This is a genomic window from Phaeobacter sp. G2, from assembly GCA_025163595.1.
Classification (GTDB): Bacteria; Pseudomonadota; Alphaproteobacteria; order Rhodobacterales; family Rhodobacteraceae; genus Pseudophaeobacter.
The window spans coordinates 2,002,669-2,464,041 of the sequence record CP104100.1 but is presented as its reverse complement, the minus strand read 5'-3'; the positions used below and the strand labels follow the sequence as shown (position 1 = coordinate 2,464,041).

422 protein-coding genes, 4 tRNA genes and 12 pseudogenes (2 of these 438 cut by a window edge) are annotated in these 461,373 nt (G+C 58.6%); 223 read left to right on the top strand and 215 right to left on the bottom strand.

From position 1 onward, the window contains the following. From N1037_11725 to N1037_11675, 11 genes are all read right to left on the bottom strand, one after another. Positions 1-782, bottom strand: partial view of a cysteine desulfurase gene (locus tag N1037_11725; GenBank protein ID UWS77959.1) — the 5' portion only. Its footprint begins 439 nt before the window's first position; 782 of the gene's 1,221 nt are visible here — the first part of the coding sequence; its start codon is at positions 780-782; the stop codon falls past the left edge of the window. After that, positions 775-1,368: a YIP1 family protein gene (locus N1037_11720; protein ID UWS77958.1), complete on the bottom strand. Its 594-nt coding sequence runs from the start codon at positions 1,366-1,368 to the stop codon at positions 775-777. The genes N1037_11725 and N1037_11720 overlap by 8 nt, the downstream gene beginning before the upstream one ends. Continuing rightward, on the bottom strand, positions 1,365-1,874 hold the full coding sequence (locus N1037_11715) for a YIP1 family protein (protein ID UWS77957.1): 510 nt from the start codon (positions 1,872-1,874) through the stop codon (positions 1,365-1,367). The genes N1037_11720 and N1037_11715 overlap by 4 nt, the downstream gene beginning before the upstream one ends. After that, complete coding sequence (locus N1037_11710) at positions 1,875-3,155, bottom strand: SufD family Fe-S cluster assembly protein (protein UWS77956.1); 1,281 nt, start codon at positions 3,153-3,155, stop codon at positions 1,875-1,877. Position 3,156: 1 nt separating this feature from the next. Beyond that, positions 3,157-3,912 carry a Fe-S cluster assembly ATPase SufC gene (sufC, locus tag N1037_11705; protein UWS77955.1) on the bottom strand — a complete coding sequence of 252 codons (756 nt, stop codon included), beginning with the start codon at positions 3,910-3,912 and terminating at the stop codon, positions 3,157-3,159. Between the two features lie 33 nt (positions 3,913-3,945). After that, entirely contained in the window at positions 3,946-4,773 is an 828-nt protein-coding gene (locus N1037_11700) for a polysaccharide pyruvyl transferase family protein (GenBank protein UWS77954.1), read from the bottom strand. Between the two features lie 2 nt (positions 4,774-4,775). Further along, positions 4,776-5,090, bottom strand: coding sequence for a heavy metal-binding domain-containing protein (locus N1037_11695; GenBank protein UWS77953.1), 315 nt, complete (start codon positions 5,088-5,090; stop codon positions 4,776-4,778). Then, on the bottom strand, positions 5,087-5,401 hold the full coding sequence (locus N1037_11690) for a hypothetical protein (protein ID UWS77952.1): 315 nt from the start codon (positions 5,399-5,401) through the stop codon (positions 5,087-5,089). The genes N1037_11695 and N1037_11690 overlap by 4 nt, the downstream gene beginning before the upstream one ends. Positions 5,402-5,404: 3 nt before the next feature. After that, positions 5,405-6,925, bottom strand: a complete 1,521-nt coding sequence (gene sufB, locus N1037_11685) for a Fe-S cluster assembly protein SufB (GenBank protein UWS77951.1) — start codon at positions 6,923-6,925, stop codon at positions 5,405-5,407. A gap of 15 nt (positions 6,926-6,940) precedes the next feature. After that, positions 6,941-7,984: an aminotransferase class V-fold PLP-dependent enzyme gene (locus tag N1037_11680; protein ID UWS77950.1), complete on the bottom strand. Its 1,044-nt coding sequence runs from the start codon at positions 7,982-7,984 to the stop codon at positions 6,941-6,943. Positions 7,985-8,046: 62 nt separating this feature from the next. After that, a complete protein-coding gene (locus N1037_11675) occupies positions 8,047-8,508 on the bottom strand; it encodes an Rrf2 family transcriptional regulator (protein ID UWS77949.1) in 462 nt (153 codons plus the stop codon). Between the two features lie 191 nt (positions 8,509-8,699). On the opposite strand from N1037_11675, the gene N1037_11670 reads away from it, so the two are divergent. The 5 genes from N1037_11670 (at position 8,700) to typA (ending at position 13,469) form a co-directional block, all read left to right on the top strand. Next, positions 8,700-9,353: an alpha/beta hydrolase gene (locus N1037_11670; GenBank protein ID UWS77948.1), complete on the top strand. Its 654-nt coding sequence runs from the start codon at positions 8,700-8,702 to the stop codon at positions 9,351-9,353. Further along, on the top strand, positions 9,353-9,595 hold the full coding sequence (locus tag N1037_11665) for a hypothetical protein (GenBank protein UWS77947.1): 243 nt from the start codon (positions 9,353-9,355) through the stop codon (positions 9,593-9,595). Before N1037_11670 ends, N1037_11665 begins: the two co-directional genes overlap by 1 nt. After that, positions 9,592-10,761, top strand: coding sequence for an HD domain-containing protein (locus N1037_11660; protein UWS77946.1), 1,170 nt, complete (start codon positions 9,592-9,594; stop codon positions 10,759-10,761). The genes N1037_11665 and N1037_11660 overlap by 4 nt, the downstream gene beginning before the upstream one ends. A gap of 353 nt (positions 10,762-11,114) precedes the next feature. Next, entirely contained in the window at positions 11,115-11,450 is a 336-nt protein-coding gene (locus N1037_11655) for an SMR family transporter (protein ID UWS77945.1), read from the top strand. Positions 11,451-11,651: 201 nt separating this feature from the next. Beyond that, positions 11,652-13,469 carry a translational GTPase TypA gene (typA, locus tag N1037_11650; GenBank protein UWS81356.1) on the top strand — a complete coding sequence of 606 codons (1,818 nt, stop codon included), beginning with the start codon at positions 11,652-11,654 and terminating at the stop codon, positions 13,467-13,469. 146 nt (positions 13,470-13,615) lie between these two features. Here typA and N1037_11645 read toward each other — a convergent pair whose 3' ends face one another. From N1037_11645 to recA, 3 genes are all read right to left on the bottom strand, one after another. Then, positions 13,616-13,903 carry a DUF1330 domain-containing protein gene (locus N1037_11645; GenBank protein UWS77944.1) on the bottom strand — a complete coding sequence of 96 codons (288 nt, stop codon included), beginning with the start codon at positions 13,901-13,903 and terminating at the stop codon, positions 13,616-13,618. A 169-nt stretch (positions 13,904-14,072) separates the two neighbouring features. Then, positions 14,073-16,724 (bottom strand): alanine--tRNA ligase, encoded by a 2,652-nt coding sequence (gene alaS, locus N1037_11640; GenBank protein ID UWS77943.1) that lies wholly within the window; start codon positions 16,722-16,724, stop codon positions 14,073-14,075. A 160-nt stretch (positions 16,725-16,884) separates the two neighbouring features. Next, positions 16,885-17,949: a recombinase RecA gene (recA, locus tag N1037_11635; protein UWS77942.1), complete on the bottom strand. Its 1,065-nt coding sequence runs from the start codon at positions 17,947-17,949 to the stop codon at positions 16,885-16,887. 192 nt (positions 17,950-18,141) lie between these two features. Between recA and N1037_11630 the strand changes: the two genes are divergently transcribed. Beyond that, entirely contained in the window at positions 18,142-18,735 is a 594-nt protein-coding gene (locus tag N1037_11630; protein ID UWS77941.1) for a gamma-glutamyl kinase, read from the top strand. Between the two features lie 37 nt (positions 18,736-18,772). Here N1037_11630 and N1037_11625 read toward each other — a convergent pair whose 3' ends face one another. From N1037_11625 to guaB, 3 genes are all read right to left on the bottom strand, one after another. Beyond that, entirely contained in the window at positions 18,773-21,085 is a 2,313-nt protein-coding gene (locus N1037_11625; GenBank protein ID UWS77940.1) for an ATP-binding protein, read from the bottom strand. 100 nt (positions 21,086-21,185) lie between these two features. Continuing rightward, a complete protein-coding gene (locus tag N1037_11620) occupies positions 21,186-22,355 on the bottom strand; it encodes an RsmB/NOP family class I SAM-dependent RNA methyltransferase (protein UWS77939.1) in 1,170 nt (389 codons plus the stop codon). A gap of 50 nt (positions 22,356-22,405) precedes the next feature. After that, positions 22,406-23,854 carry an IMP dehydrogenase gene (gene guaB, locus N1037_11615; protein UWS77938.1) on the bottom strand — a complete coding sequence of 483 codons (1,449 nt, stop codon included), beginning with the start codon at positions 23,852-23,854 and terminating at the stop codon, positions 22,406-22,408. 210 nt (positions 23,855-24,064) lie between these two features. On the opposite strand from guaB, the gene N1037_11610 reads away from it, so the two are divergent. From N1037_11610 to N1037_11590, 5 genes are all read left to right on the top strand, one after another. Then, a complete protein-coding gene (locus N1037_11610; GenBank protein ID UWS77937.1) occupies positions 24,065-25,267 on the top strand; it encodes a CoA transferase in 1,203 nt (400 codons plus the stop codon). 184 nt (positions 25,268-25,451) lie between these two features. After that, on the top strand, positions 25,452-27,494 hold the full coding sequence (locus N1037_11605; GenBank protein UWS77936.1) for an ASKHA domain-containing protein: 2,043 nt from the start codon (positions 25,452-25,454) through the stop codon (positions 27,492-27,494). Positions 27,495-27,562: 68 nt separating this feature from the next. Next, entirely contained in the window at positions 27,563-28,777 is a 1,215-nt protein-coding gene (locus N1037_11600; protein UWS77935.1) for a DUF2235 domain-containing protein, read from the top strand. A gap of 44 nt (positions 28,778-28,821) precedes the next feature. After that, a tRNA-Gly gene (locus N1037_11595) sits at positions 28,822-28,895 on the top strand. Positions 28,896-29,082: 187 nt separating this feature from the next. Further along, positions 29,083-29,562: an acyl-CoA thioesterase gene (locus N1037_11590; GenBank protein ID UWS77934.1), complete on the top strand. Its 480-nt coding sequence runs from the start codon at positions 29,083-29,085 to the stop codon at positions 29,560-29,562. Positions 29,563-29,597: 35 nt separating this feature from the next. Here N1037_11590 and pgl read toward each other — a convergent pair whose 3' ends face one another. Together pgl and zwf are read right to left on the bottom strand one after the other, a co-directional pair. Beyond that, positions 29,598-30,269 carry a 6-phosphogluconolactonase gene (gene pgl / locus N1037_11585; GenBank protein ID UWS77933.1) on the bottom strand — a complete coding sequence of 224 codons (672 nt, stop codon included), beginning with the start codon at positions 30,267-30,269 and terminating at the stop codon, positions 29,598-29,600. Beyond that, entirely contained in the window at positions 30,266-31,744 is a 1,479-nt protein-coding gene (gene zwf / locus N1037_11580; GenBank protein ID UWS77932.1) for a glucose-6-phosphate dehydrogenase, read from the bottom strand. Before zwf ends, pgl begins: the two co-directional genes overlap by 4 nt. Positions 31,745-31,890: 146 nt before the next feature. Here zwf and N1037_11575 point away from each other — a divergent pair, with 146 nt between their 5' ends. Further along, on the top strand, positions 31,891-32,844 hold the full coding sequence (locus N1037_11575) for a radical SAM protein (protein UWS77931.1): 954 nt from the start codon (positions 31,891-31,893) through the stop codon (positions 32,842-32,844). Positions 32,845-32,909: 65 nt separating this feature from the next. Here N1037_11575 and N1037_11570 read toward each other — a convergent pair whose 3' ends face one another. Further along, positions 32,910-33,179: an usg protein gene (locus N1037_11570; GenBank protein UWS77930.1), complete on the bottom strand. Its 270-nt coding sequence runs from the start codon at positions 33,177-33,179 to the stop codon at positions 32,910-32,912. Between the two features lie 228 nt (positions 33,180-33,407). Between N1037_11570 and gyrA the strand changes: the two genes are divergently transcribed. Beyond that, the gene (gyrA, locus tag N1037_11565; protein ID UWS77929.1) at positions 33,408-36,155 is read left to right on the top strand and encodes a DNA gyrase subunit A; all 2,748 of its coding nucleotides are present in this window, start codon (positions 33,408-33,410) and stop codon (positions 36,153-36,155) included. A gap of 28 nt (positions 36,156-36,183) precedes the next feature. Here gyrA and N1037_11560 read toward each other — a convergent pair whose 3' ends face one another. Then, positions 36,184-37,026, bottom strand: coding sequence for a hypothetical protein (locus tag N1037_11560; protein ID UWS77928.1), 843 nt, complete (start codon positions 37,024-37,026; stop codon positions 36,184-36,186). Positions 37,027-37,160: 134 nt separating this feature from the next. Here N1037_11560 and N1037_11555 point away from each other — a divergent pair, with 134 nt between their 5' ends. Beyond that, positions 37,161-37,511: a hypothetical protein gene (locus tag N1037_11555; protein UWS77927.1), complete on the top strand. Its 351-nt coding sequence runs from the start codon at positions 37,161-37,163 to the stop codon at positions 37,509-37,511. Positions 37,512-37,584: 73 nt separating this feature from the next. Here N1037_11555 and N1037_11550 read toward each other — a convergent pair whose 3' ends face one another. From N1037_11550 to N1037_11540, 3 genes are all read right to left on the bottom strand, one after another. Next, entirely contained in the window at positions 37,585-39,054 is a 1,470-nt protein-coding gene (locus N1037_11550; protein ID UWS77926.1) for a carboxypeptidase M32, read from the bottom strand. Between the two features lie 3 nt (positions 39,055-39,057). Then, the gene (locus tag N1037_11545; GenBank protein UWS77925.1) at positions 39,058-40,206 is read right to left on the bottom strand and encodes a COX15/CtaA family protein; all 1,149 of its coding nucleotides are present in this window, start codon (positions 40,204-40,206) and stop codon (positions 39,058-39,060) included. Between the two features lie 85 nt (positions 40,207-40,291). Then, positions 40,292-41,086 (bottom strand): RNA methyltransferase, encoded by a 795-nt coding sequence (locus N1037_11540; GenBank protein ID UWS77924.1) that lies wholly within the window; start codon positions 41,084-41,086, stop codon positions 40,292-40,294. Positions 41,087-41,292: 206 nt separating this feature from the next. Here N1037_11540 and N1037_11535 point away from each other — a divergent pair, with 206 nt between their 5' ends. Continuing rightward, positions 41,293-41,925 (top strand): thiamine phosphate synthase, encoded by a 633-nt coding sequence (locus tag N1037_11535; protein UWS77923.1) that lies wholly within the window; start codon positions 41,293-41,295, stop codon positions 41,923-41,925. Between the two features lie 140 nt (positions 41,926-42,065). On the opposite strand, the gene N1037_11530 is transcribed toward N1037_11535, so the two are convergent. Then, on the bottom strand, positions 42,066-43,130 hold the full coding sequence (locus tag N1037_11530) for a HupE/UreJ family protein (protein UWS77922.1): 1,065 nt from the start codon (positions 43,128-43,130) through the stop codon (positions 42,066-42,068). An 88-nt stretch (positions 43,131-43,218) separates the two neighbouring features. Between N1037_11530 and N1037_11525 the strand changes: the two genes are divergently transcribed. The 4 genes from N1037_11525 (at position 43,219) to N1037_11510 (ending at position 46,791) form a co-directional block, all read left to right on the top strand. Next, positions 43,219-44,064, top strand: coding sequence for a DUF4198 domain-containing protein (locus N1037_11525; protein UWS77921.1), 846 nt, complete (start codon positions 43,219-43,221; stop codon positions 44,062-44,064). A 72-nt stretch (positions 44,065-44,136) separates the two neighbouring features. Next, positions 44,137-45,084, top strand: a complete 948-nt coding sequence (locus tag N1037_11520; GenBank protein ID UWS77920.1) for a PfkB family carbohydrate kinase — start codon at positions 44,137-44,139, stop codon at positions 45,082-45,084. After that, positions 45,081-45,995: a pseudouridine-5'-phosphate glycosidase gene (locus N1037_11515; GenBank protein ID UWS77919.1), complete on the top strand. Its 915-nt coding sequence runs from the start codon at positions 45,081-45,083 to the stop codon at positions 45,993-45,995. Before N1037_11520 ends, N1037_11515 begins: the two co-directional genes overlap by 4 nt. A gap of 100 nt (positions 45,996-46,095) precedes the next feature. Further along, entirely contained in the window at positions 46,096-46,791 is a 696-nt protein-coding gene (locus N1037_11510) for a DUF502 domain-containing protein (protein UWS77918.1), read from the top strand. Between the two features lie 113 nt (positions 46,792-46,904). Here N1037_11510 and N1037_11505 read toward each other — a convergent pair whose 3' ends face one another. Next, complete coding sequence (locus N1037_11505; GenBank protein UWS77917.1) at positions 46,905-47,678, bottom strand: 3-hydroxybutyrate dehydrogenase; 774 nt, start codon at positions 47,676-47,678, stop codon at positions 46,905-46,907. Positions 47,679-48,160: 482 nt separating this feature from the next. Here N1037_11505 and N1037_11500 point away from each other — a divergent pair, with 482 nt between their 5' ends. Continuing rightward, positions 48,161-49,876, top strand: coding sequence for an extracellular solute-binding protein (locus N1037_11500; protein ID UWS77916.1), 1,716 nt, complete (start codon positions 48,161-48,163; stop codon positions 49,874-49,876). Positions 49,877-50,095: 219 nt separating this feature from the next. Then, positions 50,096-50,326, top strand: a complete 231-nt coding sequence (locus N1037_11495) for a hypothetical protein (GenBank protein UWS77915.1) — start codon at positions 50,096-50,098, stop codon at positions 50,324-50,326. A 142-nt stretch (positions 50,327-50,468) separates the two neighbouring features. Here the strand turns inward: N1037_11495 and N1037_11490 are convergent, their stop codons facing one another. Beyond that, positions 50,469-51,092 (bottom strand): XRE family transcriptional regulator, encoded by a 624-nt coding sequence (locus tag N1037_11490; protein UWS77914.1) that lies wholly within the window; start codon positions 51,090-51,092, stop codon positions 50,469-50,471. A 64-nt stretch (positions 51,093-51,156) separates the two neighbouring features. Here N1037_11490 and N1037_11485 point away from each other — a divergent pair, with 64 nt between their 5' ends. From N1037_11485 to N1037_11465, 5 genes are all read left to right on the top strand, one after another. Further along, a complete protein-coding gene (locus N1037_11485) occupies positions 51,157-52,665 on the top strand; it encodes an acyl--CoA ligase (protein UWS81355.1) in 1,509 nt (502 codons plus the stop codon). A gap of 3 nt (positions 52,666-52,668) precedes the next feature. After that, the gene (locus N1037_11480) at positions 52,669-53,352 is read left to right on the top strand and encodes a DsbA family oxidoreductase (protein ID UWS77913.1); all 684 of its coding nucleotides are present in this window, start codon (positions 52,669-52,671) and stop codon (positions 53,350-53,352) included. After that, positions 53,349-53,774, top strand: coding sequence for a potassium channel family protein (locus tag N1037_11475; GenBank protein UWS77912.1), 426 nt, complete (start codon positions 53,349-53,351; stop codon positions 53,772-53,774). The genes N1037_11480 and N1037_11475 overlap by 4 nt, the downstream gene beginning before the upstream one ends. Before the next feature lie 238 nt (positions 53,775-54,012). After that, positions 54,013-55,233 (top strand): multidrug effflux MFS transporter, encoded by a 1,221-nt coding sequence (locus tag N1037_11470; protein ID UWS77911.1) that lies wholly within the window; start codon positions 54,013-54,015, stop codon positions 55,231-55,233. A 137-nt stretch (positions 55,234-55,370) separates the two neighbouring features. After that, positions 55,371-57,044, top strand: coding sequence for a hypothetical protein (locus N1037_11465; protein ID UWS77910.1), 1,674 nt, complete (start codon positions 55,371-55,373; stop codon positions 57,042-57,044). A 36-nt stretch (positions 57,045-57,080) separates the two neighbouring features. Here N1037_11465 and mfd read toward each other — a convergent pair whose 3' ends face one another. Together mfd and N1037_11455 are read right to left on the bottom strand one after the other, a co-directional pair. Continuing rightward, entirely contained in the window at positions 57,081-60,536 is a 3,456-nt protein-coding gene (mfd, locus tag N1037_11460; protein UWS77909.1) for a transcription-repair coupling factor, read from the bottom strand. 138 nt (positions 60,537-60,674) lie between these two features. Continuing rightward, on the bottom strand, positions 60,675-61,202 hold the full coding sequence (locus N1037_11455; protein UWS77908.1) for a component of SufBCD complex: 528 nt from the start codon (positions 61,200-61,202) through the stop codon (positions 60,675-60,677). 240 nt (positions 61,203-61,442) lie between these two features. Here N1037_11455 and hemB point away from each other — a divergent pair, with 240 nt between their 5' ends. Continuing rightward, complete coding sequence (hemB, locus tag N1037_11450; protein ID UWS77907.1) at positions 61,443-62,441, top strand: porphobilinogen synthase; 999 nt, start codon at positions 61,443-61,445, stop codon at positions 62,439-62,441. A 284-nt stretch (positions 62,442-62,725) separates the two neighbouring features. Further along, positions 62,726-63,301 (top strand): YSC84-related protein, encoded by a 576-nt coding sequence (locus N1037_11445; GenBank protein UWS77906.1) that lies wholly within the window; start codon positions 62,726-62,728, stop codon positions 63,299-63,301. A 159-nt stretch (positions 63,302-63,460) separates the two neighbouring features. Here the strand turns inward: N1037_11445 and N1037_11440 are convergent, their stop codons facing one another. After that, a complete protein-coding gene (locus N1037_11440) occupies positions 63,461-64,333 on the bottom strand; it encodes an NAD(P)-dependent oxidoreductase (protein ID UWS77905.1) in 873 nt (290 codons plus the stop codon). A 114-nt stretch (positions 64,334-64,447) separates the two neighbouring features. Here N1037_11440 and N1037_11435 point away from each other — a divergent pair, with 114 nt between their 5' ends. After that, positions 64,448-66,925 (top strand): penicillin acylase family protein, encoded by a 2,478-nt coding sequence (locus N1037_11435; protein ID UWS77904.1) that lies wholly within the window; start codon positions 64,448-64,450, stop codon positions 66,923-66,925. 6 nt (positions 66,926-66,931) lie between these two features. Then, positions 66,932-68,116 carry a cation:proton antiporter gene (locus N1037_11430; GenBank protein ID UWS77903.1) on the top strand — a complete coding sequence of 395 codons (1,185 nt, stop codon included), beginning with the start codon at positions 66,932-66,934 and terminating at the stop codon, positions 68,114-68,116. A 69-nt stretch (positions 68,117-68,185) separates the two neighbouring features. Here N1037_11430 and hflX read toward each other — a convergent pair whose 3' ends face one another. From hflX to trkA, 4 genes are all read right to left on the bottom strand, one after another. After that, a complete protein-coding gene (gene hflX / locus N1037_11425; protein ID UWS77902.1) occupies positions 68,186-69,457 on the bottom strand; it encodes a GTPase HflX in 1,272 nt (423 codons plus the stop codon). Then, positions 69,457-69,696 (bottom strand): RNA chaperone Hfq, encoded by a 240-nt coding sequence (gene hfq, locus N1037_11420; GenBank protein ID UWS77901.1) that lies wholly within the window; start codon positions 69,694-69,696, stop codon positions 69,457-69,459. Before hfq ends, hflX begins: the two co-directional genes overlap by 1 nt. Positions 69,697-69,829: 133 nt before the next feature. After that, positions 69,830-71,365: a TrkH family potassium uptake protein gene (locus N1037_11415; protein ID UWS77900.1), complete on the bottom strand. Its 1,536-nt coding sequence runs from the start codon at positions 71,363-71,365 to the stop codon at positions 69,830-69,832. A 1-nt stretch (position 71,366) separates the two neighbouring features. Then, the gene (gene trkA, locus N1037_11410) at positions 71,367-72,743 is read right to left on the bottom strand and encodes a Trk system potassium transporter TrkA (GenBank protein UWS77899.1); all 1,377 of its coding nucleotides are present in this window, start codon (positions 72,741-72,743) and stop codon (positions 71,367-71,369) included. Between the two features lie 102 nt (positions 72,744-72,845). Between trkA and N1037_11405 the strand changes: the two genes are divergently transcribed. Continuing rightward, positions 72,846-73,328 (top strand): hypothetical protein, encoded by a 483-nt coding sequence (locus tag N1037_11405; GenBank protein ID UWS77898.1) that lies wholly within the window; start codon positions 72,846-72,848, stop codon positions 73,326-73,328. A 235-nt stretch (positions 73,329-73,563) separates the two neighbouring features. Here N1037_11405 and N1037_11400 read toward each other — a convergent pair whose 3' ends face one another. The 5 genes from N1037_11400 to dusB all read right to left on the bottom strand — a co-directional run bounded on the left by N1037_11400 (position 73,564) and on the right by dusB (position 80,785). Continuing rightward, entirely contained in the window at positions 73,564-74,973 is a 1,410-nt protein-coding gene (locus N1037_11400) for a sigma-54 dependent transcriptional regulator (protein ID UWS77897.1), read from the bottom strand. Next, positions 74,970-77,210, bottom strand: coding sequence for a PAS domain-containing sensor histidine kinase (locus N1037_11395; GenBank protein UWS77896.1), 2,241 nt, complete (start codon positions 77,208-77,210; stop codon positions 74,970-74,972). The genes N1037_11400 and N1037_11395 overlap by 4 nt, the downstream gene beginning before the upstream one ends. Positions 77,211-77,351: 141 nt before the next feature. Then, complete coding sequence (locus N1037_11390) at positions 77,352-78,719, bottom strand: sigma-54 dependent transcriptional regulator (GenBank protein ID UWS77895.1); 1,368 nt, start codon at positions 78,717-78,719, stop codon at positions 77,352-77,354. A 3-nt stretch (positions 78,720-78,722) separates the two neighbouring features. Further along, positions 78,723-79,802, bottom strand: coding sequence for an ATP-binding protein (locus tag N1037_11385; GenBank protein UWS77894.1), 1,080 nt, complete (start codon positions 79,800-79,802; stop codon positions 78,723-78,725). Further along, on the bottom strand, positions 79,799-80,785 hold the full coding sequence (gene dusB, locus N1037_11380) for a tRNA dihydrouridine synthase DusB (protein UWS77893.1): 987 nt from the start codon (positions 80,783-80,785) through the stop codon (positions 79,799-79,801). Before dusB ends, N1037_11385 begins: the two co-directional genes overlap by 4 nt. 235 nt (positions 80,786-81,020) lie before the next feature. On the opposite strand from dusB, the gene ispF reads away from it, so the two are divergent. The 4 genes from ispF to N1037_11360 all read left to right on the top strand — a co-directional run bounded on the left by ispF (position 81,021) and on the right by N1037_11360 (position 84,575). Beyond that, positions 81,021-82,220: a 2-C-methyl-D-erythritol 2,4-cyclodiphosphate synthase gene (ispF, locus tag N1037_11375; GenBank protein ID UWS77892.1), complete on the top strand. Its 1,200-nt coding sequence runs from the start codon at positions 81,021-81,023 to the stop codon at positions 82,218-82,220. Further along, complete coding sequence (locus tag N1037_11370) at positions 82,217-82,714, top strand: phosphatidylglycerophosphatase A (GenBank protein UWS77891.1); 498 nt, start codon at positions 82,217-82,219, stop codon at positions 82,712-82,714. The genes ispF and N1037_11370 overlap by 4 nt, the downstream gene beginning before the upstream one ends. Before the next feature lie 125 nt (positions 82,715-82,839). Next, positions 82,840-83,259 carry a CinA family protein gene (locus N1037_11365; GenBank protein UWS81354.1) on the top strand — a complete coding sequence of 140 codons (420 nt, stop codon included), beginning with the start codon at positions 82,840-82,842 and terminating at the stop codon, positions 83,257-83,259. 134 nt (positions 83,260-83,393) lie between these two features. Beyond that, positions 83,394-84,575, top strand: coding sequence for an ammonium transporter (locus tag N1037_11360; protein UWS77890.1), 1,182 nt, complete (start codon positions 83,394-83,396; stop codon positions 84,573-84,575). A 127-nt stretch (positions 84,576-84,702) separates the two neighbouring features. On the opposite strand, the gene N1037_11355 is transcribed toward N1037_11360, so the two are convergent. Together N1037_11355 and N1037_11350 are read right to left on the bottom strand one after the other, a co-directional pair. Further along, entirely contained in the window at positions 84,703-85,995 is a 1,293-nt protein-coding gene (locus N1037_11355; protein ID UWS77889.1) for an MmgE/PrpD family protein, read from the bottom strand. Between the two features lie 28 nt (positions 85,996-86,023). Then, positions 86,024-86,470 (bottom strand): type II toxin-antitoxin system RatA family toxin, encoded by a 447-nt coding sequence (locus N1037_11350; GenBank protein UWS77888.1) that lies wholly within the window; start codon positions 86,468-86,470, stop codon positions 86,024-86,026. A gap of 76 nt (positions 86,471-86,546) precedes the next feature. On the opposite strand from N1037_11350, the gene hpt reads away from it, so the two are divergent. Together hpt and N1037_11340 are read left to right on the top strand one after the other, a co-directional pair. Continuing rightward, positions 86,547-87,092: a hypoxanthine phosphoribosyltransferase gene (gene hpt / locus N1037_11345; GenBank protein ID UWS77887.1), complete on the top strand. Its 546-nt coding sequence runs from the start codon at positions 86,547-86,549 to the stop codon at positions 87,090-87,092. Positions 87,093-87,128: 36 nt separating this feature from the next. Next, positions 87,129-87,539: a GFA family protein gene (locus N1037_11340; protein UWS77886.1), complete on the top strand. Its 411-nt coding sequence runs from the start codon at positions 87,129-87,131 to the stop codon at positions 87,537-87,539. Positions 87,540-87,600: 61 nt separating this feature from the next. Here N1037_11340 and lipA read toward each other — a convergent pair whose 3' ends face one another. After that, positions 87,601-88,554, bottom strand: a complete 954-nt coding sequence (gene lipA, locus N1037_11335; GenBank protein ID UWS77885.1) for a lipoyl synthase — start codon at positions 88,552-88,554, stop codon at positions 87,601-87,603. A gap of 329 nt (positions 88,555-88,883) precedes the next feature. On the opposite strand from lipA, the gene N1037_11330 reads away from it, so the two are divergent. Beyond that, positions 88,884-89,432, top strand: coding sequence for a peroxiredoxin (locus N1037_11330; GenBank protein UWS77884.1), 549 nt, complete (start codon positions 88,884-88,886; stop codon positions 89,430-89,432). Between the two features lie 24 nt (positions 89,433-89,456). Here the strand turns inward: N1037_11330 and N1037_11325 are convergent, their stop codons facing one another. Beyond that, positions 89,457-90,413: a LysR substrate-binding domain-containing protein gene (locus tag N1037_11325; GenBank protein UWS77883.1), complete on the bottom strand. Its 957-nt coding sequence runs from the start codon at positions 90,411-90,413 to the stop codon at positions 89,457-89,459. Between the two features lie 139 nt (positions 90,414-90,552). Beyond that, positions 90,553-91,623, bottom strand: a complete 1,071-nt coding sequence (locus N1037_11320; protein ID UWS77882.1) for a helix-turn-helix domain-containing protein — start codon at positions 91,621-91,623, stop codon at positions 90,553-90,555. A gap of 238 nt (positions 91,624-91,861) precedes the next feature. On the opposite strand from N1037_11320, the gene N1037_11315 reads away from it, so the two are divergent. Continuing rightward, positions 91,862-92,221, top strand: a complete 360-nt coding sequence (locus tag N1037_11315; protein ID UWS77881.1) for a DUF6477 family protein — start codon at positions 91,862-91,864, stop codon at positions 92,219-92,221. 63 nt (positions 92,222-92,284) lie between these two features. Here the strand turns inward: N1037_11315 and N1037_11310 are convergent, their stop codons facing one another. Next, positions 92,285-93,829, bottom strand: a complete 1,545-nt coding sequence (locus N1037_11310) for a trimethylamine methyltransferase family protein (GenBank protein ID UWS77880.1) — start codon at positions 93,827-93,829, stop codon at positions 92,285-92,287. Between the two features lie 258 nt (positions 93,830-94,087). On the opposite strand from N1037_11310, the gene guaA reads away from it, so the two are divergent. The 6 genes from guaA (at position 94,088) to N1037_11280 (ending at position 100,278) form a co-directional block, all read left to right on the top strand. After that, a complete protein-coding gene (guaA, locus tag N1037_11305; GenBank protein UWS77879.1) occupies positions 94,088-95,656 on the top strand; it encodes a glutamine-hydrolyzing GMP synthase in 1,569 nt (522 codons plus the stop codon). 142 nt (positions 95,657-95,798) lie between these two features. Then, the gene (locus N1037_11300; protein ID UWS77878.1) at positions 95,799-96,692 is read left to right on the top strand and encodes a DMT family transporter; all 894 of its coding nucleotides are present in this window, start codon (positions 95,799-95,801) and stop codon (positions 96,690-96,692) included. 80 nt (positions 96,693-96,772) lie between these two features. Continuing rightward, the gene (locus N1037_11295; GenBank protein UWS77877.1) at positions 96,773-97,630 is read left to right on the top strand and encodes an ATPase; all 858 of its coding nucleotides are present in this window, start codon (positions 96,773-96,775) and stop codon (positions 97,628-97,630) included. Between the two features lie 59 nt (positions 97,631-97,689). Then, entirely contained in the window at positions 97,690-98,607 is a 918-nt protein-coding gene (gene metA, locus N1037_11290) for a homoserine O-succinyltransferase (GenBank protein UWS77876.1), read from the top strand. Between the two features lie 191 nt (positions 98,608-98,798). Beyond that, complete coding sequence (ppk2, locus tag N1037_11285) at positions 98,799-99,668, top strand: polyphosphate kinase 2 (GenBank protein UWS77875.1); 870 nt, start codon at positions 98,799-98,801, stop codon at positions 99,666-99,668. Continuing rightward, the gene (locus N1037_11280; GenBank protein ID UWS77874.1) at positions 99,661-100,278 is read left to right on the top strand and encodes a TetR/AcrR family transcriptional regulator; all 618 of its coding nucleotides are present in this window, start codon (positions 99,661-99,663) and stop codon (positions 100,276-100,278) included. Before ppk2 ends, N1037_11280 begins: the two co-directional genes overlap by 8 nt. 82 nt (positions 100,279-100,360) lie before the next feature. Here the strand turns inward: N1037_11280 and N1037_11275 are convergent, their stop codons facing one another. From N1037_11275 to rplM, 3 genes are all read right to left on the bottom strand, one after another. Further along, positions 100,361-100,948, bottom strand: coding sequence for a CatB-related O-acetyltransferase (locus N1037_11275; GenBank protein ID UWS77873.1), 588 nt, complete (start codon positions 100,946-100,948; stop codon positions 100,361-100,363). Positions 100,949-101,228: 280 nt separating this feature from the next. Continuing rightward, the gene (gene rpsI, locus N1037_11270) at positions 101,229-101,714 is read right to left on the bottom strand and encodes a 30S ribosomal protein S9 (GenBank protein UWS77872.1); all 486 of its coding nucleotides are present in this window, start codon (positions 101,712-101,714) and stop codon (positions 101,229-101,231) included. Between the two features lie 5 nt (positions 101,715-101,719). Continuing rightward, on the bottom strand, positions 101,720-102,178 hold the full coding sequence (gene rplM, locus N1037_11265) for a 50S ribosomal protein L13 (GenBank protein ID UWS77871.1): 459 nt from the start codon (positions 102,176-102,178) through the stop codon (positions 101,720-101,722). 297 nt (positions 102,179-102,475) lie between these two features. Here rplM and N1037_11260 point away from each other — a divergent pair, with 297 nt between their 5' ends. Next, a complete protein-coding gene (locus N1037_11260) occupies positions 102,476-103,018 on the top strand; it encodes a hypothetical protein (GenBank protein UWS77870.1) in 543 nt (180 codons plus the stop codon). A 24-nt stretch (positions 103,019-103,042) separates the two neighbouring features. Here N1037_11260 and N1037_11255 read toward each other — a convergent pair whose 3' ends face one another. Continuing rightward, positions 103,043-104,446: a PLP-dependent aminotransferase family protein gene (locus N1037_11255; GenBank protein ID UWS77869.1), complete on the bottom strand. Its 1,404-nt coding sequence runs from the start codon at positions 104,444-104,446 to the stop codon at positions 103,043-103,045. A 93-nt stretch (positions 104,447-104,539) separates the two neighbouring features. Here N1037_11255 and N1037_11250 point away from each other — a divergent pair, with 93 nt between their 5' ends. Together N1037_11250 and speD are read left to right on the top strand one after the other, a co-directional pair. Next, the gene (locus N1037_11250; GenBank protein UWS77868.1) at positions 104,540-104,773 is read left to right on the top strand and encodes a DUF1127 domain-containing protein; all 234 of its coding nucleotides are present in this window, start codon (positions 104,540-104,542) and stop codon (positions 104,771-104,773) included. Positions 104,774-105,241: 468 nt separating this feature from the next. Next, positions 105,242-105,631, top strand: a pseudogene (gene speD, locus N1037_11245) (adenosylmethionine decarboxylase). A gap of 51 nt (positions 105,632-105,682) precedes the next feature. Here speD and alr (N1037_11240) read toward each other — a convergent pair. Genes alr (N1037_11240) through N1037_11220 form a run of 5 tightly spaced genes read right to left on the bottom strand, consistent with a single transcriptional unit; the run spans position 105,683 to position 111,445 of the window. Then, positions 105,683-106,837 carry an alanine racemase gene (gene alr, locus N1037_11240; protein UWS77867.1) on the bottom strand — a complete coding sequence of 385 codons (1,155 nt, stop codon included), beginning with the start codon at positions 106,835-106,837 and terminating at the stop codon, positions 105,683-105,685. 5 nt (positions 106,838-106,842) lie between these two features. After that, the gene (locus tag N1037_11235) at positions 106,843-108,078 is read right to left on the bottom strand and encodes an amidohydrolase (protein UWS77866.1); all 1,236 of its coding nucleotides are present in this window, start codon (positions 108,076-108,078) and stop codon (positions 106,843-106,845) included. 46 nt (positions 108,079-108,124) lie between these two features. Further along, a complete protein-coding gene (locus N1037_11230; GenBank protein UWS77865.1) occupies positions 108,125-109,150 on the bottom strand; it encodes a histone deacetylase family protein in 1,026 nt (341 codons plus the stop codon). Positions 109,151-109,177: 27 nt separating this feature from the next. Next, positions 109,178-110,104 carry a 3-keto-5-aminohexanoate cleavage protein gene (locus N1037_11225; GenBank protein ID UWS77864.1) on the bottom strand — a complete coding sequence of 309 codons (927 nt, stop codon included), beginning with the start codon at positions 110,102-110,104 and terminating at the stop codon, positions 109,178-109,180. Between the two features lie 3 nt (positions 110,105-110,107). Next, positions 110,108-111,445 carry an aspartate aminotransferase family protein gene (locus tag N1037_11220; protein ID UWS77863.1) on the bottom strand — a complete coding sequence of 446 codons (1,338 nt, stop codon included), beginning with the start codon at positions 111,443-111,445 and terminating at the stop codon, positions 110,108-110,110. Positions 111,446-111,612: 167 nt separating this feature from the next. Here N1037_11220 and N1037_11215 point away from each other — a divergent pair, with 167 nt between their 5' ends. Further along, on the top strand, positions 111,613-112,581 hold the full coding sequence (locus N1037_11215) for a LysR family transcriptional regulator (GenBank protein UWS77862.1): 969 nt from the start codon (positions 111,613-111,615) through the stop codon (positions 112,579-112,581). On the opposite strand, the gene N1037_11210 is transcribed toward N1037_11215, so the two are convergent. The 4 genes from N1037_11210 to N1037_11195 form a co-directional block, all read right to left on the bottom strand. Continuing rightward, positions 112,578-113,351 carry an amino acid ABC transporter ATP-binding protein gene (locus tag N1037_11210; GenBank protein UWS77861.1) on the bottom strand — a complete coding sequence of 258 codons (774 nt, stop codon included), beginning with the start codon at positions 113,349-113,351 and terminating at the stop codon, positions 112,578-112,580. The genes N1037_11215 and N1037_11210 overlap by 4 nt on opposite strands. Positions 113,352-113,368: 17 nt before the next feature. Then, on the bottom strand, positions 113,369-114,025 hold the full coding sequence (locus N1037_11205) for an amino acid ABC transporter permease (protein ID UWS77860.1): 657 nt from the start codon (positions 114,023-114,025) through the stop codon (positions 113,369-113,371). An 18-nt stretch (positions 114,026-114,043) separates the two neighbouring features. Beyond that, positions 114,044-114,691 carry an amino acid ABC transporter permease gene (locus N1037_11200; protein UWS77859.1) on the bottom strand — a complete coding sequence of 216 codons (648 nt, stop codon included), beginning with the start codon at positions 114,689-114,691 and terminating at the stop codon, positions 114,044-114,046. A gap of 123 nt (positions 114,692-114,814) precedes the next feature. Then, entirely contained in the window at positions 114,815-115,597 is a 783-nt protein-coding gene (locus tag N1037_11195; GenBank protein UWS77858.1) for a transporter substrate-binding domain-containing protein, read from the bottom strand. A gap of 251 nt (positions 115,598-115,848) precedes the next feature. On the opposite strand from N1037_11195, the gene asd reads away from it, so the two are divergent. After that, positions 115,849-116,742: an archaetidylserine decarboxylase gene (gene asd, locus N1037_11190; protein UWS77857.1), complete on the top strand. Its 894-nt coding sequence runs from the start codon at positions 115,849-115,851 to the stop codon at positions 116,740-116,742. A gap of 38 nt (positions 116,743-116,780) precedes the next feature. On the opposite strand, the gene N1037_11185 is transcribed toward asd, so the two are convergent. Continuing rightward, complete coding sequence (locus tag N1037_11185; GenBank protein ID UWS77856.1) at positions 116,781-117,203, bottom strand: PaaI family thioesterase; 423 nt, start codon at positions 117,201-117,203, stop codon at positions 116,781-116,783. A gap of 58 nt (positions 117,204-117,261) precedes the next feature. On the opposite strand from N1037_11185, the gene N1037_11180 reads away from it, so the two are divergent. The 3 genes from N1037_11180 (at position 117,262) to gluQRS (ending at position 120,803) form a co-directional block, all read left to right on the top strand. Beyond that, positions 117,262-118,044, top strand: a complete 783-nt coding sequence (locus tag N1037_11180) for an enoyl-CoA hydratase (protein UWS77855.1) — start codon at positions 117,262-117,264, stop codon at positions 118,042-118,044. Between the two features lie 465 nt (positions 118,045-118,509). After that, on the top strand, positions 118,510-119,853 hold the full coding sequence (trmFO, locus tag N1037_11175; protein UWS77854.1) for a methylenetetrahydrofolate--tRNA-(uracil(54)-C(5))-methyltransferase (FADH(2)-oxidizing) TrmFO: 1,344 nt from the start codon (positions 118,510-118,512) through the stop codon (positions 119,851-119,853). A 29-nt stretch (positions 119,854-119,882) separates the two neighbouring features. Further along, on the top strand, positions 119,883-120,803 hold the full coding sequence (gene gluQRS, locus N1037_11170; protein UWS77853.1) for a tRNA glutamyl-Q(34) synthetase GluQRS: 921 nt from the start codon (positions 119,883-119,885) through the stop codon (positions 120,801-120,803). 94 nt (positions 120,804-120,897) lie between these two features. Here gluQRS and hisI read toward each other — a convergent pair whose 3' ends face one another. After that, positions 120,898-121,275, bottom strand: a complete 378-nt coding sequence (hisI, locus tag N1037_11165; GenBank protein UWS77852.1) for a phosphoribosyl-AMP cyclohydrolase — start codon at positions 121,273-121,275, stop codon at positions 120,898-120,900. A 59-nt stretch (positions 121,276-121,334) separates the two neighbouring features. On the opposite strand from hisI, the gene N1037_11160 reads away from it, so the two are divergent. Beyond that, complete coding sequence (locus tag N1037_11160; protein ID UWS77851.1) at positions 121,335-121,787, top strand: iron-sulfur cluster assembly scaffold protein; 453 nt, start codon at positions 121,335-121,337, stop codon at positions 121,785-121,787. Positions 121,788-122,291: 504 nt separating this feature from the next. Here N1037_11160 and N1037_11155 read toward each other — a convergent pair. The 5 genes from N1037_11155 to N1037_11135 form a co-directional block, all read right to left on the bottom strand. After that, positions 122,292-122,414 carry a hypothetical protein gene (locus tag N1037_11155; protein ID UWS77850.1) on the bottom strand — a complete coding sequence of 41 codons (123 nt, stop codon included), beginning with the start codon at positions 122,412-122,414 and terminating at the stop codon, positions 122,292-122,294. 168 nt (positions 122,415-122,582) lie between these two features. After that, complete coding sequence (gene recG, locus N1037_11150) at positions 122,583-124,673, bottom strand: ATP-dependent DNA helicase RecG (GenBank protein ID UWS77849.1); 2,091 nt, start codon at positions 124,671-124,673, stop codon at positions 122,583-122,585. Further along, positions 124,670-126,928 (bottom strand): NAD-dependent DNA ligase LigA, encoded by a 2,259-nt coding sequence (gene ligA, locus N1037_11145; GenBank protein UWS77848.1) that lies wholly within the window; start codon positions 126,926-126,928, stop codon positions 124,670-124,672. The genes recG and ligA overlap by 4 nt, the downstream gene beginning before the upstream one ends. 286 nt (positions 126,929-127,214) lie before the next feature. Beyond that, on the bottom strand, positions 127,215-127,934 hold the full coding sequence (locus tag N1037_11140) for a response regulator transcription factor (protein UWS77847.1): 720 nt from the start codon (positions 127,932-127,934) through the stop codon (positions 127,215-127,217). 125 nt (positions 127,935-128,059) lie between these two features. Continuing rightward, positions 128,060-128,338, bottom strand: a complete 279-nt coding sequence (locus tag N1037_11135; GenBank protein ID UWS77846.1) for a DUF1153 domain-containing protein — start codon at positions 128,336-128,338, stop codon at positions 128,060-128,062. Positions 128,339-128,487: 149 nt separating this feature from the next. Here N1037_11135 and mnmA point away from each other — a divergent pair, with 149 nt between their 5' ends. Then, entirely contained in the window at positions 128,488-129,633 is a 1,146-nt protein-coding gene (gene mnmA, locus N1037_11130) for a tRNA 2-thiouridine(34) synthase MnmA (protein ID UWS77845.1), read from the top strand. 92 nt (positions 129,634-129,725) lie between these two features. On the opposite strand, the gene lpxB is transcribed toward mnmA, so the two are convergent. The 13 genes from lpxB to pyrH all read right to left on the bottom strand — a co-directional run bounded on the left by lpxB (position 129,726) and on the right by pyrH (position 142,378). After that, the gene (lpxB, locus tag N1037_11125; protein UWS77844.1) at positions 129,726-130,886 is read right to left on the bottom strand and encodes a lipid-A-disaccharide synthase; all 1,161 of its coding nucleotides are present in this window, start codon (positions 130,884-130,886) and stop codon (positions 129,726-129,728) included. Then, a complete protein-coding gene (gene lpxI / locus N1037_11120) occupies positions 130,883-131,671 on the bottom strand; it encodes a UDP-2,3-diacylglucosamine diphosphatase LpxI (protein ID UWS77843.1) in 789 nt (262 codons plus the stop codon). The genes lpxB and lpxI overlap by 4 nt, the downstream gene beginning before the upstream one ends. Before the next feature lie 4 nt (positions 131,672-131,675). Beyond that, positions 131,676-132,461, bottom strand: coding sequence for an acyl-ACP--UDP-N-acetylglucosamine O-acyltransferase (gene lpxA / locus N1037_11115; GenBank protein ID UWS77842.1), 786 nt, complete (start codon positions 132,459-132,461; stop codon positions 131,676-131,678). A gap of 5 nt (positions 132,462-132,466) precedes the next feature. After that, complete coding sequence (fabZ, locus tag N1037_11110) at positions 132,467-132,931, bottom strand: 3-hydroxyacyl-ACP dehydratase FabZ (protein UWS77841.1); 465 nt, start codon at positions 132,929-132,931, stop codon at positions 132,467-132,469. A 72-nt stretch (positions 132,932-133,003) separates the two neighbouring features. Next, positions 133,004-133,573 carry an OmpH family outer membrane protein gene (locus N1037_11105; GenBank protein UWS81353.1) on the bottom strand — a complete coding sequence of 190 codons (570 nt, stop codon included), beginning with the start codon at positions 133,571-133,573 and terminating at the stop codon, positions 133,004-133,006. Positions 133,574-133,651: 78 nt separating this feature from the next. Next, the gene (bamA, locus tag N1037_11100; GenBank protein UWS77840.1) at positions 133,652-136,054 is read right to left on the bottom strand and encodes an outer membrane protein assembly factor BamA; all 2,403 of its coding nucleotides are present in this window, start codon (positions 136,052-136,054) and stop codon (positions 133,652-133,654) included. Between the two features lie 136 nt (positions 136,055-136,190). Continuing rightward, positions 136,191-136,328 carry a hypothetical protein gene (locus N1037_11095; GenBank protein UWS77839.1) on the bottom strand — a complete coding sequence of 46 codons (138 nt, stop codon included), beginning with the start codon at positions 136,326-136,328 and terminating at the stop codon, positions 136,191-136,193. A 243-nt stretch (positions 136,329-136,571) separates the two neighbouring features. Continuing rightward, the gene (gene rseP, locus N1037_11090; GenBank protein ID UWS77838.1) at positions 136,572-137,921 is read right to left on the bottom strand and encodes an RIP metalloprotease RseP; all 1,350 of its coding nucleotides are present in this window, start codon (positions 137,919-137,921) and stop codon (positions 136,572-136,574) included. A gap of 4 nt (positions 137,922-137,925) precedes the next feature. Then, positions 137,926-139,098 carry a 1-deoxy-D-xylulose-5-phosphate reductoisomerase gene (gene dxr, locus N1037_11085; GenBank protein ID UWS77837.1) on the bottom strand — a complete coding sequence of 391 codons (1,173 nt, stop codon included), beginning with the start codon at positions 139,096-139,098 and terminating at the stop codon, positions 137,926-137,928. A 16-nt stretch (positions 139,099-139,114) separates the two neighbouring features. After that, complete coding sequence (locus N1037_11080; GenBank protein ID UWS77836.1) at positions 139,115-139,915, bottom strand: phosphatidate cytidylyltransferase; 801 nt, start codon at positions 139,913-139,915, stop codon at positions 139,115-139,117. Then, positions 139,912-140,670: an isoprenyl transferase gene (locus N1037_11075; protein ID UWS77835.1), complete on the bottom strand. Its 759-nt coding sequence runs from the start codon at positions 140,668-140,670 to the stop codon at positions 139,912-139,914. Before N1037_11075 ends, N1037_11080 begins: the two co-directional genes overlap by 4 nt. Positions 140,671-140,678: 8 nt before the next feature. Continuing rightward, positions 140,679-141,242 (bottom strand): ribosome recycling factor, encoded by a 564-nt coding sequence (gene frr, locus N1037_11070; GenBank protein ID UWS77834.1) that lies wholly within the window; start codon positions 141,240-141,242, stop codon positions 140,679-140,681. A gap of 389 nt (positions 141,243-141,631) precedes the next feature. Continuing rightward, positions 141,632-142,378 carry a UMP kinase gene (gene pyrH, locus N1037_11065; GenBank protein UWS77833.1) on the bottom strand — a complete coding sequence of 249 codons (747 nt, stop codon included), beginning with the start codon at positions 142,376-142,378 and terminating at the stop codon, positions 141,632-141,634. Positions 142,379-142,531: 153 nt separating this feature from the next. Here pyrH and miaA point away from each other — a divergent pair, with 153 nt between their 5' ends. The 6 genes from miaA (at position 142,532) to N1037_11035 (ending at position 151,501) form a co-directional block, all read left to right on the top strand. Next, entirely contained in the window at positions 142,532-143,398 is an 867-nt protein-coding gene (gene miaA, locus N1037_11060) for a tRNA (adenosine(37)-N6)-dimethylallyltransferase MiaA (GenBank protein ID UWS77832.1), read from the top strand. Positions 143,399-143,713: 315 nt separating this feature from the next. Continuing rightward, on the top strand, positions 143,714-144,526 hold the full coding sequence (locus tag N1037_11055; GenBank protein UWS77831.1) for a helix-turn-helix transcriptional regulator: 813 nt from the start codon (positions 143,714-143,716) through the stop codon (positions 144,524-144,526). Between the two features lie 484 nt (positions 144,527-145,010). Then, positions 145,011-146,678: an ABC transporter substrate-binding protein gene (locus N1037_11050; protein UWS77830.1), complete on the top strand. Its 1,668-nt coding sequence runs from the start codon at positions 145,011-145,013 to the stop codon at positions 146,676-146,678. 129 nt (positions 146,679-146,807) lie between these two features. Beyond that, on the top strand, positions 146,808-147,860 hold the full coding sequence (locus N1037_11045) for an ABC transporter permease (GenBank protein ID UWS77829.1): 1,053 nt from the start codon (positions 146,808-146,810) through the stop codon (positions 147,858-147,860). A 15-nt stretch (positions 147,861-147,875) separates the two neighbouring features. Beyond that, positions 147,876-149,318 carry an ABC transporter permease gene (locus N1037_11040; protein UWS77828.1) on the top strand — a complete coding sequence of 481 codons (1,443 nt, stop codon included), beginning with the start codon at positions 147,876-147,878 and terminating at the stop codon, positions 149,316-149,318. 95 nt (positions 149,319-149,413) lie between these two features. After that, entirely contained in the window at positions 149,414-151,501 is a 2,088-nt protein-coding gene (locus N1037_11035) for an ABC transporter ATP-binding protein (protein UWS77827.1), read from the top strand. A gap of 52 nt (positions 151,502-151,553) precedes the next feature. Here the strand turns inward: N1037_11035 and N1037_11030 are convergent, their stop codons facing one another. From N1037_11030 to N1037_11020, 3 genes are all read right to left on the bottom strand, one after another. Next, positions 151,554-152,747, bottom strand: a complete 1,194-nt coding sequence (locus N1037_11030; protein ID UWS77826.1) for a methylamine utilization protein MauG — start codon at positions 152,745-152,747, stop codon at positions 151,554-151,556. Between the two features lie 153 nt (positions 152,748-152,900). Next, positions 152,901-153,278 carry a hypothetical protein gene (locus N1037_11025; protein ID UWS77825.1) on the bottom strand — a complete coding sequence of 126 codons (378 nt, stop codon included), beginning with the start codon at positions 153,276-153,278 and terminating at the stop codon, positions 152,901-152,903. A 259-nt stretch (positions 153,279-153,537) separates the two neighbouring features. Further along, positions 153,538-154,131 (bottom strand): lytic transglycosylase domain-containing protein, encoded by a 594-nt coding sequence (locus tag N1037_11020; protein UWS77824.1) that lies wholly within the window; start codon positions 154,129-154,131, stop codon positions 153,538-153,540. A 292-nt stretch (positions 154,132-154,423) separates the two neighbouring features. Between N1037_11020 and N1037_11015 the strand changes: the two genes are divergently transcribed. Both N1037_11015 and N1037_11010 read left to right on the top strand, forming a co-directional pair. Continuing rightward, positions 154,424-154,945 (top strand): single-stranded DNA-binding protein, encoded by a 522-nt coding sequence (locus N1037_11015; GenBank protein UWS77823.1) that lies wholly within the window; start codon positions 154,424-154,426, stop codon positions 154,943-154,945. A gap of 416 nt (positions 154,946-155,361) precedes the next feature. Continuing rightward, positions 155,362-155,529: pseudogene (locus N1037_11010) on the top strand (IS5/IS1182 family transposase). Here the strand turns inward: N1037_11010 and N1037_11005 are convergent. The 5 genes and pseudogenes from N1037_11005 to N1037_10985 all read right to left on the bottom strand — a co-directional run bounded on the left by N1037_11005 (position 155,528) and on the right by N1037_10985 (position 157,889). Beyond that, a pseudogene (locus tag N1037_11005) lies at positions 155,528-155,824 on the bottom strand (DNA adenine methylase). The pseudogenes N1037_11010 and N1037_11005 sit on opposite strands and share 2 nt — an antisense overlap. Further along, a complete protein-coding gene (locus tag N1037_11000) occupies positions 155,791-156,015 on the bottom strand; it encodes a hypothetical protein (protein UWS77822.1) in 225 nt (74 codons plus the stop codon). Before N1037_11000 ends, N1037_11005 begins: the two are co-directional and overlap by 34 nt. Continuing rightward, a pseudogene (locus tag N1037_10995) lies at positions 156,008-156,193 on the bottom strand (terminase large subunit). The gene N1037_11000 and the pseudogene N1037_10995 overlap by 8 nt, the downstream one beginning before the upstream one ends. Beyond that, positions 156,190-156,915, bottom strand: a complete 726-nt coding sequence (locus N1037_10990; protein ID UWS77821.1) for a hypothetical protein — start codon at positions 156,913-156,915, stop codon at positions 156,190-156,192. The pseudogene N1037_10995 and the gene N1037_10990 overlap by 4 nt, the downstream one beginning before the upstream one ends. Before the next feature lie 41 nt (positions 156,916-156,956). Then, positions 156,957-157,889: an IS5 family transposase gene (locus N1037_10985; protein ID UWS77820.1), complete on the bottom strand. Its 933-nt coding sequence runs from the start codon at positions 157,887-157,889 to the stop codon at positions 156,957-156,959. Between the two features lie 66 nt (positions 157,890-157,955). Between N1037_10985 and N1037_10980 the strand changes: the two genes are divergently transcribed. Together N1037_10980 and N1037_10975 are read left to right on the top strand one after the other, a co-directional pair. Beyond that, on the top strand, positions 157,956-158,288 hold the full coding sequence (locus N1037_10980; protein UWS77819.1) for a hypothetical protein: 333 nt from the start codon (positions 157,956-157,958) through the stop codon (positions 158,286-158,288). A gap of 17 nt (positions 158,289-158,305) precedes the next feature. Continuing rightward, complete coding sequence (locus tag N1037_10975; protein ID UWS77818.1) at positions 158,306-158,530, top strand: hypothetical protein; 225 nt, start codon at positions 158,306-158,308, stop codon at positions 158,528-158,530. A gap of 107 nt (positions 158,531-158,637) precedes the next feature. Here the strand turns inward: N1037_10975 and N1037_10970 are convergent, their stop codons facing one another. The 4 genes and pseudogenes from N1037_10970 to N1037_10955 form a co-directional block, all read right to left on the bottom strand. After that, on the bottom strand, positions 158,638-159,711 hold the full coding sequence (locus tag N1037_10970) for a hypothetical protein (GenBank protein UWS77817.1): 1,074 nt from the start codon (positions 159,709-159,711) through the stop codon (positions 158,638-158,640). Between the two features lie 100 nt (positions 159,712-159,811). After that, positions 159,812-160,228 (bottom strand): annotated as a pseudogene (locus tag N1037_10965) (IS5 family transposase). Between the two features lie 307 nt (positions 160,229-160,535). After that, positions 160,536-161,111, bottom strand: a complete 576-nt coding sequence (locus N1037_10960; protein UWS77816.1) for a hypothetical protein — start codon at positions 161,109-161,111, stop codon at positions 160,536-160,538. Between the two features lie 271 nt (positions 161,112-161,382). After that, a pseudogene (locus N1037_10955) lies at positions 161,383-162,034 on the bottom strand (hypothetical protein). A gap of 450 nt (positions 162,035-162,484) precedes the next feature. Between N1037_10955 and N1037_10950 the strand changes: the two are divergent. Continuing rightward, positions 162,485-162,883: a tyrosine-type recombinase/integrase gene (locus N1037_10950; GenBank protein UWS77815.1), complete on the top strand. Its 399-nt coding sequence runs from the start codon at positions 162,485-162,487 to the stop codon at positions 162,881-162,883. Positions 162,884-162,978: 95 nt separating this feature from the next. On the opposite strand, the gene N1037_10945 is transcribed toward N1037_10950, so the two are convergent. Then, a tRNA-Leu gene (locus tag N1037_10945) sits at positions 162,979-163,063 on the bottom strand. A gap of 216 nt (positions 163,064-163,279) precedes the next feature. Here N1037_10945 and N1037_10940 point away from each other — a divergent pair. Continuing rightward, positions 163,280-163,819 carry a Hint domain-containing protein gene (locus N1037_10940; protein UWS77814.1) on the top strand — a complete coding sequence of 180 codons (540 nt, stop codon included), beginning with the start codon at positions 163,280-163,282 and terminating at the stop codon, positions 163,817-163,819. Here the strand turns inward: N1037_10940 and N1037_10935 are convergent. Next, on the bottom strand, positions 163,816-165,471 hold the full coding sequence (locus N1037_10935) for an NAD(P)H-hydrate dehydratase (GenBank protein UWS77813.1): 1,656 nt from the start codon (positions 165,469-165,471) through the stop codon (positions 163,816-163,818). The genes N1037_10940 and N1037_10935 overlap by 4 nt on opposite strands. A 185-nt stretch (positions 165,472-165,656) precedes the next feature. On the opposite strand from N1037_10935, the gene N1037_10930 reads away from it, so the two are divergent. The 5 genes from N1037_10930 to N1037_10910 all read left to right on the top strand — a co-directional run bounded on the left by N1037_10930 (position 165,657) and on the right by N1037_10910 (position 171,820). Further along, the gene (locus tag N1037_10930; GenBank protein UWS77812.1) at positions 165,657-165,995 is read left to right on the top strand and encodes a P-II family nitrogen regulator; all 339 of its coding nucleotides are present in this window, start codon (positions 165,657-165,659) and stop codon (positions 165,993-165,995) included. 39 nt (positions 165,996-166,034) lie between these two features. Beyond that, positions 166,035-167,441, top strand: a complete 1,407-nt coding sequence (gene glnA, locus N1037_10925) for a type I glutamate--ammonia ligase (GenBank protein ID UWS77811.1) — start codon at positions 166,035-166,037, stop codon at positions 167,439-167,441. Positions 167,442-168,151: 710 nt separating this feature from the next. Then, positions 168,152-169,429, top strand: a complete 1,278-nt coding sequence (locus tag N1037_10920; protein ID UWS77810.1) for an Hsp70 family protein — start codon at positions 168,152-168,154, stop codon at positions 169,427-169,429. A gap of 145 nt (positions 169,430-169,574) precedes the next feature. Beyond that, positions 169,575-170,381, top strand: a complete 807-nt coding sequence (locus tag N1037_10915) for a lytic transglycosylase domain-containing protein (GenBank protein ID UWS77809.1) — start codon at positions 169,575-169,577, stop codon at positions 170,379-170,381. A 395-nt stretch (positions 170,382-170,776) separates the two neighbouring features. Then, positions 170,777-171,820: a hypothetical protein gene (locus tag N1037_10910; GenBank protein ID UWS77808.1), complete on the top strand. Its 1,044-nt coding sequence runs from the start codon at positions 170,777-170,779 to the stop codon at positions 171,818-171,820. Positions 171,821-171,964: 144 nt separating this feature from the next. Here the strand turns inward: N1037_10910 and N1037_10905 are convergent, their stop codons facing one another. The 3 genes from N1037_10905 to N1037_10895 all read right to left on the bottom strand — a co-directional run bounded on the left by N1037_10905 (position 171,965) and on the right by N1037_10895 (position 174,503). Further along, positions 171,965-172,720, bottom strand: a complete 756-nt coding sequence (locus N1037_10905; GenBank protein ID UWS77807.1) for a DUF3445 domain-containing protein — start codon at positions 172,718-172,720, stop codon at positions 171,965-171,967. A gap of 95 nt (positions 172,721-172,815) precedes the next feature. Continuing rightward, positions 172,816-173,850 carry a hypothetical protein gene (locus tag N1037_10900; protein UWS77806.1) on the bottom strand — a complete coding sequence of 345 codons (1,035 nt, stop codon included), beginning with the start codon at positions 173,848-173,850 and terminating at the stop codon, positions 172,816-172,818. Next, positions 173,835-174,503 carry a DUF1007 family protein gene (locus tag N1037_10895; GenBank protein ID UWS77805.1) on the bottom strand — a complete coding sequence of 223 codons (669 nt, stop codon included), beginning with the start codon at positions 174,501-174,503 and terminating at the stop codon, positions 173,835-173,837. Before N1037_10895 ends, N1037_10900 begins: the two co-directional genes overlap by 16 nt. 247 nt (positions 174,504-174,750) lie before the next feature. Between N1037_10895 and N1037_10890 the strand changes: the two genes are divergently transcribed. The 6 genes from N1037_10890 (at position 174,751) to N1037_10865 (ending at position 180,921) form a co-directional block, all read left to right on the top strand. Next, the gene (locus tag N1037_10890; protein ID UWS77804.1) at positions 174,751-175,980 is read left to right on the top strand and encodes a bifunctional alpha/beta hydrolase/OsmC family protein; all 1,230 of its coding nucleotides are present in this window, start codon (positions 174,751-174,753) and stop codon (positions 175,978-175,980) included. A gap of 168 nt (positions 175,981-176,148) precedes the next feature. Then, positions 176,149-176,406 carry a DUF6455 family protein gene (locus tag N1037_10885; GenBank protein UWS77803.1) on the top strand — a complete coding sequence of 86 codons (258 nt, stop codon included), beginning with the start codon at positions 176,149-176,151 and terminating at the stop codon, positions 176,404-176,406. Positions 176,407-176,615: 209 nt separating this feature from the next. Then, positions 176,616-177,920: an adenylosuccinate lyase gene (gene purB, locus N1037_10880; protein UWS77802.1), complete on the top strand. Its 1,305-nt coding sequence runs from the start codon at positions 176,616-176,618 to the stop codon at positions 177,918-177,920. 180 nt (positions 177,921-178,100) lie between these two features. Continuing rightward, positions 178,101-178,634, top strand: coding sequence for a hypothetical protein (locus tag N1037_10875; protein UWS77801.1), 534 nt, complete (start codon positions 178,101-178,103; stop codon positions 178,632-178,634). 76 nt (positions 178,635-178,710) lie between these two features. Then, the gene (locus N1037_10870) at positions 178,711-179,829 is read left to right on the top strand and encodes a flagellar motor switch protein FliG (protein UWS77800.1); all 1,119 of its coding nucleotides are present in this window, start codon (positions 178,711-178,713) and stop codon (positions 179,827-179,829) included. A 150-nt stretch (positions 179,830-179,979) separates the two neighbouring features. After that, the gene (locus N1037_10865; GenBank protein UWS77799.1) at positions 179,980-180,921 is read left to right on the top strand and encodes a lysophospholipid acyltransferase family protein; all 942 of its coding nucleotides are present in this window, start codon (positions 179,980-179,982) and stop codon (positions 180,919-180,921) included. 75 nt (positions 180,922-180,996) lie between these two features. On the opposite strand, the gene N1037_10860 is transcribed toward N1037_10865, so the two are convergent. Further along, on the bottom strand, positions 180,997-181,740 hold the full coding sequence (locus tag N1037_10860) for a DUF1223 domain-containing protein (protein UWS77798.1): 744 nt from the start codon (positions 181,738-181,740) through the stop codon (positions 180,997-180,999). Positions 181,741-181,970: 230 nt separating this feature from the next. On the opposite strand from N1037_10860, the gene acnA reads away from it, so the two are divergent. The 3 genes from acnA (at position 181,971) to N1037_10845 (ending at position 185,858) form a co-directional block, all read left to right on the top strand. After that, complete coding sequence (acnA, locus tag N1037_10855) at positions 181,971-184,673, top strand: aconitate hydratase AcnA (GenBank protein UWS77797.1); 2,703 nt, start codon at positions 181,971-181,973, stop codon at positions 184,671-184,673. 79 nt (positions 184,674-184,752) lie between these two features. Further along, a complete protein-coding gene (locus tag N1037_10850) occupies positions 184,753-185,451 on the top strand; it encodes an SDR family oxidoreductase (GenBank protein ID UWS77796.1) in 699 nt (232 codons plus the stop codon). A gap of 68 nt (positions 185,452-185,519) precedes the next feature. Beyond that, complete coding sequence (locus N1037_10845) at positions 185,520-185,858, top strand: DOPA 4,5-dioxygenase family protein (protein UWS77795.1); 339 nt, start codon at positions 185,520-185,522, stop codon at positions 185,856-185,858. A gap of 66 nt (positions 185,859-185,924) precedes the next feature. Here the strand turns inward: N1037_10845 and N1037_10840 are convergent, their stop codons facing one another. The 9 genes from N1037_10840 to yajC form a co-directional block, all read right to left on the bottom strand. Further along, positions 185,925-186,464 (bottom strand): DsbE family thiol:disulfide interchange protein, encoded by a 540-nt coding sequence (locus tag N1037_10840; protein ID UWS77794.1) that lies wholly within the window; start codon positions 186,462-186,464, stop codon positions 185,925-185,927. After that, positions 186,457-186,615: a heme exporter protein CcmD gene (ccmD, locus tag N1037_10835; GenBank protein ID UWS77793.1), complete on the bottom strand. Its 159-nt coding sequence runs from the start codon at positions 186,613-186,615 to the stop codon at positions 186,457-186,459. Before ccmD ends, N1037_10840 begins: the two co-directional genes overlap by 8 nt. A gap of 2 nt (positions 186,616-186,617) precedes the next feature. Next, the gene (locus N1037_10830; GenBank protein UWS77792.1) at positions 186,618-187,349 is read right to left on the bottom strand and encodes a heme ABC transporter permease; all 732 of its coding nucleotides are present in this window, start codon (positions 187,347-187,349) and stop codon (positions 186,618-186,620) included. 39 nt (positions 187,350-187,388) lie between these two features. Then, entirely contained in the window at positions 187,389-188,045 is a 657-nt protein-coding gene (gene ccmB, locus N1037_10825) for a heme exporter protein CcmB (GenBank protein UWS77791.1), read from the bottom strand. Further along, the gene (gene ccmA, locus N1037_10820) at positions 188,042-188,656 is read right to left on the bottom strand and encodes a heme ABC exporter ATP-binding protein CcmA (protein ID UWS77790.1); all 615 of its coding nucleotides are present in this window, start codon (positions 188,654-188,656) and stop codon (positions 188,042-188,044) included. Before ccmA ends, ccmB begins: the two co-directional genes overlap by 4 nt. 131 nt (positions 188,657-188,787) lie before the next feature. Continuing rightward, a complete protein-coding gene (locus N1037_10815) occupies positions 188,788-189,141 on the bottom strand; it encodes an Mth938-like domain-containing protein (GenBank protein ID UWS77789.1) in 354 nt (117 codons plus the stop codon). A gap of 151 nt (positions 189,142-189,292) precedes the next feature. Beyond that, positions 189,293-190,261: a protein translocase subunit SecF gene (gene secF / locus N1037_10810; protein ID UWS77788.1), complete on the bottom strand. Its 969-nt coding sequence runs from the start codon at positions 190,259-190,261 to the stop codon at positions 189,293-189,295. A gap of 2 nt (positions 190,262-190,263) precedes the next feature. Further along, on the bottom strand, positions 190,264-191,925 hold the full coding sequence (gene secD / locus N1037_10805) for a protein translocase subunit SecD (GenBank protein ID UWS77787.1): 1,662 nt from the start codon (positions 191,923-191,925) through the stop codon (positions 190,264-190,266). Positions 191,926-191,958: 33 nt separating this feature from the next. Continuing rightward, positions 191,959-192,237, bottom strand: a complete 279-nt coding sequence (yajC, locus tag N1037_10800) for a preprotein translocase subunit YajC (protein UWS81352.1) — start codon at positions 192,235-192,237, stop codon at positions 191,959-191,961. 352 nt (positions 192,238-192,589) lie between these two features. Between yajC and serS the strand changes: the two genes are divergently transcribed. Next, entirely contained in the window at positions 192,590-193,882 is a 1,293-nt protein-coding gene (gene serS / locus N1037_10795) for a serine--tRNA ligase (GenBank protein ID UWS77786.1), read from the top strand. A 111-nt stretch (positions 193,883-193,993) separates the two neighbouring features. Here serS and N1037_10790 read toward each other — a convergent pair whose 3' ends face one another. From N1037_10790 to N1037_10770, 5 genes are all read right to left on the bottom strand, one after another. Beyond that, positions 193,994-194,689 carry a helix-hairpin-helix domain-containing protein gene (locus tag N1037_10790; GenBank protein UWS77785.1) on the bottom strand — a complete coding sequence of 232 codons (696 nt, stop codon included), beginning with the start codon at positions 194,687-194,689 and terminating at the stop codon, positions 193,994-193,996. A 69-nt stretch (positions 194,690-194,758) separates the two neighbouring features. Beyond that, complete coding sequence (locus tag N1037_10785; protein UWS77784.1) at positions 194,759-195,712, bottom strand: fatty acid desaturase; 954 nt, start codon at positions 195,710-195,712, stop codon at positions 194,759-194,761. Positions 195,713-195,952: 240 nt separating this feature from the next. Beyond that, the gene (der, locus tag N1037_10780) at positions 195,953-197,422 is read right to left on the bottom strand and encodes a ribosome biogenesis GTPase Der (GenBank protein ID UWS77783.1); all 1,470 of its coding nucleotides are present in this window, start codon (positions 197,420-197,422) and stop codon (positions 195,953-195,955) included. Between the two features lie 73 nt (positions 197,423-197,495). Next, a complete protein-coding gene (locus N1037_10775) occupies positions 197,496-198,818 on the bottom strand; it encodes a PQQ-like beta-propeller repeat protein (GenBank protein ID UWS77782.1) in 1,323 nt (440 codons plus the stop codon). A gap of 52 nt (positions 198,819-198,870) precedes the next feature. Next, positions 198,871-199,542 carry a hypothetical protein gene (locus N1037_10770; protein UWS77781.1) on the bottom strand — a complete coding sequence of 224 codons (672 nt, stop codon included), beginning with the start codon at positions 199,540-199,542 and terminating at the stop codon, positions 198,871-198,873. A 310-nt stretch (positions 199,543-199,852) separates the two neighbouring features. Between N1037_10770 and N1037_10765 the strand changes: the two genes are divergently transcribed. Both N1037_10765 and N1037_10760 read left to right on the top strand, forming a co-directional pair. Next, positions 199,853-201,118 (top strand): efflux RND transporter periplasmic adaptor subunit, encoded by a 1,266-nt coding sequence (locus tag N1037_10765; GenBank protein UWS77780.1) that lies wholly within the window; start codon positions 199,853-199,855, stop codon positions 201,116-201,118. Further along, positions 201,115-204,933, top strand: a complete 3,819-nt coding sequence (locus tag N1037_10760) for an efflux RND transporter permease subunit (protein ID UWS77779.1) — start codon at positions 201,115-201,117, stop codon at positions 204,931-204,933. Before N1037_10765 ends, N1037_10760 begins: the two co-directional genes overlap by 4 nt. Positions 204,934-205,012: 79 nt before the next feature. Here N1037_10760 and N1037_10755 read toward each other — a convergent pair whose 3' ends face one another. The 3 genes from N1037_10755 to N1037_10745 all read right to left on the bottom strand — a co-directional run bounded on the left by N1037_10755 (position 205,013) and on the right by N1037_10745 (position 209,895). After that, on the bottom strand, positions 205,013-206,089 hold the full coding sequence (locus tag N1037_10755) for an endonuclease/exonuclease/phosphatase family protein (protein ID UWS77778.1): 1,077 nt from the start codon (positions 206,087-206,089) through the stop codon (positions 205,013-205,015). Between the two features lie 37 nt (positions 206,090-206,126). Continuing rightward, on the bottom strand, positions 206,127-207,935 hold the full coding sequence (locus N1037_10750) for an ABC transporter ATP-binding protein/permease (protein UWS77777.1): 1,809 nt from the start codon (positions 207,933-207,935) through the stop codon (positions 206,127-206,129). Positions 207,936-208,053: 118 nt separating this feature from the next. Beyond that, positions 208,054-209,895 carry a LysM peptidoglycan-binding domain-containing protein gene (locus N1037_10745; GenBank protein ID UWS77776.1) on the bottom strand — a complete coding sequence of 614 codons (1,842 nt, stop codon included), beginning with the start codon at positions 209,893-209,895 and terminating at the stop codon, positions 208,054-208,056. Between the two features lie 140 nt (positions 209,896-210,035). Here N1037_10745 and N1037_10740 point away from each other — a divergent pair, with 140 nt between their 5' ends. Continuing rightward, positions 210,036-210,578 carry a TIGR00730 family Rossman fold protein gene (locus tag N1037_10740; GenBank protein UWS77775.1) on the top strand — a complete coding sequence of 181 codons (543 nt, stop codon included), beginning with the start codon at positions 210,036-210,038 and terminating at the stop codon, positions 210,576-210,578. On the opposite strand, the gene rarD is transcribed toward N1037_10740, so the two are convergent. Continuing rightward, on the bottom strand, positions 210,575-211,468 hold the full coding sequence (gene rarD / locus N1037_10735) for an EamA family transporter RarD (GenBank protein ID UWS77774.1): 894 nt from the start codon (positions 211,466-211,468) through the stop codon (positions 210,575-210,577). The two genes, N1037_10740 and rarD, sit on opposite strands and share 4 nt — an antisense overlap. 106 nt (positions 211,469-211,574) lie before the next feature. Continuing rightward, a complete protein-coding gene (locus N1037_10730; GenBank protein UWS77773.1) occupies positions 211,575-212,177 on the bottom strand; it encodes a superoxide dismutase in 603 nt (200 codons plus the stop codon). Positions 212,178-212,300: 123 nt separating this feature from the next. Between N1037_10730 and N1037_10725 the strand changes: the two genes are divergently transcribed. After that, entirely contained in the window at positions 212,301-213,086 is a 786-nt protein-coding gene (locus N1037_10725) for an FkbM family methyltransferase (GenBank protein ID UWS77772.1), read from the top strand. A gap of 175 nt (positions 213,087-213,261) precedes the next feature. On the opposite strand, the gene N1037_10720 is transcribed toward N1037_10725, so the two are convergent. The 6 genes from N1037_10720 to N1037_10695 form a co-directional block, all read right to left on the bottom strand. Then, positions 213,262-213,669, bottom strand: coding sequence for a hypothetical protein (locus N1037_10720; GenBank protein ID UWS77771.1), 408 nt, complete (start codon positions 213,667-213,669; stop codon positions 213,262-213,264). A 205-nt stretch (positions 213,670-213,874) separates the two neighbouring features. After that, positions 213,875-214,288: a hypothetical protein gene (locus tag N1037_10715; GenBank protein ID UWS77770.1), complete on the bottom strand. Its 414-nt coding sequence runs from the start codon at positions 214,286-214,288 to the stop codon at positions 213,875-213,877. Between the two features lie 622 nt (positions 214,289-214,910). After that, complete coding sequence (locus N1037_10710) at positions 214,911-215,477, bottom strand: sarcosine oxidase subunit gamma (protein ID UWS77769.1); 567 nt, start codon at positions 215,475-215,477, stop codon at positions 214,911-214,913. Then, complete coding sequence (locus N1037_10705; protein ID UWS77768.1) at positions 215,470-218,502, bottom strand: sarcosine oxidase subunit alpha family protein; 3,033 nt, start codon at positions 218,500-218,502, stop codon at positions 215,470-215,472. Before N1037_10705 ends, N1037_10710 begins: the two co-directional genes overlap by 8 nt. 46 nt (positions 218,503-218,548) lie before the next feature. Next, the gene (locus N1037_10700; protein UWS77767.1) at positions 218,549-218,890 is read right to left on the bottom strand and encodes a sarcosine oxidase subunit delta; all 342 of its coding nucleotides are present in this window, start codon (positions 218,888-218,890) and stop codon (positions 218,549-218,551) included. Positions 218,891-218,923: 33 nt separating this feature from the next. Further along, positions 218,924-220,168 (bottom strand): sarcosine oxidase subunit beta family protein, encoded by a 1,245-nt coding sequence (locus N1037_10695; protein UWS77766.1) that lies wholly within the window; start codon positions 220,166-220,168, stop codon positions 218,924-218,926. A gap of 229 nt (positions 220,169-220,397) precedes the next feature. Here N1037_10695 and ccmI point away from each other — a divergent pair, with 229 nt between their 5' ends. From ccmI to N1037_10680, 3 genes are read left to right on the top strand one after another with little or no spacing between them, the layout of a single operon-like run. Then, entirely contained in the window at positions 220,398-221,645 is a 1,248-nt protein-coding gene (gene ccmI, locus N1037_10690; protein UWS77765.1) for a c-type cytochrome biogenesis protein CcmI, read from the top strand. After that, complete coding sequence (gene ruvX, locus N1037_10685; GenBank protein ID UWS77764.1) at positions 221,642-222,115, top strand: Holliday junction resolvase RuvX; 474 nt, start codon at positions 221,642-221,644, stop codon at positions 222,113-222,115. The genes ccmI and ruvX overlap by 4 nt, the downstream gene beginning before the upstream one ends. Beyond that, positions 222,108-222,350: a DUF1289 domain-containing protein gene (locus N1037_10680; protein UWS77763.1), complete on the top strand. Its 243-nt coding sequence runs from the start codon at positions 222,108-222,110 to the stop codon at positions 222,348-222,350. Before ruvX ends, N1037_10680 begins: the two co-directional genes overlap by 8 nt. Before the next feature lie 77 nt (positions 222,351-222,427). On the opposite strand, the gene dusA is transcribed toward N1037_10680, so the two are convergent. Then, on the bottom strand, positions 222,428-223,381 hold the full coding sequence (gene dusA, locus N1037_10675; protein UWS81351.1) for a tRNA dihydrouridine(20/20a) synthase DusA: 954 nt from the start codon (positions 223,379-223,381) through the stop codon (positions 222,428-222,430). 612 nt (positions 223,382-223,993) lie between these two features. Here dusA and N1037_10670 point away from each other — a divergent pair. The 5 genes from N1037_10670 to N1037_10650 all read left to right on the top strand — a co-directional run bounded on the left by N1037_10670 (position 223,994) and on the right by N1037_10650 (position 227,567). After that, a complete protein-coding gene (locus tag N1037_10670; GenBank protein ID UWS77762.1) occupies positions 223,994-224,260 on the top strand; it encodes a hypothetical protein in 267 nt (88 codons plus the stop codon). A gap of 82 nt (positions 224,261-224,342) precedes the next feature. Further along, a complete protein-coding gene (locus N1037_10665; protein ID UWS77761.1) occupies positions 224,343-225,461 on the top strand; it encodes an ABC transporter substrate-binding protein in 1,119 nt (372 codons plus the stop codon). Further along, on the top strand, positions 225,458-226,546 hold the full coding sequence (locus tag N1037_10660; GenBank protein ID UWS77760.1) for an iron ABC transporter permease: 1,089 nt from the start codon (positions 225,458-225,460) through the stop codon (positions 226,544-226,546). The genes N1037_10665 and N1037_10660 overlap by 4 nt, the downstream gene beginning before the upstream one ends. Continuing rightward, positions 226,543-227,304 carry an ABC transporter ATP-binding protein gene (locus N1037_10655; protein ID UWS77759.1) on the top strand — a complete coding sequence of 254 codons (762 nt, stop codon included), beginning with the start codon at positions 226,543-226,545 and terminating at the stop codon, positions 227,302-227,304. Before N1037_10660 ends, N1037_10655 begins: the two co-directional genes overlap by 4 nt. Before the next feature lie 188 nt (positions 227,305-227,492). Beyond that, positions 227,493-227,567: transfer RNA gene (locus N1037_10650), tRNA-Asn, on the top strand. 306 nt (positions 227,568-227,873) lie between these two features. Here N1037_10650 and N1037_10645 read toward each other — a convergent pair. The 3 genes from N1037_10645 to N1037_10635 all read right to left on the bottom strand — a co-directional run bounded on the left by N1037_10645 (position 227,874) and on the right by N1037_10635 (position 231,039). Then, a complete protein-coding gene (locus N1037_10645) occupies positions 227,874-229,277 on the bottom strand; it encodes a TRAP transporter large permease (GenBank protein ID UWS77758.1) in 1,404 nt (467 codons plus the stop codon). A 5-nt stretch (positions 229,278-229,282) separates the two neighbouring features. Next, positions 229,283-229,936, bottom strand: a complete 654-nt coding sequence (locus tag N1037_10640; GenBank protein UWS77757.1) for a TRAP transporter small permease — start codon at positions 229,934-229,936, stop codon at positions 229,283-229,285. An 86-nt stretch (positions 229,937-230,022) separates the two neighbouring features. Beyond that, entirely contained in the window at positions 230,023-231,039 is a 1,017-nt protein-coding gene (locus N1037_10635; GenBank protein ID UWS77756.1) for a C4-dicarboxylate TRAP transporter substrate-binding protein, read from the bottom strand. A gap of 596 nt (positions 231,040-231,635) precedes the next feature. Here N1037_10635 and acs point away from each other — a divergent pair. The 8 genes from acs (at position 231,636) to N1037_10595 (ending at position 241,121) form a co-directional block, all read left to right on the top strand. Next, positions 231,636-233,597: an acetate--CoA ligase gene (gene acs, locus N1037_10630; protein ID UWS77755.1), complete on the top strand. Its 1,962-nt coding sequence runs from the start codon at positions 231,636-231,638 to the stop codon at positions 233,595-233,597. A 6-nt stretch (positions 233,598-233,603) separates the two neighbouring features. Further along, complete coding sequence (locus tag N1037_10625) at positions 233,604-234,287, top strand: adenylate kinase (protein UWS77754.1); 684 nt, start codon at positions 233,604-233,606, stop codon at positions 234,285-234,287. A gap of 208 nt (positions 234,288-234,495) precedes the next feature. Continuing rightward, a complete protein-coding gene (locus tag N1037_10620) occupies positions 234,496-234,780 on the top strand; it encodes a DUF4212 domain-containing protein (protein UWS77753.1) in 285 nt (94 codons plus the stop codon). A gap of 2 nt (positions 234,781-234,782) precedes the next feature. Further along, positions 234,783-236,567, top strand: a complete 1,785-nt coding sequence (locus N1037_10615) for a cation acetate symporter (protein ID UWS77752.1) — start codon at positions 234,783-234,785, stop codon at positions 236,565-236,567. 139 nt (positions 236,568-236,706) lie between these two features. After that, entirely contained in the window at positions 236,707-238,530 is a 1,824-nt protein-coding gene (locus N1037_10610) for a DUF294 nucleotidyltransferase-like domain-containing protein (GenBank protein ID UWS77751.1), read from the top strand. Between the two features lie 100 nt (positions 238,531-238,630). Then, positions 238,631-239,149 (top strand): hypothetical protein, encoded by a 519-nt coding sequence (locus tag N1037_10605; protein UWS77750.1) that lies wholly within the window; start codon positions 238,631-238,633, stop codon positions 239,147-239,149. A gap of 3 nt (positions 239,150-239,152) precedes the next feature. Then, complete coding sequence (locus N1037_10600; GenBank protein UWS77749.1) at positions 239,153-240,607, top strand: 3'-5' exonuclease; 1,455 nt, start codon at positions 239,153-239,155, stop codon at positions 240,605-240,607. A 13-nt stretch (positions 240,608-240,620) separates the two neighbouring features. Then, positions 240,621-241,121 (top strand): flavin reductase family protein, encoded by a 501-nt coding sequence (locus N1037_10595; protein ID UWS77748.1) that lies wholly within the window; start codon positions 240,621-240,623, stop codon positions 241,119-241,121. A gap of 135 nt (positions 241,122-241,256) precedes the next feature. Here N1037_10595 and N1037_10590 read toward each other — a convergent pair whose 3' ends face one another. The 6 genes from N1037_10590 to N1037_10565 form a co-directional block, all read right to left on the bottom strand. Beyond that, positions 241,257-242,243: an ABC transporter substrate-binding protein gene (locus tag N1037_10590; GenBank protein UWS77747.1), complete on the bottom strand. Its 987-nt coding sequence runs from the start codon at positions 242,241-242,243 to the stop codon at positions 241,257-241,259. 220 nt (positions 242,244-242,463) lie between these two features. Next, positions 242,464-243,309 (bottom strand): ABC transporter permease, encoded by an 846-nt coding sequence (locus tag N1037_10585; protein ID UWS77746.1) that lies wholly within the window; start codon positions 243,307-243,309, stop codon positions 242,464-242,466. A 154-nt stretch (positions 243,310-243,463) separates the two neighbouring features. Continuing rightward, positions 243,464-244,381: an ABC transporter permease gene (locus tag N1037_10580; GenBank protein ID UWS77745.1), complete on the bottom strand. Its 918-nt coding sequence runs from the start codon at positions 244,379-244,381 to the stop codon at positions 243,464-243,466. A gap of 36 nt (positions 244,382-244,417) precedes the next feature. Then, positions 244,418-245,254, bottom strand: a complete 837-nt coding sequence (locus N1037_10575; protein UWS77744.1) for an ABC transporter ATP-binding protein — start codon at positions 245,252-245,254, stop codon at positions 244,418-244,420. 70 nt (positions 245,255-245,324) lie between these two features. Then, positions 245,325-246,779, bottom strand: coding sequence for a dihydropyrimidinase (gene hydA / locus N1037_10570; GenBank protein ID UWS77743.1), 1,455 nt, complete (start codon positions 246,777-246,779; stop codon positions 245,325-245,327). A gap of 151 nt (positions 246,780-246,930) precedes the next feature. Beyond that, the gene (locus tag N1037_10565; protein UWS77742.1) at positions 246,931-248,181 is read right to left on the bottom strand and encodes a Zn-dependent hydrolase; all 1,251 of its coding nucleotides are present in this window, start codon (positions 248,179-248,181) and stop codon (positions 246,931-246,933) included. Between the two features lie 254 nt (positions 248,182-248,435). On the opposite strand from N1037_10565, the gene N1037_10560 reads away from it, so the two are divergent. Continuing rightward, positions 248,436-249,050, top strand: a complete 615-nt coding sequence (locus tag N1037_10560) for a TetR family transcriptional regulator C-terminal domain-containing protein (protein ID UWS77741.1) — start codon at positions 248,436-248,438, stop codon at positions 249,048-249,050. A 121-nt stretch (positions 249,051-249,171) separates the two neighbouring features. Here the strand turns inward: N1037_10560 and preA are convergent, their stop codons facing one another. The 3 genes from preA to N1037_10545 form a co-directional block, all read right to left on the bottom strand. Further along, complete coding sequence (gene preA / locus N1037_10555) at positions 249,172-250,476, bottom strand: NAD-dependent dihydropyrimidine dehydrogenase subunit PreA (protein ID UWS77740.1); 1,305 nt, start codon at positions 250,474-250,476, stop codon at positions 249,172-249,174. Between the two features lie 58 nt (positions 250,477-250,534). Then, positions 250,535-251,869 (bottom strand): NAD(P)-dependent oxidoreductase, encoded by a 1,335-nt coding sequence (locus N1037_10550; GenBank protein UWS77739.1) that lies wholly within the window; start codon positions 251,867-251,869, stop codon positions 250,535-250,537. Between the two features lie 353 nt (positions 251,870-252,222). After that, positions 252,223-252,621, bottom strand: a complete 399-nt coding sequence (locus N1037_10545) for a RidA family protein (GenBank protein ID UWS77738.1) — start codon at positions 252,619-252,621, stop codon at positions 252,223-252,225. 850 nt (positions 252,622-253,471) lie between these two features. Here N1037_10545 and N1037_10540 point away from each other — a divergent pair. Next, positions 253,472-253,678: pseudogene (locus tag N1037_10540) on the top strand (integrase core domain-containing protein). A gap of 256 nt (positions 253,679-253,934) precedes the next feature. On the opposite strand, the gene N1037_10535 reads toward N1037_10540, so the two are convergent. The 4 genes and pseudogenes from N1037_10535 to N1037_10520 all read right to left on the bottom strand — a co-directional run bounded on the left by N1037_10535 (position 253,935) and on the right by N1037_10520 (position 256,176). Further along, on the bottom strand, positions 253,935-254,978 hold the full coding sequence (locus tag N1037_10535) for a Hint domain-containing protein (protein ID UWS77737.1): 1,044 nt from the start codon (positions 254,976-254,978) through the stop codon (positions 253,935-253,937). Between the two features lie 273 nt (positions 254,979-255,251). After that, a pseudogene (locus N1037_10530) lies at positions 255,252-255,472 on the bottom strand (IS3 family transposase). Between the two features lie 2 nt (positions 255,473-255,474). Beyond that, positions 255,475-255,624 (bottom strand): annotated as a pseudogene (locus N1037_10525) (transposase). Positions 255,625-255,912: 288 nt separating this feature from the next. Continuing rightward, on the bottom strand, positions 255,913-256,176 hold the full coding sequence (locus N1037_10520; protein UWS77736.1) for a DUF2312 domain-containing protein: 264 nt from the start codon (positions 256,174-256,176) through the stop codon (positions 255,913-255,915). Between the two features lie 257 nt (positions 256,177-256,433). Here N1037_10520 and N1037_10515 point away from each other — a divergent pair, with 257 nt between their 5' ends. Next, positions 256,434-256,652, top strand: a complete 219-nt coding sequence (locus N1037_10515; GenBank protein ID UWS77735.1) for a hypothetical protein — start codon at positions 256,434-256,436, stop codon at positions 256,650-256,652. Between the two features lie 230 nt (positions 256,653-256,882). Here N1037_10515 and N1037_10510 read toward each other — a convergent pair whose 3' ends face one another. Then, positions 256,883-257,095: a hypothetical protein gene (locus N1037_10510; protein ID UWS77734.1), complete on the bottom strand. Its 213-nt coding sequence runs from the start codon at positions 257,093-257,095 to the stop codon at positions 256,883-256,885. A gap of 406 nt (positions 257,096-257,501) precedes the next feature. On the opposite strand from N1037_10510, the gene N1037_10505 reads away from it, so the two are divergent. The 4 genes from N1037_10505 (at position 257,502) to N1037_10490 (ending at position 259,835) form a co-directional block, all read left to right on the top strand. Further along, positions 257,502-258,365: an MBL fold metallo-hydrolase gene (locus N1037_10505; protein UWS77733.1), complete on the top strand. Its 864-nt coding sequence runs from the start codon at positions 257,502-257,504 to the stop codon at positions 258,363-258,365. Positions 258,366-258,536: 171 nt separating this feature from the next. Beyond that, positions 258,537-258,965 (top strand): YeeE/YedE thiosulfate transporter family protein, encoded by a 429-nt coding sequence (locus N1037_10500; GenBank protein ID UWS77732.1) that lies wholly within the window; start codon positions 258,537-258,539, stop codon positions 258,963-258,965. Next, complete coding sequence (locus tag N1037_10495) at positions 258,965-259,399, top strand: hypothetical protein (GenBank protein UWS77731.1); 435 nt, start codon at positions 258,965-258,967, stop codon at positions 259,397-259,399. The genes N1037_10500 and N1037_10495 overlap by 1 nt, the downstream gene beginning before the upstream one ends. 10 nt (positions 259,400-259,409) lie before the next feature. Next, positions 259,410-259,835, top strand: a complete 426-nt coding sequence (locus tag N1037_10490; protein UWS77730.1) for a TIGR01244 family sulfur transferase — start codon at positions 259,410-259,412, stop codon at positions 259,833-259,835. 195 nt (positions 259,836-260,030) lie between these two features. Here the strand turns inward: N1037_10490 and N1037_10485 are convergent, their stop codons facing one another. The 5 genes from N1037_10485 to N1037_10465 form a co-directional block, all read right to left on the bottom strand. After that, on the bottom strand, positions 260,031-261,380 hold the full coding sequence (locus N1037_10485) for a FliM/FliN family flagellar motor switch protein (GenBank protein ID UWS77729.1): 1,350 nt from the start codon (positions 261,378-261,380) through the stop codon (positions 260,031-260,033). Between the two features lie 68 nt (positions 261,381-261,448). Further along, positions 261,449-264,142: a sensor histidine kinase gene (locus tag N1037_10480; protein ID UWS77728.1), complete on the bottom strand. Its 2,694-nt coding sequence runs from the start codon at positions 264,140-264,142 to the stop codon at positions 261,449-261,451. Then, on the bottom strand, positions 264,142-264,465 hold the full coding sequence (locus N1037_10475; GenBank protein ID UWS77727.1) for a hypothetical protein: 324 nt from the start codon (positions 264,463-264,465) through the stop codon (positions 264,142-264,144). The genes N1037_10480 and N1037_10475 overlap by 1 nt, the downstream gene beginning before the upstream one ends. Before the next feature lie 94 nt (positions 264,466-264,559). Then, positions 264,560-264,958 carry a response regulator gene (locus N1037_10470; GenBank protein ID UWS77726.1) on the bottom strand — a complete coding sequence of 133 codons (399 nt, stop codon included), beginning with the start codon at positions 264,956-264,958 and terminating at the stop codon, positions 264,560-264,562. Positions 264,959-265,053: 95 nt separating this feature from the next. Continuing rightward, complete coding sequence (locus N1037_10465; protein UWS77725.1) at positions 265,054-266,352, bottom strand: short-chain fatty acyl-CoA regulator family protein; 1,299 nt, start codon at positions 266,350-266,352, stop codon at positions 265,054-265,056. A 233-nt stretch (positions 266,353-266,585) separates the two neighbouring features. On the opposite strand from N1037_10465, the gene N1037_10460 reads away from it, so the two are divergent. The 5 genes from N1037_10460 (at position 266,586) to N1037_10440 (ending at position 271,938) form a co-directional block, all read left to right on the top strand. After that, complete coding sequence (locus tag N1037_10460) at positions 266,586-267,932, top strand: substrate-binding protein (GenBank protein UWS77724.1); 1,347 nt, start codon at positions 266,586-266,588, stop codon at positions 267,930-267,932. Between the two features lie 176 nt (positions 267,933-268,108). Beyond that, positions 268,109-269,131, top strand: coding sequence for a branched-chain amino acid ABC transporter permease (locus N1037_10455; GenBank protein UWS77723.1), 1,023 nt, complete (start codon positions 268,109-268,111; stop codon positions 269,129-269,131). 3 nt (positions 269,132-269,134) lie between these two features. Next, positions 269,135-270,337, top strand: coding sequence for a branched-chain amino acid ABC transporter permease (locus N1037_10450; GenBank protein UWS77722.1), 1,203 nt, complete (start codon positions 269,135-269,137; stop codon positions 270,335-270,337). A 12-nt stretch (positions 270,338-270,349) separates the two neighbouring features. Then, entirely contained in the window at positions 270,350-271,105 is a 756-nt protein-coding gene (locus N1037_10445; protein UWS77721.1) for an ABC transporter ATP-binding protein, read from the top strand. 77 nt (positions 271,106-271,182) lie between these two features. Continuing rightward, positions 271,183-271,938 carry an ABC transporter ATP-binding protein gene (locus N1037_10440; GenBank protein ID UWS77720.1) on the top strand — a complete coding sequence of 252 codons (756 nt, stop codon included), beginning with the start codon at positions 271,183-271,185 and terminating at the stop codon, positions 271,936-271,938. A 175-nt stretch (positions 271,939-272,113) separates the two neighbouring features. Here the strand turns inward: N1037_10440 and N1037_10435 are convergent, their stop codons facing one another. Further along, entirely contained in the window at positions 272,114-272,497 is a 384-nt protein-coding gene (locus N1037_10435; GenBank protein ID UWS77719.1) for a CVNH domain-containing protein, read from the bottom strand. Positions 272,498-272,624: 127 nt separating this feature from the next. Further along, positions 272,625-274,124 (bottom strand): AMP-binding protein, encoded by a 1,500-nt coding sequence (locus N1037_10430; GenBank protein UWS77718.1) that lies wholly within the window; start codon positions 274,122-274,124, stop codon positions 272,625-272,627. 134 nt (positions 274,125-274,258) lie between these two features. Here N1037_10430 and N1037_10425 point away from each other — a divergent pair, with 134 nt between their 5' ends. The 4 genes from N1037_10425 (at position 274,259) to aat (ending at position 277,603) form a co-directional block, all read left to right on the top strand. Then, positions 274,259-274,798: a PAS and helix-turn-helix domain-containing protein gene (locus N1037_10425; protein UWS77717.1), complete on the top strand. Its 540-nt coding sequence runs from the start codon at positions 274,259-274,261 to the stop codon at positions 274,796-274,798. Positions 274,799-274,979: 181 nt separating this feature from the next. Next, positions 274,980-275,471, top strand: coding sequence for an acetyl-CoA carboxylase biotin carboxyl carrier protein (accB, locus tag N1037_10420; GenBank protein UWS77716.1), 492 nt, complete (start codon positions 274,980-274,982; stop codon positions 275,469-275,471). A gap of 9 nt (positions 275,472-275,480) precedes the next feature. After that, on the top strand, positions 275,481-276,833 hold the full coding sequence (gene accC, locus N1037_10415; protein ID UWS77715.1) for an acetyl-CoA carboxylase biotin carboxylase subunit: 1,353 nt from the start codon (positions 275,481-275,483) through the stop codon (positions 276,831-276,833). Between the two features lie 134 nt (positions 276,834-276,967). Then, entirely contained in the window at positions 276,968-277,603 is a 636-nt protein-coding gene (gene aat, locus N1037_10410) for a leucyl/phenylalanyl-tRNA--protein transferase (GenBank protein UWS77714.1), read from the top strand. Here the strand turns inward: aat and N1037_10405 are convergent. The 3 genes from N1037_10405 to N1037_10395 all read right to left on the bottom strand — a co-directional run bounded on the left by N1037_10405 (position 277,552) and on the right by N1037_10395 (position 278,928). Then, positions 277,552-277,941 carry a DUF2155 domain-containing protein gene (locus N1037_10405; protein ID UWS81350.1) on the bottom strand — a complete coding sequence of 130 codons (390 nt, stop codon included), beginning with the start codon at positions 277,939-277,941 and terminating at the stop codon, positions 277,552-277,554. The genes aat and N1037_10405 overlap by 52 nt on opposite strands. A gap of 44 nt (positions 277,942-277,985) precedes the next feature. Then, a complete protein-coding gene (gene mlaD, locus N1037_10400) occupies positions 277,986-278,438 on the bottom strand; it encodes an outer membrane lipid asymmetry maintenance protein MlaD (protein ID UWS77713.1) in 453 nt (150 codons plus the stop codon). Positions 278,439-278,541: 103 nt separating this feature from the next. Further along, positions 278,542-278,928, bottom strand: coding sequence for an NADH:ubiquinone oxidoreductase subunit NDUFA12 (locus N1037_10395; GenBank protein ID UWS77712.1), 387 nt, complete (start codon positions 278,926-278,928; stop codon positions 278,542-278,544). Positions 278,929-279,361: 433 nt separating this feature from the next. On the opposite strand from N1037_10395, the gene N1037_10390 reads away from it, so the two are divergent. Next, positions 279,362-280,069: a DUF4760 domain-containing protein gene (locus tag N1037_10390; GenBank protein ID UWS77711.1), complete on the top strand. Its 708-nt coding sequence runs from the start codon at positions 279,362-279,364 to the stop codon at positions 280,067-280,069. Here N1037_10390 and N1037_10385 read toward each other — a convergent pair. The 3 genes from N1037_10385 to N1037_10375 form a co-directional block, all read right to left on the bottom strand. Beyond that, positions 280,066-280,437 (bottom strand): RidA family protein, encoded by a 372-nt coding sequence (locus tag N1037_10385; GenBank protein UWS77710.1) that lies wholly within the window; start codon positions 280,435-280,437, stop codon positions 280,066-280,068. The genes N1037_10390 and N1037_10385 overlap by 4 nt on opposite strands. A 165-nt stretch (positions 280,438-280,602) precedes the next feature. Beyond that, a complete protein-coding gene (clpX, locus tag N1037_10380) occupies positions 280,603-281,877 on the bottom strand; it encodes an ATP-dependent Clp protease ATP-binding subunit ClpX (protein UWS77709.1) in 1,275 nt (424 codons plus the stop codon). A 144-nt stretch (positions 281,878-282,021) separates the two neighbouring features. Next, a complete protein-coding gene (locus tag N1037_10375; GenBank protein UWS77708.1) occupies positions 282,022-282,654 on the bottom strand; it encodes an ATP-dependent Clp protease proteolytic subunit in 633 nt (210 codons plus the stop codon). A 345-nt stretch (positions 282,655-282,999) separates the two neighbouring features. On the opposite strand from N1037_10375, the gene N1037_10370 reads away from it, so the two are divergent. Further along, positions 283,000-284,007, top strand: a complete 1,008-nt coding sequence (locus tag N1037_10370; GenBank protein ID UWS77707.1) for a GlxA family transcriptional regulator — start codon at positions 283,000-283,002, stop codon at positions 284,005-284,007. Between the two features lie 119 nt (positions 284,008-284,126). On the opposite strand, the gene N1037_10365 is transcribed toward N1037_10370, so the two are convergent. The 10 genes from N1037_10365 to N1037_10320 all read right to left on the bottom strand — a co-directional run bounded on the left by N1037_10365 (position 284,127) and on the right by N1037_10320 (position 294,114). Beyond that, positions 284,127-285,731 (bottom strand): class I SAM-dependent methyltransferase, encoded by a 1,605-nt coding sequence (locus tag N1037_10365; protein ID UWS77706.1) that lies wholly within the window; start codon positions 285,729-285,731, stop codon positions 284,127-284,129. A gap of 363 nt (positions 285,732-286,094) precedes the next feature. After that, positions 286,095-287,150: a c-type cytochrome gene (locus N1037_10360; GenBank protein UWS77705.1), complete on the bottom strand. Its 1,056-nt coding sequence runs from the start codon at positions 287,148-287,150 to the stop codon at positions 286,095-286,097. Then, positions 287,134-288,426, bottom strand: a complete 1,293-nt coding sequence (soxC, locus tag N1037_10355; GenBank protein ID UWS77704.1) for a sulfite dehydrogenase — start codon at positions 288,424-288,426, stop codon at positions 287,134-287,136. The genes N1037_10360 and soxC overlap by 17 nt, the downstream gene beginning before the upstream one ends. Positions 288,427-288,541: 115 nt before the next feature. Beyond that, entirely contained in the window at positions 288,542-290,239 is a 1,698-nt protein-coding gene (gene soxB, locus N1037_10350) for a thiosulfohydrolase SoxB (protein UWS77703.1), read from the bottom strand. A 115-nt stretch (positions 290,240-290,354) separates the two neighbouring features. Next, positions 290,355-291,206 (bottom strand): sulfur oxidation c-type cytochrome SoxA, encoded by an 852-nt coding sequence (gene soxA / locus N1037_10345; GenBank protein UWS77702.1) that lies wholly within the window; start codon positions 291,204-291,206, stop codon positions 290,355-290,357. A 75-nt stretch (positions 291,207-291,281) separates the two neighbouring features. Continuing rightward, positions 291,282-291,611 carry a thiosulfate oxidation carrier complex protein SoxZ gene (gene soxZ, locus N1037_10340; GenBank protein UWS77701.1) on the bottom strand — a complete coding sequence of 110 codons (330 nt, stop codon included), beginning with the start codon at positions 291,609-291,611 and terminating at the stop codon, positions 291,282-291,284. Positions 291,612-291,677: 66 nt separating this feature from the next. Next, the gene (soxY, locus tag N1037_10335) at positions 291,678-292,094 is read right to left on the bottom strand and encodes a thiosulfate oxidation carrier protein SoxY (protein UWS77700.1); all 417 of its coding nucleotides are present in this window, start codon (positions 292,092-292,094) and stop codon (positions 291,678-291,680) included. Positions 292,095-292,144: 50 nt separating this feature from the next. Next, positions 292,145-292,621: a sulfur oxidation c-type cytochrome SoxX gene (gene soxX, locus N1037_10330; GenBank protein ID UWS77699.1), complete on the bottom strand. Its 477-nt coding sequence runs from the start codon at positions 292,619-292,621 to the stop codon at positions 292,145-292,147. A 125-nt stretch (positions 292,622-292,746) separates the two neighbouring features. Continuing rightward, positions 292,747-293,340 carry a thioredoxin family protein gene (locus N1037_10325; GenBank protein UWS77698.1) on the bottom strand — a complete coding sequence of 198 codons (594 nt, stop codon included), beginning with the start codon at positions 293,338-293,340 and terminating at the stop codon, positions 292,747-292,749. A 36-nt stretch (positions 293,341-293,376) separates the two neighbouring features. Continuing rightward, positions 293,377-294,114 carry a cytochrome c biogenesis protein CcdA gene (locus N1037_10320; protein ID UWS77697.1) on the bottom strand — a complete coding sequence of 246 codons (738 nt, stop codon included), beginning with the start codon at positions 294,112-294,114 and terminating at the stop codon, positions 293,377-293,379. Between the two features lie 117 nt (positions 294,115-294,231). Here N1037_10320 and N1037_10315 point away from each other — a divergent pair, with 117 nt between their 5' ends. The 11 genes from N1037_10315 to mdoH all read left to right on the top strand — a co-directional run bounded on the left by N1037_10315 (position 294,232) and on the right by mdoH (position 308,879). Then, positions 294,232-294,684 (top strand): hypothetical protein, encoded by a 453-nt coding sequence (locus N1037_10315; GenBank protein ID UWS77696.1) that lies wholly within the window; start codon positions 294,232-294,234, stop codon positions 294,682-294,684. A 62-nt stretch (positions 294,685-294,746) separates the two neighbouring features. After that, a complete protein-coding gene (locus tag N1037_10310; protein UWS77695.1) occupies positions 294,747-295,085 on the top strand; it encodes a metalloregulator ArsR/SmtB family transcription factor in 339 nt (112 codons plus the stop codon). A 209-nt stretch (positions 295,086-295,294) separates the two neighbouring features. Then, the gene (locus tag N1037_10305; protein ID UWS77694.1) at positions 295,295-296,353 is read left to right on the top strand and encodes a YeeE/YedE family protein; all 1,059 of its coding nucleotides are present in this window, start codon (positions 295,295-295,297) and stop codon (positions 296,351-296,353) included. 234 nt (positions 296,354-296,587) lie between these two features. Then, a complete protein-coding gene (locus N1037_10300; GenBank protein ID UWS77693.1) occupies positions 296,588-298,618 on the top strand; it encodes a PhoX family phosphatase in 2,031 nt (676 codons plus the stop codon). A 270-nt stretch (positions 298,619-298,888) separates the two neighbouring features. Further along, positions 298,889-299,392 (top strand): DUF302 domain-containing protein, encoded by a 504-nt coding sequence (locus tag N1037_10295; GenBank protein ID UWS77692.1) that lies wholly within the window; start codon positions 298,889-298,891, stop codon positions 299,390-299,392. 195 nt (positions 299,393-299,587) lie between these two features. Continuing rightward, positions 299,588-301,207, top strand: a complete 1,620-nt coding sequence (locus tag N1037_10290) for a thiamine pyrophosphate-binding protein (GenBank protein ID UWS77691.1) — start codon at positions 299,588-299,590, stop codon at positions 301,205-301,207. Next, a complete protein-coding gene (locus N1037_10285) occupies positions 301,194-302,417 on the top strand; it encodes a CoA transferase (GenBank protein ID UWS77690.1) in 1,224 nt (407 codons plus the stop codon). The genes N1037_10290 and N1037_10285 overlap by 14 nt, the downstream gene beginning before the upstream one ends. Before the next feature lie 270 nt (positions 302,418-302,687). Beyond that, positions 302,688-304,052, top strand: coding sequence for a tetratricopeptide repeat protein (locus N1037_10280; GenBank protein UWS77689.1), 1,365 nt, complete (start codon positions 302,688-302,690; stop codon positions 304,050-304,052). Positions 304,053-304,186: 134 nt separating this feature from the next. Then, positions 304,187-305,467: an OpgC domain-containing protein gene (locus N1037_10275; protein ID UWS77688.1), complete on the top strand. Its 1,281-nt coding sequence runs from the start codon at positions 304,187-304,189 to the stop codon at positions 305,465-305,467. Beyond that, positions 305,464-306,981 carry a glucan biosynthesis protein G gene (locus tag N1037_10270; GenBank protein UWS77687.1) on the top strand — a complete coding sequence of 506 codons (1,518 nt, stop codon included), beginning with the start codon at positions 305,464-305,466 and terminating at the stop codon, positions 306,979-306,981. The genes N1037_10275 and N1037_10270 overlap by 4 nt, the downstream gene beginning before the upstream one ends. Positions 306,982-307,049: 68 nt before the next feature. Beyond that, a complete protein-coding gene (gene mdoH / locus N1037_10265) occupies positions 307,050-308,879 on the top strand; it encodes a glucans biosynthesis glucosyltransferase MdoH (GenBank protein UWS81349.1) in 1,830 nt (609 codons plus the stop codon). A 195-nt stretch (positions 308,880-309,074) separates the two neighbouring features. Here the strand turns inward: mdoH and N1037_10260 are convergent, their stop codons facing one another. Both N1037_10260 and N1037_10255 read right to left on the bottom strand, forming a co-directional pair. Continuing rightward, a complete protein-coding gene (locus N1037_10260; protein UWS77686.1) occupies positions 309,075-309,980 on the bottom strand; it encodes a prolyl oligopeptidase family serine peptidase in 906 nt (301 codons plus the stop codon). A 20-nt stretch (positions 309,981-310,000) separates the two neighbouring features. Further along, positions 310,001-310,507, bottom strand: coding sequence for a rhodanese-like domain-containing protein (locus N1037_10255; protein UWS77685.1), 507 nt, complete (start codon positions 310,505-310,507; stop codon positions 310,001-310,003). Positions 310,508-310,911: 404 nt separating this feature from the next. Here N1037_10255 and N1037_10250 point away from each other — a divergent pair, with 404 nt between their 5' ends. From N1037_10250 to selD, 7 genes are all read left to right on the top strand, one after another. Next, on the top strand, positions 310,912-313,803 hold the full coding sequence (locus tag N1037_10250; protein UWS77684.1) for a monovalent cation/H+ antiporter subunit A: 2,892 nt from the start codon (positions 310,912-310,914) through the stop codon (positions 313,801-313,803). Between the two features lie 17 nt (positions 313,804-313,820). Beyond that, positions 313,821-314,174: a Na+/H+ antiporter subunit C gene (locus tag N1037_10245; GenBank protein UWS81348.1), complete on the top strand. Its 354-nt coding sequence runs from the start codon at positions 313,821-313,823 to the stop codon at positions 314,172-314,174. Beyond that, positions 314,171-315,733, top strand: a complete 1,563-nt coding sequence (locus N1037_10240; GenBank protein ID UWS77683.1) for a monovalent cation/H+ antiporter subunit D — start codon at positions 314,171-314,173, stop codon at positions 315,731-315,733. Before N1037_10245 ends, N1037_10240 begins: the two co-directional genes overlap by 4 nt. After that, positions 315,730-316,227 (top strand): Na+/H+ antiporter subunit E, encoded by a 498-nt coding sequence (locus N1037_10235; protein ID UWS77682.1) that lies wholly within the window; start codon positions 315,730-315,732, stop codon positions 316,225-316,227. The genes N1037_10240 and N1037_10235 overlap by 4 nt, the downstream gene beginning before the upstream one ends. Beyond that, positions 316,224-316,496 carry a K+/H+ antiporter subunit F gene (locus N1037_10230; GenBank protein ID UWS77681.1) on the top strand — a complete coding sequence of 91 codons (273 nt, stop codon included), beginning with the start codon at positions 316,224-316,226 and terminating at the stop codon, positions 316,494-316,496. Before N1037_10235 ends, N1037_10230 begins: the two co-directional genes overlap by 4 nt. A 14-nt stretch (positions 316,497-316,510) precedes the next feature. Then, positions 316,511-316,897: a Na+/H+ antiporter subunit G gene (locus N1037_10225; protein ID UWS77680.1), complete on the top strand. Its 387-nt coding sequence runs from the start codon at positions 316,511-316,513 to the stop codon at positions 316,895-316,897. 217 nt (positions 316,898-317,114) lie between these two features. Next, the gene (gene selD, locus N1037_10220) at positions 317,115-319,283 is read left to right on the top strand and encodes a selenide, water dikinase SelD (protein UWS77679.1); all 2,169 of its coding nucleotides are present in this window, start codon (positions 317,115-317,117) and stop codon (positions 319,281-319,283) included. On the opposite strand, the gene mnmH is transcribed toward selD, so the two are convergent. The 3 genes from mnmH to N1037_10205 all read right to left on the bottom strand — a co-directional run bounded on the left by mnmH (position 319,280) and on the right by N1037_10205 (position 322,935). Beyond that, entirely contained in the window at positions 319,280-320,347 is a 1,068-nt protein-coding gene (gene mnmH / locus N1037_10215) for a tRNA 2-selenouridine(34) synthase MnmH (protein UWS77678.1), read from the bottom strand. The two genes, selD and mnmH, sit on opposite strands and share 4 nt — an antisense overlap. Before the next feature lie 109 nt (positions 320,348-320,456). Beyond that, positions 320,457-321,200, bottom strand: coding sequence for an SOS response-associated peptidase (locus N1037_10210; GenBank protein ID UWS77677.1), 744 nt, complete (start codon positions 321,198-321,200; stop codon positions 320,457-320,459). Positions 321,201-321,357: 157 nt separating this feature from the next. Continuing rightward, positions 321,358-322,935 carry a 5'-nucleotidase/apyrase family protein gene (locus tag N1037_10205; GenBank protein ID UWS81347.1) on the bottom strand — a complete coding sequence of 526 codons (1,578 nt, stop codon included), beginning with the start codon at positions 322,933-322,935 and terminating at the stop codon, positions 321,358-321,360. A gap of 228 nt (positions 322,936-323,163) precedes the next feature. Here N1037_10205 and N1037_10200 point away from each other — a divergent pair. The 4 genes and pseudogenes from N1037_10200 (at position 323,164) to arsC (ending at position 325,336) form a co-directional block, all read left to right on the top strand. Further along, positions 323,164-323,496: pseudogene (locus N1037_10200) on the top strand (DUF952 domain-containing protein). Positions 323,497-323,511: 15 nt separating this feature from the next. Next, positions 323,512-323,943, top strand: coding sequence for a DUF1330 domain-containing protein (locus N1037_10195; GenBank protein UWS81346.1), 432 nt, complete (start codon positions 323,512-323,514; stop codon positions 323,941-323,943). Beyond that, on the top strand, positions 323,940-324,998 hold the full coding sequence (locus N1037_10190) for a quinone-dependent dihydroorotate dehydrogenase (protein UWS77676.1): 1,059 nt from the start codon (positions 323,940-323,942) through the stop codon (positions 324,996-324,998). The genes N1037_10195 and N1037_10190 overlap by 4 nt, the downstream gene beginning before the upstream one ends. Continuing rightward, positions 324,995-325,336, top strand: coding sequence for an arsenate reductase (glutaredoxin) (gene arsC, locus N1037_10185; GenBank protein ID UWS77675.1), 342 nt, complete (start codon positions 324,995-324,997; stop codon positions 325,334-325,336). The genes N1037_10190 and arsC overlap by 4 nt, the downstream gene beginning before the upstream one ends. 1 nt (position 325,337) lies before the next feature. Here arsC and N1037_10180 read toward each other — a convergent pair whose 3' ends face one another. The 3 genes from N1037_10180 to N1037_10170 form a co-directional block, all read right to left on the bottom strand. Further along, the gene (locus tag N1037_10180) at positions 325,338-326,657 is read right to left on the bottom strand and encodes an MATE family efflux transporter (GenBank protein ID UWS77674.1); all 1,320 of its coding nucleotides are present in this window, start codon (positions 326,655-326,657) and stop codon (positions 325,338-325,340) included. Between the two features lie 68 nt (positions 326,658-326,725). Continuing rightward, entirely contained in the window at positions 326,726-327,241 is a 516-nt protein-coding gene (locus tag N1037_10175; protein ID UWS77673.1) for a PaaI family thioesterase, read from the bottom strand. After that, on the bottom strand, positions 327,238-327,660 hold the full coding sequence (locus N1037_10170) for a PaaI family thioesterase (protein UWS77672.1): 423 nt from the start codon (positions 327,658-327,660) through the stop codon (positions 327,238-327,240). The genes N1037_10175 and N1037_10170 overlap by 4 nt, the downstream gene beginning before the upstream one ends. A 128-nt stretch (positions 327,661-327,788) precedes the next feature. Here N1037_10170 and N1037_10165 point away from each other — a divergent pair, with 128 nt between their 5' ends. From N1037_10165 to N1037_10125, 9 genes are all read left to right on the top strand, one after another. Beyond that, on the top strand, positions 327,789-328,157 hold the full coding sequence (locus tag N1037_10165) for a MerR family DNA-binding transcriptional regulator (protein ID UWS77671.1): 369 nt from the start codon (positions 327,789-327,791) through the stop codon (positions 328,155-328,157). Between the two features lie 430 nt (positions 328,158-328,587). After that, positions 328,588-328,992, top strand: coding sequence for a MerR family DNA-binding transcriptional regulator (locus N1037_10160; GenBank protein UWS77670.1), 405 nt, complete (start codon positions 328,588-328,590; stop codon positions 328,990-328,992). Positions 328,993-329,071: 79 nt separating this feature from the next. Continuing rightward, complete coding sequence (locus N1037_10155; protein UWS77669.1) at positions 329,072-330,853, top strand: acyl-CoA dehydrogenase C-terminal domain-containing protein; 1,782 nt, start codon at positions 329,072-329,074, stop codon at positions 330,851-330,853. Positions 330,854-330,944: 91 nt separating this feature from the next. After that, on the top strand, positions 330,945-331,157 hold the full coding sequence (locus N1037_10150) for a hypothetical protein (GenBank protein UWS77668.1): 213 nt from the start codon (positions 330,945-330,947) through the stop codon (positions 331,155-331,157). Positions 331,158-331,200: 43 nt separating this feature from the next. Next, the gene (locus N1037_10145) at positions 331,201-332,352 is read left to right on the top strand and encodes an acyl-CoA dehydrogenase family protein (protein UWS77667.1); all 1,152 of its coding nucleotides are present in this window, start codon (positions 331,201-331,203) and stop codon (positions 332,350-332,352) included. A 280-nt stretch (positions 332,353-332,632) separates the two neighbouring features. Continuing rightward, complete coding sequence (locus N1037_10140; protein UWS77666.1) at positions 332,633-333,265, top strand: glutathione binding-like protein; 633 nt, start codon at positions 332,633-332,635, stop codon at positions 333,263-333,265. 10 nt (positions 333,266-333,275) lie between these two features. Further along, positions 333,276-334,487, top strand: a complete 1,212-nt coding sequence (locus tag N1037_10135; protein ID UWS77665.1) for an acetyl-CoA C-acetyltransferase — start codon at positions 333,276-333,278, stop codon at positions 334,485-334,487. Next, on the top strand, positions 334,487-334,972 hold the full coding sequence (locus N1037_10130; protein ID UWS77664.1) for a cupin domain-containing protein: 486 nt from the start codon (positions 334,487-334,489) through the stop codon (positions 334,970-334,972). Before N1037_10135 ends, N1037_10130 begins: the two co-directional genes overlap by 1 nt. Further along, on the top strand, positions 334,969-337,173 hold the full coding sequence (locus tag N1037_10125) for a 3-hydroxyacyl-CoA dehydrogenase NAD-binding domain-containing protein (GenBank protein UWS77663.1): 2,205 nt from the start codon (positions 334,969-334,971) through the stop codon (positions 337,171-337,173). The genes N1037_10130 and N1037_10125 overlap by 4 nt, the downstream gene beginning before the upstream one ends. A gap of 690 nt (positions 337,174-337,863) precedes the next feature. Here the strand turns inward: N1037_10125 and N1037_10120 are convergent. From N1037_10120 to N1037_10095, 6 genes and pseudogenes are all read right to left on the bottom strand, one after another. Then, a pseudogene (locus N1037_10120) lies at positions 337,864-338,994 on the bottom strand (calcium-binding protein). A 34-nt stretch (positions 338,995-339,028) separates the two neighbouring features. Then, positions 339,029-339,270, bottom strand: a pseudogene (locus tag N1037_10115) (calcium-binding protein). Between the two features lie 1,033 nt (positions 339,271-340,303). Then, positions 340,304-340,966 (bottom strand): Hint domain-containing protein, encoded by a 663-nt coding sequence (locus N1037_10110; protein UWS77662.1) that lies wholly within the window; start codon positions 340,964-340,966, stop codon positions 340,304-340,306. Between the two features lie 97 nt (positions 340,967-341,063). After that, complete coding sequence (locus tag N1037_10105; protein ID UWS77661.1) at positions 341,064-341,753, bottom strand: sulfotransferase family protein; 690 nt, start codon at positions 341,751-341,753, stop codon at positions 341,064-341,066. Positions 341,754-342,105: 352 nt separating this feature from the next. After that, a complete protein-coding gene (locus N1037_10100) occupies positions 342,106-342,699 on the bottom strand; it encodes an HD domain-containing protein (GenBank protein UWS77660.1) in 594 nt (197 codons plus the stop codon). Then, positions 342,696-343,844 carry a TauD/TfdA family dioxygenase gene (locus tag N1037_10095; protein ID UWS77659.1) on the bottom strand — a complete coding sequence of 383 codons (1,149 nt, stop codon included), beginning with the start codon at positions 343,842-343,844 and terminating at the stop codon, positions 342,696-342,698. Before N1037_10095 ends, N1037_10100 begins: the two co-directional genes overlap by 4 nt. Positions 343,845-343,930: 86 nt before the next feature. Between N1037_10095 and N1037_10090 the strand changes: the two genes are divergently transcribed. Continuing rightward, the gene (locus N1037_10090; GenBank protein ID UWS77658.1) at positions 343,931-344,788 is read left to right on the top strand and encodes a LysR family transcriptional regulator; all 858 of its coding nucleotides are present in this window, start codon (positions 343,931-343,933) and stop codon (positions 344,786-344,788) included. 161 nt (positions 344,789-344,949) lie between these two features. On the opposite strand, the gene N1037_10085 is transcribed toward N1037_10090, so the two are convergent. The 4 genes from N1037_10085 to N1037_10070 form a co-directional block, all read right to left on the bottom strand. Then, complete coding sequence (locus N1037_10085) at positions 344,950-346,443, bottom strand: cryptochrome/photolyase family protein (protein UWS77657.1); 1,494 nt, start codon at positions 346,441-346,443, stop codon at positions 344,950-344,952. Next, the gene (locus N1037_10080) at positions 346,440-346,577 is read right to left on the bottom strand and encodes a DUF2256 domain-containing protein (GenBank protein ID UWS77656.1); all 138 of its coding nucleotides are present in this window, start codon (positions 346,575-346,577) and stop codon (positions 346,440-346,442) included. Before N1037_10080 ends, N1037_10085 begins: the two co-directional genes overlap by 4 nt. Continuing rightward, positions 346,574-348,082 carry a DNA photolyase family protein gene (locus tag N1037_10075; GenBank protein ID UWS77655.1) on the bottom strand — a complete coding sequence of 503 codons (1,509 nt, stop codon included), beginning with the start codon at positions 348,080-348,082 and terminating at the stop codon, positions 346,574-346,576. The genes N1037_10080 and N1037_10075 overlap by 4 nt, the downstream gene beginning before the upstream one ends. 245 nt (positions 348,083-348,327) lie before the next feature. Beyond that, a complete protein-coding gene (locus N1037_10070) occupies positions 348,328-348,759 on the bottom strand; it encodes a helix-turn-helix domain-containing protein (GenBank protein ID UWS77654.1) in 432 nt (143 codons plus the stop codon). Positions 348,760-348,829: 70 nt separating this feature from the next. Here N1037_10070 and N1037_10065 point away from each other — a divergent pair, with 70 nt between their 5' ends. The 7 genes from N1037_10065 to N1037_10035 all read left to right on the top strand — a co-directional run bounded on the left by N1037_10065 (position 348,830) and on the right by N1037_10035 (position 354,135). Further along, positions 348,830-350,059, top strand: a complete 1,230-nt coding sequence (locus tag N1037_10065) for an MFS transporter (protein UWS77653.1) — start codon at positions 348,830-348,832, stop codon at positions 350,057-350,059. A 153-nt stretch (positions 350,060-350,212) separates the two neighbouring features. After that, positions 350,213-351,229: a DUF4394 domain-containing protein gene (locus tag N1037_10060; GenBank protein UWS77652.1), complete on the top strand. Its 1,017-nt coding sequence runs from the start codon at positions 350,213-350,215 to the stop codon at positions 351,227-351,229. 127 nt (positions 351,230-351,356) lie between these two features. Further along, positions 351,357-351,899 carry a sigma-70 family RNA polymerase sigma factor gene (locus tag N1037_10055; protein UWS77651.1) on the top strand — a complete coding sequence of 181 codons (543 nt, stop codon included), beginning with the start codon at positions 351,357-351,359 and terminating at the stop codon, positions 351,897-351,899. After that, entirely contained in the window at positions 351,896-352,618 is a 723-nt protein-coding gene (locus N1037_10050) for an anti-sigma factor (protein ID UWS77650.1), read from the top strand. Before N1037_10055 ends, N1037_10050 begins: the two co-directional genes overlap by 4 nt. Before the next feature lie 74 nt (positions 352,619-352,692). After that, a complete protein-coding gene (locus tag N1037_10045) occupies positions 352,693-353,244 on the top strand; it encodes a fasciclin domain-containing protein (protein ID UWS77649.1) in 552 nt (183 codons plus the stop codon). 73 nt (positions 353,245-353,317) lie between these two features. Then, positions 353,318-353,785: a peptide-methionine (R)-S-oxide reductase MsrB gene (gene msrB / locus N1037_10040; protein ID UWS77648.1), complete on the top strand. Its 468-nt coding sequence runs from the start codon at positions 353,318-353,320 to the stop codon at positions 353,783-353,785. After that, positions 353,782-354,135, top strand: coding sequence for a DoxX protein (locus tag N1037_10035; protein ID UWS77647.1), 354 nt, complete (start codon positions 353,782-353,784; stop codon positions 354,133-354,135). The genes msrB and N1037_10035 overlap by 4 nt, the downstream gene beginning before the upstream one ends. A gap of 129 nt (positions 354,136-354,264) precedes the next feature. On the opposite strand, the gene N1037_10030 is transcribed toward N1037_10035, so the two are convergent. Continuing rightward, complete coding sequence (locus tag N1037_10030; protein UWS77646.1) at positions 354,265-355,197, bottom strand: DMT family transporter; 933 nt, start codon at positions 355,195-355,197, stop codon at positions 354,265-354,267. 78 nt (positions 355,198-355,275) lie between these two features. Between N1037_10030 and N1037_10025 the strand changes: the two genes are divergently transcribed. Then, a complete protein-coding gene (locus N1037_10025; GenBank protein UWS77645.1) occupies positions 355,276-356,904 on the top strand; it encodes an AMP-binding protein in 1,629 nt (542 codons plus the stop codon). A 50-nt stretch (positions 356,905-356,954) separates the two neighbouring features. Here N1037_10025 and N1037_10020 read toward each other — a convergent pair whose 3' ends face one another. Continuing rightward, complete coding sequence (locus tag N1037_10020) at positions 356,955-357,410, bottom strand: GNAT family N-acetyltransferase (protein ID UWS77644.1); 456 nt, start codon at positions 357,408-357,410, stop codon at positions 356,955-356,957. A 224-nt stretch (positions 357,411-357,634) separates the two neighbouring features. On the opposite strand from N1037_10020, the gene N1037_10015 reads away from it, so the two are divergent. Beyond that, positions 357,635-358,645, top strand: coding sequence for a hypothetical protein (locus tag N1037_10015; protein ID UWS77643.1), 1,011 nt, complete (start codon positions 357,635-357,637; stop codon positions 358,643-358,645). A 145-nt stretch (positions 358,646-358,790) separates the two neighbouring features. Here N1037_10015 and N1037_10010 read toward each other — a convergent pair whose 3' ends face one another. The 6 genes from N1037_10010 to N1037_09985 all read right to left on the bottom strand — a co-directional run bounded on the left by N1037_10010 (position 358,791) and on the right by N1037_09985 (position 365,210). Further along, the gene (locus tag N1037_10010) at positions 358,791-360,194 is read right to left on the bottom strand and encodes an SPOR domain-containing protein (GenBank protein ID UWS77642.1); all 1,404 of its coding nucleotides are present in this window, start codon (positions 360,192-360,194) and stop codon (positions 358,791-358,793) included. Positions 360,195-360,332: 138 nt separating this feature from the next. Next, positions 360,333-360,965: a uracil phosphoribosyltransferase gene (upp, locus tag N1037_10005; GenBank protein UWS77641.1), complete on the bottom strand. Its 633-nt coding sequence runs from the start codon at positions 360,963-360,965 to the stop codon at positions 360,333-360,335. 91 nt (positions 360,966-361,056) lie between these two features. Then, a complete protein-coding gene (locus N1037_10000) occupies positions 361,057-362,268 on the bottom strand; it encodes a phosphopentomutase (GenBank protein ID UWS77640.1) in 1,212 nt (403 codons plus the stop codon). Next, positions 362,268-363,572, bottom strand: coding sequence for a thymidine phosphorylase (locus tag N1037_09995; GenBank protein ID UWS77639.1), 1,305 nt, complete (start codon positions 363,570-363,572; stop codon positions 362,268-362,270). The genes N1037_10000 and N1037_09995 overlap by 1 nt, the downstream gene beginning before the upstream one ends. 4 nt (positions 363,573-363,576) lie before the next feature. Continuing rightward, positions 363,577-363,969, bottom strand: a complete 393-nt coding sequence (locus N1037_09990; GenBank protein UWS77638.1) for a cytidine deaminase — start codon at positions 363,967-363,969, stop codon at positions 363,577-363,579. 140 nt (positions 363,970-364,109) lie between these two features. Further along, positions 364,110-365,210, bottom strand: coding sequence for a cupin domain-containing protein (locus N1037_09985; protein ID UWS77637.1), 1,101 nt, complete (start codon positions 365,208-365,210; stop codon positions 364,110-364,112). Between the two features lie 183 nt (positions 365,211-365,393). Here N1037_09985 and N1037_09980 point away from each other — a divergent pair, with 183 nt between their 5' ends. From N1037_09980 to N1037_09960, 5 genes are all read left to right on the top strand, one after another. Beyond that, positions 365,394-367,667, top strand: a complete 2,274-nt coding sequence (locus N1037_09980) for an NADP-dependent malic enzyme (GenBank protein UWS77636.1) — start codon at positions 365,394-365,396, stop codon at positions 367,665-367,667. Positions 367,668-367,950: 283 nt separating this feature from the next. Beyond that, positions 367,951-368,736, top strand: a complete 786-nt coding sequence (locus N1037_09975; protein ID UWS77635.1) for a cobalamin biosynthesis protein CbiX — start codon at positions 367,951-367,953, stop codon at positions 368,734-368,736. Between the two features lie 160 nt (positions 368,737-368,896). Further along, positions 368,897-369,742: a fumarylacetoacetate hydrolase family protein gene (locus N1037_09970; GenBank protein UWS77634.1), complete on the top strand. Its 846-nt coding sequence runs from the start codon at positions 368,897-368,899 to the stop codon at positions 369,740-369,742. A 393-nt stretch (positions 369,743-370,135) separates the two neighbouring features. Beyond that, positions 370,136-372,925 carry a bifunctional aconitate hydratase 2/2-methylisocitrate dehydratase gene (locus tag N1037_09965; GenBank protein ID UWS77633.1) on the top strand — a complete coding sequence of 930 codons (2,790 nt, stop codon included), beginning with the start codon at positions 370,136-370,138 and terminating at the stop codon, positions 372,923-372,925. 420 nt (positions 372,926-373,345) lie between these two features. After that, positions 373,346-374,041, top strand: a complete 696-nt coding sequence (locus N1037_09960) for a DUF1275 domain-containing protein (protein UWS77632.1) — start codon at positions 373,346-373,348, stop codon at positions 374,039-374,041. A gap of 151 nt (positions 374,042-374,192) precedes the next feature. On the opposite strand, the gene N1037_09955 is transcribed toward N1037_09960, so the two are convergent. The 3 genes from N1037_09955 to N1037_09945 form a co-directional block, all read right to left on the bottom strand. Next, positions 374,193-374,267: transfer RNA gene (locus N1037_09955), tRNA-Val, on the bottom strand. 46 nt (positions 374,268-374,313) lie between these two features. Further along, a complete protein-coding gene (locus N1037_09950) occupies positions 374,314-374,823 on the bottom strand; it encodes an HU family DNA-binding protein (protein ID UWS77631.1) in 510 nt (169 codons plus the stop codon). Between the two features lie 192 nt (positions 374,824-375,015). Next, positions 375,016-375,471 carry an Lrp/AsnC family transcriptional regulator gene (locus N1037_09945; protein UWS77630.1) on the bottom strand — a complete coding sequence of 152 codons (456 nt, stop codon included), beginning with the start codon at positions 375,469-375,471 and terminating at the stop codon, positions 375,016-375,018. A gap of 132 nt (positions 375,472-375,603) precedes the next feature. Here N1037_09945 and N1037_09940 point away from each other — a divergent pair, with 132 nt between their 5' ends. After that, positions 375,604-376,656 (top strand): amino acid dehydrogenase, encoded by a 1,053-nt coding sequence (locus N1037_09940; protein UWS77629.1) that lies wholly within the window; start codon positions 375,604-375,606, stop codon positions 376,654-376,656. 158 nt (positions 376,657-376,814) lie between these two features. On the opposite strand, the gene lon is transcribed toward N1037_09940, so the two are convergent. The 3 genes from lon to tgt form a co-directional block, all read right to left on the bottom strand. Then, positions 376,815-379,229, bottom strand: coding sequence for an endopeptidase La (lon, locus tag N1037_09935; GenBank protein UWS77628.1), 2,415 nt, complete (start codon positions 379,227-379,229; stop codon positions 376,815-376,817). Positions 379,230-379,532: 303 nt separating this feature from the next. Continuing rightward, positions 379,533-379,685 (bottom strand): hypothetical protein, encoded by a 153-nt coding sequence (locus N1037_09930; protein UWS77627.1) that lies wholly within the window; start codon positions 379,683-379,685, stop codon positions 379,533-379,535. Between the two features lie 163 nt (positions 379,686-379,848). Further along, the gene (gene tgt, locus N1037_09925; GenBank protein UWS77626.1) at positions 379,849-380,979 is read right to left on the bottom strand and encodes a tRNA guanosine(34) transglycosylase Tgt; all 1,131 of its coding nucleotides are present in this window, start codon (positions 380,977-380,979) and stop codon (positions 379,849-379,851) included. A gap of 183 nt (positions 380,980-381,162) precedes the next feature. Here tgt and N1037_09920 point away from each other — a divergent pair, with 183 nt between their 5' ends. The 10 genes from N1037_09920 to N1037_09875 all read left to right on the top strand — a co-directional run bounded on the left by N1037_09920 (position 381,163) and on the right by N1037_09875 (position 389,524). After that, positions 381,163-382,053 carry an SPFH/Band 7/PHB domain protein gene (locus N1037_09920; protein ID UWS77625.1) on the top strand — a complete coding sequence of 297 codons (891 nt, stop codon included), beginning with the start codon at positions 381,163-381,165 and terminating at the stop codon, positions 382,051-382,053. Next, positions 382,053-382,343 (top strand): hypothetical protein, encoded by a 291-nt coding sequence (locus tag N1037_09915; protein ID UWS77624.1) that lies wholly within the window; start codon positions 382,053-382,055, stop codon positions 382,341-382,343. The genes N1037_09920 and N1037_09915 overlap by 1 nt, the downstream gene beginning before the upstream one ends. Before the next feature lie 444 nt (positions 382,344-382,787). Beyond that, positions 382,788-383,510: a TetR/AcrR family transcriptional regulator gene (locus tag N1037_09910; GenBank protein UWS77623.1), complete on the top strand. Its 723-nt coding sequence runs from the start codon at positions 382,788-382,790 to the stop codon at positions 383,508-383,510. After that, a complete protein-coding gene (locus tag N1037_09905; GenBank protein UWS77622.1) occupies positions 383,507-384,640 on the top strand; it encodes a hypothetical protein in 1,134 nt (377 codons plus the stop codon). Before N1037_09910 ends, N1037_09905 begins: the two co-directional genes overlap by 4 nt. A gap of 145 nt (positions 384,641-384,785) precedes the next feature. Next, positions 384,786-385,256: a TRAP transporter small permease gene (locus tag N1037_09900; protein UWS77621.1), complete on the top strand. Its 471-nt coding sequence runs from the start codon at positions 384,786-384,788 to the stop codon at positions 385,254-385,256. A gap of 1 nt (position 385,257) precedes the next feature. Further along, on the top strand, positions 385,258-386,577 hold the full coding sequence (locus tag N1037_09895) for a TRAP transporter large permease (protein UWS77620.1): 1,320 nt from the start codon (positions 385,258-385,260) through the stop codon (positions 386,575-386,577). Then, a complete protein-coding gene (locus N1037_09890) occupies positions 386,570-387,022 on the top strand; it encodes a GAF domain-containing protein (GenBank protein ID UWS77619.1) in 453 nt (150 codons plus the stop codon). Before N1037_09895 ends, N1037_09890 begins: the two co-directional genes overlap by 8 nt. 46 nt (positions 387,023-387,068) lie before the next feature. Beyond that, the gene (locus N1037_09885; GenBank protein ID UWS77618.1) at positions 387,069-388,304 is read left to right on the top strand and encodes an amidohydrolase family protein; all 1,236 of its coding nucleotides are present in this window, start codon (positions 387,069-387,071) and stop codon (positions 388,302-388,304) included. After that, a complete protein-coding gene (locus tag N1037_09880) occupies positions 388,301-389,014 on the top strand; it encodes an SDR family NAD(P)-dependent oxidoreductase (GenBank protein UWS77617.1) in 714 nt (237 codons plus the stop codon). The genes N1037_09885 and N1037_09880 overlap by 4 nt, the downstream gene beginning before the upstream one ends. Before the next feature lie 279 nt (positions 389,015-389,293). After that, positions 389,294-389,524 carry a hypothetical protein gene (locus N1037_09875; GenBank protein ID UWS77616.1) on the top strand — a complete coding sequence of 77 codons (231 nt, stop codon included), beginning with the start codon at positions 389,294-389,296 and terminating at the stop codon, positions 389,522-389,524. An 834-nt stretch (positions 389,525-390,358) separates the two neighbouring features. Here the strand turns inward: N1037_09875 and N1037_09870 are convergent. Further along, positions 390,359-390,586: a hypothetical protein gene (locus N1037_09870; GenBank protein UWS77615.1), complete on the bottom strand. Its 228-nt coding sequence runs from the start codon at positions 390,584-390,586 to the stop codon at positions 390,359-390,361. A gap of 225 nt (positions 390,587-390,811) precedes the next feature. Here N1037_09870 and N1037_09865 point away from each other — a divergent pair, with 225 nt between their 5' ends. From N1037_09865 to xylB, 9 genes are all read left to right on the top strand, one after another. Then, positions 390,812-391,102 carry a hypothetical protein gene (locus N1037_09865; protein ID UWS77614.1) on the top strand — a complete coding sequence of 97 codons (291 nt, stop codon included), beginning with the start codon at positions 390,812-390,814 and terminating at the stop codon, positions 391,100-391,102. 1,078 nt (positions 391,103-392,180) lie between these two features. Then, the gene (locus tag N1037_09860) at positions 392,181-393,242 is read left to right on the top strand and encodes a LacI family DNA-binding transcriptional regulator (protein ID UWS81287.1); all 1,062 of its coding nucleotides are present in this window, start codon (positions 392,181-392,183) and stop codon (positions 393,240-393,242) included. After that, positions 393,239-394,534, top strand: coding sequence for a xylose isomerase (gene xylA / locus N1037_09855; protein ID UWS81286.1), 1,296 nt, complete (start codon positions 393,239-393,241; stop codon positions 394,532-394,534). The genes N1037_09860 and xylA overlap by 4 nt, the downstream gene beginning before the upstream one ends. Before the next feature lie 19 nt (positions 394,535-394,553). Next, positions 394,554-395,609 carry a sugar phosphate isomerase/epimerase gene (locus N1037_09850; protein UWS81285.1) on the top strand — a complete coding sequence of 352 codons (1,056 nt, stop codon included), beginning with the start codon at positions 394,554-394,556 and terminating at the stop codon, positions 395,607-395,609. After that, positions 395,609-396,745, top strand: coding sequence for a Gfo/Idh/MocA family oxidoreductase (locus N1037_09845; GenBank protein UWS81284.1), 1,137 nt, complete (start codon positions 395,609-395,611; stop codon positions 396,743-396,745). Before N1037_09850 ends, N1037_09845 begins: the two co-directional genes overlap by 1 nt. Beyond that, on the top strand, positions 396,742-398,259 hold the full coding sequence (locus tag N1037_09840; protein ID UWS81283.1) for a sugar ABC transporter ATP-binding protein: 1,518 nt from the start codon (positions 396,742-396,744) through the stop codon (positions 398,257-398,259). The genes N1037_09845 and N1037_09840 overlap by 4 nt, the downstream gene beginning before the upstream one ends. Positions 398,260-398,268: 9 nt before the next feature. After that, positions 398,269-399,267 carry an ABC transporter permease gene (locus tag N1037_09835; GenBank protein UWS81282.1) on the top strand — a complete coding sequence of 333 codons (999 nt, stop codon included), beginning with the start codon at positions 398,269-398,271 and terminating at the stop codon, positions 399,265-399,267. A gap of 33 nt (positions 399,268-399,300) precedes the next feature. Continuing rightward, positions 399,301-400,251 (top strand): ABC transporter substrate-binding protein, encoded by a 951-nt coding sequence (locus N1037_09830; protein UWS81281.1) that lies wholly within the window; start codon positions 399,301-399,303, stop codon positions 400,249-400,251. Positions 400,252-400,317: 66 nt separating this feature from the next. Next, positions 400,318-401,745: a xylulokinase gene (xylB, locus tag N1037_09825; GenBank protein ID UWS81280.1), complete on the top strand. Its 1,428-nt coding sequence runs from the start codon at positions 400,318-400,320 to the stop codon at positions 401,743-401,745. 286 nt (positions 401,746-402,031) lie between these two features. Here xylB and N1037_09820 read toward each other — a convergent pair whose 3' ends face one another. Next, positions 402,032-404,209 (bottom strand): ATP-binding protein, encoded by a 2,178-nt coding sequence (locus N1037_09820; protein UWS81279.1) that lies wholly within the window; start codon positions 404,207-404,209, stop codon positions 402,032-402,034. A 501-nt stretch (positions 404,210-404,710) separates the two neighbouring features. Here N1037_09820 and N1037_09815 point away from each other — a divergent pair. The 4 genes from N1037_09815 (at position 404,711) to tpiA (ending at position 407,814) form a co-directional block, all read left to right on the top strand. Beyond that, positions 404,711-405,073 carry an SUF system Fe-S cluster assembly protein gene (locus N1037_09815; GenBank protein ID UWS81278.1) on the top strand — a complete coding sequence of 121 codons (363 nt, stop codon included), beginning with the start codon at positions 404,711-404,713 and terminating at the stop codon, positions 405,071-405,073. A 114-nt stretch (positions 405,074-405,187) separates the two neighbouring features. Then, positions 405,188-406,414, top strand: coding sequence for a glycerophosphodiester phosphodiesterase family protein (locus N1037_09810; GenBank protein UWS81277.1), 1,227 nt, complete (start codon positions 405,188-405,190; stop codon positions 406,412-406,414). 134 nt (positions 406,415-406,548) lie between these two features. Then, positions 406,549-406,908, top strand: coding sequence for an iron-sulfur cluster assembly accessory protein (locus tag N1037_09805; protein ID UWS81276.1), 360 nt, complete (start codon positions 406,549-406,551; stop codon positions 406,906-406,908). A gap of 156 nt (positions 406,909-407,064) precedes the next feature. Next, complete coding sequence (gene tpiA, locus N1037_09800; GenBank protein ID UWS81275.1) at positions 407,065-407,814, top strand: triose-phosphate isomerase; 750 nt, start codon at positions 407,065-407,067, stop codon at positions 407,812-407,814. Positions 407,815-408,036: 222 nt separating this feature from the next. Here tpiA and N1037_09795 read toward each other — a convergent pair whose 3' ends face one another. The 5 genes from N1037_09795 to N1037_09775 all read right to left on the bottom strand — a co-directional run bounded on the left by N1037_09795 (position 408,037) and on the right by N1037_09775 (position 414,601). Then, positions 408,037-409,455 (bottom strand): TRAP transporter large permease, encoded by a 1,419-nt coding sequence (locus N1037_09795; GenBank protein ID UWS81274.1) that lies wholly within the window; start codon positions 409,453-409,455, stop codon positions 408,037-408,039. Next, a complete protein-coding gene (locus N1037_09790; protein ID UWS81345.1) occupies positions 409,455-410,135 on the bottom strand; it encodes a TRAP transporter small permease in 681 nt (226 codons plus the stop codon). Before N1037_09790 ends, N1037_09795 begins: the two co-directional genes overlap by 1 nt. Positions 410,136-410,282: 147 nt before the next feature. Further along, positions 410,283-411,284 carry a DctP family TRAP transporter solute-binding subunit gene (locus N1037_09785; GenBank protein UWS81273.1) on the bottom strand — a complete coding sequence of 334 codons (1,002 nt, stop codon included), beginning with the start codon at positions 411,282-411,284 and terminating at the stop codon, positions 410,283-410,285. Positions 411,285-411,632: 348 nt separating this feature from the next. Beyond that, the gene (locus N1037_09780) at positions 411,633-412,865 is read right to left on the bottom strand and encodes a sigma-54 dependent transcriptional regulator (protein ID UWS81272.1); all 1,233 of its coding nucleotides are present in this window, start codon (positions 412,863-412,865) and stop codon (positions 411,633-411,635) included. Further along, positions 412,862-414,601 carry an ATP-binding protein gene (locus N1037_09775; GenBank protein UWS81271.1) on the bottom strand — a complete coding sequence of 580 codons (1,740 nt, stop codon included), beginning with the start codon at positions 414,599-414,601 and terminating at the stop codon, positions 412,862-412,864. Before N1037_09775 ends, N1037_09780 begins: the two co-directional genes overlap by 4 nt. A gap of 88 nt (positions 414,602-414,689) precedes the next feature. Here N1037_09775 and N1037_09770 point away from each other — a divergent pair, with 88 nt between their 5' ends. Further along, on the top strand, positions 414,690-415,871 hold the full coding sequence (locus N1037_09770) for a cytochrome P450 (protein ID UWS81270.1): 1,182 nt from the start codon (positions 414,690-414,692) through the stop codon (positions 415,869-415,871). 131 nt (positions 415,872-416,002) lie between these two features. On the opposite strand, the gene N1037_09765 is transcribed toward N1037_09770, so the two are convergent. Further along, positions 416,003-416,470 (bottom strand): Lrp/AsnC family transcriptional regulator, encoded by a 468-nt coding sequence (locus tag N1037_09765; protein UWS81269.1) that lies wholly within the window; start codon positions 416,468-416,470, stop codon positions 416,003-416,005. Between the two features lie 157 nt (positions 416,471-416,627). Here N1037_09765 and cobA point away from each other — a divergent pair, with 157 nt between their 5' ends. From cobA to N1037_09735, 6 genes are all read left to right on the top strand, one after another. Next, positions 416,628-417,446: a uroporphyrinogen-III C-methyltransferase gene (gene cobA, locus N1037_09760; protein ID UWS81268.1), complete on the top strand. Its 819-nt coding sequence runs from the start codon at positions 416,628-416,630 to the stop codon at positions 417,444-417,446. Further along, complete coding sequence (locus tag N1037_09755; GenBank protein UWS81267.1) at positions 417,446-417,754, top strand: DUF2849 domain-containing protein; 309 nt, start codon at positions 417,446-417,448, stop codon at positions 417,752-417,754. Before cobA ends, N1037_09755 begins: the two co-directional genes overlap by 1 nt. Continuing rightward, positions 417,747-419,411, top strand: a complete 1,665-nt coding sequence (locus N1037_09750) for a nitrite/sulfite reductase (protein ID UWS81266.1) — start codon at positions 417,747-417,749, stop codon at positions 419,409-419,411. Before N1037_09755 ends, N1037_09750 begins: the two co-directional genes overlap by 8 nt. A gap of 4 nt (positions 419,412-419,415) precedes the next feature. Further along, positions 419,416-420,189 carry a phosphoadenylyl-sulfate reductase gene (locus tag N1037_09745; GenBank protein UWS81265.1) on the top strand — a complete coding sequence of 258 codons (774 nt, stop codon included), beginning with the start codon at positions 419,416-419,418 and terminating at the stop codon, positions 420,187-420,189. Positions 420,190-420,194: 5 nt separating this feature from the next. Continuing rightward, positions 420,195-420,596: a DUF934 domain-containing protein gene (locus N1037_09740; protein UWS81264.1), complete on the top strand. Its 402-nt coding sequence runs from the start codon at positions 420,195-420,197 to the stop codon at positions 420,594-420,596. A 146-nt stretch (positions 420,597-420,742) separates the two neighbouring features. Next, positions 420,743-421,603, top strand: coding sequence for a ferredoxin--NADP reductase (locus tag N1037_09735; protein ID UWS81263.1), 861 nt, complete (start codon positions 420,743-420,745; stop codon positions 421,601-421,603). 160 nt (positions 421,604-421,763) lie between these two features. Here the strand turns inward: N1037_09735 and N1037_09730 are convergent, their stop codons facing one another. After that, entirely contained in the window at positions 421,764-422,537 is a 774-nt protein-coding gene (locus tag N1037_09730) for a mitofilin family membrane protein (protein ID UWS81262.1), read from the bottom strand. A gap of 369 nt (positions 422,538-422,906) precedes the next feature. Between N1037_09730 and infC the strand changes: the two genes are divergently transcribed. Together infC and N1037_09720 are read left to right on the top strand one after the other, a co-directional pair. Beyond that, complete coding sequence (gene infC, locus N1037_09725; GenBank protein UWS81344.1) at positions 422,907-423,455, top strand: translation initiation factor IF-3; 549 nt, start codon at positions 422,907-422,909, stop codon at positions 423,453-423,455. 151 nt (positions 423,456-423,606) lie between these two features. Next, positions 423,607-424,041 carry a hypothetical protein gene (locus N1037_09720; GenBank protein UWS81261.1) on the top strand — a complete coding sequence of 145 codons (435 nt, stop codon included), beginning with the start codon at positions 423,607-423,609 and terminating at the stop codon, positions 424,039-424,041. Positions 424,042-424,147: 106 nt separating this feature from the next. Here the strand turns inward: N1037_09720 and N1037_09715 are convergent, their stop codons facing one another. The 7 genes from N1037_09715 to N1037_09685 all read right to left on the bottom strand — a co-directional run bounded on the left by N1037_09715 (position 424,148) and on the right by N1037_09685 (position 431,592). Further along, entirely contained in the window at positions 424,148-424,939 is a 792-nt protein-coding gene (locus N1037_09715) for an FAD binding domain-containing protein (GenBank protein ID UWS81260.1), read from the bottom strand. Between the two features lie 111 nt (positions 424,940-425,050). Then, on the bottom strand, positions 425,051-427,429 hold the full coding sequence (locus N1037_09710; GenBank protein UWS81259.1) for a xanthine dehydrogenase family protein molybdopterin-binding subunit: 2,379 nt from the start codon (positions 427,427-427,429) through the stop codon (positions 425,051-425,053). 119 nt (positions 427,430-427,548) lie between these two features. Beyond that, positions 427,549-428,034: a (2Fe-2S)-binding protein gene (locus N1037_09705; GenBank protein UWS81258.1), complete on the bottom strand. Its 486-nt coding sequence runs from the start codon at positions 428,032-428,034 to the stop codon at positions 427,549-427,551. Between the two features lie 210 nt (positions 428,035-428,244). Then, positions 428,245-429,264, bottom strand: a complete 1,020-nt coding sequence (locus N1037_09700) for a molybdopterin-binding protein (protein ID UWS81257.1) — start codon at positions 429,262-429,264, stop codon at positions 428,245-428,247. Beyond that, positions 429,261-430,244: an XdhC family protein gene (locus tag N1037_09695; GenBank protein ID UWS81256.1), complete on the bottom strand. Its 984-nt coding sequence runs from the start codon at positions 430,242-430,244 to the stop codon at positions 429,261-429,263. The genes N1037_09700 and N1037_09695 overlap by 4 nt, the downstream gene beginning before the upstream one ends. Before the next feature lie 202 nt (positions 430,245-430,446). Beyond that, positions 430,447-431,037 carry a YeeE/YedE family protein gene (locus N1037_09690; protein UWS81255.1) on the bottom strand — a complete coding sequence of 197 codons (591 nt, stop codon included), beginning with the start codon at positions 431,035-431,037 and terminating at the stop codon, positions 430,447-430,449. A 3-nt stretch (positions 431,038-431,040) separates the two neighbouring features. After that, positions 431,041-431,592, bottom strand: coding sequence for a YeeE/YedE family protein (locus tag N1037_09685; protein UWS81254.1), 552 nt, complete (start codon positions 431,590-431,592; stop codon positions 431,041-431,043). A gap of 161 nt (positions 431,593-431,753) precedes the next feature. On the opposite strand from N1037_09685, the gene N1037_09680 reads away from it, so the two are divergent. Beyond that, entirely contained in the window at positions 431,754-432,239 is a 486-nt protein-coding gene (locus N1037_09680; protein ID UWS81253.1) for a hypothetical protein, read from the top strand. Here the strand turns inward: N1037_09680 and N1037_09675 are convergent. Together N1037_09675 and N1037_09670 are read right to left on the bottom strand one after the other, a co-directional pair. Then, entirely contained in the window at positions 432,236-433,501 is a 1,266-nt protein-coding gene (locus tag N1037_09675; protein UWS81252.1) for a VWA domain-containing protein, read from the bottom strand. The genes N1037_09680 and N1037_09675 overlap by 4 nt on opposite strands. Continuing rightward, complete coding sequence (locus N1037_09670; GenBank protein UWS81343.1) at positions 433,502-434,410, bottom strand: MoxR family ATPase; 909 nt, start codon at positions 434,408-434,410, stop codon at positions 433,502-433,504. It lies immediately after the preceding gene. 316 nt (positions 434,411-434,726) lie between these two features. Here N1037_09670 and N1037_09665 point away from each other — a divergent pair, with 316 nt between their 5' ends. The 9 genes from N1037_09665 to N1037_09625 all read left to right on the top strand — a co-directional run bounded on the left by N1037_09665 (position 434,727) and on the right by N1037_09625 (position 445,539). Next, entirely contained in the window at positions 434,727-435,785 is a 1,059-nt protein-coding gene (locus tag N1037_09665; protein ID UWS81251.1) for a glycosyltransferase family 2 protein, read from the top strand. A 10-nt stretch (positions 435,786-435,795) separates the two neighbouring features. Continuing rightward, a complete protein-coding gene (locus N1037_09660; protein UWS81342.1) occupies positions 435,796-436,422 on the top strand; it encodes a sulfotransferase family protein in 627 nt (208 codons plus the stop codon). Beyond that, a complete protein-coding gene (locus tag N1037_09655) occupies positions 436,422-438,785 on the top strand; it encodes a glycosyltransferase family 2 protein (protein UWS81250.1) in 2,364 nt (787 codons plus the stop codon). Before N1037_09660 ends, N1037_09655 begins: the two co-directional genes overlap by 1 nt. A gap of 3 nt (positions 438,786-438,788) precedes the next feature. Further along, positions 438,789-439,478: an FkbM family methyltransferase gene (locus N1037_09650; protein ID UWS81249.1), complete on the top strand. Its 690-nt coding sequence runs from the start codon at positions 438,789-438,791 to the stop codon at positions 439,476-439,478. Positions 439,479-439,481: 3 nt separating this feature from the next. Then, positions 439,482-440,570, top strand: a complete 1,089-nt coding sequence (locus N1037_09645) for a glycosyltransferase family 2 protein (GenBank protein ID UWS81248.1) — start codon at positions 439,482-439,484, stop codon at positions 440,568-440,570. A 195-nt stretch (positions 440,571-440,765) separates the two neighbouring features. Further along, positions 440,766-441,722 (top strand): phosphoadenosine phosphosulfate reductase, encoded by a 957-nt coding sequence (locus tag N1037_09640; protein ID UWS81247.1) that lies wholly within the window; start codon positions 440,766-440,768, stop codon positions 441,720-441,722. A gap of 138 nt (positions 441,723-441,860) precedes the next feature. Beyond that, positions 441,861-442,901: a dihydroorotase gene (pyrC, locus tag N1037_09635; protein ID UWS81246.1), complete on the top strand. Its 1,041-nt coding sequence runs from the start codon at positions 441,861-441,863 to the stop codon at positions 442,899-442,901. Between the two features lie 119 nt (positions 442,902-443,020). Beyond that, complete coding sequence (locus N1037_09630) at positions 443,021-443,701, top strand: orotate phosphoribosyltransferase (GenBank protein ID UWS81245.1); 681 nt, start codon at positions 443,021-443,023, stop codon at positions 443,699-443,701. 365 nt (positions 443,702-444,066) lie between these two features. Further along, entirely contained in the window at positions 444,067-445,539 is a 1,473-nt protein-coding gene (locus tag N1037_09625) for a replicative DNA helicase (protein UWS81341.1), read from the top strand. 108 nt (positions 445,540-445,647) lie between these two features. Here N1037_09625 and N1037_09620 read toward each other — a convergent pair whose 3' ends face one another. Next, the gene (locus N1037_09620) at positions 445,648-446,142 is read right to left on the bottom strand and encodes a hypothetical protein (protein ID UWS81244.1); all 495 of its coding nucleotides are present in this window, start codon (positions 446,140-446,142) and stop codon (positions 445,648-445,650) included. Positions 446,143-446,496: 354 nt separating this feature from the next. Here N1037_09620 and alr (N1037_09615) point away from each other — a divergent pair, with 354 nt between their 5' ends. From alr (N1037_09615) to N1037_09550, 14 genes are all read left to right on the top strand, one after another. Beyond that, entirely contained in the window at positions 446,497-447,534 is a 1,038-nt protein-coding gene (gene alr, locus N1037_09615; GenBank protein ID UWS81243.1) for an alanine racemase, read from the top strand. A 5-nt stretch (positions 447,535-447,539) separates the two neighbouring features. Then, the gene (locus tag N1037_09610; protein UWS81340.1) at positions 447,540-448,325 is read left to right on the top strand and encodes an ABC transporter permease; all 786 of its coding nucleotides are present in this window, start codon (positions 447,540-447,542) and stop codon (positions 448,323-448,325) included. Between the two features lie 23 nt (positions 448,326-448,348). Further along, a complete protein-coding gene (locus N1037_09605; protein UWS81339.1) occupies positions 448,349-449,095 on the top strand; it encodes an ATP-binding cassette domain-containing protein in 747 nt (248 codons plus the stop codon). A gap of 383 nt (positions 449,096-449,478) precedes the next feature. Then, positions 449,479-449,922, top strand: a complete 444-nt coding sequence (locus N1037_09600; protein ID UWS81242.1) for a paraquat-inducible protein A — start codon at positions 449,479-449,481, stop codon at positions 449,920-449,922. Positions 449,923-449,993: 71 nt separating this feature from the next. Beyond that, positions 449,994-451,361 (top strand): DNA repair protein RadA, encoded by a 1,368-nt coding sequence (radA, locus tag N1037_09595; protein UWS81241.1) that lies wholly within the window; start codon positions 449,994-449,996, stop codon positions 451,359-451,361. Between the two features lie 39 nt (positions 451,362-451,400). Then, positions 451,401-451,955 (top strand): CvpA family protein, encoded by a 555-nt coding sequence (locus tag N1037_09590; GenBank protein ID UWS81240.1) that lies wholly within the window; start codon positions 451,401-451,403, stop codon positions 451,953-451,955. A gap of 392 nt (positions 451,956-452,347) precedes the next feature. Next, a complete protein-coding gene (locus tag N1037_09585; protein ID UWS81239.1) occupies positions 452,348-453,046 on the top strand; it encodes a Hint domain-containing protein in 699 nt (232 codons plus the stop codon). A gap of 338 nt (positions 453,047-453,384) precedes the next feature. Beyond that, entirely contained in the window at positions 453,385-454,905 is a 1,521-nt protein-coding gene (gene purF / locus N1037_09580; protein UWS81238.1) for an amidophosphoribosyltransferase, read from the top strand. A 224-nt stretch (positions 454,906-455,129) separates the two neighbouring features. Beyond that, complete coding sequence (locus N1037_09575) at positions 455,130-455,672, top strand: DUF2199 domain-containing protein (protein UWS81237.1); 543 nt, start codon at positions 455,130-455,132, stop codon at positions 455,670-455,672. Between the two features lie 331 nt (positions 455,673-456,003). Continuing rightward, a complete protein-coding gene (locus N1037_09570) occupies positions 456,004-456,270 on the top strand; it encodes a hypothetical protein (GenBank protein ID UWS81236.1) in 267 nt (88 codons plus the stop codon). A gap of 112 nt (positions 456,271-456,382) precedes the next feature. After that, positions 456,383-457,027: an SDR family oxidoreductase gene (locus tag N1037_09565; protein UWS81235.1), complete on the top strand. Its 645-nt coding sequence runs from the start codon at positions 456,383-456,385 to the stop codon at positions 457,025-457,027. A gap of 336 nt (positions 457,028-457,363) precedes the next feature. Next, complete coding sequence (gene surE, locus N1037_09560) at positions 457,364-458,146, top strand: 5'/3'-nucleotidase SurE (GenBank protein ID UWS81234.1); 783 nt, start codon at positions 457,364-457,366, stop codon at positions 458,144-458,146. Continuing rightward, positions 458,143-458,790, top strand: a complete 648-nt coding sequence (locus N1037_09555) for a protein-L-isoaspartate(D-aspartate) O-methyltransferase (GenBank protein ID UWS81233.1) — start codon at positions 458,143-458,145, stop codon at positions 458,788-458,790. The genes surE and N1037_09555 overlap by 4 nt, the downstream gene beginning before the upstream one ends. Positions 458,791-458,927: 137 nt before the next feature. After that, positions 458,928-460,151 (top strand): peptidoglycan DD-metalloendopeptidase family protein, encoded by a 1,224-nt coding sequence (locus tag N1037_09550; GenBank protein ID UWS81232.1) that lies wholly within the window; start codon positions 458,928-458,930, stop codon positions 460,149-460,151. Positions 460,152-460,275: 124 nt separating this feature from the next. Here the strand turns inward: N1037_09550 and N1037_09545 are convergent, their stop codons facing one another. Together N1037_09545 and N1037_09540 are read right to left on the bottom strand one after the other, a co-directional pair. Beyond that, a complete protein-coding gene (locus N1037_09545; GenBank protein ID UWS81231.1) occupies positions 460,276-461,121 on the bottom strand; it encodes an ATP-binding protein in 846 nt (281 codons plus the stop codon). Positions 461,122-461,326: 205 nt separating this feature from the next. Beyond that, positions 461,327-461,373 carry the 3' end of a twin-arginine translocase subunit TatC gene (locus N1037_09540; protein ID UWS81230.1) on the bottom strand. The gene runs 898 nt beyond the window's last position, so only the last 47 of its 945 coding nucleotides appear in the window; its start codon lies beyond the right edge, outside the window; its stop codon occupies positions 461,327-461,329.

The window sequence follows — 461,373 nt, the reverse complement described above, 5'->3', positions numbered from 1 at the left end:
TCCTTGGAGACCTCGCGGATCATATCGCCACCGCCCAGGAAAGGCCGCATCTCTGCCATGCGGTCAGGATGCACATAAATCGCCCCGGACCCGGAAGGCCCGTATAGTTTATGCCCGGTAATGGCAAAGAAATCGCAGCCAAGATCCTGCACATCCACCGGCATATGCACCGCGCTTTGCGAGCCGTCGACCAGTACCGGAATGCCCTGTGCATGGGCGCCTGCAGTGATGGCTTTGACGTCAACAACGGTGCCCAACACATTGGAACAGTGTGTAATTGCAATCAGTTTGGTTTTTGGCGAGATGGCGTCCAGCACCGCCTGTGGATCCAGGCTGCCGTCGGCGGCGGTATCCACCCATTTGATCACCACCCCCTGACGTTCGCGCAGGAAATGCCAGGGCACAATATTGGCGTGATGTTCCATCACCGACAACAGGATCTCATCCCCTGCCTGAAGCCGCGGCATAGCCCAGCTATAGGCCACCATATTGATGCCCTCGGTGGTGCCCGAATTCAGAATGATACTGTCTTCGCTTGCCGCATTCAGGAACTTGGCAATGACGCCACGCACGCCTTCATATTTTTCGGTGGAGAGATTGGAAAGATAGTGCAACCCCCTGTGAACATTTGAATATTCTTGCGAGTAGGCTTGCGTAATTGCATCAATCACCACCTGCGGCTTTTGCGCCGAGGCCCCATTATCCAGATAGGTCAGCGGCTTTCCGTTCACCTGCCGGGACAGAATTGGGAAATCGCTGCGGATTTTTTCGACATCATACATTTTCGAGCAGTCCAAGGTTTGCAGGCCCAAGCAGCCCGACGATAAAGATCATGGCAAAGAACATCACGATCGAGGCCATCAGAACAACCGCAAAGGATCGCCAAAGAGAGGCAAACCCATGCGCTTCATTGACAAAATTCAACAGCACAAAGAGCAACACAAGGCCAATCAGCAAAAACGTCATGCTGCCCAGCGGGGGCAACACCAGCAAGACCACTATCCCCAGGCCCATGAGGGCGAGCTGAAGCAGCTGATCCCAGACCAGAAGCGCGAGAATAGGCATAAACTGTCCGGTGCCACCAAGCCAGCGGCCACCGAATGTGAGCATGGTGGCAAAGACAACGCTTCTGATGGCGGACACCATCATCGACAACCCCGGCGAGTCCGGCGACATGTCAAAAATGGGCAATTCACTGCTACTGGGAGCGATTAGGCCCAAGACCCCAAAAAACAAGGCATTCAGAACAACCGCCAAGAACAGGCCGGTCCAAATGGCTTCATTCGGCCATTGCCGCAACAGGATACTTCGGGCGGCCACACCAGGCTGGCGCAGGGTCAGGATCATAAATGACCACAGAAACCTCATGCTTTCACCTGGGCTTTCACCTGGGGTTTGGCCCAATAGCCCTGATACATGCCAGAGATCCAGAACCACAAAAAGACAGTGAACCAGAGCCCACCAACCAGGGTCAACTCACGTCCCGGGCCAATCATGCCCGCGACTAGCCCATTCAGCAGCATCAGCGGGCTGGCAGCAAGAAAGCTCCAGAACAGCGCCAGACGCGCCGCATGGCTTTCGCCAGTGCCGCGCAGAACACGGGCGATGACATGGGCAATCAACGCCAGGGTATATAGCGCCAGCGGAGCAACAAAAATGATGCCAAACAAGGCGTTGCTAAGCAACATTGTCTGTTCCTGCCCGGTCAAATGCGCCTCGCGCGCCAGGCTGGGCATGCGTGAGATGAACATCAAAGCACAGCCAGCCATCAGGATCGCCAAAAACCGATCTTCACGAGGGCCCATGGTCAAGAGCCGCGCAAAAACCCTGCGCGGCCCCCGATAAGTTGCAAGGATATCTCCGGTGATCGCCATTTAGCGACGCCGCGACAGCCAGCCTTCCAGGCGGGCAACAATGGCAGCAGAGATGTCACCGTCTTCGATCTCTTCCACCGCTTCCGCAAGGAACGCCAGGGTCAAAAGATCCGTCGCCTCCGAAACCGGGACCCCACGCGAGCGCAGGTAGAACAGGGCCTCGTCGTCAATGGCGCCGGTGGTGGAACCATGGGAACAAATCACATCGTCGGCATAGATTTCCAGCTCTGGCTTGGCCAGGAACTGGCTGTCATCATCCAAAAGCAGCGATTGGCTGATCTGGTAGCCATCGGTTTTCTGAGCCCCCTCTTTGACGAGGATCTTGCCCTGAAACACACCGGTGGCCCCATTGCGCAGCACCTTTTTGAACACCTGACGGCTTTCGCAGTTTACCGCATCATGGGTGATGAACACCGTGTCATCATGGTGGAATTCCCCGTCACCCACACAGGCACCGGCGATATGAGCAATAGCGTCATCGCCCAACAGCTCAACCACAGCCTCATTGCGGGTCAGAATGCCATTCACCGTGAGGGTGAAGCTTTTGAATACCGATTCAGTGCCCAGGCGGGCAAACAGATGGGTCGCAGCCCGACGTTCATGATCCCGCCCCTGGGCGCGCACCAGATGCAGCTTGCCCGTGTCGGCAATGTCGATCTCCATACATTTGTTGAACCGCGCAGCGGCCGGACCGTTTTCCAGGATCGTGGCCTCGGCGCCGGATTCAACCCGGATCACGTGATGCAGGATAGCGTCTGACCCCTCATCCGAATGCACATAGATGAGGTTGATTGGCTTGCTGGGTTTGCCGGTCACGTGGATGGCAACACCGTCCTGGGCAAAGGCGGTGTTCAACGCCGCCAGTGGGCGCTGCACCGGAGCTTGACCGCGCGCTTCCAGAACCCCGTACAGATCTTTGGCCCAGTGGATGTCTTGACCGCAGATATCAGAAATTCGGTCGATCTGGACCCCTTCCAGGCTCAGATCATCCGAGGCCTCGGCATTATAGACGCCATCCACAAAAACGACCTTCAAGCGGTCGAATTCATTGAACATTGGCGCTTCATCCATGGTAAATACCGCCGCCTTTGTGACCTCGGGTGAGGTCAGCGTATCCGGGCGGGTGTATTTCCAGTATTCATCGCGTCGGCTTGGCAACCCCATGGTCTGCACCCGGGACAGCGCCGCCTGACGTGCCGCCGCAAGGCAGCCGCCCTGCGGCAGGCTCAGCGCCGCCAGCCGTGCCTCGGTGGCACTTTGTTTCACATCAGCCAATGCCATCTCAGGAAACCTCCGCCAGGATACCAGCATAGCCGTTGTTTTCGACTTCCATTGCCAGCTCTGGTCCACCGGTTTTTACGATTTTGCCGTCAGCCAGAATATGCACAACATCGGGTTTGATATGGTCCAGCAAGCGCTGGTAGTGGGTGATCACCAGAAAGCCACGGCCCTCATCGCGCAGGGCATTGACGCCTTCGGCAACCAGCTTCATCGCGTCGACATCCAGGCCCGAGTCGGTTTCATCCAGGATGCACATCTTGGGCTCAAGCATGGCCATCTGCAGGATTTCATTGCGCTTTTTCTCACCACCGGAGAAGCCCACATTGACCGGACGCTTCAGCATATCAGCGTCGATCTTCAGCTCCTTGGCCTTGGCGCGGATGGATTTGAGGAAATCTGCCGCTGACAGCTCTTCTTCACCGCGCGCTTTGCGCTGGGAATTCACCGCGGTGCGCAGGAAGGTCATGTTGCCAACGCCGGGGATTTCAACCGGGTATTGGAAGGCCAGGAACACACCCAATGCGGCGCGCTCTTCCGGGTCCAGCTCCAGCAGGTCCTCACCCGCCAGGGTGGCACTGCCTTCGGTGACTTCATAGCCATCGCGCCCCGACAAAACATAAGACAGTGTCGACTTGCCAGAGCCATTAGGCCCCATGATCGCATGCACCTTGCCGGCCTCAACAGTCAGGTCCAGACCTTTCAGGATCTGTTTGTCCTCGTCTTCAAGTTTGACGTGCAGGTTTTTGATTTCGAGCATTTTTTCCTCGTCTCTTTTCTCTTGGTCGCGCCCTCAGGCGGTCCCTGTGTTCTGCTCAGCGCGCAGGCGCGCAGGAAAGCTGTTACGCAGATCGGCCTGGGCGCGCGCAATGCCCGCGCCATAAGCCAGCTCTGCCGGTTGATTGTTGTTTCGCAAATGATCCGGGATCTGATCCCAGGCCAGCGGAGAAATAAGCACCCGCCCGATCGAGGCGGCATAGTCGTAGTATTTCAGATGCCCCTGATCCCCAGGCGAAACCCAGGTCGAGGCCACGCCATAGGCATCCGCCGTGATCAACCCATGCAATGAGGCCGCATAGATGTGATTGCAGGCGCTGATCTGGCCACAGACCGTGGCTGGGTCCTGACGCGGATCAATCAGCAAGATCTCCTCACTGCTGTTCGCCAGGGTCTGAATCTCCGGATCTTCAAACTGGCTGTGATGGGGAACCAGGCCGATCCGGTGGGTTTTTGATGGCGTCGGCGCAAGGACATCTGCCACCAACAGTCCAGGGTCGCCAAAGCGTTGCGTTTTCACCCCCAACAGAGAAGCCGTGATAGGACCGCGCAGCAAGGCAATGTTTACATTTGATAAAAACTCTGTCGACGCAACCGCGTGCAGCAGGCCAGAGCCCCAGATCACCGGTTTCTGCGCATAGGTCTTTACCTCGGAATATTTGCGCCGGGCAATTTGCAGGATCGAGCCAATGGCATAAAGATCTGCCTGACCGGGGCCAGCATGTCGCACCTCATGGCCACTCAGATGCGCCACCACAAGGCGAGAAAGCGCGTCGCCAAAATTTGGCACCGCTTTCCACCAGAACAGGCGCAAAGACGTGATATGTGAGGGCGTTGCCAGCATCGTCAGCCGATCACCACTGCGGTGCCGCTGGCCGAAACCATCAGCATCGAATTGCCAACGACCTCGTAGTCGAGATCAACGCCAACAACCGCATTGGCGCCTTTATCGCGGGCGCGGTCTTCCAGCTCTGCCAGCGCGGTTTCACGCGCGTCCTGCAGCTTGCTTTCATAGGCGCCAGAGCGCCCGCCGACGATATCGGTGATCGAAGCAAAGACATCGCGCACCACATTGGCGCCCATGATGGCCTCGCCCACGACGATGCCCTTGTATTCAGCGATCTGGTAGCCCTCGACAGAGGGAGTGGTGGTGACGATCATTCTTCAATCCTCTCTTTGAGCACATTGGCTATTTCAGACTGAGCCATACGATTTTCTTTCTTGGTTCTTTCAATTGGCCTGACCCCAAACCACCAGCCGAAGAGTAGGGCCGGAAATAGGCTCAGAAACCAGTACCAAGGATCAATGATCTCGACACCAGCCAACGCAAATATGGCAGAAGCCATTAGAATTAGGAACGGTGCCGTGAACAGCAGCCCACGGTATGCTTTGGAAAGTATCTCACGTTGGCCACTTCTATGAAGCTGCCAATACGTATCGACAAGTTCGTCAGTACTCCGTTCCTTCTTCACCTGTTAGCCCACCGAACCTTCCAAGGAGATCGCCACCAGTTGCTGGGCTTCCATGGCAAATTCCATCGGCAGCGCCTGCAGCACATCCTTGCAGAAGCCGTTGACCACCAGGGCCACCGCGTCTTCTTCGCCAATGCCGCGTTGGCGGCAGTAGAACAGCTGATCATCGTCCACTTTCGATGTGGTCGCCTCGTGCTCAACCCGGGATGAGTTATTCTTTACCTCAATGTAAGGCACCGTGTGGGCACCACATTTGTCGCCAATGAGCAGGCTGTCACACTGGGTGAAATTACGGCCGTTCTTGGCCTTGGGGTGCATCGAGACCAGACCACGATAGGTGTTCTGCGCCTTGCCGGCGGAAATCCCTTTGGAGACGATCCGCGATTTGGTGTCGCGCCCCAGATGCACCATCTTGGTGCCGGTGTCGGCCTGCTGCATGTTGTTGGCGATGGCAATGGAGTAGAACTCGCCCTGGCTCTCGTTGCCGCGCAGGATGCAAGAGGGGTATTTCCAGGTCACAGCCGATCCGGTTTCCACCTGGGTCCACATGACCTTGGCGCGATCACCGCGGCAATCGGCGCGTTTGGTGACAAAGTTATAGATGCCGCCCTTGCCGTTTTCATCACCGGGATACCAGTTCTGCACGGTGGAGTATTTCACCTCAGCGTCTTCCTCAATGATGATCTCAACCACAGCGGCGTGCAGCTGGGCGATATCACGGGCCGGCGCGGTACAGCCTTCCAGGTAGCTCACGTAGGAGCCTTTGTCGGCGATGATCAGGGTGCGTTCAAACTGGCCGGTGTTTTCCGCGTTGATGCGGAAATAGGTGCTCAGCTCCATCGGGCAGCGCACGCCCGGCGGGATATACACAAAGGAGCCATCCGAGAACACGGCGGAGTTCAGCGTCGCATAGAAGTTATCTGAGACCGGAACAACCGAGCCGAGGTATTTCTTCACCAGTTCGGGGTGTTCGCGGATCGCTTCAGAGATCGAACAGAAGATAACGCCGGCCTTTTTCAGCTCCGCCTGGAAGGTGGTGCCAACAGAAACGGAGTCAAACACCGCGTCGACAGCGACCTTACGGCCCTCGGCGGGGGCATCTTCAGCGCCTTCAACACCGGCCAGGATCATCTGCTCTTTCAGCGGGATACCAAGCTTTTTGTAGGTTTCCAGAAGCTTGGGGTCGACCTCATCCAGGGATTTTGGCTTCACTTCCATAGATTTCGGACGGGCATAATAATACTGGTCCTGAAAATCGATCTCAGGGTAGTCGACCATGGCCCAGCTTGGCTCTTCTTTCTGCAACCAGCGGTCATAGGCTTCCAGGCGCCAGTTCAGCATCCACTCGGGCTCTTCGTTCTTTTCCGAGATCAGGCGAACAATGTCGGTGGTCAGACCCTTGGGGGCATATTCCATCTCGATATCGGTTTCCCAGCCGTATTTATACGTGCTGACCTCGGCCACCGCATCCACGGTTTCCTGATCAACACCTTCCTTGACTTGGGTCTGGTCCAAAGCGGCCATGTTATTCTCCTGCATTCACGCCACCCGGGCGCAATGTTTCTTGTGTTTCTGAAGCCAGGCCTGCGCAAAACGCAGCACCTCGTCTTCTGTTGTTGTCGGCCCAAGTGAGACGCGCACGGCGCCTTGGGCGGTATTTTCGTCAAATCCCATCGCGGTCAGCACCGCACTGGCCCGCACCTTGCCACTGGAACAGGCAGATCCGGCGCTGATGGCAAAACCCGACAGGTCCATCTGCATCACCTGGGTTTCGCCCTTCCAGCCCGGCACCGCAAAGCAGGAAGTGTTCGGCAAACGTGCCACATCTTTGCCGATACAGATAAGCCCTGGAGCGCCAGCCACAAGGGCTTCTTCCATCAGATCGCGCAGCTGTTGCACCCGTTCCCAGGTGCCATCGGCAAGCTGCGCAGCCGCGGCCTCGGCTGCTGCGCCAAAGCCGGCAATGCCAATCACGTTTTCGGTGCCGGAGCGACGGCCCATCTCCTGACCGCCACCGCGAATTTGCGCCGCCAGATCAGTGCCACGGGGCATCACCAAAGCGCCAATACCTTTGGGGCCGCCCAGCTTATGGGCCGAAATCAGCGCCATGCCGACGCCCATCCAGTTAAAGGCGATCGGCAGTTTGCCAAAGCCCTGGGTCACATCGCTGACCGCCAGCCCCTGCGGCAGAGCCTGCACCACTCCGGTTTCGGAATTGGCCAGCTGCAGGGTTGTCTCTGCGGGGTTGTCAACAGCGACCAAACCGGCGGAAGAAACCAAAAGATCCTCGCAGGTCCAGGCCCTTACCGCATCATGTTCAATCGCCGCCCCATGCAGATCCCGCCCTGCCAAAGCCAGCGAAGCGCCCTCAGTAGAGCCCGAGGTAAAGACAATATCCGCACCATCCGCACCAAAGGCAGCCGCAATCTGGGCACGGGCGCGTTCAATCACAGCCTTGGCGGCGCGACCCTCGGCATGTACCGACGAGGGATTGCCACATTGATCCATGGCCGCAACCATCGCAGCCCGGGCCGCAGGGGCCAAGGGCGTGGTGGCGTTATGATCGAGATAAACCCGTGTCATGGAATCATCTTTTCTCGTTCAAGTGGGACAGGATTGGTGCATTCACGCTCTTCATGTCCGGATTATTCTGCGTCAACAACCGAAAACAAGCCCGGAACCGCAGGGCATGGGGCCAGATCATTTTGAATGATGTCCGACAATCTGGTCTGGTGCAAAAACACATAGACATGGGCGCTGAGGCTTTCCCATAAACGGTTGGTCAGCGATTGCGCCCGACTGCCACTTGTCGCCCCCGACGCGCCGGCACCTTTGTGCATGGCATCAACGGTTTCATCCACTGCGCTCAGGATATCGACCACCCGAATTTCGGACGCCGACCGGGCCAGACGATAGCCGCCACCAGGACCACGCACCGAAGAGACCAGCTCGGCCCGGCGCAGTTTCACAAAGAGCTGCTCCAGATAGGGTAGTGAGATGTTTTGCCGTTTGGAGATATCGCCAAGTACAACCAGCGCGCCCTGCGGCTGCAGGGCAATATCAGCAAGCGCGACCATGGCATAGCGCCCTTTGGTAGAAAGCTTCATCTTTCCATCTCTCCAAACATCCAGTTTAGACGCGAAAACATTGACCTTAACCGCGCGAGTGCGTATCTCAGCGTGACGGTGCAATGCAATGGCCTGCGCCAGCAATTAGAATTGTTCTAAGATGACTGATGGAATTCGTCAAGTATTCCTGAACAGCATCTGCAGAAATTAAGAGTAGGATCCACCCACCCATGCCTGAGGTCATTTTCCCCGGACCCGAAGGCCGCCTGGAAGGCCGCTATCACCCGCAAAAAGAAAAAGACGCCCCCATTGCAATTGTTCTGCACCCGCACCCCCAGTTTGGCGGTACGATGAACAACAAGGTCGTCTACAATCTGCACTATGCATTCTACAACATGGGTTTTACCGTTTTGCGGTTTAATTTCCGTGGTGTGGGCCGCTCGCAGGGCGAATATGATCAGGGTATTGGTGAGCTGTCGGATGCGGCATCGGCGCTGGATTACCTGCAGTCGATGAACAACAACTCCAAGCATTGCTGGGTTGCTGGGTTCTCGTTTGGTGCCTGGATCGGCATGCAGCTGTTGATGCGCCGCCCGGAAATCACCGGTTTTATCTCGGTCGCTCCGCCCGCCAATATGTATGATTTCTCCTTCCTGGCGCCCTGCCCCTCCTCTGGGTTGATCATCAACGGCACCTCTGATCGGGTGGCACCCCCTGCGGATACCGTCAATCTGGTGAACAAACTGCACGAGCAAAAAGGCATCACTGTCACCCATACCGAAGTTGAGGGCGCTGACCACTTCTTCCAGGGGGAGCACATGGACACCCTGATGGGACACACCACGGATTATGTGAAGCGTCGCCTGACGGAGAACACCCGCTAATGAGCACCATCGAAAAGCTGGCTGAAAAACTGGCAATCGATACGCTCAAAGTTCAGGAAGCCATCGACGAGGATCGGTTTTATATGGAGGTTGCCCAAGTGCTTGGGGCAGCCTCTCAATCCCTGGAAGAAGCCTTTTTGACTGAAATTCGAGTGCGTCTTGCCGAACGCAAAGCGCGTGATTTCATCTCTGGCAAACTGGCCCAGGTGCAACGGGATCTGGAAGCGAAAGTCCAACAATGAAACAACGCATTCAGGCACAATTTGCCTTTTTGCTGGAAGCAGACAGACTGCGCGGGATTGAGCGCCAAAACCTGATCCTGGACTGCTCGCGGCGTGAAAACTCTGCCGAACACAGCTGGCATTTGGCGCTTTATGCCTTGGTGCTGGCGCCCTTTGCCGCGCCGGAGGTCTCGATCACCCGCGTCATTCAAATGCTTTTGCTGCATGATCTGGTGGAAATCGACGCCGGAGATCACCCCATTAGCGACGATGTGAATTGGCAGGCCGTGGCACAAGCAGAACAGGCTGCTGCAACCCGGCTGTTTGGGCTGCTGCCCCGCGATCAAGGCACCACGCTGCACCACCTTTGGCAGGAATTCGAGCAGGCCGAATCGCCAGACGCGCGCTTTGCCAAACATCTGGACCACTGCCAGCCGATTTTTCAGACCCTTTACGGTGCTGCACCTCTGCCGGATCATATTGATGTGGTCCGGGGCAATCTACATGGTGGTCGCGCTGCCGCCCTGGAACAGAGTTTCCCGCAGGCCTATCATCATGCCCTCTCCCTGCTTGGCGAGCCCACCAGCCAAGATGTCAGCGCTCTGACCCAGCGGCTTCCCTTCCTCAACGAGGCCGACGCGCTGAAATCCATCTTGCGCGCCACCTGGATTGGCGATGGGTCACGGCCGGAAAACTCAGCTGAACACAGCTGGCATATCATGCTCTATGGTTGGATTTTGGGGGAACACGCCGCCACCGACATAGATATATCCCGTGTTATCAAAATGTTGCTGCTGCATGATATTGTTGAAGTAGACGCTGGCGACACCCCTATTCACGGCGCGATATCGGCCCAGGCACAGGCCGCACAGGAAGCTGAAGAACAGCAGGCTGCCGATCGTCTGTTTGGCCTGCTGCCCGCGCCGCAGGCTACCGAGTTCCGGGCGCTCTGGGATGAATTTGAAGCCGCCACAAGCGCCGATGCTGTCTATGCCAAGGCCATCGACCGGGTGCAGCCGGTTTTGCTGAACCTTCTCAACGGTGGTGGCAGCTGGCTGGAGTACGATGTCAGCCTGCAACAGGTCGAATCCCGCGTTGGGGTCAAAGTCACCCGTGGCGCGCCACAGGTGTGGACCTATGTGCGTGACCGTATCTCCCCCTGGTTTGAGGAAAACCAGCGGATATAGACACTTACCCTGGGCGGCTGAGGTTAACATCATGCCTGCCTGCGGCGAAACCCGTGACCTCGCCACGAGACCCGCACATGGGACAGGAACAGCCCGGACTGCCCCTGATGGGCCAGTGCGGGCTGTTTGCAACCAGACCTGACCGGAAAACACTGTACTGGGACTTGGTCAACGGTGTGTTTCGTCTGACGTCAGTGTCTGCTGGCGCAACGGCGCCCCCTTGCCTTGTGATCCGACCTTCTGGCCCCCCGACAAAAATGTCGCGCGCTGCCGTTTCCAGACTGTCACAGGTCCAAGCCTTGGGATATGGCCGAGGAAGCGCCCCAAAGTCCAAAGCGAATGAGGATCCGGACATGCCCATACATTACCTCTATCTTGTCCTGGCCATCTTGGCTGAAACCATTGGCACCTCCGCACTGCAGGCAAGCCAGCAATTCAGTCGCCTTGGACCATCCCTACTGGTGATTGTTGCCTATGGGTTTTCCTTCTTCATGTTGGGGCTGACGTTGAAATACATGCCCGTGGGCCTGGTCTATGCCATCTGGGCTGGGCTTGGCATCGTGCTGATTGCCTTTATCGGATTGATCATGTTTGGGCAGCGCCTGGATTTACCTGCCATCATTGGCATTGGCCTGATCCTCGCCGGAGTGCTGGTCATTCATCTCTTTTCCGCCTCTTCCGGCCACTAAGCAAAGCGGTTGAGCAGGGCCCGCGCCCAGCCCCACATACCAACGGCTGAGCCTTTGCCCTGAAGAACTGGAATAATTGGCAATCAAATACGCAGTATTGTTGCAGGTTTCGCCTCACAGGCCGGATTGGACGTATTTTTGCTGGCCTTTGGCGTGGGATCGGGCTATGGGCGGCGCAACTTCCTTACAAAGGCTGACGTCATGGACATGCGCAACATTGCGATCATTGCTCACGTGGACCACGGTAAAACGACCCTGGTTGATGAGCTTCTGAAACAATCCGGCGCCTTCCGCGAAAACCAGGCTGTGGCAGAACGTGCCATGGACAGTAACGACCTGGAACGCGAGCGGGGCATTACCATTTTTGCAAAACCCACTTCGGTGGAGTGGAATGGCACCCGTATCAACATCGTTGATACCCCCGGTCACGCCGATTTTGGCGGTGAAGTTGAGCGGATCCTGTCCATGGTGGACGGTGTTGTGCTGCTGGTGGATGCCGCCGAAGGCCCCATGCCGCAGACCAAGTTTGTGACCTCCAAGGCCCTGGCTCTGGGCCTGCGCCCCATCGTGGTGCTGAACAAAGTCGACAAACCCGACGCCGAGCCCGATCGCGCGCTGGACGAATGCTTCGATCTCTTTGCCTCCCTGGATGCAACCGAAGATCAGCTGGACTTTCCCCATATGTATGCCTCTGGCCGCAATGGCTGGGCCGATGCAGAGCTCGACGGTCCCCGCAAGGATCTGCACGCGCTGTACAACCTGATCGTCAACCACGTGCCCGAGCCCAAGCAGATCAAACGCCAAGGCGAAGATTTCCGCATGCTGGCCACCACCCTGGGCTCTGACCCCTTTGTTGGCCGCCTGCTGACAGGTCGCGTCGAAAGCGGCACCCTGAAGGTTGGCGCCACCGTGCAGGCCCTGTCCCGTATTGGCCAAAAGATCGAACAGTTCCGCGTCACCAAAATTCAGGCCTTCCGTGGTCTGGCGCAGCAGGACATCGAAGAAGCCCAAGCCGGCGATATCGTCTCGCTTGCAGGTATGACCAAGGCCACCGTGGCCGATACCATCTGCGCCCTTGCCGTGGATGAGGCGCTGGATGCCCAGCCTATCGATCCTCCAACCATCACCGTGACCTTTGGCATCAACGACAGCCCGCTGGCCGGTCGTGACGGCAAAAAGGTGCAGTCGCGGGTTATCCGTGACCGCCTGATGAAAGAAGCCGAAGGCAATGTCGCGATCAAGATCACCGACACCCCTGGTGGTGATGCCTTTGAAGTTGCCGGCCGTGGCGAACTTCAAATGGGCGTTCTGATCGAAAACATGCGCCGTGAAGGCTTTGAACTGTCGATCTCGCGTCCTCAGGTTCTGATGAAAGAAGTCGACGGCGTCCGCATGGAGCCAATCGAAGAAGCCACCATCGACGTTGATGACGAATACTCTGGTGCGGTGATTGAAAAAATCACTGGCGCACGCAAAGGTGAGCTGGTCGAGATGAAGCCAGCCGGTGCCGGCAAGACCCGCATCATCGCCCATGTGCCGTCGCGGGGCCTGATCGGCTATCACGGCGAATTCCTGACCGATACCCGTGGCACGGGCGTGTTGAACCGCGTGTTCCACGGCTGGGCTCCGCACAAGGGCTCTATCCCTGGCCGTCGTGCCGGTGTGCTGCTGTCAATGGAAAGCGGCCAATCCGTGGCCTATGCGCTGTGGAACCTGGAAGATCGTGGCAAAATGTTCATCGGCTCGCAGGTGGACATCTATCAGGGCATGATCATCGGTGAGCATTCCCGTGAAAACGATCTGGAAGTGAACCCGCTGAAAGGCAAAAAGCTGACCAACGTGCGGGCCTCGGGTACCGACGAAGCCGTCCGCCTGACCACGCCGATCACGCTGTCGCTGGAAGAGGCCATTGCCTATATCAACGATGACGAACTGGTAGAGGTCACGCCTAACTCGATCCGTCTGCGCAAGCGCTATCTTGACCCGCATGAGCGTAAACGGATGGCCCGTAACGGCTAAAGCCTTACAGACCTACAGAGCAAAAACAGGGGCGCCTTTGGGCGCCTCTTTCTGTTTTAAACGATGCCTTCGCAGCAAAGAGTATCGCCAAAAAAAAGGGCACCCAAAATGGATGCCCCTGTGCTCTGCTTGACATTTATTCGCCTTCAGGCGCTGGTTTCCACCACCATCAGCTCGCGCTCAGAGGCGTCACGGGCATGGCTCAGCGCCTCTTGGTACTCGGGGCTGTGATAGCACTCCACCGCCGCCTCTACGCTGGGGAATGTCGCAACCACATTGCGGGGGCGCTCCTTGCCTTCGAGCTGCACAAAGCGACCGCCGCGGGCGATGAATTCCCCGCCGGCCTTGGCGATGGCTGGGCCTGCCAATTTGGCATATTTGCCATAGGCCTCTTCGTCGGTGACGGTGACATGAGCAATCCAAAGTGCGGGCATGGGGAACCTCCGGTAATCTGCCTGGCTTTGGCCCAGCATAGGCAATTGCTTCGCCGCGTCGATCAGTTTTTTGACCACATGGTCCAATTTAACAAAAACGCCCGCCAGTCAGATGACTGCGGGCGTTTCTTGCTGTGTGGTGTGCAGGCGCCTTGCCCGCAATGACGGATCAGCTTGCCAAAAAGGCCTCGGCTGCGGCAATTGCCTCATCTGCCCCGGCAAAATCCTTGCCACCGCCCTGGGCCATGTCCGCACGGCCACCGCCGCCTTTGCCGCCAACAGCTGGAACTGCAGCGCGCAAGACATCCACGGCCGAAACATCGCCGGTCAGATCGTCCGTAACCCCCGCAGCAACTGCTACCTTGCCGCCCTCTTCGGCGATCAGCAAGATCACACCCGAGCCAATGCTTTGCTTATGGGCGTCGATCAAGCCGCGCAGATCCTTGCCAGAGACCCCTTGCAGAGCCTGGGCCAGGAAAGTCTTGCCGCCAATATCTTTGGTTTCGGCACCGCCACCAGCACCACCGCCCATGGCGATTTGCTGTTTCAGATTAGAGATCTCATTTTGCAGCGATTTGCGTTCATCCATCATGGATTTCAAACGATCCATCACCTCAGCCGGTTGTGCCTTCAGCGTGCCGGCGATCTCAGCCATCTGGCCCGCCGTGCGCTGCAGATGGTCAAAAGCCGCAGCCCCGGTCAAGGCCTCGATACGGCGCACCCCAGCGGATGAGGCACTATCACCAAGGATAACAAAGGTGCCAATGTCGCCAGTCTGGCGCACATGGGTGCCGCCACAGAGCTCGATCGAATAGGTCTCACCGTCGTTGCCCTTGCCGGTATCCGCGCGCCCCATGGAAACAACCCGGACTTCATCGCCGTATTTTTCGCCAAACAAGGCCTGCGCCCCCAGGGCACGCGCGTCATCTGGTGTCATGATGCGGGTTTCAACAGGGGTGTTCTGACGAATATAGCTATTCACATCCGCTGCAACCTTGCTCAGCTCGGCCTCGCTCAGCGCCTTGCTGTGGCTAAAGTCAAACCGCAACCGATCATCCGCATTCAACGAGCCACGCTGCGCCACGTGATCGCCAAGCGCTTCGCGCAGGGCCTCGTGTAGCAGGTGGGTGGCCGAATGGTTGGCACGAATGGCAGCGCGCCGTGTGGGATCAACCCGCAACTGCGCCGGGGCGCCGACCGTGACCAGCCCCTCAACCACTTCGCCCATATGAATAAAGACACCGGCAGATTTCTTGGTATCCGAAACACGGATAACCCCGCCGTCGACGCGGATGTCACCGCTATCGCCAACCTGACCACCAGATTCAGCATAGAACGGCGTCTGGTTCAGAACCAACTGCACGCTGTCGCCCTGCCCGGCCTCGCTGACCTCGCTGCCATCCTTGACCAAGGCAACAACCTGTCCCTCGGCCTCCTCGGTGTCATAGCCAAGGAAATCCGTGTCGCCGTGTTTGTCGGCGATATCAAACCAGATGGTGCTGTCGGCACTGTCGCCGGAGCCAGACCAGGCCGCACGTGCCTTGGCTTTTTGCTCCGCCATGGCGCTGTCAAAGCCGTCGGTGTCGACCTCGCGGCCCTTTTCACGCAGGGCATCCTGGGTCAGATCCAGCGGGAAGCCATAGGTATCATAAAGTTTGAAGGCGGTGGCACCCGGCAGCGGCGCTTCGTCTTCCAGTTCGGCAACCTCATCATCCAGCAGCTTAAGGCCACGCTCCAGCGTTTGCTTAAAGCGGGTTTCTTCCTGCTGCAGCGTTTCTTCGATCATCGACTGAGCCTGGCCCAGTTCTGGGTAGGCGGCGCCCATCTGCTGCACCAGCGCTGGCACCAGCCGGTGCATTACCGGATCCTTGGCGCCCAGAAGATGCGCGTGACGCATGGCGCGGCGCATAATGCGGCGCAGCACAAAGCCACGGCCAACATTGGAGGGCATCACCCCATCGGCCATCAGGAAAGAGGTCGAGCGCAGGTGGTCGGCAATCACCCGGTGATGCACGTTCTGATCGCCGTAAGGGTCGGAATTGGTGACATCCGCCGAGGCCTCGATCAGGGATTTGAACAGGTCGGTATCGTAGTTGTCGTGACTGCCCTGCAGCAGCGCACCAATACGTTCCAGCCCCATGCCGGTGTCAATCGACTGCATGTCCAGCGGTGTCATCGAACCGTCTTCGAACTTTTCGTTCTGCATGAAAACCACGTTCCAGATCTCGATGAACCGGTCGCCATCTTCATCGGCGGAACCGGGAGGGCCACCCCAAATATGGTCGCCATGGTCATAAAAGATCTCGGTGCAGGGGCCGCAGGGACCGGTGGGCCCCATCTGCCAAAAGTTATCCGCAGTATCGATGCGGATAATGCGATCCTCTGGCACCCCCAGCTTTTTCCAGATCGCAAAGGCTTCGTCATCAGTGTGATAAACAGTCGTCAACAGACGGTTCTTGTCGATGCCAAATTCCTTGGTGATTAGCTCCCAGGCAAAGGGGATCGCCTCTTCCTTGAAATAGTCGCCAAAGGAGAAGTTCCCCAGCATTTCAAAAAAGGTGTGGTGACGCGCAGTGTATCCGACATTGTCGAGATCATTGTGCTTACCGCCGGCACGGACGCATTTCTGCGAGGTCGTTGCGCGTTGGTAATCGCGGGTCTCAACCCCGGTAAACAGGTTCTTGAACTGCACCATGCCTGAGTTCACAAACATCAGGGTTGGATCATTGCGCGGCACCAGTGGGCTGGAGGCGACGATCTCATGCCCCTGTTTGGCAAAGTAGTTCAGAAAGGTGGAGCGGATGTCGTTCAGCGTCGCCATGGATAGGGATCCCTTTGCGGGCAATGTTCAAGGTTGGAGAGAGGTTTATCCCCCCAAACTGTCCCTGTCCACAGCCCGCACCCCACCAAAGAACGTAAAAAAGGACGCAGCCGTAGCCACGTCCTTTTGAAAGATCATTTTGATCAAATTCTCAGGGGCCTTACCCTTCGAGAATATCATCCTCATCACCGCCATCGGGGCGGTCAAACTCCAACCCATGGGCGGCGCGGATCTTGTCCTCAATGTCATAGGCAATGGCCTGATGATCGCGCAGGAACTGTTTGGCGTTTTCGCGCCCCTGCCCGATCCGTTCATCCCCGTAGGAGAACCAGGACCCGGATTTGTTCACCACGCCTGCAGCGACCCCCAGATCCAGCAGCTCGCCCATTTTGGAGATGCCTTCGCCATACATGATGTCGAATTCAACCTGTTTGAAGGGCGGTGCCACCTTGTTCTTCACCACTTTGACGCGGGTGGCATTGCCGACAATTTCGTCCCGGTCCTTGACCGCGCCGATACGGCGGATGTCCAGACGCACAGAGGAATAGAATTTCAGGGCGTTGCCGCCAGTTGTTGTCTCGGGCGAGCCAAACATAACGCCGATTTTCATCCGGATCTGGTTGATGAAGATAACCATACATTTGGAGCGGCTGATCGAGCCGGTGAGCTTGCGCATGGCCTGACTCATCAGCCGAGCCTGAACACCCACACTGGAATCGCCCATATCGCCTTCGAGTTCTGATTTTGGCGTCAGCGCCGCCACCGAGTCGACAATGACCATATTGACCGCGCCAGAACGCACCAGGGTATCGGTGATTTCCAGGGCCTGTTCGCCGGTGTCCGGCTGCGAGATCAGCAGCTCATCAAGATCAACACCAAGCTTGGCCGCATATTGCGGATCCAGCGCATGTTCCGCATCAACAAAAGCGACAACGCCGCCTTTTCTCTGCTGCTCTGCCGCACAATGCAGGGTCAGCGTGGTCTTACCCGAACTTTCCGGCCCGTAGATTTCGATAATCCGCCCCATCGGCAGGCCACCTATGCCCAGAGCAATATCCAAGCCAAGAGAGCCGGTAGAGCTCGCCTCGATTTCCTGAATGGCACCGTCGCTCATCTTCATGATGGAGCCCTTGCCGAACTGCCGTTCGATCTGCGCAAGCGCGCTATCGAGCGCCTTTTGCTTGTCACCGCTTACTTTGTTTTTCATGGTCAACAGATCCGCCATAGTCCCTTGTTCCCTTCTATGTGTCATAGAGCTGCGCTTGCGGCAATCCCTGCTGTGTTCGCCTCTTGTTCCTTATGGGACCAAAAAGAGAACAAAGCAAATACAAACTTCACCTATTCAGGCCACGCGCCAGGTGTTAGACATATGGGAACGACCACTTTCCATCTTGTTTCGAAGGGTTTGACGCGGTTTATGTTGGTATTTTATGACGAAAAACTGGTACTCCTCTCGGTTCCAAAAACGGGAACATCGGCCTATCAAGAGGCGCTGCAGACGCGCGCAGACCTGGCAATTACCAACCCGCCTGAACTAAAACATGCGCCGCTGTATCGCTACAACCGCTGGATTCGCCCCATGTTTGAACGGGTTTGCGATGTGGAGCTGGAGGTGGCAGCCGTCATGCGCGAGCCAGTGAGCTGGCTTGGGAGCTGGTATCGGTTTCGCCAACGCCCCTTTATGGAGGGCAAGCCCAATGCAACCCATGGCATTAGTTTTGATCAATTTGTGCGCGGCTATTGCAAGGGCCAGCAACCGGGCTATGCCAATGTTGGCAGTCAGGCAAAGTTCCTGGAAACGCAAAAAAACGGCTGTCACGTCACCCATCTGTTTCGCTATGAGGACCAGTCAGCCATTCAATCCTTCCTGGAACAGCGGCTGGATGTGAAGATCACTTTGCAAAAACGCAATGTCAGCCCCGTCATGGATCTGACACTCAGCCCCGAGATCGAGGCGCTATACCGGCGCAAAAAGCCCGAGGAATTCGAGCTGTACGACAGTATTCAGTGAGAGGCGCAGCACCCGTGGGAAACCGCAGACTTAGAGCTTAATGAAGCTGAGCGTGCACGGTTTCCGTCAACTGATTGAGCGAGAAGGGTTTGGGCAGGAATACAGAATTCGGCACATCCGGTTCAGATTCGCCAAAGGCCCCTTCGGCATAACCAGACACAAAGACAACGCGGGTGTCGGGGCGCGTTTTCAGGGCCTCGCGCACCCAGGTGGGGCCATCCATGCCTGGCATAACCACATCGGTCACAAACACATCCACCGTCAGACCGGGGTCCTCCAGTGTGCGCAGCGCATCCTCTGCGGACTCCGCCTCAAGAACTGTGTACCCGCGCATGCGCAGCGCGCGCGAGGCAAAGGCCCGCACTGGCGCCTCATCCTCGACCAATAGCACCACGCCCTCGCCGTGTTGCGGCGCAGGGGCGTCCTTGGGCGCGGGGACTTCGGCAACCTCGACCTGATCGTCCTGGCCCTCTTGGTAGACTGGGAAGAAAAGGGTGAATTGTGTGCCTTTGTCGGGCACCGAGTCGACGAAGATAAAGCCGCCTGTCTGCTTGACGATCCCATAGGCCGTGGACAGGCCCAGGCCAGTGCCTTCGCCGGTGCGTTTGGTGGTATAAAAAGGCTCAAAAACCTTTTGCAATTGGTCTGGCGAAATCCCCACACCTTCGTCACTGACCTTTACCGTGATCCAGTTGCCCTCGGGCACCGCGGCGCGGTCTCGTTTCAGCGGGGTGTCCAAGGTAACGGCTTCGGTCCGCACCCGGATCTCACCGCCGTTGGGCATCGCGTCGCGGGCATTCACCACCAGGTTCATCAAAACCTGCTCCAACTGGCGTTTGTCAGCCCGGATCGGGCGCATGACCGGATCGTGGCTCAGGGTCAGGGTAACTTTCTCCCCCACCAGACGGTTGAGCAGATGGGTCAGATCGGACAGAGTATCGCGGACATCCAACACCTCGGGCAACAGGGTCTGCTTGCGCGAAAAGGCCAGAAGCTGGCTCACCAGCGAGGCGGCGCGATTGGCATTTTCATGGATCTGAATCAGATCGCCAAAGTCCTGATCACCCTGATCATGACGCAACAACAGCAGATCACAATGGCCTGAAATCGCTGTCAAAAGATTGTTGAAATCATGGGCCACGCCCCCGGCCAGCTGACCAATGGCCTGCATCTTCTGGCTCTGAACAAACTGCGCCTCCAGCGTCTTCAGCTCGGTCGCATCGTTCAACACTGCGATAATGATCGTGTTGCCCTCTTCCACCGAACGGGTCAGAGTAACCTGGACAAAGACCTCCTTGTCGGGCCGGGACAACCGCAGAAATTCGGATTTGTTGGAGGCCAGCCCATCCGCCGTGTCCCGCAGCCAATCCGACATCGGCCGCCCCAGGCCCTCCATCAGCTGCGCCAGTTTTAGGTTTTCCCGGCCTTTCACCCCCAGCATTCCCATCGCCATCTTGTTGAGCGACAGAATATCCCCCGAGGGCGCCAGTTTGATGATGGGAACAGGCATATGTTCAAAACTGGTTTTCGGACCCTGCAGTTCCGCTGTGTTGACCTCCATCAGGAACAGCTCACTGCGGCCCTGGGTTCGGTTCAATTCGGTCACCAACACGTCAAGCGGGCCGTTTTTGGTGGTGATGGTGTTCACCTCACCGCTGCTCACCGGCAGCGTCACAAACAAACGATCGGTGGATTTCACCCGCTCGCCGACCAATTTGCGCGCCGCCTCGTTCATGAACAAGACCGCACCAGTGCGCCCAACGGTAATCATCGGGATGGGCACGGATTCAGAGCCACGCCCGGACTGGCGCTCTGCGATATCTTCAACACGCCACAGGAAGCTACCGCCATGCATCTGGTGTACCGCCAAGCGCACATGCCCCCTGCGGGTCACGATATCTTCGCGTGCGGATCCTTCGAACCTGGCGCGGCTCTGCAACCGGAACAACACTGCCGAAGGGTTGGCCAATACCGAACGCAGAGCCCCGGCCAGGGTCTCGCGGTCATTGTCTTCAAACCGATTCTGTGCCGCCTGGTTACAAGCGTGAATGGTGCCGTCATCATCGGTCACAAAGCTGGGCGTGGCATCTTTCTCGATAAACCCGGTAAGCAGTTCAACCGCCATAGCCCGCGCATTGATCCGCAGCCGCGACTGAAACAGCAACAATAACGCAACCGCCAGCAGTGTCAGGCCAACCGTTAACAGCCCGCGCAAGACCCAATCTGGCAATGCAAAAAAGCTGGGCACCACCATCAGACCAATCGACAAAAGCAACGTCGCCCCAAGGCGAAGGTGTTCGGGATGATAGATCCGTAGCGCAGGCACGGAAGAATTTTGGCGACCGGACATTGCGGCTCCATCTTCGGGATTGGTAGCCGATATAACGCGGCTAAAGTCTTAAAGCCACGTTAAGGTAGATGTAGCTTTTCTGACGAATTACCTAACAACCCTAGCCGATAAGCGTCAACACAGTGACAAAAAACCCATCGGTTCCGGCCTGAACCTGCCAGTTACCCTGGTCACCGCGGGACCAGCCCTCATGTTTATCGAGAAAGCTTTGAATTTGTACGCTGTTTTCCTCGTCCAGCATGGAGCAGGTCGCATAGGCGAGATGGCCACCGGGGCGCACCAGCTTGCTGGCATCTTCCAGGATCTGCCGCTGAGACAGGCGGATCTCGTCGAGCATCTCCCGGGTAAGGCGCCATTTACCCTCTGGCGCCCGTCGCCAGGATCCAGACCCGGAACAGGGCACATCACACAGCACCAGATCAAAAAGCTCAGCCTTCTCCAGCTCGTCCTCGGACAGGCAGGTGATATCAGCGCCCGCTCGCTGCGCCCGCAGCGGCAGGTCGTTCATCCGGCTGGGATTGGCATCATGGGCAAACAGATCAATTTTTGCGCGCCCCGCCATGGCCAGGCTTTTGCCACCGCCCCCGGCACAGAAATCCAGCACCCGCATGCCGTCTTGCAGCGGTAGCGTGTCAACAACCGCCTGACTGGCGGCATCCTGCAACTCGACCAACCCGTCCGCAAAACAATCGCTGTTGCGGATCTTGCGGCCCCCCTGGGTGACCTCCAACGCCGTTTCGCTGGCGGCATGTGGCACACAGATAATGCCCTCTTCTGCCAGGGCCTCAATTGCGTCAGCGCGGTTGCTGCGCAGCAGGTTGACCCGCAAATGCACCGGCGCTCGCGATTGCAGCGCCTGGGCTGCGGCCTCTGCGGCATCGCCCAGACTGTCGCTGAACGATGGCCAGATCCAGTCAGGAATATCCAGTCGCTCGGCATCAGAGGCAAAGGCGGCAGGCGCGGTGCTCTCGGCCTCGGTCAGGGGCGCAGGCCCGTAGCCCTGGCCGCTGAACACGGTTGCGGGATCAATATCTGCGGCACGCAGGGAGCCCAGAACCAAACCGCGTCCGGTCTGCGCCCCGCCCTGCACCGCAAAAGACCGGCGACAGCGCAGGGCGGTAAACACGTGATCACGCACTGCAGCGCGATCCTTGGAGCCGGCATAGCGATTGCGCCGCCCCCAAGAGGTCAGCGCCTTTTCAGCCGCTTCCCCATCCAGGATCAGGTCAAGAATGTCGATGGCCGCCTGCTGGCGGGCAGCCGGGGTCACGCCCAGGCTCCAAGGCTACAAAGGGTCATCGTCATCTTTCCAATCTCTAATTAGCCGATACGGTAGTTCGGGCTTTCACGTGTGATTTGAACGTCGTGCACGTGGCTTTCTTTCAGGCCGGCACCGGTGATACGCACAAAGGAGCAGTCCTTGCGCATCGCTGCAACCGTGGCACTTCCGGTATAGCCCATGGCGGCACGCAAGCCCCCCACCAGCTGGTGGATCACTGCGTTGGCGCTGCCTTTATAGGGCACCTGCCCTTCGATGCCTTCGGGCACCAGTTTGTCGCTGGCGGCGTCTTTCTGGAAATAGCGATCGGCAGAGCCGCGCGCCATAGCGCCAAGCGAGCCCATACCCCGGTAGGATTTGAAGGAGCGGCCCTGATAGAGGATCACTTCTCCGGGGCTTTCATCGGTGCCGGCAATCATCGACCCCACCATGGCGCAGGAGGCGCCGGCGGCAATTGCTTTGGCAAAATCACCGGAGAATTTGATACCACCATCGGCAATGACGGGCGTGTCGCCCGCCGCGGCGGCGCAGTCCATGATGGCGGTCAGCTGTGGAACCCCCACCCCGGCAACCATCCGCGTGGTACAGATGGAGCCCGGCCCAATCCCCACTTTGATCGCGTCCGCGCCGGCATCAATCAACGCTGAGGTCGCGGCCCCAGTGGCCACATTGCCCGCGATAACCTGTACATTGGGGTATTGCGCCTTGATACGTTTGACGGCCTCAAGCACGCCAGCAGAGTGACCGTGAGCCGTGTCAACAACCACGATATCAACACCGGCATCAATCAGCAGCTCGGAGCGGGCAAAACCGCTATCGCCAACCGAGCTGGCAGCAGCCACCCGCAGGCGGCCCAGCTCATCCTTGCAGGCGGTTGGGTTCAACACGGCCTGTTCGGTATCTTTCAGGGTCAAAAGACCGGTCAGCTTCCCACTGCCATCGGTGACCAAAAGCTTTTCAATGCGACGGGCACGCATCATTGACTTGGCCTCGTCCAGATCGGCGGGCTCTTGCAGCATCGCCAGATTATCGGAGGTCATCATCACCGACACAGGTGTGTCGTCATCATTGGCAAAGCGCATATCGCGGTTGGTGACGATGCCCACCACCCGGCCTGCCTCATCCACCACCGGGAAACCGGTGACGCGATAGCGTTCCTGCAGCGCCTTGGCATCGGCCAGGGTCTGGCTGGCCAGCAACGTGATCGGGTTATAGACAATGCCGCTTTCAAAGCGCTTGACCCGCCGCACCTGACGCGACTGCTCTTCGGCATCCAGGTTTTTGTGAATGACACCCATACCGCCGGCCTGCGCCATGGCAATGGCCATGCGCGCCTCGGTCACCGTATCCATGGCCGAGCTCATCAGCGGAATATTGAGATCAATTTTCTGCGTCACGCGTGTGCGCGTATCAGCAGTGCTGGGCAGGACGTCAGACGCGCCTGGAACCAGTAGAACATCATCAAAGGTGAGTGCCTCACGAATCTGCATTTGCTACCCCTATGCAAAACCCCGTTTGACGGTGACCCTATTGCACAGATGTTGGGGATAGAAAAGAGCCCGTGCGAAGAAATCCTGCAGCGCAGCATTTCTTGCCCTAACCTACGGACTTCAACCAGGCCGACCTGATCTACGTCAAAGTTGTTTTACACAAAGCCTTTATGCCCTGTACTTAAGCGAACAGACCAAAAGGACCCTTCAATGACAACGCCAGATTTCCCAGTGTCCGGAGTAGCCCCCTCGCCAGAGACCGGGCCATTGACTGGAATTCTTATCGTCGATCTCACCCATGTGCTTGCCGGCCCCTATGCCTCGATGACCCTGGCGGATCTGGGCGCTCGGGTGATCAAGGTGGAACGCCCCGGCAGCGGCGATGACACCCGCTCGTTCCCGCCGTTCAAGGGCCAGGACAGCGCCTATTTTGCCACCATCAACCACGGCAAAGAAAGCATCGCACTGGACCTTAAGTCCCCTGAAGACTGCGTTGTTTTTAATAGACTTCTGGCACAAGCGGATGTGGTGCTGGAAAACTACCGCCCTGGCGTGATGGAGCGCCTTGGCTTTGGCTGGGAGGAACTTCACAAACGCTTTCCCAAGCTGATCTACGGAGCGGTTTCCGGCTTTGGCCATAGCGGCCCGGATTCGCAACGCCCCGCCTATGACATGGTGGTTCAGGCCCGCGGTGGGGTGATGTCGATCACCGGAGAACGCAACCGCGACCCCGTCCGGGTTGGCGCCTCCATTGGCGATATTGCTGCGGGCATGTTTCTGGCGCAGGGCGTTCTTGCCGCCCTGTTGGAGGTGCAAAAAACCGGGCTGGGGCAGAAGGTCGATATTGCCATGCTCGACAGTCAGCTGGCGCTGCTGGAACATGCCATTGCCATTACCTCGGTCACCGGCGAGGCACCGCGCCCCTCTGGCGCACGGCATCCGTCGATTACCCCGTTTGAGACCTTCCACGCCGAAGATGGGCTGTTTGTCATCGCGGCTGGCAATGACGCACTTTTTGCCACGCTTTGCACCGCGCTGGAGTTGCCATTGGCACAGGATCCGCGCTTTGCGACAAATCCAGCCAGATGCGAAAATGCCCGCCTTTTGAAACGCTTGATCGAAGCCGTTACCATTGATCGCCCTGCCGATTACTGGATTTCGCGCCTCACCGATGCTGGCATTCCAACCGGGCCAATCCAGGATGTTGCGCAGGTGCTGAAGGATCCGCAAATCCTGGCGCGCAATATGGTGGTTGACGTCCTGGACGAAGACGGCGCCCCGGCCTATGTGGCTGCGGGTAACCCTATCAAGATGTCAGGCTTGCAGGACCCCAAGACCCGCGCCCCGGCGCCGCGCCTGGATGGCAACCGCCAGGCTATTCTGGACTGGCTGGAGCAGGTTTCCGGGAGCTAAAGCGCAGCCAAGCCGCCAGGTTGCCAGCGCTGGAGGGCACTTTCGCTGGTCTGCAGGTTCCACACGGACGGCGCAGCGGCAGAAAATGACGCCACTGGACCAGATTGTGGCGGTCTGAGACTTTTGATTACCCCGCCAAGTCCCTATGGTCCGGTGGAAATACATGAATCCATGGGGTGCCTTTATGAGCAGCGATCCTCTCGTCATCTTTACGCCATCGGGCAAGCGCGGTCATTTCCCGGTTGGGACGCCCGTTTTGACGGCCGCACGGCAATTGGGCGTAGATCTCGATTCTGTCTGCGGCGGGCGTGGCATCTGCTCGAAATGCCAGATCACCCCTTCCTATGGCGAGTTCTCCAAACACGGGGTGACGGTGGCCGATGATGCCCTGACCGAGTGGAACAAGGTTGAACAGCGCTACAAGGATAAGCGCGGCTTGATTGATGGCCGCCGATTGGGCTGTCAGGCTCAGGTTCAGGGGGATGTGGTGATTGACGTCCCGCCCGAAAGCCAGGTGCACCGGCAGGTGGTGCGCAAACGCGCCGAAGCCCGCGATATCACCATGAACCCCTCGACCCGGCTGTTTTATGTCGAGGTGGAAGAACCCGACATGCACAAGCCTTCGGGCGATATGGAGCGGCTGATCGAAGCGCTCGACAGCCAATGGCAGCTCAAGAATGTCAAAACCGACCTGCACATCCTGCAAAGCCTGCAGCCTGCCCTGCGCAAAGGCAAATGGAAGGTGACCGTGGCGGTGCATCTGGGCGACGAGAGCAACCCACCCAAGATCATGCATATCTGGCCAGGCTATTACGAAGGCTCCCTCTACGGGCTGGCGGTTGATCTGGGCTCCACCACCATTGCTGCGCATCTGTGCGATCTGATCAGCGGCGAAGTCATCGCCTCTTCCGGTATTATGAACCCACAGATCCGCTTTGGTGAGGATCTGATGAGCCGGGTTTCCTATTCGATGATGAACGAGGGCGGCGATCAGGAGATGACCCGCGCAGTGCGTGAGGGCATGAATGCGCTGTTCACCCAGATCGCTGCCGAGGCCGAGATTGACAAGAATCTGATCGTGGATGCGGTTTTTGTCTGTAATCCGGTGATGCACCACCTGTTCCTGGGCATTGATCCCTTTGAACTGGGACAGGCGCCTTTTGCCCTGGCCACCTCGGATTCGCTCGCCCTGCGCGCCACTGAACTGGATCTCAACATCCACCCCGCGGCCCGTGTCTACCTGCTGCCCTGCATCGCCGGCCACGTGGGTGCAGATGCAGCCGCCGTTGCCCTGTCTGAAGCGCCGGACAAGTCCGAAGATCTGGTGCTGGTGGTTGATGTGGGCACCAATGCCGAAATCCTGCTGGGCGACAAGACTAAGGTCCTCGCTTGTTCCTCCCCCACCGGCCCCGCCTTTGAAGGCGCGCAGATCTCCAGCGGCCAGCGGGCCGCCCCTGGGGCCATTGAACGGCTGGAAATCAACCCAGAAACCAAAGAGCCACGCTTTCGCGTCATCGGGTCTGAGATCTGGTCCGATGAAGAGGGCTTTGATGCTGCCATTGCCACCACTGGCATCACCGGCATCTGTGGCTCTGGCATCATCGAGGCCATTGCTGAAATGCGCATGGCCGGTGTGCTCGACGCCTCCGGCCTGATCGGCTCGGCAGAACAGACCGGCACGCCCCGCTGTGTCCAGGATGGCCGCACCAATGCCTATCTGGTTTGGGATGGCAGCGCCGAAGGCGGACCCAAGATCACCATCACCAACCCCGACATTCGCGCCATTCAGATGGCCAAGGCGGCGCTCTACTCTGGGGCGCGTCTGTTGATGGACAAATTTGGCGTCGACACTGTTGACCGGGTGGTACTGGCTGGCGCCTTTGGGGCGCATATTTCCGCCAAACACGCCATGGTTCTGGGCATGATCCCCGATTGCCCCATCGACAAGGTCACCAGCGCCGGAAATGCCGCGGGCACCGGCGCCCGCATTGCCCTGCTCAACACCAAGGCCCGCAGCGAAATCGAACAAACCGTCCGCCGGATCGAAAAAATCGAAACCGCTGTCGAGCCGCGGTTCCAGGAACATTTTGTCAATGCCTCGGCAATCCCCAACTCCAAAGAGCCTTTCCCAATTCTGGAGTCGATTTTGACCCTGCCCGATGTCAACTTCAACACTGGCGGCGGCGACGGCCCCGCAGGCGGGCGGCGGCGGCGGCGGCGCGGCTAACACGTCAAGGTTGTTCAAAAGCCTGAAAGATGATAGCTTTCCGGGGATTTTTCTCGGAAAGTTTTTTCATGTCACGCAAATTGATTATCTGCCTGGATGGTACCGGAAACGAGGTCGAACAGAACGAAAGCAATATTCTGCGGCTCTACAAGTGCCTGAAACACAACGAAAATCAACTTGTCTATTATGAACCGGGCGTTGGCACGCTTTCGACCCGCCCCTTTGCCGAAAGCCTGTTTGCCAAAACCAAACTGGTGGCAGGCCTGGCCTTTGGCTGGGGGCTGCATGCCAATGTGCTGCATGCCTATTCCTTCCTGTGCGAAAACTACCGCGAAGGCGACAGGCTCTACTTTTTTGGCTATTCACGCGGGGCCTATACCGCGCGCGTTCTTGCTGGTTTTATCAACGATTTCGGCCTCGTCGCCCCGCATGAGCTGCACCTGATCGGTCCGGTATTCAAAGCCTGGCGAAAACTGCGCCAGGATGGGCCCAATGAACAGTTCGCTCCGTTGCGGATATCTGAGCAGTTTTTCCACCTGCGCCGGGTTCCCATCCGGTTTCTGGGGCTTTGGGATACGGTCAGTTCAATGATCCGCATTCGGCTGCAAAAAGACACGTTTATCGAATTCGGCACCCACTCCAGCGTCGACGAAAACCCATCAGTCAAAGCCGTGCGCCATGTGCTTTCAATTGATGAGACCCGCTGCTTTTTCCGCCAACAGATGTGGCAAGAAGGGCAAGAGTATCACGGCACCCGGTTTCTCAGCAAAAAGAACCCGGACCCTCAGGATGTAAAACAGGTCTGGTTTCCCGGCACCCATACCGATGTCGCAGGCAGTGTGCCAGAAGCAGAGGCCGGGCTGGCCAAACAAACCATGCAATGGATGCGACAGGAGCTTGACGCGCTCAGCGTCGACAGTCTCGAGTTTCGTGAGCAGTACTATGACCGCTATGTGCTTGGCAAAAAGGACAAAGTGACTGAGCGCATGAACCTAAAAGTCTCACACCCCAGCGCCAACGCCCCATTGCACAGTCAGATGAAACTACGCAAACTCTGGCCAATTCTGGAACTTTTCCCCCGCCTGGTGCGCCGCAGCAATTGGCCCGCTCAAAAGGGTCTTCTTGGCTATTACCTGCCACTGGCCCAGTATCGCCATATCCCCGACGACGCCCATATTCACCCCTCCGCCTTCATGCGCCGCGCCGATCCTGCTTTGCGCTACAACCCAAAAAACCTCCGCAGCTTCACCCCACCAAAAGAGGACCCCGAAAACCCGGTTTGAGCATATTGACCTCACCCTTGGCATTGGGTAGCAAGGCCCCAAGGGCGGGTATGGTGAAAAGGTATCACGGCAGCTTCCCAAGCTTTAGTTACGAGTTCGATTCTCGTTACCCGCTCCATAAATTATCCAATGCTTGGCTTTCACCTGACCGCCGCACCTTTACGCGCCGGTGTTGCTGGCTCCCCGTTAGCTGTTCTGCCCCTCCTCCGACACCGCTGAAAACGGGCCATTTCAAGACGCCGGCGACGCGGCGGCACGAAACAGGTCTCTTGCCTTTTGTGCCTTGGGCGGTTTAGCGCAGGGGTATGGATTTACGATTTCTCACACCGCTCAGCGCGGATGAACAACGCGCGCAGGGGCTGGACCAGCCTAAGCCAATGGCCCTGGCCGATCGGGTTCGATTTTCCGAGCTCGATATACTGCGTCACGTCAACAACAAGGCCTACTTGGGCTGGTTTGAAACCGCCCGTGTCACCTACTTCGACAAGTTCTGCGCCAAGCATTTTGAAGGCGGGCCAGCGCCGCGCACCGTCTTGCGCAATGCCAATGTGCACTACATGCGGGAAATGGTGCTGGATGAGCCCTATATTACCACCGCACGCTGCGTCTCGTTTCGCAACAGCTCATATGTCATGGAACAACAGATCTGGTCCGATGGGCTGCGGGCAAGCCTTGAGGCGGTCATGGTGCTGCGCAGCCCCGATGGCAGCGCCGGGTACCCGCTCCCCGACAGCTTGAAGCAGCAGTTTGTCAGCCTGGATGGAGCAGCCCCTGCAGGGAGATAGTCTGCAGAGGCATGGTCTAGAAGGGGCGGCTATTTCTACGGCGCCCAGTGCACCCTCATTTCGGTCAAGACCGCTTGAATTGGGGCCTGTTCAGGCGGCAGCGAAAGCGCCTTCTCCAGCGCCCGTCTCTTGGCCTCCCCGTAGATTACCAGATGTTTGGACAGCGCTCCGTTCAACACTGGGGCTGACAGGCTGACGCGGGGTTCTGGCTGGCTGTCAGGGCGCAGCACGCACAGGATTGGCGCATCAGCGGCCAAGGCCTGTTCCAACCCTTCTACGCCGGGAAACAGCGAGGCGGAATGCATGTCCTCTCCCATCCCCAGCAACACAACCGAAAGCGGCAGGTTGGGGGCAATCTGGGCTTCAACCTCCGCCAGAACCTCTTCGGGCTCTCTGGCGGGGACATGAAAGGGCAGGAAATGCGCCGCCGAAGCCCGGTCCGTCAGCAAACGTTCGCGGATCAGACGGGCATTGGAGCGGTCACTTTCCAGTGCCACCCAGCGTTCATCCGTGGCCATGACATTGACCCGCTTCCAGTCCAGATCGGCGGCGCAAAGATCGTCAAAAATCGGCGCCGGTGAGGTTCCGCCCGCCACAGCAAGCGCAGCGATATCGTGATGCAGAAGATGCATTTTCAGATCTCCGGCGATCGCGTTGGCCACATCAATTGCCAACATGTCACGGTCTGGATATTCGCTAATATTCATGGGTTTATCCCTCTCCACTCACGTTGATCGCGACGCAATAACAGATCCGCATCTCCAGGTCCTGCACTGCCACTTTCATAAGGTTTGGGAACATCCCCCCGCGCCTGCCAACCGGCAATAATCGGATCAGTCCAGCCCCAGGCAGCTTCGACCTCATCGCCGCGCATAAACAGCGTCTGGTTGCCGCGCACCACATCCATAATCAGCCGCTCATAGGCATCCGCAGGCTCGCTCCCCTCCGGCCCCAAGGCCTCAGCAAAGCTCATATCCAGCGGTACATCCATCAGGCGCATCCCCCCCGGTCCCGGCTCTTTGATGGTGACGCTCAGGGTGATGCCCTCATTGGGTTGCAGGCGGATTTTCAGATGGTTGGCATGGCGCCCGGCCTCTTCGCCAAAAATGGAATGCGGCGCATCCTTGAACATCACATTGATCACCGAGGAACGCGCCTTGAGCCGCTTTCCCGTGCGCAGGTAGAACGGCGTCCCGGCCCAACGCCAATTGCTGATATGGGTCTTGAGCGCGATATAGCTTTCGGTGCTACTGCGTTGATTGCCAACGGTTTCACGGTAATTCAAATCGCGCCCAACCGCCCCCGGAGCGGGCGCATATTGTCCACGCACGATGTGATAGGGCTCCACCGGATCCAGGGCACGGATCACTTTGAGCTTTTCGTCGCGGACGGCGTCGGGATCAAACTTTGCCGGCGGCTCCATGGCGATCAGGCACAGAAGCTGCATCAGATGATTCTGCGTCATGTCCCGCATCGCGCCGGCACGTTCATAGTAATCTTCGCGCCCCAACACCCCGACGGTTTCCGCCACGGTGATCTGAATGTGATCAACATACTGGCTGTTCCAAAGCGGCTCGAACAACATATTGCCAAACCGCACCGCCATCAGGTTTTGCACCGTTTCCTTGCCCAGATAGTGATCGATCCGGTAAATCTGCCCCTCGTCAAAATGGCTGGCCAGGGTCCGGTTCAGATCCCGCGCCGAGGCCAGATCGTGGCCAAAGGGCTTTTCCACCACAATACGGGTCGCGGCACTGGTCAAACCATAGCTGTGCAGACGCTCTGCCAGGGGTTCAAACAGCGCCGGGCCAACCGAGAAATAGAACACCTGCACCCGCTCGTCCCCGCCGCGCCCAGACAGGCGCTCACAGAGCGCAGGCCAGCCGGTCTCTGCGCTCCCATCCAGCGGCACATAGGTCACCAGCTGTAAAAACGCTGCAAGAACATTGGCGTCACAGAGCGCATCATTGGTGTTCTTCTTCAGGTCCGCCGCCAGCTTGTCGCGATACTCGGCAATCGAATACTCTGATCGTGCGGCGCCAATAATCCGGGTACCATCAGGGATTTGCCCGGCGCAGAACCTGCGAAACAGGGCCGGCAAAATCTTGCGTCGGGCCAAATCGCCTGTTGCTCCAAACACCACCAGGTCAAAAGGGTCGACCGGAATGACACGAGATACCATCTTGTTTTCCAACTTCCTGCAGCGACACTGTGCCGGTTCCGGGGGCGCACCATCACTTCCCTGTCATAAAGACCTGTGGCGGCTTTTCATTTTCCACCATTATAAGCTAGCTTCCAGCGAAAGAAACTGTCCGAGGGTGCTTAAGTGTGAAAGATCTAACCAGCCCAACCGCCAATATCGGGAAATTCAAAGACAGTCAGGTGACAGCGGATGGGTCCGAACGCGCCTCCGTCGCGCTGAGCAATCCTGAAACCCTGTGGTTCAACACCGGTACCCTGTGCAATATCGAGTGTGAGAACTGCTATATCCTCAGCTCACCCACCAATGATGCCCTGGTCTATCTCAGCGAAGCCGAGGTGGGGCAGTATCTCGATCAAATAGCTGAGCGCGCCTGGCCGATCCGCGAGATCGGGTTTACCGGCGGTGAGCCATTTATGAACCCGCAGATGATCGCCATGACCAAAACCGCCCTGGCGCGGGGGTTTGAGGTTTTGATCCTGACCAATGCTATGCTGCCGATGATGCGCAAATCGATGCGTGCCGGGCTGCAGGAGCTGGAAGCCGCCTACCCCGGCAAGATGACACTGCGGGTGTCGCTGGATCATTTCTCTGCCCAGCATCACGATGAAGAGCGCGGGTCCGGCAGTTTTGCCAAGACCATCAAAGGCATGTGCTGGTTGCGGGATATGGGCATCAAAATGGCCGTGGCAGGTCGCAGCCTGTGGGGCGAAAGCGAGGCGGATAGCCGTGCCGGTTTTGCAGCGCTCTATCAGACACACGGATTTGACATTGACGCTCAGAACCCGGGCGCCACGGTGCTGTTTCCCGAAATGGACGAAAACGTCGAGGTGCCGGAAATCACCACAGCCTGCTGGGGCATTCTGGATAAATCCCCCAATGACGTGATGTGTGCTTCCTCCCGCATGGTGGTCAAACGCAAAGGCGCCGAGACCCCAGTGGTGCTCGCCTGTACCCTGCTGCCCTATGCGCCAGAGTTCGAACTGGGCGCGACGCTGGCCGAAGCCGAGGCGCCGGTACGGTTGAACCACGCCCATTGCGCCAAGTTTTGCGTACTGGGCGGCGCCAGCTGTTCCGCCTGACAGGTGCCTGAGCAACGACAGGCCAGTGGCCCGCCTAGGTAGCAGCACCAGCGGACCGCCCTCTGCTAGTGCAGGTTCAAGATACCTTTGACATTGCGCCACTCACCCGGGCTGATCATCTTGCGATGACTGAACCGCACCGAATGCAACGGCCCGTCCAGCTCGCGCTGCCAAAATTCGATAAATTTGAACAGGCGCTCATGGTCCGGCGCTAAGTCGTAGTCCTGCCAGACATAGGTGTTCAGAACATGGGCGTGATCGGGCATGTGGTAGGTGAACTCGGCAGTGGTCAACCCATAGCCCTTGAGCATCATTTCGGTACTGTTCATCTCCATCTGCGGCCTCCTTTTGAAAGCCCCCCAAGATATAGACTAGCCCGAAACAGGTTAACCACGTGCAAATCCTGATTTCATCCGCACAAACTCCCTCAAAAACCCCGCAAAACCAGTACAAAGCCAGTACAATGCCAGTGCAGAACCGGCAGTTAGCTTGCGCCCTATGTGCGCTCTCTGATAGGGTGCACCAACAAGATATAGACCCATAGAAAAGAACGGGCAGCAAACGTGACAGATACGCCGGAAACTCCTGAAAACGCAGAAGAAAACCTTCCTCAGCGCGCCACTTATGATGGTCCCTCGGTCTCCATCGAAGCGGAGATGAAGACCTCCTATCTCGACTACGCCATGTCCGTCATCGTCAGCCGGGCCATTCCCGACCTGCGCGATGGGTTGAAACCGGTGCATCGCCGTATTCTTTATGCCATGCATGAGACCGGCAATACCCATGACAAGAGCTATCGCAAATCTGCCCGTCCTGTGGGCGATGTCATGGGTAAATACCACCCGCACGGTGACAGCGCGATCTATGATGCCTTGGTTCGGATGGCGCAGGATTTCTCCATGTCGCTGCCGCTTTTGGATGGTCAGGGCAACTTTGGCTCGATGGATGGCGATAACGCGGCGGCTATGCGCTATACCGAAGTGCGTATGGATAAGCCTGCGGCCTTTATGCTGTCGGATATCGAAAAAGAGACGGTCGATTTCCAGGATAACTACGACGGCAAAGACAAAGAACCCACCGTTCTGCCTGCACGTTTTCCAAACATGCTGGTCAATGGGGCCGGCGGTATTGCCGTGGGTATGGCCACCAATATCCCGCCCCATAACCTGGGCGAAGTGATTGATGCCACCCTGGCGTTGATCGACAATCCGGATCTCACCAGCGAACAGCTGATTGACTATGTCCCCGGCCCCGATTTCCCCACGGGTGCGATCATGCTGGGGCGGTCAGGCGCGCGCAAAGCCTACCTGGAGGGGCGCGGCAGCGTTATCATCCGCTCCAAAACCCGCGTCGAAGAGATCCGCAAGGACCGCTACGCCATCGTGATTGATGAGGTGCCATACCAGGTCAACAAGGCGGCGATGATTGAAAAAATTGCCGAACAGGTGCGCGACAAGAAAATCGAAGGCGTCGCCCACGTACAGGATGAATCCGACCGTAACGGCGTGCGCGTGGTGGTCGAGCTGAAACGCGATGCGACGCCCGAGGTGGTGCTGAACCAGCTGTTCCGTTTCACCCCGATGCAGACCTATTTTGGCTGCAACATGCTGGCTCTGAATGGTGGTCGCCCCGAACAGCTGACTCTGCGCCGGTTCCTCACCTCTTTCATTGATTTCCGCGAAGATGTGGTGGCGCGCCGCACCGCCTACCTGCTGCGCAAGGCCCGCGAGCGCAGCCATGTGCTGTGTGGTCTGGCCGTGGCCGTCACCAATATCGACGAGATCGTCGCCACCATCCGCCAATCCGCTGATGCTGCCGAAGCCCGTCTAAAGCTGATGACACGGCGCTGGCCCGCCCAGCCAATCCTGCAATATATCGCGCTAATTGATGATCCGACCCATACCGCCAACGAAGATGGTACTTACAACCTGTCAGAAACCCAGGCCCGCGCCATTTTGGAACTGCGCCTGCAACGTCTGACCCAGATCGGCGTCAAAGAAGTCACCGATGAGCTGGAAGACCTGGCAAGCAAGATCAAGGAATACCTTGAAATTCTGTCCTCGCGGGAACGGATCATGGGGATCATCTGCGATGAGCTGCATGAAGTACGCGAACAGTTTGCCGTGCCACGTCGCACCGAGATCGTCGATTGGTCCGGTGATATGGACGACGAAGACCTGATCGAGCGCGAAGACATGGTGGTCACCATCACCTCTGGCGGCTACATCAAGCGTACGCCATTGGGGGATTTCCGCGCCCAAAAGCGTGGCGGCAAGGGCATTTCGGGGATGCAGACCAAAGAAGAGGATGTTGTTACCAACCTCTTTGTCGCCAATACCCATACCCAGCTGTTGTTCTTCACCACCGATGGCATGGTTTACAAGCTCAAAACCTGGCGCTTGCCACAGGGCGGACGCACCTCCAAAGGCAAGGCCATCGTCAATATCCTGCCGATCCCGGTTGGGGTGTCGATTGCAGCAATCATGCCGGTAGATCGCCCCGATGAGGAATGGGCAGATCTGCAGATCATCTTTGCCACCTCAGCCGGAACTGTGCGCCGCAACCGGCTGTCGGACTTCACAAATGTGAAAGCCAACGGCAAGATTGCGATGAAGTTCGAGGATGAGCATGCCGACACCAAGCTGATCAACGCCCGCATCTGCTCAGAAGAGGACGATGTGATGCTGGTCACCAGCACTGGGCGGGCGATCCGTTTCCCCACCACAGACGTGCGGGTCTTTAACAGCCGTAATTCTGTAGGGGTGCGTGGTATCAAACTCGGCGATGGGGCTGAAGTTGTATCTATGTCGGTGATCCGCCACTTTGACGCCGAACCCTGGGAACGCAGCGCCTTTATCAAGCGCTTCCGGTCTGAGCTTGGCGCGGATATTTCCGAGGACGACGTCACACCTGAGGTCGCGGAAGAGGTCGAGGACGGCGTTCTGTCTGAGGAGCGCTATCAGCAAATGCTGGCGACCAATGATCTGCTTGTCACCATCAACAAACCCGGGGCAGGCAATCTGACCTCGGCCCATGACTACCGGGTGAGCGGCCGTGGCGGCCAGGGCGTTGGCGCCATGAAGGGCGGCGAGATTGTCGCCACCTTCCCGGTTGAGCTGGGCGACCAGATCATGCTGGCCACCTCCAAGGGCCAGTCGATTCGGGTGCCGGTTGATGGCATCTCTTTCCGCTCCCGGTCTGCTGGCGGCGTGCGGGTCTTTAACACCGGCAAAGGCGAAGAGGTGGTTTCGGTCGCCTGGATCGCCGAAAATGGCGAAGACGACGAAGCAGCCGTGGCGACCGAAGAATAATCGTCAATTAACAAACCATTGGCCGGTGTTATTCAACCGCCGGCCAATGCGCCTGAGGATCATAAGACAGATCCACCTCAACCGGCTGAAAGGCCAGCTCTTCCGGGCTTAACCCGTTGATATAATCACAATTTTGATCCGCCTGCGCCACTTTCAACTGTGGCGCAAAGGATGCAAGATCCTCCTCTGCGCAATATCCCCGGCCACTGTTTGCCGCACAGAACTGCTCCAACAAAAGATAGGCGCGCAGGAATGGGCAGTTCACCAAGCCACTGCGGTCAAATGAGCGAGCGTAGTCTTTCCACGGTAGGATATCGGGATGGTCCTCCTGGGTCAGCACGTCTTCCAGCATCCGCAACTGATGAGCCTTTTTGCCAAGGTAGCCATAGAGTGCCCTACCCCTTAAACCGGAATAGACAACAGCATTTTGGTAGTACGGATCGCTCGCAAACAGGCTTTCTGGCTGGAAAAAGTCAAACTGAAATCGGCCCAAGGTATTCCAATTATCTTCCGAGAAAGGGGCCGCGATAACCTGGCGCAGCGCAAAGTCCTTTTCGATTCGCTTTCTGAATTCAGACATTTCGGCCTCCGTCATCTCAGAAGACCCATTTTGTCCTTGCAGGCGGATCCAGTCTTGTATCACTCCCATCAAATCGAAGTTGAACGGATCATGCCGCAATCCCTCCTTCACTTCATCAATCTTCAATACCGTGATTTCTTCCTCTAGAGACCGCCCTCCCAACCGGGTTCTAAAGGCCATGTCAAAGTTCTGAACAACCCGAGGTCTCCACCAGGCCTGCTCCAGAATGGTTTTGCGCGCAAACGAGATTTCCTCTTCTGTGCGGTTATCTCTCTCAAAATGAGTGTACATCCTGCGGGAAAATTCCCCCTAAAGGAGAGCAAAATTGTGGCCTCTGGAGGTGAAAACCCGGGTTTTAACGAAAGCGAAGGCTTTTTCGGCTAGCAAGGAGATCAAAAGCCCACAAAACTCGCCAGGATCTGCTTATGAACCTCTATCACTGCGCCATCGACATCCATAACGAAGCCAAAGCCCTGGCCTTTGCCGGAGCGGTTGATCAATGGATGGATTATCTGAAACAGCGTGGCGTTGTGCGGGGGCACCGGTTGCTGCGGCGTAAGCTGAACCTGGCCAGCGACAGTTGCAAAGACTTTCTGCTGGAGATCGAGTTCGAGAATATGACCCAGCTGGATCAGGCTTTTCGCGTCCTGGGCGAGGATGACGAGGAAGTGGCGCGGCTCTATCGCAATGTGAACACGCTGATTGCCCATGCAGAATTTGGTCTGTTCCGCCCCTTCCCGGACCCGGAGCGCGCCGAACGTATGGCCCTGATCTAACCGAAACCAAAGCGAGCACAAGAAAAAGGCCAGGCAATTGCCCGGCCTTTCGTTGTTTCAAAGGTTGGATGTTTTACAGATCATAGAGGCCGGTAAATTTCTCTTCCAGATAGTGCATCAGCGGCGCCGGGCTGGGGTCGGCGCCAGCGGCCAGGGCAATCGTCTCTTGTGGGCTGCGCAAACCACCGTGCTGTTGTAGGTTCTGGCGCAGCCAGTTGGTTGCAGAACTGGTATTGCCACTTTCCAGTTCAGCGTCCAGCCCCGGCAGTTCCGCCCGCATCTTTTCGTTCAGGCAGCCCGCATAGACATTGCCCAAGGAATAGGTGGGGAAGTACCCAAACAGACCAACGGACCAGTGCACATCCTGCAAGCAGCCGTTTGACGGTTTGTCGACACGATAGCCAAAGTCCGCTTCAAAACGATCGTTCCAGGCGGCTTCCAGATCGCCAACTTCCAGATCACCCGCCATCAGGGCACGCTCCAGATCAAAGCGCAGCATAATATGCAGATTGTATTGCAGCTCATCCGCTTCGGTGCGGATATAGCCTTTGTGCACGGTGTTCACCGCCTTGTAGAACGCATCTGCATCCGAAATGCCAAACTCGCCAAATGTGTCGCGCATTTCACCATAGAGCCAGCTGGTAAAGGCGGCACTGCGGCCGATCTGGTTTTCATAAATTCGGCTTTGGCTTTCATGCACCCCCATCGACACACCCCGCCCCAGGGGCGTCAGCAGGTAGTCACGGCTGATCCCTTGTTCATAGGCCCCGTGGCCAACCTCGTGAATGGTGGAGTAGAAGCAATTAAAGGGGTCCTCTTCGCTGGTGCGGGTGGTGATGCGCACATCCAGCCCACTGCCCGAACTAAAGGGATGCACGGCTTTGTCTACCCGGCCGTGGCTCATGTCATAGCCAAAGGTTTTAGCCAGTTTGCGGGTCAGTTTCATCTGAGCGCCTTCGGGGAAGCGGCCCTGCAGCGCCTCTGGCGCAGGCTTGTCTAGTACCCGCGCCCGCAGGTCCACCAGACCGGGGCGCATGGCGTCAAAGATCGCCGCAATTTCGCCAGCGCTGGTCCCTTGCTCATAGTCCTCGACCATGGCGTCATAGACATCGCCCCCCGCCGCCAGGGCCTGGCCCTCTTCGCGCTTCAGGGCCACTACCTCTTGCAGCACCGGCAGGAAGGCGGCGACGTCTTCATCGGCGCGCGCGGCGGCCCATTTGCCCTGCGCCTCAGAGGTGACACGAGCCAGACGGCGCGCCAAATCGGCGGGAACCTTGACGCTACGCTCATAGCTGCGCTTGATCTCGCGCAGCTGCGCCTCCCCCACCACATCCGGTGCTTCCGCTGTGGCCAGCCACTCGGCCACCTGCGGCGAGGAACGGCGCGCGTGCAAAACCGCCTCGATGGCGGCCATTTCTTCGCCCCGCTGTGCGCCTGCGCCGCGCGGCATCATGGTTTCCTGATCCCAGCCCAGACGCCCGGCGATCTGCCCCAGCGCCTGCGTGTCGCGCTCATAGGCCATCAAAGTGTCAAAAATGCTCATGGGTCAATGGTCCTTGATCGAAGTTGAAATGGGATAGCCCGCCAGAAAACGCGCCCGCAAGATTGCAACCCAAAGGGCGACCGCCACCAGTTGGTGCAGGATCGCGGCCTGCCAGGGGGCACCGTAGATCACGGTGACCACACCCAAAAGGATTTGCAGGCACAAAATTGCAAAACTTAAGGAAAAGGCGCTGCGGGTAAGCGGATGCGCCGATCCACGTCCTTTCAGCCAGACCACCACGCCAAAGGCAAACAAGAGATAGCCGCTGACCCGGTGAATGAACTGAACTAGCCCCGGATTTTCAAAGAAATTCCTCCAGATCGGCTCAAACATCAGCGGATTTGGTGGGATCACCTGCCCGCCCATCAATGGCCAATCGGTATAGGACCGCCCGGCGTCAATCCCCGCCACCAGGGCGCCCAGTAGGATTTGCAGAAAGGCAAAATGCAGCAAGCCGGTAGAGAGGCCAAAGATCTTTGCCTCTTTGGCGCGGCGCGCCTGCATCAGATCTCGCTCACTGCGTCCCAGTTGCAGGATAAACCAGGCGATAACGCCCAAAATCACAAAGGCCAGCCCAAGGTGCGTCGCCAGGCGATAGGAGGCCACAGCGGTCATGCCTTCGCCCTGGGTCACGCCAGAGGACACCATCCACCAGCCAATAGCGCCCTGAACGCCGCCCAACAGTCCCGGCAGGGCAAGCCGACCCGCCCATCCGGTGGGTATTTTCTTGGTGATGAGAAAGCCTAAATATCCGACAGCCCAAATCAGCCCCATGACGCGGCCAAGCTGGCGATGGCCCCATTCCCACCAATAGATCTCTTTGAAATCAGCCAGTTCCATCCATTGGTTTTCAATACGCCACTGGTCAATCTGCTTGTATTTATCGAACTCGGCCTGCCAGTCCACCTCTGTTAGCGGCGGCATGGCCCCGGTCACCGGCCGCCATTCGGTGATGGACAGCCCCGAATCCGTGAGCCGGGTCAGCCCGCCCACCACAATCATGGCGACCACCAGGGCAAAGAGCACCGTCAACCACGCCCGAATGGCGCCACGCGCGCCGCGACGGCCGCGATCAATCATGCCCGGAGTGACGGCTGGGGCGGTCTCGGGTTTGTCGCCCGCGACCTCTTCAAAAATGCTGCGCTTGCTCATGCTTGCCTCTTTTAGAACTGAGGCCAAGCTAGGCAGGCTTGCGACGAACGTCCAGAGCATGCGCCGCCTTTGCAGGCCTGAGATGTCACTTTTCTGGCGCGTTTCCTGAACCATTTTCCGGCCCGTCCCCGCCAGGGTCGTCTTTGTGCCGCCAGCGCACCATCTGCCGCATGATGCCATGCAGCATCTGCACATCGGCACGGGTCAAAGGCATGCGGCTGAACATATTGCGAAACACCACCTTCATGCCCGCCGCCTTTGTTAGTGGAAAGAAAAAGCCAGCCTCGTCCAGGCGGCTCTCATAGTGGCTGACCAGGGCCTCCACATCGTGCCCCGTTGCCCAATCGGTTTTGCCCAGCTCAATGACCTCATCTGCGATCTCTTGGGTTTGGCGTTGCCATTCATAGGCCGTCAACAACACACATTGGCCCAGGTTCAGCGAGGCGAATTCCGGGTTCACCGGCACCGAGATAATGGCATTGGCGCGGGAAATATCATCGTTTTCCAGCCCGGCGCGTTCCGGACCAAACAGCACCGCAACCTTTTCTCCGGCTTTGATCTTTTGCGCCGCCAGCTTCATCGCCGCTTCTGGGCTATAGACCGGTTTGACCAGCTCCCGCGGGCGCGCGGTGGTGGCAAAAACAAAGGAGCAGTCTTCCAGGGCGGCGGGCAGATCGTCCGCCAGGATCGCCTCATCCAGCAACCGCCCAGCGCCTGATGCCATGGCAACGGCCTTGGGGTTGGGCCAGCCATCACGCGGCGCAACGATACGCATACGGTCAAGGCCAAAGTTCCACATGGCACGGGCCGCAGCACCAATGTTTTCCCCCATCTGCGGACGGACTAGGACAAAGGCAGGTTGTGGCAGGTGGCTGGACATTCTTTTCTCCGCTAAAGACCGCTTTGCTGTAGTCGTCACATCGCCAATGAGCAACCCATATGCCCCTTATCTCACCGCTAACTGCTGGGCAGCTGTGTCCCATCGAACCTACAGGCGGTGAATTCCGGCTGTAGGCGTGCCCAAACCTTGCACTCGGCCACAAAACCGCTAAAACCCGTGCTTCAAGATCAACAGGAGTGACCTGCATGGATAACGCCTCAGAAGCCCCCGAAGCCCCGCAGATCTACCTGATCTCTCCCCCGAGCTTTGAGCTGGGTCGCTACCCTGACATGCTGGCCCGTGTCTTGGACAGCACCGAGATTTCCTGCCTGCGGCTGAATTTGGCCAGCCGGGATGAGGACACGCTCAGCCGTGCCGGCGATGCCCTGCGCGAGGTCTGCCATGCCCGCGACGTCGCCATTGTGATCAGTGACCACCAAATCCTGGCCGAGCGTCTGGGGCTGGATGGCGTGCACCTGAACGATGCCTCCAAATCTGTCCGCACCGCCCGCAAGGCGCTGGGACCGGATGCCATTGTGGGCAGCTTCTGCGGCGCCTCGCGCCATGACGGGATCAGCGCCGGGGAAGCGGGTGCCGACTACGTGAGCTTTGGGCCTGTTGGCACCTCCGGGCTGGGCGATGGTGCCGTGGCCGAAACAGAGCTGTTTCATTGGTGGTCGCAGATGATCGAAGTGCCCGTGGTGGCCGAGGGAGGCCTGACCGAGGATCTGATCCGCACGGTGTCGCCCTTTACCGATTTCTTTGGTCTGGGCGAAGAGATCTGGAACAGCGAAGATCCCGTTGCCACCCTCAGCCGTTTTATGGCGGCTATGCGCTAACCCCACCCGGCCACCGGAGCACCGGGCCACATCAGTTTTGACAAAAGAACAGGCGCAGGAGGAAACTCCCGCGCCTGTTCTTTTGCCAGTCTTTTGCCAGTGTGGCTTCTCGGTGCGGCTTCTCTATCTGGCTCCGTGCCTTACAGGAACACACGTTCATAAAACCAATAGCTGCCAATCAGCGCGATGGTCACCGATGCTGGGATAGCCACCCGCCCACGGTATTTGGGATGTTTGCCAAACCAATAGCCCAGGGCGCCATAGGCCAGGGCGATCACTGTCAGTTGTCCCAGCTCGACCCCGACATTAAAGCCGAGCAAGGCCGGAATGACTTGATTTTGCGGCAGGCCAAACTCCCCCAGCACCGAGGCAAAGCCAAGCCCATGCAACAGCCCAAAGGCAAACACCACCACAGGGCGCCAGAGATGCAGGCGACGGGAGAAGATATTCTCCACCGCGACAAAGACAATCGAAGCCGCAATCAAGGGTTCCACAAGGGCCGCGTTGACGCTCACCAGGCCCAAGGCGCCCAGCGCCAGGGTAATGCTATGAGCCAGGGTAAAGGTGGTCACCTGCCACAACAGGGGTCGTAATCTCGTACTGAGGAAAAACAGCCCCAGCACAAACAGAATATGATCCAATCCCTTGGGCAGGATGTGATCAAACCCTACGGGCAGGTAGCTTTGAAACACCTCCCAACCACTTTGCACCGCGCCCCCCGTCAGGCCAATATCAGGAGAGCGCACCCCGCCCAGAAGATAGCCAGTATAGGGTTCCGGCACAGCGTTCTGCCGCAAGACCACCGCCCCGGACCGCTCTGGCCAGGTGAGGGTCAGATAGCGCGCAGATCCGGGCACACTCCCGGTGAGCTCCAGTACAGAGCTGCGCGGCAGGCTGGCATCCCCCACCTGCGGGATGGTGAGCTTCTCCAGCTGCAAATGCACCGGCCCTGCGGCCTGTACCTGTATGGTGGGCAGCCAGTCTTCGACAAACAGCCGCACCATGGGGTCCAGCTCGTCCTGAGCCATGTTGCGCAGCAAATCGTAATCGGCCGACTGGTCGCTGCTATTGGTGTCTGTGCGGTCATCCAGATCAATACCCGCAACAAAGGCCTCGATGTTCAGCCGCAGCTGCAGCCTGAGCTGGCCGTCAGAGACTTCAAAGTCTGCGATTGTCGGCGTGATCTCATGCGCGCGCGCGGCCATCGACAGGCAGAGCATAAGGCTTGACAGAAGCGAGAGGATGCCCACCCTGACGCCACACAAGTGAAAAGTTCTGAAAATGCTCAACCCCATGATCCGCTCTGTTTTTCTACCAGGTCTCAGCCTTGCCGCCCTTCTGGCGTCGACGCTCCCGGCGCTTGCCCATGAGTTTTGGATTGAGCCAGAGAAATATCAAGTAGATTCCGACGAATCCCTCACGGCCGGGCTCAGAAACGGGCAAATGTTCAAAGGCGCCCGCCTGCCCTATTTTGACAGGCGCATTGACCGGTTCGACATCGTGCAAGGGGGCGAGGTCACGCCCTACAGGGGCCGGATGGGGGATATGCCCGCCCTGGTCTTGGACAGCCTCACCCCCGGCCTGCTGATCGCCCTGCATGAAACCACGCCGGAACTGGTAACCTACAAGAGTTGGGAGAAATTTGCCGCTTTTGCCGAAGCCCAAGGGTTTGAGGACATCCAAGCCCGCCATCAGGCCCGAGGCCTGCCAGATGCCAATTTTGGCGAAGACTATACCCGCCATGCAAAACTACTGGTGGCTGTTGATCAGGGTGCGGGCGATGATCGGGCCTTTGGCCTGCAAACTGAGTTTGTGGCTTTGCAAAACCCCTATACCCTCCCCCTGCCAGGGGATGGCAGCGCGGCAGAAATACCGGTGCAACTGCTGTATCAGGGCGCTCCCAGAGCCAATGCCCAGGTCGAGTTGTTTGAGCGCGCGCCAGATGACAGTGTTCAGCGCCAGCTGTTCCAGACCAATGACAGCGGCATTGTTCAGCTTCCGGTGCGAGCCAAGCGGCGATACCTGCTGAACGCCGTGGTGCTGCGCCCGGTGCGGGCAGCAGACTCAGGCTCGGCGCAGGCAGAGATAAAAGCAGTCTGGGAAACACTCTGGGCCTCTTTGGTTTTTGCCACGCCCTAGCGCCTGCGTGATCCCCCCAGCTTTTTCCGCTTGTCGCTTGCGGGGCGCGACAAAAGGCGCAATAGAGTTGCCATGACACAGGATATTATCACGCCCGCCGCCTCTTCTGCTGACGCCTTACAGGTGCTTTGCATCGGCTCTGTTCTATGGGACATCATTGGCCGCTGCCCAACGGATATGCGCCGTGGCTCTGATATGCCGGGGCGCATTACCCGCCTGCCCGGCGGTGTTGCTATGAATATTGCCATGACACTGGCGCGCTTTGGGCTGAAACCCGACCTGCTGAGCGCGGTTGGTACAGACCCCGAAGGCGAAGAGCTGATTGCCGCCTGCGCCGATCTGGGCTGCGGCACCCAGCATCTGTACCGCTCAGCGGAGTTGCCGACAGATCGCTATATGGCGGTCGAGGGCGGCAATGGTTTGATTGCTGCCATCGCAGATGCCCATTCCCTAGAGGCCGCTGGCGACAAGATCCTGCGCCCGTTGCGAGATGGCACCCTGGGCGCGCCCACGGCTCCCTATCAGGGCGCAATAGCGCTGGATGGCAACCTCACCCAGGCGCTGCTGGCCGAAATCGCCACCGACCCGGCTTTTGCCCAGGCTAAACTGCATGTGGCCCCCGCCTCTCCGGGCAAGGCGCTGCGGTTGCACCCGTTTTTGGCGGCCACGCGCGGCACGCTTTATGTGAACCTCGAAGAGGCCGGGCTGCTGTGTCAGGCCACTTTCACCAATAGCGCCGAGGCCGCGCAGGCGTTGATCGCCAATGGCGCAGCACGGGTTCTGGTCACCGATGGCGACAACTCTGCCAGTGATGCAACAGCCAGTGATGCCAATGCTGGTGCAGATACCGTGATAACCAAACGCCCACCCCAGGTGACCGTGGCCCGCGTCACCGGCGCCGGCGACACCTTCATGGCCGCCCATATCGCCGCCGAGGCGCGTGGCGAAGACCGACACACGGCGCTGGACACTGCTCTGCAGGCCGCCGCCACCTATGTTTCAGGAGATACCCCACTGTGATCGACATCCAGTATTCCGCCGAAGTTCAGGCTGCCAAAGCCGCAGGCAGCGCCATTGTGGCGTTGGAAAGCACCATCATCACCCATGGCATGCCCTTTCCACAAAATGTTGAAGTGGCCGCCCAGGTCGAACAAGACATCCGCGACGCAGGCGCAACTCCGGCCACTATTGCGGTGATGCAAGGGGTCTTGCATGTGGGGCTGGAGCCCGATCAGCTGCAATCACTGGGCCAGGCCAAAGATGTGGCCAAGGTGTCACGCGCCGATATGCCTGCCTGCATGGCCACAGGCAAAACAGGCGCCACCACAGTGGCGGCCACCATGATCGCCGCCCGGCTAGCAGGGATTTCCGTCTTTGCCACCGGCGGCATTGGCGGTGTCCACAAGGGCGCCGAGACCAGTTTTGACATTTCGGCAGATCTGATGGAGCTGGCGCAAACCCCGGTGACGGTTGTCGCCGCCGGAGCCAAGGCTATTCTTGATATCCCCAAAACTCTAGAGATCCTTGAAACTCAAGGGGTTCCGGTCATATCCTACGGCCAGGACAGCTTTCCTGCCTTCTGGTCATCCCAGTCAGATCTGACTGCACCCCTGCGTATGAACAGCGCCAGTGACATCGCCCGCGCCCAGATCATGCGCAGCGCCATGGGCCTGCCAGGTGGTCAGCTGATTGCCAACCCAATCCCGCACGAGGCAGAAATTGCCGCCGAGGTGCTGGCTCCGGTGATCGCCCAGGCCCAAGGTGAGGCCGATGCGCAGGGCGTGACCGGCAAAGCCGTGACGCCCTTCCTGTTGCAGCGGATTTTCGAGCTCACCGAAGGGCGCTCGCTCACCGCCAATATTGCATTGGTGCGCAATAATGCCCGGCTTGCCGCAGAAATTGCCAAAGAAATGGTCGCACTTAACTGTTGAGTGACTTTCCTTTGACTCTGGCATTGCCCACGGCGTGATCAGTACCTAGGTTCTGATTAACGTAACGGACGTGACTGTTCCTCATACCTGATTGTTTCCAATGACCACACCCTTTGACGAAGACCCCATTCGCCACCGCCCCGGCGTTTTTGCGCGGCTCCGCTCCTCGTTTTTTACCGGGATTGTGGTCATTGCTCCGGTCAGCTTGACCATCTGGTTGCTGTGGACCGTCGTTGGCTGGGTCGATTCCGTGGTACTGCCTCTGGTGCCGCACACGATCTCACCAGAGCAATATATCGGCATCAACCTGCGTGGTATCGGGCTGATCTTCTTTTTGCTCTTCACCATTGTCATTGGCTGGATTGCCAAGGGGATCATTGGCCGCTCGCTGATTGGCTTTGCCGAAAACCTGGTCAATCGCATGCCCGTGGTGCGCACCATCTATTCCGGTATCAAGCAGATCTCGGAAACTGTTTTTGCCCAATCGGAACGCAGTTTTGAAAAAGCCTGCCTGATCCAGTACCCCCGCCGTGGGATCTGGGCCATCGGATTTATCTCGACCACGGCCAAAGGCGAAGTCTCGGCTCATGCCAATACCGGCGGCGCTTTGATGAGTGTGTTCCTGCCCACAACGCCCAACCCCACCTCGGGCTTTTTGCTCTTTGTGCCGCAGGATGATGTGATCGAGCTGGAGATGAGCGTCGAGGATGCTGCAAAGCTGGTGATCTCAGCTGGGCTGGTCTATCCCAACCCCAAGGATCCCAGCTCGCCAGAACAGCCAGAAGACGCCACCTGAACGTCAGCTGTAGCCCAGCTCGGTGGCCGTGGATGTGCCGCAACAAAAAAGGGAAGGCGCTGTGCCTTCCCTTTGCATTTTATGCAGCGCTTCAATCGCGTTAAAAGGCCGTCCTAAAGTGCAGTCCAGCCCCCATCAACGCTCAGTGTGGTGCCGGTGATCTGCGCTGCGGCATCGGAACAGAAAAAGACAGTGGATCCCCCCAACTGTTCCACAGTGGCAAACTCCCGCGACGGCTGACGCTCCAGCATCACCTGTTTGATCACCTCTTCGCGCGACATGTTGTATTTTTCCATGGTATCCGGAATCTGCGCCTCGACCAGCGGGGTCAAAACATATCCGGGGCAGATCGCATTGCAGGTTATTGGCTCTTCTGCGGTTTCCAGCGCCACGGTTTTGGTCAGGCCAACAACCCCATGTTTCGCGGCCACATAGGCCGATTTGAACGGCGAGGCGGTAAGCCCGTGCGCCGAAGCGATGTTGACCACACGGCCCCAGCCAGCCGCCCGCATCATCGGCAGCGCCACCGCAGTGGTGTGAAAGGCCGAGCTGAGGTTGATGGCCAGAATGGCGTCCCAGGTCTCTGCCGGGAACTCATCCACCGGCGCCACATGCTGAATGCCGGCGTTATTGACCAGAATATCGCAGCGGCCCGCCTCTTTGATCAATCCACGGCAGGCCTCACCCTTGGACATATCGGCCTGGATGTAGCGGGCTTCTACGCCAAACTCTGCCGCAATCTGCGCCGCCAGTGCGTGATCTTCCTCGCGGTCGGTAAAAGAGTTCAACACCACATCCGCCCCAGCCCGCGCCAATTCGCGCGCAATGCCCAGACCAATGCCCGAGTTTGATCCGGTGATCACAGCGGTTTTCCCCTGGAGCGTCATCTGTTGTTCCTTTCGTGAATCCTGACAAGACGTGTTGACCTTCTTGCCATGCCGCCCGGGTAAAAGAAACGCGTAGGATTACGTAGCCTTTTCCACTGACGCATCCCCCAATGGCCAAATTCAAGGACGCAAACCAGCTTCAGCATCCCCTTGCAGAGCCGTTTAATTAAAAGGAAAACCCGAAAACCAAAAAAAAACGCCCGCGCGAAGCGGGCGTGAAGTTATTGAGGCAGGTTTCATACAGGCAAGAAACCTATCGAGCAGTGACCCCTTTATAGGCAATTTCGCCTGTTCATCCAAGCTAAAAGTTTTAAATGACGATGCGCGGCCTCTGAGGTATAGAGCCAAGAAAATAAGGGCCGTAGGGGATTGTTGCCAAAGTGATGCCAGATTTTTTCCAAAAACTCAAAGCTACAACCTGTGGAATCTTGCTGTTTTGCGCTGCCGATTTTGCATCCGCAGAATCATCACATGGCATAGCTATGTATGGCAGCCCCGCCCTACCACAGGATTTTGTGTCTCTCCCCTATGTAAACCCCAATGCGCCAAAGGGTGGCAAAGTGGTGGTTGGGAACACTGGCGGATTTGATACGCTTAATCCGTTCGCCCCCAAAGGCACGCCTCCCTGGCAGCTCAGGTTCTGGGGATACGAGAGTTTGATGGGACGATCCTGGGACGAAGCTTTCTCTCTTTACGGGCTGTTGGCCGAATCAGTTGAAGTACCCGAGGACCGATCCTGGGTCGAATTCAGCCTCCGACCCGAGGCGCGTTTCTCCGATGGCAGCCCGGTTACAGTCGAAGATGTGATCTGGTCCTACGAAACCCTGGGCATCAAGGGACATCTGCGCTACCGGGGGTTTTGGAACAAGATTGCCGAAATCCGCCAGACCGGTCCCATGAGCCTTCGGATCACCTTTAACACTGCCGACAGAGAACTCGCTCTGATTGCAGGTATGCGTCCGATTTTGCAAAAATCCCAATGGGAGGGCAAAGACTTTGCCGCCTCCGGCCTGACAGAGGCGCCGATTGGAACCGGGGCCTATGTGGTGGCGGATTTTGAAGCCGGGCGCCACATCATCCTGAAACGCAACCCCGACTACTGGGGCAAAGATTTGCCATTCCGGGTGGGCACGCAAAACTTTGATGAGCTTCGGATTGATTTCTTTGGCGACCAAACCGTGTTGTTTGAAGCATTTAAAGCCGGAGAGCTGAGCAGTTACCGAGAGTTCAATGCCGATAAATGGGCCAGCGCCTATGGGTTTTCTGCCGTGACCGATGGCCGGATCGTCAAAAGTGAGATACCCCATAAACGCCCCACTGGCATGACCGGACTTGCCATCAATACCCGCCGCGCCCCGCTGGATGATTGGCGTGTACGCGAAGCGCTGCTGTTGGCGTTCAACTTTGAATACATCAACGAGACAATCACCGGCAGCGCCCAACCGAGGATCACCTCGTATTTCTCCAACTCGCACCTTGGGTTGCGTCCCGGACCCGCCCGCGGCCGGGTCGCCGACTACCTGATGCCCTTTGCCGGGGCCATGCTGCCCGGCACAGTCGACAGCTACACTCTGCCGCAAAGCGACGGCACCAAACGCAATCGCAAGAACCTGCGTAAGGCGATGGCCCTGCTGGAGGAGGCTGGGCTAACGGTGCAAGACGGCGCCCTGCGCGATCCAGATGGAACCCCGATCACCTTTAATGTCTTGCTGCGCCAGGGGGACAGCGAAATGAAAACCGTGGTTGAAATCTATGCCCGTGCGCTGGAACGCCTGGGGATCACCCTGATGCCAGAACCCGTTGACAACGCACAGTATGTTGGCCGCCAAAGCAGTTTTGATTTTGACCTCACCAAGGTGCGGCGCGAACTGTCGCTCAGCCCTGGAAACGAACAAAAACTCTACTGGGGTTCTGCCGGTGCAGACCAACCCGGCAGCCGCAACCTGATGGGCATCGCCTCTCCTGCGGTGGATGCGATGATTGACACCATGCTCAGCGTGACCGACCCAGAGGATTTTGTCGCCGCCACCCGCGCGCTTGACCGGCTTCTGATGGCGGGGCGCTATGTGATTCCGATATGGTCATTTGATAAGGGGAGAATTGCCCATAAACGTGCGCTGAAATTCCCGCAAACCCTGCCAATCTACGGAGACCGCACCGGGTTTATGCCGGATGTTTGGTGGTATCAGGAAGACTAGCCCAATCCCCCCGTCGCAGGTTGCTGTGCGCCCAGCCTTGTTTCCAGCTTGATCCCAGAGCCAAAGCCCGGGCTTGGCTCTGGGCTTTGGCATCGGCTTGTTTTGGCACATTCAAAGCCAGAGCGAACTGCTGCATTCCTTTTTTGCCTATTTTTTGATATGCTGCTCAAACAAACTGTTCAAAGTAAGTGGTAACTGTTTTCGAGAGGGGCACCAATCATGACACTTCATCCTGCCCCGCTGTGCTGGGAGACAATGTACCCCCGGGCCAAACAGCGGTTTCCACATTTGCAGTTTGAAACGGTCGCCAGTTTGAAAGGGGATCATGATGGCTTTGTAAACCACTTGGCAGCCTCCCACCAACTGACGCTGCGCGAAGCCCGTGAAGAGGTTGAGGATTTTCTCTTTACCGAAAGCCTGCATGCCGAGCTGGCGTCTAACCCGACCTAGGTTACTGCCAGTCCAGATCAAAGCCAGTCGGCCACACACCGTAAGGCAAAGCCCCTGCCGCACTCCGCAACTGGCCAGGCACACGTCTGGAATGGGGCACGCCGAAAATGGGCGGCGCCTGAAACACTTTCTTATCAGGGCTTTAGCTTAGCGATGTCACCCAAAGGATGGTGGCGTCTTCCTGACTTTTGGACACCACATTGTGCCCCATAGCAGCGTCATAATAGGCGCTGTCGCCCCGCCGCATCTCAACCGGTTCGTAAAACTCAGTAAACAGCGTCACCACGCCGGTCAGCACATACATGAATTCTTCGCCGTCGTGGCGCACCCAGCCATCAAACTCTTCCATCGACCGCGCCCGCACCCGGGCCCGGTAAGGCAACATCTGTTTGCGGCGCAGACCTTCGGCCAGCAGCTCATGTTCATAGGTGGCAGTGGCCTGGGCTGAACCTTCGTTCAGCTTGGTCACCGTCATCCGGCCATTGACCTGATCCCGTTGCGGCGGCGTGAACAGCTGCGGCACCGAGATCTGCAATCCAACCGCCAGCTTTTTCAGGGCTTCATAGGTCGGCGACATCTGGCCGTTTTCGATTTTAGACAGGGTCGAGCGCGCCAGACCGGCCTGATTGGCCGCATGTTCCAATGTCCAGTCGCGCGCTTTGCGCAACTCACGCACACGGGCGCCCAGGTCCAGGGGCTCCGCTTCGCGTTCATCTCCATTGGCACGGGCAATGGTAATCAAAGATTTTGGGTCGTTTCCTGTCATAGAGCTTCTATATGCCGCCCGGTGGGTGCTTGCAACGCAGCACTTGTCACGCTAGCCAATGGAAATGTTGTCCCTGTTTGATCAAGGCGCCTTTGCGCCCTGCCCCGCACCCTTCAATCTGGCAGCCTTTGTGCTGCGCCATGCTGTTGATCTGGCCGACAAACCAGGTCTGGAAGTTGTCGGCCCCAGCGGCCTGCAAACCTGGAGCTTTGCCCAGCTGGAAGCCGCAGTGCGCGGCACCGGCACCGGCCTGCTGCAGGCAGGGCTGACGCCCGGCCAGATCGTGCTGATGCGCCTGGGCAATACGGTTGATTTTCCCATTGCCTATCTGGGGGCTATTGCCGCCGGTCTGGTGCCGGTACCGACATCTTCGCAGCTCACCGAGGACGAAACGGCAAAGATGATTGCCGATCTGCAGCCCGCAGCGGTTCTGCGGGACCCACAGGTCGCCTGCGCGCCCCATGACACGCAGATCCTGCTGGCGGAGTTACAGGCCATGCATGCGCTTCCCCCCTGCGCCTATGACATGGGAGATCCAAACCGGATGGCCTATGCGGTCTACACCTCGGGGACCAGCGGCAAGGCCCGCGCCGTGGCCCATGCCCATCGCGCCATCTGGGCCCGCCAGATGATGGTGACGGGCTGGTATGATCTAAAAGACTCTGACCGGTTGCTGCATGCCGGTGCCTTCAACTGGACCTTTACCCTGGGCACAGGCCTGATGGACCCCTGGGCCATGGGGGCCACCGCCCTGATCCCGGAACCCGGCACGGACCCAGCCGCTTTGCCAGACCTGTTGCGCCAGCATGACGCAACAATATTTGCAGCTGCCCCGGGTGTTTACCGCAAGATCCTAAAAAGCGAAACCGCTATGGAGCTTCCCAAGCTGCGCCATGGATTGTGTGCCGGAGAAAAGCTCTCGTCGCATCTGCACGGCGCCTGGAACAGCACGACGGGCACCGAACTGTATGAGGCCTATGGCATGTCCGAATGCTCCACCTTCATTTCCTCCAGCCCGGCCCATCCGGCACGCGGCGATGCGCTGGGGCAGCCGCAGCGGGGGCGCAAAGTCGCCATTCTGGGGCCTGAGGGTCCGGTGCCCCAGGGCCAGGAGGGCACGATCGCCATAGCCGCCAGCGACCCCGGATTGATGCTGGGATACCTGAACGCCCCGGAAGAGACCGCAGCACGCATGCAGGACGGCTGGTTCCTGACCGGTGATCAAGGCGCCATGGCGGTCGACGGGCAGGTGAGCTATCTTGGCCGGGCAGACGATATGATGAATGCCGGCGGCTTTCGCGTCTCTCCGATTGAGGTGGAAACCCAGCTTTCAGCCCATCCCGGCATTACCCAAGTGGGGGTTGCCACGGTTGAGGTCAAAACCGACAGCCATATCATTGTGGCCTTCTATACTGGACCAACCAAACTGGATGAGCCCGATCTGGAGGCTTTTGCCGCCGCCCACCTGGCCCGCTATAAACAGCCGCGCGCCTATGTGTATCTCGATATGCTACCCAGTGGCGCCAACGGTAAGTTGTTGCGCCGCGCCCTGCCCGCCTATTTCAAAGGATAGCCCATGACCGCTGATCTGACTGCCTCGTTGCCTACCGTCAAGCTCGACATCATTTCCGACCCGATCTGCCCCTGGTGCTATATCGGCAAGACGCATCTGGACAAAGCCCTGGCCGAAATCCCCGATCACCCCTTTGTGATTGAATGGCACCCCTTTCAGCTGAACCCAGACATGCCCTCCGAGGGCATGGGACGCCGGGCCTATCTGGAAGGCAAGTTTGGTGGTAAAGAGGCCGCAGTCCGGGCCTATGCTCCGGTGGTCGAACACGCCGAAAAGGCAGGCCTAAACATTGATTTTGAAGGCATGCAGCGCACCCCGAACACGATTGATGCCCACCGTCTGATCCACTGGGCCGGGATCGAGGGCAAACAGGGTGCCATGGTCGATGCGCTGTTTGATGCCTATTTTGCTCAGGCCCGCGATATTGGCGATCACGAAGTACTGGTTGAGATCGCAGAAAAAGTCGGCATGGAAGCCGATGTCGTGCGTCAGCTTTTGTCTGGAGCCAATGACGCCGACGACATCCGCAACCGTGACGCCCATTCACGCAAGATGGGCGTATCTTCGGTTCCCACCTTTATCATTGCCAATCAGCATGCGGTTCCAGGTGCCCAGCAGCCTGAAATGTGGAAACAGATCATCGCAGATATCATGCAGCAAATTCAATCGCCTGAGGAGGATGCATGAGCCAACTCAGGCGCATGACAATCTTTGTTTCGCTGCTGGTTATCATCTCTGGCAGCACGGTGTTTTTTCGCATTGTCGAAGGTTGGAGCTGGCTGGATTCCTATTTTTTTACCATCGTGACCATCTCTACCGTTGGCTATGGAAATCTGGTGCCGATCACCGCGGCGGGCAAGCTGGCCACGACCTTTTTGATTTTTGGCGGTTTGGGCGTTTTTGCCCTCGCCATCCATGAATTTGCCAAGATCCAGCTGCTCAAACGGCAAGAGCACAACGAATGGCTTTTTGCCCGCCTTGGTCGCCATAAGGAGGGCGAAGAAGATGTGGTTGCCAATAAAGACGACCAACCCCATCGCCCGAGTCAGAGTGCACCCCATCAGGGTGGGCTGCCCTCTAGCCCGCAAGATCCATCCGGGCAAAAATAGCTATTGGATTTAAGGACCTCGCCGCGCCCGATGAGGGATTGAAGCCTTGACCTCCCGTTTCATCTCGTCGCCTCTGCCTAGGTCTGCGCCCTGGCCAAAGTAATTCACAAGACAACAATGCACATACCCTTGTGCATTTTGAGCCTTGGCCTCTGGCTGGCTCGCGTGATACCCGCCCTTATCGAGGCCCGGTCCGGATTCAATTTCAGGATCCCCGAAGTCTCTTATGAGGATCCCAATGACGACGAAACCCGCCCAAGCCATGTCCAAGGCCGAGTTCATTTCTCTGGTTGCGATGATGATGGCCACGATTGCTTTTTCTATTGACGCCATGCTGCCGGCTCTGCCGGAAATTGGCGCACAACTGAGCCCCGATGACATCAATCAGGCCCAGTTGATCCTGACCTCATTTGTCCTAGGCATGGGCATTGGTACCTTTTTTACCGGCCCGCTTTCGGATGCCTTTGGACGTAAGCCCGTGATCGTGGTCGGCGCGCTGGTCTATATCGTCTCGGCCGGGGTGGCCTGGGCTTCTTCCTCACTGGAACTTGTCCTTTTTGCCCGGCTGACCATGGGATTGGGCGCTGCCGGCCCACGGGTTGTTGCCCTGGCCATTGTGCGTGATTTGTATTCCGGGCGTGAGATGGCGCGGATGATGTCCATTGCCATGATGATCTTTACCCTGGTGCCCGCAATTGCACCGATGCTGGGGCAGTTTGTCATTCTCATCGCCGGCTGGCGGGGCATTTTTGCCGCGTTTGCTCTGTTTGCGATCATCATTTCCCTGTGGACCATGCTGCGCCTGCCCGAGCCACTGGCGATAGAAAACCGGCGCCCCTTTCGTGTTCCGCTGATGATTGCTGCGGTCAAGGAGATGGTGCAGCACCCAACCGTGCGCCTGTCGATTCTGGTGCAGACCCTCTGCCTGGCCATCCTGTTCACCATGATCACCATGGTTCAGCCGATCTATGACATCATTTTTGATCGCGCTGACAGTTTTCCCTTTTGGTTCAGCCTAGTGGCCCTGATGTCGGGCAGCGCCAGCGTGTTGAATGCCTCTGTTGTGGTGCGTATCGGCATGCGCCGCATTGTGACCTGGTCTCTGGCCGGGCAGATCGTCCTCTCGGCTGTCATGTTGACCCTCGAAAGCCTGCCACTCCCCGGCGCTGTGGCCTTTGGGCTGTTCGTCGCCTGGCAAACCAGCGTGTTCTTTATGGCAGGCACCACTCTGGGCAATCTCAATGCAATGGCGATGGAACCCATGGGCCATATCGCCGGCATGGCCGCTTCGGTCATTGGTGCGATTTCTACGGTCTGTGGTGCCATCATTGCAGCGCCTATCGGGCTGTTGTTTGATGGCACGCTGTTGCCAGTCACCCTGGGAATTCTGGTTATGTCCGGCCTTGGCTACCTGATCATGCTACACATCGCCCGGGTCGAGGCACGGCTTGTGCCCTAGCCACGGATCTTTTGGATCGGGGCGCATCACTGGTGCGCCCTACAAACTGAAACCTGACACGGCGCACTGTCTTGCCGCAGCGCCGCAAAACTCCTAACCTCTTTGAATATTTCAGCCAGATATTTGGAGAGGTTTTTATGGAATATCCGTATGATCTGGGCAGCTATTCAAGCCCAATCACCACCACATCCCCAGAGGCGCAGCTGTGGTTTGATCGCGGATTGATCTGGACCTATGGCTACAACCACCAAGAGGCCGTCGCTTGTTTCAAACAGGCGCTGTCCCATGATCCTGCCTGCGCCATGGCCCATTGGGGGCTGTCCTACGCCTCTGGCCCCAATTACAACATGCCCTGGGCGCTACACGATCAGCCCAGTCGCGCCGAAGCCCTCGCCATCGCCTATGATGCCAGCCAGGCGGCGCTGGAGCATTCAGCAGGCTGCACCACAGCCGAAACCCTGCTGATCAAGGCCCTTCGGGCGCGCTATCCACAGCGCGCGCTGGCCGATGACATGCATGCCTGGGATTATGACTTTGCCGATGCCATGCGCGCGGCCTTTGCCAGCTGTGACGACCATCTCGACCTGCGCACGGTTTATGCCGAAAGCCTGCTCAACCTCACCCCCTGGAAGATGTGGGATCTGAAATCCGGCGCCCCGGCCAAGGGGGCTGCGACGCTGGAGGCGCAGCAGGTACTCGAAGCCGCCATGGCCACCGCCCCAGGCGCCATGCAGCACCCCGGCCTGTTACATCTCTATGTGCATCTGATGGAGATGTCGCCCACACCGGAAAAGGCGCTCAAGGCTGCGGATGTATTGCGCCGCCTGGTGCCGGATGCCGGGCATCTGGTGCATATGCCCACTCATATTGATGTGCTGTGCGGCAACTATCATGACGTGGTGCTTTGGAACGAAGAAGCGATCAAGGCAGATCTGAAATACTACGCCCGCGAAGGCGCCTATAACATCTACACGGGCTACCGCCAGCACGACTATCACTTCGTCATCTATGGCGCTCTTTTCCTTGGACAAATGGAACCCGCCCTGCAGGCCAACGCCGGGTTATGGCAGACCACCCCCGAAGAGATGCTACGCATTGAGAGCCCACCGATGGCGGACTATTTTGAATCCTATATGGCGATGCACCCCCATATCCTGATCCGATTTGGCCGCTGGGAGGACTGCATCGCTCTGGAATTGCCGCAAGATCCAAAGCTTTACTGCACTCTCACGGCAACCACCCATTACGCCCGCGCCATCGGCTATGCAGCCACTGGCCGCGTGGCAGAGGCCGAAGCGGAAGAGCAGCACTTTCTCGCAGCCAAGGCCCGGGTGCCGGAAAGCCGCCTGATGCACAACAACCGGGTGGTGGATCTGTTAGAGATCGCCCGCGAAATGCTGCGCGGTGAGATTGAATATCGCAAGGAAAACTACGCCACGGCCTACGACCACCTGCGCCGCTCGGTCGCCTTGGACGACACTCTGCCCTATGATGAACCCTGGGGTTGGATGCAGCCCACCCGTCACGCGCTAGGGGCACTGCTATTGGAGCAGGGCCACGTGGCGGAGGCCGAAGCGGTTTACCGTGCCGATCTCGGGCTTGACGACACCCTGTCGCGCGCCTCTGTTCATCCGGATAATGTGTGGAGTCTCAAAGGCCTACACGACTGTCTGCAAGCGCGCGGCGAGACGATTGAGATCCATCACATCAAACAAAAGCTCGACCTTGCCCAGGCGCGCTCGGATGGGGTCTTTGCCTCCTGCGGCTGCGCCCAGGAGGCTATGCGCCCCTCAAACTGCTGCAGCGCGTAACGCCGCAGATTTCAGGGACGATGAGTAGCCAAGGCCCTATTTGGCCTTGGCTTTTTTCCGTTCGGCAATCAAACGCTCTGCCAGATCGCGAGCGATGGCAAAGGCACCTTTGATTTTGTCGCTGTCCTTCTTCCAGTCGCGGCGCACCACGATTTTGTTGTCCTTGACCTTGGCCAGACCATTTTGCCCCTGAATGAAGTCAACCAGCCCCTGCGGCGAGGCAAATTTGTCATTGTGGAACTGTAGTGTCGCGCCCTTGGGGCCTGCGTCCAGTTTGGAAATGCCTGCGCGTTTGCACATGGCCTTGATGCGAACAACCAGCATCAAGGTATTGACTTCTTTTGGCAATTTTCCAAATCGGTCAATCAGCTCAGCGGCAAAACCTTCCAGCTCCACCTTGGTGGTTAGGGAGGAAAGACGGCGATACAGCCCCAGGCGCACATCAAGGTCCGGCACATAGGCCTCTGGGATCAACACCGGCACGCCCAGGTTAATCTGCGGCGCCCATTGCTCATCCCCGTCGCTCAAGCCTTCCAGCTCACCGGAACGGATCTTGGCAATCGCCTCTTCCAGCATCGACTGGTACAGCTCATATCCGACGTCGCGCATCTGGCCGGATTGTTCTTCACCCAGCAGGTTGCCTGCGCCCCGAATATCAAGGTCTTGGCTGGCAAGGGTAAAGCCGGCGCCCAGAGTATCAAGCGAGCCCAGCACCCGCAGGCGCTTTTCTGCGGCCGGTGTCAGGCGTTGGCGTGGCTTGGTGGTGAGATAGGCATAGGCGCGGGTCTTGGAGCGGCCCACACGGCCCCGGATCTGATAGAGCTGCGACAGGCCAAACATATCGGCACGATGCACCACCATGGTATTGGCGGTTGGAATATCTAGACCGCTTTCAACAATCGTGGTCGCCAACAGTACGTCGTATTTGCCGTCGTAAAAGGCGTTCATCCGGTCATCCAGCTCACCCGGGGCCATCTGACCATGGGCCACCATATAGCTGAGTTCGGGCAATTGCTCTTTCAGGAAGGCCTCGATTTCGGGCAGATCCGAGATGCGGGGCACCACGTAAAAGCTTTGCCCACCGCGATAATGTTCGCGCAACAGCGCCTCGCGCAATGTAACCGCGTCAAATTCGCTGACATAGGTGCGGATCGCCAGACGGTCCACTGGTGGCGTACCGATGATCGACAAATCACGCACCCCGGTGAGGCTCAACTGTAGGGTGCGCGGGATTGGCGTCGCGGTCAGGGTCAGCACATGGATATCCGAGCGCAGCTGTTTCAGCCGTTCTTTGTGGCCAACACCAAAGTGCTGTTCCTCGTCGATGATCAACAGGCCGAGGTTGTTGAACCGGATGTTTTTGGCCAGCAAGGCATGGGTGCCGATGACGATATCAACCGTGCCCTTGGCCATGCCTTCGCGGGTTTTGGCCGCCTCTTTTGCCGTAACAAAGCGCGACAACTGTCTGACCTCCAATGGAAACCCCCGAAACCGTTCGGCAAAGGACGCAGCGTGCTGCCGCGCCAAAAGGGTGGTTGGCGCAATCACCGCCACCTGCACGCCCGACATGGCCGCCACAAAGGCTGCCCGCATGGCGACTTCGGTTTTGCCAAAGCCCACATCGCCACAGATCAACCGGTCCATCGGCTGGCCCGAGGTCAGGTCCGCCATTACATCCTCAATCGCACGCAGCTGATCGTCGGTTTCCTGATAGGGGAAGCGAGCCGAGAATTCCTCCCAGGCATGGGGTGGCGGATCCATTGCCGGGGCACGGCGCAGGGCCCGTTCGGCGGCAATGCGGATAAGCTTATCCGCCATCTCGCGGATGCGTTCCTTGAGCTTGGCCTTTTTCGCCTGCCAGGCGCCGCCGCCAAGACGATCCAGAAAGGCCTCGTCGTGGCCGTATTTGGACAGCAGTTCGATATTCTCTACCGGCAGGTAAAGCTTGGACTCCTCGGCATATTCCAGCAGCAGGCATTCATGGGCGGCCCCGGCGGCGCGCACCACCTCCATCCCCATGTAACGGCCAATGCCATGGTCCACATGCACCACCAGATCACCCGGGCTGAGCGACTGTGTTTCGGTTAGGAAATTCTCTGCCTTGCGGCGTTTCTTGGGCGCCCGGATCAACCGGTCCCCCAGCACATCCTGCTCTGAGATTACCGTCAAATCGTCGGTCTGAAACCCATGCTCCAGCGCCCAAACCGCCAGATGCAGCCCGGATTTTCCGATCCTTGTGCCATCCATCACCGGGATGACTTCTGCCAGACCTTCGTCCTCGATCAGCCCGGTCAGCCGTTCGCGCGCGCCCTCGGAATAGGAGGCAACAACAACCGGCCCCTCCTGCAGACGCGCCTTAATGTGGTCGGCCAATGCCCCAAAAAGGCTGACATTTTCCTGCTGCCGCTCGGGCGAGAAGTTGCGACCAATACGGCCACCAGCATCCACCACACCTGGCCCCGAGGCCTGCGCCAGAGGATGCAGCTGAATGCGCCGCAGGGGCGCCACGGCTTCCTCCCAGGCGGCATCATCCAGATAGAGCAGCCCCGGCGGAGTGGGTTTGTAAACCGTATCCATTCGCCCCTTCTGGCTCATGGCGATCTTGCGGGTCTCGTACTGGTCTTCGATGCTGTCCCAGCGCGCCAGACGCGCCGGGGTGACCTGATCGTCGATCGTGACCGTGGCCTTTGGCAGGTAGTCAAACAGCGTTTCCAGTTTATCGTGGAAGAATGGCAACCAATGCTCAATACCCTGATGTTTGCGCCCGGCGCTCACCGCTTCATACAGCGGATCATCGGTGCCGGCGGCGCCAAACTCGATCCGGTAATTCTGTCGGAACCGGGTGATGGCGGCCTCATCCAGGATCACTTCGGAAACCGGAGCCAGTTCGATCAGATCCAGGGTTTGGGTGGTGCGCTGACTGGCGGGATCAAACCGGCGGATACCGTCCAGAACATCGCCAAAGAAATCCAGCCGCACCGGGCCGCTGTCGCCCGGGGGGAAGATATCAATAATGCCGCCGCGAATGGCATAGTCCCCCGGTTCCATCACCGTGGGGCTTTGCACAAAACCCATACGCACCAGGAATTCACGCAGGGATTTTTCATCAACCCGCTGATCCACCCGCGCCGAAAAGGCCGCCTGGCGCAACACATCGCGCGTCGGCACCCGCTGGCTGGCGGCATTCAGCGTGGTCAACAGGATGAACTGTTTAGGCATCTGGTGCACCAGTGCCGCCAGGCAGGCCATCCGCGCCGCCGCCACATCCGCATTGGGTGAGACCCGATCATAGGGCAGACAGTCCCAACCGGGGAAGATCAGCACCGGCATTTCTGGCGCAAAAAACGCAAGCGCGGCCCGCATGGCCTCCATCCGTTTGTCATCGCGGGCGATATGCAAGACGGGTTGGCTGGATTTGGCCAGCTCATCCAGGATCAGCCGGGCGTCAAACCCTTCGGGGGCGCCGCCCATGGTAATCGCTCTTTGCGCCATATCGCGCCTCTCCTCTCAAACATCTGCTCTTGGACCTCATCCGAGGCAGGCTCGTTTCTTGGACTGCTGGGAGTGGACCACCTGCCCCATGTTATACGGCGTTATACGGCGCGCAGAAATGCCCACATCGCCGCGCAGTTAGCCACCTAGTGGACCGATATTCAGGTTTTGATACATGCCCCAAAGCGCGGTCACAAAGATAAAAATCATACCCAGAAGCTGTATCAAAAACCGGCAAGTTGTCATGGCTTTATAAAGGTCTTCGCCCTGTGCCTCATTTTGAAGAACTTTCTGTGCTGTCATCAGATTAATCAGAACGACCAGCGACAGCGGAAACACCAGCAAAAACACCGCCTGGGCGATCTCCATCCCCAGCACGAAGCCAAGGGTCGCCAAGGCAGACAGGAAAAAACAGGCAAGCCCGAGCAGCCAGACCCCGGCGGATCGCACCACGAACATCATACGGTTCACGTTGATACGCACCAGATCGTCCAGGTCCTGCACCGCTTGCCCACCGTATTTGCGGGCCCGATGCACCATGTCAAACGGTGCGCCCAGAATGCGATGGCTAAGGGTAGACCACATAACCGCTAAGGCAATCCAATACCACAGATTGGAAAAAGACCGCAGATCAATCATCTCGGACAGGGTTTCAAACAAGCTCAAAACGTCAATGCCTCTTATCACGCAGGATCACGCTGCCGCCCGAACTGACTCTTTTGCAGACAGAAGGCAATATCCCGCGGCTGCGAACCGGCTCTATATCCTCTGTCACATTGGGTTAAACAAGCCCCCGAGCACAGCCAGGCCGGCAGAGTGAGAAAAGCGCGGCGATTGTGCCACTTGCCTTGGGCCGGGCTTCCATGCGACCCAAAGGCAACCTGCAATAAAACAGATGAGTTCCAGATGAAGCCGACCGTCGCTCCCTTTCCCGCCGCCCGATTGCGCCGTACCCGGGTTACCCCTGCAATCAGAGGCTTGGTTCGACAGAACACCCTGACCACGGATGATCTGATCTGGCCGGTGTTTGTGCGCGATGGCGAAGGTATTGAGGAACCCGTGAGCTCGATGCCTGGCGTGCTGCGCCGCTCGGTCGACAAGATTGCCGAGGCCGCAGTGGAGGCACAGGCGCTGGGCATTCCGGCGATCTGTCTGTTTCCCTACACCGATGCCGCACTCAAGACAGAGGATTGCGCTGAGGCCTGGAGCCCGGACAATCTGTGCAATCGCGCTATCCGCGCCATCAAAGGGGTGGCGCCCGATATTGCGGTAATGACCGATGTGGCGCTCGACCCCTATAATATCAACGGCCATGATGGCTATGTGGTTGACGGTGAGATCCTCAATGATGAAACCGTTGAGGCCCTGGTCAAGATGAGCCTGGCCCAGGCAGAGGCCGGCGCGGATATCATCGGCCCCTCTGATATGATGGATGGCCGTATTGGCGCCATGCGCAGCGCCTTGGAAGCAGCCGGTCATCGCAATGTCTCGATCCTGTCCTATGCGGCAAAATACGCCTCGGGCTATTATGGCCCCTTCCGGGATGCGGTTGGCGCCTCAGGAGCGCTGCAGGGCGACAAAAAGACCTATCAGATGGATCCCGGCAACTCGGATGAGGCCCTGCGCCTGATCGAGCGCGACCTGCAGGAAGGCGCGGATATGGTGATGGTGAAGCCGGGAATTGCCTATCTGGACATCTGCTACCGGGTGAAATCCACCTTTGGCACACCAACCTTTGCCTATCAGGTCTCGGGTGAATACGCGATGATCCAGGCTGCGGCGCAAAATGGCTGGATCGACGGGGAAAAGGTCATGCTGGAAAGCCTGATGGCCTTTAAACGCGCCGGCTGTGATGGGATCCTCAGCTACTTTGCACCACAAACGGCCCGAATTCTTAACGGTTAGGAGCAGCAGGCCTCTGCCACCCCGCCAGTATGATCAACGGCATGATCAATGGCCTGCACATTGGCCTGCTCACCAGAAGGTGACTGCCATAGAGCGATATGCCGCCCATTTGCGGCTATGACCCTTGCGCAAGTGGTGACAGTTGGCGACAATGCACCTATACCTTATGGCAGAGCCGGAAAACCGGCCTATTGCAACGACACCCGCTCGGGCAGATTTGACCGGGGTGAGGATCTCTCACCCAGGATTGGCCGTTTCGAGCAGCAGGACAGGCAACTGGATATATGAGCAGCAAATCTTTTGACCGCATGTCACGTCGCGGATTCACCCTAAGCCTTTTGGCCGGAGCGGGCGTTACCGCCGCCTGCGGCAATGGCGTTGGCAGCAACAATGGGGCGACCATCGATGCCCGCGTCGATTCAACTCTGAATCAGATGTATAATCGCTACCCCAACACCCAGACCCTGGCGGCAAAATCCACCGGTATGCTGGTCATGCCGCTGGTGACAGAGGCAGGGTTTATTTTTGGCGGAGCCTATGGCCGCGGCGCCCTTCTGATCAATGGCGCCACCGTGGATTATTATTCGACCGTAAAAGGCAACGCGGGGCTGCAAATCGGCGCCCAGCAATATGCCCATGTTCTGTTCTTTATGACCCAGGATGCGCTGAGCGGGTTCCGTCGCTCGTCAGGCTGGGCCGCAGGCGCGGATCTTGAGTATGTTGTGCGCGATGACGGGAACTCCATCTCTGCCGATACAAACACGCTGACCTCGCCGGTTCTTGCGGCTGTCTTTGGTCAGGCCGGGCTGCGCATTGGCGCAACGCTGGAAGGCACAAAATACACCCGCATCATTCCCTAGGCGCCAATCCCGCCCTTTTCGGGCCGCCGATACGCCTAGACAGAAATACAAAAGGCCGTGCAAATCATTTTGCACGGCCTTTTTTTGGTAGTTAGCTCTTCGCCACCTGCCTGGCTGTCTGGCTGTGGCACCCTGCGAGCAGTTTTGCCCGAAAATGGATCAATCCAAGGCCCGCAGACGTTTAACCAAAGAAGATGTATCCCAACGGCCACCGCCGAGTTTTTGCACCTCTTTGTAGAATTGATCCACCAGGGCCGTGACCGGCAGGCTGGCTCCGGTTTCATTGGCCGCATCGAGACAGATCCCCAGATCCTTGCGCATCCAATCCACCGCAAAGCCATGTTCGAACTGGTCATCCAACATGGTTTCATAGCGGTTTGCCATCTGCCAGCTGCCAGCGGCACCCTGGCTGATCACCTCGACCACGGATCGGCCATCCAGACCGGCCTTTTCGGCAAAATGCAACGCTTCGCTCAGCCCCTGGACCAGGCCTGCAATGGCAATCTGGTTGCACATCTTGGTCATTTGGCCCGCGCCGCTGTCGCCAATGCGGCGGCAAATGCGGGCGTAGGCCCCGATCACCGGTTCTGCCCGTTCAAAGGCCGCAACATCGCCGCCGCACATCACCGACAAAACGCCATTTTCCGCGCCGGCCTGCCCGCCGGAAATCGGCGCATCCACAAACGAAATACCGCTCTCGCCTGCCGCTGCGTATAGCTCACGCGTGACCTTGGCCGAGACCGTCGTGTGATCAACAAACACGCTGCCTGCCGTCATCCCGGCAAAGGCGCCATCCGCCCCCAGACAGACCGCCCGCAGATCGTCATCATTGCCAACGCAGGACATGACAAATTCTGCCCCCTCTACGGCTTCACGGGGCGTGGCCGCAAAGCTGGCGTCATGGGCCTGCGCCCAGGCTTCGGCCTTTGCGGTTGTGCGGTTGTAAACGCTGACGTCATGGCCTGCGGATTTCAGATGACCCGCCATCGGGTAGCCCATAACCCCCAACCCCAAAAATGCGATTTTTGCCATTTGCTTTTCCCCTGTTCTGAACTGGCTTATGTTGGCGACACCCTAACACCGGCCCGGCTAGGTGCAATCGCAGGCACACCGCCAAAGCCATAAAAAATAGGAAACAGGCCCTTGATGGCACGTCTTTTTCGCTGGCTTTTGCGGCTGGCAGCAGCACTGATTCTGCTGATCCTGATCGCCAGCGGTCTGGCCTATTACCTCGCGGCCCAGTCTTTGCCCGAATACGACAAGCAGATCTCTCTGCCCGGTCTGTCTGCACCGGTGGAGATTATCCGCGACAACGCCAATGTTCCGCATATTTTTGGCAGCTTTGGCGCCAGTGACGAAGACGTTTATTTTGGCCTCGGATATGCCCATGCGCAGGACCGTTTATGGCAAATGGCGGTGCTGCGGCGCACCGCCCAGGGGCGGCTGTCCGAGATTTTTGGACGCCGCACCCTCGAGAGCGATTTGTTTGTGCGCCGCCTCGATATTTACGGGCTGTCCCAGCAGTCGGTCTCGGCCCAGTCAGCGGAGGCGCTGCAATCACTCAAAGCCTATTCTGCTGGGGTGAATGCGCGCATCCTGGAAATCAACGAAAACGCCCTGGGACGGGGGGCGCCCGAGATGTTCCTGTTCAACATGCCGATGGCCCCCTGGCAGCCAGCCGATAGCATCGCCGTGATGAAACTCATGGCGCTGCGCTCATCGCACCACCTGCAGGATGAGGTTTTGCGGGCGCGAACCTCCCTGGCGCTCGCCGATCCCGAACGCCTGCAGGACATTCTGCCCGACGCCCCCGGTAAGGGCATCACCACTCTGCCCGAATACGCCAGTCTTTTCCCGGGTCTGCCCCGCTATGCCAGCGCTGCCCCACTGCCCCCCAAGAGCAGCCTGTTTCCAGTCTCCCCGCGTGGCTTTGGCGGTGCCTCCAACGCCTGGGCCGCTGCCCCCAATCGCTCTGCCGCGGGGGGCAGCCTTTTGGCCAATGATCCACATCTGACGCTTTCGGCGCCTGGCAGCTGGTATTTGGCCCGCATGGAACTGGCAACTGGCGGTATAATCGGCGGCACCATTCCTGGCATTCCCGCCATCCTGACCGGGCGTTCAGAACAGCTCGGCTGGGGCATTACCGCATCTTTTCTGGATGATCAGGATCTGTTCATCGAAAAACTAAACCCGGACACCCCCGAGGAATACCTCACCCCGCAGGGTTATCAGACCTTTACCAAACGCCCCTCGATCATCAAAATCAAGGATGAACCACCAGTGACACTGACCCTGCGCTGGAGTGAAAACGGCCCCATTTTGCCGGGGTCGCTGTTTGGACTGTCGGCGATTACCCCGCCAGGGCATGTTGTCAGCCTGGGCTGGACCGCGCTGGATCCACACGACACATCCCTGACGGCAGCCATTGACCTGATGCGCAGCTCGAACGTCAGCCAAGCCATTGCTGCAGGCGAAGGCTTCATTGCCCCCTCACAGAACCTGGTATTGGCGGACAGAGCCACAATTGCCCAGAAAACCATCGGCGCCTTTCCGGCGCGCGATGCCCGCCATCATAGCAAGGGACGCCTGCCCAGCCAGGGTTGGCAGCGGGTGAACCGTTGGCTGGGGCGCGCGCCCTATGCCGCCAATCCTGAATTCACCAGCCCGCGCGGCGGCATACTGGGTAACACAAACAACAAAATTCTGCAGCGCCCCTTCCCCAGCCATGTCTCCTATAGCTGGGGCGATACCCAGCGGGTCAACCGCTGGCGCCGCTTGATGCAAAGCCGCGAAGTACACACCCGCGACAGCTTCATGGAGGCCCAGCTTGACACCGTGTCCTACACCGCGCGTTCCCTGCTGCCTTTGATCGGAGCAGACCTGTGGTTCACCGGCGGCGCCGCAGAGGATGGCAGCCGCGAAAAGCAGCGCCAGACCGCCCTGACGCTGTTGTCAGAATGGAACGGTGAGATGAATGAACATCTGCCCGAACCGCTGCTCTATGCCGCCTGGCTCCGCGCACTTCAGTCCCGCCTGATCGCCGATGATCTGGGACCGCTGGCGAGTGAGTTCAGCCAGGTGGATCCATTGTTCATCGAACGGGTCTACCGCAATGTAGAGGGGGCGGGCAGCTGGTGTGACGTACGCCAAAGCGCGCCGCAGGAAACCTGCACCGATATGGCCCGCTTGGCGCTGGATGACGCCCTGATCTGGATCGAGGAGCGCTATGGCCCTGCCCTTGAGTCCCTGCGCTGGGGGGATGCCCATCAGGCCACCCAGGATCACGAAACCCTGGGGGACGTTCCTGTCTTGCGGTTCTTTGTGAATATCCGTCAGTCAACCAGCGGCGGTGATAACACCCTGCAACGGGGGCTCACCTCTGGAAAAGGTCCCAACCCGTTCCAGAATATTCATGCTGCGGGCTACCGTGGGGTCTATGATTTTGCCGACCCGGACAGCTCTTTGTTCATTCTGGCCACGGGGCAGTCCGGGCATTTCCTATCCCGCAACTACGATGACATGGCCCAGCTGTGGCGACGCGGTGAATATGTGCCCATGTCGCTGGACGAAGATCTTGCCCGCGCTGCTGCGGTTGGTGTCACCAAAATCAACCCCAGGAACTGACCTGCCATGCAAAACCTCGCAACCCCTCTTATTGTGATGGGCATATTGTTCTTTGTCGGTTTGGCTGCCGACCGCATCGGGCGGAAACTGCGGCTGCCACGGGTGACGCTGTTGCTGGGCTTTGGCTTGGTGGTGGGTCAGGCCGGGTTTGACCTGTTGCCGGACGCGATTACTGATCTGTACCAGGTGGTGGCGATTGTCGCCCTCAGCGCTGTCGCCGTTCTGTTGGGCAGCTCGCTCTCGATCAATAACCTGCGGGGGCATGGGCGTATCGTGATCATCGTCTCGCTCTGCGTCGTGTTGGTGACCCAGGCGGTGGTGACCATTGGGCTCTGGGGCTTTGGTCTGCCGCTGGCCCTGGCTATGGTGCTGGGCGCCCTGGCCACCGCCACCGATCCTGCAGCCACCTATGATGTCATTGACCAGTCCGGCCAGGACAACTCCTTCACCAAAAGACTAAAGGGCATTGTCGCCATTGACGATGCCTGGGGGCTTTTGGCCTTTAGCCTGACAATGCTCGCACTGCGCCTGTTTGGCGACATCGCCGGAGCCGGAGAGGAATCGCCCCTGACCGCTGCCGCCTATGAGCTTGGCGGATCTATTGCTTTGGGGGTTGCCATCGGCTGGCCGGGTGCCTTTCTGATTGGTCGGTTTTCCGACGGCGAACCGCTCAGGATCGAAGCGCTGGGCCTGATTTTTCTCACCGCAGGTCTGTCGCTGTTACTGGGGCTGTCCTATCTTATTGCGGGCATGACCGTCGGCGCCGTGATCGTCAATCACGCCCGCCACCACAGCCGCGCCTTTGACGAAGTGCGCAGCTTTGAATGGCCTTTCTTGATTGTCTTCTTTGTGCTTGCTGGCGCGTCTTTGGATGCACGCGCCCTGATTTTGGCAGGGGGCGCTGGTTTTGGCTATGCGCTGTTTCGCATTTTGGGGCGTCTTCTTGGAGGCTGGGTCGGTGGCCTGGCAGCACAGGCCCCGGCACAAGAAAGCCGCCACTACGGCGCTGCCATGCTGCCGCAAGCGGGGGTAGCCATCGGGATGGCACTGGCGGCCTCGGAACAACTGCCCGCCTATGGCGATCTGATCACCGCACTGGCCATCGGCACAACTGCGGGGTTCGAGCTGATTGGCCCTGTGGTCACGGCCTATGTTTTGTCCCGGCAAGGCAATGCAAACAAATCTAACTGAGGCTGCAAAATGCAGACGAGCGCGGGAAGTCCCCCGCGCTCGGCCTGTCTCTGCCATTTCGCGCAGCTTTTACAGCGCGTTGAACTGGGCTTTTTGCTTATCCGTCCAGCGCACAGTCAGGGCAAAGCCCTCCTCGCTCTGTTCTTCGCTGATCACCACATCCTGCTGAAACAGCCAAGCCCGCTGTTTGCCCTGCGCAAAGGAGAGCGTGAACTCTTCAAGGTGGCGCACGCCTTCCAGCTTGAGAGCGACATCCTCCAGCAGGGCTTCGATGCCTTCGCCTGTGAGAGCGGAAATCGCATGGATACCCTCTTCGCGGGCAGCGCGCTGGCGGCGCGCTTCGGCGACGTCATCGGGCAATTGGTCCAGCTTGTTCCAGACTTCGATCTGGGCGCGGTTTTCATCAACCCCAAGCGTCGCCAGGATGGCGGCAACATCATTGGCTTGGTTTTGGCTGTCTTCATGGCTGATATCGCGCACATGCAGGATCACATCCGCCGCCAGCACTTCCTCCAGCGTCGCCCTGAATGCCGCCACCAATTCGGTGGGCAGGTCGGAGATAAAGCCAACGGTATCCGAAAGAATGATCTCGGGGCCATCCGGCATCTCAACCCGGCGCATGGTGGGGTCAAGGGTGGCAAAGAGCATGTCCTTGGCCATGACCTCGGCCCCGGTCAATCGGTTGAACAAAGTGGATTTGCCAGCATTGGTATAGCCCACCAGGGCCACGATCGGGAACGGGATCTTGGCCCTGGCTGCGCGATGCAGACTGCGGGTTTTTACCACCTTGGCCAATTGACGGCGCAGGTTGACCAGCTGGTCATCAATAGCACGCCTATCCGCCTCGATCTGGGTTTCGCCGGGTCCGCCGACAAATCCCAAACCACCACGCTGACGTTCCAGGTGGGTCCAGGCCCGCACCAGACGGGTCCGCTGATAGCTCAGCGCCGCCATTTCCACCTGCAACACGCCTTCACGGGTCCGCGCACGATCCGAGAAGATTTCGAGAATCAGACCGGTGCGATCAAGGATTTTGACCTTCCAGGCCTTTTCCAGATTGCGTTGCTGCACTGGCGACACCGGCCCATCAATCAGGACCAGATCAACCTCGTTGCTGTGCAACAGAGCTTGTAGCTCTTCGATTTTTCCTGAGCCAAACAACATCCCCGCGTGGGCCTTTGGCAGGCGCACGACGGTGGCGCCAACCACGTCAAGATCAGGCAGCGCCTCGGCCAAGGCAACACCTTCCGCCAAAGCGGGTTCAGCAGGGCGACGCCCCTGATCAGATTTAATATCCGGATGTAACACCCAGGCGCGGGTGCGGATCCTATCGTGCTCCATCAAGAGGCGTCTTCACCCTCGTACAGGCTGATCGGCTGTGCCGGCATGATGGTAGAAATCGCATGTTTATAGACCAGTTGGGACTGGCCATCGCGACGCAGCAGCACACAGAAATTGTCAAACCAGGTAATTACCCCCTGCAGTTTGACCCCGTTAATCAGGAAAATCGTCACTGGAACCTTGGTTTTGCGAACGTGATTGAGGAATGCGTCCTGCAAATTCTGTCTGTCCGAAGCCATAATAATATCTCTCGCCTTTGTTCTTGCGGCACGCTGCGGACCAGCGCCCCATATTATGTACGACTATGGACGCAGATTTTAACAGTTTCCAGCCGAAAAACACTCAATATACCGAGAGCCGGGTCCTGATTGCCTAGCTGCGCCAGAAATTTGGAGACAAAAGCGCGATAATCGCCAAGGTCTCCAGCCGCCCCAGCACCATGGCAAAGCACAGGATAAACTTGGCTGCGGGGGCCAGGCTGGTCAGCACAATTGGCTCATTGCCAGCAATTTCGGTCAGCGGCCCAGTTGTTGACAGAGTTGCGATGGCCAGGATCAGGGAGTGTTCAAAATCGCTGCCGACGGCCGACAGCGCAATCGAGACCAGCGCCAAAGACAGGGCAAAAAGCATGAAAAATATCCATGCCACAAAGGCCCCATTTCTTTGGATCCGCTTGTTGCCACTGCCCTCGCCGCTGACCGAGGAGGGATGAACCAGGCGCTCCATCTCGCGCATGCCATTGAGGTAAAGCGCATAGACCCGCAGCAGTTTCACCCCGCCGGCCGTGGTCGCCACGCCGCCGCCAATCACCGACAGCCCCAGCAGGATCATGCCCGGCGTTTGCAGCCCGGACCATTCCCGCGAGGTTTGCCAATCGGCACTTTCAAAGCCCGTGGTCGACAAAAAGGACATCACGGTAAAAAGCCCGCCCCAGAAAGATCTGAGCGCCTGAACCGGTTCCCCATGGGCACCCACCTCAAAGGTATTGAACCAATGCCACAGGATCAGCAAAAGCGGCATGCCGACGACAATCAACAGCCCGGTTCTGAATTCGGGGTCCTTGTCCAACCGTCCAGACCCAACCGTGACAGTGTCATCAGAAAAGGTCAGGCGGGAGAGGGCAAAGAACATAAACAGGAACATAACCATTTCGCCGCCAATGCCACTGGCGCCATTTTCGACGCCGCCAACAGCAGAAATACCGGAAGTGGCCAGCACAGACATCGCATGGCTCAACCCAACCAGCGGGGTCTCGCCGGTAACCATCAACAAGATCCACAACACGATCGTAAGTCCGGCATAGACCGGGCCCAGCGTACGGGCAATTTCGATCAGGCGTCTTTTGGGATCTGCGTCCTGGATCTGCGAGGGCGTCGCGCTGCCGCCGCCAGGCTCGCCGCGGGCTGTGACCTCAAAACCGCCCAGCGACAGGGGCGCCAGAACGGCGGAGGCCGAGATCCACATCAACAAGCCCCCCAGCCAGGCCACAATGGCCCGCCACAGGTGCACGCTTGCGGGCAGCCTGCCCGGATCTGCATAGATATCAGCCCCAGTGGTGGTCACCGCGCTAACCATGTCAAAATAAGCGTTCAGAAAACTGGTGTTGCGCAGGGATTCCTGAACAGGAATCGCAAGAAACAGAGGCAGGATGACAAAGGTCGCCAGCAGCGACAGCAACTGTCCCGGCATCCCGTAGCGCGGCACCCGATTGCCCAAAGACAGTCCCGCCAAGGCGACAAAGAACAGCCCCAGGATGCCTGTGTAGAAAAAAGCACGAGAGGTCTCATGATCATTAAGCGCCAGCGCATGGGCTGCGGGGATCCACATGGCGGCAGAGGCGATGCTCCAGATCAACAGAAACAGCGGCAATCGCAAAAACCGGTTGGGTGTCTTGTTGCGGCGCCCCATCCTAGAAGTAGTCGATGGAGACCTGCATCAGACGCTCCACTTCGGGCACATCATCCGCCATGGCAAAGAGAGCGATCACATCGCCGGTTTCGATCTTCAGCCCGCCAGTCGGGCGCAGCACCTCGCCGCCTTTGCGCACGGCGCCCACCAAAACACCCTCGGGAAAATCAATTTCGCGAATGGCCTTGCCGGCCATGGGCGAGGTGCCCATCACCTCTGCCTCGATGACTTCGGCCTCCGCATCCCCAATGCTATAGACCTGACGCACCCGGCCGTAGCGAATATGGCGCAGGATCGAGCTCACCGTGGTGGCGCGCGGATTGATGAAAGCATCAATGCCCAGTGGTGTGAGCAGCGGTAACAGCGTGGGGTCGTTGATCAGCGCAATCACAAAAGGACAGCCCTCGGCCTTGGCCCGCACTGCGGCCAGCATATTGGTCTTGTCATCGTCGGTGACGGCCAGCATGGCATCCGCACGGTCAATGCCCGCCTCGATCATCAATGAGCGGTCCAAACCATCGCCGTTCAGCACGATCGTCCGCTCCAGTGCCTCGGCGGCATGTTCGGCACATTTGCGGCTTTTCTCGATCATTTTGGCGCGAATGCGGCTGGTGCCACTTTCCAGTGCCTTGGCCACCTCAAGGCCCACATTGCCGCCGCCAACAATCACCACCCGATCCTGGCGTTTCTCAACCTTGCCAAAGACTTCGATGGTACGGTCAACATCTTCTGCATGGGAAAACACATAGCAGCTATCGCCAACAAACAGCTGATCCCCCGGCTCCGGCGCAAACAGCGTGCCGTCGCGGCGCACACCAACAACGATGGCCCGCAGGGTCGAGAACAGATCGGAGAGCTGGCGCAGCGGCGTATTCACCACCGGGCAGTCTTCGTCGATCTGAATGCCAAGCAGCTGCGCGCCGCCCTCCATAAAAATCTCGGTATCAAAGGCCGCCGGAGCCTGAAGCCGCTGCATCGCCGCAGCGGCCACTTCCCGTTCCGGGCTGATCACCACATCAATCGGCAGATGTTCGCGGCGATACAGATCCGAATAGATCGCGGTCAGATAGCTGCGCGCCCGCAGCCGCGCTATTTTGCGCTGGATAGAAAACACCGAATGGGCCACCTGGCAGGTGACCATATTGACCTCATCGGAATGGGTGGCCGCGATAATCATGTCAGCGTCCCGGGCCCCTGCCCGGTCCAACACATCCGGGTAAGAGGCAAAGCCAGCCACACCCTGCACATCCAGCGTATCAGTGGCCCGGCGCACCAGCTCCGGGTTATTGTCGACAACGGTGACATCGTTTTGTTCCGCAGAGAGGTGGCGGGCAATCTGCCAACCAACCTGACCTGCGCCACAGATAATAACTTTCATGCCACTGTCCCTTGGGCGCCATTTCGCCAGTTTTGAATGCCAGAAGCCATCGGGGGGGTCAAATCAATTGTAACTTCTGCTCAGATACGGCAGTTTTACTCCATGTCCAATATTCGTCTAGCCAGTGCATTTTCTGTTGTCTTGCTTGGAGTTGCCGCCTGCGGCCCGCTGCCGGTGTATTATAACGCAGGCAGCGATCAGACCCGAACCAACAGCGATACGCTGACTTGCAACGTCACGGCCCTGAAAGATGCACCTGTGGCCAATCAGATCCGCCAACGCCCACCAGTCTATTATCCGGGGCGGCAGTATTGCAACGCAAACGGCTGTTGGACTGGCCCCGGCTACTGGGTCGATGGCGGCACCTATACTGTGGATGTGAACCAAGGCCTGCGCAGCCAGCTCGTACAACGCTGCATGGCTCAAAAAGGCTATCAGCGCCTGGAATTGCCACGCTGCACAAAAGAACAAATCACCCAGCTGCAATCCGTGCCAAGCGGCAGTCATCCCACCGAAGGCCTGTCGACAGAGGCCTGCGCGGTACAGCAAAGCACCGGCATCACCGTTATTTTGCCGCCACTTTAAGCCCCAGCGCCGGATCGCAAGGCACATTTAACATAAGAACGGCGCGTCCGCCCGGTGGGACTAGGGCGCTTTTCGGGGGGCAAAGGGCAGAACCGTTGCCCAGTTTGTTTCGGCCTCACCCGTCTTGACCTGACCCTTTTCGATCAGGCCAGTCCAGGTCAAGGCAGTCCAGGTCAAGGCAGGCCGGCACAGCAGCATCCGGGCACCAGCCGCCAACGGCAAGGGGGCTGAGGCCTTAGACCATGTCCTCTTCTTTTTCGACATGGGCGATGCGCGCGCCGGTCTTGTTGGAGGTGACAACCCCCAGGGATTTCAGCTTGCGGTGCAAAGCAGACCGTTCCATCCCAACAAAGGAGGCGGTGCGGCTGATATTACCGCCAAAGCGGTTGATCTGGGTCAGCAGGTATTCCCGCTCAAAGGCCTCGCGGGCTTCGCGCAGTGGCAGGGTTGCCAGGGCGCCGGACAAAACCACCCGCCCCTCTTCCACCACTTTTTCCTCTTCGCGCGGCAGATCCTTTGCCTCAATTGGTCCGGTGCCGTCGCCAAGGATCAGCACCCGCTCCACCATGTTTTTCAACTGGCGCACGTTGCCGGGCCAGGTCATGGTCTGCATCAGCGCCACCGCTTCATCCGCCAGGGCGCGCAGCGGCAACCCCTGGCTTTCATTGAATTGAGCGATAAAATACTCCGCCAGCTGCGGGATATCCTCGCGCCGATCCGCCAGGGACGGCACATTGATCGGCACCACGTTCAAGCGGTGATACAGCTCCTGGCGAAACCGGTCCGCATTGATTTCCGCCTCGAGGTCCTTGTTGGTGGAGGAGATGACGCGCAGATCAACCCGCACCTTGTCATTGCCTCCAACCCGTTGGAATTGTTGATCCACCAAAACGCGCAGGATCTTTGACTGCGTGCCCAGCGGCATATCCGCCACCTCATCAAAGAAGATCACGCCGCCATGGGCCTGCTCCAGCAGCCCGGGCTCAACCCCCCGTTCCGAGGTTTCGCGGCCAAACAGCACTTCTTCCATCCGGTCAGGCTCAATCCCCGCACAGCTCACCGTGACAAAGGGCGCAGAGGCGCGCGCTGAATTCATGTGAATATAGCGCGCGGCGATCTCTTTGCCGCTGCCTGCCGGCCCGCTGAGCATGACCCGGCCATTGGATTTGGTGACCTTGTCCAGCTGGCCAACCAGCGCACGGAAAGACGCCGAGGAACCGACCATTTCAGACCCGCCGGTTTCCTTGCGCCGCAGATCGGTGTTTTCCCGGCGCAGCTGCGAAGCCTCCATCGCACGGCGGATGACCACCATCAGCTGATCAATATTGAAGGGCTTTTCAATAAAGTCATAGGCGCCCTGTTTGATCGCCGCCACGGCGATTTCGATATTGCCATGGCCTGAAATAATCACCACCGGGACTTCGGGATTGTCGCGTTTCACCGTTTTGAGAATGTCGATGCCATCCATCTGACTGTCCTTGAGCCAGATATCAAGGATCAACAACGCGGGCAGCTCTTGGTTGAGCTCCACCATACAGTCCTCGGAGTTGCCAGCCTTGCGGGTTGCATATCCTTCATCCTCCAGGATGTCGGAAATCAACTCGCGAATGTCACGTTCATCATCAACAATCAAAATGTCACTCATGTCAGACCTGCTTTCACTGTATTCCGGTTCACCTGCTCCGCGCTGGCAGCTGCGGGCAGACGTATCACTGCCATGGCACCAGCATGCTGGTGCCCTTCAAAAATCGGCGCATCCTCTAGCGAGAGCGCACCGCCATGTTCCTCGATAATCTTTTTCACAATCGGAAGCCCCAGCCCGGTGCCCTCGTTGCGGGTGGTCACATAGGGTTCAAACAACCGTGCACGATCCTCAGGCAGACCAATGCCATTGTCGGCAATGGTGAGTTCATAGCCCCCGATTGGCGCCACATGAAGCGCGATGTGGATCTGTGGCTTCACCTGGGTATCGGGTTTCTTTTTGCGAAGCGTCTCAATCGCCTCACCAGCGTTCTTGATCAGATTGGTCAGGGCCTGGCCAATCATGGTGGAATCCAGATCCGCCCAAAGCGGCTGATCTGGAAGCTGCGCCGAGATGGAGACATCCGGCTGACCGGTCTGTTGCAGGGTCACGGCATCGCGGACCAGGCTCACCAGATCTTCTTCGCGGCGTTCTGGTTCCGGCATCCGGGCAAATTTGGAAAACTCATTAACGATGCGACGCAAATCATTGGTTTGGCGCACAATCACATCGGTCATGGACTGCAACTTGTCACTGTTCTCCTCGCCCAGCATCGGGGCAAACTTCCGCTTGATCCGCTCAGCGCTGAGCTGAATCGGCGTCAGCGGGTTCTTGATCTCATGGGCGATCCGTCGGGCCACATCGCCCCAGGCCGCCATCCGTTGCGCACTGACCAGATCGGTCACGTCATCAAATGCCAACACATAGCCTTCGAGCTTGCCATCATCGCCGCGCCGCCGTGACATCCGCACCAGCAGGTTTTCCAACTGCCCCTGACGGGTCACTTTGATTTCGCCTTGCTCTGCCTCTCCGCCGCTGGCGACCAAGGTTTGAAAGAGCGGGCCAAATTCCGGAATCGCCACTGACAGCGCCAGGGATTGCTGATCCTCGTGCCAATCCAGCAGCCGCTCAGCAGAGCGGTTCACAAAGGTGATCTTGCCCTCATGGTCCAGGCCAACAACCCCAGAGGTAACCGAAGACAGCACCGAGTCAAACAACCGTCGCCGCCGCTCGATCTGATTGGTGTTTTCCAACAGGGTCGCGCGCTGCGCCCGCAGCTCGTGGGTCATTTGGTTGAAATAATGCCCCAGCTGAGAAATCTCGTCGCCACCATCTTCTTCGGGAACCCGCACATTCAAGTCGCCACCGCCAACCCGCTGGGCCGCAACCGTCAACCGCCCAACAGGGCGTGACAGCCGTTCAGCAAACCAAATTCCCAGCCACATGGCCGCCAGGATCAGGATCAGCGCAAAGCCGATATACATAAGGCCAAATTCAAACAGAACCCGACCACGTTCTTTCTCAAGCTGCTGATACAGCAACGCGGTTTCTTTGGTTTCGTCCAGCAGGTTCAACAGCGCACCGTCAACGTCGCGGCTAATGTACAAAAACCGGTCAACAAAGGCATTGAGCCGCACCAGGGCGCGAAACTCATTGTTGTCCCAATCCTGGATAATACTCAGCCCCTCAGAGCTGGCCCTGGCAATATCCTCGCTGCTGGGGCGCTCAAAATCAAACTCATAGGAGCGCTCGCCCCGCGCACGAATACGCCCAGTGCCATCAATGACATAGGCCTCGCGGAGCCCGCGCTGGATCTGCAATTGTCCCTGGGTCAGAACCTGGCGTAGCTCCGCATCATTGATATAGTAGCTGCGGCTGCGGCTTTGATCGAGAAACCGCGCCAGAGCCTCGCCATCGGCGGTGATATCGCGCCGCTGTTCTTCCTGGTAGGCCTCTGCGGCGGAGAGTGAGCTGCCAATCACCTGGCGCACCCGTTGCGAAAACCACCCCTCCAGCCCGACATTCACCGTCAGCACTGCAAACACCGCAACGATCACGGTCGGCCCTAGCGCCAGGAAGCCAAAGGCGCCAATCAGACGCAAATGCAGGCGGGATCCCGCCGACTTGGAGCGCCGCGCCGCAAACAACCGCGCAATCTGGGTCAGAACCAGGACGGCGATCGCCATGACATAGACCATATCCGCCAGCAGAATCAGACGCAGCGGCTTGGACGAGGCACCATGACCCAGTGGGCCAAAAATCAGAAAGGTCAGCAGCGCCAGAAGCGGGCCAAGCACCACCAATCCGAGGGTACCGATATTGCGGGCCTGACGCGTTTTGCGCCAATGGTCCATGGCCATAAATGGGCCTTGCCCAATCCGGAATTGTGACTTTTGAGCCACGCGATACCCTCATTCTGATGTATGACCACACCGGCCAACCGCCATATATCGCGGTAGCTACCAGTATAAAGCAGCAGCTACCACAGCTATGTGGCGATATTACATCAGTTTGCGCCGACGTGTCACCTCAATATCCAAATCAGTGATTTTCTTTCGCAACGTATTGCGGTTGATGCCCAAAAGCTCAGCGCATTTTGCCTGATTTCCCCCAGTGGCGGTGAGCGCAATTTCGATCAACGGCGCCTCTACCTCCCGCAGGATTCGTGCATAGAGCCCGGGAGGCGGCAAGATATCCCCATGCAGATCAAAATAGCGCTGCAGATGGCGGGCAACCGAATCTGCAAGCTTTTCGTTGACGGTTCCACCGATGATCGGCCCTGCCTCAGTTTGCGGACCCAAAGCCGCCGCAACCTCTGACCGAGAGATCTCCTCGCTGCGCGCCGTCAAAGCCAGCCGCCGCACCAGGTTTTCCAGCTGGCGGACGTTGCCGGGCCAGGCGCAATGGCGCATCATCTCGCTGGCTTCCTCGCTGAACCGCCGGTGCTGCGCCCCGTCATTTTCCGCCTTGATCAAGAAATGCGCTGACAACAACGCGATGTCCTCGACCCTTTCGCGCAGACTGGGCACCCGCAACTCGGTCCCCGAAATCCGATAATACAAATCCTGGCGCAGCTCACCGGATTCCATCGCAGCGGCCGGATCTTTTTGGCTGGTCGCCATGATGCGCGGCGCATGACTGCCCGGAGAATCCATCATCCGCACCAGCCGCGCCTGTGCCTCATCCGGCAGGTCAACCAGCTCATCAATCAACAGGGTGCCGCCCTTGACCTCGGCCAACAGCCGGGCTGGCCCCTCCAGCGCCATCAGATCGCTTTCAGAAGCGGTAACAAATGGCAAGGTTCTGCGATCTGAAAAATCATGCACAGCGCGGGCAATCAACGATTTTCCGGTGCCGCTTTCGCCTGTGATCATCAGCGGCATATCCGTGTTCATCACCCGCGCGATCAGCCGGTACAGGGCCTGCATGACCTCGGTACGCCCCACCAAGGGCAGATCTTCGGGGCGATCCTGTTCAACAGCGACGCTGCTGCTGGGAGATTTTTGCGTTTCCGCCAGCGCTTTGGCGGTGCGTTTCATCAGTTCCGGCAGATCAAAGGGCTTGGGCAGGTAGTCATAGGCCTCTGCCTCGGCAGCCTTGATTGCGGTCATGATGGTATTTTGCGCCGAGATCACAATGACCGGCAGACCCGGGCGGTCCTGCGCGATCTTTGGCAGCATTTCCAAACCGTTGCCATCGGGCATGACCACGTCTGAAATCACCACATCGCCTTTCCCTTCGGCGACCCAGCGCATCAGGGTGGTCAGCGAAGAGGTGGCATGCACCCGGCAGCCAGCCCGGGTCAGCGCCTGCGTCAGCACGGTACGAATAGTGCGGTCGTCATCTGCAACAAGAACGGTGCCGTCCATGGGTTAAATCTCCTGCGGTTCTGCGTCTTTTGGTATACGGGACAAGGAAAGCCGGAACACGGTGCGTCCCGGCACCGAGTCAACTGAGATCCAGCCATTGTGTTCAGCGATGATCTTGCTCACCAAGGCGAGCCCCAGTCCGGTGCCGTTCTCACGTCCCGACACAAAGGGATCAAAGACATCCTCGCGGATGGCTTCTGGCAGGCCGGGGCCGTCATCTATCACTTCGATCTGCAAAGGCAGCAGCTTGCCGGTGCCATCGCTGCGGCGCATTCTGAAGGAATGCTCATAATAGCTGCGAATGCGAATGGTGCCGCCGCTGGGGCCTGCCGCCTCTGAAGCGTTTTTCAGCAGGTTCAGCACCACCTGCAGCAACTGATCCGCGTCGCCCCAGGCCAGGGGCAGCGATGGATCATAGTCTTCGGTAATCGTCATATTGGCGCCAAACCCCAGCAGGGCCGACCGCCGCGCCCGGTCAAGAACATCATGGAGATTGACCGGCTTGAACTGTGGCTCGCTTAGATTTCCAAACTGTTCCACCTGGTCCAAAAGTTTAACGATACGGCGACTCTCGCTGACAATTAGATCTGTAAGTTCAACATCTTCCCCGGTGAGGTTCATGCTCAGCAACTGCGCTGCACCGGTGATGCCCGCAAGGGGGTTTTTAATTTCATGGGCCAGCATTTCCGCCATGCCGATGGCAGATTGGGCCGCTGATTTTGCAGAATGGTTCTGCGTCATTCGTGCCGCCAGCTCCCGCGGGGAGAGCAGCAACAGCATCTCTCCCGGCCGTCCCTGCACCGGGGCAATCTGCACCCCGCATTGCAACGGTGCCCGGCTGCGTGATCCCACATCGATGTCATTGACGAACAACGGCGTTCCCTGGGTCCGGGCACGTTCAAACGAGGCTTCAATGGGGGCATCTATGGCGATCTGATCCCAGACAGGCTGGTTCAGCAACCCCCGGCGTGAGGTGTTCAAAAACCCCTCAGCGGCAGAGTTTGCATCCAGAATGCAGTTATTCCCCCCGATCAAAAAAGCGGGAACTGGTAGTGAGGCCCAAAGTGCGGTGTCCGAAATCATGCTGCTCCCTCTCGTTGAGGCTGGGACAAGGCATCCGGCAACAGGCGCAGGACCTCTGCCGGATCTTTTTCAATCAAGACCGCGCGCCGCAGGGGCGCCGGTGTCTGGGCCAGATCCATGTACCAGCCCAAGTGTTTGCGCGCGACGCGTAGCCCCAGGTCACGGCCATAGAAAGACAACATCGACTCGTAATGCGCTGAAACCATTTGAATAAATTCATATCCTTCAGGAACCTGCGGCGCCGCGCTGCCCCACAGATCACTGGCAACCTGGGCCAAAAGCCAGGGCTTGCCCTGGATACCGCGCCCGATCATCACCCCATCAGCACCGGACCGTTGCAAGGCTTCGGTCGCGGTCTGACTATCGACAATATCGCCATTGGCCAGCACAGGCAGGGTCACCGCATCCTTAACCGCGCGAATGGCGGCCCAGTCGGCGCGACCTTTGTAAAACTGGCAGCGGGTGCGCCCATGGATGGTGACCATCTGAATCCCGGCCTGTTCGGCGCGGGCAGCAACGGAGGCCGCATTCAGGCAATTGTCATCCCATCCCAGGCGCGTCTTCAGGGTGACGGGAATATCCACCGCCTCTACCACCGCCTCAATCAGAGACAGCGCGTGATCCGGCGTTTTCAGCAAGGCAGAGCCCGAATAGCCGCTGGTCACCTTTTTGGCCGGACAGCCCATGTTGATATCAATCATCCGCGCGCCGCGATCTGCCACCTGGCGGGCAGCTTCTGCCATCCAGCTGGCTTCACGCCCCGCCAGTTGCACCGAGGTATTCTCCACATCGGCGCTCAGTTCAGCGCGCTCGCGCACACCGGGCTTGGACTGTACCATTTCCTGGCTGGCAACCATCTCGCTGACCATCAACCCGACACCAAAAGAACGCACCAGATCGCGGAACGGGCGATCGGTGATTCCAGCCATAGGGGCCAGCGCAATAGGGGGAGTCAAAGAGGTGGTTCCGAGGGTGAAGGACAATTGCCTAATCCTTGTGCGAGTGAGTGTTTTGTAGCCGAAGCCCTCGGTATTGGACAATGAATCCGCCCCCTGCAAGGGCACAACTCCTACCGCATGCCTAAATTTTAAGCAGTTCACCACAGGTGATTGCCTCTGGAACTGGCAGAACCTAAACATCCAACAGCACAGATCGCGGGCCGACCAACGTCCAAAGGCACCGGATTTGGCTAAAGCGGAGCAGAAGAAAGAGGGTTTGATGACCACTGCAGCCTTGATCGTCGCAGCAGGACGCGGCACCCGGGCCGGTGGCGGCCTGCCTAAACAATGGCGCCCCCTCAAAGGCAAACGGGTCATCGACTGGACCCTGCAAGCCTTTCGCGACTCCGGGATCACCCCCATCGTCCTGGTGCTCTCTCCCGAGGACCGCGGCGCCTGGGACAGCTTTGCCGCTGACAGCGACGTTGTTTTGACAGCAGGTGGCGCCGAGCGGTCCATCTCGGTGCAAAACGGGCTGATTGCGCTGCGCGATCTCAATCGCTCGCAGGCAGGATCGGCGCATAATCTGCCAATCTCCAAAGTCTTGATCCATGATGCTGCCCGCCCCTGCATCAGCCAGGCGCTGATCGCCTCAATCATCGAAGCCCTGGACCACGGTGCCGCCGCTGCCCCCGCTGTTGCGGTTACAGATGCGCTGTGGACTGGCGCCGGGGGGCAGGTTACCGGAACACAGGACCGCAGCGGGCTGTTTGCGGCGCAGACCCCGCAGGGGTTCCAGCTGGACGCGATCCTTGCAGCCCATGCCAGCCATCCCGGCGGTGCCGCCGACGATGTCGAGGTGGCCCGCGCCGCCGGACTGGAGGTTGCAATCATCGCCGGGGAGCCGGACAATATAAAAATCACCCGGCCCGAGGATTTTGCCCGCGCCGCCATAATACTAGAAACGGAAGACAAAATGGATATCAGACCCGATATCAGCCTCGATGTCAGACTGGGAAATGGCTACGATGTACATCGCTTTGGCCCCGGTGACAGCGTCATCCTCTGCGGTGTTGAAATTCCCCACGACCGCCGCCTGCAGGGCCATTCTGATGCGGATGTGGGCATGCATGCGGTGACGGATGCGATCTATGGTGCTTTGGCACAGGGCGACATCGGCCAGCATTTCCCGCCCTCGGATCCCCAATGGAAAGGCGCCGCAAGCGAGATCTTTCTACGCCATGCCGCCGATCTGGCGCGCGACATGGGGTTTCAGATCTCCAATGTGGATTGCACCCTGGTCTGTGAATACCCAAAGATCGGCCCCCATGCGCCCCAGATGCGCAGTGTAATGGCCGAAATCCTGGGGATTGATCCAACCCGCGTGTCGATCAAGGCCACCACCTCCGAGCGCCTGGGCTTTACCGGACGTAGCGAAGGCATTGCCTCTCTTGCCACTGCCGCACTGGTGAAACCATGACACTGGCCTCTATAATCGCAACCGTTGGCGGCATTGGCTACCTGCGCCCCGCCCCCGGCACCTGGGGGTCACTGACAGCCCTGCCCCTGGCCTATGGCCTGCACCAGTTGGGCGGCTTTCCTCTGCTGGCTGCTGCCACCCTCATTTGTACCGTGATTGGCATCTGGGCCACGGCTGAGATGACAAAGGGGCAAAGCAACCACGACCCCTCTGAAATTGTGATTGACGAGGTTGCCGGGCAATGGCTGGCGATCTGGGCGATTTCCTACCCAGCCTGGGCCCATGATATCTCGATCACCGCACTTTGGCCCGGTTGGGTCACTGCCTTTGTTCTGTTCCGCCTGTTCGACATTTGGAAACCCGGCCCCGTGGGCTGGGCAGATCGCAAAGAAGGCCCTGTTGGGGTGATGATGGATGACATCATTGCCGGGTTCCTCGCCGCCCTTGGGGTGATCGCCCTTGCCGGGTTCAGCCACGGGGTGTTGGGATTATGAGCCAATCCCCTGCCGCAGTTCCAGATCCGGCAGCCGCAAGCGCCCATCCCGATGTTGCCGGGCTGATCGGTCTGGCCGCACGACTGGGCCTCACCGTGGCAACCGCCGAAAGCTGCACCGGCGGCATGGTGGCGGCGGCGCTAACGGATGTCCCGGGCTCCTCTGCCGTGTTGGATCGCGGCTTTGTCACCTATTCCAACCGCGCCAAGCAAGAGATGCTGGGGGTGAGTGAGGCAACTCTGGCGGCTTTTGGCGCCGTCAGTGAAGACGTGGCGCAGGAGATGTGCGAGGGCGCGCTGCGCCGTGCTGGCGTGGATCTGGCGGTCTCGATCACCGGCATTGCCGGTCCCGGCGGCTCCGAACACAAGCCCGAGGGGCGTGTTTGCTTTGGCCTCGCCAGAACCGGCCAGCCCGCCATGGTGGAGACCATCGATTTTGGCGCCTTGGGGCGCGAAACTGTGCGGGCAAAAAGCTGCGCCCATGCGCTGTTGCTGCTTGAGAAGGCAGCTTTGCAAGTTGAGCGCGATTTAAGCAAGACCCCTTAAGTTTCGCACTTTTTTTAGTCACTTTCAAAAAAGCCCATGATTTTGGCGCTTTTGACCTAGGTGATGCTTTTTTCCCCACTCCAGATCGGGTCTGTGAGCCACCAACCACGCAAGCGGGATGGAAGGACGACCCCATGAATGGAGCTGATACAGCTTGGATCATTGTAGCAACGGCCCTGGTGCTGTTTATGACGTTGCCGGGGCTTGCCCTGTTTTATGGCGGTTTGGTGCGTGCACGAAATGTGCTCAGCGTCTTTATGCAATGCTACGCCATTGCCTGTTTGATGAGCATTCTCTGGCTCGCCTTTGGCTACACAATTGCCTTTGGCCCCGGAGAAAGCGGCTACTGGGGCGGCTTGGACAAAATGTTCCTCAATGGCGTCACCGCAGAGAGCCTCAGCGGCACCCTGCCCGAGGTTCTGTTCTTTGCCTTCCAGATGACCTTTGCCATCATCACCCCGGCCCTGATTGTGGGCGCCTATGTGGAACGGGTTGGCTTTGCCTTTGTGCTGAGCTTTTCGGGGCTGTGGATGCTCCTGTGCTACGCGCCGGTGGTGCATTGGATCTGGGGCGGCGGCATCATGGCGGATGGCGGCATCTTTGGTGAGGTCGGCGTCAAGGATTTTGCCGGCGGTATCGTGGTGCACGAAACCGCCGGTCTGGCGGCCCTGATCATCGCGATCTTCCTCGGGCCACGGAAAAACCGCACCACCCCGCCCCATAACCCCGGCTATGTGGTCATTGGCGCCGCGATGCTCTGGGTTGGCTGGTTTGGCTTTAATGGTGGCTCGCAGCTGGCCGCGGATGGCGGTGCTGCCATGGCCATCACCGTCACCCATATTTCTGCGGCTGCAGCCTCGCTGACCTGGGCGCTGTGGGAAAAGATCAAATACGGCAAGGCCTCGGTTGTGGGTCTGGTGACAGGCACCATTGCAGGCCTCGCCTCGATCACCCCCGCCAGCGGCTTTGTTGGCCCGATTGAAGCGCTGATTATTGGCGGTATCGCAGGTATTCTCTGTCAAGAGCTGGTGAACCTGGTGCGCAACAAGCTGCAGATTGACGACACGCTGGATGTCTTTGCGGTTCACGGCGTTGGCGGCATCTTTGGCACTATCATGATCGCGGCCTTTGGCCATGGGGCCTGGATCGCGCAGCTTGGCGCGCTGGCCGTGGTGGGTGTCTTTACCACCGTTGTCACCATTGCCCTGATCAAGATCGTCGGCGCCTTCACATCTTTGCGCGTTGACGTTGAAACCGAAACAAACGGGCTAGATATTACAGTACACGGTGAACGCGCCTACGACATGACCAGCTAACGCCTGTGTCGCCCCGCTCGGGGCGTGCGCGCCAAAATGCCACCACTCATACGGCATGGATGCAACACCGTGCATCATACGGGCTTCCCACATTTTGGGAGGCCCGTTTTTGATTGCCCAGGCGGCCTTAGAAAAACCGGCTGAGATCCGCTGCAGATCCTGCCCCCTGAAGCACAGACCACAGCTCGGCGCTGCGCTGCGCCCCCAACAAGGCCGAAGCCTTGGCCAGCAGCCGGGCTTCGCGCATCTCATAGGCGACTGGCGCCTGCAGGTCGTGGCTGGCCTGAAGACGTTTGCCATCGCGCCGCACCAGCGTCACATGCGCCGCTGTCTCGGCGAGGCTGTCATCCGCCTGCACATGGATCTGATCGCGCAGGGCAACCAGCCGTGGATCCCGGCACAGCTCCGCGCTGTAACTGTCCAGCCGTGCGGTGTCTTTGCCAAGCGCCTGCAAGGCCAGCACCGTCCGGTAAGAAAACTTTGCCCCCAGGCCTGTGTCCGGCGCAGGCTGGTTGCACACGGTCATCCAGCGCGGATGGGTGTGCACCGTCAGGCTGGCGATCTCAGGCGCCGCCAGATCCAGGCTGCGGGCGGCCTCCAGCGCCGCATGAAGCCCGTGACAACAGGCGTGGAATTTATGGCTGATCTCTTCAAACAGCCAGTTCTGCCCCAGATCCTGCAGCGCCGCATCCAGGTTGCCCTCACCGTGATGGGTTGCCCCAAACCCCAAGGCCCCCTCCAAGGCGCCCGGGTTTGCCTCAAACCCTGCGTCGATCAACTGGGCGACTTCGACCCCGGCGGTGGCGGCCAACCCGGCATTATAGGGTTTCCCCATGGTGCCAAACTGTGCCTTCAGCCCCGCCGCGCGGGTGGCGCAAAGCCCCAGCGCCATTTCCATCTGGTCGGCGCGCAGCCCCAATAGCCGCCCTGCGGCCGCCGTAGCGCCAAATGCACCAGCCGTGGCCGTCTGATGGTAGCCATTTTGGTAATGCGCACGTCCCAACCACAGCCCCACCCGGATAGACAGCTCCATGCCAAACAGCGCTGCTTCAATCACCTGTTCTAGGGGTTTGTCCTGACCTTCACCCACCGCAAAGGCTGCGGAAAACACCGCCACTGAGGGGTGGCCGATATGGGCAAAATGGGTGTCGTCATAGTCCAGCGCGTGGGAGATGGTGCCATTGGCCAGCGCTGCCATCCGCGCGGGCACCTGGGAGCTGCCAAACAGGGTGGCCTGCGGCGCGCCTGCTTCGGACAGGGCCTGATCGCGCAGCAGCCGCGACACTGGTTCCTCGGTTCCGGCAATGCCACAGGCCAGCCAGTCCAGCGCCGAGAGCCGCGCCATCTGGCGGGCCAACCCGGTGGGCTGTAGGTCTGAAGTGGCAAACTCAGCCAGCTGGCCAGTCAAGGTCGTATTCATCGCTTAGGCTTCCTGTGTTCAGGGCAGCCTAGCCATATAGCTCAGCCGCGCGGCGCTCAAATGCCTTCACAATACGCTGCATCGCTTCGTTGAAGACAACCCCGATGATGCCCTGCAACACCGCATTTTTGAACTCAAAATCAACAAAGAAGGTCACATCACAGGTGCCATCCTCGCGCGCAGCAAAGCTCCAGTTTGATTTCATGTAGCGAAAGGGGCCGTCCAGATACTCGGTATCGATCTTCATATCATCGGCAAACAGCGTCACCCGGCTGCCAAAACGTTCGCGGAACACCTTGAAAGAGATCACCAGATCCGCCTCCATCACCTCAGCCGGGCCCTGTTGCTTGCGGCTGCGAATGCGCGCGGCGGCGCACCAGGGCAGGAACTTTGGATATTGTGCCACATCCGCCACAAGCCCGTACATCTGCTGTGCGGTATAGGGCATCTGGCGGTTTTCTGAGTGAACTGGCATGGGCGACATCAATTTTCTTGCTATGATCGTGTCGCGTCATGTCCTATGAACGCGCGGAAATTTCAAGGGGTCAGCCATGCCACAGCGTCCATATGTCATCGATGTGATGATTTCAGCCAAAACTATCGCAGCCCGCATCGAGGAGCTGTGTGACGAAATCACCCAGGAATTTGGCGACACGGACAAGCTGGTTGTTGTTGGCCTGCTGCGCGGCAGCTTTGTGTTTATTGCCGATCTGGTGCGCGAGTTGGACCTGCCGATAGAGGTCGATTTCCTCGAGGCGTCTTCCTATGGGGACGGCATGGAGAGCAGTCGGGAAGTACGCATTCTCAAAGACTTGCGCGGCGCTATTGAAGGGCGCGACGTGCTGGTGGTGGAAGATATCGTTGATACCGGCCACACCCTGAACCATGTCACGCACCTGCTGGCGAGCCGCAAACCGGCACGGCTGAAATCCATTGCCCTGCTGGACAAGCCGTCGCGCCGCGAGGTGGATTTCCGCTCGGATTGGATTGGCTTTGAAATTCCCGATGAATTTGTTGTGGGCTATGGCATCGACTTTGCACAGCGCAATCGAAACCTGCCCTATATCGGCAAGGTGCGTTTCACCGACGAGAGCTGACTTTCACAGGCGCCACACTGAAAAAGGGACAGAGCCATGACAGAATTCTGTGGAGGCTGCTTGTGTGGCGAGGTCCGGATTACCGCCACAGGCCAGCCTTACCGGGTGGGGCTTTGTCACTGTATGGACTGCCGCAAACACCACGGGGCGCTGTTTCACGCCTCCGCCATCTTCCCACAAGATGCAGTGACCATCACCGGCACACCCCACAGCTATGCGGGGCGTTTCTTTTGCCCAAAATGTGGCTCTTCGGTATTTTCCCGCAGCGAGGATGAGATCGAAGTTCACCTCGGGATTCTGGACCAGCCAAACCAGCTTTCCCCGACATATGAGCTGTGGTGCATCCGCCGCGAATCCTGGCTGCCTGATTTTTCAAACAGCAAGCAATACCCGCAAGACAGGGAAAGTGACCACCGGAGCGAAAACAGCTGCGAGGGGGAGAAGTGACAGGCATCACATCTTTGCAGCGCTCCGCCAGATGTGATGCCTGTCGCCTGGAAAGTCGTGACTAGGCCAAGCCGAGCTTGGCATTACGCGCGGCGCGCAGGCGGGCAAAATCATCGCCCGCGTGATAAGAAGACCGCGTCAGCGGCGTCGCCGATACCATATGGAACCCCTTGCCATAGGCGGCTTTCTCGTAGGATTTGAACTCATCAGGCGTTACAAAACGATCCACTGCGTGGTGTTTTGGTGTTGGCTGCAGGTACTGGCCAATAGTGAGAAAATCAATATCGGCGGCCCGCATGTCGTCCATCACCTGACGCACAGCTTGTTCATCCTCGCCCAGTCCAACCATGATGCCCGATTTGGTGAACATCGACGGATCCAGCTCTTTCACCCGCTGCAACAGGCGCAGAGAGTGGAAATAGCGCGCGCCGGGGCGCACCTCGGGGTAGAGGCCAGGCACCGTTTCCAGGTTGTGGTTGAACACATCGGGACGCGCCTCGATGATCTGCTCAATCACCGCCATGTCACATTTGATGAAATCCGGCGTCAGGATCTCGATGGTGGTTGAGGGGCTGCGGTGGCGTACAGCGCGGATGGTCTGGGCAAAATGCTCTGCCCCGCCATCCGTGATATCGTCGCGATCCACCGAGGTGATGACCACGTGGTTCAAACCCAGTTTCTGCACCGCATGGGCCACGCGGCCCGGCTCAAACGCGTCCAGATCTTCGGGGGGTTTGCCGGTGGCAATATTGCAGAAGGTACAGGCACGGGTGCAAACCTCGCCCATGATCATCATGGTGGCGTGACCCTGGCTCCAGCATTCGCCGACATTTGGGCAGCCGGCCTCTTCGCAGACCGTAACCAGCCCGTTTTCGCGCATGATCTTATGGGTTTCCGCATAGCCCTTGCCGCCGGGGGCTTTGACCCGGATCCAGCTGGGTTTCTTTGGCTGGGCATTATCCGGGCGATTTGCCTTTTCGGGATGCCGTTGCTCGGGAATTTTGAGATCACGCATGGTGGGTCCGCTTCTGGCCTGTGTTCCTAGGTGACTTAGCACGTTCATTCCTTGGCGTCACCGCGACAATGAAATATCGGCAATGCAAGTGATGCATAGCACCACCGTCTAGCGATATTTTGCTAACATTATTTGGTTCAAAAACCCTTTCACAATTTTGCGACCCTGGCGCTGCAAAAGCGGCAAAAATTTAGACATTTGCGCTTATTTTCAACGCAGTCGGTCTCCTTTGCATGACTGTTTTACGACAGCGGCCAGAGATGGTTGCACTGAATTTAGAACTATTATAAACGCCTGCCAAACTGGTTCATCATCAACGGAGTTGTAATATGAAATCTGGCGTAAAACTGCCCGACGTGACCTTCAAAACCCGCGTACGCGACGAAGCTGTAGGCGGTCCCAACCCGTTCCGCTGGGAAGACAAAACCACCGCGGATTACTTTGCAGGCAAGCGGGTTGTGCTGTTCTCCCTGCCCGGCGCCTTTACGCCCACATGCTCCACCTACCAGCTGCCCGGCTTTGAAAAAGGTTTTGCCGATTTTCAGGCCGAAGGCATCGATGCCATCTACTGCATGTCGGTCAACGACAGCTTTGTGATGAACAAATGGGCCGAATCGCAAAACCTGGAAAACGTAAATGTCATCCCTGATGGCTCTGGTGAGTTCACCCGCAAAATGGGCATGCTCGTCGCCAAGGACAACCTGGGCTTTGGCGCCCGCTCCTGGCGTTATGCGGCCATCGTCAACGATGGCGTTGTCGAGGCCTGGTTCGAAGAGCCTGGCCTGTGCGACAACCACGGCGAAGACCCCTATGGCGTCTCCTCCCCAGAAAACCTGATGAAGCACCTGCAGGCGGCAAAAGAAACTGCGGCGGCCTAAGCCACCCGGTTCTGCAATACCTGTTTAAGGCTCGGGCTCGCCAGTGGCGGGTCCGTAGTCTTTTTGCGCTTGCTGCAAAATGGCCTGACCCGTCTGCCGCGCCACTTGGGCCAGATCCTGAAACCATACTGATTCTGCGGTACTGGCGCGGCGGATCAAGCCAATCCTGCGCTTTGGTTGCGGCGCGCCAAAGCGTTGAACACACAGCCCCTGTGCCGCGTTACATTCTGCAGCCAATGCAAGCTCGGGCATCAAGGTCAGGCCAAAACCAGCGGCAACCAGGCGGGACAGAGTCGCCAGCGACCCTGCCCCCATGTTGATCCCCGAGGCAGAGCGGGCAACGCCACAGACCTCCAGCGCCTGATCCGTCAGGCAATGGCCATCCTCAAGCAGCATCAACTGGTTGGCCTTCAGATCCGAGGGTTCAACCCTTGGGTGCCCGGCATTGACCTGCGCCAGACGATTGGCCGAGCCTGCCAGCAAAAAGTGATCTTCGAACAGCTCTTCCTCTACCAGTCCCGCGCCACCACTGGGCAAGGCCATAATGGCCACATCCAATGCGCCATTATGCAAGGCCTCCAACAGGCGCTCAGTTCTGGCCTCACGCACCTGAATATTTAGGTGCAGATCATGGGCCCGCAGATCAGCCAGAAACCCGGGAAGCAAATAGGGCGCTATGGTAGGAATCACCCCCAAGGACAGGCTGCGACGCCCGCTGCTTTGATCCTGTGCCAGACGTTCAAGCCGACCAGCAGACAGCAGGATTTCGTCACTTTGCGCCAGCACCTCGCGCCCCAAAGGCGTCAGCACCACATCCCGCGCTCGACGTTCGACCAGAATCCCCCCCATCAAGTCTTCCAAGGCTTTGATCTGTACAGACAAAGCAGGCTGAGACACATGGCAGGCCTGGGCGGCGCGGCCAAAATTGCGATGCTCACACAGCGCCTTGAAATAACCAAGTTGTCGAAGGGTAAATCTCATAGGAGCACCCTATCAAATACGCCACTCGCGACAATAACTGATTATCGCAGAAGGTAGCAAATACCTGCCAAATTTGCACCTTCCGCATTGCCGCGCCCGGTTCGTCCAGCTGCGCCGTAACGGCCCAAGCCCCGCCCGATCAGCCAATCAGCTGATTACCATGGGAGTCACCGAGGCGCTCGTCCGTTTCATCGTAGAAGGCTTTTAACTGCGCCAGGGCAATCCGCAGGACGATTTTTCCAGACCGTGCCGACCATCCCAGATGGCGCTCAGCCGCTTCCAGCCCCTCCAGGTGACAACAGCACCGCAGCGCAATATCATTCAGACCGGACCCCATGGCCGCCATGGCTGCTGCGGCCCGCTTTTTGGCAGCCTTAGAGGCAGCGCTCCGCTTTGGCGGCTTGGATCTCCCACATCCCTCTGACGCGGCAAAATAGGCCCTGCTCTGCGCCAGATGATCGCCGACCTGGGCCAATTCAAAATCCTCCCGCAGGCGTTTTCCCGCATCGACCAGCTCACGCGGCAAAAACGGTTCGCCGCTTTTGTCCTGCAAGCGCGCCAGCATATCCAGCGGCGTTTCCCCCAGCCCATAGCGCGTGCGACGTTCTTTGGGTCTGTCGCCCCGCCCCGGCAGAAACCTGTGCTGGGTTTCGCTGAACCCCTGCTCAAGATTGGCCCGCGCCCGGTTCTCGCGGTCTGCCATTAAGCGACTGTACACCGTGCGCCCCATTGGGGTGATATGATAGCGGCGCAGGCGGCCAGGCCGGGTGCAACTGATCCACCCTAAAAGCGCCATGTTCCCCGCCAGCCCCTGTTCCACCGCAAGCTTGCTCATGGCACTGTCACCTTCGCGCACGACAACGGCCTTTTCCATGCCGTCCGCCACGGCCAAAATCGCGCCACTTTGACAGAGCCGCGCCAAGACTTCCAAAGCGGCGGTTCTGAGCGTCGCGGAATCAGCAAAATGTTGGAATTTTGGCGCCGCCAGCCGATCAAAATGAGCCGCCGCCAATTCACCCAATGCGCAGTCAATCAAAGGATCATCGCGGCGGTTCTCGACCCGGCGTATCTGACGCAACACGGTCGACGGATGGCATTTAAGCTCCCTGGCCAACTGACGGATCGAACAGCCGCCTTCGGTGTGGTCCAGATATCTCTGCACCTCAGGGGGGACCCATTCTGGGAGTGATTGTGCTGACTGTCTTTGCATGAATACTGATCTCCGGTCGTCAGTCAGGCAAATAGTCCACATTCCGCCCCCAAGGTTCCCCACAGAGACAGAGAGTTTACCCGATTGATTTTGAACAGAACTTCGAGTTATCCATCATTGTTTCCAAAAACTCATCAATCAACAAACAATAGACCGCGCGGTAAACCTCTCCCTGCGGCAACACCCGCATTGGTTGTGTTACGATTCCGATCACTCGCACAGCAAAAGGGACATCAAAATGCAGGACCTTCTGAGCCGCCTAAAAACTCTTCATCGCCCCAGGCTTCTGGTTAGAACCGCCCGTATTGGCGCCAGCAGCTATAGCCGGGAGCGGGATTTGCGCCGAATTCTTGGCACTGAAAAACCAGCAAGACCCGCAGCCGCGCTCATGCGCTTATTGGACCTTGAACATGAGGTGAATCAACAGCGCCTGAGTGGGGATGCAGGCTATGCCATCACCCGACATGTGGAAGTGCTGATCGCCATGCTTGGGGAATCCGCCTATCTTTCCCCGCCGAACTCTCAGGACAGGCCCGACGAAGCGACCGCCCAAAACACTCCCCCAGTGCCAAACGAAAACAGGCAGCGGCAATTATAGCCACTGCCTGAAACACTCTCGCCTTATGCGGGAAAAAATTGCCCCGCCTGGGCACCATCAAATCTACATGAAAGCGTCCGGCGACTCTGCTTTTTTCTCAGCAACAAAGGCCTCCAATGCCTCTCTGATTGCCGGATCCAGCGCCGGAGCCTGGTAGTTTGACAGAAGATAATCCACCCGGCTTGTGGCCAGGGAATAGGTATCGCGCGCGCCCTCTTCTTCCCAGGTTTCAAAGGGTTTGTAGTCCAGCAGATCAGACTTCCAGAAAGCGGTTTTGAAGTTCGCCTGGGTATGCGCACAGCCCAGGTAGTGGCCGCCGGGGCCAACTTCGCGGATCGCATCCATCGCCTGATCGTCTTCGGAAACTGGCACACCTTTGGCAAGCCCATGCAAAGTGCCCAGTTGATCGGCATCCATGACAAACTTTTCAAAGTCAGCCACCAGCCCACCTTCGAGCCAGCCACAAGAGTGCAGCATGAAGTTCACACCTGACAACAGCCCCATGTTGAGCGAGTTTGCGGTCTCATAGGCGGCCTGCGCGTCGGGCAGTTTGGAGCCGCAGAAGGACCCGGCAGAGCGGAACGGCAGGTTCAAACGGCGTGCCAGCTGACCGGCGCCATAGGTGACAAGCGAGGCCTCGGGCGTGCCAAAGGTTGGCGCACCAGAGTTCATGTCGATCGAGGAAACAAAGGCGCCAAAGATTGCCGGCGCACCGGGACGGACCAGCTGGCTATAGGCAACACCGGCCATGACCTCGGCCAGAACCTGCGTCAGGGTGCCTGCCACAGAAACTGGCGCCATGGCACCGCCGACGATAAAGGGAGAGATGATGCAGGCCTGGTTATTAGCGGCATAGACCTCCAGCGAGCCCATCATTACATCGTCAAATGTCATCGGCGAGTTGATATTGGTCAGCGAGGTCATCACAGTGTTGTTCTGTACGAACTCCTTGCCGAACAGAATCCCGCACATATCAACCGAATCCTGTGCCCGGCTTGGCTCGGTCACCGAGCCCATAAAGGGTTTGTCGGACAGGGTCATATGGGCCAGCAGCATGTCCAGGTGACGTTTGTTCACCGGGATGTCCGTGGGTTCACAAACGGTCCCGCCCGAATGGTGCAACCACTTGGACATATAGGCGAGTTTCACGAACTTGTTGAAATCTTCCATGGTCGCATAACGACGGCCACCTTTGGCATCGCGCACAAATGGGGGGCCATAAACCGGGGCCAGAACCATGTTGTTGCCGCCAATGACCACAGATTTTTCCGGGTTGCGGGCGTGCTGTGTGAACTCGGCAGGGGCTGTGGCGCAGAGTTTGCGGGCCAGGCCACGGGGGATGCGCACCCGTTCGCCCTGAACGTCAGCACCAGCATCGCGCCAACGCTGCAGCGCTGCCGGATTGTCCACAAAGTTTACGCCAACCTCTTCGAGGATGATATCCGCATTGGCTTCAATGGTTTCCAGCGCCTCTTGGGTCAGAACCTCGAAGTTGGGGATATTGCGCTGGATGTACTTTGCGGTTTCAATCTTGATGCTGGTACGTTCTGCGCGGCGGGCGGCGCCGCCGCCACCTCTGCTCCGACGACGTGGTGCTTCTTCAGCCATGGTCAGCCCTCTTGAAGGAATTTCATTGAAAGACATTTAGCCCGCCACGTGCCGCCACCGCCGAAGGATAACGGCCTATCCGGTTGGAAAGCGACATCTAACGAGCATTTTTCACCTTAACCCCGCCGACTTCCCCCCATCGACGTGCGTGACGATGCCCCAGGGGGCGGGCAAGATTGGCAAAGTTTTTCACTTCCCAGCCTCTCGTGGCATAACTGTGCTCTTGCCAGACAGAGACGCAGGGCCTATGAGCCAAACATGAGCCAGACATCCCATGACCGCCTTCTTATCATAGACTTTGGCAGCCAGGTTACGCAGCTTATTGCGCGCCGCCTGCGTGAGCTGAATGTCTATTGCGAAATTCACCCCTACCAGAACGTCACAATGGATTTTGTGCGCCAATTGGCGCCCAAGGCCGTGATCTTTTCCGGTGGCCCAGACAGCGTGACCCGCGAGGGTAGCCCCCGCGTGCCGCAAGAGATCTTTGAAATCGGTGTGCCGATTCTCGGGATCTGCTATGGCCAGCAAGTGATGATGCATCAGCTCGGGGGCATGGTCGAAAGCGGCCATGGCACCGCCGAGTTTGGCCGCGCCTATGTAAAGCCCACCATTGCCTCACCGGCGCTGCTGGAAGGCTGGTTTCAGGACGACGCAGACCGCGAGCAGGTCTGGATGTCCCATGGTGACCATGTAAGCAAACTAGCGCCAGGGTTTGAGGTCTACGGCACCTCGCCCAATGCGCCCTTTGCCATCACCGCGGATATCAGCCGCAATTTCTACGCTGTGCAGTTCCACCCCGAAGTGCACCACACCCCCAATGGCGCCAAGCTTTATGAAAACTTTGTGCGACTCGCGGGCTTTAGCGGCGACTGGACCATGGGCCTGTACCGCGAGCAGGCAATTGCCGCGATCCGCGAACAGGTTGGCGACAAAAAGGTGATCTGCGGTCTGTCCGGCGGCGTTGACAGCTCGGTTACCGCCGTTTTGCTGCACGAAGCCATTGGCGATCAGCTGACTTGCGTCTTTGTTGACCACGGGCTGTTGCGCAAGGGGGAGGCCGATGAGGTCGTCTCCATGTTCCGCGACAACTACAACATGCAGTTCATCCACGCAGACGAGCAGGACCTGTTCCTGGGCGAGCTGGAAGGCCAATCTGACCCCGAGACCAAGCGCAAGATCATCGGCAAGCTGTTCATTGATGTGTTCCAGAAACACGCCAATACCATTGAGGGCGCCGAGTTCCTGGCACAGGGGACGCTTTACCCTGATGTCATTGAATCCGTTAGCTTCTCTGGTGGTCCTTCGGTCACCATCAAAAGCCACCACAACGTTGGCGGGCTGCCGGAAAAGATGGGCCTGAAACTGGTTGAGCCGCTGCGCGAATTGTTCAAGGATGAAGTTCGCGCATTGGGCCGTGAACTGGGTCTGCCTGCCAGCTTTATTGGCCGTCACCCCTTCCCCGGACCCGGTCTTGCCATCCGCTGCCCCGGCGAGATCACCCGCGAAAAGCTGGAAATCCTGCGCGAAGCCGATGCCGTCTATATCGACCAAATCCGCAAACATGGTCTCTATGATGAGATCTGGCAGGCCTTTGTCGCCATTCTGCCAGTGCGCACCGTGGGGGTGATGGGCGATGGGCGGACCTATGATTTTGCCTGTGCCCTGCGCGCAGTCACATCCGTTGATGGCATGACGGCGGATTATTATCCGTTCAGCCATGAATTCCTCGGCGAGACCGCGACGCGGATCATCAACGAGGTAAAAGGCATCAACCGCTGTACCTATGACATCACCTCGAAACCTCCGGGCACCATCGAGTGGGAATAAGCCTCCCTTCCCTATGACAAGTGATCCGCCCCGGCCCCCGTGCCGGGGCTTTCTTTTGCACTCTCTCGTTTCGCCGCCCATTGACGCGACCGACAATACGGGGTCCTGTGATGCCGAGCGCGAAATCCAAAGGAATCCACCAATGACTGCTGAAATCAAAATACTGCCAGCGGCGTTGTGGATGTTGGGTGCTATCGGCTCCTTTTCGGCCATGGCCATTGCAGGGCGCGAAGCGGGTCAGACGCTCGATACCTTTGAAATCATGAGCTATCGCAGCTTGGTTGGGGTGATCATCGTGGCCGTGTTGATCACGGTGAAAGGCAACTGGGGCAGCGTCAAGACGGACCGGCTGAGCAGCCATCTGGTGCGAAACCTGGCCCATTTCACCGGTCAGAACCTGTGGTTCTTTGCGGTCACGCTGATCCCCCTGGCCCAGGTTTTTGCGTTGGAGTTCACCTCACCGCTTTGGGTCGTGGTGCTCTCCCCGCTGCTGCTGGGGGAGCGGTTGACGCTGATCCGCGGTCTTTCGGTTATGCTCGGGTTCATGGGCATCCTGATTGTTGCGCGCCCCTCTCCTGAAACGCTCAACGCTGGGGTGGTTGCCGCCGCCAGCTGTGCAATCTTTTTTGCACTGACGGTTATTTTCACCAAACGTCTGACCCGCAATGAAGGCATTGCATCGATCCTGTTTTGGCTCACCTCCATGCAGTTGGTCATGGGGCTGGTCATGGCGGGATGGGATGGGGACATCACCCTGCCCAGCCTCGAAATCCTGCCCTTGGTCCTGCTCATTGGGATGGCTGGTCTGGCGGCCCACTTCTGCTTTACCAATGCGCTGTCGATCGCACCGGCTACGGTGGTGGTGCCCTTTGACTTTGCCCGCCTGCCAGTGATCGCCGTGCTGGCCATGGTGATCTACGGCGAGGCCGTGGTGGTTTGGACATTTGTCGGCGCCGGGCTGATCTTTGTGGCCAATTACCTCAACATCCTTGAAGCGGCGGGGCGGATCCGCCTCCCCAAACCCCGTCCCTCCTGAGGGCTGCGGCGTCACAGCAGAATTGACCAAGCCGCCAGAGCCGACTAGCAAGGCCGGACGACAATAGGAAAGACGGGTCAATGCTATATAAGAGTGCACAAGACTGGCGCGCCGCGCCGCAAAAACGCATTTTGTTCTTTGGGATGTCCGGGCTTGGCAAGACCTATATCAGCAATATCCTGCGCAATGCAGGCAGCTGGTTTCACTACTCGATAGATTACCGTATCGGCACCCGCTACATGGGCGAATTTATCGCCGACAATGCCAAGTCCGAAGCGATGAAAAACCCATTTCTGCGGGACCTGCTGCTGTCAGACTCGATCTACATTGGCTCCAATATCACCTTTGAGAACCTGAACCCGGTTTCCTCCTATCTGGGCAAACCCGGCGACCCTGCCAAGGGCGGCTTGGCTATGGCTGAATATCGGCGTCGTCAGGATCAGTTCCGCAAGGCCGAAATCAACGCCCTGCTGGACACCCAGTATTTTGCCGACCGCGCGACCCGGCTGTATGGCTACCCCAATTTCATCTGCGACACCGGCGGGTCGATCTGCGAATGGGTAGATGCGGATGATCCCAAGGATCCTGTGCTGACTGCGCTTTCCCAACAGTGCCTTTTGGTCTGGATCAAAGGCGATGACGCCCATACCGAAGAGCTGATCCGCCGTTTTGACCGCGCTCCAAAACCGATGTCCTATCAACCGGAGTTCCTGCAACGGACCTGGGAAGACTATCTCAACCAAATGGGCCTATCAGAAGGGGATGTCGACCCTGACGCCTTTATTCGCTGGACCTATGCCCAAGCCCTGGCCCATCGCCAGCCGCGCTATGCGGCGATGGCAAAAAACTGGGGCGTTACCGTCACCGCGGATCAAATCTCTGCGATCAAAACCGAAGCTGATTTCAATGAGTTGATCGCCCAAACACTTGAGCCCTAAGCCAAACCTGCCTATCTACCAGTACTTCGTACCACTGCCCCCAAAACCGAGGACCTGACATGCCTATCAAGATCCCTTCTGACCTGCCCGCCTTTGACGTTCTGACGAACGAAGGCGTCATGGTCATGTCGCCGGATCAAGCGGCACGCCAGGATATTCGCCCCCTGCGCATTGGTCTGCTGAATTTGATGCCAAAAAAGATTCAGACCGAAAACCAGTTTGCCCGTCTGATTGGCGCCACCCCCTTGCAAATCGACCTCACCTTGATCCGCATGACCGAGCATCAGGCGCGGAACACAGCGGCCGAACACATGGAGGAGTTTTACCGCTCCTTCCAGGAGGTGAAGGACCAAAGGTTTGACGGGGTGCTGATCACCGGCGCGCCGATTGAACATCTGCCGTTCCAAGATGTCACCTACTGGGACGAGCTCTGCGAGGTTTTTGACTGGACGCAAACAAACGTGCACTCGACCTTTGGCGTCTGCTGGGGCGGCATGGCGATGATCAACTATTTCCACGGCGTCAAAAAGCACATCTTGGATCACAAGGCCTTTGGCTGCTTTCGCCATCAGAACCTTGCGGCCTCCTCGCCCTATCTGCGTGGGTTTTCGGATGACTGTGTGATCCCGGTTTCCCGCTGGACAGAAATTCGCCAGGATGAAATCGACGCGGCCCCCGGCCTGACAACCCTGCTGGGCAGCGAAGAGGCTGGCCCCTGCCTGGTGCAGGACCCAGCGCATCGGGCGCTGTATATTTTCAACCATTTTGAATATGACAGCGACACCCTGAAACAGGAATATGATCGCGACATCGCCACTGGCACGGCAATCAACGTGCCGCAAAACTACTACCCTAATGATGACCCCAGCCAGCCGCCGCAGAACCGCTGGCGCAGCCATGCGCATCTGCTTTATGGCAACTGGATCAATGAGATCTACCAGTCCACGCCCTTTGACATGGCGCATATCGGACGCTAGGGGTCAGCCACATACATGAGGGGCAGCCCGCGAAAATAGCCTGTGCGGCGCCCCTTTTGTAACTGCAGGCCTGTCGCCTTTCCCCTCCTTGGGACTGGATATTGCCTGGGCGGAGCTTTGATCGGAGTGAAAGCGATTCACATCCCCCCCAGTTTTGCCCTATAAAGGCCTGACCAAAGAGGAGTTTTCCAATGAAACTGCCATTTGACGGCGCCATCAGCAGCTACTTCAAAAGCAAAGCTCCCAAAGCCCTGGCCAACTGTATCAAAGACAGTGACAAAAGCGACATTCTGGCGCCGAACTTCCCCTATTCCGAGCGCATGCGGCGCAAGGATTATGAGAAAGAAATCAAATCCTTGCAGGTCGAACTGGTCAAGTTGCAGGCCTGGGTCAAAGACAGCGGTGCGCGGATCGCCATTGTTTTTGAGGGCCGCGATGCGGCTGGCAAAGGGGGCACGATCAAACGGTTTCGCGAGAACCTCAACCCAAGGGGCGCCCGCGTTGTCGCCCTGTCCAAACCCAGCGAGCCAGAACAAACCCAGTGGTATTTCCAGCGCTACGTCGATCACCTGCCCTCTGGCGGTGAAATCACGTTTTTTGACCGCAGCTGGTACAATCGCGGCGTTGTCGAACATGTGTTTGGCTTTTGCACCCCAGAGCAGCGCGAGCGGTTCTTTCGTCAGGTAGGCGGTTTTGAAGAGGCCCTGGTTGATGACGGGATTATCCTGTTCAAATTCTGGCTGAACGTCAGCCGCCCCGAACAGTTGCGTCGCTTTCTGGCCCGCGAAAGCGATCCGTTGAAGCAATGGAAGCTGAGCCCGATTGATGTGGAAGGGCTAGAAAAATGGGACGACTATTCCGCCGCCATCGAAGAAACCCTCAGCAAAAGCCATAGCGCCCATGCTCCCTGGTGTGTGATCCGCTCTGATGACAAACGGCGCGCCCGTCTTTCGGCCATTCGCACCGTATTGCATGCTATTGATTATAAGAACAAAGATGAAAAAGCCATCGGAGCGGTGAACAAAGACATCTGCATCGGACCGGAAAATTGGGATGTCTAAACGCGGCTATCATCACGGCAATCTACGGCAAGCTCTGGTTGAGGCAGCCCTGCGTCTGATCGAGATGAAAGGCCCTACGGGCTTTACGCTCTCCGAGGCTGCAAAACAGACCGGGGTAACCCCTGCCGCCGTTTACCGCCACTTTGAAGGCCGCGAAGATCTGATTGCAGAGGCTGCGCGTCAGGGTTTTTTGATGTTTGCCGACCTGATGCAGCATGCCTATGATAAATATCAGCCCTCACCTCTGGCCGCCTTTGAGGCCACAGGCCGTGCCTATCTCGCCTTTGCGCGCAAACACCCCGGCCATTACATCGCCATGTTCGAAAGCGGCATCGCCAGCAACCGCACTCCGGAACTGGCCGAGGCGGCCCATCGCGCCCGTAACATTCTGGAACGCGCCGCAGATGATCTGAGCCAACAAATTCCCGCGGACAAACGTCCCCCTGCCTCGATGTTTTCCGCCCATATCCTGGCAATGAGCCACGGTGTAGTCGAGCTCTATGCCCGCAACACTCCAGGCGCGACCTCGCCCTTTCCGCCAGAAGATTTGCTGGAAACCGGCATCGGCATCTATCTGCGTGGCCTGGGTCTGATTGAGCCGGACAGCTGACGCTGCAAAAGGCGTCGCCGCACAGAAAAAGGCCCCAAAGAATTCAGGGCTCTTCTCGACCGTCTTTCAGAGATTTCGCAGCTCAGGCGGCGGCTTCATCCCCTTCAAAGACAACCAAGTCCCTGACGATCGTTTTCAGCTCAGCAACCAGCTCTAGCGTCGGCACTGTCGACAAAAGCGGCGCCATGCCCTCGATGAGTTCCTCGGGCAGGTTCCACCAGGCAAGATCCTGAAGCGCCGCAATCATGTCATCGTCAAAACGTTTGCGCTGGAAGGTCGCCGGATTGCCGCCCCAGATCTCAAAGGGACCAATATCCTTAAAAACAGTGGCGTTGGCCGCAATGACCGCACCGTCAGCGATCTTCACTCCCGGCATGATGGTCGCGCCGTGGCCGATCCAGACATCATTGCCGATGATGACATCCATGTCTCTCTGATTTTCCTCAGGGACATGCTCATCCTGAAAAATCTGTTCCACAGGGAAGCTGGCAATGCGGTTAATCTTGTGCTGCCCCCCAAGGATGATTTTCACCTCTTCCGCAATGGAGCAAAATGAACCGATCGCAACATTGGTCCCTTCCCCTGTATTATGGAAAGTGATGTCGTCGCAGCCCAGGGTGAAACGCCCAATGACTGCTTTGCCGTTGCCAATCGGCGTTTCTGTGATCATTGATTCATTCAATGCTGGTTTCTCCCCTAATTGTACCCGTTCTGGGCATGGCTCACATTAGCGGCAAAATGTTTGAAAACTGTTTAAGTCGCTTATCGCCAACCCCACCGACGAGACGCGGGCGCGCAACTGGCGCAAGACCTTGGCCTGGCTAAACAGCGGCCTGGATGAACAGCTTTTGCAAAACCGCCCCAAACAGGTTGAGTCCCATGGGGTAAACAATTCACAAAAGAAAAAGGGCCGCCCGAAGGCAGCCCCCAAAACCACATATGTGGTGAATTTAACGCTTGGAGAACTGGAAGGAACGACGCGCTTTGCGGCGGCCAAACTTCTTACGTTCAACAACACGGCTGTCGCGTGTCAGGAAGCCAGCGGCTTTCAGAGCGCCGCGCAGGGCGGGATCATAAAGCTGCAGCGCCTTGGAAACACCGTGCTTAACCGCACCGGCCTGACCGGAAAGACCGCCACCTTTGACCGTCGCGTAGACGTCAAACTGGTCTTCGACACCGGCAACCGTGAACGGCTGGCGCAGGATCATCTGCAGAACCGGGCGGGCGAAGTAGGCTTTCATTTCCTTGCCGTTCACCACAACCTTGCCGGAGCCAGGCTTGATCCAGACGCGGGCAACCGCATCTTTACGCTTACCAGTGGCATAGGCACGGCCCAGTTCGTCACGAACGGGTTCACGGGCGATGATGTCTTCGGCGACAACCTCAACGCCAGCAACGGCGCTCAGCTCTTCGAGAGTGTTGATCTGATCAGTCATCGATATCAGCTCCGCGTGTTTTTCTTGTTCATGGACTTCACGTCCAGAACTTCAGGCGCCTGGGCTTCATGCCCATGTTCGGTGCCAGCATAGATGCGCAGGTTGGTCATCTGCTGACGCGACAGGCGGTTGCCTGGCAGCATGCGTTTGACCGCCTGATAGACAACACGCTCGGGGTGCTTGCCTTCCAGGATTTCCTGCTTGGTGCGGGATTTGATGCCACCGGGGTGACCGGTGTGCCAGTAGAAGTGCTCGTCGCGCTTCTTGCCTGTCATCTGGATTTTCTCGGCATTGATCACGATGACGTTGTCACCCATGTCCATATGCGGAGTGAAGGTTGCTTTGTGCTTACCACGCAGGCGCATGGCAATGATCGATGCGAGACGGCCCAGCACGACGCCTTCGGCGTCAATGATGATCCATTTCTTGTCGATATCTGCCGGTGTAGCAGAGAAGGTTTTCATGGCAGGTCAATCCTGTTTGTCGTGACGACGCAGAACAAAGGTCCAGCGCCCGATTTGATGGACAGGGTTTACGGAGTTCCCCGACCTGCGTCAATGCCAACAAACATGTTTAAAGTGTTTGTTTTCAGTATCTTAAAAAATAGGTATAATAATACCCCAAAGCATAAGACTGAACTTTCCGGCTGATCAGTCCCACCCGTGACATTTGCACACCATCGCCCCCCCCTATGTCCCCAAGAAGTGTTCTTCCGTCCTCAAAAGAGATTACACAAGACCAACACAACTCAAAGGTTACACATGAGACTTTCAACACTCCTGATTTACCCACTCGCCTTTATTGTCACTGCTTGCACGCAAGGCGTTCCGGTTAAACAGTCCCCTATCACCGTCTCGCTCAAAAATAACACAGCTGCTGATCGAGTCGTTGGCTACACCAAACCGGTAATCCGGACATTTGTTCCAACAGAGACCTCGCAAGAACTTCAAAACCAATACGAATCCAACCCCAACTCCAGACCCGGCGGTGTGCAACGCACGGAAATTACTGGCGCCACCTGTACTATTGATACCGCAGAATTCTCGGCGCAGTTTCAAACCCCGGCTATTGTTCATCTACCTAAATTCCACGGCAAACCTTCCCAGCTCAGAATGACCTGTAAAACACCGGAACTTTCGACACGTTATACCCACGACCCAACGCTTGATGGGGTTGTTGTTGTGGAGACCTCAGTTGCCGGGCTTATCGCCGCAGCGGTCATGACTGGCATTCTCGCAAGCAAAGACAATTGGTCCTATAGCACCGGCGAATCCAACGTTTGGATCGATCTCGCAGAGAAGTAATACATAGCCCCGCCCGACAGATTATCACACGCTGATCTGTTCGGGCGGGTTGTCCAACAAGGCGCGCAACCGCTGCATGGCCTCTTCGAACCGCTTAAGACTGACATGGCCATTGACGCAGATGCGCACCGCGTTGGGCGCGCGTCCATCACGCAGGGCAAATTCATCTGCCGACCGGATTTGAACCCCCTTGGCCTCGGCTGCGCGGGTAAAGGCGGCTGAACGCCAGCCTGCCGGGAGTTTCAGCCACAAAAACGGCACCTCATCGTTCCAGACCAGTTCAAAACCGCCCAGTGCATTCACTGCAACCCGGACATATTTGGCCATCTCCCGGCGCACCTCGCGCGCCAGCTCCTTGGTGCGGGGGTCTGACAGCAGGATCCGGGTGACTTCCGCCAGTGGCTGGGCCAGACCAAAATAGCTATATTCCGCAGCCCGGCGCAGATCCTGCGACCGCCCCGTGGGGGCCAGCGCAAAGCCAACCCGCAGCGCCGGTGTCAGGTTCTTGGATATCGAAAACACATGCCAGGTCATATCCGGTGCCAGTGCGCGGTAACTTGGCGCCTTGGCCTCTCCCATCCGGTAGCAATCATCCTCGACGATCTGCACCCCATGGCGCCGCGCGACTTCGACGATTTCTTGCCGCCGTTTCAGGGGGGTGAACAGGCCAGTCGGATTGTGCACTTCTGGACTGGTACAAAGTACCTGCGCGCCAGATTTGCGAATCGCTAGCTCTAACGAGTCTGGTACAATTCCCTGTTCATCCATGGCGACACCCAGGACTTTGGCCCGCAACAGCTCTGCGGCCCGGCGGAATCCTGCATAGGACAGATCCTCCACCAGGATCACCGGCTGCGGGTCCCGCAGCACTGTCTGCAACACTGTCAGGATACCATTTTGCCCCCCATGGGTCAGAACCACATCCGCCTCCCCCAATGGCCCCAGTGCCTGCCCCTCCAGCCAATGCACCACGGCCTGTCGCACCGGCAGATAGGCATCCCGTGTGGGATAGTTCAAGAACAGCAAAGGGTCGCCTCTGGAGACTTGCTCCATCGCCTGGCGCAGGGCGGAAACCTGCCCAACATCCACCATACGCGGGCTAAACAGACTGACGTGATGGGGATCTCTGGCTTCTTGCAGGTGCAGCTCGCGGGACCAGACATCGTCCAGAACGCGGCTTTGCTTTTCCGCAACAAAGGTGCCGCGCCCAACCTCCGCCTGCAACAAACCCTCATCCGTCAAGAGCGTATAGGCCCGCGCAACAGTGCCGGGTGTGATCCTCAGCTGGTAGGCCAATTCCCGCACCGGTGGCAGCTTTGTGCCGCATTGCAAAACGCCATCATCAACCGCCGTGCGGATGGTATCCGCGACCCGCTGGTATTTCGGCCCGGATTTACCTTCGAGGTCCGGCGACCAAATTGTACCCATTACAATCCATCCTTAGACAGCCAGTTTTATTCATTGTATCAAATTTACATAACAGACAATTGGGATTGTATCAACACAATAAAGGAAACGACCATGACAACTTCTGCAACCCAGAGCCCATCGCACACCTCCTACCTGAACAGCCGCCCTGCCCTGCCAGTGCTGGCACAGGCGGCCGTTGCTTTTGCAGTTCTCGTCACCAAATGGTCGATCCGTCACACCACGCGAAAAGAGCTGCGCCATCTTAGCGCAGAGCAACTGAATGACATTGGGATTTCCCGCGAGGAAGCTCATTATCAAGGAACTCTTCCGTTCTGGCGCCCTTGATCCCCTGGGCAAAGGAACCAACTGATGGCCGGGGCTTGTCCCCGGCCCTTTTTATTTATTACCCCCTCTAAATCTTACCTCCGCCCCCACCTTTTTTAGCCCGCGCCCTGCACGCCACTTTAGCCGCCTTTCGAGCAAGCCTGCCAACTGCGGTTGGCTTGCAGCCTGGCTATGGCCCATGCTAGGGAGGGCCACGTTTTGTTGGGGACAGCCCCAACCCTATCCCCGATCTTGTTGCACTGGCGGTCCGCCTTCCCAACAAGACGCCGGTCAAGACCAGAGGTGTACTTTGGATCACTCGGATTGCTCTGCACGGCCTCCCAAACTCCTCTGGGGGCAAACGTGAGTGACACCACGGACCACCTGCCCGCAGTGTCAAAGCCAGCCCCGTCGCATAGTCCCCCGACCACCGCTGATCGCCCGCGCAAAGCCACTGCTGCAAGCCTGGACGCCCTGACGCGGGCCGATCGCACAGATCACTTTATCCGCCGGGACAATAGGGTCTTTGCCGGCACCCATCTCATCATCGAGGTGATGGAAGCGACCGGGCTGGACTGCGAACAGCGCATTCAAGACGCCTTTCGCCGGGCGGCCACCCTATGTGGCGCAACCCTGCTGCATATCCATACTCACAAATTCTCTCCCCAGGGCGTTTCCGGCGTCGCGGTGCTCGGAGAAAGTCACATCACCGTCCACACCTGGCCAGAGATCGGCTACGGCGCCTTCGATGTGTTCATGTGCGGCGATGCCGAGCCATGGAAGGCGGTTGAGGTGTTCAAAGACGCCTTTGACACCGATGAGGTCGCAGTGCGGGAGCTGTTGCGCGGCGCCGAACTGCTGTCAGATCCGGGCGCTTAATGCGCCCAGGTGTTTGCCACCAGCACCACCTGCTGCCGCGCGCCGCAGGCCCTAGGCATCCAAGGCAATACGATCACAGATAATACGTGGATTGCGGCGCCCCCAATCTGTAAAGAGATCGGCCATGATGGTGCCGCTGAGCTGCTCAAGCCTCTGAGATCCGATCTCTCGCCCGCCCTGTTGACCAAAGGCAACCACCTCATCACTGATTGCAACCTCGGGCAGCTCCGTCACATCTACCACGATGGTATTCATCGAAATTGCCCCCATCACCGGGCAGCTCTGCCCCCGGATCAGCACTTCGGCACCCTCAGCCCCCTGGGCGCTTTGGGCAAACCGACGGCTGTAGCCATTGGCATATCCCAAAGCAACGCTGGCAAGGCGCCTGTCACGGTGCAGAACTGCGGTTCGATCATAGCCGATTGTGCTGCCCTTGGGGTAGGATCCTACGCTGATCACCTGGGATTTCAGCGTCAATGCGGGATGGAACGCCGGGCTGGGACCGGCGATGCCAAACAGGATGGCTCCACAACGCATCATATCCACCTGCGGATCCAATCCGGAAACCAGGGTCAACGTGCTGCCGGCGTGAATCATAACGTCCTGACGCCGCAGGTCACTGTTGGCAAAGATCCAGGCGATATCCCGTTGAAACCTTGCAATATTTTTCACCAGCTCATCACTGTGATTAGACGGAAAATGAGTGCAAAGCCCGACGATCTTCCCCGCTCCCAGTTTCAAAATATTGCCACAGGCTTGCCGTCCCTGCGGTGTCGACAGCTCTACGCCATCGCGCGACATCCCATTGGCATTCAGTGAGATATGCAGCTTTGGCAGCGGCTTCTCTCCCAGCCTGCCCCGAATTGCTAGTAGAGCCTCCTCTGAACCCACCAGCTCTTGGACATCCTCTCCCAAGGCGCTTTTGACCTCATCCGGTGTGGCGGTGCGCAGACGCAGGATTGCGCCGGTGAAACCAGCCGCCCGCACCGCGCGGGCCTCGCCGTTGGAGGAAATCCCGATATGGCTCACCCCCTGGGCCATCAACACAGGCACCACGTTTTCAATGCCATGCCCATAGGCATCCGCTTTGATTACGGCACAAAGCCGGGTCCGCGCAGGCAGCCGGTCCAGGGTGTGGCGCAGGTTCTGCGAAATCTGCGCCGGGGAAATCTCGCACCAGGCGCTTTCGTTTGTGTGATCCGTCATGGGGGTCAGTTGCCAGAGATGTTTGGCTGGGCATGTGCATCGCCCTGCCTGCCCAACAACTGGTCGACAATTTCAACCAACAGGGCCACGCCGGTAGGGGTTAAGCCATCTGGATAGTCATAATTGGGATTGTGCAACTGTGGCTGGGCTTCGCCCGATCCGATGAACACCATCGCCGCCTTGGCGCCATCCAGACCAAAACGGCCAAAGTCTTCCGACCAACGCATCGGCTGGCCCATGGAATGTGTTGACAGGCCAAGGGCGGCGGCGGCGGTGCTGGCGATTGTGAGAGCCCTGTCGTCATTTACGGTGGCCAAAAACACATCGTGCCAGGTCACAGTGGCGGACACAGTGGCGGACACATGTTCGGCCCGCCCCCCGACCTGCTGCGCAGCCTTTGCCAGGGCGCGCGCCAGCTGCGCCTCAGCTTCCTGGACCAGACGGTCCATGCGCGCATCGGTCTGGCTGCGCAGGGTCATGCGCAGCTCTCCGGCCCCCGGCGCGATGCCAAAACTGGCCTCGCCAAGCTGCGCATGGGTCAAGGTGGCAAGGGCAAAGTCAGCCCCCATATCGCCACCCGGGCCCAGCACTGGCAGGCTCTGCATCAGATCTGCGATCACCCCTGCGGGCGAGACCCCGTCTTCGGGCGCTGCCGCATGGGAGGTTTTGCCGCCAAAGCGGATCTTCATCCCACGGGAGGCACAGTTACTTACCCCTGGACACAGACCAATCTCACCCAAAGGACGACCCGGAACATTATGATAAGCAAAGGCAAAGTCAGGTCGCAACTCAGGCCAGCGCGGATCATTGATCACCGCGGCAGCCCCGGCGCCGGTTTCTTCTGCGGGTTGGAATAACAGGATCACCCGGCCCGTGGCAGGACGTGTTTTTAGCGCCAGCGCCACCCCCAGCACCATCACCATGTGGCCGTCGTGGCCGCACAGATGCCCCTTGCCCTCGATCTGCGAGCGATAGGGGGCCTGCGAGATTTCAGGGATCGGCAAAGCGTCCAGCTCGCAGCGGATCAGGACTGTCGGCCCGTCCTGCTGCCCGCAAAATTCAGCCGCAACGCCATGACCGCCAAGCCCGGTCCAGACCCGGTCCGCCCCGGCGCGCGTCAGCTCCTGGGTGATACGCGCCGCGGTTTCCACCTCCTCGCCCGAGATCTCGGGGCTTTGGTGCAGCGTCTGGCGCAGGGATTGCAGATAGGCCAACTGGGTGTTGGTGAGTACGGCTGTCATATCGGCTTCTTTCCTTTTCGCCCCCCCGTGTGGGGGGGCGTTTTCGTCAGGTGGCGGTTTGATAGCCTGTCAGGCAGCGGGTCAGGTTTTCCCCCAGACTGTCGCTCAGGTATCCGCCCTCCTGGACAAACAGCACCGGCAGGCCCAGCTTTGCAAAGGCCGCACCAATACGAGAGAACCCTTCTTTGGTCACCGCAAGCCCCTGAAACGGATCATCAATCGAAGCATCAAGCCCCAGGGCCACGACGACAACGTCGGCACCAAACAGGGTCACCCGTTCCAGCGCCACATCAAGCGCCTTGAGAAAGCCCGCGTCATCGGTGCCGCGCGCCAGGGGCAGGTTCAGGTTATAGCCCAACCCTGCGCCTTCACCGCGCTCCTGGGCGTGGCCCCAGAAAAACGGGTAAAACCGCTCGGGGTCGGCATGAAGGGAGACGGTCAACACATCGTCGCGATTGTAGAATATGCCTTGGGTGCCATTGCCGTGATGCACATCCACATCAACAATCGCCGGACGTAGCCCGGCTGCGGCCAGCCGTTGGGCGGCAATGCCGGAGTTGTTCAGAAAACAAAAGCCCCCGGCCATATCGGCAAAGGCGTGATGCCCAGGGGGACGCGCCAGTACATAGGCGGACTGGCCGCCCTCACGCAGGTAATCAGCGCCTGAAATCGCCGACTGCGCCGACCAGTAGGAGGCTTCCCAGGTGCCTTCGGCGATTGGACAGGCGGTATCTGCCTGATGGTAGCCCGACTGGCCGGTGGCCGATTTGGGGTAGCTGTCGCTGCGGTTGGCGGGATGAATATTGGGGATCACCTCTTCGCCTGCGTCTTTGATATATTGCCAACGGCGATAGATATTCTTGAGAAAGGTCAGATATTCGGCCGTATGCACCGCAGCGATCGGGCCAAGACCCGCGTCCTGTGGCTCTGAAAATGTGCAGCCCGCCGCCAAAGCGCCGTTTTGCAGAACCTCAATGCGTTTGGGCTGCTCCGGGTTTGGCTGCGCCTTACCGTTGGCCATAAAATGCTTGGGGTCGTGGTGCCATTGGCGTGCGTCAAAGATCGCTTTCATCTGCCTGTCCTGCCTTTTTGTGTCACTTTAGATCGCGGTGCGGTCAGCACCTTTGAGCCCCAGCATGTCGCGGGCCTCATCAGGGCTTGCCACCTCACGGCCAAGGTCTTCGACGATGCGGCGAATTTTGCGCACCTGTTCTGCGTTGTCCTTGGCCAGAACCCCGCGCGAGATCATCAGACTGTCTTCCAGCCCGACCCGCACATGCCCGCCCATGGCGGCCGCCATGGTGATCAGCGGCATCTGTTGACGCCCCGCTGCCAGCACCGAGAACATGTAATCATCGCCAAACAGCTTGTCGGCGATCACCTTCATATGCATCAGGTTTTCCGGGTCCGTCCCCATGCCGCCCAAAACCCCAAAGACAAACTGAATGAACAGGGGTTTCTGCACCAAACCACGATCGACAAAATGTTTGAGCATATAGAGATGCCCGACGTCGTAGCATTCAAATTCAAACCGGGCGCCGCGCTCGACCCCCAGCTCGGTCAGGATACGGGCAATGTCGCGCGGGGTGTTTTTGAACACCAGATCATCCGAGTTCTCCAGAAAGGGCTGTTCCCAATCGTGTTTCCAGTCGGAAATCCGCGCCGCCGCCGGGTAAAGCGCAAAGTTCATGCTGCCCATATTGAGGCTGCACATCTCTGGTTCGACCCGTTTGGGGGCGGCCAGGCGGTCATCCAGGGTCATCACCGCGCTGCCGCCGGTTGAAAGGTTCAACACCGCATCGCAGGACTGTTTCAACTGCGGCAGGAAGCTCATAAAATCCTCTGCGCGAGCCGAGGGCTGGCCGGTCTGCGGGTTCCGCGCGTGCAGATGCAGGATTGCCGCGCCTGCCTCGGCGGCGCCCTGGGCCTGATCGGAAATTTCCGCAGGGGTCACGGGCAGATAGGGCGACATTGACGGAGTGTGGATAGAGCCGGTGACGGCGCAGGTAATCAATATTTTGCTCATGGGTCAGCCTGCCTTTAGTTCGGCATGGATGTCTTGGCTGAACTGCACCAGGCTGGCATCAAGGCCCTCGATGATCTCGTCGATATGCTCTGCGTTCACGATCAGCGGCGGGCAAACCAGAATGTGATCCCCCTCGGTGCCGTCACGCGTGCGCCGCGAATAGATAATCAGACCCTTTGCATAGGCCAGATCGACAAAGCGCTGATGGGCATTCAACCGCGCCGGAAGCGGCGCCTTGCTGTCCCGGTCAGCCATGAATTCAAAGGCCGTAAGCAGCCCCTTGCCGCGCACATCCCCGATCAATTCATGCTTTTGCATCAATCCGTTGAGCCGCGCCAAAAGGGTCTCTCCCATTTTGGCAGCATTGTCGCACAATCCATTCATTTCCAGGGTATTTACCACCGCCAGTCCGGCGGCGCAGGCCAGAGGGTTGCCGGCATAGGTAAAGCCATGGGCAAAACCGCCCTGCGCCAGGATCGGCGCTACCAGGCGCTCATCGGCGATCACCGCGCCCAGGGGCATGTAACCCGCGCCCAGACCTTTGGACATCACCACAATATCCGGCTGCGCCTGCCAATGATCCGAGCCCAGAAAGCTGCCAGTGCGTCCAGCACCGGTCATCACTTCATCCATGATCAAAAGCACGCCATAGCGGGTGCAGATCTCGCGGATCCGCTCCATATAGCCATTTGGTGGCACCAGCGCACCGGTGGAGGCCCCACCAACAGGCTCAACGATAAAGGCAAGCACGCTTTCGGGACCCTCTGCGAGGATCTTTGCCTCCAGCATATCGGCATAGTAGTGGCCGGTGGCGGGATCCTCGGCGTCCAGCCCGTCCAGATAGGCACGGGGCGCGGGGATTTTGGGCATGTCCTGCATCATCGGCGCAAAGGGCGCGGTCAGCGGGGTATAGCCGGTCAGGGCCAAAGCCCCCAATGTGCAGCCATGATAGCTGGGTGCGCGCGAGATGACCTTCCAGCGGCTGCCCTGTTCACTGGCCAGGGCATATTGCCGGGCCAGCTTGGTGGCGCTTTCCACCGCTTCAGAGCCGCCGGACACAAAGAACACCCGGTTCAGATCCCCCGGCATCAGCCCGGCCAGCTTCTGCGCCAAACGCTCGGAGGCCTCTGTTTCAAAATGCAGCCGATAGCCAAAGGTGGATTTTTCCATCTGGCGGCGCATCGCGGTCAGCACCTCCGGGTTGGAGTGGCCGATATTGCAAACCATCGCCCCAGACGAGCCATCCAGATAGCGCTTGCCATCCTTGTCCCACATGTAAACGCCGCGCGCCTGTTCCAGAACCGGCCTGCGCCCCTGCGCCTGATAAAATAGATTGCTCATTCTTTGCTTTCCAACTCCCTACCGCCTTGTTGCTGAACCCAAACGCCATGGCGCAACAGGACTGCGCCGAAGATGCCGATGGCCGCAAAGCGGGCTTGATAGAACCATGCGAGAGCCACTAGTATAGATCAAATAGATAATTGGAATTCTTGATATAGAGAAGAGCTATGCGGCAAGACGACCCTCACTACGAACCGGAACGGATCGCCCGCGAGCTGGACTGGAACCTGTTGCGCACCTTTGTGGTCCTGGCGGAAAGCCACTCGGTCACCGATGCAGCGAGCCAATTGCGCCTCAAGCAACCATCTGTTTCCACTGCCTTAAAACGGTTAGAAGACCGGGTTGGGCGCAAGTTGATCAACCGCTCTCCTGGCTATTATGCCCTCACCGAAGCGGGACGTTTACTGTACCGTGAGGCGGTGGAAATCAATGGATCGGTGCTGCGGTTATCGACCCTGATGCGCGAAATGACCGATGATGTCCGTGGCCATGTGCGCATTGCCGTGGCCAGTCATGTGGTGAGCCCTTTGATCAATCAGGCCCTCACCGGGTTTCATCGCGACCACCCAAAGGCCAGCCTAAAAATCGAGGTTCTGTCCAGTTCCAAAGCCATCGCAGAGGTCGCCGCAAAACGCGCCTCTTTTGCCATCTGTCTGGTGGGGGACCACAACCCTAATCTGGAATACAGGCGCATGTTCCGCGAATATTTTGGCCTGTTCTGCGGCCCGCCGCATCCGCTTTTTGGCCGCAAGGATCTCACGTCGGCAGATTTGGAAGGCCATTCCTCGGTCAGTTTTGAAACCGATCGGTTGCAGGATGTCTTGAAACCCATCACCGTGATGCGGGCCCAGGCCGCCCTGGGCCAGAAAATCACCGGCGTTTCAAGCCACCTGGAGGAGGTACGGCGCATGATCGTATCTGGGCTGGGTGTAGGCCCCTTGCCGATCCATGTGGCCGAACGCGACGTGCAGGACGGGCAGCTGTGGCAGGTGCCCCCCTATGAGGATCTGCCGCCGATCGACGTCTATCTGGTCTGGAGCGAAGGAGCGACCAAGAACCGGGCAGAGCAAATCCTGCTCGACCGGCTGATCGCGGCAATCGACGAGACTCCGATAGAGCAGCGCAGCTATCGCTAGGCGTGCTGCCCTGCCAGATGCTTGCGCAGGAAGTTCTGGGTCCGCTCGCTCTTGGGGTTGCGGAAAATCACCTCTGGCGGACCTTCTTCAACCACAACGCCTTGATCCATAAACAAAACGCGATCACACACGCTTTCGGCAAAGCCCATTTCATGGGTGACAATGATCATGGTCATGTGCTCCTCTGCGAGCTGCTTCATCACCAGGTTCACCTCTTCCACCAGCTCAGGGTCCAAGGCCGATGTGGCCTCGTCAAACAGCATGACCTTGGGCTTCATCGCCAGGGCACGGGCAATGGCCACCCGCTGTTTCTGGCCGCCTGACAGCTGCGAGGGGTAATAGTCGATACGTTCAATCATGCCCACCTTGGTCAGCTGCTCCTCGGCCAGGGCGTTGGCCTCAGCGTCGGACAGACCTTTGAGCATCTTCGGCGCCAGGGTCACATTTTCGCGCACCTTCAGGTGCGGAAACAGGTTGAAGTGCTGGAAAACCATGCCGATTTCCTGGCGCACCTTATTGATATGGCGTTCGTACTGACCATGGGGCAGATCCATATTGATCTGCTTGTCCTCCAGCCAGATCTCCCCGCCGGTCAGGGGGTCCAGGTCATTGATCGCCCTCAGCAGGGTGCTTTTGCCAGAGCCTGAGGGGCCAATGATGGCAACGATCTGCCCCCGGTCTACCTGCAGGTTGATGTCTTTCAGCACTTCCAATGTGCCAAAGCTTTTTTTGGCGTGACGAATGTCGATGAAAGGTTTCTGCTCGCTCATGTCTTTCTCCTGCCGGTTCATTTCGAGGCCTGAATGCGGCGTTCAACGCGGCGCAAGACGGCCTCCATGCCGAGGTTGATAATGTAGTAGATTGCCGCCACCAGAACGTAGAATTCAAAGGGCCGGTATGTGCTGCCAATGGCGCGTTGGGCGGACAGGGTCAGTTCAGAAACACCAATCACCGAGACCAGGGCTGAATCCTTCAGAAGTGCGATCATGTTGTTGCCAATCGGCGGGATCACATCGCGCACGGCCTGTGGCACCACCACTTTGCGCAGGGCCTGCATCCGCGACAGGCCCAAGGTCCTGGCGGCTTCGATCTGGCCCTTGTCAACGGCCAGAATACTGGCCTGAAACAGTTCTGAGTTATAGACGGCAAAGTGCAGCCCCAGACCGATCACCCCAGCCACAAATGCAGGCACATCCACACCGATCTGCACCAGACCAAAGTAGATCAGGAACAGCTGCAGCAACAGCGGCGTGCCCAGAAACAGGAAGGAGAAAACCCGAAAGGGCCAACGCACCACGGCAGGGGCATAGAGCGCAATGACCGCAAGCAGAATGCCCCCGAAAAAGCTGACAACTGCAGCGCCAACGGTAATGGCAATGGTCCAGAGCGCCCCCAGCAGGACGATATCGAGGTATTTTGGAATGACGCTAAAATCGAGTCCCATGCGGTATCCTTTCCCCGATCAATTCAGGCGAGCTTTGCGGTCGGCCCAGGTCACGGCCAGCCCGACAACATAAATGATGATCATGTACAAAAGGCCTGCAATCAGGAACATCTCGAAGGGTTTGTAGGTAGAGCCAATATAGCGCTGCGCTGTATAGGTCAGCTCGACCACTGAAATGGCGGCGACCAGCGCGGTGCTTTTGATCAGCGTGTTGAGGTTCACCCCCAGCGGCCGGATCATCAGGCGCATGGCTTGCGGCAGGACCACATTGCGCATCGCTTGCCACTTGCTCATGCCGAGGGTTCGGGCGGCCTCGCCCTGCCCTTTGTCAACCGAGATAATGGCACCGCGCATGGTTTCGGTCATATAGGCGCCGACATTGACGCCGAGGCCAATGACACCCGCCTCAAATGCATCCAGCTGGATACCGATCTGCGGGCCGCCAAAATATAGGATAAACAGCTGGATCAGCGCCGGAGTGCCGCGAAACAGGCTAACATAGGCGGCGCCCAGAAACCGCAACAGCGGGAACCGCGACAGTCGGGCGGCAGTGCCGAGTATGGCGCAGGTCACCCCCAACAGAGCTGTCAACACCGACAGCAATATGGTTATCCAGGCCGCATCCAGAAAGAAGGGAAAGACCCGTTGCATCAAGGCATAATCCACTGGCGTCTGTCTCCTTGAGCCGCGCTTTTCTGTGCCGACCTCTCCAGGGAAAGGCAACGGCATCTAAAACGGCCCCATTCATTGCTCTAATAGAAACCTGAACGGGGCCGCATCTTAGCTGGTTTAGCGAATGTCGCCGCCAACCCATTTGTTAGCAATCTCAAGATAGGTGCCATCTTCCATCATCGCGTCCAGCGCGCCTTGCATGGCAGCCGCCAGCTCTGGGCTGCCCTTGCGGATGGCGATACCGGCGCCGAATTCTTCGGTCTCGAAATCGGTAATCATAACATAGTCCTGACCGGTCTCTTTCATCGCCAGAATAGCGGCGATCGAGTCATTGACGATGACATCAACGCGGCCATGTTCAAGCTCCAGCAGCAGCTCGGGCAGCCCCTTGTAAGTGCGCACGTCATAGCCCATTTCACGGGCCCAGGCCTCATGGGTTTCGCCCAGGGTCAGGCCAACTTTGGCCTCGCTCAGTTCCGCAGCCGAGCTGATGCCGCCGGGTTTGGCAAAAATCGCGCGTTTGGTAGTGTAGTAAGGGCCTACAAAATCAACCACCTGCTGGCGTTCTTCGGTGATCGACATGGAGCCAACAATCGCGTCATATTTATTGGCCAGCAAACCGCCGATGATGCCATCCCAAGCAGTGGTGACGATTTCAACTTCAACGCCCATCCGTTTGGCGATCTCAGCCCCAACAGCCGGGTCAAAGCCAACAACCTCGTTGCTGTCATTGACAAAGTTGAAGGGAGGGTAAGCGCCGCTCATTGCGATGCGGATGACGCCCGCTTCCTTAATTTTTCCAAGCTCTTCTGCCATTGCAAAGCTGGCAGTGGTGAGGCTGGTGGCCAGGGCTAAACCTGCGGCCAATGTGGTTTTCAAAAGCGTTCTACGCGATGTCATGGGTCTCTCCTATGTCGGTTCCCGATTGCTCTCTAGGGGGTCCGCTGCGCGTGCCTTGCCCCTTGGCATCTGTCAGGAGAGGCTTGCACAGCTTGCCCCATTGGACAAACAGATAACGGGAATGATTATTATTGTTAAAAACTATACTCAATCCGCCTCTCCTGCTTTCTGCAGCCGCTCCGCTCTGCCCCTTGGCCCCTCCGCCTGGTTCTGCTAGGCCGCACCGACGGAAGTAACGCAAGGCTGATCACATGCAGAACACCCCAATTCAAGTGGTCGACCGGGACAATGGCAGGGTATTTGACGAAGTCATCCTGGGCGAAAAATGGATCCGCTGGGCTTATCAGGATGCCGGTTCCAGCCTGATAGAGCGGCTGTTGTTTCGCTCCTCCCTGATCAGCCGGATGTTTGGACTGTGGTATGACAGCCCCCTGTCGCGCGGCAAGATCAACGCGGTGATTGATGAGCTGTCCATCGACATGGCAGAGGCCGTCAGACCTGCCGACGACTACACTTCCTTTAATGACTTTTTTGCCCGCCACCTTCGGCCTGAGGCGCGCCCCTATTCAGATGACCCTAGCGAGATTGTTGCCCCAGCCGATGGTCGGGTTCTGGTTTTTCCTAAGCTGGACAAAGATGTCTTTGTCCCGGTCAAAGGCCACCCGATGTCGATCACATCCATGCTGCCCGGCCTGTCAGAGCCATTTCTGGGCGGGGCGCTAGCCATCGTGCGTCTTTGTCCGGCGGATTACCACCGCTATCATTTCCCAGCCTCTGGCCAGATTGAAACCACCCAAGAGCTTGCCGGCGCGCTGCATTCGGTTAACCCCATTGCCCTGGGGGCCGGGCCGGATGTTTTTGGTGAAAACAAGCGCTGCAACACTTTGATCAAAAACGATAAGATCGGCACCTATTGCTTTAGCGAAATTGGCGCCTTTGGGGTCGGCTCGATCATCAACACCACCTCCTCTGGCGCCGTGCGCAAGATGCAAGAAAAGGGCTATTTCAAGTTTGGCGGCTCTACCGTTGTGGTGGTCTTTCAGCCCGGTCAGGTCACCTTTAGCCCAGATCTGGTAGAAAACAGCGCCAAAGGTCTGGAAACCCTGGTCAAGGTCGGCCAGCCCTTAGCAACAGCGCCCCTGTAACAGCAAGCATCTAAAAGCCCGCGCACTGCTCTCTGGCTTCAGCGCTCTGGCGGGATCGAATAGGTCATGGTGGAGCGCGCCACCAGCTTATCTGACCCCTCAGAGAACATATGCACATCCCCGACTGCCAGGCTGCGGCCCAGTTTCAGCAACTGACCTTTGGCGATGATGTCGCGGCCGGCTTCTGGTTTACGCATAAAATCAAGTGAGCAATTGGTGGTCACTGCCAGCGCCTTGGCGCCCAGACGCGACAGCACCAGCGCATAGACCGTGACATCGGCTAGGGCAAACATCGACGGTCCAGAAACCGTACCGCCAGGGCGCAGATGGCGCTCTGCCACCTTCAAGCGCATGGTAATGCCCTCCATCGACAGCGCATCAACGGCAAAATCATCGGCCACTTGCGGAAAAATTTCATCCATATAGGCGTCAAGCCCTGCGACATCGAATGCCAAACCCATGCTTTTCCTCTCCCTCATTGCGCCCTAGTGTTCACCCGGAACCTAGGAGGAGAGCAAGATGGCAATTCTGGAACGTCACGACAAAAACGCGGTGGCTCATCTACAAATGAATGCACCCGAGCGGCTGAATGCCCTCTCGGACGAGATGTTGCAGGCGCTGCAGGCGCAGATTGATGTTCTGAAAGACGATACCAGCATCAAGGCGGTGATTCTGTCGGGCATTGGCAAAGCCTTTTGTGCTGGCCACGACATTCGCCAGATGACCGCAGGGCGCGCGGCAGCGGATAAGGGACAGTCTTATTTTGAGGGGCTTTTTGCCCGCTGCACCTCGGTCATGTTGGGGCTGCAACAGCTGCCGCAGCCGGTCATTGCACAGGTCCATGGCATTGCCACCGCTGCGGGCTGTCAGCTGGTTGCCTCTTGCGATCTCGCGATAGCCAGTGATGACTGCCGCTTTGGCGTCAATGGCGTCAACATCGGCTTGTTCTGCTCAACGCCCATGGTGGCCCTCTCCCGCAACATCCCCCGCAAACACGCCTTTGAACTGCTCACCACTGGCGAGTTCATGTCCGCCCCCCGCGCCGCTGAGCTGGGGCTGATCAACCGCGCAGTCCCCACCGCGCAGCTGGAGGCAGAGACCCGCGCCCTGGCGGATAAGATCGCATCCAAACTTGGTGCCGCCGTCAAGGTGGGCAAAGAAGCCTATTACCAGCAGCTAGAGATGCCCATTGAGGAGGCCTATGCCTATACCAGCGAGGTCATTGTCACCAACCTGATGCAGCCCGACACCGTTGAGGGCATGCAGGCCTTTATCGAAAAACGCAGCCCTGACTGGAAATAGAGACAATTTTTTCGAAAATTTTAGGCTTTGTTTACCATTCAGGATTTATTGTTTCTATATCGGGCCTTTTAATCGGGGCAAGATAATGGCAAAGATTGGGCACGGGTTACGGCACAGGTCCTGACCCGGACACAATTTGGGCCGCTGAAGCGGAAGGTCCCTCCAACCGGGAATCTCTCTCCCCGGGCGACATTCCCGCTCAGCGGCCCCAAATTCTCCTCATCCAAAGAAAAACCGCCCATACTTTGGGCTATGCCGTCCTAACCTTTGGTGGGCTGTGCAAGGGATGGAAACAATGCTGTGCCTTCGGGGTAGTTGTTTCCCCCGCTAAAAAATCATGCATTCGGCCCCGGCCAGCGCGCTGAGAATATGCCGCGCGCGTCTTTGCCCTATTCTGCCCCTTTGCTGCCACATTTGAGCCTGCGCAATATTGCTTAAGGGCGCGCACTGCCCTATTTGCCCCCTATGACAGAGACATTACATATCGTGGGCGGCGGCATGGCCGGGTCCGAAGCAGCCTGGCAGGCAGCGAACATGGGCGTCAAAGTGGTGATCCACGAGATGCGGCCCAAAGTGGAAACCTTTGCCCATCAGACGGGCAATCTGGGCGAAATGGTCTGTTCCAATTCCTTCCGCTCTGATGACGATGAGCAAAACGCCGTTGGCCTGCTGCATTGGGAAATGCGCGCGGCAAATGGCGTGATCATGGCCACAGCCGAAGAACACCGCCTGCCTGCTGGTGGTGCCTTGGCGGTCGACCGCGAGCCCTTTGCCGAAACGGTGACAGCCAAGCTGAAAGCCCATCCCAATATCGAGATCTCCTACGAGGAAATCAGCGTCCTGCCAACGGACGGCCATTGGATCTTTGCCACCGGTCCCTTGACCTCTGCCCCTCTCGGCCAGGCCATCCAGGCTGAGACCGGCGCCGAGGCGCTTGCCTTCTTTGATGCAATCGCGCCAATCATCTATGCCGAAAGCATCGACATGTCGAAAGCCTGGATGCAGTCGCGCTATGACAAGGGCGAAACCGAGGAAGAGCGCACCGCCTATCTCAACTGCCCGATGAGCAAAGACCAGTATGAGACCTTTATCGACGCGCTGCTGGCCGCCGATAAGACCGAATTTCACGAAGGCGAAACCGCCGGTTATTTTGACGGCTGCCTGCCGATCGAGGTCATGGCCGAACGTGGCCGCGAGACCCTGCGCTTTGGCCCAATGAAACCCGTTGGCCTGACCAATCCACATCAGCCCGATGTCAAAGCCCACGCCGTGGTGCAGCTGCGCCGCGACAACGCGCTTGGCACCCTGTTCAATATCGTCGGCTTCCAGACCAAGATGAAATACGGCGCCCAAACCGAGGTGCTGCGGATGATCCCAGGGCTGGAAAACGCCAGTTTTGCCCGTCTTGGCGGGATCCATCGCAACACCTTCCTCAACTCCCCCACCCTGCTTGACGCCCAAATGCGGTTGAAATCAAAACCCCACCTGCGCTTTGCCGGACAGATCACCGGCGTCGAGGGCTATGTGGAAAGCGCGGCCATGGGGCTGCTGGCCGGTCGCATGGCCGCCGCCGAAATCCTCGGCCTTGAGCTGCCAGAAGTACCACAAGACAGCGCCATGGGTGCGCTGATCCATCACATCACCGGCGGAGCCGAGGCCAAGACCTTCCAGCCTATGAACGTGAACTTTGGCCTGTTCCAACCGGTTGAGGGCCTAAAAGGCGGCCGTCGCGGCCGCAAGGACCGCTACAAGGCCTATACGGATCGCGCCAAAACGGCCTGGACCAGCTGGCTGGATAACTTCGCCTGAACATCCTGAACACCAAGGGGGCAGATCCCGTGACCTTCATCACCCGCTTTGCCCCCTCTCCTACAGGCCCCCTACACCTGGGCCATGCCTATTCCGCCCTACTGGCCCATGACATGGCCATGGCTGAGGGGGGCAAATTTCTGCTACGGATCGAAGACATTGACCAATCTCGTGCACGCCCCCAGTGGGAAGCACAGATCTATGAAGATCTGGAATGGCTTGGATTGTGGTGGCCCAAACCGGTAATGCGCCAGTCAGAGCGCCAGTCAATCTACGATCAGGCTCTGGATCGGTTGTGGCAGTTGGGTCTCCTCTACCCCTGCACCTGCAATCGTAAAGACATCGCCGCCGCGGCTGCCGCCCCGCAGGAAGGTTCACCTCTGCTGGGGCCAGACGGGGTAATCTACCCCGGAACATGCCGGGGGCCGTGGGAACGGGTCTTTTCTGATCAGCACCAACGCCCTCAAAATGTTCCCCTTAGGCTCGATATGGAAAAAGCGATCGGCATGGTGCCCGGCCTGTTTCAGAATCGCAGAGTGCCCGGAAAATCTTTTTCTAGCTGTGGCAGTTTTCTGGAGACCGGAAACGGACCAAATGGCGAACGGGGTCTCGTTGAATTCACCCCAGACAACATGGTTAAGACCATCGGCGACGTTGTTCTTTCCAGGCGCGGCATGGGAACCTCATACCATCTCTCAGTGGTGCTGGACGATGCGGCGCAGGGCGTGAACCACGTCATTCGGGGTCAGGATCTCTTTGAAGCAACGCGGATACATATATTGCTTCAGGCCCTGTTGAACCTTCCCCATCCAACCTACCACCACCACAGCCTGATCCGCGACGAGGCGGGCAAACGCCTGGCCAAACGGGACGATGCCCGCGCCATTGCCACATACCGTCAGGATGGCGCCAACCCGCAAGACATCCGCGAACTTGTCGGCCTGGGCTAACCTCCCCCTGTTTCATCTTTCTCCAAATACCTCCGCCGGAGGCAGCGGCGCGCCAGCGCCGCCCTTTTCTGCTGCGTGAGCCAAGGGCCTGCCCCTAGTCCATGGGCTTCATCAGCTCCACCTCTTCCCCGTCACGAACAGCCGTATAAAAACAGCTGCGCCGATTGGTGTGACAGGCGGGGCCGACCTGATGAACCAGCGCCAACAGACAATCCCGGTCACAATCAAGCCGCAGATCCACCAGGCTCTGAACATGACCCGAGCTTTCTCCTTTGACCCAAAATGCCTGGCGAGACCGGGACCAATAGGTCACTTTGCCGGTTTCCAGCGTTCTGGCAACGCTTTGCGCATTCATCCAGGCCATCATCAAAACTTCGCCGCTCGCCTCATCCTGGGCGATACAGGGGATCAGACCCGCAGCGTCATACTTCAAATTATTGGGATCAAAGGACATCGTAAAAACCTTTTGCATCTTGCATTTGTCTGCCTATGTATGAGGAAGAAACCCCAAGGGAAAGCCCAAGGCCGCCAATGTCTAGCGAAACCGATCTGATCAAACTCTACTCGTCCCGCATTCTGGCGCTCGCCGCCGATATTCCCTTTCTGGACAGGCTGGAACACCCGGATGCGACGGCAAAAAAACGCGCCCCCCTGTGTGGGTCAACCGTTACAGTTGATCTCAACATCAAAGACGGACGCGTCACTGCATTTGGCCAGGATGTCAAAGCCTGCGCGCTGGGTCAGGCCTCTGCCTCGGTTGTTGGACGCAACATAATTGGACGCTCCCTTGCCGAGGTGGAAACCGCACGCGATGAGCTGAAAGCCATGCTGAAGGATGACCAACCTGCGCCCAATTCCCCGTTTTCGGATTTGGAAGTTCTTGTTCCCGCACGCGAATTCAAAAACCGTCACGCCTCAATCCTGCTCTGCCTCGAAGCCAGCCTGGAAGCCTTCAAGGCGGCCTTGCAGAGAAACTGCGCTTAGGGCCGGAATCCTAACTACAGATCGTTTTTTTGTTAAAATACAATCGGTCTGTTGATCTAACACAGGCCACAAACAATCAGTCTAGCGACCCACAAGAGACAGCATTAGCCAATGCCTGCGCGCCAATTCCAGGTGCTGGCCTTAGCGCCGGCCAAAGACGCCATGGGGATTTTGTGAGGATGAAGGATCTGACAGTGCCCGTTTGCCAGTTCCTGTTTTTGTCGGTGCCTGCCATTGGGGCGGCATCCGAATGAGAACTATAACTTAGCCCCGCGAGGCAAAAAAAGCCGCCACACATCCGGGCAGATGGTGGCGGCAGGAAATGCGTCTTCATGCGGGGTTCAAGTGCGCGAACCGGTTGTTAGGCGCAACCGGTCATAGATCAGGCGGGGATCAAAAGGCACCGGGATGGATGCCAGCGCACATGACATAAAGACAGCAGGCAGTAATAAGATAGGGGTCCAGGGTTAGCGAAAAAGGGGATGCTCAGTCACGACAGCGCGACTACATAAACCCCGGCAGGTGAAGGGCAACAATCAGCATTACAACTAGGGCAACAGCGCCGATAGCATCCTGCAACAGGGTTGATTGGGCATTGTGCAGGGTTGTCTTCAGTTGGGTCATCATCAGAATTGTCTCCACTACTCTCTGTCGGGGTTCAGGTTTTCACCGCGCCGCTCTCTGTCGGCCTTGTTGCTCTTTTGTTCTCATTTTACGCCTGCCCTGTAAAGAACTTTTTGAGAACATTTGCGAACTTTTTCGGAACCTCGGCCTAAAAAAGTGGACCAAATACCCCTAACCAACTGAAATTAAACGAATAGCCTGATCCTGTTTCATCAACCAAAGGAGAACACGCGCGGCACGGCCACGCGGGCTGGTCAGGCCGGGGTCCATCGCCAACAAAGACCGGGCATCGCTCTGGGCGACGGCCATCAAGGGGGCTTGGCGTTCAAGGTCGGCGATATGAAAGCGCGGCAATCCAGACTGTGCAGTGCCAATAACATCGCCTGCCCCACGCATTTGCAGATCCGTTTCCGATATTTTGAATCCATCTTCGCTTTCGCGCAGAACCTCCAACCGACGCCGCCCGCCTTCGGACAGCGGCGGTTGATACATCAACAGACAGGTCGACGCCGCACTCCCGCGTCCAACCCGCCCGCGCAGCTGGTGCAACTGCGCAAGTCCAAAGATTTCGGCGCGCTCAATCACCATGATCGAGGCGTTGGGCACGTTCACCCCCACCTCGATCACCGTGGTTGCCACCAGAACCTTGGTCTCGCCCTGTTGAAACGCCGCCATGGCCGCGTCTTTTTCGGCAGGCGGCATCTGGCCATGCACCAGACCAACCACGCCTTCGCCCAGAATGGCACGCAGGTGTTTAAAGCGTTCTTCGGCGGCGATCAGGTCCATCACCTCGGATTCGCCAACCAGCGGACAGACCCAATAGCACTGGCGGCCTTCGTCTATGGCACGCCGCAGATGGTTTACCACCTCCTCCATACGCTCCGTGCTCAGCACGGCGGTCTTTACCGGTTTACGCCCGGGCGGTTTCTCATCCAGCACCGAGACATCCATATCGCCATATTGCGCCAAGGCCAGCGAACGCGGAATGGGCGTGGCGGTCATCACCAGAACGTCAGCCCCTTTGCCCTTTTCCGCCAGCTCCATCCGCTGCCGCACACCAAACCGGTGCTGTTCATCCACAATGGCCAGATGCAGCCGCCGAAACACCACATCCTGTTGAAACACCGCATGGGTACCAACCAGGATCTGGATATCCCCTGCTTCCAGCGCCGCCAGTTTGGCACGCCGTTCAGCGCCCTTGTCCCGCCCGGTCAGCAGCTCAAGCACCACTCCGGCCTGTTCCGCCAAGGGGCGCAGCCCTTCATAGTGCTGTTGCGCCAGAATGCCGGTTGGCGCCATCATTACGCCCTGCCCGCCGGCCTCCACCGCGACCAAGAGCGCCATAAAGGCAACCAGGGTTTTTCCTGATCCGACATCACCTTGCAGCAATCTGTTCATCCGGCGATCGCTGGCCATATCCGCCGAGATTTCTGCAATAGCTCGGGTCTGCGCCGTGGTCGGGCGATAGGGCAGCGACGCCAGCACCGGCCCCTGCAAACGCCCTGTGGCCTGGCTGACAATACCATGGGATTTACGTTCCGCCTGACGCGCCAGGGCCAGGGTCAATTGATGGGCAAACAGCTCATCATAGGCAAGCCGGGTCCGGATCGGTGCATCTGGGGACAGATCTTCCAGCCCCTGCGGATGGTGGCCTGCAATCAGCGCCTCTTTCCAGCCGGGCCAGGCCTCGCGTTTGACCTGCTCAGCATCGATCCATTCGGCAAGCTCCGGCAGGCGCTCCAAAGCGCTGAGCGCCGCCTTGGTCATGGTTTTCTGGGTCACCCCATGGGTCAGCGGATAGACAGGCTCAAACTCTGGAATATCTTCCGCCTCGGCCAGGGGAACCATGTGATCCGGGTGCACCATCTGGGCAACACCGTCAAACAGCTCAACCTTACCCGACACCAAACGCCGCGAGCCTTCGGGGCATTGCGCCTCGAGGTAGCGGCTGCGCCCGTGAAAGAATACCAGTTGAAATTCAACTTCTTGGTCGCTCACGTTAATCCTATATGCGCCACCACGATTACGCGCGGGCTGGTGGCTTCCCACCTCCACCTCCACCGTTGCAATGGCAGGTAGATCCAGCCCCTTGATGCTGTCGCGCCGGCGACGGTCCAGTATCGAATACGGCAGTGTAAAAGCCAGATCCCGTGGCGTTTGCAACCCGATCTGAGCCAGGCTCTGTGCCGTTTTTGGGCCAACCCCTTGGAGGGTTTCGGCCCCGGCAAATAGCGGGAACAGGATTTCGGGGCGGCCGCTCATGTGGCTGCAATCTCCGCCAACCAGCCGTCCTCATCCAAGATACGAATACCTAGCTCCTGCGCCTTTTTCTCCTTTGATCCAGCCCCCGGGCCGGCCACCAGGATATCGGTTTTCTTTGACACCGAGCCAGAGACCTTGGCCCCCAGAGATTCTGCCCGCGCCTTGGCCTCGTCGCGGGTCATCTTTTCCAGTTTGCCGGTAAAGACCACTGTCAGTCCCGCAACCGGGCTGGCCTGCGATGGTGCTGCCGGGGCTGCGATATTCAGATGCGCCACCAAATCATTGATTACCGCCCGCTCCTGGCTATTGGCCAACGCGTCGGACAAAGACAGGCCAACAGTTGCGCCGATCCCATCAATGCCCGTCAAATCCTCCCAGGCCTCCTGCGCTGGCTGCGGCACTTGAAAATCTGCAACTGCCGCCTCGCGGGTTTCCTTGATCTTGGCGCGGCGGCCTTCGCTGCTGGCCTGCTCCCGCTCCTGATCCTCTGCCTGATCCGCCGCACGATGGGCCAGCGCAGCGGCGCGGGCCTGATCCACCGCCTTTGCAAGCTCCTGCCAGCTGCCAAAATGCAGCGCCAGATCCTTGGCGGCTACCTCACCCACGTGGCGGATGCCAAGCGCAAAGATCATCCGCCCAAGCGGGATATTGCGTTTTTCATTGATCGCAGCAAAGAGATTGGCGGCACTTTGATCGCCCCAACCTGGCCGGTTCTTCAGCTTTGCCAATTGGCCCGCATCCCGGTCTGCCAGCGTATAGATGTCAACTGGTGTGCGGATCGGCAGATCTACATCCTTGTAGAACGCCTCCAGCTGTTTAGCCCCCAAGCCCTCGATATCAAAGGCCTTACGAGAGACAAAGTGTTTTAGCTTTTCAATGGCTTGCGCGGGACAGATAATCCCACCGGTGCAGCGCCTGACCGCATCGCCTTCCTCTCGGACAGCTTCGGATCCGCATTCAGGGCAGCAGTCGGGAAAGTTAAATTCAACGGCCTCCGCTGGACGTTTGGTAAGATCCACATCAGCCACCTTGGGGATCACATCCCCGGCCCGGTAGATCTGCACCCAATCGCCAATGCGGATATCCTTGCCGCCCCGGATCACTGCGCCTTTGGAATCGCGCCCCCGGATATAGTCCTCATTGTGCAGGGTGGCATTGGAGACAACAACGCCGCCCACAGTGACCGGAGCAAGACGGGCAACCGGGCTGAGCGCGCCGGTGCGCCCCACCTGAATGTCGATTGCCTCGAGCCAGGTCCAGGCCAGCTCAGCCGGGAATTTATGCGCGATTGCCCACCGCGGGGTGGTTGAGCGAAACCCAAGCCGATCCTGCAGCGCCAGCGCGTCCACCTTGTAAACAACCCCGTCGATGTCATAGCCCAGTGTGGCGCGTTGTTCTTCGATCAGGCGGTACTGCGCGATCAGATCTGCAACCGTATTGCAGGTCTTGGTCAGTGGGTTGGTCTGAAACCCAAGCTCGGCAAGCCGCGCAATAGCGCTGGTTTGCGTATCCCCAAGCGGGGCAGAGAGTTCGCCCCAACTATAGGCAAAGAAACGCAAAGGTCGCGCTCGGGTTATTTCGGCGTCCAACTGCCGCAAAGACCCCGCCGCCGCATTGCGCGGATTGGCAAAGACCTTGCCGCCGCGCTCCCCGTGGCGGGCGTTCAGAGCGGTGAAATCCTCATGGCTCATATAGACTTCGCCGCGCACCTCCAGCACATCCGGCGCGCCGGTCAGCTGTTGCGGGATATCCGCAATGGTGCGGGCATTGGCGGTGACATTTTCCCCCGTGGCGCCATCGCCCCGGGTCGCGGCCTGAATCAAAACGCCTTTTTCATAGCGAAGCGACAGGGATAGCCCATCAATCTTGGGCTCAGCCGTAAAAGCCAGCGGCGCAGTGGCCTCTAGCCCCAGATAGCTGCGAATGCTGCGCTCAAAATCCGTGACATCCGCGTCTTCAAAGGCATTGCCCAACGAGAGCATCGGCACAACATGTTGAATTTTGCCAAAGCCAGAGGTAACCGGCGCACCAACGGTTTCAAGCTGCGTTGCGCTGTCTGCCAGATCTGGAAAGGCCTCGGCCAAGGCCTGATAACGTCTTTTGGCAGCGTCATACGCGGCATCACTCAGAAAGGGGGCGTCGTCTTGATGGTAGGCTTGATCAGCTGCGGCCAGCTGGCTCTGCAACTCCAAAAACTCCGCCTGAGCTTGGTCCTGAGAAAGCCCCGAGGGATCTAATGCTTCGATCTGTTTCACGCGCGGTCCCCATCGTCCAAGTTTGCCCTGAGTGATAAAACGCGTTTCTCGCCGCGTCCAGTGATCCCAGCGCAAGAAAATACACCACGAGACACATAGGGGCGCAGCCAGTCCCCCCAGTGCAAACGACAAAAAACCCGCCAAGGCGGGTTCTTGTTCGCAGCACGACAAGGACTGCATTAACCTGAATATCACTAACCGGACATTCCAAAATGTCGGCAAACCCTGTTAGGGTTCGCCACATGCCATTTCCGGACTGTAACCGCCGCGATCAGAAATTGTCGCCTCAGGCCCCTACAGCCATGCGGTGACCACCGGACATCTGATCATCCTGCGGGTCCCGCAGAACATAGCCCCGGCCCCAAACTGTTTCGATATAATTGTCACCACCTGTGGCCGTGCTGAGCTTTTTGCGCAGTTTGCAAATGAAAACGTCGATGATTTTCAGCTCTGGTTCGTCCATGCCGCCATAAAGATGGTTAAGGAACATCTCTTTGGTCAGGGTGGTTCCCTTACGCAGGCTGAGCAGTTCCAGCATTTGGTATTCCTTGCCGGTCAGATGCACGGTCTTGCTGTCCACCTCTACGGTTTTGGCATCCAGGTTCACCGCAATCTTGCCGGTTTTGATGATGGACTGGGAGTGACCTTTGGAACGGCGAATAATCGCGTGGATCCGGGCCACCAGCTCTTCGCGGTGGAATGGCTTGGTCAGATAGTCATCCGCGCCAAAGCCGAAGCCTTTGATTTTATTGTCGGTATCATCGGCACCAGACAAGATCAGGATTGGTGTTTCGATACGGGCCATGCGCAGCTGACGCAGAACTTCGTGGCCATTCATATCCGGCAAGCCAAGGTCCAGCAGGATCAGGTCGTAGTCATAAAGCTTGGCCAGATCGATCCCTTCCTCACCTAGGTCCGTCGAATAGACATTAAGGTTGGCATGGGTCAGCATCAATTCGATGCTCTTTGCTGTCGTTGGATCGTCTTCGACCAGTAGAATGCGCATGTTGAAAGTCTCCGCCTGTGACTGTTTCCCTTAGGTTGCGTTAACCCTGATCGAAAAAGGTTAATGGCCCGTTACCATAATCGTTAATTATCAACTTTGACTCAAGTCTTCACTTAAAAAAGGCTTCAGTGTTTACGGTAGTCTTTTAGTCGAGTGGTCTTGAGCGCCTCTTCCCCGTGGTCTGCAACGGCGGAAATCCAGCTGCGAAACTCTTCCTCACTCAGCCCGTATCGACGCAGGGCTTCGGTCTGGGGCAGCAGCCCATACAGCACGCCGCGCACCACTGCGGCCTTGCGGGAGGCCACCCAGCGTCTGGTATTTTCCGGCGGCAAATCAGCACGAGTCATCGTGCTGCCATCAGGCAACGTAACAGCGCGCGGACCCTCAACTTTCTTCAGAAACATGCCTCTACCCTTGTTCGGTACATCAGTCTTTCGTTCGCCAGTAGCTTTTGCTCAGTCTACTTAAGGAGCAATGAACCTACCCCCTTGAGAGTCTGTAGGATTTTCATATATTCTTCGATGCTTGCCCCCTTGATCTAAGGATTTGCCTGATGGCACTGGATACCGATACCCCGCTGAACTCACTTGGCTTTGCCAAACCGCCCTCAGAAACCCGTGTGGTGGTGGCCATGTCCGGCGGGGTCGACAGCTCGGTTGTTGCCGCCTACCTCTCCGAGCAGGGCTATGATGTGATTGGGGTGACCTTGCAGCTCTATGACCATGGTGCGGCATTGGCCAAAAAAGGCGCCTGCTGCGCTGGCATTGATATTCATGATGCACGCCGGGTCGCCGAAGAGCGCGGCTTCCCCCATTATGTGCTTGATTATGAAAACATCTTCAAAGATGCCGTGATCGACGAATTCGCCGACAGCTATCTGGCCGGGGCAACGCCTGTGCCCTGTATTCGCTGCAATGAGCGGGTGAAATTCAAGGATCTGCTGGAAACTGCCCGCGATCTAGAGGCGGACTGCATGGCGACCGGGCATTACATTCAGCGCAAGATGGGCGACAGAGGTGCCGAGTTGCACAGCGCAGAAGATGCGAATCGCGATCAGAGCTATTTTCTGTTCTCCACCACGCCTGAGCAGCTGGACTATCTGCGGTTTCCCTTGGGGCATCTGCCTTCAAAGGACGCAACCCGCGAGATGGCGGCACAATACGGCCTAGCGGTGGCGGATAAGCCGGACAGCCAGGACATTTGTTTTGTACCAGATGGAAACTATACCTCCGTCATCGAGAAATTGCGTCCCGGCGCAGCGGAACCCGGCGAAATCGTCCATGCGGATGGTCGCGTCTTGGGCAGCCATACCGGCGTTATCCACTACACAATCGGCCAGCGGCGCGGGCTGGGCATTGGCGGGTTGACAGAGCCGCTCTATGTGGTGCGGCTGGATGTGGACAAAAAGCAGGTGATTGTCGGCCCCAAAGAGCTGTTGGCGACCCGCACCATTCCGGTGCGCGAAATCAACTGGCTCGGGGATGAGCCCTTTGACAGCCGCAAGGAATGGCAGGTCATGGTCAAGGTCCGTTCAACCCGGCCGCCGCGCGAAGCAATCATTCGCCCGCTCAGCGCCACCACCGCCGAGGTCGAACTGCTGACACCCGAGGAAGGCGTCTCTCCGGGGCAGGCCTGTGTGTTTTACGACTCCGACAGCAGCCGTATCTATGGCGGCGGCTGGATCTGGCGCGGCTATTAAGCTGCTCAACAGTGAGGTGCGGGACAGATCTTCCACATGCAACAGCTACTCTATCCCAGAACTGTAAAGGGGAATACTGAGCGCGGCCCGCTTTAGGGGAGGCGGTGGAGTACCGCCCTGGCAGCGCGCAGCCCCGGTTCCTCACCGCCCTGCCCCAAACGCTGCATGGTCACTGCCATTGCCGCCTTTTGCAGCTCAGGCGCCTGTGCCAGCGCGTCCAATTGCCTCGCAATGTTTTCGGCTGTGCACTCAGGGCCCAGGCATTCTGGTACTACGCGGGTTTCACTTACCAGATTGACCAAGGTCACCGTATCCACCAGCGCCATGCGTTTCATCACCTGCCAGGTGAGCCACTGAAACCGATAGGCAATCACCATGGGCGTTGCATTGGCGGCCAGCTCCAAAGAGACCGTCCCCGAGGCCGCAAGCGCCAGATCTGACGCTGCAAAGGCAGCGCGCTTGATTGCGGCATAGGCCTGGGAATCATGGCTGTTGGGATCCAGAAAAAGGGTGTTTTTGGGCCAATCCTCGGCCTGGGCCCGTACCAGATCAGCCACCGGCGCGGCACAGGGAACCACCGCCCTGTAGCCTGGATGAAGATGCGCAAAGGCCTGCAAGGCTTCGCCAAAAACAGGCCCCAACCGGGTGACCTCTGACCGTCTGGAGCCGGGCAAAGCCAGCACCAACGGCGCCTCACCGAGATCAAATTTGGCGCGAAACTCTGCTATTTCAGCGTCTGTTGCCAGTGGCTCTGCCACAACCGGATGGCCGACAAAATCGCAGTCCATTCCTGCCGCTTGCATCAAGGGCGGCTCAAACGGCAGCAGCGCGAGAACCTGATCAATGCTCCGCGCCATCTTTACCGCCCGGTTGGGGCGCCAGGCCCAAACCGAAGGGGCAACATAATGCACGGTGCGAATATCACTACCAGCCTTGACCAAGCTGGCAACCCGCAGGGAAAAATCCGGGCTGTCGATGGTGATTAGAACGTCAGGGTTCTGGGCAATCACTGCCTCTGCCGTCTCGCGGATACGCCGTTTGAGATGACGGTACTTGGGCAGCACCTCTGCCAGCCCCATGACCGACAGCTCCGCCATCGCAAATCGAGAGTGCAGCCCCTGTTCGGCCATCAATGTGCCGCCGATCCCCTCAAAACTGACATCCGGGCGCAGGGTCTTGAGCCCCGCCATCAAGGCGCCCCCCAGCCTGTCGCCCGAGGGCTCCCCCGCCAGGATAAAGACCTTAAGGCTCACGAGGCGCGTAACCAGAGAAACAGCCCAAGGCGATCACAAGCCGCAATCACCGCGTCCTGCTCCAGCACGATAACGCCGCCGGCCTCCAGCACGATCCCCGACAATCCGGCCTTGGCCGCCAGCTCAACCGTCTGCGGCCCAATGGCAGGCAGGTCAGCGCGGCGATCCTGGCCGGGTTTGGGCGCCTTGAACAAGATGCCGCCCTGTCCATCCGGTCGATTTACCAGGCTTTGAAGCATCCAGTTGGTGCCAAAGGCATTTTCCACGGCGATTGCCTGACGAGCCCGAATGGCGCAGCACTGGCCAATATCCGCTGCGGACATGGCCGCAACCACCTCGGCGCCGCGCTCGGCATCCGCTTTGTCGATTGCGCCGGGCTGGACCTGAGTGGCAACACCCTCTGCCATCAACAGTTCTGGTGCGACCTCATGTGCCGCCCGCAGGGTAAAGCCCGCGGCCTCGATCAGCCCCATCACCGCGCGCAGGGCCCCGTCGTCGCCGGCTCCCAAAGCCGCCTGGATAACCGGCACCATCGGCAGGGTGGCGGCATCAATAGCGGTCGGATCAATGGGCGGGCGGCTGACCGCGCCGGCCAGACAGACCTCGGTCACGCCTGCGGATTTCAGCCGCGCAAAAAAACTGCCGAGATGTTCAATGCGAAAGGAAATCTCTGCATCGACGCAGTCCGGCTCAGAGCCCTCCATGGCGCAGATCAGCGCGCGCCGGGTCTGGCGGTCGCATATTTCCTTGGGCAAAAGCCCGGTTCCGGCAATGACAGCAAGCATCGGGTCAGCCTCCGGGCGTCAGGAAAGAGCGATCGGTCTGCCCGGTAATAAAGGCAACGATTTCTTCAACATAGGCGCTTTCGGTCTCGTCCCCCAAACGCCGGGCGCGTTCCTGAAAGGTGCCCTCGCCCTGGGCCAACATCTGAAATGCCGCCCGCAAAGCGGTGATGTCAGAGCGCGTCACGCCGCGCCGTTTCAGACCAACAAGGTTGAGCCCATCCAGCCCGCCGCGCGGCGCCTGAACCAGGCCGTAGGGGATCACATCATTGGTCACCATTGTCACAGCACCAATAATGGCGCCGCGACCAATACGAACCCATTGGTGAATGCCGGAAAGCCCACCAATGATCACATCGTCCTCAAGCACACAGTGCCCGGCCACCGCAGCGGAATTCACGACAATCACCCGGTCGCCCACAATGGCATCATGGGCAATATGGCAGCCGGCCATAAACAGCCCATCATCGCCAATTCGGGTCACGCCGCCGCCCCCTTCAGTGCCGGCATTGACCGTGACATGTTCACGAATGCGGTTGCGCTTGCCAATGACTGTGCGACTTTTCTCGCCCTGGAACTTGAGATCCTGTGGGATCTCACCAAGCACCGCAAAAGAGAACACCTCGGTGTCATCACCAATCTCGCAATCCCCGGTGATCACTACATGGGATTTCAGCGTCACCCGCGCACCCAGAACCACCTCGGGGCCGATATGGCAAAAGGGCCCAATCTGGCAGCCCTCACCAATCCTGGCGCCCTCTTCGACCACCGCACTGGGGTGAATTTGGCTCATCCTATTCAATCCTTTTGAATATCCACCATTGCGGTGAACTCTGCCTCGGCGGCAGTTTCCCCCTCAACAGTGGCAAGGCCCTTGAATTTAAAGATTTTGCCGCCAGCCTTGCCGCGCAAGATCTCAACCTTCATTTCCAGCACGTCACCTGGAATGACTTTGCGGCGGAATTTGCACTTGTCGATATTCATGAAGTAGATCAACAGATCGCGGTCGACCATGTCCAAAGCGACCCCCAGCATAACACCAGCGGTCTGCGCCATGGCCTCAACAATTGTGACCCCTGGCATGATCGGTGTGCCCGGAAAATGGCCCTGAAAATGCGGCTCGTTCATGGTCACGTTCTTGATGCCACGCGCCGAATTAATTCCGTCGATGTCGACCACCTTATCGACCAGCAGGAATGGGTAACGATGCGGCAGGATCCGCTGAATAAGGTGAATGTCGGCGCTCTGTAGCTCAGCGGTCATGGCAAGTATCCTGTCTTTGGTATGTTTGAAAGTCCCTATCAACTAGGTCCATTTTGAGCAAGCTTCCCGGGCCTATTGATCCTGAGCCCCGTCGGGCTGATCCACACCATCGCCCAGGACCTTGTCGATCCGCGTGATCGCCAGATCGGTGATATCCACCACATCTGCGCTGAGAAAGACGGTGGAATGGTCGAGAATCACCCCGGCCCCGGTTTCGCGCATGATCCCTTCCAGCACGGGAAGAGAGGCGGCAAAAAACTCGCGCCGGGCGGTCTCTCCGAGCTGACTGATTTCACGAAGTTTTTGGTCCTGCGTGCTGCGGGTTTCTTGCACCTTGCGGTCAAAGGCATCGGCGAGGGTGCGAAAGGCTTCTGCCTCCATTGCACTGCGTCGGGCGGTCAATTCCTGTTCTTCGGCCCGCAAATCAGCCTCGATGTTGCGATTTTCGGCCGTCAAAACAGCGCCTTCGGCCTCGATCTCCTGCGCCACGCGCTTGCCAAACAGGCTTTCTGAAAACAGCCGGTCCGGCTGAATGGTCAGCAAGCCGCTTTGAGGCGTTCCCAGCTGCACGTTCTGCCCCAGCTCGAACCCACCCAGTGGCAGGCCCTGCTGCGCCGCAGCGGGCGCTGCTGCTGTTGTCAGGGCAACAAGCGCCGACCCTAGGGCCAGCGCTTGTTGAAATCGAAAAAGCACAGTTGACACCAAAGGCTTGATCCCCCGTTAGAACCGCGCCTGTAGGGTCAGATCGAAGCTTTGTTCCTGGTCAAAGTCTTCTTTCTTGAGCGCCTTGGAAAAATTGAACCGCAGCGGCCCAAGCCCCGTTGTCCAAAGCACCGAAAAGCCAACCACATGACGGAAAGACCCGTCGCGACCGACGATGTTTGTGCTGCCGGAGGTATCAACATCGTTCAACCCCCAGAGGTTGCCAACGTCATAGAACAACGCCCCACGAAGCCCCAGCTCATCGGGCAGCCCCAGCGGAAATTCAGCATCAAATCGCGCTACAGCAAATATATTGCCGCCAAGGAAGTCATCATAAGTAGTGCCATCGGGCCGCGCAGAACGATCCCGTGGACCAATACCACCGGGTTCAAACCCCCGCATGATGGACGGGGAAAGAACATACCGATCCAAGGACCGGCTATTGTTGTTCCCCATCCAATGCAGAGCACCAGTTTCCAACGTCGCGCGCAGAGTTACCTCTTCGTTGAAGATCGTTTTTTGAGCCACAAATTTTGTGCTTGTCTTCAGGAACTCATTGTCACCACCAAGACCAGCATAATCCGCGCCGACTTCAAAAAGAAATCCTGCATTGGGGTCCAGACCATTCAACCGGCTATCATAGGTGTATTTCAGACCAAAAACGCTGCTGGAACGTTCCCCTTGGGCGATTTCATTTACAATTGTCGGCGCCGCAGACGGGTAAGTGCCGCCAATGTAGCTCCTATCAGCCCGCGCAATCATCTCGGCGGTATTCCAAGAGTAGCTCACCCGCAAGGCTGAGCTCTCGCTCAGCTTGAAGGAAAGCGCTGGGGACAGAAACGCACGCTTGGTATCATACTCAGAAAAACTCGAGTCTGATTCAGAAAGCCCAAGGTCAAAACTGAAGCGTAGATCGCGGCCCAACAGATGCGGCTCAACAAACCCTAGGACATATTCGTCCGCTTCAGTCGCTGTTGCAATAGCGAAGGAAAGACGCTGCCCACGGCCCAGGAAATTGTTTTCGCTTAACCCGAGCGAAATGCCAAAGCCATCGTTTACCGAATAGGAGCCACCAAGGCTCAGCGAGCCGGTGGGCTGTTCTGCAACATTGACGTCCACTACCACTTGGCTGGGTGAACTTCCCTCGCGGACATCAACGTCTGATTCAGAGAAGAAACCAAGGGCGCGAATACGTTCCGCCGTGCGCCGGATCTCACGTGGGTTGAAGGGATCGCCTTCGACCGTGCGGAACTGCTGGCGGATCACCCGGTCCAGCGTCGTTGTGTTACCCTCGATATCGATACGCTCAACAAAGACACGAGGCCCACGGGTGAGAACATATTCGACATCAAGGGTCAGATCGCGATCATTGCGCGTCACCCGAGGTTCAATCCGCAGGAAATCGATGCCCAAGCGCAGGGCCAGGTTTTCCATGCGTTCGATTTCTGTTTCAACCACGGTGGGTGAATAGGTAATACCCGGTTTGGATTTGAGCACCCTGCGGAACACATCCGCGTCGGCTTCAGACATCTCGCTGGTGACCGTAATATCGCCAAAGGAGAACTGCTGTCCCTCGGAGACATCAACCACCAAGAAGACCGCGTCACGCTCGCGGGTGACCTCGGCATTGGCGCTGTTGACCCGGAAATCGACATAGCCGCGGGACAGGTAAAAATCGCGCAGGATCTGTTTGTCAAAGTCGATACGGTCTTCGATCAAAGTGTCTTTGTTGATAAAAGCGCGCAGGAAACCAGCCTGTTTGGTTTCCAGAACCCGACGCAGCCTGCGGTCCGAATAGACCTGGTTGCCAAGAAAGGACACCCGTTCAACTTCGGTGGTGTCGCCTTCGGAGATTTCAAACACCAGATCAACACGGTTGTCGCTGCGGCGAATGATCCGTGGGGTTACCCGCGATGCCAGCCGCCCCTGCACGCCGTAGGCTTCAGCGATGGCTGCCGCATCCTGTTCTGCGACGGCCGGATTAAACACCCGGCGCGGTGACGATTCGATAATTTCGGAGAGATTCTCATCTTTGATACGGCGATTGCCTTCAAAGTTGATTTTATTGATGGTCGGGAATTCTGTCACCTTGATGACCAGGGTATTCCCTTTGGGAACCAGTTCGACGCTTTCAAACACACCACTGTCGACGATGTTCTGATAGGCATCGTTCAGCTTGCCGGCAGAAACGGTCTTCCCCCGTTCGATGCCCGTATAGGCAACAATAGTTGAGGTTTGGATACGCTGGTTACCCTCAACTTGCACTTGGTTGAACCGGTAGTTCTGTGCCTCGGCAAAATTGGGTGACAGCCCAAGCCCGAAAGTAACAGTTAAGGCGATCACAGATACGCCACGATACAAAATATTGGTACGCTTTACGCGCTTACCGCAGGATATGCCCACGTTCTTGCCCCAGACCATCAGTATTTACCCGAAATTAATAGCAGCTTAACACTGTGCGTACCGGGTTTGTGAGCGGTTGTCAAAACCAACAAAAAAACACGCGGGCAGGAACCCGCGCGTCTACTGGCACTGTAAATTCAGACTTATGAGGCGGTTACATAGACGCCAGCCAGCTTCCGAGGCAAAGCGACAGCACGATAAACGTTGCCGAAAGCGCTCGATCCCAATTCAGGCGCAACAAAAGAGCAAATCCGTTTTCAGTTTCAGCAGGTATCATCATCTGGCTTTGCATGACTTTATCCCCCAGGAAAGACGCAGGATCTGGCACCTTACAGAGCCCCTCTTTGGGCCATGACATCAGGTGTTGTCCGCCAAATCTTGCGCGTTAATGCAGATTACCAAAGCCTTAACCGCAGAATGTGGCATGAGTTTGGCACATTCTGAATTCGCAAAGGGCGGCCCTCAGGCCGCCCCACCATTGATTTATGAAGATCCCAGACAGGCACTGGCAAAGAGTGTCAGCAGGGATACAGTATTAGCAGAAAATGTCGTTACTCAGCGCAAAGACCATCAACGACAGGATCATGGCGATGCCCGCAGTCATGAGAATCTGCATTGCGCGATCGCTGGGCGGACGTCCAACCACCGCCTCATAGGCATAAAATACCAGATGGCCGCCATCCAGCGCCGGGATTGGAAACAGGTTCAACAGGCCAACAGCAGTCGACAGAACCGCGATAAAGCGAATGAAGCTGGCCGTCCCCTGGCTCGCGGTGTCGCTGGAAGCCTTGGCAATGCCAATCGGCCCCGACAGGTTACAGCTGCTGATTGCCCCGGTGATAATATGACCAAGCCCGGAAATCGAAGAGCTGACAACCGTCCACACCTGCGCGACCCCACTTGAGAGTGCATGCCCCACTGTGGTCGGCTCGGTCTCATACTCGATCAGGTTGCCACCACTCACGCCAATCAGCCAGCGACTGGTGAAGCCGCCATCTGCTGTGGGCAGGTCCATTTGGCGCGGTGACAGGGACATCTGAATCGTTGTGCCATCGCGCAATATATCAAGCGAAAGCTCCGCCCCCTTGGTCTGTGCAACCTTGTCCACCAGCTGCCCAAAGGCAAAAACCGGATCCCCGTCCACCGCAGTGATAAAGTCGCCAGGTTGCAACCCCGCATCAGCAGCCGCGCTACGCGGCGACACAGAAGAAACATAGGCCGGGGCAAAATGGGTATCCGTAACCCGCAGATCTGCACCATCGCGGCGCACCAAATATTCCAGGCTGGGCGTCACCGGCAGCGCGTCACGGAATTCCGTCCAGGCCATTGAATCGCTGAGGGCTGGAACCGGAAGACCGGCAACCTCCAACAGCTCATCCCCGGAGCGCAGAGTGTTTTCAACACCCGGAACAGGCACCAATGACCCAACGGTCAACGGGTCACGCACCATGCCAAAATAGAGCGCAAGCGAAGCAAAGACGGCAATCGACATGACAAAGTTGAACACTGGCCCTGCCACAACCGTGGCAGCACGCGCCCAGAGCGGCGCTCCGTGCATGGTGCGCCGCAGCTGCACCGGATCTGCCGCCGCCGCTTCGATGACATCCGTGTCCTTGCCCGAGGCCGCATCCGCATCGCCCAGGAACTTTACATAGCCGCCAAACGGCAGGGCTGCGATCTGCCATTTGGTGCCGCGCTTGTCATGGCGGCTCCACAGCACCGGCCCAAACCCCAGCGAGAAAACCTCAGCATGGATACCGGACCAACGTCCGACAATGTAATGGCCGTATTCATGTACCGCAACGATCACCGAGAGCGCCACGACAAAACTGACAACCGTATAAACGAGCCCGCTAAGCTGCGGGAGAAGTGCGAGTAGGTCCAAAACTTTACCCTATGCTTTGAGCTGCAGCCACATCGGCTGCCTTGCGGGCGATGTGGTCAATCTGTGTGACGTTATCAAGGGTCATTGCGGACTCAATGAGGCCGCTTTGCGTCTCAATTTGATCCAGCACCCTGGCGGTGATCTCGGCCATATCGGTAAACCGGATGGCGCCGGCGATAAAATGGTCCAGCGCGCGTTCCTTGGCGGCATTGAACACAGCGCCCATCAACCCGCGCCGCTGCATGACATCTCGCGCCTGCGCCAGCGCCGGATAGCGGGCAAGATCGGGCTGGCGAAAGTTGAGCTGGCCGATGCTGGCCAGATCCAGCCGCGCAACAGGCAGGTCGCGCCGCTCGGGCCAGTGCAGAGCATAGCCAATGGCATGGCGCATATCTGGCGCGCCAAGGTGGGCCATCAAGGCTCCATCGCGAAACCCAACCAGCGCATGCACCAGGGATTCAGGATGTACCAGCACCTCGATCTGATCTGGCTCAACCCCAAAGTATTCACGGGTTTCAATAACTTCCAGCGCCTTATTGAACATGGAAGCGCTGTCAATGGTGATCCGCTGGCCCATGTCCCAATTGGGATGCGACGAGGCCTGAGCCAGCGTCGCCTGTTGCAGGTCTGCCAAAGGCCAGTCGCGAAATGCGCCGCCAGAGGCCGTGATGACAAGACGCTCCACCGCAGAAATCTCTTCGCCCACCAGCCCCTGAAACACCGCCGAATGTTCGCTATCCACCGGCAGCAGGCGTGCGCCATGCTGTTTGGCGGTGTCCAGCAGCAGCGCTCCGGCGCAGACCAGGGATTCCTTGTTGGCCAGCGCCAGCGTGGTGCCCTGTTCCAACGCCTTGAGCCCCGGCGCCAGACCCGCAACTCCAACGATGGCCGACATAATCCAGTCCGCGGGCCGCGTTGCCGCCTCAATCAGGGCCGCCTGCCCCGCTGCGGCCTCGACTTCGCTGCCAGCAAGCGCCGCGCGCAGGGCGGGGAGCTGGTCCTCAAAGGCGGTAACCGCAAGATCCGCACGCAGGTCGATTGCGTCGCACGCCAACTGGGCAATATTGCGCCCGCCGGTCAGCGCCACCACCTCATAGGCCTGTGGCGCGCGTTTGATGAGATCAATCGTGCTTTGCCCGATAGAGCCCGTGGCCCCAAAAATTGAGATTTTCCGCATTTATTTCCCTCTCGGCCTATCCCAGAAAGGGGTAGAGAAGCAGGAACATGGCCGCAGCGCCCAGCATTCCATCAAAGCGATCAAGCAGGCCCCCGTGGCCCGGAATAAGCCCGCTGGAATCCTTGACGCCGGTCTGACGTTTCAAGGCGCTTTCGGCGACGTCTCCGGCCTGACTGGCCATCGCAACCAGCACCGAGGCCAAAACCAGGGCAAAGCCCATGTCAAACACAGGCGCAGCCCCCAGGCCCACCAGTGCCGCGGCGACCCAGCCAGCCGAAGTCCCCGACCAAGTCTTTTTCGGGCTGATACGCGGCCAGAACTTTGGCCCGCCGATTGTCTTGCCTGCAAAATACCCGGCGACATCCGTTGCAATCACCACCAGTGCCAGCCAGATCAACCAATCCGCGCCCAAAGAGATCCGCATCCAGATAAAGCTATAGCCCGCCAGAACAATCCACAGCGCAAAGACCGCAAATCGCGTCTTGGCGCCTTCAGCAACCTGCAACCAGCCCAGAACAACGGGCAGCAGCAAGAGCCCCGCCCCCAATGCCGCAGGCAGAATTCCAGCAAGGAGCACCGCGCCAAAGCTCGCGCCCCCCAGCAGCAGCGCAGTGTCGGCCCGACGGGGGGCCAACATCTGGCTCAGCTCCCAAACCATGCCACCACAGCAGGCTGCAATCACCAGGGTGAAAACCAGCCCCCCGGCCCAGATTGCCCCCAGAGCCACCACAACCATCACCAGCGCCGAGATGATCCGTGGTATCAGATCGCCCCAGCGACCGGTGCCGCCAGCGCCATTTGGAATGGGTGGTTTCATGAGGGAACCGCGCCAAACCGGCGATCCCGCGCGCCAAATTTGCTGCACAAACGCCCCAGTTCGTCGGCGGAGAAATCCGGCCAGAGCGTGTCAATAAATTCATATTCCGCATAGGCAGACTGCCACAGCAGGAAGTTGGAAATCCGCGCTTCGCCGCTGGTGCGGATCACCAGATCCGGGTCGGGTAAAACATGGGTGTCCAGATAGCGCGGCAGTGTTTCTTCGTTGACATCCTCAGGCAGCAGCCGCCCGTCCGCAACATCCTGCGCCAGCCGTTTGGTGGCGCGGGCGACTTCATCCCTGCCACCATAGTTCAGGGCGATGGTGAGGTGGATGCCGTCATTGGTCTCGGTTTCATGCTCCAGATCGTCCATCAGCTGCACCAGCTTGGCGTCCAGACGCAGACGATCACCAATGAACCGCACCCGCACATTTTGCGCAGCGAGGGCCTTCATTTCTTTGGAGATATAGCGGCGAAACAGGCTCATCAATCCGGAGATCTCAACCTGGGTCCGCTTCCAGTTCTCAGTAGAGAAGGCAAAGATGGTGAGATATTTGACCCCAAAGCGCGGGCAGCATTCAACAATCTCGCGAACACGGCGTGCGCCCGCGTGATGACCAAACAGGCGGGGTCGCCCCCGTGCCTGCGCCCACCGGCCATTGCCATCCATGATAATTGCAACATGACGCGGGCCAGAGGATCTGTGTCCCTCTGACGCCGCGCTTTTCATACTCGTATTGGGATCACTGGGCATTTAGCGGGTCAGACCTGCATGATTTCTGCCTGCTTGTGCTCAAGCGCATCATCCACAGCTTTGATCATCGCATCGGTCAGATCCTGCACTTCGGATTCCCAGAATTTCTGGTCATCCTCGGACAAGCCATCGGACTTGGCCTTTTTGATCTGGTCCATGCCATCACGGCGCACATTGCGGATGGAAACCCGGCAATGTTCAGCATATTGGCCGGCAACCTTGCCAAGCTCGCGGCGGCGTTCTTCGTTCAGCTCTGGGATCGGCAGCATGATGATGGTGCCGTTAAGCTGAGGGTTGATCCCCAGGCCAGAATTGCGGATCGCTTTTTCCACCGGCCCCACCAGGCCCTTATCCCAGACGTTGATGGTCACCATGCGCGGCTCTGGTACGTTGACCGTGCCAACCTGGTTGATCGGTGTCATTGAGCCATAGGCCTCGACCATGACCGGCTCCAGCATGGAGCCAGAGGCACGTCCGGTGCGCAAAGAGGCAAATTCGGTTTTCAGATTCGCCATCGCGCCGTCCATACGGCGTTTCAGATCGTCGGTATCCAGTTCGAAATCGTCAGACATCTCTTCTCTCCCCTGACTTGAGGCAGTCTTTGTTCCGCTCATAAGCCATTGGTCCGTCAATGTATAGCGATCATGACATGGATTTCTGCACAGGCGCGCTTTGACATCACAGACCGCGCCCCTTGGGGCGCCATAGTGCCCTGAACGAAATTACGCGTGATGGCAGGCCATCACGCGTAGATAAAAAAGGTCCGAGGGGACCATGGCACCACCGGGTTAGATCAATTTACCCGGTGCTTACATTCTGTAAAGTATGCCTGCCCTTGATTTAGACAGCCAAGATGTCAGCGGCATGACAGCCCCGCATGTTCGGTTCTGCCCTGCTCTGATTACACCGGAGCTGATCAAATCGGAGCAGTTTAACTCGGAGCAGCCTGTCGTGCCGCAGGCTAGTCCTGCACCTTGGTATAGGTTCCTTCCCCTGCCAGAATGCCGCGAAACCCGCCGGGCTCATCCAGAGAGAACACGATGATGGGCAGATTGTTGTCCCGCGCCAGGGCAATTGCCGAGGCATCCATCACCCCAAGGCGCTTGGCCAGAACATCGTCAAAGCTCACGGCATCATACCGCTGGGCATCGGCGTGCTTTTCGGGGTCCTTGTCATAGACGCCATCCACTTTGGTGCCTTTGAAGATCACTTCACAGCCCATTTCATTGGCGCGCAGCGTAGCTGCGGTGTCGGTGGTGAAATAGGGGTTGCCGGTACCGGCGGCAAAGATGCAAACCCGTTTTTTCTCCAGGTGGCGTACCGCGCGGCGGCGAATATAGGGCTCACAGACCTGATCCATCGGGATGGCAGAGATCACCCGACAGAACACGCCGAGATCTTCCAGGGCGCTTTGCATGGCCAGGGCGTTCATCACCGTGGCCAGCATCCCCATATAGTCGGCAGTGGTGCGCTCCATACCCTGGGCGGCACCGGACAAGCCGCGGAAAATATTGCCGCCACCAATCACCATGCAAATCTCGACGCCCATATCATGCACGGATTTAACTTCGCGCGCGATGCGCTGAACGGTGGGCGGGTGCAGGCCGAACCCCTGGTCGCCCATCAGCGCTTCACCCGAAATTTTCAGCATGACACGGTTATAGGTAGCGTCTGGAGCAGTATCCAGCGTTTCAAGATCAAGGGGCATGTTGCGCTCCGGCAGATGAGTGGGTTAGTTTGCGCGGCAAAATGGAGCAAAATGCGACGGGTTTCAATGCGGGTAAACCGCTTTCCTTTCTGTTTCTGACCTGTTTCCAATCTACCGCTGGCCCAAATTCGCAAACCTCTGGACGGACCCCTGATGCTGCTGCCCGATCTTGACCCGGACAAACCCGTACTTCTGGCGGGGCCCACGGCCTCGGGGAAATCTTCCCTGGCGATGGAAATCGCACAAAAACAAGGTGGTGTGATCGTCAACGCCGACGCCAGCCAGATCTACGACTGTTGGCGAGTGGTCACCGCCCGCCCGTCCCGCGCCGAGGAAGAGCAGCTGCCGCACCGCCTGTACGGACATGTCGCCTATGATGGGCAATATTCCGCAGGTCACTGGTTGCGCGAGGTCAAAACCCTGCTGGAGGGGGCAGAACGTCCCATTATCGTAGGCGGGACCGGGCTATATTTTTCCGCCCTTACCGAAGGGCTGGCAGAAATCCCCGCAACGCCTGATGAGATTCGCAAACGTGCTGATTCCCTCACGCTCGAGGTGCTGTTGGCGCAGCTCGATCCGCAAACTGCCGCGCGCATAGATCTGAACAACCGCGCCAGGGTGCAACGCGCCTGGGAGGTCTTGCAGGCCTCTGGCCGCTCCCTGGCGGACTGGCAAGACGACACGCCTGCACCCATTATGCCAATCAAAGCCTGTTCTGCCCTGGTTATGGATAGTCCCAAAGACTGGCTGGAGCCCCGGATCCGTCACCGCTTTGACCAGATGCTAGCGCAAGGCGCGCTGGAAGAGGTGGAGGCAATGCGGGAGCGCTATGATCCCAAGCTACCCTCCTGCAAGGCCATCGGCGTGCCCGAACTGATGGGGTATATCTGTGGTGATCTCCCACTGGAAGCCGCCCGGGAACAGGCCGCGATCGCCACGCGCCGCTATGCCAAACGACAACGCAGCTGGTTTCGCTCCAGAATGAAAGACTGGACACTGATCTCATCCAGCGCCTTGTGAAGTGATTTCTGCCCCAGCCAGCAAGACCCGGGTTGCCCCACGTCAGATACACGAGGCCAGATACTAGGGGGCAGATAATCTAGGGCAGAGAATAGCGGCCAGTCATCAAACGCTCAGAGCTGCGCCGATTAAAACCACGCAGAACCGATACACTCTGATGGCATAAATACCCGCGCAGTCCTAACAATTCTGGGTTGCAAATAGGAAACGAAAAAACACTTCAGCAACAGTAGGTTTTTGCAGAACTTGCCAGAATCAAAAATTCATGGCCTGCTCGCTTCAAATTGACCCTATTACTGAAGTGTTTGCCACTGAATGCCTTTTGATCCTAACCCCAGCGAAGAAATCCAGGTTATTCCACTTTCCCAACTGGTATCGTTTGGCGCATGGCAAACCGAGCTTGCGCATGATCGCGGAGAGCATTTGCTGATCTGGGTCACCCGTGGCCAGGGGCGTATGCTGATGGATGGGAACCAGCGTGGGTTCAGCACACATAGCGCTTTGTTCTTTCCCGCCAGGTCGCTTTGGTCTGTAGAATTTGGCCGCCAATGCCTGGGACAGGCATTGCGCATTCCGGTCACTGCTCCGGTCGCTACACCTGACAAACCCCTGCATCTGAAAATCTCTGACGCGCGCGAACAGGCACGGCTCAATGCTCTGCTCGAAGCCATGGTGCAGGAACAGACCGGCCATCCAGCCCTATGGCGGCGCGCCTTGCAATCCTATAGTGAGCTGATCAGCATTCAATTGCGCCGCCTGCCGCCTTCCGGTCCCCTGCCCCCAGAGCGGCCATCCGCCGCCCGGCGCCTGTCGCAATCCTATTGCCAACGGGTCAGCGACTACTATGACGCGCGCTCCACAATGGCCGACCACGCCGCTGCCCTGAATGTGACACCGACCCACCTCACCCGCGTCTGCAAATCAGAAACCGGCAAAACGGCTGCGGCTTTGCTCACCGAACGCCAGCTCTATGCGGCGCGCTGTCTGTTGGCGTTTTCGGATATGACCATGCGGGATATCGCGGACCAGATTGGCTTCGGCAGCCCAGCCTATTTCACCCGCTTCATTACCCAACACACCGGCCAAACCCCCAGTACCCTGCGAAAAACCTCCCGTAGACGCCAGTGACCCTCACCGCCTTGTCAAACCGCTACTCTTTGTAGTCATCTTTTTTCGAACTGGCCTATATGAACCGGCCTCGGGAAATGTGATGCCCCTGAATTTGTGCGCCTGCTCAGACCGAGAACTGACTGACAGCGTGACGCATCTTTGAGCTGCCCTGACTTGCGCCTCCCAACGTGCAGCGACAGCTCTGGCGATTCTTTTGCATCGATTCACCGCATGACACTTCTCCTAAGCCTTCAGAACTGGGCACAAGTGCCCAGTCTTCGACCAGCTGAGGGCCATAAGTCAAAATCGACACCAATAATGTCGCTTTTAGCCCCCCAAAGATCGATTCTAAGCATTGACCTGCCTTCGGATCTAGGGCCGAATGAGGCCATCAAAAGGCAATAAGCCACAACCGCACCGTTTCTGACCTCAGGTCCGGAAACACATTGGCAATGTCCAGAAGGGGAACAGTTCCCCGGCGGTGCACCAAAGGGAGATCCGAATGACCCATAATTCCACAACAGACGTGACGCCACACTGGGCCGCAAAAATGCATGCCCAGGAGGTGATCGAAGGCAAGCTGGACCGCCGCGAATTCCTGACCCGCGCCACCGGTCTGGGGGTGAGCGCAGCGGCGGCTTACGGCCTTCTTGGTTTGGCGGCCCCCGCCGCCCAGGCGGCAACCGAAATGAAATCCGGCGGCACCCTGCGGGTCCAGATGGAAGTGCGCCCTCTCAAAGACCCACGGACCTATGACTGGTCGCAGATGGGCAACCAGACACGCGGCACGCTGGAGTATCTGGTAGAGTACAACAACGACGGCACCATTCGGGGCATGCTGCTGGAGAGCTGGGAGGTCAATGACGACGCCACAGTCTATACCCTGAATGTTCGTAAGGGCGTGACCTGGAACAATGGCGACGCCTTCACCGCCGAAGATGTGGCACGTAACATTGCTGGGTGGTGCGACAAGGGGCTCGAGGGCAACTCGATGGCCGGGCGTTTCGCCACGCTTATCGACGCCGAGACCAATGCCGCAGCCGAGGGCAGCATCGAGATTGTGGACGACCACACTCTGCGCCTGAACCTGCCTGGCCCGGATATTTCACTGATTGCCGGCATGGCAGATTACCCTGCCGCCATTACCCATTCCAGCTTTCAGACCAATGACTTCACTAATAACGTCGGCACTGGCCCCTATCTGCTCAGCACCCTGGAAGTGGGCGTCAAAGCTGTATTGGAGCGCAACACGGCCCATAAATGGTGGGGCGAAGAGGTCTATGGCACCCCTGCTCTGGATCGCATCGAATACACTGATTTTGGCACCGACCCCTCGTCTTGGCTGGCCGCGCTGGAATCCGACGAAGTTGACATGCTCTATGAATCGGTTGGTGAATTCATTGATGTAATGGACGCGCTGGGCTACCCTAAATCCGAGGTTGTCACCATGGCCACCATCGTGGTGCGTCCCAACCAGCTGGCCGAAGTAGATGGCAAACGCCCCTATGCGGACAAACGCGTCCGCCAGGCGATCCAAATGGCCGTTGATAACGCTGTCTGTCTTGAACTTGGCTATGGCAACCGTGGTCAAGCAGCCGAAAACCACCATGTGGGCCCAATCCATCCCGAATATGCCGAGCTGCCCCCGCAGAAACATGATCCCGAAGCCGCCCGTGCCCTGATGGAAGAAGCAGGCATGTTGGATTTCGAACATGAAATCATCTCGATTGATGATGACTGGCGCAAAAACACCACCGATGCGGTTGCAGCACAGCTGCGCGATGCCGGCTTCAAGGTGAAGCGGACAGTGCTGCCCGGCTCGACCTTCTGGAACGATTGGGTGAAATACCCCTTCAGCTCAACCAACTGGAATCCGCGCCCCTTGGGTGTGCAGATCCACGCGCTGGCCTATCGCTCGGGCGAGGCTTGGAACGAATTTGGCTGGTCCAATGAAGAGTTCGATGGCCTGCTGACCGAGGCCCTGGCCATTGCAGACGCCGACAAGCGTCGCGAAGTCATGAAGAAGATGGAGATGATCGTTCAGGATGAAGGCGTTACCATCCAACCCTACTGGCGCTCCCTCTATCGTCACATGCGCGAAGGCGTTGCCAATGCCGATATGCATGTAACCTTTGAACATCATCACTACAAATGGGGTTGGTCGGCCTAAGTTAGCAGCCACCACCTACGTCCCTCCCCCTGAGCCGCAGATCTGCACTGCGGCTCAGGGCAGCCAAAAAGACCAAGGCGGCACCTGCGAGGTGGCCCCGGTTTTGACGCCAGACCAACAGGGAACCCTATGGGATTGTTCATTTTACGCCGCTCAGGCGTGATGCTTCTGACGGCGCTATGCCTGACGTTCATCGTTTTTACGCTCACCAATTTGTATCCAAATCTGGAAAAGCTCGCCAAGACCCAAGGCAACTTCCGGATGACCGACGAGGCCGTGGCCAGCTGGCTTGACAAGAACGGCTACAGTCAGCCGATGGCTATAAAATATGGTCAATGGCTGGGCGTCTTGCCCGGATGGACACTGCAGGGTGACGACGGAATATCTGGCCGCTGCATAATCGGTACTGTGCCCCAGGCCCAGGCCGCCGAAGCCCCACGGTTTTGTGGTATTCTGCAGGGTGACTGGGGCCAATCCACGGTGTTGCAAAAGGATGTTGCCAGTGTGGTTTCAGAACGTCTGGGCAATACCCTGCGCCTGATGGGCTGGGTTTTGCTGCTGATGATCCCCTCCGCGTTGATCATCGGTGTTCTGGCCGGCATGCGCGAAGGATCGGTGACGGACCGCAGCCTTTCAACCGTCTCCATTCTGACAACTGCCACCCCGGAATATGTTTCAGGCGTGGTCTTTATCGCAATATTCACCTCTTCCACCGTTGGGTTGAAGTGGTTCAAAGGCTCTGCCACCGCCGCCACTGAAAACCCAACCTTTGAGAACTTCTTTCTGCCGGTTCTGACAATTGCGCTTTATGGCATGGGCTACATCGCCCGCATGACCCGCGCCTCGATGACCGAGGTAATGACGGCGCAGTACATTCGAACCGCCCGGCTTAAGGGTGTCAGCTTTCCCAAGATCGTACTGAAACACGCCCTGCGCAATGCACTGATCGCTCCGTTCACCGTGATCATGTTGCAGTTTCCCTGGCTGCTCAATGGCGTCGTCATTGTGGAAACCCTGTTTAACTACAAAGGCTTCGGATGGATACTTGTGCAGGCCGCAGGCAATAACGACATCGAGCTGTTGCTGGCGATTTCGGTTGTGTCGGTCTTTGTTGTGCTGGTGACCCAGCTGATTTCTGACATTGGCTATGTCTTTCTTAATCCCCGCATTCGCATTTCTTAACGGAAGGAGACAGACATGGACCCTCTCAGCTGGACCGGCAAGATCGCCTTCCTCGACCCCGTCCTTTTCATCGCCCTTGGGCTGCTTGCCATCTCGGTTCTGGTCTGGATCCTGCTCAGCGCAGTGTTGCCAGAACAGCGTGCCATCAATGCCGGAAATGGCAGCCTCGGCCTTAGCTCAGACCCCAGAGGTCTGGCCAACCGGGCTGTAAAGGCGGCCCTGTTGGCTACCACTGCCGTGCTGCTCGCCTATCTGATCCTGGGCATGATTATGGGCACAGGTGCTGGGATTATCGGCGCAATGGCACAACGGTTCTTGCCCGTGTGGATTGCTTTGGCGCTGCTTTTCACCCTGTCGATCCGCTACAAGCGCAGGCTCGGCCTCTATGGCAAGCTGTTTGACAGCCCCATCGGCATGATCGGTTTTGCATTGGTGATGTTCTGGGTGTTTACGGGCTTTTTTGGCGCTTTTGACCTGATTGTCACCCATGACCCATTGGCGCAGTTATCCGGCCTGAAAAACAAAGTGCCAGGGACCCCCCTGCGCAGCCCCGAAGAGGGCGATTTTCAGTGGTATCTGCTGGGCGGGGACAACCTGGCCCGCGATGTCTTTAGCCGCATGATCAAGGGCGCCTGGGAGGTGGTCAAGATTGCACCGCTGGCGACGCTGTTTGCCTTTATGGTTGGCATTACACTTGGCCTGCCTGCGGGGTATTTTGGCGGAAGGCTCGACACTGTTTTGTCCTTCCTTGCCAATCTGATCCTGGCCTTTCCGGTGATCTTGCTGTTTTACCTGCTGGTAACACCTGAAATAGTGCAAACAGGCCTGCCGCAGTTTATGGCCATTGTGCTTTTTGCCTTTCCTCTGATCTTTTTCTACGTGCTGATCAATGCGCGGTATCGCACCCAACCCTCCAAAAACCTTCTCTACCTTGGGGTCCTTTTGCTGCCGATGCTGGCCGTGTATCTGATGGTGGTGAACGACCCCGGCTCAAAGGTCGATATCCTGCCTGCGGTTCTGGACAGAATAGACATTCCGGGCGGCATCCTGGTGGTTTTTGTGTCGGTTGTTTTTGTGAACTCGCCCACAGTGTTTCGTATTGTGCGCGGCTTGGCGATGGATATCAAAACCCGCGACTATGTGGCGGCGGCCCAAACCCGTGGCGAGCGGCCCTGGTACATCATGCTGTGGGAAGTGCTGCCCAACGCGCGTGGTCCGCTGATTGTCGATTTCTGCCTGCGCATTGGCTACACCACCATCCTTCTGGGAACCTTAGGTTTTTTCGGCCTCGGCTTACCACCGGAGAGCCCGGATTGGGGGTCGACCATCAATGAAGGGCGCAAGCTGTTGGCGATCTATCTGCACCCGGCCCTGCCACCTGCCTTTGCGCTGTTGAGCATGGTTCTGGGCCTCAACCTATTGGCCGATGGGCTGCGTGAAGAAAGCCTGAAGGATTAATCCAAACCGGACCGGGGGCCAGCCCCCCGGCCCCCGGGATATTTGAGGCCAATTGAAAGGGCTATCTTTCTTGGGCTCAGCAGGGAGACAAGATGATGAACAAACTGTCAGAGACCGACGGGCCGGTGCTTGAGATCGACAAGCTGTCGATTTCCTTTTTTACGCGGTTGCGGGAAATCCCGGCTGTGATGGATTTTTCTGTCTCGGTGCAGCCAGGCGAAGCGGTGGGGCTGGTGGGCGAATCCGGCTGCGGCAAATCCACGGTGGCGCTGGGGGTGATGCAGGACCTGGGCAAGAACGGCCGCATTGTCGGCGGCTCGATCAAGTTCAAGGGTCGCGATCTGGCGCAGATGAGCGCCGAAGAGCTGCGCGACATCCGCGGCAATGAGATTGCGATGATCTACCAGGAGCCGATGGCCAGCCTCAACCCGGCGATGAAAATCGGCCGCCAGTTGATGGAGGTGCCGATGATCCACGAGGGGGTCAGCGAAAGCCAGGCCTATGAGCGGGCGCTGGAAGTGGTCACAGATGTACGCCTGCCCGATCCCGAGCGGATGCTGAACTCCTATCCGCATCAGCTCTCTGGCGGGCAACAGCAGCGTATTGTCATTGCTATGGCGTTAATGTCGAAACCATCGTTGCTGATCCTGGATGAGCCAACAACGGCGCTGGATGTTACTGTTGAGGCCGCCGTGGTCGAGCTGGTCCGGGATCTTGGGAAGAAATACGGCACCTCCATGCTGTTCATCAGCCATAATCTTGGGTTGATCCTGGAAACCTGTGACCGGCTTTGTGTGATGTATTCGGGCGAGGCCGTCGAGCGCGGCTCGATCGCCGAGGTGTTTGATGAGATGCAGCATCCCTATACCCAGGCGCTGTTTCGATCGATCCCGCTCCCCGGTGCCGACAAGAACGCGCATCCCCTGGTGGCGATCCCCGGCAACTTTCCGCTGCCACATGAGCGGCCGACAGGCTGCAATTTTGGCCCCAGGTGCGACTACTTCGAAGCTGGTCGCTGCGATGTGGGACAGATCGATATGGCAGATGTGGCGGGAAACGACCGCCATGCCACCCGCTGTCTGCGCCATCAGGAAATCGACTGGAACGCCCCCATCGCCATTGGTGAGCAGAAGGAAAAGACCAGCCCCGGCGAGGTTGTTCTCAAGATCGACAATCTCAAGAAATACTACGAGGTGGCAGCCAATGCGCTGTTTGGGGGCGGCGCCAAGAAGGTGGTCAAAGCCAATGAGACCCTGAGTTTTGAAGCCAGGGAGTCTGAGACCCTTGCCATTGTTGGGGAATCCGGCTGTGGCAAATCCACCTTTGCCAAGGTGTTGATGGGGTTGGAAACCGCCACCGAGGGAGAAATCCTGCTGGACGGAGAAAACATCGAACAAACCCCGATCGACGACCGGAAAACCGGAACCATTTCGGATGTGCAAATGGTGTTCCAGAACCCATTTGATACGCTCAACCCGTCGATGACTGTGGGGCGTCAGATCATCCGCGCACTGGAGGTCTTTGACATCGGCGACAGCGACCTGGACCGCCGGCAGCGCATGCTTGAACTACTGGACCTGGTGAAACTGCCGCGGGCCTTTGCCGATCGGATGCCGCGACAGCTGTCGGGTGGGCAAAAGCAACGGGTGGGTATTGCACGGGCCTTTTCTGGTGGGGCGCGGATTGTGGTGGCGGATGAGCCGGTGTCGGCCTTGGATGTTTCGGTTCAGGCCGCCGTGACTGACCTGCTGATGGAAATCCAGCGCACCGAAAAGACCACCCTGCTGTTTATCAGCCATGATCTGTCCATCGTGCGCTATCTCAGTGATCGGGTCATGGTGATGTATCTGGGCCATGTGGTGGAGCTGGGCGATACCGACCAGGTGTTCTCGCCGCCCTACCACCCCTATACCGAGGCCCTGCTCAGCGCGGTGCCAATTGCCGATACGTCCATTCAAAAGGAACATATCGTCCTGGAAGGCGATATTCCCTCGGCAATGAACCCGCCCTCTGGCTGCCCCTTTCAAACCCGATGCCGCTGGAAAAGCGAGGTTCCGGGCGGGCTTTGTGACAGTGAGGTGCCGCCCACCCGCGTTCTGGAGGCTGGACACCAGATCAAATGCCACCTGAGCGATGAGGTGCTGGAACGGATGCAGCCCGTCATCAAGCTGGCGGCGGAGTGAGCGCACAGAAGGCCCCCGCCCCAAAGACGGGCGGGAGCCATGTCTTTTGCTTCTAGTCCTCGGCCTCCAGGAGATATTCGTAGCGCTGATCCGTCAGGGTTTTTAGAAACGCCACCAGTGCGTCCACCCGCCGGTCATCCAAAGCAGGCCCGTGGGCGAGCTCCTTGACGGAGAGAGTCCCTGGCACCGGTGCCTCTCCCCAGGGCTGCCCGGTTTCGGGGTTGATTTGCGCCGCCTCCGCTTTGCTGTTGTAGCGATTGTAAAACAGAACAACCGTGCGCAGGTCCTGAAACACCCCATTGTGCATATAGGGCCCGGTGACAGCGACATTGCGCAGGGTTGGGGTGCGAAACTTGCCGCGCTCGCCCGGGTCCGTCACCTGCGGATTGGCCAATAGCCCCTCATCGACAAAATCCATAGCCATACCAGCCTCTTGGATCACCGCAGGATTACCCGGCACGCCGATGTTGTGGTAGCTGTAATCGCTAAAGGTTTCCTGTGCAGCAATCGGGCTGCTGCGCAACTGATGGCACTGATTACAATTGGTAAACTGCTCTGAAAAGAACAGTGTGCGCCCCAGCTCCTCCTCTTTTGAAAACTGCGCCCTTCCAGCCAGATAGCGGTCATACTTACTGCTGAAGGGCGTAAATTCAGCGCCACGTTCAAAGGCTGCAATCGCCTGGGTCATGGCGGTAAAGCCGCTCTCATCCTCCTGCAAAACAGTCGGGGAGAATAGCGCGGCAAATTGTTCCCTGTAGTCTGAGTTCTCCAGCAGACGCTGAACCAAGACTGCCTTGTCTGGCAGCCCCATCTCGATCGGGTTCAAGGGCGGGCCACCGGCCTGTTCTTCCAGATCAGCGGCACGCCCATCCCAGAACAAACCGCCAATCCATTTTCCATCCGCGTTCTGGTGAAAAGGGGGAACAAAGGCAGCATATGACGCGGTTGGCGCATTGCGATTGCCCAAGGACGCGCCGTCATCCCCCAAAGAAAACGCCCCATCAGCCGAGCGACGGGGATCGCTGAAGCCCTGTTCGGGGTCGTGGCAGCTGGCGCAGGACTGGCTGCGATTGAGAGATAGGTTTTCGTCGTGAAACAGCGCCTCGCCCAGCTGCGCCATCAGCTGGTCCCGAACCAAGGTCTCTGCCTGCACAGGCCCCACAGCAGTAAAAACGGCCAGCGCACAGAGGCTGGAAAGGGTCAATCGGATCGGGCGGATCGGGCGGATCGGGATAAATCGCTGCATCATGGGCTCCGGGAATAGCAGTTTTGCCTAAAACTCCCGGAAACCCATAATGCGGACCTTGATGCAGCGCAATTCCTGATCAAAAAAATCAGGTACACCTCCCCCACTCCCACAGCAGATGAGATTTCGGCGCTACCCCAAAGGTATTTGTGGTCAACTTAGCAGCAAGACCACGATCATCAGAAGGTTCATCGAGGCAAATTGCATCAGCCAGGGATGTCTACGGCTGCGCAGCGCAGCGTAGATCGCCAGAGTTACCGAAACCGCGAGACCAGAAAGAGCCAAACCGCCCCCAATCAGCCCCACCATGCCGGTATCTGGCCCCCAAGGAGAGCCAACAAGTGTCATCCCCTTGACGCCAAAGCCGATACAAATACCCAAAATTGCGCCCAACAGTGTTGCCCCAACGCTGCGGGCCTTTGCCTGGCCACGCTGCCCCCCCAGGACGCTATCAATCACCTCTTGTGATGGCACCGCTCCGGGTACCCATTGAATGCGTTCGAGCCGGTCGTCAAAGCTTCTGCTGGTCACTTGAATTCCTCCTGAAATCACAGGCAACATCAAAAAATAATAAGGCTGATTCATGGCAAACCGAGGAAGTTAACAAGGCATTAAGGAAAATTATCAACTCCTTAACGGGCGCGCCTTTCGACGGTGGGCTTTTGCGCTGATAGGCGCGCGCCATAGCCGGACGCATCGGCAATCACGCCAGAAAACGCGCCCTGTAGGTCCCTGCCTTGTTGAAGAAAAATAGTAGTTTCCGGTTTTCCAGGGGCGGCAAAAAACGCCCTCAGCTACCCCAGATTTTGGCCACGTAGTTTTGCGTTTCCTCATAGGGGGGCACGCCGCCATATTTTCGAACCGCTTGCGGCCCGGCGTTATAGGCTGCCAGCGCCAGACGCCAGGATCCGAATTTTCTGAACTGTTTAGACAGGTAGCGGGCACCGCCTTCGAGGTTCTGTTTTGGAATGGAAGGATCCACACCGAGCCGACGCGCGGTGGCGGGCATCAGCTGTGCCAGCCCCAGCGCACCTTTGTGCGATTCTGCATTGGGGTTCCAGTTGCTTTCCTGTTGCACCAGACGCAGAAACAGGTCTTCGGGCACCCCATGTTTGCGGGCAGCTTGCCGCGCCATGGTCAGGTATTCCCCGCGATATTTCCCCGTATAGCGCGGGCTGATCGACGAGACTGTCGGCACCGTATCCGGGCGCAGCCGTACCGAATTTTCGTATTGCTGCGCTGCCCGCGTATCCAGAATCCGGGTATGGGCCGAAAAAAGATCACGCCTGCTTTTGGTGCTGAACATATCCGCCTGCCCCACTGTGGCACAGGTGAGACCAAGGCCAAGACCGGCGCTAAAAATCCCAAGTGTCAGTGACCGCATTCCGCTTCTCATCCCATTACCCTGCTGAGTTCTAGCGCGACTATAGCCGGATTTGCATCAAAGGGAAGCAAACTGGTTCACACAGGCCAGCACATAGGGATAAATTCGCTCGAAATCCCCCCGCCACCTAAACAAAGCCGCTCTTCCTCTCGCAACGACAATGGGGCCAGAGGAGAGCTTTCCTAGCCGTGCCCAGGTCTATACTGTAACTGCAACCCAGCGGTTGGGATTCGGCAAGCAGGCTCTCTTCCGCGCGCAACACAACCTAAGAAAAGAATAAGGACGGACCCCTATGGCCGGCTCAGTCAACAAAGTCATTCTCATCGGCAACCTGGGGCGTGACCCGGAAGTACGGTCGTTTCAGAACGGTGGCAAAGTTTGCAATCTGCGCATTGCAACCTCGGAAAACTGGAAAGACCGCAACACTGGCGAACGCCGCGAGCGTACCGAATGGCATTCGGTAGCGATCTTCAACGAAGGTCTTGTCCGTGTCGCTGAGCAATACCTGCGCAAAGGCTCCAAAGTCTACATTGAGGGTCAGCTACAGACCCGCAAATGGCAGGATCAAAGCGGCAATGACCGCTATTCCACCGAAGTGGTTCTGCAGGGGTTTGGCTCGACACTGACCATGCTCGATGGCCGTGGCGAAGGCGGCGGCGCAGGCGGCGGTGGCGGCAACTACGGTGGTGGCCAGGACAGCGGCTATGGCGGTGGCGGCGGCGGTTACGACAGCGGCGCGCAACAGGGCGGCGGCTTTGGTGGCGGTAACAGCGGCCCCTCACACAACATTGACGACGACGAAATCCCGTTCTGAGGGTAGTAGACTTCAAGATCGTAGATTTTTGAACGATAACCACCTGTAAGGAAATGAGAACCTCATCAAAAATGTATAATTTTGAGGTTGAAAAACCCACCTTGCTCCGGAGCCGATCAATTGCGTAGATTTTTGATTGGTTTCGGATCAGGTGCTCATACAGCGTAATTCCTTTCTCACCAGTGGCGAACCGTTCAGCTGCCTCGAAGCTGAAGACAATTTGCCAGACTATTGACCAACACTCTTTGTCACTGTTGAGCTGCGCTCCGAGCTCTCCCAGAGTACTATTTTGAGTGTACTTGGCGCCCTGCGGCACTTGAAGCTTTGGGAAGATGCCAATGAAAGAGATTTAGTCTCTGAGTGGCTCTGTTGCACAAAACCTGTGCGGGATTCATCTCGTGAATCCAGCGTGGAAGCTGGGCTGTACGGGCAGACCGTCTCCCCCAACCTACAAGACCAGAAACTGGCCAGCCTACAATGAAACGCTCAAGCGCAGATGTTTTCTGACAATCTGGTTCGACCCCGAGATGAGCTGGGACACCGTGCCGACAGGGCGACGCGGGCGGCGGCAAACCTACAGCGATAATCGCTTTCGCCGCCCCAATAGGGTAGGTCGAGGTAAAACAGCGTCTTGCTGCCATCACAGCGGCGGATCAGATCTGACCAGTCGAGGTTCTCAAATATGACGCTTTCCAGCCGTTCATGTGCAGCCTCGAGGATTAGTTCCAGGCGCGACAGGCTGAACCTGGATGGCCGATCGGCGGCCACGCCAAAGACACTACCGAGCTTGCCGCCAAAGGCCTGGCGCTGCAGATACAAAAACCGGGCCACGCGCTGCGGATCGGTCAGGGTGGCGGGATCGGTTTTGCGCAGCCGCTCACCCCACCGGCAAAAGTCAGATTGCCGCTGCCTGAACCGCCAATCAGATCCTGCAAGCGGTTCAACCGCGTTACGGTTTTATCTGCGCCATTGGTCAGCGCCACATTCACCCGGCGCGACAGATTTGCAGTGCGCCTCAGCAACTGCCCCCGCGTGTCAGCGTCCAGATCCTGCACCAGGTTCAGGCGCATAAGTGCGCCTGACGATACATTCCTGAAACGGGTAAAGCTGAAAGCTGCGCTTTGGAGCATTGCTTGCCGGGTGGCGCAGCTTGGTCAGAAATTCGACGGCCCGTTCACCGTAGCCTAAAGGGTCCGAGATAGTGCTTCCGTCATGAATCCAGTTTGGGTATGTGCTTGCCGTGGTCATGCTCGCACCGCCAACGGGTTTGGCTGCCTTATGCTGCTTGCTACATTCTCAGGCAAGCAGTTATTCTCCACTGCCCATGTAAACAATGATCGAACAGCGGAAAGGTAGACATCGTTGACGGTCTTAGCTGATAGATCGTTCATCAGGTGATCACGCCAAGCCAAAAGATCTTTCTTTGTGATCCGGCTTGCGTTGTTGCGTTTGACGAACTTGCGCAGGTTTTCAATGACCGGGCGCAGCCATTTACCACCATCACGCATGAACCCAGCCTGCACGCGGCTCTGCACGTAGTGAGACCACAGGTCCGTCAGGTTAACCCTGGCATCGGCATTCTCTTGGGGCTGTAAGCCCTTGATGATCGGCGCAGTAGGTGTGCCGGTGAAATCGCCTTCGTCGCGCTCAGCAACTCGTGCTAGGGCTTCCAGCTCAGCGCTGCACAAGGCACGGGCGATCACGCGCCATTCATCGCTACCGGGTTCGGCGTCAAGATTTCCGACTGGCCGGAATCGTTCAATCTGTGCACCGCCCCAGGCAACTAACTCATCATCACCGGCCAGGCCTGCAATCGCCATACGCAGCCGGTTAACCAGCACATCGTCGATCCCAACGCTCGGATATCGCGGATCATTCCTGAGCTCGTCATCAAAGGCTAAGCGCTGTGTGTAAAGGCTGTGTGCGATCTGTTCTGGCGCTAGAGCATAGCGCGCAGGGCTTTGTTGCACAAATCGGGGCCCGAGCGCATTTCCCCTTTCCCTGGACGGATTTACCCTACGGGCTCTGTGACGGGTATGCCAAGAGCGGTGTAGCGGTTTAGGACCGCGATGCGGACTTGGATTTCCGCTACCTGCCGGTCGAAGTCCCAGGCCATCAGCGATTGGCCGAGCAGCTTCACACAGTGCATCTTGGTTTCAACGCGGCTTCGGCGGTGGTATCCGCTCCATCGTCGCCACAGCGCGCGCCCTAGGTATCGTGAGGCATTGACCGCTTCGTTTCTTGCGATGGCTCCGGCGCTTGTGGGTTTCCACGGTTTGGCGTTCTTGCGCGGCGGAATGACTGCATGAGCGCCCCGTGCTGCAATCACGTCATGGCATCTGCGCGTGTCGTAGGCACCATCGGCGGTCAATGACCCAAGGTCCTGATCTGGTGGGATTTGGTTGAGCAGTTCAGGCAACATGGGCGCATCACCGATGTTGCTGGTGGTGACCTCTACCGCGCGAACCTCCAGCGTTTCCTCATCAATCCCGATATGTATCTTGCGCCAAATACGTCGCTTGGGGCCGCCATGCTTGCGGGCGTTCCATTCACCTTCGCCCTCTGCCTTGATGCCTGTGCTATCGATCAGAAGGTTCAGTGGGCCAGTCCCACCGCGATACGGCAAGCTCACGTTCAGCGTCTTCTGGCGGCGCCACAGCGTACTGAAATCGGGCACGGACCAATCCAGTCCGACCAGCCGCAACAGACTCTCAACGAACCCAGCCGTCTGCCTCAGTGGCATACCGAAAAGGACTTTCATGGTCAGACAGGTCTGGATCGCGGCATCGCTGAACTTGCATTGACGACCGCGCCTGCCGGTCGGTGGCGGTGTCCAAACCATCTCGGGATCAAACCAGATCGCCAACGATCCACGCTGCTTCAGCGCGTCATTGGAAGACGACCAATTCGTGGTCTTATACTTCGTAGGGGCCCAACTGCTCATGCATCCCAGCTATCACGCTGGATTCATACAGTGAATCCCCGTCACGATTTGTGCAACAAAGCCCTCTTGAATGACAACCTTTCTGAGTATCAGATACGCACTGAGGAATTTGGAATTGAGTTAAACCGGCTCGCCAGCGCAGGCGACTTGGAAACTGTTGCCCGGTCGGTCGATCTCCTTGGCGCTCAGCTAGCAGCCATGAATGATCAGCTTCTAGAGCTCACTCAAAAGGCTTCAACGACCGAAGAGTTGCTTCAAGAAGGTGCGGACGGTGCAGCCATAAAAGAAGCGGTTGCAGAGGTCGCATCCGATAATCTGAGCAATTGGGTACTACAACCGTCTATTTTCAATTCGCTGGATCTAGCCGTGAATTGGCCGAAGCAATTTCTGCAAGACTAGAAGATCGAGGCTATTTGATGCCGGGAGAAGAACGCACATCGATCGCCGCAGGGAAACGTGAGATCCGCTTTTTCTTTGACGAAGATCGAGAGCAAGCAGAGGGGTTGAAGAAGGAATTAAACGATGTCTTGCTCGTGATGGGCCTGAAGGCAGATGTTTCCGTAGCTGACTTCACCAGTTTTCAAGGTGCTAAGCCTCGCCGCAAGACCTTGGAGCTTTGGCTGGAACCTGTGCCACTTTAAACTTAATTTCCTTCTTTGGGTTCGGCCCATTGCTGCCATCCATGCAACTTGCGACAGATGGTCGCTTTTCAGTCCTAAGCGTTCCTCATATCTCGCATAAGAAGGTATTAACTTCCCGATTTCCTGATCTTTTCTAACTGAGCTACAAACTGCGAGTTCGGTGTCGCACCCTTCATCGAATTCACGCAATTCGCAACGAGTTGAAGGTTATCCGGTGTATAATGGCCATCGCTTGCAATGCGGTCCGGGCTCACACACCACTCTCCTGGGGTGAGAGACATTCGAACTTGTGATAACGCACATAGACCACTTTGTCTGTGATAAAGGGCCTCCAGGTAATCTGCCATGGCATCGGCACTTTCGAAGCCGAACTCCTTCCATTTGCTAATTGTCGTATTTTCTCTACCGGACTCCTTTGTTGTCCGCTCAGCTCTGTATGCAATGGTCAGTAGCGCCTTGCGCAAATCTTTGGACGTAGCGCCTGCACCACGCACGCCACCAGACGTGGCCGCGACTGTTGGAACCTCGGACAACTCCTCTACTAATTGGAATGTAACGGCGGCCATTTCACCGTCCGGCATCACTTTCTCATTAAGATGGTCGATCCGATAGATGCCCAGATAACTATCGCGGGCTCGCGTCTCAACGCCATCTTCGATCTTACCCTTTTGGACAACAGCATAGCCATTCGCAAAAGCTGACAGCCAACGGTGGTACTTCCGGCTGATCTTTTTGAAAGCATCAGTATAAACAGGAGGATCTTGGGTCCAATCTACTCGAATATTATGGCAAACAGGTATTTCTAAGCCGCTTTCTGTTAAAACGGTCCAAGTCCCGCGAGCGCCTTTCAGGTTGGGTTGCTGGCGCCGGAAATCGCGATAGACTTGCGCGGCTACGGCAAAGGCTGTCCCGTGAGCGACCCCGGCATCAATTGCGAGATCACGGCCTTCTGTCTCGGACAGCCCCTGCTTCGTGGCTTTAATTAGGATGGATCGCGCAGTTTCAACAGGGTCCGGAACCGTAGATGCAGAGGTGTAGGTCTTGTGGCGGGTCTTTCGCCAGAAATTTCGAACCGCAGTCACCGTGGATCGTTTGTCACCCTGAGCCAACTCTTCAATTGTGGCTTCAGGCTTTGCGTTAAGCGCTGAGAACACTCGTTCGTTGATCGAAATTTTTGACATTATTAAATCCGAATATAACAAAGAATTTCTTAGGTTCGAGCATAGATCGCCCATCGTTATAGGCACAATCCGAAATATGCGAGCGACCTAGGGTCAGGATTCATAACCAGAACATGACCAGGGCAGCCAATGCGCATGCCGACAAGAAGACCTTCGGGCACCTGTCGTAGCGAGTGGCGACTCGCCGCCAGTCCTTAAGGCGGGCGAAGCTGTTCTCGATCTTGTGGCGAGTGCGATAGCGGGTTTCATCATGCGGTATCGGAACCTTGCGGTTCTTTCGCGATGGGATACAGGGCGTGATCCCCTTGTCTTCAAGGGCTTCGCGATACCAATCCGCATCATATCCACGGTCGGCCAGCATGTGTTTGGCGGCTGGCAGAGTACTCAGAAGCGCCCGCGCACCGATGTAATCGCTGCGCTGACCAGCCGTCAGGAACATGCGCAACGGGCCACCTGCCGCGTCGGTGACCGCGTGCAGTTTCGAGTTCATCCCGCCCTTTGTGCGCCCGATCAGGCGAGCCAAAATGCCTCGGATCAATCATCAGCAGTTTCGCCAGGATGTTCTGATCCATCGGCAGAGTGCCCACGGGGCTGTTGTCATAGGCGATATTGATCAGATCAAAGAACAGCGCCCGGCATTCTGGCGTTGCATTCAGCCGCATGTCCGAGGCCAGCCAGCGTCGCCGCTCCCAAGCCATGAAGAAATGGCTGTCCAGCCGGTCATCGCAGGACAGCGGGTACTCCGGCAGGTCGCCCATATCGACGGGCCGCAGAAAGTTCGGAGATGGGCTCATGCAAAAATCTCCGTCAGATCCCGCGCCCTGTCACTGGGGTATAGCCGAACACCCGCCAGTTGCCGCCGATCCGTCACCCGGCGGCGGTAGCGGTTGCCCCAGCCCCGGTGCATGCAGATGTTGCGGCAGGTATTCGCCACCTTTTAGTTTCTTCACGCCGCTCGCGGGGTTGGTTGTGATCCATTCCAACTCGATGGCATGCCTAGACAAGATCGATATCATTTCGACTATTGCGTTTGCTTTGCGCCAGGTCTCTGCATAGGCGTCACGGCCTGCGATTACGTCTCGGCGACGCAGTTTGGTGAAATCCTTGGTCCCGTTTTTCTCGCGGATCAATTCAAGTGTCCGGCGATATTCCTGCCGAACACGGGGTTTTCGGTCTTTGAACTCTGGGGTCTGGTAATAGCTGACGATCAGAGTCTCAAATGTGGTTTTTGTTTTCTTCTTTGATCGGCCAGACCGTATCGCCCAGTATGCCTCATCAAATTCAGGACTGTCAGAATCGCTGGGGAGAAGTTCGTAGGTTTCTCCACGGCGGAAATAGTAGTAGGCCCGCCCCTTGCTGACTTTGGTGGTGACGTATTTTCGTGTCAAATTCTTCACCATGAGAATTCGTCCTCGTTCATTGCACTACCATTTAGTACGCTTTCAAGGTCTGACACCCGCCAACGTTCAAGCTTACCGGTAATCTTGACAGGCAATGGTAGCGAGCCCCACCGCACGAGGCGCCTGAATTCTGTTGGGGCCATGTCCATCATCTTAGCGGCTGTTTTCTCCGTAACCGCAATCCTTTCAACTTGTCCCATGCGGTTCTCCATCTGATGGGTTTGGGTGAGGTTCACTCAAGGCGCTGCGCGCCACACTTGAGCTAATCTGTTTATGATTGCTCTGCCGCATAGTTGCCCCACTGATCTGCCATGGCATTGGCAATGCCTGGGAATGTCTTGCTACGGATCTGCCAGCGCAGTTCGCCCGGTGGGGCGCGGTGGATGGCGGACCAGCGTTTGTGGGTCTCTGTGCCTTTCTCAGGCGGTGTCAGCTTGTTGGTGGGGGGTGAGCTTGGGCAACCCGCGCAGGTAAAGCCCTGTGGATTTGAAAGCAGGCTCCCCAAACCACCAGGGCTGCACATGCTGGGCGGCGGGCTGAAAGTTCTCGATCCGCTGTTTTGCGTGTTTGTGCATCACCGGGTTTTCCACCGCGACGCGCGCGATCGGCGCATTCCAGCAGGCTGAAAACAGCGCGGCGCCTGCATTGAGGTCAGCCCACATCTCTGCCAGGCTGCGTCCCTTTGGGGGCTGGTGCAGCCAGCGCACGCCGCTGTTGCAAAGCCGGGTGCAAGGCGGGTGCATTACGGCCAGCAGATCCCAGCCCAGACCCAGCACTTCGCGCACATCGCATTGCATGTGTCGGTTGCTGCGATCTTGCGCGGGCAACAGATCACAGGACCAGGCGTCATGGCCGCGATCGAGAAACGCCCGACGCACCGCGCCGCTGGTTTCGCAGCCGATAAGCACTTTCAACTGTTTCATGGTGGCTCCTGCTTTCTGTCGATGCCCCCTGCCCCGAGATCCGCGAGCTGTTCGCCGGGTTTGAGTTTGAAGAGGTCCGCCTGAAATATACCGTCGCTGCTGGTGGTGCGACGGATGCGGCCGAGCTGATCATATCCAACTTTGAACCGCGTATCGGCTAGATCTGATGGGGGACATTGGCTGGCGGGGCGTAGTGGTCCCGCCAGTTGGAAGTGGCGGAGAGCTGCCGTTAGCTGCAAGTGCTAGGGCGTTGCCTCAGATCGGTTAAAGCGGACTTCGAGCCTGTGCTCCAAGGTCCACATTTAGCTGACTAGGTATGGTTTATGGGGAAAATCCGTTAGTTAATGTCTTCGTTGGTCGAAGACAAATCGCGCATGTCGTATACATGAAAATTCATCCCTTCTTGTCCGAAGAACCTAAGGAAGTCAACGGATTGGAGATCTGATTGCGATGCAATGGGAACACTACGACGGTGAATTCATTTCCGTAGTTCAGGAGAAGACGGCTACCAGACTTTGGGTTGCCTGCCCTAGTTTCTTGAGACGGTATCTAGATAACCTGCCACGGAAGGGGCGCTTTATAATAGCCCAATCGCTTCATAAAGGCGTAGCCAAGAGAACAATCCAACAGCGGGTCATGTCAGTACGCGAAAGAATCGGCGCTCAGGCCTACGTTATTCATGGCTGGCGCTACACCGCTGCGGTGCATCTCGCTGATGCCGGGGCGAGCGATAGCGAGATCCAGGCAGTGACCGGGCACAAGACGCTTGAGATGGTCAAGAAGTACCGGAATCAAGCAAACCAGAAGCGCCTTTCACAATCGGCACAGGCGCGTAGGACCAGAACATGAACAGAACAAGAAAACGGGAAACAAACTGGGAAACTCGCAGAGGGCATACTTCTCAGCTCACCTCGCAAAACCCATTTTTTACATTAAAATCAAAGTGGTGCGGGTGAAGGGACTCGAACCCCCACGCCTCGCGGCGCCAGAACCTAAATCTGGTGCGTCTACCAATTCCGCCACACCCGCACGTTTCGCAAATCACTTGTTGCGTGTCGCGGTGGATAGCAAAGGTTGCACCCGGATGCGAGCGCTATTTTCATCAAAATCACAACAATGCATGAGCGCAACAATCTGGAAAAAATGCGTGTATTATGCACGCAGCAAAGAGAAAGAACGCGACCTGTTCATTGATCTCGCCTAGCCTGGTTCAAAAAAACTGAGGCAGAAAAAGAGTACAATATCATGACATCGCAAGCCCTAAGGCCTGCGGGGGTAAAAATTGAATCTGCGCCCCTGCACCCACGCCAATCCTCCCCTGATCAGACCTCATCTATCGGTTTCCTACGCGGAACCCAGTTGCTGACGCGGCAGGGTGACCGCAGGGTCGAGTCAATTCAGCCCGGCGACGACATCATCTCGCGCGATCTGGGGCTAGTACGCTGTTTGGCAGTAGAGCAGTATCTCTGCACCAGCAACGCCATTTGGTTCGCCCCCGGCTCGCTTGGGGATAGCCGCCCGGACTGTGACCTGATCCTGCCTGCCGACCAGCAGGTATTGCTGCGCGACTGGCGGGCCAAAGCCATTTTTGGCTCTCCCCAGGCCTTGGCCCGGGCAGGCTCTCTGGTCGATGGGGAGTTCATCTGTGACCTCGGCCCCCATGAGATGACGCTGACCGTTCTGCGCTTTAGCCGCCCCAATGTCATCTATGCTGGTGGGTTGGAAGTGGCCACCGCCAAGGCCTCCCTCTGCGCCCAACCACAGTCCACCGGATCACTCAGTTAGCCGTCCCGTTCCAGCCGCCTCAACACGGCTGGAAGCTGCTCTGGCAAATCTTCAGAGATCAGGCCGGGCCCAAATTCTCGCGCGCATTCCACGTGCAACCAGGCTCCGGCCTCCGCTGCGGCCTTTGGCGACATGCCGCGCGCCAAAAGCCCGGTGATAAATCCAGCCAAAACATCCCCCGCCCCGGCAGTCGCCAGCCATGGCGCCGCCCTGTCATACTGCGCCGAATTCACCGAACAGCGCCCCGTGGGATCTGCGATCACCGTATCAGCCCCCTTGAACAAGACCACACACCCCGCGCGCGCCGCAGCCTCGCGGGTGGCATCCACCTTCGAATAGGCCGGGCCGGTTTGCGGCCTCTGCGCAAGTTTTGCCGCCAAATCCGGGAAGAGTTTTGCAAACTCACCCCCATGCGGTGTGAGCACGCATTGCTCATGCAGTAGATCAAACAACACCTGTGGGTTTCTCTCAAACCGGGTGAGCGCATCGGCATCCAGAACGGTGGCGCGCTTCGCTTTCAAAGCCGCAATCACTACCGCCTGGGTATCCATGCCGCGCCCCAACCCCGGCCCGAGACACACCGCATTGAGCCGCTTGTCTTCCAGCAGCTCACTCACCCCATGTGCGCCATCAATCTGATGCAGCATGATCGCTGTCAGCTGGGCTGCATTTTCAAACATCGCCGAACGCGGCGACCCCAGTGTCACCAGCCCCGCACCAATCCGCAACGCACCTCGTGCCGCCAGCCGTGCAGCACCGGTTTTGCCATGCCCGCCCGACAGAACAAGGGCGTGACCATGGTTGTATTTGTGCCCCCCTCGCTTCGTTTGGCCCAACACTCCGCCCGCCTCCACCAGGGTCACGCGCCCTTTGGCGGCGGTCTTTGTCATGCCAATATCTACAACACGTAGCCTGCCACAGTTATCCGAACCACCATAGCTGCCACAGTCCTGAGACATGTAATGGCCAATTTTGGCGGCGTGAAATGTCACCGTGAGGTGGGTCGGCAAAGCACCAAAATCCTTGCCGCTATCACTGCACATTCCGCTGGGAAAATCGATCGCCACAAAACGATCCCCGCCAGGATCACGCCCATCGCTGACAAATGGCGACGGCATAAATCCGCGCCACATCTCAGCAGTATCATCCGGCATAGGCCGCGTCAGTCCAGTCCCAAAAAGAGCGTCTACAACCAGAAAACGGTTTTTGTCATTCCCCTCGTATAAATCCCTTATTTCCCGGTCATTCCACGTCCTTACCTCACCCAGCGCGGCCCATCTGCGATAGTTTTCTGCAGCATCCGGCGGCAGATCGATCGGGTTTCCATAAAGGAAAACATCCACTTGCCAGCCCCGCGCCAACAACAATCGCGCCACGACAAAGCCATCGCCACCATTGTTTCCAGGCCCACAAAGCACCAGGGCTTTCATCTTGCCCAAAATACCTCGGGGGGGATCCGCAGGATCGGGGGCAGCGCCCCCTTCTGGGCCGCCCTCTTGCCCAACCCTTTCCAGCTCCGGCCACTCCTCAAAGATGGCCGCGACCACGCCGGCGCCAGCGCGCTCCATCAGGTCCAGCCCGGTAACCTCCCCCGACTCGATGGCCTCATGTTCAATGGCGCGCATCTGGGCCGCAGTTAGCAGTTCCATCATCCAGGGCCTCCTTCTCCCAAAGATCTGACGATTCACTTCTGCACATTTTTTGTGCGGACAGCCTATCTTTTAATCATTCGCCTTCAAATCGACCAGCGCGCTCCCCCTGAGACAGCACAGCGCATTGTCGTCACTGATAAGAAATGATCTGAGAAGTTTCGACAAGGTTGTGAGGAGCCCAAGGCATGAAAAAGATCGAAGCCATCATCAAGCCGTTCAAACTGGACGAGGTGAAGGAAGCGCTACAGGATGTAGGCGTGCAGGGCCTCTCCGTCATCGAAGTCAAAGGTTTTGGTCGCCAAAAAGGCCATACCGAACTGTACCGCGGTGCAGAATATGTTGTCGACTTCCTGCCCAAGGTGAAAATCGAGGTAGTACTAGAGGCCGATCAGGTCGATGCTGCCATTGAAGCCATCATTGATGCTGCCAAAACCGACAAGATTGGCGACGGTAAGATTTTTGTCTCTCCCGTCGAGCAAGCGATCCGTATCCGTACCGGCGAGTCCGGCACAGACGCGCTGTAAACAGAATTACCTGACATTAAAATCAGAAGGACCAAGGGAATGAGCACAGACGCAGTTCTCCAGATGATCAAAGACGAAGATGCCGCCTATGTCGACATCCGCTTTACAGATGTGCGCGGCAAGCTGCAGCACGTCACCGTGGACGTGGACCTGGTTGACGAAGACTTCCTCGAAGAAGGCTTCATGTTCGACGGCTCCTCGATCGCCGGCTGGAAATCGATCGAAAACTCCGACATGAAACTGATGGCAGACACCACCTCCGCCTATGTAGATCCGTTCTACGCCGAAAAAACCATCTGTATCCATTGTTCCATCGTTGAGCCCGACACCGGCGAAGCCTATGAGCGTGACCCACGCGGCACGGCACAGAAAGCTGAAGCCTACCTCAAGTCTTCCGGCATTGGTGACGTGGCCTACATGGGTCCCGAAGCAGAATTCTTCCTGTTCGACGACGTGCGTTACTCCAACTCGATCAACAAGGTTTCCTATGAGGTCGACGCAACAGACGCCTCCTGGAACACCGACACCGAGTACGAAATGGGCAACATGGGCCACCGCCCCGGCCTTAAAGGTGGTTACTTCCCAGTGAACCCCACCGACGAGTCTCAGGACCTGCGCTCCGAAATGCTGTCGACCATGAAGCGTCTGGGCATGAAAGTGGACAAGCACCACCACGAGGTTGCCTCCTGTCAGCACGAACTGGGCCTGATCTTTGACAGCCTGACCAAACAGGCCGACGAGCTGCAGAAATACAAATACGTGATCCACAACGTGGCCCACGCCTACGGCAAATCCGCCACCTTCATGCCCAAGCCGATCTACGGCGACAACGGCACCGGCATGCACGTGAACATGTCGATCTGGAAAGACGGCAAGCCGCTCTTTGCTGGCGACAAATACGCGGATCTCTCGGATGAAGCCCTGTACTTCATCGGTGGTATCCTCAAGCACGCCAAGACCCTGAACGCCTTCACCAACCCAGCGACCAACAGCTACAAGCGTCTGATCCCTGGCTTTGAAGCCCCCGTTCTGCGTGCCTACTCCGCCCGTAACCGCTCCGGTTGTGTGCGTATCCCATGGACTGAATCCCCCAAAGCCAAGCGCGTTGAAGCCCGTTTCCCTGATCCGGCCGCCAACCCCTACCTGTGCTTTGCAGCTCTGCTGATGGCTGGTCTTGACGGCATCAAGAACAAGATCGACCCCGGTGAGGCCATGGACAAAAACCTCTATGACCTGCCCGCAGAAGAGCTGGCCGATATCCCAACCGTCTGTGGCTCCCTGCGCGAAGCGCTGGAAGCTCTGGAAGCCGATCACGACTTCCTGACACAGGGCGACGTCTTCACCAAAGATCAGATCGAAGGCTATATCGCTCTAAAAATGGAAGAAGTTCAGACCTATGAGCACACGCCACACCCTGTTGAGTATGGCATGTACTACAGCTGCTAATCCCTATGGGTTAGACGGTATAAGGAAGGGCGCCCCATCTGGGCGCCCTTTTTCTGTGTCCGCTTTGGTTCGCCCAGCACGGACAGGCCGCAAGACGCACAACCTGACGCGGACTAAGCTGCATCAATCCACAAATGGGGTCGATCCATCCCAACCAGCACTGTTGCCAACGGTTGTGACCACTGGCGCTGTTGAGACTGGCAGGGCTTGTGCTGTCGGCCTGCTGAGAAGCTGGTTTTGCGGCCCTCTTGCAGCACTCAGTCCCTCTGCCCCTGAGGCACAACGCCCTGAAAAAATCGTGTACTCTGGCGCCGAGGGCAACACAGAGACCCGAAAATCCGCAATAGGGCCATTGCCACAGGCGTGACCAGAAATCTGGGTTTTAATTTCTTGTGGCGTCCAATCCGCGCCAGCGCTGCCGCTGAAGCGGCCATTGCCATCATCGTCGAACGAAATCTGGTTACTGGCAGGCACACCGCCACAGGCCGCAAGCAACCCGCAGCAAGCGACAGGCCATAAGAGTTTCGCAGATTTTGTGATCATGGGGTTTTTCTCCTTTTTCCGGGGCACCTTACCCAATCGCACCCCTATGACAAGAGCTTGAACCGCCCTCCTCAACCACGCTAAATCCATTTCACCGCCTTCCTCTTGAAGCCAAATGTTGGCTCCTATAGATAGGCGCGTTCCATCGTCCAAAAGGAGCCCCCACCATGACCGCCACTGCTACCTGCCCCAACACCCTGGGCATCGATTTTGGCACCTCGAACTCCGCGGCGGGGATTGCGGTTGGCGACCGTCCCTGGCTGGTCGAGATGGAACCCGGTGAAACCACCCTGCCCACGGCGGTGTTTTTTGAACCCAAACGCCCCATGCGCATTGGTCGCTCAGCCACCCGGGCGCTGATTAATGGCGACGAGGGCCGGTTCATGCGGGCGCTCAAAAGCCTGCTGGGCACGCCCCTGTTGCGCGAAGAACGGCGGATCAACGGCGAGGTTACAGATTTCATCCAGATCATCGCGCGCTTCCTGGCCGAGGTGAAATCCCGCGCTGAGGCCGCAACGCACCAGACATTCACCCACGCGCTGTCGGGGCGCCCGGTGCATTTTCACAGCAATGATCCTGCCCGCGATGCCCAGGCCGAAGTCGACCTGCGCGACTGTTATTTGGCAGCGGGTTTTGAGGGCGTGCGCTTTCTCTATGAGCCCGAGGCCGCTGTGCGCTCTGCAAGGCCCTCGGCGGGGCTGGGGCTGATTGTCGATATCGGCGGTGGCACCTCGGATTTCACCCTGTTTGAGCAGGACGCCACCGGTGCAACCCGCATCCTAGGCTCGCATGGGGTGCGCCTGGGCGGCACCGATTTTGACCGCCAGATCAGCATAGACCACGTGATGCCGCTGTTGGGACGCGGCAGCCAGATCCGCAATGCCTTTGGCAAAGAGACCCTGCCCGCACCCAACCGGTTGTTCAACGATCTGGCCACCTGGCAGATGATCCCCTTTCTCTATGCTGCCGACAGCCGCCGTGCCGCGCGCGATTTGGCAAAATATGCGGTAGAACCCCAAAAGTTGAACCGGCTGGTGTCCGTTCTGGAAGACGAACTGGGGCATGATCTGGCCTTTGCGGTGGAACGCGGCAAGATCCAGACCAATGGCGTAAGCGGGGCCAGTGAGGAGAAAGGCGCAGATCCCCGGATTGACCTGCGCATTCTGGAACGCGGCCTGTCTGCACCGCTTTCACCAGACCTGATGCAGCAAAGCCTGGCCAAAATGATGACACAGATCGCAGAGAGCGCCGCTGAGACCCTAGAGGCCGCAGATGTGGCCCCGACCCGGATTGACCGGCTGGTGATGGTGGGTGGCTCTTCGCTGCTGTCCTCGCTTGAAACAGGGCTGCGTCAGCTCTGCCCCAATGCGACGGTGGAGAACCGCAATGCCATGACGGCGGTGGCAGATGGGCTGGCGCTATCAGCCGCCAGTGCCTTTGCCTAACCCGTGCCTTTGCCTTTGCCTTTGCCTTTGCCTAAAAGGCCCGCGTCAGAAATGAGACGCAGACCACAGTTTTCCCGTTAGACTCCGCCCGCCAGCCCGCTAGAGTCTGATCACGATTGTTTTGCTTGTTTTCAGGATCAGTATTATGCGCCTCATCGCCTCTGCCGCCCTCGCCCTGACCCTTTGTGTCTCCAGTTTTGCATCGCCTGCCATGGCTGCGCCCTGCGGCAACAGCTCTGCCGGGTTTGACACCTGGAAAGCGGATTTTGCCAAACGCGCACGCCGTGCCGGGGTGAAATCAGCCGGGCTGCAGGCCCTGGCGCAGGCGCAATATGCCCGTCGTACCATTGCTGCAGACCGCAACCAAAAGAGCTTTCGCTATAGTCTGGAAAAGTTCATGCAGATCCGCGGCTCCGCCACCATTGTGGCCCAGGGCCGCAAACGCCTGGCGCGCCATGCAGATTTCTACGCCGCCCTAGAACGCAAATACGGCGTCCCGGCCGGGGTGTTGATTGCCATCCATGGCATGGAAACCGCCTTTGGCAACTACATGGGGGATAGTCAGATTGTCTCTGCCATTGTCACCCTGACCTATGATTGCCGCCGCTCTGAGTTCTTTGAACCCCATGCCCTGGGCGCGTTGAAACTGGTAGACCAGGGCGCCATCACCTCGGCCACCCTGGGGGCAAAACACGGTGAGCTGGGGCATACCCAGTTTTTGCCCGGCAATGCGCTGAAATACGGTGTCGACTGGGACCGCGACGGGCGGGTCAATTTCTATGACTTGCAGGACTCCCTCGCCTCAACCGCGCGCTATTTGCAAAAACGCGGCTGGAAACGCGGTAAGGGCTACCAGCAGGGCCAGCCCAATTTTCGGGTGCTGAAAGAGTGGAACGCCGCCACAGTCTACCAGCAGTCACTTGCCATCATGGGGCGTCAGATCGACAACTAGCAGATCGGCAGCGCACCGGAGGCCTTTGGCTGCAGATAAAGCCTGGGGGTATTTAAGGCGCGCATAGATAGGGCGTTCACTGTTGCGACTGAGCCTCCAGCCACCGCCAAGAATGGCCCTATTACTTTTCCGTCTGGAACAATCCCACCGTTTGGTGCGGATTGTAGGCTATGCGGCATCAAAGTGGCCATTCCGCGCCCACTTGTTGCCCCATTCCAGCAAAAATTAGGTCAGCCACAACCTTTAATCACTTGTAAAAAAACAAAAATTTAACCTCGCACAACAGCGAAGTGAAATCTGAATTTTTCTTCATCTATTGTCTCTCTCCGCCTCACTTTTGAGCCAGATCCCTGCGTATTGTTGCTACAGAGCACCCCGAATGGAGGACCCTGACGGTGGCACAGGTTAAGCAATACAAAGGCAAGCTGGGGTTTGAACACCGCAGCGAAGAGAAACTGACACTCGCACTGACAGAGCTGCTGGATACGCTGGAAGAATTTGGCCATCCGGCACTACAGATCAATGCCCGCGATCCCCACAGGATTGGCTTGGACGCTGACCACTACCAGATCAGCCTGCGCCTGCGCCGTATCCCATTGCGGCTTGGTGTGCGCACCCCGCCCGGCATTCCTGCGCCGACGGCCTATATCGAGTTGGCAATGGCTCCTTGTTTCCCTGATGCATGTGATCAGGAGGTCTCGGAAATTCTGCTTGCCATGATCTTGAAGCGGTTGACAGAAGCATTGAATCCTTTGTTGATTTTCTGGCAAGAAACCAACAAAGCACTGACACCAAATCAATTCCTCGGTGCCTTCGCCCCGATGGAAGCGCCTGTCACAAAAGAGATGTTTGCCTCCGCGGCCATAGTCGACACCGATGCAAAGGCTGCAGTTTTGGCGGCGGATACACTGCTGGAGCAGGTTGTGGCCGATGCCGCCACCGCCCAAAAGACAGCAGCCTCAACATCCCGCACGGCCAAACCTGTGGTGACAACAGCGCCAGCCAAGCCCATCCCAGGGCCAATCCTGTCTGCCGCCGCATCGCGCCTGTTGATGGCCGATCACGCCCGTGCGGTAGCCGAGGCCGAGCGCGCCCGTGGTCAAGCCCGGTTTGGCTCTGCCGATGCGGCAACTCCAGTTCTGGAACAACAGTGCGACGCGCTTCAAGACACGCCCCGGCGCATCAAACCGCGCGCAAAGACATGGCGCAAACTGCCCGTATCAGAAGCGCCCTATGCCTCCTACCGGACGGTGTTTGGCAAAAGCCGCCTCAACTGGATTTTTGCCCTGCCCCGTTGGGTTCTTTCAATGACGGGAAATGCCATTCGCAGTGTCGACCTGGTGCTTTCTGTACGTGCATTGTTGACAGGGATGGCGATCCTGTTCTTGCACGGCTCTGGCATGGTACAGGCCGCAGCACGGGTATTACTGCCACACTAAGACCGCCCCCTTTTCCTGCCAAGGCAAGACATTAGACAGGGGCAAGAATTTGATGACGGGGCCGGGCGATAAACATGGCTGGCCCCGTCGTTTTGGCACCCAAACCTGCGCCTCACCGGTCCTTCCCAGCCATTTCAGCCGTGTCTACCGGGTTGCGCCCTCTGCGCCCCATTCAGCCATGACCTCATCGCGATGCACCATATAGGTATGGATCGAAAACACCACGGAACGGCATTTGGGCAGGCGTAGAATGACCTGCTGCTCGCTGCGCAGATAGGGCGCGTCCTGGCCATGGCTTTGGTCTCGGGGGGCATGTACTGAACGCGGGGCGTGCAGCTCTGCCGAGTGATACCAGAGCGCATTAAACCGCCACAGAGGCCGCCCCACCTGCACCCCGTCAAACAGACGCTGAACCCGTGATGCCATTTTGCTATCGTAGCTGTCGACGGTATCATGGATCCCGATCAGGGGCCGCATGAACTTTTCGCCCAGCGTCCAACTGGCGGGAAAACACAGAACCGCACCGGTCAAAATATGCTCTGGGCTGCCGTCGGGGCGTTCAAGAATACAGAAATCTTCCTGACAGATCTGCCCCAGCGTCGCCAATGGCTGCTGCCAGTCAAGCGTGACCTTCACGCCATCCGGGCGGATCACATGGTCCCGTGCACCGCCATAGCGATGATCAAGCACCAGTTCCAACAGCTCCTGCGCCGCGCACTGCGCATCGGGATGCATCATCAGCACCTTGTCGCGGCGATTGGACAACAGCTCAGCCCGATAGGCCAGCTGCTCGGAAAAAGCCTCGTCCGGGCGCAGCCAGTCAGCAAGATCCATTGGTTTGATCCCCGGCAGCGGCACCTCTTCAAGCGGATTATAGGGAAGGGATTTTTGCAGTATCATTCCAGGCCTTTAGATAAGTTATTCGGGGCTATCAAAATTGCAGGCCCAGGATTGCAGATCAAAACAACGCGCTGCCCCCAGGGGCTTCAGCCACTTTAGGCGAGACTGCGGAACAAAAGCCCAGAGGCGACTAGCACGACCAGAAAGCCGGCGCCAATTTCCAGAATGGGCACCATCTGCGCCGCGCGGCCGGACCGGGCAAAAATAGCCAGGGCCCCACCGCGCAGGCCAAGCGCGGCAAGCCCCACCGTGATCGTCACCAAAGCAGTGCCAAGCGCCATTGCAAAGGCCCCAGCGATGCCAGCCAAGGCAATCCCCATCTGCCAAGTGATGACCAGAACAAAAAGCGCACCAGTACAGGGCCTTACAGCAATGCCTGCAATCAGAACCATGGCTTCGCGCCAGGTCTGCAAGCCGCTGACCTCTTCCAGACTGGGGCCATGGCGGTGACCACAATCGCTACAGACCTCAGATGCGCCATGGTCGTGACTGTGTTCGTGACTGTGACTGTGATCGTGACCGTGGTCGTGACTGTGGCTGTGCGAATGGCTGCGCGCATGACCATGACCTGACGTTGGTTCGGTCGAACCGCCCAGATCATGCCCCACCTGAGAGCCAACGCCGGTGGCGTGCCAAAGCTTGCGCGCGCCCCGCAGGAGCAACCACAGGCCAATCGCAGCAATGGCCCCATAGCTAAGAGGCGCCATCGTCTTTTCCGCCACTCCGATCAGGCTGTCGCGGCCCAGCTGCAACAGGGAAATGGCTCCATAGACCAAGACAATCGCCGTAACGGCCTGGCCCAGGCTGGACAACAGCGCCACACCGCCCAGACGCAGCCAGGGCGTCTTGCGCGCCAATCCATAGCCGCCAACCAGAATTTTTCCGTGGCCCGGTCCGATGGCGTGAAAAAAACCATAGGCAAAACACACCAGCATCAGGGCCATAATCGCGCCGGGCTCCCCTGCCCGCAGCGCCCGTAAAGATCCGGCGATGCGGTTTTGAAAGTCGCGTTGATGCGCCGCTGCCCAGTCCCCCAAGGGCGCCAGGCTTCCCCGGGCCAGCCACCAGATACACAGACACAGAGCAAGACAGGCGAGGCCCAGAGCCAGGGCTTTTAGGATGCGGGGCATGTGACCAGGATCTCCGTGGCAAACTCACCGCCCATCAGCGGAATATCATTCTCTTCCAGATCGGCATCGGCGTTCAACCGCAGCAGCTGGGCTTTCATCAAAGCCAACCCGCCAGCGATATCCGGCTCGATCCGCTCCAGCAAGCACAGCCCCTGCAGGTGATCCGACAGCGTCACTGGCAGCTTGATCTCATAGGCGGTGTAATAGGATGGATCAAAAGCCTTGATCGAAAACGGCCCGTCTTGCATCGGCACGGGAGGCTCAATTTTCCGCACATGGGTGCTGACGATCCGCCCCTCAATCAGGTCGGTGCCGGCTTGCATCGGACCTGACAGATCCAAGAGCTGCCCCCCAGCGCGAATTTCCAGATCGCCGTTAAAGCCTTCATCCCAGTTGGTATCGAACCCAATCAGACGCTGACGTTCATCCGGGGTAAGCTGGCCGTCTCCATCCTTGTCTAGAAACAGATCCTCGGTGATCAAAAGAGAATAGAATTCATCATATTGCCAGGTGACCTTGATCTCGACCAATTGGTTGTCTTCATCAAAGCCCAGGGTGAACCCAGTATCCACAAAGATATGAGGATGCGCCGCAACCAGGGCCGGAGATACCAGACCGCAGATCACCGCAGGAAGGAGGAGCAAGTGTTTCATGCCCCGGACCTTATGAGCAGACACTCTGCTGTGCAATTGCTTCACCGCCGCTAGACGCGCGCAATCGGCAGCTTCATGCTGAACCGCGCAGACTGCGCTAAACCGCTTTCCCAGGATGCGTGCGCAAGACATGTGCCGCTTTGGCGGTCTCTTTGCATCACCTTCCCGTGACGTTTCCCCCGGTGGCCTTGCCCTGTACTCCCTCGCTGCGCACATTAAGACACCCCTAGCAATAAGGCCTTTCCTCATGGCAACCGAACGCATCACCTTTCCCGGCCACTCCGGTGCGCCCCTCTCCGCGCGGCTAGATTTGCCGTCTGGTCCCGTGCTGGCAACAGCGCTTTTTGCCCATTGTTTCACCTGCTCCAAGGACATTCCCGCCGCGCGACGTATTGCCGGACGATTGGCCTCCATGGGGATTGCCGTGCTGCGCTTTGATTTCACCGGACTTGGACATTCTGAAGGGGAGTTTGCCAATACCACCTTCAGCTCGAATGTGGCTGATCTCATTGCAGCCGCGCAGTACCTGGACGGACGCGACATGGCGCCATCCCTGTTGATCGGCCATTCCCTGGGCGGTGCTGCCGTTCTGCGCGCCCGGGCGGGCATCGACACCATCAAGGGCGTCGTGACCCTGGGGGCGCCTTTTGATCCGGGCCATGTCTCCCATCACTTTGACGCCGCCATGCCCGAGATCAAGGCCAAGGGTCAGGCCGAAGTCTGCCTGGGCGGGCGTCCCTTTGTCATTGGTCGTGATTTTGTCGAGGATATCCAGGCCGAGGTTCTGACCCCCGCCATCCAAGAGTTGAATGCTGCCCTCTTGGTGATGCATGCACCGCTGGATGACACCGTAAGCGTCGACAATGCGGCAGAGATTTTTACCGCCGCCAAACATCCCAAAAGCTTTGTCACCCTGGATGAGGCCGACCATCTGATCAGCAAAGCGCGGGATGCGGAATATGCCGCCGAGGTCATCGCGGCCTGGGCCGGACGCTATATTGACCTGACCCCTCCGGCACCGCCTCCCGGCGCGCCCGAAGGCGTCTTGCGGATCACCGAGGCGGATCCCACAGGTTTTTTGCAGGACATCCAATCCGGTCCGCATCATCATGCCTATGCGGATGAGCCCCAGGCCTATGGCGGCACCAATCGTGGCATGTCGCCCTATGGCTTTGTCTCGGCGGGCCTGGGGGCCTGCACCTCGATGACCATTCGCATGTATGCTCGCCGCAAAGGTTGGCCGCTCGACAGCGTCAGCGTTGATATCTCCCATGACAAGGTCCATGCGCAGGATGTTCTGCCGTCGGGGCCAGCCAAGATTGACCAGTTTATCCGCACCATTCGCATTTGCGGCCCCCTGAGCCAAGACCAGCGCGACAAGCTGCTGGAGATTGCCGACAAATGCCCGGTACATCGCACCCTGGAACACAGCTCCAAAGTTCTGACGACACTGGAGGAAGAGCATTCAATGATGTGAGCCCTGCACTCTCTTCCCTGCCCCTTGGTTGGGAGCTTGCGGCCCGTGTAGGGATGCGATCAAGCTGGCTCAAAAAAATGATATTGATACATATCAAAGTCAGCCTGCGCATTTCCTGCCATCTTGCCCGCAAGACACTGGGCATCAGGCCACACTGAGGAGACGCGCATGGGACTTTTTTCGAAACTCGGGCAAAGCACCGACTTGGTTGAGGGCATGGCTGATCGCCTTGGGGTTGATTTTGCCACCAGTATCGCCAAAGACCCAGAGGCCGAGGCGCGTAAATTCAGACGCGCGGTTATGGCGTGCAGCCATTGTGACAATCAGGCGGGCTGTGCAGATTTGCAGGCTGCAAACAGCCAGCTGGACGAAGCCCCCAGCTATTGCCGCAACCACGACATGCTGGCGCATCGGCCTGAGGCCTGACCCAGATCCACAACACATTAGGTTTTATTCAGCGGCGCCTTGCAACAGGCGCCGCATTTTTGTCCACCGCCCCCAGTCCAATCAACACGGCATAGCGGCCTACATCCTGCGACATTTTTCATATCCACCTGCCCGGACTTGCTCAATTGGCGCGCCTCCCTTATGACCCGCCCTATCAACTGGACAATCCCATAAAGGTGCTTTCGCCAATGATCCCTCGTTATTCCCGCCCCGAAATGGTCGCCATTTGGTCGCCCGAGACCAAGTTCAAGATCTGGTACGAGATCGAGGCCCATGCCTGCGAAGCAATGGCCAATATCGGCGTCATTCCCCGCGAAAACGCTGATGCCGTCTGGAAAGCCAAGGACGTCGAATTCGACGTCGCCCGCATTGATGAGATCGAAGCCGTCACCAAACATGACGTCATCGCCTTTCTGACCCACCTGGCCGAACATGTCGGATCAGAAGAGGCCCGTTTTGTTCACCAGGGCATGACCTCTTCCGACGTGCTGGATACCTGTCTCAACGTACAGCTGGTGCGCTCGGCCGATATTCTGATCAAAGACATGGAAGCCCTGCTGGCGGCGCTGAAAAAGCGCGCGCTGGAGCACAAAGACACCGTGCGTGTTGGCCGCTCCCACGGGATCCACGCCGAGCCCACAACCATGGGCCTGACATTCGCGCGTTTCTACGCTGAGATGGACCGCAACATGGCGCGTCTCAAACTGGCGCGGGAAGAAATTGCCACCGGCGCAATCTCTGGCGCGGTCGGCACATTTGCCAATATCGACCCTGCCATTGAGGAACATGTCTGCGCCGAGCTGGGCCTGAGCCCTGAGCCGATCTCCACCCAGGTGATTCCACGCGACCGTCACGCCATGTTCTTTGCAACGCTCGGCGTGATTGCCTCCTCCATTGAAAACGTCGCCACCGAAATCCGTCACATGCAGCGTACCGAAGTGCTGGAGGGTGCGGAATTCTTCTCGATGGGCCAGAAAGGCTCTTCGGCGATGCCGCACAAGAAAAACCCGGTTCTGACCGAAAACCTCACTGGTCTTGCCCGTCTGGTGCGCTCGGCTGTGATCCCGGCGATGGAAAATGTTGCCCTGTGGCACGAGCGTGACATCTCGCACTCTTCGGTTGAGCGCGCGATTGGCCCCGACTGCTGTGTCACCCTGGATTTTGCCTTGGCACGTCTAACTGGCGTGATCGACAAAATGTTGGTCTTCCCTGACAACATGCTGGACAACATGAATAAATTCCCCGGCCTGGTGATGAGCCAGCGGGTCCTATTGGCCCTGACACAGGCCGGTGTGTCGCGCGAAGACGCCTATTCCATGGTGCAGCGCAATGCCTTGAAGGTTTGGGAAGAACGGCTGGATTTCCGCGAGCTGCTGCTGGCCGATGCCGAGGTGGTCGCCGCGCTGGGCGCTGACGGCGTCGAAGAGAAATTCAACATGGACTACCACACCAAACATGTTGATACGATTTTCAAACGGGTCTTTGGCGCCTAATTGCCAAACGACACATCGCAAAAGATCAGGCGCGTCTCCGATGGAGAGGCGCCTTTTTCATGGGCCATTTTTTGCTGCTTTCTCTCGCCACGGGGGACCGGATGGCCCAAGGAGAGTTGTAAACAAGACAAGGTTCTGCGCTATTATGGTCCAGAACACCTTTTTGCCCGGAGTTGATTAATGCGTTTCCTCGTTCTTGCTGCCGCACTGACCCTACCGCTTCCTGCACTGTCCGCCGGGGGTGGTACCATGACCCCGCCAACGCCGAGCGAGACAACCAAGACTTGCAAAGGCAAACAGGTCTGGGACGAAGCAAAGGGGCGCTGTGTACCGCCCAAAGAATCTTCGCTGAACGAGGATGGCTTGTATGATGCCGTCCGCGAGCTGGCCTATGCCGGGCGCAACGAAGATGCTCAGGCGGTGCTCGCTGCGATGGCGGATCAGGCGGATGCGCGGGTGCTGACCTATTGGGGGTTCACCCACCGAAAGCTGGGCAATCGCGCCCTTTCGCAGGCCTATTACGACCAGGCAATCGCTGCGGACCCTGACAATCTGCTGGCCCGGTCTTACATGGGGCAAGGCTTTGTCGAGGAAGGTCAATTTGGTTTAGCCCTGGCGGAGTGGAAAGAAATTCGCGCCCGCGGCGGCGTTGGAACCTGGCCGGAAACCTCTTTGCGGCTGGCGCTGGAGACCGGTGCCACAACAAACTACTGAGCTTCAGCTTTTCTTTACCGCTTATGGGATAGTTACTAGTAGACCGAAAAAGAATCTTTTTGGCTAGGGTGCTAGAATGCTGCAAGACGATATGTTGGCGCTACCGATGACCACCGACGGTGGTGGGATGGGCGATTTTTCTGCTCCGGCTCCGGCCGGGATGGGCGGAATGGGTGGCGGCTCTGTGTCTACGCCAAAGCTCAGCGGGAAAGCCAAAGCTGCCATTGTTGTGCGCCTTTTGCTCAATGAAGGTGCGGATATTCCCATCGAAGACCTGCCTGATGAGTTGCAAATGGAATTGACTCAGCAGATGGGTAAGATGCGTCTTGTCGACCGCGAAACGCTCTATGCTGTTGCCGCTGAATTTGCTGAAATGTTGGATAATGTCGGCCTGACCTTTCCCAATGGCCTGGCCGGCGCCCTGACGGCCATGGATGGGCGGATCAGCCGCCAAACCGCCAGTCGGCTGCGCAAAGAGGCTGGCGTGCGCCAGTTTGGCGATCCTTGGGAGCGCCTCAAAGCCCTCCCCCCTGAAGATCTTGCCTCCCTCGCCGAAGCCGAAAGCATCGAAGTTGCAGCGGTTCTGTTGTCCAAACTTGACACCGCAAAGGCTGCCCAGATGTTGGTTCACTTGCCAGGAAATGTTGCACGCCAAATTACCTATGCCGTAAGCCATACCAGCAATGTCACCCCGGATACCGTTGATCGTATTGGGCTTTCTCTTGCCGGTCAGGTCGAGGCACGACCTGATCTTGCCTTTGCGACCACGCCAGGCCAACGGGTTGGTGCAATTCTGACCGAAGCCGCAGCCGCAAAGCGCGAAGAAGTTCTCATTGCACTGGAAGAAGAAGACGAAGCCTTTGCCACCGATGTGCGCAAATCCATCTTTACATATGGTCTGCTGGCACAGCGGATGCAGCCGCTAGACGTGCCCAAGCTGATGCGCGTGCTGGCTATTCCAGACCTGGTCACCGCCATCGCCTTTGCCACCGACGAAGAAGATATCGCCACCAATGATTTCCTGCTCGACAATATGTCCAGCCGCATGGCCACCAATATTCGTGAAGAAGTGGCAGAGCGCGGCAAGGTCAAGCGCAGCGATGGCGAAACCGCCTTTGGTTTGATCGTTTCGGCAATGCGCGACCTCGTTACCACCGGTGAGATTGAGCTGATCTCCGACGAGGACGAAGAGTAAACCCAGCCAATCGCAGCGGCCCATCGCTGCCACGCGCCCATCGGAGCGGCGTTGCGCCCCCTTGGGCATTGGCATGGTCTTCGGTTGTGCCCTGTTTCACCAAAGGTTATGGTCCGTTTCTGATCCATATCCCTGCAGGCAATCCGCTCTATGCCCCTAGATCCTTCGCAACTGACGCAAAAACAACGCGTCTCGTATTTCGTCGAAAATATCGCTTTACGCGGGATCTTGGGATTGGCCGGGTTTGTGCCCTATCGCTGGCGCATTCCGGTGATTGGTAAACTGGTAAGCACCCTGGGACCACTGGTTGGATTTGATCGCAGAATTCGTGACAATCTGGCCCTGACCTGCCCCGAACTGACCAAGCCCGAGGTTCATCGCCTGTGCCGTGAGGTCAACAACAATGCCGGGCGAACCATTGCCGAGCTCTACGCGGGGGCGCCATTTGTCGACCGCGCCAAGGCGGCGCCGATCAGCGGCGACGGGCTGAAGGCCCTGGAAGAGGCCCGTGCCTCCGGGCGTCCTGTCATTCTGGTCACCGGCCATTTTGGCAATTACGACGCTGCCCGCGCCGGATTGATCTCACGAGGGTTTTCCATGGGCGCGCTGTATCGGCGCATGGCCAATCCCTTTTTCAACACCCACTACGTGCGCACCATCAGCCACATTGGCACCCCGATGTTCGAACAAGGCAGGCGCGGCATGGTGGAAATGGTGCGACACCTGAAAAAAGGTGGGATTATTGCAATTGTCGCCGATCTGCATGTGCATGACGGAGAGCTGATAGATTTCTTTGGCACACAGGCTGTCACCTCAACTGTCCCGGCTGAGTTGGCCTTGAAATACAATGCCGCCCTGATACCGGTCTACGGGGTCCGCCAGGAAAACGGCCTGGATTTTGAGATCATTCTGAACCCTGAAATCCCCGCTTCGGACCCTGTCACCATGACACGGGCCATATGCGATGATCTGGAAAGCATGGTGCGCCGCCACATGGGACAATGGTTCTGGATTCATCGGCGCTGGAAGACACTTGGCTTTACCCCTGCGCCCAAGAAACCGTCAAAAGGCGAAACCTCGGCCAAGCCGTAATCCTGGCCATTCCCTTATTATTCAAATGCCTATCAGATTCTTTTAAACCAAAAACCGCCACATTCCTGTATGCGGTTACTCGACCTGAATGGCAGCCAAAACCGGCCCAAAGGGGCCCTGCTGCACCAAAATGGCGGCGGGCTGCGCCCCGTCATAATCAACTGTATAGGCAGTAGTTTGTTGCCCGTCCCAGATCGCAACCTGCTGAAAGTCATTGACGATATTGGCATAGTCAATCTGACGACCTGCCAGTTCTCCCCGGGTAATATCCACGGTTTCCAGGGCTGTGTAGCGCACCAGCTGAATGGCAATCGGCCCCTGCGGCAAAGCTCCCTGTGGCGCCACTGTTACCGTGAGACGTCCCCCCTGGCGCTGCAGCGCAAGCGCCACAGGACGTGGGCGCGCCTGATAGGCTGAAATGGCTTCAGCAAGCCCCATGACGTCGTTACCAGAAACATCCTGCTGTCCCATGACGATCATTTGCGGCGTGTAGATCATCCTGCGCCCGTTGACCTGCGCATAGCCCTTTTGCCTGTCGGTGTTGGACGGGCTGGCAAAGAAATCTTTCCAGCCGATGTAGTCCCAATAATCAACATGCAACGCCAGTGCGATGACATCTGGTCGCTGTGCCAAATTTTTCAACACCGCATCTGCCGGCGGGCAGGACGAGCACCCCTGCGAGGTGAACAGCTCCACCACCACCGGCTGCGACGCCCTGTCGGCAGCCTGTTGCGCCAGGCCTCCATTTGGCAAGGCAAGACACAGGACAGCTGACAGAGCCACAGAGAGGGCTGTGACAAGGGGTGGTTTACGTCTCATAACAAATACTTTCTGCTACTGGCCTGTTTGATCTACTGCGCAGAGACAAGCAACGCCAATCAATCATTCTTGAGCCCGTCGTGGGCCCCGGCGTTGGTAGCCTGGGCATTTGGTAGCCTTGTCACTGGTTTGTCATCGTTTTGGCGCGCCTCTGCTATTGTGTGTCATCCGGTGCAATGGCACAAAAACAGAAGAGAATTCCGTGTTTCATGCACCAGAGGGAGGCCAAGATGCCCATTACCGTTGGACAAGACACCGCCAAAACCCGTCGCACACTCCGCTCCGGCGACAGGTCGATCTCTTATTATTCAATTACTGCCGCCACCGAGGCCGGGCTGGGGGATTTCTCCAGACTGCCCGCCGCCCTGAAGGTGGTGCTGGAAAACATGCTGCGTTTTGAGGATGGTGGCTTTTCGGTGTCGACCGATGACATCAAGGCCTTTGCAAAATGGGGCGCCAAGGGGGGCAAGAACCCGCGAGAGATCGCCTATCGCCCTGCCCGCGTCCTGATGCAGGATTTCACCGGTGTGCCCGCCGTGGTGGATCTTGCCGCCATGCGCGACGGTATCAAGGCCCTGGGCGGCGACGCCCAAAAGATCAACCCGCTCAACCCTGTCGACCTGGTCATTGACCACTCGGTGATGATTGACGAATTTGGCAATCCCCGCGCTTTTCAGATGAATGTGGACCGCGAATATGAGCGCAACATGGAGCGTTATCAGTTCCTGAAATGGGGCCAGGGCGCCTTTAACAACTTCCGCGTCGTGCCCCCCGGCACAGGCATCTGTCACCAGGTAAACCTGGAATACCTGTCCCAGACCATCTGGTCGGACACTGATCAAAATGGCGAAGAGGTTGCCTATCCTGACACCTTGGTTGGCACCGACAGCCATACCACCATGGTCAATGGCGTCGCCGTGCTGGGCTGGGGTGTTGGCGGCATTGAGGCCGAAGCGGCGATGCTGGGCCAGCCGATCTCAATGCTGATCCCAGAGGTCATTGGTTTTGAGCTCACCGGTGCGATGGTCGAGGGCACCACCGGCACCGATCTGGTGCTCAAGGTCGTGGAAATGCTGCGCGCCAAGGGTGTGGTTGGAAAGTTCGTCGAATTCTTTGGCGCCGGTTTGGACCACCTGCCACTGGCCGATCGCGCCACCATCGCCAATATGGCGCCCGAATATGGGGCCACCTGCGGCTTTTTCCCGATTGATGGTGAAACCCTGCGCTACCTGCGCAATACTGGCCGCGACGAAGATCGTCTAGCGCTGGTGGAAGCCTATGCCAAGGAAAACGGGTTGTGGCGCGGTGCCGATTATGCGCCGATCTATACCGATAGTCTGAGCCTGGATATGGGCACCATCGTGCCTGCAATCTCCGGCCCCAAACGGCCACAGGACTATGTGGCGCTCAGCGAGGGCCAAAGCGCCTTTCGCCGCGAAATGGAAGAGACATTCAAGCGCCCCATGGGCAAGCAGGTTGCGGTCAAAGGCGAGGATTACACCCTGGAAAGCGGCAAGGTGGTGATTGCCTCGATCACCTCCTGCACCAATACCTCCAACCCCTATGTGATGATCGGCGCTGGTCTGGTGGCGCGCAAGGCCGCCGCCCTGGGGCTGGACCGCAAGCCCTGGGTGAAAACCTCTCTGGCGCCGGGCAGTCAGGTGGTCTCTGCCTATCTGGAGGCCGCAGGCCTGCAGGCGGATCTTGATAAGATTGGTTTTAATCTGGTGGGCTATGGCTGCACCACCTGTATCGGCAACTCTGGCCCGATCCAGACAGAACTGTCCGAAGCAATTGCAGCTGGCGATCTGGTCGCGACCTCGGTGCTGTCGGGCAACCGCAATTTTGAGGGCCGGATCAGTCCCGATGTGCGCGCCAATTACCTCGCCTCGCCGCCGCTGGTGGTGGCCTATGCCCTGGCTGGCACCATGGATATAGACCTCAGCCGTGATGCCATTGGTCAGGACCAAAACGGCCAGGATGTCTTCCTCAAGGACATCTGGCCCTCGACCAAGGAAATCGCGGATCTGGTCGAACAAACCGTAACCCGCGAGGCTTTCTTGTCGAAATATGCCGATGTTTTCAAAGGCGACGAGAAGTGGCAAGCGGTGCAGACCACCGCGGCCGAGACCTATGACTGGCCCGCCCAATCCACCTATATCCAGAACCCGCCCTATTTCCAGGGGATGGGGCCGACCCCCGGCAGCATCACCAATATCACCGGTGCCAAGGTGCTGGCGGTGCTTGGCGATATGGTCACCACCGACCACATCTCTCCGGCGGGCGCCTTTGCAACCACCACACCTGCCGGCCAGTATCTTTTGGAGCGCCAGGTGCAGCCCCGTGAATTCAACTCCTACGGCTCCCGCCGGGGCAACCACGAGATCATGATGCGCGGCACCTTTGCCAATATCCGCATCAAGAACGAAATGCTCGCCCAGGCAGACGGCAGCCCGGTTGAGGGCGGCTATACAAAAGGACCAGATGGGCAGCAGACCTCGATCTATGAGGCCTCAATGGCCTATCAGGCGGCAGGCACTCCGCTGGTGATCTTTGGCGGTGAACAATATGGCGCCGGCTCCTCGCGGGACTGGGCCGCCAAAGGCACCGCGCTCTTGGGCGTCAAGGCGGTGATCGCTGAAAGCTTTGAGCGCATCCACCGGTCCAATCTGGTGGGCATGGGGGTGATCCCCTTTGAATTCACCAATGGCGACAGCCGCAAAAGCCTCGGCCTTACCGGGGAGGAAACGGTTTCAATCTTTGGTCTCGACACAATCCAGCCGCTGCAAGATGTGCCCTGTGCCATTACCTTTGCTGATGGCACGGTCAAAGACATCACCCTGAAGTGCCGCATAGATACGGCGCCAGAGATCGAATATGTCGAAAATGGCGGCGTGCTGCACTACGTTCTGCGCAATCTCGCCAAATCCTGAGACAGTGAAAGCGCTCTGATCCTGACCGGCGCTCTGGTAGAGCGTTGGTCAGGATCAGAGGTTTTGAGGAGGTCACAGATTGGTTAAAACTGTGCTGATCACCGGCGGTGCCCATGGTATTGGGCGCGCCATTGCTGCGGTGTTTCACCCTGAAAACAATGTCGCCCTGACCTGGTGCCACCGCACGCCGGATGCAACTGCGAATGACAACCAATTGTTTCTGCAGGCAGATCTCACCCAGGATGGCAGCGCGGAACAGGTGGTAGAGGCCACCATGGCGCGCTTTGGCCGGATTGATGTCATCGTAAACAACGCCGGATCGCTTGACGCCAGCCCACTGGATACATTTGACGCCGCCAAACAACGGGCCATTCTTGATCTCAACCTGCTGGCGCCCCAGGCGCTGCTGAGTGCGGCCCTGCCGCATCTGTCCCCGGGGGCGGCGATCGTCAGCATCTCGTCAATCAATGCCGTCCTACCCCCTAGGGGCCATGTCACCTATGGCGCCAGCAAAGCCGCGCTCAACCTCTGGACCCGCGCCATGGCCAAGGAGCTGGGGCCCAGGGGCATTCGCGTCAATGCCGTCGCTCCCGGCGCTGTGAATGTCCCCGAGGCCCCACGCGATGCCGAGCTGACCAAAGCCTTTACCGATGAAACCGCCCTGGGGCGGCTGGCCACGGCCCATGACATTGGCCAGGCGGTGGCCTTTCTGGCCTCTGATGCGGCATCGTCTATCACCGGCGAAATCCTGACTGTATCCGGCGGCTATCGCCTTTAGCAGGGGCGCACAGGACCTGTGGAGCGCTGGAGCTATCAACCAAGATCAGCAGCACTTAGGTTGGCAGAATGAAACAGATATCCAGCATCCAGGGCTACCATACCCATGTCTATTTTGACGCCGACAGCCTGCAAGCGGCCAAAACGCTGTGCGAAATCGCTGCTGCACAGTTTGGCGTGCAGATGGGCCGCATCCATGAAAAACCTGTGGGACCGCATCCAATGTGGTCCTGCCAACTGGCCGCCACTCCTGCACAGTTCACCGAACTGTTGCCATGGCTGGCGCTGAACCGGGGGGATCTGATTGTCTTTGCCCATCCTGAAACCGGCAACGACCTGGAAGATCACCGCGACCACAGCATTTGGCTGGGCTGCGGCCTTGATCTCGACCTTTCGATCTTTGACTGACGCTGCCTGAGCAACAGGGCCCGCATCCCCTGCTCCCCAAGCAATTATCTTGAGGGTAAGACAGGCTTAGTGGCCGCGGGCCTTTTCAATGGCCGGGCGCAGGGTGTTTTTGATCACCCGCTGCGTTATCGGCCCGGCAAAGCGCAGGATGATCTTGCCGTTTCCGTCCACCACATAGGTTTCCGGCACGCCGTAGACGCCCCAGTCCAAGGCCATGCGGCCCTTTTCGTCGCGGCCAATGGCCGTATAGGGATCGCCCAGCTCCTCCAGGAATGACGCGGCATTGTCCTGTTGATCCTTGTAGTTCACCCCGTAGATCGTCAGCCCCTCTTGCGACAGGGCCTCAAGGTTAGGGTGTTCCACCCGACACGGCGCGCACCAGCTGGCCCAATAGTTGACCAGCTTGACCTCACCATCGCGCAAATCCGCATCATCAAACAGTTCTTTACCGACAAATTCACTCAGCACCACCGGCGGGGCGGGCTGGCCCTCGCGGGCCGACGGCAGGCTGTCCGGATCCTCCCGGTACATGCCGGTGACCGCGAGGCCCACAAAGCTGGCAAAAACCACAATCGGAACCGCCATCAGCGGAGAGAACTTAGCCATCCCGGCGCATCCTTTGCTCTAACGTATCCATGTCGCGACGCACCCGGCGGCCGCGCCACAGGGTCAACACCACCAATAGCGCCAGTAGCAGCAGCGACGCGGCATAGGCCGACAGCACCGTTTCACTGTATTTCCCCAGATCTGGCAACATGGTCACGCCTCCTGCCGTTGACGCGCCATCAGCGCCTTGATGCGCCGCGCGCGAATTTCAGTTCCGGTGCGATAAAACACCATGGCAAGGAAAAACAATCCAAAACCAATCATGCAGACATAGAGCGGGTTGGAAAAGGCATCCGCCACGTTTTCTTTTTCATCAAGGCTCAGCGAGGCGCCCTGATGCAGCCCCTGATTCCAGAAGTTCACCGCATAGCGGCTCAGCACCGCAAAGACAGTACCGACAAGGCAGAGGATCGAGGTCAGATCAGCAGCGGTGTCAGGGTTATCAATGGCTTCCCACAGGGCAATATATCCGAGGTAAAACAGGAACAAAACCAAGAACGAGGTCAGGCGCGGATCCCAGGCCCACCAGGTGCCCCACATGGGCTGCCCCCAGATCGCCCCCGTGGCCAGGGCAATCAATGTCATCACGATGCCAACGGGCGCCGCAGCCTTGGCCGCCAGGGCGCTGACGTGGTGGCGGCGGATCACCCAGATCAACGAGGCCACCAGCATCATAAACCAGGCATTGATCGCCATCAGGGCTGCCGGCACATGCAAGAAGATGATCTTGACAGTGGAGCCCTGGCGGTAATCATCCGGCGTGAAAAAGAACCCCCAGATCAGCCCGACGGCCATCAATAGCCCCGAGCTCACCCAGAGCACCGGCATCACCCGTTCCGAAGTCTGCAGGAACTTTCGTGGATTGGCATATTCCCAGATCGACATTTTGGCTCTCTCGTTCCCGTGGTTTCGATTACTAAATAGCTAGCGCAGATTGATACGCAAAACAGCAGCGCTGGCAAAGGGCATCAGCGCGATAACGCCGGCGGAAATCCCCGCCAGCATAAGCAAGGGCGTCTCAACCACCATGCCCATTGCGCCGCGCCGCGCCGCCTCGGCGCCAAAGATCAGTGTCGGCACATAGAGCGGCATCACCAGAAGCGACAGCAACAGCCCGCCGCGTTTCAGCCCCACTGTCAGCGCCGCGCCAAAGGTGCCGATCACCGACAAGGCTGGCGTCCCCAGCAGCAGCGAAATAACCACCCACTTGAACCCCTCCAAGGGCAGGTTCAACAGCACCCCCAGCACGGGTGCCGCCAGAACCAGCGGCAGGCCGGTGGTAATCCAATGGGCCAGCGCCTTGATACTGACCACAGCCTCCAGCGGCAGCGGTGCAGTGGCCAGCAGATCCAATGAACCATCTTCCCAGTCCAGCGCCAGCAGCCGGTCCAGAGACAGCAGGCAGGACAACAGCGCCCCCAGCCACAAAACCCCCGGCGCAATCCGCGCCAACAGGTCGGATTCGGGGCCAACGGAGAAGGGCACCATCACGGTGACAATCAGGAAAAAGGCCAGCCCCAGGCCAAACCCGCCCCCTGCCCGCACCGCAAGGCGCAGATCCCGCATCAGTAGCGCAATCACAAGAAGCCCCCGTCAAAATCATCGATATCCAGCGGCGCCGCCTTATAGGGACCGACATCCAGCACCCTGGCATCCAGCCCAAGGTCGATATGGGTGGCAATCAACGCCGATCCCCCGGCCTCCAGATGGGTGCGCACCGCTTGGGCAAACAAGGCGACTGAGGCCTGATCCAAGCTTACCGTGGGTTCATCCATCACCCAAATCGGCCGCCCCGTCACCATCATCCGCGACAGGCCCAAGCGCCGTTTCTGCCCCGCCGACAGCGCCCCTGCAGGGCGGTCCCGCAGCGTGGTCAGATTATAGGCCTGCAGCGCCGGTTCGATGTTGTGGGTGCCAAAAACGCTCGCCCAGAACTGCAGGTTCTCGGTTACGGTCAAGGCGGATTTCAACCCGTCGGAATGCGCCGCATAGGCGATCTGATCTTCGCCACCGCTGACCACGCCGCCAAGCGGAGGCTGTAGCCCCGCGATGCTGCGCAGCAGGGTTGTTTTGCCAATTCCATTGGGACCACGCAGAATCAGAGCCTGTCCGGGCTTCAGTTCAAAACTGATCCCCTCCAACACCGGCAGCCCACCACGGGCAATACTCAGATCTGATACATTCAGTGACATGAATACAGGCTTATCTCATTGTTTGGCTGCACAAAAGTACGAAAGCCCAGGGTCGCGCCTTGCGGCATGTCAAATCTCACCCAAGAGGGCAGCTTTGCAGGACCAATGCTGCAGATTTTAGCCCTCGGATGTTAAACTGGCAGAACCGCCAGCGCGACGCGACGCCCCTCTGACAGCAGCACATTATAGGTTCTGCAGGCCGCCGGAGAATTCATCACTTCCACCCCTAGCCCCGCACCTTCCAGGCTGTTGCGCAGCTCTGCCGGGATATGGGCGATTTCCGCCCCGGTTCCGATAAACACAACATCCACCTTCCCGGCCAGGGCCAAGAGGTTGGACTCATCGCCATAGCCGCCCCAAGTGTTCAGCCCTGTGGCGGTGATCAGCAAGGCGCCGTGATGGACCTCTCCGCCGACGCGAAAGAACCCAGGCCCATAGCCATCAACAGGCCGAGCTTCCGTAAATGTCACCTCATTGAGCTGCATGGGCTGTCCTATCTCTGTTACGCTGCGCTGCGCGCCTCAAACCGGGGCAATCCCTGCCATGTCCGCAATCGGCTTGTCAAAACAAAACGAAGCTGCGGAGAGCCCCCGCAGCTTCGTCTGTTGGTAACGCCAGTGCTTCGGGTCGACGCGCTCAGGCGTCGATATTGCCAAACTGGTTGCCAGCGGTATTGGCCTGCTTACTCCAGTCGCGTTTGACGCCCAGCCACAGCAAGATGGTGGAGGCCACAAAGACCGAGGAATAGGTGCCCACGATCACACCCCAGATCATCGCAAAGACAAATCCGCGAATCACATCGCCGCCCAGCACATAAAGCGAGATCAGCGCCAGCAGTGTGGTGACCGAGGTCATCACGGTACGGCTGAGGGTTTCATTGATCGACAGGTTCAGCACCTCCGACAGGTCTTTCTTTTTGTAGCGCCGCAGGTTTTCACGCACCCGGTCAAACACCACCACGGTATCGTTGAGCGAGTAGCCCACGATCGTCAGCAGCGCCGCAATGATGGCGAGATCAAATTTGATCTGAAGCTCGGAAAAGATCCCGATGGTCAGCACCACGTCATGCACCAAGGCCACAACCGCGCCCAAGGCAAACTGCCACTCAAACCGCAGCCAGATGTAGATAAGCACCGCACCAATCGCCAGTACCACCGCCAGAATCGCGGTTTGCACCAGCTCACCCGAGACCTTGGGACCCACGGATTCAACCGACACAAATTTGATGCCCGGTGCCACCGCGTCCAGCGTGGTTTGCAGGGTTTCGATCACCTCACCAGAGATCGCCTCGCCGCTGGCCTGCGCCTGAATACGGATCATCGCAACATGCTGATCTTCCGCAAAGGTCGGGTCAAACACCTCGGTAATCGAGATATCACCCAACTCCAGCGGCGCAATGGCCTCTCGGTACAGGCCTACGTCAATCGCCGTGGTGCTTTCGGTTCGCACGGTTGTGCCGCCGCGAAAGTCGATGCCAAAGTTCAGCCCCTGCAGGCCAAAGGACGCCAGCCCGACAACCATCATAAGAGCAGAAATACCCAGCCAGATCCTCCACTTGCTGAAGAAATCGAATGAGGTCTCCTGGGGAACAAGTCTTAACCGCATGATTACACCTCAATCTTTTTGGGACGGCGACGTTCAAACCACATCACGATGATCAACCGGGTGACAAAGATCGCGGTAAAGACCGAGGTCATAATGCCAAGTCCCAGCGTGATCGCAAAGCCGCGCACCGGGCCAGAGCCCATGGCGAACAGGATCACAGCGGTGATGAAGGTGGTGATATTGGCGTCCAGAATGGCGCTCAGCGCCTTGGAGTAGCCCTCGTCAATGGCCCGTGCCGGACCACGGCCAGCTTTCAGCTCTTCACGGATTCGCTCAAAGATCAGCACATTGGCATCGACCGCCATGCCAACCGTCAACACGATACCGGCAATCCCCGGCAGGGTCAGCGTTGCACCAATCAGGCTGAGGAAGCCAAAGATCAGCGCCACGTTCAGGATCAAGGCCACATTGGCAAAAATCCCAAACAGCCCATAGCTCAGCGCCATAAACACCAGCACGCCCACAAAGGCGACGATGGTGGCGATTTTGCCGGCATCAATGCTGTCCTGGCCCAATTCTGGCCCAATGGTACGCTCTTCCAGGAACTCCAGCTCCGCAGGCAGGGCGCCTGCGCGCAACAGGATCGCCAGATGGGTGCTTTCCTCGATGGTGAAGTTACCGGTGATAATGCCGGAGCCACCGGGGATATGCGACTGGATGGTCGGCGCCGAGACCACCTCATCATCCAGCACAATGGCAAAGGGAGAGCCAATGTTTTCCGCAGTATAGTCTCCAAACTTACGCGCACCTGAGGTGTTGAACCGGAAATTCACAGCGGGGCGACCGTTCTGATCAAAAGCAGGCTGCGCATCGACCAGTTGCTCACCAGTGACAACCGGCGCTGCTTCCACTGTGTAAAAGGCACCGGGTTCATCCAGCGACGGGATGACCTTGTTGCCAACACCCGCAGGCGCATCCGGGTCAGAGCCACGTCCCACAACCGGGTTAAAGGTCAGCTGGGCGGTGGTGCCGATAATGGCTTTCAGCTCAGACGCGGAGCCAATGCCCGGCACCTGAATCAGAATGCGATCCGCGCCCTGGCGTTGGATTGTCGGCTCCCGCGTGCCCACCTCATCAATCCGGCGACGGACGATTTCCAACGACTGGCGCACCGTGCGATCATCAGAGGCGAGTTTTTCCGCCTCGGACAGTTCAATGGTGATGACATCACCCTGCCCGGACACATCGATGTCAGACGCGCCGGCCCCGGTGAGGCTGGTGATCGGATTAGCCAGACCGCGCACCACTTCTAGCGCGCGGGGCATGCCCTCGGGCTTGGAGATCTTCAGGCGAATCTGCCCTTCAGGTGCTTGCTGACGGCGAAAGCTGCCAACCGTAGCGCGTTCGGGCCGCAGGGCATCACGCACCTCGGGCCAAAGCGCATCCATGCGGGCGGCGTAGACATCCGTGACCTTCACTTCGGCCAGCAGATGCGCCCCACCGCGCAGATCGAGACCAAGATTGACCAGCGAGGACGGCAGATAACTGGGCCATTGCGCGACCAAGGCCTGCCGTTCGGGAGTGTCGCCTTTGGCGATGATTTCGGCGGCAGCATCGTTGGACTGCTCAACCCGGGTATAAAACCCATTTGGCAGGGCAAGCAAAAGGCCGGTCACACAGACCAGCCAGATGAGAACCCTTTTCCAGAGATCAATTTGAAGCATTGCCCTGCCTTTTCAGTTTGTTAAAGGGGGCTATTAAGCTGCCGGCTCGGTCTTGGTCAGGACCTGGGCAATGGTGGATTTCACCACCCGCACCTTGACGCCTTCGGCCAGTTCGACTTCGACTTCGTTGTCATCTTTGACCTTGGCAATTTTGCCGATCAGGCCACCCTGGGTGACCACCTGATCGCCGCGACGCACATTCGAGACCATGGTCTGATGTTCTTTCATCTTTTTCTGCTGCGGACGGATCAGCAGGAAATACATGATCGCAAAGATCAGGATGAGGGGGAGAAACTGGCCAATCTGGTTCATATCCAAGGGGGGTCTTCCTTCTGTCTATACGGCACCCTCTTGGCGAGGTGCCGTGAATTTGCGGCGAACCTATGCGCTGCACCCAAGCATTGCAAGGCAGCCCCGCTGTTTGGCCCTGAAAAGCTGGGGAAATGCGGTCTCTGCTGATGCAACAAAGCCATCAAAGCGACCAAGGCAAATCCGCCCCCTGGCAAGGACACACCGCACATAGGCAAAATGCCCCAGGCAGCTGCCTCCCCTCCCCTTGCGGCGCTACAACATTTCCCAGCTTTTGCCCCTGCCCCCTTCCTCTTTCTGTACCGCTGCGGCATAGGTTGCTCATTGATTCAAAAACCGTCGAGGAGACGCCATCATGCATGACATCCGTGCAATCCGCGAAAACCCTGCTGCTTTTGACGCTGCTTTGGCGCGGCGTGGGGATGCGGGCGTATCCTCAGACATTCTGGCCCTGGACGAAGCCCGCCGCGCCAAGATCCAGCAAGCCGAGGCCGCACAGGCCGCGCAGAACAAGGCCGCCAAGGAAATTGGCGCCGCCAAGGCCAAGGGCGACAACGAGACCTTTGAACGCCTGCGCGCGGAAGTGGCCGAGAAAAAGGCGCAAGTGGCTGCGCTGCAGACCGAAGCCAAAGAGCTGGACGCCAAGCAGACCGACATGCTGGCCCGTATCGCCAATCTGCCAGCCGACGACGTGCCTGATGGCGCCGATGAAGACGACAACGTCGAGGTCAACCGTTGGGGCACCCCGCGTGAGCTGGATTTTGCAGCCAAAGAACATTTTGAGATCGCAGGCGTGGCTCAGGCAATGGATTTTGAAACTGCTGCCAAAACATCCGGTGCGCGGTTTGTCTTTCTCAAAGGTGGCGTCGCCCGTATCCACCGCGCCCTGGCGCAGTTCATGGTCGACACTCATGTGGACGAAAATGGTCTCACCGAGATGCAGACCCCGGTTCTGGTCCGGGATGAAGCGATGTATGGCACGGACAAGCTGCCAAAATTTGGTGATGACAGCTATCAAACCACCAATGGCTGGTGGCTGGTGCCCACCTCTGAGGTGACACTGACCTATTCCGTCGCTGGCGACGTATTGGAAGCCGCAGAGCTGCCCATCCGCATGACCGCCCATACCCAGTGTTTCCGCTCTGAGGCGGGATCAGCCGGGCGCGACACCTCTGGCATGCTGCGCCAGCACCAGTTTGAAAAGGTCGAGATGGTGTCGATCACCCATCCGGATGAGTCTGATGCCGAGCAAAAGCGCATGCTGCGCTGCGCCGAAGGGCTGCTGGAGAAACTGGGTGTGCCTTACCGCACTGTGGTGTTGTGTACTGGCGACATGGGCTTTGGCGCCCGGCGCACCTTTGATATCGAAGCCTGGCTGCCGGGGCAAAACACCTACCGCGAGATTTCATCGGTCTCCACTACGGGCGCTTTCCAGGCCCGCCGCATGAACGCACGGTTCCGCCCTGCGGATGGTGGCAAGCCTGAGTTTGTGCACAGCCTCAACGGATCTGGCCTGGCAGTTGGACGGTGCCTGATTGCGGTTTTGGAAAATGGTCAACAAGCCGATGGCTCGGTTATTTTACCAGAGGTTCTGGGCCCCTACCTGAAGGGCAAACTGACCCTCACCGCCGATGGCGATCTGGTCTAAACCACCCAATCAGCGCGGAATACCAAATTAGAAAAAAGGGGCGACGCTCAATCCTGAGTGGCGCCCCTGTTTTATAAAATGTTCGGCTGGTTTTCACCCAAAATCAAAGGCCTAGCTTTTGTCGGCTTTCTTGGCCTTCTTTTTGTCCGAAGATTTGGAGCTGGCTTTAGGCTTTTTATCCTTCTCCTTAGTTTTCTCTTTGTCCATGTCTTTGGACTTTTGAGCCAGATCGTCCAAAATGGTCTGGGCCTTGGCCTTTTCCCGTTCAATAGCGCGGCGCGCATCGGCCTTCATCTTTTTGGCCTTAGTGCGGGCTTTTTCTTTTGCCTTGGCAACTTCTTCCATCAAAGCCTCGGCCTTGCGCACCGATTTCTTGGCCTTGGCCTTGGCCTTCGCCGCCTTTTGTTCCGCGGCTTCACGGGCAGCCTCTGCTGCTGCCAAGGCTGTGCTCAAGGCTTCCTCCGCCTCTGACGCCTGTGACATCGCCGCCTCTTTTACCTTGCTGGTCTGGGTTCTCACTGCTGACTTAGCTTTTGATTTTGAGGGCAGGTTTTTCTTTCCCGCCCCTGCAGCAGTTGGTTTCGCAGCTGGTTTCACAGGAGCCGCCACGGGGGGCGCCACGGCGCCACCCTTGCTGATCTCTGCGACCTGTTTCAACCGCATTGCGCGGGCAGCACCGATGCCTGGGATGGCTTTCAAATCCTCCAAGGACGCTGCGACGACAGCCTCTACCGTGCCCACGCCATGATCTTTGAGGGTTTTTGCCAGCGCCGGACCAACGCCACTCAGTTCAATAATATCAGTCATTCCTGCCGTACTCCTCTGAATTTTCTTGCTGCGCGTCGGGTGTTGTTTGAAATTATTGCACGTGAAGAGTTACCCAGGAAAGGGCACAAGTCGCTTTTTGTCTTCATCCCAAAGCTTTAGCGACAAAGCGCCCAGGGCTTCGGCAAATTTGATGCGCCGCAAGGCAAACTCGGCAGGCAGATTATAGTGGCATTGTCGCAGGCGATAGCTGGGGATGCGCGCGTTAAAGTGGTGAAGGTCATGCAGGGTGATATTGGCCACGGCGAAATCAAAGACCCAGCCAAAATCCAGGCAGGACGAGCCCTGCAAGGCAGCCTCGGCTGGGTTGAGATCCGGGCGTCTGTCCCAATAGGTGTCTTCAAAATTATGCTGCAGATAGACCAGAAAGACCCCGATCATGCCGCCCAGAAACGAGAACCCCAACCAGATCCACACACCCTGCCAGCCAGCGTAGTGATACAACAGCCAAAGCAGGCACAGGATGGTGATATTGTGCAGGATCACCCCTAGCGCCCCAAAGCGGGAGCTGTTCTTGGGCCAGCGATAGCGGACAAAATAGGTAAACGCGGCGCCCAGTGGCACAAACAGAAGCGGGTTGCGGTACAGGCGATAATACAGCCGCTGCCATAGTCCGGCCTGCTGCCACTCTTGCAGGGTCATGGTGTGTATCTCGCCGGTTTCGCGGTGGTCGAGATTGCCGATATTTGCATGATGCAGGTTGTGGTTTTGCTTCATCACCTCAAAAGGTGCGAAGGTAAAGGGCGACAGAATATGACCTGCCAGCTCATTTTGAAGCCGTGTTTCAAACAGGGAGTGGTGGCCAGTGTCGTGTTGCAACACATAAAGCCTAACCGAGGCAAAGGCAAAAACCACGCCGCAGGGGATCAGAATATACAACCTATCAGCCTGGCTGATCGCCAGGGTGAGCGCACAGAAATAGGTGGCAAAGGTGCCAAGAAAGCTCAACAAAGCCAACCTGTTGTCTTGCCGGGCGTAACTGCGGGTATAGCTTCTAAGGTCCATAGGTGTTCAAATAAATGCCAAGTGTAACGCGGGTTTGAAAGCTCTGGCCGGTACAAACTGGATCGTGCAAAAAACGGATGTCTCAATCAACGACCAGCGCCGCCCGCTCATCTACTGCCCCGATCTTGACCCAACTGCGGTCACTCTTCAAACAAAAACACCCCAGGGCATTATGCGCTGGGGTGTTGGAAGCTTGGATATTCAACAGTCACCAAGGGTACTTTGCCCCAAAACCGCCTGCTAGACGCGGCGCCCGGACAGGTGTTTGCGCAGCTTGGACGGCGGCGCTTTTTTGCGTCCCTTAAAGGGGTTCTGGTCATTCTGCCCCCGCATGGTCAGGCGGATCGGCGTGCCCGGCATGTCAAAATCCTGACGCAGGCCATTGACCAGATAGCGGGTGTAGCTGGCCGGAATTTTATCCGGATGCGAACACATCACCACAAATCCAGGCGGACGGGTTTTGGCCTGGGTCATATAGCGCAGCTTGATCCGCTTGCCCTGGGGCGCAGGGGGCGGGTGCTGTTCCAGCATGCCCGTTAGCCAGCGGTTCAGCGCCGCTGTAGGAATGCGGCGGTTCCAGACATCATGGGCGCGCATCACAGCCGCATGCAGACGATCCAGCCCCTTACCGGTTTTGGCCGAAACCGTCACCAATGGGGCACCACGCAGCTGCGGCAAAAGCCGGGTAAAGCTTTCTTTCAGAGCTGCCAGTTTTTCTTGTTTGTTGTCTTCAACATCCCATTTGTTGACCGCGACGACCACGGCCCGGCCCTCACGCTCGGCCAGGTCCGCAATCCGCAAATCCTGCTGTTCAAAGGGGATCTCGGCATCCAGCAGGATAACCACCACTTCGGCAAACTTGACCGCCCGCAGCCCGTCAGAAACCGATAGTTTCTCCAGCTTTTCCTGCACCTTGGCCTTTTTACGCATGCCAGCAGTGTCAAAGATCCGCATCGGGGTGCCGGCCCAGTCGATCTGCAATGAGATCGCATCACGGGTGATCCCCGCCTCGGGGCCGGTGAGCAGACGATCCTCGCCGAGGATTTTATTGATCAGGGTGGATTTACCGGCATTGGGACGGCCCACCACCGCCACCTGCAGGGGTTTTTCACGGGTCGGCACCGGCGCGGCGGGCGCATTTTCTTCGTCCCAGTCGTCGTCCTCATCCAGGTCGAGGTCAACAACGGGAGAGTGATCCACCGCCTCTTCGGCAAACTGATCCGCCAAAGGCGCCAGTTCCGAAAACAGATCGGCCATGCCTTCACCGTGCTCCCCCGAGAGCCGCAAAGGTTCACCCAGGCCCAGGCCATAGGCCTCAAGCACGCCAGCATCAGCGGCGTTGCCCTCGGCCTTGTTGGCGGCCAGAATGACATGCGCGGATTTGCGACGCAGGATTTCGGCAAACATTTCGTCAACCGGGGTCACACCCGTGCGCGCATCAATCATGAACAGGCATATATCGGCCATATCCACGGCCCGTTCGGTCAGCCGCCGCATCCGGCCTTCCAGCGAGTTATCAGTGACGTCTTCCAGACCTGCTGTGTCAATCACAGTAAAGCGCAGGTCACCAAGACGCGCCTCGCCTTCGCGCAGATCGCGCGTCACACCGGGCTGGTCATCAACCAGCGCCAGCTTTTTGCCTACAAGGCGATTGAACAGTGTGGATTTGCCCACATTCGGACGGCCCACAATAGCGAGGGTAAAAGACATCGGACCCAACTTTCAGCGTTTCAGACGCGCCCAATAGCGCATCTATGCGGCCACGGCTAGAGCCGATTGCGCATTAGCGGAAGGCAAGCAGGTTGCCCTTGCTCGACACCACGTAAAGAGTATCACCCGCAATCACCGGCGCGGCTGTCGCCCCCCCTGGGATTTCGATGCTCCGCGTCAGCGTCCCGTCACGTGGATCAAACAACCGCAGCTGCCCATCATTGGAGGCAACCAGCAGCTGGCCACCGGCGAGGATCGGGCCGTAATGCGCAACAATAGCGCCGCGCTTGCCCGGCTTATCCTTTAGGTATCCCGGCAGATCAACCGCCCAAAGCACCTCGCCGCTATCGGCATCGAGACGCAAAAGCTGGTTGCGGTCACTGATTTGAAACAGGCTGTTGCCTGCGGGCCAAACCGGACCAATCGCGCCTTCTTGCGCGGTCCAGATGCGATCCCCACTTGCGGTGTCAAAGGCCACGGTGCGTCCGGAGTGGTTGCCCACATAGGCGCGGTTGCCTACCAGTACCGGCTCCCCCGTTACATCACTGATCCGCGCCAGGGTAGACCCAACACGCTGCCCCGCCACAGACGCGGTCCAACGGCGCAGCCCGCCACGACGGAAGGATGCCACCAAGTCACCAGAACCAAAGGCAAAAATCACCAAATCTTTGGTCAGGACAGGGGCCGGTGCACCCAGCACATTCGACGCACTTGGGGCGCTTTCGACCTGCCATGCAATACGGCCATCTTTGGCGTGGATTGCCCAGCCGGTATCGTCTCCGGCCACCAGATAGATCAGCCCATCGCGCACCGTCGGCACCCCGGATCCTGTTGCATCCAGTTCCTGGCGCCAGACCTGTTTACCACTGGAGGCATCCAGCGCGGTCAGCACACCAAAGCCAGAAGAAACGTAAAGCACCCCGTCGGCATAGGCGATGCCGCCGCCTGTGGCCTGGCCTTCGTCATCGCGTGCCGGCAGCAGGTTGCTTTGCCACAGCAGCTGACCAGCAGGAGACACAGCCGAAACCCGCGCCGCGCTGTCCAGGGTGTAAATTCGCCCGCCTGCCACAACGGGCCGCGTGTTGATCCGCTGCTTGCGGCTATCGCCCGCGCCAATTGGAACCGACCATGTCAGTCTTGGCGTGGCGCTCAGCGCCGGATGCGCGGTTCGGTGCGCAGGATTACCGTGGCTCTGGGCCCAGGTCGCATTGGCAACCTGTTTCGGCAGCGTAATCGCCACCGACTGGTTCACCGTATCAATCTCGGCATCCGGCCGGATCGCCTCGCGCTTGCCCGGCAGAATCACCTCCGGCTCAGAGCAGGCGCTAAGTCCTACCGCCAGGGCACTGCTACAAAGCAAGATCCGTACCAAAGAAAAGGAGTTAGCTGCCGTCATGACCCTGCCTCGTACCCATTGTGTGTTTCCGCAATTTCGCACTGCGGTTTTATTACCCGTCAAATACCACGACCGTGTCCAGTTCGCCACCCAAGGCCACCATCACTTGCGTAGCTCGCTCTTTCAAGTCCGCAGTGACCCCAGCATCCTGAATGATTGCCTTCAGGCGATCAATTGCCGCATCCGGATCGCCCGCCTCAATATCCAATAGCGCCATTTGCTCTGTTGCCAGCAGCGCCAAAGGCGCACCGGGTTGGGCCAGCGCTTCAAATTGCAACCGCCGCTCTGCGATGCTCAGGCTGTCCTGCTGCATCCCCAGGGCCTTAAAGCTGGCGATATGGCGATAAATCAGTGGCAGTTTCGCATCCAACGCAACCGCCTGCAGCCGCGCTACGGCCTCGTCCTGTTGCCCGGCATCGGCCAGGGCCCCCGCCTGCAACATCGCCAAAACAGCGGCCCCGCCAGGGGTCTGTGCCGAAATTTTGGACAGGGAGTCTGCCCGTTGCAGATCATCATCCGAAGACAGCGCGGCGATCATGTCATCCCCGAGTTTCTGGGAGGCCGCGAGTTCCTGGGCTTTGTTGTATTCCCGCAGGGACGCGCCGCCGACGATCAGCACAACCGCCAAACCGCCAATCCAGCCATAGCGCTTCAGCGTTCCAAACAAACGGTCGCGGCGCACCTCTTCCGTAACTTCATCAATAAAGCTGTCAGTGTCGCTCATGGTCTTCGCCCCCGCAGTGCCATCCCTCTGCAAATCGGCAGTGGATGTGTTATCCTCTTTCGCCTCTCATATCCTGCCTGTTGCGGCAAGCCAAGTGCTCCCGTGCAGGGGAAATTTTAAGCCAAGCGCTCCAATACTGGGGGATTTTAGGGAAACCACCACTTCTTTCCACTAATTTCGTGCTGAACTATTCCGTTTAGTATGGACAATGCATAGATGGCGACTATCAACTCTTTTCAGATCTGGCGGGATCTCCGGTGTACTTGGTCACCTGCGTTTACCAAGCGAAATTACTTTTGAAAGGCCCAAGATGAAACTGATCCCCCTTATGACCGCCATATTGGTATCGCTAGGCCTGTATTACCTGGTCATCGAACGTGACGCCTTGCTGGCCTTCGCCCGCGGCGACGAGACCACAGAGCTTACCACGTCCAGCGCAGCCGCCGCCAGCCCCGAGGCAGAGACCACCACCGCCGAGGCAGATGAGCAGGTGGCGGAAAATCGCATTGCTGTGGTTGCCCTGCGCAGCCAGGCGCAGGTTTTTGACCGGGCGGTGATCCTGCGCGGTATGACCCAGGCGGCGCGCCAGGTTGATCTGCGTGCGGAAACCTCGTCGACCGTGATCTCTGCCCCCCTGCGCAAGGGGGTGCAGGTACATAAAGGCGACGTTCTGTGCCAGCTCGATCCCGGCACCCGCCCGGCAGCGCTGCTGGAGGCTCAGGCGCGACTGACCGAAGCCCGCGCAAATATGCCCGTCTCGGAAGCCCGCCTGGAAGAGGCAAACGCAAAACTGAGCGAAGCCATTATCAAACTCACCGCCTCTGAGAAACTGTCACAGGGCGGGTACACATCAGAGACAAACCTGGCAGCGGCAAAAGCGACGGAACGGTCCGCAGTTGCCGGAGTGGCCAGCGCCAAGGGCGGGCTGGAAACCGCAAAAGCGGGTATCGAATCCGCCCTCGCCGCGGTTGGGGCTGCGCAAAAAGAAATCGAACACCTGACCATACTGGCGCCCTTCGACGGGCTGCTGGAAAGCGACAGTGCCGAGCTCGGCAGCCTGGTCCTGCCAGGTGATCTTTGTGCGACTGTCATTCAGCTCGACACCATCAAGGTAGTCGGCTTTGTGCCCGAAACCCAGGTCAACCGGGTTGATCTGGGCGCCTTGGCGCAGGCCGAACTGGCCACCGGGGACCTTATTCAGGGCAAGGTGACCTTTGTCAGCCGCTCTGCCGATCAGGCGACCCGCACCTTTGAGGTCGAAATAACCGTTGCAAACCCTGATCTGGCCATCCGCGATGGACAGACCGCGGATCTCGCCATTGCTGCTGCAGGGGCGACCGCACATAAATTACCACAATCGGCACTGACGCTGAACAACGATGGGCAACTGGGCGTTAGAACCGTGGAAGCTGACATGACCGTCGGGTTTACCCCGGTCGAACTGCTGCGCGACGAAGCAGACGGCGTCTGGGTGGACGGCCTGCCAGAACAGGCGGAGGTGATCATCACAGGGCAAGATTTTGTCACCAGCGGCGTTGCCGTGACCCCCAGTTACCAGAATGAGGCCTCCCAATGATCGGCATGGTCTCCTGGGCGGCTGATCGGGCCCGCATGGTCATTGCCTTTATCCTGATCTCGATCCTGGTCGGTGGCTTTGCCTATTCCAGCCTGCCCAAAGAGGGCGAGCCGGATATTGAAATTCCGGCCCTGTTCATCTCGGTCTCTTTTCCCGGCATTTCCGCCGAGGATGCCGAAAGCCTGCTGGTCAAGGTCATGGAGACCGAATTAGCCGATCTCGACGGGCTCGACAAGATGAGCGCGACAGCGGCGGAAAACTACGCCGGCGTGGCGCTGGAATTTGACTTTGGCTGGGACAAAACAGCCGTGATGGCGGATGTGCGCGATGCCATGACCCGGGCTGAGGCCGAGTTCCCCGATGGCGCCGAAACCTACTCGCTGACGGAAATCAACTTTTCAGAATTCCCCATTGTTATTGTCAACCTGACCGGCGCAGTGCCGGAACGCACCATGGCCCGCATCGCCAAGGATCTGCAGGACGATATCGAGGCCCTGGACGCGGTATTGGAAGCCGGCATTGCCGGCAATCGCGACGAAATGGTCGAGGTCACCATCGACCCTCTGCGTCTGGAATCCTACAACATCACAGCGGTTGAGCTGGTCAATGTGGTGCAAAACAACAACCAGTTGATTGCTGCAGGCGAAGTCGAGACCGACCAAGGCACGTTCTCAGTAAAGATCCCCTCGTCGTTTGATGACGTGAACGATATCTACAGGCTGCCAGTCAAAACCAACGGTGACCGTATCGTCACACTGGGAGAGCTGGCCGAGATCAATTTCACCTTTGAAGACCGCGCCGGCACCGCCCGGTTTGATGGCGCCGATACCATCGCCCTACAGGTGGTAAAGCGCAAAGGCTTTAACCTGATTGATACGGTGGATCTGGTGAAGGCAACCCTGGCCAAGGCCCAGGCCAAATGGCCAGCTGAGCTCCAGGCCTCCGTGACCCTTGGGACCTCCAATGACCAAAGCCGGGTTGTTGGCTCCATGGTAAGCCAGCTGGAGGGGTCGGTTCTGACGGCGGTTGCCCTGGTGATGATTGTGGTTTTGGCCTCCTTGGGCAGCCGCGCGGCGCTGCTGGTGGGTTTTGCCATCCCCACGTCTTTCCTGCTCTGCTTTGCCTTCCTGGCGGTGATGGGGGTCTCGATCTCAAACATCGTGATGTTTGGCCTGATCCTGGCTGTGGGCATGCTGGTAGATGGCGCCATCGTGGTGGTGGAATATGCCGATAAACGCATCAGCGAAGGCACCGGCCCGATGCATGCCTATGTCGAGGCAGCCCAGCGGATGTTCTGGCCAATCGTGTCCTCCACCGCGACCACGCTTTGCGCCTTCTTGCCAATGCTGTTCTGGCCCGGGGTCCCCGGCCAGTTCATGGGCATGTTGCCTGTCACCTTGATCTTTGTTCTGTCGGCCTCGCTGGTGGTGGCGCTGATCTACCTGCCCGTCATGGGCGGGCTGTCTGGCCGCATCAGCCGGGTTTTTGAGCAAACCTCAAATGGTCTGCGCGCCATTGCGCCCTGGTGGCTGCGGGCGCTGTTGGTGCCCCCTGCCCTATGGGGCATGTTTGCCGGGGCCATGCAGATGCTCAACCCCACATATCTGTTGCCCGAAGGCACCGCGCCTTTGGCTGGGCTGGGTTTTGGCGGGTTGGTCTTTATTGCCTCCGCCTTTGCCGCCTCTATCACCCTGGGGGCGACAAAAATCAGCCGCAAAGAGCGCAGCGTCCAGGCTGGCTATCACCACACCGCCTTTGGCTATGCGATCAAATTCATTGCCGGCAACCCGGTGATGCCGCTGGTCACCATCGCCGCTGTTGCCTTTGGCATCAGCACGGTTTTCAACCTCTTTGGTGACAACAACTACGGTGTTGAGTTCTTTGTTGAATCCGAACCGGAACAGGCCACGGCCTATGTGCGTGCTCGGGGCAACCTCAGCCTGTCAGAACAGGACCAGATGGTGCAACAGGCCGAACAGGTTATCCTGGCGCATCCTGCGGTAATCAATGCCTTCTCCTTTGCCGGTGAAGGCGGCCTGGCCACAGGCGGCCCCGGCAACAACCAGGCACCGGCTGATACGGTCGGTCAGGTGCAATTCGAAATCATCCCCTGGGAGGACCGCCCAACCCAGACCGAGACCTGGTTCTTTGATCTGCTGACCCGCGACGTCACCGCAACTCAGTTTGATGGCAATACGGTGATTGAGGAACTGAACGCAGAACTGGCAAAAATCCCCGGTTTCTTTGTTGAAATCAACGCGCTGGAACAGGGGCCAGGATCAGGCAAACCACTGCACCTGCGCATCCGCGGCGACAGCTGGGAGGCGCTGACCGCTTCGACGCTCGCCGCCCGAGCCCAGTTTGACAGCACCCCCGGCCTCACCCTGGTTGAGGACAGCCTGCCTTTGCCCGGTATTGACTGGCAGATTGACGTAGATGTTGAAAAGGCAGGACGTTTTGGCGCCGATGTCGCCACCGTCGGGGCCATGGTGCAGCTGGTGACACGGGGGATCCTGCTGGATACCATGCGGGTCGACAGCTCGGACGAGGAAATCGAAATCCGTGTCCGCCTGCCTGACGAGGACCGTGTCCTCGCAACGCTGGATACACTCAAGGTGCGCACCGCCGATGGGCTGGTGCCTTTGTCGAACTTTATCACCCGCAAACCTGTGCCCAAACTGGCGCAGATCAACCGGGTCGACCAGGAACGCTATTATGATGTCAAAGCCGATGTAGAAAGCGGCCTTCATAGCGTTTCAATTGACAACCCCTATGGCGAGGGGCAGCTCAACCTTGCACTGATCAAATCCGTTCCCGACGGGGTGGCGCCGCACGGGGAGGTTGTCAGCGGCCCGAATGGCACCGACTATACGATCTACCAATATGTTGCATTCGAGGACGTTGAGGCCGTGCAACAGGCGATAGATGGCGGTGCCAAGATCTCGCTGGTCAATGCAAATGAACGCATCGCCAAGCTCACGGAATGGCTCGAAACAGATCCGCTGGACCCACGGGTCAGCTGGGAATGGACCGGCGACCAGGACGAGCAGGCGGAATCAGGCGCCTTCCTGTCAAAAGCCTTTGCCGGGGCACTGGCCTTGATGTTTGTGATCCTGCTGGCGCAGTTCAACTCGTTCTACAATGCGGTGCTGGTGCTGCTGGCGGTGGTATTGTCCACCACCGGAGTGCTGATTGGCATGATGGTGATGCAGCAGCCGTTTTCGATCATCATGACCGGCACCGGCATTGTGGCGCTGGCAGGGATCGTGGTGAACAACAATATTGTTCTGATCGACACCTATCAGGAGTTCAGCCAGCATATGCCGCGGATCGAGGCAATCATTCGTACCGCCGAAGCCCGGATCCGTCCCGTTCTGCTGACCACCGTCACCACCATGGCGGGGCTTGCTCCGATGATGTTCGGCATCAGCCTCGACTTTATCGGCGGTGGCTATTCCATCGACAGCCCGACAGCGCTGTGGTGGAAACAGCTGGCAACGGCAGTGGTCTTTGGGCTTGGCATTGCCACGGTGCTGACCCTGGTGGTGACACCTTCGCTGCTGGCCATTCGTGTCTGGCTGTCCACCTACCTTGGCTGGATGGGGCAGTTGATGGCGCGTCTCACCGGGGGACGCTCTAGCCGCATTGCCCAGGACATGCGCCTTGCCAAAAAGGCCCGTAAGTTGCCCACCAGTGAAATCCTTTGGGATGACCTGATCAGTCCTGCCCCAGCTGCGAAGGCCGCAGACCAGGAGGCCAGCGAGGTCTCCCCTGATAAGCCCAGCGGCAATAGCGCGCTACGGGCCGCAGAATAAGGCAGAATAAGGCGGGTTGCATACCAGACCAGAAAGGCTCCGCTCTGGCGGGGCCTTTTGCTATTCAGGGGACCAAAACTCAGAGCAGAGCAGTCTGATCCGCATCCACTTGCGCGATTTTTTCCTCGGCGCGTTCCGCCTCGCTGGGGGTAGCTGTCGGTTCGGGGTGCAGGTCGCGCGCCCGCGGGGTGTGTTGCAACACCGCCTGGATCGGAAAATGGTCCGACCCGATGTGCCCCAGCCGGCGGATCCGGGCCAGGGTGAAGTCGCCGGAGCAAAATATATGATCCAGCGGCCACCGCATGAAGCGGTAGTCAGCGTGAAAGGTACTAAACAGCCCGCGCCCGATGCGCAGGTCCAAAAGGCCGCTTACCTTTTGGAAAAGCCGCGTTGACGCCGACCAGGCCACATCGTTCAAATCGCCCATGACCACCACAGGTCCGGCGCACGGATCCACCTGCCGCGCGACCAGTAACAGCTCGCCATCCCGCTCGGCAGAGGTTGCATTTTCGGTGGGGCTGGGCGGCGCGGGATGCAGGCAATGCAGCCGCACCTTGGTGCCAGAGCGCAGCACCACATCCCCATGGATCGAAGGCACCCCCTCTTCCACCAGATAGGCAATGCGGGTGTCCTGTAGCGGCAACCGAGAGTAAAGATGCATGCCGTATAGGTTGTCGAGCGGTTGTTTCACTGTGAACGGATAGTCCGGCTCGATCCCAGCAAGTTGCTGTTGCCACCAGTCGTCCGTCTCCAGGGTCAGGATCAGATCCGGCGCCTCTGTGCGTATCAGGTCAAGAAGCGGATCTGCGTTGCGGTTGGTCATCAGGACATTGGCGACAAGGACATTTATCTGATCCTTGGGCCGCGCCTGCCGCGCGGTTTGGATCTGCCGGGGAAACAGGCGCGTATAGGGCAGGATCCGGCCCAACTGGAATAGGGTACACCCAAACAGCACTGCGGGCAGCCAAAGGCCCCAGCCCTCTGGCCAGCCAAAGACCCAAACACAGGCCCCACAGGCCAAAGCCGTGACGACAGCGATCTGCATGGCCGGAAATTCGAACCCCCGCACCCACCAGCCCTCGTGCCGCAGCAACGGCACCAGCGTCATCAGTGGTACGGCGCAAAACGCCAGATAAAGGGCCCAGTTCAGGTCCATGTTGCCGCCGTCCCTTTTGTCTCGTCCACCAACCGCTTTACGCCACGTCCTGATCCGCTTGCTGCCGCTGCCACAGATGGGCATAGCGGCCTTCACGGGCCAACAGATCTTCGTGGCTGCCCTGCTCAACCACCTCGCCCTGCTCCAGAACCACGATGATATCCGCCTCTGCCACAGTCGACAGGCGGTGGGCAATGGTTAGAACCGTACGGCCCTGCGCAGCGCGTTCCAGGGCATCCTTGATTTCTTGCTCGGTATCCGTGTCTAGCGCCGAGGTTGCCTCATCCAGCAGCAGGATCGGTGGGTTTTTCAGCAGGGTCCGGGCAATGCCAACCCGTTGCTTTTCGCCGCCCGACAGTTTTAACCCGCGCTCCCCCACCTGGGTGTCATAGCCTTCGGGCAGGCTGACGATGAAGTCATGGATCTGAGCGTCCCGCGCCGCCTGCTCGACCGCGGCCTGATCGGCGCCATCGCGGCCATAGGCGATGTTGTAGCGAATGGTATCGTTGAACAGCACAGTATCCTGCGGCACCACCCCGATGGCGGCATGCAGACTGTCCTGAGTCACCTGCCGCACATCCTGGCCATCAATGGTCAGCGCGCCCCCGGTGACATCGTAAAAGCGAAACAACAGCCGCCCGACAGTGGATTTTCCCGACCCGGTAGAGCCAACGATAGCAACCGTTTGACCAGCCTCGGCGACCAGATCAATCCCCTTTAGTATCTCCCGGTCGCTGTCATAGCCAAAGCGCACATCTTTCAGCCGGATTGCACCGCCAGAGACCTTTAGAACCTTGGCATCCGGTGCATCGGTGACATCGGCCGGCTGTTCCAACAGATCAAACATCTCTCCCATATCCACCAGGCTTTGGCGGATTTCGCGGTAGACCGTGCCCAGAAAGTTCAGCGGCACGGTGATCTGGATCATATAGGCATTGACCATGACAAAATCGCCGACGGTCAGCTCGCCATTTTGAACCCCCATCGCCGCCATGACCATCACAGCCACCAGTCCGGCGGTGATGAACAGGCTTTGGCCAAAGTTCAGAAAAGCCAGGGAATAGGCGGTTTTCAGCGCCGCCTGGGCATAGGCCCGCATCGCCCCGTCATAGCGTTTGGCTTCGCGCGCCTCGGCGCCAAAATATTTAACCGTTTCATAATTGAGCAGACTGTCGATGGCTTTTTGGTTGGCATCTGTATCCTGCTTGTTCATCTCGCGGCGCAGTTTCACCCGCCATTCGGTGATGGCAAAGGTAAACCACACATATAGCCCGATGGTCACCACAACCGCCGCCAGATACCGGGCATCAAACAGGACTGTCAGCACGATCGCCACCAGGGTCAGCTCCAACACCAGAGGACCGATAGAGAACAGCATGAAGCGCAGCAGGAACTCGACACCTTTGACACCGCGTTCGATGATCCGTGACAGGCCGCCTGTTTTGCGGGTGATGTGATAGCGCATCGACAGACGGTGAATATGGGTGAAGGTCTCCAGCGCCAGATGCCGCAGGGCGCGCTGGCCAACGGGGGCAAAGATCACATCCCGCAGTTGCTGGAACCCGGTGGTAAAGACCCGCGCAACACCATAGGCGATGGTCAGGCCCACAGCGCCCAAGGCCAGCGGCGGCACACCCTCAGCCGCCAGACTGTCCACCGCGCCTTTGTACAGCATCGGGGTATAGACCGCGATCAGCTTGGCCAGGACCAGAACCGCGATGGCAAACACCACCCGCTGTTTGACCCAAAGATGTTTGCTCGGCCACAGATAGGGCCCCATCCGACGCAGGGTCCGCAGGCCAGAGCGACGTTCGTCGCTGGCAATAGAAGTTTCGGCTGGGGGCATAGGGGGCGCTTTCCTGGCTCAATCTATGACAGATAGGATAGGCTGCCGATGGCGACAGCACCAGTAGCAGCCACAAAACCACGCCCAGAAAAGGCGCGGTTTTGTTGGTTGCCAGAGGTTATTCTGGAAGGGTAAAGACCTGACCGGGATAGATCAGATCCGGGTCGCGAATAGCACTATTATTGGCCTCAAAAACCCGCACATACAAAAATCCGCTGCCATAGCGCTGCTGAGAGATCGCCCAGAGTGTGTCGCCCTCTTGCACGGTCACTGCCCGCACCAATGGCGCGGCCTCTCCGGTGGCGCCTTCAGCAACTGGCGGCTGCAACACCTCTGGTGCCTCGCGCTTGAACGGGGTTTCCATGCGGCTCAGAACCTTGCCCGCGTCGTTTACCTCATCCAGGCGCAACGTGTAGACACCGGGTTCCACCGCCTCCAGGCCACCGCCCCAATTGCCGTTCTCGGCGGCTGCAAACTGCCCCGCAGGTGTGTTGTCCAGATAGACCAGTATGTTCGAAGCTGCCCCGGCGCGGCCAGCCAACTGCACTTCGCCACTGTCAGAATAGCTGATGGTGTCCAGAACCACTTTGCCCTGAGGTTTTTGCGCAATGGGCTGCACCAGGGTGACCCCGTCGGCATCGGCCCGCAGCACCGCAACCTGAGTAGCTTTGGGCTGGGGGGCCGGTTCGGTCTGCGCGACGGTGGCTTGCTCAGCGGAGCCAGGATTGGTGGCATCCGGTTGCGCAACCGCCGTTGTGGCATCGGCCACCTGCCGGGGTTCAGGAGAGGCAACCACAGCGGCGGGGGCTGTGGAGTCGGGTGCCGTAGGTGCCCCGGAAGCAATCCCCTGTGGTACCTGCGCAATCAGGGCCCCCTCTTGCGGCTCGGTGCTTTCAGGCGGATTTTCTTGGGCCAGTGTGTCTTGGGACAATGTGTCTTGGGCCGGTGTTTCTTTAGCCTGTGTTTCCTGCGCCAGGGTTTCCTGGGCCTGTGATTCTTGGGCCAGTGTTACGGCGTCCTGATTTGCCTCCGCCTGGACCGCTGCGGTCTCTGGTGCTGTGGCAACTGTGGCTCCTGCGGTCTCCTCGGCACTGGTCACGCCATGCTGTGCGGGCTCTTCACTGGGGGCCTCTGCCACCGTGGTTTCAGCGCCTTGTGTGGTCGCGGCCGCGACCTGCCCGGACTGAGGCGCCGCCTCCGCGATCACCACCGGCGCAGGGTTGGCTACTGGCAGGGGCGCAGCCGGGGCCACGATAAAGCTGCTGTCCGAAAAGCGCTCCTGCCCCCGGGCGCTGGCCCGCAGGGAAATCACCCGCGCCTGGGTGCTGGGCGGCAGTTGTGCCAGGGCGGCAAAATCACCACCTGCCGGAACCTCAACCTGCTCGATAACCGCGCCATCCAACAGCACTTCGACCAAAAGACCCGGAGTTGCCCGGCCTGCAATCACGGTTTCGCCGCTGGGGCCGACCCGAACCAGGTCTAGCATTGGGGCGTCAAACAGGGGGGCCTCGGCGGATTGATCAGCTATTTCGTTCTGACCCTGGGCTACCGCCTGTGTCGTGGTCTCAGGCTCAGGGGCTGCGAGGGCTGCACTTTGTTCAGGCTCATCACTCAGCGCGGCCTCAGCTGTGGTGCCGGTTTGTGCGCCCGTGGCGTCGTTCACCTCTGGCGTATCGGCAGACGCGAGCTGTTGCGCCTCAGAGCCATCAGACGTCGGGGCCGCAGTCTCATCCACCGCAGGATCAGGTTTCTGGGACAGACCTTCTATCACCACCGGCGGAGTGGCCGAAGGCGAGATGGCAACGGTCTTTGAACCGTCATCGCGCGTCGCTCGGGTGCCCTGGCTGGTATCGAACACCCCCAGCCAGGCCATCGTCGCCCCACCGACGACGACAACCGTCGCAACAGTTCCACCCAGAGCCAAGCTACTCAGCCCACCTGTTACACCTGTCCCAGCCATCTTTTTCCTTCCTTCGGCGCCAAACGAAATTCCCACTGGAATCCCGCCATACGCCTGGTTGAGGCAGCCTATCAATCACGTTATCAAGGGTCAAAACACCAATTGTGTTTCCCCTTGAAAACTCAATGAAAGGCCATCTCATGCCTATAAAATCGGTCTGTGTGTATTGCGGATCACGGTCTGGGGCAATGCCCGCCTATGAAAGCGCTGCTGAAAGCTTGGGAGTGATGCTGGCAGCACGCGGGATGCGGCTGGTCTATGGTGCTGGCGATGTGGGGCTCATGGGGGTGGTGGCCCGCGCCACCCAACAGGCCGGAGGCGTGACATTTGGGGTTATTCCCGAACATCTGGTCAAGCGCGAAGTGGGGAAATCAGACCTCAACACCTATGTGGTTACCGAGACCATGCATGAGCGCAAAAAGGTGATGCTGTATAATGCCGATGCGGTGGTGGTGCTGCCTGGCGGCCCCGGCTCGCTGGATGAGTTGTTTGAGGCCCTGACCTGGCGCCAGCTTGGCCTGCATGACAAACCCATCGTGATCCTCAACGTCGAAGGCTACTGGGACAAGCTGCGCGATCTGGTGGAGCACATGCTGGCCCAAGGGTTTGCCGATGCCTCGCTCAGCGAGTTCCTGATATGGGTCGACACCCCAGAACAGGCGCTGGACCTGCTGAACGGCTAAAGAGCAGGGCGCTGCGCGTCATGGACGCTGCGACGCGATTTCCGCAGTGCCCCAAAAGAGAAAATCAACACCGCCGCCCAGATCAGGCCAAAGGCTGCACCGTGCCAGGGAGTGAAGAGTTCACCAAAAATAACTGATGCCACAAAGGCCTGCAGCGTCGGGTTGAGGTACTGCAACACTCCGACGCTGCCCAGAGCTACCCGCCGCGCCGCAAAACTGAACAGGATGAGCGGCATCCCCGTCAAGGGCCCGGAAATCATCATCAGCGCCGCATCATGCCAACTGTTTTGAAAACCGCCACCGCCTGTGACGGCAATCACCAAAAGCGCAAGCGGACAAAGCAACAGCACCTCTGCGGTGACAGAGACAACCGGTCCGGTATCGAGGCGTTTCTTCACCACACCATAGATGGCAAAGCTGATCCCCAGCACCAGGGCAATCCAGGGTGCGACTCCCAGTCCGTAGGTCAGCACCACAACGGCCAGTGCCGCAAGGCCAATCGCCAGGATCTGAGCCCGGCTCAGCTGCTCGCCAAAAAACAGACGGCCCAGAACCACGCTAACCAGCGGGAAGATATAATAACCTAGCGATGCCTCGGTGGCGCGTTCTATCTGGATCGAGGTGATAAAGATGAACCAGTTCAGCGAAATCATCGCGGTGGCCAGCAGCAGCACACGCACACGCGCCCAATCGCGCAGCACCTCTATCAACTGCGGCAGTCGCCCCTGCACCGCCAGCACAGAGGCAAAAAACACCCCCGACCAAAGGATACGATGCGACAGCACCTGTTCGGGTGGCACATGCGCCAACAGTTTATAGAACAGACCTGACAGACCCCAGATGCTGCAGGCTGCGATCATGGCAAAAACGCCCTTTGTCGCTTCACTCATCGCAGTGGCCCTTTTGCTGCGCCCGACCTTCGTCAGGATCCCCTAAACCAACAGCGCCCGACCAAATGGCCGGGCACTATAGTCACAATTATAATCGATCTTGGGCTTAGCCGAGACGCGAAGCGACGTTTTCCCAGTTCACCAGGTTGTCGAGGAAGTTCGACAGGTAGGCGGGGCGCTTGTTGCGGAAATCGATGTAGTAGGAGTGCTCCCAAACGTCACAGCCCAGCAGCGCGGTTTGGTTAAAGCACAGCGGGTTGACGCCGTTTTCGGTCTTGGTCACAGCCAGCGAACCGTCAGCATTTTTCACCAGCCAAGCCCAGCCGGAGCCAAACTGACCCGCGCCAGCGGCAGAAAACTGCGATTTGAATTCGTCAACCGAGCCAAAGCTTTCAACCAGAGCTTTTTCCAGCTCACCAGGCATGGCGGAGCCGCCAGGGCCCATCATTTCCCAGAACTGGTTATGATTCCACAGCTGCGAAATGTTGTTGAAGATACCGTTTTGCGCCACAGAAGACGCGTCGTAGGTGCCGGTGATGATCTCTTCCAGAGATTTACCGTCCCACTCGGTGCCTGCAATCAGCTTGTTGCCGTTGTCGACATAGGCCTTGTGGTGCAGGTCGTGGTGGTATTCCAGAGTTTCTGCCGACATGCCCTTGGCGGCAAGCGCGTCATGTGCATAAGGAAGATCGGGAAGTTCAAAAGCCATAGTGGACACCTGTCAATTTTTGTTGCGTTCCTGTGCAGATACATGCGGTGCGGGCAGCAGCAGGTCAAGTACCAAGACCAGAAAACCGCGCATGGCCTATGTGCAAAAATGAGGAAACTTGAGATGATCGCACAGAAGGTCACACAGACATGGACCGCCGCGCGCAAGATGTTTTACCGCGCTCGCGGGCACTATGCGGGCTCTCTCAACGGCACGGCCTTTCGGCTTGATCCCTATCATTCCAAATTCTGGCGCAAAGCCAGCACAGGCACCTGGGAGCCTGAAACCTTTGCTGTGTTGCAGGCGCATCTGGACAAGCAGCACGATTATCTCGACATCGGCGCCTGGATTGGTCCCACGGTGTTATATGGCGCCAGTCTGGCCCGCCGGGTCTATTGCTTTGAGCCGGACCCGGTGGCCTTTCGCTATCTCGCCTGGAATCTGGAGCTGAATTCCGTACAGAATGTCTCGGCCTTTTCTGCGGCGCTGAGCCAGGGCGTCGGCATTGCGCGCATGGCCTCCTTTGGTGGCGAGGCCGGCGACAGTATGACCAGTCTGCTCAACGACGGGGAACACGGCTCTGACGTGATCACCCTGGGCTGGGAAGATTTTGCCAACTCCGCAGACCTGAGCCGTATCTCGCTGGTTAAAATGGATATTGAAGGCGCCGAGTTTGACGTGCTGCCCAGCTTGATCCCCTGGCTGAAACAGCACCGCCCTGCCCTGTATCTGTCCACCCATGCCCCGTTTCTGGATGCAGAGGTTCGAAAACAACGCATGCAGCAACTGGCTGACAGCCTGTCGTTCTACGGCAGCTGCCTTGAGGACAATGGCCGCGCATCGGGATTTGAAACCCTAACCCAAAAGCGCGCCCTGACCCAGTTTCCGACCTTTTTGTTTACCTCGTGATAGAGCGGATTATTTAGGCCGATCAGCAAGCTTGGCACCGCCCCAGCTGCAAACAGTTTCGCTGCTTGCCCTATATCACCACAATACTACCATTTAAATTCAGACACTTATTTACTGACTTTCGCGTGGAGAACTCGCACGCAAAAATAGCAGTCAATCAGGCCTGTTGCGTCTTTCAGTCGAGACGAATACAGGTACCGGCCCCGCGCGGGGAGAGCGTTCCGGGGAGCGCATGAGACAAAACCTGCAGCGAAACTTTTAAATTGCCAAGGTTCAAAATGGCCCGGTAGCGGTCATTACTCAACTCCGCGGCCTTTGCCGCCAGTGCCCGGCTTGGCGTCCAATCCAATAGGTATGAATCATCGCTTCGCCGCCTCAAAACCGCATGCACCGATCCACCTTCCTCAGAAGCTCGGATGCGCGCAGTCTCATCGCTTTCCAAAAACTGCATTGAGACTTTTGAAGGTATCCAGCCGGACGTGGTTACCGGTGTGAGAGTGCACGTAAAAGTATCGGCCGCAAGTCCGGCACCGCTGAACAGGGTGACCGCAGCAAACAACAAACTGTTTAAGTATCCCGCCATTCTAGCCTCAGGAACAAATACGCAAAACGAGGGGTATACGAGCAGTCAGCTACCGTCCCTATAAGGGCGTGCCCCGTACAAATCCCCACCGTTAACCTTCGTTACCATGACGAACACTTTTACAAAAGTGAAAAGAGAGCCCCCCGCGCAATCAAAACCCCAAGAGCAAAATTTGCTCACATTCCCCTGACGCTAAAAGCAAGTCCTAGGAAACGGGCTGACATTTTCCACTACCACGCGACTCATTGAAGTAGCCATTCAGATAAGCGGTCAAGGTCGCTTTCATCGTCTTCGTATTCAGCCGCACAATGTATTGTGCACTTGTTGTGGTATTTCCTCGAAGTGGCAGGTTTTTGACTGTCCATGAAATCGTGTAGCGAGACGCCCTGGGTTGTTCCAAGACTGCAGGTATAGGCTTTCCATAAACTTGGTGGATGACACCATCATAGGCCATTGCCGACCCGCGGTTGTCGCGAAACTCGATCAGCACCTTTGGTGGGACTAGGTTATCACTGCTATGCGCCGTCATTTCACACATGATACGGTCTGCAGCATGGGCTTGAGCAGCAACAAAAAGTGCCGCAACGAATGCCAGGCTCAAGTTTTTGAGCTGTTTCATGTTATGTCCTTGTTCTTTCATTTTCTCTCAAATCTTTCGGCACTTACCGGTCACAAAGGCGGGATTATTGCCATTGGGACTCTCAGTGCTAACCCACAAAAAAACTTTACTCTTTGTCAGGTTCAACGAAGCCTGAAACTGATAGAATCCTGACATACGCCGTTCTGCATGGCGAAGGCTTGGCAAAGACCAGCGAAATTTGACATTGCCGCCCTCCAGAGAGGTCACAACTGCGATAATTGGATTTTGGAAATGGTCCGCGTCAAAGGCCCCTGCACGCGCACTATTGTGCGCGCCTCGTTAAGATAGACCTCCAAACTCCAAGGGTGCTGATTGAGCGGCGCGACGATCCGCTTTCCCTGAGCCAAATCGGTCATCTCACAGCGGATTTGGGTGTTTTTTGCCAGAGCGGGAAGCGTATGGAAGCCAACAGTTACCGCCGTCATAACGGCCAGAGAGGCCAGTTTACAATAACGCACCGACAAAATCCTCCACGGCTCAATCTTCGCCTTCTCAGCTCCATTAAATGCAAGGGCACAAATGAAAAAGTGCCCTCAAATTCAACTTGAGGGCACCCTAGATTTACATTTTCAGCAATTCAACCCAAAAATGAACCCCTCCTTTAATACACACCCACCGAGGATTGTGGATGGGCCGAGGCGGACAAGAGGTTGAACATATAGGCACCGACCGAGCGGAAACAGACCAGGCGGAAGCTGCCATCGTCCTGTAGCCAAAAGGCCGCCGCGACCTGGGCTGTGCGGCTACGGCGAAAATCTCCGGGCTTGAAGGCTTCGGCGGACAGATCCACCGGAGCGATCTTGGCCAGAACCTCGCGGGCGCCCTCTCCTGCAATGCTAAAGAAAGAGCGCGCATCCGACACATTCGCCGCCAGGGCATGTTCGCCTTTCAAGGCCTGCGCCAGCTCAGCGGTTTTGGCCACAGCGTCGCCATAGGGCACCAATAGCAGCAGTTCATCCGGTGACATCCAGGCCGCTGCGCCGCCCTCAACCACCGATATCTTGCGCTGATCTGGCACCTCGGCACCGGTAGCAGCCTTGACTGCCGCCTTCAGGGTTTTGGAAGACAGATCACCACGCAGGGTGATCATCCCCTGCAGACCTGCGTCCTCGACTGTGGCGATACCAGTGAATTGCGCCCCATTGGTGGCGGTGACAGGATTAGACATTCTGCTTCTCCCCTTCCTTGTCGTAAAAGACCGGGTCAACAATCTTGGCTTTGTAGATCTGGCCATCGGTTCCGGGGAACTCGATCACTTCGCCCATGCGTTTGGGTCCGTGCTTGACCAGACCCATGGCAATGCCACGCTCCAGCGTTGCGGAATAATAGGTCGAGGTCACCCGGCCAATCACATTCTGCTGGCCATTAGCGTTGTGACCATTGCCCTTGGCATAGGCGCCATCGGGCAGCACCGAGCCATCCACGGTTTCCAGGCCAACCAGTTTCCAGCGATCCGGATCTGCCATATGCGAGCGCAGATGGGCGCGTTTGCCCAGGTAGTCTTCTTTCTTTTTGGACAAGGCCCATTGCAGGTTGAGATCCTGCGGAATAACGGTGCCGTCGGTCTCATCCCCGATCATGATAAAGCCCTTCTCGGCCCGCAGGATGTGCAGGGTTTCCGTGCCATAGGGCATGGCATTGAATTCGCGGCCTGCCTCCATCAGCGCGTCCCAGAAGGCCTGGCCTTCGGAGGCCGCAACCGCGATCTCGTAGGACAGCTCACCCGAGAAGGAGATCCGATAGGCACGGGCATCAAAGCCGCCGATCTGACCGTCACGCCATTCCATAAAGGGCAGCGCCTCCTTGCTGAGATCCATGCCGCCACCGGCCTGGGCGTTGAGCTTTTCCAGCACCTTGCGGGCATTGGGACCAACAACCGCAACCTGGGCGTATTGCTCAGTCACATTGGCGACATAGACTTTCCAGTCCCACCATTCGGTCTGCAGCCATTCTTCCATGTGGCCATGGATGCTTTCGGCTCCGCCCGTGGTGGTGTGGCACAGCCAGGTGTCCTCGTCGATGCGGGCAACAACGCCGTCATCAGACAGGAAGCCGTTTTCCGAACACATCAGACCATAGCGGCATTTGCCCACCTTCAGCGTCGACATCATGTTGGTATACATCATATCGAGGAACTTGCCTGCATCCGGGCCTTTGACGATCAGTTTGCCCAGGGTGGACGCGTCCAGCACACCAAGATTTTCACGGGTGTTCTTGACCTCGCGATTGACCGCGTCATGGCGGCTTTCACCGCTGCGGGTATAGGCAAAAGGACGGCGCCACTGGCCAACCGGTTCCCAATCCGCGCCATTGGCATCGTTCCAGTCATAGATCGGCGTTTTGCGCACCGGCTGGAAGATCTCACCGCGCGCCTCACCACCAATCGCGCCCATGGAGATGGGGTGATAGGGGGGACGGAAAGTGGTGGTGCCAACCTGTGGGATTTCCGAATTCAGACTATCCGCCAGAATGGCCAGACCGTTGATATTGGACAGCTTACCCTGATCGGTTGCCATCCCCAGCGTGGTATACCGCTTGGTGTGTTCAACGCTTTCATAGCCTTCACGGGCGGCCAGCTGCACGTCGGACACCTTGACGTCGTTCTGATAATCGAGCCAGGTTTTCACCCGCAGCTTGATATCCGCCTTGGCGGGCATCAGCCAGACTGGCTCCATCAGGCTCTCAACTTCCGATACCCCCTTGGAGGCGGCGACTGTTTTGGCTGGGAAGCCAGCAGCTTCACCCGCCTGCGCACCTGCTGCGGCGGCGTCTTGCAACACCGCGCCAAGGCCCAGATTGCCATTGGCAGAACCTGTTGCGATCACAAAGCCTGCACCATTGTCACCCAGTGGCGGACGGGCAGGATCGGGGCGGAAGAAGGCGTTTTCCTTGTCCCAGTTCAGCTTACCACCGCAGTGCGACCACAGGTGCACCACCGGCGACCAGCCGCCAGACATTGCCACGGCATCGGCCTCGATCTCTTCCTGGGCACCGCCCTCACCGTTTTGGGCGCAGATGGCGACCTTGGTGACGCGGGGGCCATCCTTGACCTTGGCAATGGCACGGCCCAACTCGACCCGGATCCCTTTTTCGCGCACGGCCTCCATCAAGGCGCCGCCGCCGGTATCGCGGGCATCCACCACCCGCACCACTTCGACGCCTGCCTCATGCAGCGCCAGGGCGGTGCGATAAGCGTCGTCATTGTTGGTGGCAACCACAACCTTTTGGCCCGGGTTTACGCCCCAGTTCACCACATAGTCGCGCATCGAGGCGGCCAGCATCACACCGGGCACGTCGTTGCCGGCAAAAGACAGCGGACGCTCAATGGCTCCAGAGGCGGTGATGATCTGCTTGGCACGGATCCGCCACAGACGGTGACGCGGGCCACCCTGTCCGGGAACGTGATCTGTCAGACGCTCATAGCCCAACACATAGCCGTGGTCATAGACGCCAGAGGCCATGCAGCGGTCGCGCAGGGTGACGTTTTTCATCGCCCGCAGCTCAGCCAGGGTCTTCTCGACCCAGACCTCGGGCGTCTCCCCGTCGATTGTACCGCCATCCACAGGCGCGCGTCCGCCCCAGTAGCTGTTTTGTTCCAGCACCAGCACCTTGGCACCGCTGGCCGCAGCCGCCTTGGCAGATTGCAAGCCGGCAACACCGCCGCCCACCACAACCACATCGGCAAAAAAGTAGAAATGCTCGTAGGTGTCCGCGTCTTTCAGCTCGGCGTCAGGTGCCGCGCCCAGACCGGCAGATTTGCGAATGATCGGCTCGTAGACATGTTTCCACAGCGGCCGCGGGTGGATGAACATCTTGTAATAAAAACCCGCCGTCAGAAACCGCGACAGCTTGTTGTTGATCGACAGAACGTCAAATTCAAGGCTGGGCCAGTGGTTCTGCGACTGCGCCGTCAGACCTGAAAACAGCTCGGTGGTGGTGGCGCGCTGGTTGGGTTCATAGCGATCACCAGTGCCCAACTGCATCAGCGCGTTGGGCTCTTCGGAACCGGAGGCCACCACGCCGCGCGGGCGGTGGTATTTGAAAGACCGGCCCATCATCATCTGGTCATTTGCCAGCAGCGCCGAGGCAAGGCTATCGCCCGCATAGCCCTGCATGCGTTTGCCATTAAAGGTAAACTCGATCTGTTTTGACCGGTCAATCAGCCGGCCCTGTTTGGCGAGACGCGTGCTCATGTGCTCAGACCTTTCAAAGTAAAGGCAAATGTTTCAGCAAGGCGGATCATTCGGAGGCATCCGAAAATTCGCGCCAGCTCCAGCCGGGACGTTTTGCGGTGATCTTGTCCTTGATCTCCTGCGGCGGCTCATAGGTCTGCGCCGCATAGGTGCCAAAGACCTCCAGCGTGGTGGTGCAACGCGCGGCATGGAACCACTTGCCGCAGCCATTGGCATGGCGCCAGCGTTCAAAATGCACGCCCTTGGGGTTTTCGCGCATGAACAGGTAATCGTGGAACTGGTCGTCATCAGAGCCAGGGCCAAAACGCTTCAGATGCGCTTCACCACCGGCGCCCAGTTCGGTTTCTTCGGCTTTGACACCGCAATAGGGGCATTCAAGGATCAGCATTGTGCTTACTCCGTCCTTTTGAATTTTGCGGCGTTAGTGTGCCACACCAGCGGCGACGCTCTCGTCGATGAACTTGCCTTCTTTGAAGCGATTGATCGAGAATTCCTCGGTCAGCGGCGAATGACCTGTGGCCATCAGCTCTGCCATGGCCCAGCCGGATCCCGGAATGGCCTTGAAACCACCGGTGCCCCAGCCTGCATTGATAAAGCAGTTGCCCACGGGCGTTTTCGAGATCAGCGGCGAACGGTCGCCGGTCACATCGACAATGCCGCCCCACTGGCGCAGCATTTTCAGACGGCTGACCATCGGGAAGGTCTCGACCAGGGCGCGCACGGTTTCCTCAATATGATGGAAGCTGCCACGCTGGGTGTAGTTGTTGGCCGCATCGGTGCCGCCGCCAATCACCATCTCCCCCTTGTCGGACTGGGACATATAGCCATGCACCGTGTTGGCCATCACAACCACATCCATACAGGGTTTGATCGGCTCTGACACCAGCGCCTGCAGCGCCACAGATTCCATTGGCAGACGGAAGCCCGCCATTTCAGACAGATGCGAGGCGTTGCCAGCAACGACCATACCCAGCTTGTCACAATCAATCGGCCCCTTGGAGGTCTCGACCCCTGCGACACGGCCCCCTTCGGTGCGCACACCGGTGACTTCACATTGCTGGATGATGTCCATGCCCATGTCGGAACAGGCACGGGCATAGCCCCAGGCCACCGCATCGTGACGGGCTGTGCCGCCGCGTTCCTGCCAAAGCCCGCCCAGCACAGGGTAACGTGGGCCATGCAGGTTGATGATTGGCACAATTTCCTTGACCCGCTCGGGCGAAATCCATTCGGTCTGAACCCCCTGCAGCGCATTGGCATGGGCGGTGCGCTTGTAGCCACGGATCTCGTGCTCGGTCTGCGCCAACATGATGACACCACGGGGGCTGAACATCACGTTGTAGTTCAGATCCTGGCTCATGGTCTCATAAAGACTACGCGCCTTTTCATAGATCGCCGCCGACGGATCCTGCAAATAGTTCGAGCGGATGATAGTGGTATTGCGTCCGGTGTTGCCGCCGCCCAACCACCCCTTTTCGATAATCGCGACATTGGTGATGCCGAAATTCTTGCCAAGGTAATAGGCGGTGGCCAGACCATGGCCGCCAGCGCCCACGATGATCACATCGTAGTGGCGTTTGGGGGCCGGCGAGCGCCAGGCGCGCTCCCATCCGGTATGATAGCGCAGGGCTTCTCGCGCGACAGCAAAGGCAGAATAGCGTTTCATGGGCGAATCCGATGGTTCGAGACTGTTCACAGGTATGCCTCAGAGCATAGCGCATCCGGTGCCGTTTATCGTCGCATTATTGTACTCTTGCGACATGCGGCCAATCGCGCCTTGGCAGGACAGGAGCGCGCAGCTGGCCAGTTAGGTCTTTTTTCCTGTGCCTTGCATCTATAGATGGGGGCTAGCGGCACCCCAGCCCGATACATACGACCTAAGAGGCAGTGTAACTATGGTATTCTGGATCCTGATTTCCTTTGTCGCTTTGGCGATGACTGCTCTCTTGGGGCTCGTCCTGTTGCGCGCACATTCAGTGGGCGAACCGCCTGCAGCCTATGATCTGCGAGTCTATCGCCAACAGCTGAGCGACGTCGACAAGGATCTGCAAAGGGGCGTGATCAACGAATCCGATGCCCAGCGGGTGCGTACCGAGGTGTCTCGGCGCATTTTGGCCGCTGACGCTCAGCTGCAACAACAAAGCACTGGCAGCACCCAGCCAACAGGTATCAGCCGTCTCACATCTGTGCTGACAGCCCTGTTGCTGGTCGGCGGAACTTTGGCTCTGTATAACGTCCTTGGGGCGCCAGGGTATGGGGATATGGGGCTGGCCTCGCGCATTGAGGCCGCAGCGCGCTACGCCGAGACCCGCCCCAACCAGGCAGAGGCCGAAGCCAAGGTCCCGGCCCAACCAGCCCTGGATCTGGAGCCCGGATATACGGATCTGGTGGCGCAGCTGCGCAAAACCGCTGGCGAGCGTCCTGACGACGCCCAGGGACAAGCCCTGCTGGCGCAGCACGAGGCCAATCTTGGCAACTTCATCGCCGCCTATCAGGCCAAACAGAACTACATCCGCATCATGAGCGGCGACCTAGAGCCTCAGGACTATGGCGAGCTGGCAGAGTTGATGATCATGGCAGCCGGGGGCTATGTGTCGCCCGAAGCCGAAGCACTGCTGGATGATACCCTGCGCCTGGATCCACGCAATGGACCGGCCCGCTATTATTACGGCCTGCTCCAGGGCCAGCTGAACCGACCTGACATCGCCTTTCGCATCTGGGCCGACACCCTGCGCCAAGGCCCGCAAGGGGCGCCCTGGATCGCAGGCATTGAGTCCCAGATAGAAGAAATGGCCCTGCGCGCCGGAATTGAATACAGCCCGATTTCTCCGCCAGCAGCCCCCGGTGCAACAGGCCCTGCCCTCGCAGGTCCCAGCGCCGAAGATCTTTCGGCCGCGCAAGAGATGACAACGGAGGACCGCCAGGAGATGATCCGGGGCATGGTCGCCCGCCTCTCCGATCGCCTCGCCACCGAAGGGGGCTCTGCGGCGGAATGGGCACAGTTGATCGGCGCGCTTGGCGTGCTTGGCCAACAGGATCGGGCCAAGGCAATCTATGACGAGGCAAAAACCCGCTTTGCCGCTGATGCAGAGGCACTGGCGCGCCTTGAAAGCGCAGCCTCCATGGCAGGGCTGGAGCCATGATCTACGACACATTCGAAGAGTTTGCAGTCGCCGCGCCGGGCTTTACGTCGCTTGCGGGCCTGGATCTTGGCGACAAAACCGTAGGCGTTGCCATCTCGGACCGCATGGGCACCGTGGCAACACCACTGGAAACCATCCGGCGCAAGAAATTCACCCTGGACGCCGAACACCTGTTTGAGATCGTCAAAAAGCGCGAGATCGGCGGGCTGGTGCTTGGCCTGCCGCGCAATATGGATGGCTCCGAAGGCCCCCGCTGCCAGAAAACCCGCGCCTTTGCCCGCAACCTGGCCCGCCTGACAGAGCTGCCCATCGGGTTCTGGGACGAAAGGCTGAGCACTGTCGCGGCCGAAAGAGCGCTTTTGGAGGCAGATACGTCACGCAAACGTCGCGCAGAGGTTATCGACCATGTGGCCGCCTCCTATATCCTACAGGGAGCACTTGACCGTATGAGGCACCTGAAGAATGACTAAAGGCAATGGTAAAGAGGTCTGGCAGCGCGACGAGATCCAATCCCCCTGCATCAATATCTGCGTTGTCCACCCAGAGGCCCGCATCTGTACCGGCTGTTATCGCTCGATCGACGAAATCACCCAATGGTCAAAACTGTCTCATGACGCCCGCGCAGAGGTCATGGAGGCGCTTCCCGCCCGCGCCGCAAACCTGACCAAGCGCCGGGGCGGACGCGCCGCCCGGCTCAAACGCTAGGCTGCAACCTGCGCGCTGTCTGCAGGGCGCTATACACCGGGTGCTGCAGACAGCCCGGTGTACCGGTGAGACGTTCCTCAGATCGCGATTGGCGGGTTTTGCACCTGCTGCATCGCTTGCAAAACCAGATCAGGCCCCGAGCCAGGACGGCTTGCGCCTTCTGACAGGGCGCGTCGCCAGGCCCGCGCGCCGGGGCGGCCGGCAAAAAGCCCCAGCATGTGGCGACTGATCTGATGCAACCGCGCGCCCTGCGCCATTTGCTCTTCGATATAGGGCAGCATCTGCTGCACCACATCAAAGGGATCGCGCGCCGCGCCACCCCCATAGACCCGCGCATCCGCGGCGGCCAGAATATCGCTGGGTTGGTGATAGGCGGCACGACCAACCATCACCCCGTCAAGACCCCGATCAAGATGCTCAAGCGCCGCGTCCAAGCTGGCAATGCCGCCATTGAGCGAAATATGCATATCGCCAAAGGCGCGCTTCATTTCATGCACCAGGTCATAATCCAGAGGCGGAATGTCGCGATTTTCTTTTGGGGACAGCCCTTTGAGCCAGGCTTTGCGCGCATGGATGGTCACCCGCTGACAGCCTGCGGCACGGATTTTTTCCAAAAACACCGGCAAAATGTCACGCGGTTCCTGCTCATCCACTCCAATGCGGCATTTCACGGTGATCTCTACCGCCACCTTGGCCCGCATCTCTGCAACACACTCCGCCACCAGATCAGGGCTTTGCATCAACACCGCGCCAAAGGCGCCAGATTGCACCCGGTCACTGGGACAGCCGCAGTTGAGATTGATTTCATCATAACCCGCACGCGCCCCAAGCTGGGCCGCCTGCCCCAGTTCAATCGGATCAGAGCCGCCAAGCTGCAAGGCCACCGGGTGTTCCTCCGGGCTGTAATCCAGCAAGTGCAGGGCGCCTCCCCGCACCAAAGCAGGCGCAGTTACCATTTCGGTATAGAGCAGCACCTGATGGCTGAGCAGACGATGTAGGTATCGACAATGGCGATCTGTCCACTCCATCATCGGCGCTACAGAAAGGCGCGCAGCGCGTTGCACGTGGGAAAACCCTGAATTGTCTTGCTCTTTTAGATCCGCCATGGTGCGCACTTTCCCTGTTGCGGCTCGACCCAGCCCCGATTTACCTGCGGTGCCACAGATTGTGGCTCCGACGGCGCCGTGTAGCACCTTTTTCCATCTGAGTGCCAGCACTGCAAACCCCGCTGTGAGGGACCAGCGCCCCGACAGCGGCGGATCGCCGCATGGTACCCGGATTACCCCCCGATCAGGCCGCCCCTCACTATGTCAGACAATGAGCTGCGCCAATGGCCGCTTTGAATAGGGGCAGAGAAGTCAGCGTCCTGTAGAGGCAATGGCCCCTTGGCATTTGCAGTCCGAATGTCCGGTGCAATTGGCAGTGGGTTAAAGATAGTTGCCCCCGCCCAATCACCAAGCTTGCACCTTGGAAACAAGTCTGCGATCACCTCAAATGTGATCATGACCTTACGACCTGTATGAAATGGCCCCCTTTTGAAGCACCGTTTCCTTCATAAATTTGGATTGCTTTTCCCGGCGCTCACATGGCTGTTCATTCAGTTCACCATGTCGGGCCTCGTGCTTGGGTCTTCGGCAAATGCGATGCAGATTGAAATCTGTTCGCCCTCAGGCGTCCAGCTGATCACCATTGATCCAAATACTGGTGAACCAAGTGAGCCCACCGCCAAAGGCGGGGGCTGTGATTGGTGCCAGTCCTTTGGGCAATTCATCGACACCTCTGCACGCGACGACCTGAACTGGGTTGTTCTGAACCTGAGCTATCAGCAGAACCTGGCCCTGGCGCCGCCTTTGCACAAACCATTGCGGCTGATTGCGGATTACCACAGCCGGGCGCCTCCTCTCCTTTGAGCTTTCACAAGACCTGAATGAAACCCCGAAATAGCCCCGTTTGGCGCTGTTTGGGAAATTCCTGTGAACCAAAGGAAAACCGATGTTCAAAACACTTGCAAGCGGCGTTGCCGCAGCTGCTTTTGCAGCCTCTTTCGCCATACCAGCCTGGGCTGACACAATCACCGTAACCGATACCATGGGCCGCAGCGTCGAGGTGCCAGAGGATCCGCAGCGGATCCTGCTGGGGTTCTACTTCGAGGACTTCATGGCCATCGCAGGCGCCGATTCCTATGACCGGGTTGTTGCGATTTCCAAAGACACCTGGGAAGGTTGGCGCAATCTGCAATGGCAGACCTACGCCGCAGCCATCCCACGTCTGGAAGAGCTTACGGATATTGGAGAAGTCGAATCCGGCTCCTTCTCGCTGGAGGCGGCAATTGCAGCTCAGCCTGACCTGGCCGTGCTTGCCGCCTGGCAGTATCGCAGCCTCGGAGATGTCGCCGACCGCATGGAGGCCGCAGGTATTCCGATCGTTGTCGTCGACTACAACGCCCAGACCGTGGAAAAACACGTCCAGTCCACCAAAATCCTGGGCCAGATCATGGGCACCGAGGACCGCGCCGAGGCGCTGGCGAATGAATACGCCGCTGCCGTTGGCGAGATTCAAACCCGCCTTGCGCAACTACCGGACGACCTCCACCCCAAAGTTTACGTGGAGCTGGCCCGAAAAGGCAAAGACACGGTCGACAACTCCTACTCAGGGACACAATGGGGATCCGTCATCGACCAGCTGGGCGCCACCAATATTGCCAATGGCCAGATCAGCAACTGGGGCAAGCTGAGCCCTGAATATGTGCTGGCGCAAAATCCACAGACAATTCTGCTCGCCGGGTCTGGCTGGGCCGGACGTGATCAGGCCGTTATCATGGGGCCAGGCGTGGACCCCAAGCTGACCCATGAGCGGATGCAAGCCTATATGGATCGTCCCGGCTGGAATGGTCTGGACGCAGTAAAGAACGGCAAGGTCTTTGGCATCTATCATGGCGGCAACCGCACGCTTTATGACTATGCCTTCCTGCAGTTCCTCGCCAAGGCAATGTACCCGGAACAGTTCGCGGATCTGGACCCGCAGGCCTCGCTTGACCGGTTCTTTTCCACCTATATGCCGGTTGAGTTTAAAGGCACCTACATGACCCAACTGCCAGGTGGCGACGGGTGATACCTGCATCCACCGCACCGCAAAAGGGGGCGGCGCATGCCGCCCCTGACACTGCGATCTCCACTGTTTACCGCGGACTGATCTTGCGACGCTTTGCCCGGCTGTTTGGGGCGGCAGCCGTTCTGACTGCGCTGATCATTGCTGACATTCTGACCGGCCCCGCCATGTTGGGGCTTACCGAGGTTCTGACCGGGCTATTCACCCCGGCAACGGCAGATGCCACAACACGGGTAATTGTCCAGGATATCCGCCTGCCCATGACCCTGATGGCCATTCTTGTGGGCATGTCTCTGGGCACCGCGGGCGTGCATATGCAAACGATCCTCGGCAATCCGCTCGCCAGCCCCTATACGCTGGGATTTTCGGCGGCCGCCGGCTTTGGCGCGGCGCTGGCGATCCTGACAGGATTTAGCCTGCCCTTCCTGCCCTGGCTCACCGTGCCCCTGTCGGCCTTTGTCATGTGTGTGCTCGCCGCTGCCCTGGTGTTTTCCTTCTCAAAAATGCGTGGCATGCGCCCCGAGATCATGGTGCTGGCGGGGATTGCCACCCTGTTCATGTTCCAATCGGCGCAATCGCTCGTGCAATATCTAGCCGCCCCCGAAGTGCTCCAGGCCATCGTGTTCTGGCTGTTTGGCTCACTTCTCAAGGCCAGTTGGAACAACGTACCGATCGTAGCTATTGTTTTTGCAATCAGCACAGCCGCCGTGATCCCGAACCTCTGGCAATTGACCGCTCTGCGCCTTGGCGATGCCCGGGCGGCGGCCATCGGCGTCGATGTGCATCGGCTGCGCATCAGGCTCTTTGTGGTGGTTGCCTTTCTGACCGCAGCAGCGGTCGCCTTTGTCGGCACCATCGGTTTTGTTGGCCTTGTCGCGCCGCATATCGCACGGATGCTGGTGGGTGAAGATCAGCGGGTCTTGCTGCCGATGGCGGCAATTGTGGGTGCCATTATCATGACCGGCGCTTCGGTGCTGTCAAAGCTGGTCTCCCCCGGTGGCGTGGTCCCGATTGGCATCGTCACCGCCTTGATTGGCGTGCCCTTCCTGTTCTTTCTCATCCTGCGTGGACAAAGGAGACATTGGTGAGTTTCCATATCAAAAACCTGAACGTAGCCTACGGCAGCACCCAGGTGATCAGTGGCTTTGATGATATCTGGCCGAAGGGGCAGATCACCGCGCTGATCGGCTGCAACGGTGCCGGTAAATCGACCCTGCTGCGCGCCCTTGCCGGGCTCAGCCCGATGCAAGGTGTGATCTCTGTGTCCGGCGGCGCGCTCTCGCCCGAGGACCAGCGTCGCCAGATCGCCTATATGCCGCAGGACACCAGTGCGCAGTCCTCTTTGACCGTATTGGAAGTGGTGCTGCTGGGACGTCTGGGCAGCCTTGGTCTGCGCCTGCCCGCAGGCATTGCCGAGCAGGCCATGGCCGCGCTCGACACCTTTGGCCTCGCCTCTCTGCAATCCCGGCAGCTGGACGAAATCAGCGGCGGCCAACGTCAGTTGGTTTTCCTGACCCAGGCCCTGTTTCGCCAGCCCCGCGTTCTGCTGCTGGATGAGCCAACCGCCGCGCTGGATCTGCGCCACCAACTGCTGGTGCTTGACCGGTTGCAGAAGGTGGCGCGTCAGAACGGCACCATTATCGGCTTGGCCATGCATGATCTCAACCTCGCAGCCCAATATGCCGACCGCATTGTCGGGCTCAATGGTGGGGTGAAAGCAGCCGCAGGTCCTGCTGTGGAGGTGCTGACCGCAAACAACCTGCGCGCCATGTATGGCATCGAGGCCAGGATCACCCTGGACGCCCATAACCAGCCCCAAGTGCTTCCCATTCGTGCGGTAGAATAAATAAGGGGGGCAGCTGACCCAATGCCCCCCGCACTTCCCCTGCTGTCCCCTTTCATCTCCAAGTGAGCCGTCACAGCCTGGCTCGCAACGGCGCGTCACAGCATCGCTGGCGAAAAGAGAAAAAAATTCGGTTTGACCCGTTTTTCTTCTGGACGCGCAAAAACACCAAAGCTATACGGACCCCACATTCCGGCGTAGCTCAGCGGTAGAGCAGTTGACTGTTAATCAATTGGTCGTAGGTTCGATCCCTACCGCCGGAGCCAAAGATTTCAAGGGCTTAGAGGTTCACGCCGCTAAGCCCTTTTTCTTTGCGAACCGCCCCGGAAACCAAAAGCCCGCGCAACGGCTGCAAATTTCCGCCCCCCGGACGATCCCGGCGAACGACGGTGCGACGAGCCCCACCTCAAGCGCAGCCCCCCGAACCTCGCTTTGTCCATTGCCGTCTTGCCAAGTGGACAGGGGAACACTTTGGCAAGTGATCCGCTACCAGCGGGCCGCCTGAACAAAAAAGGGGCGGAAGACAACTGTCTTCCGCCCCTTTTGGAAGGAATTTGAGCCCTGATCGACCGCTACTGTGCCAAGCTAGGCAGGTAGAGCACGATCGAGGGGAAAGCCACCAAGAGCGCGATGGTCACACCATCGGCGATAAAGAAGGGCATCACCCCACGGAACACATCCTGTACGCTCAGATCATCGCGCACCCCGGCAACAACAAAACAGTTGAGCCCAATCGGCGGGGTGATCAGGCAGAACTCGGCCATCTTTACCACCAGAATGCCAAACCAGATCGCACACATCGGCCCCGACATGCCAAAGGCACTGTCCGCGGCTGCAACGCTTTCGCCGCCGTTCAGAGCCATCACTGCCGGATAGACCACCGGCAGCGTCAGCAAGAGCATGCCAATGGCATCCATGAACATCCCCAGCACCGCATAGGCCAGCAGGATACAGATCAGGATCACCATCGGCGACATCTCCAGGCTGGTGATCCAGTCAGAGAAGGCTCCGGGCAAATCTGCAAAGCCAAGGAAACGCACATAGATCAACACGCCCCAGATGATGGTAAAGATCATCACGGTGAGCTTGGCGGTTTCCAGCAGGGCGGATTTGAACTCGCCCCAGCGCATGCCGCGCCACAGGGCCATGCAAAAGACCACAAAGGCCCCCAGGGCGCCGCCCTCTGTCGGGGTGCCCCAGGCGTCGCCGCCAAAGGGGTTGTAGACAAAGCAGATGATGATCACCACGACAAAGACAATCGGCAGCGCTCCGGGCAGCGCTTCAAAGCGCTGGCGCCAGGTAAAGCCCTTGACCGGGGGGCCAACGTTTTTGAATACCAAGGCAATGCCAACAATCAGCAACACATAGACCACGGCGCTAAAGGCGCCGGGAATGAACCCCGCCAACAACAGCTTGCCCACGTCCTGCTCGACGATGATGGCATAGATCACCAGAATGGCCGAGGGCGGGATCAACGAGGCCAGCGTGCCCGCAGCGGCAACCACCCCAGCGGCAAAGCGTTTGTTATAGCCAATCGCCAGCATTTCGGGGATGGCTATACGGGCAAACACGGCCGAGGTTGCGACAGATGCGCCTGAAACCGCGGCAAAGCCTGCGGTGGCAAACACGGTTGAAACCGCAAGCCCACCAGGCAACCAGGCGATCCAGCGCTTGGCGGCCTCAAACAGGGCACGGGTCAGGCCGGCGTAATAGGCCAGATAGCCGATCAGAATAAAGGTCGGGATCAGGCTCAGCGCCTGGCTGGAGACCTTGGAATGGGGCACCTGCCCGGCAATTTTGACAGAAACGGTCAGCGCCTTGCCAAATTTGTCGGGGCTGTAGCCAAACTTGGCCCAGAAGATCCAGATCAGACCAACCAGCCCGGCCAGACCGGCGGCAAAGGCCACCCGCATGCCAACAACAACCAGCACCAGCAAAAAGCTCGTGACCCAGAGGCCAATTTCAATAGGTTCCATGCCCGTTACCCCTGCCCGCCGATGGCGTCATTGTCATGTCCGCTCAATTGTTCCGCCTCAGCCGCAGCCTGCTCGGCCGCGTCCTGGATCAAAGGCACTGCAACCGGGGTGTCCAGCCCCAGAACCATGGCCCGGCCATAGCCCCAGACCTGCAGCAGCAGCCGCAGGCACAGCACAGAAAAGGCCACCGGTGCCAGCAGTTTGGCCGGCCAGATGGGCAGGCCGATGTCGATGGAACTGTCGCGGCTCCATAAGGGAGCGGCGAAATCAAACGACCGGGAGAAATGCGACCAGCTGCCCCAGACAAGGGCCAGCATCAGCACCAGGATCAACAAGACCGAGATCAGTTCAAACAGCCAAAGCGCCCGTCCGCGCAACGCCCCGATCACAATATCCATCCGGATATGGCCACCGTCACGTTGCACATAAGCGATCCCCATAAAGGCGATGAGCGGCATAGCCTGCTCGATCCAATCCACATAGCCCGGCAGCGGCGCATTCATCGTATTGCGCCCGGCAACCGAAACAACGGCCATAAGCATAAGTGAAAAGACAGCCAAGCCGCTGATCAGTGCAAAGACTTGCTCCAGCTTCAGCAATTTGCGGTCAAGACGGCTGATCAGACTGCCGTCTTCCAGCACCGCGGCGTTTCCCGCCATGGGGCCCACCTTTCGTTAGAGTGTTCCAGAATATAAAAATCGGGGCCGAGAGATCCCTCCCAGCCCCGATCCCGATAGCGCGCGGTTTAGTTGCCCGCGCGGGTGTCTTCCAGTGTTTTCACCACCAGATCATACAGTTCCTGGCCAGGAATACCCTGGGCTTCCATGTCCTTGATCCACTGTTCGCGGATCGGATCAGCCGCTGTGGCGCGGAATGCGGCCAGTTCGGCCTCGGGCAGCATGACCTTGGTCACGCCTTTTTCTTCCAACACGGCATCCCATTTTTCGAGCAGTGCGCCATAGTTGGCCAGGTAATGCGAAATCGCTTCATCAACCGAGCTATCAAGGGCAGTACGCTCGGCGTCGGACAGCGCCTCATAGGCATCTGTGTTGACCACAACCGGGCAGTTCACGGTGCCAGGGTTCAAGTTGGCGGTCCACCACTCGGCGCGGTTGATGGTGCCAAAGGCCAGATGGGCGTGCTGGGCAAAGGCGACAGTGTCAACAACACCGGATTCCATTGCGTTATAGGCTTCGGTCGCGGTGACCGAGGTTGGCACCGCACCAACCGCCGAGAAGGCTTTGCCGATGCCGCCAGTGGCGCGCACACGCATGTCTTTGAATTCTGCAACCGCATCGCGGGGCTCACCGGTGCCGACAATATTGTACTGTGGCATGGGGCTGGTCATCAGCAGTTTGGCATTCCAGCGCGCCAGGTCCTTTTGTGCCGCTTCATGGCCATAGACAGCATGGCTGACGGCAACCTCTTCTTCCAGGGTATTCACACCCAGGAACGGCAGTTCAAGCACGGTGATCGAAGGGTTTTTGTCACGGTGATAGCCAGCACAGAACTGCGCCATTTCAAAGGCACCGATGGAGATCCCGTCAAGGTTCTCTTTGTTCTTGGACAGGCCACCATAGCTGATGTTCAGGGTGAATTCACCGTTGGTTTTGTCGCTGACCAGTTCGGCCAGTTTTTCAACATGTTCGGTAAAGGCGCGACGCTTGCCCCAAACCGATACATTCCATTCAGTCGCGGCAGCCTCGCCAACCAGTGCAAAACCAGCAGCAGCCGTCACAGCAGCAGTCAAGATCGTCTTCATTGTATTCCTCTCCCTTGTTGCGCCAATCCTTGCCCGGTAGCCAGTGGCCCGGCGGGGCCACCTGTCGGCAGGCGCTTGGCGGGTAAGCTAACGACAAGACACACAGCTGCCAAGCCCACAGATCCGCTGAAACGAAGAGTTTGTAGCTCTGATAGCAGCAGAGCGGGCACCGGCCGGGACTGAATGCAAATGCAGCACAGCGCCGCCTTGGCCGAGCGCAACAAAGTTGCGTAAATCACCCTCATTTTTTGTCCGATCCGGCGCCTGATGCACAAAATGCCGCAGGTCCAGATCGGCTCGCCGCACTCTTTTGCCCCGCTTGAACCCGGCGATTCCACGCCTTTACAAAAAATGTGAGGGTAATTCGTTGACTCACAACCCCCATAATCACAAGGGATTTCCAGATTTTTTGGACCAAAAATTTTCATTTTCAGGCAAGTAAAGGAAATTCATTTACAAGCAAATCGTTATTTTCCCGTATCTTATTCACTTATTTTCCTCTCGCCCTATGATCACCGCCAGGGAAGGAAACGGTTTGACAGTCATGCCTCGTGGTTGTGGTGTCGAACCGACTAAATATCTGGGAGGAGAACAGCATGTCACAGCACCCCGAAGGTAAGGCCCACGCGCCATCCGCGGAAACCGTTGCCCGCGCCCATGTGGACAGTGCCAAATACGAAGAAATGTATGCCGCGTCGCTTAACGATCCAGAAGCCTTCTGGGGAGAGCACGGCAAGCGCATCGACTGGATCAAACCCTTCACCACGGTGAAGGATGTGAATTACAACTTTGGCGAAGTCTCGATCAACTGGTTTGCCGACGGCACATTGAATGTCTCGGCCAATTGTATCGACCGCCATCTGGACACCCGAGGCGATCAGACCGCAATCATCTTTGAGCCCGATGATCCCGATGAGGCCGCGCAGCACATCACCTATAAAGAGCTGCACCGCCGCACCTGCCGCATGGCCAATATCCTGGAAACCATGGGCGTACGCAAAGGCGACCGGGTGGTGATCTATCTGCCGATGATCCCCGAAGCCGCCTATGCGATGCTGGCCTGTGCCCGTATCGGCGCAATTCATTCTATTGTATTTGCCGGGTTCAGCCCCGATGCCCTGGCGGCCCGTGTCAACGGATCGGACGCCAAGGTGGTGATCACCGCCGACGAAGCCCCACGTGGTGGTCGCAAGACGCCGCTGAAGTCCAACGCGGATGCCGCTCTGCTGCACTGTAAAGACACGGTGAAATGCCTGGTGGTCAAGCGTACCGGTGGCCAGACCACCTGGGTGGCCGATCGCGACTACGACTATAACGAGATGGCGCTGGAAGCGAACGACTACTGCAAACCCGCAGAGATGAACGCCGAAGACCCGCTCTTTGTGCTGTATACCTCCGGCTCCACCGGCCAGCCCAAAGGTGTGGTTCATACCTCCGGCGGCTATCTTGCCTATGCGGCGATGACCCATGAGATCACCTTTGATTACCACGATGGCGACATCTACTGGTGTACCGCTGACGTGGGCTGGGTCACCGGCCACAGCTATATCGTCTATGGCCCACTGGCCAATGGCGCCACTACCCTGATGTTCGAGGGTGTGCCGACCTACCCCGACGCCAGCCGGTTCTGGCAGGTCTGCGAAAAGCACAAGGTCAACCAGTTCTACACCGCCCCCACCGCCCTGCGGGCGTTGATGGGTCAGGGCAATGAATGGGTCGAAAAATGTGACCTGTCCTCGCTGCGCTTGCTGGGCACCGTGGGTGAGCCAATCAATCCCGAAGCCTGGAACTGGTACAATGACGTTGTGGGCGGCGGCCGCTGCCCCATCGTTGACACCTGGTGGCAGACCGAAACCGGCGGCCATCTGATGACCCCCCTGCCCGGCGCCCATGCCACCAAGCCGGGCTCGGCCATGAAACCTTTCTTTGGCATCCAGCCCGTGGTGCTGGATCCGCAGTCCGGCGAAGAGATCTCTGGCAACGGTGTTGAAGGTGTTTTGTGCATCAAGGACAGCTGGCCTGGCCAGATGCGTACCGTCTGGGGCGATCACGAGCGCTTTCAGAAGACCTATTTCTCGGACTACAAAGGCTACTACTTTACCGGTGATGGCTGTCGCCGCGACGCCGACGGCGATTATTGGATCACCGGCCGCGTCGATGATGTGATCAATGTCTCCGGTCACCGGATGGGCACCGCCGAGGTCGAAAGCGCACTTGTGGCCCATGCCGCCGTCGCAGAGGCCGCTGTTGTGGGCTACCCCCATGACATCAAGGGCCAGGGCATCTATTGCTATGTCACCCTGATGAACGACCGCGAGCCATCGGATGAGCTGCTGAAAGAGCTGCGCACCTGGGTGCGGACTGAAATCGGCCCCATCGCCAGTCCGGATGTCGTCCAATGGGCACCAGGCCTGCCAAAGACCCGCTCTGGCAAAATCATGCGCCGTATCCTGCGCAAGATCGCCGAAAACGACTTTGGCGCCCTGGGTGACACCTCGACACTGGCGGATCCATCGGTGGTGGATGACCTGATCGCCAACCGGGCAAACAAGGGGTAAGGCAGCATGACAACTGATGTAATGACCCGCCCTGCCGTTTTGATCCTTCTCGGCCCTCCCGGCGCCGGGAAGGGCACACAAGCCCGCGTTCTGGAAGAGAAATTTGGCCTTGTGCAACTCTCGACCGGGGATCTGCTGCGGGCAGCTGTTGCTGCAGGCACCGCAGCCGGTAAAGCCGCCAAGGCGGTGATGGAATCTGGTGGTCTGGTGTCGGATGAGATCGTCATCAATATCCTGCGTGACCGTCTGGCAGAACCCGATTGTGCCAAGGGGGTCATCCTGGATGGCTTTCCGCGCACAACCGTGCAGGCCGAAGCGCTGGATGTTCTGCTGGCAGAGACCGGGCAAAAGATCAACGCCGCCGTCAGCCTGGAAGTGGACGACAGCGCCATGGTGGCCCGGGTTTCTGGCCGCTACACCTGTGGCGGCTGCGGCGAGGGCTACCACGACAGCTTCAAGCAGCCCGCAGTTGCCGGTAAATGCGACAAATGTGGCAGCGAATACATGACCCGTCGTGCCGATGACAACGCCGAAACCGTTGCCAGCCGCCTGGCAGCCTATCATCAACAAACTGCGCCGCTGATTGCCTATTACGACGGCAAAGGCGCGTTGAAAACAATTGATGCCATGGGAGAGATCGAAGCAATCTCCGGTGGCTTGGCCAAGATCGTGACCGAAGCCACCGCATAACACCTAGAATTTCCAGGGGGTCGGCCTGCTCAGCCGATCCCCATACCACAAACCGGAAAATCCGACGATCTCTGCTGACCCTCGGGCCAGCACATTGGCGGAGCCATGCCCGACACCCTGTTTTATCAAAACAGTGGCGCGGGCAAACACAGAGCGTTTGCCTGATTGACCCCTCAATCAGGTCCTGGAGGAAGAAGGAGAAGCCGCCATGGCGGATCACACAACAAAAGCTGCACAAACAGCCGAGGCCGATAAAGGCTATTGGCGGGCCAATGTGCGGATCATTCTTGTCAGCCTGGTGATCTGGGCTGTCGTTTCATTTGGCTTTGGCATTCTGCTGCGCCCGATGCTGTCCGGCATCGCCGTGGGTGGCACTGATCTGGGCTTTTGGTTCGCCCAGCAGGGATCGATCCTGGTCTTTTTGGGCCTGATCTTTTTCTACGCCTTCCGCATGAACAAACTGGACCGTGAATTCGGCGTCGAGGAGGAGTAACAATGGATCAGTTTACCATCAACCTGCTGTTTGTAGGCACGTCTTTCGCGCTCTACATCGGCATTGCGATCTGGGCCCGTGCGGGCTCCACGTCTGAATTCTACGCGGCGGGTCGCGGCGTTCACCCTGTCACCAACGGCATGGCGACCGCGGCAGACTGGATGTCGGCGGCATCGTTCATTTCGATGGCGGGCCTCATTGCCTTTACCGGCTATGACAACTCCTCCTTCCTGATGGGCTGGACCGGTGGCTATGTTCTGCTGGCGCTGCTGCTTGCCCCCTATCTGCGCAAGTTCGGCAAGTTCACCGTATCCGAGTTCATCGGTGATCGGTTCTACAGCCCAACTGCGCGCATCGTGGCGGTGATCTGTTTGATCGTTGCCTCAACCACTTATGTTATTGGTCAGATGACTGGCGTGGGCGTGGCCTTTGGCCGCTTCCTCGAAGTCTCCAACACTGCGGGGCTGTTAATTGGTGCCTGTGTTGTGTTCGCCTACGCGGTGTTCGGAGGCATGAAAGGCGTAACCTATACCCAGGTTGCGCAGTACTGCGTGTTGATCATGGCCTATACCATCCCGGCCATCTTCATCTCGCTGCAGCTGACAGGCAATCCGATCCCGGCACTGGGCCTGTTTGGCGATCACGTCGCCTCGGGTGAGCCTTTGTTGCAAAAGCTGGACGCCATCGTGCGGGAGCTTGGCTTTAACGAGTATACCGCTCACCATGCGGATACTTTCAACATGGTGCTGTTCACCCTGTCGCTGATGATCGGCACCGCCGGCCTGCCCCATGTGATCATGCGCTTCTTTACCGTGCCACGCGTGGCAGATGCCCGCTGGTCCGCGGGTTGGGCGCTGGTGTTCATCGCGCTGCTGTATCTCACCGCCCCTGCGGTTGGCGCCATGGCGCGTCTGAACATCACCGATATGATGTGGCCCAATGGCACCGATGCGCAGGCGGTTTCCGTCGAGCAGATCGAAAACGATGCCCGCTATGACTGGATGGCCACCTGGGAAAAAACCGGGCTCTTGGCATGGGAAGACAAAAATGGCGATGGCCATATCCAGTATTACAACGATAAAAATGCGGATATGCAGGCCAAAGCGGCTGACATGGGCTGGCAAGGCAACGAGCTGACCAACTTCAACCGCGACATCCTGGTGCTGGCCAACCCTGAAATCGCCAACCTGCCCTCTTGGGTTATTGGTCTGGTGGCGGCTGGCGGTCTGGCGGCGGCGCTGTCAACGGCGGCAGGCCTGCTGCTGGCGATCTCTTCCGCTGTGTCACACGATCTGATCAAAGGTTCGATCAATCCGAATATCTCGGAAAAAGGCGAACTCCTGTCGGCGCGGATTGCCATGGCGGTTGCCATTGCGGTTGCCACCTACCTTGGCCTCAACCCTCCCGGCTTTGCGGCGCAGACTGTGGCGCTGGCCTTTGGTCTGGCGGCTGCTTCGATCTTCCCGGCACTGATGATGGGGATTTTCTCCAAGAAAATCAACAACACCGGGGCTGTCGCAGGTATGCTGGCTGGTCTGGGTGTTACCCTGATCTACATCTTCCTGCACAAGGGCTGGCTGTTCATTCCGGACACCAACTCCTTTACCGATGCGGATCCGTTGCTGGGTACAATCAAGTCCACCTCCTTTGGCGCCATCGGTGCCGCGGTGAACTTTGCCGTTGCCTACCTGGTTGCCGGCATGACCAAGGAAACACCGCAGGAGATCAAAGATCTGGTCGAAAGCGTGCGTATCCCACGTGGAGCCGGTGCGGCACAGGATCACTGATCCCTCCCTGGACGGGCCACTCCCTCGGGGGACCCTCCCCTCTGGTCCGTCCCTTTTTATCCTCATGCCCGCCCGGCTCAGCGCTCGGGCGGGCATCCCCAATTTTTGCCCAATTGCCCTCTATGAGACAGGTGCCGTGATGCCGATTTCCGAAACCGACCTGATCCGCTTTCTCACCTCCGTTCACCCCTATGACAGTCTCGAGCTGAGCAAGCTGCAGGATCTGGCACCAAAGTTCCAACTGCTGTCGATCAGTTCAGGAGACACAATTTACGAACGCGGCGCCGATCTTGCCGGGCTGTATCTGGTGCATCACGGCGAAGTCGAAGTCTTTGACGAGAACGACATGGCGATCTCGATCCTGGGGCCGCGCAATTCCTTTGGCGAACGCGGGCTGACCCGCGACGGCCGTGCCGCAACCACAGCGCGGGCCAGTGCTGCAACCGTGCTGCTGCTGCTGCCGCGCGAAGATTTTGACGCCCTGATGCGGGCAGAACCGGCGGTCACGCGGTTTTTTGATCGCCGCCGCCCCGATACGCCGCTTCAGAACGGTCTCACCACCACCCGCGCCGAAAGCTTTATGGCGGCACCGCCAGTGACCTGCTCTGCGGGCCTGACCTGTCAGGGGGCGGCGCAGCTGATGCGCCAGCATCATATCTCCTGTGTCTGCATCAGCGAGGGCGATCACCTGCTGGGCATTCTCACCACCCGCGACCTGACGGAAAAACTGCTGGCGGAGGGGCTGCCCTTCTCTACCCCGGTATCGCAGATCATGACCAAAAACCCCCGCAGCCTGCCGCCCGAGGCGATTGGCTCAGATGTGCTGCATGCGATGATGGAACATCACATCGGCCATATCCCGGTGGTGCAGAATGGACAGTTGATGGGTATAATCACCCAGACCGACCTCACCCGGTTTCAGGCGGTCAGCTCAGCCGAGCTGGTCTCCAGTATCGCCCGCGCCAGCAGCGCTGAGGAAATGGCCAGGGTGACTGCGGAAATTCCCCGGCTGCTGGTGCAGCTGGTGGCAGGCGGCAATCGCCACGAGGTGGTGACCCGGTTGATCACCGATATCGCCGACACCGTGACCCGGCGGTTGCTCACCCTGGCGGAAGAAACGCTTGGGCGCCCACCCGTCCCCTATCTGTGGCTTGCCTGTGGCAGCCAGGGGCGCCAAGAGCAAACCGGGGTATCGGATCAGGACAATTGTCTGATCCTGTCCGATGCGGCCCAACCCCAGCACGACGCCTATTTTGCCGCCCTCGCCGCCTTTGTCTGTGATGGGCTCAATACCTGCGGCTATGTCTATTGCCCGGGCGATATGATGGCGACCAATCCGCGCTGGCGTCAGCCTTTGCATGTCTGGCAGGACTATTTTGGCGGCTGGATCAGCAAACCCGGCCCCGAAGCGCAGATGCTGGCCTCGGTGATGTTTGATCTGCGCCCCATTGGTGGCGATGCCGCGCTGTTTGAGGGCTTGCAAACCCGGGTTCTGGCCTCGGCCTGCGCCAATTCAATCTTTGTGGCCCATATGACCGCCAATGCGCTGAAACATACGCCCCCCCTGGGGCTGTTGCGGGGCTTTGCCACCATTCGCTCAGGCGAACACCGCAATACCCTGGATATGAAGCACAATGGCGTGGTGCCGGTCACCGATCTGGGCCGTATCTATGCGCTGCAGGGAAAAATTGCGGCGGTGAATACCCGCGCCCGTCTGGACGCCGGCGCTGCCATCGGGGTGATCAGCGCCAGTGGGGCCCGCGATCTGTTGGATGCCTATGATCTGATTGCGCAAACCCGGCTGGAACACCAGGCCGCCCTGGTGCGCAAAGGCGCTGCGCCTGACAACTATTTGGCGCCCTCTGATTTGTCCGACTTTGAGCGAAGTCATCTGCGGGATGCCTTTGTGGTGGTAAAAACCATGCAATCGGCGCTGGGGCACGGTAAGGGAATGTTGAGCTAACGGATCACCTGTTGTTTTGCAGGGGCCTCTGGCAGCAATATTTTGGGAAAGATGAAAGCGGCGGTTTGACAAGGCCACCGGACAATCGCGAGGGGAATTGATGTTTCTGGAACTGATCGCTGTGATTTTTGCCGGTATCGCTGTCGCTGGGGTGGTGATGCTGGTCAACAATGTCACCGGAGCCCGCCTGCCGCGCTGGCTGGCGCCGGTGGCAGCGGGCCTGGCGATGATCGGCGTCACGGTGACGTCGGAGTATAGTTGGTACAGCCGCACCCTGGCCTCCCTGCCCGAAGGGTTGGTGGTGGCTGACACGGTTGAAAGCCGTAGTTTTTATCGGCCCTGGACCTATGTTGTGCCGCTGAGCGAACGCTTTGTCGCGGTTGATCTTGCCACCATGCGCAGCCATGCTAAGCAACCGGATCACCGTCTGGCAGAGGTGTTCTTTTTTGGCCGCTGGGCCCCGATCAGCCAGCTCAGCATCGCAGCCGATTGCGCCAGTTGGCGACGGGCGGCGGTGGAGGCCGACACCAGCTTTGCCCAGGATGGGGGCATTCACGGGGTCGACTGGGTCTCGCCTCCTGCACAAGACTCGCTGTTGGAAACCATCTGTGGAGGCTGACCCATGTTGACCCATCTGAGCCTGCGCGTGCGGATTTTTCTGTTCTTTTGCCTGCTGGCCCTTGGCGCGATTGCCGTCAGCCTTGGCAGTCTTTGGCTTAGCTTTGAACGCGCCGCGACGCCTGCGTTGCTGGATCCCTTTATCTTTGCCGGCCTGCTGGGCACCTTTGCAATCCTGGGACTTTGCGCCGGGATCTGGCTGTTGTTTGACGAAAATGTCGCCAAACCAATCGAGATCCTTGCCGCTGAAATGCGGCTGCGGGCCCATGGTGGTGTGTCCCGTGGCATTGATGCCAAGACCGCGCGCTATCTGGGCGATCTGGCACCGGCGGCTGCCGGGCTGGCCGGGGAGCTGGGCGACGCCACCCAGTTGACCGCCCGCAGTATCGCCGAGGAGACGGCCCGGTTGGAAGCGGACAAGCGCCGGTTAACGGCCCTGCTGAGCGAGCTGCCGGTGGCCACAGTGATGCTGGGGCCGGATCATCGCATCGTGCTATATGATACCCAGGCTGCAACGGTTCTGGCGCAGATCGCCCATCCACGTTTGAATGCCTGCCTGTTTGACTACCTGGACCGCCAAGCGTTGGAAGCCGCCTATGATCGCATGAACAAGTCAGGCAAGGAAGTACAGGCGCAGGTCATTGGCCGAGACGCGGCGCAAAGCTATGCCGTGAGTCTGAAACCGCTGGGTCAGGGCGAGGGCTATGTGCTGATCTTTGAGGATGCTGTTGCCCAAATTGCGCCGGAGGCTGCGCGCCCCTTGGTCTATGATTTTGACCTGCTGGACCGCCCCCTGCGCGACATCGGGGACCGACCCCTGAATGAGCTGTGTTTTACGGTCTTTGACACCGAAACCACCGGGCTGTTGCCCCACAAGGACGAAATTGTACAGATCGGTGCGGTCAGGGTGCTGAACGGCCGTCTGATCGAGGGCGAGCAGTTTGACACGCTGGTGGACCCGGCACGCCCGATTCCCGAGGCCTCGACCCGGGTGCATGGGGTGAGCACCGCCATGGTGCAGGGCGCGCCCACAATCACCACTGCTGCGGCCGCGTTTCACCTCTTTGCCAAAGATGCAGTGATCGTGGCCCATAATGCGCCGTTTGACATGGCCTTTCTGCGCCGTCACGCCAAGGCCACCAACGTGGAGTGGGATCATCCAATTCTGGATACGGTACTGCTGAGCGCGGTGCTGTTTGGCGCCTCGGTGCCCCATACCCTGGACGCGCTGTGCGCGCGGCTGGACATCACAATCCCACCGGCCCTGCGTCACACCGCCCTGGGCGACGCCCATGCAACAGCCTGCGCGCTGGTGCAGATGATCCCCATGTTGCAGGCCCGCGGGCTTGATAGCCTCGCACAGGTGATTGAACAGACCCGACGCCATGGGCGATTGCTGGAAGACCTGAACCCGGTGGACAATCACGGCAGCACATGGCAGGCAGGCAAAAAGACCTGAAGCGAGGCGCGCGATGCCACAGACCAGTTTTATTCCCGACGCTGACACGGCCCGGGCTTATCGGGATGCTCTGGGCTGTTTTGCCACTGGCGTCACCGTGGTGACAACTCTGACGGACAGTGGCCCGCTGGCAATAACTGTGAACAGTTTCACCTCTGTCTCGCTGCAGCCGCCGTTGTTGCTGTGGTGTCCTGATCGCAGCTCCCTGCGCCACGATGCCTTTGTCACAGCAGAGCGCTTTGCCATTCACGTGCTCGCCGAAGACCAGCTAGGCCAGGCGGAGCATTTTGCCCGCAACGGTGAAGGGTTTACAGCGCAAAACTGGAGCCAAAGCGCCGCCGGAACCCCGGCTCTGTCCGGCTTCATCGCCCGGTTCGAGTGCCAGCACTTTGACGCCCACCCCGCCGGGGACCACACCATCGTTTTGGGCAAAGTCACCCAAGTCACCACCTGTCCCGGCAACGGGTTGGTCTTTAAACGCGGACAATACGGCGGCTTTTTGGAGCAGGTTTAGGCTCTTTCGGCTTTTACAGCCAAGTCCCAGATCCAACAAAAATCCACAAAAAACCCGCCAAACCATCAGGTTGGGCGGGTTGATTTGACGTTTGTTAGCGCCCTGTCCCGATGCCCGGAACAGAACGCATGAGACTTATTTCAAAGCCGCGTCGCTGATGATGTGGGTCCAGGCGCCCTCAGGCGTCTTGGTAATCACTGGCGAAGAACCGCCTTCGAGCAGGGTTTTAACCGTCCGCTCATAGTCAGCTACATCAAGCGCACCGTTGCTACCTGCGGTCAGCTTGGCAACTTCGCGCATCATCCGCTGCTGGTGGTGTTCTGTCTGCGCACCGGAAGCATCATTGTCGAGCACGATTTCTGCCGCTTCATCCGGATTGGATTCGGCGTATTTCCAGCCCTTCATCGAGGCCCGTACAAAGCGCTCCATCTTGTCGACAAAGGCTGGGTCGTCCAGGTTTTCTTCCAGAACATACAGACCATCTTCCAGGGTTGCGACGCCCTGATCTTCGTATTTGAAGGTGATCAATTCATCCGGGGAAACGCCCGCATCCAGCACCTGGCCATATTCATTATAGGTCATAGTCGAAATGCAATCGGCCTGACGCTGCAACAGCGGATCCACGTTAAAGCCCTGTTTCAGAACTTCGACACCCATTTCACCCTTGGCTTCGGTAGAGATACCCAGCTTGCTCATCCAGCTCATGAAGGGGAACTCGTTGCCAAAGAACCAAACACCCAGCGTGCGGTTAGGCAGGTCTTCGGGGCCGGCGATACCAGTGTCGTTCCAGCAGGTCAGCTGCATGCCAGAACTTTTGTAGGGCTGGGCGATGTTGACCAGTGGCAGGCCCTTTTCGCGCGCCGCCAGGGCCGCAGGCATCCACTCGACCGTGACGTCAGCGCCACCGCCGGCAATCACCTGTGTCGGGGCAATGTCCGGGCCACCTGGCAGGATGGTTACATCCAGATCTTCTTCGCTGTAAAAGCCCTTGTCCAGTGCCACGTAGTAGCCCGCGAACTGTGCCTGTGTCACCCATTTCAGCTGCAGCTTCACGTCATCCGCAGCCTGGGCCGCGCCGACAGATGCAAGCGCCAGACCGGCGGCTGTCAAAATGTGTTTCATGAGATCGTTCTCCCGTTGGTTATGATGAAAGCTTGCGCGAATTTGACCCTTCGATCAAATATTATTCTTAAGTTTTTGTTAGGCATTCTGCCTCTTCGCGCAGCAATTGAGCGTTTATTTTAGGCCAGTGACTGATTTTTAACCACTGTCAAAGTCCTCTGCCAGAGCGCTCCCCTGGCAAATCCACCGCGCAATTTATCTCGCGCGATGGACTGTTCATTTATCCCCGTTGCGAGGGATGCCAGAAGGTCAGGCTTTTCTCGATCAGGGCAATCGCCCCGTAGAAAAAAGACCCCGCCAAGGCCGCCATGACAATCTCGGCCCAGACCATATCCAAAGCCAGTTGCCCGACGCTGGTCGAGATCCGAAAGCCCATGCCCACGGTGGGCGAGCCAAAGAACTCAGCCACAATTGCGCCCACCAACGCCAGGGTGGTTGAGATCTTCAAACCATTAAAAATAAACGGCAAAGCTGCCGGCAGGCGCAGTTTAAAAAAGCTCTGCCAATAGCTGGCCGCATAGGTCTGCATCAGATCCCGCTGCATGGCAGAGGTCTCGCGCAGGCCAGCCACAGTGTTCACCAACATCGGAAAGAACACCATAACCACAACCACAGCCGCCTTGGACTGCCAGTCAAAGCCAAACCACATCACCAGAATGGGCGCAGTGCCCACAATCGGCAGGGCTGCAACAAAATTGCCCACGGGCAGCAGTCCGCGACGCAGGAAATCGCTGCGATCCACCGCCACCGCCATCAGCAAGGCGGCGCCACAGCCGATGATATAGCCAGACAAGGCCCCCTTCAAAAAGGTCTGCGCCAGATCTTTCCACAAGATCGGCAAGGAGGAGGCAAAACGCTCGGCAATCAGGCTTGGCGCTGGCAGGATCACCATGGAGACCGCAAGCCCACGCACCAGCAGCTCCCAGACCAATAGCACGGTGACACCAAAGATCATCGGCACCAAAAGCTTCACAGCCCGGGTATCCGCGCTGGCCCCATTGGCCAAACGGCTGTTCAACCACCAGCCCAGACACCAGACCAAAACTGCAAGAAATACCAAAGTCATCTGACACCTCCGCTGCCGACCCGACACCACATAGGCGCCAGCGTCACAAGCTTCATTTGGCCATTGAAACCCTGGGGGAGCCGCATCGCTGCGGCGGGGCCAGCGCCCGCCTTCCCCGGTTTCATCCTAGGCTGTCTCGTCATGTACAGTCCCATCATTGCTGCATTCCCATCCGCTTCAGAACGATCTTTTCGATCAGTTCCAACAGCGCCACCAACAGCCCTGCCAGAATGGCCGCCGCAAACAGCGCTGACCAGATCTGCACTGTCTGACCATAGTAGCTGCCCGCCAGTAGACGCGCGCCAAGACCGGACACCGCGCCAGTCGGCAGTTCGCCAACGATGGCCCCCAGCAGCGAGGCCGCGATGCCAATTTTCAGCGAAGTGAACAGATAGGGCATCGACGATGGCAACCTCAGTTTCCAGAACCCCTGTGCGGTATTGGCGCTATAGGTTTTCAGCAAATCCAGCTGCATCGCATCCGGGCTGCGCAGCCCCTTCACCATGCCAACCACGACCGGGAAAAAGCTCAAATAGGCTGAGATAATCGCCTTGGGCAAAATACCCTGCACCCCAATCGAGTAGAGCACCACGATGATCATCGGTGCCAGCGCAATAATCGGGATGGTCTGGCTGACAATCGCCCAGGGCATCACCGACATATCCATAACCCGTGAATGCACAATGCCCACCGCGAGCAAAATCCCCAGTCCGGTGCCGATGACAAAGCCCATCAGGGTCGCCTTCAGCGTCACCTGGGCATGATAAACCAGCGAGCGTTTCGAGGTGAGTTTTTTCATCACTGTGGTCTTCCACAGCTCAGTCACCACCTGATGCGGTGCCGGCAGGCGCGGGCGATCCTGTTCCCAGGTCTGCGCAATGGCAAATGTATTGCCAGCCACCAGCCCAAAGGTTCCCATGTCGCGCCGCACTTTGGAGGTCGCAGGCATGACTTCGGCGCCACCGCGTTCTGCTGCATCCAACACGCCTTTGATGTTCATCGGCACACAGGCCGCGTACCAAAAGGCCACAATGGCCGCGAGCACCGTCAGAACGGAAAGAAAGGTTTTCATAACGTCCCCTCCTCACCGCCGGTGAAAATCATAGCATCAGTCATCACCATGCCCCGCCCGCAGACCTTCGCGTACACGATGGGCAATATCGATGAATTCCTGACTGTCACGAATATCCAAGGGACGCTCGCGCGGCAGCGTGCTCTCAATCACATCGGTAATCCGGCCTGGGCGTGGTGACATCACCACGATCTTGGTCGACAGATACACCGCCTCTGGGATCGAATGGGTAACGAAACCGATGGTCTTGTTGGTGCGCGCCCAAAGTTTGAGCAGCTGCTCATTCAGGTGATCGCGGACAATCTCATCCAGCGCCCCAAAGGGTTCATCCATCAGCAGGATATCGGCATCAAAGGCTAGGGCGCGGGCAATACTGGCGCGCTGCTGCATGCCGCCGGACAATTGCCAAGGGTATTTGCCGCCAAATCCAGACAGTTCCACCAGCTCCAGCACCTGCTCGACCCGCTTGTCCTGCTCGGCCTTGGAATAGCCCATGATTTCAAGCGGTAGCTTGATGTTCTTGGCAATGGTACGCCAGGGATACAGGCCCGCGGCCTGAAACACATAGCCATAGGCGCGCTGCTTACGCGCCTCATCCGGGGTCATGCCATTCACGGTGATAGAGCCGCCCGTAGGGTGCTCCAGCGCCGCCATCACCCGCAGGAAGGTGGTTTTGCCACAGCCTGAGGGGCCAATAAAGGAGACAAAATCTCCCTTGTTGATGGTGAGATTCACATCCTTCAGCGCCTGTACCGGACCGTCATTTGTCGGAAAAACCAGATCCAGGTTTTTCGCTTCGACGACGGCCTCGGGGGCACGCTCTGAGGCATGGGCCTGGGGAGCATCGGCCTGGGTAGTCGTTTGAGTATTCATGTCTTCGCCTTGTTCAGACTATAAGCCGGCCGCGCACGAGGGAGCTCCCCGGCGCAGCCCTGCTCCTTGATTAAACGCCAGTTGCGGGAATGCCTGAGCGTTCAACGGGACGCGGAGAGGTCAGCTCTTTCCAGGTCGACAGCGCCTTGTTCACCACTGTATTGGCCTCGCGCTCAACAAACCGGCCATGGCCTTCCTGAGTGCGGATTTCGCCGTCATGCACCGCCACCTGGCCCCGGCTCAGGGTAAAGCGCGGCAGGCCTTTCACCTCATGACCCTCAAAGACGTTATAGTCGATGGCAGACTGCTGGGTGCTGGCGGCAATGGTTTTTGACTTTTCCGGATCCCAGACGACCAGATCGGCATCGGCACCAACCAGAACCGCACCCTTTTTCGGGTAACAATTCAAGATCTTGGCAATATTGGTCGAGGTGACAGCAACAAATTCATTTGGCGTGATCCGCCCCGTAGCAACGCCTTGGGTCCACAGCATCGGCATCCGGTCTTCCAGGCCGCCGGTTCCATTGGGGATTTTGGTGAAATCCCCTACCCCATAGCGTTTTTGCTCAGTCGAGAAGGCACAGTGATCGGTGGCCACAACCGACAACGAGCCAGACTGCAGACCCGCCCAAAGGCTGTCCTGATGCTTCTTGTTGCGGAAGGGGGGCGACATCACCCGGCGCGCCGCATGATCCCAATCGGAGTTGAAATATTCGCTTTCATCCAGCGTCAGATGCTGGATCAGCGGCTCACCCCAGACCCGTTTGCCCTGCATCCGCGCCCGGCGAATGGCCTCGTGGCTGTCCTCACAGGAGGTATGCACCACATAAAGCGGCACACCCGCCATATCGGCAATCATGATGGCACGGTTGGTGGCCTCGCCTTCCACCTGGGGGGGACGCGAATAGGCATGGGCCTCGGGGCCGGAATTGCCTTCGGCCAACAGCTTTGCTGACAGTTCCGCCACCACATCGCCGTTTTCCGCATGCACCATGGCAATGCCGCCCAGCTCGGACAGACGCTGAAAACTGGAATACATCTCGTCATCATTGACCATCAAAGCGCCCTTATAGGCCATGAAGTGTTTGAAGGTATTGATGCCACGTGTCTCGATCACGGTCTTCATCTCGTCAAAGACCTGCTCCCCCCACCAGGTCACCGCCATGTGGAAGGAATAATCACAGTTCGCCCTGGTGGATTTATTGTCCCAGCGCTTCAAAGCATCCAACAGGCTCTCGCCCGGATTTGGCAGGGCAAAATCCACCACCATGGTGGTGCCCCCGGCCAGACCAGCCCGCGTGCCGCTTTCAAAATCATCTGTCGAATAGGTGCCCATAAAAGGCATTTCCAGATGGGTATGGGGATCAATCCCGCCCGGCATCACGTAACAGCCAGTGGCATCCAGCTCTTCATCGCCTTTTAGGTTCGGCCCAATTGCAGTGATCACCCCGCCTTCAATCAAAACATCCGATTTATAGGTGAGATCAGCGGTGACAATTGTCCCGTTCTTGATGACTTTACTCATGAGTACAACTCCCTGAAACGGGGCGTTTAAACGCCTCCATTGTTGTTTGATGCTGCGCCTAATCCTGGGCGCTGCACATTTCATCTTGCCGGAAATACTCCCGGGGGAGCGGCCCCCAAAGGGGCCGCGGGGGCTGCGCCCCAATCTGTCTTTAGGAAACGATTTCAGCCGTTTCCACAACCGCATGAAACAGAACATTGCCGCCGGCTTCGGCCCAGTCCTTGCTGATCTCTTCCGCCTCGTTGTGGCTCAGCCCATCGACACAGGGGCACATGATCATCGCAGTTGGCGCCACTCGGTTGATCCAGCAGGCATCGTGGCCGGCACCGGAAATAATATCCAGATGCGAATAGCCCAGTCGCTCGGCCGCATTCCGCACTGCTGCGACGCAGGTCTCGTCAAATTTCACCGGATCAAAGCCGCCGACTTTTTCAAATTCGATCTGCATATCAAGGGCTTCAACGATGTCCTTGCCCTCTTCGCGCAGCCGCAGCTCCATGTCTTCGATCACTTCCAACTCGGGTGAGCGGAAATCAACGGTAAAGACCACCTTGCCGGGAATCACATTGCGCGAGTTTGGATAGACATCAATATGGCCCGCCGCGCCGACAGCGCTTGGCGCATGGGACCAGGCAATTTCATCCACCGCCTCCAGCACCCGCGCCATGGCAAGCCCCGCGTTGCGGCGCATCGGCATCGGTGTCGACCCGGTATGGGCATCCTTGCCGGTAATGGTCACTTCGGTCCAGCTGAGCCCCTGCCCATGGGTCACAACCCCAATATCCTTGCCCTCAGCTTCCAGAATGGGGCCCTGCTCGATATGCAGCTCAAAGAAGGCATGCATCTTGCGCGCGCCGACCTCTTCCTCGCCACGCCAGCCGATCCGCTTCAGCTCATCGCCAAATGTCTTGCCCTCAGCGTCAACCCGGTCATAGGCCCAGTCCTGGGTGTGAATGCCCGCAAAGACCCCCGACGACAGCATGGCCGGAGCGTAACGGGTGCCTTCCTCGTTGGTAAAGTTCGTTGCCACAATGGGATGTTTGGTCTTGATGCCCATATCATTAAGCGAGCGGATCAGCTCCAGCCCAGCAAGCACCCCAAGCACACCGTCGTATTTGCCGCCCGTTGGCTGGGTATCCAGATGCGAGCCCACATAGACCGGCAGCGCATCCGGGTCGGTGCCTTCGCGGCGGGCAAACATATTGCCCATCTGATCCAGCCCCATGGTGCAGCCCGCGTCCTCGCACCATTTCTGGAACAAGGCCCGCCCTTCGGCATCTTCATCGGTCAAGGTCTGGCGGTTGTTTCCCCCTGCGATACCGGGACCAACCTTTGCCATCTCCATCAGGCTCTCCCAGAGCCGATCGCCGTTGATTTTTAGATTCTGTCCCAAAGACGTCATCGCAGCTTCCTTCCTGTTCCCCCCGCTGATCTTGCGGGTTATTCTTGGCTTGGCACCAATTGGTGGCTTTGAATCGTTGGCCTGCATCCAAAGGTCTGGATTTGACCAACTGGTCAAACTCACGCTATCACGGAGAGACCACCAGTCAAGAAATTGAGTCATTTTGGCTCTGAAATCCCCATGAAACTGGGGGCAATGCGCAAATTGCGGGCGCTCATACCCGCGCAACGGACGTTAAGGATCGCTTATCCACTATGCCCAAGGACCGATCACCCACCCGTATTCAGAAAAAGAATCGCGCCGCCATTCTGGAGGCCGCGCTTGAGGTCTTTTCAGCCCATGGGTTTCGCGGCGCCACGGTGGATCAAATAGCCACCCAAGCCGGGCTGTCAAAACCGAATCTGCTGTATTATTTCCCCTCCAAAGACGCAATGTTCACCGCCTTGCTGTCCGAATTGCTGGATACCTGGCTTGACCCGATGCGCGAAATCAATGCCAGTGGCGACCCGCTGGAAGAGATCCTCGCCTATGTGCAGCGCAAACTGCAGATGAGCCGGGATTACCCGCGCGAAAGTCGGCTGTTTGCCAATGAAATTGTGCAGGGCGCGCCGCGCATGCTGGATGCATTATCCACCGATCTGCGGGATCTTCTGGCAGAAAAAGAAGCTGTCCTGACCGGCTGGATGGCAGCGGGTAAGATCAACACGACCCACCCCAAACACCTGATGTTTTCGATCTGGGCCCTGACCCAGCACTATGCGGATTTTGACGTTCAGGTGCGCATGTTGATGGGGCCGGAGGATCCCTTTGATGTGGCGCCTGAATTCCTGGAAACCCTTTATCGCCGGATGCTTACACCAATAAGTTAACATTAGTTAGTCCTGTTCAGCGACCCAAGCCCCTTGGCATGGCACATAACAGCTACAACAAAAAGGGCGGCGCATGAGCGCCGCCTTTTTCATTTTAAACCAAATTGTTGGCCAGCTTACCTCATTCCGCCGCGGTGGCAGAGGGGTTGTTTGGATGGGTTGTCCAGTTGGCATATTGATCCGACACCACTTTGCCGGTGCGCTCATCAATTTGACCGGCGGGAACCTCTTCCATGGTGATGCAGCCTTCAATTGGGCAGACATTGACGCAGAGGTTACAGGCCACACATTCGTCGTCTTTGACGGTAAAGACACGATCTGCGCTCATCTCGATGGCCTGATGCGAAGTGTCTTCGCAGGCGGCAAAGCAACGGCCACAGCTGATGCAGTCTTCCTGGTTGATCTTGGCCTTGGCAATGAAGTTAAGGTCCAGATACTGCCAGTCGGTCACATTGGGAACCGCCATTCCGATGAAATCCTGGGTCGAGGTATAACCCTTTTCATCCATCCAGTTGGACAGACCGGAAATCATCTCTTTCACCACGTTGAACCCGTAGGTCATCGCGGCGGTGCAGACCTGCACGTTGCCCGCGCCAAGCGCCATGAATTCTGCCGCGTCTTTCCAGGTGGTGACGCCGCCAATGGCGGAGATCGGCAGATCATGGGTTTCGGGGCAGCGGGCAATTTCCGCAACCATATTCATGGCAATTGGTTTCACCGCCGGGCCGCAATAGCCGCCATGGGTGCCCTTGCCGCCAACGGTTGGTTCTGGCGCCATCTGGTCCAGATCGACTGAAACAATCGAGTTGATTGTGTTGATCAGGCTGACCGCATCGCCGCCGCCGTTTTTAGCCGCACGGGCGGGGAAGCGCACATCGGTGATATTGGGCGTCAGCTTTACGATGACGGGCTTGGAGTAGTACTTCTTGCACCACTCGGTGACCATCTGGATGTATTCCGGCACCTGGCCCACAGCCGCCCCCATGCCGCGCTCGGCCATGCCGTGCGGGCAGCCAAAGTTCAGCTCGATGCCATCAGCACCGGTGGCTTCAACCTTGGGCAGGATCGCCTTCCAGGCTTCTTCCTCGCAGGGCACCATGATCGACACGATCACGGCGCGGTCCGGGTAGTCCTTTTTGACGCGGGTGATTTCTTCCAGGTTGGTCTCCAGCGAGCGGTCGGTGATCAGCTCGATGTTGTTCAACCCCAAAAGGCGGCGGTCGGCGCCAAAGATGGCACCATAACGGGGCCCGTTGACGTTGACCACGGGAGGGCCTTCGGAGCCGAGGGTCTTCCAGACCACACCACCCCAGCCTGCTTCAAAGGCGCGGCGTACGTTGTATTCTTTATCCGTTGGTGGCGCCGAGGCCAGCCAAAACGGGTTTGGGGATTTGATACCCAGAAATTCTGTTGTCAGATCAGCCATTTGTCTGTTCCTTTTCATGCTCGCTTAGGGCCGTTGACCAGCAACGACCCTGGCTTGCTCAGCCCATCAGGCTTGTATGGATGTCCATTGCGGCGTCGCGACCCTCGGCCACGGCAGTCACGGTGAGGTCTTCGCCACCAGAAGCACAGTCGCCCCCGGCCCAGACATTCGCCACCGAAGTCCGGCCCGTTGCATCGACCATGATCTTGCCCCCCTCCAGCTCAACCGCATCGGGTTGGCCTTGCAGGCTTTGGCCGATGGCCTTGTAGACCTGCTCTGCCGCCAGACGCACTGTCTCACCGGTGCCACGCACCCGACCGTCTTCGACCTGGGTATATTCCAGCTCGATTTCCGCCGCCACGCCATTGCCATGGATGGCCTTGGGCATCACGTTGAACATCAAGGTCACACCTTTGGAGGCTGCAAGATCCTGTTCGAACCGGCTGGCGCCCATCGCATCGCGATCACGGCGATAGGCGATAGTGACGTTTTCAGCGCCCAGCAGTTTCGACTGAACAGCCGCATCTACAGCTGTCATACCACCGCCGATAACCACAACATTGCGGCCAACAGGCAGTGCGCTCAGATCTTCTGCCTGGCGCAGCTCTTCGATGAAGTCGACGGCATCGCGCACGCCCTCCATGTCTTCGCCGGCCGCACGCAGGGAGTTCACCCCGGCCAGACCGATCGACAGGAACACCGCGTCAAAATCAGACTTGAGGCCCTCCAGCGACAGATCCGCGCCCAGTTTCTTGCCATAGTCGACGGTGATACCGCCGATCTTCAACAGCCAGTCGACCTCGCGGGCGGCAAAATCTTCGGTAGATTTATAGGCGGCGATACCAAATTCATTCAGGCCACCAGCCTTGGATTTGGCGTCGTAGACCACAACGTCATGGCCCAGCATCGCCAGACGGTGGGCGGCCGACAGACCCGCAGGGCCCGCGCCAACAACGGCAACCTTTTTGCCAGTGCTTGCAGCACGGCTATAGGGGTGCACATCTTTTTCCATCACCACGTCAGTGGCATAGCGCTGCAGGCGACCGATCTCTACCGGCTTGCCCTCGGCGGCTTCACGCACGCAGGCCTCTTCACACAGCGTTTCTGTGGGGCAGACCCGGGCGCACATGCCGCCCAGAATATTCTGATCCAGAATGGTCTTGGCAGCAGAGGCCGGGTGCCCGGCCTGGATCTCGCGGATAAACTGCGGAATATCAATGCTGGTGGGACATGCGGTCATACAGGGCGCGTCATAGCAGAAATAGCAACGATCCGCGGCCACTGCGGCCTCATGTGCGTCATAAGCGGGGTGCAGATCCCCAAAGTTGTCGGCGATGTCAGCAGCGGCCAACCGCCCTGCCTGAATGCCTGATGCCTGATGGCTACTCGCCATTGGGTGTCTCCCTGACTGTTTTTTTCTTCGACTCAAAGAGTGCCACAGTTTGATTTTTTATCAACTGGTAAAATTTTGAAATTTGAAAAATTTGCACACGAAACATACTTACCGACCTTAATGTATTGAAATACAGACATATTTCATCTCGCCCATTTCTTGGGCGCAGAAAGATACAAACCCCAAGCCCCTCCGTTTCCGGCTGACAAGCGTCAGAATGAGCCTTTGCGTGGCAATTCCTCCCCCGGCAGATCCGCCGCGGCGCACCGGAAAAAAAGGCGCCCGAAACATCACAAAAGGCCGGAGGTTTCCCTGCCGGCCTTCTCAAAAAATCTGTTGTCTAGTGGAAATATTCAGGAGGCGAGAACAGCCGTGGCCTCGATCTCGATCTTGGCCTCATCCTCAACCAGCGCCGAGACAACAACCATGGTCATGGCGGGAAAGTGATAGCCCATAACAGCGCGGTATGCGGCGCCAACCTCGGCCTGATGCGCCAGGTATTCGGCCTTGTCTGTCACATACCAAGTCAGGCGGGTGATATCGCTCGCCTGCCCGCCCGCGGCCTCCACCACGTCCAGAATATTGCGCAGCGTTTGGCTCATCTGGCCAATAAACCCGTGCTCTTCAAATACCTGATCTGCGGTCCAACCAATCTGGCCGCCAACAAACAAGAGCTTTCCCTCGGCAACCATACCGTTGGCATAGCCCTTGGCCGGTTTCCACCCCTCGGGATGTACAGAAATGGCAGGCATAGAGCTCTCCTTTTGGTCACTTGGCACGTGTAAACTGGTAGCGACAGCAGCTGTCGCCTTAATATCGAGCAGAGCGCCTGGTATTTCAAGCTTAAAATTTATAACCCTGAAGCAATTTCACCTCCGACCCCAGAACAGGCGGGCACCGGCCATATCCCCTAAAGGACACAACTGCATTTAGCCCGCGCTGATCTTGGCAAGGCATCGGACCCACAGGTGGTAAGGTGGAAACCAATGGGAGGGCGCTACCATCGGCTTGCTGTTAGTCATCATTCAGTCTGATACCGCCGTTTCAGCAGGTTTGATACCGGAAGAGTCCGGTCTATCTCGGTAGTTCTCGGATGGGATTATCGGCACGTATTGTGAAACCAGTCATGAAATGCACTCTTTCCGACTTGTCGGCCTGAGGGAAACCTGTCGGCAATCGCTTCCGCCAGTTCATCGCAGGGTCATGACATCGATCCGATTTGGGACAAAGGCTTACAGTTCAGAGCCGTCGTCAATAAGGCGCGGGCGACCAGGGCGGTGTAGGCTGCGATGTAACTCCGCCTTGAAGGGGCCCTTTCAAAGGGTCTTCAACATGAGCTTCCAGGGCCGCTTCAAGAGCGCAGGTGAGATGTGAAAGAGCGACATGGACTGAATCGCGCCGAGTTTGTCGGAGACCATCAACTTAAGTAAGGATGATGGTTTTGACAAAAAGAAAAATGGCAAATCTCTACTCGCCTGAGGTCCGCGCCCGCGCGGTCCTTATGGTGTTTGAGCATCAAGGCTCCTATGAGACGCAGGCGGGTCCGATCGCCGCCATTCCACCCTAGATCTGCTGTATTCCCCAGACCTTAAGTGGATGGGTCAAGCAGGTATTGAACCATCGGTCGGCAGCGTCGGGGTTTCCTACGACAACGCCCTCGCTGAGACGATAAATGGTCTCTACAAAACCGAACTGGTCCACCGCCAGGGGCAATGGTGCAACATGCAGGATCTGGAAATGGCCACTCTCGGCTGGGTCGATTGGTTCAACAATAGTCGCCTGCTTGGCCCCAACGGGAATACGCGCTGACGTCCGACAACTCCAGGGGCTTCAAAACACAGGCGCGGCAAGACACCAAAAGCCCATCACTCATAGTGCCAATTCCTATTCAGCGCAGGGTGGTGCGGAGCGTACGAAACTGCAGACAGAGGTCAGCCTGGAAGAGACGACCGGTCCTGATCGAGTATCTGCCCCTGCCCGCCACCAAAGGTTCGGGACAGACTCCGCCCGCGCGTTCCCTGCGCTTTGAGGTCCCGAATTAGTCGGCGCATCTCTCCGCAGGTCACTACAGGGCGGGCAAAGCTCGATGCCGCCCCGCGGCTGCGAGCACCATACGCAAATGGGCCCGCTGGACGCCCGACAGGGAGCGCAGGGCAATCGGCCCAGGGTAGAAGCTCTCGACGCGGGCGCCATTGGCAATCAGCACACTGTGCCGTGGCATGAGCAGGGAGAAGTAAGAAACCCGCCTCAGACCGTGCATCCGGCGCACCCGCGGCAGGCTCAGCACCCCCTTGGCCGCAACGAGCACCTCTTCGGCGTCAAACTGGTCTGCGATCACCGCCCCCGCGAGGCAAATACGGTGCTGAGGCGAGACCACCAGATCATGGGCCGGAACACCTGGACCAAAGGCTCCAGCCCCGATCTGGATGGGACGGTGTTTTTCTGGGTCTGCAGGAAAGCCCCGATCCTGTCGCGCCACCCACAGCAGGGGCTGTGCGCCTTCATCCGCGGTGCACAGCATATCGCCGCGCCTCAATGTCTCCACTGTGCGCACTCCCCCGCCCGGCACCGCGATACGGGTCCCGGCCGCGAAGCAGACAGTCGTCACGTTATTATCGGAGGAAACATTGATTTTTACGTCATCCCCCGCAGGATCCCAATCCAATCCGCGGGTTTGCAGCGAGGTAATACTGTCCAGATCGCCGACTGAATCATCGACCACCGCAAAATAGCGGACCGCACCGGGCCCCACGGGCGTCGCCACGAGAAAGGCGATCTGGGTGTCGCCAGCATCCCCATAGAGATTGGTCTGGGACAGCCCATCATCATGGGTGATCGTCACCGGATCATCCGTATTGTCCAGCGGCGTCACCAGTTCGAAGCTGTAGGTCGTACCGTCGATCATCAGCCAGCCACTGTCTGCATCGGTGCTTTCGTTTAGCTCACCGATGTGCGTGTTACTGTTCCCGGCCTCGTCATCGGTATAGGTGGCATTGTCCACCACACCGATGATATCACCGCCTCCGCCGGGGGTTCCCGTAAAGGTCGTGTTTGACGAGATCGACTGCAACTCTATCAGATCTGGAAGAGGCGTATTACTGGCGCCCATGGGTCACTCGCACTAAATCAACTGTGATGCCGACTATACGAGACTGGATTTAAGACGCCGTAAATTTTGCAGTCTCGTACGGAGATCTTGCTACAATCGACAGGGCGCCAGACCTTCTCTAGGCTCAGGCTCCATCGATTTCCGCTGACCGGCATGATGCGTCGCTCACAAAACAAACAGTGACATGCCTGATCTTTTCTGGCTGCACGACGCACAGATGGCGCCTAGAGCCCTAATTCCCGAAGTTCCACGGCGAGCCTCACGTTGATGCCCGGCCCCGATTTGGCGTTCAGGATCGCCGGACAGGTAGTTGTTTTCGAGTAGAACCCGGTTCTTCATGGTTTGATGCCAGCGCTCGCTTTTGCCCTGGATTTGCGGATGGAACGGCGCACCGCGAACGTAATCCATTTTCTGGTCCCCAGCCATTTGGCCGGGTCGCCTGATATGTAGCACGACCCGTTGCAACTGAGCAGGCGCGGCTTGTTTCGGACCACGGCTTTCCGCCGCTTGAGTGCGGCTTGGATACCCGGCCCAGCCAGGCAGCAAATTGACGGCCATTTTTGAAGCAAGACTTGTCGCCAACTGCGGCGACCAGCGCCGTTGCGGTAATCGGTCTGCTTCCCTCGATCTGGCCGATGCGCTGGCACATGTCTATTGGCACGAAATCAAGATCGCTCAGCACAGACAAAAGGGACATCCAACCTACTGATAAATATATAGATTTTATATTCTAACTTCAAATCAGATGCCGATGGATGTAATTCTTTCCAGTAATTTTACCCCCCTAAATAGAGCCCAGCAATGAAAAGCACTTGTGTGAAGTTTCACTCACCCAAGCATCGTGTTTTCGATAAAAAAGGGTGCTGCACAACACGTTTTAACGCCCGCACAACACCCGGATTTTAATTTATTATACCAATGACTTACAGGATATCTACAACATCCCAAGCGCTTCTTTGTACATTTCCAGAACAGCTTCTTGTTCTGCAATCTCATCCTTATCGCGCTTACGCAGGCTAACAATGGCCCGCAGCGCTTTTTGGTCATAGCCACGGGATTTGCTTTCGGCATAGACCTCACGGACTTGCTCGGCGATGTCTTTCTTTTCGCTCTCCAGCCGTTCGATACGTTCAACGAACTGGCGCAGCTCTCCGGCGGTTACTTTATAGGAGTCGCTGGCGTCTTCATGGTCTGTCATGGGTGCCTCATTTTACTGCTGTCATGCCATAGGGATTGGGGCAAGGGGATAGCGGCACAGCTGCCCCATCGCAAGACAGGAAACGGACTGCTGCGATTTCTCGCCTTTTGTCCCTGCCCCCAGCCTGCACCAACCTGCCCAGAGGTCAGCCCTGCCCTGTTCACCGCGGCGCGCTTGATATCCGCTGGGCTGTGGCTTGTGTCTGCACTTGCAATCCGCTAATCGCAGCGCTGTGCAAGTGATGCAGGAGCTGCGCTATGTTTGAAATCCTCGTCTGGGCCGGAGCAGCCCTCTCGGTTGCTGGCCTGATTGGCCTGATGTGGTGCATCGTGCACGTGGTGCGAGCCCGTGGAAAAAGACTGGACGACGACGCGCTGCGCGCGGTGGTTCAAAAGGTTCTGCCATATAACCTTGGCGCGCTGTTTCTTTCGGTTATTGGGTTGATGCTGGTTATGGTTGGAATTTTTCTGGGCTAATCCCGCGCCCCAAGCCGCGCCCAGTTTCAGCGCGGGTTTCTGGGAGCCGCCATTTGACCGCCTCCATTCCCAGGCGCCCGCAAGCCCGACCTGCCCGCAAACCAGACCTATCCCCAAGCCAGCCCCAAAGCCCCCGGTGAACTGGAGCAAGCGGGTCGCGCCACAGCATGCAGCTGGGCGCACCGACCGGGTTCGCTTCAGTCGCGGGCCTGTTCAGACCAGCATCCTGTTCAAACCGGCATATTGTCAAATAGGTTCTCAGCGTCCTGTTCAGCCAGATCACTCTCCAATTGCTGCAAATAGCGCGGCACAGAGAGGCCTTCGATTCGCAGATCGCTAAGCAGTCGTGAAAACTCTGGCCGCATTGCCAGCCGGGCTTTTGCCGGTTGTTGGTGAATTTTTTCAGCCATTTCTTCGGCTTGGGTCAGCAACGCGCGTGTCATGATACTTTATCTCCTCGAAAAACGTGCCAAATCTGGTGTCGCCATACACCTCTGCCGCAGGAAGCTGCTCTGCCTCTCGCACCAGATCCTGCGCGCGCAGGGCAAGCTGGGTTCACCTACATTGCAGGGCGCGGCCTGAGGCCAGTATATCCAAGTTGCCCCACAAGAGGCTTGAAACCCCCGTTAAAAGCCAAGTGCTCGCCCCCTGCACAGCTCTAACCTAGCTCCCGATGTTCCTGCTGTCCTTGCGGCAGGTCAAACCAGTGCACATTCAAACCCGCGCTTTCTCTTCAAGACCCACGCCAGAAACTAATTTAGACTGATCCACAATCTAAGCGACCGCAGCACTTGAAACATATTCCTTATTTTGTATATATCAAATGAAACGAAAGGGAGTGCCCAGACAATGAACCCCACCGTCAAAGCTTTTTTCGACGAGGCCACCAACACAGTATCCTACGTTCTGCGGGACCCGACCGGAGTGGCCTGCGCTGTTGTCGATTCCGTGTTGGACTTTGATCATGCCTCCGGGCGCACCGACACGGCCTCGGCGGATGAGATCATCGCCTGGATCACCGCAGAAGGGCTCACATGTGAGTGGATTCTGGAGAGCCACGTGCATGCGGACCATCTCTCGGCGGCGCCCTATTTGCAGGAGCGTCTGGGCGGCAAGATTGGCATTGGCGCCAATATCACCGTGGTTCAGGACACCTTTGGCAAGGTCTTCAACGAAGGCACAGCCTTTCAGCGCGATGGCAGCCAGTTTGATGCGCTGTTCAAAGAAGGCGACAGCTTTATGATTGGGCAACTGCGTGGCGACGTACTGCACACGCCCGGCCATACCCCGGCCTGCCTGACTTATGTGATTGGCGATGCGGCCTTTGTTGGCGACACCCTGTTCATGCCCGATTTTGGCACTGCGCGCTGCGATTTTCCCGGCGGCTCTTCCGAGGTGCTGTACCAGTCGATCCAAAAGATCCTGGCCCTGCCTGAGGAGACCCGCATCTTTGTCGGCCACGACTACAAGGCACCGGGGCGTGATGACTACGCCTGGGAAACCACCGTCGGTGAGCAAAAAGCGCTCAACGTGCATATCGGGGAGGGGCGTCCACTGGAGGAGTTCACCGCAATGCGCGACGCACGCGATGCCACCTTGGCAATGCCGCGACTGATCCTGCCCTCGCTGCAGGTCAATATGCGGGCAGGCCAGATGCCGGAACCGGACGAACAGGGCGACATCTTCCTGAAACTGCCGGTGAACAAGATTTAAACCCCTGCTTTTGGGTTTGGCGGCATAGAAATTTCCCGCCAAACCGCTGTGGCTCGGTCGGGGGCAATTGCATGGTCAGATGGCTTGTTATCACAGGCTGATATGTCCATCGCGGCTTCAGGGATGATCCACGACCCGATAGCAAAATTGACAAAATAGGAACGCGCGAAAATGGAAATGGATTGGATCTGGGGGCTCGTCGGTGGCGGCCTGATTGGATTGGGAGGCGCAGTCTTCCTGCTCGGCAATGGTCGCATCATGGGGGCCAGTGGCATTCTTGGTGGCCTGGTGGACGGCTCAGGCCGCAGCAATATGGCGGAGCGCCTGGTCTTTTTGATTGGGGTGCTGGTCGCGCCAATGCTGCTCTATCCCCTGTATCAAACCGGTGTGGACACGCATATGACCGGCAATATTGCTGTGATCATTGCCGCCGGCCTGTTGGTTGGAATTGGCACCAGAATTGCCAATGGCTGCACCTCTGGCCATGGGGTATGTGGGATTTCCCGCCTGTCCCTGCGTGGCATTATCGCCACCGTTTTCTATATCATTGCCGGCGGGATCACCATTGCCCTGTTCCGCCACGTATTGGGAGTGATCTGATGCAGCGCTTGTTTCTCTCGCTTGTTTCCGGCGCGCTATTTGGTGCCGGGCTTTTTGTTTCCGGCATGACCGACACCACCAAGGTCCAGGGCTGGCTGGATGTCTTTGGCAGTTGGGATCCCACCCTCGCCTTTGTTATGGGCGGCGCCATTGTACCAATGTTTATCGCCTGGCGTCTGACCAAGGGACGGCACCCCTTGGTTGGTGGAGAATTTCCCACTGCCCCGCGCCCGGAAATGGATCACCGACTGATCTCCGGATCCATTCTGTTTGGCATGGGCTGGGGACTGGCCGGTCTTTGCCCCGGACCAGCGATTGCCTCGCTCAGCTATAATGGCTCTGGGGGTCTTATCTTCATGGGGACGATGCTTGTGGGCATGTGGGCGGCGCCCTTTTTTGGCAGGCAACTGGACGGGCTGGCGGCAAAGGTTTAAAGAACCCACCATGGATGCACGTATAATCACCCCCCGCTACGCCGTCTCGCCGCAAATCTCGGCGGAAGACATGCCAAAAATCGTTGCTGACGGCTACAAAACGGTGATTTGCAATCGCCCGGATTCCGAAGTCCCGCCCAGCCATCAGGCCGCTGCCATTCGTGCCGCTGCCGAGGCGGCAGGGCTGATCTTTCGGGAGCTGCCGCTCACCCATCAGACCATGACACCAGAAAATGTCGCGCAACAGCGCGCCTTTTATGAAGAAAGCCCAGGCCCGGTTTTGGCCTATTGTGCCTCTGGAACCCGCTGTTCGGTGATCTGGTCTCTCGGTGTTGCCACAGAAATGAGCCCGGACGAGATTTTGCAAAAAACCAGCGCTGCTGGCTATCAACTTGATGGTCTGCGGCCAGCACTGGAATCAATCTCCGCCGGATAAATGTGGCAAGCCCCCTGTGGTTCGCCCGCGGGGGGATACGGCGTTTGAACACTGCGGTGCATCCTGCCCGCCAGTCAAACCCAAAGGGCGCAAACCAAAGGCCCGGCCATCATTTGGCCGGGCCTTTGGTTTGTTGTCTTGCGACAAAGCAGCTGCCGACCATCGCTAGAGAACGCCACGATCGGGTCAACGGCTTCAGAGCCCAGGTGCTGCGTCCCCTTCCAGGCCTGCAAGTTTTGATATTTCTGCCGCCGCATCATCGGGGTTAAACTGATCCGCGCCATCACCAAGCCCGGCGAACTCCCCCATTGGGGCTGCGCTCAGATCCGCGCCCAGGTCCCCACCGAGGCCGCTGCCAAGGTCGCCTCCCAGGTTGCCCAGATCCGCACCAAGGTCCGCTCCTAAGCCAAGCCCAAGATCGCCCCCGAGATCACTCATGTCGTCGTCCATCCCAGCGGGATCAGAGCCCATGCCATCCAGGGCAAGCCCCCCTGCCGGAGCCCCAAAGCCCATGGGGTCATCCAGTGGATCCTGCAAATCCTGCGCCGCAATCCCCAGATCCAGCGTTGCCGGTTCTTCGATCATAGGCAGAGCCGGGGGCACGTCAGAACCAATGCTATCGGCAAACCCATCGCCCATTTGAGCGGGGTCCGCCTGCTGGCTGGGTCCAGTGTTCAACCGCACCGCACGGGCGCCATTCAACTGGCCCAGACGGCCCTTGGCAATGGAATGACCGCCAATGTCGATTAAATCGGTTTCATACAAAAAGGCCTGATCCAGCGGCAGCACTTCGCCCACGCGCAGGGCCGAAAATTCATTCAGCGGCACCCGCACCTTGCACAGAATCGCAGAGAGCTCCGCCCGCATGGCCCCCATGCCGCCAGCCAAGGTTGGCCCGGATTTTGCACCGCTCAGGCCGAGCTCCTCCGGGGTGGGTTCCGGCAGGATCAGCTTCAGCTCACCCTGCATCGCCCCAATGGCCAAATCCACAGTCATGGTGATCAGACGGTAGTCTTCCCGCTCCATCCCCAGGATCAGCGAGCGCACGTCTTCGATCTGTGCGCCGTAGCGATAGCCAGAAAACACCAGTTGATCTTTTTCCCCCTGCAACAACGCCTGCACCTTGGAAAAGGACTTTTCCAGGAACTCTGCGGTCATCGCCGCATCCGTTGGGGTGTAGTTCCGCTCAGATGGGGCCTTGCCCATGATCTGGCCAATGGTCTGTTTCTGGATCAAGGCCGTCACCAGCGCCGCATCCAAGGTGGCCGCGCCAATCCGTCCGTCGGGCCCATCGAGAATCACCAATAGATCCTTGTCAGACAGCTCTTCGACCAGGTCTTCGGGGGCACGGTTGGCCTGGCGCGCCGCCAGAACGGCCAGCGGCAGGTCGCATTGCTCCGACGCCGCACGGGCAAGCGAACGACGCAAGGCTTTGAGTGTCAAAGACCCTTTTTGAGCCGCTCCCCCGTCCTTTGACGCCGCAAGTTTACGCGCGAGTCCACCGGACCCGCCGTTCCCAGCTTGCTGTTTTTCCGCTTCAGACATCAGCCATAAACCTGCACGTTTTGCGCTCCCTTTTTAATTGTCTTAACGCCCGTTCGTTACCAAGACCTTTAAAACGCCCCCTCCGGGGAGATTTTCCGCGCAAATGGCAGGGAAATTCTAAAACTGCCTCCCTTTTGCCCCGGCAGGTAGGAAATGTCGCCCTCAAGGCGCTGCATGATCTCACGGCAAATCGCCAACCCAAGCCCGGCTCCCCCGGCCCGTTCGGGGCTAACCCGCGAGAATTTCTCAAAAATTAGCTGCTGGTGGTCTGCGGGAACGCCGCTGCCATTGTCGGTGAAATCTATCCAGACCTCCCCTAAGCTGCGGGTCACCCGAATGGTCATTTCCGCCGGTTCCCCGTCGCAATACTTCTGTGCATTGGCAATCAGGTTGATAAAGACCTGCGCCAGTCGATCCAGGTCAGAGGAAATTCGTATTTGCTCTGATTTTGGGTCGCGGTGCACCTGAATGGGGTGATCCGAACCCGCCAAGGCAGTGGAAATCGCATGGTCCATCACCTCGCTCAGAGTCCCCGTCGACATATTCAAACTCACCTGTCCGCTTTCCAGCACGCTCAGGTCCAACAAATCATTCAACAGCCGGGTCAGACGCAGCGCTTCGTCATGGATGATGGTGGCATACCGGGTTTTGTCCGCCAAAGGCATATCGCCCTCATCGCGCAGGATCTCGGAGAAGGCCCGGATTGAGGTCATCGGCGTGCGCAGCTCATGACTCACCTGGCTGAGAAAGGCATCTTTTTGCTGGGAAATCTGGGTCAGCTTTTCATTGGAGACCCGCAATTGTCGTGCGGTGCGCGACAGTTCCGCGGATTGCTCTTCCAGTTGGTTGGAGTACTCCAGCATCTGCGCCGTTTCATCCGCCACCGCCAGCAGATCCTGCACCGACACCGAGGAGCCGCCGACGATTTGGCCAATCATCGCATGGGCCGCGGCCGCCCCGATCGAGGCCCCCAGTTCGCGCTCCAGCCGCTCCAGGAAGGCCGGTGTGGGCTCTGGCAGGGTGCCGCGCCCGCCTTGCCTGACAAGTTCACGTTGAAAAAACGCCTGCGCCTCGGTCGCGCCTAAGATGCGTTGCGACATCACCATCAGATCTTCGCTTTGCGCCACGGAGCCAGTCCAGCCGCGTGGCCCCGAGGAATGTTCAAACACATTGACAAACTGCGCGCCCTGCAAACGCTCAATAGGGCTTGGAAAGGTCATCAGCGAGACCAGACAAAACACCACCGCATTGAGGCTCATCGACCAGAGCACCGCATGCACCGTGGAATCCAGCCCTTCGATACCAAACAGGGCCTGTGGGCGCAGCCAGGAGAGGCCAAACAGCCCTTCGGCCAGGATATGATCCGGCAACAAGCCCCCCCCCAAGGCCGGCAGCAACATGGTATAGACCCAGATGGCAAAGCCCACGGACAGGCCACAAAGGGCGCCGGTACGGGTGGCACCGCGCCAGAACAGCCCGCCAACAAGGGGCGGCAACATCTGGGAAATACCAGCAAACGAGATCAACCCCACGGCGGCCAGTGCGGCGCCACCGCCGGAGAGCTTGTAATAGAAATACCCCAGGCCAAGAATGACAGCGATGGAAATCCGCCGGGCAAACAGCACCACATTGCGCACATCTCCGGACACCGAAGCCCCCTCGCCGCCTTGCAGATGCAGCCAGATCGGCATCACCATATGGTTCGACACCATGGTCGACAGCGCCATCGCCGCCACGATCACCATCGATGTAGCCGAGGAAAATCCGCCCAGGAAAGACAGCATCGCCAGCCCCTGTTGGCCCTGTGACAGAGGCAAGGCCAGGACAAACAGATCCGGGTTTGATCCCGGCGGCAGCAGCTCCAGGCCGATGGCCGCAATCGGCACCACAAACATCGAGATCAGAAACAGATAAAGCGGAAAGGCCCAGGCTGCGACCCGCAGATGGCGCTCGTCCTCGTTCTCGACGACCATGACCTGAAACATTCGCGGCAGGCAGACAAAGGCCGCAGCGGACAGGAAGGTAATGGTCGCCCAGCGGCCGCCATCCACCCGCCAATCACCAATTTGCGAGGCATCAATCCGCGCCAGTGTATCTGAGATCCCATCCGACAGCCCCCAGACCACAAAGATACCAACCGCCAGCAGCGCCACCAGTTTGACCACCGCCTCCAGCGCCACAGCCGTGACCACGCCGTGGTGGCGTTCATTCGCGTTCAGATTGCGGGTGCCAAACAGAATGGCAAAGACCGCCAGCCCCGCAGTCACCCAGAACACCGTCGTGGTCTCGTGGTAGCTGCGCAGCGGATCGGCCTCCGCAAAAGTTGAAAAAGACAGGGTAATAGACTGAAGCTGCAGGGAAATATACGGCGTAATGCCAATCACCGCCAGGACCGTGACACCGATGGCCAGCGCATTGGACTTGCCATAGCGTGCCGACAACAGATCCGCGATCGAAGTCACCCGCTGGCTGCGCCCAACCCGGACCAGTTTACGCAGCCCCCACCACCAGCCAACCATGACCAGAGTCGGCCCCAGATAGATGGTCAGGAATTCCAGCCCTGAACGCGCCGCGTATCCCACCGCCCCGTAAAATGTCCAGGCTGTACAGTAAATTGACAGGGACAGTGTATAAATCAGCGGCGAGCGTATCCAGGCAGAGCTTTGGCCGCGCGCGGCGCGGCGGTCCGCAACAAAGGCAACAAAGAACAACAACGCCACATAGGCCAGACAGACCAGCGCCAGAACATTAAGCGAGGCCATCAGCTCTTGTCGTCCTGAGGTCCGCCCTCTGTCCAGTGCCCGGCCCAAAGCCGCACCGCCAATCCAAAGACAAAGCTGGCAGCGATCAAACCGCCCCAGACCGCAAAGATGTAGGTGATTGCAGCAGAGGTGGCCATACCACCGTGATTGCCGGGGGCAGGATAGGGATCTGGGTTTGGCCACATCAGGGGGACCGTAAACAGCAATGCGCCCAGAATTGGCAACAAGCGGGCAATATCCATCAGGCGACGACGACGATAGGTGCGCCGCTCCACAAAGGGGCTTTTGAACGCGTCCTGATGCCCTGCCCCATCGCCGCGCATCACAGCGGTTCCAGGGTAACTATGGTGGCAGTTTCCATGAAAACTTGCGGGCCTGTCACAGGGCTGCGCGCCGGGCTGCTGGCGGGGGGACAATTCACGGGCCGGCGTCCTGCGGTTCCTGATAGGCCTGCGCATAAAGGTCGCGCACCGCCGTCAGCACCTCGGAATTGGAAAATGGCTTGGTCATAAACCGGGTCACCCCGGCTTTTTCCGCCATTTCGCGATCTTTTAGCTGGCCACGGGCGGTCAGCATCAAGACCGGCAGGCGCTGCATCTGTTCGACAAGGCGCAGCTCTTGGATCACCTCAAGACCGCTTTTCCCCGGCAGCATCAGATCAAGGATCACCAGATCGGGGCTGGCAGCCTGGATGACCTCCGCCGCGTCACTGCCATTTCCATGCACATCCACGGTCCAATTGTCGCGGGTCAGCAGAAACCGAATGGCCTCTGCGATATTTGGCTCATCTTCAATTAAAACGACATGTCTGCTCATTGGCAGAAGTTCCTCCCAGCGCGGCTATTTCGGACTGTTTTGCCCAAGACCACGTTCTCATCCCAAGGCAGACTACCCCTGCCGCCGGGCACAAGTCAAAACTCTTCCTTCAGGATCGACGGCTCGCGGCGTGCTTCACAGGTTTGACGGGGGCAGATCCGGCAGCTGCTGCCCACCGGTTGCGCCTGCGGCGGCACCTCTCGGCGGGGCAGGATCAGCATAACCGCATGATACAGCGGATCCCGGTCAAACGAGCTGGGCACATGGTTCCAGGCCACCGCCAAGCATTCGAACCCCAGCGCGCTGCGCCCCTGTTGCACTACATTGCGCCGCAAGGGCACATCCGGCCGCTGTAATGCCGTGTAGATCGGCCAAAGCGGACAGGAGGCGCCAAAGCGCGGCAGCGCAAAACCCGCCACCGGTTTACGAAACAGGATCGACCCCGAGGCGTCACAGACCACCAGTCCTGCCTCCTGCCCCAGCACATCAACCGGCAACACCCCCAGGCGCCGCAGCACCACCGGCAGGGGGACGTCAAACCGCCGCGCCAGCGCCGAGGGATCCACTCCCTGAGACTGGATAATCGGCGCCACCTCCGCCAGGGGCATCTGCAGCGCGTCCTTTTGATATTGTTCCAGCGCGCCACGGGCAATCAATCGGGCCGAGTCACTGACCAGCTCCGGCGCGGCTGCAACCAGGGCTTTGGGATTGCTGTGCCCCTGCTCCAGTTCCGGAAAGTGATAGCTATTGGACAGCAGGAACTCCTCAGCCTCCTCCTGTGGCATCCCGCGACGCTCGGCGCTGCTGTCGCTTTCATCGAGAAAATTCACCAGCGCCCGGCTGCTTTCGGCCAGGCGTCGCGAATCCTCGTTCAGGTTATTGTGAAACCGATCGCGCCATTCCGGCTCCAGCTCTCCGGTTTCCGCCAGAATCGAGGCCGTGGAGCGGATCGCCGCCGCTGTTGACAGCACCTCATGCAAGGAGGCCGCAAGATGCGGGTCATGGGTCAGCCGGTCCGACAGGGTTTCGACCGTGCGTTCCAGCCGGGCAATCCGCTGATGATTGCTCGCCAAGACCTCGGCCCAGCCTGGAAAACGGCCGGCAAACTCATCAGTCCGGTCAAGTTCAGCCACCTTGGCGCCTGCATCGGCTGCCGCCTCACGCAGGGCGGCAAGCAATGCCGCCTCAGCGCCTTCGGTCAACATAGAGGGCTCAACCCCCAGAACCTGCGCCAAATCCACCAGGAGTTTACCGCCGATTCTACGGCGGTTGTGTTCGATCAAATTGAGGTAGGACGCCGAGATACCAGCCTTGCGCGCCAGCTCTGCTTGTCGAATACCCAGGATCAAACGCCGCTCCCGAATGCGGCTGCCTGTCAGCGTGTCACGCGCCATCAGCTGCCCCCCTGTCAAAACTCCGCCATTTCAACGGCTTTCTGCGTTGCAACATAACAAACTTTACAGAATACCGCTGAATACTGTGCATTTGTTTACAGAATAGATGATCATTTCAAGGGTTTTATTGCGCAATTTTACAACTCGCTCCCATACTGATTTTGCACAAAACGTGCAGACGCCTGGGCAGAAGTGAGGAGCTGCTCAGCGTTTTACACATAAGGGAGGAATTTATGTCCAAGTCAGCATTCTCGCGTCGCGGGGTCCTGAAGTCAGGCGCTCTCGCAGGCACTGGCCTTGCGCTTCCAACAATTTTCACCGCGTCTTCTGCAGCCGCATTTACAAATGACCCAACCGGCAGCTCGGTCACCCTGGGTTTCAACGTTCCACAGACCGGCCCCTACGCCGATGAGGGCGCCGACGAACTGCGCGCCTATCAGCTAGCAGTTGAGCACCTGAACGGTGGCGGCGACGGTGGCATGATGAACACCTTCTCGTCCAAAGAGTTGCAGGGCAACGGTATCCTGGGCAAAGAAGTCAAGTTCGTCACCGGCGACACCCAGACAAAATCTGATGCGGCCCGTGCTTCGGCCAAGTCGATGATCGAAAAAGACGGCGCAGTGATGATCACTGGTGGCTCGTCCTCCGGTGTGGCCATCGCGGTTCAGGGCCTGTGCCAGGAAGCTGGCGTGATCTTCATGGCGGGTCTGACACATTCCAACGACACCACCGGTAAAGATAAGAAAGCCAATGGCTTCCGTCACTTCTTTAACGGCTACATGTCCGGTGCCGCGCTGGCGCCAGTGCTGAAGAACCTCTATGGCACCGACCGTAACGCCTATCACCTGACCGCCGACTACACCTGGGGCTGGACTCAGGAAGAAAGCATCGCGGCCGCGACCGAAGCTCTGGGCTGGAACACTGTAGAAAAAGTCCGTACGCCGCTGGCGGCCACCGACTTCTCTTCCTACATTGCGCCGGTTCTGAACTCCGGTGCAGACGTGCTGGTTCTGAACCACTACGGCGGCAACATGGTGAACTCGCTGACCAACGCGGTTCAGTTTGGCCTGCGTGAGAAGGTGGTGAATGGCAAGAACTTCGAAATCGTTGTTCCGCTCTATTCGCGTCTGATGGCCAAAGGTGCTGGTGCCAACGTTAAAGGCATCCACGGTTCCACCAACTGGCACTGGTCCCTGCAGGACGAAGGCAGCCAGGCCTTTGTGCGCTCGTTTGGTACCAAATATGGCTTCCCACCCAGCCAGGCGGCTCATACCGTTTACTGCCAGACACTGCTTTATGCAGATGCGGTTCAGCGCGCCGGTTCCTTTAACCCATGCGCCGTGGTCGAAGCGCTGGAAGATTATGAGTTCGACGGTCTGGGCAACGGTAAAACACTGTACCGTGGCGAAGATCACCAGTGCTTCAAAGACGTTCTGGTCGTACGTGGTAAAGAAAACCCCACGTCCGAGTTTGACCTTCTTGAAGTGGTTGAAGTCACACCTGCAGCACAGGTTACCTATCCTGCGGATCACCCAATGTTTGCCGGTGGCGCATTGGGCAGCTGTAACTCGGGCGCCTAATTCAGGTACTCGTCGCCGGGCGCTTGCTATAGCGCCCGGCACTTTATCTTCATTCTGACATCGCGGTTTCACCTGACGCGGCCTAGGCCGTTTGGGCGTGCCGTTAAGCCGGGGCATGAGGCCTCGCAGGGTCGGAATCCACCACTTCCACATCGAAGAACCCAAGGGTGGGGACTATGGACGCAATCCTATTGCAAATTTTAAACGGGCTGGACAAAGGCTCTGCCTATGCGCTGATCGCGCTAGGCCTGACACTCATTTTTGGCACGCTGGGCGTGGTGAACTTTGCCCATGGCGCATTGTTCATGATCGGTGCCTTCTGCGCTGTCACCGTGCAGCGTATCCTAAACCTCAGCTATGAGGTGGTCGACGAAACCCAAAAGGATTTCCTTGGCAACCCACTGAAAGTAAAAGCAACCTATGTGGAAAGTTGGTTCGGCCCCGAAATGGGGGGCGCCATAATAGACTGGGCAGTGCCCATCGCGATTATCTTTGCCATCCCGATCATGATCTTAATCGGTTTTGTCATGGAACGCGGGTTGATCAAGCATTTTTACAAGCGCGAACACGCGGATCAGATTCTGGTGACCTTTGGTCTCGCCATCGTGTTGCAGGAAGTGATCAAATACTTCTACGGTGCCAACCCGATCCAAACCGCCTCCCCCGAGGCCTTGAGCGGCGTTGCGAATGTCGGCGCGCTGTTTGGCACCGAAATCTTTTATCCGGTCTGGCGTATCGTCTACTTCTTCTTCTCGGTTGTCATCATCGGCGGCATCTTCTCTTTCCTGCAGTTCACCACCTTTGGGATGGTTGTGCGCGCCGGCATGGCAGACCGCGAAACCGTTGGCCTGCTGGGCATCAATATCGACCGTCGCTTTACCATCATGTTTGGCATTGCTGCTGCCGTCGCCGGGCTTGCCGGGGTGATGTATACCCCGATCAACTCCCCCAACTATCACATGGGCATGGACTTTCTGGTGCTGAGCTTTGTGGTTGTGGTTGTTGGCGGTATGGGCTCGCTGCCTGGTGCCGTTCTGGCCGGCTTCATGCTGGGTATTCTTGAGGCCTTTGCCTCGATGAACGAGATCAAATCTTTCCTTCCCGGTATTGACCAAATCATCATCTACGTCGTTGCGATCATCATTCTGCTCACCCGTCCGCGGGGTCTCATGGGCCGCAAAGGTGTGATGGAGGAATAACACATGTTCGGACTTGATAAAAAAGACACGCGGATGCTCTTGGTCGTCGCTATATTGACGCTCTGTGCTCCCTTCATTCTCAATCCCTTCCCCACTGACAGCGCCATGGCGCAGTTCAATGCGGGCTACCCGGATCTGATGCAACGCTTTGTGATCTTTGGCATCTTTGCCATCGGTTTCAATATTCTCTTTGGCCTCACCGGCTATCTCTCCTTTGGTCACGCGGCCTTTCTGGGTGTCGGCTCCTACTCTGCCGTTTGGATGTTCAAACTGCTGAGCATGAACGTGGTGCCAGCCATCCTGCTTGCGGTGGTGATCTCGGGATTGTTTGCACTGCTCATTGGCTTTGTCTCGCTCAGACGCTCGGGGATCTACTTTTCGATCCTGACGCTGGCCTTTGCCCAGATGTCCTTCAACCTGGCCTATTCGGTGCTGACCCCGATCACCAACGGTGAAACCGGTCTGCAGCTGACACTGGATGACCCCCGCGTGCTGGGCGTTTCCGCCACGGCTGATGGCTCAATCCCGGTGACCAGCCTGTTTGGTCTGGAAATGCGTTCGACCTTTGAGATGGTTGTTGGCCCCTGGGCCTTCCAGTTCAACGCCGGATACTACCTCTGTGCGCTGGTGCTGCTGGCCGCCTTCTACCTGTCGATCCGCATCTTCCGCTCGCCCTTTGGCATGATGCTGCGGGCGGTGAAGTCGAACCAGCAGCGGATGAACTACACCGGTCTCAACACCAAACCCTACACATTGGCGGCCTTTGTAATCTCCGGCATGTATGCGGGTCTGGCCGGTGGCCTGATGGCCTCGATGGATCCTCTGGCTGGTGCGGAACGGATGCAGTGGACCGCCTCGGGCGAGGTTGTTCTGATGACCATCCTCGGCGGTGCCGGCACGCTGATCGGCCCGGTTCTGGGCGCGGGCTTCATCAAGTACTTTGAAAACATCTTCTCCAAGATCAACGACACCGTGCTGCACAACTGGTTCAACTTTATGCCAGACGGGCTGGAGGACTTTGTGGTCTTCATCGTGCACCCCTTTATCGGCAAGGGCTGGCACCTGACCCTGGGCATCCTGTTCATGCTGGTTGTGGTGTTCCTGCCTGGTGGCCTGGTTGAGGGTGGTCAACGTATCGCCAAATGGGTGAAGGGTCGTAAAGATAAAGACGACTCCAGCTCAGCCACAAAAACCCCTGCGGAATAAGGAGACGGATTGATGGGTATTCTTGAAGTCAAAAACGTAGGCAAACGCTTTGGTGGCCTGCAAGCGCTGGGAGATGTCAATCTCAGCGTCAAGGAAAACACCGTCCACGCCATTATCGGACCCAATGGCGCGGGCAAATCCACCCTGCTGAACTGTCTGGTGGGCAAACTGATCCCTGATACCGGATCGGTGATGTTCGACGGCCAGTCGGTGCTGGGGCGCAAACCCTATGAGATCAACCAAATGGGCATCAGCCGCGTCTTTCAAACGCCTGAAATATTTGGCGATCTCACGGTGCTGGAAAACATGTTGATCCCCTGCTTTGCCAAACGGGATGGCGCCTTTTCCCTGAATGCGATCACCTCGGTTCCCAGTGAAACCGACGTGCTGGAAAAGGCCGAAGCCATGCTGGTAGAAATGAATATGGCAGACAAGCGCCACATGCATTCTGCCTCGCTGTCGCGGGGGGACAAACGCCGTCTTGAGATCGGCATGTGCCTGTCGCAAGAGCCGCGTCTGTTGCTGCTGGATGAACCCACCGCGGGGATGGCGCGGGCGGATACCAACAACACCATTGATCTGTTGAAAGAGATCAAGGAACAGCGCGACATCACCATCGCCATTATCGAGCACGACATGCATGTGGTGTTTTCTCTTGCGGATCGGATCACCGTTCTGGCCCAGGGCACGCCCCTGGTCGAGGATGATCCCCAAAACATCCGTGGCAATCCAAAAGTGCGCGAAGCCTATCTCGGCGAGTCGGCGTAAAAACGGACACTCCCGGCCCCTCCTGCTGCGCGGCAACCCCGCGTCAGGATGGGTCAGAGTAAGAAAGGACAAGACAGATGAACGTCAAACCCGACTTTTCCAAGAACGCCAATGCGGCAACCACCGCGCCGGCCTTTCTGTCGGTCTGGGACATGCATGCCTATTATGGCGAAAGCTATATCGTGCAGGGCATCAACTTTAACGTCCACGAGGGCGAAATCCTGGCACTGCTGGGCCGCAACGGCGCGGGCAAGACCTCGACCCTGCGCTCCATCGCCCGTACCGGCTCGCCGATGGTGACCCAGGGGGAGATCTGGCTGGATCACCAGCCACTGCACCTGATGGAAAGCCACGAGGCCGCAGCCGCGGGTCTGGGCCTGGTGCCCGAAGATCGCCGCATCATTGCCGGCCTCACCGTCGAGGAAAACCTGCAACTGGCGCAGATTGCCCCGCCCATCGGCTGGTCGATCGAACGGCTTTATGATCTGTTCCCGCGTCTGGGCGAACGTCGCAAGCAAGAGGGCGTGACCCTGTCAGGCGGCGAACAGCAGATGCTGGCCATCGCCCGTGCTCTGGCGCGGGACATCAAGGTGCTGCTGCTGGATGAACCCTATGAAGGCCTGGCGCCGGTGATTGTGGATGAGATCGAAAAGACCCTCATCCACGTCAAGGAACAGGGCATGACCACCATTCTGGTGGAACAAAACGCTGTGCGGGCGCTGGAACTGGCGGATCGTGCAGTGATCCTGGACACTGGTGGCATCGTCTTTGACGGCACCGCCGCCGAGGTTCTGGAAAACGCCGAGCTGCGGGCGGAATATCTGGCGATCTGATTTCCGGGCCACTCCCCGTTGCTCAGGCCCAAAAGCCCAGGCAATACCACTCTGACCGGCCTCCCTCTGGGGGGCCGGTCTTTCCTTTTGTTGCTTCACAGGAAATATACAGGCGGCACAAATTTAAAGGCGGCACAGGGTACCGCCTTTAAATTTGTGGACTGTGTAGAGAGCGTTAGTAGCTCAGAACCCCATCTTGATTGGAGATGCCATCAATTTCGATTGAGGTTTCAATGAATTCGCCATTCGGGGCGCGGCAGTTCGCCGTCAGCGTCACCGATCTGAGGTCACTCCACAGCCCAATGTTGCCACAGCTTTTCTGGAACGAGCTCGGAGCCCCATCCTGGGTTAAAATACCATTTTGATTGGATATCCCACGGATGACAATGCTCGTCTGGTTGGCGTCGCCATTGCTGGTCAGACAGGTTGCGGTAATACCCGCGTCATTGCCCAGATAGGAAAATTGGAAATTTGAACAGGTGTTCTGAAATGAGCTCCCAGCCAAAGCGGCAGTGCTCAAGATCGCAGCAGGAACGCAAAGCGAAAGAAGTAGCTTCATAATAATACCCCTCAAGGTGAAAATGGAAAGATCCCAACAACCATACCGAGACATTAGACAACTTTGGCATATTTGCAAGGCAGGTCCCCCGGCTGAGCCTAGGTGCCGATGGTCTTTAGCAAGGGCTTTACAGCAATCGCGCCCGCAATTCGGTTTTCAACACCTTGCCGTAGTTGTTCTTGGGCAGCTCGGGAACAAAGACATAGGCCTTGGGGCATTTGAAGCGGGCAATCTGGTCGCGGCACAGGGCGTCCAGATCGGCCTCCGCCACCTCTCCCACCACAAAGGCCACCACCTCTTCGCCCCAATCCGCATGGGGCCGCCCCACCACAGAGACCTCCTGCACCTGGGGGTGGGTCAGCAGCACCTCCTCGACCTCGCGCGGATAGATGTTTGAGCCACCGGAAATGATCAGATCCTTGGAGCGGTCTTGCAAAGTCAGATAGCCGGCCGTGTCCATAACTCCCATATCGCCGGTCATCAGCCAGCCGTCCTTTAGGGTCTGCGCGGTGGCCTGCGGGTTGTTCCAATACCCCGGCATCACCGCATCGCCGCGCACCATGATTTCGCCCAGCTCTCCCGCTGGCAGCGGCTGCCCCTCTGGGGTGCCAATACGCAATTCGACACCGCTTTGGGCGCGCCCTACCCCTGCAAGGCGCAGTTTCCAGTCGGGATGGCTGCGGTCGCTGACCTCGGCCCGTTTCAGCGCGGTAATGCCCATCGGACATTCGCCCTGACCGTAGATCTGAATAAAGATCGGGCCAAAATGCGCCTCGGCCTCGATGATGTCGGCCAGATACATTGGCCCCCCCGCATAGACGACGCTGCGCAGCCCGGTGCCACTGCGCCCCTGCGCCTTGGCCACTGCGGTCATCCGCGTCACCATGGTGGGGGCCGCGAAGATCTGCACCCGGCCAAAATGTTCCGCCAGATCAAAGATCTCTGCCTCGTCAAAGCCGCCTGACACCGGGCAGACATGGGCCGCCCCAACCAGAACATGCAGCATATTATACAGCCCTGCGCCGTGGCTCATCGGGGCCGCATAAAGGATCTGATCAGCACCCGTGGCCGCATCCACATCGGCAAAATAGCTCAGCGAGACCGCCACCAGCATGCGATGGGTGATCTGCACCCCCTTGGGCTGACCCGTGGTGCCAGAGGTATAAAACAGCCAGGCCAGATCCTGTGGATGCCGCTGCACGGGCTCAGCAACGGGTGCACAGCCCATAGCCTGCCGATAGCGATCAGCCGCGATCGACACCACCGGTGTTTCAACCCCGACTTCCGCCAGGGCGCTGTCCAGTCCAGCTGAGACAATAACCATCCGCGCCCCGGAATCCTGCAGAATATACTGCGCCTCACGGCCGTGCAGCTTGGCGTTGATTGGCACCGCCGCAGCGCCGGCATACCAAATGCCATAAAGCGAGATCAGATAGTCCGGGCAGTTCTTCATAAACAGGGCGATCCGATCGCCGGGCTGCACACCCTGCGCCACCAGCCACCCCGCAAGTGCGGCGGCTTTGTGATGGAAGCTCTGATAGTTGGCCACCAGATCCTGCCCCAGGTAAAGCGCCGGACGGTCGCCCTCTGCCTGCGCCTGCCGATACAGCCATTGCGCGATATTCATCGCCTGATCTCCTCCTGAATGGTCGGCTCTTTTGCTCCCTCCCCGGAGCCTTGCGACAAAGAACCTGTCAAAAACACCCTTCCATGGTGCAGCTTCCCCTTCAATTCCGCAAAAATACCCGGTTAATAGGAGGCATGAGCGATATTGCCTTTGACCATGCCCCTGTGGGGCTCGCCGTTTTGGAAAACCGTGTGATCAAACGGTGTAACCAGCAGTTTGCCGTCACCTTTGGCGGCACCCCTGCGGATCACGCCGATGTATTGATTGCCGAGCTGTATCCCAGCCAGGAAGATTACCACCGCATTGGTCAACTGCTGCAGCAAGACGAAGGCGCCAAAACCGGGCTTTACAATGATGAACGCATCATGCGTCGCCACTCTGGCGAATTGTTCTGGTGTCGGGTGCGGGGGCGCTCCATCAGCCCAGAGGATCCGTTTCGCACCGGCATCTGGTCCTTTGCCGATATCTCAGAGGATCGGCCGGTGGTCAGCCTCACCCCGCGTGAACGCGAGGTGGCGATCCTCACCTGCAAGGGGCTTTCGGCCAAGGAAATCGGCCTGAAGCTGGACCTGTCCTATCGCACGATTGAAACCCATCGTGCCCATCTCTTGCAGAAATTCAACGCCCGCAAGCTGCCAGAACTGGTGGCAAAGCTGGGCGGCATGCCGCTGTAACTGACGGTCGGTGATGAAAACTTTGGCTCAGCGATTGCGAATCCCGGCAAGCCTGCCCATTTTATCACTGTAATCGACAGTGCTTTCCTTGTGGTAAAGCTTCCCCTATAAGCGCTGTTAATTTCCAGGCTGCCCAAGTGGCAAACCTGTGGCAGATCTGTCGGAACCGGCTGAGGACACAATGACAAACAAAACGCACGAAGCAGATGTGGCATTCATCAAGGCACTGGCCGAATTGCTGCGCGACAACGACCTGACCGAACTGGAGGTCAAACGCGACTATAGCGAAGACGACAGCCTGAATGTGCGCGTATCGCGCCAGGCCATCGCCGCGCCAGCAGCCCCTGTACAGGTGGCCGCGCCTGTGGCCGCCGCCCCCGTCGCTGCAGCAGCGGCTCCCGCAGCCACAGCCCCAGCAGCCGAGGATCCGGCCAGCCACCCCGGCGCCGTTACCTCGCCGATGGTTGGCACCGTGTATTTGCAGGCAGAACCCGGTGCGCCTGCCTTTATCGCTGTTGGCAAACAGGTCAATGAGGGCGACACCATTTTGATCGTAGAAGCGATGAAAACCATGAACCATATCCCGGCGCCAAAATCCGGTACCGTCAAGCGCATCCTGGTTGAAGATGGCGCTGCCGTCGAATTTGGATCTCCGCTGGCCATCATCGAGTAAGGGCAGCCCATGTTTGACAAGATCCTGATTGCCAACCGCGGAGAGATTGCGCTGCGCGTGATCCGGGCCTGCCGCGAGATGGGCATCAAATCGGTTGCGGTGCATTCCACCGCAGATGCCGATGCGATGCATGTGCGCATGGCTGACGAATCCGTCTGTATCGGACCGCCCTCTGGCGCGCAAAGCTACCTGTCGATCCCGGCCATTATCTCGGCCTGTGAGATCACCGGCGCGCAGGCGGTGCATCCCGGCTATGGCTTTTTGTCGGAAAACGCCAACTTTGTGCAGATCATCGAAGACCACGGGCTGACCTTCATTGGCCCCTCGGCCGCCGATATCCGCACCATGGGCGACAAGATCACCGCCAAAGAGACCGCCAAGGCCCTGGGGATCCCCGTGGTTCCCGGCTCTGAAGGCGGCGTGCCCGATGTGGAAAGCGCCCGCAAGGCTGCTGCCGACATGGGCTACCCTGTGATCATCAAGGCCACCGCAGGTGGTGGCGGCCGCGGCATGAAGGTTGCCACCTCGGCGGCTGATATTGATGTGGCCTTCTCCACCGCCCGCTCAGAAGCGAAAGCCGCCTTTGGCAATGACGAAGTCTATATGGAGAAGTACCTCCAGAAGCCGCGTCACATCGAAGTGCAGGTCTTTGGCGATGGCAAAGGCAACGGCGTTCATCTGGCAGAGCGCGACTGTTCGCTGCAACGCCGCCACCAGAAAGTGTTCGAGGAAGCCCCCGGCCCCTCGATCAGCCCTGAAGAGCGTGCGCGCATTGGCAAAATCTGCGCCGATGCGGTTGGCGCCATGTCCTATTCCGGGGCTGGCACCGTTGAATTTCTCTATGAGGACGGCGAGTTCTATTTCATCGAGATGAACACTCGTTTGCAGGTGGAACACCCGGTCACCGAGGCCATTTTTGGTGTTGATCTGGTGCGCGAACAAATCCGCGTTGCAGAAGGTCTGCCGCTCTCCTTTACCCAGGACGATTTGCAGATCAACGGCCATGCAATTGAGGTGCGGATCAATGCTGAAAAACTGCCGAACTTCTCTCCGTGCCCAGGTAAAATCACCGCGTACCATGCCCCCGGTGGTCTGGGCGTGCGGATGGATTCGGCGCTTTATGATGGCTATTCGATCCCGCCCTATTACGACAGCCTGATTGGCAAGCTGATCGTGCATGGCCGCGACCGTCCCGAAGCCCTGGCGCGTCTGAGCCGCGCCCTGGGGGAGCTGATCGTGGATGGCATCGACACCACCGTGCCGCTGTTCGATGCTCTGCTGCAAGAGCCCGATGTGCAATCTGGCGACTACGGCATTCACTGGCTGGAACACTGGCTGGAAGAAAATCTCGGGGGTAAGTAAGCCTCCTACTGGATTGGGGCGTTTCCATAGCGGAGCGCCCCAATTTCTAACTGCCGCTCTGGCAGTGACACCAACCGCCCTGCCCCGTTTCGCAGCCCCGTTTCCCTGTCCCCACTCGTTGTCCAGGCAGATTGATGAGCCTCACCCCGGATCTTTTGCTGCATGCCTATTCTGTCGGTGTTTTTCCGATGGCCGAGCACCGCGAAGATGATGAGATTTTTTGGGTCGATCCCAAACGCCGCGGCATCTTTCCCATTGATGATTTCCATATCTCGCGCTCGCTGGCCAAAACCATTCGCCGCAACGCCTATGATATTTCTGTGAACCGCGCCTTTGACCAGGTGGTCGACGCCTGCGCCGACAGGGCAGAGACTTGGATCAATGGCGAAATTTTTGCCCGCTACCAAGATCTTCACGCCATGGGACATGCCCATTCGCTTGAGGTCTGGGATCAAGAGGGCAACCTGGTTGGCGGCGTCTATGGCGTCTCTCTGGGGGGGGGCTTTTTTGGCGAGAGCATGTTCTCGCGCCAACGCGACACCTCAAAAATTGCCCTGGCCTATCTGATGGATCGGTTGCGCCAAGCCGGGTTTCAGCTCTGCGACACTCAGTTCCTGACGCCGCATCTGGCCTCGCTGGGCGCAATAGAAATCAGCCGCGCCGCCTATAAGGCGCGCCTGCAACAGGCGTTGGAACACGACGCGGATTTTGAGGCGCCTCAGCTGCCCTCGCCCGCGCTGCTGTTGCAGCGGATGACCCAGACATCATAGCGGGCGTGATCCAGGGCCGACAGCGCCGGGCTGGAGGCAATCATCCAGCCGTCAAAAAAGACTTCGCCACTCAGCGGATCCCGGATGGTGAGATAGGCATAGGCATCCCCGGTTGGGTTGGCCACCGGATAGCGACACTCGGCCAGAGTGACAATCAACCCATAGATCTCGGCGCTGCCCCCGACCTGGACTTCAATGTCGGCGTGATGGCCGTTGACCTTATCCAGCCCGCGTAAAATGGCCGCCACTCCACGCTCTGCAGGCTCCTGAGCAAACAGCGTGCTTGGGGCGACAGTGGTGCTGAGCCCGAGCGCCAGAAGGCCAAAGGCAAGGGGCATTGCCCGCAAGGCGTCAGACAGGCCGGAAAATGCGCGTCCCAAAATCACGAGTCCCCCCCGCTGCCAGACACAAACTTCACCAACAGGGAAATCAGACTGACCGCCCCCTGGGTGTCCAGAACCTCGTCTCCCGGTTCAAAATTGTAGGGTGATCCCCCGGGCATCACCTCGACAAAGTTGCCGCCCAACAAACCTTCGGATGAGATGATCACCGAACTGTCATCCGGGACCTGAATGCCCTCAAGAACCGAAAATCTGGTATCCGCCCGAAAGGTTTCCGCGTTCAGATCCACCCCGGTAACGGTGCCGATCTTAACCCCGGCAAGGCGTACATCGGTGCCGACGCCAACGCCTTCCAGCGATCGAAAAGAGGCCGTGAGCTCATAGCCGCTGCCCGCGCTAGACAGCCCGGCGACCTGCCCTGCATAGACAGCAAAACCAATGGCCGCTGCCAGAACCAGCCCGCCTGTCAGAACTTCAGTTGTGTTATGCGACATAGCGTGTCTGCCTAGATCTATGGGTCAAAAAGAGGAAAGGACCAAAGAGCGTTCCGCCCTTGGGTCCAGTGATATATGCGATCGGAGGTCCTGGGATCAGGCCCTATTCCGGCACCCATGCCTCGTAATCGCTGCGCGATGCGGGGCTGGCGCCACTGCGGATCGACCCGGCCGGTGCATAGGCCTGCAATGTACCTGTCAGGTTTTCCTGATGCGGCTTTTCCCAGACCTTGTGAACAAGTGGCTTTTTGCTGGGCAGCTCATCAAAGGTGCGGTGCAGCCAGCCATGCCAATCAGCGCCAATGCGCGAGGCCTCGATTTCGCCGTTGAAAATGACCCAGCGACGGCTGTCATCGGCATTGCGGTAGAACACATTGCCCTGGTCATCCTCTCCCACCTTGATCCCCTTGCGGGCGGTAAAGATCTGGGTATTCAGCGTCTGACCGTTCCACCAGGTCACAGCGCGTAAAAGAGTGTTCAGAATTCCCATGAATGCCTCCGAAGATTTCCCTATCCGTATGACGCAGTTTCCCGCCAAGGTCCAGTGGCTTGCGATGTGCAAGGCCAGCCCCGGCAGGTTTTGGCACAGGCTACTGCAAGAGCCTTAAGCATTGGTAGATGCCCCCTTGCAATACGCAGGCTTAACCCCATGTGAACACCATGGTGACAGGCTCAGACAGCGACGGTTCCTCATCATGCGGCCGCTATGCAGGTCCCGACCGCAGACGCCGCCACAGGATCAGGGCTTGGCCCGGCGCCTCCATATGGTATAGGATTGCTCTATACCCAATCAGAAATGATACAGAAGGAAACAGACCAATGATGCGCGAAGGTTTTGGTAACGGCTGATCGCCCCAAAATTATCTCAACACCTTGGTCTTTGGGGCCTTTTTTCTTTGGGTAGATCCTTACAGGTAATTTTTGTGACCGCCACCGCAGTTCTGGCAGCGTCGGTGATTCTGGTCTTTGCAGCCTTGTCCACCTTTCTCATCACTGGGGAATTCCAGGCGTTGCTGCGCCATATTCCCGATCAACCTTCCGAAGATTACAAAATTCTGGTCACGCTGTTTGGCATTGCTGCCGCCACACTGACCGCAGTCCTGGGCCTTTTGGTCGCCCTCTGGACCTATCGCCGCTCCACCAAGGCCACCCGGCTGGCGCAGCGCAAGCAGCACACCATCACCATCCTGTTTGAAACCCGGCTTTCGGAATACTTCCAACGGACGAACACCCAGCGCAAACTGGCCTTTCCTGTCGATCAGGACATCACCCTGGCCGACTGGCGCGCCGCGCGAACAGCAACAGGCTGCTCCCCCCAGGATGAAGCGCGCGCCGCAGCGCTTAGGGACGGGGCTGATGCGCTGCAGCAGATGCTGAACTACTATGAATTCCTTGCGGTTGGCATCGCCCAACAGGATCTGGACAAAGACCTGCTTAAGGCCTCTATTCGAGGGATCATGTGCAATCTGGTGGATGATGCGCGTATCATGATTGCCGAGCTGCGCCAGAACGATCCCAAAACAATGGAACACCTCGTACATCTCTACGAAGAATGGCGCCGCGATGACGCCATCAATCATAACGGCGAAATCACCGAACGTCCGATCCCACGCCTGCCGGATCCCCGTTAACTGGCGCCCGGCGCCAAAGCGGTCACTTCGATCTCGATGCGGTATTTCGGGTCGATCAAGCCACATTCAATCATCGTGGCCGCCGGTGGATTGTCGCCAAAGACCTCTGCCAGTATCGGCCAACAGGCCTCAAACTCCCGCCGGTCAGGCAGGTAGTAATTCACCCGCACCACATCGGAGAATCCAACCCCTGCCTCTTCCAGGGCATTGGCGATGATGTCCAAAGCGGACTGGCATTGGCTCACCACATCGGCGCCCTGGCCCACGGTGCCAGCCACATGCACAAATCCGCCCGCAACCACGGCGCGACAATAGCCAACCTTTTTTTCAAATTCGCCACCGGACGAAATACGCGTGATCCTAGCCATCTGTAATCCCTTTCATTTGGCCCCAAAACCCTGATGGAGCGAATGCCCAACAGGCACCAGGTCGCAAAGCCCCCTGTGAACCGCCCGCTACAAAACAAAAATGGCCAATGTTTTTAAACATCGGCCATTCCAAAGGGGATGCATCTACATCCCGATATCAATCGCTTAACTCGCCGAGGCCGGCTCTTTTTCCGCCTCATTATCCGTATGGATCATCAAAGGCTGCGCATCAGAAGTGACCGCCTCTTCATTGACCACCACCTTGGTGACGCTCTCCATCCCGGGCAGCTCGAACATGGTTTCCAGCAGCAGATCCTCTAGGATAGAGCGCAGCCCCCGGGCACCGGTTTTACGTTCGATCGCCCGTTTGGCGATGGCGCTCAGCGCCTCCTCGGTAAAGTCCAGCTCGGTCTCTTCCAGCTCAAACAGGCGTTGGTACTGTTTCACCAGCGCGTTCTTTGGCTTGGTCAGGATTGTGACCAGCGCGTCTTCATCCAGATCTTCCAGCGTTGCCAGAACCGGCAGACGACCCACAAATTCCGGGATCAGACCAAATTTCAGCAGATCTTCTGGCTCCAGCTCCTGGAAGATCTCCCCGACACCGCGGTCATCATTGTTGCGCACATCGGCGCCAAAGCCCATGGCAGAGCCCTTGCCGCGCTGCGCGATGATCCGGTCAAGACCGGCAAAAGCACCGCCGCAGATGAACAGAATATTGGTGGTGTCCACCTGCAGGAATTCCTGCTGCGGATGCTTACGGCCGCCCTGCGGCGGTACCGAAGCTACAGTGCCTTCCATCAGCTTCAACAGCGCCTGCTGCACGCCTTCGCCCGATACATCGCGGGTGATAGACGGGTTTTCCGACTTACGGGTGATCTTGTCGACTTCGTCAATATAGACGATGCCGCGCTGCGCCCGCTCGACGTTATATTCGCTGGCCTGCAACAGCTTCAGAATGATGTTCTCAACATCCTCGCCCACATAGCCGGCTTCGGTCAATGTGGTGGCATCGGCCATGGTAAAGGGCACATCCAGAATCCGCGCCAGGGTCTGGGCCAGCAGCGTCTTACCGCAACCGGTGGGACCGATCAGCAGGATGTTGGATTTTGCCAGCTCGATGTCATTGCCAGCCTTTTGCGAATGGTTCAGGCGCTTGTAGTGGTTGTGCACCGCCACCGAGAGCACCTTTTTCGCCATGGCCTGACCAATCACATAGTCATCCAGAACTTCGCAGATATCCTTGGGGCTCGGCACACCATCGGTGGCCTTCAGACCAGAGGCCTTGGTTTCTTCACGGATGATATCCATGCAGAGTTCAACGCATTCGTCGCAGATGAACACGGTGGGGCCCGCAATCAGTTTACGTACCTCATGTTGGCTTTTGCCACAGAAGCTGCAGTAAAGCGTGTTCTTGCTGTCGCCACTCGAATTCGTCGCCATGGTCTACCTTTCAGTCCGCTCGCAGCGCCGGTTTCTCCGGATGCCGCGCCTATCAGTCAGCTTATGACAGCCCATCGGCGGCCACAATGTCAAAATATGTGCTCCGTAAAAACCGGAGCACATGTTGTATTAGAAAGGCGAGCCTCAGCTCTCCTCGTCGTCACCCTTGGCGCGGTTTTCAACGATCTCATCAATCAGACCAAAGGCCTTGGCCTCTTCGGGATCCATGAAGTTGTCCCGCTCCAGCGCCGCTTCAACCTTGTCCAGCTCCTGGCCGGTGTGCTTGACGTAGATCTCGTTCAGACGACGCTTCAGCTTCAGGGTCTCTTCGGCATGGATCATGATATCCGTAGCCTGGCCCTGGAACCCACCAGAGGGCTGGTGCACCATAACCCGGGAATTGGGCAGCGAAAACCGCATGCCAGCCTCACCTGCGGTCAGCAGCAGCGATCCCATTGAGGCCGCCTGGCCGATAACCAGGGTCGAAACCTTGGGTTTGATATACTGCATTGTGTCGTAGATCGACAGCCCCGAGGTCACAACACCGCCGGGGGAGTTGATATACATCGAGATTTCCTTGGAGGGATTCTCGGCCTCAAGGTGCAACAGCTGCGCCACGATCAGCGAAGACATGCCGTCATGCACCGGACCGTTGAGAAAGATAATCCGCTCTTTCAGCAGGCGTGAAAAGATATCGTAGGCCCGCTCACCCCGGCTGGTCTGTTCGACCACCATAGGTACGAGGGTATTCATATAAGTTTCTCTGGGATCAATCATGCGAACCTGCCTGCGTTGTGTACTGTCCGGCACCATACCAGACAGAGTGTTACCTGAGTCTTAGTATCGCCCTCTGGGGCCTGCAAGAGGTCGCTTTTGTTTTTACCGCCCAGCTCCCGATCTACCCCCCAATGAAGGCAGACCTGTGGCACAGGCGTCGCAAAACATCTTAACGCTGTCGCTATTTCAGGGCCTTCAGTTGCCACGGCACAGTACATGCAGTGCAGGATAGGTCAAAGGTGCCGCCCATTCAGGATGTCGCAAAATCCGGCATTTTGGATATGTTTTTGCCAAATCCGCTCTTGCCATAGCGGCTATCACTGCCTTTTGGACCAGGACATTGCCATGACAGAAGACAATTTTGTTCAAAAAGGTGCATCCGCCACCCTGGCAGTTCCCCATTCAGGCGCACCGCAGGATTTTTATTTTCTGTTGTTGCCCAAAGCCACAATGCTGGCGGTTGCCGCTGCAATCGAACCTCTGCGCATTGCCAATCAAGTCACCAACTCCAAACTGTATCGCTGGTACATCCTCACCGAGGACGGCGCCCCTATCCGCTGCTCCAATGGCATGATGGTGACACCGGATATGGCGCTGCAGCCGATGACCTCGGAGGCGTTGGGGTTTGTCTGTTCCGGGGTCGAGCCCCAGTCGACCGCAGGCGATGCCACCCTGAACTGGCTGCGTCGCGAAAGCCGGTTTGGCCGCGCAATTGGCGGCATCTGCACCGGTGCCTTTGCCCTGGCCCAGGCCGGGTTGATCCGCGATCAGGCCTTTACCCTGCACTGGGAAAACCAACCCGGTTTTCAGGAGAGTTTCCCGGACCTTACGCCCTCGGCCAACACCTTTGAGATCAGCGGCGCCCTGATGACCTGTGGCGGCGGCAATGCGGCCACTGATCTGATGCTCAACTTGATCGAAGCCCGTCATGGCAAACAATTGGCGATTATCGTCGCCGATATGTGCCTGCATGTGCGCTCTGGTGGCCAGGCGACACCCCAGAAATCCAACTATGCAGTGGCCATCGGCAGCCGCAACCAGCGGCTTTTGAACGCGTTGCAACTGATGCAATCCGCTATTGAGGACCCGCTGTCCATTGGCGAGCTATGTGAACAGCTGGACATCTCGCGGCGCCAGCTGGAACGCCTGTTCTCGCGCTATCTGGATCAAAGCCCGATGCATGTCTATTTCGACATGCGCCTGTCCCATGCCTTTGCCCTGATGAACGAAACCTCGATGAGCGTCACAGAAATCGCGCTGGCCTCCGGCTTTAACAGCTCGACCCATTTCTCCCGCCAGTTCAAACGAAAATTCGGCGCCTCACCACATTTTTTCCGCAAGGGCTGGAGCTAACCCCCCCCCAACGGTTTGGCGCGGCGCCCGCCAAGCGGAAACGGCCACCGTCTATGCGCGGTGGCCGTTGTATTTGCGCGCAACGGATCTGGCTCCCCCCCCAACGGCTGCGTCCTGCCCTATGCGGCGCGCACCGTGTTGTGCGCCGGCGCTGTTGCAGCACGTGCCGCCTCAGGTGCAGCCGGGATCAGACCCAGTGATTTACACAGAGGCATCCGTCGCGCGGCAAATGCAGCGGCCCGCGCCTGCAATAGCGCCAGGTTTTCCTCCGGCGTTACCAACACCCGTCCTTCATGCTGCAGCCGCTGCCCCTGCGCGGACAGAATGCTCCAGGCCAGGTCCGCCCAGTCGGTTGGCTGCGCCTTGCCTTCGCCATAGGCCAAAAGGAACAGCAGTTCGATCCGGTCCAGCTGCAGCCCGCCCCCAGTCACCGGAGAGGCCAGAAACCGCAGCGTTTCGCTGTCCTCGGCCCGTTTACAAACCGCCAGATTAAAAGCCTGACAGCGCGCCTGACGCTCTGTGATTCCGTCCAGTGGCAGACAGGGCGCCACGACCCCGGACCCGGCCAACAGGCGCAGCAATCGCGATATTTCGCCCCAGGTCATTTGGCCAAAGGCTCCTTGATCCAAAAGGCTGCGCACCGTGGCTGGCCCGGACTGCAAAGCTTCCAGAATCGGCCCATATTGCGCCGGGTCCAAAGCGATCTCCCCCTGGCGCCAGCTGAGCTTCAACGGCCCGCCACTGTAGCGCTGCATCAGCGCCAGCGGGGTCTCGAACCAGGCCCCAATAGCGCCGCGTTCCGTATGGCTGCGCCCCCCCTTTACAAACAGGTCAGAGCGAAACTGTTCGTTCACCAGAATATCCCGCAGGTTTTCGCGCTGCACCGGGTCGCTTTCGCCCTCCAGCACCGCAGTTTGGTCGGGGGTCAGGCAAATGTCGTCCACATGGTCCAGAATACTGGTTGAGCCCAGGAAATTCAGCTTGGCCTGTGACAGATCACCGGCAAGATCTGCAAAATGAAACGGCGTCCAGTCGGCATTGAACATCTCATGCGCCAGATAGTTGGCCGACATCTGCTGGGATTTTTCCAGTCTGGTGCAGGCGATGGGATTGGCTTTGAAAAACTTGGCCCCTGCCCCTTCCAGATTCCCGGCAAAACTCAGCGCCTCAACGATCCGGTCCTCCAGCGGGCCTGTGCCCTGGGCGGCGCGGTCCTGCAGAATACGCCGCAATGGCATCACCGAGGCCCAGCCCGACAGGGAATTGTAGCTGACATAGACCATGCCGCCAGGTTTCAAACGGCGGCGAATAAACTGGACGATATGCTGCCGGTTTTCCTGCGAGACCCAGCTCATCACCCCGTGCAGGGCAATGATGTCAAACTGCTTGGGCAGGCTGTCTTCTTGCTCAAAATCAGCAAAGGAGCGCTCGTAGAAATGAACATTATCCAGATCCGTCTCTGCGGCCAGATCACGGGCGCCGGCAATGTGGGAAGGGTTAAAATCCATTGCGTGAAACTGAATATGCGGGTTGGCCGCTGCCAAGAGATTGGCGGTGAAACCCTGACCGCAGCCCAGCTCGCAATAGCTGAGGTCCCTCTGTGTCAGATTGTGTTTTTGACCCTTTGAAGTTGCAGCCAGGGCCATGACTGCCGGCGTCATTTCTTGAAAAAAATCATGTGTATAGTCAACCTCAGCTACGTAGCCGGAAGTCCAGTCGCTCATATACTACCTCTTGGTCTGCTTAGAAAACTTCGCGTCTGGGCAACCTGTCTAAAATTGGTGATCAAGAGGTTAAGCTATCAACATTTCTATTCAAGTTTTCGAGATCTCCCGTCCCGGCGCAGAAGGTGCACAACACCGCCGCTGGTGCCCGTGGTTGCGCGGTTGGAGTCGAAAAAGAGCCAGGTCCGCCCCGGAGCCAGGAAAAATGTTCAGGAAAAGCGGCAGGAAATAAGCCTCCCAGTTTCAAACGTCACAGAGACCACAGCCGAAGCTGACGGCAGCAAAAAGGGCGGAATGATCCGCCCTTGATCCCATGCTAGTGGGGTTTGTCCCCAGCTGTTTTGTCAGGCCCCGATGAGGAGGTTAATCAAAGCTTCTGAGGTAGCTCACAACCGCTTCGATATCGCGCTCCTTGCGCAGACCAGCAAACGACATCTTGGTGCCCTTCATGAACTTTCTTGGTTTGGTCAGAAAGGCAGCCAGGGCCTCTTCGTCCCAGACCAGACCATCTTCGCCCGCGGCCAGCATCGGCTTGGAGTATTTGAACCCCTCGACCATGCCCGCAGTGGCGCCAAAGATACCGTTCAGGATCGGGCCGGTGCTGTTCTTGGCCCCTTCGCCCACCTTGTGGCAGGCCTTGCACTTCTTAAAGACCTTGGCGCCCTTGGCGACCAATTCCGGGTCCAGTGCAACTGCCTCGACCACCGGCTCTGCGGCCGCTTCGACCACAGGTTCTGCTGCAACCGGTTCAGCAGCTGCCTCTTCCACAACCGCCTCAGTGGCCACTGTCTCTTCTGGTGTCACATCCAGAACCCGCGCCCGCATGGTGATTTCGACACTGTCCTTACAATCCGCCATGCAGGGTTCTGGCTTCCAGAAATGCGCCTCGCTTTGCAGCCGGTCATCGACAAAAAAGCCTTCGGCGTTGGGCAAGGTGACATCAGCAAATGTCTCATTTGACAGCACAAAATCCTCATCCACCAGATCATTGGAATAGAGGATATAGGCGACGATGGCATAGACCTCATCGGGTTCCAGCGTCTGCGCCGCACCAAAGGGCATAGAGCGGTTCACATAGTCCCAGGTGGTCGACAGATAGGGCCAGTAGGAGCCCACTGTTTTCAGCGGATCCTCATGGTCCAGCGTGCCCTGCCCCCCGGCCAGTTTGGGCCAGTTGTCGACACCCTCGGCAAAGTCGCCGTGACAGACGGCGCATTTCTCGGCAAAGACTTCCTCACCGGTCAGCGCATCGCCCGAGCCCACGGGCAAGCCGGTACCATCTGGAGACACGTCAATATTCCAGGCGGCAATTTCTTCCGGCAGGGCGGGACGGCCCAGACCGTATGTGCCGGCATAGGCCGGCAGTGCGAGCCCGGCTGAGAGAGCCGCTGCGGCGATAACTTTAGGAAACTTCGACATTTTCTGCCTCCCCATTGGCTTTGACCCACCAGGTCTGGATGGCGTTGTTGTGATAGATCGAGTTCAGACCGCGCACCTCGCGCAGCTCTGCTTTTGTCGGCTGGACATAGCCCGCGCTGTCACGCGCCCGGCTTTGCAGCAGCATTTCGGAGCCGTCCCAGTTCACATCGAGGTAGAACCGCGCCAGCGCCTTGTCGACACCAGGCGCGCCCAGACGGGCCTCGGTCCAGGTCTTGCCACCATCAATCGAGACATCCACCCCGGTGATGGAGCCGCGACCGGACCAGGCCAGGCCTGTGATCACCAGCGGGCCGCTGCCATGGGTGATGGGCGACTGCGGGCTGGGGCTGGTCACGACGGATTTGGCATCCATTTCCCAGGTCCATTTGCGCGCCGAACCATCTGCCATGGTGTCGGTGTATTTTGAGGTCTCTTCGCGGCTTTCCACCGGGCCATCCATGACCTCGATGCGGCGCAGCCATTTGATCCACATGTTGCCTTCCCAGCCGGGCACAACCAGACGCACCGGGTAGCCATGCTCTTTGCGCAGGGCCTCACCATTGGCCTTGAAGGCCACCAGCACATCGTCCAGCGCCTTTTCCAGCGGGATCGAGCGGCCATTGGACGAGGCATCAGCGCCTTCAACGTAGACCCATTTGTCCTTGAAATCGCCAGCTGCGGCCAGTCCGGCCTCTTCCAGCAAGGTACGCAGCGAGACCCCGGAGTATTCCATATTGTGGATCATGCCATGGGTGAACTGAGCCCCATTCAGCTGAGCGCCCGCCCATTCCATGCCTGAATTCGCAGCGCATTCGCAAAAATAAACCCGGTTTTCGCGCGGGAAACGCTCCAGATCGGCGTAGGAGAACACCAGCGGTGTATCTACCAACCCGTTGATCATCAGGCGGTAGTCTTCTTTACGCAGCTCGATCGCACCCGAGTGGTGACGCTCAAAGGCGCAGCCTTGTGGGGTGATGGTGCCATCCAGTGCGTGGATCGGCGTGAAGTTGATCGAAGAGATCGTATCTGCGGTCAGCCATTCCACATTGCGCCGCACCACGTCCTGCTCAAACTGGATCGGCAGGCCATAGGGGGTGGCATCCACACCATCGCCCAATCCACTGGCCCACTCCTGCACTTCGGTGATCAGAGGGTCCGGCGTCGCGGCTTGGGCCGCCTGGCCTGCGCCAACGGCGGCGGCCCCTACTCCGGTTGCGGCTGCACCGGCCAGAAACTGGCGGCGCGATGGCGCAAAATCATCTGCTTTATCGCTCATTTTCTTTTCTCCTTACATCGATAAATTCGCCTTTGTGAATTCATCAGCGCAAAAAATTTTGATCAGGAAGAGGTGCTGCTAGAGACGTCACCCCAGCAGCACCTCCGGGTCAGGCCTAGGCCCCGACCACATTGACCGATGTGTTGGGGGTGACTGAGACCGTCCCCTGTTTGCGAATGTGATCTTCGACCACATCCCAGATCATGGGACCCTCGGTGCCCTCGTTGACGCTGGCCCAACCAGAAACCATGAAGGATTTGCTGGCGTCGATTTTCTCGCCGGTTTTCAACAGGGTCATTTCGCTGATGCGATCCCCCTGCGGCTTGGTGATATCAATCCGGTAGCCCATGCCACCAATGCGCACCATGTCACCGCCCTGCTGATAATAGGGGTCGGGGTTAAAGATGTTATCGGCCACATCCTCCAGAATCACCTTGATGAATTCCCCTGTCATCTCAGACCGGTAGGCAGCGCCGTAGCTCATCGAGGTGACATTCCAGATGTCTTCGCGGGTGATGTCATCCCCAGGCACCAGCGACGGCCCCCAGCGCACACCGGGCGACATGGCGATATCCGCCTCGCGCTCGCTGAGCAGCGCGTCACAGATCAGGTCATCCCAGGTGCCGTTGAAATTGCCGCGACGATAGAGCAGCGAGTCGGTCTTGCCGATCACTTCAGCCAGCTGATCCGCAAAAGGAGCGCGCTGTTCGTCGATCAGTTTGGTGATCACCGGATCCGGCGCAATCACATCGGCAAAAATCGGGATCAGCTTATGGCGGATGCCCATCATCTGACCATCGCGCACATCCAGATCAATGCGGCTGACAAATTTGCCGTTGGAGCCGGAGGCGATAATATGGGTTTTGCCAACCAGAACCGGCTCTGGCAGCGCATCATGGGTGTGACCGGACAGGATCACATCAATGCCGGTGACAACGCTGGCCATCTTTTTGTCCACGTCAAAGCCGTTGTGCGACAGCAAAACAACCAGATCAGCCCCCGCAGCGCGGACCTCATCCACCATCTCCTGCATGTGCTCATCGCGGATGCCAAAGGAATACTCGGGGAACATCCAACCGGGGTTGGCGATGGGCATATAGGGGAAGGCCTGACCGATCACTGCCACCTTGGCGCCACCGCGATCAAAGAATTTGTAGGGTTTGAACAGTTCCGCCGGTTCGTCCCATTCGGAATCAAAGATGTTCTGGCCAAGCGCCGCAAAGGGCAGGCCTTCGACGATCTCATTCACCCGGTCAGAGCCCAGGGTGAACTCCCAATGGAAAGTCATCGCATCGGGCTTGAGTGCGTTCATGACGTTGACCATGTCCTGACCTTCGGTCTTGTGACAGGTCATGGAGCCATGCCAGGTGTCACCGCCGTCCAGCAGCAGCGCATCGGGGCGCTCCGCCCGGATGGCGTTGATCACGGTGGCGACGCGGTCCATGCCACCTACCCGGCCATAGCCCTGCGCCAGTGAAGAAAAATCATCATGGGTCAGCGCATAGGCAGAAGGGCTGCCATCCTGGATGCCGTATGCCTTCCGGAAGTCAGCGCCGGTGATATGAGGCACATGGCCCTTGTTGCCCCCAACCCCAATGTTGACCGAGGGCTCGCGGAAATAGATCGGTTTCAGCTGCGCGTGAATATCAGTGATATGGATCAGGCTGATATTGCCAAAGGTGTCAAACTGGAGCAGCTGATCCTGGGTCAGGCTTTGCTGTGCAGCCAAACGGCCCCAGTTGCCAAAACCGGATGCACCAACCAGGGCGGAAGCGGCCATCGATACCTGCAAAAAGTCACGGCGCGAGATCATGTCTATCTATCATCCTGTGCGATCATAAGCAGCAAATATGATTCATATTCGCATCTATGAATTCATTAAAAGCGAAACACCCCGCGCCTGCAAAGACGCGGGGTGTTGGTGTGTTTTAGTTACGGACCGAGGGGCCTTCGACGGACAGGCCATTGCCGCGCGACGCGACATAGAGCTCAAGCGCGACAAACTCGGACGAACCGGGCTTGTAGGTCTCGGCGCGGGTATCGCGCACGCAGCCTTTGAAACGGGCCTGCACGTTGTTGAGCTTGGCGTTTTTCAGACGATAGGTCGGAAAGCCGTTGATATGGCCCTGGCTCAGGTGATCAGCGCGGATCATCAGACCATAGCTGTCCTCGTGGCAATTGGCACAGGACAGTTCCAGCTGACCGGTACGGGCATAGTACATTTCTTTGCCCTGCTCCCAGACCGACTGAGCCGGTCCATCAATGGCGACATTGACCGGCATGCCACGTGACTGCACCGAAATAAGAGCCTCCATCGCGGTCATGTCACCGCCGGTGTATTTCCATGCTTTGGCACCCATCTGGTTTTCGCGGCAGTCATTGACCTGCATCGCCAGGGTACGGACTTCGCCGGCCTGTTCATTCCATTTAGGATAGACCGCACGCACCCCTGCCATGCTTTGTTCCACGTCATCATGACAGGAGGCGCAGGATTTATCCTCGGACCCCTCGACGGTGTTCCAAGCATCATAGGCCTTATCGACAAAGACCATGGCGGGGTTTTCAAAATCGTCCATCTGCAGGGACTGGGTCTCATCCGAGCGGAAGTGCCACCCCGACATCACCTCGTCCAGCACATCGGCCACATGGGCCGGTGCCGCGGTTTTGGTTACCAGAGTTTGTTCTTCGTTGAGCACCAGTGTGTCGTCATCCGCATCCGCATGGGCAGAAAGCGGCAGGCTCAGTGCGACAGCAATGGCGGTAAGCGCCTTATAGTTCATTCCTTGTCCTCCCTTGGGTATCCACCCTGGCCACATCTGCGGCCAGGATGCCGTGCCTTTGAGATCCGGAAGGGATCAGGCGATAGCGATAGATTTAGATGTCTCATAAACAGAGCCATCGTCGTCATACCAGGTAAAGGCAAAATCGCCGGCCTCTGGCACAATGGCCTCGAACTGGAAATAGGGGTTGGTCGAAACCGCAGGTTCAATCGTAACATCCACGACCATCTGGCCGTTGAATTCGCAGGTAAAGCGATTGATGATCGAGCGCGGGATAACATTGCCTTCCTTATCCTTGCGCTGGCCGCTTTCCATCTGGTGGCTGATCAGGGTCTTGATGGTGATCGCCTCACCAGCAGTTGCCTTCTTGGGGACTTTGACGCGGGGTTTTACACCGGATGCCATGTCTTTAACTCCTTCGTATTCAGGCCGTATTTCAGGCCGCAATCGGATATGAGCGGGGCTGAATGCTTAGCCGCCGCAGCCACCGATGGTCACTTTCACAGATGCGCTTGCCTTGGCAAAGCTGCCGTCGGCCAGCTTGGCGATGGCCACAACATCCTGGGTACCAGCAAGGCGGATCCGGGTGGCAGCTGACTGGCTGCCGGCCAGGGGGCCAAAATTGAAGGTTGCAACACCCGGCGTCGGGTTGCCGGTGGCCAGAACCATGATCGCAGTGGCGCCCGGGGCACTCACTTCGATTGGCACGGTATTGCCGTTTTCAGCAATCTCCGGCGCCGTTAGTTCAACTCCGGTGTCGGCCATGTCGGCACCACCTGTAAATTCGGCAATCCGATCCTCGGTGCTGGCGCTGACCCGCAGCGGCAGCACCGTCATCACAGCAGCACCCAGGGCCATGCCCAGGGTCTCACGGCGTGAGAACTCCATCATATGTCTCCTTTGACGTTTCGCAAAGCGGCTGGGCTGTCGCCCTCGCTTTACTCTTCTTTTAGGGTCGCGATGAACGCGATCACATCTTCGATTTCCTGGGCGGACAGGATCGGTGTCAGCGCCTCTGTGGGGGCCTTGCCGGTATAGGCATCACCAGGACGCAAAAAGCCGTCGACCTTGTAGAATGCAGGCATCATTGTGCCTTCAAAGGTCATTTTGGCATTGGTCATCAAACCGCGAAGCTCCGCTTCGGTCCAGCGATCCCCGGCGCCATCCAGCGACGGGCCGATTTCGCCGTGAAACGGCACATCAGCCAAGGCTGTCAGCTGGTGACAGGCGACACAGTTGCCCAGCGATTTGGTGCCTGCGATAACAGCACCGCTTGCCGCATCACCTGGTTTGCCGGTCAAGGAGGCCGCAACTGCGCCATCCTCGTCAAATTGCACATCCTTTGGCGCGACCTCTGCCGCCAGGGCTGCACTCCCGATCAGGCTCACGGCCAGTGTCAGAGATAGTCTCTTCATGGTTCCTCCCGTTGGCTGCCACCCGCAGTCTGGCGGGCTTAGCTGTTGTATACCGTAGGGCACCCTGCCCTCTAAACGCAACAACAAATTCAATAGTATGAATTAATATATTCGTTCGCCCGCACTCAGTCTGCAGACCCATTGTTGCGCTCCGAGATGCGGCGCGCGTGGTAGCGTTGAAAATCTTCCCCATTGTCAGAGAGATACCGCTTTTCGTTCACCCAGGTAAACATGTCCAGTGTTGTTCCCGGACCAAAGGCACCGGGCATTGTCGCCACCGCCGCCTGGGGGGCTGTCTGCCCCTCCTCCACCTCTTCCGGCAGGAACAGAATCGTTGGCGTAAACAGGACGCCCCATTTGCGCGCCATGTCTTTTTCCGACAGGCTCTCGCCATCAAAGTCAGTGACCTCCACATCACCGTAAAGGTTCATCTGCACCACAAAGTAATTCTCGTCGATGTAGCTGCTCACCTCGGGGCGAGGGAACACATCGGTGTGCATCTTGGTACAGTAGATGCAGCCACGTTGTTCAAAGAACAACACCAGGCGTTTGCCTTCGCTGTTGGCCTCCTCCAGGTCTTCGCGCAGATCCTTGAAGGTCTCGCGCATCCAGGGCGTTTTATGCAGCCCGTCATCACCCAGTTCAACCGCTGCAACATCCGTTGCAACCAAGGGCAACGCCAGTGCCAGGGTGGCAAGTTTCAACATCCAGTTCTTCATGTTTCTCTCCCAAAATCTCGCATTTAGTCTTGGTCACTATCCGATTGTGGCAAAGCTTGGCATCCAGCGGATCATCAGATCTGCAATCCAGCGCACGCCGCCGGTGACGATCAGGATGGCAAACAGGATCAGCATCGCCCCCATGATCTTTTCGACCCAGTGAAAGGCCGCCCGGTGCCGCGCCACCCAGGCCAAAAACGGCTTGGCAAACAGCGCCGCCACCACAAAAGGAAAGGTCATGGCCGCGCCATAGACAAACAGCAACGCGCCGCCGCGCCAGACCTCTCCCAGCCCGGAGGCCACCATCAGGATCGAGGCCAGGGCCGGCCCCACACAGGGCGTCCAGCCAAAGCCAAAGGCCAGCCCCATCAAGTAGGCCCCGGCTAGGCTGGATGGGTCGGCAGAGCTTTCCATCCGTGCCTCACGGTACAGCAACCCGATGCGAATGACCCCCAGAAAATGCAGGCCAAAGACCACCAGAATCAAAGCCGCCCCATAGGACAGGATTTCCATGTACTGGCCAAACAGCTGCCCCAGCGCCGTCGCCCCCATTCCCATCAGCATAAAGACCGAGGTCACCCCGGCAGCAAAGCACAGGGAAGCCAGGACCATACGCCGCTGCGCTCCCGGTGCGATCTCGCCGTCACTGCGCAGTTCGGACATGGACAACCCGCCCAGATAGGACAGGTAAAACGGCACCATCGGCAGAATGCAGGGGGTGAAAAAGCTCAACAATCCGGCAAAAGCTGCGCCCAGGTATGAAATTTCCAGCATCACGATTTTATGACCTTCCGCGCCTTAAGCTGTCTTGGCGCAAGACTTGTGTTATTCACATATTCAAATTATGTAGTATCAAGCCGCAAATCGCGGATGCCGTCAACGGTTGAGGTCATGAAAAATCAACGCCCCCTTTCTGTAACACGCCGCAGCTTTGCAGCGACCGCCCTGTCAGTGGCTATTGGCCTTGCGGTTGTAAACCCGTTGCCTGCGCTGGCTGACGCGGCTCTACCCTGGGCTGACAAGGGCCGCGCGCTGGTCATGGTTGAGCAGGCAGGCTGTGAATGGTGCAAACGCTGGAACGAAGAAATCGGCCCCATTTACCCCAAAACCCGCGAGGGCGCTTTTGCGCCGCTGCACCGGGTGGATCTGCGGGCCATTCCCGCTGACCTGCAGTTGACACGTCGGGTGACTTTTACGCCAACATTCTTGATTGTAAACGACGGACATGAGATGGCCCGCCTGGAAGGCTATCCAGGGGAAGACTTTTTCTGGCCCTTGATCGCCCAACTTATGCGCCAGCATCTGGGGTTGCCCACCGAAGAGGCCGACCCACCCGAGAGCTAGCCGATATTAAGACCGCATTGGGAGGAGCGGCGCCCGCGCGCTGCCACCACAGGAGAGAGACTATGGGACTACCGCAATTCTCGGCCGATATGGCCCCGGAAGAGCTGGACAACATGGTGGACAACGCCACCACAGCGTCAAATTTCCTCAAGGCGATCAGCCATGAGGGACGATTGATGATCCTGTGCCACCTGGTCACCGGTGAAAAATCGGTCACCGAACTCGAAGATCTACTGGCCGCACGCCAGGCCGCCGTGTCGCAGCAGCTGTCGCGGTTGCGGCTCGAAGGGCTGGTCGTGCCACGCCGGGACGGCAAGGCCATCTATTACCGTTTGGCAGACGACCGTCCACGGCGGATCCTCGAAGTGGTCTACGAGCTGTTCTGCAACGACGCCAGCTAGGGCCAGATCCCTTGAAATTGACGCCCAGCGCGCGGGTCAGGATGCAAAACCCATTGCGCAAAACCCATTGCAATGGATCCTGCAATGACGCTTTGCTGCGCCCATAGATGCATCCCCTGAGCCGTCGCCGGAAAGACCACAGGCGCACATGCGGGAGCGACATCGCTTGAGGTCAGCGCCAACCGCCCAGCCCAGGAGGAGGGTTGCCCATGTTTGATCTGTTCAGCGATCACCAGTTGGTCACCGGTATCGGCCTGTTGGGGGGGATCTTATTGGGGCTGGCAGCCCGGTTGGGCCGGTTCTGCACCCTGGGCGCCATCGAAGATCTGCTATATGGCGACTCGTCGCAGCGGATGCGCATGTGGGGGCTGGCAATTGGCACCGCCATCATTGGCAGTTTCACCCTCATCGGGTTGGGGCTGTTTGACGCCTCGCACTCTTTCTACCTTTCAGTGCGCTGGATGCCGATGGCCTCGATTATCGGTGGCCTGATGTTTGGCTATGGCATGGCCCTAAGCGGCAACTGTGGCTACGGCGCCATTGCCCGGCTTGGCGGCGGCGATCTGCGCAGCTTTGTCATTGTGCTGGTGATGGGCATCTCAACCTATGTGGTGCTGTCTGGCCCCCTCGCCCCACTGCGCAACCTGCTGTTTCAGCAACAGGATGTCACCAGCGAGCTGCCGCCAGGACTGGCACATCACCTGGCCGCGCTGACCCATCTGCCGCTGGCGGGTATTGGGATCGTTGTCGGTGTCCTCCTGATTGGCATCAGCCTATGGGATGCGGACTTCCGCCGTGATCGCAAAAGCCTGTTTTGGTCCGTCATTGTCGGTGTGGCCGTGGTTTCTGGCTGGGCGGGCACCGCCTATATCAACGCCCGCGGGTTTGAGGCGCTGCCGGTGGTTTCACATTCTTTCTCAGCGCCTCTGGGGGAAACCATCCTCTGGACCATGACCGGCAGCCTGCGGCCACTGTCCTTTGCGGTGGGTTCGATCACCGGGGTCTGGCTCGGCGCCTTTATTGGCTCGCTGATCAAAGGACATTTCCGCTGGGAGGCCTGTGACGATCCGCGTGAGTTACGGCGCCAGATCATTGGCGCCGCCATCATGGGCGCGGGCGCTGTGGTCGCCATGGGCTGCACCGTGGGGCAAGGGCTCAGCGCCTTCTCCTTGCTCTCGCTCTCCGCCCCTGTCACCTTTTTGGCGATCTTTGCCGGGGCCGCCCTGGGGCTGCGCCAATTGATCGAAGGCTTTCGCCGCACTACCTAGGGCCGGTCTAACCTCTGCCATCGCTGTGCCGCAGTGTTTTCTATCTGGCTGGTCACATATGCCGCCTGACATATACCCGGTGATATATGCCCCGTTATATGTGCCCCGTGATATGTACCCTGTGACATTCTGATGAATTCGCTTTGATCATAATCTATCTGTTACACAGCGGCTGCAAATCACCAGGCATCTGCCGGGGATCTCCCGCCTACACCGTTATGAAAAGAGCACGCCATGGACCGCAAGCAAATCATCAACGATCCTGAGATCGGCAACAAGGCCGAAGCCTATGAAGCCTTTGACGACATCCCAACCAACCCCAACCTGGATGCCACCATCGGCGATGTCATCAATACCCGCTATGGCCGCCGCGATATGCTGCGCGGTATGCTTGGTGTCTCGGCAGCGGCCACCCTGTTTGGCACCTCCGCGCTGATCGCCCCCAACCACGCCACCGCCTCTGCGGCCCCTGAAAGCCGCTATCGCTTTGATGAGCTGACCTGGGGCAATGATGAAACCCATCACATCGCCAATGGCTATGAGGCAGACGTGCTGCTGCGCTGGGGCGATCCGATCACCGCTGATGCGCCTGAATTTGACGTGATGAACCAGACAGCTGAGGCCCAGCTGCAGCAGTTTGGCTATAACAACGACTATGTGGGCTTTACCCCCCTGAACGCCGAAGGCACCCGTGGTCTGCTCTGTGTGAACCACGAATACACCAACGAAGAAGTCATGTTCCCCGGTCTTGGCCGTCAGGACAAACAGGGCTTTGCCGGTATGACCAAGGAGTTGATCGACATCGAGATGGCCGCCCATGGTGGCACCGTGGTTGAGATCGCGCGCGACGCAAGCGGCAAATGGGCGGTTGTGCGTGATGGCGCCTTTAACCGGCGCATCACCCCGCTGAACACCGCAATGACCATCGACGGCCCCGCCGCAGGGCACGCCCGGATGCAAACCAATGCTGATGCCTCTGGCAAAGCTGTCATTGGCACGCTCAACAACTGTGCCGGCGGCATGACCCCCTGGGGCACCTGGCTGATGGCCGAAGAGAACTTCCACGGCTATTTCTGGACCGATGCCCGCGACAGCGACGGCAAGCCGGATCTGACCGCGCACCAGGATGCTGCCAGCAAGAAACGCTATGGCGTCCCCGGTGGCTGGTATGCCTGGGGTCAGCACTATGACCGGTTCAACATCGACAAAGAGCCAAACGAGCCAAACCGCTTTGGCTGGGTGGTTGAAGTCGATCCCCGCAAACCAGACGCAAAACCAGTAAAACACACTGCCCTGGGTCGTTTCCGCCATGAGGGGTGCGAGACAACCATCTCAGCGACCGGCAAATTGGTTGTCTATATGGGCGATGATAACCGGTTTGATTACCAGTACAAATATGTCTCCAACGGGACAGTGTCCCACACCGATGATGCCAATGGAAACCTGCTGAGCGACGGTATTCTATATGTTGCCCGCTTTGATGCCGATGGCACCGTGCACTGGCTGCCGCTGGTACATGGCGAGGGGCCGCTGACCGCAGAGAACGGTTTTGCCAGCCAGGCTGATGTGCTGATTGATACCCGCCTGGCCGCGGATGCGCTTGGCGCCACGCCAATGGACCGTCCCGAAGATGCCCAGCCGCGCGGCGACGGCACCGCCTATATCATGCTGACCAACAACTCCAAGCGCAAGGATACGCAGCTCAACGCCGCAAACCCCCGCGCCAAATCCAACTTTGGTCACATCATCGAAATCAAAGAAGCGGCAGGCGATCATGCCTCCACCACGGGCACATGGTCGATCCTGGTGAAATGTGGCGACCCAGAGCTTGCGGAAGTGGGCGCTCAGTGGAACCCGGAAACCAGCGAAAACGGCTGGTTTGGCTCTCCCGACAACTGTGCCTTTGACGCCGATGGCCGCCTGTGGATCTCTACCGATCAGGGCAGCAAATGGGGCAAGACGGGCAAATCCGACGGGCTGTATGCGCTGGAAACCGAAGGCGAACTGCGTGGCCATTCGAAACTGTTCTTCCGCTGCCCAGTTGGCGGGGAACTCTGTGGGCCATACTTCACCGAGGACAGCGAAACGCTCTTTTTGGCGGTGCAACACCCCGGCACCGATGGCACCAAGGCGCTGCAAGGGTTTGAGCGCGCCTCGACTTTCGAAGATCCCGCCACCCGTTGGCCCGACTTCGATCCAAAAATGCCGCCGCGCCCCTCGGTTGTTGTGGTCACCAAAACAGGCGGCGGCCGGATCGCTGTCTAGCTGGGTCTCATAGCGCAAGCCACCGCTATACCTCACACTGGCCCAGGCCCGGATCCGTCCGGGCCTGACCTGTCTGCGCTTATGGCAGGACCCTGCCTTGCCCCCCTCCGCCGCACTTGACGACCCAAAATGCTACACTGCAATGTGATGCCTTAGCCCGCAAATCTATGCCAATCTGCGGTCAGCTTAATCCAAAGGGTCTTTCCAATGCGCGCACTGTGCCTATCACGCTCTGCCCTGTGTCGCAGACTTCCCAAGATGCTAAGGGCAATGAGCCTCCCCCTACCACAGGCTGCTCTCCCGGCGTTGCTCATGGTGGTGATCCTCAGCCTCGGATCTTTGCCCCAGCCCGCCGGGGCGAGCGAACTTGGCAAACGCAAAGGCTGGGTGATCTTTGAAAGCGAAAAACCCTATGAAACGCTGCTGCAGGATCTGCGTGCCGCAGTAAAGGCCGAGGGGCTCGTGGTGGTCACACAGGCCGGCCCGACGCAGGCAGCCGCAGCCCGTGGCATTTCCATTCCCGGCAACCGGGTGATTGGTGTCTTCAACAATGACTACGCGGTGCGCATTCTGGCCCTGTCGACTGCCGCGATGATCGAAGCCCCTCTCCGGTTTTATGTCACCGAGGTCGACGCAGATCACAGCCATCTGGCCTATAAACGTCCCAGCTTTGTCTTTGCCCCCTACCTCAATGAGGGCGGAGGTCGGCTGCTGCGCATTTCCACCGACCTGGACCGCCGCTTTGCGGCCATCGCTGAAGCTGCACTGCACTAGGGGAATGGCAGGGCGGCCCGGACGGCAACAAAGCCCGCCCCTACCATGCCCCCAAGCTGACCAGTTTAGGGCGCCCTGTAGCCAGTGCCGAGGCCACTATGCAACACACAGCAAGTCACAGAGACGTGATACGGCTTGCGCCGCCTGCCGCAACCCGCGAATTCTAGCTTCTGGAACAAGTGGGAAATCAAAAACATGACACAGACCCTTCGCGCCGCCGACGTTCTGGCCCGCCGCCTCTACGAGGCCGGCTGCCGTCACGCCTTTGGCATGCCCGGCGGCGAGGTGCTGACCCTGGTGGATGCGCTGATCAAGGCCGGCATTACGTTTCACCTGGCCAAACATGAAAACGCCGCCGGCTTTATGGGCGAAGGCCTGCACCACAGCGACGGCGCCCCGGTTATTCTGGTTGCCACCCTGGGTCCAGGTGCGCTCAACGGCGTCAATGTGGTGGCCAATGCCCATCAGGACCGGGTGCCGATGCTGGTGCTCACCGGCTGCGTCGATGCTGCCGAGGAACACAGCTATACCCACCAGGTGCTGGATCACCGGGCGGTGTTCTCTCCCATAACCAAGGCCACGTTCCGCCTGGATTCCGAGGCTGCGGACCTGATCGCCGACAAGGCCGTCGCCATTGCCACCCAGCCACGCAACGGTCCGGTGCATATTGACGTGCCGATCTCGGTTGCAGACGCCCCTGCCAGAGATCGCGGCTCTCGCCGCGCGCCTGCGGCGCTGACCCGGCCAGAAGACGCCACGCTGGCGCAGGCGCTGTCCTGGCTCGACGCCGCCCAGCGTCCCATCGCCATCATCGGTCTCGACGCCCTGCAGGAACAGGCCGCGCCCGAGATCAAGACCTTCCTCGAACACCACCAGATCCCCTTTGTCACCACCTACAAGGCCAAGGGCATTCTGCCGGAAAGCCACCCGCTGTGCCTGGGCGCCGCCGGGCTGTCGCCGCTGGCGGACAAATATCTGCTGCCCCTGGTGCAAAAATCCGATCTGATCCTGGCCCTGGGCTATGACCCGATCGAGATGCGCCCCGGCTGGCGCAATATCTGGGATCCTGCGGTGCAGCGGATGATCGACATCACCCCTGAGCCCAACAGCCACTACATGCATCAGGCCAGTCTGGCGCTGGTCGCTGCCTTGAAACCCACCCTTGCGGATCTGACCCGCTCCGGGACCGCAACAGATCGCCTCAAATGGCCCTGCGCCGCCCCGGCACAGGTTCGCCAGGATCTTGCAGCGGCCTTTCCCACCACCGATGACTGGGGCCCGGCCGGGGTGATTGCCCAGTGCCGCGCCTCCCTGCCCGAAACCACCCTGGCGACAGCGGACAGCGGCGCTCATCGCATTTTGCTCAGCCAGATGTGGCCCTGCGCTGAACCGCGCGCCCTGATCCAATCCTCCGGCCTGTGCACCATGGGCTGCGCCGTGCCCATGGCCATTGGCCGCAAGCTGGCAGAGCCCGATCGTCCGGTTGTCAGCTTCTCCGGCGATGCCGGGTTTTTGATGGTTGCCGGGGATCTGGCCACCTCCGCCGAGCTGGGCGTGGCACCGATCTTTGTGGTCTTTGCCGATGCCAGCCTGGCCCTGATCGAGCTGAAACAGCGGGGCCGCCAGATGTCCAATGCCGGGGTTGATCTGGGGCGCCACGACTTTGCGGCCATCGGCCGCGCCTTTGGCGGCACGGGTGTAACGGTGCGTAATCGCGCTGAATTGGACCAGGCCTTGCAACAGGCCTTGGCCTCGGACCGCTTCACTGTCATTTCTGCCGAAATCGAACCCGGAGGATATGATGGACGCATCTAACCCACAGCCAAGCTCGCCCCAGAGCAGCCTCACCCATGGCGCCCTGAAGGGCATCAAGGTACTGGATCTTTCCCGCATTCTGGCAGGCCCCACCTGCACCCAGATGCTGGGCGATCTCGGCGCTATCGTGGTCAAAGTGGAAAACCCCAAAACAGGCGGCGACGACACCCGCCAATGGGGCCCTCCTTATGTGGAAAATGAGGCCGGCGAACGCTCTGATCTGTCGGCCTATTTCATGGCCGCCAACCGCAACAAACGCTCCATTGCCCTGGATATCGCCAGTGCCGAAGGTCAGGACGTGATCCGTCGCCTTGCCGCAGAGGCGGATATTCTGGTGGAGAATTTCAAACCCGGCGGTCTGGCCAAATACGGGCTGGATTACGCCAGCCTGCGCGCCGAACTCCCCAGCCTGATCTATTGCTCCATTTCCGGCTATGGCCAGACCGGCCCCAACAGCGCCAAGCCCGGCTATGATCTGATGGCCCAGGGCTATGGCGGCCTGATGTCCCTCACCGGGGAGCCCAAGGGCCAGCCGGTGAAGGCCGGCGTTGGCATCGCCGATGTGATGTGCGGCATGTATGCCACCATCGGCGTTCTGGCCGCGCTGCACCACAAAACCCAGACCGGCGAGGGCCAGCAGATTGATCTGGCGCTGGTGGATGCCCAGGTGGCCTGGCTGATCAACGAGGGTGTGGCCTATCTCAATACCGGCGAGCTGCCCCAGCGGCGCGGCAATGAACATCCCAGCATCGTGCCCTATGGTCTCTATGAAACCTCAGATGCCCATGTGATCCTGGCGGTGGGCAATGACAGCCAGTTCCGCCGCTTTATGGAGTTTCTCGGCCTTGAAGGCCTGGCGGAGGATCCGCGTTTTGCCACCAACCCCGCCCGCCTCAAGCATCGCGACGCGCTGAATGATATCCTGCATCCGGCGCTGAAACGCTTTACCATGGATGCAGTCATCGCCGGCATGGAAGCCCGCAAGGTGCCCGCCGGGCCGGTGCAGACCCTGGACCGGGTCTTTGCCTCCGATCAGGTCGCCGCCCGCGATATGGCCATTGAAATGCAGTCTGGCGCAGGTCCGGTACAGCTCTTGGGCAATCCGCTGAATTTCTCCCGTACGCCAGTGACCTACCGCCACGCCCCGCCCCAATGCGGCGAGGCCACCGAGGAGATTCTGCAGGCCGAAGATCCCTTTGCCGAGACCTGACCCCGCCAGGCCGGTCGCACCGCTGACTGCCTAATGTTACAAAAACACGCAAGCACCCGTCCCCAAGGCGGGTGCTTGCTTGTTATTGCACCTTCAATTGCCAAAAGGCGCAAAAATCCGCCTGTTCGGGTGTCAGACTTCGCGCCTTTCCGCACGAAGCACACACGCGTCATCACCAAACCGCGAGCGACGTCGCGCGGTTGTGCGCTCTGGTTTAGTCTTTTGAGCAACAACAGTGGTTTGTGAACATAGGCAGCGATTGGACCCTCAATGACGCAAGATATCTTTGGACAGGACACCAGCCTCAGCAGTGCCGCCACCCAAGCACGCTGGGATGCAGCGCAGATGGGGGTGCTGGCGCATTCCGCGGCCACAGCAGATCACCTGGGCGCCGTTCTGGCAGCCACACCTGATTTTGCCCAGGCCCAGGCCATCAAGGGGCTGTCGGTGCTGATGCTGGGCCGCTCTGAACTGGTGCCGATGGCGCAGGAGGCGCTGAGCGACGCCAAATTGGGATATGAGGCTGCCCTGCCGCGGGAACGCAAATATGTCGATGCGCTTGCGGCCTGGCTGGCTGGACGTCCCTCGCGGGCAGTGGTGCTGATGGAGCAGATCCTGGATGTTGATCCCTGCGATGCCCTGGCGATGAAGCTCAGCCATGGGATCCGCTTTATTCTGGGCGATTGCACCGGCATGCGCGCCTCGGTTGAGCGGGTCATGCCTGCCTATGCCCCGGATCACGCCGCGCGCGGCTATCTGCTGGGCTGTCACTCCTTTGCGCTGGAAGAAACCGGGTCTTACGAGAAGGCAGGGATTGCCGGGCGTCAGGCGCTGTGGATGGCGCCAGATGATGCCTGGGGGCTGCATTCTGTCGCCCATGTGCACGAAATGACCGGCAATGCGGCACAGGGGTTGGAGTGGCTGACCGGACGCGAAGAGGCTTGGGCCCATTGCAACAACTTCCGCTATCACGTCTGGTGGCACAAGGCGCTGATGCATCTGGATCTTGGTCAGATTGATCAGGCGTTGATGCTGTATGATACCGAGGTGCGCAAGGACAAGACCGACGACTACCGCGACATCTCCAATGCCACCTCACTGCTGATGCGGCTGGAACTGGAAGGAGTGCCGGTTGGCAACCGCTGGGAGGAGCTCTCTGAGCTTTGCGCCAATCGCACCGAGGACGGCAGCCTGATCTTTGCCGATTTGCACTACCTGCTGGCCCTGGCCGGTCACAACCGGCAGGCGGAAACCCGCCGCCTGGTCAGCCGCATTCACGCCGATGCCAAGGCGCGCAACACCGAGGCCCAGGAACGCATGGCGACGCCGGGTTGCGACGCGGCCAACGGGCTGGAGGCCTTTGGCGATGGCAACTATGCCCAGGCCTTTAGCCATCTGTCGCGCGCCCGCAGCACCCTGCAATTGGCGGGCGGCAGCCATGCCCAGCGCGATGTATTTGAGCGCATGACCATCGACGCCGGTCTACGTGCCGGAGAATTCGACGCGGTCGAGGCCATTCTGGACGATCGCCGTGCCAAACGCGCCGGCGGAGAGGACAATTATGCCCTGGCCCGGCGCAGTCTGATTGCCCAGGCCCGCAGCACCCCGGATCCCCATAGCGTGCCCGCAGAATAACCGCTGGTAAAGATCTGGAAAACAGCTCAGAGAGCACAGACAGATACTGGACCCAAGACCCCGCAGTTTCGATTTAGAATCAGGGGCAGAACCGGCTTCAGAACTGGCTTCAAAAGACCAATAAGGAATTCCCCATGGCGAAGATTTCGCCCTTCCCCACCCTACAGCAGGATCCAGGCCCTGCGGCCAACCGGAGCGCCTCTCCCGGACCTATTGATCTGGATAAGGCGCCCGCCAAGCGCCAGCGCGACCCCCGGCTCGATTTTTACCGGGGCATTGCCATGTTCATCATTCTGGTGGCCCATATCCCCGGCAATCGCTGGACCGGCTGGATCCCAGCGCGGTTTGGCTTTTCTGATGCAACCGAGATCTTTGTGTTCTGCTCTGGCATGGCCTCGGCGATTGCCTTTGGCAGCTCTTACGCGCAGCAGGGCTGGGCTTTGGGCACCACGCGGGTGGTGTTTCGCTGCTGGCAGGTGTTCTGGGCCCACATCGGCCTGTTCTTCTTTGTCGCCATGACCATGGCGGCGCTGGACACCTATGGCAGCTTTGACAAGACCTATATCAACTCCCTGAACCTGCAACATTTCTTCAACAATCCCGCACCGCAGCTGGTGGGGCTGTTCACCCTCACCTATGTGCCAAACTATTTTGACATCCTGCCGATGTATCTGGTGGTTTTGGCGTTGATGCCGGTGATGATGGGGGTTGAGCGCCTCGGCCTCTGGGCGGTGGCGCTGACCTCTGGTCTGATATGGCTCGCTGCCAACCCCTATCTTGTCGGGCTTGGCCCCGATGGGCTCTCGCTCCCGGCGGAGCCCTGGTCGCAGCGCGAATGGTTCTTTAACCCCTTTGGCTGGCAGCTTTTGTTCTTTACCGGCTTTGCCTTCATGAAGGGCTGGCTGCCCCCGCCGCCTGTCTCGGCCCTGCTGGGCGCTGCCGCAGCTGCCTTTCTGCTGCTCTCGGCGCCCTTTGGCTCGTGGAAGGTGTTTCTTTGGGTGGATGCCGCCAATGGCGATCTTGGCGATATGATCCGACCCTGGTGGCAGACCACGGCCCAGTGGCGTGAAAAGAGTGATTTTGGCCTGCTGCGCTACGCACATTTCCTGGCCCTGGCCTATCTTGGCTGGCTGATTGCCGGGACCGGCGGCAAGCGCCTGATTGCCTCGGGTCACAGCCTTGCTGCCCGGATCTGGGCACGGCTGCTGGGGATCATCACCAAGGTCGGCCAGCAAAGCCTCGCGGTCTTTGTCTTCTCCATGGCCCTGGCGCGGCTCATCGGCTTTGCCCTGGATCAGACCGAGCGCGGCATCGCGATCACCGCCCTGGCCAATCTGACGGGCTTTGCCCTGATCATCGCCTGCGCCTATGGGGCGGGCTGGTTCAAATCCCACCCCTGGAGGGCCAAGCGATGAGCACCCTTAGCCGCCGGGCCTTTGTCGCCTCTGCACTCTCCAGCACCCTGCTCACCGCGCTGCCGGCGGGCGCCACAGAGAGCCCTCAGCCTGCGGCCTTTGACCCGGCCCAGGTGATCGCCCGCGCCCGCGCCCTGGCCACCCAGGGCTACCAGCCCCGGCAACAGGTGCCACAGGATTGGCTGGATCTGACTTATGATCAGTACAAGGCACATCGGTTCCGCACTAAGGACGCGATCTGGTCCAAGACCGACAGCAGCTACAACGTCGATCTCTTTCTGCCGGGGCTGTATTTTCGCCACGCGGTTCAGGTGAACACCGTTAAAGACGGCATGACCCGCCCCTTTGGCTTTGACATGGCGCTGTTTGATCGCGGCGAGATTGCGCCGCCTCTCAGCACCACCGGTGCTCTGGGCTATAGCGGGCTGCGTCTGCGCACCCAGTTGGATCAGCCCAATAAGAAAACCGAATTCTGCGTCTTTCAGGGGGCCAGCTATTTCCGCGCCATCGGTATCGGCCAGGCCTATGGTCTGTCAGCACGCGGGCTGGCGCTGAAAACTGGCGATCCCATGGGGGAGGAATTCCCCGATTTCATTGAGTTCTGGCTGGAGGCCCCCGGCCCCAACCAGCGCAGTATGGTGGTCCATGCGCTGATGGATTCGCCCTCGGTCACGGGGGCCTATCGCTTTACCATCACCCCCGGAGCCACCACGGTGATGGATGTCGAGGCGCATCTGTTTACCCGCGAGGATCTGACCCACGCCGGGCTGGCGCCGCTCACCTCGATGTTCCTGTTTGACCGCACCAACCGCAACCGGTTTGACGATTTCCGCCCCAATGTGCACGACAGCGACGGGCTGTTGATCCTCAACGGCAATGGCGAGCGGCTGTGGCGGCCCCTGGCCAACCCGGTGCATTTGCAAATCTCCTCCTTCGTGGATGAAAACCCCCGTGGCTTTGGCCTGATGCAACGGTCGCGGCATTTACAAGATTTTGAAGACCTGGAAGCCAATTACCACCGCCGCCCCAGTCTTTGGGTGGAACCAAAGGGCAACTGGGGCAAAGGCGCTGTGACCCTGGTCGAAATCCCTGCCGACAAGGAAATCTACGACAATATCGTCGCCTATTGGCGGCCTCAGGACACCCTGCCCGCCGGAACCGAGCTGCCGCTGTCCTATCGGCTCAGCTGGGGCGAGGACCCAGAGATGGATCTGGCCCGAGTGATTGATACCGCCGCAGGCGCGCGCATCTTTGGGGAGCCCGGACGGTTGATGACGGTGGATTTTGAAGCCCACCCGCTGCTGGACGGCGATCCCGAAGACATCGAGGTGCATCTTTCCTCCCCCCATGTGGAAACCAGCGAAGGGGTGCTGCAACGCAACCCAGCCACCGGCGGGGTGCGGCTGGCCTTCAGCTTTGCCCCCAATGAAGAAAACCATGTTGAGCTGCGCCTGCAACTGCGCCGCAATGGCGCCGCCGCCAGCGAAGTCTGGCTGTATCGGTGGACTGCATGAGCGATCCGATCCCGACCTCCCCCCTACAGCCAGCCGAACCGCTGATGCCACCGCTGCAGCCGCTGGCCATGCCCGAGCAGGATTTTGCCAGGCCGTTTCACGACCACAACGCCCCGGAGTTTGAGCCACCGCGCCATCTGGCGCTCTGGCGTCTGCTGGCCTTCTCCCCCGCCATGCTGGCCACCGCCGTGTTGACCTGGGTGATGCAGGGCTGGTTTGCCAAGGGCGGCTTTATGGCGCTGGAGCTGGTGCTGCTGGCGCTGATCGCCTTCAACTTTTTCTGGATCTGCTTTTCGGTCTCCACAGTGGTCCTGGGGCTGTATTCCCTGTCCAAACGTAACCGCGACCGCCCCAAAGCCAGGCCGGCGCCGATGCGGGTCGCCCTGCTGGTTCCGGTCTATAATGAGACCCCCTGGTATGTGCTGGGCAATGTGCAATCCATGCTGGAAGAGCTGCACCAGCGCGGCGGCCAGCACAGCTATGACATGTTTGTGCTGTCGGACACCCGCGACGACAACCTCGCCGACCAGGAACGTTTAAGCGTCGAGGCCCTGCGCGCCGCCCTGCCTGCTGGCGTGGCGCTCTATTATCGCCGCCGCGCTTTGAACACTGGCCGCAAGGTGGGCAATATCAGCGATTGGCTGCGCCGCTGGGGCGCGGGCTACGAGGCCATGCTGGTGTTGGATGCCGACAGTCTGATGACCGGGCGGGCCATTGCCCGGCTGGCGGATGCGCTGTCGCGCGATCCCAGCGCCGGTTTGATCCAAAGCTTCCCGCAACTCATCGGGGCGCAATCCGTTTTTGGTCGCATGCAGCAGTTTGCCAATGGCGTATACGGCCTGGCTCTGGCCGAAGGTCTGGCCCGCTGGACCGGGTTTGAGGGCAACTACTGGGGCCACAATGCCATTATGCGGGTCCAGGCCTTTGCCGCCTGTGCCGGGCTGCCGCCGCTGCGCTCGCGCTTTTGGGGCCGTGACAGGCTGATCATGAGCCATGATTTTGTCGAGGCCGGCCTGTTGCGCCGTGCCGGGTGGCGGGTGCGGTTTCTGCCGCGTCTGGGGGGATCTTTTGAGGAAACGCCGCCGACGCTGATAGATCACATCCTGCGCGACAGGCGCTGGTGCCAGGGCAATCTGCAACACCTCAACCTGCTGGGGGCCCGCGGCTTCTTTGCCATCTCGCGATTTCACCTGCTGCACGGGGCCATTGGCTATCTGATGGCGCCGATCTGGTTTGCGCTCTTGGTGATCTGGGCGCTGATTGGCCGGGGCGAAGACAGCTCGGTGATCCATTACTTCAGCGCCGCCAATCCCTCGCGCCCCTCCTGGCCCGATATGTCAGAGCCGCGCCATGTACTGGTGATCTTGCTGATCTACGCCATGCTGCTGGCGCCCAAACTGCTGGCGGTGCTGGCGCTGGCCCTCACCAGTGGGCGGCTGTCCGACTATGGCGGACCTCTCCGCTTTGCCGCCTCCGTAGGGGTCGAGATCCTGCTGGCGGTGCTCTATGCGCCGATCCTCATGGTGCAGCAGATGATCGCGGTGTTTCGCACCACCTTCGGCCTGCAGCGTGGCTGGTCACCCCAGGCGCGGGCCGGCGGCCAATATGGTCTGGCAACCCTGCTGAGCTGCCACGCGCTGGAAACCCTCAGCGGGCTGGCGTTGTGGGGTGGCATCGCCACCGGGCTGGTGTCGCTCTGGCTGGTGCCCATCGCCCTGTCCCTGGTGCTTGCGGTGCCCCTGTCGGCGCTGTCAGGGCGCCGCGCCGGTAAATCCAAAACCGGCTGGATGGCCACCCCGGTGGTCTATTCGGAACCCAAAATCACCCAGGCCGCCCACCGCTACCGGGCGCAGCTGAAACGCTACCTTGATGTGATCAACCAACATCCGGCGCAGTAGCTCAGAGCCTCTCCATTGGCTCCATGTGATTTGAAACAGGCGCAACCGCCTCCGTTGCCCCTTGGGCGACGGAGGCCCGGCCCAAGGCTTTGTCTCTCATCTGAGATGAGAGGCAAAGGCACGGGAGCCCGCCCGTCTCAGAGCACACAGATTTGCCAACCTTCTCCCTGCCAGACCCTATATTTAATCACAGCCTCACTCGGCGCCTTTTTGTGGTCTCTCAAACCAGTCCAACACAGCCGCCGGCCACCAGCCGGGCACCCGATGCCCCTGAGGAAACAAAAGAAATTCGATATCCGCCTCCGGACCACAGTCCCAGCGACGCCCCAGGACATCGCCCTGTTGCCAGCGCTGATCCGGCGCGTGCTCACTACAGTGATTGGTGTCGCGCCACAGCTCCAGCCCGGCAAAAATGTCGCCCTGCTGGAACCGCTTGCCATCCAGATAACGCCCCTCAAGCGGCACCACCCCATCGCTCCAGCCATGGCTGTGAAACAGCCGTATCTCTCCGCTGCAGGTCTCTGGCTGCGGGCGCCAGAAGCCGCCGGCAATGGGCGCGTAGCCGGCAAAAGCCTCAGGTTCGGCGCAGGCCAGATAGTTGACCATAAAGCCCCCCGCCGAAAACCCCGCCAATAGCATGGTCTGGCGATCCAGACCAAAGCGCGCCGCCGCATCCGCTGCCACATCCTGCAGGAATTTCACCTCGTCGCGGCCCTGCCAGCCGGGAAAGAAATTCCAGGAGCGCGGACCACCGCGCCGGGGCAAGGCATCTGGCGCAATTACCGCATAGCCCCGCGCCGTCAGCCCCTGCGCCACGGCCTGGTTGTTCAGCGCCGCCAGACCTGACCCACCGTAACCATGCAGAAACACCACTGCGGGCATCGCCGCGGCCGGCTCCGCCTGCACAGGGCTGCGCTGATCCGGACTTGGCAGCGCAATATGATAGCTCCCCTGGGGCATCGCGCAGGCCCGCGCCACTGTGGGGCCACAGCCCGCCACTGCCGGGCGCGGGCTGGCCAGCGCCACCATCAGGGGCAATGCGACCAGCGCCAGCGCCGACGCGCACCGCCGCGCGCCCCTGCGGCCGAACGCGACCGCCATCCCCAGCCCCAGCCCTAGCCCTAGCCCTGCCATCGGGTCACCGGTAGATTTCCTGCAATCCAGCCAGGACCACTTGCGGATCCCAGCATGCCCTCTGGCACATCGATAATCCTGCGATAACCAGCCGCCGCCAGGGCCCGCGTCATCCGCGCCGAGCGCACCCCCCGGGCACAGATCAGCGCAACCGGCGCCGCCAGGTTCCCAGCGGTGGCCTCGCTCAGGGCCTGCAAAAAGTCATCACGCCGCATATCGATGGCAACGGCCCCCTCGGGCAGACCGGTTTGGCGCCATTCACCCGGCGTGCGAATGTCAACCAGCGTGATCTCTTTTGCTTTGGCCGCCGCAAAGGCCTGCGCCGGGGTCAGCCGTGGATAGTCATGGTCCACTGGCTGGCTACGCCACCAATAGATGCCGCCGCCGAGCGCCAGGCCAATTCCGCCAAGGCCGAGCAGCAGCTGACGCCGCGACATCCCCAAGGCTCTGCTTGTTTCAGGGAGAGATCCCTGCATCTGTTCATGTCGTGCCATAATGCCCTGCAGCTGAGTGACGGTATCTGGTATAAGGTGCTCCGCCTTCTGCATCCTGTCGCAGACGGAACGATTTCTTATAACAGCTATTGCGGCGCGGATCAGCTCTGGCTGCGCCCCGCTTCTTCAACTTATCGGCACCCCCAAGCAGCCACTGGCCCCAACAAGCCCCCCACTTCGCCCCCAACGGATACGCCGCCAGCGCACCCGGCCTTTAAATTCCACGAGAAGAAGGAAAAATTCAGCGCCCCGGCCTACAAAAAGCGCCAGTGCAGACCTAAATGCCCCCCAATCGAACAACAAAACCTCACTCAAGAGGCACTTACGCGGTCGCAGGGCTGGAACAGTTGCAAGAAATTGCCTAAGCCTTGACTAATGCCTAAGCCCAGCCAGGAGAACTGCACGTGTCCCTGTTTTTGATTGCGGCCCTGCCCTTTCTCGGAGCGGTCTTTCCCGCTCTATTGATCCGTGCCGGGCGCAACGCCTCGGCCTCAGCAGCAGGTCTGACCACGTTTCTTGCCTTTGTTGGCCTGTTGCTACACGCGCCTGCGGTGTTTCGCGGCGAGGTAATCCAGGTCGGCGTTGACTGGCTGCCCGGCCTTGGCCTCAATGCCAATTTCTTTCTTGATGGGCTTGGTTTTCTCTTTGCCGCGATGATCCTTGGCATTGGCTTGCTGGTCATCCTCTACGCCCGGTTTTACCTGTCGCGTGAAGATCCCATGGGACAGTTCTACACCTATCTGCTGCTGTTTCAGGGCGCCATGGTTGGCATCGTTCTGTCAGATAACATACTGCTTTTGCTGGTGTTCTGGGAGCTCACCTCGCTGTCCTCGTTTTTGCTGATCGGCTATTGGAAACACCTGCCCGAGGGCCGCCAGGGCGCGCGGATGGCACTGGCAGTCACCGGATCCGGTGGCCTGGCGATGATCGGTGGCATGATGATCCTGGGCAATATCGCGGGCTCTTATGATCTGAGCGTGATTTTGCAGCACAAGGACATGATCCAGGCCTCGCCGCTGTATCTGCCCGCGCTGATCCTGATCCTCTTGGGCTGTTTTACCAAATCGGCGCAGTTCCCGTTTCATTTCTGGCTGCCCCACGCCATGGCAGCGCCCACACCTGTTTCAGCCTATCTGCATTCCGCCACCATGGTCAAAGCCGGTCTATTCCTGATGGCGCGGCTCTGGCCGGTGCTGGCGGGCACGCCTGAGTGGTTCTATATCGTCGCAACAACCGGGTTGATCACCATGTTGCTGGGGGCGGTGATTGCCCTGTTCAAGGATGATCTGAAGGCGCTATTGGCCTTTTCCACCGTGTCGCATCTGGGGCTGATCACCATGCTGTTGGGCTTTGGCACCAAGATCGCAGCGGTGACGGCGGTGTTTCACATCATCAACCACGCCACATTCAAGGCCGCATTGTTCATGTCGGCCGGCATTGTCGACCACGAGGCCCATACCCGCGACATCAAACGTCTGGGCGGGCTGCGCCATCTGATGCCGGTCACCGCAACCATTGCCATTGTTGCCGCCCTGTCGATGGCCGGCATTCCCCCCTTCAACGGGTTCCTGTCCAAGGAGATGATGCTGGAAGAGACCGTGCATACGCTCTGGGGCGGCTCACATTATGTGGTGCCGGGTCTGGCGCTGCTGGCGGCGCTGTTCTCCGCCGCCTATTCCTTTCGCTTTATTGGCCATGTGTTTCTGGGTAGAACCCGCGTTGACTATCCGGCGCAGCCCCATGATCCGGGGTTTGGCATGTGGGCTGGTCCCGGCTTGCTGATGATGCTGGTAGTGTTGATCGGGCTGTTTTCAGCCAATCTGGCAGGGCCACTGGTGGCGGTCGCAGCTGGCGCCGTGATTGGTGGCGCAGATCTGCCCTATTATTCGCTCAAGCTGTGGCACGGATTGACACCGGCGCTGTATATGTCCGCAGGAGCTGTTGTTGGCGGCTTTGTTTTGCTCAAGCTGCACGCGCCGCTGATGGCGGCCTGGAACCGGGCGCCACGCCCCGAGGCCAAGCAGATCTTTGACGCCCTCATGCGCGGGTTCACCAAACTGTCGCAGCTGATCACTGATGGTCTGCATAATGGCGCCATTACCCGCTATGCCTTTGTGATGATGCTGTTCATCATCGGCCTCAGCTACTACGCCTATGCCACCGGCACCCTCAGTCTCCCCAGCCGCGCGGTGCAAAGCGTCGGGCCGATCACCGTGATCGCCTGGTTCTGCCTGATGGTGGCCACCCTGGCTGTGGTGGCAAAGCACCGTCAGCGTCAGCTGTCGCTGGTGCTGATCGGCGTGGTTGGCCTGGTGGTTTCGCTGGGCTTCAACTATCTTTCGGCACCGGATCTGGCGCTGACCCAACTGTCAGTGGAGGTGGTGACCATGGTGCTGCTGCTGCTGGCGTTGAATTTCATGCCCAAGGACAGCCCCGTTGAATCGCCACTGTGGGTACGGCTGCGCGACGGCGGCATTGCGATGATTGCCGGGCTGGGCGCTGCGACGCTGATCTATATGCTGATGCTGCGCGACTTTGCGATGCCCAGCATTTCTGAATTCCACCTGGCCAATTCCTACAAAGGCGGCGGCGGAACCAATGTGGTCAACGTGATCCTGGTGGACTTCCGTGGCTATGACACCTTTGGCGAGATCATCGTTCTGGGCATTGCCGCGCTGGTGATCTACGCCCTGACCGAAGCGGTGCTGGGCACACGGGTGCGGGCCTATCTGCTGAACCGCAAACCCGATATTCCGCAGGCTGGCGATGCCCATCCAATGATGATGGTTGTCGCTACCCGGGTGATGATGCCGCTGGCGCTGATGGTGGCCGCCTATATCTTTTTCCGCGGCCACAACCTGCCCGGCGGCGGTTTTATCGCCGGTCTGATCGCCGCCATCGCGCTGTTGATGCAATATATGGCCTCTGGCTTTAGCTGGGCGTCTGAGCGCCAGCGAATGTTCTACCACGGCACCATCGGGTCCGGGGTGCTGATTGCCGCCGCCACCGGGCTTGGCTCCTGGTTCAGCGGCCTGCCCTTCCTGACCAGCGCCTTTGGCTATCTGCACTGGGCACCACTGGAAGAGTTCGAATGGGCCACCGCTGCGCTGTTTGACCTCGGAGTGTTCCTGGCTGTGGTTGGCGCCGTGCTGCTGGCGCTGGAAAGCCTGGCGCGCTTTGCCTGGCAGCCGGGAATTTCTTCGGAACATGCGATGGATATCAACCCGGCCCGCGATCACGCGGCAGAAGAGGCGGCGGCGGAAGCCGCAGCAGCAGCGGCAAAAGGCGAGGCATGACCATGGGCTTTCTGAATATCGAATTTCTGGTGGCCTCTGCGGTGGGGCTGCTGACGGCGGCGGGGATCTATCTGATCCTGCGGCGGCGCACCTTTCCGGTGATCCTGGGGCTGTCGCTGCTGACCTATGGGGTGAACATCTTTCTGTTTGCCACCGGCAGGCTGATGGTCAATGCGCCGCCGATCCTGAACAAATACGCCGAGGTGCCCTATACCGATCCGCTGCCGCAGGCATTGGTGCTGACCGCCATCGTGATTTCTTTTGGCATGACGGCAGTGGTGGTGATGATCGCCCTGGCCGCCTATCTGTCGGCCCGTGATGACAAGATCGATATGCCCCATCATCCCGAAGACGAAGGGGAAGACGCATGAACCATTTCCTGATTGCACCGGTTGTTCTGCCGGCGCTGGTGGCGCCCTTCATCATCATGGTGGTGCGCCACCATATGGATCTGGCGCGGATCTTTTCGCTGGCCAGCACGGTCTTTCTGGTGGCGATCTCGCTGGTCCTGGCCGCGCAGGCCAGCACCGGAGAAGTGCAGGTCTATGAGCTGGGCAACTGGTCGGCGCCCTTTGGCATCGTGCTGGTGCTGGACCGCCTGTCAGCGATGATGGTCTTGCTGACCTCGGTACTGGCGCTGGTGATCAACCTCTATGTCATTGGTTCGGACTGGGACAAACGCGGCGCCAATTTCCATGCGCTGTTTCAGTTTCAGCTGATGGGCATCATCGGCGCCTTCCTCACCGGAGACGCCTTTAACCTGTTTGTTTTCTTTGAGGTTCTGCTGATCGCCTCCTATGGGTTGATGATCCATTCCGGTGGCACCCGGCGGTTTCAGGCCGGGGTGCAATATGTGGTCTATAACCTCTTGGGCTCAACCCTGTTCCTGTTTGCGCTGGGGACGCTTTATTCCGTCACTGGCACGCTCAACATGGCGGATCTGGCGTTGCGGGTGGCAGAGATCCCGGCGGAAGACACCGCTCTGCTGCGCGTTGGCGCGGTGATGCTCTTGCTGGTTTTTGCCATCAAGGCCGCCGTCATTCCGCTGCATTTCTGGCTGCCGGCCTCTTATGCCAATGCGCCCCTACCGATTGCGGCGCTCTTTGCCATTATGACCAAGGTCGGCGCCTATGCCATCCTGCGGGTCTATACCCTGGTCTTTGGCCCAGATCTGGCGATCACCCAGGGGCTGGCCGGGGCCTGGCTGATGCCAGCCGCGCTGGTTACTCTGATGATCGGCGCCGTGGGCATCCTTGGCTCTTACCGCATTGGCCGCCTGGTGGCCTTTGGCGCCATCACCTCCATGGGCACGCTGCTCACGGCGATTGCGCTGTTCTCCCCCGAAGGGGTCGCCGCGGCGCTGTATTACACGGTGCATTCCACCCTTGCTGCCGCCTTTCTGTTTCTGGTGGCGGATCTGGTGGCTGAGCGCCAGGGCATCGAGATCACCGGCCAGCGCCTGATGCCGCAAAGCGGGCTGATCGCGGTGCTGTTCTTTACCGGCGCCATTGCCATGGCGGGCATGCCGCCCTTGTCGGGCTTCCTGGGCAAGCTGCTGGTGCTGGATGCGGCACGCGACCACGATCTGGTCTGGTGGATCTGGGGCACCATTCTGATCGGCTCTTTGATCACCATCCTTGGCATGGCCCGTGCCGGCAGCCTGTTGTTCTGGAAAAGCCACGGCGTCACCGCCCAAACCGACCCCGCTTCTGCGCCCTCTTATGAGGAAGAGGCCAACGAGCAGGACGAGGACATCACCAATCCGCGCCCCGCCGCCCTGCCCTTTGTCGCCTGTTTTGCCCTGCTGAGCGGCCTGATCCTGCTCACCGTGTTTGCCGGCCCCGCCAGCCGCTACGCCGAGGCAACAGCCGCGCAGCTCTTTGCGCCCGAGATCTATATCAAAGCCGTGCTGGGAAAGGTCACACCATGAGACTGCTACGGCGGCTGCTGCCGCATCCGATCCTGACCCTGCTGCTGACCCTGGCCTGGGTGCTGCTGACCAGCACCTGGACACTCAACTCGTTGGTTTTTGGCTTTTTGCTGGGGCTGCTGATCCCCTTTTTGACCCAGCCCTACTGGCCAAATCAGATGCGGCTGAAAAAGCCGCTGAAGATCATCGAATATATCCTGATTGTGCTCTATGATATTGTTGTTGCCAACGTGGTTGTGGCCCGCATCGTGGTGTTCAAATCCAATGCCAAACGCCAGCCCGCCTGGGTCGCCGTGCCGCTGGATCTGCTCACCCCCGAGGCGATTTCGGTTCTGGCCGGCACCATCACCATGACGCCGGGCACGGTGGCGGCTGATGTCTCGGCTGAGGGCCACGCCCTGTTGGTGCATTGTCTGGATGCGCCAGAACCAAATGCCGTCCGCGATGAGATCAAACACCGCTATGAGCGCCGCCTGAAGGAGATCTTTGAATGATTATTACCTATGCCACGCTCTTTGCCTTTACCTGCTTTGCCCTGGCGCTCCTGATGAACCTGTGGAAAATCATCTTCGCCGCCGAGATCGCAGACAGGATCCTGGCGCTGGATTCCATGTTCATCAATGGGTTGGCGCTGATGGTGCTTTATGGGCTGGCCCTGGGCAGCGAAATCTATTTTGAGGCCTCGCTGATCATTGCCATGCTGGGCTTTGTCTCAACCGTGGCCTATGCGCGCTTTATTCTGCGCGGCAATATTATCGAATGATGGGGGGCGCAGAGATGGTATATGACTACCTGGTCGCAGGCTTTTTGATCATGGCGGGCATCTTTGGCTTTGTCGGCTCCTTCGGCCTGCTCAAGCTCAACGATCCGATGTCGCGGCTGCATGCCCCCACCAAGGCCACCACGCTGGGCGTTGGTGGCGTGCTGCTGGCCTCGATGCTGCACGGCGCGGTGGTTGAGGGGAATCTGTCGCTGCATGAGCTGATGATCACCCTGTTTTTGTTCCTCACCGCACCGGTCACGGCCTTGTTTATTGCCAAGGTCCATATTCACCGCCATGAGACAAAGGCCAGCCTGCCAAAGGCCGGCGCAGATGGCATCTGGGCCACCCATGATGTGCCAGAGACCAAAACTGAGAGCGAAACGGATCCCGCGCAGGGCTAAAACCCGGCGTGAGGGTACTTGGCTGCACGACCAGCCGCCGCGCCTCTGATCTGAGTTGCCCGGTGCGGGTGTTGCCAGCGGTTTTGCCAGCAACGGCCAGCTACCACCCGCGACGGTGAGAGGTGATCTGTCACTTTGTTCTGGCTCAAGGCAGTTCCCGCTGCTGGCCCTAAACAGGTCAGGACTGACAAGATAACTGACACAAAGGCGCCGCCCCATGTACAGCCCTCCTCTTCCGGCAACCAAAGATGTGGTTCTGATCGGCGGTGGCCATGCCCATGCGCTGGTTTTGCTAAAATGGGGCATGCGGCCCCTGCCGGGCGCGCGGCTCACTCTGATAAACCCCGGTCCTACAGCGCCCTATTCCGGCATGTTGCCGGGGTTTGTGGCCGGTCATTACCAGCGCCAGGATCTGGATATTGATCTGGTGAAACTGGCGCGGTTTTGCGGCGCGCGTCTGATCCTGGGGGCGGCTGACGGGCTGGACCCGCAGGCGCGCCTGGTCAATGTGCCCGGACGTGCGCCCATTGCCTATGATTTTGCCTCAATCGATGTTGGCATCACCTCAGAAATGCCGGATCTTCCCGGCTTTGCCACCCATGGCGTCCCGGCCAAACCTTTGGGCACCTTTGCCAGCTCCTGGGAGGCGTTTCGCAGCGATCATGGCCGCACTGACCCGGCACATATTGCCGTTATCGGCGGGGGTGTTGCCGGGGCCGAACTGGTGCTGGCCATGGCCCATGCTCTGTCCCGGCAGGGGCGGTTGGGACAGGCAACGCTGATCGACAGCGGCCCGGTGCTGGGACAGGCCAGCCCGGAGGTTGCCAAGCGTCTGCGCCGCGCCTTTAGCGAACATCGGGTCACGTTGGTGGAAAACACCGGCGTTGACCGGGTCGAGCCGGGTCTGATCCACCTGTCGAATGGGCGCGAGGTGCTCTCTGACTTCACCACGGGCGCTGCCGGCGCCCACCCCCATGATTGGATCGCCGGGTCCGGCCTCGCCCTGCATCAGGGCTTTGTCACCGTGGATGAGACCCTGCAAAGCTCTGATCCTAATGTCTTTGCCGTGGGCGACTGCGCCCATCTCGGGTTTTCCCCCCGCCCCAAGGCTGGCGTCTATGCGGTGCGTCAGGCCCCGATTCTGTATCACAATCTGCGCGCCCGTCTGACCGCAGATCCGCTGCGCCGATATCGCCCGCAAAAGGACTACCTCAAGCTGATTTCCATGGGCCGTAAAGAGGCTTTGGGAGATCGTTTTGGCCTGCAATTTTCCGGCGCTCTGGTCTGGGGCTGGAAGAACCGGATCGACCAGGCCTTTATGGAGCAGTTCCGCCACCTGCCGCAAATGGAGCAAGTGAAACTGCCTGCCGAACATACCTATGATCTGCCCGATGCTCTGGGCGACAAACCCATGTGTGGCGGCTGCGGCGCCAAGGCCGGACGCGGCGCGCTGCGGGAAGCGCTGACCGCCCTGACGGCACTGCAACGACAGGATGTCACCGCCCTGCCCGGCGATGACGCGGCGCTGGTACAGACAGGGGGTGTGCAACAGGTGATCACCACCGATCATCTGCGCGGCTTGGTCCTGGATCCGGTGGTGATGGCGCGCATTGCAGCGGTGCATGCTCTGGGGGATATCTGGGCCATGGCGGCTGCCCCGCAGGTGGCCACAGCCAACCTGATCCTGCCCCGCCTGACGCCTGCCCTGCAACAGCGAACCCTAAGTGAAATCATGTCCAGCGCAGGCGAGATCTTTCACGCCGCCGGGGCGGATATTGTCGGCGGCCACACCTCGATCGGCGATGAGCTGTCGATTGGCTTTACCGTCACCGGGCTGTGCCCATCGGCCCCGGTGACCCTGGCTGGGGCGCAGCCGGGAGATGTGCTGATCCTGACCAAACCCCTCGGCTCGGGCGTGATCATGGCGGCGGAAATGGCTGGCGCGGCCGAGGGCGAGTGGGTGGCAGCAGCCCTGACGCGGATGTGCCAGCCCCAGGGCGCCGCCGCCCGCATTCTGTCCGGTGCTCATGCGATGACCGATGTCACCGGCTTTGGTCTGGCCGGGCATCTCTTGGGGCTCTGCGAGGCCTCCGGTCTGGCCGCGCAGGTGGATCTGGCAGCGGTGCCCCTGATGCAGGGAGCGGCAGAGCTCAGCGCGGGCGGTATCCGCTCCTCCCTGTTTGAGGGAAACCGCGCGATTGCGCCCGGCCTGCCGCGCGGAGCAGAGGCAGATCTGTTGTTTGACCCACAAACCGCCGGTGGCCTGCTGGCGGCTATCGCCCCCGAGACCGCGAATAAGGTGCTGAAAAAGCTGCAGGACGCGGGCTATAGCGCCGCCAGAATTGGCAGCCTCACCTCTGGCACGGCAGAGCTGCACCTGATCTAAAGCGGATTGTCCTGTGGGGTCTGCAGCAGATCACAGATCTGCTGCGCCACCCGGTCCAGATCCGTTTCAGACATCTGTTCCAGTTCCAGTTCAGCCATCACCGCAGCGCCGCTGAGGCGGCTGGATTTCTGGTAAGAGGGATCATAATGGTCCTGCATCAAGGCCAGGGTCAGCGCCGCTTTATCCCCCGTGGCGATCAGGTCGAACCAATGGTCAATCACCGCATTGGCGCGGTGACCGCGCAGAAAGCTCAGCTTTTCGCGCAGCATGTCCTTATCCGACAGGATATCGTCATAGGCCTGGGTCAGGTAGCGGCAGCGCGCCGCCACGGGCGCGTGCACCTCGATGCGGGGCGCCTGTTTCATGGCGCGCCACAGGCTGGGCGGCAGAATCCGCGCGCCGACCTTGCTGGACTCCGCCTCAACCAGAACCGGGCGGGCCGGATCCAGCTGCAACAGCGCCTGCGCCAAGGCGCTCTCAAAGCCTTTTTGGCAGGGCTGCGGCTGCGCCATCCCCCCCAACAGCGAGCCGCGATGATTGGCCAGCGCCTCCAGATCAATCACCTGCCCGCCCAGCGCCCGCACCCGCTGCAACAGCTCGGTTTTGGCGCTGCCGGTATAGCCATCCAAGGCCACCAGGCGAAACGGCAGCTGTTGGTCATAAAGATAGGAATGCACCAGCCGCCGATAGCTTTGATAGCCGCCCTCAATCAGGCCAGCCCGCCAGCCAATCTGGCTCAACATCCAGGAAAAACTGCCCGATCGCTGGCCACCACGCCAGCAATAGACCAAGGGTCGCCAGCCGCCCTCATGGTGGCTGAGGCTGGTTTCAATATTGTTGGCGGCATTGCGAAACACCAGCGCCGCGCCCAGTTTGCGCGCCTTAAAGGGGCTGTCCTGCACGTAGATGGTGCCGACTTTGGCCCGTTCTTCGTTGTTCAACACCGGCAGGTTGATGGCACCTGGCAGGTGGTCCTCAGCAAATTCCGCAGGACTGCGCACATCTATGACTGTGTCATAGCCGTGGGCCATCAGGTCTTGCAGGGTTTCATAGCGATTGGGCATAGGGTTTGCTTACCCCGCAGCCGCGCTGAATAAAAGAAAGATCTCGCCTGCCTGAGCGCAGCAGCGCCCCGAGGGAGCCCCGACTGAGGCCAGGCGACAAATCAAGGGTTCAGATCAGACGCGGCTCGGTTTCGTGGGCCAATTGTACCGGCAAGTCAGCATCCTGAGGCTGGGCAGGCTCCTGTTCTGCGTCCTCATAAAACGGCTCGATCAGTTCTGGCCCTGCCGCGCGATTGCTGTTCACCTGCGGCGCAACCCGGTGCATCTGCAGCTGGCCTTCGGGCCCTGGCTGCATCAGCGCCGCCGCGCCCTTGCCTGCCTCCCCCAGCCACAGCGGCCAGTGCTGCGGTTCCAGCACCAAGGGCATCCGGTGGTGGATCGCAGAAATCGTCTGATTGGCTGCGGTGGTCACAATGGCGCAGGTTTTCTGCGGATCTTGCTGGCACCAGCTTTGCCAGATGCCGGCAAAGGCCAGCGGTGTCCCGTCCGAAGCCTGAATATACCAGGGCAGACGTTTGCCGTCGCCATCCTTGACCCATTCATAAAACCCGGTTGCCGGGATCAGGCAGCGGCGCGTGCGACAGGCCTCGGCAAAGGCGGGCTTTTGCGCCAGTGTTTCGGCGCGGGCATTGATCAACAACGGCCCGGCGAGTTCACTTTGGTACCACTGCGGCAAGAAACCCCAGCGCATCGCAACCAGCTGGCGCCCGTCGCCCTGCGCCTGGATCACATGCACCGGATTGGTGGGGCAGATATTGTAATTGGGCAGCGCGGGCAGATCATTGGCCGGGCTGGCCGCAAACAGCCGCGCCATGGCGTCATTTGGCAGGGTCAGGGCAAAGCGTCCACACATGCAGGTAGTCTAGCGGTTTTGGCGCGCAACCGCCAGCCAGATGGCTTGGGGTGCCGCCGCCTAAGACCCAGTTGCGGGGAGCAAGCATCGCAAGAAAAAGCCCCACCACTGCGGGCGGGGCTTAAAGGTTTCAGTCACCTGTTTCGCGCGCGAAACACTATTTCTGGGTAATCCGCCCATCAGTATAGGCCTGATAAGGCCCCTGCGCCGCCAGATATTCCGCCAGGACATCGGCCAGATCCGGACCATAATCATAGGCGTTTTTGTCGTCGCCGGCGAAGATCTTGTAGCCGTCACCGCCATTGCGCACGTAGTTGTTGGTCACAACCAGATAGGTCTTGGCCGGGTCGATCGGCGCAAAGCCGTCAGCCCCCTGCACCAGAACCTGTTGCACCCGGCCTTCGTTGGCGGCCACGGTGCCATCCCAGGTGAATTTCAGACCCGCCACCTGCGGGAAACGCCCCTTGACCTCTTCTACCTGGCTCACGCCGTTTTCCAGCGCCGCTACCAGGCCTTCGCCAGAGATTTCAAAGGTGGACAGGGTGTTCTGGAACGGCAGCACCGTCAACACCTCGCCCATGGTGACCGCACCGGGTTCAAGACTGGCGCGAATGCCGCCGGAATTGGCGATGGCAATGCTCACCCCCTGGTCCTTGACCCGCGCCAACATGGCATCGGCAATCAGATTGCCCATCTCACATTCCTGAATACGGCAGACCGTGCGATCGCCCTCGACGGCGCTTGCGGCCTCGGCCACCACCTTGTTGCGGATCTCATCCAGCGGCTGCGCCAGCTCCGCGATACGCGCAACCGTGTCGCTGTCCTCTGCCACAGAACCATCCATGATCAGCGGCTCACCAGCGGCCATGGTCACAGTGCCCGCATCATCAAAAGTGACATTCAGCTCACCGAGGAATTTGCCATAGGCATAGGCCTGCACGATGGCCACATCATTGATCATGGTGGGGTATGGACCAGCCGCCTTGTCCGAAACATTCGACAGGTAGGTGTTGGAATGGCCCCCTACGATCACATCCACGCCGGTGGTTTCTGCCGCCACCCGTTTGTCGACCTTGTAGCCCGAATGGCTAAGCACCACGATCTTGTTGACGCCCATCTCGGTCAGCCGGTCCACCTCGCCTTGCACGGCGGCCACCGGATCAGAAAAGGAGATGTTTTTGCCGGGGCTGGCCAGATCATGGGTGTCTTCGGGGGTAAGGCCAATAAGGCCAATCCGTTCGCCACCGCGCTCAATCACCGTGGATTTTTGCAGCACCTCCGCCAGATGCGGCTCCCCCGAGACATCGGCATTGGACATCAAAACCGGGAAGCCCACCGCATCCATGAACCCACGCAGCACCTCGGGGCCATCGTCAAATTCGTGGTTGCCAACGGTCATGCCATCATAGCCGAGCTTGTTCATCATCTCAGCCGCGACTTTGCCCTTGTAGTAAGTATAAAACAGCGAGCCCTGAAACTGGTCGCCACCATCCACCAGAATGGAGTTTTCGGCCCGCGCCCGCGCCTCGGCCAGCGCTGTCACCAAACGGGCGGAGCCGCCAAAGCATTTGCCCTCGGCATTGTCACCATCACGGCAGCCGCTGTCATATTTGCTGATCGGTTCAAACCGCGCGTGGAAATCATTGGTGTGCAGGATCGTCAGCTTGAAATCAGCCGCCGCCATGCCAGCCGTCAGCCCCAATGCCGCGACCGAGGTCAGGAAACGCGTAAACATCATAATCACTCCCATTTTGCCTTTTCTTTGCCCGCAATGGTGCGACCAAAGCGGATGCCAGTCAAAGGGGAAAAACAACTCTGCCGGGTTTCCATAGGGAAACCGCAGTCGCTGGTGCGCAATTTTTGCAAAACGCCACGCGCCCTGTGCCTGCCAGGGCTGGGAATGGCGATCACCTTGCGCTGCTTCGGGCTTGATTCCAACGCGGCAACGGGGCATCAGACCCATATGCTGATCTATAAAATCTTTCGCGCCGACGAATGGTCGGCCCTCCAGGCCCAAGGCGACACCCTTGGCGCCCCCATCGACCTGAACGACGGGTTCATTCATTTCTCCACCGCCGCGCAGGCCGCCGAGACCGCAGCCAAGCATTTTGCCAATGTGGACGGCTTGTGGCTATTGGCGCTGGACAGTGACGCCCTGGGCGAAGCGCTGAAATGGGAGGTCTCCCGCGGGGGGGCCGAGTTCCCGCATCTCTATCGCAAGATGCTGCTGTCAGAGGTGCTTTGGGCCAAGCCGCTGCCGCTGCTCCAGGGCGTGCATCAATTCCCCGAGGAGATGACCAGAGGAGATGGCATCAGCGCCTATGTCGATCCACCCCCCGCGCAGTTTGCAGCCTTCAAAGCGCTGGAGCGCGGCCACCCCATCGAGATGCTCAATCTGGTGCGTTTCAAGACCGAAGCCGCCTATCCCGAAGGTCATCCATTGGCCAATGCGGGGCTGAGCGGGGCTGAAGCCTACAAAAACTACGGCGCCGAATCCGGTCCGATCTTTGCCGGGCTGGGGGGCAAAATTGTCTGGCGCGGTGGCTTTGAAACCACCTTGATCGGCCCTGCGGATGAGGCCTGGGACGCGGTTTTTGTCGCCCGCTATCCGGATGCCCATGCCTTTTTGGCGATGGTCACCAATCCTGACTATCAAAAAGCCGTGGTGCACCGGCAGGCGGCTGTTGCCACCTCGCGGCTGATCCGCACCAAACCCGGCGACAGCGGAGCGACGTTTGGATGAAACTGACCGAAAAACTGGCGCTGAAAGCCCTGCACCAAGTAGATCCAGAGCTGGCCCATGGGCTATCGATCAAGGCGCTCACCGCCGGATTGGCCCCGGCTCCCGGCCCGGTGACCTCGCCGCGCCTGACATGCAAGATCGCCGGCATCGCCCTGCCCAACCCGGTAGGTCTGGCGGCTGGCTTTGACAAAAATGCCGAGGCCCTGGCGCCCCTGTCGCAGGCCGGGTTTGGCTTTATCGAGGTGGGCGCCGCCACCCCACACCCGCAGCCCGGCAACCCCAAGCCGCGCCTGTTTCGCCTGACCGAAGACCGCGCCGCGATCAACCGCTTTGGCTTTAACAATGAGGGCATGGAGGTGATTGCCTCCCGTCTGGCCAAACGCCCGCAACAGGCCGTGATCGGGTTGAACCTCGGCGCCAATAAGGACAGCGAAGATCGCGCTGCCGATTTTGCCCGGGTGCTGGCCCATTGTGGCGCGCATCTGGATTTTGCCACCGTCAATGTGTCGTCTCCAAATACCGAAAAACTGCGCGATCTTCAGGGCAAGGCGGCGCTGTCGGCACTGTTGCACGGTGTCATTGAAACCCGTGACAGCCTGGAGCGCCGGGTGCCGGTTTTCCTGAAAATCGCCCCGGATCTGGATCGCGCCGGCATCGAAGATATTGCCGCAGTTGCGGTTGAAACAGGTATCGATGGGGTGATTGCCACCAATACCACACTGTCGCGCGAAGGGTTGCAAAGTGGCCACCGCGATCAGGCTGGCGGGCTGTCCGGCGCGCCCCTGTTTGAGAAATCCACCCGGGTTCTGGCGCAACTGTCTGAGCTGCTGGATGGCAAGCTGCCGCTGATTGGCGTCGGCGGCATTTCCGATGCCCAGCAGGCCTATGCCAAGATCTGCGCCGGGGCCTCGGCGGTGCAGCTTTATACTGCCATGGTCTATGGTGGTTTGTCGTTGGGCGCTGAAATTGCCCAGGGGCTGGACAGGTTGCTGGCCCGTGATGGGTTCGCTTCGGTTGCGGCTGCTGTGGGCTCCAAACGCGGAGACTGGCTATGATCACCTATTGGCACAATCCACGCTGTTCAAAATCCCGCGCCGGGCTAGCGCTGTTTGAGGAAAACGGCATCGCGCCCGAGCTGCGGCTTTATCTGCAAGATGGCCCGACGCTGGAAGAGCTGCAGGCGGTGCAGGCTGCCTTGGGCCTACCGGCCCTCAAGATGATGCGCACAGGCGAAAAACTCTTCAAGGAGCTGGGCCTGCACAAGGACAGCCCCGAGGCCGAGTTGCTGGCCGCCATGGGGACCCATCCCATCCTGATTGAGCGCCCGATTGCGATAAAAGCTGACAAAGCCGTAATTGGCCGCCCGACCGAAGCGCTTGAGGCGCTGATCTGATCTAGGCTGCGACCCCGGCTTCCAGTCGGGGGTAGCGCAGCCCCAGGGTCACGGCGCGGGCCAGATTAAGCACAACCAGCGCCGCCCAAAGCCCGTGATTGCCAAAAAGCGGCACCAGGGCAAACAACACCAGCACATAGATCGCCACCGATTGCACCATGGCGCGGCGCATATCGCCGGTCCAGGTGGCACCGATATAAATGCCATCATACATATAGCTGGCCACCGATATGATCGGCAGCAGCGCCGCCCAGATCAGATAGCTGCGCGCCTCGACCCTGACCTCGGGCGCCTTTGCCATCAGGTCAATCAGATAGGGCCCACCCAGGGCAAAACCCACTGCCAACAGCACCGCGCAGCCCATCCCCCATTGCGAAGATATCCAGGCCGCTCGGCGCAGGTTGCCCCGGTGTTTTGCACCGATTGCGCCCCCCACCAGGGCCTCGGCGGAAAAGGCAAAGCCATCCAGCGCAAAGGCGGTGATCTCAACAAATTGCAGCAACACCTGATTGGCCGCCAGGGTGACATCCCCAAATTTGGCGCCAACAAACAGAAAGGTGGTAAACGACCCGGTCAGCAGCACCGAGCGTACCATTATATCGCCATTCACCTGCGCCATGCGGCGGATACGGGCCGGGTCAAACACCCGGGGCCAGTCGCACCACTGCCTGCCCTTAAAGGCGGCGCGGCACAGCCAAAGCCCCAACAACACCCCGGTCCATTCCGCAATCAAGGTGGCAATGGCAACGCCTTCAACGCCCCAGCCCAGCCCCAGCACAAACCACAGATCCAGAATGATATTGAGCCCATTCATCCAGATCTGCAGCACAAAAACGCCGCGGGTGTTTTCAACCGCGATCAACCAGCCGGTCGCCGCATACAGCGCGATGGTGGCAGGGGCGCCCCAGATGCGGATCTGCAGATAGTCGCGGGCCAGCCCTTCGACCTCGGGGCTGGTGGGCGCCAAAACAAAGGCGCCCCAGAACAGCAGCTTTTGCAACAGGATAAAGCTCAGCCCTGCGGCTGCGGCCAACAGCACGCCCCGCATCAACAGCGCACCCGTTTCGGCCACATCCCCGGCGCCGCGCGCCTGCGCCACCAAGCCTGTGGTGCCCATGCGCAGGAAGCCAAAGATGAAATAGAGCGTCGCCAGAATCACTGCGCCGATGCCCACGGCCCCAATCGGCGCGGCGGTGCCCATCTGCCCCACCACGCCGGTATCCACCGCGCCCAAAATTGGCACTGTCGCATTGGACAGCACAATGGGCACGGCAATCTTGAGCACCCTTGAATGGGTGATGTCAGCCTGCGACTTGGCCATGGGCGGCGTCTCTTTCTGTTTCACCACTGGCCGCTGTGTAATACCCAGGGACCAGTGATCAGTCTTGCTCAGCTTTTGCCGTCATCCTGCGGCATCAGGAAATGGCCCGTGCCCTGGGCAAAGAGCTTATCCTTGTGATCCTGCCAGGCCTCGACGTGGACCGAAGCATAGCGCCGCCCGGCGCGGCTGATGGTGGCGCGGGCATAGGCATCGCGCGGCAGGCCCGAGCGCAGGTAATCAACGGTAAAGTCGATTGTCTTGGGTTGGCGCGGCACATGGCCCTTAGCCATATCCTCAGGATCCAGCGCGCCGCTCTCAATACGTTCCCACAGATGCGACCAGTTCAGCGAGATCATCGCGGTGATCTCCAGAAAGGCCGCTGTGACCCCACCGTGGATGGCGGGCAGAAAGGGATTGCCGATATGTTTTTCGTTGAAATTCAGCTGTGCGGTCAGCTCATCGCCGCGGCGATCAAAGGTAACATTCAGAAACTGAATATAGGGCACCGAATCGAGGAGTGCATTCAAAGCCGCATCGCGGCGCTGTTTCACCACCTGGACATGTTCTGGACGGGGACGGCTCAAAATCCATTCTCCACTGTAAAGGCACCAGAGGCTGTGGCCACTGGCCGGTCGGTATCATCGTCAACCGCCACCGCCCGCACAAAGGCTACGTTGCGGGTGATGTGGTGACAGGTGGCGCGGGTGGTGATGGTCTGGCCGGGGGTGGCCGCACGCATGTAATCGATGCGCAGATCAATTGTCGCGGTGCCACCAGGGGCGTCAGGGTGGCACATCACCGCCGCGCCACAACAGGTATCCATCATGGCGGAAACCGCGCCCCCCGCCACCACACCGCTTTGCGGATCCCCGACGAGCTTTGTATCGTAAGGCATGGAAATACGGGCAACTCCATCGCCGATATCTTCCAGCACCAACCCCAGTTCCTTGGCATGGGGAATAGCCTGAATAAACTGGCGGGCGAGTTGGGTCTTGTCTGCCATCTGGCTGTTTCCTGTCTTGACTAGAACCTATTTGTGGCCCCGCCCGAAACAAAGAGCAAGCCCACACGTCGCTGGGTGGTTGCACTGTTCAATTCAAGTGCATAGGTTGCGCGCAAGGGAGATGATGGATGACCGAAGAAAGATTGTCATTCAAGGAAATGTGCGCAGCGTTCGACGTTACGCCGCGAACCTTGCGTTACTATGAGTATATTGAGCTGCTGAAGCCAGACCGCGAAGGCCGGTCCCGGTTTTACGGCGCCCGCGAGCGGGCCCGCATGAAACTGATTCTGCGCGGCCGCAGATTTGGGTTTCAGCTGGAAGAAATCCGGCAATGGCTTTTGATTTACGAAAATGAGGGCAACAAAGCCCAGATGCAGACCTTCATCGAAATGGCCGATCGTCAGATAGGAGAGCTGCAACAGCAGCGCGAACAGCTGGACGAGGCCCTGGATGAATTGGGCAGCCTGCGCGCAACCACACAGAGCCTTTTGAAGTAGGCTGCACAGACTCTGAAGACATTTATGGCCCATCCTGCCGACGCGGGGTGGGCCTAATCATTTCTACCCTTTTGGTCTAGTGGCCTGGAGGCCTGGCGGTCTGGGCCCTGCTATCTGCGCCAGCCAGGGTTAGCGACGATTGCGCGACGGTAAGGTCCCAAAAGGCGCTTCAGCCCCAAAAGGCATAGAGCGCGGCCCGCAACTCTCCGCCGCCTTTGATCACCACACTGCACATATTGAACGCGACCGGTTGACCACAACCCGGCGCCAAAACCAGTGACAGCTACGTCATCTGAAAAAGTGACGTCGCGTTCAGCTTACGTCAACGTCAAGATAGTGTTGTAAAACACCTCAGACCGTCCCAGCTTGGATGTGCAACCTGACCGCTGCTGATCCGCTGCTGATCCATGGCCGACAAAGAGTGACGACGATGACAGAAGAAGAGACAAAATCGATCCGTGAGATGTGTGATGCCTTTGGCGTCACCCCACGCACCCTGCGCTTTTACGAGGCAAAGGAGCTGTTGTTTCCCCAGCGCGATGGTCAGAAACGACTGTTCACCAAACGCGATGGAGCCCGGCTCAAACTGATCCTGCGCGGCAAACGCTTTGGCTTTAGCCTGGAAGAGATCCGCCAGCTTCTGGATCTCTATCACATCGGCGACCAGCAGGTGACCCAATTGTCGCGCACCTATGAAATCGCCTGCGACCGGCTGGACGACATGGTGCGTCAACGCGACGAGCTGAACGAGGCCATCGAAGAGCTTCAGGACCAGCTGAAATGGGGCGAGAAAGTCATCGCTTCAATGAAACTAGAACAAAAGGCCGCTGAATAGCGCCCTGCCCGCTTTATCCTCTGCCGAAATGTGCACAGGACCACCCTAGAACAGATGTCTCAGACCAACGAGGACCCCGATGCCAGTCTATACCGCCCCCACCAAAGACACCCAGTTCATCCTGCATGACATGTTGAAAGTATCCGAGGCCGCCACCCCCGGCTATGAGGATCTGGAGCGCGACTTTACCGCCGCCATTCTGGAAGAGGCCGGCAAGATCAGCTCTGAGGTTCTGCATCCTTTGAACACGGTTGGCGATCAGGAAGGCTGCAAACTGGAAAACGGCCTGGTCTCGACCCCAACCGGGTTCAAGGCCGCGTTTGAGCAAGTCAAAGCAGGCGGCTGGACCGGGCTGGACATGCCCGAGCAATACGGCGGTCAGAACATGCCCTATGTGCTGGGCACCGCAGTCGGCGAGATGTTCTCCTCTGCCAACCAGGCCTTTGTGATGTACCAGGGTCTGACCCATGGCGCCGCAGCCGCGATCCTGGCCCATGGCACCGACCAGCAAAAAGACACCTACCTGCCCAAGATGGTGTCCTGTGAATGGACCGGCACCATGAACCTGACCGAACCGCACTGCGGCACCGATCTCGGGCTCATGCGCACCAAGGCAGAACCACAGGACGACGGCAGCTATAAGGTTTCCGGCCAGAAGATCTTTATCTCGGCGGGCGACCATGACATGGCCGACAATATCATCCACCTGGTGCTGGCCAAGATCCCCGGCGGCCCTGAAGGCATCAAGGGTGTGTCGCTGTTTATCGTGCCCAAATTTGTGGTCAAAGAAGATGGCACAGCAGGGGCGCGCAATGGCGTGTCCGTCGGCAATATCGAGAAAAAGATGGGCATCCACGGCAACTCGACCTGTGTGATGAACTACGACGAAGCCACCGGCTATCTGCTGGGCGACACCCACAAGGGTATGCGCGCCATGTTCACCATGATGAACGAAGCCCGCATTGGCGTCGGCATGCAGGGTGTGTCTCAGGCCGAAGCCGCCTATCAAAATGCGGTGGAATACGCCAAGGACCGCCTGCAGGGCCGCGATGTCACCGGCGCTAAAAACCCCGATGGCCCCGCCGACCCGCTGATCGTACACCCGGATATCCGTCGCTCGCTGATGGACCAGAAAAGCTTTGTTGAAGGCGGCCGTGCCTTCCTGCTTTGGGGCGCCAACATGATCGACCAGGCCCACCGCGACGGCAACAAAGATGCCGATGGTCTGGTCTCGCTGTTGACCCCGGTCATCAAGGGCTTCCTCACCGATGAAGGCTACGACATGACCGTCAAGGCGCAGCAGGTCTTTGGCGGCCACGGCTATATCGAAGAACATGGCATGAGCCAGTACACCCGTGACGCCCGCATTGCGCAGATCTATGAAGGTGCCAACGGGGTTCAGGCGCTGGATCTGGTGGGCCGCAAACTGGCAGTGGATGGCGGCAAGCACCTGATGGGCTTCTTTGAGCTGGTCAAAACCTTCTGCAAAGACAACGCAGAGTTGAGCGAAGACTACGCCAAGAGCTACATCGCCCCGCTCAAATCCGCCTCCAAAGACCTGCAGGCCGCCTCGATGTATTTCATGCAAAACGGCATGAAAAACCCCAACAACGCCCTGTCCGGGTCTTATGATTTCATGCATATGTTCGGTCATGTCTGCCTGGGCCTGATGTGGGCGCAGATGGGCAAAGCCGCCATCGAAGCCCTTGACGCAGGGGCCTCTGACGCGGCGTTCTATGAGACAAAAATCGCCACTGGCCGGTACTATATGGCACGGAGGCTGCCCGCCACCAAACTGCATCTGGCCCGCATTGAAACCGGCGCCGATACAGTGATGGCACTGGATGCGGCAAGCTTCTGATCCATAAAACACCACCGGGCCTCCCCTGCACAGCGTCAGGGGGTGCTCGATCCGGTCCGGGGCTTTGACCAACGTGCTGTAAGGAGCCTCCATGCCCAAACGTTTCCGCCTCACCCGCCGCTTTCCCGTCGCCATGACAGAGGATGGCTATCGCAGGCTGAAACGCTTTGCTGCCGAGGCCGGACTGGACGAAGGCGAAGCCCTGTCATTTCTGTTCGAAAATTTCGACAGCGTGACAGATCAAGAAAACCTTGGACACCGGCTGCGACTGTTCAACAGCGCGCTGGAAGACCGCAAAAGATAAGGGCCCGGCGCACGGCGCGCCAAGACGGGCCAATGGGAGCAACATGACCACTGAGACGCGTTCCGCCTGGATGACTGACGAACACCAGATGCTTGCTGATATGACAGCACAGTTCATTACCAATGAATGGATGCCCAAATACGAGACATGGCGCAAACAGGGTATGATGGACCGCGAGACCTGGAACCAGGCCGGCGAGCTGGGCCTGCTCTGCCCCTCCATCCCCGAAGAATACGGCGGCGTCGGCGGTGACTTCGGCCATGAGGCCGCCATCCTGATCGAAGGCAGCCGGGCCAATCTTGCCAGCTGGGGTCATGGTATCCATTCCGGCATCGTCGCCCATTACATCCTGCAATACGGCACCGAAGAGCAGAAAAAACGCTGGCTGCCCAAGATGATCAGCGGCGAGCTGGTCGGCGCCCTGGCGATGACAGAACCCTCCACCGGGTCCGATGTGCAGCGGATCAAGACCAAGGCAATCCGCGATGGCAATGCCTACCGGCTATCGGGTCAAAAAACCTTCATCACCAATGGCCAACATGCCAATCTCATCCTGGTGGCGGCTAAAACCGACCCCAGCCTCGGGTCCAAGGGTGTGTCGCTGGTGGCGCTGGAAACCGATGGCGCCGAAGGATTCGCCCGCGGACGCAACCTGGAAAAGGTCGGGATGCACGCGGCAGATACATCCGAGCTGTTCTTTGACAATGTCGAGATCCCACCGGAAAACATCCTGGGCCAGGAAGAGGGCAAGGGCTTTTATCAGATGATGCAGCAGCTGCCGCAGGAACGTCTGATCATCGCTTGCGGCGCAGTTGGCGCAATGGAGGGCGCAGTTGCGCGCACCATCGCCTATTGCAAGGAACGCGAAGCTTTTGGCGGCCCGCTGACCCAATTCCAGAACACCCGTTTCAAACTGGTGGAATGCCTGACCAAAACCAAAGTCGCCCGGGCCTTTCTTGATGAATGCATGGTAGAACACCTGCAAGGCAAGCTGACGGTTGAAAAGGCCGCTATGGCCAAATATTGGATCACAGACACCCAGGGCGAAGTCCTGGACGACTGCCTGCAGATGCACGGCGGCTATGGGTTCATGCAAGAATATGCGGTCGCAGAAATGTGGACTGACGCCCGGGTGCAACGCATCTACGGTGGCACCAATGAAATCATGAAGGAACTGATTGGCAGGTCACTGTGACACAACACAGGTTTCCCCCAACAGGATCTGATGGATGCCTCCGGCGGAGGTATTTAAGGCAAGATGAAATCAACGGCGCGTCCCTGCCCCCAAGCCTTCGCCAAATGGGCAGGGACGACTTCACCTTACGCGGTCATCGGCTCCTCAGCCTGTACCGCGCCACAACATTAGCACACTACCAGAGGGAGAGTGTTAATTCTCTTTCATCTTACTCAAAATACCTCACGGGGGTCCGGGGGTGTGAAACCCCCGGCACCACATTGGCGACAAGGAGAACAACGTGACGATTAAACTGCATTGTTTTGGCGAGTCGGGTCATTCCTACAAAGCGGCACTGGCGCTAGAGTTGTCGGGTTTGGACTGGGAGCCCGTATTTGTTGACTTTTTTGCCGGGCAGCATCGCGGTGAGGACTATCGCAACCTAAATGTCATGGCAGAGGCTCCGGTGCTGATTGACGGTGACATCCGCCTGTCACAGTCCGGAGTTATCCAGCAGTACATCACAGATAAGACAGGAAAGTTTGGCGGCGCGCCCGACGAGAAATATGAGGTTCTGCGCTGGGTCCTCTGGGATAACCACAAGCTTTCCAGCCAGGTTGGAATGACGCGGTTTCTGATGAACTTCCTGCCTGAAGACAAACGCCCCAAAGAGGTGATCGGCTTTATGCAGGGGCGCCTAAAAGCTGCTTTTGCCACTTTGGAGAACCAACTCAGGGGGCGCGACTGGCTGGTGGGCAACTGCATGACAAATGCTGATCTCACCTGCTGCGGCTACCTGTTCTATGATGAGCCTTTTGGCTTTGACCGCACGGACTACCCCAATATCGACGCCTGGCTGACGCGCATCAGTGAAACGCCCGGCTGGAAACATCCCTATGATCTAATGCCCGGCAATCCGTCGGACCGCGCTTGAGGAGACACTCATGACCGAAGCTTATATTTACGATGCCATCCGCACCCCGCGTGGCAAGGGCCGCAAGGACGGCGCCTTGCACGAGGTCACCTCGGTGCGCCTGTCAGCTTTGACGCTAAACGCGCTGAAAGAGCGCAACAATCTGGAAGGCCATGCGGTCGAAGACGTGATCTGGGGCAATGTTACCCAGGTGATGGAACAGGGCGGCTGCCTGGCGCGCTCGGCAGTGCTGGCCTCGGATCTGGACCAGAGCATTCCCGGTCTGGCCATCAACCGGTTTTGTGCCTCCGGCATGGAAGCGGTCAACCTTGCCGCCAACCAGGTAAAGGGCGGCGCTGGCCAGGCCTATATCGCGGGCGGTGTCGAAATGATGGGCCGCGTTGCCATGGGCTCGGATGGCGCTGCCATCGCAGTCGATCCCAGCCTGGCGATGGAGACCTATTTTGTCCCCCAAGGTATTTCGGCCGATATTATCGCCACCGAATATGGGTTCACCCGCGAGCAGGCCGATGCCCTGGCGGTAGAAAGCCAACGCCGCGCCAAAGCGGCCTGGGATGACAACCGGTTTGCCAAATCAGTGATCACCGTGCGTGACCAAAACGGCATCGCCATTCTGGACCATGACGAATACATGCGCCCCGGCACCGACATGCAGTCGCTTGGCGCGCTGAATGCCTCGTTCCAGATGATGGGCGAGCAGATGCCCGGTTTTGACAAGGTGGCGATGCTGAAATACCCGCATCTGGAGCGGATCAACCACATCCACCACGCGGGCAACTCTTCTGGCATCGTTGATGGCTCTGCTGCCGTGCTGATCGGTAACAAGGAATTTGGCGAGCAATATGGCCTGAAGCCACGGGCGCGCATCAAGGCCACCGCCAAGATTGGCACCGACCCCACCATCATGCTGACCGGCCCGGTGCCTGTGACCCAGAAAATCCTGGCTGACAACGGCATGGTGATTTCCGACCTGGATCTGTTTGAAGTCAATGAGGCTTTTGCTTCCGTTGTGATGCGCTTCCAGCAGGCCTTTGACGTGGATCCGGCCGTGGTCAACCCCAATGGCGGCTCCATCGCCATGGGTCACCCGCTGGGTGCCACCGGCGCGATGATCATTGGCACCCTGCTGGATGAGTTGGAGCGTCAGGATAAGGAAATGGGTCTGGCCACACTCTGCATCGCCTCTGGCATGGGGGCCGCCACCATCATCGAGCGCGTCTGATGCCCAAACTGGATCTGGCCCAAATCCCCTATCAAGGCGGCTCTGGCTACCCAGGAAAGCTGGCTGAGGCGGTCTCTGGCCGTTCTAGCCAGCGCATCGGCGATGCCAGCGGTTTGAGCCAGTTTGGCGTCAACATCGTGCGGCTGGAAGCCGGTGGCCTGTCTTCGCTGCGCCACTATCACATGCAGCAGGATGAATTCCTGGTGATGCTGAGCGGCGCCTGCATCCTGATCGACGATCAGGGCGAGCACGCGATGCAGCCCGGTGATTGCGCCAGTTTTCCAGCCGGTGAGGCCAATGGCCATCACCTGAAAAATAACACCGACGCGCCGGCCACCTTCCTGGTGGTGGGCACGCGGACCCCGACTGAAACCGCTTATTACAGCGATATCGACATGATGGTAGAGATGGACGCCGAGGGCTCCTCCTTTACCCGTAAAGACGGCAGCCCGCTGACGGCTGACCAGATCGGAGACGAGACATGAGTGAGTTTACGCTTTCCAAGGACGCCGACGGCGTCGCAACAATCACCTGGGATGTGCCCGGCAAAACCATGAACGTGATGTCCTTTGACGGGCTCACCCAGCTGGAGGCCTGCATTGACGACGCCCTGGCGGATGACGCGGTCAAAGGCGTGGTGATCACCTCTGGCAAAGAGGGCACATTTGCCGGCGGCATGGACCTGAACCTGCTGGCGGTGATGAAAGAAGAAGCCGGTGACGATCCCGCACGCGGTGTCTTTGAAGGCACCATGAAAATGCACGCCCTGCTGCGCAAGATCGAACTGGCCGGCATGGATCTGAAAACCAAAAAAGGCGGCAAACCAATTGCAGCCGCCCTGCCCGGCACCGCTGCGGGTATCGGCATGGAGCTGCCGCTGGCAACACATCGGATCTTTGCCGCTGAAAACCCCAAGGCAAAATATGGCCTGCCGGAAATCATGGTTGGCATCTTCCCCGGTGCCGGCGGCACCACCCGCATGGTGCGCAAGGTTGGCGCCATCGCCGCCGCGCCGCTGCTGCTGGAAGGCAAGATGCTGGACGTGAAAAAGGCCAAGGGTGCGGGCTACGTTGACGAGATCGCCGCCGATCCCGTTGCCGCCGCCAAGGATTGGGTGCTGAACGCCTCTGGGGCCGATCTAGTGAAACCTTGGGATGCCAAAGGCTACAAGATGCCTGGTGGCGCCCCCTATCACCCTGCCGGTTTCATGAACTTTGTTGGCGCCTCTGCCATGGTGCACGGCAAGACCCAGGGCGCCTTCCCAGCCGCCAAGGCGCTGCTGTCAGCCGTCTATGAGGGCGCGCTGGTTGATTTTGACACCGCGCTCAAGATTGAGGCCCGCTGGTTTACTAGCGTTTTGATGAACCCCTCCTCCGGCGCAATGATCCGCTCGCTGTTCATCAACAAGGAGGCGCTGGAAAAAGGCGCAGTCCGTCCCAAGGACATTCCCGATCAGCGCGTCAAAAAACTGGGCGTTCTGGGCGCTGGCATGATGGGTGCGGGCATTGCGCTGGTGTCGGCTCAGGCCGGTATCGAGGTGGTTCTGGTGGACCGCGATCAGGAGGCTGCCGACAAGGGCAAAGCCTATACCGAAAGCTACCTCGACAAAGGCATGAAGCGCGGCAAGGTCACCGCCGAGAAGAAAGAGGCGATGCTGTCGCGCATCACCGCAACCCCTGATCTGGACGCCCTGAAAGGCTGCGATCTGATCATCGAAGCCGTCTTTGAAGACCCAGCCGTCAAGGCTGATATGACCAAAAAGGTTGAGGCGATCATCCCCGAAGATTGCATCTTTGCCTCCAACACCTCGACCCTGCCGATCTCTGATCTGGCCAAGGCCTCGGTGCGCCCCGAGCAATTCATCGGCATCCACTTCTTCTCGCCGGTTGAAAAAATGCTGCTGGTGGAGATCATCAAAGGCAAGGAAACAGGCGACCGTGCCGTGGCCAAGGCGCTGGACTATGTGCGCCAGATCAAGAAGACGCCGATCGTCGTCAATGACGCGCGCTTCTTCTATGCCAACCGCTGCATCATTCCCTACGTGAATGAAGGCGCGCGGATGATCACCGAAGGTGTCTCGCCGGTGCTGATCGACAATGCCGCGCGCCAGCTTGGCTTCCCGGTTGGTCCCATTCAGCTGACGGATGAGACCTCGATTGATCTGGGCGCCAAGATTGCCCGCGCCACCAAGGCCGCCATGGGCAATGCCTACCCGGACAGCCCGGCTGACGACATGATTTTCTGGATGGAAGATCTGGGCCGCCTGGGCCGCAAATCCAACGCGGGCTTCTTTGACTACGACGAAAAGGGCAAGCGTACCGGCTATTGGAAAGGCATGCAGGACAAATACCCGCTGCTGGAAGACCAGCCTGACCTCATCGAGGTGCAGGAACGTCTGATGTTTGCCCAGGTGCTTGAGGCCGTGCGGGCGCTGGAAGAAGGCGTGCTGGAAGACATCCGCGAAGGCGACGTGGGCGCGGTTCTGGCCTGGGGCTTTGCCCCATGGTCCGGCGGCCCGCTCAGCTGGCTCGACATCATCGGCACGCCCTATGCGGCCGAACGCTGTGACCAGCTGACCGCAGCCTACGGCGAGCGCTTTGCCTGCCCCGACCTGCTGCGTGAGATGGCCGCCAAAGGCCAAACCTTCTACGGCCGCTTCAACCCGGATGCGGCTTCGGCGGCCTAAAGCCTCCCCCCGATCCGACGACACAAACGCCGCCCCCCATGCATTTGGGGGGCGGTATTTTTATGCCCGGAAGATCTCTGAAAGCAACCCTCAGACTATTTATGGGCAAAGTCTGAAACCTGAACAAAATGCTACCTGTGAGACCGGTACAACGACCACTCCCAGCCCTTCCTAGACATTTGTGAAAGCTACGTCAGCGAACTTGCTGCATACGCAGCGTTAAGAAGCTATGCTCTCGAAAGCAGTCATTCAAACACCTTGGCTCAAAGCTTTGATAGCTTTAGTCGATTCAAATGATGGTGAGGTGCCGGTAACAAGGCGCTACTGTGTTAGCATGGACGCGAACAATTCGACGAAGAGCTTTGGGATCTCTCCGACCAGACGCCGGAACGTCTCGCCCCAAGCCTTCAGTCAACATGGCCAGATCCCTGTTTCCAACTCGGCATGGGACTAGAAGATAAGAATACTGTTTTCCAACTCGTCAAGGCGATCGACACCATAAATAATCACGGAATTGCCGCTTTCAAAATCTATCATAACCGCGTCACTGCTATCATCCCCAAAGCGCGCCAACACTTGTTCGGTAGTCAGAGACCCAGTCCAGAGTGCATCATCGAACATCAATAAGTCCTCACCCGGAGAAAAATCCATCACGGTGTCTGCACCGCTTCGCCTACCGAAGATAAATGTATCGTCTCCAGAACCACCTATCAATCGGTCTTCTCCTTTGCCGCCGGTCAGCGTGTCATTGCCTTGGCCGCCGTCAAGGCTGTCCCTGCCATCTCCACCGAACAGTTCGTCGTCTCCAGCATCTCCATCCAGCGCGTCACTTTCACCACCACCCGTCAAAGTATCGGCTCCGTTTCCACCGCTTAATATGTCAATGTCGTCTCCACCGGAAATTCGGTTCGCTTCATTGTTACCAACGATCAAATTCCCCAAGTTCCCACCAATAACGTTCTCAATACTGAAGTAGCTGTCCCCTTCAGCAAGATGGAAGAAACCTTCCCCATCTCCAAGAAACACTTGAACATACCCAGCCTGAGAATAGTCAGCTGTATCAATACCATTGCCGCCATTCATGATGTCAGGACCTGTTCCCGCCACTAGCGTATCGTCACCGTCACCTCCAAGTAAGGTGTCACTGCCGGAGCCTGCAATCAGTACATCGTGTCCACCTAAACCAGATAAATGATCATCGAGTGTTCCTCCATCCAGAGTATCATTTCTTTCTGTTCCGGTCAGAGTGTCATTGGTATCGAGGGGATCGAATTCCATCTGTGAAACAATGTAAATGCCATCTCTGAACCTGATCTCCTCGACCTTCCTTAGAACATAGGTCGTGGTCCAGTTTGGCGCTTGATTACTGTGATAGGTTACATGGATCTTGGTTCCGTAGTTTTGTACAATCACGTCATTTCGCTCGAAGCCAGCATAGGAGATAAACTCTACGATATCGTACCCGCCGCCACCGACCAATGTATCACTGCCAGCGTTCGCAATTAGAAAATCGTTTCCCCTGCCCCCCCTAAGTATGTCGTCTCCAGTGCTGCCCTTTAGCAGATCATCGCCGCGACCACCATTTAATGTGACTGCTGCGTACAATCCCAAAAGGGTGTCATTTCCTGCACCGCCAAAAGATGTGACTTCTCCGATTTGCGATTCAATTAGGTCGTCACCCTTACCACCAAAAAAACGATCCCTGCCGCCTCCGCTTAAGGCATAGATGTAATCATTGCCGTGTCCGCCAAAGATTGTGTCATCACCAAACGAACCATGAAGGCGGTCATTGCCGCGGCCGCCATAAATCAGGTCATCGCCCTTATCCCCAGAAATCGCATCATGGCCTGCGCCACCATAGACAGTATCATCACCACCGCCGCTCATGATCTGATCGCGACCGGAACCGCCTTTAACTAGGTTTTTTCCATCACCAGTAATTACATCATCATTGCCTTTTCCGGCAAAAACTGTAGCATTTCCACCTAGATCAAATCGATCATCTCCGCCCCTGCCATACACCAATGGAGCTTCGGTGCCTCCACTAAAGGTATCCGCTAAATTGGAGCCGCTTACTCTTTTGTTGTCGGGGACCATGTAGTGATACCCGTGGGTCAAGTAAGTCACGGTGTAATCAAACGGTTCGCTGGAATAACTGCTTGTAACTGAGATGAATAAGGCCGCATCTTGGGATGTATCAAACCAACGTTGCAAATCAAGATCCCATATTGACACCCCCGCATCACCAGTTTCCGACCCGAACGAAAGGTTTGATGTGGCCGATGTAACATAGTTGCCGCTGGCAGGATCCAGAACTTCAAAGCCAATCTCTGGTGAGCCATGACGTTGGGGGTAAGTACAGGATATGACTATCTCGTAGACTCGCCCTGGTTCCGTGTTGATTTGCACCCAGTCGGATTCTGCTCCGGTCTCAATCCGCCCAGCGAAAGTATCGCCTGTTGAAATGGCATACACGGTTTGGTTTGAACTTGCCGCGTCCACCAAGCCTTCAATAATGACCACGATTTATGACTTTCTAATTTTTTTTGCGTCAACACAGCCCGGGTTGGAGCGATGCAAGTGCCAAATTTATGATTGCTATTTCAACAGGGTAACGCCTTTTCAGTCAACCCTTAATTGAACTTCGTGCTTTTCGCTTACCTCGAAACTTAACTGGATCCCCTTTTTACCAACTCAGCAGCGCAACAGGTGCTTCCTACTAGCTGGCGCAATGGATGATCAGAAATGTCCAGATTATAAATGGCCTATGCGTTTGCTCATCTTCAAACCGATCGCGCATGCTCGATGCACCCGAAATGAAGGTCAGCTATAGGATGCGGCATCGCAGACATTTGATATGTGTAATGGCTTACATTGCCGCTGTACGAATGACTTTGCAAAGGTTGCAATCTGCGCATTGCTGAAATTGAGTTCGGTGCCGCCTCTGGTAAGATTTCAGAGCGGGCCTTTTGTGCCCCCACCGATTGCGGCTTTTGCAACGTCTGCAGCATGGCCATTCGCAGGCCCGGCAGGAAACGGATCTTTGTAAACAAAACAGCCCAAAGCGCGCAGGCTTTGGGCAGCTTGTGATCAGGTTTACAGCCCGGTCTGGGCCCAAAATCGTGGCTTATTACATCTGAAAGGCACCTGGAGACGTCATTGGCAGTGCGCCAGTCATCATCACAGCCTCGGCGGTGGTCATCGCCTCGATCAGGGCACAGGCCTCTTCGATGGGCAATACCTTGTAGATGTCCTCTTGCAGATCGACCCCGATGGTCAGCAGGTCGCGCGGTGCCGGGCAATATCCCAGCAGACCTGCCTCAAGGTAGATCACCTCATCCTGTTCAAAACGCGGCGTGATCAGTTGCAGGTGATTGTCCGGATGCAACCGGCAAATCCCCCGGTAGCCCTCCAGCGTCGAGGCTGGCACCACGGCAAAGGGGTCGCCCTGGTGATCCTCGATCAGGTCGCTTTCCATCAGCACGCCCTGATCGGGCATCAGCCACATTGGCACCCGGTTGTTCAGCGCATCGCGGGGGATATGCATGGGGCAGCGGGTCGGGTCGATCTCGCCCGCTTCCAGCTGCACGGTCTCGCGCACCATTTCGACCACGGTCTGCATGCCATGATCAAAGGTCAGCACCTTGTCGCCGGCACAGAGCGCCTCAACCGGGCGCCAGCCCAAGTTCGACGCCACATGGGTGCCGCTGAGAAACCCGCCCTGACCTACAGAAACAGGCGGAACCGACAGTTCTGCGCCAAAGCTCAGGCGTTTTTGAAACCAATCCAGCATTTCGATCTCTCCTCTGCGGCGGCACAGTCACCCTGGTGGCGAAAGTGCTGCTATACTTGTCTGGCCAGTCAAACCGGAGAGAATCTATGGTGCGATCTCACGTGGTTGGACGGCCTGTTTGATCCAAGGCTAGGTCGAAATCGTTAAAAGAATATTCAAATCGTATTATTTCTTCTCGGCAGGCCTGGGCAAGTGCCTCTTGGGTCTGCTCATCATAGTAGCCGCGCCAGTCCCGGTGCCGCTGAGAAGTGTTTTCACGGGGCAGTTCCAGCGTGAATCCGAGGTGATCAAACAGCGGCGCGGCATCGGTGCTGAACTGTTCCAGCCGGATATAAATCTGGCACTGCTCGCGGCCATCCGCCCGGCGCATATAGCTGGGTGCGCTGTGGGTTTCAAAGCTACGCAGGATCACTGGATGCAGTATAAAATCTTTAAATTCCAGCCTCTTGGAAAGCAAAACCGCCGGATGGTCAAAGCCCTGCTCCCGCAGCCAGTGATAGTAGCTCACCGCGCGATCCCAGGGATTACGCACCAGAGTAAAGGTGAAGAGGTCGCGCATCTCCGGCTCGGGGATCAGCCCGGTGAGATCGGCAAGGGTGGAGTGTTTCCACAAGCGGCCCGCCGTTTTCACCCCCTGCAAACGGCGACGGCGTTTGCTGGCCTTTGGGGTATCCCCCAGCATCATATCGTCGCGCATGGCCCGCGCCTCCAGCGCCAAAGCCAGGGCCGTGCCGCCGGTTTTGGGGATATGTATGAACAGAAATTTACGGCCGCGTGACAGGATCATGGCATCAGGCTACGCCATCCCAAGGCAGAAGAAAACGCCTGCGAACTGGTCGCTAAGACGCACTTTGCTACTGTTCGGCGGCGTTGCCTCGCCCTGCGCTGTTGGTACTTTGTGGTGGCGATGACATTCGAGCCGAGGTTGCGCCACACTGGGGTCGCTCACAACAGCGCGTTGTCGGTCTGCCAGATCTGGTGGCCTGGTTATTTGCAGTCTCATCCAGATGATCGATGCAGTGCAACCGCCCCCACGGCTGCCCGACAGAGAGCTGGAAAAGTAGCGTTTGGCCACTGCGCCCGAACCTTTGTCAGCCGCGCGGGCGCAGTGAAAACAGGTTAGGTGAGCAGGACGCGGGTCAGGCGTTGACCCTGCTGTGCCTGTCGACCTGGCGTTGCACCATCGGGGCAAAGTGCCAGAAGTCCGGCGTCTCCATATCGGGGCGTTTGCCTGCCTCATCAAGGTAGCGGACCGCAATGATCGTATCCAGATTTGGGTTCTTCTCGAACACGGCAACTTCATCCGGGCTCATCGCGCCGCCCTGAAGGTTCAGAGAATGAATCGAGGCCTCGGACAGTCGCTTGAAATACTCTGGCCGGGTCGCACAAAGATAACGCTTTGCGGCAACGTGGTATCGGCAACAATCGGTGATCACCCTCGGAAAGAACTGCTCAAGCACCTCGGCGCCAGCGTGCTCGTGATGGCGGTCCTCGGTGTCGTCCATGGTGAAGGTGCCGAACTCGCTGGTAAAATGGCCGATGTCATGCAGCAGGGCTGCGACAATGATCTCTTCGGACTGGCCGTTCTGCTCTGCGATGGTCGCGCCTTGCAGCATGTGCTCGCCCATCGTCACCGGCTCGCCGAGGTATTCTTCGCCGCCGCGCCGATCAAAGATCGACCCGATGAAGTCTACGATCGTTTTGTGGTTCAACATCTCGATATCCGGTTTCATTCCGCAGCCTCCAGGGCTGTCGAACGCACCATTGCGTCATAGGTTGACCGCAGCCCGTCCATATCCGCGTAGCAGCCCTGCAACCAACGGGTGCCCTCGCCCGAGTATCCCTTGCGTGCGTGCAGGACACGGGTGTTGTCGATGACGAAGGCCTCGCCGGGGTTCAGTCGGAACGTCACTTCCATTGCCGTGTCATCGATGATCTCGCCCAGCCTGCGATAGGCCGCATAATAGTCTGCCATCAGGTCGAAGGGCACATCGGTGATCGCGGCGCAGGACCGGTTGTTGAAACGGATCCCGATCAGTGCGCCGTCCGGTGCAAGTTCGATCATCGGACGACGGGAGGTCAGGCAAACGCCGTCTTCGCCCGCGTATTCAAAGCGCGCACAATGGTTGGCCAGCAGGTCGAAACCTTCAGGATCTTCAGCCCGCAAACGCAGCGCGGCGGCAAATCCATCGACAACCATGTTCTCCCCACCTGCAGCCGAGCTTTCAAGACAATGCAGCACCTGCACTGTTGGCACCGGATCGCGGTATGGGTTGTCGGTATGGGCTTGCAGACCCAAACCAGTGAAGGCGAGGTTCGAGGGATTGACCTCTGTGCGGACTTCGAAATGCCTACCATAGTTGGTTTCGCGCACATGGCCGAACAGGCCCACGATGTCGAACAGCGTGCCGGGGGTGGCGGGCGCGTTTACCACCTTGGCAAAGCCATAGCGCATGATCTGGCCAAGCCAGTCCTGCAGAGCGCGCCCCCCCTGTGCAAGCGCAGCAAAATCTCCGCAAGGCACGTCTGCCATGAGATCCGCATCCCAAGTCTCGACCCCGTCTTCCAGCCATCCACGTTGAGCGGGTGCTGGCTGATCGTATGCATGCGCTTCGAGCCAGGCAAGATCGAACGAGACGCGCTTATCCTCGGGGGCAAAACGCACATCCAGCGTACCGGGCTTGGCGATTTCCGCCGCCTCGATGCGGGTTTCGGCGGGGATGTCCCGAAGAGCAATCAACCGCTGGCCGTTGCCCTGCGCCCGCGTCTCATGGTCTTGTGCGTTGTCCCGCAGCCATACTGCATGGAAGCGCAGCGGCCCTGAAGACATCTGAAGAGTTAAAAATGATCCAGTTGGATCGACTGTGACGGTCGGCATGCTTGCGCCCCTTTGAAAATGTCTGTTGCGCTTGAACCTCGCGCAGACCTGGCATAAACACAAATTAAGAAAAACAAGTATGAGACATGGTTTTGCTTATGCATGGAAATCGGCTTCCACCGCTTGAATGGATACGTGCATTCGAAGCAGCTGCCCGGCTTGGCAGTTTCACCGCAGCCGCAAGCGAGGTTGGCCTGACGCAGGCGGCAGTCAGCCAGCGGATCGGTCAACTGGAGAAGCATCTTGGCATCAGGCTGTTCAACCGCAAAGCACGCACGATCGCACTGACAGTCGAAGGCGAAGCATGGCTTCCGCATGTTCGCCATGCGCTCGACGGTTTGCGCGACAGCACCGAAGCGATCTTTGGCGCGGGACACAAACGGCTGACGATATCGGCGAGCCAGTCGGTGATCGAGTTGTGGCTGATGTCTCGGTTGGGGCAGCTGCAGGCCTTGACAGGGGCTGAGCTTTCGATCCGTACGCTGGTTCTGGGCGCCCATGATGCACCACTCGACGACGTGATCAGCATTCGCTACGGAACGGGAGATTGGCCGCATCCTTACAAGGCCCGCCTTTACGCCGAAGAACTGGCCCCGGTCGCGGCTCCTTCGCTTGAAAAGCGCGCGGATCCCTGGACCATTTTGCCGCGGATTGCCTGCGCTGGGGCCCGCCCGGGCTGGCCTGCCTGGGCAGCCGCCTTCGGCATTCCGACGACCCCAGTGCCACATCTGCGCTTTGACACCCAACTCACGGCGTTGACCGCGGCAAAGGCAGGGCTGGGAGTGGCTCTCGCATCGCTCCCCCTTTGTGCCGGTGCGCTGAAGGAAGGGACGCTTGTACGTCTTGACGCGCGATCGCTTGCCCATCACGAAAGCTACTGGCTGCTCGCCGGGCCAAAGGCCGTATCCCGCCAGACCTGGACGACAATCGCCGAAAGCATCTGACAGTGAGAAGAATACCGTCTTAGGACCAGGATCCAGTCGTTTTGCCCCTAGGCTCAGGACCCAAGATTACTGGCGCTGGTAATGCCAAAACCGCATTTCATTCGTTTTGCAGAAATGTCTTTTATTCCAGAGGCGCACCTGCTTGTGCATTTCTGCGTTGTTCAATTCAGTTGCGACAAAAATTCCTCGGCAACCGTCAAATGGTAGTCCTTGTTTTCCGGCTTCATCCGCTCGGCTGTGCGGCACATCATCGCCCAACGCGGGTTCTTTGCGAGCGCATCTGAATGCTTGAAAATGAAACGCCAATACAATCCGTCCCAGACCTGCGTCCAAGGCCCTTTGTCCCAGTGGCTCATTTTCCGGATGTAGTTTGAGCCGGAGAAGTAAGGCTTGGTGGTGATCAACCCGCCATCGGCGTGCTGGCTCATGGCATAGACATTGGGAACCATGACCCAATCGTAGCTGTCCACGAACATCTCCGTGAACCAACGATAAACGTCGTCCGGGTCAATCTCGCACAGAAACATGAAGCCGCCCAGCACCATCAGCCGCTCGATGTGGTGGCAATAGCCGGTCGCGAGCACGCGCCGGATCGTGTCGTCCAGCGGGGCAATGCCGGTAGTGCCATCGTAGAAGGACTTGGGCATGGGGCGGCGGTGTCCCCAGTGGTTGGTTTGCCGCATGGGGACACCGAGCTCATCATAGGTGGCCCGGATAAATTCGCGCCAACCGATGATTTGGCGGAGAAAACCTTCCAGCGAATTCAGAGGGATATCCCTGCGCTTTGCATAGGCAAGCGTGCTGTCCAGCACCTGGCGCGGGGTTAGCAGCCCGATATTCAGCACAGGGGTTAGAATGGCATGCCAAAGCCAGCTTTCACCTTCGACAATCGCATCCTCAAAATCGCCGAACCGGTCAAGCCGCCGCTCGAGGAACTGATCGAACCAAGCGGCGGCAACCGCGTGGGAGGTGGGATAGTAGAGCTTTTCCAAACGGCCTATCGCCTTCGGGAATTCGGCAAGAACGCTTGCTTTTGCGGCCTCATCGATGGCGTCAGGGGCGGGCCAATCAATCCAGGGCAGGCTTGCCAGCAGTGCCTTTGGCACCTTCTTGCGGTTGTCCTGGTCAAAGCTCCACTTTCCGCCTAGGGGTTGGTCATCCTCCATCAACACATCCAGGCGGCGACGCTGGTATTTATAGAAATCTGCCATGAACCAGCGCTTACGGCCCTGCGACCATTCAATATTGTCGCCCCGGTTGTTCAGAAAGCCGGGAGAGGGCAGGATATCAACTGCGATGCCTGTGTCCTTTGCAGCCGCATGAAGGCGACGTTCGGCAATGAAATCAACCGGGTCAGCCATGACCACTTCGGTGATCTCTTGCCCCCTTAGGCTTTGGAAAAGCCGTAGGCACGCTCCCTTTTGCCCGTCATATGGAAAGATCTCGGCATCCATCCCTTGTTTCACCAGCGCCTGATGATAGCGCGCCATACTGGCCCGGTGCAGCCAAAGCTTTTGACGGTGCATCCTGGCCGGATATTGTGGGTCGCCAAAAAAGAGCGGGTCTTCGAAAAGAACCACATGCTTTACAGGGGTAAGCAGGGCCGGATGGTCAGCAAATAGCTGATTTGGCAGCAGGATGGCGGCTTTAGTCATGAGGATGCCCTGCAGCGTTTGGAGCAATATTTCACCTCGTTCCAGACCTTCGCCCATTTCTTGCGCCAGACAAAGGGGCGGCTACAGGCGGGGCAGATCTTCTGAGGCAAATCCGATTTCTTTTGGTGTTTCACGACGTCTCTCCAAAAGGCAGGCTCAATTGGTCAGAGCGTTTCGGTGCAGTCGCCTTCCGCCTGGAACGGTTCTTTCGGCTAGCATGTTTGATCACGATCGCCTCGGCCTGTGCACGAAACTCCGGGCGGTGCCGAACCTCCCAGATCTTTTCACGCGCGGCTTTTGCGGCTGCCATATGATCAAAAATTCGTTCGGGATAATCGTGACCGATCACCTCTGCCGCGTTATCTGCCGCCCATGGTTCATGGAGATACTGATCGGGAATCTGCGCCAGTTCCGGTAGCCAGGTGCGAATGAAAGTGCCCGTGGGATCCTGATCAAACCCCTGCTTCACCGGGTTATAAATTCGGACAGTATTGATACCCGTGGTGCCTGATTGCATCTGCACTTGGCTCCAGTGAATGCCCGGTTCGTAATCGGTGAACATCCGCGCCAGATGCAGCCCCGGTGCACGCCAGTCGAGCCAAAGGTGATAGGATGCCACCGCCATGAGCATTGCGCGCATGCGGAAATTCAGCCAGCCCGTAGCTTGCAGCGACCGCATGCAGGCATCCAGAAATGGGTAGCCGGTTTCCCCTTTTTCCCAAGCCTCTAGCCGTGCGACGTCGGGCGTTCTGGGGCGCAGATCGTCATACAGCCGGTGGAGATTTTCGAACTCAACCCGCGGCTCGTCTTCAAGCTTTTGAATAAAATGGCAATGCCAGTGCAATCTTCCTGAAAAGGACCGCAACGACTTCCGCCAGGTTTTGTTGGCGGGGGGCAAGGCGCGCCGCCGTGCCTCATTGGCCTGCGTCACTTCACGCATCGAAACCGCGCCCCAGGCCAGATACGGAGAAAGCCGTGAACAGGCGGAGACGCCCTCAACCGGGCTGGACATGGCGCGCTGATATTGCTCACCCCGTTGTTGAAGAAAGCTCTCCAACCGCTCTTGCCCAGCCCGTCGCCCCCCGGTCTGCCGCCCCGGACAGTGATCTGATCCAAGACACAGATCCCGGGCCGTGGGTATCGGCCCCGGCACACTCTCTACTGGGGCGAGATGCGGCGCAGACGCACAGGGCTGGGCCATCAGTCGATCCCAACGCGTCGCCCAACCGTCGCGAGACTGAAGCCGCCGCCAAACACCATGGTTCTGCAGTTCATGCCAAGGCACCCCTTTGTCGCGACACCAGGCCGCGACCTGTTGATCCCGCCGAAAGGTCCAGCCATTGCCAGTTTCCTCATGCGACCAGAGCGCCGAGAGCGCTCCTTGGCGCGTCAATCCTTCCAAAATGTCAACGACCGCCCCCTGACGCACAACCAGCGGCTGGCCAAGCCGCCCAAGCTCTTCGCGCAGTTCTGCAAGCGTTTGCGCGATAAAGCCCCAGTGCCGAGGCGATGCATCAGGCTGCTGCCAAAGATCGGGCTCAACAACATAGAGCGGTAGAACCGGCCCGGCTTGTGCCGCACAGGCCAAGGCAGCATGATCCACCACACGCAGATCTCGCTTGAACCAAACAACTTGCATGAGCCATCCACCTCTCGCCGTCAATCTTATCGATTACGTCAGTCAGCCTGGATCAGATCACCATGGTATCGCTATGAATAATGGATGTAGCCACAATTTCTGTTTGGCGGTCATTCAAGCGTTGTGCAGCACTGATCAATTCGGCTCCTAGCGGATCTCTGACACCTTTGGGATAGAAAGCCGGCGCGTTTGTGGGGCCAATAGCGGCTCAGAGGCTGAGCAGACGACGCGGCCATTCGTCCAGACTAACCCAAGGTCTGCAAAGGTGGCTTGATCCGTTTTTGTCGCCGTTTTCCAGCAAGGTCGACGAGTCGTCTAAAGGTTGGGCACTCCATATGCGACGGAGCCGGGCAGTCGGCAACATGGCGAAGGGTATCGCGTAGCGCGGTGAGCTCTGCAATGTGCCGATCCAGTTCATCTGCACGGTCGTGCAGATCCTTTCTTGGCAGGTCGGGCTTTCCGCCTGGACCAAACATTGCCGAGATGTCCTCAAGCGAGAAACCCGCCGCCTTCCCCATAGAGATCAGCGCAAGCTGCAAAAGCACATCGGGTTCGAACTGCCGTCTTAGCCCGTGTCGAGCCACCGAAGATATCAGACCAATCTCTTCGTAATAACGCAGTGCCGATGCCGGGATACCGGCCTGACGCGACACCTCGCCGATATCGATCAGTTTCATGATTGACCTCAAGTTGGCTTGAATTCGTAAGGTGCCCGTTCACATCGATTCTCGCAAGTGGAGTACACAGATGCAGACATTCGAACCATCGCCACCAAAGGCCGCGCAGCGCGGGGGGATGCTGTGTCTTTCGCTGTCCATGGTGCTGGCCTCGCTGGGAACCAGCATCGCCAATATCGCACTCCCGACGCTGGCGGTGGCCTTCGACGTGTCATTTCAATGGGTGCAATGGGTTGTGATCGCCTATCTGGTGTCGATCACCCTTTTTGTTGTGATCGCAGGGCGTCTCGGGGACGTTTTTGGTCGGCAACGGATGCTCGCTGTTGGTCTGGTATTATTCGCTCTGGCATCCACGCTTTGCGGCCTGGCATCCAATCTGTGGATGCTGGTCGCGGCACGGGCGCTTCAGGGGATCGGTGCCGCATTTATGATGACACTCGCCATTGCCCTTGTGCGAGAGACAGTCGAGACCGAGCGTGTCGGACGGGCCATGGGATGGCTCGGCACGATGTCGGCCATTGGAACGGCACTTGGCCCGTCTCTCGGCGGCGTGCTTATCGGCTGGGTCGGATGGCATGCGATCTTCCTTGTTCTGGTTCCGGTTGGTCTGTTGGCGGCCGGATTGGCTTTGCGGCTCCTGCCAGCGGTCGCGCCGATCGGGACAACGCCGCGATTGAATTTGTCCGCGCTTGGAGAAAATGGCGTAGTTGCAGGCCTAACGGCAAACTTTCTGGTGGCGAATGTGATGATGGCTACGTTGGTGGTCGGGCCGTTCTACCTCGCCGTCGCGCTTGGCCTGCAAGAGGCGATCGTCGGTCTCGTTATGTCGGTCGGGCCGGTCCTGTCGATCTGCACTGGCGTGCCGTCGGGTCGACTGGTCGACAGCTGGGGGGGCCAGCGGGTTCTGACGCTCGGGCTGGGAACCCTGGCCGCCGGAGCTCTTTCGCTATCGGTGTTGCCCGCGACATTCGGTGTCGCAGGCTATATCGCGGCAATCGCGATCCTGACGCCGGGATACCAGATGTTTCAATCCGCCAACAACGTGATGGTGATGGCAGACGTGTCCGCGGACCAGCGCGGCGCGGTGTCGGGCCTGCTCGGACTGTCGCGCAACATCGGTCTCATATCCGGGGCGTCCGTCATGGGAGCCGTCTTCTCAGCCGGCGTGGGAAGCACCGCTATTGAGGAAGCCGCCGAAGCTGCGATTGTCGACGGCTTGCGGATCACGTTCATGCTCGGCGGATTGTCGATCCTGGTCGCGCTGTGGTTCACACGCCGTCTAGCCTCGGTTCACGTCTGACAGCAGCCCCTTGCTGGAGCGCCGCGTCAAAGCCGCTGCTCATTTCTGCCGCACTATTGGTCAAACCGGGATCAAAACCGCCGTTTGCGGTGTCAGCACACCGACACGGTGCTGGGGCCGTAGGTCAAGGGCGCAGAGCCGGACAAACCAGAAATGCGCTGCGGCTGCGACGAAACGATCAATGTGGGCGCCGGACTTTTTCACCAACTAAATTTCAAAGTGATCAAGTTTTTGAAACTATCCAGCACTGCCTTTCGTGGTTCAGGTCAGAGCGCATCCAGTACGGTGCGTAACATGTCCAATTTGAAAGGAAATACGATGAAAACTCGAGCTCTTGTGACATCCTTGATTGCCCTTGCGACCGGTCCGGCATTTGCCGCAGGTCACGCAGCTGTTTCGGGTTATGCCTTGGCCAATGATGGCGCGACGCTGGTTGTGATGAGCGATGTGAACGCCCCCGGAGAGGTGATGACCTACAGCCTTGCCTCTCCGTTGAGCGCGATTGCATGGCGTCCCGTGACCGGAGAGTTGCTTGGCTTTTCCGATGGAATGATCGCGGTGATCGACCCGATGTCGGGCGAAATGACCGATCTGGGCGCGTCGTTCATGGACGGTGCAATGATCGGCGACGGAAAAATGGTGGCGTTTGACTTCAACAACAAGATCGACGCCGTTCGCGCCGTGACATCGGCCGGCGACAACCTCGTCTATTTTCCCGAAGGCTTCGGTGACAATGATGAGCGCGCAGGTTCTGTACGCCGCTTTACCGACCTCGCCTACTCTGACGGGGACGCCATGGCAGATAAAACACCGATGATCTTTGCCAATGCCTACACAAACGCGATCAATGGCGAGACAGCGGGCGCGACATTCCAATATGCGCTTGATGCCGAAACCGACACGCTGGTCAGCTTGGCAAACAACGCAGGCACCCTGAAAACCATCGGCAAGATCACCGTTGACGGTGCCGCTGTCGACCTCGCCCCGATGGGTGGCTTCGACATCGTCTCGTCCAAGGAAGGCGAGAACATGGCACTTGCAATCCTGCAAATGGAAGGCGCCGGATCGGCTGGCCTTTACGAGATTGACCTCGAAACAGGGGCCTCCACGATGAAGGCCGATCTGAAAATGGGTGGCATTACGGGCTTCGCGACGTCGCTCGGCAAGTAATTCGTCGCGATGGGTAAATGAGTTCCTTCATACCAGTGCAGGATGGTCCCGGTGGCAAGAGATTGCTGTTCGGGACCATTTCTGTCAGGAAGACAAGACGAAGTTATTTGAGCTGCTCAAAACACCTATGACAGACCGCAAGAACATCGAAGAGTTTATTGGCAGGGTCGCGCTTGGTGACCGGGCTGCACTGGCCGCGCTTTATGATGCCACAAGCGGGAAACTATTCAGTGTCTGTTTACGTGTCTTGAAGAACCGCTCAGAAGCCGAGGACGCACTACAGGACGTGTATCTGCGGATTTGGGCCAAGGCTGACCGCTATGCGGTGACGGGTCACTCTCCGATGACATGGCTCATAACCGTTGCGCGAAATCTGGCCATAGACCGGCTGCGTGCGAAAAAGAGCAATCATGTGGACCTCGACAGTGTTGGTGAGCTTGTCGAAAAGCGTCCAGGGCCTGAGGCTGCAAGTATAGCAGCCTCTGAACAACGTCGCATCAGTGCCTGTTTCGCGGAACTACCGCCAGACCGTGCCGATGCTGTCCGCTCCGCCTATCTCGACGGGGCGACGTACCAAACGCTTGCGGACCGTTTTGACGTGCCGCTGAATACGATGCGCACCTGGCTGCGCCGCAGCCTGCAATCTTTGAAGGAGTGCCTTTCACGATGAGCGACCTTCAGGACATACCGGAAGACGAGGCCCTGGCTGCTGAATACGTCTTGCGCCTGCTGGACGCGGACGCAGAGCAGGCCTTTGCAGCGCGGCTTCAGACCCAACCGGATCTTCGCGCGCATGTGCAGTTCTGGGAGGCAGAGTTGGCAACCATGGCCATGGAGCTGCCGGAAGACACCCCATCGCCTTCGGTCAGGGCAAAGCTTGTCGCCGAATTGGGCGGCGAGGCCGCGCGCCGGCGCCGTGGATGGGCCTGGGGTCGTGGATGGGGCTGGAACTGGTTGGCTTTCCCCGCAATGGCCGCCGTTGCCCTGGCCGCATTCCTCGTCTTCAGCCCGATGCTGCGCGGCCCGGCTTTTGATCCCACGCATCATGCGACGCTGATCTCGCAAGACGGCGGCCTGCATATCGAGGCAGGCTACGCCCCGGACGGCAATCTGTTCAAAGTCATCCCGGAACAGGGCAGGCCCGCGACAGGCCGCGATTTTGAGCTTTGGGTCATCGGCGCAGACGCACCAGCGCCGGTGTCCCTGGGCGTGATCCCTGCGGATCGCGAAAGCCTGTTCGAAATCACGCCCGAGATTGCCGCCTTGATCGACGGCGGAACTCTGGCGGTCTCGGATGAACCGGCAGGCGGATCACCAACCGGCGCGCCGACAGGAGCCATTCTCGCTCTCGACGAATTCTTTGATGCAGATTTATTTCGCGCCGGCTGAAACTGTTTCCGGCCGGGCGCCGTGGTTCCCTCATAGCCGCAGGAAATTGCGGACAATCATGAGAGGAAATAAGCATGAAAATCGTATCCAAAATCGCTACAACCGCAGCAGCACTGACCATTGCAACCGCAGCCTATGCCGAAAACCCGATGGTTGGCGGCGCCGCCATGTTCGAGACTAAAAACATCGTGGAAAACGCGGTGAATTCAGCCGACCACACGACACTTGTTGCCGCTGTTAAGGCTGCCGGCTTGGTCGAAACGCTGCAAAGCCCTGGGCCTTTCACAGTCTTTGCACCCGTAAACGACGCCTTTGCGGCCTTGCCTGCGGGAACGGTCGAAACGCTCTTGATGCCTGAGAACAAAGATATGCTGGTCAAAGTTCTGACCGCGCATGTGGTGGCCGGTGATTGGTCCGCCGCAGAGATCGCACGTCAGGCGCGTGCCTCATCCGACGGCTTTTATCACTTCAATACCGTGTCAGGTGACGCCCTGTCTGCCCAGGTCAAGGGCAACAATGTCTACATCCTCGACGAAAGCGGCAATGCAAGCCTGGTAACAATCGCTGACGTCAATCAGTCGAATGGCGTGATCCACGTCGTCAATTCCGTTCTGGTTCCAAAATAAATCGAGCAGGCGAGCGGATGGGAGGGCCTCCACAGGGCTCTCCTATCCGCGCAATTATTCAAAAGGTGATGTTATGAACCGTCGAGCATTCCTGTTGACCACTGGCGCGGCCATGCTTGCGCAGCCGCTGACCGCTGAGACCTGCGACTTTGAGATTTGCCGCAGCGAAGCCCAGTGGCGCGCCCGTTTGAGCGACGACGAATACCTCGTATTGCGCGAGGAAGAGACCGAGCAACCCTACACCAGCCCCTTGAATGAAGAGACGCGCCCCGGCACCTACCGATGCCGCGGATGCGACCTGCCTGTCTATGGCGCAGAGGCCAAGTATGACAGCGAAACCGGCTGGCCGAGTTTTTTTGAAAGCCTCCCAAATGCGGTTAGGACAAAAGAGGACCGAAGGTTCATCTTTCAGGTCCGGACCGAAGTACATTGTCGTCGCTGCGGCGGCCATCTGGGTCATATTTTTGATGATGGGCCAGAGCCGACCGGCAAACGCCATTGCTTGAATGGGCTCAGCTTGTCATTCGCTCCTGCCGGATGAGCGGACGGCTTGAATGGGCCTTTGGGCGATACCTCTTGGCGTTCCTGTTTCTTGCCGGAGCGGCGCAGAAAACAATTGATCCCGCCCCGGCAAGAATGCTTTTGGCCGGATATGGGATGCCTGAATGGCTCGTCTGGCCCGCCCTTGCATTTAACGCTCTGGCTGCGGGCCTTCTAATTGCCGGCAAGTTCCTGAAATCTCTTGGGCGCACACTCGCCATGTACTGCCTGCTCACCAGCGTCTTTCACTTGGTGCCGGATGACCCATGGCAGATGTCGATCTTGGTCAAGAACTGGGCTTTGGCGGGCGGGTGTCTGATCTTATCGGCGTCTTCAGACCAATGGTTATAAACCTCGCGCCAAACGGGCTGGTTCTTGGCCCCCATGCCTCGTTTGAGACTGCGACCAAATCCGTTCACCGCTCAAAACAGGTATTGAGAGTGCATGGGCTCATATTGGGCCTTCTGCGGTCCTCGCCAATTACGCCCCCTTGGAAGAGCGCAACGCCAGGGTGGAGCCTGCGAGAACAATCAAGGCAATTCCCAGCATTTGCCAAAGGTTGAGCACCTGACCAAAGGCCACCCAGGCGATGGCCGGGCCGACCAGCAGCACTGAGTATTCAAACACGGCGACAAAAGACGCCTCGCCCAGCTGATAGGCCTTGGTGATCAGAAACACCCCAGCCACGGCGGCAAAGCCCTGCAGCAAGATAAAATGCGACATCTCCCAAAGCGGCCAGACCCACCCGCGGGTGACAAACCCATCTGCGCCCTGCCCCACGGGCAGCGGCCAGATCTCGACTGCGACCAATAAGCCTGCCCCGATCAGCCCCTGGGCCAAAAGGTAGATGAACAGCATCGCAACGGTGCTTTCCTCTTTGCACATGGTGCCGGTGACGATCGACCCCAGCGCGTAGAAAAACCCGCCTGCAACCGGCAGCAGGATCAGCCAGTCGAAGGCCTCAACATCGGGCTGCAACACAAAGAGCACTCCGACAAATCCGCCAATCACCGCTGCAATCCGCACCATGCCGATGCGCAACCGCATAAACAGCACCGAAACCACCACGATGATGATCGGCGAGGTAAACAGACCTGCCAGCGCCTGCGCTATCGGCATCAAGGCCACCGCAGAGAAATAGAAAACCATCGCCAGAGCCACCAACAGAGCCCGCAACCCCACTGCGCCAAAGCGACGCGGCATCATGCTGCCAAAACCCATCTTCGACAGCACCCAGAGAATTGGCAGCGCCACCAGCGTGCGTAGCAGGTAGAACTGCCCCAGCCCCATGGTTTCTGCCATCAGAGGCACGACGTTATCAGTGACGCCAATAATCGCCATCGCCGCCAACATGGCCTGCGCCGCCGTTGTTTGATGTCCTGCATGGGGTGGAAGGGCTGCAATCTGTTTCATAGCTCTTCCAATGCCTGCAACTTTGCTCATTATCTGTTCTCAAACCGACATACCAAAAGAATCACGGGAGGATAGCTGATGGGATGGATGGCTGATGAGGCGGGCCTGGAGAAGACCGCAGCAAACTACGTACCGCTGACACCGCTGTCGCATCTGCGCCGGGCAGCACATGTTTTTGGCGACATTCCGGCGGTGATCTATGGCAATCACCGCAAGACCTATGCCGCCTATTATGATCGCTGCACCCGGCTGGCCTCGGCACTGGCGGGGATGGGGGTGAAACCCGGCGATGTGGTGTCCACCCTCATTCCCAATCTGCCCGCCCAGGCCGAAGCCCATTTTGGCGTGCCCGCCTGTGGTGCGGTGCTCAATACCATCAACACCCGGCTGGATACTGACACGGTTGCCTATATCTTTGAGCACGGCGGCGCCAAGGTGGTGCTGGTGGATACCGAGTTCCTGCCCCTGGCCGAGGCCGCCGTGGCGCAGATGGCGGGCCAGCCGCCGCTGCTGATCGAGGTGCCGGATCCGCAGGCCGGTTTCGAGGCCACCGGCCGCCATCCTGCCTATGAGGAGGTGCTGGACGCCGCCGAGCATGATTTTGACTGGATCATGCCGCAGGATGAATGGGAAAGCCTGGCGCTGAACTATACCTCTGGCACAACCGGTCGCCCCAAGGGCGTCGTCTACCACCATCGCGGTGCCTATTTGATGACCATGGGCACGGTGATTTCCTGGCGCATGGTGATGAACCCGGTGTATCTGGCGATTGTGCCGCTGTTTCACTGCAACGGCTGGAACCACACCTGGATGATGCCGGTTTTGGGCGGCACTCTGGTCTGCTGCCGCAACATCACCCCCGGCGCGATCTACACCGCCATTGGCGACCACGGGGTCACCCATTTTGGCGGCGCGCCGATTGTGCTCAACCTGCTGGTCAACGCCAGGGAAGAAGAGCGCCGCGCCTTTGACCACACCGTTGAGGTCTTTACCGCTGGTGCCCCGCCCGCCCCTGCGACGCTGCAAAAGATCGAAACCCTCGGCTTTCACGTCACCCAGGTGTACGGCCTGACCGAAACCTATGGCCATGTCACCGAATGCCTGTGGAAAGGCGACAAATGGGATGGGTTGGACCACCAGGGCCGCGCCGCCATCAAGGCCCGCCAGGGGGTTGCCTTCCCAATGATGGACCATATCACCGTAATGGATGACGACATGAAGCAGATCGCCCGGAACGGCGCCGATCAGGGTGAAATTGTCATGCGCGGCAACTCGGTGATGAAAGGCTACCTGAAAAATCCCGAAGCCACCGCCGAAGCCTTTGAGGGCGGCTATTTCCATTCTGGCGATATCGCGGTGCAGCACCCCGATGGCTATATCCAGATCGCCGACCGGGCCAAGGATATCATCATTTCCGGCGGCGAGAATATCTCCTCTGTCGAAGTCGAAGGCGTGCTGATGGGCCATGCGGCGGTGAACCTGGCGGCGGTGGTGGCCAAACCCGACGACAAATGGGGCGAAGTGCCCTGCGCCTTTGTGGAGCTCAAAGAGGGCGCAGAGGTCTCCGAGGCGGAACTGATCGCCTTTGCCCGCGAGACTCTGGCGGGTTTCAAGGCGCCAAAGCGGGTGGTTTTCCAGGAGCTTCCCAAGACCTCTACCGGGAAAATTCAAAAGTTCGAGCTGCGCGAAACCGCAAAATCCCTGTAACCAAGCCCGGTTACAGCCCCGGCCCCCTTGCTGCTGCAGGGGGCTGGGCCTTAGGCCAAACGCCGCAGCCGTGGGCCGACCTCATCAAACCCATTGCGCAGGTAGAAGTTCAGTGTGCGGTGCCATTCAGGCTGGCTTGGCGCGCCAACCTCAAGACGCGCCCACCCCCGCGCCCGCGCCTCTTGCTGCGCATGATCCAAAAGCAGCTGCGCAACCCCTTGCGACCTCATGTCAGGGCGCACGTATAGCTCTGATATCTCGCCAAATTTGCCACCAGCATACATTGCGGCACATTGGTTCAGCGTGATGACACCAACTGGCGCGTCCCCGGCATAAGCGATGGCTGCACTCACATCCGCCCCCGCAAGCAATGCCTGAGCGATGTCAAAAACCCCCTGCTTTGCGGGCGCTTTCCCACCCGAAAGCTCATCAATCAGCGCATGTACAAAATCAGCAACGATCGCGGCGTCTTCAACCCGCGCCGCCCGTACAGAAATCCCTGTCATCTCTCCGCTTTCTCTCACATCACAACAACACCCCTCACGTTACAGTAATTTGATCAAAAATACACAGTGATCTACACCCGCCCCGCGCCTGCCATTGCCGATCCGACGCGCCACCCTGGGAAAATCGCGCTATTCAAGGCCTTTGCTATGCAAAGCCATTTGCCGCCTGCGGCAGAGCCATGCTAGGCTTTTGGCAACGAAAACAGGCAACACAGGCAGGATGAATGACCGTTCTGAGGGAATTCGAACGACTTGAGGCTGCGGGCCTTTGGCGAGCGAGCCCAGACGCGCAGCGTCGTGACGTGATCATTTCGGTTGGCGATGCGACGCTCACCATCACCGATATGCAGGACCGGGTGCTGGCGCATTGGTCTCTGGCGGCGGTGGAACGGGCCAACCCCGGTGTATTTCCGGCCCTGTTTCACCCGGATGGTGACCCCGGTGAACAGCTGGAAATCCCCCAGGATGAAACGACAATGCTGGAGGCCATCGAAAAGGTCCGCACCGCGATTGAGCGCGCCCGCCCCCATCCTGGCCGATTGCGGGTGGTGAGCATCTTTGGCAGCCTGGCGCTGGTGGCACTGCTGGTGGTCTTCGGGCTGCCAGGATTGATGCAAAACCACGCAGTCAAAGTGGTGCCAGAGATCAAGACCAAGGCGATCGGACAGGCCTTGCTGGGCCGCATTGAACGGGTCTCTGGGCAGGCCTGCGCCACCCCGGAGGCCAGCCCGATTCTGGCCAAACTGGCAGCACGCACCGACGTGCGGCAACTGGTGATCATGCGCTCAGGCGTCGCCAGCAGCCTGCATTTGCCCGGCGGCATAGTGCTGCTGAACCGCAGCCTGGTGGAAGATTTTGAAGATCCGGCGGTTGCCGCTGGTGCGGTCCTGGCCGAGCGCGCCCGCGCCCATCTGCACGATCCGCTGGCGGAGCTGCTGGAGGTTGGCGGTTTCCTTGCCTCTTTCCGGCTGCTCACCACTGGTGAGCTGACCCGCGAAACCCTGGATCGCTACTCCGAAACCGTGCTGGCCGCGCCGCGCCCAGTGTTGCCGGATGATCTGTTGTTGGCCGAGTTTGCCCGCGCCGCCATTCCCTCGACGCCCTATGCCTATGCGCTGGATGTGACCGGTGAAACCACGCTTGGTCTGATCGAAGCCGATCCCATGGCTGGCCGGGTGCTGGAGCCGGTGCTGAATGATCGCGACTGGGTGCAGCTACAAAACATCTGCGGCTAGACAGTGACAGCGCCCCGCCGGGCGCTATCCGGGGGTGCTCTGGGCGCTTTATGGCTGGTAAGCGGCAATCGCGCTGATAAAGCGCTGTCCAATCATACGGCCTTACAGATGCAGGTAGGTAGATGCAGGCGCGGCCAAGCGGCGCTTAGCGACTGATACGCGCACCACGATAGCCAGCAGCGCGCACTGTGCTGAGCGCCTGTTCAGCTGCATTCAAATTGCCAAACGGTCCGGCCATCACCACCTTATAGGGCTGACCATTGCGCGACACCGAGCCAAGGCGCACCGGCACACCGGTGGCAGCCAGAGACCGCGCCGCCTGCTGTGCCTCAGCCGGATCAGCAAAGGTCGCGGCGCGCACATAGCGCGAGGCAGAGGCCACAGAGCGTTCCTCCAGGGTCGCACCGGGTTGCGAGCGGCTCGACAGCCGCAGCGCCAGGCCGCTTGAGGCCTCGCCCTCAAAATCATCGGTGCGGCTGTTTTGGCTGGTCACAACCTGGCGATCCAGCGGCAGGTCGCGCAGCCTGCGCGGTGTGCCATTGTCCCAGATTGCCGCCATCTGCGCGTCGCCCTGGGCAGTACGGACGCCCCGCATTGGGTTCATCCGGTCATCGCCGCGGCCAACCTGCACATAGCCCGCAGGCACCTCTGTCTGGCTGGTCAAAATTGCCGGACGCAGATCACGCTCGGCGCGACGCAGGTTCAGGCGGTCATCCTTCCAGGCTGGATTGTATCCTGCTGGCGTGGTCAACCCCTGACTATGGCGCTGCTGTTGATAGACATGCACCGGCAGCACCCGCGTATTGGGCGTCAGCTGCAGCGAGGACTGCGGGCCAATGCCACCGCCTGAGCCATAGCTGACAGGGGATTGCGCCTGCGGCCCGCAGCGCACGCCACTTTGGTTGCTATACTGCTGGCTAATCGCCGAGGCCCCGGCGCAGCCGCCCTGAGAAGCGCCAGTTGGTTGGTTGGAGGCCGTGGCGCGGGGCTTGGGCACCCGGGCAACAGGGGCGGCCTGAATGCGAACCGGAGCGGCCGCTGAGGTGCGGCGGGTCTTGGGCGCTGGCGCAACCCGCGCGGTGGTGGTTTGCGGCGTGCGCCGAACCCGCGTCGTGGTCACCACAGTGGGCGCAGCAGCTGTTGCAGCGGCGCGGCGCGGCGCACTGGCAGCCGGACGGGCGCGCGCAGGACGGGCTGTAGATGCAGCAGCGGAGGAGGACGCGGCCCCGCCATTCAGAGTGATCTGTTCAGGTGCGGCACTTTGGGTGGGGCGCGCAGTGGTCCCGGCGATAGCCGTTGGTTTATAGCCACACAGTTGCTTGCGATTGCGCGCCACCCGCGGCACCCAGTTTACATTGCCATCAATACCGGCGCGAATATAGACGCAGCCACGGCTATCGACAAACTGGTTGCCCTTAAAGGAGGCTGGCGGATACTGGGCAGGAGAGCTGACAGACCGCAAAGTCTGCGCCTGCAGCGCTGAAGTCTCAACCACGGCTGCGGCAGAGGCCGCTATAATGGCAAGCGCAACAATTCTTGTAAGTTTCATACCAAGGCCCCACTATATATGGGGTTAGGATGCCTCATTTAGTCGAATGAGTAAAGCCGCCTGTGACAACAATATGGCAGCATTCAGGTAAATAGTTTCCCGATTGCTGCCATTGAGTAACACGCTAGAAAAGCGGGTTTATTTGGTGCCAAACATCCGGTCACCAGCATCGCCAAGACCGGGCATGATATAGCCTTTGTCGTTCAGTTCGCGGTCCAGAGACGCGGTGACGATTGGCACATCTGGATGGGCTTCTTTCATCCGCGCCACCCCTTCTGGGGCTGCCAGCAGGCAGAGGAAGCGGATATTGGTTGCGCCTGCTTCTTTCAGCAGATCAATCGCCGCCGCCGAGGAATTGCCGGTGGCCAGCATCGGATCAACTGCGATGACCATCCGGTCGCCCAGCTCTTTGGGGGCTTTGAAATAATATTGCACCGGCTGCAGGGTTTCTTCGTCACGGTACAGACCAACAAAGCCTACACGGGCCGAGGGCACCAGCTCCAGCACCCCGTCCAGCATGCCGTTGCCAGCCCGCAGGATCGACACCAGCGCCAGCTTCTTACCGGCCAGGATGGGCGAGTCCATGGTTTCCATCGGCGTGTCGATGGTCGTATGGGTCACCGGCAGCTCGCGGGTGATCTCATAGGCCAGCAGCTGGGTGATCTCATGCAGCAGGCGACGGAACTCAGAGGTCGAGGTGCCCTTGTCGCGCATCAGCGTGAGCTTGTGCTGTACCAGCGGGTGATCAACAACGGTCAGATGTTCGCTCATTTGGGCTCTCTCCTACAATGAATACCATGATGTTTCAGCGCGGGTTTATGCGCCTGCGCCCTGTCAGGGCAAGTGGCTTTTGATCTGATGGTCAAAGAAAGCTGCGCCCCGGCCCCTGAGCCGCCACGTTCAGATGCGCCGCAACAGAGGCCGCAACATCCACAAAAGCCCGCTGTCCAATGCAGCCCGCGCCACAACCCGCCACCAGAACAGGTACCTGTTCGCGGGTGTGGTCGGTGCCGGGCCAGTTGGGATCATTGCCATGATCCGCCGTCAGCAGCAGCATGTCACCAGGGCGCAGGCGCGGCAGCAGCTTGCCCAGTTCCGCATCAAACCATTCCAGAGCACGGGCATAACCCGCAAGATCGCGGCGATGGCCATACAGACTGTCGAATTCGACAAAATTGGCAAAGGTCAGGCTGCCCTCCTCTGCCTGATCTATCGCCTCGGCCAGATGCTGCATCAGCTGGGCGTCGCAGCCCTTTTTCAGCGTATCAATGCCGGACATGGTGAAAATATCGCCAATCTTGCCAATGGCATGCACTCTTTGGCCTGCGTCCTGCACCCAATTGGTCAGCACCGGGGCGGGCAGCACAATGGCAAAGTCACGCCGGTTGGCGGTGCGGGTAAATCCCTGCTCAGGCGTGCCAACAAAGGGGCGCGCGATCACCCGCCCGACCTTCATTTCATGCAGCCGTGGCGCCACCGCGCGGCACAGGTCCAACAGGCGCTCCAGCCCAAAGCTGTCTTCATGGGCGGCGATCTGAAACACGCTGTCGGCAGAGGTATAGCAGATCGGCTGGCCGCTTTGCATATGGGCAGTGCCATGGCGGGCAATGATATCTGTGCCGGAGGCATGGCAATTGCCTAGGATGCCTGTAGCCCCCGCTGCCTCTGCAACAAAATCTGTCAGCTCTGGCGGGAAGGCCGGATCGGCATCAGGAAAGTTACACCACTGCCAGGGCACCGGCAGCCCGGCCAGCTCCCAATGGCCCGACGGGGTGTCTTTGCCCCGGCTCACCTCAGCGGCGCAGCCCCAAAGCCCCTCTGGCGTGGCCTCAAATCCCGGTAGCGGCTGGGATGAGGCCAGCCGCAGGGCCGCCCCCAGGCCCAGCGCCTCGAGATGGGGCACCTGCAAAGGGCCAGAGCGCCCCTGCTCGGCCCGGCCCGCTGCGCAGGCCTGGGCGATATGCGCCAGGGTATTGGCGCCCAGGTCCGGCAGATCGCCGTTGTAAAACTCACTGGCATCCGGCGCACCGCCAATGCCAAGGGAATCCATCACCACCAGAAAAGCACGCGCCATCAGCTGATCCTCTCGTAGACAAGAGGCGGTAGCTCTGGCGCCTGCGATGTGAGGGTTATGGCCTCTCGCACGCCGGCCTCGGCCACCTGTGCCGCGCTTTCGCGGGCTGCATGGATGCGCGCCAGCGGGGTGCCGGCCTCGACCCACTGGCCCAGGCGCACCAGATCCGACAGGCCCACAGCAGGATCCACCAGATCGCCCTCGACCAAGCGCCCGCCGCCCAGATGCACAACGGCCAGCCCCAGGGCCTCACCGTCCATGGCGCTGACATAGCCCGCGCGCGGCGCTGTGACCTCGCGGATCACCGGAGCCACCGGCAGATAGCGCTGCCAGTGGCTGGCAAAATCATCGGGTCCGCCCTGGGCAGCCACCATGCGGCCAAAACGGCTGGCCACCCGCCCGCTCAGCAATGCCTCGGTGATCCGCTCTGCCCCCTCGGTGTCATTCCCTGCCAGACCGGCATGGGCCAGCAAGATGCCGGACAGGGCCGCAGTGATTTCGATCAGCGGGCAGGGCTTGCCCGCCGTCAGCGCCTGCATCACCTCGGCCACCTCCAACCCATTGCCCAGGGCGCGGGCGATGGGCTGGTTCATATCGGTGATCAGCGCCGTGGTCTGACACCCCGCCCCATTGGCAGTATCCACCAGTGAGCGCGCCAGGGCGCGGGCCTCTTCAAGGGTTTTCATAAAGGCGCCTGAGCCGATTTTCACATCCAGCACCAAAGCCTCGGGGCTGGCGGCGAGCTTTTTCGACAGGATCGAGGCGGTTATCAGATCAAGGCTTTCCACCGTCGCGGTGACATCGCGAATGGCATAGAGCCGCTTATCCGCCGGCGCGATGCGCCCAGTGGCGCCAACGATGGCGCAGCCGACCTTTGCGGTGATCCGGTGCAGCCGCTGCTGCGAGATCTGGGTGGTGACGCCGGGGATGGCCTCCATCTTGTCCAGGGTGCCGCCGGTATGACCCAGCCCCCGCCCCGAGATCATCGGCACATAGACACCGCATTCCGCCAGTGCCGGCGCCAGCAGCAATGAGACACAATCGCCGACGCCACCGGTGGAGTGTTTGTCCATCACCGGTCCCGGCAGGTCCCAGTGCAACACATCGCCGCTGTCGCGCATCGCCAGGGTCAGGGCGCGCCGCGCCGACTGGTCCAGCCCCTGCAGGCAGACCGCCATGGCAAAGGCCCCCGCCTGGGCATCGCTGACCTCACCATTGGCCAGCCCTTCGGCAAACCAGCTCAGCTCCGCCTCGCTGGGCTGCCCGCCCCGACGCAGGGTGGCAATGATCGCACGCGCATCCATGGAGTTAGCTCCGTGCCATATGGTCGGCATCAAAGGCGCCAGGCAGCAGATCTGCTATGGTGGTCTCATGTTCCAAACCGTCCAGCGTGCCCAGGGTCACTTTCACCGCGCCAGCGCCAAACTCCTTGAGCTTTTGACGGCAGCCACCACAGGGCGGCACCGGTGTTGGACTGTCGGCCACCACATAGACCTCTGCCAGCTCTTGCTCCCCGGCGGCCACCATGGCGGCAATAGCGCCGGCCTCGGCGCAGGTGCCTTCGGGATAGGCGACGTTTTCAACATTGCAGCCAACATAGGTATTGCCGGCCGTTGTGCGCAGAGCCGCCCCGACCAGAAAGTTGGAATAGGGCGCGTAGGCGTTCTTACGCACGGCGAAGGCTGCGTCTTTCAGGGTCATAAATGGGTCTCGCTAGATTGGGGCAACAGGCCGCGTGGAGGGATCGAAAGGGATCAGGATAGGAGAAAGCAGCGGCAAAGGGAAAGCCCCTATTGCCGCGCGTAGTCCGACATCCTACCCCGCCCCAGCCCGCAGGCGGGTTATGCGCTTTGCGAAACGGTGGTGTTGAATACCCCCGGCAGGCTGACCTCCAACAGTTCCAGATCGCCAGAGGCGCTGCTGAGCCGCGTCTTCATCCCCGGCGGGATGACAAAGGCATCGCCCTCTTCCAGCGGATAGGGATCGCGCCCCTCGCCCTCCAGCGTCACTGCGCCATTCATCACAAAGGTAAAGTGGATATCGCTATCGTGGCTGGCCCAAACGGGATCTGCGCCGCCCGCGGCAGGCCGCACCACCTGAACCCCGGCAACGCCTTTGGTATTTGTTGCAATGGTGGTGTCGCGGACCTCAAACCCCGGCAGGCGAAACGGCTGCCAGGCAGCCCCCTCGGCCTGGTTGTAGACAAACCGCTGCCCCTGCCATTCGCGATCCGGGCGCAAATGCGGTGTTGGCAGCGTCATTTCGTGGTCGATCTCGGTCACATGTTCGGCCGGCACGCCAATCTCGATCACCTGCACGTTGTCGCTGGCCTCCAGCACCCGGTGGCGGATCTCGGGCGGCTGGATAAAGCAATCCCCCGCCGTCAGGCGCATCTTTTCGCCCTGATCCTCATAGACCACATCCACCCAGCCATGGATGCAAAAGATCAGCTGAAAGCCAACCCGGTGGAAGTGCACCATATCCGGCACCGGCCCGCCATCAGGAATGCGGATATGGCTGGCAATGATCGAGCCGCCCAGCCGGTCGGGCACCAAATCGCGGTAATGCATCCCGGCACGGCCAATGATCCAGGGCGCCTGATCCTTGAGACGGCGCACCACAAAGCTATGCACGGTCTTTGGCATCACCAGCGGCGGGTGGCGCTCTTCGATTTCAACCCGAGTGCCGTTTGGCGCCGTCAGCAGCCGCTGGCCATCGGCAAACCCATCGGGGTCGTCACATAAAATGCGCAGGGTCCCCGGTGCCTCTGGGGCGTCCTTGTCGATCCGCAACCGCAGCCCATGGCCTGAAAACACCGCAACCGAAGGGTCATCCGCTGGGTAGATCATATCCATCTTCATACCCAAGACTTCGGTAAAAAACGGAATATCCTCACGCAACTCCTGCGTGGGCAGGCGCATCTCTGCTGCAATCTCGCTCATATCACTTATCCTTTTCCCCCGCTGCACGGGGCGTCGCAAACCGTTTCCGGCACAGTTTGGGCACAGTGGAACGAAGTTTTTCATTGCGCAAGAGAGTGCCGATCACGTTAGGTTGCTGAAAAGCCTGTTCACCCGACGTCACAATTGGTTTAATGTTAAACTATAGTATTTTTGGAGCCCCTCATGTCCGATACCCCCTCCCTGCGCGACGCGGCGCTGCGTTACCACGAATTCCCCCGCCCCGGGAAACTGGAGATCCGCGCCACCAAACCGATGGCCAACGGCCGCGATCTGGCCCGCGCCTATTCACCGGGGGTGGCTGAGGCCTGTCTGGAAATCAAAGCCGATCCCGAGAACGCCGCGCGCTATACCGCACGTGGCAATCTGGTGGCGGTTGTCAGCAATGGCTCTGCGGTCCTGGGGCTGGGCAATATCGGCGCGCTGGCCTCCAAACCGGTGATGGAGGGCAAGGCGGTGCTGTTCAAGAACTTTGCCGGCATTGATTGCTTTGACATTGAGGTAAACGAAAGCGACCCGGAAAAACTGGCCGATATCGTCTGTGCGCTGGAACCCAGCTTTGGCGCCATCAATCTGGAAGACATCAAGGCACCGGATTGTTTTATCGTGGAAAAAATCTGCCGCGAGCGCATGGGGATCCCGGTGTTTCACGATGATCAGCACGGCACCGCCATCGTGGTTGGGGCCGCCGCCCGCAATGCGCTGCATGTGGCTGGCAAAAGCTTTGAAGACATCAAGATTGTCTCGACCGGCGGCGGGGCAGCCGGGATTGCCTGCCTCAACATGCTGGTGAAACTGGGGGTGAAGCGGCAAAATATCTGGCTGTGCGATATTCACGGGCTGGTCTATGAGGGCCGCAGCGAAGACATGAACCCGGAAAAAGCCGCCTTTGCCCAGGACAGCGACCTGCGCATCCTGGACGAGGTGATCGGAGACGCCGACCTGTTCCTTGGCCTTTCCGGCCCCAATGTGCTGAAGCCCGAAATGGTCGCCAAGATGAGCTCCCGGCCGATTGTGTTTGCCCTGGCCAATCCCAACCCCGAAATCCTGCCGGATCTGGCCCGCGAAGCAGCCCCTGATGCTATCATCGCCACCGGGCGCAGCGATTTTCCCAATCAGGTCAACAACGTATTGTGTTTTCCCTTCATCTTTCGCGGGGCGTTGGATGTGGGCGCCTCTGAGATTAACGATGAGATGCAGATCGCCTGCGTCGAGGGCATTGCCGAACTGGCCCGCACCACCACCAGCGCCGAAGCGGCAGCCGCCTATAAGGGCGAGCAGCTGACCTTTGGCGCTGATTATCTGATCCCCAAACCCTTTGACCCGCGCCTGGTGGCCGTGGTCTCCTCAGCGGTGGCTGAGGCGGCGATGAAAAGCGGCGTCGCCTCGCGTATGATCGACGACCTGGAGGCCTACAAACAGCGGCTCAATCAAACGGTGTTCAAATCAGCGCTGCTGATGCGCCCGGTGTTTGAAGCTGCCCGCGCAGCCTCCCGTCGGATTGTGTTTTCTGAGGGCGAGGACGAGCGGGTGCTGCGGGCTGCACAGGAAATTCTGGAGGAAACCACCGAGACCCCAATCCTGATTGGCCGCCCCGAGGTGATCGAGGCGCGCTGCGAAAAGATGGGCCTGCGCATCCGCCCCGGCAGCGATTTTCAGATCGTGAACCCGGAAAACGACCCGCGCTACTATGACTATTGGAACAGCTACCACCAGCTGATGCAGCGCCAGGGGGTCACCCCGGATCTGGCCAAGGCGATCATGCGCACCAATACCACGGCAATTGGCGCCATCATGGTGCATCACAATGAGGCCGACAGCCTGATCTGCGGCACCTTTGGCGAATACCGCTGGCATTTGAACTATGTGAACCAGGTGCTGGGCGGCAATGGCCTTGAACCACACGGCGCCCTGTCGATGATGATCCTCGAAGATGGGCCTCTGTTCATTGCCGACACTCAGGTCAGGATCGAACCCACACCGGAACAGATCGCCCAGACCGTCATGGGCGCCGCCCGCCATGTGCGCCGCTTTGGCATCGAGCCTCAAATCGCGCTTTGCTCGCAGTCTCAGTTTGGCAATATCGCCTGTGATACAGGCAGCCGGTTGCGCGCCGCGATCGAGATCCTCGATGCCAATAACTGCGATTTCACCTATGAGGGCGAGATGAACATCGACACCGCGCTGGACCCCGATCTGCGCGGTCGTATCTTCCCCAATTCGCGTCTGCAGGGGGCGGCCAATGTGCTGGTCTTTGCCCATGCCGATGCCGCCTCTGGGGTGCGCAACATTCTGAAAATGCGCTCTGATGGTCTGGAGGTTGGGCCGATCCTGATGGGCATGGGCAACCGCGCCCATATCGTCAGCCCGTCGATCACCGCGCGTGGCCTGTTGAATATGGCGGCCATCGCCGGCACCCCTGTGGCGCAATATGGCTAGGGCTGTCGTCCCTGGGGAGGCCGGTTGGCCTCCCCGTCCCGCCCCGTGCTATCTTGGGAGCGGATTGACCGAACCGCCAACAGGGTACAAGAGCGGCTGCGATCTCGGGCATACCTTCCACGGGAACACCTATCGCGGGCACAGCCTTTGGCAAAATAGGCTCTGTGCCCTAGCGCCAGGCCCAGAACGACATATATAAATCACCCAGCCGGTCGATCTCTGTCCTGCCCTCTGGACAGACCAAGTCTCCCACATTCACCCCCAGCCATGCAGAAGCCTCCTGATGTCCTCCCCCTCCCCTGCCTCCCAAGTCATTGATGCACAGACCTCCGACGCGGCCCCCAAAACCGTTGTTCTGGTGGCCCATGGCCAGCCGTCGGCGCCCAATCCGCCAGAGCACAGCCTGGCACAACTGGCTGAACAGGTTGCCAGCTTTCTTCCCGGATGGCAGCTGCGCTCGGCCACCCTGGCGCAGCCTGGCCGGTTGGAACAGGTGATGCAGCCGGGGGCCTTGGTCTATCCCTTCTTCATGGCAGAGGGCTGGTTCACCAGCAAAGTTCTGCCCAAACGGATCTGTCACGTGGATCACCGGCAACTGCCGCCTTTTGGCCAGGATCCCAACCTCCCCGAACTGGCGGCCAGGCTGGTCCGGCAGGCCCGCGCCGCACAGGGCCAGCCCTTTGAAGCGGCCTCTGGTTCTGGTTCGGCCTCTGGCTCTGGTTCTGACCCGAGCGCGCCAGGCTGCCTGCTGCTCGCGGCCCATGGCTCTGCCCGCGGCCCAAAGGCCGCCGCCGCCACCGAGCTTTTTGCCACCGCACTGCGCCCGCTCTTGCCAGAGCTGGAGGTGAGGACAGCCTATATCGAACAAGCGCCCTATCTGGCGGATGTCGCCTCAAACATGCCCAGCGACGGCCTTTGCCTGCCGTTCTTTGCCCAGTCCGGCGATCACGTCAAAGACGATATTCCCGAGGCGCTCAGCAGCGCCAAATTCGATGGCACAGTGCTGCCTGCCCTCGGCACCACGCCAGAGGTTGCCCGGCTGATTGCCAAGGCAATTCAACGCGCCTGAACATCCGGCCGCGTCCCCAGGGTGGGGACACAAGAGGTCGCAGCCGTCGCATTGCACCTTGCCAGCGCCGACAACGCCTTTACCACTGGGGCAACGCCCGCCCGCAACGGCGGCTGATCGATTTGAATGTCAGTTTGAATGTCAGGGAGACAGACACCACATGAAACTATTGCGATTTGGTCCACTGGGCAGCGAAAAACCAGGACTGTTGGATGCCGATGGCAAGATCCGCGATCTGTCTGGCGTGGTGGGGGATATCGCAGGCGAGGTGCTGAGCGACAGCCAGTTGCAGGCGCTGCGGCAGATTGATCCGGCCAGCCTGCCCCTGGTAGAGGACAACCCCCGGATTGGCGCCTGCGTCGGGCAGGTGGGCAAATTTGTCTGTATTGGCCTCAACTACGCCGATCACGCCGCTGAAGCGGGCATGGACCTGCCACAGGAACCAGTGGTCTTTTTCAAAGCCACCTCCGCCATCTGCGGCCCCGATGACGAGATCGAAATCCCCCGTACCTCGGTCAAGTCAGACTGGGAGGTCGAGCTGGGCGTGGTGATTGGCAAACACACAAAATATGTCTCTGTTGAGGACGCGCTGAGCCATGTTGCAGGCTACTGTGTGGTCAATGACCTGTCAGAGCGGGATTTTCAGATCCATCGCTCCGGGCAATGGGTCAAGGGCAAATCCTGCGATACCTTTGGCCCCATCGGCCCCTGGCTGGTGACCCGCGACGAGGTGCCAAACCCACAGGATCTGGCCATGCATCTGGAGGTGAACGGCCATCGCTATCAGGATGGCTCCACCCGGACGATGCATTTTGACGTGGCTACTGTCATCTCGCATCTGTCCCAGTTCATGAGCCTGCAGCCGGGGGATGTGATCTCGACCGGGACACCTCCGGGTGTTGGGATGGGGCAACGCCCCGAGGTCTACCTGAAACCCGGCGATTACATGGAGCTGGGGGTCGAAGGCCTGGGTGTGCAAAAACAAAAAGTGGTGGCCAGCGACTAGCCAAAGCCACCGGGCGGGGGCTGGGAGCTGGCAGAGTTAAGACGATCCAGACAGCCCGCCCCTGCGCCCCCTGCCCCGGCCCTGTCAAACAAAGTGCCGCAGCCTGTTTCAGCGCGGCTTTTGTTGCCAGCGCTGCAAAACCATGTTTAGTCCGGCGGTAACCTTGATGGGCTAGCCTGCGCAGCGACACCTTTGGGTCGCAGCGCAGGCTGAAACCGTTTCACAGTTGAGAACAGACAAGACCAGTCAAAACATCAAACTCACCGGGGGGCATATTGCATCTGACCCCCAATAAGTATACCATCGCATACAACCAGCTTGTTCCGACTCGCCAGACCTTTTCTGACACCCGTCGCTCAAGCTTACGTGCAACACCAAATCGGCGGGAAAACCATGACCTTGTACACTGACTACCTAGCAGAGATTGAAACACGCAAAGAACAGGGCCTGCACCCCAAGCCCATCGACGGGGCGGACCTTGTTGCAGAGCTGATCGCGCAGATCAAAGATGTCGACAACGCCTATCGCGCGGACTCGCTCAACTTCTTCATCTACAACACGATCCCAGGCACAACCAGCGCCGCGGGCGTGAAGGCTCAGTTCCTGAAAGAAATCATTCTGGGTCAGGAAAGCCTTGCGGAAATCACCCCGACCTTTGCCTTTGAGCTGCTGTCGCACATGAAGGGTGGCCCCTCGGTCAAAGTACTTTTGGATCTGGCACTTGGGGACGACGCTGCGATTGCGGCACAGGCCGCCGAAGTTCTGAAAACCCAAGTGTTCCTCTATGAGGCAGACACCGACCGTCTGGCCGCAGCGCTTGCCGACGGCAACGCAATCGCCAAGGAGGTCCTGGAAAGCTACGCAAAGGCTGAATTTTTCACCAAGCTTCCAGAGGTCGAAGAAGAAATCAAAGTGGTGACCTATATCGCCGGTGTGGGCGATATTTCGACCGACCTGCTGTCGCCCGGTGCCGAGGCGCACTCACGTGCGGACCGCGAATTGCACGGCCAGTGCATGATCACCCCCGAAGCCCAGGCCGAAATCCAGGAGCTGCAAAAACAGCACCCCGATGCCCGCGTCATGCTGATCGCCGAAAAAGGCACCATGGGTGTTGGCTCCAGCCGCATGTCCGGCGTCAACAATGTGGCGCTCTGGACCGGTAAAAAGGCCTCGCCCTATGTGCCCTTCATCAACATCGCCCCTGTTGTGGCCGGCACCAACGGCATTTCGCCAATTTTTCTGACCACCGTTGGCGTGACCGGCGGCATCGGCATTGACCTGGACAACTGGGTCAAAAAGCTGGACGCCGACGGCAACGTCGTGGAAGACGCAGATGGCGAAGCTGTGCTGGAAGAGGCCTATTCGGTCGCCACCGGCACGGTCCTGACCATCAACTCCAAAACCAAGACCCTGCATGATGCGGATGGCAAAGAGCTGAAAAGCGTCGCCACCGCCTTCACCCCGCAGAAGGTGGAATTCATGAAGGCCGGCGGCTCCTACGCTGTCGTTTTTGGCAAAAAGCTGCAGACATTTGCCGCTGGTGCTTTGGGTCAAGAGCTGAAATCAGCCTATGCCCCCTCCAAAGAAGTCACCGCCGAGGGCCAGGGCCTGACCGCTGTTGAAAAGATCTTCAACCGCAACGCCCTGGGCACCACCCCAGGCGCGACCTTGCATGCCGGATCTGATGTGCGCGTCAAAGTCAACGTGGTTGGCTCGCAAGATACCACCGGCCCAATGACGGCGCAGGAACTGGAAGCGATGGCCGCAACCGTCATCTCGCCTTCGGTTGACGTGGGCTATCAGTCCGGCTGCCACACCGCATCCGTGTGGGACAAAAAGGCCCAGGCCAACATCCCCAAGCTGATGAAATTCATGAATGATTTCGGCTTGATCACCGCGCGTGACCCCAAGGGGGAATATCATGCGATGACCGACGTGATCCACAAGGTCCTGAACGACATCACCGTCGATGACTGGGACGTCATCATCGGCGGCGACAGCCACACCCGTATGTCCAAAGGCGTCGCCTTTGGTGCGGATTCGGGCACTGTTGCCCTGGCGCTGGCCACCGGCGAAGCCTCGATGCCAATCCCTGAATCGGTCAAGGTGACCTTTAAAGGCAAGATGGCGGACCACCTCGATTTCCGGGACGTGGTACATGCCACCCAGGCGCAGATGCTGGATCAGCATGGCGACAACGTCTTCCAGGGCCGTGTGATCGAAGTGCATATCGGCACCCTGCTGGCGGATCAGGCCTTTACCTTTACCGACTGGACAGCGGAGATGAAGGCCAAGGCCTCGATCTGTATCTCCAATGACGAGACCCTGATCGGCTCGCTAGAGCTGGCAAAGGGCCGTATCCAGATCATGATCGACAAGGGCATGGACAATGACGCCAAGCTTTTGCAGGGGCTCATCGACAAGGCAGACGCCCGTATTGCTGATATCAAATCAGGCGCCAACCCAGCCCTGACCCCGGACGACACCGCAAAATACTTTGCCGAGGTTGTTGTTGATCTGGACGCGATCGACGAGCCGATGATCGCGGACCCGGATGTCAACAACGACGACGTGTCCAAGCGCTATACCCACGACACAATCCGCCCCATCACCTACTATAGCGGCGACAAGCACGTCGACCTGGGCTTTGTTGGCTCCTGCATGGTGCACAAGGGCGATATGAAAATCGTGGCGCAGATGCTCAAGAACCTTGAAAAGACAATGGGCAAGGTCGAGTTCAAAGCACCGCTGGTGGTGGCTGCCCCAACCTACAACATCATCGATGAGCTGAAAGAAGAAGGCGACTGGGAAATTCTGCAGCGCTATTCCGGCTTCACCTTTGACGACATGTTCCCCAAAACACAGGCCCGGACCGAGTATGAGAACATTCTCTACCTTGAACGTCCCGGCTGTAACCTCTGCATGGGGAACCAGGAAAAAGCCGCCAAGGGGGACACGGTTCTTGCCACTTCGACCCGCCTGTTCCAGGGCCGCGTTGTTGGTGACACCGCCGAGAAGAAGGGTGAATCGCTGCTTGCCTCGACCCCGGTTGTTGTTTTGGCCGCCGTTCTGGGGCGCACCCCCACAATGGAGGAATACAAAGCCGCTGTTGAAGGCATTGATCTCACCAAGTTTGCCCCACCTCTGGCAGTTCCAGCCGGAACAAAATCGGCACATTTCTAAGCGCGCCTCACGGCTTCGAGCTTAGCCTTTCACATCAGGCAAGAGGCGCAATGGACCCATTGCGCCTCTTTTCTTTGCCCCCCTTCTGGCCCCATTTTTTCTGGCGGCCCTATGGTCAGAACTTAAATAGAGGTGTTTTGCGGCAGGTAACGAAGGTTTGCTGAACACCCGTGAATGACAGTTGTGCAAGATCCGAGACGTTGCCAATAGTCGCTCTCGTCGCAAGCCCTTCAAGAGCCTGACACACCATGAAGCAGCCACCCTCCGGGTTTGACGGCTATTGCCGCAGACGGCTTCACATCTGCATCAAGTAGCCCCCCTATTTTGCGCAGGGCTTCCTATTCTGCCACAAAGTCTGTCACACTGATCAGGTCGGATGACGATGTCCTGCCCCCAAAGCCCTAACCATTTGGAACTATGATGCTCATCAAAGTTGGCAATGCGCGCACTTCAAATATTGATCTGGTTCTGGCAGGCCTCCTTTCGTCTATCGCCGGTGCGCTGAACGCTGTCGGCTTCCTGATCGCCGGATCCTTCACAGCCAACATGACAGGAAATATCTCGGCATTTGCTGACCACCTGGCGAATGGTGCAATCCCGATTGCCTTGTCGTTCTTGGGGCTGGTCGTTGCCTTTATCTGGGGCGCAGCCATAGCGGCCCTTGCTATTCAAGCAGGGGAACGTCGACAGCTCCGCTCGGTCTATGCCTTGGCAATTGCCGCCGAGGCCATCATTCTATTGCTGGTCGGCACCGCCCTTACCAGATCATCAGCCACAGAACACGAGACATTGTTGGTCATTGTACTCAGCTTTGTCATGGGCCTGCAAAACGCTGTGACGACGATGATTTCTCAGGCGCGGGTGCGCACCACCCATGTGTCGGGAATGGCAACTGACATCGGAATAGAGCTGGCGGCATTGGTCGGGGGGGACAAGTCACGACGAGAGGCCACGCCAAAGCTCTGGCTACACAGTTTAACGCTCGCCTGTTTTGCCGTTGGCGGCTTGTGCGGCGCGCTGTTGTTTCAGCTGGTCGGAAGCTGGCTTTTCATGATCACCGCAACCCTTTTGCTGCTAATCGCAGTGCCGGAAGCTCTGAGAGCGCATCGGTCCTGAGAACCCGCCCTAGTGAGTTGCCCCCCACTCTGGCAGCTGAATAAGCCGTCTCCTGACGCGACGAACGGAACAGCAAGAGGTAAAGGACAGTGGAACACGGTGCAAACGAGCCCCCGCGAGATGCATTACGCATTAATTTCAAAGGGCTGGATGGTGGGTGATAAGAGATTTGAACTCCTGACATCTTCGATGTGAACGAAGCGCTCTACCACTGAGCTAATCACCCGGTGCGCTGGGTAGTACCCTCAGGTCTCGCCCTACGCAAGAGGGGCCTAGGAAGAAATATCCGTATCTTCGGCAATTTCGCGCGGTTGCTCCAATGGCTGGCGCAGCCGACAGACATGCAGAGTGCCATTGCTGCGCAGCTCACTGCGTTTCAGCAACAATTTGCCAAAGGGTCTGAGGTTCAGATCGCGGCCAGAGGCCACTGTCTCTCCGAGTACGGACAAAAGCGCCTCGACAACCGGCTTGGCATCTTTTTTCTTCACCCCGGACCGCAGAACGACCTCATCAATCAGTTCTTTCTTGTTCAGGGGCGGCACGTCGAGCACCGGTGTCGAGGTCACCACAACCGGGCTGGGGTCCTGCCCGGCAGCCAGTGTCTGGGGCGGGCTAGCGGATTTGTCCGAAATATCCAACGGGGGTGCTCCTTCTGTTGCCAACTCAGGTGACGTGGCCGGATCCTGCTGCGCCGCCTCTGCCAGCCGCGCTTTAGTCGCGGGTTTTTGCGGCAAAGCTTTGCGCGTCGCCGGTTTGCGACCGCCTGTCTTACTGCTGGTCATGATGTGCCTCGATTTTCTGATGTTGCCTATCCATCATCTTTGCTCAGGCTAGGCGGTCCCAAAGTGGAAGGCCAGATATGTGGTTTACAAAAGGTCTACCTGTGACTTTTACATAGCTCCCTGCCCTTTTTCAGGTCTTGCAAAGGTGTTGGTGAGGCACTTTCAGCCCCCCTTGCCAGCGCTGCCCCAAAGCTAGAACTGCGGCAAGGCGGTGCGGGCAATCATGGTGCGCAGGGTAAAGCTGGAGCGGGTATTTCGAATACCGGAGACCCGCATCAAGCGTTCCTCCAAGAAGCGATCAAAATCATTCAGATCCTGCGCCACAACCCGCAGCAAGATATCGCGGGTGCCTGTCATCAGGTAGCATTCCATTACCTGATCAAACTGACGCACCGCGCGTTCAAAGGCCTGCAGGGCATCGGTGGATTGATTGTCCAGCTCGACCGCCACAAAAATTGTCACCGGCAGACCCAGTTTGGCCTGGTCCACCCGTGCCGAATAGCCGCTGATCACCCCGGCTTCCTCCAGCATGGCAACCCGCCGTGCACAGGGGGTCGCAGACAGGCCAACGCGCTCAGACAGCTCGGCCATCTTGATCCGCCCCTGCGACTGCAGAATGGCGACTATCTTGCGATCAATACTGTCCATGAAGCTTTCACCTATAATTCCACCCAACTGTAGACAAAATCTCCAATAGATAGAAGTCCCGCGCTTAATTTTGGCGAAAACCTCCACTCCCCCTAGGTTAGACAGGCGTCTTATCCAGGAGGAGCCAGAAAAATGACAATCACCCCCGTCGCATCCACGACCCATGAAGAGATCTACCGTGTCGCGGACACAGCCACCGGGCTGATCGGCTATATCGCGCTGCATTCAACGCAGCTGGGCCCCGCTGCGGGCGGATTGCGGATGCGCCCATACAGCAATGAGGAAGAGGCCCTGGTGGATGTGAAACGGCTCAGCGAGGGTATGACCTACAAGAATGCCGCGGCAGGTCTGGCGCTTGGCGGTGGCAAGGCGGTGATCATCGGCGACCCTGGCGTAGATAAATCCCCCGCCCTGCTGCGCGCCTTTGCCCGCGCCATTCACAGCCTTGAGGGGCGCTACTATACCGCCGAAGACATGGGGATGAGCCCGGTGGACATGGCTATTCTGGCAGAAGAGACCCCCTATGTGGCCGGTCTCGCCGATGGTGAGTTTGCCAGTGGTGATCCCTCGCCGGTCACCGCGCAGGGCATTTTCAACGCGATCCGCACCACCCAGGCGCACCAGAGCGGCAGCAAGGATCTGTCGGGATTGACCATTGCGGTGCAGGGGCTGGGTCACGTGGGGTATTACCTCTGCGGGTACCTGCACTCAGCTGGGGCCAAGCTGATCGTCACGGATGTCAATCACGCACAAATCGACAAAGCCGTCGCCAAGTTTGGCGCCACCGCAATTGCCCCCGACGCAATCTATGGCGTCCAGGCCGATATCTTTGCTCCCTGTGCCATTGGTGGCATCCTGAACGCGCAGACCATTCCTCAGTTGCAGGTGTCCGTCGTCTGTGGCGGCGCCAACAACCAACTGGCCACCCCGGCGGATGGCCAGGCGCTGCATGACGCAGGTATTCTTTATGCGCCGGATTTTGTCGCCAATGGCGGCGGCATCATCAATGTTGCCTCCGAGATCGAGCAGATCAGCAATCGCGCTGACTATGTCGCAGATAAGCTCAGCGCGCTGGACCTGACCCTGGCCAACATCCTGAACCAGGCAAAAGTGGAAGATCAGAGCCCCGACGCGGTGGCGATCACCACAGTTCTGGCCAAAATGGCGCAGCAAAGCGCCGCCTGAGCTAAATAGAAATAAACGAGATACTAAGAGCCCATGACCAAGGGGCCAGAACGGAAAGAGTAACAATAAAACGATAAAGGGCGACCCGCAGGGGCCGCCCTCTTTTTTTATCAGAAAACAAAGGGTCAGATCAGCGCCTCTGTTTTATCCCAAGCGGCTTAATGCGCTGGGGCACCCGACGCCCGGGAGCCAGCCTCCAGCGCGGCCTTTGCCGCAGCGGCCTCTTCTTCGGCAGCCTCGTCCCATTCGATCGGCTCGGGCTGGCGTACCAGCGCATGCTTCAGAACTTCCGAGACATGGCTCACCGGGATGATCTCCAGGCCTTCTTTGACGTTATCCGGGATCTCGGGCAGATCCTTGGCGTTTTCTTGTGGGATCAGCACTGTTTTGATACCGCCACGCAGGGCCGCCAGCAGCTTTTCCTTCAAGCCACCAATGGCCAGCGCATTGCCGCGCAGGGTAACCTCGCCGGTCATGGCGATGTCCTTGCGCACGGGAATTTTTGTCAGCACCGACACGATGGAAGTCACCATGGCCAGACCCGCCGAGGGACCATCCTTAGGGGTGGCGCCTTCGGGCACGTGAACGTGGATATCCCACTTGTCAAACTTGGGCGGCTTCACCCCGATTTTGGGCGAGATGGAGCGCACATAGGATGAAGCTGCCTCGATGCTTTCCTTCATCACATCGCCCAGCTTACCTGTGGTCTTCATCCGGCCTTTGCCCGGCAGGCGCAGGGCCTCGATCGACAGCAGCTCGCCGCCTACCGAGGTATAGGCAAGCCCGGTGACAACACCAACCTGATCTTCCTTTTCGGCCAGACCATAGCGGTATTTGGCAACGCCCAGGAACTCATCCAGATTGTCGGAGGTGACAGAAACGCTCTCGACCTCTTTCTTGACGATCTTGGTCAGCGATTTACGCGCCACCTTGGCAATTTCACGCTCCAGGTTCCGCACCCCAGCCTCGCGGGTGTAGACGCGGATGATATCCTTCAGCGCCTCATCGCTCATCTCGAATTCCTTGGCCTTCAGACCATGGTTCTTGACTTGCTTGGACACCAGATGCTGTTTGGCAATCTCGCGCTTTTCGTCCTCGGTGTAGCCAGACAGCGGGATGATTTCCATCCGGTCCAGCAGCGGCCCAGGCATGTTGTAGCTGTTCGAGGTGGTCAGGAACATCACGTTGGAGAGGTCATATTCGACCTCCATATAGTGATCCACAAAGGTGGCGTTCTGTTCCGGATCAAGCACTTCCAGCATCGCGGAAGCTGGATCACCACGGAAATCCTGCCCCATCTTGTCGATCTCGTCGAGCAGGATCAGCGGGTTGGTGGTCTTGGCTTTTTTCAGCGCCTGGATGATCTTGCCGGGCATCGAGCCGATATAGGTCCGGCGGTGGCCGCGGATTTCTGATTCATCACGCACGCCGCCAAGCGAGATGCGAATGAACTCGCGTCCAGTTGCCTTGGCCACGGATTTGCCAAGCGAGGTTTTCCCCACACCGGGAGGGCCCACAAGGCAGAGAATCGGGCCTTTGAGCTTGGTCGAGCGCTGCTGCACCGCAAGGTATTCGACAATGCGTTCTTTGACCTTTTCCAGACCATAGTGATCCGCATCCAGGATGTCCTGTGCCTTGCCCAGGTCCTTTTTGACGCGTGATTTCACGCCCCATGGAATGCCCAACATCCAGTCGAGGTAGTTGCGCACCACGGTGGCCTCGGCCGACATCGGCGACATGTTCTTGAGCTTTTTCAGCTCCGCATCAGCCTTTTCACGGGCTTCTTTCGACAGCTTGGTTGCAGCGACCTTCTCTTCCAGTTCGGCAATTTCGCCAGCCCCTTCTTCGCCGTCACCCAGTTCCTTCTGAATGGCCTTCATCTGCTCATTCAGGTAATATTCGCGCTGGGTCTTCTCCATCTGGGATTTGACCCGGGTCTTGATCTTTTTCTCGACCTGCAGAACCGACATTTCGCCCTGCATCAGCCCATAGACTTTTTCCAGCCGCTCGCTGATCGACAGGGTTTCCAGCAGCTCCTGCTTGCGATCGACCTCAATCCCCAGATGGCCCGCAACCAGATCCGCCAGTTTGGCGGGTTCGGCAGTTTCACCGACGGCGGACAGGGCCTCTTCGGGGATGTTTTTGCGGACCTTGGCGTAGCGCTCAAACTCGTCGCCAACCGTGCGCACCAGCGCCTCGATGGTGGTGGCGTCGCCGGGGATCTCGGTGAGATATTCCGCACCGGCTTCAAAATAGTCCTCATTCTCGAGGTAATTGGTGATCTTGACCCGCGCATGGCCTTCGACCAGCACCTTTACGGTGCCATCGGGCAGTTTCAGCAGTTGCAGCACATTGGCCAGCACACCCGTTGGGTAGATGCCATCGGTCTGTGGCTCGTCCTCTGCCGGGTCAATCTGGCTGGACAACAGAATCTGTTTGTCATCCGCCATCACCTCTTCGAGGGCGCGCACAGATTTTTCCCGACCCACAAACAACGGCACGATCATATGCGGAAAGACCACAATGTCGCGCAGCGGCAATACAGGATAGGAAGAATTAAGCGGCTCTTTCATACTCGGTCCTTTACTTGGCAAGAGCCCCCGGTCCCGACACTCGGCAACCTCTGGCGCTCCCCTCTTTGGAAGTCTTTATCTGGTACAGCGGTTAACATATTTCAACCGCCGCACCGCAAAGTTGGGGGACACCTTGCCCGTAGCATTGCCGAACCACAAGAGCGCTTTTGGCAAATGCGCCGCAAATCCGCGCACGACCCAAAACACCTAATGCCACTGCCCCGCCGGACGTCCAGCCGCACAGTCAACAGGCCGCCAACAGGCTGATGAAGCCCCCCGTTCCACCAGGACCAAATAGCTTGGTTATTTAGCCTGACCACTTTGAAGATGGGAAAGTTGGGCAAATTCAGATGATTGGGAAGATCCGCCATCCATAAATCCAATCAAAGCCATACCAAGGCCCAGGACAACAAAAAGAACGATATGGGCGGAACTTGCAGAAACAGAATTTTTCATTACTCACCTCCAGGTGTTACAAACTGCTGAGCAACACACAGGAATTTTGTGACCAGACCTTGTCCTTAGAGGGTCCGCAACAGGGAGAGAGGTTCAAATTCTTCACAAATGTAATGCAAACAGGGCAGGTCTTTCACCTGCCCCTGCGATGTGAATAGGCCCCTTACAATGGCTCGATATCGCCCTGGGCGCGTCCATCATGGAAGCCCTGCTGCCAGGCCGCGAAAGTGCCCTCTGCGATGGCCTCGCGCATGCCTGCCATGATGTCCTGGAAATAATGCAGGTTGTGCCAGGTCAGCAGCATGCCCGAAATCATTTCGTTGCTGCGGAACACATGATGCAGATAGGCGCGGCTGTATTTCGAACAGGCCGGGCAGCTGCAGTTTTCATCCAGGGGGCGCGGGTCATCCGCGTGGCGGGCGTTTTTGATGTTGACCACGCCGTGGCGGGTAAAGGCCTGGCCGGTGCGCCCCGAGCGCGACGGCAGCACACAGTCCATCATGTCAATGCCCCGCGCCACGGCGCCGACGATGTCATCAGGTTTACCAACCCCCATCAGGTACCGTGGCTTATCCTCGGGCAGCATATCAGGGGCATAGTCCAGGCAGTCAAACATCGCCTCCTGCCCCTCACCCACGGCCAGCCCGCCCACAGCGTAGCCATCAAAACCGATGTTTTTCAGCGCCTCGGCGCTTTCTGCACGCAGATCCTGCTCCAAACCGCCCTGCATGATGCCAAACAGCGCGTGGCCCGGGCGATCGCCAAAGGCCTCTTTCGAGCGTTCGGCCCAACGCATCGACAGGCGCATGCTTTCGGCAATGCGATCCCGGGTGGCGGGCAGCGCCGGGCATTCGTCAAAACACATCACGATATCAGAGCCCAATAGCTTTTGAATTTCCATCGAGCGTTCTGGCGTCAGCTCATGTTTGGAGCCGTCAATATGGGACTTAAAAGTGACGCCCGTCTCGGTCAGCTTGCGCAGCCCTGCCAAGGACATCACCTGAAAGCCGCCGGAGTCCGTCAGGATAGGGCGATCCCAGTTCATGAATTTATGCAGCCCGCCCAGGCGGTCAATGCGTTCCGCCGTGGGGCGCAGCATCAAGTGATAGGTATTGCCCAGCAGGATATCTGCACCGGTTTCCCGCACGCTTTCCGGCATCATCGCCTTCACCGTGGCGGCGGTGCCAACCGGCATAAAGGCCGGCGTGCGGATATCGCCGCGCGGTGTGGAAATAACCCCGGTGCGGGCCTTGCCATCACGGGCTTTCAGATCAAAGGTGATTTTCGGCGCCATTTTACTCTCCTTTGAGTGCAGAACCCAGCGCATTTGCCTGATTGCGCGGCTTTTGACAAGCCTCAAGCCATCTTGTCAGCCCTCTCAGAGCAGAGCATACAGGACATAGGCTGCATTCTTGCAGTCATACCATGGCGACCCCATATGTATGCAATAGTACACAACTTTTTCTAGGAGGGCCCGATGAACGAAGATTTTCTCATTGGTCTAATTTCACAAAACGCCATCTACCTGCTGGGGGCGATCTTCCTGATCGTCATCATCTTCAAAGGCGTCCACATTGTACCCCAGTCCGAAAAATTTGTGATCGAGCGCTTTGGGCGCCTGCATTCGGTGCTTGGACCCGGCATCAACTTTATCGTGCCCTTGTTGGACGCCGTGGCGCATCGCATTTCAATTCTGGAACGCCAGCTGCCCAGTGCCAGCCAGGATGCCATCACCAAGGACAACGTGCTGGTGCAGATCGACACCTCTGTGTTCTACCGTATTACCGAACCAGAAAAAACCGTCTACCGGATCCGCGACGTGGATGCCGCCATTGCAACCACCGTGGCAGGTATCGTGCGCGCCGAGATCGGCAAGATGGACCTGGACGAGGTGCAGTCAAACCGCACCCAGCTGATTGGCCAGATCCAGGCAAGCGTCGAGGACGCGGTGGATGACTGGGGCATCGAAGTCACCCGCGCAGAAATCCTGGATGTGAACCTGGATCAGGCCACCCGCGACGCCATGCTGCAGCAGCTGAACGCCGAACGCGCCCGTCGCGCCCAGGTGACCGAGGCCGAAGGGAGCAAACGCGCAGTTGAACTGTCTGCCGATGCCGAACTCTATGCCGCCGAACAAATCGCCAAGGCCCGCCGCATTCAGGCCGACGCCGAGGCCTATGCCACCGAAGTCGTGGCCAAGGCGATCCACGAAAATGGCATCGAGGCGGCGCAGTATCAGGTGGCCCTGAAACAGGTTGAGGCGCTCAATGCGCTTGGCAACGGCGAAGGCAAACAGACCATCGTGCTGCCCGCCCACGCAATTGAGGCCTTTGGCGATGCCTTCAAGCTGCTGAAAGGTGGCAAATGATGGAACCGGTTGCAGCCTCCTATTGGGAACTCTGGTGGGTTTGGTGCGCCGCCGCGCTGGTGCTCGCCATCCTAGAGGTCCTGGCCCCCGGCTTTGTCTTTCTGGGCTTTGCCCTGGGTGCCCTGGCCTGCGGCATCCTGCTGGCGGTGCTGGGCAGCGGTGCTCTTGCCCTGCCCGCCTTGATCTTCCTGTTCGCCGCCCTGTCGCTGATCTCATGGCTGCTGATGCGGCGCTATTTTGCTCTGCCTTCGGGCCAGGTAAAAACCTTCGAGACAGACATCAACGACTAGAGCCCCTTCATCAACATCTGCGATCAGCCCCTTTTGGCAGGCTTTCCAATCGGAGCTGATCGGCAGAGCGGGGCGCTACAGTGATACCTTGACCGGGCACAAACCTCCCGGCAGCAGACATTGGGTCGCCCGCCACAAAGCAGCTTCGAGCCCCAATTGCCCATTGCCGCAACCTGCACGAACGGCAGAAAAGCGCAAAAAGCGACCTTTCAAAAGCCCTACATCAGTGCCCAGGTCGACGAGTGGAACGGCCCACACCGGCCTTTGTCCAGATGTCCAAGTGCGGCATCGCGGCTTCCCCAAAACTTCGCATAGACCGCTTCACCATCTTGGACGGAATTCTTGCCCATAGCCACATGAGCACAAAAATTTCACTTTGTGATACAGGCGCTTGACCCGTTTTTAGACATGTCATTGGAAAACATATTGACAGCATGAGCTCCATTGAGGCACCTTACATACCGATCGGTCGGTATAATCAGGATGATAATAATGGACAAAAAACTCCCAACAGCGCGCATTCGCGATTCTGAGAAAACCGTTGCCGCCCTCAAGCGGGCGGCGATCGATCAGTTGATCTCAAATGGGTTTGCAGGGCTTTCAATTGCACCGCTTTTGAAGAAGGCGGGCGTATCTAGGGGCGCTCTATTTCATCATTTTGCCAGCAAGGACGCGCTTGTCGTTGCCGCTTTCGAAGATGTGCTTGCGGAGTTTGCGATCTGCTTGACCCGGATATCCCAAAGGCTGCGATCCGGTGAAATTGGGCTTGAAGAATTTGTCACTGAGACTTCAGCAGCCTTTGCGAGTGATTTGTTCATCGCCACCATGGAGATGTCCCTGGGGATGCGTGTCGAAGAATTCCTCTCTGAGGCGGCGCAAGATGCCATTGTCGTATGGCGCGAAAACCTACTGCGGTTTTGGACCGATACGTTTGATCTGCCAGCCCTGTCGCAGGCCGAACAGGAGACCCACTGGGCCATCGCATCGAACACTTTGCGCGGTTACGGGTTTACCAATTCCTTCGGCCATCAAGAGGTCGCAACACGACATATGCGGCAGGGGTTTGCCCAGTTCTTCCTTACAGGGGCGGTGATAAAGCCTGCAATCACCCCTGATATCAGCGCTTTACAAGGCAAAAAAACAACCAACAGTGGAGAAGACCAATGAAAACGACTTTCATCTTGGGCGTAGCCCTCAGTGGGGCCATTCTGGGCCCAAGTGTTGTGATGGCTCGCGATACAATCACCGCCGCCACCTGGCTACCACCGCAACACCAATATTCGCGCTATCTGTATACATATTGGGCCGAAGCGCTTGCCGAACGCTCTGGCGGCACATTGGTAGCCGAGGTCGAACTGGGATCTGCGCGCGTGACGGCGGGCGGCAACCTGCAAGAGATCGCAGATGGCCTCGCTGACGTTTCAGGCCATTTCGCGCAATACACGCCAAGCGACCTGCCTGTGGCCAACGCGCTTGAAGAGCTGGGCATGACCTTCGGCGATCCGCGTGTGGTGATTGCGGCGGCCACCGAATTCAACATGACCGAGCCCATGTTGTTGGCAGAATGGGCCGGTCACGGCGTCGTCTATGGCGGGTCTTACACGACGAACCAGTACAAATTGATCTGTAACACACCGATCACCACGCTTGCAGAATTGAACGGTGCCAAGCTTCGTCTGCCGGGCCGTGCGCCTGCGGAATGGGCCAATGCGGCCGGTGCTGCGACTGTGTCGTTTAACACCAACGAACAGTATGGCGCGCTGGATAAGGGCGCGCTGACCTGCACCACAACAACAGCTGCTGACGCCTATGTTCGTAAACTTTATGAAGTCGCACCCCATATCACTGATATGCCTGTGACCATGTTCTGGGCAGGTCTGGGCCATGGCTACAACCCGGCGGTTTGGGCTGAATTGACCATAGATCAACGTCGCGCCGCACTTTATGCGGAGGCCGACGCTATGGCTGCTTTGATCGTTGACGGGACCTTGCTGGAGGAAGCTGCCGCCGAAGAGAGCCTCAAAGCCGAGGGTGTAACCTTCCACGCACCCGGCGAAGATCTTACCGCGTCGATTGCTGCCTTCCGTGCCAAACAGCCAGGGAACGCCGTGCCGATCATTCAGGAAACCTATAAAATCGCAGAGGCTGAGGCCTTGCTCGCACGGTTCCAGGCGACGATTGATAAGTGGGATGCCAAGCTGGCCGACGTACCCGTCGAGGACAAAGAGACGCTGGCTGATATGATGCGGGCAGAGATTTACGACAAACTCGATCTGGCCACATACGGCCTGCAATAAACCCCGCGAAACGCCTGGTGCGGCCACAGTTTTGGTGTGGCCGCATCACGCCTGGACCGACAGACTGAGGTCTGCGGTCTTTGGTTTCCCTTTCTTCACCAAAGGCTTCCCGATGATCCTAAATGCCCTTTCCAGGCCGTTTGAATTGCTAGACCGTGTCGCGCGTCTGCAACTCGCGATCGCGGCCTTCGCTGTCATGGCAATTTTGCTGGCGATCTCTTTGGACGTGGCGCTGCGCACTGCGTTCAGTGCGCCGCTCACTGGCACCATGGAAGTCGTATCATTCTATTGCATGATCCCAGTCGTGTTCCTGCCCATTATGATCCTTGAGGTGCGGGGCGAACATATGGACACGGATCTGTTCTACCGGTTTTTTCCTGTCGCAGCCAAAAGGCTATCGGTGATTGTTTCGGGGCTTTTGTCCGTCGGGATTTATGGCCTGTTGACCTACATCACATTTGAGCAGGCCGTTTCATCCACTGGACGAGGCGAAGTGGCGATGGGGGTCAACCTGATGCCGGTCTGGCCAGTGCGTTGGATTCTGCCAGTGGCCTTTGCGAGCTCAACTGCGGCAGCCTTTGCTTTGACTATCCGCAACACTAAGGGCGTAAAATAAGATGCTTGAAGATATCACTCCAATTCTGGTGGCTTTGGGTGCCTTGCTGTCGTTGATCGCTATTCGCGTCCCCGTCGGATTGTCGCTGATCGCGGTCTCCTTTGTCGGCATCACCTATGAGATCAGCCTGCGCGCGGCCATTGGGTCCCTTGCGCGTATCCCCTATGACCTCGCCTCCAACTGGAGCTTTTCGGCCATACCGATGTTCCTGCTTATGGGCTATGTGGCCTCCGAGACCGGGTTGACCAGCGGATTGTTTCGCGCCTCGCGTCAAGTCTTGGCCCGCCTGCCCGGTGCATTGGCCTGTTCCAGCGTTCTGGCAAGCGCGCTCTTTGCGGCGGCCTCGGGGTCTTCGGTGGCCACGGCCTCTGCCATGTCAAAGATCGCAATCCCTGAAATGCTGAGCCGCCGCTACGATCCGGGTCTTGCCTGCGGGACGATTGCGGCCTCCGGGACGCTCGGGTCACTGATCCCGCCAAGCATCGTGATGATCCTTTACGGCGTGTATTCGGATGTCTCGATTGGGGCGCTGTTCATGGCGGGGATATTGCCCGGGATATTGTCGATGGCCATCTACATCGCGATGATTGTGACCCGGTGCAAACTCAACCCCAGCCTTGCAGGCGGAGGGGCCACGGCAGAAGATGAGCCAACGGTGGGAGCTGGACAACTTCTTATGGACATTGCACCGCTACCGATCCTGATCGCAATTGTCATGGGCTCGATTTCGTTGGGCTGGGCCACCCCCACGGAGGCCGGTGCTCTTGGAGCATTAGGGGCGGTATTGATCGCAATCGCCATGCGCACCTTTTCCCCTGCCAGCTTCTGGTCAGCGCTGAAACAATCCGCCCTGTCCTTTGCGGCAATTTTCGTGATCATCATCGGTGGCGCACTGCTGACGCGCTATGTGGCGGTGGCGGGGTTGAACAAAGTGCTGGAACAGCTCTTTGTCGAAAGCGCTGCGGGACCTCTCATGCTGATTGCTGCAGTCTCGGTTCTCTATATCGTGCTGGGTATGTTCATCGACTCCATCGGCTTGCTGTTGCTGACCGCGCCCTTGGTGCTGCCGCTAGCCGTATCGCTCGAAATGGACATGATCTGGTTCGGCATCATCCTGATTAAGCTGTTGGAAATCGGGCTGATCACCCCGCCTGTGGGCCTAAATATATTTGTGATCAAAAGCGCACTTGGCGATCAGGTCACGCTGCCGACGATCTTCAAAGGGGTCACCTGGTTCATCAGCATGGACGTTCTGACCCTCGTGTTGCTTGTCGCTTTCCCTGCAATCACCATTTGGCTCCCGGAGATGATCTATGGCTGACCAAGACCACAAGATTACCGCGCAGATGCAGGAAGTCTTCGCACAGGTCACGCAAACCTGCGAAACACAGTTCGGCTTTCGTTTTCTGACCATTCTGAAAATTCTACCCGACCCGGTGAATGTCCTGCGGGTGCATAGCTCCTCGCCAGATGACTACCAAATCGGCGCGCTCAAACCGATGGGAGGCACGCCTTGGGGCAAGCTGGTGATTGACGGCAGCCAGACATGGCTAGGCAACGGCGCGGATGAGGTGCTCTGGGCCTTTCCCGATGCGCAACTGATCCTATCCAAAGGCTGCAAAGCCTGTGCCTGCGCGCCGGTGATCTCAGAGGGAAAGACGGTTGGCGTGCTATCGCTGAATGCGAGCCTGGACGCATATACGGCAGAAGACCTGCACGAAATGAGCCGGATTGCCCAACATTTGATCCCCGCTTTAAGGCATTGAACCGCTGCATTGGCGGTACAGAAAAAATCAAACCAAGGAAGACCCAATGACCAGCATATTGATCAAAAACGCCTGCATCGTTGACGGCAGCCAAGACCGACCCACAGATCCGATGCAGATCGCCATCGAGAGCGGTAAGATCAAAGAGGTTGCACCGACGGTTTCTTTCACTGCCGACGAAGAGATCGACCTTAAGGGATATACCGTGATGCCCGGGCTGGTCGATTGTCACGTGCATACAATTGCAGCCAGTGCCAATCTTGGGGCCAACGCGGCGGCCCCCTCGTCCTTGATCGCAGCCAAAAGCGCGCGGCTGATGTACCAGATGCTCATGCGTGGCTTTACCACGGTGCGAGATCTCGGCGGTGCTGACCGCGGCCTGCAACAGGCCGTTGAGCAAGGGTATTTCATCGCGCCGCGGTTGGTGATCTGTGGCAAAGCCCTGTCCCAGACTGGTGGCCACACCGATTATCGCGGCCCCTACGACAACCGCCCTGTCGAATGGTACGCCAATCAACTGGGTTCTATGGGCCGGATTTGTGACGGCCTGCCCGAAGTGTTGCGCGCCGCCCGCGAGGAAATCAAATCCGGGGCGCAATTCATCAAGGTCATGGCCGACGGTGGCGTGTCTTCGCCCTCTGATCCCGTCGGCTATCTGGTGTTCTCCACAGAAGAGCTAAAGGCGTTCGTCGAAATTGCCGATAATTTTGGCACCTATGTTGCCGCGCATCTTTATGCGGACGAAGCCATCGTACGGGCACTGGATTGCGGCATCACCTGTATTGAACACGGCAACCTGATCAGCGATGACACCATCGCCCGCGTGGCCCGCGAGGGGGCGGTCGTCGTGCCGACGAACATCACCTATGACCTGCTGGCCCGTCGCGGAGCAGAATTTGGCCTGCAACCGGCATCGGTCGCCAAGATCGAGGATGTGCGCCTGCCTGGGTTGGAGCGGCTGGTCAAAATGCATGACGCCGGAGTAACCATGGGCTACGGCTCTGATTTGTTGGGCGGCATGCAGTCCGAACAATCTGGCGAATTCCCCCTGCGTGGGCGTTATATTCCTGCGCATGATGTGATCCGCTCTGCCACACTGGACGCAGCCAAGGTGCTACGGATGGAAGGGCAGATCGGTGCCTTGGTGCCCGGTGCGTTTGCTGATCTGGTCGCGGTGGACGGCAACCCGCTGAACAATCTGGACCTGCTGACCGAACAAGGCGCGCATATGCCGCTGATCATGCAAAATGGCGTGGCCGTCAAACGCACAGGTTCCCTATGAGCACATCAGACAGGCCCGTCATGATGCTGTCTGGCGGCAATAGAGGCATCGGCTATTGCATCGCACAGGCGGCGCAAGCGCGGGGCTGGCACGTCAGCCTTGGCCTGCGTGATCCATCGGTCTTGCCCCATGGGCTTGATCCGCAGCTCACCGATCTTCACGCTTATGACGCCACCTCGCGCAGCGCCGAAGCTAAGTGGGTGGACGCCACTGTCGCAAGGCATAGCCGGATTGATACGATTGTCGCCAATGCCGGCCTGTTCACCGACACTTCGATCATCGACGCTGAGGAAGGCGAGGTCGACACCCTGTTAGAGATCAACCTGCGCGCCCCGCGCCGCCTCGCCAAAGCGGCATGGCCGATGTTGCGGGCCTGCGGATGCGGGCGGGTGGCGATCCTCGGATCACTGTCTGGCAAACGTGTGGCATCAAAAGGCTCTGCGTTGTACTCGGTCAGCAAATTCGCCGCCATTGGTTTGGCCCATGCTCTGCGCCTTGAGGGCTGGGACGATGGCATCCGCGCGACGGCCTTCTGTCCGGGCCTTGTCGCGACAGAAATGGGCGCGACCGCGGCGGGCGACGCCGTTGCAGCAAAAGAGATGACCCAACCTGACGAAATCGCGCATCTGGTATTAGAGATCATCGGCCTGTCCAACTCGGCCAGCATTGCAGAAATGCATATTAACTGGCAAACGGACGGGATTTTCTAAGGTGCCCAATTCCAATCCGCAATGCCTCCGCAGAGTTTGGCTGAGCTGCCTTGAACTGCAACCTTGGCAGCGCTGCATGCAGATTTGATTTCCCAAACGCAGGCATTCGCTGCAGTGAAAAATGTGATGAACGGGCGCCAAGCGGACTTGCGGCAGTGCGGCCGCTAAAAGTCACCAAAGGGGAACACTGCGGACAAAGCAACTATTTCATTCACTCCCGCAACGTGACGATAATACTGCTCACTTGAGCCAAACCGTGCGCGGTAAGATGGGGACAACATGAAACGTGATGACGCAAAGAATATATTCGAAGCCGCAGACACCCTTTGTGGCGCTTCATCTCAACTAATTATGGCGATTGATGCCATCGAAGATGCTAGCGAAAAGCGCGCTTTCAGAAGAAAATTCGCTGACTTGATAGGGAATATTGAACGAGATTTTGTCTACGAAATTTGCGTCAAATATCCTGAGTTTGCGGACGAAAAACCTGACGTGCTGGGTCGCAACTAAGGGCTCGAAGCGGACATGCGGCGGTGCGGCAGCAGGGTCGCAGCGTTTCCGCACCAGTTCCCAGACGCTAGATGACGGCAGCCAGCCCAAAGCGGCCCAACAGCCATTGGCACGAACCTGCGATAGCTGACCTTGGCCACGCACGTCGCGAACTGGTAAGGAGCGGGACCAAACGGACGTTGAATTTCTTGGACAAAACCATAAACTCCCAGGAGCGTTTTTTGGGGCCAGTATTTTGGGGGCCAGTAGATGATTAGAAAGATATTTTCGCTGACTCTTCTTGGGCTATCAGGCGCTTTTGGCTACCTTTACTATGTTCAGTATTTGCAATGGCGAAATTGTTTCAACCAGTTAGGGCGGTGCTTCGACGAAAGCACGGGCGTCGTACACTTGGAGCAATCCGGGGGCGTCTGGCTCCTGCTCGCTGCGTTGGCGCTTGGAGGGGGACTTTACAACGCGTGGCACCTTGGCAAACCAAAACGGTAATCTGGGCTCCAAGCCGCCGCTCCCTGCGCCAGCACACCCAACTGGGACTGGGACTGGAAGTCAAGGTCAGTTGAGCGGGACCAAACAAACCTTAGCAATCTTGCTGCAATGACCGCTTTTTCTGCACTGCTCATGCAGCGACAAGTGGCATGGGCAGAAACCGAACTTTCGCTCATTGCGGGCGTGAGGCGAGCGAGCGAGCGACAACGGTTAGGGCCAAAGTCACGCGCCCACGAATCTGGGTTTCTTTCTAAGGTCTGGAAGGTTGCTCGGAGCCTTTAGCGTATGCATTTTGCGGCCCTGGCTTCCTGAATTGCGCGTGAAATTCAGAAGCCATTCGCTTTCCTGTTAGTCACCCTCATCTGGTGGCGTCGTAACACCGAATGCACCAGATGGCTTGCTTTCTTCCGGATTGCCAAATTCCTTGCCCTGCAATCCGCGGCTCAGCAATTCGCGAATGGCCGCGGCTCGGGATGGAAGACGGTGATCAAAGCGCCAATCGTCGATGGCTTTGATTTCGTCGTCATTCAACATCACTTGCAATTTTAGAGTCCGTTTGCCGCCAGAATCGCTCATGAATTCTGTCTCCGTTGGTGTCATGAAGTGTTGGAACAAGAGTAAGTTACTGAAAAGCCAACGTCTAGGTAAGAAGGCGCAGTAACGGTTGATATGCGTCTCACCTCAATGCTGCACGATGATGAAAAGGGGTGGGGTCATTCAGTGACGTAACTTAACTATATGTTTTTATTTGTTTTTTCACCTCACCTCCAATAGAAGATAGGCAATGAAAAGGAGATAAACATGAGCATGAAGCAAGCATATGTCGAAAAGATCCAAGCCCGCCTGAACGAATGGGATGCGGAGATTGAGAAGTTGAAGGCCCGCACAGACGAAGCTGGGGCGGATGCCAAGATCAAGTATCAAGAGCAGATTGAGAGCCTTCGCGAAGAGCAGCATGAGGCGCAAGCCAAACTTGATGAACTGAGGGCCTCCAGCGACGACGCTTGGGAAGATATGAAGGCCGGTGTTGAAAGCGCATGGGACAGTCTTGAGAAGGCAGCCAAAGACGCAACGTCGCGGTTTGCAGCATAGCCAGCAACTTGGCTGTATTTGAGCACCGCCTCCAGAAATGGTGGCGGTGCATCTTTAAACTAAACAGCCACATTCGCCACGGTGATGGAACTTCATCGCCGAAGCGATGGCCGAGAACCTGCGCCAACTGACAATCGCTACTGAACAAATGACGAAACCCTCGCAGGATTTGCTAGTTCGATGGATGCGTAACGAGCAAACGGTCAGAACAGGATAAGGGCTGCCGCACCGGATGATTGGAGCGTGGCCAACAAGCCGGGCACGTCTTTCAACGGTGCAGCAAACGATATTGCAGTTCTTTGATCTCCGAACGGAGTTCCGTTCATCGTTGCGGTTATTTTCGACACGCAGAGAGGAAGAACACGTGAGGCCGTTGCCTCTGTGCGAGAGGTCGCCAACTTAGCGCTAGCCATGTTTTTGTGACACCATCGGACATTCGCGCATTACGCAGCACCGTTCAAAGAGGGCTCGAAGCTGCCGTTCTCCGCACCAGCATACCAAATCGGTGCCGAGTCAGGAGGTCAAGGTCGGCTGAGCGGGCGGAGGGAGCTTTCGTTTCGGTTGCACCCATGTCTGCTTTAACAAATACTCGTGAGAAAATGCGTGGTTTCATGTCGTACTGAAGATCACCTGCGAATACCGATGGTGCAGAGCAACCGCTTCCGAGATTCATCTGGGATACCGCCCACCTGCGCCGGACGCCACCGTCCTGATGGACCAAAGGTCAACCTGCACTAACGTTCAATTCGGACCGCTCAAGCGGGGCTGCTCAAGATCATCCGCCCCTATTGGGCATCAAAGATGTCTTGCAGGACCATCGCTTGCGGAGAGGGGCGCAATTTGGCGTCCTCCCACCCAAGTCTAGCTTCGCCCCCCCAAAGCCCCCTCTTCTTTTGCCTTGGCCAAGCAATCTCTATTCGGCCCTGTTTCAAATGACGCGGGGGTTTCTGACAGCCGATGGCAGGAAGCTTGCGAAAATGATGGACGTCTATCAGAAAATGATTGACGTCCATCAGGAAACTGCGGTCAAATGATCGATAAGGAGGCGATTGGGAGATTCGTCTTTGGGGGAGCGATCATGTCTAAACCAACCTTACATGATGTCGCGCAGGCGGCAGGGGTCAGCTATGCGACCGCAGACCGCGTCATAAACAACCGCGGAAATGTGGCGCAGAAATCAATCGACAAAGTGCGCGATGCGGTCGCCAGACTTGACTATGTGCGTAATGTCGCTGCAGCGAATTTGTCGCGCAAACGGGTTTACCGCCTCGCGTTTTTGATCCCCAAAGGGACAAACGCCTTTTTCAACCGGATCCGCGATCATATCGCACAAGTCGCGGCCCACCTGAGTGTTGAAAGCGTAAGTGTCGATATCTTTGAGGTCTCAGCGTTTTCCGTTGAGGGCCTGTCTAAAAGCATCGCGGATTTCTGTGAGAAGGACTTTGACGGGGTCGCAATTGTCGGGCTTCAAAGTGCACTTCTTGAAGCCCCCCTCGCAGAGCTGCGCACGCGCGGAATCCAGGTTATCGGACTGGTCTCGGACCTGCCCCGAGATTTCCGCGCCGCCTACATCGGTATTGATAATGTCGTTGCAGGGCGGACGGCGGCACGGATGACCGGCATGGCCCATGCGGGGGGCCATGGGGCAATCCAAACATTCGCCGGATCTTTGGATGCACGCGACCACGCGGAACGGCTGGACGGATTTCGGGAAGTTATCTTGGCTGATTTTCCACATTTAACCGTACTCGATCCGATCTTGACCAAAGATGACCCTTCAATTCTGCGGTCGAAAACCCGTGAATTGCTTGCGCAACAAACCCATGTGACCGCGCTCTATAACGTGGGCGCTGGCAACTCGGGGCTGATCTCTGCGATCAGCGCCTGGCCCGAACAGCGCCCCTATTGCATTGTGCACGAACTCGTCGCCCATTCGCGGCAGGCCTTGGTCGCTGGTCATATTGATCTGGTGATTGATCAACGCCCAGATGTCGAAATCAACCGCGCGTTTGCCGTGCTGCGTGCTTTGATCGACCAGCGCGAAATACCCACCATGCCAGAGCTGACCCCCACGATCTATGTGCGAGACAATCTGCCTGCCGATCCATTGAACGCGATTATGAAAGCCCAAAACACATGACCGATTTTTTCAACGATATTTCACGACTGACCTATGCGCCGGACAGCACGGATTTGGCCTTTCGACACTATAACCCAGACGAGGTCATTATGGGCAAGCGGATGGAAGAGCATCTGCGCTTTGCCGTAGCCTATTGGCATTCGTTCGCCTGGCCGGGGGGGGACCCTTTTGGCGCTGAGACGTTTGAGCGCCCTTGGTTCGGCAACACAATGGATCTGGCCAAGCTCAAGGCTGACGTGGCCTTTGAGATGTTTGATCTGCTAAACGTCCCCTATTTTTGCTGGCACGATGCCGACATCCGCCCCGAAGGCGACAGCTTTTCCGAAAGTCTCAACAACTTCAAAGAGATTGTGGATTATCTGGGCGAAAAGATGGAGACCAGCGGGACCAAACTGCTGTGGGGTACGGCAAATCTGTTCAGCCACCGGCGCTTTATGGCGGGTGCGGCCACCAATCCAGACCCCGAGATTTTTGCCTGGTCTGCCGCGACAGTGAAAAACTGTATGGATGCCACCCACAAGCTGGGCGGTGAAAACTATGTCCTGTGGGGCGGTCGCGAGGGGTATGAGACGCTGCTCAACACCGATTTGAAGCGCGAACGCCAGCAGGCGGGGCGGTTCTTGCAGATGGCTGTGGAGTACAAACACCAGATTGGCTTCAAGGGTTCCATTCTGGTTGAACCCAAGCCGCAAGAGCCCAGCAAACACCAATATGATTTCGATGTCGCCACGGTTTACGGCTTTCTCAAGGAGTTCGGGCTGGAAGGCGAAGTCCAGATGAACATCGAGCAGGGTCATGCAATCCTTGCAGGCCATTCGTTTGAGCACGAGCTGGCTCTGGCTTCATCCCTGGGCATCTTCGGCTCCATCGACATGAACCGCAACGACTATCAGTCAGGTTGGGACACCGATCAATTCCCCAACAATGTGCCCGAAGTTGCGCTGGCCTATTACGAGGTCCTCAAAGCGGGTGGCTTCACCACTGGTGGCACCAACTTTGACGCCAAACTGCGGCGCCAGTCGCTGGATCCCATTGATCTGATCGCAAGCCATGCAGGCGCCATGGACGTCTGTGCGCGCGGGTTCAAAGCGGCTGTCGCTATGCTGGAAGACGGCACACTGGAGGCGATGAGGGCTGAGCGCTACGCCGGGTGGGACAGCGCCCATGGCAAAGCCTTGCTGGACAGCGACCTCACCAGCATCGCAGCCCAGGTTGAGGCGGGTGATACCCCCCCGCAGCCGCGCTCAGGCCGGCAGGAAATTCTCGAAAACATCGTCAATCGCTTCGTGTAAGCGGACAGGGAGAAACACTATGAAAACGATCAAGGGACCCGCACTTTTCCTGGCACAATTCGCCAGTGACGAAGCGCCGTTCAATTCATGGGACAGCATCACGAAATGGGCGGCTGACTGTGGCTATAAAGGCGTGCAGGTGCCGTCATGGGACGGGCGTCTCATCGACTTGGACAAAGCGGCATCAAGCAAAGACTATTGTGACGAATTCAAAGGCAAAGCCGCTGAGAATGGCGTTGAGGTCACGGAGCTGTCTACCCACCTGCAGGGGCAGCTGGTCGCGGTGCATCCCGCCTATGATACAGCCTTTGACGGATTTGCTAATCCATCCGTGCATGGGAACCCGAAGGCGCGCCAGGAATGGGCTGTTGACCAGGTGATGAAGGCGATTTCTGCCTCGGCCAACATGGGCATCAAGAACCATGTCTCTTTCTCGGGCGCGTTGGCCTGGCCTTATGTCTACCCTTGGCCGCAACGCCCTGCAGGCCTGATTGAAACCGCGTTCGACGAGCTGGCGCGCCGCTGGCGGCCCATTCTGGATCACGCGGACGCAAACGACGTCAACATCTGCTATGAGATCCACCCCGGCGAAGACCTGCATGACGGCGTCACCTTCGAGATGTTCTTGGAACGTGTCGACAATCATGCGCGCTGCAACATGCTCTATGATCCCAGCCACTATGTCCTGCAATGCCTCGACTATCTTGATAATATCGACATCTACAAAGACCGCATCAAGATGTTCCACGTCAAAGATGCCGAGTTCAACCCGACGGGGCGCCAAGGCGTCTACTCTGGCTATCAGCCCTGGGTCGATCGCGCGGGCCGGTTCCGCAGTCTTGGCGACGGGCAAGTCGATTTTGGCGCGGTGTTCTCCAAAATGGCGGCCAACGATTTTGATGGTTGGGCCGTGGTGGAGTGGGAGTGCTGTCTGAAGCATCCCGAAGACGGCGCCCGTGAAGGCGCGCAATTCGTGAGCGACCACATCATCCGCGTCACTGAACGTGCCTTTGATGACTTTGCAGATGGCGGCACGGATGAGGCCGCAAACCGCAAGATGCTGGGGATCGACTGATGGCACGTATTCGTTTGGGAATGGTCGGTGGCGGCAATGATGCCTTTATCGGTGGGGTCCACCGCATTGCGTCTCGCATTGATGACCGCTTCGAGCTGGTGGCAGGCGCGTTGTCGTCGACCCCAGAAAAATCGGCCGAAAGTGCAAAAGCGCTGGGGATCGAGCGCTCTTATGGCGACTTTGATGAGATGGCCTTGGCGGAGGCCGCGCGCGAGGATGGTATTGAAGCCGTCTCCATCGTCACGCCCAACCATGTGCATGCAGCAGCGGCCAAGGCATTCCTGGCCCAGGGCATCCATGTGATCTGCGACAAGCCGCTGACCTCAACCATGCAGGACGCCGCCGATCTGGAAAAGGCCGTGGCCGACAGCAAGGCGTTGTTTGTGTTGACCCACAACTACACCGGCTACCCGATGATCCGGCAGGCGCGCGATATGGTTGCCTCGGGCGAGCTGGGGACGGTCCGCCTTGTGCAGGCGGAATATCCGCAGGACTGGCTGACCTCCCCCATGGAAAACGAAGGCGTGAAACAGGCCGAATGGCGCACCGATCCCGCGCGCTCTGGTGCGGGTGGGTCCATTGGCGACATCGGCACCCACGCCCACAATCTTGCGTGCTTTATGAGCGGGTTGCGCGTGGAAAGTCTCGCGGCCGATTTGCACTCCTTCGGAGCGGGTCGCACGCTGGATGACAACGCCCACATGATGCTGCGCTTTGCAGGAGGCGCCCGTGGCATGCTGTGGTCCAGCCAAGTAGCACCCGGCAATGAAAACGCGCTAAAAATCCGTATCTACGGCGAAAAAGGCGGGCTTGAATGGAGCCAAGAGGACCCGAACTACCTGTGGTTCACACCCCATGGCGCGCCAAAGCGCCTGCTGACCCGTAACGGGGCGGGCGCGACCGAAGCCTCCCAAGCTGTCAGCCGTATTCCCGGCGGCCACCCCGAAGGATACCTGGAAGGCTTTGCCACACTCTACAATGAGGCAGCCGACGCCATTCGTGCGGTACAAGGCGGGGCAGATCGGGCCACGGCCATGGGGGTTCTGCCCGGGATCGCAGAGGGCATGGAGGGCATGCGCTTTATCACCGCCTGCGTGTCCTCTTCGGCCAACGATGCTGCTTGGACGGTGCTATGACCCCCGCCCCGATTGTAGCCTTGAGTGATGTGACAAAAAGCTTCGGTCCCGTCGAAGTGCTTCACGGCGTGAACCTGGCGCTGCATGCAGGCAGTGTGCACGCATTGATTGGCGAAAACGGGGCGGGCAAATCCACAACTATGAAAATTCTGGCGGGGTACCAGCCGCCAACAAAAGGTGAGGTCCAGCTTGAAGGCAAGCCGGTGCAATTTGCCAGCTTGCAAGATGGTGAGGCTGCAGGGATCGTTATGATCCATCAAGAGTTCAATCTGGCCGAGCAGCTGACCGTTGAACAAAACATCTTTCTGGGGCGTGAACTCAAACGGGGGCTGCTGCTGGATAAAGCGCAGATGCGCAGCCGCTGCATGGCCTATCTGGCGCGGGTGGCCTGTGATGTTGCACCCGATACGCTGGTGTCGGATCTGTCCAATTCCGAAAAACAAATGGTCGAGATCGCCAAAGCGCTGTCGCGGGATGCGCGGGTGCTGATTATGGATGAACCGACGGCGGTGCTGACCAACCGTGAAACCGAAGTGCTGTTCAAACAGGTCGAAGCCCTGCGCGCGGCGGGCACTGCCATTCTGTTCACTTCTCATAAACTGGACGAGGTGGCAGAAATCTCGGATCGCGTGACGATCATGCGCGACGGCGATGTCGTCCATTCAGGCCCGACTGCCGAAATGGATGAGGACGCCATGGCCACGGCCATGGTGGGGCGCGACGTCTCTGACTTGTATCCCGAAAAACCCGGCGTGGCGGCGGATGCACACGTGGTATTGGAGGTCAAAGACCTGAACGTTCCCGGCTTTGCCCAAAGCGTGTCCTTTACCCTGCGCAAAGGCGAGATCCTTGGCATCGGGGGGCTCATTGGGTCGGGACGCACCGAAGTGATGGAGGGGCTGGCAGGCTTGCGCCCTGCCACGGCGAGCCGGATCACCTTGTTTGACGATGTTGTCCAGTTCAATCGCCCCGCCGACGCACAGCGCGCGGGATTATGCTATTTAACCGAGGATCGCAAACTGCGCGGACTGCTGTTGGAACGCGGTATGCGTGACAACCTGACCTTGGCGAATTTGCACAAGTTCGGTGGTTTCCTAATTGACCGCAACGCCGAAGAAACCGCCCTGACGAGCGCCATCGCAGAGTTCGACATTCGTGCGGGCTCGCGTGACGTGCGGGTGGGCAACATGTCCGGCGGCAATCAGCAAAAGCTGCTGCTGGCCAAGGTCATGCTCTCCGAGCCCCGCGTGTTGATCGTGGATGAGCCGACGCGCGGCATCGATATCGGTACAAAGCAACAAATCTATGCCTTTTTGCACAAACTGGCTGGTGCCGGCCATTCCATCATCGTGATCACCTCAGAGATGCCCGAACTTATTGGTTTGGCAGATCGGGTTATGGTGATGCGCTTGGGCGAGGTCAGCGGCACGCTTGCCCCTGATGAAACAAACGAAGCTGCGATTGTGCGCCTGTCGATGGGATTACCCGCCGAACAAGCGCCACAGATGGCTTGAGGATACAGAATGACAGATGCAACCACACCAAACCCCACGCGATTTCGAATGCCTTCAATGTCCGTGCTCGGCCCTATCATCGCCTTGTTGGTGCTTTTGATGATCGGCACGATGCTCAACGCTAATTTCCTGAGTGCGGCCAACATCACCAATGTTCTGGCTCGCTCCGCCTTTATCGGGATCATCGCGGTGGGAATGACCTTTGTGATCACCGCAGGCGGGCTGGATCTGTCCGTGGGTTCAATGGCTGCATTTATTGCGGGCCTGATGATCCTGGTGATGAACGCAGCCCTGCCCAGTATGGGGGTCGGCATACCGATTATTTTGCTGGGGATGGTGACTGCCATTGTCGCGGGCATGTTGGCGGGCCTCCTCAACGGGTTCCTGATTACAACGCTGGGGATCGAGGCCTTTATCGTCACGCTTGGTTCCATGGGCATCTACCGCTCACTGGTGACATGGCTGGCGGACGGGGGCACGCTGTCTCTCGATTTCGGGCTGCGCACATTTTATCGCCCCGTCTACTTTGACGGGATTCTCGGGATCAGCTGGCCGATTATCGTTTTTGCCTTGGTCGTGATTATCGGCGAGATCATCATGTCCCGCACCGCCTATGGCCGTCACTGCGCGGCGACAGGGTCAAACGAGCATGTGGCGCATTATTCCAACGTAAATGTCCGCCGCACCCGCCTGATCTCTTATGCCGCCCTGGGGATCCTGGTTGGCATCGCCACGATCATGTACGTCCCGCGCCTTGGCTCCGCCTCCGCATCAACCGGCGTGTTGTGGGAGCTGGAGGCTATCGCAGCCGTAATCATTGGCGGCACTGTGCTCAAAGGCGGCTTTGGCCGGGTCTGGGGCACGGTTATCGGCGTGCTCATCCTCAGCCTGATCGGCAACATTCTCAATCTGACCGACTTTGTCTCGCCCTATCTGAACGGTGCGATCCAAGGGGTCATCATCATTCTCGCTGTGATCCTACAGCGCGAACGCAAGGCGGCAAGTTAAGCCGCGCGCAACCGCTTCATGGGAGGAGCAAACATGAAATATACAAAAACGTTTATCGCCGCTGCATTGACGGCGACAGTCAGCACAGCAGCATTTGCAGACGACAGCGTCAAAGTGATCGGCGTGTCCATTCCAGCCGCGACACACGGCTGGGCCGGTGGTATGAACTTCCACGCCGCTGAAACGGTAAAGCGTCTGGAAGATGTATATCCTGGTCTTGATTTTGTTCTGGCCACGGCCTCTGATCCGGGCAAACAGGTCAATGACATCGAAGACATGGTCGCCACCCGCAACATCGACGCGCTTGTTGTTTTGCCCTTTGAGTCCGATCCGCTGACGCCTCCGGTTCAAGCCGTGGCCGAGAGCGGCGCCTGGGTGACAGTTGTTGACCGCGGCCTGTCCGTTGAAGGCATCCAAGACCTATATGTGGCAGGGGACAACACCGGTTTCGGCACAGTGTCCGGCAACTATATGGCGTCCAAGATGCCAGACGGCGGCGATATCGTTGTCTTCCGTGGCATTCCCACCACCATCGACAATGAGCGTGTCGACGCGTTCACCGCAGCGATCGAAGGGTCCGGCATCAACGTTCTGGATATGGAGCACGGCAACTGGAACCGTGATGACAGCTTTACCGTGATGCAGGATTTCTTGTCGAAATACCCCAGTATTGACGCGGTCTGGGCATCGGATGATGACATGGCCATCGGCGTATTGGCCGCCATTGAGGCAGCCGGGCGCGATGATGTGCAATTTGTGCTGGGTGGCGCAGGCATGAAGGAAATGATCAAGCGGACTGCCGATGGCGACGCGATGATCCCGGCCAACGTCACATATCCACCATCCATGATCGCCACCGCGATTGAACTGACAGCGGTGGGCCTCACGTCTAACGCGCCGGTTTCAGGTGACTTTGTGATCGGTTCCGTGCTGGTGACACAAGAGAATGCGATGGATTTCTACTATCCTGACAGCCCATTCTAAGAACCTCCCAAGGCCACCGGCGATCTTTTTCGCCGGTAGCCTGCACTTAACAACGAAGAGGTCGCCATGACATATCTTGGTTTGGATTTGGGGACATCTGGCGTCAAGGCGCTGCTGATTGATGGGCGCCAAACGGTACTTGCTGAAGGCAGTTGCGCCCTCACAGTTGAACGCCCCCACCCCAAGTGGAGTGAGCAAAGCCCGACCTCGTGGATTGCAGCCTGTGAAGCTGCAATTGACCAGGTTCGTGCGCTGGCACCAACCGCATTTGCGGCACTGCGTAGCATCGGCGTTTCCGGTCATATGCACGGGGCGACATTGCTTGGGGACGATGATCAGGCGTTGCGACCGGCAATCTTATGGAACGACGGGCGGGCGCATTGGGAATGTGCAGAGCTTGAATCCCGGGCAGATTTTCGCGGCATTGGCGGCAATATTGTTATGGCGGGCTTCACCGCGCCCAAATTGCGTTGGGTGAAAAAGAATGAACCCGAGATTTTTGGTAAGACCCGCAAGGTTTTATTACCAAAAGACTATGTGAACCTGTGGCTGACTGGCGAACACATCTCCGAAATGTCTGACGCCGCAGGAACACTCTGGCTGGACGTTGCAAAGCGCGATTGGTCAGATGATCTCTTGGCAGCGACGGATCTGACACGGCAACATATGCCCCGTTTGGTCGAAGGCAGCGCTCATGCAGGTGATTTACGGCCAGAATTAGCGGCACGCTGGGGCGTTGGCGCTGTATCCATCGCAGGTGGTGCTGGCGACAACGCCGCCACCGCCTGCGGATTGGGCGCAGTCACGCCTGGACAGGGGTTTCTCTCCTTGGGAACTTCTGGTGTTCTGTTCACCGTCACAGATCAATTTGCTACCAATACGGACAATGCAGTCCACAGCTTTTGCCATGCCATACCAGATAGTTGGCATCAAATGGGTGTTATTTTATCAGCAACGGACGGGCTGGCCTGGTTCGGCCAGATCACCAACAAAACGCCTGCAGAACTGACCTCCATGGTCACGGGGGTGACCAAGCCATCGCCAATCACCTTCCTGCCGTATCTGTCTGGTGAACGGACACCGCACAATGCCCCCGATGCCACCGCTGCGTTCCTTGGCATTCGCCGCGACCACACTTTGACGGACATGGTCCAAGGGGTCATGGAAGGCGTTGGATATGCTTTTGCCGATTGTTGCAGCGCACTCGGCAAAAGCGGATCGTTACCGCAAACTGTGATCGTTGCAGGCGGCGGCAGCCAGTCGCAGACATGGTTGCAGATGATCGCAGATATTACCGGTCTCACGCTGAAGGTGCCCGACAGCGGTGCACAAGGCGCAGCCTTGGGAGCTGCCAGACTGGCGATATTGGCCCGTGGTGATGGAAACGTTTCTGATGTTCTTTTTGCCCCCCGAACGCACAAACAGATTGAGCCCGATCCTGGGTTGACACTGGCCTACGCAGATAGCCTGAAAGCGTTTCGCGACGCTTGGTAATATCTCCTGCCCGCTTGGGGTGAGCAAGTTTCGAAGTGCCCTTGGACTTTGCGATCGTCCCGCAATATCCCGCTAATCTGTTCTCCGCTGAAACGGCCTCTCTTCATCGTCAGTTTCCTTGTCAGAGCACAGGATAGCGACATTAGCAAAGTTATGGGATAATCAAGAACGGCCTGCACCGGGGCCGTTGACCTTCGCCGCTGTGCAACAAGTTGGGAGGTATGGGCTCGCCCCCAAACCTGATCACCGCCGCCAGATGGTGCCAGGCAGCCCAAGCAAAATTGCCTCATAAACCTCTGATAAGAGAGAGCAAAGGTTCTTTCGACACCGGCTTTGCCAGCACCTCATCCATGCCCGCTGACAGGTAGTGGTTCAGCTGCTCCGGCATAGCGTTCGCGGTCACGGCCACAATGAAACTTGGCTCACGGCCAATCTCCTGTTCAATGCAGCGGATTTTCTGCGTGGTTTCCACACCGTCCATTTCCGGCATCTGAATGTCCATCAAGATGACATCGAAAGCAAATGAGTGCGCCAGGTCGATTGCCTCAGGTCCGCTGGAGACGGATTGGACCCGACATACGGAAGAAAGAAACTTCTGTAGGATCAGCCTGTTCGTCTTGTTGTCATCGACCACTAGGACATCCACGGCCGTAGGTTCCGGAGCCGAAGCCGACCGCAAGACGGGCTGCGTTTCTGCCTTCGGTTCATCGGTGGCCGGCAACAGCGGCAGTCTTATTTCGAAGGTTGCCCCCTGCTCAACGCCGGTTGCCAATTGTAGGCTGCCCCCCATCAGATGGCAAAGCTGTCGAGATATCGAAAGCCCAAGACCTGTACCGCCGAATTTGCGGGCATCGCTGCCATCCGCCTGCTGGAAGGGTTGAAAGATCGTGTCCCGGGCTTCCCGTGATACGCCTGGTCCTGTGTCGCTGACACGAACCAGCAGGAGCGCGCCGTCATCTGCGGGCTCTGCAGTGAGCGTGACGCTGCCGGTTTGGGTGAATTTGACCGCGTTGGATACGAGGTTGTGCAGCACCTGACGAAACCGGTGATCGTCGCCAATAATGGCCTTTGGCAAATCTTCGTGTATTTCTACACTGAGGCTTAACCCCTTTTCGTTGGCCTTTGCGGAAAAGAGAGCACGCGCTCCTTCCAGCGCAACCCGGAGCGCGAATGGTCTGTTTTCCAGCGTCATCTTTCCGGCTTCGATCTTTGACAGATCAAGGACATCCCCAATCGTCGTAAGCAAGATCTGACCCGAATCTTCGATGGCCTGGAGAAATTCGCGCTGTTCTTCATCTAACGCGGTTTCGCTCAGGACTGCCGCCATTCCAAGCACACCATTGAGTGGTGTACGGATTTCATGGCTGACATTGGCAAGGAAGTGCGTCTTCGCGCGGTTGGCGGATTCGGCATGCGCCAGTGCTTCACGAAGAGCCTCGGCGGAGCGTTCTCTTTCCGTGATGTCGACCAGTGAGATGGACCAGCCCAGCAGGGGAATCTGGGACTGGATCGGGCTGTCAATCGGAACCGCGCGTGGGTCAAAGACACGTCCACCAATCCTGATCGGTGCAGCGCTATTGATATCTCCATCTTCTATGAGATCTTTCAGCAGCGGCCCGATTCCGTCCAAGTGTTCAAGAGTTGCGCCATGTTTCGGAAGCTGATGGATGAAAAAATCTTTGGCTGCAGGATTGGCACTGACAAAATGACCGCCCGCATCCACTAGGATCACGGGATCCTGGGTGGCGTAGAACATAAGAAGCCGACCCTGGGCAGCCGTATCCATCATCGAATTGTTCACAAGCAGCCAGCTCAAAGCGATGAGTGAAACTGCAAATGTAAACGGCGTCGGGTCGAAGCCAAAAACCGTCACACCCCAGCCGATATAAGCCAGATTGGCCGCCACCGGAGCTGCCGTGATGATGATCAAGGCGCCCATGAAGGGGCGGATGACTTTTTTCGCCTTGAGAAAAACGAAAGTAAGCAGGCCCAAAGCGGCAATCAGAAATATGTATAGGATCGCGGCAACCGCAAAGAAGAGCGGTCCGTGGTCAAATATCACGAAGCTATTGCCGCCCTCTGTCACAAGCCGGGTGTCTGGGCCATAAAGCAGGTGCGTCCAGCGGTTTGTAACGGCGATAACGCTTACCAGGCTTGGCAGGCCAATGTAGGCCATAATCCGGACCGGTCGGCGGATCCGGCGCTTGCTCATCGAGTAGTCGAAGACAAAGAATGTCCACGCGATAGGCACCAGTACGATTCCAGGCCAGGCAGCCAAGGACCACCCGACTTTGCAGGTTTCGCTTTGCGAAGCCAAATCGAATACCACAGTGAATAGCCACCACAGCATCGCTGCCAAGGTCAGAACAAAGGAGAGCTGACCGGCAAAGGGAATATTTCGTGCAATCCGGACCAGAACAACGGAGCAGACCGCCAACAAAGCAGCAGCGGCGCCGGAAGCCAAGTTGACGTCTAAATTCGCAAGACAATTCATAGCCTACCTCGGCAGCTTGGGTTTGCAGTCCGGTAAGCAAAGCGCTGGAAATGCATTGGATATTCTTAAAACCAAAGATGTGGGTTTATTACAACCTGCATATGAAAGCGAAATTATTGCTGTAGTGTTAAAAGTGCAGGCCTAGAATGTGATATTGCTTTAGCCGACGTTGCTGCGCAGCGCAGCATCTGGGTCTCGGTCTGCTAGGGCTTGAACGTCCGCTTTTTCCTGTAAGGCAGCGCCCCCTTCGCAACGCAGCAAACGGCAGCGCTCCGCCCGACCTGCATGAGCCCCCATTGAACCAGGTAGGCAGACAGCGGGGCTGCTTTGGGCTGGCTGCGGTCATTGGTGCTGCCCGCTTAGATATCTTTTGGAGACACCAGCTTCAACTGACGGCTTTCTTTCGCTGCCTCTGGACCTCCCTCTACAGTTTCCCTATATAAACAGTCGGATTAACTGTCAGGGATCGACATGACCAACGCTTCCGAACCACTTGAAGGAACGCCGCTGATTGCGCCGTCTTCCGTTGAACACCCGCTCTTCGATCAGATCGTCGAGGCCTGTCGTTCAGTCTATGACCCTGAAATTCCGGTCAATATCTATGAGCTGGGCCTGATCTACACCATCGACATCTCTGATGAAAACGACGTGCAGATCATCATGACGCTCACCGCCCCTGGCTGCCCTGTCGCCGGTGAAATGCCCGGCTGGATTGTTGACGCCGTCTCACCTGTGGCTGGGGTCAAATCCGTTGATGTAGAAATCACCTGGGAGCCGCCCTGGGGTATGGAAATGATGTCAGACGAGGCCCGCCTCGAGTTGGGCTTCATGTAAGCTCCACCCGGACTCAACCTCAAAGAGGTCACAAAAGCTTCATCGGATCGCGGCAAAGGCTTTACCTTTCGCCGCGATTTCTCTTTTGAAAATCAACTTCTTTGGAGAATTCCATTGCGCAACGCCCTTACCCTGTCGCTTATCGCTCTCACCCTTGGATCCGCCAGTTTCGCGCCAGAGGTCAACGCCGCTGAGACGGGTCTCAGCTATGGTCCCCGCCCGGCCTATCTGATCGAAAAGCTGCCCGAAGGGGCGCTGAAGTCAAAACTGCAGTCCTGTGCGGCGCAGCTGCCTGCCCGCAGCACCTTTTCGATTGGCCACCGGGGCGCGCCGCTGATGTTCCCCGAACATACTGTGCAGTCCAATGTTGCCGCCGCGCAGATGGGCGCGGGTATTTTGGAATGCGACGTGACCTTCACCAAGGATCTGGCGCTGATCTGCCGTCACGCGCAAAACGATCTGCACACCACCACCAATATCCTGACCACCGATCTGGCTGAAACCTGCATCACGCCGTTCACCCCGGCCAGCGGCACCGCCCCTGCCTCGGCCGAATGCCGCAGCTCAGAAATCACCCTGGAGCAGTTCCGCAGCCTGACGCCCAAGATGGACAGCTTTGACAAGACGGCAACCACAGCGGCGGCTTCCCAGGGCGGCTCGCCCTCCTGGCGCAGCAGCCAATATGCGGATGGTGCCACCGCGATGACCCATGCGGAATCCATCGCCCTGTTCAAATCTCTGGGCGCCAAGTTCACCCCAGAGCTCAAATCCCCCGCGGTTGAGATGCCCTTCAACGGCTTCACTCTGGAGGCCTACGCCCAGAAGATGATCGACGACTACAAGGCGGCCGACATCCCCGCGACCGATGTCTGGGCCCAGAGCTTTGATCTCGAGGTGGTGAAATACTGGATCCAGAACGAGCCCGCATTTGGCAAACAGGCGGTCTATCTGGATGGGCGTTACAGCGGTGCAACGCCGCTGGATCCAATGGATCCCAGCAGCTTTAGCCCCACGATGCAGGAACTGGCAGATATGGGCGTGAACTACATCGCCCCCCCGATGTGGATGCTGGTTACCCTTGAAGATGGCAAAATGGTGCCCTCCCCCTACGCCAAGGAGGCCAAGGCCGCCGGGCTCAAGCTGATCACCTGGACCCTGGAGCGCTCTGGCCCGCTGACCACAGGTGGCGGCTGGTACTTCCAGACCGTACAGCCCGCTGTCAGCAATGCCTCCAGCTATTACGAAATTCTTGATGTTCTGGCCCAGGATGTCGAGATCGAAGGCATCTTTTCTGACTGGCCCGCAACAGTCACCTACTACGCCAACTGCATGGGGCTTTAAGTCTCATAAATCCCTGCTGTGTTAGGTTTGAACGGGCCGCTTGTCCCTTTGCGGCCCGTTTTGCTGTCCACTGCCTCTTGAGCCTGCCCCCTCGCGGGCCTAGATAAGAGGAAACGCGCGCATTGGAGACACTCATGTTCGGCATTCCCGGCAAACAGGCTGTGACAATCACCCCCCGGGCTGCGGCCCAGATCACCAAACTGATGACCAGCGGTGGCCATGCAGGCCTGCGCATTGGCGTCAAAAAGGGCGGCTGTGCGGGGATGGAATACACCATGGAATATGTCGACGAGCCGGACAAGAACGACGAGGTGGTGGAACAGGACGGCGCCAAGGTGCTTATTGCCCCTATGGCGCAGATGTTCCTCTTTGGCACCGAGATCGACTATGAGACCTCGCTGTTGGAAAGCGCCTTCAAGTTCAACAATCCCAACGTGTCAGAGGCCTGCGGCTGTGGTGAATCCATCAGCTTCAAGGATGTGCCAAACCTGTGACAGGTTCGCAGCCCATTTAGCCAAGGATGCCTGAGCTGACAGATGGCGTCCCCGCTCATGAAATGGCAAAAGGCCTCGCCCTCAGGCCCTTGCCCGATTGCCCCGCCCTGCCCCCGGTGCTACCACTTGGCCAGATATTGACCAGGGGAGCGACAGATGCGGCAGAAAATGGCAGCGGGCAATTGGAAGATGAATGGCACAAGCGCAGCCTTGGCCGAGCTTGAAACCCTGATACAGGGCCAACACGCCGCCACATCAGAGCTACTGATCTGCCCCCCTGCCACGCTGCTGTCCCGCGCAGCCGAGCTTGCTGCAGATAGCCCTGTGGCTATTGGCGGCCAGGATTGCCACGCAGCAACTGCTGGGGCTCACACCGGCGACCTGTCGTCTGACATGCTCAAAGACGCCGGCGCGACCGCTGTCATTCTAGGCCACTCAGAGCGCCGCGCCGACCACGCTGAGACCAGCGAAGCAGTTGCTGCAAAAACAAAATCCGCCTGGAGCGCCGGTCTCACCGCCATTGTCTGTCTTGGCGAAACCCTGGCAGAGCGCGAATCCGGAGACACCCTGGGCGTTGTTGGCAATCAACTGGCCGCCTCCCTGCCCGACGGTGCCACAGGCCAAAACACCGTCATCGCCTATGAACCGGTCTGGGCCATTGGCACTGGCAAAGTGCCAAGCCTGGCCCAAATTGCCGAAGTCCATGACTTCCTGCGCCAGGCCCTCACCACCAGGTTCGGCACCGAAATGGCCGATGCTATCCGCCTGCTCTATGGCGGGTCGGTAAAACCGGGCAATGCCGCTGAAATCTTTGCCACCTCCAACGTCGACGGCGCCCTTGTTGGCGGTGCCAGCCTAAAGGCCGCAGATTTCTCCCCCATTATCGCCGCCCTCGACGCCAGCTGATCCCCCTATTTCAATTGCCCCCTAACCCATAGGCAGGCACCGCCCTGTCCTTACGCCGCCAAAACAAAAACGCCCCGGACCAAATCCGGGGCGTTTTCTGTTTCACTTGGAGCCAACCCCCTAGAGCGCCCGGCCTTAAACATGAACCACTTGGTCGCGGCCTTCGCCTGCGGCTCAGCGCAAAAAGTGATGCGCGATACCGCAGGTTACAGGCCGGACGCTTTAGTTGGTTATAATCTCAGGCCCCATAAGCGCATTGGGGATCAAGGTGCTCAGCCAGGGGATATATGTCACCATGATCAGGAAGACAAAAAGCACCGCCAGAAAGGGCAAGGCCGCCCGCACCACCGCCATCATCGGCATGCCTGCCACCCCGGAGGTAACAAAGAGGTTCAGGCCCACCGGCGGGGTGATCATGCCGATTTCCATGTTCACAACCATGATGATGCCCAGATGGATCGGGTCAATGCCCAGCTCAATGGCAATAGGGAACACCAGCGGCGCCACGATCACCAACAATCCAGAAGGCTCCATGAACTGACCACCAATCAGCAGGATAATGTTCACCACGATCAGGAACATCACCGGCCCAAAACCTGCGGACAGCATCGCATTGGCGATATGCTGCGGCACCTGTTCATCGGTCAGCACATGTTTCAGGATCAGCGCATTGGCGATCACAAACATCAGCGTCACCGTCAGCTTGCCCGCATCAAACAGCGCTTTCTTGGTGTCCTTATGTGCCCAGACCGTCAGCAAAGCCTGCGGCGCCTGAAACACCGACCGGCGCGGGGTTTGTTCGGTTTCAGCCAAAGGCCCCATGTCACGATAGACAAAGGTGGCAACAAAGAAGGCATAGACCGAAGCCACAGCAGCCGCTTCCGTGGGGGTGAAGATGGCGTCTTCTTTGTAAAGCCCCAGCTCCGCCGAGTACCAAGGGTAGCCATAGATGCCGACCATGATGATCACGATCAGGAACAAACCCCAGAAGGCCTCCCGGAACGAAGCGCCAACTTCGCCCCAACCGGCCCAGTTGCCCTTGGGCATGTTTTTGATCCGGGCAATCACATAGATTGTCACCATCAGCATGATGCCAGCCAACAGCCCCGGAATGATACCAGCCAGGAACATCCGCCCCACCGAAACATCCACTGAGGCCGCATAAACCACCATGACGATTGACGGCGGGATCAGGATGCCCAGGGTGCCGGCATTACAGATCACCCCGGCTGCAAACTCCTTGGTGTAGCCCGCCTGGCGCATCGCCGCGATAACGATGGAGCCGATAGCAACAACCGTGGCAGGCGAAGAGCCCGACAAAGCCGCAAACATCATGCAGGCAAAAACACCGGCAATGGCCAGGCCACCCTGGAAATGTCCAACACAGGCGATGGAAAAGCGAATGATCCGCTGCGCCACGCCGCCAGTGGACATAAAGGTAGAGGCCAGAATGAAAAACGGGATGGCCAGCAGGGTAAAGTGGCCTTCAAAGGCCTCAAACAGAGTGCCAGCAACGCTCGCCAGCGAACTATCGGAATAGATCAGCAAAAACAGAACCGAGCTGAGGCCCAGCGAGATGGCAATCGGCACCCCGATCAACATCAGGCCAATCACCATGGCAAAGAGAAAAATTACATCCATCAGTTTTCTCCCTCGGTAGCCCGGGCGCGGGCCTCGTCCAACTCATCTTCGACCTCATGGCTGGCCACCAGCCGATCCGCCTCGCCGCGCAGCACCTGCATCAGGGCTTGGGAAAAGCGGAAAACCAGCAACAACATCGACAGGGGCAACACCACATAGGGCACCACCTTGGGCAGTTTCTCGTAAGAGTCGCCGTAGTTGATCAGCTCTTCCAGAAAGCGGAAAAGACCCACCATGGGCACATCCTGCACCTCGTAAAAACTCTGGCTGCGCGCCTTCATGTCAAACCCGGTTGGAAACCAGCGGCCAGAGGTTGGCGGCAGATCCGCAAACACCGCCCAGTAGTCATAGGCGCCTTTCAGCAGCAGCAGGGAAAACACCAGGCAAGCCGCCGCAGCAACAAGCGCCACCCCCCGGCGCGCCCCCGGTGACAGAATATTGACGATGGCATCCACGCCCAGATGCGTATGGGTCTTAACCGCATAGGACGCCCCTAGTAGCACCAACCAGGCAAACAAGAAGACTGTCAGTTCCAGCGCCCAAAGGATATTGGAGTTAAAGGCAAATCGCGCGATTACATTGGCAAATGTTATCAGCGTCATCAGCCCCAGAAGCAACGCGATCAGCGTTTCTTCCAATGTGTTGATAAACCCGGACAGGCCGGTTCTTGCCCCGGACATAGTGGTCACCCCGATGATGTTGAGAAAGAAAAAGATCAGGCGGCGGATCCCCACGCCGCCTGAAAGTCCGGGGGCCTTGATCACACAGGATCATCCCCTCGGATGCGGCCCGCCAATTGGGCGGGTCCGCGTGTTACAACCAATCAATCAGTAATTGGCGTTGATCGCCTGTGCTGCGTCGATCTTGTCCTGACCAACGTCACCAGAGAACTGCTCCCAGACGGGCATCATGGTTTCAACCCAGGCCTGACGCTGTGCTGCATCCAGGCTGCGGACTTCGCCGCCGGCTGCGATGATGGCCGCTTTGGCATCGTTGTTGACCTGAGTGGACTCGGCGTTGCGGGTTTGGGTCACTTCCCCAAGGATCTGCAGGAATTGCTCCCGTACTGGGGCGTCCAAGCTTTCCAGCCAGTCCACATTAGTCACAACCAGATAATCGATGATGCCGTGATTGGTCTCGGTGACACCGTCCTGCACTTCAAAGAACTTCTTGCCGTAGATGTTGGACCAGGTGTTTTCCTGACCGTCGACAACACCCTGCTGCAGGGCACCGTAGACTTCGGAAAAGGCCATCTTCTGGGGCGAACCACCGATGGCTTCCATCTGCGCCACCAGCACGTCAGAGGACTGAACGCGGAACTTCAGACCATTGGCATCGGTCGGCGCGACCAGAGGCCGGTTCGCCGACATCTGCTTCATGCCATTGTGCCAATAGGCCAGCCCCTGCAGGCCACGGCGCTGCATGCTGTCCAGCAGCGCCTGCCCATCGGGCGAAGCCTGGAACGCGTCAACCGCATCAATGTTCTTGAACATGAAGGGCAGATCAAACAGGCGGAATTCCTTGGTGAACTTCTCGAACTTTGACAGCGACGGAGCCGCCAGCTGCACGTCGCCCTGCAACATGGCTTCCAGCACCTTGTTGTCGTTATAGAGCGTCGAGTTCGGGTAGACCTCCAGGCACATGGTGCCATTCATTTCGTCGTTGATGCGCTGTTCCAGCAAAGAGGCCGCGATCCCTTTGGGGTGCTTGTCTGTGTTGGTTACATGGCTGAATTTGACAACGATTTCGCCGTCATCGCAGGCGGCGCTAGCAGCACCAGCGGTTACTGTCAGGGCCATCGCGGTGGCAGCAGCGGTTACAAACTTCATATCAATCCTCCCAGATTTCATCCTATCTCCTGCCATGGCAGAAGCCTCGGCCAAGGATTGCCAGTTGCGCGGCGCAGCTCAAGATTTGTTTTCAAGTCATCTTAAATTGAAATCTTTTATATATTTCACAGATGGTTACTTGAAACGCGCAGCACCAGCCCCACGCGCGCCATACAGTGTTGTGCGAAATCTCGCACAGGGATTGCCAGCCTTGTGCGGAAAACCGCACAAAGCGACAACGCCTGATCTCTCCTGAGCCACCGCCCGTGACCTGCAGGAATCGCCAAGCTGAGGACTGCCGGGTTGGTTGATTGCCAGGGCCGTTGGGTCGGGGTGGCCGAGGCGAGATCAGGCGCGGCGATAATCCTCTGGGCGGATGCCATAGCGGGCCAGTTTGTCATAAAAGGTTTTGCGCGGCAGTTTCAGCGCCTCAGCCGCTGCGGCTGCCCTGCCATTCTGACGTCCCAAAGCCGCGATCAAAAGTGAGCGTTCCACCTGGGCCATTTGCTCTGCCAGGCCCAGTTCGGTGGCACCGCTAATCTCATCCGGCATCCCCAGAACAAACCGCATGGCTGCCGACATCAGCGAGCGCGCATTGCCCGGCCAATCCTGCGCCATCAACCCCGCCAGATGTTCTTGGCTGATCTGCGGCGCCTCGATCCCGGCCTGTTCCGCGGCCTGAGCCACATACAACCTGAACAACACCGGGATATCACCAGGGCGCTCGGCCAGTGACGGAATACGCACCCGCATGCCTTCGAGCCGGTAATATAGATCCGCGCCAAAACTGCCTGCTGCAACCAGCGCCGCCAGATCGGCGGTACTGCCTGCAATCAGCCGTGTCTCGCCCCCCTGTTCGACCCAGTCCAGCACCGCATATTGCAGCGCTTCGGAGAGGGCAGAAATCTCATCCAGAAACAGCGATCCACCAGCGGCCTGCTGACACAGCTCCCGCAGGTCAGCGGTGCTCAGCCCTGCCGAGGGCGATTTGACAAAGGGCGCCTGGGCGCGCGGTGACATCAGGTGGATCACCTCTGCCACCTTGGAAATGCCGCTGCCGGCCGGCCCCGCCACCAAAACCTCGGCCGAGGTTGGAGCTACAGCGCGCACCCGCGCTCGCAGCTCATCGGATTGCTGGGAGGTGCCAAACAACATGCGCGCCGCCGGATCGCCCTCTTCCAGCTGTTGTTTAAAATCGCGGTTCTCCAGCACCAAGTGGCGGGTTTTCAAAGCCCGCTGCAGCGTCGTCAGCAGATCCGCAGTGACACAAGGCTTTTCCAGAAAGCCAAAGGCCCCCCGTGACATCGCCTTGACCGCCATGGGAATATCCCCCTCACCGGTCAACAGGATCACCGGCAGGTCGTCGTCAATGCCGCTCACGTAGTCCAGCAGGTGAAACCCATCCCGCCCCGGCATCCGAATATCGGACAGGATTACCCCGTCAAACTCGGCAGTGATCAAATCCTTTGCCACCACAAAGGACCCCGCAGTAATGGCTTCCAGATCATTCAGCTCCAGCGTCTGCGCCAAGGCCTCACGCAGGGCGGCATCGTCATCAACAACCAGAACCTTCCGGGTCATATCGCGGCATCCTCATTCCAGCGGTCCAGCTCGACAGTGAACACGGCACCGCGGGTACCGTTCCTGCCGTGGATATTGCCGCCAAAGCTCTGCAACAACCCATAGGATATCGACAGCCCCAGCCCCATGCCCTCAGAGCTGCTCACCACCTTGGTCGAGTAAAACGGATCAAACATCTTTTCCGGTTCTTTAATGCCTGGGCCAATATCAGACACCACCACCGCGAGCCGGTCTCCAGCCTCCAGGGTTATGGTGATCGCGCGGCTGTCCTGGCCAAGCATTGCATCAGCCGCATTGTTGATAAGATTGACAAAAACCTGTGTCAGTCGCACTTCACCGCCCCAGGCATAGATCGGGTCTTCCCCCACTGGCGGGCTCCAGCGGAGCGTCACCGCGTCGGTTTCCAGGCGTGAGGCTGTCAGCTCCACCGCGGTATTGATGACCTGCACCAGATCCACCCGCGCCATCGGCTCGTTCTCATTGCGCGAAAAGGCCCGCAGGTTTTTGATGATCCGCGCCATGCGCGCCGACATGCCTGCAATACGCGTCAGATTTTCCCCAACCCGGTCGATCTGGCCCCGTTGCAAGAAAGCATCGCCATTTTCGGCAAATTGCTGTATCGCCATCAGTGGCTGGTTCAGCTCATGGCTGATCCCCGCAGACATCTGCCCCAAGGCCGAAAGCTTTCCCGCCTGGACCAGCTCTTCTTGCGCCTTCTTCAAGGCAGCCTCTGCATCCTGGCGTTCACTGACTTCGCGCCGCAGCTGGCTGTTGGTGGATTGCAGTGCACGGGTACGGGTTTCAACGCGGCTTTCCAACACCGCGTTGGCCTCGGCCAGGGTACGGCGCCGCTCCATGGTCAGAAACAGAAAACTGCCAAAGGCAAGGCAGAGTGCCGCCAGGGCCGCAGCCTGAAGCAGAGCCAATCTGCGGGCCGGGGCCACATCCACCAGGATCTGTCCCGTCAGACCGATGACCGGCAGATCTACCGTCAAATGCAGGGCGCGACGGGGCAGATAGGCGCTGCCAGAAAGCGTCCAGATCTCGTACTCACCCTGGGTATAGACCTCATAGTCCAGTTTTTCCTCCGCAGCCCCTGCATTGGCGCCCGCCTCTTGTCCCTGATGCCAGAACAGCAGCTCTGGCCGGTTTGAGATAAAAACCTCGCCATGGTCATTGGTAAAAAATACCGCAGGCAAAGAGCCCTGCCAGGTCTGCTCCACGTCTTCGACATCGGCCACCACCACCAGCACCCCGGACACTCCGGCTCCTGGCGCAAAGTTGGGGGCGGCATAAAAATAGGCGCGACGGCCGTTTTCAGCCAAGACATCCGACCCAACCCCCAGCGCGCCCTGCATGGCGCGCCGGAAATAGTCCGCATCGGCAATATCGCCCCCGGTGACACCCGCCGCCGCGACCAGCACTGCGCCACTGGTATCCGCATAAAACACATCCAAAGCAGAGGTTTTGTCGGCAATGCTGCGCAACACCCACTGCGCAGCCTGCCGTTCCGCTTCGCTCTCCAGCTGTTCCAAAACCGGGTGATCTGCGGTCAGAACCGCAAGCTCTTGATAGATCTGCAACTGGGTGCTGACCCGATCCGAGGCCAATGCAAGGTCCGCAACGCTGCGCTCCGCCAGGGACTCAAGCGCCTGACGGTACCCATAAATCCAGGTCGCTCCGACTATACAAGATACTGCAAGGGCAACCCCCAGCAGCAACGGCCATCTTTGCATCAGTTTTTGCTCTCTTTTGACCCGAAGTTTTTTCCCAGTCTAGCAAGACTGAGCTTGCAAAGACCACCCATGAAGGCAAAGTCGGGCAATGAAAACAGTCAGCCAATCCCCGACCGATCCCGCCTTTGTGCAAGACCCGTACCCCTTTTATAACAGGGCCCGTGCCCAGGCTGGATTAAACTATTGGCAAGACTACGGCATGATAGCCGCCTTTCGCCGCGCTGCCGTTCACATGCTGCTGCGTGATCGTCGTTTTGGCCGTGAGATGCCGCCGGAACTGGCCACTGCCGCGCCGCAGCACCTTGCGCCCTTCCTGGCGCTTGAGGCCCATTCCATGCTGGAGGCAGAACCACCCCGCCACACCCGGCTGCGCAAACTGGTAATGCGCGCCTTTACCTCCCGCGAGATCAAGGCGCAGCAAGTCGGCATTGCCGCGCTTTGCCACAGCCTGATAGATGCCTTCCCCGATACGCCCTTTGATCTGCTTTCGGCCTATTGTACCCAGGTGCCGATAATCACCATCTGCCGCCTGCTTGGCGTGCCCACCGAGATGGCACCACAGCTGCTGCGCTGGTCCCACGATATGGTGGCCATGTATCAGGCCGCCAGAACCCCAGAGACCGAACAGGCCGCCGCTAGCGCCGCGCAGGACTTCACCGCGTTTCTGGCCGAGTATGTGCACAAACGCCGCTCAGAGCCCGCAGATGACCTGATAACCCGGCTGATTGCCGCAGAGGAGCAAGGCGACAGACTCACCACCGACGAGCTGATCGCCACCTGTGTCCTGCTGCTCAATGCGGGCCACGAAGCCACGGTGCATGCCCTTGGAAATGGTGTCAAAACCCTGTTGCAGCAGGGCTGGGATCCGGCTTGGCTGGCACCCACAGGCATCGAAAACCTGGTCGAAGAGATCCTGCGTTTTGACCCACCTTTGCATCTGTTCACCCGCTACGCCTATGAAGAGGCAGAGGTCATGGGCCATACCTTTCAACGTGGCGATCAGGTGGCGCTGCTGCTGGCCTCGGCCAACCGGGATCCCGCTGCCGAAGACGACGCCGAAATCTTTGACCCCAGCCGCCCGGCACGCACAAATATGTCCTTTGGCGGCGGGCTGCATTTCTGCGTTGGCGCCCCTCTGGCGCGGCTGGAAATGCAGATTGCACTGCCCATCCTGTTCCAGCGCTGCCCCGATCTGAAACTCGCCGCTGCCCCACGCTACAGCAACAGCTACCATTTTCACGGACTGTCTGAGCTGCAGGTAACGCGCTAGCTCCGGCTCTCGGCTCTCGACTCAAGCAGGAGGGGGGGGCAAAAGCCCCACCCAAACCACCAGGTCCGGCGTACTGCGTCGCGGCGCCACAGGCAGAAATAGGCGCGCGGTAGCGCCCCTTTTGGCAGGGGTTAGCTCTCCAGTGGCAGCATAGTGGTGGATTTGATCTCTTCCATCGACAAAAGCGCCGTTACATTATGCACCTTCACCTCTGAAATCAGCGCCTGATAAAACACATCATAGGCCCGCGCGTTTTGCACCCGCACCTTGAGAATATAGTCGATATCCCCCGCCAGCCGATGCGCCTCCTGCACTTCCGGGCGGTCGCGCAAAGCCTTCAGAAACTTGGCCTGCCAATCCGCCTCATGCTCTGAGGTGCGGATCAATACAAAGAAACAGGCCTCAAACCCCAGCGCCTCTGCATCCAGCACCATGGTCTGCTGACCAATAACCCCGGCCTCGCGCAATTTGCGGATCCGATTCCACACAGGGGTCTTGGAACTGCCCACCTGACGGGCGATTTCATCCAGCGATTGCCCCGCATCGCGCTGCAGCTCCGCCAGAATTTTCCGGTCTGTCACATCGATCCGTGCTGTCATTCTCAATTTCCCTCTACTTTAGGACAAACCTGCCTGCGGCCACCGTCAGGTGGAACAAACCACCTTATTCACTCCGACATATAGCGTAATAGCGGGAATATTTCCTATATACACTCGTAAGTCAAACAACAGCCAAACAACAGTAAAGAGGCCAGACATGACCGGTCCAATGACACATACCGCCAATTCCCCCGCGCACAGCCGCAGCGGCATGTGTTGCCTGAGCCGCGGCCAAGTGGCCTTTGCCGGCTCTGGTCCCGGCGATCCTGAGCTGCTGACCCTCAAAGTGGCACGCGCGCTGCAAGAGGCGGATGTGATCTTGTTCGACCGGCTGGTCAGCGCCGAGATCCTGGCGCTTGCAGGGGCGCAGGCGCAGCTGGAAGACGTCGGCAAAGAGGGCTTTGGTCCCTCGATGAGCCAGGAAGAGATCTGCGCCCGTATGGTTGCCCATGCCCAGGCCGGCCTGAAGGTTCTGCGCCTGAAATCCGGTGATCCCACCATCTTTGGCCGCCTGGACGAGGAGCTCACCGCCTGCGAAGAGGCCGGTGTCGCCTATCAGATCATGCCCGGCATCACCGCAGCCTCTGCCGCCGTTGCCAGTATCGGCCAGAGCCTGACCCAGCGGGGGCGCAACTCTTCGGTGCGCTTTCTCACTGGCCATGACACCCGTGGCTTTGCCGATCAGGACTGGGCCGCTCTGGCCCGCCCCGGCGAGGTCGCAGCCATCTACATGGGCAAGAAATCCGCCCGTTTTGTGCAGGGCCGCATGATCATGCATGGCGCCAATCGCGCCACGCCGGTCACGGTGATCGAAAACGCCTCCCGCGCCAATCAGCGGGTATTGGAGACCACCCTTGAACGCCTGCCAACAGATCTCGCCGCAGCGGATTTTGATGGTCCCGCTCTTACCTTTCTTGGGCTCGCGCCGCGCCAAAGCCTGGCCGCCCTTTCAGACCTAAACATGGAGCTTGCATAATGGCCCGTCCCTTCACCCCCAAAGTCATCACCGCCAATGATCTTCTGGAAGGCGATGTGATCTACTTCCAGGCCGACAACAGCTGGACCCGCGATCTCGCCCAGGCGGAATTGATCGTCGATGAAGCCGAAGCGCAGCTGCGCCTGCTGGAGGCTGAAAAGCAAAATATCCGCATCGTCGGCGCCTATCTGGCCGATGCCAAGGCCGGCCCCGACGGCCCGGAACCGGTGCATTTCCGCGAAGATTTCCGCCGCAAAGGCCCATCCAACTACAGCCACGGCAAACAGGAGGCCGCAGCCCATGTATAAGTACAACGCCTTTGACGAGGCCTTTCTGGCCGAACGCAACGCCCAGTTCCGCGCCCAGGTTGCCCGCCGCATTGATGGCTCGCTCACCGAGGATGAATTCAAACCGCTGCGCCTGATGAATGGCGTCTATCTGCAGCTGCACGCCTATATGCTGCGGGTTGCGATCCCCTATGGCACGCTGAACTCTGACCAGATGCGCGCCCTGGCGCTGCTGGCCGAGAAGTGGGACAAGGGCTATGGCCACTTCACCACCCGCCAGAATATCCAGTACAACTGGCCCAAGCTGAACGACATCCCCGATATGCTGGATGCCCTCGGCGAAGTCGGCCTGCACGCAATCCAGACCTCTGGCAATACCATCCGCAACACCACCGCAGACCACTTTGCCGGCGCCGCCGCGGATGAGCTGACAGACCCGCGCCCCTATGCAGAACTGATCCGCCAGTGGTCCACCGACCACCCCGAGTTTCAGTTCCTGGGCCGCAAGTTCAAAATCGCCATCACCGGCAGCCCCAATGACCGGGCCGTGACCAAAGCCCATGACGTGGGTCTGCGTATGGTCGAGCGCGACGGTGAGATCGGCTTTGAGGTCATCGTCGGCGGTGGCCTGGGCCGCACCCCCATGGTGGGCAAAGTCATTCGTGACTTCCTGCCGCAGCCGGATCTGCTGCCCTATCTGGAATCCGTTCTCAGCGTCTATAACGTGCTGGGACGCCGCGATAACAAATACAAGGCCCGCATCAAGATCACCGTGCAGGAAAACGGCATCGAAAAAGTCCGTGAGCTGGTCGAGGCCCGCTTTGCAGAGCGTCGCGCCGAGTTTGACGGCACCGATCAGGCGCTGCTGAACGAGATCAAGACCCATTTTGCGGCCCCTGCGTTCCGCTCTGGCGACATCAGCACCTATGACGCCACCTATGCTGCGGATCCGGTGTTTCGCGCCTGGGCCGATACCAACCTGGCCGCACACCGCGACCCCAACCATGCCATCGTCACCATCTCGATCAAGGCCCATGGCCAAACCCCAGGGGATGCCAGCGCTGAACAGATGCGGGTTATGGCGGATCTGGCGCAGGAATTTGGCTATGATGAGCTGCGCATCAGCCACCAGCAGAACGTGATCATTCCCCATGTGCATAAATCCGACCTGCCCGCGCTGCATGCGCGTCTGAAACAGCACGCTCTGGCCACCGCCAATATCGGCCTGATCTCGGACATCATCGCCTGCCCCGGCATGGATTACTGCGCCCTGGCAACCGCGCGCTCGATCCCGGTGGCACAGGAAATCGCCAGCCGCTTTGATGATCTGAAGCTGGAGCATGACATCGGCCATCTGCAGATCAAGATCTCGGGCTGCATCAACGCCTGTGGTCACCACCACGTGGCCCATATCGGCATTCTTGGTCTGGATCGCGCCGGGGTGGAGAACTACCAGATTACCCTGGGGGGCGATGCCACGGAAACAGCCGCGATCGGCAAACGGACCGGCCCCGGCTTTGCCTATGACGAGATCGTCCCCGCCGTTGAGCGGCTGGTTGAAACCTATCTTGCGATCCGCAGCGGGGAAGATGAGACCTTCCTTGAGACCTATCGCCGTCTTGGCATGGAGCCCTTCAAGTCCGCGCTCTATCCCGAGGCTCAGAAAAAGGTGGCCTAGCCCCATGGTGAACCTCGACACGTATAACGCGGATACGGATGGGCTTGCGGCCTCTGCCGCGTCGCTCAACGACAAGGTTGCGGGTCTCAACGCCCGCTTCCGCCACCACTCCGCCACGGCGGTGATGCAGGGTGCACTGCAGGATGCCGGCAATATCGCGCTGGTCTCCAGCTTTGGCGCTGAATCGGTGGTGCTGTTGCATATGGCTGCCGTCATCGACCCGATGGTGCCGGTGCTGTTTGTCGACACCGAGCTGCTGTTCACCGAAACGCTGGTCTACCAGCAGGAGGTGAGCGAACGTCTGGGGCTGCGCAATGTGCAGATCGTCAAGGCGGCAGATATCGCCGCAAAAGACCCCTATGGCGCGCTGCGGTTCTCGGATACCGATGCCTGCTGCGCCCTGCGTAAAACCGCGCCGCTACAGGCTGCCTTAGACGGTTTTGACGGCTGGATCACCGGGCGCAAGCGCTTTCAGGCGGGCAGCCGGGCCGCGCTGGATTTCTTTGAAGTCGAAGAAACCGCTGCAGGCGCAACCGGGCGTATCAAGATCAACCCGCTGGCCCATTGGGCACCGGAAGACGTGCGGGCCTATATGACAGAAAACCGCCTGCCGCGTCATCCGCTGGTGGCCAAGGGGTATCCGTCAATCGGCTGTGCCCCCTGCACCTCTCCGGTTGCCGCAGGCGAAGATCCCCGCGCCGGACGCTGGCGTGACCAAAGCAAGGAAGAATGTGGCATTCACGTTGTGAACGGCCAGTTCATCCGCACAGGAGCATGAGTGATATGACTGTAATCGTAACCGACGCGGGGTTTGGCCCAGAAACCTGGACCGCAGGTTTTGAGGGCGCGAATGCCTTGGACCTGACCTCTGATGCGGATCCTGCGGCACTCTCGGCTTGTATCGAAGGCGCAGAAATCATCCGCATTGATTTCCCCAGCTTTGCCGATGGCCGGGGCTTCACCCTGGCGCGGCAACTGCGCCTGATGGGCTATACGGGCCGTTTGCGCGCCAAGGGTCATGTGCTGGCTGACCAATATGCCATGGCGCGCCGAACCGGCTTTGACGAGGTGGAAATCAGCGATGATATCGCTGCCCGTCAGCCGCAGGAACAATGGCTTGCCCGGGCGCAATGGAGCGCCCATAACTATCAGGCCCGCCTGCGCGGTGGCTCCTCCGCCCGCTAAGCCAGCCGCCTCTCCCTGTCAGATCAGCCCCGGACTGTGTCTCCCCTGCGTCCACGACGCTGCGGCGTTACAGTTTCTGGGGCTTCCCCTGACCTACATCAAAGATTAATCAGAGGTGCCGGTTTAACAGACCGGTAGTGCAACCGATGAACGAGATTTTGCCTGTGACCGATGCTGTGACCGATACGCCTGTAAAGGCCACCCCCGCCCTGCCCGACGCCCAGACCGTAACTGAGGTGACGCATTGGACGGACAAACTGTTTTCCTTCCGCTGTACCCGCCCGGCCAGCCTGCGCTTTCGGTCCGGTGAATTTGTGATGATCGGATTGATGAACGACCCCGATCCCAAAACCGGCAAGATAAAGCCGCTGCTGCGCGCCTATTCCATCGCGTCACCCTCTTGGGATGAGGAAATGGAGTTCTATTCCATCAAGGTCGAAAACGGCCCGCTGACCTCGCGCCTGCAACACATCAAGGTCGGTGACGAAATCATCCTGCGCCCCAAACCGGTGGGCACCCTGGTGCATGACGCGCTGATCCCCGGCAAGCGCATCTGGTTCTTTGCCACCGGCACCGGCTTTGCGCCCTTTGCCTCGCTGCTGCGCGAACCCCAGACCTATGAGGACTACGAAGAGGTCATCATCACCCACACCTGCCGCACCGCCGGAGAGCTGACCTATGGCCGCGAGCTGATCGAAAGCCTGAAGGACGACGAGCTGCTCAATGAGGTGATTGGGGAGGGCTTCTGGAAGAAGATCAAATACTACCCCACCACCACCCGCGAAGAGAGCCCCAAGATGGGCCGGATCACCGATCTGATCAACTCTGGCGAGGCCTATAAGGATCTCGATGTGACGCCGCTCTGCCCGGACAATGACCGTGCGATGATCTGTGGCAACATGGCCTTCAATCTCGAGCTGAAAGCCATGCTAGAGGAGGCCGGTCTGGAAGAAGGCGCCAACTCCAAGCCTGCGCAATACGTGGTGGAGAAGGCCTTTTTGGACTGATCCCTCCAAAGGCACAGCTCCCCAAAAGCCCGGCTACCGCCCCAAAGGCTGCCGCCAATGTACAATAGAAAACGGGCAGCGACCTAGCAAGGACGCTGCCCGTTCTGTATTCAGCCCGGCCTCTATTCAGTCCGGTCCGTTCTCAGCGCGAGTTGAGGCTTTACAGCCCCAGCGCCGCCTTCACCTGATCCAACACAGCCGACAGCTGTTCAGGATTGTCCTTGGCCTTGGTCAGCGCACTGCTCAGCGCGGTTTTCTTCAGCGCGTCCAGCTCTGAGCCGTTGATCATCTCGATCACCTTGTCAAAGTCAAACCCATCCTGGCTGAGGTACTTGCTCATCCCTTCCATGGCAGAGCTGGTTTCGGCAGCAGTCTCGGTCGCGGCTTCTGTAGCAGTTTCCGTCACAGCCTGTGTCGCGGCCTCTGTGGTTTCAGTAGCGGTCTCTGTAACAGCGCTGGCCGCGTCAGTTGCAGCCTCTGTAGCTGCATCAGCTGCGTCAGTTGCGGTCTCTGTGGCCGCCTCAACAGCAGAGCTGGCTCCTTCGGTGACGGCCTCAGTGGCGGCCTCAACAGCGGCACTGGCCGCCTCGGATGCTGCCTCGCCGGCCTCAACCGCCTCGCCAACCGCTTCAGCGGCAGCGTTGCCAGCCTCAGTTGCTGCCTCTGTGGCAGTTTCAGTCACCTGCTCAACAACGGATTCCGCTGCCTCGGTTGCCGTTTCCACCGCCTCTTCAACAGCAGAGCCCGCCTCTTCGACGACCTCTTCCGCTTGTTCTGCAACGGTTTCCTCAGTCAACTCCTCAGCAACCGGTTCGACTGCGGCGGGTGCCTGTTCTTCTACAGCCAGGGGGGCCGCAGGTTTTTGGCTTTGGACATAGAAATAGCCCCCTGCCGCAACAACACCCAATCCCAAAATGACAAAAATCGGCTTCATGACCTGTCTCCTTTTGTTGCACTGCATTTTTGCAGGCTTGATGTCAGGCAGGTGCGCTCTCTGGTCACTTTTCACAAGGGGGAATAACCAGCTCTCTGTCCCATCAGCCAAACCCCGCCGGCAGACTCAGTCCCGATTTGTGCAGGTTTCATTTGCAGATTGCCGCCGCTTGCGCCACTTGTACTTGACGATGAGCGTGGGAAATCCGCGATCCCCGGCCAAAATCGCGGATCTCGCAGCTAAAAGCAGCTAAAAAGTGACAAACTCCTGGGAATTCCGATCTAAGGGTCACTGTTGCCGCTTGAAACATTCCACCGTTCCGTTTAAGTTCCGGGCTCGAAATTCGGCAATAATCAAAGGATCAAAGCCATAGCCCGCAGACCTCATAATGCGCCGCCACAACGTGATACTGGCCCGCGCACGAACGAAAAAATTCGCGCCTCTGAAATTCGCCTGATTGGCGCTGATGGCGAAAATGTCGGGGTTGTGCACCCTGCCAAGGCTATGGACATGGCAAATGAGGCCGGTCTTGATCTGGTTGAAATTTCGCCCAACGCGACCCCTCCTGTCTGCAAGATCATGGACTTTGGTAAGTTCAAATACGAGCAGCAGAAACGGGAAAGCGAAGCGCGTAAAAAGCAGAAAATCATTGAGGTCAAAGAGGTCAAATTCCGGCCAAATACTGACACCAATGACTATGAAGTCAAAATGCGCAACGTGTACAAATTCCTGGAAACCGGCGACAAGGTGAAAATCACCCTGCGCTTCCGGGGCCGCGAAATGGCACACCAAAATCTGGGCCGCCAGCTGCTGGAACGTGTCGCCGAAGACGTCAAGGAACTGGGCAAGGTTGAAAACATGCCCAAAATGGAAGGCCGCCAGATGGTCATGATGATCGGGCCGCTGCCACAGAAATAGGCCAGCCCTGATAGATCGTCATGCCCCCGGATGCCCTGCGCGCCGGGGGCATTTCTTTGTCTAGCTCCCAGCTCTGCCCCTAGCCCTGAGGGTCTCTTGGCACTCCGGGCTAGGTTTCGCCCCGCACTTTTCACATCTCCAGGCCGCGAATATGCAGATTGATCTTCTAAAAAGCCCAATCCTTCACATTCTCTCAGGCCTTGCCACCGGCCTGCTGATGAGCGGTGTGTCCATCGCCAGCCTGCCTTTCCCGCTCGTCTTGTCGGCGACAGCAGGCGCCTGTCTAGCCCTTGCGTTGATCTCCCGCGCAACCCTCAAGCGGCAGTGGTACAATCTTTCCATTCTTCGCGGCCTGCTGACCGGTCGCAGCAATATCCCCCGCGAAAGGGTACAAGCCCTGTTCATGGGGGCCGCTTTGCAGGGGTTTGTGATGGCGGCCAGCGGTCATCTTGCGGGGCGCATGCTGCTTTGGCCAGCCCTGGGCCAGCCAGAGCACCCACCCGAATACAATCAGGCCCTTTTGGTTGGCACAGTTGCGCTGATCGGGAACCTCATATTCCAACGCCTGCGCAAACAGGCGCGATAGCCCCCTCCTTTGCTTGCCCCCAGGTGCTCCCCTGTTTTGCTCTACAGAAAAAGGCCAGGCGGGTTCCCCTCCGCCTGGCCTCCTCACTTTTAAATCATTCAGGACTTTAACTGGCGGCGGCAACGGCCCGCTTGGTCAGCACAGCAATAAGATGCGCCCGATAGGCTTTGGAGCCATGGATATCCGCCATCATGCCATCGGCCTCCACCGACAGGCCCTCCAGTGCAGCGGCACTGAAATTGCCGTTCAATGCGGCCTCGGCTTCCGACCAGCGAAACACCCCTTCTTCCGAGGCGCCTGTGACCGCAACCCGCACACCCTCAGCAAATTTGGCAACAAAGACACCAACCAAGGCAAAGCGCGAGGCCGGCTGGACAAACTTCTGATAGTTGGCCACCTCCGGCACAGGCATGCGCACCTGGGTTACGATCTCACCCTCCTCCAGTACCGTGGTAAACAGCCCGTCAAAATAGTCATCCGCCGCGATCTCACGCGCATTGGTCACAATGGTGGCGCCACTGGCCAGGGCGGCAGCCGGATAACAGGCCGCCGGATCATTATTGGCGAGCGAGCCGCCAATGGTGCCGCGATTGCGCACCGCAGGATCACCGATCTGCCCCGCCAAAGCGGCCAGCGCCGGATAGGCCGCAGCTGCCTCGGCGGCCACCACCCCATGCGGCGTTGCGCCGCCAATGCTGACAGTGCCACTCTCTACGCTGACGCCCTGCATCTCGGCGATACCGCTCAACGAGACCAGTTTGGAGGGGCTGGCCAAACGCTGCTTCAGCGTCGGGATCAAAGTTTGCCCACCGCCCAGCGCCTGGGCCTCATCATCGCTGCCCAGAGCAGCTACCGCATCAGCGATACTGGTGGGTTTTTCGACATCGAAATTATACATTCCGCTTTTCCTTCCCAGAACCGGGTCTCCCGGCCCTTTCATCTTTCCAAAAATACCTCGGGGAGCACGAGGGGCAGCGCCCCTCGCCCATCACCTTATCCCGAAGCTTTGCTATTCATTCATCGCCGACCAGACCCGCGCCGGGCTCAACGGCATATCCACATGGGTGATATCCTTACCCATCGAACGCAGCGCATCGACCACCGCATTGACCACAGCCGGTGGCGAGCCAATCGCCCCAGCCTCACCGCAGCCTTTTACCCCCAGGGGGTTATGGGTACAGGGTGTCTGACAGGAATGGTCCACCTGATAAAACGGCAGATCATCCGCCCGTGGCATGGCGTAATCCATATAGGAGGCCGACAAGAGCTGACCGTCCTCGTTATAGACGGCCGCCTCCAGCAAAGCCTGGCCGATCCCCTGGCCAATACCGCCATGCACCTGGCCCTCCACGATCATCGGATTCACCACATTGCCAAAGTCATCGGCCGCAGCAAAACGTTCGATGCTGACCTTGCCGGTCTCCGGATCCAGCTCAACCTCGCAGGCATAGGCCCCCGACGGGTAGGTAAAGTTGGCCGGATCATAAAACGCAGTTTCCTCCAGGCCGGGTTCGATATCTTCCAACGGGTAGTTGTGCGGCACATAGGCCGCCAGAGTCACATCGCCCCAGGCGAGGGACTTATCCGTGCCCACAACCGAGAACTGGCCGTCCTTCAGCTCAATATCCGCGTCCGAAGCCTCAAGGATATGCGCCGCGATCTTCTTGGCCTTGGCGATGATCTTCTCGGTGGCGCGCACCATGGCAGAGCCGCCAACCGCCAGCGAGCGGGAGCCATAGGTGCCCATGCCCATCGGCGTATTCGCAGTATCACCGTGCACGATTTCCACCATGCTCTCGTCGATGCCGATCATTTCCGCGATCACCTGCGGGAACGAGGTTTCATGCCCCTGCCCGTGGCTGTGAGAGCCCGTCATCACCACCAGTCCACCAGTGGCATTGACCCGCACTGTGGCGCTTTCATACAGGCCCGCCCGGGCGCCCAGCTGGCCAACCAGGTTGCTTGGCGCGATACCGCAGGCCTCGATGTAGCAGTTCACACCCAGACCACGCACTTTACCCTTGGCCTCACTGGCGCTCCGACGCGCGGCAAAGCCCGCAAAATCGGCAATCTCTTCCAGCTTATCCATGGTGGCGTTGTAGTCACCGGTGTCATATTCCACAGCCACCGGAGTGGCATAGGGGAACTCGGTGATAAAGTTCTGACGACGCAGCGTGACAGGATCGACGCCCAGCTCAAGTGCCGCCTTATCAATCACCCGCTCCAGCTGGTAAGTGGCTTCGGGACGGCCTGCACCGCGATAGGCATCTACCGGCACGGTATTGGTGAAGACCGCCTTGACGTTCACATAGATCAGCGGCGTCTTGTAGTTGCCGGCCATCAGGGTGCCATGCAGCCAGGTCGGCACCGAGGGCGCAAAGGTCGACAGATAGGCGCCCATATTGGCATAGGTATCGGTGCGCAGCGCGGTAAAGTTGTTATCCGCATCCAGAGCCAGCTGAATGGTGCTGACGTGATCCCGGCCATGGGCATCCGAAATAAAGGCTTCTGATCGCGAAGATGTCCATTTCACCGCACGGTTCAGGGCCTTGGCGGCAAAGGTACAAAACGCCTCCTCGGCGTAGTGGAAGATCTTGGTGCCAAAGCCACCACCCACATCCGGCGCAATAACGCGCAACTTGTGCTCCGGGATGCCCAGAACAAAGGCCCCCATCAACAGTCGGATCACATGGGGGTTTTGCGAGGTGGTATAAAGCGTACTGTCGCCAGTTGCGCGATTAAAATCGCCCACTGCCACCCGTGGCTCCATGGGATTGGCAATCAGCCGGTTGTTGACCAGCTCCAGCGTCGTCACATGGGCGGCATTGGCAAAGGCCTCTTCAACCGCAGGCTTGTTTTCTTCCACAAACCCCCAGTCGTAGCAAAGGTTCGAGGTCAAATCGTCATGCACCTTGGTGGCGCCATCTTTGACCGCTGCTTTCATGTCGATAACCGCTGGCAGCTCTTCCATGTCCAGCTCGATCGCCTCGGCAGCGTCGCGCGCCTGTTCAGCAGTATCGGCAACCACGGCTGCAATGGCATCACCCACATAGCGCACCTTGCCCTGAGCCAGGACCGGGTGGGCCGGCTCCTGCATCACTTCGCCATGTTTATCGGTGATTTGCCAGCCACAGGGAATGCTCCCGACGCCTTCAAAATCAGCGCCAGTGAACACCCGCACCACGCCAGGCATGGCCGAGGCTGCGGTTGTATCAATCGAATTGATCCGGCCATGCGCCATATCCGAGCGCAGGAAATGCACATAGGCCTGGCCACGCAGATTGATATCATCGGTGTAATTTCCGGTTCCCGTCAGGAACCTGACGTCCTCGCGCCGCTTTGGACTGGCGCCGATGCCGCTTTCAATAGGGCCACCATCTTTAGGCATATTCAAATCTCCTCCCTGGAGGGTGCAGCCTGTGGCGCACCTCTTGGTTATGCAGTTTGATCATTGCGTCTTGGTATCTACCGGGGCCACACCTCCCAATGGGGCCCAGCAGGGCCGCCTTATTCGGCGGCGATCGCTGAGACGTCCTGACCGGATGCGGCCATGATCGCCTTGACGATATTGTGGTAGCCAGTGCAGCGGCAAATATTGCCTTCGAGATACTCACGGATCTCCTGTTCGCTGGGCTTTGGGTTTCCTTTCAGCAGGGCTGCGGTCGACATCACCATGCCCGGCGTGCAGAACCCGCACTGCAACCCGTGGTGGTCCTGAAACGCTTGCTGGATGGTGTTGAGCGTGCCATCTGGTGCCGCCTGGCCTTCGATGGTGGCAACCTCCGCGCCCTCGGCTTCGACGGCCAGCATGGTGCAGGATTTCACCGCAACGCCGTTTACATGCACGACGCAGGCACCGCATTGGCTGGTATCACAGCCCACATGTGTTCCGGTAAACCCCAGTTCTTCGCGCAGGAACGACGACAGCAGCGTGCGGCCCTCTGCGTCACCGTGCGCGGGTTTACCGTTCACGGTCATTGAGACCTTGGTCATGTATTCCTCCCATTTGCTACTTTTATTGGCTGGGGGAAGTTAAGCACGGGATCACGCCAGCGCGAACCCCTTTATACGCTCCGTCACAAACAATTTTACTGCTTGGCAAAATCTCGCCCTCGGCAGGAAACGCCACCACAGGCGCCGCCGCGCAGTCACCAAAGCCGCCCCCCCAGCCCAGTGCCCAATTCAGCAGCATCAGGCGCATTTTTAATCAGAGCGCCGCGGCATGGGACGGATGGGAATTTCCTTGAGCAGGCCACCAACCCCCATCGCTGCAATATCCGCGCCAGAGACGGCACAGCCGCACAGCACCCGCTCCAACACCCAATCGGCGCCGTTCAGCGCGGGCGAGCGCGCGCACCCCGGCAGGCCAATCACCGGCCGCCCCTGATACTCCCCTAAGAAGAGCAGATTGCCCGGATCCACCGGCATGCCAAAGCGGGTCACGCTGCCCCCGGCCCGGCGCAGCGCCTGCGGGGCTATATCCATGGCGTCTGAGGTGGCCGACCCCGTAAGGATCAACAGCACCTCGCCCGGAGCCGCCGCCAGCGCCGAGGCCAGTTCGGCTTCGTCATGGCGCACGATCACCCTTTCGCTCAACATCACTCCCATACGCTGCAACCGGCCCGCCATCGCCCGCCGCCCCTTGTCCGGCGGGATGTCCCTGCTGACGCGGGTTTCGATCAGGCTGGCAGAGCCATAAACCGGGGGGAGAATGCGCAATGCCCCCGCCGCGCCAGTCCCGGCGCGCTGCAGCGCCGCTGCCGCCACCCCGTAAGATATGATCTTGATGGTGGCGATCATCCCATCCGCATCAACCCGGTGATAATCCGGCACGGTGGCGATGGTGATCATCGGATCAACACCATTCAGCGCCTCAAGGGCCGCGTGTTTCAGCCGCACCACCCCCGCGCCCAGGGCATAGAGATTGACCCGTCCCGCACCAGCACCGGAAATGCGAATGCCCTGCCCTTCCTCATCCGGCACCAGGGCCTGTGCCAGCGCCAAAGCGGCTACATCTTCGTGAAGATCGCCCTCTTGCAGTCGCGCCACGGTGATCTCGCCATGACCTTCTGCAGCCAGATCCGCCAGGTGTTGCGCCGTAAGAAAAGTGCCCTTAGGGATACGATAGCACAGACCGGTGCCATAGGGCGGCTGCGCGGCCTGCATCGAATGGGCCAGGATTGCGCCCTCGGCCTGGGCGACCTGGACGGTGCCAAACTTCATCCGGTTTTTCCGCGCAGCACCGCTGTCATTTCGGCCAGGATCGCCACCGCGATCTCTGCCGGACCTGCAGCGCCGATATCCAGCCCCACCGGGCCATGAATGCGATCGATGTCCTGGGCGCCAAAGCCTGCCGCCAACATCCGCTCAACCCGTTTTGCATGGGTCCGCTTGGAGCCCAAGGCGCCAATGTAGAAACATTTCTGGCGCAGCCCCGCCTCCAGTGCGGGATCGTCCAACTTTGGATCATGGGTGAGCAACACCAGCGCGGTACGCGCATCCAGCCCCAACGCCGCCACGGCCTCATCCGGCCAATCCTCCAGCAGGGTCACACCGGGAAAGCGGTCGGGCGAGGCAAAGGCCGCGCGTGGATCAATTACCGCCGGGTCATAGCCCGCCAGCTGCGCCATGGGCACCAGCGCCTGGGCAATATGCACCGCCCCCACCACAATCAGTTTCAGCGGTGGATTGTGCACCGCCACAAAGGTCTCACCGTCCTCTTCCACCCCGGAGCGGTCCAATCGCATCCGTTCGCGATAGGCCTCACGCAGCACTGCGCCAATACCCGTGGTCAGGTTCACCTCATAGGCCACCTGGTCGCGCGCCTTCTGCGCTGCCACCAGATCCGCCAGCAGCTCCACAGGCATCGATCCACCCACAGGTTCGACCAGAATACGGATGGTGCCACCACAGGCCAGCCCAACGGCAAAGGCATCGCCATCGCTGACACCATATTCCAGCACGCGGTGTTTTCCATCGGCCAGCGCCTCTTGCGCCTCCATCACCACGGCGCCCTCGACGCAGCCGCCCGAAACAGAGCCCTCCAGATGACCATCGCCGCTGACCACCAACTGCGCCCCAACCCGGCGCGGCGCTGACCCCCAGGTCTGCACCACTGTGGCCAGCGCCGCGCCGCGCCCGGCGTGGTGCCAGTCCAATGCGATCTCCGCCGCGCTGGCGGGGCTAGTGGTGTCTTGGGTCATATGTCCTCCGCTCAGGCCAGATAATACCTGTCTTTGCCCGGAGTGTGCGCATCCGTCAGAGAGGTTTCAAGCTGCAAAATCCATAGGTGCAAAAAACATAGCGGCACCCACAGTTGCCTGCAGATGCCGCCTGAACCAGCCTGGGCTCAGCCGTTTCGCATAAAGCGCGTCATATTTTGCCGCGCCTTTGCGGCTTGCACGTTTACTCTGCGGGCTGGGTAACGGGCCCCGTGCCGATGATCCGCTCGGGCAGAGCAAAGGCGAGGATGATAAAGACTGCCCCGAGCAAAAGGCCCAGCAGATCCCCAGGCAGCGCGGTCAGGCCGTCGTATTTAGCCCCTGGAACCGCGCCCAGGGTGACTTTACCGCCAGCCACGCTGTCCAGCAGCCCGCTGGCTTTCCAGCTCGGGTAGGTCAGCATATAGGCGGCAGCGCCAAACAGGCCACCCGCGATAAAAAACAAAGCGTCCCTGCGCCCCGAGGCCGCTGCAACCACGCCGGTGCCGGGACAATAGCCTGCCAGCGCCCAGCCGGCCCCCAGCATCAGCCCACCGATAAAGACCCCGATATAGGCCGATTTGACCGACATATGACCAACATCCACCAAGCCCAGCATCTGACCGCCAAACATCAGCACGGATCCGGTGCCGATCGCCAGCATGATCGTTTTTGCCAAGTTCAGATTGGTCAGGTTCAGCATCTTGCCAATGTAGCTTGGATTGGAAGCTCCAACCCGGTCAAGCACCGCCCCAAAGGCAGCCCCAATCACCAGTGCAAGGATAATAGACGTCATGGCTCAGGCCTCCTTTTTGAACAAAATCAGGGATACAGGGACGGCAGCCGCAAAGGCACCAGCCGCAAAAATATATCCCGACAGCGCCGTCTGCATCATGCCCGACATCATATGGCCAGAGGTACAGCCCCCTGCCAGGCGCGCCCCATAAAGCACAATAAACCCGCCCAGAAACACCGCCGCGTAGCGCAGCGCCGGGCCCTCACCAAAGTTGGCCCGCCAGAGCGCCGGCACAGAGCGCTCGACCGCGCCGAGCCCGCCACGCAGCCGCATGGAGGTAAAACCGCCCAGCGCCATCGCCAGTACAAAGACAAAGCTGTAGTTCAGCGGATTGGCCACCGATTTGGCATATTTGCCGCCGGACTTTGCCAGATAGGCATTGGTTGAGGTGTAGCCCTCCTCCGTTTTGGTCACCAGTTCAGTATTGACCACATCGCCCAGGATCCCATCCAGGATCACAAACTGGGTCGAGACCCCAATCGGTTTGACCAATAGCACCGCCAGGAAGAACACCAGCCCCAGCAAGAGCCCTCCCGCTTTCCAATTCATTGGCATTGTTCGCCCTCCTGTTACATTCTGAAAATCAGATATATCTAGAGGCGTGCAGCCGCGACTTGATCAAAATCAAATCACATTCAATTTGTGGAATTTTATATTTCCTTGGCATTTAGCCTACACCCCCTACCATCAGCACACCCAGCTTTGAGGTAGGTACTATGTTTACAAAAACCGGTCTGTTTGGCGTTATCCTGCTTGCAGCCCTGCCCGCAGCGGCCCAATCCATTTCACAGCATTTTTCCAAAGGCAGCGACAGCTGCTACCAGCGGCTTTATTCCGCCAGCCATCTGGCCAGCCATCCGGTGCAAAAGGTCGAGGCCATTCAGCTATCGCATGTCACCGCAGACAGTTTCAGCCGTCCGGGGACTGAGTTAGCGCTACAGCTGGCCGTCCGGCTGCGCGGCTCCTCCACCTGGCAAACGCCGGTGGCATGCACGCCGCGCGGCTCGAAACTCTCCTGTGCGCTGGAATGTGATGGCGGCAGGTTTGATGTGGTCGTCAAAAACGCCGGATCCATTCTCATTACTGGCGGGTCGGATCTCTACTTCTACGGCTGCGATGGCAAGCCGCGCATCCTGGAACGGCTGCCAGATGATAAGGTGTTTATGCTGCACCGCCAACCGCTGGCCAGCTGTCGCCGCTAGGTCTGAACCCCCATCTGGGACAACAGGCGCGCCTTTTCACCGCTATCCTCCGGGCGCGAGATAACCGCAGCCAGGTCTTCGAGGGAGGCGATGGAGTGGCCTGCGCGAAAGCTGTCCACATGGGGCAGCATGGCGCGAATGCCCTGAGCCTTGGCGGCAAATCCGTCCCAGCGCAGCAAGGGGTTGAGCCAGATCAGGCGGCGCGCCGACAGGTGCAACCGCTGCATCTCATGGGCCAGCGCCTTTGGGTCATCCCGGTCAAGCCCATCGGTAATCAGCAACACAACCGCCCCCTGCCCCATGACCCGGCGCGACCAGTCGCGGTTGAACTCATGCAGGCAAGCGCCAATCCGGGTGCCGCCCTCCCAGTCCTGTGCCTCGGCCCCGGCAGCGGCCAGGGCGGCATCCACGTCGCGCGTTGCCATGTGGCGGGTGATATTGGTCAACCGGGTGCCAAAGGTAAAGCCATGCACCCGGGCCCAACCGGCGCCTTTGGCATTGGCCACCGCATGCAGGAAATGCAGCACGATGCGGCTATAGTGGCTCATCGAGCCAGAGATATCGCAGATCACCACCAGATTGGGCCAACGATGACGCCGCTTGGCGCGGGCAATGGACTGGATATCACCGCCCCGGCGTGCCGCCTCGCGGAAGGTGCGGCGCCAATCCGCCCGGTCCCCCTGTTTCGCCGCCATCAGACGACGTGACAACATCGGCTGCACCGGCAGCGAGATCTGCGCCAGGATCTTCTTGGCGCGGGCTACCTCGTCGGTGCTCATCTGTTCAAAATCCAAAGATCGCAACCGTTCATCCGAAGAGATGGTCAACGCGGCATCAATCTCGATCTCTGTGCTCTCATCCTCAACGCTTTCGGGAGCGTCGATATCCTGGTTTGCCCCATCCAGCAGGGCCTCGGCGGCGCGTTTTTCACCGGGCTTGGCCGCCTGTTCCTCCTGCACGCCCTTGATGGCCGGCAAAAGCGCCGCCATCATCCGTTCCAGAAACCGCGGGTCGCGCCAGTAGAGCCGAAAGACCTGGGTAAACACCACACGGTGCTCGGGCTTGGAAACAAAACAGGCATGCAGCGTCCAGTAGAAATCCTGCCGCGAGGTAAATCCCGCCGCCGCAACCGCCTCCACCGCATCAACCACCCGGCCCGGCCCGATTGGCAGCCCCGCCTTACGCAGGGCGCGGGCAAAATGGGTGATGTTCTGCGCCAGTTTGGGGTCTTCCGGCAGGCTTAGCTCTGGCAACTCTGCCATTCAGGCCTCATCCAGGCTGGCACGGGCCTGATCCAGAATGCGCTTGGCTTCTGAGCCCTGCAGTTGCGAGATATCGTCCTGATATTTCAGGATCGCCCCCAGGGTATCGGCGATCACCTCCGGCGACAGATCAATGACATCCAGCGCCAGCAGGCAGTTAGCCCAGTCAATGGTTTCAGCCACGCCGGGTTTCTTGAACAGATCCTCTGTACGCAATGTTTGCACAAAGGCCACCACCTCGCGGCTTAGCTGATCCGAGGCTTCGGGGGCGCGCGCCTTGAGGATCTCCACCTCGCGGGCAAAATCCGGATAGTCGACCCAGTGATACAGGCAGCGCCGCTTTAGCGCGTCGTGCACTTCGCGGGTCCGGTTGGAGGTGAGCACCACGATGGGCGGCTCTGGCGCCTTGATGGTGCCAAGTTCAGGAATGGTGACCTGAAAATCCGACAGCGCTTCCAACAGAAAGGCCTCAAAGGGTTCATCGGTGCGGTCCAGCTCATCAATCAGCAATACCGGCGGGCCGTTTTCATCCGGGCGCATGGCCTCCAGCAATGGCCGTTCCACCAGGAATTCATCGGAAAACAGTTCTGTCTGCAGGGTGGCGCGGTCTGCGCCCCCTGCGGCCTCGGCGGTACGGATGGCCACCATCTGGGCGGCAAAGTTCCATTCATACACGGCGGAGGAGGCATCAAGCCCTTCGTAGCACTGTAGCCGGATCAACCGCCGCCCAAAGGCCGCCGCCAGGGCCTTGGCGATTTCGGTCTTCCCGACCCCGGCCTCGCCCTCCAGAAACAGCGGGCGGCCCAGCTTCAGCGACAAGAACACAATTGTCGCCAGCGGACGACCACAGACATAGCCCTGTTCTGTCAGCATCTGCTGGACGTGATCAATGGACTGCGCCTGTATCAACTGTGCCTGTATCATTGGTATCCTTCCCCTTGCCGCCTGCGCCTATCCGGCACCGCTCTTGTGCAACAGGCCATGTGGCGCGGTTTGGGTCAAGTCACTGAAACCTGCCGTTACGTCCCAGAGGCAACACTCTGACCTTCGTAGCCGACGCGGCGCGGCGCAAAGATTGACGTCAAAGCCGGGCAATGCAAAACTGTGGCCAATGAGATTAAGCGTCCATCAAAGTGGCGCGTTGAGGCAGACGGGTTCCAAACCCACAATCAGGCGCGACTGGCACCACCTGCCACCCGCGCGAGCATATGAGAGGGGATGCCAGATGCGCATCACCGCAGTGACCTGCGTCAAAAACGAAGGCCCTTTCCTGCTGGAATGGATCGCCTTTAACCAGCTGATTGGCGTCACGGATTTTCTATTTTATTCCAACGACTGCACCGATGGCACGGCCGAGCTGCTGGATGCATTGGCGGCGCGTGACATGCTGACCCATTTGCCTAACCCGGCGCAGGGGCGCAACTACCAGATGGAGGCGCTGAAAGACGCCGCCCATCAGCCGCTGGTGCAAGAGGCCGATTGGATCTGGGTGGCGGATGTGGACGAGTTTCTCAACATCCATGTTGGCGACCATAGCATTCCGGCCCTGATCGAGGCCTGCAAAGATCCCATGGCGATCTCGATCACCTTTCAGTTTTTTGCCAATGACGGGATTGAGGGCTTTGTCGACGCGCCGGTCATCAGCCAGTTCACCCGCTCCCACAACCCGGACATCTGGTGCGCCGAGACCGCAATCGAGGTGAAAACCCTGGTGCGGCAAGATTTTCCGCTGAAATACTACGGCGCCCATCGTCCGTTTTTCAAAAAGAACCTGCCGCCGCGCAGATATCCCCGCTGGAGTGATGGCGCGGGACGCGATGTGCCGCATAAATTTCTGGTGGCCGATAACCCGCGCCGCATCCGTAAATTTCCGGCCAAGGGCAGCCGCGCCTTCGCCACCCTCAACCACTACGCCCTGCGCTCGCTGGACAGCTATCTGGTCAAAAACGACCGGGGCGATGTCAACCGCGAGCACCGTGCCTTTGATGACAGTTACTGGCGGGAACGCAACGACCCCGCCTTTGAGGACCTGTCGATCCAACGCTACCTGCCCGCGCTAACAGCGGCGCTGGAGGCGCTGAAATCCGACCCGGAAATAGCCGCGCTGCACGCCACCTGCGTCGCCCGCCATCTGGAAAAGCGCGACGCGCTGCTGGCGCAGCCCAGCTACCAGGACATGCGCGCTCAGCTATTGGCGACATCGACCCTGCCACCGCAGGAAGAGGCGCTGCTAATAGATCTCGGCCTTGAGGATCTGGGGCTTGCCCCCAGTGCAACAGAGTGAGCCGCCCGCTATGGAGCTGAAAGTCATCAACCTCGGCCTGCCAAAATCCGGCACCACAACCCTGAACAAGGCGCTCAGCCAGGCGGGCTATACCGTCGCCGACCATCGCCTGAAGGAGCGCGAAGAGGATCGCCCCGGCAAGCGCCGCGTCTTTGTCGGCTCGCAGCTGTACAAAGGGCTTTATGAAACCGGCGACCCCATGGCCTATATGAAAGACTATGATGCGGTCTCTGAGATCAGTTTTATTCACGGCAAGTTTTCGGTCTGGCCGCAGTTTGATTTTGCCCTGATCAAAACCCTGCAGGATCTCTACCCAGAGGCCCGGTTTATCGCCACCCGGCGCGATGCCGAAAGCCATTCAAAATCAATCATGGCCTGGAACAATCTGGGCACCACCCGGCTGCCCTCCAGCACGGTTCCCGGATTGCCTATCGGCTATGGCAAGACGGCAGACCAGCAGATGCTGTGGATTGATGGCCACTATGAGGCGCTGCAACACTGGTTCCGCGACGATCCCCGCTATCTGGAGATCAATGTTGCGGCCCCTGACGCACAACAGAAAATCAGCGCCCATCTGGGGCGGGAACTGCCCTGGTGGGGCAAGGCCAATGTCAATCGGAAGGCTCAGAACACCTGATGCGGATTTATCTTCATATTGGCCTAGAACAGACTGGTGCAGACCGGTTGCAACAGATCATGGCAGACAAGCGCGACCAACTGCGCGGCAAGGGGGTCTTGTTCCCGCGTGCCCCGGGCAACAAAAACCACACCCGCCTGTATATGGCGGTGAGCGACCCCGACCACGTCGATCCTCTGCGCTACAACCGCGGCTTTATCACCGCAGAAAAGCAAAGCCGCCTGTATCAGACACTGGAACAGGATCTGAGCCGCGAGGTGGCGCAGGCGCAGCCGGATATCCTGATCCTGTCGGCGGCGCAGCTGGGCAGCAAACTGCATCGGCCCAGCGAACTCATGCGGCTAAAAGCGCTGCTTGACCCGCTGTCTGACGACATCCAGGTGGTGGCCCATATCGACACCCCGGCCCGCGCCCTTGCCCGGCACTATGGCGCCCAGATCCTGGAGGGGCGCGACCGCCCGCTGAGCCAGGAACTGGCGCTGACCCAAAGCAAAAACTGGTGGCAGGCCGCTTTGGCGACCTGCCCCAAGATTGACCCGCAGGCGGGCCAGTTTGAAGAAACCCAAGGCGCGCCGTTCTGGCTCGACTACGCCGCCCTGCAGGCCCATTGGGAGGCCATGTTTGGCGTCGGTAATTTCACCTTTCGCCCCTATGACGAAGCTGCCGTCTATGGTGCCGAAGCCCCCAATGAAATCTGCGCCGCCTTTGGCCTGCCCTCGCAGATTGGCCGCAGCCCAGCTGGCAAGGTGGCGCAACAGCCCTCAGCCGCCTGGCTGGCACGCAGCCGCCAGCTGAATGCCTTGCTGTTGCGGCTTCTGGCCCAGCGCAGCAAGATCCTGCCGCGCCAATTGTGGCGAAGTTTTATTAATGAGATCGCCATTGAGGGTGCGCCAATTGATCCCGCCACGCTGGCGCCGGTGGCGCAGTTCTTTGCAGCGGCAAATCAGGACCTGGCCGCGCGTCACCCGGCGCTGCAAGCTGCCGGATTTGGCACCACTGATACGGCACAGGACACCCTGCCCCCCTGGCAGGAAGCCGCGCCTGAGCGCGGCTTTCGCGCCTCGCAATATCTGCTGACCTTCATGCGCCGGATCAACAAGGCCACAAAGGACGAAATGCAGACCAAGGGCAGCGATCTGCAAGACATCACCAAGGCCAGCACGCCTGTTGGCGAAACCCCCACGGCCACCGCGATGACCGTGATGACCCCACGGGCGCTGGAGAACTTCGAGACGCTTCAGGGCTCGCCGTTCAAGCCCCATAACAATCTGGGCCAAAAGGGCGAAGACCTGCCGCAGCCCCCCTACAGCGAGATCCCCCCGCGTGAATTGCCAAGCGGCAGCACTGGCAATGTCATCGTTGGCTGCATGAAAAACGAAGCGCCCTATATTTTGGAATGGATCGCCTATCACCGGGCCATGGGGGTGGATAACTTTCTGATCTATACCAATGGCTGCGAGGACGGCACCAGCGAGATCCTGGACCGGCTGCAAGAAATGGGCATCCTGCAACATCGCAACAATGACAACTGGAAGGGCAACTCGCCACAGCAACATGCGCTGAACCAATCACTGAAAGAGCCGGTGATCATCAATGCCGATTGGATCATCCATATCGACGTGGATGAGTTCATGAACGTGCGCTGTGGCAACGGCACGCTACAGGATCTGTTTGACCGGGTGCCCGATGCCAGCAACATCGCCATGACGTGGCGGCTGTTTGGCTCCAACGAGGTGGTCACGCTGAAGGATGAGTTTGTCACCGCCCAGTTTGACGCCTGCGCCCCCAAACACTGCCCCAAGCCCCATACGGTCTGGGGCTTTAAGACCATGTTCAAAAACATTGGCGCCTATCAAAAGATCAGCTGCCACCGCCCAAACAAGCTGGAAGAGACCTTTCGCGACAAGGTGAAATGGGTCAATGGCTCGGGCAAGGATATGACCAGCGAGGTCGCCGACAATGGCTGGCGCAATTCGCGCAAATCCATCGGTTATGACCTGATCCAGCTGAACCATTACGCGCTGCGCTCAGCCGAGAGCTTTTTGGTGAAACGCCAGCGCGGTCGCGCCCTGCATGTAGATCGCTCGATTGGGATCAACTACTGGATCCGCATGGACTGGAACGACCACCGCGATGTCACAATCCAGCGCAACCTGCCACGGCTACAGGCCGAATACGACCGCCTGATGCAGGATGATGCCCTGCGCAGCTGGCACCAAAAGGGGCTGGACTGGCACCGGGCCAAGGCGGATGAGCTGCATGGCATGGATGAGTTCGAAGAGCTTTACCAACAGGCCTTAACCCTTAAACTGACCGCAACCGAACGCGTCGCCTATGCGCTGGCGCTTGATGTGGAGAGCTGAGCAATGACCGAGACTGCCGACGTTCAAAAGATGCTGAAATGCCGGGGCATGCGCTTTCCGCTGGACCGGGCCATTCTGCCGCCCCGCATCCGCACCCTTCTGCGCGAAGGCGCCTATGAGGCCAAAGAGGCCACCGCCGTCAGAAAGCTGGTGAAAGCCGATGATGTGGTAATGGAGCTGGGCGCCGGCATTGGCTTTATGTCCACGCTGGTGGCCACCAAGACCCCAGCCAAATCGGTGCACTCCTTTGAGGCCAACCCGCAATTGATGCCCTATATTGCCCAGGTCCACGCCGAAAACAACGTGACCAACGCCCATGTCACCAATGCGGTTCTGGGCGACCAAGACGGCACCGCCCCCTTCTACATCCGCAAAAACTTCCTCGCCTCTTCGCTGGACCCGATGGAGGACGCCGAGGATTGCACCAAGGTCGAGGTGCCGACCCGGAACGTCAACGCGGTGATCAAAGAGCTGCAGCCCTCTGTGCTGATCTGCGACATCGAAGGTGCTGAGGCAGATCTGTTGCCCAAAATGGACCTCACCGGGCTGCGCGCCGTGGTGATCGAGACCCACCCGCAGTGGATCGGCAAGGCGGGTATGCAAAAGGTCTTTCGCTGCATGGATGCCGCAGGTCTGGTGTTTTTCCCCCGCTGGTCCCATGGTAAAGTCGCTGTGTTTCGCTCTGACTGGTAGCCCATGCGCTTTTTGGCAATCCTCACGGTCCGTAATGAAGGGGCCTTTTTGTTGGAATGGCTGGCCCATCACCGGGCCGTAGGGTTTACCGACTTCCTAGTCTTTTCAAACGATTGTCAGGATGGCACCGATGCCATGTTGGATCGGCTCTCGGATCTGGGCGAGCTTACCCATATTCGTAACGACGGCCCCTATGGCAAGGGCGGCATCCAGTTCACCGCGATGAAGCAGGCCGACAAACACCCGTTGGTCAAACAGGCCGACTGGATCCTCGCCCTGGACGTGGATGAGTTTGTCAACATCAAGACCGGCGACGGCACCCTGACGGATCTGCTCAACGCCCTGCCAGAGGCCGACGCGATCACCCTGACCTGGCGGTTGTTTGGCAATTCCGACATCCTGCGTTTTGAGGACGCCCCAGTGACCGAACTGTTTCGCCGCTGCGCCCCAGAGGTCATTCACTGGCCCTGGCGTGCCTCGATGTTCAAAACGCTCTATCGCAACAACGGCACCTATCGCAAAACCGGCGTCCACCGCCCCCGCGATGTCAAAAACCCGGAAAAGCTCGGAGAGTTTCGCTGGTTTGACTGCACCGGTCGGGAGCTGGGAGAGGCCTTTAAAACCCGGCGGCTGTTTTCCAACTATGGCCGCAAGAATTATGACCTGGCGCAGCTCAACCATTATCCGCTGGGTGCGATGGAAAGCTACATTCTAAAAGCGGATCGCGGCCGGGCAGTGCATTCAGACCATATGCTGGGTACAGATTACTGGGTCGAGCGCAATTTCAACACGGACAATGATGACACAGTTGATCGCTACGCCCCAGCACGCCGCGACATGGTTTCCAAGCTGTTGGAAGATACCAAACTATCGAAGATACGCGCCAAGTCAGTAGCTTGGCGACATCAGAGATTCCGCGACCTGATGCAGCTTGAACCCTATCGGGCGCTGTTTTCCCGCCTGCTGATGACGCCGCAATCACGCCCCATCAATGCAGTCACCGCCCAGACGCTGACCACCTTTGCCAACCTGGGCCGGGCCGCTCAAAAGGTAGCCACCAAGACGCCGCAAAAACCAGACACCGACACATAATCGCAGCGGGTCTTTTGCAGCGGACCTTCTGAAGCGGTTTGCCGTCGCAGGCAACACCCTCTGGCTACCGTTTGAAGCAATCCCCAGCAGAAGGGCCAGCAAAGCGACCAGAGTTTTTCTAACTTTGGCCGCATTTCTTGACTAAATCTTAGCCCTATCGACCGCTGTACCGGTCTGTGTAAGGGATGTTTGGCGATGCAAGAGACTCTTGAGATTTTGGACGAAGACCTGTCCGGTCTAAAACATGCCCAATGGGAGCAGCGCCTTGCCGCCATCACCGAAGAGCTTGGCATGTTCCAGCCACTGGGTCCCAAACACTGCGCCACCTTCCTGGACCAGGGCAATACGCTGCTGGTCACCTTTGAAACGATGCAGGGCATTCACAACCTTTCCAAACTGGCGCAGCCGCTTGGTTTTGACATGGTCAAAAGCGAAGGCTGGTCGCATCTGGGCCTGCTCTCCAATGGCGACACTTGGTTTCGCAACGAACGCGTCTATGGCTTTTTTGATCAGCTGATCGACGATGGTTTCTTTGATGAATTTGACACTGTGATCTTTTATGGCGCAGGCCCCTGTGGCTATGCAGCCTCCGCCTTTTCCGTGTCCGCACCTGGTGCCACCGTGGTGGCCATCCAGCCCCAGGCCACGTTAGATGCGCGAATGACAGAATGGGATGAGCGCTTTGTGGAAATGCGCCGGGTCTCCTTTACTGACCGGTTTGGCTATGCCCCCGACATGCTCGACGCCGCCAAACAGGCCTTTATCTTTTACGACCCTTACGAGCAGCTCGACGCTATGCATGCGGCGCTGTTCAGCCGTAAAAACGTATCGCGCCTGCGGGTGCCCAACCTCGGCGCCGCCGTCCAGACCCGCATGATCGAAATGAGAATTCTCAATACCATCCTGAAACAAGCCGCCGAGGGTGACTTCAATGAGAACGCGTTCGCCCAGCTGTTCCGGGCCAGACGCGACGATTCTTCCTACCTGCGCGCCCTGATGGCACGCCTGGAGCAGCAAGACCGGCCGTTCCTGCAGGTTCTTTTGTGTCGCAACGTGTTGTCCCGCGCCCGCGCCCCGCGCTTTCGCCGCCGGTTGCTAGACCTGGAACAACGCGCCGCCGAAGGCGAATTCGAACTGCCCTCAACCCTGTAGCCCAGGTGCGCCGCTCAGCGGCGCCTGCGCGATGCCGTATTGAACCAGGCTGCCGACCTGCAGAAAAGAGCCCTCTGGAGACTGTGGCGCAGACCCCGGCTTCTTTCCCTTTTGCTGCAGCTGTGCTAACGCGGCGCCATGACAGAGACCCTCACCCTGACCCGCCCCGATGACTGGCATCTGCACCTGCGCGATGGCGCAATGCTCAAGGCCGTCCTGCCCGAAACGGCCCGCGACTTTGGCCGCGCCATCATCATGCCAAATCTGGTTCCCCCAGTGGTGACCGGCTCACAGGCAGCAGCCTACCGCGACCGCATTCTGGCCGCCCTGCCTGCAGGGATGGATTTTGCCCCGCTGATGACGCTCTACCTGACCGAAGACACCGATCCGGCAGATGTCGCAGCAGCCCATGCCTCGGGTCTGATCACCGCCGTCAAACTCTACCCGGCGGGGGCCACCACCAATTCCAGCAGCGGCGTCAGCAATTTTGACAAGGTCCGCCCGGTGCTGGAAAAAATGGCCGAAATCGGCCTGCCGCTCTGTGTGCATGGCGAAGTCACCGATGCGGATATCGACATCTTTGACCGCGAGGCCGTCTTTATCGACCGGGTGCTGGACCCAATCCGCGAAGCCACCCCCGGGCTCAAAGTGGTGATGGAGCATATCACCACCGCCAACGGCGTGGACTATGTCAAATCCGCGCCTCAGGATCTGGGTGCGACCATCACAACCCATCACCTGATCATCAACCGCAACCATATTCTGGTTGGCGGCATCAAGCCCCATTACTACTGCCTGCCGGTGGCCAAACGCGAAGAACACCGCCTGGCGCTGCGCGCCGCCGCCACCTCTGGCGACGCCCGGTTTTTCCTTGGCACCGATTCTGCGCCCCACACCGACCCAAACAAAGAAAGCGGCTGCGGCTGTGCCGGCTGTTTCACCGCCACCAACACCATGGCGCTGCTCGCCCATGTATTTGAAGAAGAGGGTGCATTGGGCAGCCTGGAAGCCTTTGCCAGCAAAAACGGCCCCGCCTTCTACCAGCTGCCGGAAAACACAGGTCAGATAACGCTCGTAAAGTCTGAGGCTGCAACCCAATTCCCGGCCAAGATCAACAGCGATGACGGCCCCGTCACAGTTTTTGACCCCGGCTTCCCGGTCTATTGGTCCGTTGCTTGACCCATGTTCCGTCTGAACGCCCGCAAAGCGATCAGGCGCCCCATTTCATCTTACCCTAAATACCTCCGCCGGAGGCTCCTGCCCGCGCCACGGGTTCCCAAGTTCCCAAAGGATACGCCATGATCCCAACTGCCTACCCAACCCGCGAAGAAATCGCCCGCCTCTCGGCCCGGATGCTGCTGGAAATCGGCGCCGTGAACTTTAACGCGCGTGATCCCTATATCCTGGCCTCTGGCCTGCCCTCCCCCAGCTATGTCGATTGCCGCAAGCTGATCTCCTTCCCGCGCATCCGCACCACTTTGATGGATTTCCTCACCGTGACCGTGATGCGCAATGCCGGCTTTGAAGCCTTTGACAATATCGCCGGCGGTGAAACCGCGGGCATTCCCTTTGGTGCGCTGGTGGCCGAACGCATGGCGCTGCCGATGACCTATGTGCGTAAAAAGCCCAAAGGCTATGGCCGCAATGCCCGCATTGAGGGCGTGATGAGCGAAGGTCAGCGGGTGCTCCTGGTCGAAGACATGACCACCGATGGCGGCTCAAAACTGTCCTTTGTCGACGCCATCCGCGAAACCGGCGCCAGCTGCGGCCACACTGCGGTGATTTTTTACTACGACATCTTCCCCGAAACCACCAAACGCCTGGGCGACCACGGGGTTGAGCTGCATTACCTGTGCACCTGGTGGGATGTACTGGCAGAAGCAAAGGCGCAACAGTGTTTTGACGCCGAAACCTTGGCCGAGGTCGAAAGCTTCCTCAAGGATCCCCGCGCCTGGCAAGAGGCCAACAAGACAAGCTGAGGCGCGGAAAATCGCCGATGCCTTGCAGGGTCGCTCCGCTCACGGAGCGGCCTTTTCTGTGGCGGCACCAAAGCTTGCACAGAAAGGGCTGCACTTTCCCCACAGGGAAGCACACCTTATCCACAGAATTTCCCGATACCCAAACCCGACAAAGCGCTTTACAACTGACGCTCAAACCAAAGAGAGCAGCAATGAACGATATTCCCCCCAGCGCGCCCCTGCCGGATGAAATGCCTGACCATATCTCCAGCGAGATGCCGGATGAGATGGCACATGACATGGCCGCTGATCCCATAGCTGTTGGCCAGGCCCTGGCACCGGTTGGACAGGCGCCGGTTGGGCAGGCCTCAGCTGGACAGACGGGCATGCCTGTTGCCTCGGCGTCGGTTGAAGCCGCGATTGAACTGCCCCACTCGGTAGAGGCCGAACAACAGCTTCTGGGCGCGATCCTGACCAACAACGATGTCTATGACCGCATCGCCTCGATCATCAACGCCACCCATTTTTACGATCCGGTCCACACCCGAATCTATGAAATTGCCGCCGCGCGGATCTCCAAGAACGCCCTGGCCTCGCCCGTGACGCTCAAGGCCTTTATGGAGGATGACGAGGGGCTCAAGGAACTCGGCGGTCCCGCCTATCTGGCAAAGCTGGCCGGTGCGTCCATTTCCGCCTTTGCGGTGCGCGACTATGCGCAGATGATCTATGATCTGGCGATCCGGCGCGAGCTGATCGCCCTGGGCCAAAGCATCTCCGACAAGGCCCGCCGGGTTGATGTGGCCTCGGAACCCAAGGAACAGATCGTCGAAGCGGAACAATCGCTCTATCAGCTGGCAGAACAGGGTCAGACCGAAAGCGGGTTTAAGTCCTTCCTCAAGGCGGTGACCGAAGCGGTCAATGTCACCAACGAGGCCTATCAGCGCGGCGGCGGCATGGCCGGGGTTTCCACCGGGCTGGCTGATCTGGACAAACAGCTTGGCGGTCTGCATCCTTCGGATTTGCTGATCCTGGCGGGACGTCCCTCGATGGGGAAAACCTCGCTGGCCACCAACATCGCCTTCAACGTGGCCAAGGCCTACAAGAAAGGCGTCAAACCAGACGGTACTGAGGGCGCCATTGATGGCGGCGTGGTGGGCTTTTTCTCGCTCGAGATGTCCGCCGAACAGCTGGCAGGCCGGGTTCTGGCCGAAGCCTCCGAGATTTCCTCGCATAAAATCCGTCAGGGCGACATGACCGAGGGCGAATTCCGCCGCTTTGTCCAGGCCGCCAAGGATCTGGAAAGCTGCCCGCTGTTCATCGACGACACCCCCGCCCTGCCGATTTCGCAGCTCGCCGCCCGCGCGCGTCGGTTGAAGCGGACCCATGGGCTGGATGTTCTGGTGATCGACTACCTGCAGCTGTGTCGCGGTATGGCGGAAAACCGGGTGAACGAGATCGCCGAGATCTCCATGGGGATGAAGGCCATCGCCAAGGAACTGCAGATCCCGGTGATCGCCCTGTCGCAGCTGTCGCGTCAGGTGGAAAACCGCGACGACAAACGCCCACAGCTGTCGGATTTGCGGGAATCAGGCTCGATCGAACAGGATGCCGACGTTGTGATGTTTGTGTTCCGCGAGGAATACTACAAGGAACGCGAAAAGCCTGGCGATCACGAGCTGGACAAGATGGAAGAGTGGAAAACCGCGATGGAACGCCTGCACGCCAAGGCCGAAGTCATCGTCGGCAAGCAGCGTCACGGTCCCATCGGCACGGTTGAACTGTCCTTCACCGCCGAATTCACCCGCTTTGGCAACCTCGCCAAGGAATGGCAGAACGGCCCGCGCGAAGACGAATATTAGGTCTGGTGAACGCGACACCGCAGCGCCAGCCCGCCGCATCATGCCCCGGTAAAAACGGGGCATGATGCGTTTCAGATCGCCAGATCAGGGCGAAAACACCCACAGAAATTAGTAGCGGCCAATTTCGACGCGTTGTTTATCCAGCACCTTACCCGAGGATGAGATCGCTTTTACAATGGCAAAGTAACGGTTATTCTTACCGCCTGAACAGGGCGGCATATATCCTTTGGATGCGTAGGCGCCAGTCCCGCGCCCAGCCGAAATCACCCGCGCCTTGCCCGGCAGTTTACCAACCAGCCCCGGCACCGAGGCAAGCGTCGCCGAGGTGCCGCTGACTGGATACCCGATAACACCATGCCCACCATTCTTTGAAAGCGGCCTGTAATCTCTGTCGTTGTATTCGACATAGACCCAGGATGTGCCGCCTGGCAGATTAGAAACCTGCATAGGTGGCGTCGCTCCTTTCCCACCAAAGAGCGTACATTGTTGCCCCTTGGGGACACGCTTACCATCCCAGCCACCACCCAGTTGAACCGACATATCCGCCAGGGCGGCCCCTCCGGCAAAGATAAATGCTGCACAGAATAACACAGACTTTTTCAATTTAATGCTCCGCAAAATAACACTCTACAGTTGATATACTAATTCACGATCACCGTTTGTCTACTGGTGTTTGCGTAAGATCCCGGCCAAGCCAAAGCGCAGTAACGGCCCACCCGAACCGCCCCCACGGGGCGGGCGCTTCGCGTCCCACGCTCGGTTCGGACGCGGTGGCTTTGGTACAGGCCTCAAAGGCAGGAATCCCCCGCCAAGCGCATAGTGAACGGCTTTGCCAGCCTGCAATGGGGAGGTCGTCACCTTTCCAAACCAGCCACAAGCCGCCCAATGGCGCCACAACTGGCCATCCTCCCCACGAATTCCTCTTGACCCCTGCCCCGCGCATGTCAAGAACGGGGCATGAGCACGGCTAAACTGACAATCAATCTCGATGCGCTGGTGACCAACTGGCAGAATCTGAACGCCATGACCAACTGCGAAACCGCAGCTGTGGTCAAGGCAAACGGCTATGGGCTGGATGCAGCCCGCGTGGCCAAGGCATTGGCCAAAGGCGGCGCACGCAATTTCTTTGTCGCCGCCGCCGAAGAAGGCGTCGCCCTGCGCCGCGCCCTTGGCCCTGGCCCCGGCATTTCGGTGTTCTCCGGCCATATGGAGGGCGACACCCGGCTGCTGAAAGAATTCCAGCTGGCGCCGATGCTGAACTCGCTCGACCAGATGCTGTGCCATTTTGAAACCCTGCCCGGCCATACCTTTGGGGTGCAGCTAGATTCTGGCATGAACCGCCTTGGCATGGAGCCCGCCGAATGGGCAGCGGTGCGCGATATCGCCCTGGGACAAAAGCCAGTGTTGCTGATGTCGCATCTTGCCTGCAGTGATGAGCCGAGCCATCCTATGAATGCCCAGCAGTTGCAGGTCTTCCGTGAGATGACCGATGGGCTGGAGGTGCCGCGCTCATTGGCCGCCACTGGTGGCATCCTTTTGGGGCGGGATTATCATTTTGACCTCTGCCGTCCGGGCGTGGGTCTGTATGGCGGCGCGCCTTATGGCGATGCGCTCCCTGTTGTGCAACTGGATCTGCCGATCATCCAGACCCGCGATGTTGAGCCCGGCGAGAGTGTCGGCTACGGCAATACCTGGGTGGCGCAGGCGCCCAGCCGCATCGCCACCGTTGCAGCCGGCTATGCCGATGGGCTGCACCGCACCATGATGAACCACGGCATTGATCTGTTTGCCGGCAAGACCCGCTGCCCTGTGGTGGGCCGGATCTCGATGGATCTGATCACCGTTGATATCACGGCGCTGTCCGAGGTGCCTGCCAGCCTGACGCTGCTGAATGAAGTTCAAACCGTTGACCACCTCGCTACAGCTGCGGGCACCATCGGTTATGAGATCCTCACCTCGATGGGGCATCGCTATGCACGGACCTATCAGGGATGATTTCTTTGTCTCCATTGGTGACCCCATTGGCCCGACTGGGCCGCGCCTCTATGGCGGCGCTGGCTATGATTGGTCGGGTGGCCTTGTTCACGGTCAGTGCCTTCACCCATATGTTGCGCCCGCCCTACTACCCGCGTGAGCTGGCCCTGTCGCTGCTGCAGATCGGCTGGCTGTCGCTGCCCGTGGTTGCCTTGACAGCCGTTTTTACCGGCGGTGCCCTGGCCCTGCAAATCTACGCAGGGGGTGCGCGGTTCAATGCCGAGGCCGTGGTGCCGCAGATTGTCGCCATTGGCATGGTGCGTGAACTTGGTCCGGTACTGGTTGGGCTGATGATTGCCGCTCGGGTGACCTCGTCGATTGCGGCAGAGATCGCCACCATGAAGGTGACCGAACAGATTGACGCGCTGGTGACCCTGTCGACCAATCCTATGCAGTATCTTGTCGCCCCCCGGGTGCTGGCAGCGCTGCTGACCGTGCCGGTTCTGGTGGGCATCGGCGATATCATCGGCATCGCCGGCGGCTACACCGTTTCGGTGCACAACCTCGGCTTCAACTCAGCCGCCTACCTGAAAAATACCGTCGATTTCCTAGAGCCGCTTGACCTGATTTCCTCACTGGTTAAGGGCGCCTTTTTTGGCGTTATCGCCGCCACCATGGGCTGCTACTACGGCATGCAGTCCGGTCGCGGGGCGCAGGGTGTTGGCAGTGCGACCAAATCGTCGGTCGAAGCGGCAGCCGTGCTGATCCTGGCGACCAATTTTGTCCTGACAGGGGTGTTCTTCTCGCTATGACCACAGATACCCCTCTCCAACCGATGATCAAGCTAGACAGCGTTCACAAGGCCTTTGGCGACAATCGCGTGCTGCGCGGCATGAATCTAGAGATCCCAAGGGCCAGCTCGATGGTGATCATCGGCGGATCCGGCACCGGCAAATCCGTAGCACTCAAAAGCGTGCTGGGGCTGATCACCCCCGACAGCGGCGAAATCTTTGTCGATGGCAAGCCCGCGGGCTCTGGCGATCGCGATGCCTTTCTGGCGCGCTTTGGCATGTTGTTTCAGGGCGGTGCTCTGTTTGACTCCCTGCCGGTCTGGCAGAACGTCGCCTTTCGCCTGCAACGGGGGGCGCTGAAACGCCCCGCATCCGAGGCCCGCGAGATCGCCATTGAAAAACTGCGCCGCGTCGGGTTGAAACCCGATGTGGCCGACCGCCTGCCCGCCGAGCTGTCTGGTGGCATGCAAAAACGTGTCGGCCTTGCCCGCGCCATTGCTGCCGAGCCCGAAATCATTTTCTTTGACGAGCCCACCACCGGCCTGGACCCCATCATGTCCGGGGTGATCAACGACCTGATCCGCGAAATTGTGGTCGAGATGGGTGCCACCGCGATGACCATCACCCATGATATGTCCTCAGTCCGCGCCATTGCCGATAATGTCGCCATGCTGCACGACGGTGTAATCCAATGGACTGGGCCGGTAGCGGATATGGACCAGTCCGGTGATCCTTACCTCGACCAATTCATCCACGGCCGCGCCGAGGGGCCGATCGAGGCCGTGCGATAGATGGTAGAGTGGATCTCCACACTTGCTTGGTGGACCCCTCTGTTTTTTCTGGTCCTACATAGCTTAGCAACTATAGATCTAAGATATGAACAGAGAACCCTAGACCTATTCTTTGCCGAGAGTTTTTGGCTGCTAGCTTGCTTGGCACTGTTTTTCATCTTAGCCTTGGCCGTCTCCATAGAAATTCACTGGGCCGCAATTTCTATGGTTGGCTTACTTCTGGTAGCCGCCTATATTCGATGCGCCTCTGGACTTTGGCATCTTCAGGCCCTGGATTTTGCACGAAAACGTTCCTGCATTGCATTGGCGATTTGGCTTGTATCTATTCTCACCTACGGTCGATTATTGGTGCTCGGTCTTCTAAAATATGGGGTGCCATATTTATGACTCTTCGCATTCTGACGCTTTCGCTTCTCGTCCTCTACCCCGTTGCCTGGTTTGCACCTCTGATGCGGGCAGGCCTGCTGCCAATCTTTGGTCTGAGCGAAATTTCTGTGATCACCGGGCTACAAAGCCTCTGGGGCAGCGATGTTTTCCTGGCGCTCACAGTGACCTGTTTTGCCATCTTTGCGCCCTATCTCAAAACCATCGGCCTGGCCCTGGTGCAGTGGGGACTGTTGGACGCACGTACACAACCAGTGCTGCACACCTTGGGAAAATTCGCCATGGCGGATATCTTCCTCATCGCGCTCTATATCACGCTAGCCAAGGGCATAGGCTACGCCACAATCGAGGTGGCATGGGGGCTTTATATGTTTACTGCCTGTATTGTCGTCTCCCTCATCCTCAGCCTACTGACAGAACGATCCCTGCGCCACGCGGAATAAGGGGCTTTGCCCCACAGCTCGAGCGCCTACCTTTCCCTTGAACAAAGTGAGAACATAGGGCAGAAGGCCATATGGCAAAATCAAATACCTTTTCATGCTCTGCCTGCGGCGCGAGCTTTTCCAAATGGTCCGGTCGCTGCGAAGGCTGCGGCGAATGGAACACTATTGTCGAAGACAAAGGCCTCTCCTCCGCTGGCCCTTCCAAAAAGTCACTTGGGATCCGGCGCGGCAAGACGATCCCGCTGTCAGATCTGTCCACCGAAGAAACCCCACCGCCCCGCGCCACCTGCGGCGTCGCAGAGCTGGACCGGGTTCTTGGTGGTGGTCTGGTCGCGGCCTCTGCCATTCTGGTTGGGGGCGATCCTGGGATCGGCAAATCGACCCTGCTGTTGCAGGCGGCTGCACGCTTTGCCCAGGCGGGGGTAAAAACCATCTATGTCAGCGGCGAAGAAGCCTCGGCGCAGGTGCGGATGCGGGCGCAGCGGTTGGGACTGGCACAGGCGCCGGTAAAACTGGCCGCGGAAACCAACCTGCGCGATATCCTGACCACGCTGGAGGCCGAAAGACCGCAGCTGGCCATCATCGATTCCATTCAGACCATGTGGGCGGATCACGTGGACAGCGCCCCCGGATCTGTCAGCCAGGTGCGGGCCGCGGCCCACGAGTTGACCACCTTTGCCAAGGCCCAGGGGATTTCCATCATCATGGTGGGCCATGTCACCAAGGACGGCCAGATTGCCGGACCTCGGGTTGTGGAACATATGGTCGACACGGTGCTCTATTTTGAAGGCGAGCGGGGGCATCAGTTCCGCATTCTGCGGGCGGTGAAAAACCGCTTTGGCCCCGCGGATGAGATTGGCGTCTTTGAAATGACCGGCTGCGGCCTGGCCGAGGTCACCAATCCTTCGGCGCTGTTCCTGTCGGACCGTGGCGAGCCGTCAGCTGGTTCTGTCGTCTTTGCCGGCATTGAAGGCACCCGCCCGGTTCTGGTCGAAATGCAGGCGCTGGTGGCGCCCTCGCCCCATTCGCAACCGCGCCGCGCCGTGGTGGGCTGGGACAGTTCCCGCCTGGCGATGATTCTTGCCGTGCTTGAAGCGCGGTGTGGCATTCCTTTTGCCGGGTTGGATGTCTATCTCAATGTGGCGGGTGGGATGAAAATCACCGAACCCGCAGCCGACCTGGCGGTGGCCGCCGCCTTGCTCAGCGCCCGTGAAGATGTCGCCCTGCCCGCAGATACCGCTGTTTTTGGAGAAATATCGCTGTCTGGGGCCCTTCGTCCGGCCCCACAGACCGAAAACCGGTTGAAAGAGGCGCAAAAACTTGGTTTCACCTCTGCAATAGCTCCAAGTGGTGGCAAATCCATTTCGATCAAGGGTCTTGGCCTGCGCCGAGCCTCAGATCTGGCGGGATTTGTTGGCGAATTCTTTGGAGCCGGCTAGAGTTGCCGAAATTTTATCGCAGGCTAACGGGCGAGGGTTATGGAAGGTTTCACTATTATTGACGGGGTTGTGGCCCTGGTCATCGTATTATCGGCGCTTCTGGCCTATTCGCGTGGCTTTGTCCGCGAAGCCATGGCCATTGCGGGCTGGATCGCAGCCGGCATCCTTGCCTTTATGTTCGCCCCTCAGGTCGAACCGCTGATGGCAGAGATCCCAGTTGTTGGCGAATTCATCTCTGACAGTTGCGAACTCTCGATCATTGCCGCCTTTGCCGCCGTGTTTGCGGTGGCACTGATTGTGGTGTCCTTCTTCACGCCACTGTTCTCATCGCTGGTCCAGCGATCTGCGCTTGGCGGCTTGGACCAGGGGGCCGGTTTCTTCTTTGGCGTCTTGCGCGGCATCCTGCTCGTGGCGATTGCCTTTTTCCTCTATAATGTGGTGATGACCGGGCAGAGCTTTACAATTGTTGACGAGAGCCGCTCGGCGGTGGTGTTTGAACAGATGATTGGCAAGATCGAAGACCGCAATCCTGAGCAGGCCCTCGGCTGGGTGACCCAGCAGTACGAGGCCTTGATCGGCTCTTGCGGCAGCTAACACCTGATCTGTTTACCAAGGTAAACCAGCATTATTTTGAAAGGGCGCCTTATTGGCGCCCTTTTTCTATGGTGCTGCAAAGACTTCACAGCTTTATCCACAGACCACCCAACGACAGGTTAATGCCTCCGGTTAACCTTTAACCTTTTGTTAACCATTAAGAATCATTTTTTCTGGTCGCATTTTGAAACTGCGGATTTTCGTGATTTTCTTAAAAAATCCTCAAGCAGCCCCACTCAATGGTTAACAAAGGCGCAAAAAACGCGCTTTTGTTGCGAAAAATGGGGGCAAGAACGGAATTGGCCGCACCCCTGCCCCATTTCCGTCCCAATTCGAGGGCCAGATAGGATCAACAAAACGAACAGGCACTCTCGCTCAGAAGGATCGACACCATGCTCCTGGATCATTTCAACACTTTCGCCGATTATCAGCCGGTTGGCCTTTTGTTGGATTTCCCAATGGTGCGTCCCGAACCAGAGGTTCAGGCGCCGCAGCGGAGCAAGACTGGTGGCTTTCTGCCGCAGACACTGGTGGAAACCGATCGCGGCTTTGTGCAGGCCCGGGACGTTAAGCCAGGCGATATGGTCTACACCTTCGACGGTGGCTGCCAAGAGGTCGAGACGGTTCGCCACGCGGTGCCCCGCCTGACCACCATGATGCATGTTCCTGCTGGTGCCCTGGGCAATGACTGTGACCTGCAACTTCCAGCCGATCAAATGGTCGCGCTTGAAATCGACGCGGCTGAGCGCCTGTTTGGTCTTCCCCTGGTTCTGGTGAAACTGATTTCCTTGGCCGGCCACAAAGGTATCAAAGCCCTGAGCCCAGAACGCCTGGGCCGGATCCACATTGAATGCGCCGAAGAAGAGTTGATCTGGGCCGAAAGCGGCATGTTGATCCAGGCGGGAACAGGCGGGCCGGATGGAGCTTTCAAAGAGCTGTCCCTGGCGGAAACCCGTCAGATCCTGGCCAGCGATGAGGGCCGCGCACTGGCTCTGACGGGTGTTCAAGAAGAAGCCGAGTTCCCTGACCTGCTGAAGGATCTGCTGGCTGGGTCAAAGACCGCCCCCAACACCGCGCCAAAGGCTGCCTGAGCAGACCCTTTCCCAAAGCTTTCCTCCCCACTTAGGGCGGCCTTGTCACAAAAGGGTCGCCCATTTTCTTGTCTGCAGTGGCGCTGCTGCTGGGCACGAGCCTTGCCCGTTCTTGGCCGCAGCCGGTCCGCAGCAACTCCCCACGGTTGTGATGTGGCATAAAAACTCCCTCATTGCTGACAAAACTGTTCCGAACACCAAGAAAATGACGCAGAAAAATCCATGCTTTCTTCTGTATTCTACGGCCTATCCAAGCTAGGAAGCCTGCAGCAGTATCCAGGCTGGGGCCTGGTCTGCAGCAACCGACAGCAACGCTACAGCGAAATTGGAGTCATTCAATGTGCGGGATTTTGGGGATCGCAAGCCGACAGCACGAGGTTTTTGCGGAACTTTATGATGGGTTGCTCATGCTGCAACACCGCGGCCAGGATGCATCGGGCATTGTGACCTACACGGGCGAGTTCTTTCGCGAGAGCAAAGCCAACGGTCTGGTCAAAGATGTATTCAATGCCTCCGATGCAGAGACCCTGCGCGGCAAGGTGGGCATCGGACATGTAAGATACCCCACGGCGGGGTCACTCAGCGCCTCTGAGGCGCAGCCCTTTTTCGTCAATGCGCCCTATGGTATCTATCTGGTTCACAACGGAAATATTACAAATACAGCAGAGCAGCGTGACAAGGTAACAGCCAAATACAGCCGCCATCTGCGCACCACCTCGGATTCCGAAATCCTGCTCAATGTGCTGGCTGACAAGATCTCTGACAGCATCAAGGTCAATGGCACGGTCGACCCGATCCGCAATCTTTTTGCCGGGGTGAAAATGACCATGGAGCGCATTCAGGGCGCCTATTCGGTGATCTGCATGGTCGCAGGTGTCGGCATGCTGGCCTTCCGCGACCCCCATGGTATTCGCCCCCTGTCCATTGCCCGCCGTGCGGCCGAAGGCGACGGCGATGACTACGCCTTTGCCTCTGAGGACGTGGCTTTTGGCATCAACGGCTTCGAAAAACTGCGCGATGTGGCGCCCGGCGAGGCGATTCTCATTGATCTGGACGGCAATATGCACAGCTTCCAGGCGGTCGAAGGCACCCTGACCCCCTGTATCTTTGAATATGTCTATCTGGCGCGACCCGATTCGATGCTGGATGGTATTTCGGTCTATAAAACCCAGCTGCGCATGGGGCAGACGCTGGCAAAACAGATCATCGAGGCCGACCTGGAAATCGACTGCATTATCCCGGTGCCGGATTCCGCCCGGCCCGTGGCACTGGAAGTGGCCAACTCCATGGGCATTCGTTACCGCGAAGGTCTGGTAAAGAATCGCTACATCGGGCGGACATTCATCATGCCCGGTCAGGCCGAGCGGCAAAAATCGGTCCGCCGCAAGTTGAATGCAATTCCGCTGGAGATGAAGGGGCTGAATATCATGCTCATTGATGATTCCATCGTGCGCGGCAACACCATCCAGAAGATCGTCCAGATGTGCCGCGATGCCGGCGCCAAGAAGGTCTATATCGCCTCTGCCTCGCCACCGGTGAAATACCCCAATGTCTATGGCATCGACATGCCTACCAAGCATGAGCTGATCGCAGACGGGCGCAGCACCGAAGAAATTCGCGAAGAGCTGGGCGCCGATGCGCTTATTTATCAGCGGCTTGAAGATCTGGTTTGGGCAGCCAAAGAGGGCAACAAGGACATCGACACCTTTGATTGCTCTTGTTTTGACGGAAAATATGTCACCGGCAGTGTCTCAAACGACTACCTGGATTCGCTCGAAAGCAGCGGCCGGGTGAGCAAAAAGATCCAAGACATGCCAGCCCCCGGAGAATCCTGGAACAGCATGAAATTGGCAACCTGAACCAAAAGATCCCCCTGCAGGTGCCGGGCCTCGCCTCTGTGGTGACGCCCGGAAGCTGTGCCATCACACGAGGGGTTTGAACTTGCCGGCTAAGCAGGATATGAGAGCCCCAACGTCATAGGGAGAGGCGCTGATCACACAGATCGGCGCCTCTCCTGTGTTTTGCTACCTGCTCTGTTCGAGCTCTACGAAAGACCCGCCACTTGGACGCACATCTTGCCAGAATGCTGACTTCCTCGCGCCAGTGTCGCTGCTGCGGCGCGACCTTTGCGCAATTGCTCAGCCTCAGCTGCGACCGCCCAGACCAGTGTCCCGAAGACCTGGTGGTACAGGACAATTCGGCGGTACTGGCGCAGACCGGTGATGTGCTCACCGATGACTTTTGCCGCATTGGGGATCTGCGATTTGTCCGGGCGGTTCTGGCGATCCCTCTGGCCGACAGCGATGGGCAGGAGTTCATTTTGGGCACTTGGGCCAATCTCGGGGTTGAAGATTTTGACGCCTACCTCGACCTGTTGGACATGCAGGAGACCGAAAGCCTTGGCAGTCGGCCGGCCTGGCTGGCCAATGCTATCCCGCCCGACAACGGCACCCCCGTTGCCTGCATGCTGCATATGCGCCCCGAGGGCCAATATCCTGAACTACAGGTGTCAGAGCCCAATAACCCGCTCGCTCCCCTGCAAAACCAGGGCGCGCAGCTGGAAGAGTTGTTTGAGCTGCTCCATACCTATGGCCATGATCTGGCCTCTCTGGTCTATGATTCCTGACCGACATCCGGCCAGCCCTGACCTGGGTTACACCAAGCGCTTTCAAGAGGTCTGAGGCCTGTTATCCAGACCAGCCCTGCCCCTGCAGGCCTGTCGGCAAAAGCCCGCCCGTTTTCCACCCCCTTAGCATGGCTTTGCCGATAGTCCGCTCCGCAGGATCGGCCCACTCAAATTTGCCCCTCGCCCCCAGCGGCGGCAGCCCATATCTGCGCTTAGATCCCTTTCACGGCGTGGTTCTCCCCCCTCGTCGCCAGTGCCCGGCCCTCAGGCTTGTCGGCCTCCCTCCTGTTCTCGTCGCTGCCCCCCGCAGCTGCGCCATAAAAAGTAAGACATGACACAAACCAGCCCAGAAACGCCTTCACGCGTTGCCAAAGAAGCCACCCAGACCAATATGATTGCATCCAGAGGCCTCAGCCTGCTTGGTCTATTTGGCGTCGAAAATGATCTCCAGGCCATGGTGCGCCTGCCCAGCGGTCGGGTAAAGACCATCAAAACCGGCAGCCGGCTGGTCCAGGGCCGCGTGCTGGGGATTGATCCGGGCGGCATTGTCCTGGAAAAATCTGGCCGCAGTAGCCGGATCGAAATGCCCGGCGGTTGAGCACTTGGTCCGGGGCGGTCAGCTCCCTTCCCATGCGACGCATCCATAATCCAGGCGGCTCCTCCAAGATGGAGACTTGACCCCCTGCCTCAAGCGGATCAAAAGACGGCCCATGACACAGAAAATCGCTCTTATCACCGGCGCATCTCGCGGCCTGGGGGCAGCCCTGGCCGAAGCCTTGGCGCCAACGCATCATATCGTCGCTGTTGCGCGTACCACCGGTGCGCTTGAGGAGCTTGATGATCGCATCAAGGCGCTGGGTGGGTCAGCCACATTGGCGCCGATGGATGTTACCCAGCCCGCAGCCATGGCAACCCTGTGCCGTGGGATCCATGATCGCTGGGGACAGCTGGATCTTTGGCTGCACACGGCGATCCATGCCGCTCCGCTCAGCCCGGCGCCTTCCGTGGGAGAAAAGGACTGGGCAAAATCCATCGCGGTCAATGCCACAGCGCCTTCGATCCTTATTCCCTATGTGGCCCCCCTGTTGGGACGCAGCGGTCAGGCGGTGTTTTTTGATGACCCCCGTGCGGGCGAAAAGTTCTTTGGCACCTACGGCGCCAGCAAGGCAGCGCAAATGGCGCTGGCACGCAGCTGGCAGGCTGAAACAGTCAAAACCGGACCGGTGGTGAAGATACTGCAGCCGCAGCCAATGCCCACCGCCCTGCGCGCCCGCTTCTTCCCTGGTGAGGACCGCGCACCGCTGGCCGACATCCACGCCGAAGCCGCACGCCTGCTCACGGATATTCAGAGCTAGGCCAGCGCAACACAAACGCAACGCCCCAGCGCAGCGCCCAACCCTTTGGCGGCGCGGGGTATTGCCCAACATTACCGCCCCCCACTAGGCCAGCGCCAGTTTTCAACCGCAGGCGCAGCCTGCCGGGCCCAAGGGAAGAGGGGCTTTGCAAAAGCCCCGATCTGCGCGGGAGCCCCCCCCTTTTTTGTCGGTGAACGTTTGTATTTGGCCCATCCCCGGCCAAACCTGTGGCACAGCTACCAGATCCGCCGCAGCTTCCGGTCTCCTGACGAGCCGAAACACTTGCCCCCAATTGTACCAATGCCTATTCAGATCTAAACAGCTGCGGGGGATTTTATGCGCATTCTCATCACCAATGACGACGGCATCAGTGCACCTGGGCTTGTCGTGCTTGAACAGATCGCTCAGGATCTCGCCGGACCTGATGGCGAAGTCTGGACCGTAGCGCCTGCCTTTGAACAATCAGGCGTTGGCCATTGCATCAGCTATACGCGCCCCTCCATGCTCAGCCAGCTGGGGCCGCAGCGCTATGCTGCCGAAGGCTCCCCTGCCGATTGCGTACTGGCCGGTATCCATGTGGCAATGAAGGACAATCGCCCCGACCTGGTGCTTTCCGGCGTGAACCGTGGCAACAACTCGGCTGAAAATGCGCTCTACTCGGGCACCCTGGGCGGAGCGATGGAAGCCGCCTTACAGGGCATTCCCGCCATCGGGTTGTCGCAGTATTTTGGCCCTCATAACAAAGATCTCGATGATCCCTTTGAGGCCGCAGCCCAACACGGGGCAGAGGTTGTGCGCAAGGTCCTGGCAGCAGAGCCACAGGACCAGCAAGATTACCGTCTGTTTTACAATATCAACTTCCCTCCCGTTCCCGCCGACGCGGTCAAAGGCACCCGGGTGGTGCGCCAGGGTTTCCGCCGTGGCACTCACTTTTCAGCCGAAGAGCAGCTTTCTCCAAACGGGCGCCGCTACCTGTGGATCCGTGGCGGTGATCAGCACATTCAGACCGCGCCTGATAGCGACGCCAGCGTCAACCTGAATGGCTATGTCTCGGTGACCCCAATGCGCGCCGATCTGACCGCCCATGATATGTTAGATGCGTTCACAGGAATCGAATGACCAGCCCCGACCCCGAGACAAAGATGCAGTTTCTGTTTGCCCTGCGCTCGCGCGGGGTGACCGACAGCCGGGTGCTGGAGGCCATGGAGCAGATTGACCGGGGTCCCTTTGTCCGCGGCATTTTTTCCGAACGCGCCTATGAGGACACGCCGCTGCCGATTGCCTGCGGCCAGACCATCTCTCAACCCTCGGTGGTTGGCCTGATGACCCAGGCCCTGCAGGTTTCGCCACGCGACACCGTGCTGGAGGTCGGCACTGGCTCGGGCTACCAGGCCGCCATTCTGGCCAAGCTGGCCCGGCGGGTCTATACCATCGACCGCCATGCCCGCCTGGTGCGCGAAGCCCGAATGATCTTTGATGCCCTGCAGCTGCCAAATGTGACCTCGCTGGTGGGGGATGGCAGTTTTGGCCTGCCCGATCAGGCGCCTTTTGACCGGATCATTGTCACTGCCGCTGCCGAAGATCCCCCCGGCCCCTTGCTGGCGCAGCTCAAACCCGGCGGTATCATGGTTGTTCCCGTCGGCCAGTCCGACACGGTGCAGACCCTGATCAGGGTGCGCAAATCCGAAGACGGTCTCGATTATGATGAACTGCGACCCGTCCGGTTTGTTCCCCTGCTGGAAGGATTGGGCAAAGAAGCCTAAATTCAGGCAAACTGGCGCCGATTGGCCCCTGAGCTGCAGAAAACCATTGACCTGCAGTCGCGCAGCAGCACAAGAGGCCATAAAACCGGCAAAGATCCGGCGCGTTTAAAAACACGACACGAAATGAGGATAGCATGATGACAGGCAGCCCTTCTAGCAGCGCCAGACTTCGATTCGCGGGTCGACGCATGGCGCTTGCCTCGCTTCCTGTGCTGGCTCTTCTTGCCGGATGTGATGGACCGCTGGATTATGATCTGCGCGGACAGATCGGCGGCTTCAACACCACCGCCGCAGCCCAGACCGCCACCACCCATCGCCCGGCGGCAGATGCCCGTGGCTTGATCACCTATCCCTCCTACCAGGTTGCGGTGGCAGAGCGCGGCGACACGGTCTCGGATGTGGCCACCCGCATTGGTCTGCCCGTGGGGGAAATTTCCCGTTTCAATGGCATGCAACCCGGGGACACCCTGCGCAAGGGCGAAATCCTCGCCCTGCCCCGGCGCGCCCCGGACAGCCTGCCTGCCGCAGATGGCAGCACGTCGCCTGGAGGTGTCGACATTGCCTCCCTTGCAGGCAGCGCCATTGATGCATCCCCGACAACCTCGCCCAATCCCGGCTCGGTGACCACCACCGACCTGCAACCCACAGCGCCGGAGCGCCCTGCCGCCGTTCAAGCAGGCCCCGAACCCGTGCGCCACAAGGTGGTGCGCGGTGAAACCGCCTATACGATCTCCCGGCTCTATCAGGTCCCGGTCAAATCTCTGGCAGAATGGAACGGCTTGGGCAGCGATTTTGCCATTCGCGAAGGTCAACACCTGCTGATCCCGCTCAAAGACCAGCAGCGTTCCCGCACCCCGGTGGTCCCGGCCACCACCGCCCCCGGCGAGGGCAGCGCCACGCCAACGCCGCCAAGTGCAACCAAGCCGCTGCCCGAGGAAGACCTGGCGCCCGCCAATGTGGCCTCCCAAAACCTGCCGACCGTTGATGTACCAGCCCCCAGCCGCGCCAGCCAAAGCGCCATGGCCTACCCGGTTCAGGGGAAAATCGTGCAGACCTACGCCCAGGGGCGCAACGACGGGATCGACATCGCCGCCGCCTCAGGCGCACCGGTAAAGGCGGCTGAATCCGGCACCGTTGCCGCCATCACCAAAGATTCCAAAAACATCCCGATCATTGTCATCCGCCATGATCCGCAATTGCTGACCATCTATGCCAATGTCGACAAAATTCTGGTCAGCAAGGGCGACCGGGTAAAGCGCGGCCAGACCATAGCCAACCTGCAAGAGACCGAAGGCGCAACCCTGCATTTTGAGGTCCGCAACGGCTATGACAGTCTCGACCCGCTGCCCTATCTAAACTAACTGCCCCCTGATCCGCAGTGCGGGCGGTTTCCCGAACAGCTCGCCGGCCAAAAACCAAAGCTCCAGCCGTGCCTAGACAGGGCTGGAGCTTTGACTGTGCGGTTTTTTTGGTCTTGCTCCGCCGCTACCCGCTCAAGGCAACCCCGTGACGTCCCGCCAAATCGGTGAAAAACTGCCAGGCCACCCGGCCAGAGCGCGCCCCGCGTGTCGCCTGCCATTCAATGGCTTCGGCGCGCATGGCCTCGGCGTCGACCGTCACACCATAGGCGCTGCAATAGCCTGAAATCATGGCAAGATATTCATCCTGATCGCAGGGATGAAAACCCAGCCACAGCCCAAAGCGATCAGACAGCGACACCTTCTCCTCCACCGCTTCAGAGGGATTGATGGCGCTGGAACGCTCATTTTCGATCATGTCGCGCGGCATCAAATGGCGCCGGTTAGACGTGGCAAAGAACACCACATTGTCAGGCCGCCCCTCAATGCCCCCATCCAGCACGGCCTTCAGGCTTTTGTAGTGCTGGTCATCATGGCTAAAGGACAGGTCATCACAAAACAGGATAAACCGGTACGGCGCCTGGCGCAGGTGGTTCAGCAGCCGCGCCACCGAAGGCAGATCTTCACGCTGCAACTCCACCAACTTGAGATCGCCGTGATCCGGCAACAAAGCCCCGTGGATGGCCTTTACCAGGCTGGACTTCCCCATGCCCCGCGCGCCCCACAACAAGGCGTTATTGGCCGCCTCGCCGCGGGCAAAACGACGGGTGTTTTCCAACAGGGTATCGCGGGCGCGTTCAATACCAACCAGCAGATCAAGATCCACCCGGTTCACCCGCTCAACCGGCTGCAGCCGGTCGGGGGCGACATGCCAGACAAAGGCCGAAGCCGTACCAAAATCCGGTGCTGCCAGAGGCGCCGGAGACATCCGCTCCAGAGCATCAGCAATGCGTGTCAGTGTTTTTTCGTCCATGTCCTGCCTCCGTCAATAGCTGCGGTTTTGAAAGCACGTTCCTTCATTGGCGGCAAGTGGCTCTGTCGCCTGCGCCGGGTATTGCGCAAACCCACCCCTTCTGTCTCGAGAGCTCAGCGCCTAATCTTGCAGCCTCCAATCCGGCACAAAAAAGGGCGCGCCAGTTCTCACCAGCGCGCCCCTTATCTGTCAAACCATTGCGGCCCTACTTGTCTTCATCCTCGTCGAACTCAGCCATCAAGGGATCATCAT

Excerpts from the sequence above, each read along its gene's own strand:
- N1037_11720 (UWS77958.1), bottom strand. The coding sequence starts at position 1,368 with ATGAGGTTTCTGTGGTCATTTATGATCCTGACCCTGCGCCAGCCTGGT.
- N1037_11715 (UWS77957.1), bottom strand. The coding sequence starts at position 1,874 with ATGGCGATCACCGGAGATATCCTTGCAACTTATCGGGGGCCGCGCAGG.
- N1037_11710 (UWS77956.1), bottom strand. The coding sequence starts at position 3,155 with ATGGCATTGGCTGATGTGAAACAAAGTGCCACCGAGGCACGGCTGGCG.
- sufC (UWS77955.1), bottom strand. The coding sequence starts at position 3,912 with ATGCTCGAAATCAAAAACCTGCACGTCAAACTTGAAGACGAGGACAAA.
- N1037_11700 (UWS77954.1), bottom strand. The coding sequence starts at position 4,773 with ATGCTGGCAACGCCCTCACATATCACGTCTTTGCGCCTGTTCTGGTGG.
- N1037_11695 (UWS77953.1), bottom strand. The coding sequence starts at position 5,090 with ATGATCGTCACCACCACTCCCTCTGTCGAGGGCTACCAGATCGCTGAA.
- sufB (UWS77951.1), bottom strand. The coding sequence starts at position 6,925 with ATGGCCGCTTTGGACCAGACCCAAGTCAAGGAAGGTGTTGATCAGGAA.
- N1037_11680 (UWS77950.1), bottom strand. The coding sequence starts at position 7,984 with ATGACACGGGTTTATCTCGATCATAACGCCACCACGCCCTTGGCCCCT.
- N1037_11675 (UWS77949.1), bottom strand. The coding sequence starts at position 8,508 with ATGAAGCTTTCTACCAAAGGGCGCTATGCCATGGTCGCGCTTGCTGAT.
- N1037_11670 (UWS77948.1), top strand. The coding sequence starts at position 8,700 with ATGCCTGAGGTCATTTTCCCCGGACCCGAAGGCCGCCTGGAAGGCCGC.
- N1037_11665 (UWS77947.1), top strand. The coding sequence starts at position 9,353 with ATGAGCACCATCGAAAAGCTGGCTGAAAAACTGGCAATCGATACGCTC.
- N1037_11660 (UWS77946.1), top strand. The coding sequence starts at position 9,592 with ATGAAACAACGCATTCAGGCACAATTTGCCTTTTTGCTGGAAGCAGAC.
- N1037_11655 (UWS77945.1), top strand. The coding sequence starts at position 11,115 with ATGCCCATACATTACCTCTATCTTGTCCTGGCCATCTTGGCTGAAACC.
- typA (UWS81356.1), top strand. The coding sequence starts at position 11,652 with ATGGACATGCGCAACATTGCGATCATTGCTCACGTGGACCACGGTAAA.
- N1037_11645 (UWS77944.1), bottom strand. The coding sequence starts at position 13,903 with ATGCCCGCACTTTGGATTGCTCATGTCACCGTCACCGACGAAGAGGCC.
- alaS (UWS77943.1), bottom strand. The coding sequence starts at position 16,724 with ATGGCGACGCTGAACGACATCCGCTCCACCTTTCTGAACTACTTTGCC.
- recA (UWS77942.1), bottom strand. The coding sequence starts at position 17,949 with ATGGCGGATCTGTTGACCATGAAAAACAAAGTAAGCGGTGACAAGCAA.
- N1037_11630 (UWS77941.1), top strand. The coding sequence starts at position 18,142 with ATGTTGGTATTTTATGACGAAAAACTGGTACTCCTCTCGGTTCCAAAA.
- N1037_11625 (UWS77940.1), bottom strand. The coding sequence starts at position 21,085 with ATGTCCGGTCGCCAAAATTCTTCCGTGCCTGCGCTACGGATCTATCAT.
- guaB (UWS77938.1), bottom strand. The coding sequence starts at position 23,854 with ATGCAGATTCGTGAGGCACTCACCTTTGATGATGTTCTACTGGTTCCA.
- N1037_11610 (UWS77937.1), top strand. The coding sequence starts at position 24,065 with ATGACAACGCCAGATTTCCCAGTGTCCGGAGTAGCCCCCTCGCCAGAG.
- N1037_11605 (UWS77936.1), top strand. The coding sequence starts at position 25,452 with ATGAGCAGCGATCCTCTCGTCATCTTTACGCCATCGGGCAAGCGCGGT.
- N1037_11600 (UWS77935.1), top strand. The coding sequence starts at position 27,563 with ATGTCACGCAAATTGATTATCTGCCTGGATGGTACCGGAAACGAGGTC.
- N1037_11590 (UWS77934.1), top strand. The coding sequence starts at position 29,083 with ATGGATTTACGATTTCTCACACCGCTCAGCGCGGATGAACAACGCGCG.
- pgl (UWS77933.1), bottom strand. The coding sequence starts at position 30,269 with ATGAATATTAGCGAATATCCAGACCGTGACATGTTGGCAATTGATGTG.
- zwf (UWS77932.1), bottom strand. The coding sequence starts at position 31,744 with ATGGTATCTCGTGTCATTCCGGTCGACCCTTTTGACCTGGTGGTGTTT.
- N1037_11570 (UWS77930.1), bottom strand. The coding sequence starts at position 33,179 with ATGGAGATGAACAGTACCGAAATGATGCTCAAGGGCTATGGGTTGACC.
- N1037_11560 (UWS77928.1), bottom strand. The coding sequence starts at position 37,026 with ATGTACACTCATTTTGAGAGAGATAACCGCACAGAAGAGGAAATCTCG.
- N1037_11555 (UWS77927.1), top strand. The coding sequence starts at position 37,161 with ATGAACCTCTATCACTGCGCCATCGACATCCATAACGAAGCCAAAGCC.
- N1037_11550 (UWS77926.1), bottom strand. The coding sequence starts at position 39,054 with ATGAGCATTTTTGACACTTTGATGGCCTATGAGCGCGACACGCAGGCG.
- N1037_11545 (UWS77925.1), bottom strand. The coding sequence starts at position 40,206 with ATGAGCAAGCGCAGCATTTTTGAAGAGGTCGCGGGCGACAAACCCGAG.
- N1037_11540 (UWS77924.1), bottom strand. The coding sequence starts at position 41,086 with ATGTCCAGCCACCTGCCACAACCTGCCTTTGTCCTAGTCCGTCCGCAG.
- N1037_11535 (UWS77923.1), top strand. The coding sequence starts at position 41,293 with ATGGATAACGCCTCAGAAGCCCCCGAAGCCCCGCAGATCTACCTGATC.
- N1037_11530 (UWS77922.1), bottom strand. The coding sequence starts at position 43,130 with ATGGCCGCGCGCGCGCATGAGATCACGCCGACAATCGCAGACTTTGAA.
- N1037_11525 (UWS77921.1), top strand. The coding sequence starts at position 43,219 with ATGATCCGCTCTGTTTTTCTACCAGGTCTCAGCCTTGCCGCCCTTCTG.
- N1037_11520 (UWS77920.1), top strand. The coding sequence starts at position 44,137 with ATGACACAGGATATTATCACGCCCGCCGCCTCTTCTGCTGACGCCTTA.
- N1037_11510 (UWS77918.1), top strand. The coding sequence starts at position 46,096 with ATGACCACACCCTTTGACGAAGACCCCATTCGCCACCGCCCCGGCGTT.
- N1037_11505 (UWS77917.1), bottom strand. The coding sequence starts at position 47,678 with ATGACGCTCCAGGGGAAAACCGCTGTGATCACCGGATCAAACTCGGGC.
- N1037_11500 (UWS77916.1), top strand. The coding sequence starts at position 48,161 with ATGTATGGCAGCCCCGCCCTACCACAGGATTTTGTGTCTCTCCCCTAT.
- N1037_11495 (UWS77915.1), top strand. The coding sequence starts at position 50,096 with ATGACACTTCATCCTGCCCCGCTGTGCTGGGAGACAATGTACCCCCGG.
- N1037_11490 (UWS77914.1), bottom strand. The coding sequence starts at position 51,092 with ATGACAGGAAACGACCCAAAATCTTTGATTACCATTGCCCGTGCCAAT.
- N1037_11485 (UWS81355.1), top strand. The coding sequence starts at position 51,157 with ATGTTGTCCCTGTTTGATCAAGGCGCCTTTGCGCCCTGCCCCGCACCC.
- N1037_11480 (UWS77913.1), top strand. The coding sequence starts at position 52,669 with ATGACCGCTGATCTGACTGCCTCGTTGCCTACCGTCAAGCTCGACATC.
- N1037_11475 (UWS77912.1), top strand. The coding sequence starts at position 53,349 with ATGAGCCAACTCAGGCGCATGACAATCTTTGTTTCGCTGCTGGTTATC.
- N1037_11470 (UWS77911.1), top strand. The coding sequence starts at position 54,013 with ATGACGACGAAACCCGCCCAAGCCATGTCCAAGGCCGAGTTCATTTCT.
- N1037_11465 (UWS77910.1), top strand. The coding sequence starts at position 55,371 with ATGGAATATCCGTATGATCTGGGCAGCTATTCAAGCCCAATCACCACC.
- mfd (UWS77909.1), bottom strand. The coding sequence starts at position 60,536 with ATGGCGCAAAGAGCGATTACCATGGGCGGCGCCCCCGAAGGGTTTGAC.
- hemB (UWS77907.1), top strand. The coding sequence starts at position 61,443 with ATGAAGCCGACCGTCGCTCCCTTTCCCGCCGCCCGATTGCGCCGTACC.
- N1037_11445 (UWS77906.1), top strand. The coding sequence starts at position 62,726 with ATGAGCAGCAAATCTTTTGACCGCATGTCACGTCGCGGATTCACCCTA.
- N1037_11440 (UWS77905.1), bottom strand. The coding sequence starts at position 64,333 with ATGGCAAAAATCGCATTTTTGGGGTTGGGGGTTATGGGCTACCCGATG.
- N1037_11435 (UWS77904.1), top strand. The coding sequence starts at position 64,448 with ATGGCACGTCTTTTTCGCTGGCTTTTGCGGCTGGCAGCAGCACTGATT.
- N1037_11430 (UWS77903.1), top strand. The coding sequence starts at position 66,932 with ATGCAAAACCTCGCAACCCCTCTTATTGTGATGGGCATATTGTTCTTT.
- hflX (UWS77902.1), bottom strand. The coding sequence starts at position 69,457 with ATGGAGCACGATAGGATCCGCACCCGCGCCTGGGTGTTACATCCGGAT.
- hfq (UWS77901.1), bottom strand. The coding sequence starts at position 69,696 with ATGGCTTCGGACAGACAGAATTTGCAGGACGCATTCCTCAATCACGTT.
- N1037_11415 (UWS77900.1), bottom strand. The coding sequence starts at position 71,365 with ATGGGGCGCCGCAACAAGACACCCAACCGGTTTTTGCGATTGCCGCTG.
- trkA (UWS77899.1), bottom strand. The coding sequence starts at position 72,743 with ATGAAAGTTATTATCTGTGGCGCAGGTCAGGTTGGTTGGCAGATTGCC.
- N1037_11405 (UWS77898.1), top strand. The coding sequence starts at position 72,846 with ATGTCCAATATTCGTCTAGCCAGTGCATTTTCTGTTGTCTTGCTTGGA.
- N1037_11400 (UWS77897.1), bottom strand. The coding sequence starts at position 74,973 with ATGAGTGACATTTTGATTGTTGATGATGAACGTGACATTCGCGAGTTG.
- N1037_11395 (UWS77896.1), bottom strand. The coding sequence starts at position 77,210 with ATGGCCATGGACCATTGGCGCAAAACGCGTCAGGCCCGCAATATCGGT.
- N1037_11390 (UWS77895.1), bottom strand. The coding sequence starts at position 78,719 with ATGGACGGCACCGTTCTTGTTGCAGATGACGACCGCACTATTCGTACC.
- N1037_11385 (UWS77894.1), bottom strand. The coding sequence starts at position 79,802 with ATGATTTCGGACACCGCACTTTGGGCCTCACTACCAGTTCCCGCTTTT.
- ispF (UWS77892.1), top strand. The coding sequence starts at position 81,021 with ATGACCACTGCAGCCTTGATCGTCGCAGCAGGACGCGGCACCCGGGCC.
- N1037_11370 (UWS77891.1), top strand. The coding sequence starts at position 82,217 with ATGACACTGGCCTCTATAATCGCAACCGTTGGCGGCATTGGCTACCTG.
- N1037_11365 (UWS81354.1), top strand. The coding sequence starts at position 82,840 with ATGGTGGCGGCGGCGCTAACGGATGTCCCGGGCTCCTCTGCCGTGTTG.
- N1037_11360 (UWS77890.1), top strand. The coding sequence starts at position 83,394 with ATGAATGGAGCTGATACAGCTTGGATCATTGTAGCAACGGCCCTGGTG.
- N1037_11355 (UWS77889.1), bottom strand. The coding sequence starts at position 85,995 with ATGAATACGACCTTGACTGGCCAGCTGGCTGAGTTTGCCACTTCAGAC.
- N1037_11350 (UWS77888.1), bottom strand. The coding sequence starts at position 86,470 with ATGCCAGTTCACTCAGAAAACCGCCAGATGCCCTATACCGCACAGCAG.
- hpt (UWS77887.1), top strand. The coding sequence starts at position 86,547 with ATGCCACAGCGTCCATATGTCATCGATGTGATGATTTCAGCCAAAACT.
- N1037_11340 (UWS77886.1), top strand. The coding sequence starts at position 87,129 with ATGACAGAATTCTGTGGAGGCTGCTTGTGTGGCGAGGTCCGGATTACC.
- lipA (UWS77885.1), bottom strand. The coding sequence starts at position 88,554 with ATGCGTGATCTCAAAATTCCCGAGCAACGGCATCCCGAAAAGGCAAAT.
- N1037_11330 (UWS77884.1), top strand. The coding sequence starts at position 88,884 with ATGAAATCTGGCGTAAAACTGCCCGACGTGACCTTCAAAACCCGCGTA.
- N1037_11325 (UWS77883.1), bottom strand. The coding sequence starts at position 90,413 with ATGAGATTTACCCTTCGACAACTTGGTTATTTCAAGGCGCTGTGTGAG.
- N1037_11320 (UWS77882.1), bottom strand. The coding sequence starts at position 91,623 with ATGCAAAGACAGTCAGCACAATCACTCCCAGAATGGGTCCCCCCTGAG.
- N1037_11315 (UWS77881.1), top strand. The coding sequence starts at position 91,862 with ATGCAGGACCTTCTGAGCCGCCTAAAAACTCTTCATCGCCCCAGGCTT.
- N1037_11310 (UWS77880.1), bottom strand. The coding sequence starts at position 93,829 with ATGGCTGAAGAAGCACCACGTCGTCGGAGCAGAGGTGGCGGCGGCGCC.
- guaA (UWS77879.1), top strand. The coding sequence starts at position 94,088 with ATGAGCCAGACATCCCATGACCGCCTTCTTATCATAGACTTTGGCAGC.
- N1037_11300 (UWS77878.1), top strand. The coding sequence starts at position 95,799 with ATGACTGCTGAAATCAAAATACTGCCAGCGGCGTTGTGGATGTTGGGT.
- N1037_11295 (UWS77877.1), top strand. The coding sequence starts at position 96,773 with ATGCTATATAAGAGTGCACAAGACTGGCGCGCCGCGCCGCAAAAACGC.
- metA (UWS77876.1), top strand. The coding sequence starts at position 97,690 with ATGCCTATCAAGATCCCTTCTGACCTGCCCGCCTTTGACGTTCTGACG.
- ppk2 (UWS77875.1), top strand. The coding sequence starts at position 98,799 with ATGAAACTGCCATTTGACGGCGCCATCAGCAGCTACTTCAAAAGCAAA.
- N1037_11280 (UWS77874.1), top strand. The coding sequence starts at position 99,661 with ATGTCTAAACGCGGCTATCATCACGGCAATCTACGGCAAGCTCTGGTT.
- N1037_11275 (UWS77873.1), bottom strand. The coding sequence starts at position 100,948 with ATGATCACAGAAACGCCGATTGGCAACGGCAAAGCAGTCATTGGGCGT.
- rpsI (UWS77872.1), bottom strand. The coding sequence starts at position 101,714 with ATGACTGATCAGATCAACACTCTCGAAGAGCTGAGCGCCGTTGCTGGC.
- rplM (UWS77871.1), bottom strand. The coding sequence starts at position 102,178 with ATGAAAACCTTCTCTGCTACACCGGCAGATATCGACAAGAAATGGATC.
- N1037_11260 (UWS77870.1), top strand. The coding sequence starts at position 102,476 with ATGAGACTTTCAACACTCCTGATTTACCCACTCGCCTTTATTGTCACT.
- N1037_11255 (UWS77869.1), bottom strand. The coding sequence starts at position 104,446 with ATGGGTACAATTTGGTCGCCGGACCTCGAAGGTAAATCCGGGCCGAAA.
- N1037_11250 (UWS77868.1), top strand. The coding sequence starts at position 104,540 with ATGACAACTTCTGCAACCCAGAGCCCATCGCACACCTCCTACCTGAAC.
- alr (UWS77867.1), bottom strand. The coding sequence starts at position 106,837 with ATGACGGATCACACAAACGAAAGCGCCTGGTGCGAGATTTCCCCGGCG.
- N1037_11235 (UWS77866.1), bottom strand. The coding sequence starts at position 108,078 with ATGACAGCCGTACTCACCAACACCCAGTTGGCCTATCTGCAATCCCTG.
- N1037_11230 (UWS77865.1), bottom strand. The coding sequence starts at position 109,150 with ATGAAAGCGATCTTTGACGCACGCCAATGGCACCACGACCCCAAGCAT.
- N1037_11225 (UWS77864.1), bottom strand. The coding sequence starts at position 110,104 with ATGAGCAAAATATTGATTACCTGCGCCGTCACCGGCTCTATCCACACT.
- N1037_11220 (UWS77863.1), bottom strand. The coding sequence starts at position 111,445 with ATGAGCAATCTATTTTATCAGGCGCAGGGGCGCAGGCCGGTTCTGGAA.
- N1037_11215 (UWS77862.1), top strand. The coding sequence starts at position 111,613 with ATGCGGCAAGACGACCCTCACTACGAACCGGAACGGATCGCCCGCGAG.
- N1037_11210 (UWS77861.1), bottom strand. The coding sequence starts at position 113,351 with ATGAGCGAGCAGAAACCTTTCATCGACATTCGTCACGCCAAAAAAAGC.
- N1037_11205 (UWS77860.1), bottom strand. The coding sequence starts at position 114,025 with ATGGGACTCGATTTTAGCGTCATTCCAAAATACCTCGATATCGTCCTG.
- N1037_11195 (UWS77858.1), bottom strand. The coding sequence starts at position 115,597 with ATGACATCGCGTAGAACGCTTTTGAAAACCACATTGGCCGCAGGTTTA.
- asd (UWS77857.1), top strand. The coding sequence starts at position 115,849 with ATGCAGAACACCCCAATTCAAGTGGTCGACCGGGACAATGGCAGGGTA.
- N1037_11185 (UWS77856.1), bottom strand. The coding sequence starts at position 117,203 with ATGGGTTTGGCATTCGATGTCGCAGGGCTTGACGCCTATATGGATGAA.
- N1037_11180 (UWS77855.1), top strand. The coding sequence starts at position 117,262 with ATGGCAATTCTGGAACGTCACGACAAAAACGCGGTGGCTCATCTACAA.
- trmFO (UWS77854.1), top strand. The coding sequence starts at position 118,510 with ATGACAGAGACATTACATATCGTGGGCGGCGGCATGGCCGGGTCCGAA.
- hisI (UWS77852.1), bottom strand. The coding sequence starts at position 121,275 with ATGCAAAAGGTTTTTACGATGTCCTTTGATCCCAATAATTTGAAGTAT.
- N1037_11160 (UWS77851.1), top strand. The coding sequence starts at position 121,335 with ATGTCTAGCGAAACCGATCTGATCAAACTCTACTCGTCCCGCATTCTG.
- N1037_11155 (UWS77850.1), bottom strand. The coding sequence starts at position 122,414 with ATGATGACCCAACTGAAGACAACCCTGCACAATGCCCAATCAACCCTG.
- recG (UWS77849.1), bottom strand. The coding sequence starts at position 124,673 with ATGAGCGGCCGCCCCGAAATCCTGTTCCCGCTATTTGCCGGGGCCGAA.
- N1037_11140 (UWS77847.1), bottom strand. The coding sequence starts at position 127,934 with ATGCGCATTCTACTGGTCGAAGACGATCCAACGACAGCAAAGAGCATC.
- N1037_11135 (UWS77846.1), bottom strand. The coding sequence starts at position 128,338 with ATGTTTCTGAAGAAAGTTGAGGGTCCGCGCGCTGTTACGTTGCCTGAT.
- mnmA (UWS77845.1), top strand. The coding sequence starts at position 128,488 with ATGGCACTGGATACCGATACCCCGCTGAACTCACTTGGCTTTGCCAAA.
- lpxI (UWS77843.1), bottom strand. The coding sequence starts at position 131,671 with ATGCTTGCTGTCATTGCCGGAACCGGGCTTTTGCCCAAGGAAATATGC.
- lpxA (UWS77842.1), bottom strand. The coding sequence starts at position 132,461 with ATGAGCCAAATTCACCCCAGTGCGGTGGTCGAAGAGGGCGCCAGGATT.
- fabZ (UWS77841.1), bottom strand. The coding sequence starts at position 132,931 with ATGACCGCTGAGCTACAGAGCGCCGACATTCACCTTATTCAGCGGATC.
- bamA (UWS77840.1), bottom strand. The coding sequence starts at position 136,054 with ATGGTCTGGGGCAAGAACGTGGGCATATCCTGCGGTAAGCGCGTAAAG.
- N1037_11095 (UWS77839.1), bottom strand. The coding sequence starts at position 136,328 with ATGCAAAGCCAGATGATGATACCTGCTGAAACTGAAAACGGATTTGCT.
- dxr (UWS77837.1), bottom strand. The coding sequence starts at position 139,098 with ATGCGGAAAATCTCAATTTTTGGGGCCACGGGCTCTATCGGGCAAAGC.
- N1037_11080 (UWS77836.1), bottom strand. The coding sequence starts at position 139,915 with ATGAAACCACCCATTCCAAATGGCGCTGGCGGCACCGGTCGCTGGGGC.
- N1037_11075 (UWS77835.1), bottom strand. The coding sequence starts at position 140,670 with ATGCCCAGTGATCCCAATACGAGTATGAAAAGCGCGGCGTCAGAGGGA.
- frr (UWS77834.1), bottom strand. The coding sequence starts at position 141,242 with ATGTCTGACGATTTCGAACTGGATACCGACGATCTGAAACGCCGTATG.
- pyrH (UWS77833.1), bottom strand. The coding sequence starts at position 142,378 with ATGCCCCTTGATCTTGAAACGCTGGATACTGCTCCAGACGCTACCTAT.
- miaA (UWS77832.1), top strand. The coding sequence starts at position 142,532 with ATGCTGCTGCCCGATCTTGACCCGGACAAACCCGTACTTCTGGCGGGG.
- N1037_11055 (UWS77831.1), top strand. The coding sequence starts at position 143,714 with ATGCCTTTTGATCCTAACCCCAGCGAAGAAATCCAGGTTATTCCACTT.
- N1037_11050 (UWS77830.1), top strand. The coding sequence starts at position 145,011 with ATGACCCATAATTCCACAACAGACGTGACGCCACACTGGGCCGCAAAA.
- N1037_11045 (UWS77829.1), top strand. The coding sequence starts at position 146,808 with ATGGGATTGTTCATTTTACGCCGCTCAGGCGTGATGCTTCTGACGGCG.
- N1037_11040 (UWS77828.1), top strand. The coding sequence starts at position 147,876 with ATGGACCCTCTCAGCTGGACCGGCAAGATCGCCTTCCTCGACCCCGTC.
- N1037_11035 (UWS77827.1), top strand. The coding sequence starts at position 149,414 with ATGAACAAACTGTCAGAGACCGACGGGCCGGTGCTTGAGATCGACAAG.
- N1037_11030 (UWS77826.1), bottom strand. The coding sequence starts at position 152,747 with ATGCAGCGATTTATCCCGATCCGCCCGATCCGCCCGATCCGATTGACC.
- N1037_11020 (UWS77824.1), bottom strand. The coding sequence starts at position 154,131 with ATGCGGTCACTGACACTTGGGATTTTTAGCGCCGGTCTTGGCCTTGGT.
- N1037_11015 (UWS77823.1), top strand. The coding sequence starts at position 154,424 with ATGGCCGGCTCAGTCAACAAAGTCATTCTCATCGGCAACCTGGGGCGT.
- N1037_11000 (UWS77822.1), bottom strand. The coding sequence starts at position 156,015 with ATGCGCCTGAACCTGGTGCAGGATCTGGACGCTGACACGCGGGGGCAG.
- N1037_10985 (UWS77820.1), bottom strand. The coding sequence starts at position 157,889 with ATGAGCAGTTGGGCCCCTACGAAGTATAAGACCACGAATTGGTCGTCT.
- N1037_10975 (UWS77818.1), top strand. The coding sequence starts at position 158,306 with ATGCCGGGAGAAGAACGCACATCGATCGCCGCAGGGAAACGTGAGATC.
- N1037_10970 (UWS77817.1), bottom strand. The coding sequence starts at position 159,711 with ATGTCAAAAATTTCGATCAACGAACGAGTGTTCTCAGCGCTTAACGCA.
- N1037_10960 (UWS77816.1), bottom strand. The coding sequence starts at position 161,111 with ATGGTGAAGAATTTGACACGAAAATACGTCACCACCAAAGTCAGCAAG.
- N1037_10950 (UWS77815.1), top strand. The coding sequence starts at position 162,485 with ATGCAATGGGAACACTACGACGGTGAATTCATTTCCGTAGTTCAGGAG.
- N1037_10940 (UWS77814.1), top strand. The coding sequence starts at position 163,280 with ATGACATCGCAAGCCCTAAGGCCTGCGGGGGTAAAAATTGAATCTGCG.
- N1037_10935 (UWS77813.1), bottom strand. The coding sequence starts at position 165,471 with ATGATGGAACTGCTAACTGCGGCCCAGATGCGCGCCATTGAACATGAG.
- N1037_10930 (UWS77812.1), top strand. The coding sequence starts at position 165,657 with ATGAAAAAGATCGAAGCCATCATCAAGCCGTTCAAACTGGACGAGGTG.
- glnA (UWS77811.1), top strand. The coding sequence starts at position 166,035 with ATGAGCACAGACGCAGTTCTCCAGATGATCAAAGACGAAGATGCCGCC.
- N1037_10920 (UWS77810.1), top strand. The coding sequence starts at position 168,152 with ATGACCGCCACTGCTACCTGCCCCAACACCCTGGGCATCGATTTTGGC.
- N1037_10915 (UWS77809.1), top strand. The coding sequence starts at position 169,575 with ATGCGCCTCATCGCCTCTGCCGCCCTCGCCCTGACCCTTTGTGTCTCC.
- N1037_10905 (UWS77807.1), bottom strand. The coding sequence starts at position 172,720 with ATGATACTGCAAAAATCCCTTCCCTATAATCCGCTTGAAGAGGTGCCG.
- N1037_10900 (UWS77806.1), bottom strand. The coding sequence starts at position 173,850 with ATGCCCCGCATCCTAAAAGCCCTGGCTCTGGGCCTCGCCTGTCTTGCT.
- N1037_10895 (UWS77805.1), bottom strand. The coding sequence starts at position 174,503 with ATGAAACACTTGCTCCTCCTTCCTGCGGTGATCTGCGGTCTGGTATCT.
- N1037_10890 (UWS77804.1), top strand. The coding sequence starts at position 174,751 with ATGGCAACCGAACGCATCACCTTTCCCGGCCACTCCGGTGCGCCCCTC.
- N1037_10885 (UWS77803.1), top strand. The coding sequence starts at position 176,149 with ATGGGACTTTTTTCGAAACTCGGGCAAAGCACCGACTTGGTTGAGGGC.
- purB (UWS77802.1), top strand. The coding sequence starts at position 176,616 with ATGATCCCTCGTTATTCCCGCCCCGAAATGGTCGCCATTTGGTCGCCC.
- N1037_10875 (UWS77801.1), top strand. The coding sequence starts at position 178,101 with ATGCGTTTCCTCGTTCTTGCTGCCGCACTGACCCTACCGCTTCCTGCA.
- N1037_10870 (UWS77800.1), top strand. The coding sequence starts at position 178,711 with ATGCTGCAAGACGATATGTTGGCGCTACCGATGACCACCGACGGTGGT.
- N1037_10865 (UWS77799.1), top strand. The coding sequence starts at position 179,980 with ATGCCCCTAGATCCTTCGCAACTGACGCAAAAACAACGCGTCTCGTAT.
- N1037_10860 (UWS77798.1), bottom strand. The coding sequence starts at position 181,740 with ATGAGACGTAAACCACCCCTTGTCACAGCCCTCTCTGTGGCTCTGTCA.
- acnA (UWS77797.1), top strand. The coding sequence starts at position 181,971 with ATGCCCATTACCGTTGGACAAGACACCGCCAAAACCCGTCGCACACTC.
- N1037_10845 (UWS77795.1), top strand. The coding sequence starts at position 185,520 with ATGAAACAGATATCCAGCATCCAGGGCTACCATACCCATGTCTATTTT.
- N1037_10840 (UWS77794.1), bottom strand. The coding sequence starts at position 186,464 with ATGGCTAAGTTCTCTCCGCTGATGGCGGTTCCGATTGTGGTTTTTGCC.
- ccmD (UWS77793.1), bottom strand. The coding sequence starts at position 186,615 with ATGTTGCCAGATCTGGGGAAATACAGTGAAACGGTGCTGTCGGCCTAT.
- N1037_10830 (UWS77792.1), bottom strand. The coding sequence starts at position 187,349 with ATGTCGATCTGGGAATATGCCAATCCACGAAAGTTCCTGCAGACTTCG.
- ccmA (UWS77790.1), bottom strand. The coding sequence starts at position 188,656 with ATGTCACTGAATGTATCAGATCTGAGTATTGCCCGTGGTGGGCTGCCG.
- N1037_10815 (UWS77789.1), bottom strand. The coding sequence starts at position 189,141 with ATGCAGCTCAATGAGGTGACATTTACGGAAGCTCGGCCTGTTGATGGC.
- secF (UWS77788.1), bottom strand. The coding sequence starts at position 190,261 with ATGCGGTTAAGACTTGTTCCCCAGGAGACCTCATTCGATTTCTTCAGC.
- secD (UWS77787.1), bottom strand. The coding sequence starts at position 191,925 with ATGCTTCAAATTGATCTCTGGAAAAGGGTTCTCATCTGGCTGGTCTGT.
- yajC (UWS81352.1), bottom strand. The coding sequence starts at position 192,237 with ATGAACCAGATTGGCCAGTTTCTCCCCCTCATCCTGATCTTTGCGATC.
- serS (UWS77786.1), top strand. The coding sequence starts at position 192,590 with ATGCATGACATCCGTGCAATCCGCGAAAACCCTGCTGCTTTTGACGCT.
- N1037_10790 (UWS77785.1), bottom strand. The coding sequence starts at position 194,689 with ATGACTGATATTATTGAACTGAGTGGCGTTGGTCCGGCGCTGGCAAAA.
- N1037_10785 (UWS77784.1), bottom strand. The coding sequence starts at position 195,712 with ATGGACCTTAGAAGCTATACCCGCAGTTACGCCCGGCAAGACAACAGG.
- der (UWS77783.1), bottom strand. The coding sequence starts at position 197,422 with ATGTCTTTTACCCTCGCTATTGTGGGCCGTCCGAATGTGGGCAAATCC.
- N1037_10775 (UWS77782.1), bottom strand. The coding sequence starts at position 198,818 with ATGACGGCAGCTAACTCCTTTTCTTTGGTACGGATCTTGCTTTGTAGC.
- N1037_10770 (UWS77781.1), bottom strand. The coding sequence starts at position 199,542 with ATGAGCGACACTGACAGCTTTATTGATGAAGTTACGGAAGAGGTGCGC.
- N1037_10765 (UWS77780.1), top strand. The coding sequence starts at position 199,853 with ATGAAACTGATCCCCCTTATGACCGCCATATTGGTATCGCTAGGCCTG.
- N1037_10760 (UWS77779.1), top strand. The coding sequence starts at position 201,115 with ATGATCGGCATGGTCTCCTGGGCGGCTGATCGGGCCCGCATGGTCATT.
- N1037_10755 (UWS77778.1), bottom strand. The coding sequence starts at position 206,089 with ATGGACCTGAACTGGGCCCTTTATCTGGCGTTTTGCGCCGTACCACTG.
- N1037_10750 (UWS77777.1), bottom strand. The coding sequence starts at position 207,935 with ATGCCCCCAGCCGAAACTTCTATTGCCAGCGACGAACGTCGCTCTGGC.
- N1037_10745 (UWS77776.1), bottom strand. The coding sequence starts at position 209,895 with ATGGCTGGGACAGGTGTAACAGGTGGGCTGAGTAGCTTGGCTCTGGGT.
- N1037_10740 (UWS77775.1), top strand. The coding sequence starts at position 210,036 with ATGCCTATAAAATCGGTCTGTGTGTATTGCGGATCACGGTCTGGGGCA.
- rarD (UWS77774.1), bottom strand. The coding sequence starts at position 211,468 with ATGAGTGAAGCGACAAAGGGCGTTTTTGCCATGATCGCAGCCTGCAGC.
- N1037_10730 (UWS77773.1), bottom strand. The coding sequence starts at position 212,177 with ATGGCTTTTGAACTTCCCGATCTTCCTTATGCACATGACGCGCTTGCC.
- N1037_10725 (UWS77772.1), top strand. The coding sequence starts at position 212,301 with ATGATCGCACAGAAGGTCACACAGACATGGACCGCCGCGCGCAAGATG.
- N1037_10720 (UWS77771.1), bottom strand. The coding sequence starts at position 213,669 with ATGGCGGGATACTTAAACAGTTTGTTGTTTGCTGCGGTCACCCTGTTC.
- N1037_10715 (UWS77770.1), bottom strand. The coding sequence starts at position 214,288 with ATGAAACAGCTCAAAAACTTGAGCCTGGCATTCGTTGCGGCACTTTTT.
- N1037_10710 (UWS77769.1), bottom strand. The coding sequence starts at position 215,477 with ATGTCTAATCCTGTCACCGCCACCAATGGGGCGCAATTCACTGGTATC.
- N1037_10705 (UWS77768.1), bottom strand. The coding sequence starts at position 218,502 with ATGAGCACGCGTCTCGCCAAACAGGGCCGGCTGATTGACCGGTCAAAA.
- N1037_10700 (UWS77767.1), bottom strand. The coding sequence starts at position 218,890 with ATGCTGATCCTTGAATGCCCCTATTGCGGTGTCAAAGCCGAAGAAACC.
- N1037_10695 (UWS77766.1), bottom strand. The coding sequence starts at position 220,168 with ATGAAACGCTATTCTGCCTTTGCTGTCGCGCGAGAAGCCCTGCGCTAT.
- ccmI (UWS77765.1), top strand. The coding sequence starts at position 220,398 with ATGGTATTCTGGATCCTGATTTCCTTTGTCGCTTTGGCGATGACTGCT.
- ruvX (UWS77764.1), top strand. The coding sequence starts at position 221,642 with ATGATCTACGACACATTCGAAGAGTTTGCAGTCGCCGCGCCGGGCTTT.
- N1037_10680 (UWS77763.1), top strand. The coding sequence starts at position 222,108 with ATGACTAAAGGCAATGGTAAAGAGGTCTGGCAGCGCGACGAGATCCAA.
- dusA (UWS81351.1), bottom strand. The coding sequence starts at position 223,381 with ATGATGGAGTGGACAGATCGCCATTGTCGATACCTACATCGTCTGCTC.
- N1037_10670 (UWS77762.1), top strand. The coding sequence starts at position 223,994 with ATGCAGATTGAAATCTGTTCGCCCTCAGGCGTCCAGCTGATCACCATT.
- N1037_10665 (UWS77761.1), top strand. The coding sequence starts at position 224,343 with ATGTTCAAAACACTTGCAAGCGGCGTTGCCGCAGCTGCTTTTGCAGCC.
- N1037_10645 (UWS77758.1), bottom strand. The coding sequence starts at position 229,277 with ATGGAACCTATTGAAATTGGCCTCTGGGTCACGAGCTTTTTGCTGGTG.
- N1037_10640 (UWS77757.1), bottom strand. The coding sequence starts at position 229,936 with ATGGCGGGAAACGCCGCGGTGCTGGAAGACGGCAGTCTGATCAGCCGT.
- N1037_10635 (UWS77756.1), bottom strand. The coding sequence starts at position 231,039 with ATGAAGACGATCTTGACTGCTGCTGTGACGGCTGCTGCTGGTTTTGCA.
- acs (UWS77755.1), top strand. The coding sequence starts at position 231,636 with ATGTCACAGCACCCCGAAGGTAAGGCCCACGCGCCATCCGCGGAAACC.
- N1037_10625 (UWS77754.1), top strand. The coding sequence starts at position 233,604 with ATGACAACTGATGTAATGACCCGCCCTGCCGTTTTGATCCTTCTCGGC.
- N1037_10620 (UWS77753.1), top strand. The coding sequence starts at position 234,496 with ATGGCGGATCACACAACAAAAGCTGCACAAACAGCCGAGGCCGATAAA.
- N1037_10615 (UWS77752.1), top strand. The coding sequence starts at position 234,783 with ATGGATCAGTTTACCATCAACCTGCTGTTTGTAGGCACGTCTTTCGCG.
- N1037_10610 (UWS77751.1), top strand. The coding sequence starts at position 236,707 with ATGCCGATTTCCGAAACCGACCTGATCCGCTTTCTCACCTCCGTTCAC.
- N1037_10605 (UWS77750.1), top strand. The coding sequence starts at position 238,631 with ATGTTTCTGGAACTGATCGCTGTGATTTTTGCCGGTATCGCTGTCGCT.
- N1037_10600 (UWS77749.1), top strand. The coding sequence starts at position 239,153 with ATGTTGACCCATCTGAGCCTGCGCGTGCGGATTTTTCTGTTCTTTTGC.
- N1037_10595 (UWS77748.1), top strand. The coding sequence starts at position 240,621 with ATGCCACAGACCAGTTTTATTCCCGACGCTGACACGGCCCGGGCTTAT.
- N1037_10590 (UWS77747.1), bottom strand. The coding sequence starts at position 242,243 with ATGAAACACATTTTGACAGCCGCCGGTCTGGCGCTTGCATCTGTCGGC.
- N1037_10585 (UWS77746.1), bottom strand. The coding sequence starts at position 243,309 with ATGACTTTGGTATTTCTTGCAGTTTTGGTCTGGTGTCTGGGCTGGTGG.
- N1037_10580 (UWS77745.1), bottom strand. The coding sequence starts at position 244,381 with ATGAAAACCTTTCTTTCCGTTCTGACGGTGCTCGCGGCCATTGTGGCC.
- N1037_10575 (UWS77744.1), bottom strand. The coding sequence starts at position 245,254 with ATGAATACTCAAACGACTACCCAGGCCGATGCTCCCCAGGCCCATGCC.
- hydA (UWS77743.1), bottom strand. The coding sequence starts at position 246,779 with ATGAGTAAAGTCATCAAGAACGGGACAATTGTCACCGCTGATCTCACC.
- N1037_10565 (UWS77742.1), bottom strand. The coding sequence starts at position 248,181 with ATGACGTCTTTGGGACAGAATCTAAAAATCAACGGCGATCGGCTCTGG.
- N1037_10560 (UWS77741.1), top strand. The coding sequence starts at position 248,436 with ATGCCCAAGGACCGATCACCCACCCGTATTCAGAAAAAGAATCGCGCC.
- preA (UWS77740.1), bottom strand. The coding sequence starts at position 250,476 with ATGGCTGATCTGACAACAGAATTTCTGGGTATCAAATCCCCAAACCCG.
- N1037_10550 (UWS77739.1), bottom strand. The coding sequence starts at position 251,869 with ATGGCGAGTAGCCATCAGGCATCAGGCATTCAGGCAGGGCGGTTGGCC.
- N1037_10545 (UWS77738.1), bottom strand. The coding sequence starts at position 252,621 with ATGCCTGCCATTTCTGTACATCCCGAGGGGTGGAAACCGGCCAAGGGC.
- N1037_10535 (UWS77737.1), bottom strand. The coding sequence starts at position 254,978 with ATGGGCGCCAGTAATACGCCTCTTCCAGATCTGATAGAGTTGCAGTCG.
- N1037_10520 (UWS77736.1), bottom strand. The coding sequence starts at position 256,176 with ATGACAGACCATGAAGACGCCAGCGACTCCTATAAAGTAACCGCCGGA.
- N1037_10515 (UWS77735.1), top strand. The coding sequence starts at position 256,434 with ATGTTTGAAATCCTCGTCTGGGCCGGAGCAGCCCTCTCGGTTGCTGGC.
- N1037_10510 (UWS77734.1), bottom strand. The coding sequence starts at position 257,095 with ATGACACGCGCGTTGCTGACCCAAGCCGAAGAAATGGCTGAAAAAATT.
- N1037_10505 (UWS77733.1), top strand. The coding sequence starts at position 257,502 with ATGAACCCCACCGTCAAAGCTTTTTTCGACGAGGCCACCAACACAGTA.
- N1037_10500 (UWS77732.1), top strand. The coding sequence starts at position 258,537 with ATGGAAATGGATTGGATCTGGGGGCTCGTCGGTGGCGGCCTGATTGGA.
- N1037_10495 (UWS77731.1), top strand. The coding sequence starts at position 258,965 with ATGCAGCGCTTGTTTCTCTCGCTTGTTTCCGGCGCGCTATTTGGTGCC.
- N1037_10490 (UWS77730.1), top strand. The coding sequence starts at position 259,410 with ATGGATGCACGTATAATCACCCCCCGCTACGCCGTCTCGCCGCAAATC.
- N1037_10485 (UWS77729.1), bottom strand. The coding sequence starts at position 261,380 with ATGTCTGAAGCGGAAAAACAGCAAGCTGGGAACGGCGGGTCCGGTGGA.
- N1037_10480 (UWS77728.1), bottom strand. The coding sequence starts at position 264,142 with ATGGCCTCGCTTAATGTTCTGGCGCTGGTCTGTCTGGCCTATGTGGCG.
- N1037_10475 (UWS77727.1), bottom strand. The coding sequence starts at position 264,465 with ATGCGCGGCGATGGGGCAGGGCATCAGGACGCGTTCAAAAGCCCCTTT.
- N1037_10470 (UWS77726.1), bottom strand. The coding sequence starts at position 264,958 with ATGAGCAGACATGTCGTTTTAATTGAAGATGAGCCAAATATCGCAGAG.
- N1037_10465 (UWS77725.1), bottom strand. The coding sequence starts at position 266,352 with ATGGCGCGTGACACGCTGACAGGCAGCCGCATTCGGGAGCGGCGTTTG.
- N1037_10460 (UWS77724.1), top strand. The coding sequence starts at position 266,586 with ATGTCCAAGTCAGCATTCTCGCGTCGCGGGGTCCTGAAGTCAGGCGCT.
- N1037_10455 (UWS77723.1), top strand. The coding sequence starts at position 268,109 with ATGGACGCAATCCTATTGCAAATTTTAAACGGGCTGGACAAAGGCTCT.
- N1037_10450 (UWS77722.1), top strand. The coding sequence starts at position 269,135 with ATGTTCGGACTTGATAAAAAAGACACGCGGATGCTCTTGGTCGTCGCT.
- N1037_10445 (UWS77721.1), top strand. The coding sequence starts at position 270,350 with ATGGGTATTCTTGAAGTCAAAAACGTAGGCAAACGCTTTGGTGGCCTG.
- N1037_10440 (UWS77720.1), top strand. The coding sequence starts at position 271,183 with ATGAACGTCAAACCCGACTTTTCCAAGAACGCCAATGCGGCAACCACC.
- N1037_10435 (UWS77719.1), bottom strand. The coding sequence starts at position 272,497 with ATGAAGCTACTTCTTTCGCTTTGCGTTCCTGCTGCGATCTTGAGCACT.
- N1037_10430 (UWS77718.1), bottom strand. The coding sequence starts at position 274,124 with ATGAATATCGCGCAATGGCTGTATCGGCAGGCGCAGGCAGAGGGCGAC.
- N1037_10425 (UWS77717.1), top strand. The coding sequence starts at position 274,259 with ATGAGCGATATTGCCTTTGACCATGCCCCTGTGGGGCTCGCCGTTTTG.
- accB (UWS77716.1), top strand. The coding sequence starts at position 274,980 with ATGACAAACAAAACGCACGAAGCAGATGTGGCATTCATCAAGGCACTG.
- accC (UWS77715.1), top strand. The coding sequence starts at position 275,481 with ATGTTTGACAAGATCCTGATTGCCAACCGCGGAGAGATTGCGCTGCGC.
- aat (UWS77714.1), top strand. The coding sequence starts at position 276,968 with ATGAGCCTCACCCCGGATCTTTTGCTGCATGCCTATTCTGTCGGTGTT.
- N1037_10405 (UWS81350.1), bottom strand. The coding sequence starts at position 277,941 with ATGCCCCTTGCCTTTGGCCTTCTGGCGCTCGGGCTCAGCACCACTGTC.
- mlaD (UWS77713.1), bottom strand. The coding sequence starts at position 278,438 with ATGTCGCATAACACAACTGAAGTTCTGACAGGCGGGCTGGTTCTGGCA.
- N1037_10395 (UWS77712.1), bottom strand. The coding sequence starts at position 278,928 with ATGGGAATTCTGAACACTCTTTTACGCGCTGTGACCTGGTGGAACGGT.
- N1037_10385 (UWS77710.1), bottom strand. The coding sequence starts at position 280,437 with ATGGCTAGGATCACGCGTATTTCGTCCGGTGGCGAATTTGAAAAAAAG.
- clpX (UWS77709.1), bottom strand. The coding sequence starts at position 281,877 with ATGGCGACGAATTCGAGTGGCGACAGCAAGAACACGCTTTACTGCAGC.
- N1037_10375 (UWS77708.1), bottom strand. The coding sequence starts at position 282,654 with ATGATTGATCCCAGAGAAACTTATATGAATACCCTCGTACCTATGGTG.
- N1037_10370 (UWS77707.1), top strand. The coding sequence starts at position 283,000 with ATGACAGAAGACAATTTTGTTCAAAAAGGTGCATCCGCCACCCTGGCA.
- N1037_10365 (UWS77706.1), bottom strand. The coding sequence starts at position 285,731 with ATGAGCGACTGGACTTCCGGCTACGTAGCTGAGGTTGACTATACACAT.
- N1037_10360 (UWS77705.1), bottom strand. The coding sequence starts at position 287,150 with ATGTCGAAGTTTCCTAAAGTTATCGCCGCAGCGGCTCTCTCAGCCGGG.
- soxC (UWS77704.1), bottom strand. The coding sequence starts at position 288,426 with ATGAGCGATAAAGCAGATGATTTTGCGCCATCGCGCCGCCAGTTTCTG.
- soxB (UWS77703.1), bottom strand. The coding sequence starts at position 290,239 with ATGATCTCGCGCCGTGACTTTTTGCAGGTATCGATGGCCGCTTCCGCC.
- soxA (UWS77702.1), bottom strand. The coding sequence starts at position 291,206 with ATGAACTATAAGGCGCTTACCGCCATTGCTGTCGCACTGAGCCTGCCG.
- soxZ (UWS77701.1), bottom strand. The coding sequence starts at position 291,611 with ATGGCATCCGGTGTAAAACCCCGCGTCAAAGTCCCCAAGAAGGCAACT.
- soxY (UWS77700.1), bottom strand. The coding sequence starts at position 292,094 with ATGGAGTTCTCACGCCGTGAGACCCTGGGCATGGCCCTGGGTGCTGCT.
- soxX (UWS77699.1), bottom strand. The coding sequence starts at position 292,621 with ATGAAGAGACTATCTCTGACACTGGCCGTGAGCCTGATCGGGAGTGCA.
- N1037_10325 (UWS77698.1), bottom strand. The coding sequence starts at position 293,340 with ATGAAGAACTGGATGTTGAAACTTGCCACCCTGGCACTGGCGTTGCCC.
- N1037_10320 (UWS77697.1), bottom strand. The coding sequence starts at position 294,114 with ATGCTGGAAATTTCATACCTGGGCGCAGCTTTTGCCGGATTGTTGAGC.
- N1037_10315 (UWS77696.1), top strand. The coding sequence starts at position 294,232 with ATGAAAAATCAACGCCCCCTTTCTGTAACACGCCGCAGCTTTGCAGCG.
- N1037_10310 (UWS77695.1), top strand. The coding sequence starts at position 294,747 with ATGGGACTACCGCAATTCTCGGCCGATATGGCCCCGGAAGAGCTGGAC.
- N1037_10305 (UWS77694.1), top strand. The coding sequence starts at position 295,295 with ATGTTTGATCTGTTCAGCGATCACCAGTTGGTCACCGGTATCGGCCTG.
- N1037_10300 (UWS77693.1), top strand. The coding sequence starts at position 296,588 with ATGGACCGCAAGCAAATCATCAACGATCCTGAGATCGGCAACAAGGCC.
- N1037_10295 (UWS77692.1), top strand. The coding sequence starts at position 298,889 with ATGAGCCTCCCCCTACCACAGGCTGCTCTCCCGGCGTTGCTCATGGTG.
- N1037_10290 (UWS77691.1), top strand. The coding sequence starts at position 299,588 with ATGACACAGACCCTTCGCGCCGCCGACGTTCTGGCCCGCCGCCTCTAC.
- N1037_10285 (UWS77690.1), top strand. The coding sequence starts at position 301,194 with ATGGACGCATCTAACCCACAGCCAAGCTCGCCCCAGAGCAGCCTCACC.
- N1037_10280 (UWS77689.1), top strand. The coding sequence starts at position 302,688 with ATGACGCAAGATATCTTTGGACAGGACACCAGCCTCAGCAGTGCCGCC.
- N1037_10275 (UWS77688.1), top strand. The coding sequence starts at position 304,187 with ATGGCGAAGATTTCGCCCTTCCCCACCCTACAGCAGGATCCAGGCCCT.
- N1037_10270 (UWS77687.1), top strand. The coding sequence starts at position 305,464 with ATGAGCACCCTTAGCCGCCGGGCCTTTGTCGCCTCTGCACTCTCCAGC.
- mdoH (UWS81349.1), top strand. The coding sequence starts at position 307,050 with ATGCCCGAGCAGGATTTTGCCAGGCCGTTTCACGACCACAACGCCCCG.
- N1037_10260 (UWS77686.1), bottom strand. The coding sequence starts at position 309,980 with ATGGCGGTCGCGTTCGGCCGCAGGGGCGCGCGGCGGTGCGCGTCGGCG.
- N1037_10255 (UWS77685.1), bottom strand. The coding sequence starts at position 310,507 with ATGGCACGACATGAACAGATGCAGGGATCTCTCCCTGAAACAAGCAGA.
- N1037_10240 (UWS77683.1), top strand. The coding sequence starts at position 314,171 with ATGAACCATTTCCTGATTGCACCGGTTGTTCTGCCGGCGCTGGTGGCG.
- N1037_10235 (UWS77682.1), top strand. The coding sequence starts at position 315,730 with ATGAGACTGCTACGGCGGCTGCTGCCGCATCCGATCCTGACCCTGCTG.
- N1037_10230 (UWS77681.1), top strand. The coding sequence starts at position 316,224 with ATGATTATTACCTATGCCACGCTCTTTGCCTTTACCTGCTTTGCCCTG.
- N1037_10225 (UWS77680.1), top strand. The coding sequence starts at position 316,511 with ATGGTATATGACTACCTGGTCGCAGGCTTTTTGATCATGGCGGGCATC.
- selD (UWS77679.1), top strand. The coding sequence starts at position 317,115 with ATGTACAGCCCTCCTCTTCCGGCAACCAAAGATGTGGTTCTGATCGGC.
- mnmH (UWS77678.1), bottom strand. The coding sequence starts at position 320,347 with ATGCCCAATCGCTATGAAACCCTGCAAGACCTGATGGCCCACGGCTAT.
- N1037_10210 (UWS77677.1), bottom strand. The coding sequence starts at position 321,200 with ATGTGTGGACGCTTTGCCCTGACCCTGCCAAATGACGCCATGGCGCGG.
- N1037_10205 (UWS81347.1), bottom strand. The coding sequence starts at position 322,935 with ATGTTTACGCGTTTCCTGACCTCGGTCGCGGCATTGGGGCTGACGGCT.
- N1037_10190 (UWS77676.1), top strand. The coding sequence starts at position 323,940 with ATGAAACTGACCGAAAAACTGGCGCTGAAAGCCCTGCACCAAGTAGAT.
- arsC (UWS77675.1), top strand. The coding sequence starts at position 324,995 with ATGATCACCTATTGGCACAATCCACGCTGTTCAAAATCCCGCGCCGGG.
- N1037_10180 (UWS77674.1), bottom strand. The coding sequence starts at position 326,657 with ATGGCCAAGTCGCAGGCTGACATCACCCATTCAAGGGTGCTCAAGATT.
- N1037_10170 (UWS77672.1), bottom strand. The coding sequence starts at position 327,660 with ATGGCAGACAAGACCCAACTCGCCCGCCAGTTTATTCAGGCTATTCCC.
- N1037_10165 (UWS77671.1), top strand. The coding sequence starts at position 327,789 with ATGACCGAAGAAAGATTGTCATTCAAGGAAATGTGCGCAGCGTTCGAC.
- N1037_10160 (UWS77670.1), top strand. The coding sequence starts at position 328,588 with ATGACAGAAGAAGAGACAAAATCGATCCGTGAGATGTGTGATGCCTTT.
- N1037_10155 (UWS77669.1), top strand. The coding sequence starts at position 329,072 with ATGCCAGTCTATACCGCCCCCACCAAAGACACCCAGTTCATCCTGCAT.
- N1037_10150 (UWS77668.1), top strand. The coding sequence starts at position 330,945 with ATGCCCAAACGTTTCCGCCTCACCCGCCGCTTTCCCGTCGCCATGACA.
- N1037_10145 (UWS77667.1), top strand. The coding sequence starts at position 331,201 with ATGACCACTGAGACGCGTTCCGCCTGGATGACTGACGAACACCAGATG.
- N1037_10135 (UWS77665.1), top strand. The coding sequence starts at position 333,276 with ATGACCGAAGCTTATATTTACGATGCCATCCGCACCCCGCGTGGCAAG.
- N1037_10130 (UWS77664.1), top strand. The coding sequence starts at position 334,487 with ATGCCCAAACTGGATCTGGCCCAAATCCCCTATCAAGGCGGCTCTGGC.
- N1037_10125 (UWS77663.1), top strand. The coding sequence starts at position 334,969 with ATGAGTGAGTTTACGCTTTCCAAGGACGCCGACGGCGTCGCAACAATC.
- N1037_10110 (UWS77662.1), bottom strand. The coding sequence starts at position 340,966 with ATGCTGGATTGGTTTCAAAAACGCCTGAGCTTTGGCGCAGAACTGTCG.
- N1037_10105 (UWS77661.1), bottom strand. The coding sequence starts at position 341,753 with ATGATCCTGTCACGCGGCCGTAAATTTCTGTTCATACATATCCCCAAA.
- N1037_10100 (UWS77660.1), bottom strand. The coding sequence starts at position 342,699 with ATGAAACCGGATATCGAGATGTTGAACCACAAAACGATCGTAGACTTC.
- N1037_10095 (UWS77659.1), bottom strand. The coding sequence starts at position 343,844 with ATGCCGACCGTCACAGTCGATCCAACTGGATCATTTTTAACTCTTCAG.
- N1037_10090 (UWS77658.1), top strand. The coding sequence starts at position 343,931 with ATGGTTTTGCTTATGCATGGAAATCGGCTTCCACCGCTTGAATGGATA.
- N1037_10085 (UWS77657.1), bottom strand. The coding sequence starts at position 346,443 with ATGACTAAAGCCGCCATCCTGCTGCCAAATCAGCTATTTGCTGACCAT.
- N1037_10075 (UWS77655.1), bottom strand. The coding sequence starts at position 348,082 with ATGCAAGTTGTTTGGTTCAAGCGAGATCTGCGTGTGGTGGATCATGCT.
- N1037_10070 (UWS77654.1), bottom strand. The coding sequence starts at position 348,759 with ATGAAACTGATCGATATCGGCGAGGTGTCGCGTCAGGCCGGTATCCCG.
- N1037_10065 (UWS77653.1), top strand. The coding sequence starts at position 348,830 with ATGCAGACATTCGAACCATCGCCACCAAAGGCCGCGCAGCGCGGGGGG.
- N1037_10060 (UWS77652.1), top strand. The coding sequence starts at position 350,213 with ATGCGCTGCGGCTGCGACGAAACGATCAATGTGGGCGCCGGACTTTTT.
- N1037_10055 (UWS77651.1), top strand. The coding sequence starts at position 351,357 with ATGACAGACCGCAAGAACATCGAAGAGTTTATTGGCAGGGTCGCGCTT.
- N1037_10050 (UWS77650.1), top strand. The coding sequence starts at position 351,896 with ATGAGCGACCTTCAGGACATACCGGAAGACGAGGCCCTGGCTGCTGAA.
- N1037_10045 (UWS77649.1), top strand. The coding sequence starts at position 352,693 with ATGAAAATCGTATCCAAAATCGCTACAACCGCAGCAGCACTGACCATT.
- msrB (UWS77648.1), top strand. The coding sequence starts at position 353,318 with ATGAACCGTCGAGCATTCCTGTTGACCACTGGCGCGGCCATGCTTGCG.
- N1037_10035 (UWS77647.1), top strand. The coding sequence starts at position 353,782 with ATGAGCGGACGGCTTGAATGGGCCTTTGGGCGATACCTCTTGGCGTTC.
- N1037_10030 (UWS77646.1), bottom strand. The coding sequence starts at position 355,197 with ATGAAACAGATTGCAGCCCTTCCACCCCATGCAGGACATCAAACAACG.
- N1037_10025 (UWS77645.1), top strand. The coding sequence starts at position 355,276 with ATGGGATGGATGGCTGATGAGGCGGGCCTGGAGAAGACCGCAGCAAAC.
- N1037_10020 (UWS77644.1), bottom strand. The coding sequence starts at position 357,410 with ATGACAGGGATTTCTGTACGGGCGGCGCGGGTTGAAGACGCCGCGATC.
- N1037_10015 (UWS77643.1), top strand. The coding sequence starts at position 357,635 with ATGACCGTTCTGAGGGAATTCGAACGACTTGAGGCTGCGGGCCTTTGG.
- N1037_10010 (UWS77642.1), bottom strand. The coding sequence starts at position 360,194 with ATGAAACTTACAAGAATTGTTGCGCTTGCCATTATAGCGGCCTCTGCC.
- upp (UWS77641.1), bottom strand. The coding sequence starts at position 360,965 with ATGAGCGAACATCTGACCGTTGTTGATCACCCGCTGGTACAGCACAAG.
- N1037_10000 (UWS77640.1), bottom strand. The coding sequence starts at position 362,268 with ATGGCGCGTGCTTTTCTGGTGGTGATGGATTCCCTTGGCATTGGCGGT.
- N1037_09995 (UWS77639.1), bottom strand. The coding sequence starts at position 363,572 with ATGGATGCGCGTGCGATCATTGCCACCCTGCGTCGGGGCGGGCAGCCC.
- N1037_09990 (UWS77638.1), bottom strand. The coding sequence starts at position 363,969 with ATGACCCTGAAAGACGCAGCCTTCGCCGTGCGTAAGAACGCCTACGCG.
- N1037_09985 (UWS77637.1), bottom strand. The coding sequence starts at position 365,210 with ATGAGCGAGATTGCAGCAGAGATGCGCCTGCCCACGCAGGAGTTGCGT.
- N1037_09980 (UWS77636.1), top strand. The coding sequence starts at position 365,394 with ATGTCCGATACCCCCTCCCTGCGCGACGCGGCGCTGCGTTACCACGAA.
- N1037_09975 (UWS77635.1), top strand. The coding sequence starts at position 367,951 with ATGTCCTCCCCCTCCCCTGCCTCCCAAGTCATTGATGCACAGACCTCC.
- N1037_09970 (UWS77634.1), top strand. The coding sequence starts at position 368,897 with ATGAAACTATTGCGATTTGGTCCACTGGGCAGCGAAAAACCAGGACTG.
- N1037_09965 (UWS77633.1), top strand. The coding sequence starts at position 370,136 with ATGACCTTGTACACTGACTACCTAGCAGAGATTGAAACACGCAAAGAA.
- N1037_09960 (UWS77632.1), top strand. The coding sequence starts at position 373,346 with ATGCTCATCAAAGTTGGCAATGCGCGCACTTCAAATATTGATCTGGTT.
- N1037_09950 (UWS77631.1), bottom strand. The coding sequence starts at position 374,823 with ATGACCAGCAGTAAGACAGGCGGTCGCAAACCGGCGACGCGCAAAGCT.
- N1037_09945 (UWS77630.1), bottom strand. The coding sequence starts at position 375,471 with ATGGACAGTATTGATCGCAAGATAGTCGCCATTCTGCAGTCGCAGGGG.
- N1037_09940 (UWS77629.1), top strand. The coding sequence starts at position 375,604 with ATGACAATCACCCCCGTCGCATCCACGACCCATGAAGAGATCTACCGT.
- lon (UWS77628.1), bottom strand. The coding sequence starts at position 379,229 with ATGAAAGAGCCGCTTAATTCTTCCTATCCTGTATTGCCGCTGCGCGAC.
- N1037_09930 (UWS77627.1), bottom strand. The coding sequence starts at position 379,685 with ATGAAAAATTCTGTTTCTGCAAGTTCCGCCCATATCGTTCTTTTTGTT.
- tgt (UWS77626.1), bottom strand. The coding sequence starts at position 380,979 with ATGGCGCCGAAAATCACCTTTGATCTGAAAGCCCGTGATGGCAAGGCC.
- N1037_09920 (UWS77625.1), top strand. The coding sequence starts at position 381,163 with ATGAACGAAGATTTTCTCATTGGTCTAATTTCACAAAACGCCATCTAC.
- N1037_09915 (UWS77624.1), top strand. The coding sequence starts at position 382,053 with ATGGAACCGGTTGCAGCCTCCTATTGGGAACTCTGGTGGGTTTGGTGC.
- N1037_09905 (UWS77622.1), top strand. The coding sequence starts at position 383,507 with ATGAAAACGACTTTCATCTTGGGCGTAGCCCTCAGTGGGGCCATTCTG.
- N1037_09895 (UWS77620.1), top strand. The coding sequence starts at position 385,258 with ATGCTTGAAGATATCACTCCAATTCTGGTGGCTTTGGGTGCCTTGCTG.
- N1037_09890 (UWS77619.1), top strand. The coding sequence starts at position 386,570 with ATGGCTGACCAAGACCACAAGATTACCGCGCAGATGCAGGAAGTCTTC.
- N1037_09885 (UWS77618.1), top strand. The coding sequence starts at position 387,069 with ATGACCAGCATATTGATCAAAAACGCCTGCATCGTTGACGGCAGCCAA.
- N1037_09880 (UWS77617.1), top strand. The coding sequence starts at position 388,301 with ATGAGCACATCAGACAGGCCCGTCATGATGCTGTCTGGCGGCAATAGA.
- N1037_09875 (UWS77616.1), top strand. The coding sequence starts at position 389,294 with ATGAAACGTGATGACGCAAAGAATATATTCGAAGCCGCAGACACCCTT.
- N1037_09870 (UWS77615.1), bottom strand. The coding sequence starts at position 390,586 with ATGAGCGATTCTGGCGGCAAACGGACTCTAAAATTGCAAGTGATGTTG.
- N1037_09865 (UWS77614.1), top strand. The coding sequence starts at position 390,812 with ATGAGCATGAAGCAAGCATATGTCGAAAAGATCCAAGCCCGCCTGAAC.
- N1037_09860 (UWS81287.1), top strand. The coding sequence starts at position 392,181 with ATGTCTAAACCAACCTTACATGATGTCGCGCAGGCGGCAGGGGTCAGC.
- xylA (UWS81286.1), top strand. The coding sequence starts at position 393,239 with ATGACCGATTTTTTCAACGATATTTCACGACTGACCTATGCGCCGGAC.
- N1037_09850 (UWS81285.1), top strand. The coding sequence starts at position 394,554 with ATGAAAACGATCAAGGGACCCGCACTTTTCCTGGCACAATTCGCCAGT.
- N1037_09845 (UWS81284.1), top strand. The coding sequence starts at position 395,609 with ATGGCACGTATTCGTTTGGGAATGGTCGGTGGCGGCAATGATGCCTTT.
- N1037_09840 (UWS81283.1), top strand. The coding sequence starts at position 396,742 with ATGACCCCCGCCCCGATTGTAGCCTTGAGTGATGTGACAAAAAGCTTC.
- N1037_09835 (UWS81282.1), top strand. The coding sequence starts at position 398,269 with ATGACAGATGCAACCACACCAAACCCCACGCGATTTCGAATGCCTTCA.
- N1037_09830 (UWS81281.1), top strand. The coding sequence starts at position 399,301 with ATGAAATATACAAAAACGTTTATCGCCGCTGCATTGACGGCGACAGTC.
- xylB (UWS81280.1), top strand. The coding sequence starts at position 400,318 with ATGACATATCTTGGTTTGGATTTGGGGACATCTGGCGTCAAGGCGCTG.
- N1037_09815 (UWS81278.1), top strand. The coding sequence starts at position 404,711 with ATGACCAACGCTTCCGAACCACTTGAAGGAACGCCGCTGATTGCGCCG.
- N1037_09805 (UWS81276.1), top strand. The coding sequence starts at position 406,549 with ATGTTCGGCATTCCCGGCAAACAGGCTGTGACAATCACCCCCCGGGCT.
- tpiA (UWS81275.1), top strand. The coding sequence starts at position 407,065 with ATGCGGCAGAAAATGGCAGCGGGCAATTGGAAGATGAATGGCACAAGC.
- N1037_09795 (UWS81274.1), bottom strand. The coding sequence starts at position 409,455 with ATGGATGTAATTTTTCTCTTTGCCATGGTGATTGGCCTGATGTTGATC.
- N1037_09790 (UWS81345.1), bottom strand. The coding sequence starts at position 410,135 with ATGTCCGGGGCAAGAACCGGCCTGTCCGGGTTTATCAACACATTGGAA.
- N1037_09785 (UWS81273.1), bottom strand. The coding sequence starts at position 411,284 with ATGAAGTTTGTAACCGCTGCTGCCACCGCGATGGCCCTGACAGTAACC.
- N1037_09780 (UWS81272.1), bottom strand. The coding sequence starts at position 412,865 with ATGACCCGGAAGGTTCTGGTTGTTGATGACGATGCCGCCCTGCGTGAG.
- N1037_09775 (UWS81271.1), bottom strand. The coding sequence starts at position 414,601 with ATGCAAAGATGGCCGTTGCTGCTGGGGGTTGCCCTTGCAGTATCTTGT.
- N1037_09770 (UWS81270.1), top strand. The coding sequence starts at position 414,690 with ATGAAAACAGTCAGCCAATCCCCGACCGATCCCGCCTTTGTGCAAGAC.
- N1037_09765 (UWS81269.1), bottom strand. The coding sequence starts at position 416,470 with ATGACAGCACGGATCGATGTGACAGACCGGAAAATTCTGGCGGAGCTG.
- cobA (UWS81268.1), top strand. The coding sequence starts at position 416,628 with ATGACCGGTCCAATGACACATACCGCCAATTCCCCCGCGCACAGCCGC.
- N1037_09755 (UWS81267.1), top strand. The coding sequence starts at position 417,446 with ATGGCCCGTCCCTTCACCCCCAAAGTCATCACCGCCAATGATCTTCTG.
- N1037_09750 (UWS81266.1), top strand. The coding sequence starts at position 417,747 with ATGTATAAGTACAACGCCTTTGACGAGGCCTTTCTGGCCGAACGCAAC.
- N1037_09745 (UWS81265.1), top strand. The coding sequence starts at position 419,416 with ATGGTGAACCTCGACACGTATAACGCGGATACGGATGGGCTTGCGGCC.
- N1037_09740 (UWS81264.1), top strand. The coding sequence starts at position 420,195 with ATGACTGTAATCGTAACCGACGCGGGGTTTGGCCCAGAAACCTGGACC.
- N1037_09735 (UWS81263.1), top strand. The coding sequence starts at position 420,743 with ATGAACGAGATTTTGCCTGTGACCGATGCTGTGACCGATACGCCTGTA.
- N1037_09730 (UWS81262.1), bottom strand. The coding sequence starts at position 422,537 with ATGAAGCCGATTTTTGTCATTTTGGGATTGGGTGTTGTTGCGGCAGGG.
- N1037_09720 (UWS81261.1), top strand. The coding sequence starts at position 423,607 with ATGCAGATTGATCTTCTAAAAAGCCCAATCCTTCACATTCTCTCAGGC.
- N1037_09715 (UWS81260.1), bottom strand. The coding sequence starts at position 424,939 with ATGTATAATTTCGATGTCGAAAAACCCACCAGTATCGCTGATGCGGTA.
- N1037_09710 (UWS81259.1), bottom strand. The coding sequence starts at position 427,429 with ATGCCTAAAGATGGTGGCCCTATTGAAAGCGGCATCGGCGCCAGTCCA.
- N1037_09705 (UWS81258.1), bottom strand. The coding sequence starts at position 428,034 with ATGACCAAGGTCTCAATGACCGTGAACGGTAAACCCGCGCACGGTGAC.
- N1037_09700 (UWS81257.1), bottom strand. The coding sequence starts at position 429,264 with ATGAAGTTTGGCACCGTCCAGGTCGCCCAGGCCGAGGGCGCAATCCTG.
- N1037_09695 (UWS81256.1), bottom strand. The coding sequence starts at position 430,244 with ATGACCCAAGACACCACTAGCCCCGCCAGCGCGGCGGAGATCGCATTG.
- N1037_09690 (UWS81255.1), bottom strand. The coding sequence starts at position 431,037 with ATGACGTCTATTATCCTTGCACTGGTGATTGGGGCTGCCTTTGGGGCG.
- N1037_09685 (UWS81254.1), bottom strand. The coding sequence starts at position 431,592 with ATGCCAATGAATTGGAAAGCGGGAGGGCTCTTGCTGGGGCTGGTGTTC.
- N1037_09680 (UWS81253.1), top strand. The coding sequence starts at position 431,754 with ATGTTTACAAAAACCGGTCTGTTTGGCGTTATCCTGCTTGCAGCCCTG.
- N1037_09675 (UWS81252.1), bottom strand. The coding sequence starts at position 433,501 with ATGGCAGAGTTGCCAGAGCTAAGCCTGCCGGAAGACCCCAAACTGGCG.
- N1037_09665 (UWS81251.1), top strand. The coding sequence starts at position 434,727 with ATGCGCATCACCGCAGTGACCTGCGTCAAAAACGAAGGCCCTTTCCTG.
- N1037_09660 (UWS81342.1), top strand. The coding sequence starts at position 435,796 with ATGGAGCTGAAAGTCATCAACCTCGGCCTGCCAAAATCCGGCACCACA.
- N1037_09655 (UWS81250.1), top strand. The coding sequence starts at position 436,422 with ATGCGGATTTATCTTCATATTGGCCTAGAACAGACTGGTGCAGACCGG.
- N1037_09650 (UWS81249.1), top strand. The coding sequence starts at position 438,789 with ATGACCGAGACTGCCGACGTTCAAAAGATGCTGAAATGCCGGGGCATG.
- N1037_09645 (UWS81248.1), top strand. The coding sequence starts at position 439,482 with ATGCGCTTTTTGGCAATCCTCACGGTCCGTAATGAAGGGGCCTTTTTG.
- N1037_09640 (UWS81247.1), top strand. The coding sequence starts at position 440,766 with ATGCAAGAGACTCTTGAGATTTTGGACGAAGACCTGTCCGGTCTAAAA.
- pyrC (UWS81246.1), top strand. The coding sequence starts at position 441,861 with ATGACAGAGACCCTCACCCTGACCCGCCCCGATGACTGGCATCTGCAC.
- N1037_09630 (UWS81245.1), top strand. The coding sequence starts at position 443,021 with ATGATCCCAACTGCCTACCCAACCCGCGAAGAAATCGCCCGCCTCTCG.
- N1037_09625 (UWS81341.1), top strand. The coding sequence starts at position 444,067 with ATGCCTGTTGCCTCGGCGTCGGTTGAAGCCGCGATTGAACTGCCCCAC.
- alr (UWS81243.1), top strand. The coding sequence starts at position 446,497 with ATGAGCACGGCTAAACTGACAATCAATCTCGATGCGCTGGTGACCAAC.
- N1037_09605 (UWS81339.1), top strand. The coding sequence starts at position 448,349 with ATGATCAAGCTAGACAGCGTTCACAAGGCCTTTGGCGACAATCGCGTG.
- N1037_09600 (UWS81242.1), top strand. The coding sequence starts at position 449,479 with ATGACTCTTCGCATTCTGACGCTTTCGCTTCTCGTCCTCTACCCCGTT.
- radA (UWS81241.1), top strand. The coding sequence starts at position 449,994 with ATGGCAAAATCAAATACCTTTTCATGCTCTGCCTGCGGCGCGAGCTTT.
- N1037_09590 (UWS81240.1), top strand. The coding sequence starts at position 451,401 with ATGGAAGGTTTCACTATTATTGACGGGGTTGTGGCCCTGGTCATCGTA.
- N1037_09585 (UWS81239.1), top strand. The coding sequence starts at position 452,348 with ATGCTCCTGGATCATTTCAACACTTTCGCCGATTATCAGCCGGTTGGC.
- purF (UWS81238.1), top strand. The coding sequence starts at position 453,385 with ATGTGCGGGATTTTGGGGATCGCAAGCCGACAGCACGAGGTTTTTGCG.
- N1037_09575 (UWS81237.1), top strand. The coding sequence starts at position 455,130 with ATGCTGACTTCCTCGCGCCAGTGTCGCTGCTGCGGCGCGACCTTTGCG.
- N1037_09570 (UWS81236.1), top strand. The coding sequence starts at position 456,004 with ATGACACAAACCAGCCCAGAAACGCCTTCACGCGTTGCCAAAGAAGCC.
- N1037_09565 (UWS81235.1), top strand. The coding sequence starts at position 456,383 with ATGACACAGAAAATCGCTCTTATCACCGGCGCATCTCGCGGCCTGGGG.
- surE (UWS81234.1), top strand. The coding sequence starts at position 457,364 with ATGCGCATTCTCATCACCAATGACGACGGCATCAGTGCACCTGGGCTT.
- N1037_09555 (UWS81233.1), top strand. The coding sequence starts at position 458,143 with ATGACCAGCCCCGACCCCGAGACAAAGATGCAGTTTCTGTTTGCCCTG.
- N1037_09550 (UWS81232.1), top strand. The coding sequence starts at position 458,928 with ATGACAGGCAGCCCTTCTAGCAGCGCCAGACTTCGATTCGCGGGTCGA.
- N1037_09545 (UWS81231.1), bottom strand. The coding sequence starts at position 461,121 with ATGGACGAAAAAACACTGACACGCATTGCTGATGCTCTGGAGCGGATG.